This window comes from Novilysobacter erysipheiresistens, from assembly GCF_036663935.1.
Lineage (GTDB): Bacteria > Pseudomonadota > Gammaproteobacteria > Xanthomonadales > Xanthomonadaceae > Novilysobacter > Novilysobacter erysipheiresistens.
The window spans coordinates 57672-516632 of sequence record NZ_JAXGFP010000003.1; the positions used below are offsets into that span (position 1 = coordinate 57672).

Sequence of the window (458961 nt, forward strand, 5' to 3'; positions counted from 1 at the left end):
GACTCAGCTGGTTGCCAACCTGCTGCCGATAGCCCGTCACATGGGGACATTTTACTTCAAGACAGAATCGCGCTGAAACCGGGCTGGTCGCTGAACAGCCGCCATACAGGTCACATATGTAGCTATCTCGGGCCATCTCGTATATTTCACGCAATCTGCGCTCACTCCCGACGCTTCGCTCTGAAGGCGGCGGAGAAAGAACCTCTGCTCTCACCATGTAGTCAAGCCCCGCACGAACAGAGTATGGATCCTGCGCTTGTTTGATATAACTTTCTGCAAAATCGAGTGCCGAGTCCACCCCTTGCGTTCTTTCAATTTGAGACAATTTCATCGAAAATTCGGTGCGAACCGACTGTTTGTATATATTTACCGACTCGACATCACTTATCGGGGCGACTCCTTTACAGAACTCCCTCATTATGGCGCCAGCCTGACTCGAACCCCCTGCATCAGCTTCCGCGCGGGATAGATCCTGCGCGCATGCGTGAGACCACTCAAGAACATAGCTGGCTAACTGCGGGCTTTCTGGTCCGTACCGTGCGAGCAACTCGTTCTTACCGGCCATAAAGTTTTTTTCGGCTAGAGCATACCCGCCCCCCCAAGTATCCAAACGCGTTGAGGTTGCAGCCGACAATGATTCTTCGTGGGCGGCAGCCAAGGTCGCTTCGTCCTTGGGATCTGTATTTACTGAACTATCACGCTCCGACGTGCCATCCAAGACAGTTGGACTACCTTGCCAAAGAACACTGACACCTAAACAAATACCGAGAACCGCCAGTAACAGTGCCAGCCATCTGGGCACTTTTGGCGCTGACTGAATTCCTGTGCCTCTCATTGAATGCCCCCACCTGTAGCGTTTCATGGTCCGATCGAGACGGGCTAGAAGATCGAACCTCTAGCCCGCCTGAAAGGCAAGTGTTCAATCCTGAATCAAGGTATTTGACCGCCCGGCGGAATAGGTCCATTCCTACCGCCGCCACCGCAGCTATTACCCCCAACTAACGTGCCTGGGATTGGACCGCCCGGAAATGGCTCAGTCATCATTGCACCTGAAAGAAAATAGAGTTCGCTACTACCATCGTCATACTTGATCCGAACCTTCCGACCATTAGGGGTGGCGCGGAGAGAAATAACGCGAGCCACCGCAGTTCTCCAATCCCTGTTGGCATGGTCATGACGTGCATATACGCCGCTGCACCGAGTTGCAGGGGGGCTATCAGCGTTGTTTGGAGTGTCGACTATAGACTGGGGATTGTTTGGTGTAGTGCCACTGCCGCCACCACCACTCGGGAAACTGCCGACCCCACCGCCACCGCCGCCACCGCCGGAGGCGAAGCAGCCGTAGAAGCTTGTATAGCTGACTCCATCAACTGTAACTGTAGACGTATTGCAGTAGACGCCACCGCCTATGGGATAGAGCGCGAATGCACTACCGCTGACTAATAGGCAAACCAGCGCAAATATAAATAGTGAAATTTTACGCATTACCATTTCCTCCTGAAATTGGTTTCCTTTGCTACTACTCGCTTCCTTGATTAGATGTTCTCTCCCTCCTCTTTCCCGCCGATGAAATCGGTTTCGTAGGCACATTGAGTCGTGCCATTTTGATAGCAATCATTGAGATGAGTTTATTTACAAGTGTGCGATTGCTCCATTCGCATTCACGTCTAGACGGCTCTAGAGCGGAAAACTCCCTGCGCCTTCATTTATCACGCAACACCAATCGCGTCAAGGCGCGCCCCTCCTCGCGATGCGTGGGTTGAAGGATGCTGATGCCGCTAGCTGCGTGGGCCTTTTAGTCCGGTTTGCACCGGGTGAGACTGTGCTGGTCGAACTGGAGTGCCGACAGCGGTGGCGCTCGGACATGCGTAGCATTTCTGTTCAATACCAGTACCAGAAGTACGCAGACGATGAATGGACGCAACACCTGCGATGCGCGACGCGAGCTGGAGCAACTGTTCGGCGCCGACCGTGGCGAGAGCGTGCTGGGCTACGAGGAGTTCAAGGGCACCGGCAACTCCGAAGTGCACCTGAACCGCCGCATCGCCGAGAAGCGCGTGTACCCGGCGATCGACATCAACCGCTCCGGCACCCGCCGCGAGGACCTGCTGATCGAGCCCGAGCTGCTGCAGAAGATCTGGATCCTGCGCAAACTGCTGCACGGCATGGACGAGATCGGCGCGATGGAGTTCCTGCTCGACAAGATGAAGACGACCAAGTCCAACGACGAGTTCTTCAGTTCGATGCGGCGCTGAACCGGCGACCGTTCGATACGAAAGCGCCCCGCGAATCGCGGGGCGTTTTTTTGTCCCCGCCGATGACAGCCCGCGCTGGCCGGGGACGCTGTTTCCCGTGAAAGCCGCGTGGCCGACCGGCGGCATCCGCGCATAATCGAACGCAAAGGAGGTGCGCATGCACGGTGGTGGCCTGGAACTGGCCTTGGTGTTCCTGCTCGCGGCGGTGATCGCGGTGCCGGTGTTCCGGCGCTTCGGGCTGGGCGCGGTGCTGGGCTACCTCGCCGCCGGGGTGGTGCTGGGGCCGTACGGGATCCGGGTGATCCGCGACGCCGAGCCGGTGCTGGCGGCGTCGGAAATCGGCGTGGTGATGATGCTGTTCGTGATCGGGCTGGAGTTGTCGCCGTCGCGGCTGAAGGTCATGCGCAAGCCGGTGTTCGGTGTCGGTGGCGCGCAGATGCTCGCCAGTGGCTTGATCCTCGGGCTGCTGGCGACGCTGGTCGGGTTCGGCTGGAAGGCGGCGCTGGTGGTCGGCCTCGGGCTGGCGCTGTCGTCGACCGCGGTTGGCCTGCAACTGTTATCGGAACGCAAGGCGCTGACCAGTGAGCACGGCCGGCTGGCGTTCGCGATCCTGCTGTTCCAGGACCTGTGCGCGATCCCGTTGCTGGCGGCGATCCCACTGCTAGGGAAGGCGGCGGCGGTGGAGGCCGGCGGGCTCGGCTGGGACGCGGTGCTGAAGGCGGTCTTGGCGATCGTGGCGCTGGTGTTCGGCGGCCGGGTGCTGCTGCGACACGTGTTCCGGGTGGTCGCGCGCTCGATGATGCCGGAGGTGTTCACCGGCGCGGCGTTGCTGACGGTGCTGGGGTCGGCCTGGCTGATGCAGGTCGCCGGCCTGTCGGCGGGACTGGGCGCGTTCCTGGCCGGCGTGCTGCTGGCCGACTCGGAGTTCCGCCACGAACTGGAAGCGCAGATCGAACCGTTCAAGGGCCTGCTGCTGGGGCTGTTCTTCATGGCAGTCGGCATGAGCATCGATCTCAAGCGGGTGATGGCCGAGCCGCTGCTGATCGAGGCGATCGTGCTGGCGCTGCTGGTGGTGAAGTTCGCGATCCTGTGGGGGGTCGGGGTGCGCCCAGGCGGGATGTCGCGGCGCGATGCGCTGCAACTGGCGGCGGTGCTGGCGGTCGGCGGCGAGTTCGCGTTCGTGGTGTTTTCCGAGGCGGTCAAGGCTGGCCTGCTCGACGACGTGATGCGCGACCGGCTGGTCGCGGCGGTCGGCGTGTCGATGGCGCTGACGCCACTGCTGATGATCGCGATCGCGCGTTTCCTGCGCGGCCATCCGGTGGCGCGGCCGGAACGTGATTACGACCCGATGCCCGATGACGGCCACCCTCAGGTGTTGATTGCCGGCTTCGGCCGCTTCGGCCAGATCGTCGCGCGCCTGCTGGTGGCGCAGAAAGTTCCGTTCATCGCGATCGAGCACAGCGCCGACCAGGTCGACTTCATGCGTCGCTTCGGCAATCCGCTGTTCTATGGCGATCCGGCCAAGCCGGAGTTGCTGCGTTCGGCCGGTGCCGCGCACGTGCGGGTGTTCGTGATCGCGATCGACGACCCCGAAGCCAGCCTGCGCACGGTGCGGGTGATCCGGCGGTTGTATCCGCAGGCCAAGGTGATCGCCCGCGCGCGCGACCGCCGGCATGCCTGGGACCTGATGGACCTCGGCGCCCAGTCGCAGCGCGAGATGCTGTTGTCGAGCCTGAAGGTCGGCGAGGACGTGCTGGTCGCCCTTGGCGTGCCGACCGCGGTCGCGCGCGACCACGGACGCAAGTTCCTCGCCCACGACGAGCGTTTGCTCAACGCGCAGTATCTGGTCCACGACGATGCCGAAGCGCTGATGCAGGCGTCCAGCGATGCCCGGCGCGAACTGGAGCAGCTGTTCGACGCCGACCAGGGCGCCGGCGTGCTCGGCGGCATCACCGGGCGCAAGGACGGGCCGTCGAAAGAATCCGCCGAACCCGACGGCGCCTGAAGGTCAGCGCCGGTCGCGCAGGAACCGCGCCATCGACACGTCGCCGCCCGGCGTGGTCGGCGCGAACTCGGCGGCGATGTCGATGAAGCCGCGCATCACCGCGATCTCGCGCGGGCTGCGGTTGAGGGTGTCGCGCAGGTCGGGATCGGCGCCGGCGCGCAGCAGCCACTTCACCACCTTCAACAGCCCGTGCAGCGCGGCCAGGTGCAACGGGCCGAAGCCGCGCGGGTCCTGGATGTCGAATCGGGCGTCGTGGTCGAGCAGCTGTTCGAGGCCGGCGATCAGCACGTCCTCGTCGGCGGCGCTGCCGGGTTCGGCGCGTGCGCCCAGCAGCAGCAGCAACGGGGTGGCGCCGCCGGCGGCGGTGTCGATCGCGGCCTCGCCGTTGGCCAGCAGCAGGGTGTCGAACAGCGCGACCAGGCGGATCCGCTCGCGCGCGCCGAAACCGAACATCGCCGCGCAGTGGAGCGCGGTGCGGCCTTGGGCGTCGAGTGCGTGGACGTCGGCGCCGGCACCGAGCAGGCGTGCGGCGAGGTCCGGCAGGCCGAGCGCGCTGGCGACCATCAGCACGGTCAACTCACCCGGCAGGCGTTGTTCGATGTCGGCGCCGGCGGCGAGCAGGCGGTCGACGATGTCGGCGTGGCGCATGCTGACCGCCGCCGACAGCGGGGTCGCGCCGGAACTGGCCGCCAGCGACGAGTCGGCGCCACGCGCCAGCAGCAGGTCGACCACCGCGCGATGGCCGCCGCCGGCCGCGCGCAGCAGGGCGCTGCAGCCCTGGCTGTCGAGCGCGTCGACCGGCAGGCCGAGGTCGAGCAGGCGGCGCACCGCGTCGGCGTCGCCGACGATCGCCGCGGCGGGCACGTCCGCGGCCTGCAGGCGCCGGCGCGGCAGCGGCCAGCCGCGCCAGTCAAGCCAGTCGGCGAGGTCGCGGCGGCCGGCCGACAGCGCGACCCCGAGCGGGGTCTGGCCATCGGCGGCGACCAGGTCGGGCGCCGCGCCGTGGGCCACCAGCTGCCGCAGCATCGCCTCGCGGCCGAGCGCGGCGGCCAGGTGCAGTGCGCTCATGCCGTGGCTGTCGCGGGCATCGAGTTCGACCCCGGCCGCGAGCAGGCGTTGCAACAGGCGCGACCAGCCGAGCCGCACCGCCAGCGCCAGCGGCGGGTCGCCGGCGCGGGTTGGCGCGAATGGATCGGCGCCGTGGTCAAGCAGACGCAGCGCGTCCACCTCCAGCACCGCGCCCGGTTGCTCGCTGGCGACGCAGGCGGCGAGGAAGCGCGCCAGGCCACCGGCGCCGGCCGGCGACACCGCGCGGTCGAGCAACAACCGCAACGACGGCAGCGCCGCCGGGGCACGGCCGAGCAGGACGAACATCGGGGTGCGACCAGCACCGTCGCCGACTTCGGGGTCGGCGCCGTGGGCCAGCAGCCACTCGATCTGGTGCGGCGGCAGCAGCGCGTCGCCGTCGTGCAGCAGCGCGCCCAGTTCGGCCGGGGCGAGCAGCGCGGCGACCGCAGCGAGTTCGGTTTCGCGGCCCTCGCCGAGGCCCTCGCGCAGCAGCGCGGCGGGGGCGCGATCGGCCAGCGCGGCTTCGTCGGCGCCGCTGATGCTGGCCGGCAGTGCATACGTCGGATCGAGCGCGGCGACCAGCGGCCAGCGGCCGGCTTCGGCGGCGCGGTCGAGCGGACGCTTGCCGTCGTGGTCGCGCTGCTCGGGATCGATGCCGAGCGCGAGCAGGCGCCGGATCAGGTCCGGAGTCGCGCCCTCGGCCATGCAGGCCAGCGCCAGCACGTTGCGGCCGTGGCCGTCCTGGCTGGCGACTTCGGCGGCGCCGCCGCTGGGCAGCTTTTCCAGTAGGCGGTCGAGGACGTCGAGGTGGCCGCCGCGGGCCGCCTCGTGCAACGGACTGCAGCCGGCGGCATCGGCCATCGCCGGGGTCGCGCCGCCGGCGAGCAGGGCATCGACGATCTCGGCGTGACCGGCCAGCGCCGCCTCGTGCAGGGCGCTGCGGCCATCGCGGCTACGCGCGTCGACCTTGGCCTTGAGCTTGAGCAGCAGCAACACCCCGGCCGGATCGTCGTCCTCGCCGCCGGCCGCGGCGAGCAGCGCCGGCTGGCCGTCGACCGGTTCCGGCCGGGCGCCGCGCTCGAGCAGGAACCGTGCAAGCCGCCAGTTGCCGGCGGCGCAGGCGACGCCGAGCGGCGACAGGCCATCGTGGTTGAGTGCCTCCAGCTCGGCGGCGGCATCGCGCAGCAACGCGGCCACGCCGGGGTCGGAACTGCGCGCGGCGAAATGCAGCGGGGTGTTGCCCTCGGCGTCGGTCGCGCGCGGGTCGGCGCCGTTGGCGAGCAGGGTCATCACCGCGTCGGGGCGGCCGTGCCAGCTGTCGCGGGTGGCGGCCAGCAGCGGGGTCATGCCGGTATCGGCATTGTTGAGGTCGACCCCGCGCGCGATCAGCGCGCGCAGCAGGCGCAGGTCCGGCAGCACCGCCGCCAGCACCGCGAGGCTGCGCTGGTCGCGGTCGTCGGCCGGCGGCGGCGCGTGGGGGTCGGCGCCGGCCTCGATCAGTTCCAGTGCCGCCTCGACCCGGCCGCTGCGGGCAGCCGCGTACAGCGCCGGCTCCAGCGGTTCGCTCGGGACCGGGCGGGTGACGACGACATCATCGGCAAGCGGGGCGCGCTGCCCCGCCGATGCGGGCTGCGGATCGACAGCGACATCGGCTTCCGCCTCGGTACCCGCGGCGTCGCCATGCGCCAGCTCGTCGCCGTACTCGTCCTCGCCGAGGTAGCTCAGCGCATCGGCCGGTGCCACCCGCTGCAGCCAGCCGTGCAGCGCCGCCGATCCCAGCAGGAACACCAGCGCCAGCGCCCAGCGCATCACATTGCCGAGCAGGCCCGGCCATGCCGCCAGCACGATCGCGCCGGCCAGCGCGGCCACCGCCGCCGCGACGCCGAGCCCGCGCCAGGCACCCAGTTCGACCGCGACCAGCGCGCGCCAGTGGTCGCCGAGCGCACCGCCATCGCGTTCCAGCCCCTGCCACAGCGGCCACAGCCGCCACAGCGCCAGCAGGGCAAGACCGACCACCGTGCTCAGCGCCAGCGCCGCCATCAGCGAGCCGCCATCGAGCAGCGCCGACAACGGCCAGGCCACCGCCAGCGCGAATGCCACGACCACGCCGAGCCACAGCAACAGCAACGGCGGCAATCCATGACGCAGGCGATCGATGCCGAGCGGCAGGCGGGTGCGCCAGTGCCGCGCCGCCAGCGCGAACAGCGGCTGCGCCAGGGTCCCGGCGATTGCCGCCGTCCAGCTCCCCAGGCCGATCAATCCGGCCAGCAGCGCCGCGCCGGCGGCCAGTGCCGCCAGCGGGCCACGTGGCGGCCGCGGCTCAGCCATCGGTGCCCCAGTCCTCGGTCATCGGGTCGACGGTGCTGGCCGGCAGCTGCAGGTGGAAGCCGCGCAGGGCCAGGTTCTCGCGCACCACCGCGGCGTCGCCGCGGGCCAGTTTGCGCTCCGGGGTCAGGACCAGTTCCATCACGAATTGCAGCCGGCCCAGCGGTTCGCGCACCGGTTCGGGCAGGCGCGCGAAATCATCGCGCGCGGCGAGGAACAGGTAGGTGTCGTCCTTGCGGAGACTCTTGTAGACGTAGGCTTGCATTAGCGGCGGCCGGGGGAAGCTGCACTGCGTGAGGCTGACGCACAGCATACCCGCAGCTCGCGGGCCCGCGAACACGGCATTCAGCCGCCAGCGCGGGCATTTGTGCCAGCGCCGGCATTCCGTAGGAGCGGCTTCAGCCGCGAACCAGAACCGTCAGCCCACGTCGGCGCCGATCGCGGCGCCGCCCAATATCTAGTGATACCCCGAGTCGGCCTCGACCTTGCCGCGGAACACCCGGTACGACCACCAGGTGTAGCCAAGGATCAGCGGCAGCAGCACCACCAGCCCGGCGAGCACGAACATCTGCGACGACGGCGGCGAGGCCGCCTCCCAGATGGTCAACGCCGGCGGCACGATGTTCGGCCAGATGCCCAATACCAGACCGACGAACCCGAGCGCGAAGAAGCACAGCGTCAGCACGAACGGCGCGGCGTCGCGGCCCTCGCGCATCGCCGCGCGCCACAGTGCGAACGCGTTGACCAGCGCCAGCAGCGGTACCGGCGCCAGCCACCAGAAATTGCCGCTCTCGAACCAGCGCGCCATGATCCGCGAGTCGAGGAACGGCAGCCACGCGCTGACCAGCCCCATGAACGCGACCACCACGAACACCAGCGGCCGGGTCAGCCCCCGCGCAACCTGCTGCATCCGCCCGTCGGTCTTGAGGATCAGCCAGCAGGCGCCGAGCAGCGCGTAGCCGAACACCACCGCGACCCCGGTCAGCATCGAGAACGGGCTGAACCAATCGAACGCGCCGCCGACGTATTTGCCTTCCTGCAGCGGCATGCCTTCGACCAGCGCGCCCAGGATCACGCCCTGGGCGAACGCGGCCAGCATCGAGCCCAGCGCGAACGCGACGCCCCACGCCGGCTTGCCGCGCCGCGCCTTGAAGCGGAACTCGAACGCGACCCCGCGGAAGATCAGCGCGATCAGCATCAGCAACACCGGCAGGTACAACGCCGACAGCACCAGCGCGTACGCCTTCGGGAACGCCGCCAGCAGGCCGGTGCCGCCGAGCACCAGCCAGGTCTCGTTGCCGTCCCAGATCGGCGCGGCGGTGTTCATCATGTGGTCGAGCTGGGCCTCGTCCTCGGCGAACGGCGCGAGGATGCCGAGCCCGAGCACGAAGCCGTCGAGCACGACGTACATCAACACGCCAAAACCAATGACGCCGAACCAGATCACCGGCAATACGGTCTGCAGTTCCATCAGCTCGCCTCCGCATCGTCGCGGTCGCCGACCGACAGCGGCCGTGCCGGGGTCTTGTCGCCGTCCTCGGTGTCGGGCGCGCGCTCGTGCGGTTGCGGGCCCTTGCGGACCAACCCGATCAGGTACCAGATGCCGGCGCCGAAGATCACCGCGTAGGCGATCGCGAACGTTATCAACGAACCCATGACCGCGGCCGCGGTGATGTTGGGGCTGACCGCCTCGCTGGTCCGCAGCAGGCCATAGACCACCCACGGCTGGCGGCCGATCTCGACCACGTACCAGCCCGCCAGCAGCGCGATGAAGCCGGCCGGGCTCAGTAGCCGCCAGCCGTTGAGCAGCCACTTCGATTCAAACAGCCAGCCGCGCCACCACGCCCACGCCGACGCCAGGGTCAGCAGCAGCATGGCCACGCCGAGCCCGACCATCACCCGGAAGCCCCAGAACACCGGCGCCACCGGCGGTCTCTCGCTGGCGGGCACCGAGGTCAGCGGCTGGATCTCGCCGTCCCAGCTGTGGGTCAGGATCAGGCTGCCGAGCCGCGGAATCGCGACCTCGAAATCGTTGCGCTCGGCGTCCTCGTTGGGCAGCGCGAACAGCACCAGCGGCACGCCCTCGCCTTCCGGTTCCGCGTGCCAATGCGCCTCCATCGCCGCCAGCTTGATCGGCTGGTGTTCACCGACATTGAGCCCATGCAGGTCGCCGACCAGCACCTGCGCCGGCACCGCGACCAGCGCGAACGCCACCGCCAGCTTCAGCATCCGCCGCGCCGGTTCAAGATGGATGCCGCGCCGCAGATACCACGCGCTGACCCCGCCGATCACGAAGCAGGTGGTGATGAACGCGGCCAGCGTCATGTGCACCAGCCGGTAAGGGAACGACGGGTTGAAGATGATCGCCGACCAGTCGACCGGGATGAACATGCCGTCGATGATTTCGTGGCCCTGCGGCGTCTGCATCCAGCTGTTCGCCGCGAGGATCCAGAACGTCGACAGCAGCGTGCCGAGCGCGACCATGCAGGTCGAGAAAAAGTGCAGCCCGTGCGACACCCGCTTCCAGCCGAACAGCATGACCCCGAGGAAGCTGGCCTCGAGGAAGAAAGCGGTCAGCACCTCGTAGCTCAGCAATGGCCCGAGCACCGCGCCGGCGCGCTCGCTCAGCACCGCCCAGTTGGTGCCGAACTGGAAGCTCATGACGATGCCGCTGACCACGCCCATGCCGAACGAGATCGCGAAGATCCGCAGCCAGAAGAAGTAGAGGTCGCGCCAGACCTCGGCGCGGGTACGCAGCCAGCGCCATTCGAGGAAGGCCAGCCAGTGCGCCAAGCCGATGGTGAAGGCGGGAAACAGGATGTGGAACGAGATCACGAAGCCGAACTGGATCCGTGACAACAGCAGTGGCGACAGCAGCAGGTCATCCACGCAACGCTCTCCACGACGCGCGGGGTGCGCCGCGCCGGCCATTGTACCCGTCACCGGTTTTGCACCATCGGGCGGGCACGTCCACCATGACCGGTGGCCGATCCCCCACCGCGCCGGCGCTGCTACCCTGCGCCGAATCCGTCCCTGGGGAACCGTGCCGATGCTCCGTCTGCTGCCGCTGTCCGCCGCCTTGTTGCTGTCCACGTCCGCGCTGGCGCAAAGTGCTTCACCAGAGCCGGCCACGCCCGAGCCGACCCAACCGGTCGCCGCCACCGCGGCCAGCGCCGAACTCACCCTGGCCCAGGTGATGGCCGACCCCGACTGGATCGGCCCGCCGGTCGAACAGGCCTGGTGGGCCTGGGACGGCGCCAGCGTGCAATACAACCTCAAGCGCGAAGGCGAAACCATCCGCGACACCTGGCAGCTCGGTCTCGACGGCGGCACCCCGGTCCGGGTCGACGGCGCCGACCGTGCGCAGCTGGATGGCGCGCGGCCGGTGTACGACGCCAGCCGCAGCCGGATGGCGTTCGTGCGCAACGGCGACATCTTCGTACGCGACGTGCGCAACGGCGCGCTGACCCAGGTCAGTCGAACCGACCAGGCCGAGTCGCGGCCGCAATGGAGCGCCGCCGGCAACCTGGTGTTCCGTGCCGGCAACGACTGGTTCCAGTGGCGCGCCGGCCAGGGCAGCAGCCAGGCCGCGCTGGTCAAGGCCGAGAAGGACCCGGCGGCCGAGCCCAAGCCCGACGACCTGCGCGAACGCCAGTTGCGGCTGATCGAGACCCTCGCCGAGGAGCGCGCCCGGCGCGAGGCCGCGCGCGAGCAGAACGAAGCCTGGCGCGCCGCCGACCCGAGCCGCGCGCCGCTGCCGGCCTACCTCGGCGACGAGGTGACGATCGTCGACAGCGCGCTGTCGCCCGACGCGAAGTGGTTGCTGGTGGTCACCGAGGCCAAGGGCGCCGACGCCGGCAAGACCGGCAAGATGCCCAAGTACGTGACCGAGTCGGGCTACGAGGAATTCGAAGAGGTGCGCGTGCGGGTCGGCCACAACGCGCCGCTGCCGCACCGCCTGTGGCTGGTCGAGGTCGCCACCGCGCAGGTCGAGGAACTGGAGTTCGACGCCCTGCCAGGCATCGATGTCGATCCGCTCGCGGCGCTGCGCGAGCAGGCCGAACTGGAACCGCTGGACGGCGATCGCGCGGTGCGGGTCGAGAGCGACGGCGGCGGCAGCGGCCCGGCGATCCACTGGCGCGCCGACGGCAGCAGCGCCGCGGTGCTGCTGCGCGCGGTCGACAACAAGGACCGCTGGATCGCGACGGTCAGCCCGCGCGCCGGCCAGGCGGACGACGCCGCGTTGGCCGTGCGCCACCGCCTGCACGACGACGCCTGGATCAACTGGAACTACAACGAGTTCGGCTGGACCGATGATGGCGCCCTGTGGCTGCTGTCGGAGCAGGACGGCTACTCGCATTTGTACCTCGCCGACGGCGACGGCAAACCGCGCGCGCTGACTTCGGGCGAGTGGGAAGTCTCCGCGCCGGCGCTCGGCACCGACGGCACGAATTTCTTCTTCACCTGCAACCGCAACTGGCCCGGCGACTACGAGGTCTGCGCGGTCGACCGCGACGGCGGCGCCGTGCGCGAAGTGACCGCGCTTGATGGCGTCGAGAGCTTCGCGCTGTCGCCGGACGGCTCGCAGTTGCTGGTGCGCCATTCCGACAGTTACCTGCCGCCGCAACTGGCGGTGGTCGACGCCAGCGGCGAGAACACCCGGCTGCTGACCGACACCCGCAGCGCCGAGTTCCGGGCGCGCGAGTGGATCGAGCCGGAGATCGTGCAGGTCCCGTCCAGCGACGGCGCCGGCCCGATCTGGGGCAAGTACTACGGCCCGAAGCAGATGGAGCCGGGACGCGAGTATCCGATCGTGATGTTCGTCCACGGCGCCGGCTACCTGCAGAACGTGCACGACCGCTACCCGGTCTACTTCCGCGAGCAGATGTTCCACAACCTGCTGGTGCAGCAGGGTTACATCGTGCTCGACCTCGACTACCGCGCGTCCGAGGGCTACGGCCGCGACTGGCGCACCGCGATCTACCGGCAGATGGGCACGCCGGAATTGCAGGACTACCTCGACGGCCTGGCCTGGCTCGGCGCCAACAAGCAGGGCGATGTCGACCGCGCCGGCATCTACGGCGGCAGCTACGGCGGCTTCATGACCTTCATGGCGCTGTTCAAGGAGCCGGGCACGTTCAAGGCCGGCGCCGCGCTGCGCCCGGTCACCGACTGGTCGCAGTACAACCACGAGTACACCTCCAACATCCTCAACACGCCGGAAGTCGATCCGGAGGCGTACCTGAAGTCGTCGCCGCTGGAGTTCGCCGACGGCCTGCAGGACAACCTGCTGATCGCCCACGGGATGATGGACAACAACGTGTTCTACAAGGACTCGGTGATGCTCGCGCAGAAGCTCATCGAGCTGCGCAAGGACGACTGGGAACTGGCTTCGTACCCGCTGGAGCGGCACGGCTTCGTCCATCCCGACAGCTGGTATGACGAATACCGGCGGATCTTCGAGTTGTTCGAGGACAACCTGAAGTAATCGTGCGACAGCGATGCGGCGGCGTAGCCTAGACTATCGCCCCGCATCGCGTGACCGCGGTCACATATCGACGCCAACGCATCACACCAGGGAAGGAGTAGTACGGCGATGGAATGGCTGAAACGCTTGTTCGGATCGATCCTGCGCGGGTCCTCGCGCGGCCGCGTAGCGATCGAGGTCGCCGCGGACACCGTCGTTGCGCCGCGCGAGGCGCCGCAAGACGCGGTCGATGACATGCCGGTGGCGGTCGCGGAAGACGCGGCCGTCGCCGTGGCGGCTCCGGTACGGGAGCCGGCACGCGAACCTGGACCGGAAGTCGAGACGCGACCCACGCCCATCGCAACCGCGCGAGTCGAAACGACGGAAATCGATCCCGCCGCGCCACCCGTGCTGCGACCGGCGCTGGCGGCGTTCGGCCGCGGCGAGTTCAAGAGTGCGCTGGCGGTGGCGGCGGCCCAGGTCGACCATCGCGACGCCGGGGTGCGCAACCAGGCCCACCGCCTGTGCGCGCAATCGCTGGCCGGCCTCAAGCGCTGGGACGACGCGTTCGACCACTGGCTGGCGCTGTTCGACGACCAGCCGAGCGCCTACAACGCCCTGCAACTGGCCACGACCTCGGTGATGTGCGACGAGGCCGAACGCGGCGAGGCCTGGCTGGAGCGCTTCGACCAGCTCAATGCCCGCGACCTGCCGCCGGCGCTCGCCCGCAGCGAGTTCCTCGCCGCCCTCGCCGCGCGCGGCCGCATGTCGCTGGCGCTGCCGCACCTGCAGTGGCTGCGTGACGTCTACCTGCAGCTGCACGGCACCGACCCGGCGTTCCTGCAGCAGCGCGGAGTGCCGTCGTTCGAGGCGTTCCTCGCCGACAGTCTGCCGATCCTGCGTGGCGCGCTGTCGCCACTGGACGTGCGCAGCTGGTATTCGGCGCTCGACGGCCGGCTCGACGAGCGCGGCCAACAGCACCTGCAGCAATGGATCGCGGGCCTGGCACAGGCGGCATAGGCGGCGGGCGCCGGTAGAATCGGCGCCATGACCAACACGCCTTCCAACGCCCCCCCCGCGGGCGACTTCGCGCGCGTCCGCGACTACCTCACCGGCCTGCAGGACCGCATCTGCAGCGCGCTGGAAGACGCCGACGGCGGCGGCGCCCGGTTCGTCGAGGACGCGTGGGTCCGTGACGAAGGTGGCGGTGGCCGCACCCGCATCCTGCGCGAAGGCGCGGTGTTCGAGCACGCCGGCGTTGGTTTTTCCGACGTCTCCGGCAGCAAGCTGCCGCCCTCGGCCAGCGTCGCCCGGCCGGAGCTGGCCGGCGCCTCGTGGCGCGCGGTCGGGGTCTCGCTGGTACTGCACCCGCGCAATCCCTACCTGCCGACCACCCACGCCAACGTGCGCCACTTCCGCGCCCAGCGCGACGGCGAGACGGTCGCGTGGTGGTTCGGCGGCGGCTTCGACCTGACCCCGTTCTACCCCTTCGACGAGGACGTGCTGCACTGGCACCGCACCGCGCGAGAGCTGTGCGAACCGTTCGGCGGCCAGGCCCGCTACGACGCGCACAAACAGTGGTGCGACGACTATTTCCTGCTGAAGCACCGCAATGAGACCCGCGGCGTCGGCGGCCTGTTCTTCGACGACCTGCACGGCGACTTCGAACGCGACTTCGCCTACCAACGCGCGGTCGGCGACGGCTTCCTCGATGCCTACCTGCCGATCGTCGAGCGCCGTCGCGATACTCCGTACGGCGATCGTGAGCGCCAGTTCCAGCTATACCGCCGCGGCCGCTACGTCGAATTCAACCTGGTGTTCGACCGCGGCACCCTGTTCGGTTTGCAATCGGGCGGACGCACCGAATCGATCCTGATGAGCCTGCCGCCGCTGGCGCGCTGGGAGTATCGCTTCGAGCCCGAGCCCGGCAGCGCCGAGGCGCGATTGGGCGACTACCTGCGACCCCGCGACTGGTTGACAGAGCTCTTGTAGGAGCGGCTTTAGCCGCGATCTGGATTTGACGCAGGCGCATGGTTCCCGATCGCGGCTAAAGCCGCTCCTACAAAGGTCCGCGAGTTCATCTGGCGTCGTATACAGCCGACAGTGCGTTGAAATCCCCTTTCGAAGCCATCGCCAGCCAAGCAGCGAAGCGGCGTCCTGGGCGGGGTGCGGCGCACAGCGGGCATGGATGCCCGCGGCCGGCGAGTCGGCCATGAATGGCCGACCGAGCCGGGAAGCGGCACCCCGCCCAGGACGACGCTCCGGCCGAAGCTGCGCCCACCCGCTTGCACCCATCGAGAACCCCACCACCAAATCGCAGGCAATAAAAAGCCCCGCAGGCAGGGGGGGCCGGCGGGGCTGGTGGAGCGGGACCTGGGGAGGGGCCTTCGCTCCGGGATCACTCCAGGGGAGGGAGAGATCGTCGACAGACGTTGCATCTGTCGAGGGCCATATGACCATTTCCTACATGGATGAATCGTGAAGATAGCGGTTAAGAATTCGTGGGATTCAGGGCAGATTCAGAGCTCCAACTTCGGCTAACGTGTCGTTAACAACCGCACCGACCTTCGGAATCCCACGCTTGCGCCACGATCGGCAAAGCCACCCGCGTTGACCCTCGAAATCGGGCCTCCCGCATTCACTTTGCCGCCGAATCCCCCTGCGCAACGCGGGTCAATGCGCCTCCTCCCAGTTCGCCCCGAACCCGCTGTCCACCACCAGCGGCACCCGCAATTGCGCCGCCGCGACCATCCGCGCGCCCACTTCCGCCAGCAAGGTGTCGACAAACCCCGCCTCGACCTCGAATACCAGTTCGTCGTGCACCTGCATGATCATCAGCGCCGGACCGGAACCGTCGCCGTCGCGATGCCCCGCCAGCCAGCCGTCGATGTCCATCATCGCCCGCTTGATGATGTCGGCGGCGGTGCCCTGCATCGGCGCGTTGATCGCCGCGCGCTCGGCGCCGGCACGCAGGCCCTGGTTGCGGGCACTGATGTTCTCCAGGTACAGCCGCCGGCCGAACACGGTCTCGACATAGCCCTGGTCGCGCGCCTGCTGGCGGGTGCGGTCCATGAACTCGCGCACGCCCGGGTAGCGGCTGAAGTACAGGCCGATGTAGTCCTGCGCCTCGCCGCGCGAAACATTCAACTGCTTGGCCAGACCGAACGCGCTCATGCCGTACATCAGGCCGAAGTTGATCGCTTTGGCCGCGCGCCGCTGGCCCGGCTCGACCGTTTCCAGGGTCTTGCCGAACACCTCGGCGGCGGTCGCCTTGTGGATGTCGGCGCCGGACGCGAACGCGCGCAGCAGCGCCGGGTCCTCCGACAGGTGGGCCATGATCCGCAGCTCGATCTGCGAGTAGTCGCAGGCGACGATGCGACGGCCTTCCGGCGCGATAAACGCCTTGCGGATGCGGCGGCCGTCGTCGGTGCGGATCGGGATGTTCTGCAGGTTCGGATCGGTCGATGACAGCCGCCCGGTGGCCGCGCCGGACTGGTGGTAGCTGGTGTGCACGCGCCCGGACTGCGCGTTGATCATCAGCGGCAGCTTGTCGGTGTAGGTGCTGCGCAGCTTCGCCAGGCCGCGGTAGTCGAGGATCACCCGCGGCAGCTCGTGCAGGTCGGCGATCGCCTCCAGCGCCTCCTCGTTGGCCGACGGCTGGCCCTTGGGGGTTTTCACCAGCGCCGGCAGCTTCAGTTCCTCGAACAGCAGCGCGCAGACCTGCTTCGGCGAGTCGAGGTTGAACGCGCGCCCGGCCAGTTCGGTCGCGCGCTGCTGCGCGGCGAGCATGCGCGCGCCGAGATCGGACGACTGCCGGCGCAACTCGGCCGCGTCGACCAGCACGCCATTGGCCTCGACCCGCTCCAGCACGGGCACCAGCGGCACCTCGATCTCGCGGTAGACCCGCTGCAGCGCCGGCACCTCGCCAAGCTTCGGCGACAGCACCCGGTGCAGCCGCAGGGTGATGTCGGCGTCCTCGGCGGCGTAACGGCTGGCGTCGTCGATCGCGACCTGGTTGAAGGTGATCTGCTTGACGCCCTTGCCGGCGACATCGGCGTACTTGATCGTCTCGTAGCCGAGGTAGCGGCTGGCCAGCGAGTCCATGTCGTGGCGACTGGCGGTGGCATTGAACACGAAGCTTTCGAGCATGGTGTCGTCGGCGTAACCGCGCACTTCGACACCGTGGCAGCGCAGCACGTGCAGGTCGTACTTGCCGTTGTGGCCGATCTTGCGCTTGCCGGGATCATTGAACGCCGGCTGCAGCGCCGCCAGCACCGTGTCGCGGTCCAGCTGCGCCGGTGCGCCGGGGTAGTCGTGGCCGAGCGGGATGTAGCAGGCGCGGCCGGGCTCGACCGCCAGGCTCAGGCCGACCAGCGTCGCGCACAGGGCGTCGAGCGAATCGGTCTCGGTGTCGAAGGCGAATTCGTCGGCGGCCTGCAGGCGCGCGACCCACTCCTGCAACTGCGCCTCGTTGAGCACGGTCTCGTACTCGCCCGGTGCCGACAGCGCCGGATCGACCCCTGCGGGTGCGGCGGCGCTGCGGGCGTAGCCGGCGGCGGTATTGCGCACGCCGGCGCGCTCGGCCGTGGCCTCGGCAGCGGCGCCCCCGTCGAGATCGCGCAACGCCTGCTTGAAGCCGTAGCGCGCGTACAGCACGCGCAATGCGTCGGCATCGCGTTCGCGCAGGCGCAACTCGTCGTGGCGGCGCTCGAGCTCGAGGTCGGTGCGGATCGTGGTCAGGGTGCGGTTGAGCGGCAGGCGGTCGAGCACCGCGCGCAGGTTGTCGCCGATCTTGCCCTTGATCGCGTCGGCATTGGCGATCACGCCGTCGAGCGTGCCGTACTCGGCCAGCCACTTGGCGGCGGTCTTCGGGCCGCATTTCTCGACCCCGGGGATGTTGTCGACCTTGTCACCCATCAGCGCCAGGTAATCGATGATCTGGTCGGCGCGCACGCCGAACTTGTCGATCACCGCCTGGTCGCTGTCGAGCCGGCTGCCGCTCATGGTGTTGACCATCACGATGCCGGGACACTCGCCGCCATCGCCGTCCAGGCAGGGCCGCACCAACTGGGCGAAGTCCTTGTCGCTGGTCGACACGGTGACGTCGACGCCGGCATCGGCCGCCTGCACCGCGAGCGTGCCGATCACGTCGTCGGCCTCGACCCCGTCGATGCGGATGATGTCGATGCCGAGCGCCTGCACGATGTCGCACATCGGCTGCACCTGCGCGCGCAGCTCGTCGGGCATCGGCGGGCGGTTGGCCTTGTATTGCGCGTCGAGGTCGTCGCGGAACGTCCTGCCGGGCGCGTCGACGACGTAGGCGATGTAGTCGGGCTGTTCCTTCAGGTGCGCGCGCAGCATGTTGACCACGCCGAACAGCGCGCCGGTGGGCTCGCCGACGTCGTTGGTCAGCGGCGGCAGGGCGTGGAAGGCGCGGTAGAGGTAGCTGGAGCCATCGATCAGGACGAGTCGTTTCATGCCGCGATTCTACCCGCCGGCGTATGCTGGCCGTTCGCGACCGGAGGCCCGCCATGCGCATCGTTACCCTCGTCCTGACAAGCCTGCTGCTGCCGCTGGCCGGGTGCGCCACGATAGCGCCGCCCGACCCGGCCACCGACCCCACGGCCGGCCTTGAAAATGCGCAGGTGAACCGGCGCACCGCCGACAACGGCGACCTGATCGAGGAGTACCGGGTCGCCGGCCAGTTGCACGTGGTCAAGATCACCCCGCTGCGCGGCCCGACCTACTACCTGATCGACCGCAACGGCGATGGCCTGCTCGACAGCAGCGAGGGCGAGGGCCCGGTATCGCCGGTGTACTGGAAGCTGTTCGAGTGGAATTGAGCGGCCGGGCGCCGGCATCACCACCACCTCACCGGCTTTTCGCCGGGGATTAACCGTGGTTCGCGCAGCATGCATCCGGTCCACCACATCCGGAGGCATGCATGCCGTACGACCGCATCACCGAACTGCCCGACTCGGTCAAGGACAACGTGCCCAGGCACGCGCAGGAGATCTACAAGGAGGCGTTCAACAGCGCCTGGGACGAGTACAAGGATGCCGACGAGCGCCGCGGCGACGCCTCGCGCGAGGAGACCGCGCACAAGGTCGCCTGGGCCGCGGTCAAGCAGAAGTACGAGAAGGGCGACGACGACAAGTGGCACGCGAAGTGAGCGCGGGCGGCGGCCGGGACGGCGGCGTCGAACCGTGATCGCGCCGGTGTAGTATCGGCACGGCGCGGGCCGGGGAGGTCCGCGCGGCACGACTCACTCAAGGGGAGCAACAATGGATTGGTACCTGAAGGTTCTGAAGAACTACGTCGGCTTCGACGGCCGCGCGCGTCGCAAGGAATACTGGATGTTCACGCTGTTCAACGTGATCGTCTCGATCGTGCTGGCGATCATCGACGGCATGGGCGGGTTCATGACCGACAGCGGCATCGGCATGCTCGGCCTGCTGTATTCGCTGGCCGTGCTGCTGCCGAGCATCGCGGTCAGCGTGCGCCGCCTGCACGACATCGACAAGAGCGGCTGGTGGCTGCTGCTGATCTTGATCCCGCTGATCGGCGCGATCGTGCTGCTGGTGTTCGCGGTGATGGAGGGGACTCGCGGCGACAACCGCTTCGGCCCCGACCCGAAGTCCGACGAGGACGGCGTGCCGGCGCTGGCGTAAGCCTCGCCCAAATGAAAACGGCGCCCGTGTGGCGCCGTTTTCAATTTGCGGGTGGCCAATCCCGACGTCACCCCGGCTGCAGGTTCGCGTACGACAACACCAGCCATTTGCTGCCGGCCTCGTCGAAGTTGACCTGCACCCGCGCGTGCGCGCCGCTGCCCTCGAAGTCGGTGACCACGCCATTGCCGAACTTGGCGTGGCGGACATTGGCGCCGAGCGGCAGCGGAGGCACCTCGACCGCGGCATGGCCAAAGTTGCGTTTCGGCGCGGCGTTGAACATCGGCCGCGAGACCTGCAGCTTGGGGCGAACCTCGTGCAGCAGCGCCGGCGGGATCTCGCGCAGGAACCGCGACGGGATGCCGTACATCTCCTGGCCGTGGATCCGGCGCGCCTCGGCGTAGCTCAATACCAGTTTTTCGCGGGCGCGGGTGATGCCGACGTAGGCGAGTCGACGCTCCTCCTCCAGCCGGCCGGATTCCTCGATCGAGCGGTTGTTGGGGAACAGCCCCTCCTCCAGCCCGGCCAGGAACACCAGCGGGAACTCCAGGCCCTTGGCGCTGTGCAGGGTCATCAGCTGCACGCCGTCCTCGCCGGCCTGGGTCTGGCCCTCGCCGGCCTCCAGCGAGGCGTAGCTGAGGAACGCGACCAGCTCCGGCATCGCCGCGGCGTCCTCCTCGTCGCTGCGGATGAAGCGCGAGGCGACCGAGACCAGTTCGTCGAGGTTGTCGGTGCGCGAGTCGAGCTGGCCTTTTGACTCGCGTGCGTAGTGCTCGCGAAGGCCCGAACGTGCCAGCACGTGGTCGATCTTCTCCGGCAGCGGCATCTGCGCAACGTCGGTGTCGAGGCCTTCGATCAACTCGATGAAGCCGGCCAACGCATTGCGCGCGCGCGCGGCCAGCACCGGCTCGGTGGTCAGCCAGCGCGCGGCGACCAGCAGCGGCGCGCCGTCGGCCCGCGCGCGGCGGCGCACTTCGTCGAGCGTACGCTCGCCGATGCCGCGGGTCGGCGTGTTGACCGCGCGTTCGAACGCGGCGTCATCGGCGCGATTGGCGACCAGCCGCAGGTAGGCCAGGGTGTCCTTGATCTCGGCGCGCTCGAAGAAGCGCTGGCCGCCGTACACGCGGTACGGCACCTGTTCCGACAACAGCGCCTCTTCGAACGCGCGCGACTGCGCGTTGCTGCGATACAGGATCGCGACCTCGCCGTGGCTGCCGCCGTCGCGCACCCACTGGCGCAGGCGCTCGACCACGAAGCGGGCTTCGTCGATCTCGTTGTAGGCCGCGTACAGGTCGACCGGCTCGCCGCTGCCGCTGTCGGTCCAGAGGTTCTTGCCGAGGCGGTCGGGGTTGTGCGCGATGACCGCGTTGGCGGCGTCGAGGATATTGGCACTCGACCGGTAATTCTGCTCCAGCCGGACGGTCTGCGCGCCGGCGAAGTCCTTGAGGAAGCGCTGCACGTTCTCGACCTTGGCGCCACGCCAGCCGTAGATCGACTGGTCGTCGTCGCCGACCACGAACACCTTGCCGCTGTCACCGGCGAGCAGGCGCACGAAGCCGTACTGGATCGCGTTGGTGTCCTGGAACTCGTCGACCAGGATCTCGCCGAAGCGGTGGCGGTAATGCGCCAGCAACGCCGGGTTGTCGCGCAGCAGTTCGTGCGCGCGCAGCAGCAGTTCGGCGAAGTCGACCAGGCCGGCGCGGTCGCAACGTTCCTGGTAGGCCGCGTAGCAGCGGCGCATGACGTCGGCCCACTGGTCGCCCGGGTCGGGTTGCAGGTGCTCGGGACGTCGGCCCTCGTCCTTCTGCGCGTTGATCCACCAGGCGATCTGGCGCGGCGGGAAGCGGGTGTCGTCGAGCTCCAGCCCCTGCACCACGCGCTTGACCAGCCGCAACTGGTCGTCGGAATCGAGCACCTGGAACCCTTCCGGCAGCTTCGCCTCCTGCCAGTGCAGCCGCAGCAGCCGGTGGGCCAGCCCGTGGAAGGTGCCGATCCACATCCCGCGGGTGCCGCCGCCGAGCTGGGCGTCGACCCGCTGGCGCATCTCCGCCGCGGCCTTGTTGGTGAAGGTGACCGCGAGGATGCCGTGGGTCGGCACCCCGAACACCTCGTGCAGCCAGGCGATGCGGTGGGTCAGCACGCGGGTCTTGCCGGAGCCGGCGCCGGCGAGCACCAGGTAGTGGCCGGGAGGCGCGGAAACGGCCTCGCGCTGCGCCGGGTTGAGCGCGTCGAGCAGGTGGGAGACATCCATCGGGGCATTCTACCGGGGCGCGGTCGCGGGACCCGCGACGCTGGTTCACTGTAGGAGCGACGTAAGTCGCGACCTGTACATCGCGGCCGGAACGCCGGCAGCCGGGCTGTGTCGTTTCGGCCGAAGGAGGCTTCGGCACCATCAGCCCCGAGCGGGTTCAGCGGCTCCTGACGGGGTCGGCGGGTCGCGACTCACGTCGCTCCTACAAGGTGCGGGTTGTCGTCGCGGCCGGGCGACGACAACCCGATCACCCTCAGTCCTTGCCGACCTTCATCTGGTACTGCTCCGGCGGAGTCGAGCCCATCAGGTGCTCGACGAAGTAGTCCCAACGCCGGCGGGTCATGTAGTCGCTGTCCTCGCCGAAGCCGTGACGCGCATTCGGGAACAGCAGAAGGTCGAAGTCCTTGTTGGCCTTGATCAGCGCATCGACCACCAGCAGCGTGTTCTGCGGCGGCACATTGTCGTCCATCATCCCGTGCGCCAGCAGCAGCTTGCCCTTGAGGTTTCCGGCGCGGTTCTGGTTGGCCTGGGCGTCGTAGTTGCTGTCGCCGTCCTTGTCGACGACTTCCAAGCCCTGCCACTTCTCGGCCCAGTCGTCCTCGTAGCTGCGGTTGTCGTGGTTGCCGCTCTCGGAGATGCCGACCTTGTAGAAGTCGGGGTAGGTCAGCATCGCGTCGAGCGTCGCGTAGCCGCCGCCGGAGTGGCCCCAGACGCCGACGCGGTCGAGGTCGATCCAGTCGAAGCGTTCGCCGAGTTGCTTCAGCCCGGCAACCTGATCGGGCAGGGTGTTGTCGCCGATGTCGCCGTCGAACGCGTCGTGGAAACTCTTGGATCGCCACGGCGTGCCCAGGCCGTCGATCGCGACCACGATGAAGCCGAGTTCGGCCAGCGCCTGGTGGTCGCTGCGCGCGGGCGAGAAGCTGCGGCCGCGCACCGAGCCGGTCTGCGGGCCCGGGTAGATGTAGTTGACCACCGGGTACTGCTTCGACGGGTCGAAGTCGGTCGGCTTGAACATCATCCCGTACAGGGTGGTCTTGCCGTCGCGCGCGGTCACCGTGATCGGGGTCGGCGGCACCCAGCCGGTGGCGCGCAGGCGGCTGTCGTCGGCGCGCGCGACCTCGGCGACGATGCGGCCGTCGCTGCTGTCGCGCAGCACCGTCACCGGCGGCACGGTCGGGGTCGAATAGGCGTCGACGAAATGCTTGCCGTCAGGTGACAGGATAACGGTGTGGTTGGCGTCTTCCGGGGTCAGCAACACCGGCTCGCCGCCGTCGAAGCCGACCTTGTAGAAGTGCTGGTAGTACGGATTGCGGCCGTCTTCCATGCCGACACCGCGGAACCAGATCGTGCGCGAGTCGGGATCGACCTTGAGCACTTCGGTGACGTTGCCCTCGCCTTCGGTGATCGCGTGCTTGAGCTTTCCGGTGGCGAGGTCGTAGAGGTACAGGTGACCCCAGTCGCTGCGCTCGGAGAACCAGATGAACTCGTTCGATTCGGGCAGGTAATGCCAGTTGACCCGGCCATTGCCGCTCTCGAAATAGGTCGGCACGCGCTCGTGGTAGACCTCGCGAACCTCGCCTGTAGCGGCATCGGCGACGCGCAGCCAGGTGTCCTTGTGGTCGCGCGAGGTCGAGGCGAACGCGAGCGTCTCGCCGTCCGGCGCCCACTGCACGTCCTCCCAGCCGCCATAGCAGCTGATGTCGTCGCACAGGGTCGAGCGGTGCTGGTCGGGCGGCATCTGCAGGCGCACGACCTCGCGGGTCGGCACGTCGATGATCACCCGCTCGATCATGGTGACGTTGTCGTCGCCGACGAACGGATACTTCCAGCGCTCGACCTTCGGCGCGCCGATATTGGTGCCGACCAGCACCATCTCGCTGGTCTTGCGCTGGTCCTGCTGGAAGGTCGCGATCTTGCTCGAATCCGGCGACCACACCAGGATCGCGCGGTCGCTGTGGGTCCAGCCGGCGTTGTCGGTGGCGTAGCCGTAGTTCTCGGCGCCGTCGGTGGTCAGCCGGGTCTCGGCGCCGGTGGCGGTGTCGCGCACCCACAGGTTCCAGTCACGGATGAACGCGGCGCGCTTGCCGTCGGGCGATTCGACCGCCGGCTCGTTGCCGGGCGCGCCGGACTCCTCGGTGCTCCGCTTCTTGGTGTCGACTCCGCGCGCGGCGACGCAGGCGTTCTTGTCCTGCAAGTCGCACAGGTAATGCTGCTTGCCGAGGGCGATGTCGAGGCGGCCGTCGGCGGCGATTTCGATGCCGGTGACCGGCAGCTTGGCGGCGTCGACCGGCTTGCCGGTGACCTCGGCCAGCGCGGCGGCGAGCTTGTCGTGGTCGAACGCCGCGGTCGCGGTGCCGCTGGCGACGTCCATGCGCATGAAGTGGTCGCCGCCGACATCGTGGTCGCGGTACCAGAAGTGGCCATCGTCCTGCCAGATCACGGTGTTGACCGCATGGTCGAGCAGCGGCGCGGTGTTGTAGCCCATGAATGCCTCGGCGCGGGCGTAGTCCGCGTCGGTGAGGACCTGCCCGGCTTCCTGCGCCGCGGCCGGCACTGCCGTCGCCGCGAGCAGCACACCGATCAACACGCCTTGCAGGCGCGACTTGCCGTTCATGACACCCATGGGTTCTCCCGATGTATCGAAGTGGGGCGCCGCGGGCATCGGGCCGGCGGCACGGACGGCCAACCTTAAACCGGAACCGGGGTGTGACGCAGGCGGTCAGGTGACCCGTGCGAGCATCCGGCGGTGACCGATCAGCCGCGCCCAGCGGGTGCCGAGATCGGTCCAGCACACGTAGGCCGCCTCGCCGGCGATCCGCAGCAGCGTGCGCGGGCCGAGCCGCAGGCGGGCCTCGGCCGCGCACAGTTCGGCATCGAAGCCGAGCTGGCGCGCGAACAGCGCGCAGCGGGCAAGATGGTAGCGGCTGCTCAACAAGGTGACTCGCAGTTGGACCGAGGTGACCTGCGGATCCTGCGCGTGCATAGCCGGCGCCAGCATCGTCCGGGCGTTGCGCAGGTTCTGCAGGGTGTCGCGCGATTGCGCCTCCAGCCGCAGCGGTGCATCGCTGGCCAGCCCCCGCGCGAACAGGCCCTGGCGTGCGAGTTCGGCTTCGCTCGGCTCGCCGTCGGCGCCGCCGCCGAGCAGCACCACGTGGACCGGCGGCCGCACGCGCCACAGCGACACGGCGCGGTCGAGCCGGGCCTCGAAATCGTGGTCGAGCCGCCCGGCGGGCGAGTGCTTGCCGAACAGCAGCACGCATTCGCCGCGCGCGGGCGTGCACGAGGCGTTGCGGGCGACCCGCAGCACGTGGACGAAATAGCCGACATAGACCAGCCCGGCGCTGAGCACGCAGGCCGCCCCGGCGACCGCGGCGGCATGCCACACGTCGCGATCGAGGACCAGGGCGATGCGGTGGGCGGCGCGGGAGATCGGGCGGATGGACACGGCGGAAGCGGCGGAAGCGGCGGAAGCGTGGCGCCCAGTTTAACCGCCGGGCGGTCGTGGCGGCTGTTCAGCCGGGCCAATCGGCGGCGCGGCCGGGCCGCTGGCTATACTTCCAGCGCGGCGGTTTCCGCACGCGAACCCACCGTTACAGGAACCCTGCGTGTCGTCAGTACCCTCGTCGCCTGCCCGCCCCTTGCCACCGCCGATGACGCCGATCGCGATCCGAGCGTTCAGCGCCACCACCGCGCTGGGGCGCGGCATCGAGGCGCAACGCGAGGCGCTGCTGGCGCGCCGCAGCGGCCTGCGTCGCAACGACTTTGGCCCGCCCGGCGAGGACGGCGCGCCGCTGCCGTGCTGGATCGGCCGGGTCGACGGACTGGAGGCGATGCCGTTGCCGCCGCAATTCGCGCGCTGGGAATGCCGCAACAACCGGCTGGCATGGCTGGCGTTGCAACAGGACGACCTGCTGGCCACGCTGGCGGACCTGGTCGAGCGCCACGGCGCCGAGCGCGTGGCGGTGGTGATCGGCACCTCGACCTCGTCGATCGGCGAGACCGAGCAGGCCTACACCCGCCTCGCCACCGGCGCCGACGGCACCAGCGCGTTCGCCACCGACATCGCTCGCCCGATCGTCCATACCGTGCACGCCACCGGCGATTTCATCCAGCACGCCACCGGCCTGCGCGGGCCGTGCATCACCGTCGCCACCGCGTGCTCGTCGAGCGCCAAGGTGTTCGCCCAGGCGGCGCGGTTGATCGACGCCGGGCTCGCCGATGCGGCGCTGGTTGGCGGCGTCGATACCATGTGCGGCAGCGTTTTGTATGGCTTCAATTCGCTGCAGCTGGTGTCGACCCAGCCGTGCCGGCCGTTCGACGAGGCCCGCGACGGCCTGTCGCTCGGCGAGGCCGGCGGCTTCGCGCTGCTCGAGCGCGCCGGCGACGACGAGGCCGGCCTGCAGCTGCGCGGCTACGGCGAGTCCAGCGACGCCCACCACATGTCGACGCCACACCCGCAGGGACTGGGTGCGCAATACGCGATGGCCGATGCGCTGGCACGTGCCGGCATCGACGCCGCCCAGGTCGGATACCTCAACCTGCACGGCACCGCGACCCCGGCCAACGACAGCATCGAGGCGGCCGCGGTCAATGCGCTGTTCCCGGCCACGCTGCATGCCAGCTCGACCAAGGGTTGGACCGGCCACACCCTCGGCGCCGCCGGCATCGTCGAGTCGGTGTTCGCGCTGCTGGCGCTGCATCACGGCGAGTTGCCGGGGATCCTCAACAGCGATGCGCCGGACCCGGCTTGCGGCGGGCAGATCCGCTTCGACAACGCGCGCGCCGAGATCGATTACGCGATGAACAATTCGTTCGGCTTCGGTGGCAACAACTGCTCGCTGGTGTTCGGCCGCGCATGACAAACCATTCCTCCTGTAAGAGCGACGTGAGTCGCGATCCGCCGACCTCCCGATTGCCTGCGCGTTTGCGACCCACTTCGCTCCTACGACCGGGCCGGCCGAATACACGCAACACCGCCGTTGAAATGTCCACATGACTCAGCTCGCCGCCACCATAGAAGGCATCGGTTTCTGGAGCCGCGATTTGCCGTCGTGGGAAGCCGCGCGCGCGTTCGTCGCCAGCGGTGCATTGGCCGATGTCGCGCCGGCGCGGCCGTCGCCGCAACTGCTGGCGCCAAACGAACGCCGGCGCGCGCCGGACACGGTCGCGGTCGCGCTCGAAGTCGCGCTGGCCGCCTGCCAGGCCGCCGGCCGTGACCCGGCGACACTGCCGTCGGTGTTCGCCTCGATGCACGGCGAGCTGCCGATCACCGACTACATGTGCGCGACCCTGGCCGCGCAACCGCAGGCGATCTCGCCGACCCGCTTCCACAACTCGGTGCACAACGCCGCGGCCGGGTACTGGACCATCGGCACCGGCGCGATGCAGCCGGCGACCGCGATCAGCGCGTTCGACGCGACGTTCGCCCAAGGCCTGGTCGAGGCGCTGGTGCAGCTGTCGGCCGGCAGCGAGGCGGTGCTGCTGGTCGGTTACGACGGCGCCTCGGCCGGACCGCTGGCCGCGGTGTCGCGCAGCGAGGGATTGCTCGGCGCCGCGCTGGTGCTGTCGCGCAGCGCCTCGGCAGCCGGCCCGCGGTTGCGCGTCGAGTTCGACGACGGCGAGGTCGAGCCCGCCAGCGGCGTGCTGGCACGGCAGGCGGCCGGCAATGCAATGGCGCCGATGCTGCCGCTGTTCGATGCGTTCGCCACCGACCGCCCGTTGGTCGTGCTCAAGGCCGGGCCGCGACGGCGGTTGCGGATCACGATCGATTCTGGAGTCGTCGCGCATGACTGAACGCATGGACCGCAACAACATCGCGGTAGTGATCCCCGCCCTCAACGAAGCGCTGCGCATCCGCGGCGTGGTCGAGGGCGCGCTGGCCGAATGCGCCAATGTGATCGTGATCGACGATGGTTCCGACGACGACACCGTGGCGCAGATCGCCGACCTGCCGATCGTGCTGCTGCGCCACCCGCAGCGCCGCGGCAAGGGCGCCAGCCTGCGCGACGGTTTCGCCGAGGCCTTGCGCCGCGGTTTCAAGGGCGTGCTGACGATGGACGGCGACGGTCAGCACCTGGCCAGCGACATCCCGCGCCTGCTCGACGCCGCCGGCCGCCATCCCGGCCATATCGTGATCGGCGCGCGCCTGCGCAAGCGCGCGCAGCAGCCGCGCTACCGGCGACTGGCCAACGCGTTCGGTGACTGGGGCATCGCCTGGGGCACCGGCTACCAGATCGCCGACACCCAGAGCGGCCAGCGCCTGTACCCGGCCGCGGTCGCCGCACTGACCGACGTGCCCGGCGAGGATTTCGTGTTCGAGGCGCAGATCCTGATCTCCGCCGCGCAACAGCTCGGCACCCGCTGCGTGTCGGTGCCGATCGAGTCACGCTATGCCTGCGTGCACACCGACGAGGAGTTCCGCGCCAGCCACTTCAAGCCGTGGCGCGACTTCAGCCGGATCACCGGCCATGTCGTGCGCGGGGTGTTCCGCCGCGGCGGCATCCCGGCGGTGTACCGCAGCATCCGCGCCAACCCGGCGCTGGTCGACGACCCCAGCGGCGAGTTCGCCAGCGCCGTGCCCGCGCCGCAATCGGCGAGCCCGCGATGAGCGCTCCACATCCAGATGCCGACATCGACGTCGCGATCCTCGGCGGCGGCCTGGCCGGGTTGAGCCTGGCGATCCAGCTGCGCCGGCGCGACCCTCACCTGCGGGTGACGGTACTGGAGCGCAACGTCCATCCGGTGCGCGAGGCGGCGTTCAAGGTCGGCGAATCGACGGTCGAGATCGGCGGTCATTATTTCGCCCACGTGCTCGGCCTGCGCGAGCACCTGGACGCCGAGCAGGTGCGCAAGTTCGGTTTCCGTTTCTTCTTCAGCGAAGGGCGCCGCGAAGTCGACCGCTGCACCGAGATCGGGGTCAGCGCGCTGCTGCCGACGCCGTCGTGGCAGCTCGACCGCGGCCGCTTCGAGAACTTCCTCGGCGAGCACGCGCGCGCGCTCGGCGTCGACTTCCGCGACGGCTCGACCGTGCGCGGCGTCGATATCGGCGACGGCGACGCGGCGCACACGCTGCGGTTCGAGTACGGCGGCGAATCCAGGGTGCTGCATGCGCGCTGGCTGGTCGACGCCAGCGGCCGCGCCGGCGTGCTCAAGCGCAAGCTCGACCTCGCCGAAACCAACGACCACGACATCAATGCGGTGTGGTGGCGGGTCGACGGCCATATCGACCCGAACGACTGGTCCGACGACGCCCACTGGCGCCACCGCTGCACCCCGCCCGATCGCTGGCGCTCGACCAACCACATGTGCGGTCCGGGTTACTGGGCGTGGCTGATCCCGCTGGCCTCCGGCGCCCATTCGCTGGGGATCGTCTGCGACCCGGCGCTGCACCCGCTGGCGACGATGAACAGCTTTGAGAAGGCAATGGCCTGGCTGGCCGAGCACCAGCCGCGCGTCGCCGAGGCACTCGAGCAGGGCGGCCACGGCCTGCAGGACTTCCGCTTCCTGCGCGACTTCTCGTACGGCTGCAAGCAGGTGTTCTCGCCCGATCGCTGGGCCTTGACCGGCGAGGCCGGGCTGTTCCTCGACCCGTTCTACTCGCCCGGCAGCGACTTCATCGCGATCAGCAATGGCTACATCTGCGAACTGATCGAGCGCGACCGCGCCGGCCAACCGCTGGCGCCGCACGCGGCGATCTACCAACAGCTGTATTTCTCGTTCTATCAGAACACCCTGAGCCTGTTCCGCGGCCAGTACGCGCTGTTCGGCGACGCCGCGGTGATGCCGCTGAAGGTGATCTGGGACTACACCTTCTACTGGGCGTTGCTGGCGCCGCTGTACTTCGGCGAGCGCCTCAGCGCGCTGCCGCTGCTCGGCCGCCTGCGCCCGGTGTTCGGCCGCGCCGAAGCGCTCAACCGCGCGTTGCAGCCGCTGCTGCGCGAATGGGGCGAGCACAACGCGGCGCTCGATGACGACCGCGCCGGCCCGCTGGACGCGCGTAACCTCGACCAGTACCGGATCGACTGGTTCCACGAACTCAACCGCGCCCTCAATGACCGCCTCGACGACGACACCCTGGTCGCGCGACTACAGGCCAACGTAGCGTTGATGGAACGACTGGCGGCGCAGCTCCTGGCGCACGCGCGCGCGCGGCATCCGGCGATCGCCGATCATGGCCTGGCCGAATTGCTCGTCGGAGTCGACGCCGGTGAAGAATTACTGGAACCGCACTGGTACGGTGCAGCCGAAGCGCTCGCCTGACCTGCTCCCGTGTAGGAGCGGCTTCAGCCGCGATCACAGGCTTGATCGCTCGTCGGACTCCACATCGCGGCTAAAGCCGCTCCTACAAAAAGCAGGCGATTGCGGCGGGCCGGACAAGAGCATGCCCGACGCCAGCGCCCTCAATCCACCGGCGGTTGCGCCCCCACCGGCGGCGGATCCAGCACATACACCGCGATCCCGCGCGCGTGCTTGCGGCTCGGACTGATGCTGATCCCGACCCCGCCGCCGACGTGGCTGCTGCCGCCGAAGCTGCCACCGCCGACGCCGATCCCGACGCTGCTGCCGCCATACCCCTGGGCGCTATCCTGGAACAGCACGCCGTTGGCGCCGAGTTCGGCGGCGGCGACGCGCAGCTTGCCGACCACCTCGTCCATCTTGTTCTGCTCGCCGTAGGTGAAGCTGCCGCTGGAAGTCTCCAGCACCGCGATCTCCTCGTAGCGCCCCGGCGGCGGCGCGAAGTACACCCGCACCTGTTCCGGCGCGACCGCCGGACGGGCCTCGCCGATCATGTAGCGGGACGTGCTGGCGCAGCCGGCGGTGGCGGCGAGGGCAAGCCCCAGCACGAATGCGGGAATCAATCGCTTGGGAGCCAGTCGCATGAGCGGGTCCTCCGTTCGGATCACCGATGGCGGCGATCAAGCCAGGCAGTCATCGTCGCGATTGTCGCGCCGCGGACGGCAGCGGCAGGTGAACGCCACCACCGGCCGAAAAGAGACGGCGCCCTGAGGCGCCGTCGTCAGTCACGATTACCGATCGGGCTCAGTCGCCCAGGGTGGCGCCATCCTCCGGCGCGGCCAGCCAGCCGGCGATGTCCTCACCGAGCACCTCGACCGTGCGCCCCAGCACCGAACACGAGCCCTTGAAGCCGGCAAACGCCCCGCCCATCGAATTTCGCCGTCCCCTGAAGCTGGCGACTTCAGCGCCGTCCTCGAACAGCGTGCCGCTGACCTTGGTGAACTTCTGGTGGCCGAGCCAGGCGTTGCCCATGCTCACCGCGTCGACGATTTCCAGTTGCAGCACCCGGCCACTGCCGGTATCGACCGGCCCGCTGACCAGCTCGACCGGCTCACTGGAATACTGCTTGACGAAATCGGCGAGCTGCTCGTTGATCTTGCACTCGTCCTTGATTGCATCGGAGATGTCGTTGTCGGCCGCGTACGGCACCGGCTTCTGCAACTGGATGCCGCTGGCGGCGGCGGTGCCGCTGGCGAGCACGGCGATGAAGGCGGCCGTCAGGCCGATTGGATGGCGCATGTGTTGTCTCCCCCGGAAACGTTCTGTCCATGACCGGCCCGCGATGCGGATCCGGGCCGCGACGCGGCGGTGCAACTTTAGCCGCTTGCCGCGTGGCCAGCGACTCAGCCCATGCCGCCGTTGATCCCGATCACCTGGCCGTTGATGTAGCCGGCGACATCCGAACACAGGAAGCCGACCAGTGCGGCGACTTCTTCGGCGCGCCCTGCGCGGCCGGCCGGCACGGTCTGCTTGATGAGATCCGGCGGGAACGCTTCGCTGGCCATGCGCCCTTCGATCACCCCCGGCGCGACCACATTCACGCTGATCCCGCGGCTGGCCATCTCGCGCGCCAGCGACTTGCTGGCGCCGTGCAGGGCGGCCTTGGCCGCGGCGTAGTTGACCTGGCCGCGGTTGCCGAGCACAGCCGCCACCGACGACACGCTGACGATCCGGCCCCAGCGCGTGCGCGCCATCGGCAGCAGCAGCGGCTGGGTGACGTGGAAGAAGCCGTGCAGCGAGACGTCGATCACCCGCTTCCACTGCGCATCGCTCATGCCGGCCATCGGCGCGTCGTCGTGGATGCCGGCGTTGTTGACCACGACCTGGATCGGACCGTCCTGCAGCAAGGCCTCGATCGCGGCGCGGCTGGCATCGCCGTCGGCGACATCGAACGCGACTGCCTCGGCGCTGCCGCCCACGTGGTGGATTGCGGCGACCACCGCGTCGGCACGGGCGCGGTTGGCGTTGGCATGGACGATCACATGCAGGCCGTCGGTCGCCAGTTGCATGCAGATCGCGCTGCCGAGGTCGCCGCTGCCGCCGGTGACGAGGGCGCGGCGGGGGGTGGTGTTGTCGGTCATGGCGTATTCCCGTGGATACTGGCGCCATTGTAGGAGCGGCTTTAGCCGCGATCGTGGAGTCGTCCGCCCGCGCCGATTTTAGATCGCGGCTAAAGCCGCTCCTACAAAGACTTGGAGTTACTTTGCTGGCAGCAGGATCACCGCGGCGCGCCCTTCGGCCAGCAACGTATCGGCGTGGCAGATGCGGAACGCGTACTGCTGGCCGGATTCGCCCTCGACCAGCACCTGCGCCGTGCATTCGATTTCGCCGGCCAGGTCGTCGATGCGGGCGACCATCAATTTCACTCCGCGCAGCGCAACCAGCACGCCGGGGCGCGCCACGCCGCCACCCTCGCCTGCGCGCAGGCCGCCGTGTACCGCCATCGCCTGCGCACCGTATTCGCACAGGTGCACGGCGCGCAGGCGATGGCCGCTACGCAGCGGGTTGGCCGGATCGCGATGACGACGAGTGCGCAGGCGGATGCTGCTCGCGTCCCACTCCACCACCTCGTCCCAAAGGCACATCTCGCCCTGGTGCGGGATCAAGGCGGCGATCCGCTCGCGCCCGGACGGTCCGGTTCGAACGCTGGATGACGGGGACGGCCGATTCGCCTCGCGATCGCTCATGGCGATGCATTTACGGCGTGCAGCGCCGGCCGCCGCACGATCAGCAGCGCCAGCACGAAGTTGCCCAAGACCCCGAGCGCGACCGTGCTGCCGATCGCACGCAACACCGGGATGCTGGAGGTCGCCAGCAACGCGAACACCAGCAGGGTGATCGCGCTGCAGACGATGATCGCGTGCAACGCGCGCAGCTGACTGTCGCGGTCGTCGCCGGCGTGGTCGAAAAACAATGCGTAGTCGAGGCCGAGGCCGGCGGCGAGGATCAGCGCGACCAGGTGGAACAGGTTCAGTTCGACCCCGACCGCGCGCAGCACCGCCAGCACCAGCAGCGTGGTCAACGCCATTGGCGCCAGCACGCGCAACACCCGCCGCGGCACGCGCAGCGACGCCCACACCACCGCCAGCAGCAACAGCGCGGCCAGCGCCAGCGCCCACAGCAGGCGCACCCGGTATTCGGCGACCAGCGACTCGGATGCCTGCTTGAGGTCGAGCAGTTGCGCGCCGTGATGCGTCGCAACCGCGGCGACCGCGGCCGGATCGGCCAGCCCACTGAGCGCGACCAGCGCGGTGGCACGCCTGTCATCGCGCAACAGCAGGCCATCGACGCGGGTCGCCAGCGCGGTGCCGGCGAGATCGTCGGCGGTCAACGGGGCGGCCGTGCGTGCCGCCTCGACATCGGCGAGGAACGGCGCGAACACGTCGGCGCGGAACGGGCTGGCGGCGACCGCGGTCTCCAGCGACGCCCGCAACGCCCCGGCATCGGGCAAACCCGCCTGCCGCGCGCGCTGGGTCGCGGCGCTGGGCAGGTAGCGCGCGGCGAGGTCGAAACCGGCGACCGCGCCTTTGGCACGCAACTCGCGCAGCGCCGGCAGCAACTGTTCCGACGCGCGCAACACCGCTTGCGTGTCGCTTCCGTGCAGCGTGATCAGGTAACGCACGTCGGGCGCGCCGAGTTCGTGGCGCAGCCGCGCATCCTCGGCGAGCGCGTCGGCCGGCACCGGGGTCAGCTTCGACAGGTCGTTCTGCCAGAACGGCTTGGGTGCGAACGTCGCCACCGCGATCGCCAACGCCGCGATCGCCAGTCCGCCGGCCACGCCAAGTCGTGGCCAACGCGCCAGCCGCGACCACGCGCGCGCCAGCCATGGCAGGTCGGCGACATCGCGCGGCGCCGGGTCGATCAGGCCCGGCAGCAGGAAGCGGGTCGCCAGCGCGGCGGTGCCGAGACCGGCGATGGTGAACACCGCGAGCTGACGCAGGCCGTCGACCCCGGACAGCATGAAGGTCAGGTAGGCGATGCAGGTCGCGAGCACGCCGGTGCCCAGGGTCGGCCACAACGCGCGCGCGCTGGCCCACGGCGACAGCCCCGGGCGCTGGTGACTGAACAGATGGATCGGGTAGTCCTGCGCGACCCCGATCAGGGTGAAGCCGAACGCGACGGTGATTCCATGCACGCCGTCGAAACCCAGCGCGACCGCGGCCAGTCCGGCCAGGCCACCGCTGGCCAGCGGCAACGCGCCCAGCAGCGGCGCCTTCCAGCTGCGATAGGCCAGCGCCAGCAGCAGCGCGAACAGCACGCTGTCGAGCGTGCCGATGCGGCCGGCCTCGCGCGCGGTGCGGCCGCCGACCTCGACCGAGAACACGCCGGGGCCGGTCATCGTCAGGGCCGACGAGCTGTCGCCACGGGCGTTGGCGAACGCCGTCTCGATCGCCGCGACCGCCTGCTGCTGGCCGGTCGGATCGAACCCGGCCGCATGCGTCTGTACCGCCAGCAGCGCGCGCTCGCCGGCGGCGTCGAACCACACCCCGTGCAGGCGTTGCGGTGCGGTCTCCGGTTGCCAGCTCTCGGCCAGTACCAGCGTTTCCAGGGTCGGGTCGGCCGGCAGCAACGGCTCGATCAACGCCGCCACGGGCGAGCCGAGGTCCTGCACCCGCGCGTCGAGCTGGGCGCCGAGGTAGTCGGCGTCGAAACTTTCGGTGTCGAGCGTCGACGACAGCAGGTAGCGGTACGGACGCAGGCGGTCGGGGATCGCCTCGAGCCCGGCTTCGCCGCCGTTGGCGACCAGCACGAAACGCGTGTCGGCGGCGAGCGCCTCGCGCAACGCCGTCGATTGCGTTGCCAGCGTTTCGGCGTCGGCGCCGGACAGTGCCAGTAGCAACAGCCGCGAACCCGGGCCTTCGCCGAGTTCGTCGATCAGCAGCTTCTGCGCCGGGGTCTGCGCGCTCGGCATGAACTTGCGCAGGTCGCCGGAAAGTTGCAGTCGCGGCGCGATCCACCAGGCGGCCAGCAGCAGCAACGCCAGCCAGCTGAGCGCGAGGACGAGGCGACGGCGGGAATCCCGGCCGGGTCCCGGCGACTGCGATGGCGTCATTGCGTGGTCGCGCCGTCGCCGTGGCACAGCGCGGCGAACCCGGCGGCATCGTCGACCTCGGCGGCCGCGCGCGCGGCCCCGGCCAGCAGGGTGCGCTGCGGCTCGGCGGCATCCGGGGTGCGGGTCTCGATGCAACGCAACTCGGCGCCGCGGCCGTACAGGACGATGTCGCGGAGTTGCGCGGCGAGTTCGGCGTGTTTCGGCACCAGGGTCAGGGTCCAGCGCTGGCGGCTGCCGTCGCTGTCGATCGTGTAGTGCTCGGCGAGGCCGGCGCGGTCGCCCGACAGCAGCGCGCCGAAGCTCGCCTGCAGCCCGGCCAGTTCGGGCGCGCGCGACAGCGAGAACGTGCGCGGCGACTTGGCGGCGCGTTCGATCGTCGCTTCGCCGGCGTGGATGGTGGTGGTTTCGGCGTACGGCGCGCGCACTTCGCGCACCAGCACGTCGTCGGCCGGACGGCGGTACTCGCCGCTGAGCCGCAGCGGATTCTTCAGCAGGCGCGACTCGCGCAATTCGACGAACGCGGTGCGCATCGGCGCCGGCCGCGCCAGCTTGTCGAGGATCCAGTCGGCCTCGACCGCGGCGGCCGCGCCGTCAGCGCGGGCCTGCTCAGGCGCGGCGGGCAGCGGCCGCGCGTGGCCCGGCGTGGCCATCGCCAACAGCACGCCCGCCAGCAGCACGCCCGTCGACGGCATGGGGAGTGATCGCATCATCGTTGCCTTGCCAGAAGTCATAGAAGTTGAACCAGTTGTACGGCGCGCTGCGTGCATGGTGTTGCAACCGCCCGGCATAACGCTGCACCAGTTCAGCCAGCATCGCGCTGCGCTGCGGCCGCGGCATCTCGATGCCCTCGCTGAACACCTCGAACGCGAGGTCGTAGCGACGGCCGCCGCGGTACAGCCCGAACGCCAGCACCACCGGCACCTTCAGCGCCGCCGCGATCAGCCACGGCGCGACCGGGAAGCGCGCGCTGTCGCCGAGGAACGTCGCCGCCTGCGACGGCTGCCCCGGATGGGCGCGATCGACCAGCAGCGCCACCAGCGCGCCGGCGTCGGTCGCCTGTTGGATCGCCAGCACGATCGACGGCCCGTCCTGGCCGGCGTCGATCACCGTGCGCGCGATCTCCGAGTTGAGCGCGTCCAGCAGCTGGGTCATCGCCGGGTTGTGGGCCTTGTCGAGCACCACCCGCACGGTCACGTCGGGACGCTGCCGTGCGAGCACACGCAACACCTCGAAGCTGCCCAGGTGCGAGCCGAACATCAACACGCCCCGGCCGCGATCGATCTGCTCGTGGACCGCGGCCAGCCCGTCCATCCGCACCTCGAACCGCTGCATCTGGCCGCTGAGCATGAACACCCGATCGAGGATGGTCGCGGCGAAGCTGTGGATATGGCGGGCGACTTCCAGCAGGCGCGCGGGACGCCCGAACACGCGGCCGAGGTAGGCGCGCGAGGCGCGACGCTCCGGCCCGCGCACGATCAGGAAGTACAGCGTGATCGGCGGCAGCAGCAGCCGCGCGATCTTGCGCCCGCCGCGCCGCGCGATCGTGCGGATCAGCCAGATCGCGAACCAGCCGCCGCCCTCGGGCCGCTGCTTCCAGTCGCCGCTCACGCCAACTCTCCGGAGGCCACGTCCCCGGCGACCACTTCGCCACTGGCCAGCAGCGTGTCGCCACGCCAGACCTTGAACCGCCAGCGCGGCGCCTCGCCGCCAAGCTCGACCCGCGCCGCCTCACCCGGCAGCAACGGCTGCAGGAACTTGACCTGCGGCAGCTGCAGTGCACCCAGGGCGACGCCGGCGTGCGCCTCGATCGCATCGAGCACCCGGTCCAGCACCACCACGCCGGGCACCAGCGGCCGGCCGGGGAAATGCCCGGGCAGGCTCGGATGGGCGGCGGCGATAACGAAGGACATCGAGGGCACGAGCGGCAACGGGCGGCGACACGGGCCGCAAGGATAAGCCAGCAGCGGTACCGTCGCCCGCAACCGCCCGCCAGCGGCCCTTGCCGGGCAGCGGCTGGCAAACTTTGCGGCTACCATAGGCGCGCAGTACCCGCCTGCCCGCACAGGGCACGGGTGACACAGGAAGTGTTCGCAACACCCGTCAAGGAGCGACAGATGAACCTCATGGATGCGATGCACTCGGTCCTGGCGGCGCTGGCCCGCTACACCGATGCCGAACGCTTGTATGCCTTCGAGCTCGACGGCCTCGCCGCCGGCACCCTCACCGTGGAGCGCTGGCAGGGCTGGGAGTCGCTGTCGGCCGGCTTCGAATGGAAGGTCGACCTGCTCTCGACCGATGCCCGACTGCCACTGGACGAACTGCTCGGCAAACGCGCGACCCTGCTGACCCGCGGCGCCGACGGTCGCCGCACCCCGCGCAGCGGCCTGGTCCGCGAAGCCGAGTGCGTTGGCTCCGACGGCGGCCTGGCCCGTTACCGCCTGACCCTGGTGTCGTGGACCTGGCTGCTGAGCCAGGGCCGGCACAGCCGGGTGTTCCAGGACAGGACCGTCATCGAGATCGTCGAGGCGGTGTTCGCCGACTACACGCCGCTGGCGAGCTGGCAGGTCGGCGACGAGGTCGCGCCGTTCCTGTCGCAGGTGCCGCCGCGCAGCTACACCTGCCAATATCGCGAGTCCGATTTCGACTTCATCAGCCGCCTGCTCGCCGAAGAAGGCCTGGGCTGGCGACTCGAAGAGTCCGCCGACGCACCCGGCGACCACCTGATGGTGCTGTTCGCGGCCAGCGACCAGGGGCCACAGGACGCCACCGCCGAAGCCGGCCTCGGCATCCGCTTCCACCGCAGCGATGCCACCGAGTCCAGCGACACCATCCAGGCGCTCGGCACCGTGTACGGCATCGAGTCGACCGCGCTGACCCTGCTCAGCCATGACTACAAGACCCACTGCCTCAGTGCCAGCCTGCCGCTGGGCGACGCGGCCGACACCGCCGCGATGCTGGAGGTGTACGACCCGTCCGGCGCCTACGCCTTCGTCGACCGGATGGGGGCCAGCCGCTACGCCGAACTGATCGGCGAGGCCCGCGCCGCCCAGGCCACCCAGTGGCTCGGCCAGTCCAGCGTGCGCAGTTTCCGCGCCGGCCAATGGTTCGCCGTCACCGACGCCCCCGCAGACGGCGAGGCGCCGCCCGACGAACTGCTGCTGGTCGCCGTCCAACAGGCCGGCATCAACAACCTTCCCGATACCGTCCGTGACGGCGCCACGCGCCTGCTCGGCGACGCCGGTGCCGGTCCGGTCGCCGGCCTGCCGCGCACCACCTGGGCCGCGGTGCAGGCCCGCGCCGCCGCGGTCGGCTACGGCAACGCCTTCACCGCGGTGCCGCGCACCCTGCCATGGCGGCCGGTGCTCAGCGACCAGACCGGCGCGCTCCTCAACCCACGGCCGACCGCGCCGGGCTACCAGAGCGCGGTCGTGGTCGGCGCCGACGGCGCCAGCGCCGGCGAGTTGCATAGCGACGCGCTCGGCCGGATCAAGGTCCGCTTCCACTGGCAGGCTGAGGCCGACGGCGCCAGCGCCAACCACAGCTGCTGGCTGCGCATGAGCCAGCGCTACGCCGGCCCCGGCGTCGGCAGCCAGTTCCTGCCGCGGATCGGCCAGGAAGTGCTGGTCGGCTTCCTTGATGGCGATATCGACCGTCCGGTGATCGTCGGCAGCCTCTACAACGGCCAGGGCGAAGCCGGCATCGCCGCCACCCCCGGCGGCGCACCCGCGTCGGGCCAGGACGGCAACGAGTCGTACGGCCAAGCCGGCGACCACCGTCCAAGCGCCCAGGCCAACAGCACCGGCGGCAATGCCCCGGCCTGGCACGGCATGAGCGGGGACGACGCCGGCCATCGCAATCCGGCCGCGCTGTCGGGCTTCAAGTCCAAGGAGTTTGGCGGCGCCGGCCACAACCGGCTCGTGTTCGATGACAGCGACGGCCAACTGCGGCTGCAACTGGCGACCACCCACGGCGCAACCGAGCTCAACCTCGGCCATCTGATCCACCAAGCCGACAACTTCCGCGGCAGCTTCCGCGGCGAAGGCTTCGAGCTGCGCACCGACCAGTGGGGCGCGGTCCGCGGCCAGCGCGGCCTGTGGGTCAGCGCCTACGGCAACGACCCCGAGGCCCCGGCCGGCGAGCAACTCGCCGCCACCGCGCTGTTGCAACAGGCCGCGCAACTGGGCCAGGCCTTCAGCGACATCGCCGGCACCCACCTGACGGTCAAGCTGGCCGCCCATCAGGGCGAAGCCAAGCCCAACCAGTCGCGCCTGATCGACGACCAATCGCCGCTCAAGGCGCTACTGACCAGCACCAAGACCGTGGTCGACGGCAGCGCCTACCCGGTGGCCGAAGCCGACGCCCCCAACCGCAAGCCCGCCGCCGGCAAGGACCGCATCCCCCACAGCGGCGACGCCATCCTCGGCCTGACCGCCCCGGCCGGGATCGGCCTGGTCGCCGGCCAGAGCCTGCACTGGAGCGTCGGCGAAACGTTGACCCTCGCCAGCGGCCAGGCCAGCAACTTTGCTGTCGCCGGCAACCTGCGCATCCACACCGGCCAAGCCATCGGCTGGCTCGCCGGCGCGGTGGAATCAAAAGAGCCCGCCGCCGCCCACAGCCTGGCCCTGGTCAGCGCCGAGGGCGAACTGATCCTGCAGGCCCAGCACGACAGCGCCAAGTTGCAGGCAAAGGACCAGCTGAAGCTCATCAGCGCCAACGCCGAAGTCGAACTGGCCGCCGGCAAGACCGTCCACCTGGCCACCGAAGGCGGCGCGAGCATCACCATCGAAGGCGGCAACATCAGCGTGGCCTGCCCCGGAAACATCACGGTGCATGCGGGGAAGAAGTCGTTTGTGGGGCCGGCGCAGCTGTCCCGTGAGATGAACTCATGGCCAAGGTCGCAGTTTCATCGACACTTGCGCGTGCAACTCCCCGCCGGAACGCCGGCAGCGGGCTATCGCTACGAACTTGTTCGAGCGGACGGAGCAAAGCTCACCGGGGCAACCGACGAGCAGGGACGGATTCCACTACAGAAAGGGGTCTCCCCGGAGAGTGTGAAGGTGCGCCTCCTCGCCAAGGAAGGGTCTAATGGCTGAAACCGGCATCAAGCTCAAGAAGCACGGAGACGCCTGGGAAGGCATGGTGCGGCTTGCTCCCGAGACACAAGAGCCGGAAGTGGTTGTTACGATTCCGGCGTGTGCATGTGACCGCGATATTTCCCTCGACGAACTTCTCGATGGCTTTAGCAATCTTGGCTCCGAAAGCTTGTTCTCTGCGTCGTCACACGGTCTGGCCGGTACTGAGATGGGCGAATTTCTGGGCCATTTGAATGTTTCAATGAAGTCGTACGGAATCGCATCGTGTATCGACAAGGCGCACTTTCTTGCGCAAGTCGCGATTGAATCGGATCGACTACGAACCACAGAAGAGTACCGGAACCGGGATGGCAGCCATCCATCGGGATGGGACAACTATAGCGGAGGCGCCGAGTACCATGGACGGGGACTTATACAGCTTACCCACGATCACAATTACCGGAAATACTCAGAACACGCCGGCATTGACTGCGTCAGCAACCCCGAGATAGTCGCGGCCGATCTGTCGGTTGCAGTCGACTCTTCCTGTTGGTACTGGCGACACGGATCTGCCTGGGGCGACCTTTCCCCCCGCGCCAAGTCGAATGACTTCGTCTGGGCGACGATGGGAGTTAACGGAGGTTTCAATCATTATTCCGAGCGACTGACGATGCTGCAGGAACTGGCGCGAGCATTCGATGTGGCGCAGTGCCTGAAATATGGCTCCTTGGATTTCAGTACCTACAAGTTCTCGGCGAGCGCCTTGAATCGCACCCGTAACGGCCCGGTAATTTGGAGGAAGTACTTTGGTGAGCGTGATGAAGCGTAGTCTGCTCCTCGGCGTTGTCCTGTTTACCGCATGCGCCAATCAACCCGTCGCTGAAAGTTCCGGCGCCAATCTTGCAGATAAAAAACTCCGTCGATTTCCGATTACAGAGGCCGGTGTCGAGGTTCCCATCGAGGACGGGCGACGCATGTACTTACGGCTTATCCGCGGATATGTCTACGCGATTGACGAGGAAGATGTTTCGCGTCTCTCGGGGGTCGATTTTGAGCGTGTCCACGCCCTGGTAGGAGACGTGACCAGCGACGACATCAGTGATGTGCTTGTTGAACTGTCCAGCACCGGCGGGGGCAGCTGCTACGAGCTTTGGTTGTCGGGAAATGGAACACTTTCCCGATACGAGGAGTTGATCTGTAATCCCAGTCTTGATGAGCTAGGCAGGCTGTCGTCGATGGTTCGTGACGGACCATATACCCACGCGTCGACCCATGCCACGGATGGAGCTGGCGTCTTTCGCTGGGTGACGCGTGAGGAGGCGTTGACTCACGATTTCAGTCGATATAAGCAAAGACTGTCTAGGCCGGCGGAACAATTCATTGTCTTTCGCGGACTACCTCAGTGCGGCGCGGCCCAAGTGGAGCTAACTACCAACACGATGCTGGCAAATGCTCCGAGGGGCGGTCAGGCACACAGAGCGAGTGGTCGCGCGATTGTTCTCGACGTTGCGGTGCAGGACAGCAGCGGACAGGAATGGGTGCTGGTGCGTGATGCTTCCGGCAACGAAGGCTGGGTGCGAGCTTACCAACTAGGCAACCTTCAGCAGGCGGCGACCCACCAGTGTGATAGATATAGAGAGAGATAGCCGAATTCGAAAAGCATCTCAATGCCCTCAGCAACCGCCGAGTCCGCCACCATCGAATACAACTGCGTGCATGCAATCCCAGCAAGCGAGTTCCAAGCGCGGCAGAGTAAGGGTTTTGATGAAGCTTGCGATGGCAACTAGGCGTGCGTTAGCAGGCGTTCTGCTAGGCATTGTCGCGACTTCCAGCTGGGCTCAAAAGCATCTCGAGACCGCCATAGAGAGCGCCCATACAACAGTTCGATTTTCGTTGTTCGGCGAATGCTCTGACATCCATTTTCTCTATGTCGGAGAAAGCGAAGACAAGCACGTAGAGATATATTTCACAAACGCTCGTAATGAGCGTTTGATGTTCATCGGCACCATACTTCCTGAAGGCGGCCTTCCTGTTGTGGAGTCTGTGTTGTTTAGAAACGCCGACGCCGACCTCGATAGAGAAATGTTCGTGCTCACCAAATGGCGCATTAGCCATCCTGGACTGGACACCTCAGGCAACCTCTATCGCACTTATGTTTTCGATCAGGAAATTGCGCCGGAGAGCGGCGGGCTAAAGCGACTCACCGACATCGAAAAACGCCTCGGCGAGGGCTTTGATGGAATACGCAATGGGCACGAAGTTGAATTTTCCGTCAAGACCGCGAAAGACGTCGCTCGCGTACTGGAATTGACGGACGACTGACTAGACCGACGATCCAAGCGGCATCGCGGGACCCTTCGCGTCTCAATCAAACAACGTCCGCCAGAACCGCGGCCCCAGCCCCGCCATCCTCCGCAGGAAGTCCGGGAAGTTGCGATACGGCCGGCCCGGGAAGCGGCGCTTGCGATAGACGTACTCGGCGAGGAAGAAGCCGCCGACGATGCCGTAGTTGAGCAGGTTGGCAAACCATGACCAGACGTCCTGCGAGACGGTCAGGACCGGCGGGTACCCGAGCCGCATGAGCAGGCCGTCGGGCACCGCGATCAGCGCCAGCACCGCGTTGGCCAGCGCAAGGCCGGCCAGCAGCACGGTCCAGATCAGTGTCAGCCGGCGGGTGTAGTGCTTGAGCTCGGGCTTCAGCGCAGGCGGTTCGCAACCTTCCAGCCCAGAGACGATCCGGCTGATCAGCGGCACCCGGCCGGGGCGCAGGCTGCGGCCGAACCACCACGACAGCAGCGCGGTGAACACCACCGGCGGCGCCAGCAACAGCAGCGCCGGAACTTTGCTGCCGTGCAGCGCCCACAGGCCCGCGCCGATCGCCGCCAGCAGCAGCCAAGCCCAGCCGCGCGGCCGGGCCAGTGGCTGCAGCAGCACGATTACCGCCAGGTCGGCCAGCGCCAGCAACGCGACCACGCCGCTGCCGTCGACGCTGGCCCAGTGCGCCAACAGCGGGTAGGCGACGGCCAGCAGCAGCCGCAGCGCGACGAGCGGGTTCAACGGTAAGGCCGGACGGGCGGCAGCCCAGCGATCAGGCCGCGACCCGGTGCTGTTCGACATGCGCCGAAAGCGCACGCAGCGAGGCGAAGATCCGGCGGTTCTCGTCGCTGTCGGAGCGCAGCTGGAAGCCATATTGCTTGCTGATCGCCAGCGCCAGCTCCAGCGCGTCGATCGAGTCCAGCCCCAGCCCGTCGCCGAACAGCGGCGCCTCCGGATCGATCTGCGCGGCGTCGACGCCTTCCAGATTCAGGCTTTCGACCAGCAATTGCGCCAGTTCGTGCTCGGCGGGGCTTTGTGCGGACATCTTGGACTTCCGGATCGGTGAAAACGGCAACAATCGGCGATCGCGGGCCGCGGCGCAACTGCGACGGGGCGCGCAGGGCGCGGGGTTATCATGGGCGCCATGATCGAATCCGCTTCCGCCGGCACCGAAACTGGTGCCGACCCCGCCGCTGTCGCCACCCGACCGGCCCATCCCGCCCCCGCCACCCCCGACGTGCTGGTCATCGGCGGCGGCCCGGCCGGCTCGACCGTCGCCACCCTGCTCGCGCGCAAGGGCTGGCGGGTCACCCTGCTGGAGAAGGCCCGGCACCCGCGCTTCCACATCGGCGAGTCGCTGCTGCCGATGAACATGCCGATCCTGGAGCGACTCGGCGTGCTCGAGCAGGTCCGCGCAATCGGCGTGCTCAAGCTCGGCGCCGACTTCCCGATCGACGACGGCAGCTACAACAGCTTCCCGTTCGCCCGCGCGCTCGATCCGGAGAACGGCTATGCGTTCCACGTCAAGCGCGAGGAGTTCGACCAGTTGTTGTTCGAACATGCCCGCAGCGAGGGCGTCGACGCGCGCGAGCAGGTCAAGGTCGAGCGGGTCCATTTCAACGACGGCGCAACAGAAGTGCATGCGCGTGGCCCGGACGGCGCCCTGCAGTTCCGCCCGCGCTACCTGATCGATGCCAGCGGTCGCGATGCGTTCCTCGGCGGCAAGCTCGGGCTCAAGCGGCGCAATCCGCGGCACCAGTCGGCGGCGCTGTTCAGTCATTACACCGGGGTTGAGCGCCGTCCCGGCGACGATGCCGGCAACGTCAGCATCATCCGCCACCCGTTCGGCTGGCTGTGGCTGATCCCGCTGCGCGACGGCGTCACCAGCGTCGGCGCGGTGTGTTCGCCGGAATACCTCAAGCAGCGCCGCGGCGACAGCGAGGCGTTCCTGCAGCAGACCCTGGACTCGGTGCCGGCGGCGGCCGAGCGGATGCGCGGCGCGGTGCGGATCGCCCCGGTCCACGCCACCGGCAACTACGCCTACGACTGCAGCGCGATGAGCGGGCCGGGCTGGATGCTGCTCGGCGATGCGTGGACCTTCGTCGACCCGATGTTCTCCTCCGGGGTGTTCTTGGCGATGAACGGCGCCGAGCGCGGCGCCGACGCGGTCGATGCGGTGCTGCGCGAACCGGCGCGCGAGCGTGCGGTGCTGGCGGCGCTGGAGAAGCAGCTCAGCCGCGGCCTCGACGAGTTCAAGTGGTTCATCTATCGCTTCACCTCGCCGACCATGAAGGCGTTGTTCGCGCGCCCGCGCAACGTGTTCAAGGTCGAGCAGGCGGTGGTGTCGATGCTCGCCGGCGACGTGTTCGATGCACCCGCGGTGATTTGGCGGCTGCGCGTGTTCCGGCTGATCTACGCGATCAAGGCCGCGACCATGGCGCCGCGGGCCTTGCGCGGCTGGTGGTACCGGCGGCGCCAGGCCGGGGTCGATTTCTCGGGCGATACCCTGCAGGCCGAACCGGAGCGTGTCGACGCACGGCCGACGACGGCCGCGGCGCTGACGGATCCGGCGCAATGAGCGCGGCCCCGGCATTCGCACCGTCGCCGCGGCTGGCGGTGGACTACGTCGATGCGCCTCCGGCGCAATTGCTCGCGGGTGACGAGGTGCTCGCCGTATTCGGTTTCGGCAAAGCCGCGCCGCTGCACGACGACCCACGCTACCTCCGGGTGCCGCTGCAACCGCACGGATCGGCGCCGCTGGAAGTCTGGCGCACCGGCGCCCCGGTTCGCCATGGCCGCGACGGCGACATCGCCTGGGCCGAGGATGGCGCCCTGCAATTCGGTGCGATCGAGCTGGACGAACCGGCGTTGGCCGACGGCGGGCACGACATCAGCGCCGCCGCCGAATCCGCCTACCGGCAACTGCTGGCCTTCACCGCGCAGCGCGGCTACCCGCAGTTGCTGCGGATCTGGAACTACCTCGACGGCATCACCGTCGGCGAGCAGGACCACGAGCGTTACCGGCAGTTCTGCGTCGGCCGCGCCCGCGGACTTGGCACGTTCGAGGCCGGCCAGTTGCCGGCGGCCACCGCGATCGGCTGCCTCGACGGCCGCCGCCGGCTGCAGGTCTATTGGCTGGCCGCGAAGGCCCCCGGCACCCCGCTGGAGAACCCGCGCCAGCTCAGCGCCTACCGCTACCCCCGCCAGTACGGTCCGCAGCCGCCGAGCTTCGCCCGGGCGATGCTGCCGCCGGCCGCCAGCGCGATGCCGCTGCTGCTGTCGGGCACCGCGGCGATCGTCGGCCACCAGTCGCTGCACGCCGATTCGGTCGAGACCCAGCTCGACGAGACCCTGGCCAACCTCGACAGCCTGCTCGCCGCCGCCCACGCCCGGCGCCCGGAACTGCCGACCCGGTTCGGCCCCGGCTCGCGGTTGAAGGTCTATGTCCGCGACGCCGACGAGCTTGCGCACGTCGAAGCCGCACTGGCCCAGCGGCTCGACCCGGCGGTGCCGCGGCTGCTGCTGCACGCGGCCATCTGCCGGCGCGAGCTGCGGATCGAGATCGACGGGGTGCATGACCTTTGAGCCGTGCGCGACCGTGGTTCGCGGGCGACCATGGATGCTACGCAATACGACGCTTGGGAGATACGCAATGGGACTGATCAGCCTGATCTGGGGCGTGGTCGCGATGCTGTGGATGGTGATCGCGCTGGTCCCCTTGCTGGGTTGGGGCAACTGGTTCCTGATCCCGTTCGCGACCCTCGGCGCGATCATCGCCGCGATCGGCATCGCCGTGACCCGCAGCGAGAACCGCGGCCGGGCCAAGGCGGGGCTGGTGCTCAACGGCATCGTGATCATCGTCGGCATCGTCCGACTGAGCCTGGGCGGCGGGATCATCTGATCGCGGCCTGACGCGCCGGCGGCGTAGAATGCCGCCCCATGAGCCACCCCTATACGCGCCCGCGGCGGATGCGCCGCGACGAGTTCTCACGCCGGTTGATGCGCGAGACGGTCCTGACCGCCAGCGACTTGATCTACCCGGTATTCGTGCACGAGCTGGCCGGCCGTGAGGCGATCGGCTCGATGCCCGGCATCGAGCGGCTGTCGATCGACGAGCTGCTGAAGGTCGCCGAGCAGGCCAGCGAGCTGCGAATCCCGGCATTGGCGCTGTTCCCGGTAACCGCGCCGGAAGCCAAGTCGCTCGACGCCGCCGCAGCCTGGGACGACGACGGCCTGTGCCAGCGCGCGGTGCGGGCGCTGAAACAGCGCTTCCCCGAACTCGGGGTGATCACCGACGTCGCGCTTGACCCGTATACCAGCCACGGGCAGGACGGCCTGCTCGACGACAACGGCCACGTCATCAACGACGAGACCGTCGAGGTACTGGTCAAGCAGGCGCTGTCGCATGCCGCCGCCGGCGCCGACGTGGTCGCCCCCAGCGACATGATGGACGGGCGGATCGGCCAGATCCGTGGGGCACTGGAGGTCGCGGGCCACATCCACACCCGCATCCTCGCCTACTCGGCCAAGTACGCGAGCGCGTTCTACGGCCCGTTCCGCGACGCGGTCGGCTCGGCCGGGGCGCTCGGCAAGGCCGACAAGAAGACCTACCAGATGGACCCGGCAAATTCCGACGAGGCGCTGCACGAGGTCGCACTCGACCTCGACGAGGGCGCCGACATGGTGATGATCAAGCCAGGGATGCCCTACCTCGACATCGTGCGCCGGGTGAAGGACGAGTTCGGTGTGCCGACGTTCGTCTACCAGGTCAGCGGCGAGTACGCGATGCTGAAGGCGGCCGCGGCGAATGGTTGGCTCGACGGGCGTGGCTGCGCGCTGGAGGCGTTGACGAGCATCAAGCGAGCGGGGGCGGACGGGGTGTTGAGCTATTTCGCGCTGGACGCGGCACGGTGGTTGCGCGAGGCGTGAATTTCCGCGCCACTTTCGGTTTTTTGTAGGAGCGGCTTTAGCCGCGATCCGGAATCGGCACGGGCGACCAATTATCCGATCGCGGCTAAAGCCGCTCCTACAAGAGCGCGCGCCAAAACGGTATCGCCGCGCACCCGCAAACGATCAGCGCGCGGTAGCCCGGCTATTCGACGCAACCGGCGCGACCGGTCACCGCCGGCGATTTCATCCGGTAGATGTCCAGCTTGCCCGCGCGCGGCGATTTCGCACTGCCGCTGACCAGCAACTCGCCAGGCTTGTTCCAGTCGACCACCAGGCCCAGCGTGGTGCCCTCGTCGGTGTTGAACGACAGTTGCAGCGGCGCCGCGTCGGCGTAACGACGTCCATCGCATTGCGCGAGTTGCAGCTGGACCGGGTCTTCCTCGACATCGTCCGACCGCGCGAACACGATCGCCTTGCCGTCGCCCAGCCAGGCGGCATCGAACTCATCGGCATCGGTGTTGATTGCCGCCAGCGCGCGCGGCGCGGCGAACGCCTTGCCGTCCCAGCGCGCGACGAACAGGTCGTGGCCACCGGCGCCGCCGTGGCCGTCGCTGGCGAACAGCAGATGCCGTCCATCGGCACTCGGGGTCGGTGCCCACTCGTCGCCAACGCTGTTGACGCCGACGCCGAGGTTCTCGACCGCGCCATAGCCGGCGCCGCGGACCGCGGCGCGGTACAGGTCATCGCCGCCGACGCCGCCTTCGCGGTTGGAGAAGAAGTACAGCCAGCGGCCGTCGGCGCTGAACATCGGGTCGAAGTCGTTGCCGTCCGAGTTGACCGCCAACGGTTGCGCATCCTGCCAGCGGCCATCCTTCAGCCGCGCCTGCCAAAGGTCCCAGCCACCGGCGCCGCCTTCGCGGTCGGTGCTGCCCCAGGCGATCCGCTGCCCGTCCGGGCTGACGCTGGCGCGGACCTCGCTGGCTTTGGTCGATACCACCCGCATGCCCTCGATGCCGAACTCCGCCAGCCATGCCGCCGCGGAGCCCGCGGTTAACAGGCCGGCGAGTAGACTGGAGGCCAGCAAGGCCGCGCGTGCGTGCATCGTACGTCTCCCTTGATACGCGTTGTCGTTGCCACGGCGGTATCGCCGCCATGGCCGAATCGCCCCAGTCTAAGCGAGGTCGCCATGCCCATTCCGCGCTATGCCGTGATCGGCCACCCGGTCGCCCATTCGTTGTCGCCCTTCATCCATGCCACGTTCTCGCGGCAGGCCGGCATTCCGCTCGAGTACGTCGCGATCGACGCCGCTCCGGACGCCTTCGACGCCGTGCTCGCCGAGCACGCCGCCCACGGTGGCGCCGGTGCCAACGTCACCCTGCCGCACAAGCGCCGCGCGGCCGCCATCTGCGGCAACCTCAGCGACCGAGCGCGCCGCGCCGGCGTGGTCAACACCCTGATCCGCACCGCCACCGGCTGGGATGGCGACAACACCGACGGCGTCGGCCTGGTGCGCGACCTCACCGACCGCCACGGCCAGGACCTGCGTTCGCGCAAGGTGCTGCTGATCGGTGCCGGCGGCGCCGCCCACGGGGTCGCCCCGGCGCTGCTCGACGCCGGCATCGCCGACCTGTTCATCGTCAACCGCAGCGGCGATCGCACCGATGCGCTGGCCGACGCGCTGGGCGAGCCGATGCGGGTGCATCCGCGCTATTTCCGCGACCTCGGCACGATCGGTTCGTTCGACCTGATCATCAACGCCACCTCGATCGGGCATAGCGGCGAGGACATGCCCTTGCCCGGGTCGCTGATCGCGCCGCGTTGCGATGTCGTCGACCTCGGTTACGGCGAGGCCGCGATCGCTTTCCTGTCGTGGGCGCGTGCCTCGGGCGCCGACCACACGATCGACGGCCTCGGCATGCTGGTCGAGCAGGCGGCGGAGAGTTTCAAGTGCTGGCATGGCGTGCGGCCGGATGCCGACGCGGTGTACGCCGCGTTGCGCGCGCGCGAGTCGGCTCTCGCCGTGCCGGGCTGATCGCCCGGCGTCATCCCATCTGCAGGTACTGGTCCTTCAGCCGCATGTAGTGCTGCGCGCTGTACTGCAGTTGCTCGATCTCGCGGTCCTTGAGCTTGCGCACGAAGCGCGCCGGGCTGCCCAGCCACAGCTCGGCCTCGCCGACGGTCTTGCCAGGCGACACCACCGCGCCGGCGCCGACGAAGCCGTAACGCGACACCACCGCGCCATCGAGCACGGTCGCGCCCATCCCGACCAGGCAGAACTCCTCCAGCCGGCAGGCGTGGATGATCGCGCCGTGGCCGATGGTGACGTCGTTGGCGATCACCGTCGGGAAGCCACCGGGTCGGGTGAACGGCCCCTCGTGGGTGACGTGGACGATGGTGCCGTCCTGGACGTTGGTGCGCGCGCCGATCTCGATCGCGTTGACGTCGCCGCGGACCACGCAGCCGGGCCAGATCGAGACGTCGTCGCCAAGGACGACCTGACCGATCACGGTGGCGGCGGGATCGACGTAGACGCGGGCGCCGAGGATGGGGGTGTGTTCGAGGAAGGGGCGGATGTTCATGCGTCGATTTTACCTGCGCGCGCCGGTTCCCGTCGGTGCGCGCGCCCCGCCCGCTAAACTGCGCCGATGAAAATCGCCAGCTGGAACGTCAATTCGCTCAACGTCCGCCTGCCGCACCTGCAGCAGTGGCTCGCCAGTGCCGTGCCCGACGTGGTCGGGCTGCAGGAAACCAAACTCGACGATCCGCGCTTCCCCGATACCGAGCTGGTCGGGCTCGGCTATCGCAGCGTCTTCGCCGGGCAGAAGACCTACAACGGCGTCGCGATCCTCTCGCGCGAGCCGGCGACCGACGTGCAGATCGGCATCCCCGGTTTCGACGACGAGCAGAAGCGGGTGATCGCGGCAACCGTCGGCGGCGTGCGGGTGATCAACCTGTACGTGGTCAACGGCCAGGATGTCGGCACCGACAAGTACGCCTACAAGCTGCGCTGGCTCGACGCGGTGCACGACTGGGTCGCCGACGAGCTGCAGCGCCACCCGCAGCTGGTGGTGCTGGGCGACTTCAACATCGCCCCGGACGCCCGCGACGTGCACGACCCGGAGGTCTGGAACGAGTACCACATCCTGACCTCGGCCGCCGAACGTACCGCCCTGCAGCGGCTGCTCGACCTCGGCCTGCACGACGCCTTCCGCCTGCACCACGACGACGCCGGGGTGTTCAGCTGGTGGGACTACCGGCAGGCCGCGTTCCGCCGCAACCTCGGTTTGCGGATCGACCTGACCCTGGTGTCGGAGGCGCTGCGCACGCGCTGCAGCGGCGCCGGCATCGACCGCGAGCCGCGTAGCTGGGAGCGGCCGAGCGACCACGCACCGGCGTGGGTCGAACTGGCCGGCTGAGGCCGGCGCCCGCGCGGGCTACAACACCCGGAATTCGATCCGGCGATTGCGCGCGCGGCCCGCGTCGGTGGTGTTGTCCGCGATCGGCCGGTCCGGTCCAAAACCCTGCACGCTGAGGTTGTCGGCGGCGACGCCGTGGCCCTCAAGATAGGCCTTGACCGCTATTGCGCGTTGCAGGCTCAGGGCGACGTTGGCCTCACGCCGGCCGACATCGTCGGTATGGCCGATCACCTGCACCTGCTGGTCGCCGACCTGCTGCAGCGCGACCACCATCTCGTCGAGGATCGCCGTTCCGGTCGGGGTCAGGGTCGCGCTGCCGCTCTGGAACTCGATGATGCGGTCGGCCAGGGCCTGGTCGAGCAGGTCCTGCTTGGCATTGCCACCGCCGCGCAGGGCGTTCTTGACCAGGTAGCTCGGACCGGCGGCGGTCGCCAGCGCGCTGGTGACCTGCTGGCGCTCGGCCTCGTTGCCGACCTGGCCACTGATGCGCACGCTGTTGCCGTCGATCTTCAGCTCGCCGCCGGAGACCTGCTGCAGGTCCGGGCCGAGCATCGCGACCACCCGTTCGCGCCAGTTCGGCGGCGCGATCACCGCGTCGACCTCGATCCGGTCGACCACGCGCTGGGCGCCGTACAACTCGCGCAGGCGGCCGAGCACCGCCGCCTTGGTGGCTTCGTCGGGGACGGTGCCGGCGGCGATCACCGGCTTGGTGGCGTCGACCGATACGGTGGCGACCTGCGCCGACGCGGGCGCTGCGACGAGTGCCGCCGAGAGGCTCAGCGCCAGCAGCGCGGCGAGGGGCGGGAGGGACGGGATCGAACGATTGCTTGCTTGCATGTCAGGTTCCGAGGAAGGTCTCGTTGAACGCCTTGCGGGCCACGCGCAACGACAGGTCGTCGTGCTCGATGTAACTGACCAGCTTGTTGAGCGCGTAGTCGCCGCCGATCTGGTCGTCGACCCACTCGGCGTCGTCGACACGGATGATCCGCTCGGCTCCGATCTGCGGGTCGAGCGCGGCCTGCACGGTGCGGCCGTCGGCGCCGTTGAAGCCGATCAGCAGCTGCGGGCCGACCTCGCCGATGCCGTCGCGCACCAGCAGCATCAGCTCGAAATCGGAACGGCCGAGGAAACCGCCGACCAGGTCGAGCCAGAACGCCGCGACCAGCGGCCGGTACAGCGCGTCGCGCGGCAGCGGCAGCGCCAGGCCCTTGTCGATCTGGCCGGCGCCACCGGCGACCAGCGGCTGCATCAGCAGCCCCAGCGCCGGGATCAGCCAGCGCAGGTGCAACTGCGGATGGCCGGACTGGCGCAACAGGTCCTGCAGCGAGCCAATGTCCTGCAGGTCGATGAAGTCGTTGAACGGGGCGTCGTAGACCTGCGGCTCGGGACTGATGGTGACGCGGGTTTCGCCGAGCGTGCGAAGGACCTCGGTGGCGTCCTCGGCCATGACCGCCTGCTGGCCGAGTCGGGCCAGGCTGGTCCACAGCCGCGACAGCGCCAGCGGGCTGCGGGCGATGAACGCCAGCGGCTGGGTGACCTCGAAGCGGGTCGCGGTCAGGAACGGGAAGCGCCGCTGCGAGGCATCGCGGCTGGGCAGGAAGTGGCCGCCGATCGCCAGCTTGCTGCGCGAACCCAGGAACGCGAAATGCAGCGGCGGCGCCTCGTCGTAGAGCTGCTTCCAGCCCGGGTCGGTCGCCAGCAGTTCCAGCCCGCCGCCGGCCCAGCGGTCGAGCATCACCATCAACTGGTGGTTCTCCGGGGTGCGGACGAAATCGCCGCGGCTGGGCAGCTTGCCGAAGTAGCTCAGCGCGAACGCGGTCTCGACGGCAACCATCACTGGCTCCCGGCCGCGGTCGCGGTGCTCGCAGCGGTACCACTCGACGGCACCGGGGTCGCCCCCGCCACCAGCGCCGGCAACTGCAGACCGAGCGCGTCGTTGGAACCGCTGTTGGGCTGGATCACGGAGACGATGCGCAGCTCCACCGAGACGCTGGCACCGCCGCCGGTCCAGGTCAGCTGGTAGTGCTGCTTGCCGAGCGCCTTCTTCTCGGCAGCGGCGTACATCTGTGCCATCGCGCCGTCGCCGGCGTGGGTGAACACGTCGACCGTGCGGCCGTCGCCGGTGACCGCGGTGATCCGCACCCCCGGCACGCCCTGGCCGGGCAGCTGGAAGGTGGTCCACTGCGGCGGGGTGTTGCGGTAGCGCATCTGCTGGCCGTCGATGTTGACCGTGTACTCGCGGCCGCGCGCGCCCAGCGGCAGCAACTGGATCACCATCGTCGGGCCGTCGGCGGCGGCGCTGGCACCGACCCAGCGGCCGTAGTTGGCGACCAGCTCCGGACGCAGGTTGATGCCGATGTCGGCCCACTGGCGCGGAGTCAGGCTGTTGCCGCGGCGGATCACCAGCGAGCCGAGCGCGGCCTCGCCGAACTTGGCGATCGCGCCGGCGCTGCCGAAGATCCGCTCGATGTCGGCGGACGCGGCTTCGACGGTCGCATCCGGCGCATACGGGTATTTCTGGCCAATGCCGGTCTCGAACGGCTGGTACACCTGCGCGGTCCAGGTGCGGTTGAGCTCGCCCTCGGTCGGCCGCACCAGCGCCGCGAAGCTCTGGATCAGCGGCCGCAACAGCAGCGGCCGCAGGGTTTTGCGCTGTTCCTCGGCGAGGCCGTTGAGCATGCGCTCGTCGACCAGAGTCAGCGCGGCGGCCAGTTCGGAGCCCTCGCCGTCGAGGGTCTGCTGCATCAGCTGCCGCGCGCCCGGGCCCGGGTCGCCCTGGGTCTTGATCGCGTTGAAGCGGCTGCGGACCTTGCCGAGTGCCTCGAAATACTGGCCCAGCAGCGCCGGGTTGCCGTCGCGTTCGACCAGCAGCCTGGCCAGGCCGTCGAAGCGCTGGCCGATCGGGCCGGCGGCGACCGAGACCTTCCGTCCGGTTTCCGGATCGACCTCGACCGCGATCGAGGTCGGGTTGCGACGCATGATGACCCGGTTGAACCAGGCCACGATACCGCCCCTGGCCGCGCCGGCGACCGCGCCCTGCGCACCCGGGTTGTCCCACACGGTCTCGTGGTTGACCGCTTCGAGCAGCGTGCGCAGCGGCGAGTTGGCCGGGTCGCCGAGGCGGTTCATCTGCGCGACCGCGTCCTCGAAGGTGTCGAAGCGGGCGACGCTGACGCCCTGCAGGAACCGGTTCCATTCGCGCGCGTAGTCGGCCTTGTACAGCGCGGTCAGCTCCTTGGCGATGTGCTGCGGGCTGCCGGCCAGGGTCAGGTCGTTCTGCACGGTCGCTTCCAGCACCCAGTCGGTGCTCGACAGCTCGGTGTTGGCCGCTTCCTTGATCGCGTCCTCGACGTAGTCCTCCCACGCCTTGCGGGTAAAGGTGCCGGGGATCTGGTGGCTGCCGGTTATCGCGCCGTGCCTGGCCGCGTCCTCGCCGAGCAAGGCCGCGACGGTGACCGGGCTGAAGCGGGTCGCCGCGCGCGCCTTGATCTGCGCGTACACACGGTCGCGCGCCGGGGTGCCCTTCATTACCTGTTTGAGCGCCTGGCGGCTGTCGTCGACCAGGCTGTACTTGGTCTGCAGCTGCGGCCAGTCGGCGCTCTCCGCCTGCTGCACGTAGAACGTCATTAGCCGACCGGCCGCGCGCAGCATGTCCTCGCGTGGCATCGCCCCGCGGTTGGCTTCCAGCCAGCCGCGCCAGAAGCGTGTCAGCTGGTCGCTGAGGTGGGTCGCCTCCACCCGCGTGCGGTCGCCCAGCATCAGGTAGGTCTTGAGCGCGTTGTAGGCGTCCTGCGAATCGGTCGGTGAGGCATCCTGGTACAGGCCGGGATCGCCGGCCTCGGCCCGTGCGGTATCACCGGCGCCCTCGCCGCTGCCGGCTACCGCGGGCGGCTTGAGCTCGCCGCGCTTCGTGATGACTTCGCCAAGGAAACTTTCGAGCTTGGTCCCGACCGGAGCCAGCATCAGCTGGCGCATGCCGTGGAAGTATTCCTCGCGCAACTTGGCCTCGATCGCCTCGCCCTGGTACAGGCCGAGGCCGAGGCTCAGCGGGTGGTCGTCGCGCCAGGCCTGCAGCTGTTCCAACCGGTCCTGCAGCACCAGCAAGGCCTCGACCCGCGACTGAAGGCCGACCTTGCCTTCCTGCATTGCCACTGCCTTGTCGAGGTCGGCGCGCACGTCGGCGACCAGTTGCTGGTTGCTGGTGTACGACCAGGTCCAGCCGGTCAGGGCGACGCCGAGCGCGAGCACCGCGCCGAGGAACGCGGCGTAGCGCAGCTTGGTCCGGCTCGGGTTGGAGTACTGCCGCACCAGTTGCTTGTCGGCGAAGATCACCTTGCGGAACAGGCCGAGCAGGAAGTAGCTGCTGTCGTTGGGCGGCAACGCCTCGCCGAGGTTGGCGCGCGCGGCCAGGCCGAACTGGCGGCCGACGCGTTCGGACGCCGGCTGCACCGCCACGCCTTCCTGCAGCGCGCTGGTGAAATAGAAGCCGCGGAACACCGGCTTGAACTGGTAGGGGTTTTCCTCAAACAGGGTCGCGATGAAGGTGCGCAGCGCCGGCTTGATGCCGGCGAACTCCATCGGCATCGTCAGCAGGCCCGGGCCGACCTCGCGGCCGCGGCTCATCGCCATCTGCGCCAGGCTCATCTCGCGCAGACCGTCGGACAACTCGTCGAAGTGACTGTCGAACGCGGCAAGCGCATCGGTCTCGCCGTTGACGTCGAAGGGCAGGGTCGCGCCCCAGGCATTCTCGCGTTCGGCCGGATCGAGGCCGCGGAAGAAGTCGCTGAAGCCGGAGATCAGGTCGGCCTTGGTGAACACCACGTAGACCGGCGCGTGCACTTCCAGTCGCTCGGTCAGTTCCTGCACGCGCTGGCGCAGGTTCTTGGCCAGGTCGATCGCGAACTCGGGCTTGCTGCCCGACAGCTCGGCGATCGAGGCGGCGATGATGACGCCGTTGATCGGCGCGCGCGGGCGGTTTTTCTTCAGCAGGTCGAGGAAGGTCAGCCACTCCAGCCGGTCCTCGGCGCTGACCGAATAGCGTCCGGCGGTGTCGAGCACGATGCCTTCGGTGGTGAAGTACCAGTCGCAATTGCGGGTACCGCCGAGGCCGTGGATGACGTTGCTGCGGTTGTCCTCGAACGGGAAACGCAGGCCGGAGTTGAGGATCGCGGTGCTCTTGCCGGCCGCCGGGTTGCCGATGATCACGTACCACGGCAACTCGTACAGCGCGGCGCTGCCCTTCATCTGGCCGAGCTTGGACGACTTGATCGCCTTGACCGCCTCGCCCATGCGTTCGCGCAGGATCTCGGCGTCGGCGCGCGCGGCTGGGTTGCCGGAAGCGCCGGCGCTGCTGACGGCCTGGTCGGCCTGCTCGGCGACCATGTTGTCGATGCGTTTGGCCGCGCGCACCGCCAGCAGCTTGCGCACGATCACCACCAGCAGCCACAGCGCCAGCGCGGCGATCACCGCGACCAGCAGCCAGCCGCCCACGGCCATCAGGCCGTCAATGCCGAAGTAGGCGACCGCCGCCGCGGCAGCGATGCCGAGCGCGGCGAGCACGCGGTAGTCCATCAACCAGTAGCGAAGGTTCATCCAGAAACTGCTCATCCAAACACTTCCATCGTCATCAAGCGGTGGCCACGACCGCGGTTGCGGCCTCGGCGGGATTGGGGGGTTGGTCGTCGACGTCGACGGCGGCTGGCGACAGCGCCAGCGCGATTCGTGCCTGCGGGTCGGCGAGGCCGAACACCAGCACCGGCGCATCGGCCTGCGCGGCCTGCGCGGCGGCGGCGGCCAGCAGCGCCAGCGGCGCGACCGCACCGAGGTCGCCGCAGACCAGACCGAGGTGGCGGGCGTCGTCGACCGGATCGAGTTCGGGCAGGGTCGCGGCGATCGCGCCGGCGATCTCGATCGCGCGGCTTGGGCGGTGGTCGGCGTCGCTGAACACCGCCACGATCGCCTCGGCCGGCTGCGCGGCGGTGGTCATCGCGTGTTGCAGCAGCTCGGCGGCCTGGCGACTGGCGCCGCGGCCCTGGCCGGCCTGGCCGCTCAATAGTCGGTGCAGGCGCAGCGGCGGTGCGTCGGGGTCGTGTGGCGTGACCGCATGGCCGAACAGCAGGCCGGCGGCGCCTTCGCCCGGGATCAGGCCTTCGGGGTGGCCGCTGACCAGCAGTTCGCGGCGTGCGTCGAGGCGCTCGATGCTGGCCTCGCCGATCGCCGAATGCGCGGCCAACAGCAACTGGCGGTCGTCACCACCGTCGCGCGCATGTGCTTGGGCGAGCTGATCGAACAGGCGCCAGCTGTCGTTGCCGCTGGCCACCGGCATCACCTCGATCTCGAACTGGTGCTGGGCATAGCCAATCGCCGCAGCCTTGGCCCGCAACCAGTCGCCGCTGGCCTGGCGCGCGGTCGGCCCCCAGGCCCGCGGCAGCAGCAGCCGTATCTGCAACACTGGCGGCGCCGCAGCCGGCGCGGCCGCGCGTACGGATCGCGAGTGATGCATCGCATGGGGATGCAACGTGGCGCCGTGCGGGTCCGCGACGACTTCGACCGGCGCCGGCAGCAGCGCAGTCAGCAGCAACTCCTCGGCCACCGGATCGAGTAGCGCAATCGCGCGCAGGCTTTCTTCGCCGAACACCCGCTCGAACGCGTCCGGATCGGCCGCACGCAACGGCGCCTCGACTGCGGCCGGATCGAGATCCTCGACCGCGGCGGCGAACACCGGCAGGCCCAGCGCATCTTTCAGCTGTGGGTGCAGCGACGGCCGTTCCGGCTTGGCCAGCGCCTCGGCCACGGCTTCGCCGCCGGCGCCGGCGCGCAGCCACACGGCGCCGGCAAGCAAATGAATGATTCGGTCCGGCTGCGGGCCGTTGTCGACCGGCGACGACTCATCGTCGCCGGCAGCGACCATCGGTGACGCCGCCTGCGCCTCGCGCCGACGGCGGATGCCCCAGCGCAGCAGCCAGAACCCGCCGAGCAGCGCCAGCGGCAAACCCAGCAGCCAGACCGCCAAATCGCCCGCGCTCGGGTTGGCGTCGCTGGCCTGCCAATACAGCACCACCGCGAACCACACCGCCGCGAACAGCAGCAGCGCAGCCAGCATTCTGCGAATGATCATCCCCATCGTCATAACTCGCCCAAGGGTCCCAGCGGACTACGGCTCGCTCCCCGGATGCGCACCAACCAGAGCACACACATCCCAGCGCCACCGCTTGCTCTGCTCGTCCCATTCCACCTGTCGCACGCGTGGACTAGCGGACCGATCGCCCGCAATACAGAAGTACGCCTGGAACCTCCGGTTCTGCCAACGCTGTTCGCGAAAGACATGGGCATTCATGCCCAAGGCATAGCGCACACTGGGCTCGAGCGACTTTGCCTCTTCCCCGTGATACTCAACCTCGGGCTTGCCATAGACGATGCAGGTCGACGGAGTTACCGACAACGCGGGAATGCTGTCGACAAACCCGGCAAGCCATCGGGTTGACGTAACGGCGCCGAGTACCGTGACCCCCGAGACCTCGATCGCGGCGACGCGTACTTTTTCATCCTGGCCGAAGTCCTGCCTGCTCACGCTAAAGCATGGCCGTCCTTCGACGTCCCGCACCTTGGCGTCATACATCTGCTGACGAGCGTGACTACCTTGAGCGAAAAGCATGAGAAGGATGGCAGTCAACAAGCGAATGGCAGCAGCCGCTGCGGACCTCATGGCAGACTCACCTGTCCGCACCCATCCCAGCGACGACGCCCCAATGCCTTGTCCCATTGGACTTCACGGACCAGATGACGCTGCATGGCGTCCTTCGCTACGCAGAAGTAGCCGCTGTAGCTACGGTTCTGCCACTCCTCACCCCGTCGCACGTGTGCGTTGATGAATACCGTGTAATGCCGGCCGGGCTCGATCGGAATCAACGGCCCAACGGTGCGGCCGGACTCAAGGGTGCCGTAAGGAATGCAGGTTTCGGGAGATAGCAGGGTCGGTGGCTCGCTTAGGGTGAAGTCACCCGTCCAGGTGGTCCCGCGCACCTGCTCCCGCTCATCAAGTTCAGAGACCTGGATGCCTGCAACCGTCAGTTCGTCCTTGTCCCTCAAACTTTCAGTGGGCACGCTGAAACACGGCAGCTGCCCCGATTGGCGCACCACCGCGTCGAGCATCCGCTGCTTGGCGTCACAACCGCCAGCGGCAAGCGCGAGCATCACGACAAGTGAGAGGCGCATGTAGTCAGGGCAGGTTGTTTGCATTGGCTGGGTCGCTCAGGAATTCGGCTAGAACCGTCTCATACAGGGAAATCGCCACGGGATCGCTCGTGTATTTTTTCTCATACAAGAACGCGGGTGCTTTCCTGAACTTCAGGAGGAAGTAATCCGCGAGAATGTTTCCCTGCGCCTCCATGTTGTAATCGCCAAGGCGCTTGCCGACATCGAGGGTATAAGCGTAGGAGAGCCCCAAACGAACGGCACCCCTGGTCTTGACCGCGTAACCGAGTTGGTGCTGCCAGACATGAACCATCTCGTGCATGAACCAACGCTCGTTACGCAAGCTTGGACCCGCGAAATCTTCCGTGAAGTAATCCGGATTGAAGTAGATCTCGCCATTGGGCGTCATTGCCGTGTCGTCGGGCTGCATGCCGAACCACAGGTACTCGCCGTTGTGGACCTTTACCCTGCTGTAGTCGATCGAGTCGGCGAACAACAGGCGCGCCATCGCGATTTCACCCGAAGTCAGGCCGCGCGCGTCGCCTGCCGGAGTGGCGACTTGCTGCACCGAGCTACCCAGTTGGTTCGCATTGGTCGTCGCGCTGACCTGCAGCGGCAGCGACGCGCTGGTGGTTTGTGAAGCGTGCAGGCGGCAGCAAGAGGTTTTCGCCGCCTTGAGCTCTGCGCTCACGACCCGGAACGGCTGATCGGTGGTGACGCGACCCGTCTTGCCTTCTGCGTCGGTCGTGCCCTGAAGCACCGCTCCATTCTCCAGCTCAAGGCGGTAATACACCCCGGTGAGCTTGGCGCCATTGGCATTGACGAACTGGAACTGCTCGTCGTACTCGGCGGCTTGCGTGACGGTGTCTTCGTTGGCCGCCGTTGGCGAGGTAGCCGGAACAGCCGAAGCTGGCTTCGCGGCGCTCGCGGCCTGATTGCCGGAGTCACCCGAGCCACCACCACCGCCACCGGAGTCAAGAAACACCTGAACCTGGGATGCCGCGATCAGCGTCGCCCCGCACGCGGTCTTGTCGCCGTGGCGGGCGACCGGCTGGCCGTCGATGATGGTGGTCGGATCGCCGGACACGATCACGGTATCGCCGTGCAGGCTGCAGGCGACCTTGTCGCTGATGCGGGCGACCGGCAGGCCGTTGATGTCGGTGGTCGCGGTGCTGCTGACCACGGCGCCGCCATGGTCGATCTTGTCGCCGACGACGATGAAAGGCTTGGACATCTGGCCGTGCTCCCTGCTGGCGGGCCCCGTCGGGGCGAGTGGCATCCAATTGCCACCGCCAACGATAACAGGACTGGCGGGGGTTTATCACCCGGGCCGGTCATACCGCGTGGCGCAACGGCGTCAGTGACCGGCGGCGCGGCGGGCCTCGCGACAGGCGGTCTTCAACTCCAGGTGTACGTAGTCCTTGATGCTGCGCCAGCTACCGCCCCACTCCAGCCCGGCCTCCTGGGCCAGGCGGCCGTAGAGGAAGTAGCCACGCCTGGTCCACGCGTCGCCCATGTCCCATTGCAGCTTGCCGTCGCGGTACAGCGCGCTGTCGACCGCCAGTCCGTACTGGTGGCAGCTTTGGCCGGCGCCGGCGCGCGTCGTGCTACCGCCCTTGCGGGCCAGCGCGGCCTGCCGTTCGGGGCTGCGATAGCCCTCGACCAGCACCATCTGGTAACCGTATTGCTCGCGCATGACCTGGTAGATCGCCAGCACGCGTTGCTGGAACGCCGGGTCGATGCGGTTCCACTTGCGGTCGGCGCCGGAGATCGCCTGCGGCGCCTCGCCGGCCGACGCGACGGTGCCGGCACTGCGCAACAACTCGGCCTCGGCGGCGACGAATACCGCCGGCGGCAACTCCGGCGGCGGTGCCAGGCGCTCGCCGCGCAGCAGTTCCAACACGTGGCCGTCGGACGCGACCGCGGTGCCGCCTTCAAATCCGTCCAGCGTCACCTGCTGGCGCAATTGCAGGATCACCAGTGGCGGGATCGTCAGCAGCACGGCGGCGGCCAGCAACAGGTTGCGATGGCGCCCGAACAGGTCCATCGCGCGCTGGCTGCTGGCGCGTGCCGATTGCGACGACTCGGCGGCCCGGTTACCGGCCCGCGCGCCCCAACGGCCCAGAACCGCAGCCAGCCGGGCGAACAGGCGATCGGCGCCGGCCAGCACGCCATCGCGTGCGGCCGGGAACAAGGCCAGCCACGCGACCGCGGCCGTCACCGAAAAGAAGATCGCCATCCATAGCGCCATCATGCGAAACCCGTCCGTGGTCGATGCGATTGTTCATTGCGATTGACGCGCCCGGGGCCCCGCCGCAGAATGCCGGCGAACCGTCACGGCCTGCGCCGGGCGCGAAAGGAATCAAACCAGCCGGCTCGACCGGCCCGGAAAGGAGTCCACGTGGACCGGCAAGATGCCAAGCCCAGCCGCCCCAGCCTGTTGGCGGGCGCGCAACCCGATACCGCCCCGCCGCCAGCGTCGGCGCGGATCTTAGCAGACATGCAAGGCCGCCAATCCGGCGCGAATGCCGGCGCGCGGGCGACGCCGAAGCGATGGCTGGCACCGGCGGCATTGCTGCTGGTGGCCGTCGTGGCGGCGGGCTGGTGGTGGCTTTCGCAACCGGCGGCCGAAACCCCGGTCGAGTCGCTGCCGCGGTTGTCGCTGCAGGTCGGCGCCGGCAACGAGGCCGACGACTTCGCCCTTCCGGCGGCCGCCACCATTGTCGAGGAGGCCGCTCCGACCGCCAGCGCGCTGGCGACTGCCGCCACCGTTGACGACAACGGCGAGCTGGCCGACCCGGCGGTCAACCCGATGCTGGTCCTGGCGCACCCCGACGCCGGCCCGCCGGTGGCCGCGGCCTCCGCCGATGGCTCACCCAATCCGTTCCTGGTTTCCGCCGCGCCTGCCAAGGGCGTGGCCAAACCGGCGGCGCCGCGGCGGCGCCCCACGCGGGTGCCGGTCGATGACGAACCGGACCTGCTCGCGGTCCTGCTGGGCAACATCAAGCCCGGCCAGTCGTCAGGCAAGACCGACGGCAGCGGCCTCGATGCGTTCATCCAGACGATGGACGCCGAGGGCAGTGGCGTCGCCAGCGCCGAACCGAGTCGCAACGGCCGCCCGCAACGCACGCGCTCGCAGCAGATCCAGCGGAACCTCGCCGAATGCCCGGCGGCGAACACCGCCAAGGGCGTGAAGTGCCGGCAGCAAATCTGCGCGGTGTATGCCGGACGCGACCCGGCGTGTCCGGCGGCGGGCTGAGGCGCGTCAGCCGCTTACCAGACTACTTCGGCCATCGAGCAGTTCAGGCCCGAACCGATGCCGAGCAGGGCGACGCGGTCGCCCTTCTTCAGCCGGCCCATCTCGCGCAGCTTGCTGAGTACGATCGGCACCGAGGCCGGACCGATGTTGCCGTGCTCGTCGAAGATCGTCAGGACCTTGCGCGGGTCGATCCCCATCGCCTTGGTGAAAGCCGCGGTGTGGACCTTGCTGACCTGGTGGATCACGAATTCGTCCAGTTCCTCGGCGACCCAGCCGAGCTTCTGCTTGGCGACCAGGAAGGTCTTCTGGGCCAGCTTGATGCCCTCGATCAACAGCATCCGGGTATCGGTGATCATGCCGTCGAGGTTGCCGCGGCATAGCTTGTTCCACTCGGTCGCGGCGCGGGTCACGCCACCCTTGTAGCGCGGCGCCCCCGGCGCCAGCTCGGCGCGGGCCATCACCATCGCGGCGGCGCCGGAACCGAGGGTCAAGGTCGCCAGCTCGTTCTTGAAGTCGGCCTCGGTGGAATCGGCGCGCATCATGCGCTCCAGGGTCTTCTCGTAGGCCAGGTCGGCGGTCTCGCCGTCGACCACCAGCGCGTAGTCGATCTCGCCGCGCTCGATCATCCGCGCGGCGATGTCCATGCCGTTGATGAAGGCCAGGCAGGCGTTGGCGACGTCGAAGTTCTGGCAGGTGTCGGGCAGGCCGAGGTTGCCGGACACGATCGACGCGGTCGACGGTTCCAGGTAATCACGGCTGACCGAAGTGTTGACCAGCAGGCCGACCCTGCCCGGTTCGATCGCCGCATCGGCCAGCGCCTTGACCGCGGCCAGGGTGGCGGCGTCGGACGCCAGCATGTCGCCATCCCACAGACGCCGCGCATGGATGCCGGCGATGTCGCCGAGCACGTCGGTGCGGATGCCCAGCCGGTCCAGGGTCGGCTTGAGCCGGGCGTTGATTTCCGCCGAGCTCAGCCGACGCGGCGCATCGATGTGGGCCAGGCCGGCGATGGCGACGTGTTGGAACAGCATGGGCGCAAACCGTAGGCAAAAGATCACGTCAGATTAACGTTTTCCCCAAACGGCTGCATTAACTCCCGGATGGACCGGGCGGCTCAGCCCCCGATCGGATACGTCCTGGCCTCGCCGCCGGCAGGTGCCGCGCCTGCGGGCTGGACCGGGCCGGACACCGGGCGGGTGGCACCGCAGTGGTAGGCGGCAAAGCGCTGCTCGCCGGCCAGCGGCGGCGCCAGCGGCTGGATGGTGTCGGCATCCAGGCCCGGCGCCTCGTTGCGGGCGAGGGTTTCCAGCTCCTCGCGCACGCGCAGGTTGTTGCGCTCGTAGAACGCCACGCTGTCCTTGACCGATACCGCGACTTCACCGCGCTTGACGCAGCCGGCCGGCGGGCCGCCTGCGGCGATCACCTGCACCGCCTTGGCACCGGGCGCCATGTGGACCCAGGTGCAGCCGCTGGCAAGAAGGCAACTGGCGAAAACCAGGGTGGCGAGGGCGAAGATGGGCAGGCGGGGCATGGGAACTCCTTGGATCGAAAAGCGGTGCGGCACGATTGTGGCGTGTCGCGAGGGTTTTGCGCGAGAACCGGTGAATCGCGGGTGACTTGCAGAGGGTGACTTGAGTGTCGCAGCGCCTGTTTGCTTTTTGTAGGAGCGGCTTTAGCCGCGATCTGGAATCGGTGCGAGCGGGTCGGTCATCCGATCGCGGCTAAAGCCGCTCCTACAAAAGCGCGCTGGCGAACCAGAGCGTCCGCCGGGTGGAAGGCCCACCCGGCGGACTGCGCTTATTTGGCGCCGTCTGCGCCGGCCTCGCCGTCCTGCGACTCGGCGTCGGTCTCGACCGTGGTCGCGGCGTCGGCGGCAACCGGGTTGCCGTCGGCGTCGAGCACCTGCACGGTGCCGAAGTCGAGCGCGCGCACCGGGGCGCCGATCTTGTCGAGGTCACCGACCACCACCCAGGTCAGCGCGTCGGCGTCGATGGTTCCGGCGGCGTTGGCGACCTCGGCCGGGGTCAGGCCCTCGATCTCGGCCTTGCGGCGGGCCACGTAGTCGTCCGGACGGTCGTAACGGACGATGTCGGCGATCGTGCCCATCACCGCGCTCGAGGTCTCATAGGCGCCCGGCAGGCTGCGGATCTCGTTGGAGCGGACCTTGGCGACCTCCTCGGCGGTCGGCGGTGCCTTGCCGCTGGCGTACTCGCCAATCTCGCGCTTCATCTCGGCCATCGACTCGGCGGTCTTGTCGATCTGCACCGGGGCGAATGCCAGCCACGGACGCTGGCCGAGTGCATCGGGGGTGAAGCTGTAGGAGCCATAGGCCCAGTGCTTGTCCTCGCGCAGGTTCATGTTGAGGCGGGCGCTGAACTGGCCGCCGAGCACGGTGTTGGCGACCTCGAACTCGGTGGCCTTGTCCGACATGGTCGAGGGCACCAACTGGCCGGCGAAGATGTTGGCCTGGACCGCGCCGGGCTGGTCGATCAGGAACACCCGCGCGGCGTCGGGACGCTCGACCCTGGCAACCGCTTCGGTGGTCGCCGGCGCGCCTTCGCCCTGCCAGTCGCCGAGATGCTTCTCCAGCAGCGGCACGATCTGCGCAAGGGTGGTGTCGCCGACCACGACCAGGGTCGCGTTCTCCGGCCGCACCCAGGTGTCGTGGTACTCGACCAGGTCGGCGCGGGTCAGCGAAGCGATCGATTCTTCGGTGCCGGAGCCGCTGAACGGCATCGCGTAGGCGTGGCCCTCGCCGTACAGCAGCGGCGGCATCACCCGCAGCGCCGAGGAGTTCGGCCGCGCCTTCTCCTGCTTGATCCCGGCGATCCAGCTGGCCTTGACCCGGTCGATCTCGGACTGGCTGAAGCTCGGCTCGCGCAGCATGTCGGCGAACAGCGCCAGCGACGGATCGAGCTTCTCGGTCAGCGCCGACAGCGAGGCGCTGGCGCCGTCGAGCGACGCGCCGGCGCCGAGGTTGGCGCCCAGCGCTTCGGCGCGCGCGGCGAACTCGAGGGCGCTGTAGTCGGCCGCGCCCTCGTCAAGCATGCTCATCGCGAAGCTTGAGGTGCCCAGCTTGGCGTCACCCAGCGCGTCGGCCTTGTAGCCGCCGTCCAGCAGCAGGTTGAACTGCACCACCGGCACCGCGTGGCGCTCGGCCAGGATCACTTCGGTGCCGTTGCTCAGGGTGGCGCGCTGCAACTCGGGGAACTTGAGTTCGGGGAACTGCTCCGGCATCGGCGCGCCTTCGCTGCGTTCAACGGTCGAGGCGGTGGTGCTGTACTTGTCGTCGACCGGCGGCAGCACCAGCGGCGCGGGATCGACCGCCGGCTCCTCGGCCAGCGCGGTGCGCTCGCCCGGCAGCACCACCAGGGTGTGGTCGCCGTCGCCGAGCCATTCGTTGCCGACCGCCTGCAGCTGCGCCGGAGTCACCGCGGCGACCGTCTGCATGCTTTCGCGGAAGCAGTCGGGCTCGCCGGTGTAGACCTCGCACGCGGCCAGCACGTCGGCCTTGCCGCCGAAGCCGCCGATGCGTTCGACCCCGCGGATGAAGCCGGCGCGGATCACGGTCTTGGCCTGGGCGACTTCTTCCGCGGTCGGGCCTTCGCTCAGCAGGCGGCCCAGTTCCTCGTCGAGGATCGCCTCGACCTGCTTCGGGTCGACGCCTTCCTTGACGCTGGCCGTCACCAGGAAGTTGGAACCCAGCTGCGACTCGCTGACACCGGCGCTGACGCTGTCGACCAGCTTGTCGCCGTGGACCAGGCGCTTCTCCAGCCGCGAGGTGTCGCTGCCGCCGAGGATCTGCGCCAGCACGTGCAACTGGTCGACGTCGGTGGTGGAGGTCGGCGGCACGTTCCATGCTCGGTAGATGCGCGCTTGCGGCACGCGGTCTTCCATTACCTCGCGGGTGTCGGCGGGACGCACGGCGATGTCGACCGGCGGCTGCGCCATGTCGGGGCCGGCCGGGATGTGACCGAAGTACTTGGCGGCCTTCTTCTTCGCGGTTTCGACGTCGATGTCGCCGGCCAGCACCAGCACCGCGTTGTTGGGGCCGTACCAGGCGCGGAACCAGGTCTTGACGTCTTCCAGCGAGGCCGCGTTGAGGTCGGCCATCGAGCCGATCACGCTGTGGTGGTACGGGTGGCTCTGCGGGTACAACGCCTGGTTGAGCTTGGTCCAGACCTGGCCGTAGGGCTGGTTCTCGCTCTGGCGCTTCTCGTTCTGGACCACGCCGCGCTGCTCGTCGAGGGTCTTCTGGTCGATCGCGCCAAGCAGGTGGCCCATGCGGTCGGACTCCATCCACAGCGCCAGGTCGAGCGCGGTGGTCGGCACGTTCTGGAAATAGTTGGTGCGGTCGGTGTTGGTGGTGCCGTTCATGTCGGTCGCGCCGACCAGCTCGAACGGGGTGAAGTACTCGCCCGGCGCGTTCTCCGAGCCGTTGAACATCAGGTGCTCGAACAGGTGGGCAAAGCCGGTGCGGCCGCGCGGCTCGTCCTTGCTGCCGACGTGGAACCAGACGTTGACCGCGACGATCGGCGCCTTGTGGTCCTCGTGCACGATCACCCGCAGGCCGTTGGGCAGGGTGAATTCCTCGTAGGCGATGTCGACCGCGGCAGCCGGCGCGGCTTGGGCGAGGGCCGGTGCCGGCGCCAGTGCAGTGGCGCCGATCGCGGTGGCGAGGGCAAGGGCGAGCGCGCCCTTCTGGAACGCACCTTTTTGGAGCACGGCACGGGACGGGACGGACATGGACCACTCCTGGTGAATATTCGGGTTGCCGACGTTCGGCATTGATCGACCATCCTAGCGGGCGGTCGCGGCGCGGGCACTAGGTCACAAGTCCCGGCGCGCGCCGGCTTCACCGCGCCGCGCCTAGACTGCCAATCCGGCCTGCCCGCCATTCCGCCCCGCAAGGACACCGCCATGCCCACCCCGCCCGCCAGCCGTCGCAGCCTGGTCACCGGCGCCAACCGTGGCCTCGGCCTGGAGTTCGTGCACCAGCTGCTGGCCCGCGGCGACCGCGTGATCGCGACCTGCCGCCAGCCCGGTCGCGCGCACGCGCTGAACCAGCTGGTCGGCGAGCATCCCGGCCGCCTGCACCTGCTGCCGCTGGACGTGGCCGCACCGAAGTCGCATGCCGAACTGGTGCGCGAACTGCCGCTGGTGCTCGGCGACGACGACACCCGCCTCGACCTGTTGATCAACAACGCCGGCGTGCTGCATTCGGGCGAGCGCTTCGGCAAGGTAGCCGCCGAGACCCTCGACGACAGCTTGCGCACCAACGCGAGCGGACCGTTCCTGCTGACCCAGGCGCTGGCGCCGTGGCTGGCCGACGGCGGCAAGGTCGCCAACCTGTCGTCGGAACTCGGCTCGATCGCCGGCAAGGACGCGTTCCGCACGCCGAGCTATTCGATTTCCAAGGCCGCGCTGAACATGGCGACTGCGCTGCTGGCGCGGGCGCTGGTCGAGCGCGGGATCGTGGTGTTGGCGCTGCATCCGGGCTGGGTGCAGACCGACATGGGCGGCAGCGGCGCCGAGGTAGCGCCGCAGGACGCCGCGACCGCGCTGCTGCGGGTGATCCAGCGCGCCGATGCCGGCGACAGCGGCCGGTTCCTTGATCGGCATGGGATGCCGATGGCCTGGTGACGTCGACGCGCGTTGTCTGACCGGACTTCCTGCTGTTGTAGGAGCGGCTTTAGCCGCGATCGGAAACCGGCGCGGGCGAACGATTCCGGATCGCGGCTGAAGCCGCTCCTACAATGGCCACCCCGCCATCCCGCGCCCGCCGCGTCGGCGTTATCCGGCCTTGGCCGGATCAACGGCGACAGTTATTGCGGCCGCGCAGCCGCCGGAATAACCCATGTTCGACGTCATCCTGTTCCAGCCCGAGATCCCGCCCAACACCGGCAACGCGATCCGCCTGTGCGCCAACACCGGCGCGCGCCTGCACCTCGTCCGCCCGCTGGGTTTCGACCTCGACGACAAGCAGATGCGCCGCGCCGGCCTCGATTACCACGAGTACGCGCGGCTGCAGGTCCACGACGACCTCGACACGGCGCTGTCGGCGATCGCCGACGCCAACGGCGCACCGCCGCGCGTGTTCGCCCTCAGCACGCGCGGCCGCACCCGCTTCGACACCCCGGCCTACCGCGAGGGCGATGCGTTCCTGTTCGGCTGCGAGACCCGCGGCCTGCCCGACGCGGTGCTGGACGCGCTACCGCCGGAGCAGCGCCTGCGCCTGCCAATGCGTCCCGACAACCGCAGCCTCAACCTGTCGAACGCGGTCGCGGTGACGGTGTTCGAGGCTTGGCGGCAACAAGGGTTCGCCGGCGCCGCCGACTGAACCCTGTCATGCCGCGCCTTATTCGGCCGGGTACTGCTCGCGCATCAGCTCGGCGATCGCCGACACCGGCGCATTGCCGTAGCTCAGGAAGCGGTTGTGGAAGGTCTTCAGGTCGAAGGCCTCGCCCAACTCGACCTTGCGCTGCTCGCGCAGATCCATGATCTCGGCGTAGCCGGTGAAGTAGCTGGTCAGCTGCACCTGCGACAGCCGCACGCGGCGCCACTTGTTGACCGCCTCGGTCTTCTCCTGGAACGCCTCGCGCTGCAGCAGGTCCATCGCTTGCGCCTCGGTCATGCCCTGCACGTGCACGGCGTAGTCGAGGATCGCGTTGCTGACCACGCGCAGGTTCCACTTGCCGTACATCAGCCACATCTCCGGCGCCTGCGCCCCGTAGCCTTCTTCCAGCATCATCCGCTCGGCGTAGACCGCCCAGCCCTCGATCATCGCGCCGTTGCCGAGCAGGCTCTTGACCAGGCTCGGGCTCTTGTTGGCATGCAGCAGCTGGGTGTAATGGCCCGGGATGCCCTCGTGGATGTTGAGCACCTGCAGCACCCAGTAGTTGTACTCGCGCAGGAAGCTCTCGGCCTGCTCGTCGGTGTACGCGTCGAGCGGGCTGACGTTGTAGTAGGTGTCGGCGGTCGGGTTGAACGGGCCGGGCGCGCTGACCGAGGCGCCGGCGCCACCGCCACGCATGTACTCGGGAGTCTCGCGCACCACCAGCGGGCGCGACTCGTCCTGGTCGAGCAGGTCGTGCTCGCGGACGAAATCGGCCAGCAGCGGGATCTGCCGCTGGATCTCGCCGAAGAACTCGTCGCGGCCGACGTGGCGCTCGGACAGCTTGTCGATCAGCTGGCCGATCCGCTCCAGCCGGTCGTCCGGCATCGCGGTGTCGGGGAAGTACTTCGGCCACAGCTGGACGGTGATCTTGTCCATGCGTTCGTGCAGCGCGTTCTTTTCCTCGACCGCGCGCCGGTACAGCTCGGCCGCGCTGTAGTGCGACTGGATGTCGTAGGCGAACTTCTGTTCGTAGAGCTCCTCGCCGATGCGGAACGAGCGCGCGTCGCCGCTCGCCGCCAGGCGCTTCTGCTCGCCCTCGAGCCAGCCGACCCAGCTCTCGATCGCGGCGCGGGTGGCATCGATGCGCGCGTTGAACAGCGCCTGTTCGGCGGCGTCGAGGCCGGAGGCCTTGATCCGCTCGCGCAGTTCGTCGTCGAACACGCTCAGCGCGCCGCGGCTCTGCACGATCGCCAGCTCGACGTGTTCGTCGGTCGGCGTGGCGATGTTGGCGCGCGCGGCGGCGTAGTACTGCGGCACCTGTTCGATCCGTTGCATCACCGTGCGCAGCCGTGCGTCCTCGTCGGCATACGGCGTGTTGAGCAGCAGCGCAACGGTGCCGGCGACGTTGTAATTGGACGGGTCCCAGGCCCAATCGCGGAACTGCTGCTGGTACCAGATCGAGGACTCAAACTGGTTGGTCAGCAGCATGTGGTCAATCCGCTGCGGCGCCGGCAGCTGCTGAGGGTCGAATGCCGCCAGCTCGGCCAGCGCGGCCTTGGCGAACGCGAGGTCGTCGGCGCGGCGCGCGGCGTCAGGAATGGTGAGGGTCGCGGCGTTGTCATAGCGGCCGGAGTAGATCGACCACTCCGGGCTGCGCTCCAGCGCGCGCATCAGCAGCGACTCGGCGACCGCGTCGAAGCGGGCACTGCTGGCGACGGGTGCGGTCGCGGCCGGCGCTGCGCCGGCGACTGGCAACGTGGCCGGCTGGCAGCCGACGAGCGTGCCGAGGCCGGCGGCGAGAATCATCGACAGGGACAGCGAAAGCGGGGCGTGGCGCATGGACGAGAACTCCGTGGCGGGTCGCCGGCGATGGCGACGAACGCCCGATCATCGCCGAGAACGCCGCCCGCCGCAGGGTGCCGATCGTTGGCCCGGCGCCATCCGGCCCGATCCGGCAAACGGGCGACACCCGCACGCTGCAGCCGGCGACCGCCCGGCATACACTCGACCCCGCATGAACAGTCCGACCCAGCCGGTCGCGCGCAAGCGCACCAAGGCCACATCGATCGACATCGCCCACGCCGCCGGCGTCTCGCAGGCGACGGTGTCGCGGGTGTTGCGCGGCAGCCCGCTGGTCAATGCCGAGACCCGAAAGCGGGTCGAGGAGGCGGTGCGCGCGCTCAACTACAAGGTCGACCGCCACGCCTCCAGCCTGCGCCTGCAGCGCTCCGGCACGCTGGCGCTGCTGCTGTTCGAGGACCCGACCCCGGACGACTCGCACATCAACCCGTTCTTCCTGTCGATGCTCGGCTCGATCACCCGCGCCTGCGCGCGCGCCGGGCAGGACCTGCTGGTGTCGTTCCAGCAGCTGTCCGACGACTGGCACGCCGACTACGCCGACAGCATGAAGGCCGACGGCCTGATCCTGCTCGGCTATGGCGACTACCTGAGCTACCGCGGCAAGCTGGAGAAGCTGGTCGAGCAGGGCACCCATTTCGTACGCTGGGGTGCGGTGCTGCCGAACCAGCCGGGGCTGTCGATCGGCTGCGACAACTTCCACGGCGGCCAGCTGGTCGGCGAGCACCTGGTCGGGCTGGGTCGCCGTCGTATCGCCTATCTCGGCGACGCGTCCAGTCACTACCCGGAGTTCTACGACCGCTACCAGGGTTGCGACGCGGCGCTGCACGCGGCGGGGCTGGCGCTCGATCCGGCGCTGCAGGTCGATGCGCAGAGCGCCGAGGACGATGGCTATGCCGCCGCGCGCGAACTGCTGGTCCGTGGCGCGCCGTTCGACGCGGTGTTCGCCGCCAGCGACCTGATCGCGATCGGGGCGATGCGCGCGTTCGCCGAGGCTGGCCTTCAGGTGCCGCGCGACGTCGCGGTGGTCGGTTTCGACGACCTGCCGACCGCGCGTTCGGCCAGCCCGGCGCTGACCACGGTGTCGCAGGACACCTCGCGCGCCGGCACGCTGCTGGTCGAGACGTTGATGAAACGGGTGCAGGAGCAGCCGGCGGAGAGCTTCACCCTGCCGGCGAAGCTGGTGGTTCGGCGCTCCAGCGACCCCGACGCGCGCTGATCAGTCGCCGCGGCGGGCGCCGGCCATCAGCCGCGCGAGTTCCGCCTGCAGGTCTGTCCGGATCACCGGCGCGTCGAGCAGGTAGACCTCGACCCCGTGCGCCGGCACCGTCGCCGACAGGCTCCCGCCCGGCGCGACCTGGACCGTGCCGCCGCCGATCGCGGCCTGCCACGGGCCCGCCTGCAGGTAGTCGCGCACCTCGAAGGCCGCCGCCGCGTCGCCCTTGTTGAGCAGCACCAGCGCGATCTGGTGTTCGCCGTCTCGCTGATGGACGCGATAGAACGCGGCGCGGTCGCCGTCGAGCACGAGGTTGAGTTGCAGGCCACGCTGCAGCGCCGGCGATGCGGCCCGCACGAGCGCGATGCGTTTCAGGTTCTCGCGGATGGGGTTGCCGACCGCCGCGTCGACGCGTTCCTGCCCGAAGTAGTTGCGGTTGCCCTCGTGCTCGCCGGCGCTCCGCATGAAGCCGATTTCCGAGCCGTAGTAGATGACCGGGATGCCGCGCGCGGTGAACAGCCAGTTGTGGGCGTCGATGAACCCCGCGTCGCTGGCGTCCATCCGCGGCATGTCGTGGTTGTCGTAGAAGGTCATCAGCTCGTACGGGTTGGTGTACGGGCCGTCGATCAGGTACAGCGCGTCGGCCAGTTCTTCGTAACCCGCCCCCGTGCTGCCGAAGACCTCCTGCAGCGCGGCCTTCAGCGGGAAGTCGAGCACGCTGACGCCGCCGTTCTCCGGCCAGGTATGCGGCGCGATGTTGGCGGCCTCGTGGTCGAACGACTCGCCGAACATGAAGAAGTCCGGGTGCTCGGCGCGGATGCGGTCGCTGAAGGCCTTCCAGAACGGGTGTGGCACGTGGCGGATGGTGTCGATCCGGAACGCGTCGGCGCCATGTTCGATCCACTGCGAATAGGCGCGCACGAAGTAGTCGAGCACCGCCGGATTGGTGTCGTCGAGGTTGGACAGCTGGGCGAGGTCGGGCTCGTCGTGGAAGAACGCGTGCAGCGGATTGCCGTCCGGATCGAGGTCCTCGGGCGTCAGGTTCTGGTGGTCGGCGAGCAGGCTGCCGTCGGCGTCGTAGATCTCGCCGTACTTCGGCTGGTCGACCGGCATCGTGAACGACGGCGAGCCGTGGTTGGCGACGATGTCGAGCACGGTCTGCAGGCCGTGCCGGTCCAGCCCAGCGGCCAGTCCGGCGAAGTCGAGGCCGGCGCTCGGCAGGTGCTCGTCGAGCTCGAAGAAGTTGACGCCCCAGTAGCCGTGGTAACCGGTCTTGCCGCGGTCCTTGAAGAACGCGTCCGAGCCGATCGGATCGCCGCCGGTGAAGGCCTGGTCCGGGTTGTCGACGATCGGGGTCAGCCAGACTGCGCCGAAGCCCATGTCGGCGATGTAATCGGCGTTGTCGAGCAGGCCGCGGAAGTCGCCGCCGAGGTAGCCGATGTTGCCGCCGTGGGTCTCCGCGCCCGGGGTCGGCCGGTCGAAGGTACGCAGCGTCGGATCCGGCCCGCCCTGCTCGCGCTGGTCGTTGGACGGATCGCCGTTGACGAAGCGGTCGGTCACCACGAAGTACACCGCGTTGGCGGCGAACGGCTCGGTGGTGCCGTAGTAGTCGGGTGCCGGTGTGCGCGGCGACGATGCGTCGGTCGACAGCCCGTGCGCGCAGCCGGCGCCAAGCGCGGCGAGCAAGGCAATCGAAAGACTGCGGATATTCATGCCATCTCTCCGCCAACGCGTGCGGCGTCGACTCCGGGCTCACGCACCCGCAGCACGCACAGTCCGGCCACGATCAGGCTCACCCCGCCGATCATCAATGCCTGGATCGGCTCGTTGCCGAAGAACGTCTTGAGCAGGAATCCGAGCAGGCTCGCCGCGACCAGCTGAGGGATCACGATGAAGAAGTTGAAGATGCCCATGAACACGCCCATCTTCGCCGCCGGCACGCTGTCCGACAGCAGCGCGTACGGCAGCGACAGGATCGAGGCCCAGGCGAAGCCGACCCCGAGCATCGACGCCAGCAGCCAGATCGGATCGCGGATCACCAGCATCGACAGCAGGCCGAGCCCGCCGAGCGAGCAATTGAGCAGGTGGCTGACCCGCAGGCCCCAGTGCCGCACCATCCACGGGATGACCACGGCGGCCAATGCAGCGAAGCCGTTGTAGGCGGCGAACAGCACGCCGACCCAGTTGGCGCCTTCGTTGTACAGCACCGAGGTCGTGTCGCTGCTGCCGAAGTGGACGCTGGTCACCGCGGCGGTCGCGAACAGCCACATCGCGAACAGCCCGAACCACGAGAAGAACTGCACCACCGCCAGCCGCCGCATCGCCGTCGGCATGTCGCGCAGGTCATCGAGGATGCTGGTGAACGCGCCGCCGCCCTTGATGCGCGTGCGGACCAGCAGCGCGGCGCCGTAGAACGCGATCAGGCCGGCGAGGATGTACAGCTGCTTGTCGAGATCGAACCCCGCGATCAGCACGATTGCGGCGACGCCGACGGCCAGCCACGCCAGCGCCGGCCTCCACGCCGCGCCCGGGTCGGAATGGCGCGGCACCAGCGGCGGCGCCTGGTCCCAGGCCTGCAGTTGCTGCGGGGTGTACTCACGGGTGCGCAGGATCGTCCACAGCACCGCAACCAGCAGCACCACGCCACCGAAGTAGAACGCATAGCGCACCGTGTCGGGCACCTCGCCCGGGCCGGCGGTGTTGGCCACGCCCCAGTGCGCGAGCAGGAACGGCAGCAGACTGGCGACCACCGAGCCGACGCCGATGAAGAAACTCTGCATCGCGTAGCCGGTCGGCCGCTGGCGCACCGGCAACTGGTCGCCGACCAGCGCGCGGAACGGCTCCATCGAGATGTTGAGCGAGGCGTCGAGCACCCACAGCATGCCGGCGGCGATCCACAGCGACGGCGAGTTCGGCATCGCGAACAGGGCCAGCGTCGCCAGCACCGCGCCGATCAGGAAGTACGGCCGGCGCCGACCGAAGCCGGTCCAGGTGCGGTCCGACAGGTAGCCGACGATCGGCTGCACGATCAGCCCGGTCAGCGGCGCGGCGATCCACAGGACCGGGATGTCGTCCATCGACGCGCCGAGGGTCTGGAAGATCCGGCTGACGTTGGCGTTCTGCAGGGCGAACCCGAACTGGATGCCGAGGAAGCCGAAGCACATGTTCCAGATCTGCCAGAACGTCAGCTGCGGTTTTTGGTTCATCTGGTCGTCGCCCCGTGTCGGTTCGAGCCCATGGTAGTCACCGCCACCACCGCACATTCCGCCTGCAAACGTATTCATCCGGACAGTGCATGAAGCGGCAACATGCTGCACCGCGTGCCGTGGAATAGTGCCATCACGCCGGTGGTGAGCGTCGGCGACGGATCGACTCACGGGAAGGCGAATGGGTACAAGTGCGGCGGCGACGGACGGGATGGTGGCGAGTGCTCCGGTGGCAGCGGCCGGGCGCGCGCTCGACTGGTGGCGCGGCGCGGTGATCTACCAGATCTACCCACGCAGCTTCCTCGACACCAACGGCGACGGCGTCGGCGACCTGCCGGGCATCGTCGACAAGCTCGACTACGTCGCCAGCCTCGGCGTCGACGCGATCTGGGTGTCGCCGTTCTTCAAGTCGCCGATGGCCGACTTCGGCTACGACATCTCCGACTACCGCGACATCGACCCGCTGTTCGGCACCCTCGCCGACTTCGACCGGCTGCTGGCGAAGGCGCACGCGCTCGGCATCAAGGTGATGATCGACCAGGTGCTCAGCCACAGCTCCGACCAGCACGAGTGGTTCCGCCAGAGCCGGCAGGACCGCGTCAACGACAAGGCCAACTGGTACGTCTGGGCCGACCCGAAGCCCGATGGCGGCGCGCCCAACAACTGGCTGTCGATCTTCGGCGGTCCGGCGTGGAAGTGGGAGCCGCGGCGCGAGCAGTACTACCTGCACAACTTCCTGTCGTCGCAGCCGCAGCTGAACTTCCACAACCCGGCCGTGCGCGCGGCGATGCTCGACAACCTCAAGTTCTGGCTCGACCGCGGCGTCGACGGCATGCGGCTGGACTCGATCAACTTCTGCTTCCACGACGAGCAGCTACGCGACAACCCGGCCAAGCCGGCGCACCTGCGCACCGGCCGCGGCTTCAGCGCCGACAACCCGTATGCCTACCAGTACCACTACTACAACAACACCCGGCCCGAAAACCTCGCGCTGATGGAGGACCTGCGGACGCTGTTCAACCGCTACCCCGGCAGCACCATGCTCGGCGAGATCTCCTCGGAGGATTCGCTGGGGACGATGGCCGAGTACGTCGGCGACAAGCGCCTGCACATGGGTTACAGCTTCGAGCTGCTGGTCGAGGATTTCAGCGCCGCGCACATCCGCACCACGGTCGAGGACATCGAGACCCGCATGCCGCACGGCTGGCCGTGCTGGGCGGTATCCAACCACGACGTGATGCGCGCGACCTCGCGCTGGGGCGGCGCCGGCGACGACGACTTCGCGCGCCAGCTGGTCGCGCTGGTGTGCTCGTTGCGCGGCTCGGTGTGCCTGTACCAGGGCGAGGAGCTGGGATTGACGGAAGCCGACGTGCCGTACGAGGCGTTGCAGGATCCCTACGGCATCTCGTTCTGGCCGAACTTCAAGGGCCGCGACGGTTGCCGCACGCCGATGCCGTGGGATGACAGCGCGCAGGCCGGCTTCACCGACAGCCCGCCATGGCTGCCGATCCCGGCCGAGCACCGCGCGCGCAGCGTCGCCGCGCAGGATGCCGACCCCGGCTCCGTGCTCAATGCGACCCGCCGATTCCTGCGCTGGCGGCAGTCGCTGCCGGCGCTGTTGCAGGGCGACATCGGCTTCATCGACGCGCCCGAGCCGGTGCTCGCGTTTACCCGCGACGCCGCGGGGCAGCGGTTGCTGGTGGTGTTCAACCTGTCGGCCGAGGCCGTGCAGTGGACCTTGCCGGATGGCATCGAGCCGCAGGCGATCGAGGACCACGAGTTGCTTGCCGGCCGCGTCGATGGCTGCCAGTTGCACCTGGCCGCGCGTGGAGTGTTCTTCGCCCGGCTCGACTGAGGACGCAGCATCGCGATGACGCCACGAGACCTGCATCGGAACCGACCTTCGCGCCACCTGGCCGCGGCGTTGGCGGCCGCGATCGTCGGCGGAGTCGCCGTCCCGGGCTTCGCCGCGACGCTGGACACCGCCGCCTGCGATGCCGACGCGTTCGCGACCGTGCTGCACGCGGCGCCGCAATCGCCGACCGACGCGAGCGCTTACTGGCTTGATCGCCGACTATTGCAATGGCCGGGGCAGGCCGTGGCGGGCGGCACATTCAAGCTGTACCACGCGGCCGATGGCGGCATCTTCGCGCGCGTCGGCGAGGCGGTAACCGGAGCTGACGGGACGGTGGTGCTGGTGCGGTTCGGCGATGAGGTGCCAGCCGAACTCGCGCAACGTTTCAGGTTCATCGGCGGCGGAGTGGTGCTGACGCTGGACTCGACCGACGTCGCGCGCTTGCCCGAGTTGCTGCGACAACAGCTGCTGTTGGTACGCGAAGACGCCGACGGCCGCGTGCTCGCCGCCACCACCCTGCAGTCGCCCGGCGCGCTGGATGACCTGTATCCAGCCGCCGGCGCAGTCGACGACCTCGGCGTCAGCGTCGTGGCCGACGCCACCGGTTTCCGGCTGTGGGCGCCGACTGCACGCGAGGTGTCGGTGTGTCTGTACGGCGATGGCAGCGGCGGGGCCACCTCACGCGAGCCATTGCACTTCGATGCGACGACCGGTGCGTGGTCGATGCAGTTGCCGACCGACCTGTCCGGTGGCTACTACACTTACCTCGTCGACGTGTTCGTGCCCGGCACCGGCGTGGTCCGCAACCGCGTCACCGACCCGTACTCGATCAGCCTGACCGCCGACTCGAAACGCAGCTACATCGCCAACCTCGACGACCCCGCGCTCAAGCCACCCGGCTGGGACGACGCGCCGCGACCGGCGCCGCTGGCCGCGCAGACCGACATGGTCATCTACGAGTTGCACGTGCGCGACTTCTCGCGCGACGACGCGACCGTGAGCGAAGCCAACCGCGGCAAGTACCTCGCGTTCACCGAAAGCGGCAGCGATGGCATGCGCCACCTGCAGTCGCTCGCCGACGCCGGCCTGACCGATGTCCACCTGCTGCCGGTGTTCGACCTCGCGACCGTGCCCGAGGCCGGTTGCGTCGAACCCGAGGTGCCCGCCGCCGGGCCCGACAGCGAGGCGCAGCAGGCCGCCGTGATGGCGGTCGCCGCGCGCGACTGCTTCAACTGGGGCTACGACCCGTACCACTTCAACGCGCCCGAGGGGGGCTTTGCCAGCGACGCAGCCGACGGCGCGGTGCGCATCCGCGAGTTCCGCGCAATGGTGCAGGCGCTGCACGCGGCCGGCCTGCGCGTCGGCATGGACGTGGTCTACAACCACACCACCGCATCCGGCCAGGTCGAGCGCTCGGTGCTCGACCGGATCGTGCCCGGCTACTACCAGCGGCTCGACGCGCACGGCAAGGTCACCACCTCGACCTGCTGCGACAACACCGCGACCGAGCACCGGATGATGGGCAAGCTGATGCTCGACTCGGCGGCGCTGTGGGCGCGCAAGTACCGCATCGACTCGTTCCGCTTCGACCTGATGGGCCACCAGCCACGCGGGGCGATGGAGCAACTTCAGGTCCGCGTCGACGAGGCCGCTGGTCGCCACGTCAACCTGATCGGCGAGGGCTGGAACTTCGGCGAGGTCGCCGACGGCGCGCGCTTCGTGCAGGCCTCGCAGCTGTCGCTGCAGGGTTCCGGCATCGGTACCTTCAGCGACCGCGCGCGCGATGCGATCCGCGGCGGTGGCGCCGGTGACAAGGGCGCGGCGATGTTCACCCAGGGCTATGTCAACGGCCTGCATTACGCACCGAACGGCCACGACGGTGGCAGCCTCGATGAACTTCTGCATGCCGCCGACCTGGTCCGCGCCGGCCTCGCCGGCACCCTCGCCGACTATGTGATGGCCGACGCCACCAGCGTGACCATCCCGCTGTCGCAACTCGACTACAAGGGTCAGCCGGCCGGCTACGCCGCGCAACCCGGCGAGGTCGTCAATTACGTCGAGAACCACGACAACCAGACCCTGTTCGACGTCAACGCGTTCAAGTTGCCGTCCGACACCTCGCGTGAGGACCGTGCGCGGGTGCAGGTGCTGGCGTTCGCGCTGAACGCCTTCAGCCAGGGCATCGCCTACTTCCACGCCGGCGGCGAACTGCTGCGTTCCAAGTCGCTGGACCGCAACAGCTTCGATTCCGGTGACTGGTTCAACCGGATCGACTGGACCGGTGCCGACAACCACTTCGGCACTGGCCTGCCGCCCGCTTCCGACAATCGGGACAGCTGGCCGCAGATGGTGCCGCTGCTGGCGAATCCCGACATCAAGCCGACCGCGGACGAGATCGCGTTCACCCGCGGCGCCTTCGAAGACCTGCTGCGCATCCGCGACAGCTCGACCCTGTTCCGCCTGCGCAGCGCCGACGACGTCGGGCAGCGCCTGCGCTTCCACAACACCGGGCCAGATCAGAACCCGCTGGTGATCGCCGGCCACCTCGACGGTGCGAGCTACCCGGGGGCCGGCTTCGCCGAAGTGCTGTACCTGGTCAATGTTTCACCCGAGCCACAGACGCTGACCATCGACGCCGCGACCGGCAAGCACTACGTGCCGCATCCGGTACACCGCACCGGGGCTGCCGCCGACCCGCGTCCGCGCGAGGCAGCCTCGTTCGATCCGGCGAGCGGACGCTTCGTCGTGCCCGCCCGCACCGCCATGGTCTACGTCATCGAGTAGCGCCGCATCAGAAGGGGAATCGCAATGCGCTTGTGGTTGTTGTCCATCGTCCTGACCGCCGCCGGCTTCGCCGCGCTGCCGCTCCACGCCGAAACCGTCGCCAGCGTCACCTCGCCCAACGACGTGATCACGGTCGAGCTCGACCTGCATGAGGGCCGCGTCGGTTATCGCGTCGAGCGTTTCGGCGAAGCGGTGATCGACACCTCCGCGCTCGGCTTCATGCTGCGCGGCAGCGGCAAGCTCGAGCGCAATCTCGAGCTCACGGCACAGTCCGGTCGCAGCTTCGACGAAACCTGGGAGCAGCCATGGGGCGAGGACCGCTACGTCCGCAACCACTACAACGAATTGCGCGCGACCCTGACCGAAACCGTCGCGCCCAACCGCAGCTTCGACGTGGTATTCCGCGTGTACGACGAAGGCGTCGGGTTTCGCTACGAGTTCCCCGAGCAGGCCGGCGCAAGCGAGTGGATCATCGACGACGAACTCACCGAGTTCGCCCTCGCCCAGCCGGCAACCGCGTGGTGGATCCCGGCCGGCGAGTGGAACCGCTACGAGTACCTGTACAACCGCACGCCGCTCAACCAGGTCACCACCGCGCACACGCCGATGACCGTGCGCACCGACGACGGCCTGCACATCGCCTTCCACGAGGCCGCGCTGGTCGACTACGCCGGCATGTGGCTGCGCCGCACCGACGGTCGCCGCTTCCGCGCCCAGCTCGCGCCGGCGTCGGAAGGCTGGAAGGTGCGTCGCACACTGCCGTTCCACACGCCGTGGCGCACCCTGCAGATCGCCGACAGCGCCGCCGCGCTGTACGAGTCGTCCAACCTGATCCTCAACCTCAACGAACCCAACAAGCTCGGTGATGTCAGCTGGTTCGAGCCGGCCAACTACGTGGGCATCTGGTGGTCGCTGCACCTGGAAACCGAGAGCTGGGCCACCGGGAAGAAGCACGGCGCCACCACCGCCAACACCAAGCGCTACATCGACTTCGCCGCCGAGCATGGCTTCCGTGGCGTGCTGGTCGAGGGCTGGAACCCGGGCTGGGACGGCCAGTGGTTCGGCAACGGCTACGACTTCGATTTCACCAAGGCCACGCCCGACTTCGACATCGAGGCGCTGTCGGCGTACGCCAAGTCGAAGGGCGTGCACCTGATCGGCCACCACGAGACCGGCTGCGCGGTCAGCCACTACGAGGAGCAGATGGCTGACGCATTCGCGATGAACGAGCGGCTCGGCATCGACGTGGTCAAGACCGGCTACGTCTGCGACGCCGGCGGCATCGAGCGGCGCCTGCCGGACGGCACGATCACTCGCGAATGGCACGACGGCCAATGGAATGCCGGCCACCACCTGCGCGTGCTGGAAGCCGCGGCCAAGCACCACGTCGCGATCAACACCCACGAGCCGATCAAGGACACCGGCCTGCGCCGCACCTATCCGAATTGGGTCAGCCGCGAAGGCGCGCGCGGCATGGAGTACGGCGCCTGGGGCAACCCGACCAACCCGCCCGAGCACGAGGTCAACCTCGTCTTTACCCGCATGTTGTCCGGGCCAATGGACTACACCCCCGGCATCCTCAGCCTGCAGGGCCGCGGACAGACGATCCAGACCACGATCGCCAAGCAGCTGGCGCTGTACGTGGTGCTGTACAGCCCGGTGCAGATGGCCGCCGACCTGCCGGAGAACTATGCGAAGCACATGGATGCGTTCCAGTTCATCAAGGACGTGCCGGCCGACTGGTCGCGCACCGAAGTGCTCAATGGCGAGGTGGGTGATTACGTGACCTTCGCCCGGCAGGACCGCAACAGCGACGACTGGTACCTGGGCAGCATCACCGACGAGAACGGGCGTGTGCTGGAGGTGCCGCTGGCGTTTCTCGAGCCCGGCCGGAGCTACATGGCGCAGATCTATCGCGATGGTGAAAGGGCACATTGGGAGGATGCGCCGTTCGAGTTCGAGCGGGAGAGCCGGGAGGTGAGCAGTGCGGATGTGTTGACGATCCGGCTCGCTGCGGGTGGTGGGCAGGCGATACGGTTCGTGGCGCGATGATTGGCGCGTCCCGCCGCTCTCTCGCGGTGCTTCCCGGGTGTAGGAGCGACGTAAGTCGCGACCCGCCGAACCACCGGGACGATGTACAGGTCGCGACTCACGTCGCTCCTGCAACGAAGCGTCCCGTGCATCCCGGGGCTGTTGTAGGAGCGGCTTCAGCCGCGATCGTGGAGTCGGCGCGGGCGACCCATTGTCGGATCGCGGCTGAAGCCGCTCCTACAAAAAGCCCGGCCATACGCATGGCCCACCGCATGGCATCGATGCTCCTCGCGCTGTTTTTCGCCTTGCCCGCGATGGCCGCGCAGCCGGCCACCATCGAAACCCTTCACCTCGACGCCCCCGCGTTCGCGCCCGGGCAGGTCGAAGTCGCCATCCACCTCCCGCCCGACTACGACGCGACCGGCGCCCGTGCCTACCCGGTCCTCTACCTCAACGACGGCCAGGACGCCGAAGCAGTCCACCTCGCCGACACCCTCGCGCGCCTGCACGCGGACGGCAGCATCCAGCCGGTCATCGTCGTCGCCATCCACATGTTGCCCGACCGCATGGGCACCTACGGCCTGTCCGACCGCAAGGCCGGCCACGCGATCGTCTCGCAGACGAAGTACGGCCCGGTCGGCGCCCGCGCGCACGACTACTCCGAGTGGGTCGCCCACACCCTGGTGCCGTACGTCGACGCGCACTACCGCACCAACCCGACCCCCGGCGCGCGCGCGATCCTCGGCTGGTCGCTCGGTGCGCTCAACGCGTTCAACCTCGGTTGGCAGTACCCCGACGTGTTCGGCCGGATCGGTGCGTTCTCGCCGTCGTTCTGGATTTCCGCCGACCGCGGCGATGTCGAGTCGGTGCAGCGCACCCGCCTCGCGCAGGCGATGGTCGGCAGCAGCGAGCCGCGCCACGGCCTGAAATTCTTCTTCGCGGTCGGCACCGACGAGGACGGCGATGATCGCGACGGCGATGGCGTCAACGACCCGATCGACGACACCCGCGATCTCATCGACGGCTACACCGCGCCCGACAGCCACCGCATGCGCGGACTGGTCGACCTCGGCTACCGCAGTGATCCCGACCGTGACGGCGGCGTAACTCGCGCCGACATCGCCTACCTGTCGCTGCCCGACGGAGAGCACAACCAGGCCGCGTGGGCGCGGATGCTGCCGCACTTCCTGACATGGGCATACGGCAAACGCGCGCCCGCGCTGGAGGCGACCGGCCGCGTGGACAGTTGGCAGGAGGTGTCGTCCGCCCACGTCGCGCCGCGCAACGTCGATGTCTGGTTGCCACCGAGCTACGGCGACGATCCGACCAAACGCTACCCCGTGCTCTACATGCACGATGGCCAGAACCTGTTCGATCCCGCGCTGTCGTACACCGGCGTCGACTGGGGCGTCGACGAGGCGATGACCCGGCTGATTGAAGAGGGCGCGGTGCGCGAGGCGATCGTGGTCGGCATCTGGAACACCCCGCGGCGGTTCCAGGAGTACATGCCGCGCAAGCCCGTCACTGGCGACGCGCTGCCGTCCGGCGTCGACGGCGTGCCGCCGCTGCCGACCGCCGACATCGCCTCCGATGCCTACCTGCGCTTCCTGGTCGACGAACTCAAACCGTGGATCGATGCCACCTACCGCACCCGGCCGGGCCGCGACGACACCTTCGTGATGGGCTCCAGCATGGGCGGGCTGATCTCGCTGTACGCCGCTGCCGAATACCCTGAAGTGTTCGGCGGCGTCGGCACGCTGTCGACCCACTGGCCGGTCGGCGACGGCATCGTGATCGACTGGCTGGCCGAACACCTGCCGGATCCGGCGACCCACCGGCTCTACTTCGACCACGGCACCACCACGCTCGACGCCGGTTACGCGCCCTACCAGCAGCGCATGGACGAGCGCGTGCGCGCCGTCGGCTATGTCGAGGGCGACAACTGGAGCACGCGCGTGTTCGAAGGCGCCGGGCACAACGAGGCCGCGTGGCGTGAACGGATCGAGATACCGCTGAAGTTCCTGCTCGGCGACTGAGCCGCCGATTGCATCGCCTTCACGTCGGCGCGACCTGGCTTGAACGTGGCTGCACGCATGCTCGGCGGACATTCAATGCCAAGGAGAGTGCCGTGGCCGTCAGCGACCAGGACAAGCGTTCCGACCGTGTCGCCGACGCGACGACCGCCGCAACCGGCAACGGCGGCGAGCTGCACCAGCAGGCCGATGGCGGTCATCCGGAGATCACCACCAACCAGGGCGTGCCGATCGCCGACAACCAGAATTCGCTCAAGGCCCACGATCGCGGCCCATCGCTGCTGGAGGACTTCATCTTCCGCGAGAAGATGACCCACTTCGACCACGAGCGGATCCCCGAGCGCGTGGTCCATGCCCGCGCCTCCGCCGCGCACGGCCATTTCGAGCTGACCGAATCGCTGGCCGAATTCACCACCGCCAAGCTGTTCACCGAAGTCGGCGAACGCACGCCGGTGTTCTGCCGGCTGTCGACCGTCGCCGGCAGCAAGGGCTCGCGCGATACTCCGCGCGACGTCCGCGGCTTTGCGACCAAGTTCTACACCAAGGAGGGCAACTACGACCTGGTCGGCAACAACATGCCGGTGTTCTTCATCCAGGACGCGATGAAGTTCCCCGACTTCGTCCACTCGATCAAGCCCGAGCCGGACCGCGCATACCCGCAGGCCGCCGCCGCGCACGACACGTTCTGGGATTTCATCTCGCTGACCCCGGAATCCATGCACATGATCATGTGGGCAATGAGCGACCGCGCCCTGCCGCGGTCGCTGCGGATGATGGAAGGCTTTGGCGTCCACAGCTTCCGGCTGGTCAACGCCGAGGGGCAATCGACGTTCGTGAAGTTCCACTGGCGCCCGCGACTGGGCATGCAGTCGCTGCTGTGGGACGAGGCGGTCAAGATCGCCGGCGCCGATTCGGACTTCAACCGCCGCGACCTGTTCGAGACGATCCAGTCCGGCAAGGCATTGCCGACATGGGACCTCGCGGTGCAGCTGTTCACCGAGGAGGAGGCCGACGGGTTCCCGTTCGACCATCTCGATGCGACCAAGCTGGTGCCCGAGGAACTCGTGCCGCTGAGGGTCATCGGCCACATGGTGCTCGACCGCTGGCCCGACAACTTTTTCGCCGAAACCGAGCAGGTCGCGTTCTGCCCGGCCAACGTCATTCCCGGCATCGACTTCAGCGACGACCCGCTGCTGCAGGGCCGGATCTTCTCGTACCTCGACACCCAGCTGATCCGGCTCGGGGGTCCCAACTTCCAGCAGATTCCGATCAACGCGCCGCAATGCCCGTTCGCCAATCACCAACGCGATGGATTCATGCAGATGCAGGTGCCGAAAGGCCGGGTCAACTACGAACCATCGTCGCTGGATGCCGACCAGCCAACGCCGCGGGAAACCGCGCGCGGCTTCCGCAGCTTCGCCGCGCCGACCCGGCCGGGCCCCAAGACCCGGCTGCGTCCCGAGTCGTTCGCCGACCACTACAGCCAAGCGCGGCAGTTCTACCGCAGCCAGACACCGATCGAGCAGGCGCACATCGCCGGCGGGCTGGTGTTCGAGTTGTCGATGGTCGAGACCGTGCGCATCCGCGCGGCGGTCGTCGGCCATCTGCGCCACATCGACGAGGATCTCGCGCAACGGGTCGCCACCGGCCTCGGCCTGCCGGACCTGCCGCCGGCGCCCGAATCGGCGCGCCCGGTGCTCGACCTGCCGCCGTCGCCCGCGCTCGGCCTGATCGCCAACATGAAGGACACCCTGGAAGGCCGCGCGATCGGCATCCTGATCGATGATGGCTCCGACGCCGCCGCGATAGAGGCGCTGCGCCAAGCCGCTACTGCCGCGGATGCAACGGTGAAGCTGGTCGCTCCGAAAGTCGGCGGTGCTACCTTGTCCGACGGCAAGCACACCGCAGCCGACGCCCACCTCGGCGGCGCGCCTTCGGTGATCTTCGATGCGGTAGCCGTGGTATTGGCCGCGGAGGCGGCGCAGCGCCTGTGCGCGGAAGGCGCTGCGGTGGACTTCGTCAGCCACGCCTTCGCCCACCTCAAGGCCATCGCGGTCGACGAGGGCGGGCGTGCGTTGCTGCGCCGGGCCGGCATCGAAGCCGACGCCGCCGTGGTCGACGCCACCGACGTGGAGTCGTTCATCCAGTACGCGAAGACGCGACAGTGGGAGCGCGAACCGAAAGTGCGGATGCTGCCGTGAAGGGCGGGCGGCGCAACTAGCCGCCGCGGCGCAGCAGCGGCGCCACCTCATCCGCACGCTCGTCGAAGCGCGAACTGACCACCGCGATCGCGGTGTCGCCCTGCGGCCAATAGCGCGCCATCAGTCCGCCATCGCGACGCTCGCCCTCGCGCATCCGCCGCGGACGCGGGCGGATATACACACCCAGCGTCGCGCCCTGCCGGTCCTCGTAGACCAGCATCGCGGCGGCGCCTTCCGGCGTCGACAGCATGCGCGCGCCCTGCAGCGCGTAGCCCTGCGAGCTGAGGTCGGGCACGCGACCGACCGCGTCGAAGTTGCGGGCGAGCCAGTTCTGCAGGCCGCCCATGCGGTCGCCCTCGAAATCCATCGCCATCTGCTGATCGGTGAGCAGCCGGTAGGCGGTCACCGCATCGGCCATCGGCAACGTGTGATGGCCGCCGCCGCGCATGCCGTGCAGCAGCCAGCCGCTGGCGCCGCCCAGTCCCAGCGCCATCACCAGCACGGCCGCGCGGGCCATGCCGGTCCAGCGGTCGGCGTGCAGGTGGCGGCGGATCCGCGCCGGCTGCAGTCGCGGCTCGTCTGGCAGTGCGGCGGAATTGCCCCATGCCGCGCGCAGGGCGTCGGCGTCGCGCTGCCAGCCGCGCACCCGTTCGGCGGCCTCCGGGTTGGCGGCCAGCCAGGCCTCCACCGCGGCGCGGCGCGCATCGGGCAACTGGCCGTCGACGTAGGCGTGCAGTTCGTCGGGGTGCGGGGCCGGGTGGTTCATTTGAGTATCCGCAAGGCAGGGGTGGGCGCACGTCCCTCGGCGAGGTGGCGCAGTTTCTCGCGGGCGCGCGACAGCCGCGACATCACGGTGCCGATCGGCACCCCGAGCGCGTCCGCGGTCTCGCGATAGCTGAAGCCCTCGACGCTGACCAGCAGCAGGATCGCGCGCTGCTCGGTCGACAGTCCGGCAAACGCGGCCAGCGTGGCGCGGCCCTCGTTGACCCGTTCGGCCGACGGTGCATGCGGCTCTTCGGCCACGCCGACCACGTCGAGCACGCGCCGCCAGCGTTTGGCGCGGCGCTGCTCGTCGATGAACTGCCGGTACAGGATCGAGAACAGCCACGACTGCAGCGCACCTTCCTTGTGGCGCGACGACCACGCCCGCAACGCACGCTCCAGCGTGGCCTGGACCAGGTCGTCCGCGTTCGCGGTGTCGCGGCTGAGCGCGCGCGCGAACTGCCGCAGCCGCGGGATCAGCTCGTGCAGGCGCTCTTCGTCGAGTTCGTCCATGGCGTCGTCCATGGTGCTGGCGGGGGCGATGGAACGCGGGGTCATGCAGGTGGGACGCGCCGGCGCGCCGCTTATTCCGGTGCCGGCGGTTTGTCGATGCAGGGAATATATCGCCACAGCGGCCGTCATACCGGTGTTCCCGTCGAAACGAGCACGCCATGCACGAGTCCGAGCCGTCCAACCATCCCTCCCCGTCGCCGCCGGCGCCATCCCCACCGTTCGACGCCCAGGGCGCCATCGCGGCGCAACTGACCCGCGGACGACTGCTGGCGTTCGCCGGCATCGGCGCCATCGCGCTGGGCTCCGCCAGCGCGTTCGCATGGACCGCCGGCTGGCTGGGCGGCGAGCGCTTGACCGCACCGCGCGTGGTCAACGCGATGGAAGCCAACGGCCCCGCGCATCCGGGTTTCCGCCGCAACCATGCCAAGGGCGTCTGCGTCGCCGGCACGTTCCGCGGCACCGAACAGGGGCAGGCGCTGTCCACCGCAACCGTATTTTCGGGCGAGCCGGTGCCGGTGCTGGGCCGGTTCTCGATCGGCGGACCCAATCCGCACGGCGCCGACAACAGCGCGCGCGTGCGCAGCATGGCGTTGCAGTTTGGCGGCCCCGACGCGTCGCAGTGGCGGATGGCGTTGAACAGCTTCCCGTTCTTCGCGGTGGCCACGCCGCAGGCCTTCCACCAGCAGACCTTGGCCAAGCGCCCCGACCCCGCGACCGGCAAACCCGACCCCGCGGCGATGGAAGGATTCCTCGCCACGCATCCGCAGGCGCGCAAGTTCAGGCAATGGGCGAAGACCGCGCCGTGGTCCGACAGCTGGGCCAACACGCAGTACAACAGCGTCAACGCGTTCCGCTTCATCGACGCCGACGGCAGCGAACGGCTCGTGCGCTGGTCGATGCGGCCACACGCCGCAGTCCACCCACTGGACGCCGCCGAGCGGGAGCGCGCCGATGCCGATTTCCTCGCCGCCGACCTGCAAACGCGGCTCGCGCAAGGCTCGGTGCATTGGGACATGGTGGTGACGCTCGCCGCCGCCGGCGACCCGGTCAATGACCCGTCCCGACCTTGGCCCGGCACGCGCGAGCAGGTCGTCGCCGGCACGCTGACGCTGGTGCACGCCGAACCGCAAGCCACCGGCGAGTGCCGCGACGTCAACTTCGACCCGCTGATCCTGCCGTCGGGCGTCGCCGCTTCGGACGACCCGATCCTCGCCGCACGCTCGGCCGCCTACTCGCAATCCTTCAACCGACGCCAGCGCGAGATCGCGCTCGGGCGCGGCGATGCCGCCACCGCTACGGAGCCGACCCGATGAGCACGCAGAACTTCAACCCCGCCGCGCGCTGGCTGCACTGGTCGATGGCGGCGATGGTCGTGGCGATGCTGTTCATCGGCGTCGGCATGGTCACGTCGATCTCGGCGCGACCATGGCTGATCGACCTGCACCGCCCGCTTGGCATCGCGATCGGGCTGCTGGCCGTGCTCCGACTGCGCAATCGGATGCGGCATCGTCCGCCCGCACTGCCGTCGAGGTTGCCGCACTGGCAGAAGACCGCGGCCCGTGCCTCGCACTGGCTGCTGTACGGATTGATGCTGGCGATGCCGCTGATCGGCTGGGCAATGCTGTCGGCCGGCGGTTACCCGGTGCAGATGTCGCCGTCGTTCGTGCTGCCGCCGATCCTGCCGCAGGACGTGAGCCTGTACGCCACCCTGCGCACCGCGCATGGCTGGCTCGCCTACCTGCTGTTCGCCACGGTGCTGCTGCACCTGTCGGCGGCGCTGCTGCATGCGTGGGTGTATCGCGATGGAGTGTTCCAGGCGATGGCCGGGAGAATCAGACACCGGCTGGAGCGCGAACGGTGATCCAGGTCGGTGCGTGATCGCTGGCCTTCGGCTGCAGCCGCACCCATCGGTCGACGCCGGCGTCTTTCAGGTTCTTCGCCAGCGCGGGGTTGAGTAGCAGGTGGTCGATCCGCAGTCCGCGGTCGCGTTCGGCGTGCTGGCGGAAGTAGTCCCAGAACGTGTAGATCACCTTCTCACCGCTGACCCTCCGCAACGCATCCGCCCAACCCTGCGCCAACAGCCGCTCGAACGCCGCCCGTACCTCCGGCTGGATGAGCGCATCCTTGCGCCAGGCCTTGGGGTCATAGACATCGATGTCCGTCGGGATCACGTTGAAGTCGCCCATCAGCACCGCGGGATGCGGCAGGTCCACCAGCGTCCGCGCATGGCGGATGAGACGCTCCATCCACGCGAGCTTGTAGTCGAACTTGGGGCCGGGCCGGGGATTGCCGTTGGGCAGGTACAGGCCGGCCACGACGATGCCGTGGATGGCCGCCTCGATATAGCGGCTCTGCTCGTCCCGGGGATCGCCCGGCAGGCCGCGCCGGCTCTCCACCGGAACCGCATCGCGTGCCAGCAAGGCCACGCCGTTCCAGGACTTCTGCCCGTGCCAGATCGCACCGTAGCCCGCCGCCTCCAGTTCGGCGGCGGGGAACGTCGCGTCGACGGTCTTGAGTTCCTGCAGTGCGACGACGTCGGGTTGCTCTTTCTCCAGCCACGCCAACAGATGCGGCAGGCGGGTGCCGATGCCATTCACGTTGAACGTCGCCAGCTTCAGGGTCTTGCTGAGTGCCACGTCGCCTCCGTGGTGCGATCGTGCGCTAGTGCTCGTCGACAGGCTTCCATGTGCATCGGGCAGAGGATCCCGGTCTTTCGCGGCCACCGCACAGCCCACTGATCGGATGTGAGATTAGGCTGGTCCCGTCTGGCAAACAAATCCACCATGCAGATCGGTGTCCACTCCGGGTCGGGGGCGGACGTCCAGTGGAGCTCACTATGCGGTCCGCACAGCATGCTCGGCATTGCGAAGAAAGCCCATCGCCGCTTGTTCAGCCTTTGACGCCGCTCTGCCCTGAGGCGGACGAAGCTCGCGGTAACTCTCCGCGCAGACGCCAAGTGCGCGAAGGCAGGAGTCGCGCGAGTACGAGGCGACTGTCCCTTCCAGGCGACGCGCCCAATCCAGTGCGGCGATCTCCAGCCGCCTGACGCCAACCGGCGTCGCGCCGGCCACCTCAGCACGCGACCAGGTTGCCCATCCAGTTTTCCTGCGATCGCGAATAGCCAACGATCGCTCGCGAGGTCGCGTCACGGCGCGACCTTGCACAACACCAGCGCCCGTCGTCCTCGACCAGAGCCGCTCATCCGTGGCTTACTCCGGAAGCCGTTTGTCCCAGCACCGAGGTCGACATGCCAAACCGCCTGAAGGGTCGGGATATCCACGAGTCGCATCGCGCGGCCACGCCGCTGGAGCTGTTGTTCGACCTGACCTTCGTGGTCGCCATCGCGCTCGCCGCCAGCCAACTGCACCACGGCCTGGCCGAACACCATTTCGCGCAGGCAGGTCTTGCCTTCACCGGGGCGTTCTTCGCCATCTGGTGGGCCTGGATGAACTACACCTGGTTCGCGTCCGCCTACGACGCCGACGACGTTCCGCACCGCCTGCTGACGATGCTGCAGATGGCGGGCGTGCTGATATTCGCGGTGGGGGTCCCGGGATTCTTCACCGGGGATTTTCGAGCCGCCGTCGTCGGGTTCGCGATCATGCGGATCGCGCAGACTCTGCATTGGTTGCGCGTGGCCCATGGCGATCCCGGGCGGCGCCGGACGGCATTGCGGTACGTAAGCGGCATCCTCGTTCTGCAGTGCTTCTGGGGTGCCTGGCTATGGGTTCCGCCCGAGTGGGCGTGGCCAATGTTTGCCGGGCTGGCACTGGCGGAGGTCATGGTTCCCGCCTGGGCGGAGCGCGGCGGAGCCACGCCGTGGCATGCCCACCATATTGCCGAGCGTTACGGTCTCCTGGTGATCATCACCCTGGGCGAGATCGTGCTGGCGTCCGCCAATGCGATCGCCAACCTGTGGCGCGCCGATGGCTGGTCCTTCGACCTGGCCCTGGTGGGTATCGGCGCGATGATGCTGGTGCTGTCCTTGTGGTGGATGTACTTCCTGCTGCCCTCCGCCGAGGCGCTGCACCGGCATCGCGAACGCGGTTTTGCGTGGGGCTATGGCCATCTGGTCGTCCTCCTCTCCCTCGCCGCGATGGGTGCGGGTCTGGAAGTGGTGGCCGACACGCTCAATCCCGGCGTGGTGACGCCCGGCGATGCCGCACGGCCGCTCCAGGCAATCAGCATGGTGGCGATCCCGGAGGCCGCCTTTGTCGTGTCGCTGTGGCTGGTCCACCAACGACTCGTCCGCCCGCCGCGACCGTATCTAGGCATGATCATGGTCTGTCTGGTCGCGATCGCCGCCGTTCCGCTGGCGGTTGCCATGGGCCTGCGACTGCCATGGGCGCTTCTGGCGCTGTCGGCCGGTCCAATCGCCGCGATCTGGCTTTATACGCATGGCGACGAACCCCCGGTCGGGATTTCTTTCGCCAACTGACCTTCCTGATATCCAAGGAGCATCGCATGACCAGGATCCTCGGCATTTCCGGCAGCCTGCGCGCCGGTTCCTTCAACACCGCCTTGCTGCGCGCCGCGCAGTCGCTGTCCGGGCCGGACGTGCAGTTCGACGCGGCCACCCTGCACGGCATCCCGCTCTACGACGGCGACGCCGAACAACGCGACGGGCTGCCGACGGCGGTCGTCGACCTGAAGGACCGCATCGTCGCCAGCGATGGCGTGCTGCTGTGCACGCCCGAGTACAACAACGGCATCCCGGGCGTGTTCAAGAACGCGATCGATTGGCTGTCGCGCCCGGCCGACGATATTCCGCGGGTGTTCGGCGACCGCCCTTTCGCGGTGATCGGCGCCTCGCCCGGCGGCTTCGGCACCATCCTTGCGCAGAACGCCTGGCTGCCGGTGTTGCGCACCCTGCGCGTGCGTTACTGGGCTGGCGGCCGGCTGCAGGTTTCACGCGCGCACCAGCTGATCGATGCGGATGGCGAGCTGACCGATGAAACGACCCGCAAGCAACTGGAGACCTTCGTCCAAGGCTTCGTCGAGTTCGCCCGCCCGTCGAGCTGAGCCTCGGACTGGCCGCTTTGGGTCCGAAGCGGACATGCGGTCCAGACTTCTTTGGAAGCAAGAACGAGGCGTTGTCAGGCCGGCGTCCTGTGGGTGGGAAGACAGCTCGAGTAGGTGGCGCACACGGCCATGACCTCCTTTTGATGTCTCGGCTGCCCCGTAATTATTGCCAGGTGTTGGAATGCGAGGACAGCGAGGCCCACTCTCGCAAAGAGGTCAGAAGGTTGACGAGCTGCGGTGACCTCTCGAGCTCGCCAGGCATCTCAGCCACTTGGGGGAGATTTTTAGTGGCTTGCTGAGACTCAACAGACAGATGGGCCGCCAGCAGCCCGCGTAAGGGGATGACGGTTGGCTGCAGCGAATTGTTCGGCGCGCGCTAGTTGCCTACTGCTTTTGGAAGTACGTGTAGCGTGGCACGAAAGAAGGAGAGCGCATCTGCGTTGATTCGCCGGTGGGCCGTCGAACGGTTAACCCCCGGTGGGTCAGTGCAGACTCTCGGGAGCGCCCCCATCATCTTTTTCGAGCACGGGGCCAGGAAGACGAAGTGGCCGGCGTTTGGTATGAGTTTGATGCCAACCAATGTCTTGATCAGGGCGGCAGCGTGCAACGTGTTGTACTGGATCGGCTGGAATTGGTCGTCCGCTCCGTCGTAGAGATAGACCGGCCGATTGATAGAACCAAGCCCCGTCTCGTCGAAAACCATGCTCCAAGGCGACATCGCGAACGCGGCCTTGACGCGCGGGTCGTCAGGGTCGCCCCAACGTTGGAGCTTGTTCTGGATATCGGTCAGGTACTTCTCGGTCGATATCCATCCGTGCCCCAAAAGTTGCGCCTCCATTTCGCGAAAGGGAGTGCAGACGTTTGTGTTGTCAGGGTGTGCTTTGCAGAAACTGATGAGTCGGGTGAAGCGAGGTACCGCACCTACAAGCATCAGGGCGGTATAGCCTCCGGCGGAGAAGCCAGCAACGCCGATCTTCTCAGGGTCAATCAAGGTTTTCCAGTGTGCATCGTCGAGCAGCATACTGATGGTTGCCTCGACTTGAATCGGGCGGCCGATGAGCACAGCTGGCGTCCCGATTCCGCTAGTGTCTTTATAGTTGTCCTTTGGATGCTGAAGAGTGGCGACGATGAAACCGTGGCTTGCCAGATAGACCGCGAGGTCATGATGGCCAAGGTCTGATCCGCCGTGGCCATGCGAGATGACGACCAAGGGTTTTGCCCCGGGAAGGGCCGGTGCTCCACGCTTCGCGTGCAAATCGTAGAGGCCGACCCGGGTATTTTCCGTGACCGGAGCGCTCGGGTAGAAAACGTAGCCGGGCATGCTACCGGCATTGACTGGATCGTGAATCTTGATTGGCGCGAAGCCCACCCCTGTAGCGGGCTGTGCGTAAGAACTACATGGCAGCACAAGCAAGAGCAGAGCCAACCAGAGTAAGTTTCGAAAAGGCTGCAAGCACTGATATTTCATTTAAAGTTTCCTGAAGGCGAACGCTTGAATTAAGCCGACCCGCAAAGCCATCCGAGCACGGGAGCACAAAGCGGACATCAAGTCTCACGGAACTTCTGCCGTGAGCTACATGGCATCAGGGTGAACGTCGCCCGCGCGTTCGGCGATCGGGCGGACCTCCTGTACCAGCGTGACCAGCGTCTTGCCCGGTTCTTCAATCATGACCTCATGGGCCGACTGCTCGAACCAGACCAGCTGTTTCCGCGGTGCCTCCACCGTCTCGAACCATTCCGCGGCCAGCGCGGAGGACACGTTGTGGTCATGACGTCCCAGGAACAGGAACAGCGGGACATCGACCTCGCGCACCGTCGTCATGTCCAGCGTCAGCACGTCGGCCAGCAGGTGCTGCATTGAGAAGTCGTTGCCTTTCCACATCCCGGTTACGTCAAGGTCGGAGTACTCCGGCGACAGTTTCATCGCCGCAGCTTCGGCATCGCCGCCCCTGCGGTTGTGAACCATGCCGCCGTAGTAGTTCAGCCATTTGCGCTGTTTGAACAGGCTGTCGAGTGGAACCGGACCGTTGCCCTGCGCGTAAGGGGCGAGCGCTTCAAGCTCCGCCACGGCCTGCGCGTTGCCGTCGTGTTGCGCTTGCCGCAATGCCCAGGCCCAACCGCGACGCTCGCTCTCGGGCGCATCCGTGACCTGCCCGATGCCGATGTATGCGTGCAGCCACTCGGGCCTGCGTTGCGCCAGCTCGAGTCCCAGATAGCTGCCCCACGAATGGCCGAGCACGAAAATCTTCTCCTTGCCGAACTCCGTGCGCAGCCAGGCGACCATTTCCTCGGCATCGGCGACCATGCGCCCGCGCGTCATGGTCGGCGCCACGGCGGCCGGATCATTGTCGACGTAGGTCTTGCCGGCGCCGCGCTGGTCCCACTGGACGACGGTGAAGTATTCCTCCCAGCCGCGCTGGAAGTACCAGCTGGTCGGCATCGCCACCCATCCGGGCCCACCGTGCAGCATCAGCAGCACCGGGTTGCGACGATCGCTGCCGCGAATCGATACCCATTGGTCGATCCCGCCGATCCGCACCGCTTCCAGCCGCTCGACGCCGTTGTCGGCCACCACTTTGCGCAAGTCCCCGATGATGCGGACCGCCTCCGCGCGATCGTGTGGCCCATGCGCTTCCGAGGCCGGGGCTGGCATGCACAGGCCCGCGAGGGCGATGGACAGGACTGCGGAAATCAGCGCCTTCATCAGGATTCGTAACGCTCAGTGCGATGCAGTCTGGGAGGATAGCCGGACCCTGCGGTGCGTTCTTCCAATTGTCGTTGTCGTTTGGGGTCGCGGATCCGCCAGCTGTGGATCCGCCACTCGCGCGATCCGGGTTCGCGCGCTTGGTCCCCCAGCACGTCGATCGGACTTGCGCAGGCAGCTTCCTTGGCCTTCGCGCCGAGCCAACCGCTCAGGTGGAACCCCATCGCAGTGTCATCTCTGTGGGCGGGCTGGAAGATGCCGTCCCGGCGTCCCAGGCTGAGGCACATGGCGACGATGCCCTTGCTGAAGGGGGCCGGCGCTTCACCTGCGATCCGGTTCAGGACGGTATCGGCCGCGTGGGCGCCCAGCGGCAGCGCGGCCTGGAGGCTCATCCGGAACGGCAGGTCCGACGGCGCCGCGGCATCGCCGGTCGCGACGATCCGCGCGTCGTCCACGCTGGTGAGCGTCTCGTCGGTCAGCAGGCGTCCCAGCGCGTCGGTGCTAAGCCCGCTGCGCACGGCCAGGTCCGGAACGCCGAAACCGGCGGTCCAGACCGTCACCGTGCTTGGGAGTTCGCGGCCATCGCGCAGTTGCACGGCATCGCGTGTCACTTCGGACACCTCCGAGCCGCGGCCGTCGATCACGGTTACGCCGAGCTTGGACAATCCTCTGACCACCGAACGACGGGCCCGCGGGTGCAGGTAGCGGCCCAGCTGACCGCCGCACACCAGGGTCACGGGACGACCCGTCTCAGCGATCTCGGCGGCCGTTTCGATACCCAGCGGACCGCCGCCCACCACGGTCACTGGAGCGGACGCGGGAGTGCCATCGAGGACCGACCGCAGTCGCTGCGCCTGTTCCAGGCTGGCGGGCGGGTAAGCGAACTCGTCTGCTCCGGGCACACCCTGGTCGGTGCTGGCACTGCCAACCGCGTAGACAAGGTAGTCGTACTGCAAGGGATCTCCGTTCTCCAGCGTCACGCCGCACCCGGCGGCATCGATCCGCGTCGCGGTATCCACCACCAGTCGCACGTCGCTGGCGAGGACGTCCCGGAAGTCCACTACCGCGTCGTTGGACCCGCCCACCATCTGGTGCAGGCGGACCCGTTCGACGAACTGCGGGCGCGGGTTGACCAGTGTCACCACCACATCGTTCCGCTGCGTGAGACGATTTGCCGCCATTACGCCGGCGTATCCGCCGCCGATCACGACCACTCTGGTTCGCGCGCCTTGCCTGCCGTTGTTCATGCGTCTTCCCATTGTCTCGTTCGTCAACAGAAGACGAACCGGGGCGGACCGGCGTAACACGGCCTAGGCGGGTCGTGCGGGAAGCGGCAGGGTTGCCAGGCGTTTGGGATCGATGAGCGACAGAATCTCGACGATCCGGCCATCCACCACGGTACATGCCATCACCGCCTTCGGCTTGCCGTTCGCGCCCCACACCAGAACCCCCGGCTCACCATTCACGAGCACGCGCTGCGCGGTCACGTTCGCGCGGGTCGCCTGCTGGATCCTCGCAGCCGCCTCGGCGGCTCCGTGCCTGACCACAACGCCGCGGCTCGTGTGGGAGCGCCAGGTGAGCTCCGGATCGAGCACCCGCAGCAGTCCTTCGAAGTCCCCGTCCCGGGCTGCGGCGACGAACGCGTCGACCACGGCACGCTGCCGCTGCCGCGTATCGACGCGACGATGCGTGCCTCGTACCTTGCGGCGGGCCCGGCTGGCGATCATCTTCGATGCATCCGTGGACTTGCCGATGATCTGGCCGACTTCCTCGAACCGCACCTCGAAGATGTCGTGCAACACGAATGCCAGCCGTTCGGCGGGGCTCAGGGTGTCGAGCACCACGAGCAGCGCAAGCCCGACCGAGTCGGCCAGCAGCACGTTGTCTTCCGGCGCCTCGCCGCTGTCCTCGGTAACCACCAGTCCGGGCAACGGGTCGTCGAACGAGGACTCGGGCCTGGCCTTGCGCGAGCGCAGCATGTCGATGCACACCCGTCCCACCACGGTGGTCAACCAGGCGGGAAGGTTGTCGATCGCCGCCGCGTCCTGGCGCGCCAGCCGCAACCACGCTTCCTGCATCGCGTCCTCGGCATCTGCGCGCGACCCGAGCATCCGGTATGCAATCGCCACGAGCCGCCCGCGTTGCGCCTCGAAGGCTTTCGCCACCGCTTCGTCGGAACCTGCTGCGGTCATGTTGTTACGTTCTCCTGGCCAGTGCCGTCATGGATGGTGACGTGCCCGGAAGGGCCGAGGTAACAGGCGACGAGTCAATCGAAAGGTCGTTAGCGGCAGCCAGTCGCCACACCCATAACCGTCACGCTGCAGACTGGAGCTTCAATGAAAAAATTCATGATGTGGGCATTGTCTGCTGCAAGTTTTGCGCTGGGCTACCTGGGGATGCCACTTCCCGGCTGCGCAGCTTCGCCTGAAACCACTCGAATTGCTCCGTCCTTGCTGCTTGCGATCAAGGACGCGAAGGATCAAGCCAGGTCTTTCGGAGGCAGGATCTGGCCAGGCTACGAGACGGCGCCATTCGGGCTTCTTGCCACCCTCGAACGGCGCGAAGTCCTGTTCTGTCACGGATCCCTCGTCGCCGGGTTTACGGCGCTTCCATCCGATCCTGATACGAGGTGTGACCTTCAGGAAAGACCCAGTGTCTTTCCGCGCAACCTTTTGGCGGCAATGCCCGTAATAGATGGGGTTTCGACGATCGTAATGGGAACGCCCGAGTCAACGGGCCGGGATCAAGCGGACTGGACGCACACAATTTTCCACGAGCACTTCCATCAATACCAAAGCGGGTTCGACAATTACTACCAGCGGCTGGATGGACTTGATCTTGATGGTGGCGATGATACCGGGATGTGGATGCTCGACTACCCGTTCCCGTACCGGGATGAGCAGTTCGAACTCGCCCTGTCGAGAGCAGCCCAGGCACTGCATGATGCGATCAATCAGCATGGGGCTTCTTTCCAGGAGCAGGTCTCGATCTACCTGAAGGCAAGACAGGCACTGGAAGCCGCAGTGCCAGCGGAGGACTGGAAATATCTCGAACTCCAACTATGGATGGAGGGTGTTGCCCGCTGGACCGAGATCCAAATTGCACTGGGCTCTTCCGACAGCGGGGTGGTCGCATCTGGAAAGGCTTTGAGGCAACGTACTGTCTCCTCCCTTCCTGGCCTGGATGCAGCCCAACTCGGGCGTGCACTCGTCTACCCCTATGGCGCGACTGAAGCGATGCTGCTTGAGCGGTGCAATCCAACATGGCGCCAGGTCTATCCTGCCGTGCTGTCACTCGGAGCCCTGATAAAGGCAATCGAACCGGACAATTGCAGGTGATCGCGCCAGAACGGCTCACGAGTTCAACGGGTCGGCGATTGCTCCTGGGGTACCTGCTTCCAGAGGCCTATCGAGCCGAACCCGCCGTTGCCGTCCAGTGATATGCGAACCTTTTCGCACCGCGCTGGGCGGAAGGCCCATGATCGGTCGTCGGGCAACTCGCAAAGCTCAAGGGCGCACGTATCGTCGGTATCGCCGGCGGCGCGGAGAAGTGCCGACACGCGGTTGATGTATTGGGGTTTGATGCCTGCCTCGACCACGGTTCGCCCGACTTGGGATCGCGCCTGGCCGCCACGTGTCCCGATGGCATCGACGTGTATTTCGAGAATGTCGGGGGCAGCGTGCTCGATGCGGTGCTGCCGCTGCTGAACCTGTATGCATGCGTGCCGCTGTGCGGATTCATCGCCCACTACAACCGGGACCACCTCGAACCGGTTGCCGGGGACCAGCGGCCACAACTGCTCGCCACCTTGCTGCAGAAGCGAGTGCGCATGCAGGGCTTCATCATCCTCGACCACTATGCCGACCGTTTCGCGTCGTTTCAGCGCGACATGTCGCAGTGGGTGGAAGACGGACGCGTTGTACTCGTGGAGGATGTAGTCGATGGATTGGAGCAGGCTCCCGCTGCGCTGATCGGCCTGCTCCAAGGTCGCAACTTTGGCAAGGTGGTCGTGCGGGTGGCCGGCTAGAGCATCCTGATCAGGACTGCCGACGGATCTGCAGTGTGCCGGCGGCAGCCGGCGGCGTGGCGCAGCACCGCTCCGTCCACCCTCAATGTATAGCCCGCCTGGGGGCTTGCGGCAAGACCCTCGCCCTGCGTCAGGATCGCCGACCGAGCCAGACCGGCGAGAAGGGAGTTGCGAAATGCGGGTGTTGCTATCCACATATGGGTCGCGCGGCGACGTCGAGCCGTTGGTGGCGCTTGCGGAACGGTTGCGGGCGCTGGATGCGGAGGTGCGGGTGTGCGCACCACCCGATGAAGACTTCGCGCAACGGTTGGCCGGTGTCGGCGTGCCACTGGTGCCGGTCGGTCCATCGGCACGCGCGCTGACGGTCGCGGCGCCGCAGCCGTCGTCGCTGCCGCAGCGCGCCGCGGAGTTGATCGCCAATCAGTTCGGCGTGGTCACCGCGGCGGCCGAGGGCTGCGACGTACTGGTCGCCACCGGGATGATGCCGGCCGCTGCCGGCGCGCTGTCGGTAGCCGAGAAGCTGGGCATCCGCTCCGTGTCGGTGACCTTCCAGCAACTCACCCTGCCGTCGCCGCACCGCGCGCCTTGGCATACGCGGGCCGTCCGTTTCCGCCGGAGGTCACCGATAACCGGGCGTTGTGGGAACTGGACGCCCACAACATCAACGCGCTGTTTGGCGCGGCGCTCAACGGCAACCGGGCGTCGATCGGCCTGCCACCGGTGGCCAATGTCCGCGACTACGTCATCGGCGCCAAGCCGTGGCTTGCGACGGACCCGGTGATGGATCCGTGGCGGGGCATGCCGGATCTCGATGTCATCCAGACCGGCGCGTGGATCTTGCCCGACTTCAACCCGCTGTCGACGGAGTTGGTGGCGTTCCTGGATGCCGGCACGCCACCGGTTTACGTCGGCTTCGGCAGCATGCCCATGCATGCGTCGACGGACGTCGCCCAGGTCGCCATCGAGGCGATCCGGTCACAGGGCCGCCGCGCGGTCGTGGCCCGCGGCTGGGCCGACCTTTCGTTGATCGACGATCGGGACGATTGCTTCGTCGTCGGCGAGGTCAACCAGCAGGCGCTGTTCGCCCGGGTGGCCGCCGTCGTGCACCACGGCGGCCAAGGCACCACGACGACAGCGACCCGGGCCGGTGCGTCCCAAGTGGTGGTGCCCCAGGCGGCCGACCAGCCCTATTGGGCCGGTCGGGTGGCCGACCTAAGGATTGGCGTGGCTCATGACGGCCCGACGCCGACCACCGAATCCCTGTCAGCGGCGCTCGGGACGGCACTGGCCTATGAGACCCGCGCACGAGCGACCGCCGTGGCCGGCAGGATCCGCACGGACGGAGCGACGCTGGCCGCGACGCGGCTGTTGGACATGGTCGGGCAGGGTGTCCGGCATCGCCGCGCCTGATGACTCCGACCTATCGAATCGCTTCTTCGGTGATCCGGACGTGCGCGTCGGTGACATGCACTCCGTAGGTTTCCAGATCCCGCAGGCAGTCGTCGGTATCGACGCCAGGCGTGCGTTCACCGCTCCGCAGCTCGACCGTCTTGAATGCGACCCACGGCGCGTGCCGGGCTGGGAGGTTTGCTCCCGACGACTGTGTGGTAAAGCCGAACACGCGCCCCGGTCCCCTGAAGATGTGCACCTGCATGCTTGCGCTTCCTATTTGAATGCCGTCATGGGGTAGAAATCGTGCTGGTCCCGTAGCGCCGGTCATCCAGGTATCCGTTGTGGATGTAGTCGAGCATCATGGCCAGGTAGCCATCCGGATTGCGAGTGAATACACGCTTCCCCTCGCCCGTGGTCTCGTATTCGTAGATGCCATGATCGGTATCCGGGAACACCGCGACCGTGATCGGTTTGCCTTGTGCGGCCAGCCCACGCAGGCGCCGCTGCGTTTCGTCACTCGGTGCCTCGCTGTCATTCTCGGCAAGGATCCACAGTTGCGGCGTGTCCAGGTTTCGAAGCACCGGCATCGGGTTGTAATGGGCGGGTACGCCGGAGAGGATGGCCGGCCCCTCCTCGCGCGCCGTAGCCTCCGGCGTGTCGAGAAGATAGAAGCTGATGTTGCCGCGCACGTGCTCGAACCAGGGTTCGTCGCCATACCTGGCGCGGACCTTGGCGAGCTGGTCGTAGCCATCGCGGAAACCGTTCACGATGATCGCGGCCGTGGCGTCGGCGACTTCCATGGCCTTGGCGACCACCTCCGGGCCGTAGCCCCGACTGGTCAGGTCCTGCTCGATGGCCTGGCGATCCTCGTCGAGAGGTGACACCGCGAGGCCGAATCCCACGATCAGGAAATCCACCGGCTCGATCTTCGCGGCCAATGGTGCGACCCAGCCGCCCTGGCTGCCGGCCTGGTAGCCGATCTTTCCAGCGCGGTCGCCGGCGAGTCGCCTGGCCTCGTGCACGGCTGCGATCGCATCGTTGGCGAGCAGCAGGTAGTTCTGCGTGTACGTGCCGGTGGATGCGCCGGTACCGCGCTTGTCGTAGACGAACACGCCGATCCCTTCCGCGGGGAGTTGTCGCTGCAACGAGTACGAGTCCAATGCCGAAGAATGCTCGGAACCGTGGACCAGCACGGCGATCGGCACTCGCGCATCGCCTTCCGGCATCACCAGGCGGCCGGCCAGTTGCACGCCCGCGCCATCGAACACCACATCGGTGACGTCAAGGGCGATTCGTTGGCCATCGACGCCGGCGAACGTGATCGTGTCCTTGCGGCAATCGAAGGTCACCTGGTTCCCGTCCGCTCGTTCCGTCCAGCCGAACGTGCTGGTCCAGACGCCGTCTTCGCTCCGAGTCAGTGCACCCGTGGTGCCGTCATTCCTGCGCCAGCGCAGGCGATCGTCGTCGGAAGCCCCGACATCGATGTGACTGCCGTCGGGCAGCTGATAGATCCCCACTTCGCAGTCATCCGCCTCCTTTGCCTGCACTGCTCCGGTACCGGTCAGCGCCAACACCACGGTGGCGATGCCGAGCCCACGCAGCGCGGATGTTCGGGTGAGTTCAGCAGTGCACAAATTGGTCTTCATGGCAGGTCCTGCAAGGGTTGCATGACGGGCGGTTATACGTAATGATTTACGTAAATACCAACTAAAGTCAATGTCCTTCCGGGACGCTGGCGATGAACGGACAGCCAAATGAACGATTTCATTGCTCAACAGGGCCCCGCCTTTGTCGCCCACCTGCTCCGACGATTGTCGGACGAGCTCGTCGCCGGCGCCGACCTTTGGTATCCGGAAGCCGGCGTCACGGCGGCCCCGCGGACCACGTCCACATTGCTGGCCCTCGATGAGCATGGCGAACTGGGCGTGACCGAACTTGCGGGATTGCTGCGGCAGTCGCATCCGCTCGTCATCACCTGGATCCGGCAACTGCAGTCCCAAGGCTTCGTGAAGTCGAAGGTCGACCCGCGGGACGGCCGACGTACGATTCTCGCGCTGACCACCAAGGGACGTGGCGAGGTCCAGCGCCTGCGCCGCGCCCTGGCAACGATGGCGGAGGTTTCCCAGCAGCTCATGGACAACGCCGCGCCCGGACTGTTCGACGCCTTGTGGCGGATGGAACAGGCCTGCCGCCACACACCCTTTGTCGATCAGCTCCGGGAGATGCAGGAAGGCAACGCCAAGGTGGGCTCACGGCGTCCTCCGGCAGCGAAACGCTGACTGTTGGAGGCCCGGCTCATTGCTCCCATGGGTGCCGTGACGGGTCCTTGTCGGCGGTCGCTTAACTCAGTTCACCACCAGACAACCGCAACCACCGCTCCACCCCGATTCGCTCAAGAAACCGCTGGTCATGGCTCACCACCACCAGCGCACCTTCGAACGCACTTAACGCACTCTCCAGCTGGCTGACGCTGGCGAGATCGAGGTTGTTGGTCGGCTCGTCCAACAGCAGCAATCGCGGGGCGGGTTCAGCGTGGAGGATGCAAGCCAGGGTTGCGCGCAGTCGCTCGCCACCGGACAGGGCGCGGACCAGAAGGTGCATGCGGTCGCCGCGGAACAGGAAGCGGGCAAGCAGGTTCATGCGCTCCACCGACGGCATTCCCGGCGCGGCGGCGGCGAGGCTCTCGGCGACGGTGTGCCTGGGGTCGAGCAGGTCGAGGCGTTGCGACAACATGGCGATGCGGCCGTCGGCGCGCTTCACTTCACCGGTGGCCGGCGCCAGCGCACCGCTGATCAGGCGCAGCAGGGTGGTCTTGCCGGCGCCGTTGGGACCGGTCAGGGCGATGCGTTCGGGGCCGCGGATCGCGAGGTCGATGCCGCCGTCGGCGAACAGCGCGCGACCTCCGTGACACACCTGCATGCCTTCGCCGACGAACACCATGCGTCCGCTCGGTACGTGGGTGGCCGGCAGGTCCAGCACCAGCGTGTCGTCGTCGCGCACGGCGCGTGCGGCCTTGTCGAGGTGGCCGCGGGCATCGCTGACGCGCGCGGAATGGATCCCGTCGGAGCGCCCGGACGACTCCTGCGCGCTGCGTTTGCGGTTGCCGGCGACGATCTTCGGCAAGCCGGCGCTGCCGATGTTGCGGGCGGCGTTGTTGTTGCGACGCTCGGTGCGTTCGCGGACATGCTGCATCTCGCGCTTCTCGCGTTTCAGCTGCTGCGCGGCATTGCGGAGGTTGCGCTCGGCGGCCTCCTGTTCGGCGCGCACCGCCTCTTCGTAAGCGCTGAAGTTGCCGCCGTACAGGCGCAGCTCGCCGCGATGCAGCTCGGCGATGCACTCCATGCGGTCGAGCAGCGCGCGGTCGTGGCTGACCAGCAGCAGGCAGCCGTTCCAGTCGTCGAGCGCCGCATATAGCTTGCGGCGCGCATCGAGGTCGAGGTTGTTGGTCGGCTCGTCGAGCAGCAGCACGTCCGGTCGTTTCAGCAGCTGGGCCGCGAGGCCGAGCGAAACCACTTCGCCACCGCTGAACGTGTGCAGGCGCCGGTCGAACGCGACATCGCCGAGGCCGAGCCGGTCCAGCTGGGCTCGGGTACGTTCCTCGATGTCCCATTCGTCGCCGATCGCCGCGTAGACGGTCTCACCGGTGTTACCCGCGGCCAGTGACCGCAACGCGTCCAGCACCGGAGCGATGCCGAGCACGTCGGCGACACTCAACTCACCGGTGAACGGCAGGTCCTGCGGCAGGTAGCCGATCGAATCACCGACGCTGACCGCACCGGCGGCGGGTTGTAGCTCGCCGGCGACCAACCGCAGCAGGGTGGTCTTGCCGGCGCCGTTGGGTGCGACCAGCCCGGTGCGGCCGCGGCCGATGCTGAAAGACAGGTCGCGGAAAACCGGCGTGCCATCGGGCCAGGCGAAGGAAAGGTCGGTGCAGCGAATGAACGGTTCTGACATATGGGTCCCTGGAAGGAATCTGTAACGACGGCGCGACCAATGGCGGCGCTTGCGGCGCGGCTGGTGGTCGATGACTTCCGGCTATCCGGCGATGTCGTCGTTGCTCACATGTCTGGCGTCGTTCCTCGTTGATGGCTGTGCAGATTCTAGCGACGCCGGCCTGTCCGGCAATGGAACACTGTGGTGGACGCGTTGGCGCGCCGTGCCGCCACCGGACCGATACGATGAGATACGAACCCGCCACACCGCGTGGCGCGGCCCGCAACCGGAGCCCTCCATGCACGCCAGCCGCGCACTTGTCACCGTCACCGACCTCGGTCCGGCCAAGCTGATGGGCCGCCTCGCCAAGCACTGGTCGCACAAGTTTGCGGTCGAGCTCGACGAGGAGCGCGCGGTCATTCCGTTCCCGGCGGCGCGCTGCGTGTTGCAGGTGCAGGAGTCGCAGCTGTTGGCGACGATCGAGGTCGACGACCCCGCCACCCTGCCGAAGATGCAGGAGGTAGTCGCCGACCATCTGCAGCGCATGGCGCGCGGCGAAGCACTGTCCATCGAGTGGCAAGCGTCGCCGGGCTGATCCCGCTGCGCCTTTGCTGATTCCGTCGGCGACTCGTCAGTCGCTGAGCAGTCGCCGCCGGTCGTCCTCCATCAATGCGCGATGCACAGCGAGGCCCGCCATCTGGCCCGCGGCCAGCGCCATCGGTGCGCTTTGCATCGGCGCCGCGAGGTCGCCCGCGGCGAACACGCCGGCGACGCTGGTCTGTTTCATGCCGTCGACCTTCACGAACGGCCCGAGCGGCCCGCTGTCGAGTTCGCAACCGAGCCGCACTGCAAGATCGCTGGCAAGCTTCTGCGCCGGCGCGAGGAACATCGCCGCGATCGACACGCTGCGCCCGTCCGCCAGCAGCACACGTTCCAGCGTGCGTCCCGCGCCTTCGACCGCCACCACCGGCGTCGTCTCGATCGCGACGCCCAGCGCCTGCAGCAGCCGGCGCTCCCCGTCGTCGGGCTCGAACTGCCCCTGGGTGAAATAGGTGGTCGGTCCCCACTCCGGAATCAGCAGCGCCTGGTGCGTGCTCATCGCGCAAGTGCCGAGCACGCCGAGCGCCCGGCCCGCGACTTCGAAGCCGTGGCAGTACGGGCAATGCAGGATGCCGGTGCCCCAACGCTCGCCCATGCCGCGGATGTCGGGCAGCAGGTCGGTGACGCCGGTGGCGAGCACGAGCTTGCGGGCTTCGACCCGCTCACCGCCATCAAGCGTGAGGGTGAAGTGGCCGTCGTGGCCGCTGACGCCGGTCGCCGTCGCCACTTTCAGCGTGACGGTCGGGTACGCCATCAGTTGCGCCACCGCGTTGCCGAGCAAGACCTCCGGCGGGGTGCCGTCGTGGCCGATCACGCCGTGCGCCTCGGCGGCGAAGCGGTTGCGCGGCTTGCCGGCGTCGACCAGCAGCACGCGCTTGCGGGCGCGGGCGAGCATCAACGCGGCAGACAGGCCGGCAAAGCTGCCGCCGACCACGATCACGTCATGCAGTGCGGGTGTCGTTTCCATCTGCGTGCCTATACGTATCATCGGAAGTTGCAATATAGGACGGCTCCCACCTATTCGCAACATATGATGTTATGATTTGCTCCCAAGCCCCTCCCAGCAAGGATCCCGTGAGAACCGATAGCCGGCTGTCCCGAATGCTGCACGTGCTGGTGCACATGGACCGGCACGAACAACGGGCGACGTCGGAGTCGATCGGACGCATGCTCGGCACCAACGCGGCGGTGGTCCGGCGCACGCTGGCCGGGCTGCGCGAACAGGGCATCGTGGCGGCCGAGCGTGGCCCCGGCGGCGGCTGGACGCTGGCACGGGAGCTGTCGCAAATCAGCCTGCTGGACGTCTACCAGGCCTCGGGCACGACCACGCTGTTCACGATCGGAGTGGCGGACCGCACCCCGGACTGCCTGGTCGAGCAGTCGGTCAACACGATGCTGGAGTCGACCCTCGAGGACGCCGAGGCCGCGATCCTCGCGCGCTTCGCGTCGATCCGGCTGTCAGACATCGCGGCCGATTTCGACCGGCGGATGCGCGCCGGCGGCGGCTGGATGCACGACCTCTAGGTGGCTCAGGCCGCGGGCGATTCCCGGTCGCGATCAGACCTTCCTCACGAACTCGGACTTCAGCTTCATCGGGCCGAAACCATCGATCTTGCAGTCGATGTTGTGGTCCTCGTCGACCAGGCGGATGTTACGCACCTTGGTCCCCGCCTTGAGCGCGCTGCCGGCGCCCTTGACCTTGAGGTCCTTGACCACGGTCACCGAGTCGCCGTCCGCCAGCACGTTGCCGACCGCATCCTTGTGCACGGATGGCGCGTCATCGGCCGAAGCGGCGGCGCCGGGTTCCCATTCGTGCGCGCACTCGGGGCAGACCAGCAACGCGCCGTCGCGGTAGGTGAAAGCGGAGCCGCACGCGGGGCAGGCGGGCAAATCGGTCATGCGGGGTCTCGTTGAAGAACAGCGGACTTAGTGTTGCGACCACCAGCCGCGGACGCCCTGCACGCAGCCCCGCGCCAGCCGCCAGAGCAGGTACACGCCCGCCACCAGACCCGAGGCCGCGAACAGCAGCACCGGTTGGGAGCCGAGCATCGAGTCCAGGATCATCGCGTCACTCCGCGGTGGTCGATGCTCCCACGATACGCTCAATCGCGGACGGGCCGGTCGAGGTGGAGTTTCATGCCCTCGTGCGACGCGCGGAAGCCCAGCCCCTCGTAGAACCGGATCGCGTCCGGACGGGCCTTGTCCGAGGTCAGCTGGACCAGGTGGCAGCCGGCCGCGCGGGCCCGCTCGATGGCCCACAGGAACAACTGCCGGCCGATGCCGCTGGACCGCAGCGCGGAGGCGACCCGCACGCCTTCGATCTGGGCGCGCCAGCCGCCCTGGTAGGTGATGTGCGGGATCCGCGTAAGTTGCAGCACGCCCGCGACGCGATGCTCCGGCGTGTCGACCACCACCAGTTCGTTGTTGGGATCGCGGTCGATCGCGGCGAAGGCGTCTTCATACGACCGGGGCAGCGGCAGCACGTGGTTTTCGCGCTGGGCGCCGAGCGGGTCGTTGGCCAGCAGCGCGACGATCGCGGGGAGGTCGTCGCGGGTGGCGGGGCGGAAAGTCAGGGTGGGATCGGTCGTGGGCATATCGTCTATTGCGCCTCCTTCGCGCCTGGGCCGTTCCACGTGGGTCGGATCGGGTGCGCCTCGGTGTTCAACACCACCTCGGCCGGGTCCAGCGTCTGCGGCGGAGCGAACAGCAGGTAGAAGTACTTGAAGGTCTCCGCGAGCACGAAGCTTTCCATGTCGTCGGCCTTCTCTTTCGTGATGACGCTCTGCAGCGCGGCGTAGCCGGCGTCGCTGCGGGTGTGCTCGACGAAGTCCTCGAACAGCTGCCGGCCCATCACCCGGTACTCGTTGTCGCCGGTCAGGCGGTGCAGGTACCAGGTCGACTCGACGATCTCCGGGCGCAGCGGATAGCTGGCGACGGTGACCGTGCGGGTGCGGTAGTCGAATGCCTCGGGTTCGATGCCGTGCACGTTCCACATGTCGAACGACGAGGCCTGCAGCCGGCGCGCGCGCTCGAGGTCGCCCGACAATGCCAGCAGGCCAGGGAAGAACGCGTCGAGTGCGCCGTACTGGCTGGCAAGGCGGGAGCCGTCGTGCATGTCGACGTGGCCGTACCAGAGCGCGCCGTCGACCTCTTCGGGGTAGTAACGGTTGGCGGCGGCGATGGCGTCGTCCCACATCGCCATGCAGTCCGTGTCGCCGAACAGGCGCCAGCACTTGTAGAGGTACTCGTAGTAGGAGTCGATGCGGGCGCCGACGTGGCTGCGGGTGTTGGTCCACTCGCCGGTGATGACATCGAAGCGCTCGCCGACCAGGCCGATGTCGGAACGCATCTCGTAGGTCTTGACCAGCGCGCGCTTGGCCTTGTCGAAGAACACCGGGTTGCCGGTGAGCTTGCTGAGGGTGCCGTACTCGATCAGCAGGGTGCCGGCCTCGGCCGGGTTGCTCTCGTTGCCGTGGGCGGCGCCGGTGCGCAGGTTGACGTAGACGTAGGGCAGCCCGGTCGGCGAGTCGAACGCCGGCAGCAGGCGGGTGCCGAGGTCCTCGGCCAGCGCGAGCAGGCGCTCGTCGCCCGTGAGCTGGTAGCCCGACAGCAGGCCGCCGAGCAGGCGGATGACGATCTCGAAATGCTTGACGTCGGCATCGACGTCGAACGACAGCTGGGTGGCGATCAGTTCGCGCGCGGCGTCGGCCTCCTTGTCCAGACCCATCAGGATCATGGTGTCGAGCGCGTCGACCGGGGTCATCAGCAGCGACTGGCCGTACCAGTCGCGCGGCGTCTTGCTCAGCGGCTTGAGTGCGTCGTGGCCCCAGGCGTATTGCCTGTAACCGTTCCAGGCGTGCAGGAATTCGACCTTGACCTGCTCGGCGAGGCGCGCGGACTCGGCGTCGGTGACGACCTCGACCGCGTCGCTGGTTTCGGTCGCGCTCGGCGTGGCCTGCGGTTCGGCGGCAACGACGGTCGCCGGCAGCAACAGGGTGGCGAGCAGCAGCGCGCGCAGGGTCGTGGTCATGCGGGGTCTCCTTGCGCGGCGGTGTCGCGCAGCAGTTGCAGCACGTCGTGGCACGCGCCCATGGTGTGGTAGTCGGTCTTGCCGGCGGGACTCTTGTCGTCGCCGTACTTGCGGTTGTCGCGATCGAGGATGCGGTACCAGGCGCCGTTGCGGTGGTCGATGAAGTGCTGCCAGGCGTAGCTCCACAGACGGTCGTACCAGTCCCAGTAGCGGGTGTCGCCGGTCGCCACCGCGAGCCGCGCGGCGGCGGCGATCGACTCGGCCTGGACCCAGAAATACTTGTCGTCGTCGCAGACGCTGCCGTCGGGGGCGAAACCGTAGAACAGGCCGCCGTTGCGGTCGTCCCAAGCGCGCGCGACGGCGGTGTCGAACAGGTGGCGCGCGGTCGGCAGCAACCAGTCGGGGGCGCTGCCGCGCGCGCGCAGGTGACCGTCGAGGATCAGCAGCAGCTTGGCCCATTCGGTCTGGTGGCCGGGCTGGAAGCCCCACGGGCGGAACAGGTGTTTGGGATCGTCGCGGTTGTAGTCCCAGTCGACGTTCCAGTCGCGGTCGTAGTGCTCCCAGACCAGCCCGTCGGCCTTGGCCGCCTGGCGCCGGGTCATGTGGTCGGCGAGTAGCAGTGCGCGATCGAGGTAGCGCGGGTCGTCGCTGGCCTCGTACGCCGCGATCATCGCCTCGCACATGTGCATGTTGGCGTTCTGGCCGCGGTAGTCGGAGTAGTGCCAGTCGGCGTCGGCTTCGTCGCGGTAGAGGCCGGCGTCGGCGTCCCATGCGTGCGATTCCAGCAACGCCCAGGTCTCGTCCAGCCACGGCGCGGCGTCGGTGATGCCGGCTTTCAGTGCGGTCGCGTAGGCCAGCAGCACGAACGCGAGGCCGTAGGTGTGGTTGGTGCGGTCCTCGGGCACGCCGTCGCGGATCGTCCAGGCGTAGCCGCCGGTCGCGGGGTCGCGGTGGACCTCGCGCAGGTAGCGCAGGCCGTGACGCGCGGCGTCGATGTCGCACGGCATACCGAACAAGCGCGCGACCATCGCGTGGTTGAAGACGAAACGGGTGCTGCTGACGAGGTGCCGGTGCGAGGTGTCGTAGACGCTGCCGTCGTCGCGGAAGTAGTGGAAGAAGCCACCCTTCGGATCGAGCGCATGTGGATGGTAGAACGCCATCGTCCGCGCGATGTGGCTGCGCAGGAATTCGGGGCTGCGGAAGTCGGGCGCCGGCGGGATCGCCTGGCGGATTGGCTGGGAGTTCATGCGGCGGCCTGCATCAGTCGGTCGATCCCGGCGGCGTCGGGCATCGCGGCGAATGCGCCGTTGCGGGTAGTGGCCAGCGCGCCGGCGGCGGCGGCGAAACGCAGCGCGTGGTCGAACGCGTCGCGGCGGTTCAGGAACTCGGCGAACGTGGAAGCGCGCACGTCGGCCGAGACCAGCTGCTGCAGCAATGCACCGACGAAGGCGTCACCGGCGGCGGTGGTGTCGATCGCGGTGATCGGGAACGTCGCCGCGCTGCCACGGTGCTTGCGGGTGAACCAGCGGATCGGCGCGGCGCCATCGGTGACCACCACGCAGCGCGTGCGCTGTCGCAGCAGCCGCTCGATCACGCCGTCCTCGCCGCCCGAACCGGGCGCGAGGAACTCCAGCTCCTGCCGGCTCAGCTTGACCAGGTCGGCCTCGAACAGCGCGCGCCAGGCCTGCGCCTGCGGGTCGACCTCGGCCGGCCACAGCGACGGCCGCAGGTTGAGGTCCATGCTGACCAGCGCGCCGGCCGCCCGGGCGCGGGCCATGCCGGCCAGGGTGGCATCGGCGATTGCCGCCTCGGTCAGGCTGTTGGAACAGACGTGGAACACCGCGGCGCGCTCGAAGCAACGGTCGTCGAAGTCGCGTTCGCGGAACAACAGATCGGCCGACGGCGGCCGGTAGAAACTGAAGCTGCGCTCGCCGTCGGCATCCAGCGACACGAACGCCAACGCGGTCTTGGCCGCGTCGGTGCGGCGAACATAACCAGTGTCGACACCGGCGCCGCGCAGTTGCGCCAGCAGCATGTCGCCGAACATGTCGCGGCCGAGCATGCCGACAAAGCACGCGGCCCCGCCAAGTCGTGCCGCAGCGACCGCGACGTTGGCCGGCGCGCCGCCGGCGTACTCGACGAACTGGCGCGGCGCACCGGGCGTTGCCGGCGGCATCGCCAGCAGGTCGACCAGCGCCTCGCCGAAACAGACGATCGCATCGCGGTCGCGCGACGTGTCCGGCGGGCGCGGCGTCGCGCTCATGGCTGCCCCGCCGGCACCACCGCATCGGCGACGTCGACCCGGCGCGAGCCGTGGAAGCCGTACCAGGCGATGTAGACGTAGCACAGCGCCGGCAGCGCGAACGCCAGCTGCACGCCGACCCGATCGGCCAGCAAGCCCTGAAGCAGCGGCACTACCGCGCCACCGACAATCGCCATCACCAGCAGGCTCGAGGCCTTGCTGGTCAGCGGCCCCAGACCTTCGATGCCGAGCGTGAAGATGGTCGGGAACATGATCGAGTTGAACAGCCCGATCGCGATCACGCTCCACATCGCGACCGCGCCGACGGTGCTGATGGTGGTCGCCAGCAGCGCGGTCGCGGCGATCGCGAACAGACCGAGCAGCAGCCGCGGATCGATCTTCTTCATCAGCGCCGAGCCGATGAAGCGCCCGACCATCGCCCCGCCCCAGTAGTACGACACGTAGCGCGCCGCGGTACCGGCGTCGATCGCGCCGATGGCCGGGTCGGCGATGTAGTTGATCAGGAAGCTGCCGATCGCGACCTCGGCGCCGACGTACAGGAAGATGCCGATCACCCCGAGCCGCAGGTGCCGGTGCCGCAGCACCTCGGCGAAGGTGTGGCGCTGGTGGTCGGCGCGCTCGGTGGCCTCGGTCAGCGGCGGCAGCCGGAACAGGTAGACCAGCCCGGCCAGCACGAACAGCCCGACCGCCAGCCCGAGGTACGGCAGCTGCACCGACTCGGCCTGCGCGGTGCGGTAGGCCAGCTGTTCGGCGACCGGCAGCTGCGCCAGCTCGGCGCTGCCGACCACCGCCACCGCGAGGATCAGCGGCCCGACCAGCGCCGGCGCCAGGGTATGGCCGAGCGAGTTCAAAGCCTGCGCGAGGTTGAGCCGGCTCGGCGCGCCGCGCGGGGCGCCGAGCAGGCTGATGTACGGGTTGGCCGAGACCTGCAGCAGGGTGATGCCGCTGGCGAGCACGAACAACGCCAGCAGGAACAGCGGGTACGACGGGATCCGCGCGGCCGGGTAGAACGCCAGCGCGCCGATGCCGGCGACCACCAGCCCGATCACGATGCTCTGCTTGTAGCCGAACCACGCGACCACCTTGCCGGCCGGCACCGACATCACCAGGTAGGTGCTGAAGAAGGTGAACTGGATCAGCATCGTCTGCGCGTAGTTCATCTCGAACACGGCCTTGAGATGCGGGATCAGCACGTCGTTGAGGCTGGTCAGCGCGCCCCAGGTGAAGAAGATGATGCTGAGCACGGCCAGGGCCGAGCCGGACGACATGTCGCTGCGCTTCATCGGGGGGCTCCGGGAGTGAGTGCGTGGCCGCTGCTGTCGCGCACCATCAGTCGCGCCGGGGCGACGGTTCGGGCGGGGGCGGCGTCGGGATGTTGCAGGCGCTGCAGGACCAGCGCCGCGGCCTGGCGACCGCGCGCGCGCGGGTCGGCGGCGATCGTCGTCAGCGGTGGCGCGCTGACCGCGGCCTCGGGGATGTCGTCGAAGCCGACCACCGCGAAGTCGTGCCCGGCGCGGCGGCCTCGCGCGGTCAGTCCGGCGACCAGCCCGAGCGCGACCGCGTCGTTGTAACAGACCGCCGCCGTGGGAGCCGGGTCGCGCACGAACAGCGCGCCGACCTGCCGCGCGGCCTCCAGCCGGGTCGGCGCGGACTCGACCAGCCATTGCGGTTCGGGCGTGATGCCGGCCTGCGCGAGCGCCTCGCGATAGCCGGCGCGACGCTGGCGGCAGGAGCTGGAATCGCGATGGCCGCCGTAGAACGCGATGCGCCGGTGGCCGAGCCCGAGCAGGTGCTCGGTCGCCAGTCGCGCGCCGTGGTGGTTGTCGAGTTCGAGGAAATCCCAGCCGGCGTCGAGTTCGCGGTTGAACACCAGCACCGGCGTGCGCGGCCCGACCAGCGCGTGCAGCCGCGCCGCGTCGCTGCCCTCGGCCGGCGACAGGATGATCCCGGCCGGGTCGTGTTCCAGCAGCGAGGCGAGCACCGCCTGCTGGCGCTCGACCGACTCGCCGGTGCTGCCGAGCAGGGTCACGTAGCCGGCCTCGGCCAGCGCCTCGTCGACGCCGGACGCGAACTCGGCGAAGAACGGGTTGGACAGGTCGTTGATCACCAGCGCCACCGCCGAGGACACGTTGCGCCGCAGGTTGGCCGCGCCGCGGTGGTAGACGTAGCCCTGCCGCTTGAGCTCGGCCTCGACCCGCGCGCGGGTGTCGGCGTGGACCAGCGGGCTGCCGCGCAGGACCAGCGACACCGTCGCCCGCGACAGCTCACAGGCCTTGGCGATGTCGGTCAGGGTCACGCGGCGGCGTGGGGACGCGGTCATTGCGGCGGCTTCATGCGGGATTTGGATCGATCCAATTCGCGACATCCTGCCCCTTCGCCCCGGCCGGCGCATTTTGCATTGCAGCATGTGGCGGCCGCGCCACGGTGGTAGCGTCGCCGACATTGTCACGATCCAAATCCAGCAGACACCGGAGCCGAACCCGATGAACACCCTCTCCTCCCGCGCCCGCCCGATCCGGGCTTGGCGCAAGGCCTGGCCGCTGCTGTGCGCGTCGATGATCGCCGGCTCCGCGATCGCCGCGCCGGCCGGCGCGCGCAGCGGCTTCGATTCGGTCGACCCGTTCATTGGCACCGGCGGCGAAGGCCACACCTTCCCCGGCGCGGTGGTGCCGTTCGGCATGATCCAGCTCAGCCCGGATACCCGCATCCAGCCGCGCAAGGACGCCTACGACTGGGCCGCCGGCTACCGTTACAACGACAGCACCATCATCGGTTTCTCGCACACGCACTTTTCCGGCACCGGCCATTCCGACCTCGGCGACGTGCTGCTGATGCCGATCGCCGGCGAGGTGAAGCTCGAACGCGGCGACGTCGACAAGCCCGGCAGCGGCTACCACTCGCGCTTCAAGCACGACGACGAGGTCGCCCAGCCCGGCTACTACGCGGTCACCCTCGACGACTACGGCATCCGCGCCGAGCTGACCGCGACCGAACGCGTCGGGGTGCATCGCTACACCTTCCCCGCCGGCAAGCCCGCGCACGTGCTGGTCGACCTGCGCACCAGCATGTACGACTACGCCGGCAAGACCTTGTGGTCGCGCATGCGGCTGCGCGAGGACGGCACCGTCACCGGCGTCCGCGAGACCCGCGGCTGGGCACCGGGCCGGCAGCTGTACTTCGCGATGCGCTTCTCGCAGCCGGTCAGCGGCCACGCGCTGCACGACACCGAAGAGGACATCGCCTACAAGGGCTTCCCGACGCCGGGCCATCAGGACCCGCGCCAGCGCGCGCAGATCGAGGGGCGGGAGCTGGTCGCCGCGTTCGATTTTGACGACGCCACCGGCGAGCAGTTGCTGGTGAAGGTGTCGATCTCCTCGGTCAGCGAGGACAACGCGATCGCCAACCTCGAAGCCGAAGTCCCGGGCTGGAACTTCGACCGCGTCCGCACCGCCGCGCGCGCCAGCTGGACCGAAGCGCTGTCGGCGATCGAGGTCGACGCCCCCGAGGACGACCGCACCGCGTTCTACACCGCGCTGTACCACACACTGATGGCGCCCAGCCTGTTCATGGACAGCGACGGCCGCTACCGCGGGCCCGACAACGCCGTGCACCAGGCCGAGGGCTTCCGGCACCACTCCACGTTCTCGCTGTGGGACACCTACCGCGCCCTGCATCCGCTGCTGACCCTGGTGCAGCCGGAGCAGCGCAACAGCGACTTCGTCAACTCGATGCTCGCCCACCGCCGCCACAGCCCGTACGGGATCCTGCCGGTGTGGTCGTTCCACGGGCTGGAGACCTGGACCATGGTCGGCTACCACGCGGTGCCGGTGATCGCCGACGCCTACCTCAAGGGCATCCGCGGCTTCGATGCCGGCGAGGCATTGCAGGCGATGGTCGCCAGCGCCAGCTACGGCCCCTACGACGGCCTCGCCCAATACATGGAGCTGGGCTACGTGCCGATCGACGAGGAAGGCGAGGCCGCCTCGAAGACGCTCGAATACGCGTACGACGACTGGACCATCGCGCGCATGGCCGAGGCGATGGGCCGCGACGACATCGCCGCGACCTTCGGCAAGCGCGCCGGCAACTGGCGCCATGCATTCGACGCGGAAACCGGCTTCATGCGCGCACGCAAACGCGACGGCGAATTCCGCACACCGTTCGACCCGAGCGCCAGCGGCTACGGCACCGACTACACCGAGGGCAACGCCTGGCAGTACTCGTGGTACGTGCCGCAGGACGTGGCGGGACTGATCGACTCGCTCGGCGGCGACGACGCGCTGGTGTCGAAGCTCGACCAGGTGTTCGACGCCGAGGTCGACCCCGGCCTGTTCGAGCACATGGAGGACATCACCGGCCTGATTGGCTGGTACGCCCACGGCAACGAGCCGAGCCACCACGTCGCCTACCTGTACGCCTACGCCGGCGAGCCTTGGCGCACCCAGGAGCGGCTCAAGCAGATCGTCGACAGCCAATACGCACCGCGCCCGGACGGTTTGTCGGGCAACGACGACCTCGGCCAGATGTCGGCCTGGTACGTGTTCACCTCACTGGGCTTCTACCCGGTCGCGCCGGGCAGCAACCAGTACGTGATCGGCCGCCCGTTCCTGCCGCGCGCGGCGATGAACCTGCCCAACGGCAAGCGCTTCACCGTGGTCGCCGACGGCCTTGACGACGCGAACCCGTATGTCGGCGCGGTGCTGCTCAACGGCAAGCCGCTGGAGCGCAGCTACATCACCCACGAAGAGATCATGGCCGGCGGCGAGCTGCGCTTCACGATGCAGACGGGCGCGGACACGACGTGGGCGAGTGGTGCGGAGCAACGGCCGTACTCGATGTCCGGCGCGGGCGGTTAGCACTCCCGGAGGAGACGCGGCATGGAACGATTCACCGGCGGTTGCCTGTGCGGCGACGTCCGCATCGTGGCGTCGGGACGCCCGTACCGGGTCGGGCTTTGCCACTGCCTCGACTGCCGCAAACACCATGGAGCGCTGTTTCACGCATCCGCCGTGTTCCCCAGGATGCGGTGACGATCGATGGCGAAACCCGCGACTACGCCGGGCGGTTCTTCTGTCCCCGCTGCGGCTCGTCCGTGTTTGGACGCAGCGCAGACGAGATCGAAGTGAACCTGGGATGCCTGGATACCCCCGATCAACTGATGCCCACCTACGAACTCTGGACCGTCCGTCGCGAGGCCTGGTTGCCGCCGTTTCCGCTTGCGAGCCGATACGAACGCGATCGCGATGGCGTGGGTCGCCATGAGTAGGCGGCACGAACGGTGCGGCAACACCACCTAACATCTGAATTATGCCGAGCCGCAAAACGGCTTCGGCTTGAATGAATTGTTAGAGGGACGCCTGCCGCATTCTTGGAATGTGGTCGATGATTTCGACGACCTCGTAGCTATGATTCTTGTATATGCCCGAATCTTTGTCTTGGCGTTGAACAATGCGAACTGCAGCCTTTAGGACGTCTCCGGGAGCAATTGTCACTTCGTGAGCGAAGAACTTGTCATAGAAACGATCGTCAAGGACGGGCGCGGAGATCTTCACACCCCGCCAGTAGAACTCCCACTTCCGCCTTCCTCGCGCGAGAATCGCGCGGGAAATTTCAAGATTGGCGTATTCGACTACTACCCTGTCGCCATCTTCGTCAATAACCCGTGTATCGAAGCGACAAAACATCCCTCGCGGAACCTCCGGTCCGGGCTGTCTACGGTCCGGGGGATCGATTCGCAGGCCGGTCACCGTTGTGTCTGATTCGGCTCCACGGAAGATCTGCCCCACCGCATTCTCGAAACGCTTAGATTTCTCGGCCTGCTTCTGCGCTTCGTAGACATCGCGAGGCACTATGACTTTGGTATCACCGTACTCGACGATAACAGAACTGTCATTGACAATTATGGTCGGATCCGAAGGGGTCACCATTTTCGTGACTATATAACTGGCGATAACACCGTAGATAATTGCTTTTGACGCCTCGTGAGAAAACACGCTATGCGTCTTCTCAAAGATGGTTCTTACAACCGCTTCGAAGCTTCCCTCTTCGAGAGCTACGACCACAACTTCTACGGAGTAGCCAGGATTTACTATCGAGCTGGCTTCACGTACGGCTTCCGCAAGACCAGCAAGCGAAGTTGCCAAGGCGAATGCATTTATCTGGTGTCTGTCCGTCTCAAAGTGGAGGACAAATCGATCTACTTCGCTCTCAATCTCAATGACAGCCATTGAATCCCCCTGGCCCCTCTAACGCCTGAATTAAGCCGAACCGCGAGGCGGCTTCGGCTTGAATGAATTGGTAGATTTCACTTGCGCTCACTGTCAATCTTTCTCAGCACGACATGTATGGTTGACAGATAAAAGTAAAACATCCAACTCAGCCATAACCCCGCGTCATACGCGGTCTTCTGCTGATCGTTGTGATGTCTAATGCCAAAGTTATTAGCCAGATTGAACAGATCTTTCTCGTCTGCTGAAGTTAGCAGAGACTTAACCTTGGGGCGCAGGTACTCAAGCACATCTGCGAGATCCCTGACAGACTGACGCCGATCGTCCAAGGTTGAACCGTGTCGACGGTACTGGAGCACCGCGGTGTTAAGACGATCAGTGATGTTCTTGTCCTTTGAGGGAATGTCGGCCTCAAAGATCTGCTCGAAGCCAGCTTCTGGCTGTTGAAGGACTTCTCCCGCGGGCGAGAGCTCAAACCGCCCAACGTAATGGGAAAGAACTGAGTTGATTTTTTTACAAAACTCGACCTGTCCTTGGGACTTGTTAAAAGTCTGCCAGTGCATCCCACAGTCGTTCCAGGTGTGATACGTGCCTTCGATAGGCTTGGAAGCGTACTGATAAAAGAATTCGATGACATCGAAGAAATCGTCCTCCGAGTAGCCGGGAGCGTGTGTCTCCAACGGCCAAAGACTCTTCTTTCTGACGGCTAGGAGAATTTCCAGCTCTATGTCGCGGACATTGCCCTCAATGTGCCCAGCATCCACGCACTCGTACCCAAACGCTTCATCAAAGTATCCATCCGCACGCATCTGCTCGTAGACGCGGATAAAAAGACTGACGACCTCTGGCAGAGGAAGCCCTGAGAGGTTTGGGTTTGTGCCCTTTCGATGTGAGTAGTAAGCTTGTGACATTGTGGATGGGATCTAACGCTTGATTTCAAGCCGCGCCGCGAAGCGGTGTCGGCTTGGACGAATTGTTAGGAGGATGGCTGGGGAAGGCGGAGGCTATGCCTCAGGAGCGCTCGCCAATCCCCGAATATGTACCCTTCCGCAGCAGCATAGAAGTCTCTGTTTCTGCCAACGAAGCTCGGCCGCGTGAGTGCCGCGTTGAACTCCGCCGAGTCTAGTCGCGACATTGCCGCCAGAGTTGCCGCTGTCATCATGTAAAGGACGTGTTCTACTTGATTGTCCGGGAGCAGACGGATCACCCCAATTCCATTTGCCTTCGCATACCGAAGCGCACTGCTTTGAAGCGCGCCAGAAATAGCCAAGACTCCCTTTTTATTGGAGCCCGCAATTTGATCAAGCTTCGCTTTGAATTCTTCAACGTCATCGACGGGAACTGAGCCGGAGTAGTCTTTGCACTCGCAAACCCACAGAATTGACCAACTGTCTGCCGACGGCAGCCAGACTTCGATGGACAAGTCAGTAATGATGTCCGCATCCCGATCTCGGGAGTAGTAGGCTTGGCGTTGATGCGCGCGCGCTAACGCAGGTGACAGTCCCAATCGATCTGCCGCCAGTTCGGCTTGAATCGCCGCGAAGACACGGTTCTCGAATGCTGTCCCTTTCGCGACGGTCGACATCAATCCCCCTAACGCCTGAACTAAGCCGAGCCGCGAAGCGGCTTCGGCTTGAATGAATTGTTAGGGGGCTCCACCATGGCCTGCACCTTTGGATCGATGTGCAGGCGGGACTTGAGTCGCTTTGACGTGGTAGTCCAACCGCTGTATCCGTACTCACGATCAAAGGAGTCTTTGGTGCGGTCGAGTGCATTTAAGGTTGTCTCAGCCTGCTGTTTGCAGACGACAAGATCGTAAACGCGCTCGCCATGAACCATCTTGTTTCGCATCTCAGCACTATCTTTGAAGAGCTTCCAATCCGTCTGCGGCAGGAGGTCTGTTAGCTTTCTATGCGCAGGATCGTAGATGTCCCAGTTGTTCTTAACTGCATCCAACCCGCGCAAGTTGCGAATTATTCGGTCGGCGATTGTGGACGTGAAACCAGCGGACACGACTAGCTGCCGCAAGGTACGGCGCATTGTCTTTTCGACGGTGAACACCGTAGTGACGAGCGCTTCAGCATGGTGGCCGTTCTCCAAGAGCCGAGCGATGCGCTCTTTTGCTGTTGAATAGCCAAGCCTTATCGGATACATCAACAGCCCCCCTAACGCCTGAGTTAAGCCGAACCGCGAAACGGTTTCAGCTTGAACGAATTGTTAGACCTCGTCACGTGAACGCCCTAGCTGCGTGTTGTGGCAATACATATACATCTTGGAGCAGATGTTCACAGACATCGAGTGCCACACCAAGCTGGTCTTCGTTGTGCGGTTTGACCTCATGCGCGGCGTCGTTTCCAAGCGTTCTTATTCTATGGAGGATCTTGGATCCCTCCGGTGACAGAACACCCTGGGATACTAGCCCGTCAATGCGCTGTACCAAGTTAGATCCTGGGGAAGATTTGTCTTTGCAGACGGTCTCGACGATTGCTCGAAGACCGATACCCACGAGAACAGGTTGGTTGTTGTTGATTGCCTTAATAGTCTCGTCGTAGATCCTCTGAACATTTCCAGGCAGAAGATAAGCATCTTTGAGCGACGACCTGCCATCACGAGCTGGGTAAAGGTTCAGCGTCTCGTTGTACTCAACATTTTCATGATCAATGAAGTCCCAATCCTCGGAGTTGCGACTGGAGGAGCGGAAACCTGTGATCTCGCACCCTTGGCACATGATCACTTGGTACTCAGACCAATACTGCACAGAGTTCTCGCCAAACCAATCTTCTCCATCGATGTTCACAGATGCAAGGACAAGGTGCTTTGTTGAACGCTTGCATTCGCCACACTGAACGTCGATGACTGTGTCGGCAGTCTTGTTGATCTCTCGGCTGACAGCATTTTTTGGCATAGAGGTCTAACGCCTGAGTTAAGCCGACTTGCGTAGCGGAGCCAACAATATGACAAGCTCTTCCTGCCATGTTGTTGGTGGAGCGAAGCAAGTTCGGCTTGACCGAATTGTTAGACCGCGGCTCGTCATTCTGCAGCTCTCAGGTCTTTCAAGCTCTCGAGATGCTGAATATACGTTCTGAGTCCAAATCCCGCGTTGCCGCCCTTGAGGCCGCCGCCGTTGATAAGTGCTTCACGATCTACTGAGTCAGTTGGGTCAAGCATACCCTCCTTCCAGTTGGAGAACTCCACCACGACCAGTGCTGATGTTATCTCGATATTCTCGGGCCAGGCGGACTTGCTCTTGTCCATGAAGTAGTGCCAGTTCCGAAGGGAGCGGTCCGCGAGCGCAAGGTAATACTTATGACGCCAGAACTCCTCGATCTCTTCTGCAATGGTTATGTAGGTCTTGTGGGTAATCTGAGCCTGAATTTTCTTTGCGCGAAGGATGTGCCTCGCTGCAGTTAGCCAGTTAAATCGGTCAGCTTTCGGAGGAACATCCGTTCCGTCGGAAGTTAAGTAATTGAACGACCATTCCAGTGACTTATTGAACTGGGACACGTACTCCTTATCACGCTCCCGAGCACGATCTTCGTTGATCTTGCTGAGGTTGGCGCGATAGGTAAGAAATGCGATCACTATTGACGCCAGCGTCAGGCCACTGATGCTGATCTTGATCCACTCGATGCAGTTTTCAGTACAAGCGAGCATTTGCTTATCCGCGGTCTAACGCCTGAGTTAAGCCGACTTGCGTAGTCGAGCCAAACACATGGCAAGCTTTTCCTGCCATGTGTTTGGTGTAACGAAGCAAGTTCGGCTTGAACGAATTGTTAGACGTTTCACCCGCCAACTGTGCAGGCATAGAATCTATCCGTGAAATGCGCCAGCCCTAGCCAGGGAAATGTCTTTACGAATACGACCAGATGCAGAAAGCAAAAGACGCCAGGAACCCAACTCTCGATGTGAGAAATTGGCCGGTACAACTTTGGGTTATTGCCGCGCTGAACAGCATCCCATTCTGCGTCATAGGGACTAATTGGCAATCGCTTTTCGATGTCCTGAACAATCTGCCACTTTGCAGTGTTGAGGTTGCGATATGAATTGATGATGTTGTACCAAAACAGCGTCAGCATTGCGCCCGCGAGCGCAAGCAGCCACATGTATTCGGTGCTGTTTTTTGAGGTTAGGTACCCGATGAAAGCAAGAATGGCGGAGTTGACAGTGAGGAAGTACGTATTTGATGTAGTTCTTCTCTGGCTAATTCTATCCGCCATTTCAACGTACAGTTTGTACTGCTCTAGGAGATGCGAGTGCCACTTCTCATTGGATGGATAGACAGCACCCTCTCCAATCTCGTTCCAGAGTTTGGATTCTGGTACATCAACCATTACCTTGATCCTCCAACGAGTTTCTTCAGGTTCTCCCACTCCCATTTGTAGAGTTTGTCGTTCGAGTCAGCGCTCGTGGGCTTTGTGCACGTCTTGTCTGAGTGTGCTGCAAGCAGGAAATAGGGTTTTGCTTTCTCTTTTGCAATTTTGAGTTCTGCCGCAACGCCGGCAGCGGTGTGAGTCTTCGTCCCGCACAAGACTATAACGATGTCGACGTTGTCCATTCGACGCTTCACCTTGTCCTTCCAGTCTCCTGTGAGATGGTCATCAACAGATGAGTCCTTGAAGTCGAACGGGCTGTCAGGGAGATTGGCCTGTCCAGCGAGCATGACTTTGCAGTTCTTGTCGTTGTGATAGTCGAAGCTGATAAATACCCTCTTCTTAGCCACAAATCCCCCTTCCTTACGCAGCGGTGATGGTTGTTGAAACGTCTAACTCTTAGTAGACCCCAAAATCGGGGTGTTATCCGATCGTCGTGTCTTTCAGCACCCTCGTCAACGGCGCTGGATGGGCTTTCGCCCCAATGAACCAACGTCTGCGATATATACGCCGACATCGCTGTGTTATCACTTATCACCGCATTTCTGCAGCATACCCCGGCGTGGTAACCCGGTCATTCGCGGCCGATGCGGCGCCATGACATCCGCGACCATCCCGACTCCAATCCCGACCGACAACGCGGATTAGCTACAATGCGCCCCCAGCCGCGCCGCGGCCGGCAACCGCGACTGACGGATCGTCCCCATCGTGACCACCCCACCCTAGCGCCTGTCTTTCCGCGCGCCCGCTCGATGCGGGCATGGGTCTGGTCGTCTCCACGATCGTCTTTCGCAATACCCGGGCAGCATCTGCCCGGCCGCAGGGAATTCCGTTTTGAACATCGCATCCAAGCTGGGCCAGCAATGGTTCGGCAACATCCGTGGCGACGTGCTCGCCGGCCTCGTGGTGGCGCTCGCGCTGATCCCCGAGGCCATCGCCTTCTCGATCATCGCCGGGGTCGACCCGAAAGTCGGCCTGTACGCCGCGTTCTGCATCGCGGTGGTCATCTCGTTCACCGGTGGCCGCCCCGGCATGATTTCCGCCGCGACCGGTGCGATGGCGTTGCTGATGGTCACCCTGGTCAAGGACCACGGCCTGCAGTACCTGCTCGCGGCAACCCTGCTGACCGGCGTGCTGCAGATCGTCGCGGGCGCATTCAAGCTCGGTGCGCTGATGCGCTTCGTGTCGCGCTCGGTCATCACCGGCTTCGTCAACGCGCTGGCGATCCTGATCTTCATGGCGCAGCTGCCCGAGCTGACCAACGTGCCGTGGACGGTGTACGCGATGACCGCCGCCGGGCTGGCGATCATCTACCTGTTCCCGCGGCTGACCAAGACGATTCCGTCGCCGCTGGTCACCATCGTGGTGCTGACCCTGGTGGCGATCTGGCTGAAGCTGGACATCCGCACCGTCGGCGACATGGGCGAGCTGCCCGACAGTCTGCCGACCTTCCTGTTCCCGGATGTTCCGCTGACGCTGGAAACCCTGTGGATCATCCTGCCGGTCTCCGCCACGCTGGCCGTGGTCGGCTTGCTGGAGTCGCTGCTGACCGCGCAGATCGTCGACGACCTGACCGACACCCCCAGCGACAAGAACCGCGAGTGCATGGGCCAGGGCGTGGCGAACATCGCGTCGGGCTTCATCGGCGGCATGGCCGGCTGCGCGATGATCGGGCAGTCGGTGATCAACGTGAAATCCGGCGGCCGCGGGCGGCTGTCGGCGCTGGTCGCCGGCTCGGTGCTGCTGGTGCTGGTGGTGTTCGCCGGGCCATGGGTCAAGCAGATCCCGATGGCGGCGCTGGTGGCGGTGATGATCATGGTCTCGATCGGCACCTTCAGCTGGTCCTCGATCCGCGACCTGCGCAGCCATCCGGGCACGTCCAGCATCGTGATGCTCGGCACCGTGGTGGTGACCGTGGCCACCCATGACCTGGCCAAGGGCGTGCTGACGGGCGTGCTGCTGTCGGCGTTGTTCTTCGCCCGCAAGGTCGGTCGCGTGCTGCACATCGACTCCAGCGCCGGCGATGACAGCACGTCGCGCACCTATGTCGTCACCGGCCAGGTGTTCTTCGCCTCCGCCACCGACTTCGCCACCCGGTTCGACTTCAAGGAAGTGCTGGAGCACGTCACCATCGATGTCTCCGGCGCGCACTTCTGGGACCTCAGCGCGGTGGGCGCGCTGGACAAGGTGGTGCTGAAGTTCCGTCGCGCGGCCACCCGGGTCGACATCGTCGGCCTCAACGAGGCCAGCCGGACGCTGGTCGACCGCCTCGGCGTGCAAGACAAGCCCGGCGCGGAAGTTCTGGTGGGCGGACATTGAGGACAGGCCGATGAACACGCACTCCGCGCACTGACCGCCGCGCGGTTGGCCGCTCGGACCGTGGCTGGCGCTCAGGCCCCGTTTTCGTCGGACTGGGTCTTGAGCCCGAAATACGTCTGCGTCGCGTCCATGACGATGTCGTCCAGGACCCGGTGGACGATCGTCGAGGTAAAGCGGCGTGCTTCGTTTCCGAAGTCCGGTGCATGGTCCTCGAACGCACTCAGGTGGTGGATCAATCCGGCCCGCAGCAACGAAAGCTCGCGAAGCACGGCTTTCAGGTCGTAGTTCTGCACCCAGCGAACGATGGTGTGGCGCGCGGCCAGATGCTGGACCTGGTCGACATTCGCATTGCTGCATTCGTCGCGGATCGCCTGGACGATGGCGTCGAAAATGTTGGGAAGGTGGTCGGTGATCTCAGGCTTGGTCAGCGCTTCGGACGGAACCGAGGGATCCCAACGCACGCTGGTAATCCACTCGCGGATCACTTGATCCTTGTGGGACTGCAGGTATTCCGCCAGCCGGCTACACGCCGCCGGCAGGGGTTCATCGGGCTTGTTCATGCCGGGATGGTATTCGATCGTCGCTTGATGCGACCTGGCCCGATGCTTGGCCGCCGGATTCGGGGCTCAACGCCCCAGTACCACGGTGGCGGCGTCCATCACCCGCGGCTCGCCCGGCTTGCCCCCACCGAATGTGGCGGCTCCGGCCTGCGGCGCCAGCGCGCGGTAGCCGCCGTCGTAATCCCAGGTGGTCAGGTGCAATGCCGCGCCGTCGAGGGTGTCGGGGTTGCCGAGCGCGGTCGCCGGCAGGGTGAAGGTGACGGTGCGGGCCGCGGCATCGACCTCGATCGCGGCGCCGGGGGCGACCGGGGTACCTTCGTCGGTGGCGGTCGCGCCGGCGCTGGCGAACAGCGCGTTCGACCAGCCGTGGGCCCGCAGGCGGTAGTGCCAGCGCATGCCGTCGGGCAGCGCGGCGTGCTGTTGCGGCATCACGCGGGTGCCGCCGTCGCGGCCGGGCAGCTGCAAATAGGCGGTGAAGGCAACATGGTCGAAGCCGTTGGCCGGGTTCCATGGCGCGGTGACGCTGCGCATGGTCAGTTCGATCCGCAGCGCGCCGCCGGCAGTCCAGGCGCGCACGCGTTCGATGTCGGCGGGACGGGGTTCGCGCCAGCCGGGATCGGTCGGGTAGGTGTAGGTGCCGATGGGGCCGGTGTCGTCGCCGCGCGGGTCGGGCTGGTCGGCGGCGGGCTGCCAGTCGAGTTCGACGTGGAAGCGGTGGGGGTTGCTGGTGGCGTTGGTGGCGGGGTCGAAGGCGACGACGCGGTGCTCGATCGCGGGGTCGGTCATGCCGTCGGTGCGGACGCGGGCGCGCCAGTGGCCGGCGCTGTCGGCGATGACGGGAACGGCGCTGGAGAGGTTGCCGTCGACGACGAGCTGGAACGCCTGCGTCGGTCGAGCGCTGCCGGCGAGGTCTAGCGTGTCGGTGGCGCGACCGGCGAACGGGTCGATCACCGGCGCGGCGCCGGTGTCGGCCGTCGGTGTTGGCGCGGTGGTGGCACCGACGCGCCAGACCTGCCCGCTGCGCGGCGGCAACACCAACGTGAGCCGGCCGTCGGCACCGACCACCTGCTCGTCCGGAATTCCGTCGATGCCGAATAGCGGATGCAGCACGGTGCCTTCGGGCAGGCCGGTGTCGAGGTTGTCGAGCAGGACTTGGCTGTCGGCGGTGTTGAGGACGGTGAGTGCGGCGTCGGCGCCGTGGTCGGTGCGCCAGGCGATGGCGCCGGCGCCGGCGGGGTTGCTTGCGAGCACGCTCGGGCTGCCGCGCGAGAACAGCTTGTCTTCGCGGCGCAGGGCGATCACATCCTGCAGGTAGCGGTACAGCGGCGCCTCGGTGTCGAAGTGGTCGCGGCCATCGCTGCCGACGCCGTCGGCAAACATCGACGCGCGGCGCTCGTCGAAGCCCTGCTCAGTGCCGTAGTAGATGACCGGGATGCCGGGCAGGGTCAGCATCGCCAGCAATGCCTGCTTGAGGCCGGCCGTGTCGCCGCCGGCGAGGAAGCGGTCGACGTCGTGGTTGTCGATGAAGCTTGGCATCCGGTGCGGGTCGGCGTGCAGCGTCGTCATCGAGGTGATGCGGTGGCCGAGTTCGGCAGTCGGGCGGCCGCGCGCGAACACGTCGCCGAGGGTGCCGTACAGCGGGAAGTTGATCATCGACGGCAGGCCGCCGGGCACGCGCATGTAGGCGTCGAGCTTGCGGGCCTGGGTGTCGTCGAACGGCTTGTCGGCGCCGAAGCCTTCGCCGAACGACAGGAAGTCGTCGCGGCCGGTGGCCTGGGCGACGCGCGCCATGCCGGGCGCGTCGGCATCGTCGGCGTGCAGGAAGTCGGGGAAGAAACCGGCCGGCACGTGGAACGCGGTATCGACCCGGAACGCATCGACGCCGACCTCGCGGATCCAGTGGCCGTAGGAGGCGCGCAACGCATCGCGCACGGTCGGGTTTTCGGTATCGAGGTCGTCGAGACCGGCGAGCGCGAAGTCGAGCTCCTGCCGACGCTCGGTGAAGTCGGCGATGTCCGGGCTCCAGTGGTAGATCGCTTGCTTCAACTGCCCCGGGTCACGCGGATCGTTCCGGTCGAATGGCGATTGCACGGGTGCCGTGCGGCCACGCGCGTCGGCGCGGACGCTGCAGTCGCGCGCCGGATCCACCGCGCCGTCGTCGCCCGGCTCGCACGCCAGGTAGTCGGCGACATGGTTCACCACCACGTCCTGCACCAGATACATGCCGCGGCCGTGCAACCCGCGCGACAATGCCTGGTAATCGGCGAGCGTGCCGTAGTGCGCGTCGACCGTGCCAAAGTCCGACGCCCAGTAGCCGTGGTAGCCGCTGTAGCTGCCGCCCGGGTTCCACCACTGGTTGGCGACCGGCGGGGTGATCCAGACCGCGGTCGCGCCTAGACCGTTTATATAGTCGAGCCGTCGGGTGATGCCCTCGATGTCGCCGCCGCTGTAATGCGACGGGTTCGTCGGGTCGTATTCGCCGACGCCCTGGTCGTTGTTGCCGGGGTCGGCGTCGTCGAAGCGATCGATCATCACGAAGTAGATGACCTGGTCGCGCCAGTCCGGCGAGGGCACGTGCAACTCGCCGGCGGATGCCGGGGCAACGGCCAACAATGCCGCCAGGACGATGCCGAGCCCTGCCCGTCGCGCGATCGAAGCCACGCTGGTCCGCATTCCAGTCTCCCGGCCGCGACCGACGCGGCCCCGGTTCACTATTCCACAGCGTCGTGACCGGGTTTCGCGGTGCGCACGCGTCCCGCCATGAATACGTATGCAAAGCAATTTGTGCAGGGATGGCTGCGACTACCATCGGTCTGCGCTACCGGAACGGCCTTCGTTCCGACCAACCCATTTGCAGTCATTCGAGTACCGGAGGGGGAGATGTTGAAACTGAAGCGCAACCTGCTGAGCGTGGCACTGGCCTCGGCAACCTTGATGGTCGCGACTGCTGTGCAGGCGCAATCCCAGCCGGCCGACGACGCGCCCGCACCGACGCAGGAATCGCAGGCCACCGAGCTCGACCGCGTCACCGTCACCGGCATCCGCGCCGGCATCGAGAACGCGATCGAGACCAAGAAGACCTCGAGCTCGATCGTCGAGTCGATCTCCGCCGAGGACATCGGCAAGCTGCCCGACCTGTCGATCGCCGAGTCGATCGCGCGCCTGCCCGGCCTGACCGCGCAGCGCGTCGCCGGACGCGCGTCGACCATCAGCATCCGTGGCCTGGCCGAGAACTTCGGCACCACCCTGCTCAACGGTCGTGAGCAGGTCAGCGTCGGCCACAACCGCGGCGTCGAGTTCGACCAGTACCCGTCCGAGCTGATCAGCGCGGTCACCGTGTACAAGACCCCCGACGCCTCGCTGGTCGGCCAGGGCCTGTCGGGCACGGTCGACCTGCAGACGGTACGGCCGCTGGCGTTCCCGGAGCGGGTGATCTCGCTCAACGTGCGCGGCGAGCACAACTCGCTGGGCGAGCTCAACGACGGCTACGACGACATGGGCTACCGCGTCAGCGGTTCCTACATCGACCAGTTCGCCGACGACACCCTCGGCGTGGCGATCGGCTACGCACGGATGGACTCGCCCGGCCAGGCCGAGCGCTGGGAATCCTGGGGTTATCCGAGCGACAACGCCGGCGCGCCGGGCGCGTTCCTGATCGGCGGCAGCAAGTCGCAGGCCTCGTCGGTGGAGAACATCCGCGACGGCCTGATGGCGGTCATCGAGTACAAGCCGAGCGACAGCTACTCCTCGGTGCTCGACGCCTATTACTCCACCTTCGACAAGTCCGAGACCCTGCGTTTCATGGAGACCGGCCTGGCCTGGGGCGGCGGCACCAGCCTGCGCAACGCGGTGATCGAGGACGGCTCGGTGGTATCGGGCGCGTTCGATGGCGTGCGCCCGGTGGTCCGCAACGACAAGAACACCCAGGACGACGAGATCTTCGCCGCCGGCTGGCGCAACGAGTTCACCTTCGGCCCCGACTGGACCGCCGTCGCCGACGTCAGCTACTCCAAGGCCGAGCGCTCGGAGATGCTGCTGGAAACCTATTCCGGCCTCGGCCACGTCAGTGGCACGCGCACCGACAGCGTCGACTTCGTGATCGACCAGGGCACCGGGCTACCGCAGTTCAGCTACGGCGAGGACTACGCCGATCCGTCCAACCTGGTCCTGACCGACCCGGCCGGTTGGGGCCAGGCCGGCTTCATCAAGTACCCCGGTGTCGAGGACGAGCTGACCTCGTTCCGGCTCAGCGCCGAGCGCAGCTTCCTCGACGGCATCTTCAGCAGCGTCGAGTTCGGGCTCAACTACGCCGACCGCGAGAAGCTGCGCAAGAGCGGCTTCGAAGGCTTCCTGCGGCTGCCCAATGGCGCGCTGGAGATGGCGATCCCGACCGAGATGCTGACCGGCAACGCCGACCTGAGCTTCACCGGCATCCCCGGCATGGTCGGCTACGACATCGACCGCGTGCTCGGGCTGTACGAGATCGACCAGCACAGCCACCAGGACATCGCCAACAAGAACTGGACGGTCAACGAGAAGATCGCCACCGGCTTCGTGCAGTGGAACATCAACACCGACCTCAGCGACGCGGTGTCGCTGCGCGGCAACGTCGGGGTGCAGGTGGTGCGCACCGACCAGAGCTCCGATGGCCTGATCGTGCCGTTCGGCGATGCCGACAATCCGGTGCCCTTGAGCGGCGGCGACGAATACACCGACATCCTGCCGAGCCTCAACCTCGCGCTGGGCATGCCGCACGACCAGACCCTGCGCTTCGGCCTCGGCCAGCAGATGGCGCGGCCGCGGATGGACGACCTGCGCGCCAACCAGAACGTCAGCGTCGACGCCACCCAGGGCGTCAACGGCGAGTGGCGCGGCAGCGGCGGCAACCCCGAGCTGCAGCCGTGGCGCGCGACCGCGCTGGACGTGTCGTACGAGAAGTACTTCGGCGGCCGCGGCTACTTCTCGCTGGCCGGCTTCCACAAGGACCTGCAGTCGTACATCTACAACCAGACCGTGGCCTACGACTTCAGCGGCTACGACCCGCGCGAGTTCAACCCGGATTCGCCGATCGGCGAGTTCACCACTCCGCAGAACGGCGAGGGCGGGATCCTGTACGGCTTCGAGACCGCGCTGTCGATCCCGCTGGACCTGCTGTGGCAGCCGCTCGACGGCTTCGGCGTGATCACCAGCTATTCCAGGACCAAGAGCGCGATCGACCCGCTCGGTCCCGACGGTGGCGACGAGCCGCTGCCGGGCCTGTCGGAAGAGGTGTCCAACATCACCGTGTACTACGAAAAGGCCGGCTTCTCGACCCGGGTCAGCCAGCGCCACCGTTCGCCGTTCCTGGGCGAGGTCCAGGGCTTCGGCGGCGATCGCCAGAAGCGCTACATCAACAGCGAGGACATCGTCGACTTCCAGGTCGGCTATGCGTTCGCCGAGGGCACGCAACTGCAGGGGCTGTCGCTGCTGTTGCAGGTCAACAACATCACCAACGAGCCGTACCGCGAGTACTTCCCGGACGCGGGCGGCCTGCCGCGGATCTACAACGAGTACGGCCGCCAGGTGTTGCTGGGCGCCAGCTACAAGTTCTGACCGTCGGACCCCCGTGGTTGGATCCCGCCCCCTGTCGGCTCGCCGGCAGGGGGTTTTCTTTGGCATCGATGATGGTGATCTTGTAGGAGCGGCTTCAGCCGCGATCAGATGTTGGGTCGCGCGCGCCGATTCCAGATCGCGGCTGAAGCCGCTCCTACAAGGGCACGGAGCATCGGAGTACTGCATACGTATTCAGCGCATCGGGGCCAATGTTGCGGTGCGAACCGGGGTTAGCGTGGGCCGATCGACGGGAGGATGCGCGCTTGCTCAACGGTCTGGATGGGGATGTGGTGCAGGTTTCGGTATTCGTCGCACTGACCGCGCTGGTCGCGCTGCTGACCTGGTGGCGTTGCCGCCGCGAGGTGCGCAGCAGCAACGCCTCGCGCGACTACTTCCTCGCCGGCGGCACCCTGGCGTGGCCGTTCATCGCCGGCTCGCTGCTGCTGACCAACATCAGCGCCGAGCAGATCGTCGGCATGAATGGCGCGCAGATGATGCTGGTGGCGTGGTGGGAGTTCGGCGCCGCCGCCGGCCTGCTGGTGCTGGCTCACGTGCTGGTGCCGATGTACTACAAGTACAACTGCACGACGACCACCGAGCTGCTGGAGAAGCGCCTCGGCGATCCGGCGTTGCGGCGGGTGGTGTCGGTGCTGTTCCTGCTTGGCTACATGTTCATCCTGCTGCCGGTGGTGCTGTACACCGGCGCGGTGTTCATGAAGTCGATGTTCGGGCTGCAGATGCCGGTGCTGCTGATCGCCGCGCTGTTCGCGATCGGCGGGCTGGCCTATGCGGCATTCGGCGGGCTGCGCGCGATTGCCATCTCCGACACCTACAACGGCCTCGGCCTGCTGGTGATGGGCCTGCTGGTGACGCTGTTCGCGATGATCGCGGTCGACTGGGACCTGTCGGGCATCCCCGCCGAGCGCTGGACCCTGATCGGCGACAGCGACTCCGACATCCCCTGGCATACGCTGCTGACCGGGATGGTGTTCATCCACATCTTCTACTGGGGCACCAACATGGTGATCGCCCAGCGCGCGATGGCGGCCAAGTCGATCCGCGAGGCGCAGCAAGGCATTTACGCGGCGGCGGCGTTCAAACTGCTGACGCCTCTGGTGGTGATCGTGCCGGGGGTGATCGCATACAAGCTGTACGGCGACGTCGGCGACGTGGCCTACGGGCGGCTGGTCGGCGACGTGCTGCCGCCGTGGCTGTCGGGCGCGTTCGCCGCGGTGATCACCGGCGCGGTTCTGTCGAGTTTCAACTCCTGCCTCAACTCGGCGTCGGCGCTGTACACCTGCGACATCCACCTGGCCAAGGTCAATCCGGACGCCGACGTGAAGCGGATCGGGCAGTGGGTGGCGGTGGTGTTCGCGCTGGTGTCGGTGGCGATGGTGCCGCTGTACCAGCATGCGCAGAGCATCATCGCGACGCTGCAGCAGCTCAACGGCTTGTACTCGATGCCGGTGTTGGCGGCGTTCGTGGTGGCGGTGGTATTCAAGCGGATCGACTCGCGCGCGGTGCGGAGCGGGCTGGTGTTCGGGGCGGCGCTGTATGCAGTGTTTACCTTCGTGTGGACGCCGCTGCATTACATCCATTTGATGTTCGTCACGCTGGTGCTGACGGTGTTGGTGACGTTGGGGTTGAGCCGGGTGCTGGAAGGGCGGAGCTCGGTGGCGGTGGTGGAAGACCGGGCCTGACGACCACGGCGGGCACGGTCCTGATGCTCCGATGTAGGAGCGACGTGAGTCGCGAACCGCCGAACGCTGGATGTGATGTACAGGTCGCGACTTACGTCGCTCCTACACGCGCGCACCTCCCGCTTTTCGTAGGAGCGGCTTTAGCCGCGAACGTGGAATCGTCCGCCCGCGCCGATTTCCGATCGCGGCTAAAGCCGCTCCTACAAGGGCACGGGGCGTCGTCGGATTACGCGGTGGCGGCCTGGCGCGCCAGGGCGGTGATGCGGTCCCAGTCGCGCGACTGCAGCGCGTCCTTCGGCACCATCCACGAGCCGCCGACGGTGATGACGTTGGGCAACGCTCGGTAGCGCGGCGCGGAGGCGGCGTCGATGCCGCCGGTGGGGCAAAACCTCGCCTGCGGGAACGGCCCGGCGAACGCCTTCAGCGCATCCACGCCGCCGGCGGCTTCGGCCGGGAAGAACTTGAAACGGCGATGGCCGTGCTCGAGGCCGCGCATCAACTCGCTGGCGGTGGCGATCGCGGGGATCCACGGAATCGAGACATCGCGCGCGGCGGTGTACAGCGCGTCGGTGGCGCCGGGCGAGATCGCGAACGCGGCGCCCGCCGCGGCCACCGCGTCGAGGTCGGCTGCAGTCAGCACGGTGCCGGCGCCGACGATCGCGTCCGGCACCTCGTCGACGATGCGGCGGATCGCGGCCAGCGCGACATCGCTGCGCAGGGTCACCTCCAGCACCGGCAGGCCGCCTTCGACCAGCGCGCGCGCCAGCGGCACGGCGTCGTCGAGGCGCTCGATCGCGAGTACCGGCAGCACCGGTGCGCGGGAGAGGATCGTGTCGATCGCGGTGTGGGTGTCGGTTGGGTTCATGGTCAGTGGGTCGCGACTCACGGGGCGGACGGCGCGGCGCCCTTGCGCAGCGCCACGGCGGCGCCGAGCAGGCCGGGGTTGGGATGGGTGACGACCTGGATCGACACCGATTCGAGGTAGGCGGCGAAGCGGCCCTTGGCGAGGAAGCGTTCGCGGAACGCGCTGCTGCGCAGGAACGGCACGAAGCGCGGGATGATGCCGCCGGCGATCATCACCGTGCGGGCGCCGTGGACCAGGGCGACGTCGCCGGCGACGCTGCCGAGGATCGCGCAGAACCGCGCAAGCGCGCGGCGCGAGGCGACCTCGTGGCCGTCGAGCGCGGCCGCGACCACGGTCGCCGGGTCGCGCAGTTCGCGCACGCCGCCGCTGGCGTCGACCGTGCCGCGCAGCACCGCGTCGATGCAGGCCAGGCCGCTGCCCGACAGCAGCCGTTCGTACGAGACCCGGCCGTGGCGCGCGTTCAACCAGCGCGCGATCGCCTGCTCCTCGTCACCGAGCGGGGCGAAGCTGACGTGGCCGCCTTCGGTCTCGACCGCGTGCCAGTGGTCGTCGGCGCCGACCAGCAGGCCGACACCGAAGCCGGTGCCCGGGCCGAGCACGCTGATCGGGCCTTGCAGCTGCGAGTGCACCGGACCGTACAGCGCGATCCGGTCGTCGGCCTGCAACGCCGGCACCGACCACGCGACCGCGCCGAAGTCGTTGAGCAGCAGCAGTTCGTCGAGCCCGAGCGATTGCCGCAACTCGTTGCGACTGAACGACCACGCGCGATTGGTCAGGCGGATTTCGTCGGTATTGACCGGGCACGCCAGTGCGATCGCGGCGCGGCGCGGCTGCACCCCGACCGATTGCAGGTAGTGCTCGGCGGCATGCTGCAGGCTGGCGAAGTCGGCGTTTTCCAGCGATTGCGATTGCAGCAGCTGCGGGGTGGCCGCGGCCGGATCGGTCAACGCGAAGCGCGCGTTGGTGCCGCCGATGTCGGCGATCAGTTCAAGCGCGCCCGCATTCATGCGTCGACCTCCGCGCCGGGCAACGGGTGGATCAGCGGTTGGTGCGGCAGCGGTTCGGCGCCGCCGTGTCCGTCTTGCGTATCCGGATGGGCCACCGGGTCGCCGCCGGGCATGCTCGCGAACAGGCTACAGGCGCCCTGCTCGGCGGTGCCGGCATTGGCGCGCATCAGCCCGAACAGTTCGCGGCCGAGGCCGACATGGCTGTCCAACCGCGCCGGGCACGCCAGCGCGCGCGCCTGCAGTTCCGCCGCATCGACCCGCAGCTCGATCACCCCGGCGCCGGCATCGAGGTGGACCAGGTCGCCATCGCGCACGCGCGCGATCGCGCCGGCATCGGCGGCTTCCGGGGTCACGTGGATCGCCGCCAGCACCTTGCCGGAGGCGCCGGACATGCGGCCGTCGGTCAGCAGGGCGACGTGCTGGCCGCGGTCCTGCATGACGCCCAGGGTCGGGGTCAGCATGTGCAACTCGGGCATGCCGTTGGCGCGCGGACCCTGGCCGCGCAGCACGATCACCAGATCGCCCTGCAACTGCCCGTCCTGGAACGCGGCAAGCACCGCGTCCTGCGATTCGAACACCCGCGCCGGCGCGGTGATCGCGTGGTGCTCGGGCGCGACCGCGGAGATCTTGACGATCGCGCGGCCGAGGTTGCCCTGCAGGCAGCGCAGGCCGCCCTCGCGGTCGAACGGCAACGCGGTGCCGCGCAGCACGTCGGGATCGAGCGACGCCATCGGCGGCTCGCGCCAGCGCAGCACCAGGTCGTCGAGGTACGGCTCCATCGCCTGCCGGCGCAGGTCGCCGCCGTGCACGCAGCGGATATCGGGATGCAGCAGGCCGGCGTCGAGCAGTTCGCGGATCGTGAAACCCATGCCGCCGGCGGCGTGGAAGTGGTTCACGTCGGCGCTGCCGTTGGGGTAGATCCGGGTCAGCAGCGGGGTCGCCTTCGACAGTTCGTCGAGGTCGTCCCAGTCGATCAGCACGCCCGCCGCGCGCGCGATCGCGACCAGGTGGATCGCGTGGTTGGTCGAGCCACCGGTCGCGGCCAGGCCGACCATCGCGTTGACCAGCGCTTTCTCGTCGACAGTGTGCGCCAGCGGGATGTAGTGCTCGCCAAGCGCGGTGATCCGCAGCGCCTGCTCGGTCGCCGCCACCGTGAGCGCGTCGCGCAACGGCGTGCCCGGATTGACGAAGGCGGTGCCCGGCATGTGCAGGCCCATCACCTCCATCAGCATCTGGTTGGAGTTGGCGGTGCCGTAGAAGGTGCAGGTGCCGGGGCCGTGGTAGCTCTGCGACTCGGCCTCCAGCAGCTCCTCGCGACTGGCCTTGCCCACGGCGTAGCGTTGGCGGACCGCGGCCTTGTCCTTGTTCGGCAGGCCCGAGGTCATCGGCCCGGCCGGCACGAAGATCATCGGCAGGTGGCCGAAGCTCAACGCGCCGATCAGCAGCCCGGGAACGATCTTGTCGCACACGCCCATCAGCAGCGCGGCGTCGAACATGTCGTGGCTCAGCGCGACCGCGGTGGCCAGCGCGATGGTGTCGCGCGAGAACAGCGACAGCTCCATGCCGGCGCGGCCCTGGGTGACGCCGTCGCACATCGCCGGGACGCCACCGGCGACCTGGGCGCTGCCGCCGGCCGCGCGCGCGGCGGCGCGGATCAGGCTCGGGTACGGCTCCAGCGGCTGGTGCGCCGACAGCATGTCGTTGTAGGCGGTAACGATGCCGATGTTGCCGGCGCGGCCGCCGCGCAGGGTCGGCTTGTCGGTGCCGGCCGCGGCAAAACCGTGGGCGAGGTTGCCGCAGGCCAGCCGCATCCGCACCGGCCCGGCGTCGCGCGCGGCGGCCATCCGCGCGAGATAGTCGGCGCGCGGGACGCGGCTGCGCTCGATGATGCGCGCGGTGACGCGCTCGACGGTGGGGTGCAGGCTCATCACGGGCTCCAATGTACGTGCAGCCGCGCGTCGGCGGCGTGCAGGAACGCGCCGATCGGATAGCGCAACGGGTCGTGCGACCGCAGCGCGCGCTCCAGCACGGCGCGCTTGTCGGCGCCGCTGAGATACAGGTGCAGCGAACGCGCGCGCAGCAGTCGGGCGGCGGTCAGGGTGACCCGCGGGTACGGCGCTTCCGGTGGCAGCGGTTGCGGGTCGATGCGGCAGGCGTCGATGTCCGAGGCCGGGTCCAGCGCCTCGGGCAATCGTGGCACGCCGGGGAACAGCGAGGCAGTGTGGCCGTCCATGCCCATGCCCAGCACCACCGCGTCGAACGGCTGCGGGTACTGCGCGAGCGCGGCGCGCGCATGACGTTCCGATGTTTCCGGATCGCCGTTCGGCGGGGTCAGGCCCTGCAGTTCCACCCCATCCGCGGCGGCGAACGCGGCGCCGATCTCGCGCAGGTTGCAGGCCGGGTCATCGTGCGGCACGCAGCGCTCGTCGGTCGGCAGCAGCGTCACTTGCGACCACGGCAGCGGACAACGCGCGAGGCGCCGGTACAGCGGCAGCGGCGTGCGGCCGCCGCCGAGCGCGAGCAGCGCCTGCCCGCGCAGCGCGATCGCCTCGCCGCAGAAGGCCTGCAGTTCGGTCGCGACGCTGGCGGCCAGCGTGTCGACATCGGCGTGTTCATGCATGACCCAAGCCATCAAAGCCTCCCGCTCATTCGCGCCACGCGTGGCCGTGGCGATCGGTCAGGGTGACCGCGCTGCCCGGCCCCCAGGTGCCGGCCGGGTAGGGCTTCGGCACCATCCCGTTGGCCCGCCAGCCGTGGTGGATCGCATCGACCCATTGCCATGCCGCCTCGGTCTCGTCGCGGCGCACGAACAGGGTGCCGTTGCCCTCGATCGCGTCGAGATACAACCGTTCATACGCCAGCCGGCGCCGGTGCGCGAACTGCTCCTGGGTGTCGAGGTCGAGCGCGACCTGCGACAGCTGCAGCCCGGCGCGGTCGAGCCCCGGGGTCTTGTGCATCATCCGCAGTTCGATGCGCTCCTCCGGCTGCAGCCGGATCAGCAGCGCGTTGGGCTGCAGCGGCGCGCCGCCGTGGTCGAAGATCGAATGCGGCACGCTGCGGAACTGCAGGTAGATCTCGGTGCAGCGTTGCGGCAGGCGCTTGCCGGTGCGCAGGTAGAACGGCACGCCCTTCCAGCGCCAGTTGTCGATGTGCGCGCGCAGGGCGACGAAGGTCTCAGTGTCGCTCGGGCGCTGCAACTCATCGCGATAACCGGGCACCGCGACCCCGCCGACCGCACCGGCGCCGTACTGGCCGATCACGGTCTCGGTGGCGACCTGCTCGCGCCCGATCGCGCGCAGCGAACGCAGCACCTTGATCTTCTCGTTGCGCACCGCGGTCGGCTCGAACTGCGACGGCGGCTCGATCGCGACCAGGCACAGCAACTGCAGCAGATGGTTCTGCAGCATGTCGCGCAACGCGCCGGAGGCGTCGTAGTAATCGCCGCGGCCCTCGACCCCGACCGTCTCGGCGACGGTGATCTGCACCTGTTCGATGTGCCGCGCGTTCCACAGCGGTTCGAACAAGGCGTTGCCGAAACGCAGCGCCAGCAGGTTCTGCACGCCTTCCTTGCCGAGATAGTGGTCGACCCGGAACACGCGCTCCTCGTCAAACACCCGGGCGACGCCGTCGTTGATCGCGATCGCGCTGGCGAGGTCGTGGCCGAGCGGCTTCTCCAGCATCACCCGGGTGCCGGCGCCGCCGAGCCCGTGCGCGCCGAGCGCCTCGCAAATCGGCGCATACCAGCGCGGCGCGGTGCTGAGGTGGTAGACGACGTCGCCGTCGCGCAGGCCGGTGATGGTGTCGCACAGCGCGCGCAGCGAGTCGGCATCGTCCAGCGACGCCGGCTGGTAGTGCAGGCGTTGCAGCAATGTGGCGAGGGTCGCGTCGTTGCGCTCGGTGGCCGGCACGTGGCGGGCGATCGCCTCGGCCACCAGCGCACGGAAACCGTCGGCGTCGAGCGCGCTGCGGGCGGTGCCGAGGATGCGCAGCGCGGGCGGCAGCAGGCCTTCGCCTTCCAGCGCCAGCAACGATGGCAACAGCATGCGCTGGGCGAGGTCGCCGGTGGCGCCGAAGATGGTCAGCAGTGACGCGGGCGCGGCATTCATCGCGTGGTCCGTGCGGGGAATGCGCAGGGTAATGCGGCCGCGCGGCCGGCTGTGCCTGCATACGTTTGCAGGCGCAAGCGTTGGGGCGGGGTCGCTGCCTCAGCCGCCCGGCGGCAAGGTGCCGCCGTTGATCCACGCCCACACCACCGCGGCCAGCAGCGCCACGATCGCCATTCCCCTGGACAGCAACTCGGCCCGGTCCGGCCGCAGCGGTTTGCCTGACATGTTGGTGTTCCCCCTGAGCCGCTATCGGACGACAGCGCAAGCGCGGTGTCTGCGATCACGGTCACAGCGCGGCATCGCGGCGTCGCGAGGGGAACCTCAGTGTGGGCGCGGGGTGGGTCGCGACCGGGCCGCTTCGCCGGCCGCGTCCTGGGCCGGCCGGGTGTCACGCGCCAGTTCCGGCGAGGCCACCGGCACCGCCAGCCGTTCGACCGGGTCCGGGCGGCCGGCCGGCCGATGCCCGGGTGACGGCGGGTGCCAGCTGTGCGGACGCGGCATCATGACGCCACCTCGCGGAATGGCGGCTCCGGTGCCAGCAGCACCCGCGAGCCCTGATAGCTCCACGCGGTGTAGGCCATCTCGGCGACGTTGATCCAGTCCACCCGCAGCCGCGCGTAATTACGCGCCCAGCAGGTCGACAGCGCCGGTTCGATCTCCGCCCACGGTCGGCTGCCGAAATAGGACCGCGCCTCGATCCCGATCGTGCACGCCGCGGCAAGCGCGGCATCCATCAATGCCTTGCCGGTCGCGCCGGGCGTGGCGCTGTCATGGGCCGCCGTGGCCGCGTGCCGAGCCGGAGTCGCCGTCTTCATCGTTGCCACCGCATCCATCGAGTCGAGGGACTGCCACGGTAGGGCCGTCGACATTAAGTGCGGGTCAATTCACCGGTTCACAAAGCTGAGGCGGCCGGCGGCTGCGGCCAGCGTTGCGGGACCTTGCGCACGTCCTCCAGCGCATAGCCGAGCGCCTGCAGCCGGGCCAGCGCGGCCTGGTAGTCGGCTTCGGGGATCGTCGGGGTGCGCGCCATCAACCAGGCATAGTCGCGCGCGCTGCGGCCGATGATGGTCTGGCGGTAGTCGTCATCGAGGTACACGACCACGTACTCGGCCTTGATCGGCCAGACGAACTGCATGTCCCACACCGCGCCGTTGCTGCCGGGACGGACGAAGCCGCGTGGGTGCATGGTCTCGACTGGCGCATCGAACCCGCCTTCGCGGAACCGGAAGGTGGTGGCGATGCTGCCGTCGTCGCGCAGGGTGTAGGACTCGATCGCGTTGTAGGCGTCGCGCTCCCAGCGGCTGGGGATGTGGGCGATCACGTACCAGTCGCCCATGAAGCGCGGCAGGTCGACCGCGGCCACCGGCGCGATCGTCGGCGGGGTGTGGCTGCAGGCCGCCAGCAGCGCGGCCAGGCCGGCGGCGAGCAATGCGGCGACGCGTGACCGCGCGTTCATCGCCGGCCCGACTTGTCGAACAGGTAGTGCCCGACCATCCACTCGCGGCCCTCGTCGTAACCGAACAGCTCGGCGCAGGCCATCCAGAACATCCGCCAGCGCTGCCACCACAGCCCGGCGGCATCGCCATAGGCGTCGACGAGGATCGGCATCAGCTCGGCGCGCGCGGCGTCCTGCGCCTGCAGCCAGTGGTTGGCGGTGCGCTGGTAGTGGCGGCCGTCGAGCAGCCAGCGTTGCGCCAGGGTCAGGTCGCGCTGGAACCACGAGAACGTGTCGGCCGACGGCATCAGCCCGCCGGTGAAGAAGTGCCGCCCCATCCAGTTGTCGTCGCCGTCGCTTTCGAACGGATACAGCAGGGTGCGGTGGCAGAACACGTGGACGAACAGCTTGCCGTCGTCGCGCAGCCACTCGCCGACCCGGCCGAGCAGGGTCTGGTAGTTGCGCATGTGCTCGAACATCTCGATCGAGACACAGCGGTCGAACTGTGCCGGCGCCAGTTCCAGCCGGTTGACGTCGCAGGTCAGCACGCGGACGTTGGCCAGCCCGCGCGCGCGGCAGCGCGCCTCGATGAACTCGCGTTGCGGCCGCGAGTTGGACACCGCGGTGATCCGCGCCGCCGGGTAGCGCTGCGCCATCCACAGGGTCAGCGAACCCCAGCCGCAACCCAGCTCGAGGATGTCCTGGCCGTCGGCCAGCCCGGCGCGTTCGCCGTACAGCGCGAGCATCGCGTCCTCGGCCTCGGCCAGGGTTTCGTTGCCGCTCGGGTAGTAGCACGAGGAGTACTTCAGGCGCGGGCCGAGGCACCCCTGGAAGAATGCCGGCGGCAGTTCGTAGTGCTGGCGGTTGGCGGCGTCGGTGTGGATCGCCACCGGGCTGTCGCGCAGCTCGGCGAGCTGGCGCTGCATGCGTTCGCTCTGCGCCTGCGGGCCGCCGGCGCTTTCCTGCGCCAGCCGCTGCGCGCACATCCTGCGGATGCCGAGCCGCAGCAACGAGTCGGGCAGCCAGCCTCGTTCGGCCAGGCCGAGCAGGCCGGCGGCCGGGACGTCGGGGGCGAGATCGCGGGCGTGGATCGCGGTGTTCATCGGGGACTCCCGGTTGACGAAGGTGGGGATGGAGACGAAGGCGACGCCGCGGGCTTCGGAAACCACGGGAACAACATCGAGGTGCGCCGCTGGTAGTCGCGGTAGTCATCGCCGCGGCTGCGCAACGCTTGCGCCTCGGTGTACGGGATGCCGCTGATCCAGCGCAGGAACACGAACATCAGCAGCGGCCCGCTCCACCCCAGCCACGACCACGGCGAACCGACCGCGAGCAGCACGTAGGCGAACCAGTGCAGCCATTCGAAGAAGTAGTTGGGATGGCGCGAGTAGCGCCACAGGCCGGCGCGGCAGGTATGGCCGTGGTTGCCCGGGTCGGCGCGGAAGCGGGCGAGCTGGGCGTCGGCCAATGCCTCGCCGGCGACACTCAGCAGCCACACCGCGATACCGGTCAGCAGCCAGCCACTGACACCGGCCACCGGGTTGCGCGCCACCGCCAGGAACGGCAGCGCGAACAACACCGCCAGCAGCGCCTGGGCCTGGAAGAACGCCAGCCATTTGCGGTCGTCATCGCCCCACAGCGTGCGCAGGTGGGCGTAGCGGCCGTCCTCGGCCTCGCCGCGGACCCGCCGCCACAGATGCCACGCCAGCCGCAGCCCCCAGCCGCCGCCGAGCAGTGCCAGCAACACGCGTGGCAGCGGCGCGCCGTCGCCGAGCGCGGCCAGCACCACCGCCGCCAACCCGACCGACGTCGCCCACAGCACATCGACGATGCCGGCGTTGCGCCGCCGCCGTTGCCACCACCAGCCCGCGGTCTGCATCACTGCCGCCATCAGCCACACCACGCCCAGCATCGCCAGCACGCTCATCGCGCCCACCCCGTGCGCGCAGGCGCGATCGTCAGCGGCCGGCGCCGGCCGAGCCGGACCAGCAGCGGCAACGCCAGTGCCCAGCCCGCCGCCAGCGACACCAAGGCGGGAACCGGCGCGACGAGCTCGACCGCGGCGAAACCGCGCGCCGCACCCAAGTAGGCCAGCGGCCCGCCGACCGCGCCGAACACCGCCGCCAGCCACGGCCGCCCGTGCAGGAACCCGAGCGAATGGTTGATCGTCATCGCGAACGCCGCCCACAGCGCGAGGATCCACAGCGGCGCCAGCAACGCCGGCGTGGCTGCGGCATAGCCAAGCCACCCTGTCAGCGCCAGCCCGCCGTCAAGCACCACGCCACACGCCAGCGCGCCGGCGACCACTCGTACATCGCTGCCGCGCCACGGCGACGTCCCGCCCTGCGCGGCCACGAACACCACCGCCGCAACCACGCCCCACCACGGCGATCCGCGCCCGGCGCCGATCACCGCGGCAAACCAGACCAGCTGGTAGCCGACAAGGTTGGCCCAAAAGCGCATCTCAGGCCTCGATCCGGTCGAGCCCGACCAGGTACTCGGCCTCGCGGTTGCCGGGCTTGGCCAGCAGCATCTGCACCACCCCGATCGAGCGCTCGCGGAATCCGCCTTCGCAATAGGCCAGGTAGAACTGCCACAGCCGGATGAAGCGTTCGTCGAAGCCCTGCGCGCGCACCTGCGGCAGCCGCGCGAGGAACCGCTGGCGCCAGTCGTGCAGGGTCCGCGCATACGACGAGCCGAAATCCTCCAGGTGGGTAAGCGCGAGGTCGCTGCTGCGGGTCTTGGCCTCGAGCATCCCCGCGATCGAGGGAATGAACGCGCCCGGGAAGACGTGGCGCTTGATGAAATCGACCGAACGCAGCGCCTGTTCGTAGCGGTGGTCCTCGATCGTGATCGCCTGCACCAGGGCGATGCCGTCGGGCTTGAGCAGCGCGCCGAGCTTGGCGAAGTAGGTCGGCAGGTAGGCCGCGCCGATCGCCTCGACCATCTCGATCGAGACCAGCTTGTCGTACTGCCCCTGCAGGTCGCGGTAGTCCTGCTGCAGCACGGTGACCCGGTCCTGCAGGCCGGCCTCGGCGACGCGGGCACTGGCCAGCGCGTACTGTTCGGCGGAGATCGTGGTGGTGGTGACGCGGCAGCCGTAGCGCGCGGCCGCATGCACGGCGAAGCCGCCCCAGCCGCTGCCGATCTCGATGACGTGGTCGTCCGGTCGCAATCGCAGCTTGCGGCAGAGGCGCTCGAGCTTGCGCGCGCTGGCCTGCTCCAGGGTGTCGTGGTCGCCGGCGTACAGCGCCGAGGAGTACATCAGGTCGTCGGACAGGAACAGCCCGAAGAATGCGTTGCCGAGGTCGTAGTGGGCACCGATGTTGCGGCGCGCGCCGTCGCGGGTGTTGCGGCGCAGGGCATGCCAGCCGCGCATCAACCAGCCGCCAATGCGCGCCGGCCCGGTTTCCATGCGGTCCAGCAGCGCGCGGTTGCGCACCAGCAGCCGCACCAGCCCGACCAGGTCGTCGCAGTCCCAGTGGCCGTCGAGGTAGGCCTCGGCCGCGCCGAGGCTGCCGTTGGCGGCGATCGCGCGGTAGAACGCGGGGTCGTGGATGCGCAGTCGCAGCGTCTGCTCGTTGGCATAGGCGTGGCCGATCTGGACGGTGCCGAGCGCATCGCGCAATTGCAGCGGCTGGCCCTGCAGCAGGGCCAGCTGCGCCAGCAGGCGCGTGCGCAGGAACTGGTCGAGCGCGCCGTATTCGGCGGCGCTGCGCGGCACGGCGGCGACGGCCGTGGCGTCCGCTGACGTAGTTCGGGTCGGCTTGTTCATCGGTGCATTCATGGGCGCTCCTGGCTGCGGTCTGGATGGGTGAATACCGGGGTGCGCTTGAGCCACAGCCGCAGCGCCTGCCAGTGGATCGCGACGACCACCTGCGCGGTCATCAGCGGGTAGCGCCACAGCACCCGGGCCAGCGCCGGCGCGTCGAGGGGGCGACGCTGCAGCTGCAGGGTGGCGTCGAAGTGCGGCTCGCCATCGCGCGCGACCTGCATGTGCACCTGCAGGTCCTCGCCCGGCGGGGTCAGGCTCCAGTGATAGCGGCAGTCCATCGGCAGGAACGGCGAGACGTGGAAGGTCTTGTCGAAGTCCCAGTGCCAGGCGCGCCCGCGCACCAGCGCCGCGGCGGTCGGCAGCACGTAGGCGTGGCGCTCGCCCCATGGGGTGTTGGTGATCTCGGCGACGACGCACTCTAGGGTGCGGCCGTCGGCTTCGAAGCAGTAGTAGAAACTCACCGGGTTGAACACGTAGCCGAAGTAGCGCAAGTGGGTGAGCAGGCGCACCGGTCCTTCCGGCCAGATCCCGGTCGCGGCGTGGACGCGATCTCGCACGGCGTCGGCGAGGCCGCGTTCGGGCGGGCCGAGGTAGTCGCTGCGGCGGAACTCGGCGAGGTTGCGGCGATCGACCGACCACAGCGGGTGCGAGGCGAACACGGCGTCGAGTTCGTCGAGGTCGAGGTACAGCTGGGCGATCGAATAATCGAACGCGTGCGGCCGCGGTGCATGCCGGCGATGGCGCACGCGGCCTTCGTAGACCGCGCTGGCCGGGGTCGCGATGGCCCGTGTCGCGATGCTACCTGTCGCGATGCTCATCGGGCCGTTCATGCCGGCGATTCCGAAACGTCAATGCCGCCCGCCACCGCCGCGCGCGCCGCCGGCCACTGCGCGCCGAGCGCGCCGGCCACCTCGACCGCGCTGCGGATGCCGTCCTCGTGGAAGCCCCAGCCCCAATAGGCACCGGCGAACCACGTGCGACGGCGGCCCTGGATCTCGGCCTTGCGTGCCTGCGCGGCGACCGATGCGTGCGTGTACACGGGGTGGCGGTAATACATCCGCCGCAGCATCCGCGCCGGATCGATCGCCTCGCTGCGATTGAGGGTCACCACCAGCGGCTCGGCGCTGTCGATGCGCTGCAGCAGGTTCATGTTGTAACTGACCGTGCACGGCCGGTCGCGCTCGCGCGGCACGTGCGCGTTCCACGCCGCCCAGGCCTTGCGCCGGCGCGGCAGGACGCTGGCGTCGGTGTGCAGCACGGTGTCGTTGGTCTGGTAGGGCATCGCGCCGAGGATGTCGCGCTCGCGCGCATCGGCATCGTCCAGCAGCGCCAGCGCCTGGTCGCCGTGGCAGGCCAGTAGTAGCTGATCGAAGCGCTCGCGGCCGCCGTCGAAGGCGACCTCCACCCCTTCCGCATCGCGACGCACCGAACGCACCGGCGTGTTCAACCGCACCGCGACATCCCAGCGCGCGCGCAACGCGTCGACGTACGAGCGCGAGCCGCCGCATACCACCCGCCACGGCGGCCGGCCGCTGAGCTGCAGCATGTGGTGGTTGGCCATGAACCGGACCAGGTAGCGCGCCGGGAACCGCAGGATCGCGCTGGCCGGCGACGACCACAGCGCCGATGCCATCGGCACCAGATGGTCGTCGCGGAACGCGTCGCCGAAGCGGTGTTCGGCGAGATAGTCGCCGAGGCTCGGGCCCTCGCCGTCGCCGTCGAGCAGCCGCGGCGCGATCCGGTAGAACCGCGACAGGTCGCGCAGCATGCCGAGGAACCGCGGCGAGCACAGGTTGCGGCGCTGGCAGAACAATGCGTCCAGGGTGGTCGCGTTGTACTCCAGCCCGCTGGCCTCGCTGTGCACCGAGAACCCCATCGTGGTCGGCTGCGAGGCCACGCCGAGGGCGTCGAAGAATGCGGTCAGCAGCGGGTAATGCACCGGGTTGTGAACGATGAACCCGGTGTCGACCGCGTGTTTCCGGCCATGCAATTCGATGTCGTGGGTATGGGTGTGGCCGCCGAGGTAGTCGTTGGCCTCGAACAGCACCATCTCGTGCCGACGCGACAACAGCCACGCCGAGGCGAGGCCGGAAATGCCGGAGCCGACCACCGCGATGCGCATGTCAGCCTCGCGCCTTGGCCGCGACCCACGCCGGCACCGGCTTGAGGTCGCGCACCAGCCCGAGCGCGGCCATCGCCATGAGCCCGTACCAGGTCAGGTCGACCTCCCACCAGCGAAAGCCCTGGCGCACGGTGCCGGGGAAGAAGTGGTGGTTGTTGTGCCAGCCCTCGCCGAAGGTCAGCAGCGCCAGCCACAGGTTGTTGCGGCTGTCGTCGTCGGTGTCGAACCGTCGGCTGCCGAAGCGGTGGGCCAGCGAGTTGATCGTCACCGTGGCGTGGAACAGCACCACGGTGGAGACGAAGAACCCCCACACCAGCATCTGCCCGCCGCTGGTGCCGAGCCCGGGCGCGGCGCTTTCCAGCCACGCGCCGAGGCCGTACAGCGCCGCCGCCAGCAGCACCGGGATCAGGGTGTCGTAGCGGTCGAGCCAGCGCAGTTCGGGATAGCGCGCGAGGTCGGGAATGCGCGCCCAGTCGGTCTTGAAACCCTCGCGGGTCAGGAACCAGCCGACATGGCTCCACCAGAATCCGTGCTGGCGCGGCGAGTGCGGATCCAGCGGGGTGTCGGTGTGGCGATGGTGGTTGCGGTGGTGCGCGGCCCACCACAGCGGCCCGCGCTGCACGCAAGAGGCGCCGATGACCGCGAACAAGAATTGCACCGCGCGCGGCGCGTTGAACGTACGATGCGAGAAGTAGCGGTGGTAGAACCCGGTGAGCGCGAACATCCGCAGCGCATACAGCCCGGCGGCGACCGCCAGCGCGACCGGCGACACCCCGACCCACAGCACCGCGATGCAGGCCAGGTGCATCACGACGAACGGCGAGGCGCGCAACCAGTCGATGCGGTCGGCGTCGGCCGTCGGCTCCGTCGAGGCGGACGACGAGTCGACCCAGCGATGCATCGTTGCCAGCACGCGGCGGCCCACTCCGGGGCGCACCGTCGTCGCCGTTGCACTGGACTGCCTGGACATCCCCCACCCCGCTTCGGATCGATACCGTTGGTACGGATCGTCCGCGGCGATGGATGCAAATCAAATCCGGGCGATGCCGCCCTTGGCCACGATCGGACCGGTCGGCGCGGCGTGCGGAATGCCGGCTTCCGGTTCCAGGGTGATCGCCAGCGTCGCCCCGACCGCGAGCGCATCGCGCAGCGCCGCCGGCACCTCGATCGTGTGGGCGGTGTCGCCGGAGACCTGGCCGAGCGATTGCGGCGCCGCGCCTTCGGCGATCAGCCACAGCTCGTGGACCCGGCCCGCGGGATCGGCCGGTACGGGCACCGGCACCATCAGCACTTCACTGGCGACCGGATCGATGGTGGCGACCCAGCCGGTGCTGCCGTCGTCGCGGGCAAGCACCGTCACCGGCCGTGGTGCGTCCGGCGCCTCGATCGCAGGAGGCTCGACCGGCTGCACCACCACCGTCGGCGGCGCCGGGGTCGGCGCCGGCGGACGCAGCCCGATCACCACCGCGGCGAGTCCGGCCGCGACCGCCAGGCCGGTGGCCGCGCGCCAGAACGGCAAGCTGTTCCAGACGCCACCGCGTGCATCGCCGACCGACGGCCAGCCGAGCTCGGTGCGGATCCGCGGCCACACGTGCGCCGCCGGCGCGACCGCCTCGACCTGCAGCAACCACGATGCAAAGTATTGGTCCCAGCGCTCGACCAGCGCGGCGAACGCCGGCTCGGCATCGATCCGCACCTGCGCCTGCGAGCGCTCGGACGCATCAAGCACGCCGAGCACGTATTCGCCGGCGCGCACCTCGTCGCTCGGCGGGGTCGCGCCGGAGGCGTCGTCGTTGGCAAACGGGTCGTGGGTATTCATTGCTCGAGGCACGCCTTGAGTTGCATCAGGCCGCGACGGATCCAGCTCTTGATCGAGCCCAGCGGCGAGCCCGACCGGGTCGCCAGTTCCTCATAGGTCGCGCCGTCGAAGAACGCGGTACGGATCAGGGTCTGGCGGCGCGGCTCAAGTTGTTCGAGGCAGTCGTCCAGGCGGCTGGCGTCGTTCGCGGCTTCGGCCTGCGAGACCGGCGACGGCGCCGGGTCGCGCGCGGTTTCGGCGATTTCGATCGGCGCGCGGCTGGCCGGCGCCGGCAAGGCACGCAGGCGGTCGATCGATCGGTTGCGGGCGATGGTGCCGAGCCAGGTCGAGGCGCGCGCGCGGCTGGCGTCGAACTGGCCGGCCTTGTTCCACACCGTGACGTATACGTCCTGCAGCACGTCCTCGGCCTCGGCGCGGTCGCTCAGCACCCGCAGGCAGATGCCCAGCAACTTGCCGGAGGTGCTGCGGTACAGGGATTCGAAGGCGGGCTGGTCGCCGCGGGCGACGCGGGTCAGCAGCGCGTCGACGTCGCTGGCCGAAGCGTCGGACTGCAGCGCACTGATATCGGTCATGCGACAGCCTCGTCGTGGTGAATCGGATCGGGCGCGCGGACGCCCCGGGCACCGGTTATGCCACGCCGCATGGCCACGAAGCAATGCGCGGCGCGCGCGGGGCGCGACGCCGGGGGTCGTGTCAACCATCGCAGCGGTCAACCAGCGGCAGGGTTGCGGCGGTCTCCAGATCGGCGCGGCCGACCTCGTCGGTCAGCCGCCCCGGCGGGAACTCTATGCGCACCGGCAGGTGGTCGCCGTCGGCGTCGCGGATGCTGCCGATGCCCTCGAACTGCAGCAGCCAGCGGTCGCGGTTGCGATACACCAGCTCGGTCTGCGGGGCGACGAAGCCGTACCACGCGTCCAGCGACATGCGCAGGCGGGTGCGCGCGTCGTCGCCGCCGATCCGTTCGATGCCGACCGCAAGGAAGTCCTGCCGGCTCGGCAACAGGAACGCGGCCTCGACGGCATCGCCGGCACGCAACGCGGTCCACTGTTCGTGTACCAGCGCGTCGAAGCCGGCGTCGACCACCGCATTCGCGCCGAAGTCGAGCGTGCGCTGTGCGACAGGGTCGTCCCGCTGGGCCTGCCAGTAGACCTGCCGCCGCGCGCCGACGCCGCGCACGCCTTCGCGGTAGCCATCGCGACCATCGACGAACTCGAAGTTCGGGGCAGTGGCGCTGGCGGTCGCCCACACCCGTTTGCGCGCGAACGGCTGGCCGTTCGGGCACCGGTAGACCACCAGCCGCGCCGGTCGTCCGCGGTCCTGGTAGCGCCAGTGGATCTCGCGGTAGGCCAGCTCGCCGTCGTCCGCGGCGTAGGCCAGCCCCTCGTAGCGGTCCAGCGCCGCCGCCTCGCGCGTGCCGAGCAGGAGCAGTCCGACGCCCAACAGCAGCAGCCACCGGCGCAGGCGCCGCGCCGCGCCCGGACTCCTGGGTGCCGGTCGCGATGCGACGGAGGTCGCGGCGGCGACGGTGCGGTTCGCGGCGGTGGCGTTCATGGATTCGACCGGATCCCCTGTTGCCCCGAATTACGATTGCAGCGCCGCGGCGGATGCAATGCATCCGCACGGGCGGTGCCGCCGTATGTCCGCCATCGCGCCGATGGCGCACCGACCCGGGACGCCCGTGCCACCAGCGCCGCCGACTCCGACCCGCTTCTTCCGCGCGGCGCTGTTGTCGCTGGCCGTGCTGCTGGGCAGCGGTTGCGAGCGCGCGCTGTTCGGCTTCCTCAACCGCGGCCTGCCGCCGCCGGAAAGCACGGTCGTATTCGCTCCCGAACTCGGGTTGGCGCTGGACATCTACCGGCCGACACGCCCGGCCGCCACGCCGGCGCCGGTGGTGGTGTTTTTCTACGGCGGCAGTTGGCAGCGCGGCGAACGCGCGCAGTACCGCTTCGTCGGCCAGCGGCTTGCCGCCAACGGCATCCTGGCGATCGTCGCCGACTACCGCACCATGCCGCGGGCCGGTTTCCCGGCTTTTATCGACGATGCCGCGCGGGCGGTGCGCTGGACCTTCGACCACGCCGCGCAATGGGGCGGCGATCGCGAGCGGATATTCCTCGCCGGCCACTCCGCCGGTGCCCAGATCGCCGCGCTGCTGGCCACCGACGGTCGCTATCTGCAACGTCGCGGCGTAGAGGTCGATGCGCTGGCGGGAGTGATCGGCCTGGCCGGGCCATACGACTTCGCGATCACCGGCAAGCTCGAGCAGGTTTTCGGCGCCCCGTCGCAGTGGCCGCAGGCGCAACCACTGAACTTCGTCGATGGCGACGAGCCGCCGTTCCTGCTGGTCCACGGCCGCGACGACCGGGTGGTGGAAAGCGCCGACAGCGTGGCGATGTCCGAAGCGTTGCGCGCGCACGACGTCCCGGCGCGACTGCTGCTGTTGCCCGACGCCGGCCACAGCGCGCCGCTGGCCGGCCTGTACGACCCGCAGCGGGTGCCGGCGATGCTGCCGGCGATCCTCGGGTTCATCGCCGACCCGCGCGCCGCATCCAGCGCCGCGGTCGCCCCGACGCGACCCTGAATGGGACATGTAGTTCCTGAACTTCGAAGTACACAATTCAGTTGCGATTGGGTCGCCCGCCGGATACTGCGATGGCCGGACCGTCGTGCCTCCCCCGATAGGCAAGCTACCGCGGCCCGGCCCCATCAAAAGAGAGGCCCAGACCTTATGAAGAAGTCACTGCTTGCCCTGACCCTGCTTGCCGCCACCCCGTTCATGGCGTCGGCTGCCGACGGCATCTCCTACAACTACGTCGAAGGCGGTTACATCGCCACCGAGACCGACAGCAATCTCGACGCCGACGGCTGGGCGATCAACGGTTCCGGCGCGATCGCCCCGAACTTCCACGTGTTCGGCGGTTACTCCGGACAGAAGACCGATGATTTCGTGGTCGGCCCGACCCGCTTCGAAGGCGTCGACATCGACCAGATGCGCCTCGGCCTGGGTTACAACCACGAGATCTCGCCGCGTGCCGACCTGCTGACCCGCGTCGCCTACGAGCGTTCCGAGGACGAGTTCGACAACTCCTTCGACGGCTACAGCGTCGAGGCCGGCGTGCGCGGCGCGCTGACCCAGAGCCTGGAAGGCTACGCGCTGGCCGGTTACGAGGACGGCAGCGACTACGACGGCGACTTCTACGGTCGCGTCGGCGCGCAGGTGAAGTTCAACCCGATGTGGGGCATCACCGGCGACGTCAAGTTCGTCGACGGCGCGACCCAGTACTTCGTCGGCCCGCGCGTCACGTTCTAAGTCGACACCGCAGCACCGCAGTACCCGCGACCCTCTCTCTCCCCTGATCGTCGCGATCGAAGCCCGGCTCCGGCCGGGCTTTTTTTGTGCGCGCGGTTTGTTTACTCGTGAATGTTTCGTTAAAGTTCGCCGCCGCCCGCGAGACGGGCCGCACGACAACCCAAGGAACAGGAATTCATGAACAAGCAGATCGCACTGGCCGCCATGCTGGCCGCCGCCTCGTTCGGCGCCAGCGCCGGCGGCGTTGATTACACCTATGTCGAGGCTGGTTACGCCCGGATGGACGTCGAAAGCGAGGAGGCCGCCGACGGCTTCCAGCTGCGCGCCTCGGCAGCCGTAGCCGAACACATCTACCTGCATGGCGGCTACGCCAGTGTGGAAGCCGACGACTTCGACATCGAGCTGGAAGAAAGCCAAGTCGGCGTGGGCCTGCGCTCCGATCTCGGCGAGCGCGCCGACTTCATCGCCGAGCTGGGCTATGTCCGCTACGACTTGGAGGTCACCAACGTGCTGGGTGTCAGCGGCTCGGACTCCATCGATGGCGGCCGCCTCAGCATCGGCCTGCGCGGCCTGCTGGCCGATCGCGTCGAGGGTTGGGCGAAGGCCAGCTACAACGACGGCGGCGACTTCGACGGTTCGTTCTCGGCGCTGATCGGCGCCCAGGTCAAGTTCAACCAGAACTGGGGCGTGTTCGTCGAGGCCGAGAGCGGCGAGCTGCTCGAGGACGTCGACACCACCAAGTACCTGATCGGCGTGCGCGCGAGCTTCTGATCGCGCGATTGTCGGCGACAACGAAAAACCCGGCTTCGGCCGGGTTTTTTGTTAAAAGACCCAGCGGCTTTTGTAGGAGCGGCTTCAGCCGCGATCGGGAGTCGGCGCCGGCGAACGGTTTCAGATCGCGGCTGAAGCCGCTCCTACAAGGGCCTTGCCGGGAACGCGCTAGCCCAGCAACGCGCTCGGGTATTCGGCCTTCTGCTCGCGCGCCATCAGCTGGCGCAGGCCTTCGCCCGGGGTGATCTCGCCGTGCAGCACCGAGTGCACCGCCTCGGCGATCGGCAGCTCGACGTCGTGGCGGCGAGCCAGTCGCATGACCTCGTCGGCGGTCTGTACCGACTCGACCACCTGGCCGATCGCGCGGACCGCCTCGTCGATGCCCTGCCCCTGTCCCAGCGCGAGGCCGAGCCGGCGGTTGCGCGAGAGGTCGCCGGTGCAGGTCAGCACCAGGTCGCCGAGCCCGGCCAACCCCATCAGGGTCTCGGGCCGGCCGCCAAGGGCGCGGTTGAGTCGCAGCATCTCGTTGAGGCCGCGGGTGATCAGGCCGGCGCGGGCGTTGAGCCCGAGCTGCATGCCGTCGGCGACGCCGGTCGCCACCGCCAGCACGTTCTTCATCGCGCCGCCGAGCTCGGCGCCGAGCATGTCGTCGCCGGTATAGGCGCGGAAGCTCGGGCCGTGCAGGACGTCGGCCACGGTCTGGGCGAACTCGGGCGTGTCGGAATGCACGGTCAGCGCGGTCGGCAGGCCGATCGCGACTTCCTTGGCGAACGACGGCCCGGTGACCACCGCCAGCGGCACGCCGTCGCCCAGTACCTCGGCGGCAACCTCGTGCAGGAAGCGGCCGCTGCCGGGCTCGAAGCCCTTGGTCGCCCACGCCACCCCGGCCGCGGCCGGGCGGTGCGGCGCGAGCGCGCGCAGGGTGTCGGCGAACGCGTGCGACGGCACCACCACCAGCACGAGGTCGGCGCCGTCCAGCGCGGCCGTCAGGTCGGTGGTCGCGCGCAGGGTGTCGGGCAGGGCGATGTCGGGCAGGTAGCGGGTGTTGTGCTGGCCCTGGTCGATCATCGCGATCGCCGCGGCGTCTCGCCCCCACAGCACCGTGCGGTGGCCGTGGCGGGCGATCAGGGCGGCGAGCGCGGAGCCCCAGGAGCCGGCCCCGAGCACCGCGACATTGGTCACGGCAGGGGCGTCCGATTGGGCGTGCATGCGCGACCGGTCAGGCGTTGCCGGCGGTCTCGGCGTCGGACGTCAGGCCCTCGGCCTGCTTCGCCGCGCGCTGGCGCAGGCCTTCGGTGTACAGCGCGTCGAAGTTGATCGGCTGCAGGAAGAACGGCGGGAAGCCGCCGGACTGGACCAGGCTGCTGATCAGCTGGCGCACGTACGGGTACAGCACCGACGGGCAATGGGTGCCGAGCAGGTTGTCGAGCTGCGCCGGCTCGAAGCCGCTCATGGTGAACACGCCGGCCTGCTTGACCTCGACCAGGTACAGCGCCTTGTCGGCGGCGTTGCAGGTCAGGGTGACGCCGAGGGTGATCTCGTAGGCGTCGCCGTTGAGGCGCTGCACGCTCTGGTTGAGGTTCATCTGCAACTGCGGCTGGGTCTGTTCGCTGAACGCCGCCGGGCCGGCCGGGACTTCGAACGAAACGTCCTTGGTGTAGATCTTGTCGACCGTGAACACCGGGCCGGTGGCGGCGGCAGCGTCGGCGGACGGCGCGGCAGCACCGTTGAGGTTTTCTTCGGACATCTCGAACTCCAGCGTAAGGCGGTCAAAAATCAAGTATGGCACGCGTGAAACCGTGCCCCCGGGTTCAGGCATGGGGGGCGATCACGGGCGTTGCAAGGTTTGTCGTCAGCGGCGACCCTTCACCAGCGGCAGGTCGGCCTGCTGCCAGGCCTGGATGCCGCCTTCGAGCCAATGGACGTGCTCGAAGCCGGCCTTCTTCAGGCGCTTGGCGGCGTCGGCCGAGGCGTGGCCGTTGCGGCAGGTGACCACCACCGGCAGCGCCTTGGCCGCCGACAGCAGCTTGTTTTCGGGATCGAACTGGCTGGGCTGGACCGACTTGCTGCCGGCGATGTGGCCCTTCTCGAAGTCGGCGCTGGCCGACAGATCGATCACCAGCGCGTTGTCGCGATTGATCAGGCCGGTCAGCTCGGCCGGGCGCAGCGCCTTGTAGCCGCGGAACAGGCGCATCACTTCGGTGTAGGCGATCGCCAGGGTCAGGCCCACCAGGCCCAGCGAAAGGTACGGGTGGCGGCCGGCGAAGGCCAGCAGTTCATCGAGGGTCACGGCATCACGACAGCGGCAAACGGGGCGGCGATTGTCGCAGAAAGCGGCGCGCCGCTCATGCGCGGGCCGCTATTGGCCGGCCCACAGGTCCGGCAGGCCGCTGGTGTTCCACCAGACCTTGGCCGCCTCGTCCCAGCGCCAGACTTCCTGGTAGCGGACCTGGCGCTGCTCCATGGTGTGCTGGTTGACCACCCCGATCTCGATGCTGCGTACCGCGGTGCCGGCCTTGATGTTGCGGTCGGCGCCGACGTCGCGATAGGACGAGATCTTGATCTGCTCGTAGCGCTTGCGCTCCAGGTCGGTCAGCGGATCGGCCTGGCGCACCTTGGGGTCGACCAGGTTGAGCGCGCCGCCGAAGTCGCCCCAGCGGATCGCCCCGGACCAGGCGTACTGGGATTCGTCGAGCGCGTTGGCGGCCGGGCTGGAGTTGGCACAGCCGGCCAGTGCGAGCAGGCACATCAGGATCAGGGCGGTCAGGCGCATTGGCGCGCTCCGGGACGGTGGCGAAGCGGCCATCGTACCGGTCAGCGGCAAGATACGGGCGACCGTTGCCTCACTTGGCGATGGCGACGTAGCGCGCGGTAAACGTGGTCGCGGGACGGCCGTCGGCCAGCGGCACCCGCGCGACCAGGTGGGTGCGGGCACGGCCGCGCTGGCGCAGGGTCTTGATGAAGTCGGCCCAGTCCTCGCCCTCGGCAAGGCTGGCGCTGACCTCGAGGTCGCCGAACAGCGGCGCGAGATAGCGGACCTGGCTGTCGGCGACGAACACGTCGGCATCGATATCGGCGGCATCCAGTTGCAGCGACACCAGCCCCCACGAGGCCAGCGTCATCATCGAGGCGAGGCTGCCGCCGAACGCGCAGCCCTTGTCGTTGACGTGGCGCGCCAGCGGCGCGTGCAGTTGCAGGCGCTGGCCGTCGTAGTCGGCGATGCTCAGGCCCATCACGGCCACCGGCGGCATCGAGCGGTAATGCTGGAGCAGGCGTTGCAGGGCGTCGCTGTGGGGCATGTTCGACCTTGGCTGGAGGGCGCGCGCGCGGCGCCGCTATGCTGGGGCGATGTCGACCGCCACTGCACCGGAATGGTACGTGATCTCGCTGCGGCCCCGCGGCCAGCACGCGCCGATGCGGCGTGCGGCGGCGCGCCACGGCGGCGCGGTGATCGCGCTGTCGCCGTGGGCGCTGCAATTGCGCGACGACGATGCCAGCCGCGCCGACCTCGATTCCGCGCTGGTAGCGCCGCGGGTGTTGGTGACCAGCCCGGCCGCGGTGCGTGCGGCAAGCACGTTGCGACCCTTGCGGGAGCGCGACGGCCAACGCTGGTTCGCGGTCGGCGCCGGTACCGCGACGGCATTGCGGCGTGCTGGCGTGGGCAACGTTACTGCGCCGAAGCGGATGGACAGCGAAGGCCTGCTGGCGCTGCCCGGCCTGCAGCGATTCGACGGCGAGGCGATCGGCCTGCTCACCGCCCCCGGCGGCCGCGGCACGCTGGTGCCGGCGTTGCGCGCACGCGGCGCCGAGGTCCGTCGCGCCGACGTGTACCAGCGCGTGCCGGTGCCGCCCGCGCCGCGCACATTGGCTGCGCTGCGCGGGTTGTCGCGGCCGGCGGCGATCGCGCTGTCGAGTGGCGAGGCGCTGCAACTGGTGTTGGCTGCGGTGCCCGGTGACATCGCCGCGCGCTTGCGTGCGCTGCCGGTAGTCGGCGCCAGCGATCGCCTGCTCGACCTGGCCGCCACGCTGGGCTTCGAACAGCGCCACCGCGGCGCCGACGCGCGTCCGGCAACGCTGGTCGAAACCGTCGCCACGTTGCTGCGCTGAGCCACTGCCGGCGCCGGGCCGGATGGCGCATCCGGTAGCATGGCGACACTTCATCCCACCGGTTTTCCGCCGTGTCCGCGACCCCCGATCCGAGCCCCCGTCGCCGCAGCCGCCTGTCGGCGTGGCTGCTGTCCTTGCTTGTGGTGCTACTGCTCGTCGCGGCGGCCGGCTGGTACGGCTGGCAGTGGTGGCAGGCGCGCCAGGCCGCCAGCGACGCCGATGCGACGATGCAACTGGACGCGCTCAGTGAACGGGTCGCCGCGTTGCGCCGTGACCAGCGCGCGCAGGCGCAGCGCCTGCAGCAGGCCGACGCCACCAACCGGGTGCTGCGCGACGAACTGCTGGGCCTGGGCGAGCGCTCGGCGATCATCGAGGACAGTTTCGCCCGCTTCGCCGATCCCGACCGCCACGGCGCCCAGGCCTTGCGGCTGGACGAGACCGAGTTGCTGCTGTCGCTCGGCCAGCAGCGCCTGCTGGTCGCCGGCGACCTCGACGGCGCACGGCGCGCCTACGCCTTGGCTGCCGGGGTGTTGGCCGGGGTCGACGATCCGACCTACCTCAGCCTGCGCCAGAGCCTGGGCCAGGAGCGCGCCGCGCTCGAGGCGATCGAGGTCGAACCGCGGGCGCAGGCACTGGCGCGGCTGGCCACGTTCGCCGCGACCGTCGCCAGCGCGGCGCCGGTACCGCGTCACGACGCGGCGCAATCGAACGGGCAGCCGTGGTGGCGCCGCGCGTTCGCCGCCATCGTCGAGGTGCAACCGACCGACCGCGCGGTCGCGGTGCAACCGGCCGACATCGCCGCCGCGCGCGCCGGCCTGCAACTGGAGATCAGCCTGGCCCGCGCCGCCGCCGAGCGCCGCGACGTCGACGGCTACCGCGCCGCGCTCGCGCGCGCCGATGCCTGGCTGACCCGGTTGCTGCCGCCCTCGGACGAACGCGAACGCCAGCGCCGGCAGCTGCGCGAAATCGCATCGCTGCCGCTTTCACTTTCGCTTCCGCCCCTCGGCACCACACTGCGGCAATTGCGTGAGTCGCGCGCGACGCGCCGGGAGTCCTGACGATGAACCTTTTCCGCAACGTGCTGTTGCTGCTGGTACTGGTGCTGGTCGGCGCGCTGATCGCGCAGCTGCTGGTGCAGGATCCCGGCGTGCTGACGGTCGACTACCGCGGCACCCGCTACACCACCACCCTCGCCGCCGCGCTGCTGGTCGGGATCGGTGCGCTGCTCGCGCTGTGGCTGGTCTGGAAGATGTTGAGCCTGCCGTTCATCGCCCTGCGCCGGCGTCGCAAGAAGGCCGCGCGGGCCAAGCTCACCGATGGCCTCGACGCGCTCGACCAGGGCCAGTGGGCGCGCGCGGAGAAACTGCTGGAAGCCGCCGCGCGCGAACCGGGCGCCGAGGACGACGGCATCGCCACGCTGGCCTGGGTCGGTGCCGCCCGCGCTGCCGCCTCGCGCGGCGAAGAGGTCGCCGCCAACGCCCATCTCGATGCGCTGGCCGCCAGCCACCCGGCGAGTCGTGCATTGGCCGCGGCCGAGCTGGCGATGGCCCGGGACCGTCCGGACGAAGCCCTCGCCGCGCTCGATGGCGCCAACGTCCAGCCGCTGCCGCCACGCGGCCTGTGGTTGCGCGCCCAGGCGCTGGCCGCGAGCGGTCGCAGCGGCGAGGCCTACGGCCTGCTCGGGCCGATGCGCCAGCAACAGGCGGCGCCGGCGGGCCGGCTCGACGTGCTGGAAGCGCAATGGGCCGAAGCGGCGCTGCGCGAGGCCGGCGACGCCAACGTGCTGGCCGACCGCTGGGAGGCACTGCCCAAGCCGCTGCGCAGCGAACCGGCCGCGGTCGCTGCTTACGCCGAACGCGCCGCCGCGCTGCGCTGGGAGGAAGCCTCGGCCAAGAGCGTGGAGCAGGCACTCGATAGTCGCTGGGACGAATCGCTGGCCGCGCTGTACGGACGCCTGCCGATCGGCCGGATCGACGCCCGCCGCCAACGCGCCGAGGCTTGGCTCGACGCCCACCCGGCCAGCCCCGGCCTGCTGCTGAGCCTGGCCCGGCTCAGCCGCGCCCAGGGCCAGTGGCCGCAGGCGGAAACCTACCTGCACCGCGCCCTTGCCCAAGGCGCCAACGCCGAGGCCTGGGAAGAACTCGGCCACGGTTTCGCCCAGGCCGGCGACGAGCCGCGCGCGCGACTGAGCTACGCCAACGCCCTGCGCGCGACCCGCGGCGAGGCGATCACCGACCTGCCCGGCCGCGACCTGCGCGCACGGATCTACGATCAGGCCGTGACCGAGGAACGCGACGAACACGGCATGCCGCGACTGCGGGAGTAACGGTACGCACGCGCGGCCCTGATGTAGGAGCGACGTGAGTCGCGACCCACTGACATCGCGCCGCGGCGTCGTCGAACGCGTTGTCACGAATCACGCAGATGTCGAACCTGTAGGAGCGGCTTCAGCCGCGATCCAGAAGCGGCGCGGGCGAACGATTGCCGATCGCGGCCGAAGCCGCTCCTACGACCGCAGGAAGTCCAGTCGGACAAACGCCCGGACATCATCCCCGGGCATGGCCGATCCACCTCAACGCTCCAGGATCGCCACCACGCCCATCCCGCCGGCGGTGCAGATCGAGATCAGGCAGCGGCCACCGCCGCGCGCCTTGAGCTCCTTGGCCGCGGTCGCGACCAGCCGCGCGCCGGTCGCCGCGAACGGGTGGCCGGTCGCCAGCGACGAGCCGTTGACGTTGATCTTGTCCGGATCGATCCGCCCCAGCGGCGCGTCCAGCCCGAGCCGGGTCTTGCAGTACTCCTCGCTCTCCCACGCCCGCAACGTGCACAGCACCTGCGCGGCGAATGCCTCGTGGATCTCGTAGAAGTCGAAGTCCTGCAGGCTCAAGCCGTTGCGCGCGAGCATCTGCGGCACCGCCACGGTCGGCGCCATCAGCAGCCCTTCGCCGTGGACGAAGTCGACCGCCGCGACCTGGGCATCGCGCAGGTAGCACAGCGGTTCGTGGCCGTGCGCCTGCGCCCACTCGTCGGACGCCAGCAGGCAGGCGGCGGCGCCGTCGGTTAGCGGGGTCGAGTTGGCCGCGGTCAGGGTGCCGCGGCCGGAGGTCTTGTCGAACGCCGGCTTCAGCGTCGCCAGCTTTTCCAGGCTGCTGTCGGGACGCAGGTTGTTGTCGCGCGAGACCCCTCGGAAGCTGACCACCAGGTCATCGAAGAACCCGCGCTCGTAGGCCGCAGCGAGCTTGAGGTGCGACGACAGCGCCCACTCGTCCTGCGAGTCGCGCGAGATGTTCCACTGCTTGGCCATGTCCTCGCAGTGGTCGCCCATCGACTTGCCGGTGCGCGGCTCGGCGACGCCGGGGAAGTCGGGCTTGAGTTCGCCCAGCGAGAAGCCCTTGAATGCCGCCAGCTTGCCCTTGAAATCGCGCGCCGCGTTGGCCGCGAGCAGGCGACGGCGCAGCGACTTGCCGTAGACGATCGGCACGTCGGAGGTGGTGTCGCTGCCGCCGCCGATGCCGGCCTCGATCTGGCCGGTGGCGATCTTGTTGCCGACGGTAATGATCGAGTCCAGCGAGGTGCCGCAGGCGCGCTGCAGGGTGATGCCCGGGGTCAGCGCCGACAGCCCGGATGACAGCGCCGCCTCGCGGCCGAGGTTCCAGTCGGACGAATGCTTGATCACCGCGCCCATCGCCACCTCGCCGAGCTGCTGCCCGTGCAGGCCGTATTTCTCGACCAGCGCCCCCAATGTGCGCACCGACATGCCGAGGTTGCCGACGTCGGCATAGGCGGTGTTCTGACGGCAGAACGGGATTCGCACTCCGCCGAGCACGGCGACGGGACGGACTGGACGCATCGATTCACCTCTCGCAAGACTCATGGTTGCCGACCGGTCCGCGCGGGCTCGCGTGGGCTTGCGGGCATAATGGCCCGAGTGTAGCGCCGCCCCCCGCAGCGACCAAACGCCTGCGTATCCTCGGCGTGCGTCCTCAGCAAGGGAATCCATGACCGCGACCTCCGGCACCGCCCCCGACCTGCACGTCCTCGGCGCGCTCGCCCTGGAACTCCACGGCGACGCGCCGATCGGCCGCGAGGCCCTCGCCCAGGCCGAGGTCGGCGACCTCGCCGGCCTGGTCGCGCGGGATCTCGCCGGCTTCTGCGCCGAGGCGGCGATGCTGGAGCTGGTGACTGTCGGCGCCCTGTACGACCCGGTCGAGTTGTTGCGTCCGGGCTGGCCGCTGCACCGCGAGCTCGACCAGTTGGCCGCGCGCGCCCCGCGCGATGCGATGGGCGGACCCGACGGCCGGATCATCGCCTTCGGTGCCCACGACGGCCGCCTGCCGGGCGCACTCACGCCCTCGCCCGACTACGCCGGCGGCCCGCTGCGCCTGCTGCCGTTCGTGCTGACCGGCAGTGCCGAAGTGGTGTCGCGGGTCGGCGACGCGTTCGAGCGCGAGCTGATCGAGCGCGGCATGGCCGGCGCCGACACCGCGCTGGCGGCGCAGGACGCGTTCGGCCTGCGGGTCGAGCACGCGCGCTACCTGACCGTGCACGACCTCGCCGCGATGACCGCGCTGCAGTACGAGCACGCCGGCCTCGCCGCGCTGTGGCCGTTGCTGGAGACCGCATTGCTGCAACCCGATGGCGAAGCCTGGCTGGACCGGCCACCGGAACCGTTGCTGCACTACGTCGATGGCGAGGCGCGAATCGCGCTGTTCTCGCCGGCCGCCTGGCACGCGCGCTATGCGGCCGAGATCGACTGTGACAGCGCCGAAACGCGCGACCGGTTGCAGCGCCAGCACCAGCATTTCGAAGCGCGCCAGCGGCAGATCGCCGCGGTACTCGGCGCGCATGGGGTGCCGGTGAACTTCGTGCATTGCGAGCGCGATGTGGATTACCGCAACGCCCTGAGCTGAGGCGTCTCACGTCCGAAATCTGGGTCACTTCGATTGTAGGAGCGACGTCAGTCGCGACCCGCTGGAGGCGTGGTACAGGTCGCGACTGACGTCGCTCCTACACGAAGTAGTTGCGCGTCCGCGGGCGATGTCACCCGCGGGCGCTGATGAACTCCGCTTCGTAGATCCGGTAACCCGCCTCCTTCATCCCCAGCGACGCATAGGTCTTCTGCGCATCCGCATTCGCGCGCTCGACATACAGGCGCAGGCCGATCACCCCGTCGCTGCCGCGCGCCAGCTGCTCGACGTGGCGGTACAAAGCGGCGAACACGCCCTGGCGGCGATGCTTCTCGTCGACGTAGACGCTCTGGATCCACCACCACTCGCCGTTGCGCCAGTCGCTCCATTCGCGGGTCAGCATCAGGGTGCCTACCGGTTCGGCCAGGGTCTCGCGGCCGGCGGCGAGCGCCTCGCGCATCGCGATGAAGTAGCGCGCCTTCGCCGGGTCGGCGATGCCGGCCGCGACCCCGGCGCGCACGGTGCCGGGGTCGAGCGCCTTGTGCTCGGTTTCCTCCGCCATCGCGAGGTTCCAGCGCGCCAGCAGGTCGGCGTCGGCGGGCCGGGCCTCGCGGATGCGCAGGTTCATCGCGACGCGTCCGGCCGGGCGGCACCGGCCGCGGTGATGACGCCCATCGCGATCAGCCGGCGCTGATCACGCCGCAGGCGACGCGCGCGCCGGCGTTGCCCGACGGCTGGCTGGTGTAGTCGTCGGGATCGGCGTGGACGATCACCGCCTTGCCGACCGCGTCGTTGGCCGCGCCGCCGCCGAGCACCGGGCCGCTGGCATGGACGTCGACCTGGGCGACGCCGTCGGCATTGGCGACGATGTTGTTCATGTCGCCGCCGTGGTGGGTCGGGGTGTCGACCTTGCCGTGCGCCTCGGCGGTCGGGTTGAAGTGGCCGCCGGCGCTGCTGGCGTCGGCGGCGCTGCAATCACCGGTCTCGTGGATGTGGATCGCGTGGGTGCTGCCCGGCGCCAAGCCGCCGATCTCGCCCTGCAGGTGCAGGCCATCGCCCATCGGCATCAGGCTCAGCTTGCCGCTGACCAGGCTGCCCGAGGCGGCGGCGAGGTTGACCGTGGCGCTCGACAGGGTCGACTCGGTGGCGAGGTTGGCGGGCGCGCTGGTGCTCGCAGCGGCGCTGGCGCCGGCCTCGGCACCCGCGTCGGTGGACGGGGTCGAGGCGCAGGCGGCGAGGGCCAGGGCGCAGGCGGTGGCAAGCAGGGCGGTTTTCATCGGGGAACTCCATGGATGGGAACGAGGATTTGGTCGCGCGGACTTCGACGGCGTTCACCGCGGGCTTTTGTAGGAGCGGCTTCAGCCGCGATCCGGAGAGTCGGTACGAGCTAACGATTTTCCGATCGCGGCTGAAGCCGCTCCTACAACAGCCCCATCATGCGCAACAGCGCACTGGCGTCGGACGGGTCGCGCCGACACCGTAGCGCCGCGCGGGTTCATGACCGGTGAATCCGCAAGCACCGGCGATGACGAACTCATGAAGTACCCGGCTTGAGCTTGCGGGTCAACGTATTGCGGCCGACACCGAGGCGCGCGGCGGCGGCGGCGCGGCGGCCGCCGGTGTGCTCGAGAGCGGCCTGCAGCAGCACCTGGTCGAGACGGTCGCGGGCACGCGCGTGGATGTCGGCGGCACCGGCGTCGAGTTGGGCGCGCGCCCAGGTCGTCAGCTGCGCGTCCCAGCCGACGCTCGCGGCGGCGGATTCGCGCGGGTGTCCGAGGGCGGCGTCGATATCGTCGCGGCGGATGTTGTCGCCCGGGGCCAGCGCGGCCAACCGCCAACACAGGTTCTCCAGCTCGCGCACGTTGCCGGGCCAGTCGTGCGCGCGCAGGCGCTCGATCGCGGCCGGGGCCAGCCGCTTGGCCGGGGCGTCGAACTTGCGCGCGGCGATCGCGAGGAAACGCTCGGCCAGCGGCGCGACATCGGCCAGTCGCTCGCGCAGCGGCGGCAGCCGCAGCCGCACAACGTCGAGCCGGTGCAACAGGTCGGCGCGGAATCGGCCGGCGACGACCAGTGCGTCGAGGTCCTGGTGGGTCGCGGCGACCACCCGCACGTCGACCCGGATCAGCTCGCGGCCGCCGACGCGGAAGAACTCGTTCTCGGCCAGCACCCGCAGCAGCCGGGTCTGCAGCGGCAGCGGCATGTCGCCGATCTCGTCGAGAAACAACGTGCCGCGGTCGGCCTGCTCGAAGCGCCCGGGCTGGCGCTTGTGGGCGCCGGTGAACGCGCCGGCCTCGTGGCCGAACAGTTCCGACTCCAGCAACTCCGACGGGATCGCCGCGGTGTTGAGGGCGACGAACGGTTGCGCTGCGCGCGGTGATTCGCGATGCAGCGCGCGCGCGACCAGCTCCTTGCCGGTGCCGGTCTCGCCGGTGATGAGCACCGACAGCGGCGCCTGCGCGAGCCGGCCGATCGCGCGGAACAGTTCGCGCATCGGTGGCGAGGCACCGACCAGCAGCGGCTCGGGGTCGTTGGCGGCGGTGGCCGGCGCGGCGGCGGGGTCTTCGTCGCCGTCACGCCCGGCAAGCGTACGCGCCGCCAGCGCGACCGCGTCGTCGAGGTCGAACGGCTTGGACAAAAACTCGTGGGCGCCGCCGCGGAACGCGCCGGCGGTGCTGGCGATGTCGGTGTAGGCGCTCATCACGATCACCGGCAGCTGCGGTGCGCGGGTCTTGAGCTTGTCGAGCAGGGCCAGGCCGTCGTCGCCGGGCATGCGCACGTCGGTGAACAACAACTCGGGGGCGCCGTCGCGGGCCAGCGCGGCCAGCGCGGCGGCGGCGTGCTCGAACTCGGCGACGCGGTAGCCGGCGTCGCGCAGCGCGGTGGCGAGCACGAAACGCACGCCGCGGTCGTCGTCGACGATCCATATGTTCATGCGGCGTCCTCCGGCGGCGCCGTGTCGGTTGCGATGGCGGCCTCGCTGTCGTCTTCGATCACGGTCATCGGCAGCAACAGGGTGAACACGGTGTGGCCCGGTCGCGAGCGGTATGCCAGCGAGCCACGATGCTCGCGCGCGACCTGCTGGGCCAGCGCCAGGCCGAGCCCGCTGCCCTCGGCGCGGCCCGACACCAGCGGCAGGAACACCCGCTCGGCCAACGCGTCGGGCACGCCGCGGCCGTCGTCGACGATCTCCAGTCGCAGCGCCATCGCGTGCGCCTCGTCGCCGATGCGCAGGCCATGTTCGGCGCGGGTGCGCAGGCTGACGTTGCCGGCGCCGGCCTCGATCGCATTGCGCACCAGGTTCCACAGCGCCTGGGTCAGGCGGTCGGGGTCGCCGAGGAACTCGGGCAGGCTGGGGTCGTAGTCGCGTAGCAGCTTGACCGCCCAGCCGGCGTCGCTCTCGGCCAGCCTGAGGACCCGCTCGAGCACGGCATGGATGTTCAGCGGCGCGTGCGGGCGAGGCGGCGCGGGGGTCAGCAGTTGGTCGAGCAGGGCGGCGAGGCGGCCGACCTCGGCGTCGATCAGGCCGAGCAGTTCCCTGGAGTCGTCGCCTTCGACGCGGCGGGCGAGCAGTTGGGCGGCGCCCTTGAGGCCGGCCAGCGGGTTGCGCAGTTCGTGGGCGAGACCCTTGAGCGAGGCGGCCAGCGCGGCCGGTAGCAGCAGCGCCGGGTCGTCGCCGGGGAACTCGTCGACCGGGTGCGCCTCGACCAGCACGCCGCCGCCTTCGCGCGCGCTTAACCAGAGATCGGCGAAGCGTTCGTCGGCATCGGGATGGCGCAGGTGCACGCGGCGCAGGCGCAGCGGCGCGGCGTCTTTGTGGAGGCGGGCGAAGGCGGCAGGGAGGCGCGATGGGGTTTCGGCTTCCAGCGCGAACACGGGGCGGCCGAGCAAGCGCCGGGCGCCGACGCCGAGCCAGCGCGCGAACGCCTGGTTGCAGCCCGCAATCGCGCCGTCGGGGTCGAGCCAGGCCAGCGGGGTGGTCAGGGCGTCGGACTCGGGCGCGGTGGTGGGGGGCGGCATTGCACCATCTTAGTGCAGAGTCGAAAGGGTATCGGGTTCGATCGAACGAGGTTGCCGAGCTCCGGGCAGGGGTCGGCGCCCCGGCCGGGTGCTCGCCGACCGGTTCGATCGGCCATCCATGGCCGACACACCGGCCGCGGCCATCCATGGCCGCTTCGGAAGCACCCAGCCGGAGCACCGCCCTTCGGAGTTTGGGTGGCACGGCGTTGTTGGGATGGGCGGGCCCGCAACGGTTTGGCGTGGCGTGCATTGGCGACATATCCTGGCGCGGCACGTTGCCTAGGGATCGGGCTCCTTCGTCCAATGCTGGAGCCGTATTGGTCAACGTCCCTTTCAAGGTTGGAGCGCTATACCACCGCCGTGACGAGATTCACGCTCGTTTTGGTGGACAGCGACAAGGCGGCATTTCGACGCCGAGGGATGCGCCGGTCGTGATCCTGTTCACCGGCGAGGCCGGTGCGACGCACGGATACCACGACTTCTGGGATGACGACGGTGTTCTTCACTACTTTGGTGAGGGGCAGGTCGGGGACATGACATACAGCGGCGGCAACCGCGCGATCCTTCGCCACGATGTCGAGGGCAAAGTGCTGTTGCTGTTCCAGATGATGGGCAAGGGGCGCCCCTATCGTTTTCTTGGCGAGTTCCAACTCGCGGGACAACCCTATGAGAAGCCCGGCGTGCCGGACACCCGCGGAGATCTGCGCACGGCGATCGTGTTTCCGCTGCGACCGATCCTGCATGAAGTCACGCCGTTCGAAGCCACGCAGGTGGGCGAGGCCGCCAATGAAGAACTGGCGCTCGGGAGCACTGTCGCGCTTCGGCTCAGCGAAGTTCGCAAGAAGCAGTCGCTGTTCCGCCGCCGCCTGATCGGCGTCGAGAAGGAATGTCGCCTTACCGGCGTGCGCGACCTGCGCTTCCTGCGCGCCAGCCATATCAAGCCATGGTCCGAGTGCGGGACCGCGGCGGAACGGGTGGATGGCCACAACGGATTGCTCCTGACACCCACAGCCGATCTGCTGTTTGATCACGGCTGGATCACCTTCGAGGACAAGGGCACGCTAGTTCCTTCGCAGTTGCTGCCCAGCGATGTGGTGAAGCGGATCGGCTTCTCGGTGCATTCGGGGCGCAAGTGTGGCGCTTTCACCCAGCAGCAGAACCAATACCTCGAATACCACCGCAACAAGGTGTTCGAGAAGAAGCTCGCGCAGACCGACGACCCGGTGGCGACTCTGATCGAGACGCTTGGCGCCCGGCCCGGATACGCGGGTACGCCTTAGCACTGCAAGTCCACGCGGCGAATGGTTGTCAGTGGGTCGCGACTTACGTCGCTCCTACAGAAGCGTCTGGATGTGTTTGACCACGCGATGCCAACCCAACCGCCGATGCGGTGGCTCGGCCGGATGTGGCCGGAGCGGCCATGGATGGCCGCGGCCGGTGAGTCGGCCATGGATGGCCGATCGAACCGGTCGGCAATCTCCGGTCGAGGCGCCGCTCCCGCCGGAACCGGCGCAGTCGCCCGGCGCGGATTCTCGGGATGGCATCGCAGGCCACGGACGGGCGATGGCGGATGCGCGTTGGACGGAGGCGGACGGTTTCAGGGTCGCGGCTGAAGCCGCTCCTACAGGGGGACAAACGAGAACGGCCCGGGAATCCCCGGGCCGTTGGGTTGCGACGCGGTGCGAACCGCCGCGACTAGATCGCGTAGTACATCTGGTATTCCAGCGGGTGGGTCGCGGCGCGGAAAGCGGTGACTTCCTTCATCTTCAGCGCGATGTAGGCGTCGATGAAGTCGTCGGTGAACACGCCGCCGGCCTTGAGGAAGTCGCGGTCCTTGTCGAGGCACTCCAGCGCCTGGTCGAGGCTGTGGCAAACCGTCGGGATGTTCTTCTCCTCCTCCGGCGGCAGGTCGTACAGGTCCTTGTCGCTCGGCGCACCGGGGTCGATCTGGTTCTTGATGCCGTCGAGGCCGGCCATCATCAGCGCCGAGAAGATCAGGTAGCCGGAGTTCATCGGGTCCGGGAAGCGCATCTCGATGCGGCGCGCCTTCGGGTTGGCGACATAGGGAATGCGGCACGACGCAGAACGGTTGCTCGCCGAGTACGCCAGCATCACCGGCGCCTCGAAGCCCGGCACCAGCCGCTTGTAGCTGTTGGTGGTCGAGTTGGCGAACGCGTTGATCGCGCGGGCGTGCTTGAAGATGCCGCCGATGTACCACAGCGCCATCTGGCTCAGGCCGCCGTAGCCGTCGCCGGAGAACAGGTTGTTGCCGCCCTTGGCGAGGCTCTGGTGCACGTGCATGCCGCTGCCGTTGTCGCCGACGATCGGCTTGGGCATGAAGGTCGCGGTCTTGCCGTTGCGATGGGCGACGTTCTTGATCACGTACTTCATCGTCAGCAGCTCGTCGGCCTTCTTGGTCAGCGAGTTGAACTTGGTGCCGATCTCGCACTGGCCGGCGTTGGCGACTTCGTGGTGGTGGACTTCGACCTCGATGCCGAGCGAGGTCAGGGTCTTGCACATCTCGGCGCGGATGTCGTGCAGCGAGTCCAGCGGCGCGACCGGGAAATAGCCGCCCTTCACGCCCGGCCGGTAGCCGGTGTTGCCGCCCTCGTACTCGCGGCCGGAATTCCACGCGGCCTCTTCGGAGTCGACGTGGAAGAAGGTGTGGCCCATCTCGTTGGCGTAGCGCACCGAATCGAAGATGAAAAACTCCGGCTCGGGGCCGAAGAACGCCTGGTCGGCGATGCCGCTGGACTTGAGGAACGCCTCGGCGCGCTTGGCAATGCCGCGCGGGTCGCGCGAGTAGGCCTGCATCGTCGCCGGGTCGAGGATGTCGCAGGTCAGCACCAGGGTCGGGTCGGCGGTGAACGGGTCGAGGAACGCGGTGCTGGCGTCGGGCAGGAGGACCATGTCGGAGTCCTGGATGCCCTTCCAGCCATGGATCGAGGAGCCGTCGAACATCTTGCCGTCCTCGAACAGCGAGTCGTCGGCGATCGAGGCCGGGAAGGTCACGTGGTGCTGCACGCCGCGCATGTCGGCAAAGCGCAAATCGATGAATTCGACCTTGTGGTCGTTGATGAGTTTTTCGACGGACTCGAGGGACATGGGCGCAGGCTCGCTGGGTGAGGATGAGAAGCTCAACGAGATAAGAGCAAGCCGCGTGCCAACTGCGACTGTCGGGCAAGCGATTGATTTCCATAAGCACGGTTCGCCCGGCTCCGAGCCCCAAGCGCCATCCTGGTGCGATTGCCGCACACTCGCACCATATTGGTGCTTCACGCCAACCGGGTATTCTCCCCGGCAATCTGCGGCGTTCCGCTTCCTCCTTCCGGGCCCCACATGTTCGACCTGCTCGCCGCGCTGCTGCTCGGCATCATCGAAGGCATCACCGAATTTCTGCCGATCTCCAGCACCGGCCACCTGCTGATCGCCCAGCACTGGCTCGGCGCGCGCAGCGCCTTGTTCAACATTGCGATCCAGGCCGGCGCGATCGGCGCGGTGGTGCTGATCTATCGCAAGCGGCTGTGGGGCATGGCGGTCGCGTTCGCCGGCCACGACGCGCCGGCCGAGTACGACCCGCTGGGGATCACCGCGACGCCTGCGCAGTCGCGCGATTACGCGTTCAAGCTGATGGCGGCGTTCGCGGTGACCTGCGTCGGCGGGCTGCTGGTCAAGGCGCTGGGCTGGGAGCTGCCGACCGATATCACGCCGATCGCGTGGGCGCTGGTGATCGGCGCGGTGTGGATGCTGGTCGCCGAGCACCTCGCCGCGCGCCGTGCCGAGAAACTCGGCGAACGCACCGCGATCACCTGGACGGTGGCGGTGCTGGTCGGTATCGCCCAGGTCGTGGCCGGGGTGTTCCCGGGCACCTCGCGTTCGGCGGCGACGATCTTCGTGGCGTTGCTGGCGGGCACCACCAACCGCGCGGCGGCGACCGAGTTCGCGTTCCTGGTCGGGATCCCGACGATGTTCGCCGCGACCGGTTACGAGGTGCTGTCGTTGTATCTGCAAGGCGGACTGGGCGGGGTCGACTGGGCCGAGCTTTCAGTGGCGTTCGTGGCCTCGGCGGTGACCGCGTTCGTCGCGGTGAAATGGCTGCTGCGCTACATCCAGAGCCACCGCTTCACGGTGTTCGCGGTGTACCGCCTGGTGCTGGGCATGGCGCTGTTGTTGTGGCTGCCGGGCGGCGGCTGAGGCGTAACCCCATCCGCACGGTTGGTGCGTTTACATGGGCTCCCCGAGGAGATCCCATGGCCACTCGCCCAATGAATATCCGCCCCACGACCACCATCCTGGCCCTGTTGCTGCCGCTGGCACTCGCCGCCTGCGCCGCGGGCGAGCGCGCGCCAGCGACGGAACCGACCGCTCCGATGCCACCGCCGGAGAACAACGACACCGCCGGTCCCGGCCCGGGCAGCCACATGCTCGGCGGCCAGACGTGGCACCTGCAGGCCGCGACCGATGCCGAGGGCCAACGCATCGAAGCGTTGTTCCCGTCCTACGACCGAGCGCTGACGCTGGCGTTCGAGGACGGCCGCGTCGGCGTGTCCGGCGGCTGCAACCACATCGGCGGCAGCTACGAGGTCGATGCGCAGGGACGACTGCAGATCGGCCGGTTGAACTCGACGATGAAGGCCTGCGCGGCGTCGCTGATGCAGGCCGACAAGGCGATTGGTGAACTGCTGGCGCAGCCGCTGCTGCCGCGGATCGAGGAGACCGCACCGCCGCGGTTGAAACTGGAGTCGGCCGACGGCGGCAGCTCGACCTGGGTCGGCGAGGCGACCGCCGAGACCCGCTACGGCGGCCCCGGCGAGACCGTGTTCCTGGAGGTCGCGCCGCAGCGCGCGGCCTGCAACCATCCGCTGATCCCGGACCACCAGTGCCTGCAGGTGCGCGAGATCCGCTATGCCGACAACGGCATCAAGCAGCCGCCAGGCGAGTGGCAGCCGCTGTACGGGGAGATCGAGGGCTTCGAGTTCGTCGCCGGCGAGCGCAAGGTACTGCGGTTGAAGAAATTCACCCGTGACCCGGTGCCGGCGGACGCCTCGTCGGTCGCCTACGTGCTCGACATGGTGGTCGAGTCGGAGATCGCGCCGGCGCAGTGAGCGCTGCCCCGGCTCAGCGCGCGACCGCGGGGTGCAGCGAATAGCTGCCGTGGACGAGTGCCTCGGCCAGCACGTGGCCGTGGATCGCGCGCAGCACGTCGGCGGCGGTGAAGCGGTCGGGCACGTCGAGGCGCGCGACGTCGAGCGCGAACAGCCGGAAAAAGTAGCGATGCAGTCGCAGGTCGTTCGGCGGCGGGAACGGGCCGTCGTAGCCGAACCAGTCACCCGCGAGCGCGTCGTCGCCGGCGAACCAGCCGGTGTAGTCGTTGAGGCCCTGCCGTGCGCCGGCCGGGCCGACGGGGTCGCGCTTGCCGTGCGCGGTGACGCCGTCGCTGCAGCTACCTGTCGGGATTTCGCGCAGCTCCGCGGGGATGTCGACCATCACCCAGTGGCAGAACTCGGTGCGTGGTTGCGCGACCGGGATCTCGACGCCGTCCTTGTTGACCATTTCGGCCACGGTCGGGGCGTCGGTGTCGATGCACAGCAGCGCGAACGAGCGGGTGCCGGCGGGTGCGTCGTCCCAGCCCAGTTGCGGGTTGCGGTTGCGGCCGAAGCCGACCGCGTCGCCATCGCGAACGCCGAGGGCGAACTCGGCCGGGATCGCGCCGCCGTGATCGAAGCTGGTGCTGTGGATGCGCATCGGAGGACTCCGCGTGGGGGACACGCGGAGTCTGCCAGACGGGCGTGACTCAGGCGTCGGCGTAGCCGAGGCGGCGGGCAACCGGGTGCAGCGCCTCGAACGCCGCGGCCAAAGGCTCGGCATAGACGCGCCAGTGCCCGGCGGCGAAGCGACGGCCACCGAAGCGGGCGTGCGGAACCGCCGGCACGCGGGCCTTCAGGGCTTCGGCAAGGGCTTGGGCGATGCCGGCCGGGTCGTCGGAAATCCCGTCCATGCGCAACAGCCGGTGCGGCATCAGGTCGTCTTCGTGCAGGTCGGCGACCTGGTCGAGGACGCGCGCCAGCCACTGCGCGCCGGCCTCGGGCGACTCCAGCGCGAACGGCGCCGGAGTGCCGCAGGCGAGCCAGTCGAGCAGCATGTCGCGCGGGTCGCGCACGGCGATCAGCAGCTCCGCCTCGGGCAGGTGCGGGCGCAGCGCCAGCAAGGCGGCGTTGTCCCACCACAGCAGCCAGTCGAAGATCTGCTGGCCGTCGCGGATGCCGCGCGTCGGCAGCGCGGCGCGCCACTCGGCGACCAGCGCCGCCGGATCGGCGGAACCGCCGGTCAACGCATCGACGGTGAGGTAGCGCTGGAACAGGTCGGCCGGCGGGCGCGGCCCGAAGCGGTCGCTGCGCAGCGGTGCGCCGGCGTCGCTCAGGGTCGCCGCCAGCCGCTCCACCAGCGAACCCGGCGCGCCCCACAGCAACACCATCGGCGGCGCACCGGGCTCGGGGATGGCCAGTTCCGGCCAGTCGCTGCGCTTGGCGCTGGTCGGCGGCAACGGCAGGCGCTGCGACACCACTTCGGCGTTCAGCGCAGCCCAGGTGGCGACCGCCTCGGCGTGCCGGCCGGCGGCGCCGAGGACGACGCCCAGCAGTTGCCGCAGCTGACGCTTGGCGAGCTCTCCATCGGCCTTGGCGATCAGGCCTTCGACGTGGCTGATCGCGGCAGCCGGGTCGCGCGCGAGCAGGCCGTCGACGATCCGCAACTCGGCTTGCGGATGGCCCGGTTGCAGTTCGACGATCCGCCGCGCCAGCGCTTCGGCCTGGTCGGACTCGCCGGCGACGTCGTGGACCGCGATCTGCGCCTGCATCGCCGCGATCGAATCGGGTTGCGCGGCGCGCCAGCGCGCGATCACTTCGCGCGCGGCATCGCCGGCGAAGGTCTCGAACGCCAGCCGCGCGCGCCACAGGTCGAGGTATTGCGGGTGCTCGGCGAGCAGCGGGTCGAGCGTGGCGCGGGCGCCGTCGGCGTCGTCGAGCCGGCGCCAGGCCTCGGTCGCGGCGACGATCGCGCGGCGGTCGCCCGGCTGGGCGATCAGCGCCTCGCGCAGCAGTTCGACGGCGCGCTCGTTGTGGCCGGCCTGCAGTTCGATCTCGCCGAGCATGCGGCGTAGCGCCGGGGTCGCCGCAGGATTGTCGAGCACTGGCGCCAGTTCGGTCGCGGCATCGGCGGCGCGGCCCTGGCGGCAGACCAGGTCGGCGATCAGCGCGCGCAACGGCAGCGAGTCGGGGTCGTTTTCGAGCAGTTTGCGGAACGCCTGCTCGGCAAACGCGAGGTGGCCCTTGGCGACGTAGGCGAAGGCGAGCGCGTGGCGCAGGACCGGTTCGTCGGGGAAGCGCGCGTCGGCCTGGCTGAGGATCGCCAGCGCGCGGTCGCCGTCGCCGCTGCGCAGCGCCAGGCTGCCTTCGAGCGCGGCGATCTGCGGGTGCTGCGGGGCGATGCGAGCGGCGGTGCGGATCAGCCGCGCGGCCTCGTCGAGGTCGCCGCGGCCGAGCGCGAGCTGGGCCTGCAGGATGTAGGCGGGGAACTGGTTGGGATCGAGTCCGATGCTCCGGGCCAGTGCGGTTTCGGCCTGGTCGAGCTGGCGCGCATGCAACAGCAGGCCGGCGCGGTCCAAGTGCAGGTTGGCGTCGTCCGGGGCCAGTGCGATGGCCGCATCGATCGCCGCGAGCGCACCGTCGCGGTCGCCGCGCAGGCGCAGCGCGCCGGCCAGCAGGCGCTGCGCGACCGGGTCGTGTGGTCGGTCGGTGGTCGCCTCGCGGGCGGCGGCCAGCGCCTCGTCGGCGGCGCCACGGCGCAGGGCGTCGATGATCGGTTCGTACATGGACTGCTCGGAGTGGGACACGGCCGGCCATTGTAGCGGCCGCGCCCGGATGAGGCCGGCGGCGCGCGGGCTGCGCGGATGCGCATTGCAGGCATTGGCGTCGCGCGGCTTCGGTATGATCGCAGCGATGACTCCACCGCCGCCCTCCCTCACCGGCGTCACCACGCATCCGGCGCCGCTGATGCGCGGCCTGCGCTACTTGTATCGGGTGCCGATGCTGTTGTGGCACGTGCTGGTCGACCTGCCGGTGGTGCTGTTGCTGATGCCGCTCAGCCACGGCCGGATGGTCGGTGGCGAACGCCTCGACCATCGCCTGATCCGGGCGTGGTCGTCGGGGCTGATGCGGGTGTTCGGCTTCCGCATGCGGCGGGTCGGCACGCCGCTGCCGGGGGCGGCCATGTTCGTCGCCAACCACGTCAGCTGGATCGACATCGAGGCGCTGCACAGCCAGCGGATGATGGGCTTCGTCGCCAAGCGCGAGATCCAGCGCTGGCCGGTGATCGGCTGGATGGCCGGGCGCGCGGAGACGATCTTCCACGCCCGCGGCAGTACCGAGTCGCTCGGCGGGGTGCTGCACGAGATGCTCGGCCGGCTGCGCAGCGGCCGCTCGGTCGGGGTGTTCCCGGAAGGCGGCACCCGCGGCGGCGGCGAGATCGGGCCGTTCCACGCGCGGATCTTCCTGGCCGCGGTCGAGGCCGGGGTGCCGGTGCAGCCGGTCGCGCTGCGCTATGGCGCGGGCGGGTCGGCGCAGACGGTGGTCGCGTTCGCCCGCGGCGAGGGGTTCCTCGGCAACTTCGTGCGCCTGCTCGGCGAGCCGGGGCGGATCGCCGAGGTCCACTTCCTCGACCCGATCGGTCCGGGCGACGCCGAGGGCCGGCGCCGGATCGCCGAGCTCGCGCGCAACCGCATCATCGAGGCGATGGCCCGTTGAACAGCGATGGCGGCCTGGGTTTGGTCGACGCGGGTTTGGCCGATGCGGGTCTGGCCGAGGCAGGCCTGACCGCCGCCGACTATCGCCCGCCGCGCTGGCTGCGCAGTCCACACCTGCAGTCGGCGCTGGGTTCCAGCGAGCTGCGCCGGCGCCTCGGCGAGCGCCAGCTGGCGGCACTGCATCCCACCACCACCGAACACCTGCTCGACGGCGGCGACGGCGTGCGCCTGCAGGGTTTGCACAGCGCGCTGCCGGGCGTGCAGCCGCGCGGGCTGGCGCTGCTGCTGCACGGCTGGGAAGGCAGCGTCGAATCGAGCTACATGCGGCTGACCGCGGCGCGGCTGCTGGCCGCCGGGTTCGAGGTGTTCCGGCTCAATTTCCGCGACCACGGCAACACCCACCACCTCAACGAAGAGATCTTCCACTCCTGCCGGATCGACGAGGTGGTGCTGGCGGCGAAGGATGTCGCCCGCCGCTTCCCGCTGCGGCCGATGGTGGTGGCCGGCTACTCGCTGGGCGGCAACTTCGCGTTGCGGCTGGCGCTGCGCGCGCCGGCCGCGGGGCTGGCGCTGGCGCATGTCGCCGCGGTCTGCCCGGTGATCGACCCGGCGCGCACGATGGCCGCGATGGAGGCCGGCTTGCCGGTCTACCTGTGGCACTTCGAGCGCAAGTGGCGCCGCTCGCTGGCGCGGAAAAGGGCGCTGTTCCCGGGCCGCCACGACTTCGACGACCGCGTGCTCGCCCAGCGCCTGCGGCCGCTGACCCAGTGGCTGGTCGAGCGCCACACCGATTTCGGCACGATCGAGAACTATTTCGACGGCTACTCGATCGCCGGCGACCGCCTGGCCACGCTGCAGGTGCCGACCGACATCCTGATGGCGGCCGACGACCCGGTGATTCCGTTCGACGATTTCGCCAACTTGCAGTTGCCGGCGTCGACGCGGCTGGACGTATCGCCGTGGGGCGGCCATTGCGGCTTCATCGAGAACGCCCGGCTGGATGGATTTGCCGAACGGTGGATTGCGCAGCGGCTGCTGGATGGGAGCCGATCACTTTCGACGCCCATGTAGGAGCGGCTTCAGCCGCGATCTGAAGCGGGCGCGGGCGAACGGTTTCAGATCGCGGCTGAAGCCGCTCCTACAAGAGCCCGTACACCGCGCTGCCTCAGCGCGCGCTGATCACCGCCAGGGTCAGCCGCGAGATGCATACCAGTTCGCCGGCGGCGTCCTCGATCCGGATCTCCCAGACCTGGGTGCGACCGCCGACATGCACCGGTCGGGCGGTGCCGGTGACCACGCCGTCGCGCGCCGCGCGCACGTGGTTGGCGTTGATCTCGATGCCGACGCAGACCTTGCCGTCGGGCACGCACAGGTTGCCGGCGCTGCTGCCGAGGGTTTCCGCCAGCAGCACCGAGGCGCCGCCGTGGAGCAGGCCGTAGGGCTGGCGGGTACGCTCGTCGACCGGCATGGTGCCGCGCACGAAGTCGGGCCCGATCTCGGTGAAGACGATCCCCAGCGGCTCCATCGCGGTGCCGCGCGAGAGCTGGTTGAGGCGCTCGACAGTGGTCGGGCGGCGGAACGGCGAAGCGGGAGCGGCGGATTTGGTCATCCGGCCACGATAGTCGAGGGATGCGCCCCGCCGCCAGAAAAGAAAACCCGGAACCGGCCGGCTGACGGAGAGGATCAGCGGGACGATTCCGGGCGGGACTGGACTACGACGATGTCGGAATGCGCGTGGTGGGCCGCGGCTCGGCCCGGGCGGCGCGCCTCAGACACAGCGGAACAGCGGGGTGACGTTGCGGGAGACGTAGCTGCGGTTGCTGGCGTAGCCGCTGCTGGTGCCGTAGCCGACGCCGAAGTCGCGCTGGCGGTGCGGCGGGCGGGACGGGCTGGTGGCGGATACGTACTGGCGGGCGGTCGCGTTGGCGACGGCGGACGGGTTGCGGTTGGCGGCGGTGGAGTAGGCGTTCATGGCGGGTTCCTGCGGTCGGGGGAGTTGGTGGATCGGTGTGTTGGTAAAGTACAACACCATAGCCGTATTACATGGGCCAGAAGTCACCCCACCGAAGACAGGGGTGGCAGACCAGCGACACCGGCTCCGGATGGGATGGGCGGCGGGGGCGTGCGGTTGCCATGACCGACGGCAGGGCCGCGATCGCCCGGGCGCAGGGTTTCGCAGGAAAGTCCCCTTGGGGGGACAGGGATCGCCTACAGGATCGGGGCGAGGCCGGCGCCGAAGGCGGTGAACAACCGGGTCGGCAAGCCCTTGACCGCCATGTTGACGCCCGGGAAGTCGCCGACCGGGCGGTAGCAGTCGCGGAAGCCGGGGTCGTCCGGCGGCAGCGGCTCGGGGCATTGCGGCCCGGGCACGTATTCGTAGCTGGTGGCGTAGCGCACCGGCCACAGGTCGAAGATCGGCAGCAGCTCGGAGGCCTTGGCCAGCGAGTACTCCAGCCCCCACAACACCGGCGCCTTGTCGCGCGGCGCGATTGTCCACGAGTTGGCCGGGCTGAGATGTCGCGGCGGATGCTCGTCTCCAGCGCCTGGGCGAACGCCTCGTCCTCGATCACCAGTGCGCTCTCGGTGTTGTAGTGGTCGCCGCGCGGGTCGAAGTTGTGGGTGCCGACCACGCCGATCCGGCCGTCGATCACCAGCGACTTGGCATGCAGGCCGACGCGCACGCCGGCGCGTTTGAGCGGCACCGGCTCGTTGGCGGCGCGGCGCAGGTAGCGGGTGGCGCCGTACTCGGAGCGCAATGGTCGGCGGTAGCGCGCGGACCGCAACGCGCTGTCGCGATCGCGCTCCTGCCGGCGCTGTTCCGGCGTCGGCTCGGGCGCGGGCACGTACTCGGGCACGAACGCGCCGGTCGCCGCCAGCTCGATCGGCGCGTCGGCCGGGAACGGCTTGTACTCGTAGATGTTGAAGCCGAAGTCGCGCAGGTAGCGGCGCTTGTACTTGTACGACAGCGCGTAGGCGATGAACGCGTCGGTCGCGGCCAGGCTGTTGGTCGATACCACGATCCGCGGGGGATCGGGCTGCTGCTGCATCTGCTCGAACATCTCCTGCGCCGGGTCCGACAGCACCAGGTACGGCGTCTGCAGCAACACCTCCTCGTCCGCCGATTCGATCAGCCCGCGCAGCGACTCGGAGGCACCGACGCGTCTGCCGACGTCCTCGACCCGGTGCTTGGCCGGACCGTCGGAGATGTAGCGCACCTCGCCGACGGCGAGGGCGCGATCGGCCAGCCGACGTTCGACCAGCGCGGTGTCGGCGGCATCGGCGCGCATCGCCGCGGCGCGGGCGGGACGCTCGAAGTCATGCGCCGGCAACGCCGGCACGCCGCCTTCTAGGATCGCCTGGCCGACATCGATCAGCCGCGCCGGCGGCACGCTGAGCGGATCGGTCCAGAACTGCTCGAAGTCGCTGGCCATCGCGCGCGCAACCGGGCCGGCGACCAGCACGTCGCGGTCGCGGAAGTTGTACTCGTCGTCCCAGTCGTAATAGTCGTCCTGATAGTTGCGCCCGCCGGTGATGCCGACCCCGCCGTCGACCAGCAACACCTTGGTATGCATGCGCTGGTTAAGCTGGCGCCAGCAGCAGGCGGCGGCCAGCAGGTATTGCGGGTAGCTGATGCGGGCGCGACGCAGCACCGGGTTGTACAGCTTGAGCCGGAAGTTGGCGTGGGCGCCGGCCAGCGCGGCCAGGGTGTCGACGTGGCGCAGCGCCGCCAGCTGGTCCATCAGCAGCCGCACCTTGACCCCGCGGCGGGCGGCGGCGAGCAGCTCGTCGAGCACCAGCCGGCCGGCGTCGTCCTCGTCGAAGATGTAGGTCTGCAGGTCGATCGCGGTGGTCGCGCTGCGGATCAGGTTGATCCGCGCCAGCAGTGCGTTGGTGCCGTGGTCGAGGATCAGCGCGTAGTGGCGCGGCTGTTCCGGGGTCGACTCGGCGAACGCCTGGCCGGCCAGTTGGTGCAGCGGCGACGGCTGCGCGCAGGCGTCGACCGCATCGCACACCAGTTCGGTCGAGCGCGCGGCCTCGGCCAGCGCGACGGCGCGGTCGGCTTCCTGAGGCGACAGGGTGGCGCAGGCGGACAGGGTCAGGGCGAGCAGTACGGCGGCCAGCCGCGGAAACCACCTCATCGAGGTGAATCCCCGGAGCGCTCGCCGGTACGCTCCGACTGCAGTCGCACCCGCATGTTGAAGCGCACGGTGTCGGTCATCGCCAGCTTCCAGCCATCGAGGCCGTACTGGTCGCGGTCGACGCTGCCGCTGGCGACCACGTCGCAGTCGACCCCGGGGCGCGAACAGGTGGCGGGGGCGACGACGAAGGTTTCGATCCGGCTGACCCCGTGCATGGTCAGCTTGCCGCGCAGCTTGCCGCCGTCGTGGCCGAGCGATGGCGGGTGCGGCTCGGAAACGAACTCGATCAGCGGGTAGCGGACGGCGTCGAAGAACGACTCGCCGCGGGCGATCTCGGCCCAGCGCTCGGAACCCTCGACCTCGACCGCGCCGGTTTCGAGCCGGATCCGCACCTGGTTGCGACCGTCGGGCAGCTTCAGCAGGGCGCCGTCATGCTGCGGGAACCAGCCCTGCACGCGCTGGCCCCAGCGGGTGCGCAACTCGAAGCCGAAGCGGGTGTGGTCAGGGTCGAAGCCGATCGCCTCGACGCCGTTGGTGGGCGGTGGCGACATCTGCGCCGGCGACGCCAGCGAACGCGCGGCCTGCGGCCAGACCAGCGCCGCGACCACCCCCAAGGCAAGCCAGTGCTGCTTGAACGTCACGGCCACCAGAACGCGCTGAGCCGAGCCACGCCCGGTTCCAGCGCCACGTCTTTGGGCATGCTCAGCACCGCGATCCCGGCCGGCGGCATGCCGCGATAGTCGCCCGACTGGCCGCTGTGCATCAGCGCGGCGAGCTGCTCCAGCCCCGGGTTGTGGCCCACCAGCAGCAGCCGGTCGATATCGGCGTGGGCGTCGGCCAGCGCGATCAGGGCACCGGGCTGGGCCTCGTAGATCGAGTCGTCGATCTTCTGCTCGACGTAGCCGACCACCCCCAGCACCGCCTCCAGGGTTTCGCGTGAACGCCGCGCCGGCGAACACAGCACGCAGTCGGGCACCAGCTTCTGCTCGGCCAGCCATTTTCCGGCGGCCTCGGCCTCGGCCAGGCCCTCCGCCGACAACGGCCGGTCGAGGTCGGCCTCGCCGGCACTGGCGGTCTCGGCGTGGGCGTGGCGGAGCAGGATCAGTTCGCGCATGGCTGGGCCTCGGGCATTTGGGTGGGGTGTCTTCTTCAGCCTACTTCTTCAACCAGCGCAGCAGCGGTTGCCAGTCGGCCTGGTGCTCGCGGACTTGCGCCGAATGGTAGTCGAACAGGCTCTTGCCGATGCCGGCCAGGACCACGTAGGCCTGGCTGTCGCGCAGCTGCGCGACCAGCGGATACGGCCACTGCTTGAGCAGGTCGATGGTCTGCTGCGAGACGTTGGTCCACGGCCGCAGCTTGTTGCCGACCAGCGCCACCGGCAGCTCGCCGCGGCGCACCCGCGGGTGGCGCGCGAGGGTGTCGAGGAAACCGACGCTGGCCTCGATGTCGAATGTCGAGGGCAACACCGGCACCACCACCGCGTCGGCGGCCTGCAGGAATGGCTCCAGGTCAGCGGCCATCGCCCCGGCGGCGGCGTCGATGACGACCCGCTCGGTGCCGTCGGGCAGTTGCTGGCGCCAGCGCTTGCCCTGGGTACCGTCGAGCGGCAGCACCGCGCTGTCGAGCGCGGCGCGGCGCTGCGCCCAGCGCGTCGACGAGCCCTGCGGATCGGCGTCGACCAGGACGGTGTTGCAGCCGTCGAGTGCCGCCTGCGCGGCGAGGTGGGTGGCGATCGTGGTCTTGCCGACGCCACCCTTGGAACTGGCCACCAGTACAGTCTTCATCAACGCTCCCGGTCCAGGCAGTGATCAGGCTTGCGATGCAGGGGAAGCCGCAGCGTACACCGCGTCGCGGTGACGGGGCGATCAACCGGGGCGGCGGTCAGCTGGCGGGTGCGCGGCCGGTGGTGACCAGCGCGCGGGTCCTCGGGTTGCGGGGCAGCCAGTCGGCCGGTGGCTGGATCGGGATGCCGCTGTCCTGCATCTGGTGACGGATCGCCTCGAGTTCGCCATCGGCGGCGACCCGGTACGGGAAGTCGGCGTCAGCGCCACCGGCCAATGAGGACGGATATTGCTCGATGATCCATGTGTGGTCGCGCAGCTGTGACTGCCAGGCCGCTCGCTGCGGTCCGTGGGTGAGCTCAACCAGCCTCGGCAGCGCGATCGCCGGGAAGATCACCATCGACTCGTCAGCCGCGAGTTTCGCCAGCAACGCGATGCAGTCCTGTCGCAGCATCGGGTCGGGGTCGCGGCGATCGGGCTCGCACAGCTGCATCACCCCGGCCCTCGCCGGAAGCGCGGTGGCGGCCCATTGCGCGGCGGACAGCATGGCGACCATGTCCGCGTTCGTGGCCGGCCGATCAAGCTGATGGATATGCCCCATTGCTTGTGCGGTGTCGGCATCCATCGGTGGCAACGGGGCGGCATTGCGCGACTCCAGCAGCAGCGTCAGCAATTCGCCGGCGTAGGGCTGGAACCGGCCGGCCTGGGCTGCCAGCCGCAAGTGGGTTCGCGCGGCGATCTCGTCGCCGCCATCGAGCGCGGCGTTGATCGCCCGCCACTGCACGGCGGCGTTGTCGCCATCGACCTGCAACAATCGCGCGATGGCAACGTTGGCGTCGCACGACAATCTCGGGGCTACGCAGTCGGTCGCCTCCAGCCATGCGACCAGAGGATCGGCGGGACGCACCGCGCGGGCGGCGTCGAACCACACGGCCGGATCGACCGGACCCGGCAGCGGTTGCGCGGTCACCTCGTCATAGCGGATCGGGATAATCAGCGCCGCCGCCAGCAGGCTGCGTGCGTCGCCGCGGGCGGCCAGTGTCCGGGCGTGGTCGAGCATCGCGGCATCGAAACCCTGTTGCCAGCGCTCATGGGCGGCCTGCAGGCCGGTGTCGCTGACCATCGCCAGCAGCTCTCTCCCCTCCGGCGGCAGCGGCAGGTGCAGGTCTTCGATGCACACCGGGACGGCAGCATCGTTTTCGAGCTGGAAACAGGCGTCCAGCGCGGCCTGCTCGGCCTCGGTCAGCTGCATCGTCTGTGCGGCGGTGGCGCCGCCGGCCCATAGCGCGGCCAAGGCGATCCATCCGCAGATTGGTCGAAGCATCCCTGTATCCCCTGTCGATATCGTGGGTCTGATGCTAGCAGCGCTCGACAATCGACCACGGCGTTACGGGTAGCGCTCGGCGACGTACAGGCGCAGGCGGGTGGCGGCGGTATGGACGTCGGCGGCCAGCGCCGCGGCCGGCGCGGCCGGGTCGTCGCGGGTGGCGGCCTCCAACGCGGCCGCGGCCTCGGCCAGTTCGCTGGCGCCGACCAGTCGCGCGGCACCCTTGATCTTGTGCGCCTGCCGGGTGGTGGCATCGCTGTCGCCGTCGCCAACCGCGCGGTCGAGCTCGGCGAGGTCGGTCGCGGTGCTGTCGAGGAAATCGGCCAGCAACAGGCCGGCCTCGTTGCGATCGCCGCCGGTCAGGGCGTCGAGGGTTTCGCCATCGAGTGCGGGCGGGTGGTGCAGTTGCGGCAGGCCGGGCGCCGGGGCGGCGTCGATGCCGGGCTCGCTGTCCTTGTCGGCGCCGTCGCTGCCGGCACCGGTGTGCGGCAGCCAGCGTTGCAGGCAGACCTGCAGCGCCGCCACCGACACCGGCTTGGCGAGGTAGTCGTCCATGCCGGCGCCGAGGCAGCGCTCGGCCTCGCCCTTCAGCGCAGACGCGGTCAGGGCGACGATCGGGGTGCGCGGCAGGCCGCCGCGGGCCTCCTCCTCGCGGATCGCGGCGGCCAGCTGGTAGCCGTCCAGCCCGGGCATGTGCACGTCCGACAGCAGCAACGCGTAGCGACCGCTGCGCCAGCGCTGCAGACCCTCGCTGCCATCGTCGGCGGATTCGCTGGCGTAGCCGGCCAGCGCCAGTTGGCGGGCGATCACCAGGCGGTTGGTCGGGTGGTCGTCGACCAGCAACACCAGGCTGCGCTCGCGCACCGCCTGTTCGATGCCGGGCAGGCGGCGCGGCGCGAATTGGGCCGGCGTGACGGAGTCCGACGCCTCGACCGCGATGTCGTCGGCGCGCGCGCGCGGCAGCACCAGCTCCAATTGCAGGGTGGTGCCCTTGCCGACCGCGCTGTCCATGTTGACTTCGCCGCCCATCAGTTCGGCCAGCCGGCGGCAGATCGCCAGGCCCAGGCCGGTGCCGCCGAAGCGCCGGGTGGTGTCGCCTTCGGCCTGGCTGAACGGTTCGAACAGCCTGGCCTGGGCCTCGGCGCTGACCCCGATGCCGCTGTCGCGCACCTGCAGGCGCACGCGCTCGCGTCCGGGCGACGTGGCACCGGCCGGCTCGACCTCGCCGCGCCACTCCAGCGCGACCTCGACCCGACCGTCGTCGGTGAACTTGATCGCGTTGGACAGGAAGTTGCCGAGGATCTGCCGCAGCCGCAGCGGGTCGGCCAGGTGCGCGGCAGCGAGGCGCTCGTCGATCCGGCACTCCAGCGCCAAGCCCTTGCTGGAGGCGGCGCCGGAATAGTTGGCGACGGTGCTGCGCACCAGTGCCGGCAACCGCACCGGCTCGGGGACGAGGTCGAGCCGGCCGGCCTCGATCTTGGAGAAGTCGAGGATGTCGCCAATGATCTGCAGCAGCGACTGCGAGGAGTGCTGGATGATGTTCAGCGCGTGGCGCTGGTCGGCATCCAGGCGGGTATGGGCAAGCACCTCGACCATGCCGGTGACGCCGATCATCGGGGTGCGGATCTCGTGGCTCATCGCCGCCAGGAACGCCGACTTGGCGTGGTTGGCGGCCTGCGCGCGGGCTTCGCTGTCGCGCAGCTCCGACTGCAGTTGCTTGATCGCGCTGAGGTCGGCGGCCACCGCGATGACGCCGGCGCGCTCGCCCTGCTCGTCGTCGAACGGCGACAACGCCAGCAGCACCGGGATCGGGTGGCCGTCGCGGTGGCACAGGGTGGCCTCGGCCGGCGGTTGCTGCAACTCGGCCAGTTCGACCAGCGCGCGCCAGTCGGTGGGCACCTCGCGACCGAGGCGGGCCGACAGCCGCGCGCAAGTGGCTTCGATCTGCTGCGGGTCCAGCAGCAGCGGCGAGTCGTCCGGTTGCGCGGCGCCACCGTAGCGCACGACCTTGCCGAGCATGTCCTCGGCGCGGCGGCCGAGCAGGCGTTCGGCGAACGGGTTGAACACGCTCCAGGCGCCGCGCGCGTCGATCGCGAAGATCGCGACCTGGGCGGCGTCCAGCAGCGAGCGCTGGAACCGGTCGCGCCGCGCGAGTTCGGCGCGGGTGGTCTCGTTGCGGGCGAGTTGCTCGGTCAGTTCGGTCTCGAAGGCGAGCACGTCGCGGCGCATCTCGACCAGCCCTTCCATCACCGTGCCCAGTTCGCCGCGCGGCTGGAACCGCGGCTGCGCGGTGTAGTCGTGCGCGCGCATGCGCCGGACCAGGAAGCTCAGGCTCTCGATCCCGCGATAGGCGTTGCGCAACACCACCCGGCCGATCAGCACCACCGCCAGCAGGGTCAGCAGCGACAGCCCGATCCGCAACACGCTGACGCGGCGGTTGCGCGCGAGGTCGGCCCGCACCAGCGCGTCGGCCTCGACCATCGCCAGGTCCGACAGCGCCTGGATGCGGGCGGTCATCGGATCGATCGCCGGGTACAGCGCGGTGTCGGCGAAGGTGGCCAGCGCCGCCGCATCGCGCGCAATCAGTATCCGCCGCAGCTGCGCGGTGGCCGCGTCGGCGTCGGCGCGCGCGCGCAGCATCTGGTCGAACAACTGCTGCTGTGCCGGCGCCCGCGGCATCGCCTGCAACGCCTTCCAGTTGCGGTCGATCCGCTCGCGCGTCGCATCCAGCGTGCTGACTCCGTCGGCCCACGATTGCAGGCCGTTGCGGACCCGGAACGTGGTGTCGACCACGCCCAGGCCGTAGCCGTCGGAAACCGCCTTGAGCCGGCGCATCCGCACCAGCGAATCGTCCTTGAGCTCCAGCAGCGACTCGCGCGCGCGATGCTGGGCGGTCTCGTCGATCACCAGAACGCTGAACCCGGCCAGCAGGAACAGACCGAACAGCGCCCACAGCTGGTGGCGGATGCTCAGGTGTACGAAGCGTTCGCGGATCCGCGCGTGCCAGGGCAACTTTGCCGGCGCGGACGGCATCGGCTAGTGCCCCGGGCAGCGCCAGCGGCGCAGCACCGCCGGCAGTTCCTGCGGCGCCACCGGCGGCGCGATCAGGTGGCCCTGGGCCATCCCGCAGCCCAGCTCGGCCAGCATCTGCCAGTCCTCGAGGCTGGCCACGCCCTCGGCCACCACCTCCAGCTGCAGCTTGCGGGCGAGGTCGAGGCTGGCCTCCACCACCGCGCGCTTGCGCGGCTGGCTGTGCGCGCCGGTGACGAAGCCCTGGTCGATCTTGAGTTCGGTGAACGGGATCTGCGAGAGCTGGGCGAGCGACGAATAGCCGGTGCCGAAATCGTCGATCGCCAGCCCGAAGCCCTTCAGCCGCAACCGCGCCAGCACCCCGAGCGCGCGCGCGGCGTCGCCCATCACCGAGCTCTCGGTCAGCTCCAGCACGACCTCGGACGGATCAACACCCTGCTCCTTGACGATGCGCTGGTAGCGGTCGGCCGCGGTCGGGTCGGCCAGCGCGGTGGCGGACACGTTGACCGACAGGTTCAGGCGCAGGCCCTGGCGGCTCCACTCGCGGATCCAGCGGCACGACTGCTCGAGGATCAGGTCGGTCATCGGGTCGGCCAGGCCCTCGCGTTCGAGCAGGCCGATGAAGTTCTGCGGCCGTACCACCCGGCCGTCGGCGCGGACCCAGCGCGCCAGCGCCTCGACCGCGACCGGATGGCCATTGGCGAACTCGACCTGCGGCTGGAACCACGGCCCGATCTCGCCGTGGGCCAGCGCGGTGCGTATCTCGGTGGCGCTGATCGCAACCGGCTCGTCGGCGTCCTCGGCCAGCAGCAGGTCGTCGTAACTGGCCAGGGCGGCGGCGAGCTTGTCGGCGGTGAGCGGTTTCTCGACGCTGCCGAGCACGCGCAGGCCGTAGGCGCGGGTCATGGTCTGCACGGTGTTGAGCAGCGCCGGGTCGAGCGCGCTGACCACCAGCACCGCGCGCGCCAGCCGACGCTGGGCGACGTGGCCGATGAACTCGACCCCGTCCATGCCGGGCATGTCGAGGTCGACCATGACCACGTCCGGCGGCTGCCTGCGCTCGGACAGCATCTGCAGGGCGGAATGGCCGTCGGCGGCGTCGCCGACATCCACCACCCCGAGCTCGGCCAGCAGCCGCAGTGCCATCCGGCGCTGGAAGCCATGGTCCTCGACCACCATCACGCTCAACGCCGATACGGACATCCCAATCCCCTCGCGGCCATTGCCCGGTTGCGCGATCGCGGCCGGGACGCGGCGACCGCCGACGGCGCCGCCCGGACTCCCCGTCCGCGGCCGCGACAGGGCCGTGGACCACTGTATCCCCGCGCGAGCGGTCGCGCGAGCGGTCGCGCGAGTGGTTGGAGGGCGATGATCCGGTCGCAGCCGCCGCCACTGCTACAATTACGGGGCTTTGCCCCACGGTTTCGACGCCGTCCGGGCCGGGCGCCCTTTCGCAGCCACCCCGCGGCCCCCGCCGCGCCGGAGCCACGCATGACCAGTACCGCCGAACTCACCTCGCCGTCGTCGGCGAACATTGTCGACCCCGACTACTCGCTGGACCACAAATACAGCCGCGAAACCGGCCGGATCTACCTGTCGGGCGTGCAGGCGCTGGTGCGGCTGCCACTGATGCAGCGGCTGCGCGACCAGGCCGCCGGGCTCGACACCGCCGGCTTCATCTCCGGCTACCGCGGTTCGCCGCTGGGTGGGTTCGACCTGGAGCTGTGGCGCGCCAAGAAGCACCTCGAGGCCGCCGGGGTGAAGTTCGCCCCCGGACTCAATGAGGACCTCGGCGCGACCATGGTCTGGGGCACCCAGCAGACCCAGCTGTTCCCGGGCGCGAAACACCAGGGCGTGTTCGGCATGTGGTACGGCAAGGGCCCGGGCGTGGACCGCAGCGGCGACGTGTTCAAGCACGCCAACGCCGCCGGCACCGCGCCGCTGGGTGGCGTGCTCGCGCTCGCGGCCGACGACCACGCATGTCGCTCGTCGACCCTGCCGCACGGCTCGGAAGGCGAATTCACCAGCGCGATGATGCCGATCCTCAACCCGGCGGGCGTGCAGGACATCCTCGACATGGGGGCGATCGGCTGGGCGATGTCGCGCTACACCGGGCGCTGGATCGGCTTCAAGACGATCGCCGAGACGGTCGAGTCGTCGGCCTCGGTCGACGTCAACCCGCTGGCCTTGCAGATCGTCACCCCGGACGATTTCGAGATGCCGGTCGGCGGCCTCAACATCCGCTGGCCGGACCCGCCGATGGACCAGGAGATGCGCCTGCACCGTTACGCGGTGAAGGCCGCGCAGGCGTTCGCGCGGGCCAACCGGATCGACCGCATCGTGATCGATTCGCCCAACCCCAAGCTCGGCATTATCACCACCGGCAAGTCCTACCTCGACGTGCTGACCGCGCTGGAATACCTCGGCCTCGACGAGCGCGCCTGCTCCGACCTCGGCATCCGCGTCTACAAGGTCGGCATGACCTGGCCGCTGGAGCCGGTCGGCCTGCGCAATTTCGTGCGCGGCCTGTCCGACATCCTGGTGGTCGAGGAGAAGCACGCCTTCATCGAGAACCAGATGAAGGAGTCGATGTACAACTGGCGTGAGGCCGACTTCGGCGGCGCGCGGCCGAGCATCATCGGCAAGTACGACGAGTCCGGCGCGTGGATCCTGCCGAGCACCGGCGAGCTGACCCCGGCGACGATCGCCGGCGTGATCGGTCGGCGCATCCAGAAGAACATCGCGCTCGACGCCGGCGCCAGCGAGCGCATGGACAACGTGCTGCAGTGGATGGCGCAGAAGGAAGCCGAACTGGCGCTGCCGCGGGCGAACTTCCCGCGCGTCCCGCACTACTGCTCGGGCTGCCCGCACAACACCTCGACCGTGGTGCCGGAAGGTTCGCGCGCGCTGGGCGGCATCGGCTGCCATTACATGGTCACCTGGATGGACCGCTCGACCGACACCTACACCCACATGGGCGGCGAAGGCGTGACCTGGGCCGGGCAGGCGGCGTTCACCGACACCGAGCACGTATTCCAGAACCTCGGTGACGGCACCTACTTTCATTCGGGTTCGCTGGCGATCCGCCAGGCGATCGCCGCCGGGGTCAACATCACCTACAAGATCCTCTACAACGACGCGGTCGCGATGACCGGCGGGCAGCCGGTCGACGGCCAGCTGTCGGTGCCGCAGATCGCGCACCAGGTACGCAGCGAAGGCGTGCAGGCGATCGTGGTGGTGTCGGACGACATCGCCAAGTGGAGCGATCGATCGCTCTTCCCGGCTGGCGTCGAGTTCGAGGATCGCAAGCATCTCGACGACGTGCAGAAGCGCCTGCGCGAGACCAAGGGCACCACCGTCCTGATCTACGACCAGACCTGCGCGACCGAGAAGCGCCGCCGCCGCAAGCGCGGCAAGATGGTCGATCCGGCCAAGCGCGTCATGGTCAACTCGCTGGTCTGCGAGGGCTGCGGCGACTGCGGCAAGAAGTCGTTCTGCGTGTCGGTGTTGCCGAAGGAAACCGAGTTCGGCCGCAAGCGCGATATCGATCAATCGAATTGCAACAAGGATTACAGCTGCGTCGAGGGTTTCTGCCCGAGCTTCGTCACCGTCGAGGGCGGCGCGCTGAAGAAGAAGCAAGGCAGCGCCAAGAAGGATCTGCTCGCCAATCTGCCGCTGCCGACCCTGCCGGCGCTAGACAAGCCGTGGAACATCCTGATCACCGGCGTCGGCGGCACCGGCGTGGTCACCATCGGCGCGCTGCTCGGCATGGCCGGGCATCTGGAAGGCAAGGGCGCGACCGTGCTCGACCAGACCGGCCTGGCGCAGAAGGGCGGCGCGGTCACCACCCACATCCGCATCGCCAACACCCCGGCCGACATCCACGCGGTGCGCATCGCCGCCGGTGAAGCGGACCTGGTGCTCGGTTGCGACATGGTCGTGGTCAACGACTACTGGGCGCTGTCGAAGGTCCGCGGCGGCCGCTCGACCGTGGTGCTCAACAGCTACGAGGCGATGCCGGGCACGTTCACCACCCGCCCGGACATGCAGTTCCCGGCGACCGACATCATCGACGCGGTGCGCAAGGCGCTCGGCGGCGAGGAGCCGGTCGTCGTGGATGCGACCCAACTCGCGACCGCGCTGCTGGGCGACGCGATCATGTCGAACCTGTTCATCCTCGGCCACGCCTGGCAGCAGGGGCTGGTGCCGCTGTCGTTCGAGTCGATCATGCGTGCGGTCGAACTCAACGGCGCGGCGATCGACAAGAACAAGGCGGCGTTCGCCTGGGGCCGGCTCGCGGTGGTCGATCCGGCTGCTGTGGCCGAGGCCGCCGGACTGGTGCGCAACGTGCCGACGCTGGCCGAAGCGACCCCGCACACGCTGCCGATGCTCGGCGCCGGCCAGTGGGAAGGCCACGAGTTCGGTAGCCCGTCGGCACCGCGCGCGACCGCGGCGCAGGACGAGCTGCGCCACGTGCCCGAGCATGCCGCGGGCGGCGACAACCTCGCGTTCCTGCCGCTCGACGACGCCCGCCTGTCGCGTTCGCTCGACGAGGTGATCGCGCGTCGGGTCGCGTTCCTGACCGACTACCAGGACGCCGCCTACGCCCGCCGCTACGCCGACTTCGTCGGCAAGGTGCGCGAGGCCGAACACGCCCGCGTCGCCGCCAGCAGCGACCTGACCGAAGCGGTCGCGCGCTACGCGTTCAAGCTGATGGCCTACAAGGACGAGTACGAAGTCGCGCGGCTGTACACCAGCGGTGACTTCATGCGCCGGGTGAAGCAGCAGTTCGATGGCGACTTCAAGCTCAAGTTCCACCTCGCCCCACCGCTGCTGGCAAAGAAGGACGCGCACGGCCGTGGCGTGAAGCGCGAGTTCGGGCCGTGGGTGTTCACCGCGTTCAGTGTGTTGGCGAAACTGCGCCGGCTGCGCGGCACCGCCCTCGACGTGTTCGGCTACACCGACGAGCGCAGGATGGAGCGTCGCCTGATCGGCGAGTATTTCGCCACCATCGAGGCGCTGCTGCCGAAGCTCGACCGCGGCAACCTCGACCTCGCCGTCGAGATCGCCACGATCCCCGAGCACATCCGCGGCTACGGCCACGTCAAGGACGAGCACCTGGCCAAGGCCAAGGCGCGCGAAGCGCAATTGCTGGCCGAGTGGGACAACCCGCTGCGGCTGGTCCAGGTGGCCTGACGCCGCCACCGTGTCGACTCCGGAAAACCCCGCGAAAGCGGGGTTTTTCATGTCCGTTAGCGGCCAAAGCCCCGGCTAAAGGTTTGGGACAATGCGCCGATAACGTCGACGGGCGGCTCCGTGTTGCGGCCCGGGACCCATCAATGTTGTACCGACCCTGCCATCACCAACCTTCCGGCGCGTACCCCCGCGACAGCCGCGGCACTCGACGCATTCGATGCGGCGGTGGCCGATGAACCGCGCCGGCGGCGTCGCCGAGGACTGGCGCGAGCTGCTGCTGGCCGCGGTGAGCGCAGACGAGGTGATCGCCGCGGTCGAACGGATCGCCCGCTCGTTGCCGGTCGTGCGACAGGCCCGGTTGCTGTGGGAACTCGGCGGCGCCGACCACCGCCTGGACGATGCCGGGCAGCAGGCGTTCGCCGATGCCGCCGTCGCCGAAGGCGCGCCGCAGTTCAGTGCCGCTGGCCGCCACATGGCGATCCCGCTGCCCGCCAGCACCGCAGTGCTGCTGCTCGAGACCTGCGGCGGCGGCGCCAACGCCGCGCTGGCCGACGAACTGGCGGCGCCGTTGAAGGTGGCCGACCGCCAGTTGCGCCACCGCAATCGCCTGGCCGAGCTCGAACGCGAAGTGCTGCGGCTGGAGCACGCCGAGCAACTCCAGCGTGCGCTGTTCGCGATCTCCGGGCTGGCCGGCTCCGATCGCGACATGGCCGAGGTGCTGCGCGGCATCCACGACATCGTCGGCACCCTGATGTACGCCGACAACTTCTTCATCGTCCTGCGCGACGGCACCCACGACACCATCCGCATGCTGTATTTCGTCGACGTGCAGGACCCCGCGCCGTTCGACGAACTGCCCTGCGACGACATCCGCCACTCCGCGACCTGGTACGTGCTGCGCGATGGCAAGGCGCTGCGTGGCGACCATGCACAGCTGTGCAACCAGGTGGACGGGCCGATGCGCGTGTTCGGTTCCGACAGTCCCGCCTGGCTTGGCGTGCCGATGCAGCGCGAGGGCGTGACCCACGGCGCCATCGTGGTGCAGAACTACCAGCCGGGCATCTGCTTCAGCGAAGCCGACCAGGAGCTGCTGACGTTCGTCGCCAGCCACATCCTGACCACCCTGGAGCGCAAGCGCAGCACCGAGTCGCTGGAGCACAACGTCAAGCTGCGGACGCAGGAGCTGGCCCAGGCCAACTGCGACCTGCAGCTGGAGGTGGCCGAGCGCCAGCGCGCCGAACGGCTGCAGACGGCGCTGTTCCAGATCGCCCAGCTGGCCACCGAGGACATCGGCGAGGAGGCGTTCTACGCCCGCATCCACGGCGTGGTCGGCCAGCTGTTGAACGCCGAGAACTTCTTCATCGCATTGGTCTCCGACGATGGAACCTCGCTGGAGTTCCCGTACTACGTCGACATCCAGCTGAAGCGCAAGCGCGAGGGACGGCCGCTGGCACGCGGGCTCAGCGAATATGTGTTGCGCCATCGCCGACCGCTCCTGATCGACGCCGAGCTCGAAGCCGAACTGATTCGCAGCGGCGAGATCATCCCGTCGCAGTACCAGCATCCGACATCCAACTGCTGGCTCGGGGTTCCGCTGTTCTCCGGCGACGAGGCGATCGGGCTGGTCGCGGTGCAGAGCTACGACCCGGCTGTGGTGTACGGCCCGGCCGACCAGGAGCTGCTCGGCTTCGCCGCCTCGCAGATCGCCAACAGCCTGCATCGCCGGCGCAGCGCGCAGTTCCGGCAGCAGGCTTACGCGCAACTGGAGGAACGCGTGGCCGAGCGCACCCTCGAACTGCGCCGGCAGATCCGCGAGCGCGAGCAGGTCCAGCAGCAGTTGCAGCACGAGGTCATGCACGATGCCCTGACCGGCCTGCCCAACCGTGGCCAGCTGCACGCGCGCATCGAGACCCTGCTCGCGCAGTTGCCGGACGACCCGGCGCGACGCTGTGCGCTGCTGTACCTCGATGTCGATCGCTTCAAGGTGATCAACGACAACCTCGGCCATCTCGCCGGCGACGAGTTCCTGCGCGAGATCGGCCGCCGGCTGCAGGCCTGCGTGCGCAAGCCCGACCTGGTGGCACGGCTGTCGGGCGACGAGTTCGCGATCCTGCTGGAGAACGTGCCGCCCGGCGGCGACCCGGGATGCACCACTCCGGCCGCGGTGGCGCAGCGGGTGCTGGAGCTGGTGACCGAGCCGATGCAGATCGCCGGCCGCGTGCTGGAACCGTCGGCGAGCATCGGCATCGCGGTCGGCGATGCGCGCTACCAGCGCGCCGACGAGCTCGTGCGCGATGCCGACACCGCGCTGTACCGGGCCAAGGCGCTCGGCCGCCGGCGCTGGCAGCTGTTCGACGCGTCGCTGCAGGCGTCCGCGATCGACGTGCTGGCGGTCGAGGCCGAGCTGCGCGAGGCGATCCAGCACGACCAGCTCGAGCCGTACCTGCAGCCGATCGTGCGCCTGGACAGCGGCGAACTGGTCGGGCACGAGGCGCTGCTGCGCTGGAACCATCCGCAACGCGGGGTGCTGGGCCCCGGCGACTTCCTGCAGGTGGCCGAGGACAGTGGCCTGATCGAGACGATCGACTGGCGGATGTTCAAGCGCAGCCTGGCCCAGGCGGCCACGCGCCCCGACGACGGCTACCTGACGATCAACGTCGCCCCGCGCCATTTGCGCCGCGAGGATTTCGACCTGCGCCTGCTGGAGTTGCTGTCACGCACCGGCCTGCCACCCTCACGACTGGTGATCGAGGTCACCGAAGGCTCGCTGCTGGACGACCCCGAGCGGGTGCGGGCGGTGCTCGGGCGGTTGCAGGCGCACGGGGTCGGCATCGCCCTGGACGATTTCGGCACCGGCTACTCCTCGCTGAGCTACCTGCACACCTTCCCGCTGCGGATGATCAAGATCGACCGCACCTTCCTGGCCGCACTCGGCAAGCAGAGCAACTGCGCCGCGGTGGTGTCGGCGGTGATCGCGCTGGCCCGCGCGCTCGACATGCAGGTGGTGGCCGAGGGCATCGAAACCGCCGAGCAGCACCGGATCCTGCTCGGGCTGGGGTGCGAGTTCGGACAGGGCTACCTGTTCGGCCGTCCGGCGCCGGTTGGACGCGACGGCGCGACGGCGGCCCGTCAACAGGCGCCGGCCGCGGTTCCGGACGCCCTGTAGGAGCGGGGTTACAGCGGCTGCAGGATCTCGCCCAGGCGATCCCTGGTGCCCTCGATCCGCTGCAGGTGCGGGTACTTCAGGCCCTCGCGGTAGTCCAGCTGCACCGTCTTCACCACCTCGCCGTGCCGGACCACCAGCTCGATCGGGGTGCCGTCCTTCTTGCCGGCCCGGATCGCGTCGTCCAGCAGGTCGGTGTCGAACGCGTAGCCGTTGACCGCGAGCAATGTGGCGCCCGGCGCGATGCCGGCGTTGAACGCCGGCCCGTCCCAACGCACCGAACCCACTTCGGCGTCCTTCTTCGACACCACCATGCCCAGCGAGGCGGTGTAGTCGGCGGCCTTGCGCGATGACAGCACGCCCTTGTGGTAGTCGCTGGGCGCGTCGGTGTAGACCAGTTTCCAGCCGCTCGCGGCCAGCCCATCGAGCGGCGGCGCGTTGGCGTCGAGGCGGCTGCGCAGGAACGTCGACCAGTCGCCGTCCGGCTCGATCGCGTCGAGCGCGGCGACCACGTCGGCGAACACGTACGGCTTGACCTCCCAGCTGCCGTCGTCGACGCCGAAGAACGCACTGGCGAAGTCGTCCAGCGAGCGGCGGCCGTTCGACAACTCGCGCAGGCGGGCATCGACCGCCAGCCAGATCAGCGCGCCGGCGTTGTAGTAGTCCTCGCTGAGCTGGTAGCTGCGATACGGCTGCGGCCGGCGCATCGAGATGATCGGGTCGTAGGTGGTGTCCTGGACGTTGCGCCATTCCAGCCCCGGGCGGTCGGTGGCATAGGTCGAGGCGACCAGCGCCAGCGCGCCGAGCGCGTCGTCCTTCTCCCACAGCCCCGAGCGCGCGGCCAGCACCATGCCCCAGTACTGGGTCTGGCCCTCGTACACCCACAGCAGCGAATCCTGCATCGGCACGTGGAAGTTCGGCGTCGCCAGCCCGGCCGGGCGGCGGAACTTGCCGTTCCAGGAGTGCACGAACTCGTGCGGCAGCAGGTCGCGCGCGGCGACGTGGTCGTCCCAGTCGCTGAAGTAACCCGGCTTGACCCCGTTCTCGCTGGAGCGGTGGTGCTCCAGGCCCTGCCCGCCCATGCGGTCCGACAGCGACAGCAGGAAGTCGTAGTGATCGAAGTGCTGCGAGTCGAACAGCTTGTAGGCCTGGTCGACCAGCTCGCGGTGTTTGTCGACCTGCTCGTCCTCGGTCTCGAGGTACTTCGGCGCGTCGGCGACGATGTCGAGCATCACCGGGATCTCCGCGCCCGGGTCGAGGTCGACCCGCTTGAAGTGGCGGCCGGCGTATACCGGCGAATCCTGCAGCACCTCGAAGCTGACCGTGCCGTAGCGCAGGGTGTCGCCCTCGCGCCGCTGCAGTTCCAGCGCGGTGCCGGCCTGCCAGCCCGCCGGCAGCACCAGGCTCGGCGTCACCGGGATGTTGCCGGCGTGGTAGCCGGCCGGGTACAGCGCGACCGTGCCCCACTGCACGTTGAGCATGTCGTGGGTCATCACCACCCGGCCCTCGTCGCTGGCGGTCGGGGTCAGCATGTCGAACTGCACGTCGAGCGCACTGACGCCGGCCGGCACCTCGAGCTTGAACGCGTAGACGTCGAGCGGATCGCGCCGCCACACCAGCGGCTGGCCGTTGGCGCTGACCCCGAGCCCGGCGAGCTTGTTGATCGGGCCGTCGGGGCGGTGCTTGCCGGGGATCCACTTCGGGAACAGCAGGGTGATCGGACCGGCTTGCACCGGGATCTGCTGGCTGACGTGCAGCACCCGCCGGGCGACGTCGGTCGCGTCGACGGTCAGCGTCATCGTGCCGGGATAGGCGCTGTCGACCAGCGCGCCCTGCGGCGACACCGCCTCGGCGAGCGACGGCGCGGTGGTGGCGGGCGACTGCGCGAGCGCGATCGACAACGGCAGCAGCGCCAGCAACGGCAACGCGGCGGACGGGCGGAACTTCGACATCGACAAACCCCGGTGGTGGCAATTGCCCCATCCTACGGACCCGGGTCGTCATGGCCCCTGCCAAACGGCACGGGCGGGTGAGACGCAGATCTACGGTCGACGTCCGAATGTAGGAGCGACGTGAGTCGCGACCCGCCGAACGTTGGAGGTCATGTACAGGTCGCGACTTACGTCGCTCCTACGGCGGACGGATGCCCCGCAAGACGGGACCTCAGACCGCGATCATGCTCAGCGCCACCGCTTCGGCGGCCTTGATGCCGTCGACGCCGGCCGAGAGGATGCCACCGGCATACCCGGCGCCCTCGCCGGCGGGGAACAGGCCGCGGGTGTTGAGGCTGTGGCCGTCGACGCCGCGGGTGATCCGCACCGGCGAGGAGGTGCGGGTCTCGACCCCGGTCAACACCGCATCGTCCATGCCGAAACCGCGCAACTGCTTGTCGAACGCCGGCAGTGCCTCGCGGATCGCGGCGATCGCGTAGTCCGGCAGCGACCGGCCGAGGTCGCCCAGCCGCACCCCGGGGGTGTACGACGGCAGCACCGTGCCGAACCCGGTCGACGGCGCGTCGCGGAGGAAGTCGCCGACCAGTTGCGCCGGTGCCTCGTACTCGCCGCCGCCGAGCTCGAACGCGCGCGCCTCCCAGTGCCGCTGCAGGGCGATGCCGGCGAGCGGGCCATCACCGTAGGCGGCGTAATCCTCCGGCGTGATCGCGCAGACGATCGCGGCGTTGGCATTGCGCTCGTTGCGCGAGTACTGGCTCATGCCGTTGGTGACCACCCGTCCCGGCTCGCTCGCGGCGGCGACCACGGTGCCGCCCGGGCACATGCAGAAGCTGTAGACCGAGCGGCCGTTGCGGCAGTGATGGACCAGCTTGTAGTCGGCGGCGCCGAGCAGCGGATGCCCGGCCTGCGGACCGAACCGGGCGTTGTCGATCAGCGATTGCGGATGCTCGATGCGGAAGCCGATCGAGAAGGGTTTGGCCTCGACGAACACCCCGCGCGCATGCAGCATCGCGAAGCTGTCGCGGGCGCTGTGGCCGAGCGCCATCACCACGTGGTCGGCGCGCAGCTCGCTGCCGTCGGCCAGCACCACGCCGCGCACCTGGCGGTTGCCGGCGCTGTGGGTCTCGACCACGACGTCGTCGACCCGCTGGCTGAAGCGGACCTGGCCGCCGAGCGACTCGATCGTCGCGCGCATCTGCTCGACCATCGACACCAGCCGGAAGGTGCCGATGTGCGGCTTGCTGACGTAGGCGATCTCCTCCGGCGCGCCGGCCTTGACGAACTCGGTCAGCACCTTGCGGCCGTGGTGGTGCGGATCGCGGATCTGGCTGTACAGCTTGCCGTCGGAGAACGTGCCGGCGCCGCCTTCGCCGAACTGCACGTTCGATTCCGGGTTGAGGATCTTGTTGCGCCACAGGCCCCAGGTGTCCCTGGTGCGCTCGCGCACCGCCTTGCCGCGCTCGAGGATGATCGGCCGGAAACCCATCTGCGCGAGCACCAGTCCGGCGAACAGTCCGCACGGGCCGAAGCCGACCACGACCGGCCGCAGTGGTAACCGCGCTGGGGCGCGGGCGACGAACCTGTAAGAGGTGTCCGGGGTTGGTGCGACCTTCGGCGGCCCGGCATTGGCGCTCGCGGGCGGCAGCCGCTGCAGGATCTCGGCCTCGCGCGGGGTCTCGACGTCGACCGAATAGATCAGCACGATTCCGCCGCGCCGGCGCGCGTCATAGCTGCGCTTGGCCACGGTGTAGCCGGTGAGCTCGTCGGCGCCGATGCCGAGCCGCGCGAGGATCGCCTCGGCCAGCGCCGGTTCGGGGTGGTCGAGGGGCAACTTGAGGTCGGTCAGTCGGAGCATGCGGAATTATTGCGTATTCGCGTCCCATCCACCGCGTCCCGCTAAGCTGGCCGCCCCTCCGTCGCCCGGGCGCCGATGCAGCCGCGCAACCTCACCGAAGGGCCGATCGCCCGCACCCTGTTCGTGTTCGCCCTGCCGATCCTCGGCGGCAACGTGCTGCAGTCGCTCAACGGCTCGGTCAATGCGATCTGGGTCGGCCGCTTCCTTGGCGAGGAGGCGCTGGGGGCGATCGCCAACGCCAACAACATCATGTTCCTGCTGCTCGGCGGGGTGTTCGGCTTCGGCATGGCCTCGACCATCCTGGTCGGCCAGGCGATGGGCCGGCGCGACCTGGCCGGGGCGCGCCGGGTGATCGGTTCGGCGGCGACGTTCTTCCTCGGCATCTCGGTGCTGCTGGCGGCGATCGGGCTGCCGCTGTCGCGCCACGTGCTGGTGTGGATGTCGACGCCGGAAGCGGCGCTGCCGCTGGCCGATGCGTACCTGAAAGTGATCTTCCTGGCGCTGCCACTGCTGTACGCGTTCGCGTTCCTGTCGGCGATCCTGCGTGGCGCCGGCGACACCCGCACGCCGTTCGTGTTCCTGTTGCTGGCGGTGGTGCTCGACATCGGGCTGGTGCCGCTGCTGATGTTCGGGGTCGGGCCGCTGCCGGAGATGGGCATGGCCGGCAGCGCGATGGCAACGCTGGTGGCCAACGCGATCGCGCTGGCGGCGATGCTGGGCTGGCTGCGCCACAAGCGCCATCCGCTGTGGATTGGTCGCCATGAAGGTCACCTGTTCAAGCCCGACTGGACCATCGTGCGCACGCTGGTCACCAAGGGCGTGCCGATGGGGCTGCAGATGGTGATGATCTCGCTGGCGATGATCGCGATGATCACCATGGTCAACGCCTACGGCACCCACACCACTGCCGCCTATGGTGCGGCGTTGCAGCTGTGGACCTACGTGCAGATGCCGGCGATGGCGATCGGCGCGGCGTGTTCGTCGATGGCGGCTCAGAACGTGGGTGCCGGCAACTGGCCGCGGGTGGAGGCGACCACCCGCGCCGGGGTCGGTTTCAACTTCCTGCTGACCGGCGCATTGATCGCGCCGCTGATCCTGCTGGACCGTTTCACCCTGGCGATGTTCATGCCGACCGGCAGCGAGGCGTTGGAGATCGCGCGCCATCTCAACCACATCGCGGTGTGGTCGTTCCTGTTCTTCGGGGTGACCTTCGTGATTGCCGGCGTGGTGCGCTCGACCGGCGCGGTGGTGCCGCCGCTGATCATTTTGGGGCTGGCGTTGTGGGGGGTGCGGGTGCCGTTCGCGAACTGGCTGCAGCCGCAGTTCGGGGTCGATGCGATCTGGTGGAGCTTCCCGGTCAGCGCGGCGGTGTCGATGGTGTTGTCGCTGGGCTACTACAAATGGGGCCGCTGGCGCGAGGCGCGGATGCTGCCGGTCGATCCGGATGCGATCGCGATTCCGTCGGAGGTGCCGGCGCAGGCGCCGTCGCCGGTGGCGGACGAGGGGGCCCGGCTGGAAGGCGACGACGGGGAAGCGGTGGCGATGCCGCGTTGAAGTGCTGGCGTTGGAGTGCTGGCGGCGGTAGCGGCGTTGAGTGTTCGCGCGGGTTTTGGTCGGCGGTGCGGGCGGCGTTTGCGGTGGTCGCGTGAAGGCGGACGGGCGGGGCCATCGCGAGTCGCTCCCCGATACTCGCTTGGTCGCGATGGCCCCACCCGCCCGCCGCCGGAATCGCGACGCTACCGGCCGGTAGGAGCGACGTCAGTCGCGACCTGTACATCAACCGGGGGCTCGGCTGCCGCGCTCCGATTCGCCGGTCTCGGGGGAACCGCACGTGCCGCGGCGCCATACCACGCAGCGGTTGTTCGCCGGCATCGCCACGTCGGCCTGCAACACCAGTCCGGCGCCGCGCGCCAGCGCGTCGACCGCCTCGAAATCGCGGATGCCCGAGGCCGGGTCGCGCGCGCGCAACCAGCCGTCGAACTCGCGGTTGCTGTCGCTGGTGAAGCGGCCGCCATGGTTGAACGGGCCGTACACCACCAACGTTCCGTCGGCCGCCAGCACCGTATCGATGCCGGCAAAGAGCCGCTCCACCGACGGCCAACCCATGATGTGCAGCGTGTTGGCACTGAACACCCCGTCGAACCGCTCGCCGCCCTCTGCACGCGGCCACGGTCCGGTATCGACATCGAGTTTCAGCGGCGCCGGCGTGTTCGGCAGCGCCGCCTGGTCGAGCCACACGCGGATGCCCGGCAGGTGTTCCGGCCGGTCGCTGCATTGCCACGACAGCCACGGCATCGCCGCCGCGAAATGCACCGCGTGCTGGCCGGTGCCGCTGCCGACCTCGAGCACATGCCGCGCCTCGGCGAAGTGTTCAAGCAGCACCGCGAGGATCGGTTCGCGATTGCGCTCGCAGGCGGGTGAGAATGGTTTGTCGACAGACATCATGGTTGGTAGCAACGGCGGGGGTCCAGTGTCGCCGACTCACGATCGCGGCTGAAGCCGCTCCTACAATGGCGTCGGCCGACGCGCGATTGTGTGGATGCCAACTCCGGCCAAATCTCGGCTGACTTCACACGCCGACGCGGCGACCTGCCCGAAGCCCGCATTCCCGACCCGGAAGTCCGCGCGCTCCACCCGACTTCGCGTCAGCCTTCTTCCGCCACCACCATCAACCGCCGCTCGTCCCACCGCGCCCAGGCATAGACCAGCAGCCCACCCACAGCGGTCGCCGCACCGACATAGCCGGTCGAAGTCCAACCGAATCCGGCGCTGATCGCGAGTCCACCCAACCACGGCCCAAGCGCATTGGCCGCATTGAACGCCGCGTGGTTGGAAGCCGCGGCAAGCGTCTGCGCCTCGCCCGCGACATCCATCAACCGCGTCTGCAGCACCGGCGCCAGCGCGCCCATGGTTCCGACGGCGACCACCGCCGGCAGCATCGTCCACAACGCGCCCGCGGCGACCGGATAGACCAGCAGCACCAGCGCCGACCACGCCAGGATCACCGCGCCGGCGCGGAACTGCAGGCGGTCGACCAGCCAGCCGCCGGCGAGGTTGCCGATGATCGAGCCGACCCCGAACACGCCCATCGCGATCGGGATCCAGCCATCGCTGGTGCCGGTCACTTCGGTCAGCGTCGGCGCGAGATAGCTGAAGGCGCAGAACATGCCCGCGAAGCCGACCGCGCCGATCAGCAATGTCAGCCAGACCTGCGAGGTGTTGAACGCGCGCATCTCACGCAACGGCGTCTGCCGCGGCTCCGACGGGTCCGCCGCCAGCGAGCGCGCGACCATCGTCACCGTCAGCAGCGCGACCATGGCGACCAGCGCGAACGTGTAGCGCCAGCTCAGTTCCTGCCCCAGCCAGGTCGCGAGCGGGTTGCCGACCAGGATCGCGATCGACAGGCCCAGCATCACCCGGCTGATCGCCGCTCCGCGCTGGCCGGGGCCGCTGATGGACGCGGCGACCAGCATCGCCACGCCGAAGTACGCCCCATGCGGCAGGCCGGCGATGAAGCGGAACGCCAGCATCGCGTGGTAGTTGGGCGCGAACGCGGTCGCCAGGTTGGCTAGCGCGTAGAACCCCATCAGCGCCAGCAGCAGCGAACGCCGCGGCAGGCGCGCGCCGAGGATCGCCAGCAGCGGAGCGCCGACCACCACGCCGAGCGCGTAGGCGCTGATCAGGTGGCCGACCTGCGGCTCGGTGATGCCGAAGCCCTGTACCAGGCTCGGCATCAGGCCCATCATCGCGAACTCGCTGGTGCCGATCGCGAAGCCGCCCATCGCCAGCGCGAACAGGATCATGGCGTAGCCGCGCTGGTTGCGCTGGTCGGCTGTCAGGGGCGTGGCGTCCGCCAATTCGGGATCCTTGCGGGAATCAATCGCGTATTGTGCATCGCAGCATGGCGGACTTGGGTAACGGCAGATGAAACAGGGCGTTGCAGGGCCACGCATTCGCTGGCCGATGCCGGACGGCGGCGACAGTCTGGTGCTGCCGATCGCGCCGGACTGCTGGCCGCCACCGCGGCATGGGGTCGAGATCGACGGCGTCGCGTTCACGCCCAAGCCCGAACTCCACATCACCGTTATCGGGAATCGTCTCGGCCGCGAGCTGCGCGAGGTATTCGCGGCGGCCTGGCTTCGCGTGGCAGTGGCGGTGGCATTCGATGCCCTGGACTGGCGGTACACCTCCAGCGGAAGGACCTGGCTGCTGCGAAAATCCTACGTCGAGGATGGTCGGCTGCGCGTCGCCCACTCGATCATCGAGCGCGTCGAGCTGCCGGCGATGGCGCCGTTCCACCGTGAACTGGAGCGGCTGCTGGGGCGCCAGCTTCCGGTGCCGCCGCCGCACGTGACGCTGTATGTCGCTGAGAGGGCGCAGGGGATCGGTGTATCGAGCGCGGCGCGGCTACGGGCGTTCGCGGTTCGCGAGGTGCACGGGCTTTTGTAGGAGCGGCTTTAGCCGCGATCCTGGAACCGGCGCGGGCGGACGATTTCCGATCGCGGCTAAAGCCGCTCCTACAGAAAGCAGGTCGCGACGACTGAATCATTCATCCGCCGTCTCACCGGTTGCGACGCGGTGCTGCTCTACTGCGCGCCTTTGGCGGGAGCGGGCGCATGGGGCGGGCATTGGTGCGGCAGGACGGGGTGGACGGTGAACTCGACCGGCTCGACGCGAGCGGGACGTTGCCGGTGCGCGAGGTGCGCCGCCGCGGCGACGGCGCCGCGCTGACCCGGGCGCTGTCGAAGCGCTACGCCGACCGCATCACCGGCCACTTCACCATTCCCGGCCGCGAGGGCGACTACGCACCGATCCCGGACGACGTGCCCGCCGCGCTCGCTTCGGCCCTGCGCGCACGCGGGGTCGACCGCCTCTACCGCCACCAGGCCGACGCCTGGGCCGCGTCGCAACGTGGCGAAAATGTCGCCATCGTCACCCCGACCGCGTCGGGCAAATCGCTGTGCTACACCCTGCCGGTGGTCAGCGCGGCGATGACGTCGGGCGCGAAGGCGCTGTACCTGTTCCCGACCAAGGCCTTGGCACAGGACCAGGTCGCCGAACTGCTCGAACTCAACCGCGCCGGCGACCTCGGGGGCAAGGCGTTCACCTTCGACGGCGACACCCCCGGCGACGCGCGCCAGGCGATCCGCCTGCACGGCGACATCGTCGTGTCCAACCCCGACATGCTCCACCAGGCAATCCTCCCGCACCACACCAAGTGGGCGCAGTTCTTCGAGAACCTGCGCTACGTGGTGATCGACGAGATCCACACCTACCGTGGCGTGTTCGGCAGCCACGTCACCAACGTGCTGCGCCGGCTCAAGCGGATCTGCGCGTTCTACGGCGTGACCCCACAGTTCATCCTGTGCTCGGCAACGATCGGCAACCCGGCCGAACACGCGCGCGCACTGATCGAGGCACCGGTGCACGCGATCACCGAGTCGGGCGCACCGACCGGCGACAAGCATGTGCTGCTGTGGAACCCGCCGGTGATCAACCCCGACCTCGGCCTGCGCGCGTCGGCGCGGTCTCAGGCCAACCGGATCGCCCGGATCGCGATCAAGGCCGGGCTGAAGACACTGGTGTTCGCGCAGACGCGGCTGATGGTCGAGGTGCTGACCAAGTACCTCAAGGACGTGTTCGACTCCGACCCGCGCAAACCGCCGCGCATCCGCGCCTACCGCGGCGGTTACCTGCCGACCGAGCGCCGCGCGGCCGAGCGCGACATGCGCGCCGGCAACATCGACGGGATCATCTCGACCTCGGCGCTTGAGCTCGGCGTCGACATCGGTTCGCTCGACGTGGTCGTGCTCAACGGCTACCCGGGCTCGGTCGCGGCGACGTGGCAGCGATTCGGCCGCGCGGGGCGTCGGCAGCAGCCCAGCCTCGGGGTGCTGGTGGCGAACTCGCAGCCGCTCGACCAGTACGTCGTGCGCCATCCCGACTTCTTCGCCGACGCCTCGCCCGAACACGCGCGCACCGCGCCGGACCAACCGTTGATCCTGTTCGACCACATCCGCTGCGCCGCCTTTGAGCTGCCGTTCGTGGTCGACGAGGCGTTCGGCCCGATCGAACCCGAGATCTACCTGGAAGCGCTGGCCGAGACCGAAGTCGTGCACCGCGAGGGCGACCGCTGGGAGTGGATCGCCGACAGCTACCCGGCCAACGCGGTGTCGCTGCGCTCGGTCGCCGACGGCAACTTCGTCGTCGTCGACCGCACCGGCGGCAAGCAGCAGATCATCGCCGAGGTCGACTACTCGGCGGCCGCATTGACGTTGTACGAAGGCGCGATCCACATGGTCCAGAGCACGCCGTACCAGGTCGAGCGGCTCGACTGGGACGGGCGCAAGGCGTACGTCACGCGTACCCGCGTGGACTACTACACCGACTCGATCGACTACTCCAAGCTGAAGGTACTCGAGCGCTTCGACGGCATCGATGCCGGCCACGGCGACTGCGGCCACGGCGAGGTGCACGTGGTCCGGCGCGTGGCCGGCTACAAGAAGATCCGCTACTACACCCACGAGAACATCGGCTACGGCCCGGTCAACCTGCCCGACCAGGAGCTGCACACCACCGCGGTCTGGTGGCAACTGCCGCAGGCGACATTGCTGGCGTGGTTCGCATCAAGACAGGACGCGCTCGACGGCTTCCTCGGCGCCGGTTACGCGCTGCACGTGGTCGCCACCGTCGCGGTGATGGCCGACGCGCGCGACCTGCAGAAGGCGGTCGGCAACGGCGACGGCGCGTGGTTCGCGACCGCCGATTCGAAAGGACGCGGACAGCTGCGTGGGGTGGAAGGTCCGGTCGACGGCCTCTCGATCGCCCCGGGCGCGGGCACGCGTGCGCGGTTGCCGCTGCAAGGGCATGCCGACTACGTGGAGATGCACGGCGCCGGTGAGGACTTCGACGGGACCGGCAACCATGACGCGGGCTACCGGCTGCATTCGGTGTCCTCCGATGGCGGCGCCGACGACGATTCGACCCACGATGCGATGCCGGCCCGCGACACCACCACCGGGGACGTCGAAGTGCAGCAGTTCGTGCCGACCATCTACCTCTACGACAACTTCCCCGGCGGCGTCGGCCTGAGCGAGCCGTTGTGGACGCGGCAGGCCGAACTGGTGCGCCGCGCGAGCGAACTGGTCGAACGATGCGACTGCAAGGCCGGCTGCCCCGCCTGCGTCGGCCCGGTGCTGGCGGCGGACGAGACCGGCGACAACGCGACGCCAAAGTCGCTGGCGCGGCGGGTGCTGGAGCTGCTGGCGGCGGAGGCACAGTGATGGCGTGTCTCCGCGCAGCTTCGTGCTTTTGTAGGAGCGGCTTTAGCCGCGATCGGATCTTTGGCCGCTCGTCCGATTCCAGATCGCGGCTAAAGCCGCTCCTACAGGAGCTTCCGTGTCCGACGAACCGAAGTTCATCCAGACCCGATGCCCTCTTCCCGTGTAGGAGCGACGTAAGTCGCGACCCGCCGAACGCTGGAGGCCATGTACAGGTCGCGACTGACGTCGCTCCTACGTCCCGAAGAAGGTTCCCGGGCGCACGGCCGGATGAACCGCGATGCGATGTGCTGTCCCGACGGCACGCCGCATGAGCATTACCCTCGAAAAGCTGCGCGCGCTCAAGCGCGAGGCCGGCGGAGCAACCGGTTCGCGATTCGAACCGGCGCCGTCGCCCGCACCGCCGCCCTCGCACACGGGATTCCCGCCGGCACCCGAACCACGATTTCCCTCACCCCCGGTTCGGACCGCCAGTCCCGCCGACGCCCGCACGACCGAGCCCGCCTACACCTCGATCGACACCCTGCGCCGCCTGCTCGGCGTGCGCGAACGGGCGCCGGCATCGCGATCGCCGCGCGGCCCGGTCGACCGCTCGCTGCCCGGCGAGGAGATCGCGCCGGGCCTGCGCCTGATCGAGGACTGGCTGCCGTTCCCCGCGCCCGCCGACGCGCTGCCGCTGGCGTTCGCCAAACGCGATGACGCGGTCAACCCCCGCGACCTGCTGTTCTTCGACACCGAGACCACCGGCCTGGCCGGCGGCACCGGCACCCGCGCGTTCCAGATCGGCGCGGCTGACTGGCACGTTCACCCGCTGCATGGCGACGGCCTGCGCATCCGCCAGTTGCTGATCACCACGCTCGCGGCCGAGAGCGCGATGCTGCGAGAGTTCGCCCGCTGGCTGTCGCCGTCCACCGTGCTGTCGAGCTACAACGGCCGCTGCTATGACAGCCCGCTGCTGAAGACACGCTACCGGTTGGCGCGGCTGCCATGCCCGATCACCCCGCTCGACCACGTCGACCTGCTGTTCCCGACCCGCCGGCGCTACCGCGGGGTGTGGGAGAACTGCCGGCTGGCGACGATCGAGCGCGAGTTGCTGGGGATCGTGCGCGAGGACGACCTGCCCGGGTCGCAGGCGCCGGCGGCATGGCTGTCGTTCCTGCGCGGCGGCTCGTCGGCATTGTTGCGGCGCGTGTGCGCGCACAACCACCAGGATGTGGTGACGCTGGCGCGGCTGATGCTGCGGCTGGTGCAGGCGAACCACGTCGATGCCGGACCGGCCGCGGCCGGCGAACCGGCACGGACGATCCCGGCCTGAGCCGCGTTTACGTGACGCACACGACATCCGACGGCACACTGCCGGGATCCCCGCCCGAGGAGAACCACCGATGAAGCTCGCCGTCCTGCCCGTCGCCGGGTTGTTGTTGTCGATGGCCGCCTGCACCGCCATGCCGGCCGCCGATGCGCCGCCCCCGACAGCCGGCCCGTGCCGGGCCGAGGCGGCCAGCTGGGCGATCGGTCGCGCCGCCAGCCCGGAAGTGGTCGAGCGCGCGCGCGCCGAAACCCATAGCAGCCACGTGCGGGTGATCGAGCCGGGCCAGCCGGTGACGATGGACTACAACCCGGACCGGTTGAACATCAACGTCAACGAGCGCGGCGCGATCACCGGCTTGAAGTGCGGTTGACCTGGTGGCCTTGTGTAGGAGCGGCTTTAGCCGCGATCTGGAATCGTTCGCCCGCGCCGGCTTCCGATCGCGGCTAAAGCCGCTCCTACAGGAACGCGTGTCATCGGCGACACTCGGAACGTCGAGTCCGAACGAATGGGGGTCAGCCATGCGTCGTAATCGTTCGCTGTGGATGGTGGCCGCGGTGGTGCTGGTCGGGCTGTGGGCCTGGACCCAGCAGACCGACAACGGCTCGGTATATGCGCCTCAGGATGTGCAGCCACCCGCCATCGCCGAACCGGTTGCATCACCGCGTTCCGGCGCCGCGAACGGTGCCGACAATCGTCGGCCGCGCCCGCACCGCCCCGCCAGCGCCTATCCCGAATTCCTGCCTCCGGAAGCACACGCGGTGCTCGACGCCATCGCCGATGGCGGGCCGTACGATTACCGCCAGGACGGCGGCGTGTTCCAGAACCGCGAGGGCCTGCTGCCGCGCCAGCCGCGCGGCTACTACCGCGAGTTCACCGTGGACACGCCGCGCTCGCGCGACCGCGGCGCGCGGCGGATCGTCACCGGCGGCGACCCTCCGGTCGAATACTTCTATACCGACGACCACTACCGCAGCTTCCGCCGCTTCCAGATCGAACGGGACCGCCCATGACCGCGCTCGACCTGCGCGCGCTGCTCGCCGATCCGCTGCACTCGGGCGCCTATTTCGTCGACGAGCACGACACCGCGGCGATGGCTGCCGCCGGCGCCGCGCTCGATTTCGCGGTGGCGCGCGTCGACCTCGGCGATTGCGCCGACAAGGCCGCGGTACTGGCGCAAATCGGCCAGGCGCTGCAGTTCCCCGACTGGTTCGGCGGCAACTGGGACGCGCTGGCCGACAGCCTCGGCGACCTGTCGTGGCTGCCGGCGCCGGGCTACCTGCTGCTGGTCGAGCATGCCGGTGACTGGCGCGCGGCCGATGGCCCGGGTTTCGACACCCTGCTTGCGATCCTCGGCGAAGCCGCGACCGATTGGCGCACCCGCAACGTCGCGTTCTGGGTGCTGTTGCCGCTGCCGGCCGAAGAGCTGCAGCAGTTGGAAGACTGAACCCTGGGCTCCGCTCAGATGCGGTCGTCGATGCCCACCACGCCGGCCTGCTTGGCGCAGTGCGCGCAACAGTAGAACGTGCCGTCGTGTTCGGCGCCGTGGCCGATGATCCGGCACTGGCAATGCGCGCAGGTCGGGGCGAGCGCGTGGATCGCGCATTCGAACGAGTCGTAGGTGCCGCCGCCGTCGCGGGTCTTCACCGTGAATGATTTGTCGTAGTCGTTGCCGCAGACATCGCACTTGGCCATGGGGCACCTCGGGCGCGGGAGTGCCGAGTGTCTCTCGGCCAACGCTCAGTGATGGTGAAGGCGCGTGGCGCGGGTCGAAGCGTCAGTCCGCGTCGGCGCGGCGCGCGGCCTCGGCCGGGTCGGGATGGTCGAAGCGCTGGCCGTCCTTCCACGCGCCCGGCAGGTTGCCGTGGGCCGGAATGCCGCCGACGTCCTTCAGCATCCGCGCCAGGTGCATCAGGTTCCAGGCCATGAACGTGGTGTTGCGCTGGGTGAAGTCGTTGTCGAAGCCGCAGCCGTCGTCGCCGTAGGACTTGCCGGGCCCGGCCTCGCCGATCCAGCCGGCGTCGGCGGCCGGGGCGATGGTGTAGCCGATGTGGTTGAGCGCGTACAGCAGGCTCGACGCGCAGTGCTTGATGCCGTCCTCGTTGCCGGTCACCAGTGCGCCGCCGACGCGGCCGTAGTAGAGGTACTGGCCGTTGTCGCCGGTCTTGGCCGATTCGGCGTACAGGCGCTCGATCACCCGGCGGCAGACCGAACTCTGTTCGCCGAGCCAGATCGGCGTGCACAGCACCAGGATGTCGGCGGCCATGACCCGCTTGCACAGTCGCGGCCAGTCGTCGCGCTCGAAGCCGTGCTCGGTCATGTCCGGTTGCACGCCGGGAGCCAGCTCGAAGTCGACCGCACGCACGGTCTCGACCGTCACGCCCTGCGTGCGCATCACCCCAGCGGCGACCTCGATCAGGCGCTGGGTGTGCGAGTCTTCGCCGTCACTGCGCTTGAGGGTGCAGTTGATGAACATCGCGCGCAGGTCGCCGTACTGCGCGGGTGGTTGCTTCGGCGGCGCGGGCGTGGCGTTCATGACGGCTGCAGCAGGCGCAGGCCGAACCAGTCGCGCGGATCGTTCCAGCGCTGCACCACGCGCAGGCCGGCGCGTGCGGCCAGCGCCTCGAACCGCGCGTCGGTGTACTTGTGGCTGTATTCGACCTGCATCGCCTCGCCCTCGTCGAAATGGAAGCTGCGGCCGTCGACGTGCACGTCCTGCGGGCGGCGGCTGACCAGGTGGGTCTCGATCCGGCCGCGCTCGCGCGAATACACCGCGCTGTGGTCGAAGCCGTCGAGGTCGAAGTCGCTGCCGACATCGCGGTTGAGCCGCGCGAGCAGGTTGAGGGTGAACTGCGCGGTGATGCCGGCGGCGTCGTTGTAGGCCGGCTCGATCAGCGCCGGATCCTTGTCGAGGTCGATCCCGATCAGTGCCTGCCCGCGCGGCCCCATCGTCGCGCGCATCGAGCGCATCAAGCACTCGGCGTCATCAAAAGTGAAGTTGCCGAGGGTCGAGCCGGGGAAGAACACCAGGGTGTGGCCGGGCTCGCGTTCGGGCTGGGGCAACGGCACCGGCTGGGTGAAGTCGGCGCACACCGGCAGCATCTCGATCGACGGGAACGCCTCGCCGAGGCGCTCGACGCTGGCCAGCAGCGCGGTCCGCGAGATCTCGATCGGGGTGTAGGCGACCGGGCTGGCCAGTCCCTCCAGCAGCAACTGGGTCTTGCGCCCGCTGCCGCTGCCGTACTCGACCACGTGGGCATGGGCGGCCACCGCGTCGCTGATCGCCGCCATCGAGGTTTCCAGCAACGCCAGCTCGACCCGGGTCAGGTAGTACTCGGGCTGGCGGGTGATCTGCTCGAACAGCTGCGAGCCGCGGGCGTCGTAGAAGTATTTCGACGACAGCCGCTTGGGCGTGGCCGACAACCCGGCGAGGGTGTCGCCGGTGATGTCGTCGGGACTGGGATGCAGGTCGGTGAGGGGCATGGCGGCGACAGCAGGCGTCATCGGGCGTCCTTGGCCAGGCGCAGGCCGGAGAACTGCCAGCGGTCGGGTGGGTAGAAGAAGTTGCGGTAGCTCGCGCGCAGGTGCTCGCGCGCACTGGCGCAGCTACCGCCGCGCAATACTTGCTGGCCGCACATGAACTTGCCGTTGTACTCGCCGAGCGCGCCAGGCATTTCGCGGAAGCCGGGGTAGGCGGCATAGGCGCTGGCGGTCCATTCCCAGACGTCGCCGAATAGTTGTTGGGGAGTGTTGTCGGCGGCTTTTGTAGGAGCGGCTTCAGCCGCGATCTGGAGGTCGGTGCGAGCGAACGATTCCCCGATCGCGGCTGAAGCCGCTCCTACAAGAGCCCCGGCCGGCGCGGGACTCAACCGATCGGCCTCGACGAAGTTGCCTTCCACCGCCACCTGTGCCGCCGCGTGCTCCCACTCGACCTCGGTCGGCAGCCGCGCGCCGGCCCAGCGCGCGAACGCGTCGGCTTCGAAATAGCTCAGATGGCAGACCGGCGCGTCGGGATCGATCGCGCGCACGCCGCCGAGGGTGAACTCGCGCTCGAGGTCCTCCTCCCAATACAACGGCCTGCGCCATGCTTCGGCGTTGATCCGCGTCCAACCTTCGCTCAGCCACAGCGTCGCGCTGCGGTAGCCGCCGTCGTCGATGAAGGCGCGGTACTCGGCATTGCTGACCGGGCGGCTGGCGAGCGCGTGCGCCAGCATCAGCGCGCGGTGGCGCGGCGATTCGTTGTCGTAGGCGAAGCCGTCGCCGGCCAGCGGCCACGCCGGCGCACCGATCTCGACGACGGCTTCGTCGCGGCGCAGCCAGCGCATCGGGCTGGCGCCACCGGAAGTCATCGCGAGGTCGTCGCGGTAGGCCGGCTTCAGCGGGTTGCACCACAACGCATGCTTGATGTCGGTCAGCAGCAGTTCCTGGTGCTGCTGTTCGTGGTGCAGGCCGAGCTCGATGCGCTGTTGCAGTTCGCGGTCGAAGTCGCCGCGCGCGAATGCGTCCGCCATGCGTGCATCGACCTGCTCGCGGTAATCCAGCACCTGCGCCAGCGACGGCCGCGACAGCAGGCCACGGTGGATCCGCGCGTGCATCGGCCCGACGCTCTGGTAGTAGCTGTTGAACAGGTAGTCCCAGCGCTCGTCGACCGCCCGGTAATCGGCCTTCGCGGCCAGCACGAAGCGTTCGAAGAACCAGGTGGTGTGGGCCAAGTGCCATTTGGCCGGACTGGCGTCGGCCATCGACTGCACCATCGCGTCCTCGGCCGACAACGGCGCGGCAAGGACGCGGCTGCGCGCACGTACCGCGCGGTAGCGCGCGATCAACGCGGCGGGCGCGTCGACGGCGCGGACGGCAGCGGCGGGCATGGAGGACATCATCGTCAGGATACCCAAGCCAATCGCGATGGCGCGGTGATGACCGCGCGAAGATGCGAGAGCTGTGACGCCGTGGTTAACAGTGCGTTATTGGCGCCCCTTCAGCGCCCCGGACCGACGTCGATGAACTGCAGGAACTCGGCGCGGGTGCGGGCGTCGTCGCGGAAGCCGCCGAGCATCTTCGAGGTGATCATGCTGACCCCGCGCTTGTGCACGCCGCGGGTGGTCATGCACTCGTGCGCGCCCTCGATCACCACGCCGACCCCGCGCGGCTGCAGCACCCGCTGGATGCAGTCGGCGATCTGCGAGGTCATCTTCTCCTGCACCTGGAAACGCCGTGCGTAGGCCTCGACCACGCGCGCCAGCTTGCTGATGCCGACCACCTTGCCGTCGGGCAGGTAACCGATATGGGCGCGGCCGATGATCGGCGCCATGTGGTGCTCGCAATGGCTCTCGAACTGGATGTCGCGCAGCACGATCAGCTCGTCGTAGCCGGCGACTTCCTCGAAGGTCCGCGCGAGGTATTCGTCGGGATCCATCGCATAGCCGCTGAACCAGTCGCCGTAGGCCTTGGCCACGCGCTTGGGGGTGTCTATAAGGCCTTCGCGGGTCGGGTCCTCGCCGGCCCAGGCGAGCAGGGTGCGGACGGCGGCTTCAGCCTGCTCGCGGGTGGGTTTGCTGGAGTCGGCCATCGGTCGGACCTGTATCTGCGGAGATGACAATGCTACTGCAGCCGCATTTTTGCGCGGAATCGGCGGCGAAAAAAAACAGGGCCGCCAAGGCGACCCCGTCAATTCGTTGCTTATTGTTGTTGCTGTTGTTGTCTGTCGCGCGCGGTTCAGCGACCGTCGCGATCGGCGTCGCCCGGCATCGCGCGTTCAATGTGGTGCCAGCCGTCGCGCACGGCGTGCTTGGCGTCGTTCCATTCCAGCCGAGAGTTCGACTCGGCCCGGGTCCGGTCCCAGTTGCGCTGCAACTCCGGCTCGGCATCCTCGAAACGCTGGCCGCGGTGCTCGCCGTAGGTCTGGTAGCCGTACTGATAGGCCGGCTCGTAATCGTTCCAGTCGCGCTCGGCCGAGTAGTGCGGCGAGTTCTTGTACTCGCGCTGGAAGTGCTCGCGGTATTCGGTCGGGTTGACCGCCTCGGCGATCGAGTCGCCGGCCTTGGCGCCGATCACGCCGCCCGCGACCGCGCCGACGGCGCTGCCGATCGGACCGCCGGCGGCACCGACCGCGGCGCCGGTGATCGCGCCGGCGGCGGCACCGGTACCCGAACCAATACTGTGGTCCTTTTTGACATCGCTCATGATCGTGCTCCGTTGTTCGTGGGGGAGCCGGAACGAATCCGTTCCGGTTGCCACGACCCTAGGCGCGAGCGGGTTCAACGCAGGTGAATTGACGCGGCCACGACGCGCCGGTGTTCAGCCCGCAGTCGCGTTGGCCGGCATGAACGCGGCGCGCAGCGCCTGGCGCTCGCGCGCCTGCTGCATCGCGTGGACGGCGCGTTGCAGCAACTCGTTGGCCGATTCGCCACGTCGCGACATCACCAGGCCGACGCTGACGCCGACCGCGATCTCGCGGCCGTCGATCCGGAACGGCTGGCGCGCGAAGCCCGCGCCGATGCGCTCGGCGAGGTGCTCGCAATCCTCGCGCCGGCACTCGCTGACGATCGCGAAACGCGCACCGTCAATGCGGGCGATGGTGTCGTCGGCGCGCAGCAGGCTGCGCATCCGCGCCAGCGCCTGCTGCAGCACGGCATCGCCGAACACCTTGCCACGTTGCGCGCGCAGGGCATCGAAGTCTTCGATCTCCAGCATCAGCAGGCCGTAGCTGTTGCGGCCGAAGCTGGCGCGTCGGTACCAGCTGCCGAGCAGGCGCTCCAGTGCGCCGCCATCAAGCGCGCCGGTCAGCGGGTCGCATTCGAGCGAGTCCTGCGCGCGCAACGCGAGGCGATGGCGGGCGATGGCGTGGTGGGCCAGCGCCACCGCCAGCACCAGCGACTCCAGCACCGCCAGCAGCGGCAGCGCGGCATCGGCCCAGCCGGCCCGCAGCAGGCCAAGCTGGTGGGCGCTGGCCAGTGCCGCGACCAGCACCATCGGCGACCAGCCGAGCAGGAACCAGCCGCCGTACACGGCGCCGCGGCGCCAGGCCAGCGCGGCCACCACCAGCAACAGCGGTGCGCACGTCACCAGCAGGGTGTTGCCGACGACCGGATACCAGCCATGGACCAGCTCGCGGCCCAGCAGCAGCGTTGCCAGCAGGGCCGCATGCAGCCACAGCAACACCCGAACCAGCGCGGCTGCGCGCGGCAGGACCCGGTCGAGTTCGAGGAAGCGCAGGCTGAATACCAGTTGCAGCACCACCGCCAACGTCACCAGTCCCCAGCGCAAGGTGGCGCCGCCGCGCACCAGGCCATCGAGCCCGGGGATCTCGGCCGCGTCGCCGGACAACACCAGGCTGTAGCCGACCACGCACGCCAGGTAGCCCGCGTAGCCGAGGTAGAGCACGTCGCGGAACATCGCCCACAAGCCCAGCATCGCCAGCACCATCACCAGCATCGCGGTGGCGGTGGCGGCACCGACGCGGGCGCCGTTGCGCTGCTGGTGGATCAGTTCGGCAGTGCCGGCGATGCGCAGGCGCAGCGGCTCGCTGCCGTCGCCGCTGACCTGCAGGTAGGCGACGCTCGCCTCGGGCCAGCCATGCGGCAGCGGCAACACCCAGCCGCGGCGCAGCAATGGCGAACCGCCGGCGCGTGCCTCGCGCACGACCCGCGGTGGCGCGCCCGGCGGATAGAACGTCACCGCGCCCAGTCCGTGCGAACCGTTGAGCACCAGTACCGGCTGCTGCCCGGCGTCGAACGCGCGATCGCTGGTGATGCGCAGCCAGTAGTGGCCGTCGCGTCGCGGTACGTCGAGCTGGACTTCGTCACCGGGCTGCGCGGCCTCGGCACGGGTCAACACCGGCGCCGACGCCGGCGGGCCGTCGAGCTCGCCGTCGGTCAGCAGCACCTCGACATGCAATGCCTGCGCGGTGGCCGGCGGCAACCAGCCGCCCAGCCACAACGCCAGCACGCACATCGCTGTGGGCCACCAGTGCCGCATCCGCATCATCCGCCTCGTCCCCCCCCGGGTCCGGCGATTCTAGCTCAGCGCCCGGTCGGCCGATCCGTGACCGCGCAGGCGATGCGCCAGCCCCGAGACCCGCACGACATGGCGGCCGAGCGCGGCACGCAGGACCGCTTCATCGGCGCACAGGTGCAGTTCGCGGCGGGCCCGGGTCAGCGCGGTGTAGACCAGCTCGCGCGAGAGCACCCGGTTGTCCTGCCGCGGCAACTGCAGCCAGACCGTGTCGAACTCCGAGCCCTGGGCCTTGTGCACGGTCATCGCGAACGCGCTTTCGTGTGCCGGCAGCGCGGCCGGGTGGAACGCGCGTACCCCGCCGGCACGGTCGCTGTCGGGGAACCACGCGACCAGGGTGCCGCGGTCGTCGCGCAGGCAGATGCCGATGTCGCCGTTGAACAGGCGGTGGCGATAGCTGTTCTCGGTGACCAGCAGCAGACGGCCGTGAAAGTGCGTGGGCGGGCGCGGGCCGACCAGCGCCTCCTCGATCCGCGCGTTGAGCCCGCGGGTGCCCTGTGGCCCGCCGCGCACCGCGGTCAGCAGGCGCAGGCGTGCGGCGGCGGCGAGCGCGGCGGCGGGATCGCCGGTGGCGGTGAGCGCGCGCCAGTGCGGCAGCAGGTCGGCGGCGCCGGTCGCGAGCGGGTCGGTCGCGTCCTCGTGGAAGTGCACGCCCTCGAGGGTGTTGCCGCGCAGCAGCGTGAGCGTGCGGTCGGCATCGCCGTCCCTTGCCGCTTCGGCCAGCGGCGCGAGGTCGAACCCGGCCGACTGGCGGTAGCCGCGCTGCAGGTGCACGCGGTGGCCGTGCAGGAAGGAACCTGCGCCGGTGTCCGCGCCGGCGGGCTCGGCCGGGACGGCTGGCGCGAACAGGTCCGGGGTCACGCCGACCGGCGGCATGTCGACAACGCGCGAGTCGGCGAGCGCCGTCGGCGCGTCACGACCCGCCGCCTCGCAGATCGAGGCGAGCACATCGCCGGCCTCGACCGACGGCAATTGGTCGGGGTCGCCGAGCAGGACCAGCCGGGCGCCATCCGGCACCGCTTCGGCGAGCTTGCACATCAGCGGCAAGTCGACCATCGAGGCCTCGTCGACCACCACCACGTCGTATGCCAGCGGGTGGTCGGCGTCGTGGCGGAAGCGTGGGCTGCCGGGGATCGTGCCGAGCAGGCGGTGCAGGGTGCTGGCGCCGGCCGGCAAGCCTTCGATCCAGACCGGGTCGAAGCCGTCCGCCGCCGCCATTCGCGCCACCGCGGCCTGCAGGCTTTCGGCCATGCGCTCGGCCGCACGGCCGGTCGGCGCGGCCAACGCGATCCGTGGCGGCGGATTGCCGGCCAGCCGCGCCTGCGCCAGCAGCAGCACCAGCATCCGCGCGATCGTGGTGGTCTTGCCGGTGCCGGGGCCACCGGTGACCAGCAGCAGCGCGCGTTGCAGGGCGAGCGCGGCGGCGCGTGCCTGCAGCGGGTCGGAGGCGCCGGCCGGGAACAGCGCGTCGAACACCGGGGTCAACGCGGTGGGATCGACTGCGGCCGGCGCGTGGGCGGCGAGCGCACGCAGACGGGTCGCCAGCCGGTGTTCGTACTCGCGGTAGCGGCGCAGGTAGAGCAGGCCGTTCTCGAACACCAACGGGCGCTGCCCGGTCGCGTCCGGCGTGGCGCCGGCGACCCAGTCCGACGACGCCAGCGCGTTTGCCCAGACCTCGGCCGCGGGCCAGTGCGGTTCGCCCTCGACCAGTTGCTGCGGTCCCGCGGGATCGAAGCCGGCGTGGCCGCGCGACACCGCCAGCGAGGCCAGCGCGGCGCCGGTCAGCACCAAGTCCGGCGTCGCCGGGTCGAGCCGGCGCAGGGTCGCGGCGAGTTCGCGGTCAAGCGGGCGCAAATGGCGGCCGAGGTCGTCGAGCAAGCTCATGCCTGGCCTCCGGCGAACAGCGCGTCGAGTGCGTGCACGAGGCCCGGTTCGGGACGATGCGCGTGGATGCCTTCGCGCCCGTCCGGGGCCAGTCCGCGGCTGAACACATAGCGCACGCCGCCAAAGTCGCGCGCGTAGTCGTAACGTCCGCCAACCGCCGCGTCACCAAGCCGGAACCGCAGCCAGCGGTGCAGCGCGAGCGTGTACAGCAGCGCCTGCAGGTCGTACTCGCTGTGCGCCATCGCCGCGTCGAGGCTGGCCGGGTCGTAGGCCGGCAGCCGGTTGGACTTGTAGTCGAGCACGTACCAGCGGCCGCCGGCGGTGTAGGTCAAGTCGATCTTGCCGGTCATCAGGCCTTCCAGCCGCTGCCGCGCGCCGAACGCGTGGCGGTCGCGCAGTACGCGGTGTCGATGCAGCAAGGCGATCAGCGCGTCGACCCGGGTGGGCGCCAGGGCGAAGTGGAATTCCATCTCGGCGCGGCGTGCATCGGCGGCGAGGTCGCACAGCCGGCCGTCCTCGGGCAGCGGCGCGACCAGGGTGTGGCCGGCCAAGCCGGCCAACAGCGACACGCCGTCGTCGAGGTCGGCATCGGGATAGCCGCCGCTGCGCAGTGCCTCGCGCAGCGGCGCGTCCTGGCCTGGCGGTGGCGCGTCGCCGTGGCGCCAGTCGCGCCAGGCCTCGAACGCGACGTGTTCGAGCGCGTCGTGCAGCACGTTGCCGAAGCGGCTGCCGGCGAAGCGCGGGTCGTATGCGTCATCCGGGGCGATGGCGTTTTCATCGCCACCGGCGCCGGCGTGCACGGCCGGCGTCATGGCGTCGGCGAGCGCTTCGTCGTCGGCGCCCTGTTCGGCGCCGATGGCGGCGGCCAGCGGTGCGGCGCCTTCGCCGGCGTCGGCGCGGGCGAGCTGGGTGAAGCTGTAGACCCACCAGTCGCGCGGGATCGTGCGTTGCGCGATACGCGCGGCCGGGACCGCGTCCTCGAGCTGCGGCGGCAGCGGCGCGGGCGCCGGGCCGACCGGCGCGTCGTCGATCGCGATCGCCGGTTCCCGCCGCAGCCGGTCGAGATCGGCCAGCATCGGTGCGAGCCGGGTCTTGGCGTGGCCAACGAAGGCGCCGGTCGCCAGCCACAGCGCGTGGCGCGCGCGGGTCAGGCCGACGTACAGCAGGCGCGCCTGTTCGGCCTGCTCCTCGCGGTCGTGGGCGTCGCGCGCGGCCTTCCAGGCCGGCGACTCCTTGTCGATCTTCCAGTGCAGCACGCGGCGGGCGCCGTCGTGCACGGCGTGGTGGCGGACGTCGTTGTGGCCGTTGCCGCCGATGCCGATGAACGGCAGGAACACCAGCGGGTATTCCAGCCCCTTGCTCTTGTGCAGGGTCACGATCTGCACCCTGCGGGCGTCCGACTCCAACCGCAGCAGCTGCGCCTCGTCGTCGCTGTCGGCCTCGGCGATCGCCGCGCGCAGCCAGTCGAGCTGGCCGTGCAGGCCCGGCGTGCGCGCCTGCGCGTCCTGCATCAGTTCGCCGAGTTGCAGGGTGTTGGTCAGCCGGCGCTCGCCATCGAGCAGGCCGAGCAGGCGCTCGCCGGCGGCCGCGCACAGGTCGGCGACCAGCGCGAACGGGCCGCTGCGCTGCCAGCGCTCACGCCAGTCCTGCGCCTGTTGCTGCAGCGCGGCGTGGGTAGTGGCGTCGTCGTCGAGCGCGGCGATCGCGGCGGCGTCGAGGCCGACCAGCAACGTAGCCAGCGCCGCGCGCAGGCGGCTGTCGTCGGCCGGATGCAGCAGCGCCTCGAACACCGCCAGCAACTCGCGCGCCTCGTCGGTAGCGAACAGGCTCTGCTTGCCGGCGGCGACCGCGGGGATGCCGGCCGCGGCCAAGGCGAGCTGCACCTGCGTCGCTTCCCTGTGGCTGCGCACGAGCACCGCGATGTCGCCGGCGGCGACCGGGCGCCCGTCGATGCTGGTGGTGCCGGCGCGGCCTTCGACCAGCAGCGCGTGGATCTCGGCGACACAGGCGCGGGTGGCGAGTGCGCGCGAGCGGTCGGCCTTGATCGACTTCGCATCGGGCTCGGCGGGGTCGACGATGGTGCGCACCGTGAGTGCGGGCGCGGCGGCGCCGTTGCGGAGGAAATCGTCGTCGCTGCGACGGCCGCCGGGGTGCACCGGCATGAAGCGGATGCGCGGGTCGACGAATGGCGAAGGGGCATTCCCGTCCTCGTCGCTCCCGGTGTTCGAGGTGTCCGGCGCGCTCGTGTTCGAACCCGCGGCGACATACAGCGCGGCGATGGCCTGGAGCACGCCCGGTCGCGAGCGGAAGTTGCGGTCCAGCGGCGGCGCGGGTTCGGCGTCGTCCTGAGCCCGCAGGTAGGTATGCACGTCGCCGCCGCGGAAGCCGTAGATCGCCTGCTTGGGGTCGCCGATCAGGAACAGCGCTGGCGAATGCACCTGTGCGTCTGCAGGCGCGTCACCGTGCGGTCGGCCGAACACGCGGCGGAAGATCGACCACTGCCGGGGATCGGTGTCCTGGAACTCGTCGACCAGCGCGATGCGGTACTGCTCGCGCAGCGCGGCGACCAACGCGTTCCCACGCTCACTTTCGAGGGCATCGGCGACGCCGTCGATCAGGTCGTCGTAGGTCTGCAGCCGGCGCGCCTGCTTGAGTTCGGCCAGGCGCGTCCGGGCCTCGTCGCGGATGCGGTGCAGCAATGTCGTGCTGCGCGCATCGAGCCACGCTTCGTGTCGCGCGCGGGCGTCGAGGAACGCGTCGATCGCGTCGCACAACGGCGACTGCGGCGTGCTGCCCTGGCCGGCCTTGTTGGTCTTGTCGAGCAGCACCCGCGTGCCGAGTCGCGCAAGTTTGTCATCGAACCCGGCGGCCGGGTCGGCGCGATCGCACCAGTGCTGCAGCGCCTGCCAGCACGCGTCGAGCGTGTCCGATTTGTACATCGCCGCGTTGATGAACTTCGTGGCGACAGCGGCGTCGAGTGCATCGCGCAGTTCGCCGCCATGCGCCGCGAAGGCCTCGCGAAGAATGCCTGCGGCCTGCGCGAGCGCCGGCAACGGGTCGTCGCCGGGAGTCGAAGGCGCCGGCAACAGCGGATCGTGTGACAGCAGCACGCGCAGGTCGTCCTGCAACTGCTGCGGTTGCGTCCACAGCCGCGGCAACAGCAGCGCGGTGTCCGGGTCGGCGGCGAAGCTGCGCCACAGGTCCGCGGCGAGCTCCTCGCGCAGCGCGGCGTCGCTGGTCAGCAGGGTCCGCGCGTCGAAGCCGTGGCCGCTCTCGAGTGCGTGCTCGCGCAGTACCCGGGCGCAGAAGCCGTGGATGGTGAAGATCGCGGCGAGATCGACTTCCCATACCGCCTGGTGCAGGCGCCGCGCGAGCTGCACGCGGGTTTCGCCGCCGGCGGCTAGGTGGCGCTCGACGATCGTGCAGCTGAGCGCCGCCGCGGCATCGGCGTCCTCGCCGTCTTCCGACAGCACCACGCGTGCGGCCAGCTCCAGGCGCTCACGGATGCGGCCGCGCAGTTCCTGGGTTGCCGCCTCGGTGAAGGTCACCGCCAGCACCTGGCCGATCCGCAGGCTGCGCTCGACCACCAACCGGGTGACCAGGGTGGCGAGGGTGAAGGTCTTGCCGGTGCCGGCGCTGGCCTCGATCAGGCGCACGCCGTCGAGCGGCAGGTCGAGGTAGGGGTCGACGCCGAGGTCGTGGTGGGCGGGCGCGTTCATGCGCTCGCCCCTTCGTTGTCGATCACCAGTCCGTCGGCTCCGTCGTCAACAAAACCTTCAAATGCGACGCCCTCCACCAGTGCGCGGAAGATTTGCGCGTTGACTTCCCCGAAACGCCGGAACAGCTCCGCGTCATCGAACAGGTCGCGCCCCCGCAGCGTCAGCCGCAACGCGTCGCCGCCGCCTTCGCTCCAACTCTGGTGGCCACCCTCCCATTGCTTGCGGGCCTTGTCGAGCGCGGCTTCCGGCTTCGCTCCGCTGGACTCGCTGTAATGGGTCCAGCCGGTGTACGGCCCCCACGGCAACGGTTCGGTGAGGCCTTGCGCGCGCAGCTGCAGCAGCCCGCGCAGCGCGGCACGGGCGGCGTTGGGTTCAAGGGGTGCGCGCTCGTGCAGGGTCGCGCCTTCGCCGTCATCGTGGAACTGCACCAGCGCGCGCGGCGTGTCGTTGGCGCTGGCGAGCAGCCAGTCGAGACCGTCGCGAATCGTCGACGGGCCGTTGGGCGCACCCACGCGCAGGCGGGCGATGGCATCGCCGTGGTCACCTTCGATGCGACCGCGCACGTGCACAGTGCCGCCGGGAAGGTCGATTTCGATGTCGACCGGCAACGACGTGGCCTCGCGGCCATTTCGCCAACGGTTGAACAGCTCCGCGTAGCTACGGGTGTCGCGCAGCAGCGCTGCGAGCTGCGCGGCCGCCAGCGGGCCGGGCGGCAGCAGCCCGCGGGCGCGCAGGCGCTCGTGCAGGTCGCCGGTGTCATCGGCGATCGCCGCTTCGAGCACCGCGGTCTGCAGGTGATGCTTGTCGAGTCCGCGCGTCGGCAGCAGCAGCGGCTCGACGTCCTCGACCGACGCGACCTCCTCCGGCAGCCGCAGCGCCAGCCGGCGTCGCAGGTACTCGCCGGCCGGGTCGCGCAGGAAGCGGCGCAGCTCGGCGATGGTGATGACTTCCGGTTCGACCTCGGCGTCCGATGCCTTCGCCGTCAACGGCCCGGTGCTCCACGCCGGCAGCGGCTGGCGCTGGCCCGCGCTGCGGCCCGCCGCCGGGTGCCATTCGCCACGGAAGCTGAAACGCCGCGGCTCGGGGCCGCCACGATCAGCCGCACCGAACGCGGTCGGCGCGAACGGTTGCAACGGGTGGTGCACCACCAGCGCCTCGCGCGCCGCCGCCGGGTCGACGTGCTGCGCGGCGGCGGCATCGAGCAGCTCGGCCACCAGCACCGACGGCTCGCGAGCGCTGCCATCGCGCGCGTCGGCGCCGAGATGACTCAGGTAGAACACGTCGCCGGCCGAGGCCAGCAGTTGCAGGAACAGGAAGCGGTCGTCCTCGCGCAGCGAGCGGTCGCCATGGCGGCGACGGCTGCTGCCGAGCTCGGCAGTCAGCCGGTTGAGGCCGCCGGCGGGGTCGCGCCGCGGGTAGTCGCCGTCGTTGAGGCCGAGCACGCAGATCGCGCGGAACGGCAGCAACCGCAGTGGCACCATCCGGCCGAAGCTGATGCCGCCGGTCAGCAGCGGCGCGCGGGTGTCGGCCTCGCCGAGAACGCCGGCGAAGTGCGCGCGCACCACCTCCGCTGCCAGCGGCGCATCGAAGCCCGCGGCCGCGGCGCTGTCGGCGAACGCGGCGACCAGCTGGCGCAGGCGGTCGAGCCCACGCTGGGTCGCCGGCGCGGACGGCACCTGCGGGAACAGTGCATCAAGCAGGCCGAGCAGGCGCTCGCGCCAGCGCGCGGGGGACATCGATTCGGCCAGCGTGCGCTCGTTGCGTTCCAGCGTGCGCAGCAGACGCAGCAGGACGTCGAGCGCATCGAGCGCACCGCCCTCGAGCTCCGGGCACGGCGCCAGCATCGCGCCCGGTCCAAGCGCCAGCGGCGCGTCGTCGCCGATCGCATGGCCAAGCAGCAAGCGGTCGAGCGCGAAGCGCCAGGTCCAGGTGTCGTCGGCCGGTGCGCCATGTCGCTGGCGGTGGCCGGCATCCAGGCCCCAGCGCGCGCCGGCGGCCTGCAGCCAGTCGTGCAGGCGCTCCAGCGCGGGCGCGTCGAGCCCCGCCGCCTCGGCCAGCGGCGGGCTGGCGAGCAGGTCGAGCACCTCGTGCAGGCCGAACCGCGACACCGGCAGCGCCAGCAGGCGCAGGAACACCTCGGCCAACGGTTCGCCGGCGAGCGGACTGGCGTCGGCCAGCGCGTACGGAATGAAGTCGGGCTGGCCGGCGCGGCCGCCGAACACCGCCTCGATGTACGGCACGTAGGGGTCGATGTCGGGCGCCAGCACCGCGATCTCGCGCGGCTGCAACGGCGGGTCGAAGCGGTCGTCCTCGAGCAGGCCGCGCAGCTGGTCGTGCAGCACCTGCACCTCGCGAAGGCGAGTGTGGCAGGCGTGGACCTGCAGGGTCGGGTCGAGGCGGTCGACCGTTTCGCGCAGCGGTGCGCCGGATTCACCGCGGCGGTGAAAGAGGTCGCGCTGCAGTCGCTTGAGCAGGCCGTCGGCTAGCGCGTCGTCAGGTCGTGGCACCGGCTCGGCATACGCGGGGACGTCGCCCGACGGGTGCACCACCTCGTAGCTGCCAAGCACCGCCATGAAGTCGCGCCCGGCCGCGCCCCAAGCCTGCAGCAATGGGTTTTCGTCGTGTTCGAAGGCGTCCTCGCCGGCGCCGCGCAGGCGCTCGCCGAGGGTCTGCAGGTCGCCCCAGTACGCCTGCGTCGGCGACGGCAGGTAGAAATGCAACGTGCCGACCCGCGCCTGGGTGGCGACCACGCGCAGCACGTCGGGCGAGATGTTGAGGGTGGCGAACGCGAACAGCCGTGGCGGCAAGCCGGCGGGCAGCGGCGCGGCGTCGCCGGTGAAGCGACGCAGGTAGTCATCGATGCGCCGGGCGCGGTGGCGGCGGCCGGCGCCGACATGGCGCCACAGCAGCGCCTGCGGGTCGCGCGGGTTGGCGCCAGTTTCCCAATCCAGCAGCCAGTCGCGGCGCCAGGCCTGGTATTTCTCGAACACCGCCGCCAACTCGCCGGCCAGGCCCCAGGCCTTGAGCGGGTCGGCGTCGGCCAAGCCATTCCCGCCCAGGTATTGCCGCAACCCGGCCATCGCCGGTGCGCGCATCAGCGTCGCGTCGCCGAGCGCGGCGTACAGCCGCCAGCGCAGCGCGTCGGCATCGAGGTCCTCGCCGGCGCCGTCGACGTTGGCATCGAGCGCGCGCCGGACCAGTTCACCCGGGGTCAGGAACTCGAGGTTGGCGGCGATCCCGTGCGCCTTCGCCAGCTCCGCCTGCAGCCAGCGGCGCATCGCCACCTGCGGGATCAGCACGATGTCCGGGGTCAGTAGCGACTGCCCCGGCGCCGGCGCACGCAGCTCCTGCGCCAGCAGCCCGGCGAGGACATCCAGCGAGTTGGAGTGGTACAGGCGAAAGTCGGGCGCAGCGGGCATGCGGCCATCTTGCCGCAGCGGTGTCGCAGCGGGCGAGATTGGTCGGGGCCGGGCGCCGGAGCCGCCACGATGCAGCTCCCGGCCGACCTGCGATAATGGTGCGACCCCATTCAGCACGTCGCCGCCAAGCTGTGCGGCCCGAGCGCCTGTCCCGATGACCGATTCCGATCCCATCGTCCGCCTGACCGACCTCCGCCTCGACCGCGGCGGCCGCGCGGTGCTGCGCGACATCAACCTGTCGGTGCCGCGCGGGCAGGTGGTCGCCGTGCTCGGCCCGTCGGGCAGCGGCAAGTCGACGTTGCTGGCGGCGCTGACCGGCGAGCTGGAACCGGCGGCCGGTTCGGTCGAGGTGCTCGGTCAGCCGGTGCCGCGCAACCCGCGCGCGCTGCTGGAGTTGCGCAAGGGCATCGGCGTGCTGCTGCAGGGCAACGGCCTGCTGACCGACCTGACCGCGGCCGAGAACGTCGCGCTGCCGCTGCGCGCGCACACCAAATTGCCGAAGGTGGTGATCGACCGGCTGGTGATGATGAAGCTCAACGCGGTCGGCCTGCGCGCCGCCGCCGACGCATTCCCGCGCGAGCTGTCCGGCGGCATGGCGCGCCGGGTCGCACTGGCGCGCGCGCTGGCTCTGGACCCGCCGCTGATGATCTACGACGAACCGCTGACCGGGCTCGACCCGATTGCCAGTGGCGTGGTCATGGACCTGGTGCGCCGGCTCAACGACAGCCTCGGGCTGACCAGCATCGTCGTGACCCACCACGTCCACGAGACCCTGCCGGTGGCCGACCATGCGATCGTGATCGCCAATGGTTCGATCGTGTTTTCCGGCACCCCGCAGGCGTTGCAGGCGTCGACCGACCCGTTGGTCCGGCAGTTCCTCGACGGCGAGCCGGATGGGCCGATTCCCTTTGACGCCGCGCCGCGCACCGCAGAGGCCGCCTGATGCCATTTGTTGCCGCCACCCGCTCGGTCGGCCGCGCCGGCCTGTTCACCCTGTCGGTGCTGCACGCGTCGACCCCGAGCGCCGACCTGTTCCGCGAGTTCGTCCGCGAGATCTACAAGATCGGCGCACGTTCGCTGCCGATTATCGCCGTTGGTGGCGCGTTCGTCGGACTTTCCGTGACCCTGCTGGGCTATCGCGCACTCGACACCTACGGCGCGTCCAATCAGGTCAGCGCGATGCTCGGCCTCGGCCTGTACCGCGAACTCGGCCCGGTGCTGACCGCGCTGCTGTTCATCGGCCGCGCCGGCAGCTCGATCGCCGCCGAGCTCGGCCTGATGCGCGCCACCGACCAGATCACCGCGCTCGGGCTGATGGCGATCAACCCGGTCGGCAAGGTGGTCGCCCCGCGGTTCTGGGCGGCGGTGCTGTGCGTGCCGCTGCTGACCGGCTTCTTCTGCAGCATGGCGATCTCGGCCAGCTACTTCGAGGCGGTCCACGTGATCGGGATCGACTCGGGGATTTTCTGGCAGGTGCTGAAGGACAGCGTCGATTTCGTCGACGACTTCGGCATGGCGCTGGTCAAGTCGGCGGTGTTCGGCGCGGTCGCGGCGCTGGTCGCCTCGTACGTCGGTTTCCACGCCGAGCCGACCATCGAGGGCACTTCGGTGGCGACCACCAAGGCGGTGGTGAATGCCTCGCTGCTGGTGCTGATGTTCAACTTCGTCATGTCGGCGCTGTTGTTCAAGTAATGCGAGTCCTTCGCACAACCCCGCACCCCGCTGTGCGGCCTCATCAATGCAACACCCGCTCGGTCGCGGGTTGAGGTAACTCCCATGTCCTCCCGAGCCCCACGTATCGAATTCGCCGTCGGCGCCTTCCTGCTGCTCGCGCTGGCCTCGCTGCTGGTGCTGGCGATCGCCTCCACCAACGGCAAGTTCGGCTTCGGCGGCGATCATTACGAGATCACCGCGCGCTTCACCAACCTCGGCCCGCTGCGCGCGAACGCGCCGGTCAAGGTCGGCGGGGTCGCGATCGGCCACGTCTCCGACATCGCGCTGGACCCGGTCAAGCTCGATTCGGTGGTGACGCTGGCGATCGACAAGCGCTATTCGGACCTGCCGGCCGACACCAGCGCGGCGATCCTGACCTCCGGCCTGCTCGGCGAAAGCTACGTCGGCCTGCAGCCCGGCGGCGATCCGGAGCCGCTCAAGGAAGGCGACGCGATCTTCCTGACCCAATCCTCGGTCGACCTGATGCAACTGGTCGGCAAGTACATGTTCAGCGGCGGCCCGGACAATGGCGGCAATCCTGCGGGCGCGGACGAGGCCCCCGCCACCGACGTGCCCGCCTACCTGCAGGAAAGCGACCCCGTCTCCCCCACGGAATGACTCTTATGAAGCGCACCCTCATCGCCACCGTCGTCGCCGCCGCGCTGCTCGCCAGCGCTCCGGCTGTCGTCCTCGCCGCCCCGCAGGCCGCGAGCGCCACCACCACCGCCAGCTCGCCGAGCAAGATGGTGCTGGACAACTCCACCCGCATCCTGACCACGCTGGAAGCCCGCCGCGACGAGTTCAAGACCGATCGCGAGGCGCTGCGCGAGTTCATCGCCAGCGAGTTCAACCAGATGTTCGACCGCACCTACGCCGGCCGGCTGGTGCTGGGCCGCCACGGGCGCGGCGCCTCCGACGCCGACGTCCAGCTGTTCGCCGACGCCCTGGCCGAGAACCTGATGCAGCGCTACGGCTCCTCGCTGCTCGATTTCAACTCCGAGCTGCGGGTGCGGATGAAGTCCGAAACCCCGCTGCGCGGCGGCTCGATGGTCAAGGTGTCCAGCGAGTTCCTGCGCGAGGGCGGCGAGCCGATCCCGGTCGACTACCTGATGCGCAAGACCGGCGGCAGCTGGAAGGTGTTCGACGTGATGGTCGAGGGCGTGAGCTTCGTGCAGACCTTCCGCAACCAGTTCGACGGCCCGCTGTCGCGCAAGTCGATCGCGCAAGTCGCCGCCGACCTCAAGGCCGGCAAGATGCAGGCCGGCAAGTAACGATGACGCCCGTGCCCGCCAGCGTCGTCCGCGACGGCGACGCCCTGGTGTTCAGCGGCGCGCTCGACCGCGCCGCAGTGCCCGGGCTGTGGAAGCAGGTGCCGACGTTGCCGGCCGGGATCCGCCGGCTTGAACTGGGCGCGGTCACCGTGGTCGACAGCGCCGGGCTGGCATTGCTCGGCGAACTGGCCGCGCGGCTGCCCGGGGTCACGGTGCACGGCGACCCGCCGGGATTGTCGGAACTGCGCGCTGCCTACCGGCTGGAACCGCAGCTGGGCTTCGTCGGCGCGTCGCCTGCCGCGACCGCCACGACGTCCGCCTGACCGCTCGGGCGGCCCTCCGCAACGCGCTGTTGCGCCCGCGCATGGCCGTCATCGCCGCCGCGCCTTAAACTGCCGACCATGCGCCCCCACGCCATCGACCTGCCGGCCCACGCCGCCGGCCCCCTCCGTCGCGCTCGCGCGCTCGCCCTCGGCCTGTTGCTGGCCGCCGGCGCGAGTGGCTGCACCTCGACCCCGGCCGTCCGCGCCGAACCTCCGGCAGTAGCGGCCACGCCGCCGGCGAGCGCCGATGGCGTGGCAGTCGCCGCCGGGCCGACTGCGCCAACGACCGCCACCACCCTTGCGACGGAGATCGAGCCTGCTGACGCCACGTCCGGATCCACCACCGCCGAGTTCGCCGCCACCGAGCCGCTGACCGTCGACCCCGACCTCACGACAGCCGATCCCGCCGCCGATCCGACCGCCGCGCCGACCCAGGCCGAGCTCGACTTCGCCGCGATCTACGGCGGCCAGGACCCCTACAACCCGGTCGCCGACCCGACCCTGCCGCAGCCGACCCCGGTCGCCGAAACCTACGACCCGTGGCAGCGCTACAACCGGCAGATGCACCGCTTCAACAACCTGGTCGACCGCAGCATCGCCCGGCCGCTGGCGCGCGCCTATGTCGCGGTGGTGCCGCGGCCGGTGCGGCTCGGCGTGCGCAACTTCTTCAGCAATCTCGGCCAGCCGGTGTCGGCGGTCAACGCGTTGTTGCAGGGCAAACCGAAGCAGGCGGCCCACGCGATCGGCCGCTTCGCGCTCAACACCACACTCGGGATCGGCGGCATCTTCGACCCCGCCAGCGACGCCAAACTGTCGCGGCGCAGCGAGGACTTCGGCCAGACCCTCGGCATCTGGGGCTGGGAAAAGTCGCGTTACGTCGAGTTGCCGCTGTTCGGTCCGCGCACCGTGCGCGACGTGTTCGGGATGATTGGCGATGCGCCGCTGAGCCCGTTGCGCCAGGTCAATGACGACGCCACCCGGATCCCGCTGCAGGGCCTGCAACTGGTCGACGTGCGGACCCAGCTGCTGGCCACCGACAGCCTGCGCGCCGGCGCCGCCGACGACTACGCGCTGGTCCGCGACGCCTGGATGCAACGCCGCGACTACCAGATCTTCGGCGACCGCGTCGAGGAAGGCGAAGACGTGGCCCTGCCGGAGTACATGCGTGACGACAGCCTGCCGATCGTGCCGGCCGCCGCGGTGCCGGTGATGCCGACCGACGGCTGAGCGCGACCGCTACTCGTCGTCGGCCTCGTCGATCCCCAGCAGGACCTGGCTCTCGTCGGCCGGCAATGACTCGACCTCGCGCAGCTTGCGGGTCAGCACGTTGGTGCGGGTGCGGGTCTGCTCGATCTTGTTGCTGGCCTCGTCGAGCTTCTTCTTGACCCCGGCCAGCACGTCGCCGAACTTGCCGAACTCGGTCTTGACCGCGCCGAGCGTGCGCCAGACCTCGCTCGAACGCTCCTGGATCGCCAGCGTGCGGAAGCCCATCTGGAAGCTGGTCATCAACGCCAGCAGGGTGGTCGGGCCGGCGACGGCGATGCGCTGGTCGCGCTGCAAGGCATCGACCAGCCCGGGCCGGCGCAGCACCTCCGCATACAAACCCTCGGTCGGCAGGAACAGGATGCCGAACTCGGTGGTATGCGGCGCGCACAGGTATTTCTCGCGGATCCGCGCGGCTTCCTTGCGCACCGCACGCTCGAGCGCGTCGCTGGCCGCGCGCGCAAGCTCGACCTCGCCGCGCTCCTGCGCGTCGAGCAGGCGCTCGTAATCCTCGCGCGGGAACTTGGCGTCGATCGGCAGCCACACCGGTGCCTCGCCACTGGAGCCGGGGAAACGCACCGCGAACTCGACCCGCTCGTTGCTGCCCGGTACCGTCGCCACGTTGGCGGCGTACTGGTCAGGCGCGAACACCTGTTCCAGCAGCCCGGCCAGTTGCACTTCGCCGAACACGCCGCGCGACTTGACGTTGCTCAGCACGCGCTGCAGGCCGCCGACATCGGCCGCCAGCTTGGTCATGTCGCCCAGGCCCTGGTGGACCTTGGCGAGCATGGTGGTGACGTTGCCGAAGCTCTCGGTCAGGCGCGTCTCCAGGGTCGCGTGCAGCTTCTCGTCGACGGTCGCGCGCATCTGCTCGAGCTTGCTGGCGTTGTCGGCCTGCAGCTCGCGCAATTTCTGTTCGAGGGTGGCGCGCATCTCGCCGATGCGCTGCTCGTTGCGCTGGGTCATCTCGCTCAGGCGCTGGCCGATCGCCTCGCTGGAACGCTGCTGGACCTCGGCGCCCTCGGCGCGGGCCTTGCGGGCGTCATCGATCAGCGCCTCGCGCAACAGGTCGAGCCGCTGGTCGGTGCGCTGGGTCAGTTCGGCGAGGTTGCGGCCGAAGCCGTCGATGCGGGTTTCCTGTTGCCCCGACAGGCTGTCGAGCTGCTGCCGCAACTCGGCGCGGCCGCCCCGCTGCTCCTCGCGCAAGGCCTGCTCCAGCCGGCTGCGGTGCGCCTCCAGCAGCGCGTCGGGCTTGCGCAACAGCAACAGGACCAGCAACACGATCGCGACCAGGACCGCGACCAGCAGGACGACAAGGAGCGTGGATTCGGGCATGCCGCCAGTGTAGCCGCCGGCGTCGCGCCGGTTGAGACCGTGCGACGGGAGTATCGTCGTCCCACCATCCACACGGAGAGACCCCGATGACCTACAAGGGAAGCTGCCATTGCGGCAAGGTGACGTTCGAGGCCGACGGCGCGATCGAGGGTGCGGCGTCGTGCAACTGCTCGATCTGCCAGCGCAAGGGCTGGCTGCTGTGGTTCGTGCCGCGCGACACGCTGCGGGTGACCGCGGGCGAGGACGCGTTGTCGACATATACGTTCAACAAGCATGTGATCAAGCACCGCTTCTGCGCGGCCTGCGGCATCCATCCGTTTGGCGAGGGCACCGACCCGAAGGGCAACGCGATGGCGGCGATCAACATCCGCTGCATCGAGGGCATCGACCTGGATGCGGTTCCGGTCAAGCAGATCGACGGGCGATCGTTCTAGCCGCGGCTACGACTCAGCGGTTGTCGGCCTTCGGGAACCGCACGCGACCCGGTTCGGCGTTGAGCCGATGCAGCATTTCCACGATCAACCGGGTCTTGACCGAGCCGGCGCGCTTGGGCTCGATCACGTAGCGCACGGTGGCCTCGACCCAGGTGTTGCTGCTGACCCGGAACAGCACCGACGGCCGCTCGTTGACCTCGACCTGGTCGACCGGGGTCTGCGCGAGGATCTCGCGGAAGGTCCGCACTCGTTCGATCATCGCCTCGCCGAGCGCTTCCTCGACCGTTTCGCGCATGACCCGGTCGACGAACTCCAGGTCGCTGTCATAGGCGACCTGGAAAGTGATCTCGTTCCAGATGTACGGGAACACCGGCCACGAGTAGTTGTAGACCGCGGTCGACAGCACGTTGGCATTGGGGAACTTGACCAGCCGTCCGCTCGGATGGTCGGTCGAGATGTACTCGCCGCCGACCTCCCACAAGGTGGTGTCGAGGTAATCGACATCGATCACGTCGCCGGTCGCCTCGCCGATCCGGATCCGGTCGCCGACCCGATACGGCTCGCGCGCGAGGATGTAGACCCAGCCGATCAGGCTGGTGATCGGCGTCTGCAGCGCAAATCCCAGCACCAAAGAGATCAGCCCGAGTGACGCCGCCGCCGCGTACCAGTTGGCGAACAGCACCGAGATCACGATCACCGCCAGCAGCAGGTAGACCGCCAGTCTCAGCACACGCTCGAGGTTGTAGCGGGTGACCGCCTCCTGCGCCCGGCCGATCGCGTAGGCCTCGATGGCCTTGGCCAGGCCCAACACCAGCACCACCGCCATCGCCCCGAGGGTCATGCGGCGCAACAGCGGCAGGTACTGCTCGGCGAAGCCGAAGAACTGCAGCCGAAACAGGTAGTACACGACCGCCAGGCCAAGCAGCATCAACAGATAGCCACCAAGCCAGACCTTGTGCCGCGGCGCGACCGGCGGCGGCGTCACCTCATCGCGGGTGGTGGCTGTCTGCCGCAGAGCGCGCTGGATCTGCTCGGAGTGCGCGTCGCCTGATGGCAGTGAGCCGGGATTTTTAGGCGGCTTGGCTTGATTCGAAGACATCTCGATTCCCACCCGCCGTCAGCGGTGGCGGGGCATCACGAGCAAACCACGCGAGCGGTACCCATCAAGTGAACATCACCCAGGCCGCAGCGCTTCATCCGCAACCAGACCACGACCTACAAACACCGACGCGGCGTCCTGGCCGGGTGCTGCGTAAAGCACGCCATGGATGGCGTGCGGCGGTGAGTGCGGCCATGGATGGCCGCCCGAACCGGGGAGCTGCATCCGGCCAGGGCGTCGCCCCTCCCGAAGCCCGCGCAGTCCTGCTTTTGTTTGCCGTTGCCGTTGCCGCGGATCAGATCAATCCAGCACGCGACAGAACACCGCCTTCAGATACCGCGACTCCTGCACCTGCGCCAGCCACGGATGGTCCGGCCCCGCACCGGCGACCTTCAACACCTGCACCGTGCGGTTCGAATAGAACGCTGCCCGCCGCAGCATGTCGAGGAACTGCTCCTCGCTGACCAGTCCCGTGCACGAGAACGTCGCGAACAGCCCGCCGGGCTTGACCACCGACATCGCCAGCTTGTTCATGTCGAGGTACTTCTTCAGCGCCGGGATCACCTGCTCGCGATCGCGCGTCATCTTGGCCGGATCCAGGATCACCACGTCGTACTGCTCGCCCGCGTTGCCCGCATCGCGCAGCCACGGAAAGATGTCGGCCTGGATGAAGCGCGGCCGCACGTTGTTGAGCTTGGCATTGCCCTTGGCGATCTCGATCACATCCGCATCGATATCGACCCCGACCACCTCGGCCGCACCGCGCACCGCCGCGTACACCGCGAAACCGCCGGTGTTGCAGCACAGGTCCAACACCCGCTTGCCTTCGACCTGCTGACTCAGCCACTGCCGGTTTTCGCGCTGGTCGGCGAAGAAGCCGGTCTTGTGCGCACCGGCCGGATCGGCGCGGAACTTCACTCCGTACTCGGTGATGATGCTCGGCTGTACCGGCTCGGTGCCGCGGAAGTCGAACGACTCCTGCTTCTGCACGTGCTCGTCAGCGAACATGTAGAAGCGGCAGCCCGGGAACTGCTCACGCAGCGCCGCCTGGATCCACTCGCGATGGCGGAACGCGCCGGCGCTGAAGAATTCCAGTACCAGCAGGTCGGCGTAACGGTCGATGACCAGCCCGCTGATGCCGTCGCCCTCGCTGTGGAACACGCGCCAGGCGTCGGACACCTCGTCGAGCCGGAGCAGGTCGCGGCGCAGCGAGACGGCGGCGGCGATCTTGCGCGCGAACCAGTCGGCGTCGATCACCGCGTTCGGATCGCTGTCGAGCATGCGCAGCGCAATGCGCGAATGGCCGTTGTAGAAGCCACGACCGATCAGGTCGCCGTCGACCCCGATCACGTCGACGATCGAGCCCGGCCGCGGCCGCTGCTCGGGCTTGGCGACCAGTCGCTGGAAGATCCACGGGTGCGAGGATTTCCAGGCGTTCTTGAGATGGACGGTGGGGATCGGGGCGGGCGCATTGTTCATCGCACCATTCTACGCGGGCGCCCGCCAGCATCGGGTTTGCCGCGCGGCGGCACCCATTGGAATGGCCGACGCCGGCACCATGTCGGAGCCATGCACCTGTCCGACGACGCCGTCCCGCTCGATCCCCACGCCCAGCGCGCCGCCGACCGCCGCCGCTGGCTGGGCGCGTTCAACCTCAGCCTCGCCTTCGTGCTGGTGCTGTGCGTGGTGTTCGCGCTGCAGTCGAGCATCGACCTGCGCGCCTGGACGGTGCAGCCGTGGTCGGCCGCGGGCCTGCTCGGCCTGATCGGCGCGCCGCTGCTGCACGGCTCGGTCGAGCACATCGCCGCCAACGCGATCTCGTTGTTGCTGCTCGGCACCCTTGCCGGCGGCATGTACCCCCGCGCTAGCGCCCGCGCGCTGCCATTGATGTGGCTGGGTTCCGGCCTCGGCGCCTGGCTGCTCGGCGAGGCCGGCTCGCACCACCTCGGCGCCAGTGGCCTGACCCACGGCCTGATGTTTTTGGTGTTCGTGCTCGGCCTGCTGCGCCGCGACCGCCCGGCGATCGCGGCGGCGATGATCGCGTTCTTCCTCTACGGCGGCATGCTGCTGACGGTGTTCCCGCGCGAGGCCGGGATCTCGTGGCAGGCGCATCTTGGCGGTGCGATTGGCGGCGTCATCGCGGCCGCGCTGTGGCGCCGGCTCGACCCGCAGGCGCCGCGGCGCATGTACAGCTGGGAGCTCGAAGAGGAGCCGCGCGCGATGGAGGCGCGGGCCGGCGACGATCCGCTGGAGCCGCCGTCGCCGGAGGAGGTGCCGGTGTTGTGGCGGCGGCCGGAGCAGGGTGATGTCGGGACGGTGTTGCCGTTTCGGCGGCGTGGGGAGTGAGACGAGCGGTTGTTTTTTGCGTGTGGCGCGGTGATGTACAGGTCGCGACTTACATCGCTCCTGCAACGACGGTACGACGCGTTTTGGGGGCGTGATTGAACCGGTTTTCGGATCGCGGCTGAAGCCGCTCCTACGACCGAAGGAAGTCCAGTCGGACAAGAGCTTGATGGCCGAAGCCCACGCCACCCATGCGCCGAAGCGGCGTCCCTTGGCGGGTGCGGCGCACAGCGGCCAGGGATGGCCGCGGCCGGTGAGTCGGACAGGATGTCCGACCGAACCGGGAAGCCGCACCCGCCAGGGGCGTCGCTCCCCGCCGAAGCCGAGAACCCCGCCCCGCCCTCCACCAGAGCCGAGAAATCCGCCCCGCGCAATGCCAACCACTTCCGGCATACGCAACCCCCGACCGCAACGCCTAGACTCGCAACTCCACCCCAACCTCGACAAGGAATTCGCATGGAACGTTGGTACTTCAGCGCCGGCAGCAACAGCCCGCGCATCGGTCCGCTCGACGACAACGCCGCCAGCGCGCATGCGCAGCAGCATCCCGAGGATTTCTGCTGGCGCGAAGGTTTCGCCGCGTGGCAGCCGGTCGGCGATGTCGCCGAACTGAACCCCACCCGCGCCACCGCGCCGCCCAGCATGCCGGCGTTGCCGTCCACCGGCTCCGGCGGCGGTCGCGACGACGAGATCGACTACCGTATCGTCGGCAGCGACATGCAGTTCGTCGAAGTCGAACTCGACCCCGGCGAGAGCGCGATCGCCGAAGCCGGTTCGCTGATGTACAAGGACGCCGCGGTGCAGATGGACACCGTGTTCGGCGACGGCCGCCATTCCGGCCAGGGTGGCGGCCTGATGGACAAGCTGCTGTCGGCCGGCAAGCGCGTGGTCACCGGCGAGAGCCTGTTCACCACCGTGTTCACCCATGCCGGCCAGGGCAAGGCCCGGGTCGCGTTCGCCGCGCCCTACCCCGGCACCGTGATGGCGATGAAGCTGTCCGACCACGGCGGCCGGCTGGTCTGCCAGAAGGACAGCTTCCTCGCCGGCGCGCGCGGAGTGCAGGTCGGCATCCACTTCCAGCGCAAGATCCTGACCGGCCTGTTCGGCGGCGAGGGCTTCATCATGCAGAAGCTCGAGGGCGACGGCTGGGTGTTCGTACACGCCGGCGGCACCGTGATGGAAATTGACCTCAAGCCCGGCGAGCGGCTCGAGGTCGATACCGGCTGCGTGATGGCCTACCACTCCACGGTCGACATGGACGTGCGCGCGGTCGGCGGCATCAAGAGCATGCTGTTCGGCGGCGAGGGCGTGTTCCTGGCGACCCTGACCGGGCCGGGCAAGGTCTGGCTGCAGTCGCTGCCATTCTCGCGGATGGCCGGGCGGATGCTCGCCGCGGCGCCGGGCGGCGGCGGTCGCGACAAGGGCGAGGGCTCGGTGCTCGGCGGCCTCGGCGGTTTGATCAGCGGCGATCGCGGATTCTGAGTACCGCGACGGCTGGCGTTCAAGCGCTTGCGGCTATGCTGCGGCGCCTGAACTCCCGCCGCCGCTGCGTTATCCGATGAACTTGATCCCGCGGCTGCGACCGCTGCTGTTGATGTTGGCCACGGTGCTGTTGGTCGGGTGCCTCGGCGACCCGCGGCCGACGCCGCCAACGGCGGTCACGCCGCCGCCGGTGGTGCCCAAGGTCCGCATCGGCATCGCCCTCGGCGGCGGCGCGGCCAAGGGCTTCGCCCACATCGGCGTGATCAAGATGCTCGAGGCCCACGGCCTGGAGCCGGTGGTGGTCGCCGGCACCAGCGCCGGCAGCGTGGTCGGCGCCTTGTATGCGAGCGGGATGGACCCGGCGCAGTTGCAGCGCCATGCGATCGCGCTGGACGAGGACGAGATCCGCGACATCAGCCTGTTCTCCGGCGGCCTGATCGAAGGCCAGCTGCTGCAGGACTACGTCAACCGGCTGGTGGCGCGGCGCCCGATCGACAAGTTCGCCAAACCGTTCGCCGCGGTCGCGACCCGGCTCGAGGACGGCAAGCGCAGCGTGTTCGTGCGCGGCGACACCGGCCAGGCGGTGCGCGCCTCGTCGAGCATCCCCGGGGTGTTCGAGCCGGTCGCGATCGGCAACTGGCATTACGTCGACGGCGGGGTGGTCAGCCCGGTGCCGGTCGACGCCGCGCGCCAGCTCGGCGCCGAGCTGGTGGTCGCGGTCGACATCTCCAGCCGCGCCAGCGGCACGATGTCCGGCAGCCTGCTCGGCATCGTCGACCAGTCGATCACGATCATGGGCCGGCAGCTGGCCGCGCAGGAACTGGCGCGCGCCGACGTGGTGATCCGGCCCAGGGTCAACGACATCGGCGCGGCCGACTTCGAACAGCGCGACCGCGCGATCCTCGCCGGCGAGCAGGCCGCGCTCGCGGCGATCCCGCAGATCCGCGCGCAGCTGGCGCGGATGAAGCAGGCCCGCGTCGATGCGGTCGTCGCCAAGACGCGCGCGGCGGCCGCGGCAAAGGCACGGGCCATCGCCCGCTGCAAGGAAGCCCAGGGCTGGTTCGACGACGAGTTCGAGTGCGACGGCGCGACCGTCACCGACGGCAGTCGCTAGCGGCTCGCGGCGCACCGCAAGCATTGACGCCGGCGACACACCCGCGCGCGCAGCCTGAGCCGGGCGCGCGCGCTCGACTTGTTGTCGCGCGTCCTAGTCCCGGAGCCGACTCGCTGGATCGGCGGACGCTACACAGGAACCACCATGGAAGCCGATGTAAACGTGTTCGACTGGTATCGGATCCTGCTCGGCCCGCCGCCGCCGTGGTTCCTGCTGGAAATCGTCTTCCGGGTGCTGATGATCTTCCTGCTGCTGATGCTGGTGGTGCGGCTGATGGGCAAGCGCGGCCAGCGCGACCTCAGCCCGATGCAGAACGTGTTGCTGATTGCGCTGGGTTCCGCCGCCGGCGATGCGATGCTGTACCCGGACGTTCCGCTGACCTATGCCGCATTGATCCTGATTGGCGCGACCGTGGCGACGGTCACCCTGGAGTGGATGTCGGAGCATTGGCAGCCGATGCGCGACTACCTGGAATCCCGGCCGCGGGTGCTGGTGCGCAACGGTGAGGTCGATTTCGAGGCGTTGCGCAAGGAGCGCACCACCCGCCGCGAGTTGTACGCCGAACTGCGAATGAAGGGCGCCTCGTCGTTGTCGCAGGTCGACGCGGCGATCCTGGAGGTCACTGGCGACGTCAGCGTGTTCCTCAACGACCGCAACCCCGACGCCAACGATTTGCTGGAATACGTGCTCGACCCTGATCGGCACGCCGCGCCTCAGAGTGACAAGCCCGGCAAACCGGCGTCTGAATGAGTACTTCGGCCGCACCGGCCCGCCGATTGTCACGCCATCCCAATGGTTTTTTCACCCGGGCCACTGGCCCGGCAGCACAGGCTGGATATCCCGACCCGGAGATCCGCCAATGAAAAAGTCCGCTTTCGACCAAGCCCAGTTGCACGAACTTGTATACCAGGCGCTGGAAACCGAGCTTGGCGGCGCGAAGGTGTATGAGGCCGCCCTGCGTTGCGCGGTCAACGAGGACCTGCAGAAAGAATGGACCGAATATCTCGAGCAGACCCGGACCCACGTCGACGTCGTGACCCGGCTGTGCGAAACCCTTGGGCTGGATCCCGCCACGATGACGCCGGGCCGTGAGGTCGTCGGCCATCTGGGCAAGTCGCTGGTCAAGGCGATGGAGATGGCGCTGGCCGCTGGCGACCCAGCCGCGGCCGAACTGGTCGCCTGCGAGTGCGTGGTGCTGGCCGAAACCAAGGATCACTCCAACTGGGAGCTGATGGGACACGTCGCCAAGCACGGCAAGGGCGAAGAGACCAAGGCGCTCAAGGCCGCATACGACGCGGTCGAGCAGGACGAGGACCACCACCTGTTCCACACCAAGGGCTGGTGCCGGGAGTTGTGGATCCAGTCGCTCGGCCTGGACGCGGTATTGCCGCCGCCGGAGGAGGAAAAGCAGGTGGAAACCGCAATCGACGCCGCCCGTGCGAAACAGTCACGCGAGCAGATGATGAAACACTAAAGCGTGCGACTGCGACAGGCACAGGTCAGGGCGTCGACCCCGGCAGCGGCATCCCGCGGAACGCCTTGACCGTGCGCAGGACGAAACTGGAATTGACGTCGTCGACCCCCGCCTGGTTGAGCAGGCGGTCGAGCAGGAAATGCGAGAAGTGCTCGAGGTCGCGCACCGCGACCTGCAACAGGTAATCCATGTCGCCGGTCAGGGCGTGGCACGCGACGACCTCGTCCCACTGGTTGACGAAGCCGCTGAACGCCTCCACCGCGGCGCTGTCGTGGCGACCCAGCTGGACCCGGACGAACGCCTGCAGGCCGAGGCCGAGCCGATCGGGGTCGACCTCGGCGCGGTAACCGGCGATCACCCCGTCGCGCTCCAGCCTCTGGACCCGACGCAGGCAGGCCGACGGCGACAGGTTGACCCGTTCCGCAAGCTCGGCATTGGTCTGGCGACCGGCGCGTTGCAGTTCGGCCAACAGCAGCAGGTCGGTGCGGTCAAGGGTGACGGCTGGCATCGAAAGGCGCCTATCGTGGGTTTGACGCAATAATCGTGCGCCGCTTGCCGGATATCAAGCAACGACGCAACACGATTGCGGGCACCTCCCGGTAAAGTGGTGCTTCAAAGGCACCATACTGGAGACCCACGCCATGGAATCGCCCAAGCGCGTCGAATCGCAGCTGACCGACAAGGGGTACGTCCCGGTCTACACCACCGCCGTGGTCGACCAGCCGTGGGACGACTACAGCGAAACCGACCACCGGGTCTGGGCGCAGCTGTTCGAACGCCAGAAGCAGGTGCTGCCCGGCCGCGCCAGCGACGAGTTCATGGCCGCACTCTCCGCCATGGAGATGACCGCCGACCGGATCCCGAAATTCGCCGATCTCAACCTGATCCTGCGCGAGGCCACCGGCTGGGAGCTGATCGGGGTCGAAGGCCTGTTGCCGGAGCTGACCTTCTTCGACCACCTCGCCAACCGCCGTTTCCCGGTGACCTGGTGGATCCGCACGCCCGAGCAAATGGATTACCTGTCGGAGCCGGACCTGTTCCACGACCTGTTCGGCCACGTGCCGCTGCTGATGAACCCGGTGTTCGCCGACTACATGGAGGCCTACGGCCGCGGCGGGGTCAAGGCGCACGGCATTGGCGAGGACGCGCTGGTCAACCTGACCCGGTTGTACTGGTACACGGTGGAATTCGGCCTGATCCGGCAGAAGGACGGGCTGCGGATCTACGGCAGCGGCATCGTCAGTTCCAAGGGCGAGTCGATCCATTGCCTCGAATCGGACGCGCCGAACCGGATCGGTTTCGACCTGCAGCGGATCATGCGCACCCGCTACCGGATCGACACCTACCAGAAGACCTACTTCGTGATCGACAGCTTCGAGCAGCTGATGGAAGCGACCGGCCCGGACTTCGCGCCGATCTACGACAAGCTCGCGCAGCTCGACTCGATCCCCGCCGGCGACGTCCGCGACGACGACAAGGTCTACCACCGCGGCAGCGGCGAGGGTTGGCTGAACGACGGCGACGTCTGAACGCCCGTCACACCGTCGACCGCGATAGCGGCTATCCTGCGCCGCCGCCGAGACCCGGCCTTCACCCGCGCCGGGCGATCATGGCGCTCCGGTCTCGGCTGCTGCGACCGACACGAACCAAGCTGGACTGCATGAACGACTTCTCTGCCGATGAGCTGCGCGCCGAACTGGAGCGCTGTGACGCCACCATGGCAATCGCGATGCGTCGGGCCGGCCAGGGTTCCGACCCGGTGTTCGAGCGCCGCCTCGACGCCCACGCCCGCAGCCTGCGGGCGATGCTCGATGCCGACGGCGCGGCGGTGACGATGGACACCATCGACGCCGCCAAGCGGGTCATGAGCGCCGCCGACCCGGCCGCGCCGCTGCTGATGCTGGCGATGGCCCGCGAGAACCTGGCGGCGGTGATCCGACGCTCGCAGCGCATGCGCAACGCCGCCTGATCGCCTCGGTGCGAGGGTGGCCGGCGCTACAATGCCGGCCTCCCGCCATGCCCCGTCCGTGACCATGACCAACGTTGCCGCGTCCGCTGTTTCCGCTTCACCCGGCCCGCTCTCCCCGGCCCCGCTTTCGTCGAATCCCATTTCGCTGACCCGCTTCCTGATCGAGGAGCAGCGCGCCGGCCACCTCGGCCCGGACCTGCGCCTGCTGATCGAAGTGGTGGCGCGCGCCTGCAAGCGGATCTCGATCGAGGTCGGCAAGGGCGCGCTCGGTGGCGTGCTCGGCGATGCCGGCAGCCCCGGCGTCGGCAGCATCAACATCCAGGGCGAGGCGCAGAAGAAGCTCGACGTGATCGCCAACGACGTGCTGCTGGAGGCCAACGCCTGGGGCGGCCACCTCGCCGGCCTGGCGTCGGAAGAGATGGACCACAGCATGCCGATCACGGACATCTCCCCCGACGGCTCGCCGAGCGGCAACTACCTGCTGCTGTTCGATCCGCTCGACGGCAGCTCCAACATCGACGTCAACATCTCGGTCGGCACGATCTTCTCGGTGTTGCGCTGCCCCGACGGCGTGACCACCCCGGGCGACGAGCATTTCCTGCAGCCCGGCACCGCGCAGGTCGCCGCCGGCTACTGCACCTACGGCCCGAACACCACGTTGGTGCTGACCGTCGGCCACGGCACCCACGCCTTCACCCTCGACCGCGAGGTCGGCGGCTTCATGCTGACCACCCGCGGCATGCGGATCCCCGAGGAGACGAAGGAGTTCGCGGTCAACATGTCCAACCAACGCCACTGGCAGCCGCCGATGCAGGCCTACGTCGCCGACCTGCTGGCCGGCAGCACCGGCCCGCGCGGCAAGGACTTCAACATGCGCTGGGTCGCCAGCATGGTCGCCGACGTGCATCGCATCCTGACCCGCGGCGGCATCTTCAGCTACCCGCTGGACGCCAAGTGCGCGGCCAAGGGCGGCCGCCTGCGGTTGATGTACGAAGCCAACCCGATGGCGTTCCTGGTCGAGCAGGCCGGCGGCGCCGCCAGCACCGGTCGCGGGCGCATGCTGGAAGTGCAGCCGGAGGGCCTGCACCAGCGCATTCCGGTGTTCCTGGGATCCGCCGGCGAGGTCGAGGTCGCGGCGCGCTACCACCGCGAACACGGCAGCGTCAGCGCCTGACCAGTGCCCGCTCGCCCGGCCGCCGGGTGGGCGAGCGGCCGGCCAGCCTGAACGGGACAGCATCGCCCTGACCGCTAACGGCCGCCACTGCCGTTGATATCACTTGCCCGGAGGAGTCGACGCGGCTGTTGCGCGACGGGGGCAAGGAGTATCGGATGGCGCACGACGGATCACGTGCAGAGCTAGCCGGGGGGACCGGCGAACGCAAGCTGATTTACGTCACCCGCGGCGGCGCCGGTCGGGTGCTGTCGCTGGGCGGCCTGCAGCAGCTCGGCTGGGAGCTGCTACGCGCGCCCGATGCACGCAGCGTGCTGCGGCTGCTGCAGCGCGACAGCGGGCACCCGCATGCCGCGCTGCTCGACCTGCGCGAGGGATTCAGCGAGCAGGATCTGGCCGAGTTCGGCGATGCGCTGTCGGCCAACAATGTCGGCTGGGTCGCGGGCGTCGATGCACGCCATCTGCGCGAAGAACCGGTGCGCCGGCTGATCCGCGACTACTGCTACGACTACGTCACCCTGCCCTGCCCCGAAGCCGTGCTCAACACCGTGATCGGCCACGCCCACGGCATGGCCGCGCTGGCCTGCGAACGCAGCGGGCCCGCCCCGGTCGAGAACGGCACCGACGGCATCATCGGCGACAGCCCGGCGATGCGCGCGCTCAGCCGCACCCTGCGCAAGGCCGCCCTGACCGAGGCGCCGGTATTCATCGCCGGCGAGACCGGCACCGGCAAGGAACTCGCAGCGATGGCGGTGCACCGGCATTCGCGCCGGCATGCCCATCCGTTCGTCGCGATCAACTGCGGCGCGATCCCGCACAACCTGGTGCAGTCGGAACTGTTCGGCTACGAGCGCGGCGCGTTTACCGGCGCCCAGCACCGCAAGCTCGGCCGCTTCGAGATGGCCGATGGCGGCACCCTGTTCCTCGACGAGATCGGCGACCTGCCGCTGGAGAGCCAGGCCTCGCTGCTGCGGTTCCTGCAGCAGGGCAGTTTCGAGCGCCTCGGCGGCCACGAGCAGATCCGGGTCGATGTGCGGATCATCTCGGCCACCCACCACGCGCTGGAAGAGGCGGTGGCCGAAGGCCGTTTCCGCGCCGACCTCTACCATCGCCTGTGCGTGCTGCGGCTGCAGCAGCCGCCGCTGCGCGACCGCGGCAGCGACATCGACCGGCTGGCCGAACATGCGCTCAAGCGCTACTCGCAGGAAGGCCAGCACGTGTTCAAGGGTTTCGCGCCGTGTGCCCGCCACGCGTTGCACAACCATGACTGGCCCGGCAACGTGCGCGAGCTGATCAACCGCGTGCGCCAGGCCGTGGTGATGGCCGAAGGCCGGCTGATCACCGCCGCCGACCTCCACATCGAGGGCAGCGCCTCGCGGCCGCCACCGACCCTGGAAGACAGCCGCGATGCAGCGACCCGCGAGGCGATCGAGCGCGCACTGCAACGCAACCGTGGCCGCCTGATCGATACCGCCCGCGAACTCGCGGTGTCGCGGGTCACGCTGTATCGGCTGATGGGCCGGCACGGCTTGCGCCAAGGCGACGCCGGGTCCGACGACAAGTCCGTCAGCATCGCCTGACGCCGGGGCCCGCGGCGCCGGCGGTCAGAACGACTTCGACGCGCGGATGCCCATCACGAAGTTCGGTGCGTCGGGGGTCAGGCCGGCGGCCAGCTGGCCACTCATGGTCCAACCCGACGGCAGCGCGTAGGTCGCACCAATGTTGAGCGCGGTGCTGTTGCTGGAACTGCCGGGCACGCGCATTTCCGCCTGCCCCGGTGCGGTGGTATGGGTGGCGGCGGAGAACGCGCTGGCGACGCTGAAACTGACCGCGGAACGGTCGTTGAGCGCGATCGCCAGGCCGGCGCTGAGCTGGATCGAGTTCCCCAGCGACACCTCGGCCGGCGAGACCTGGTCGAGCACCGGGGAGATGTCGTCGAAATCCTCCGGTCGGTACATGGTGTAGCCGACATTGGCGAACAGGATCACCGGGTCGTAGGTGCGCAACGCCGAGACGTTGGCGGTCGCGCTCCACAGGCCGGTGCCGGTCGGCAGCGCCTCGGGCACGTTGAGGTTGTCGTTGGTCTCGTCGGCCTGGATGAGCTTGAGGCCGAACGGATCGCGCCCGGTCGGCGCGCGTACGCGCAGGCTGGCGACGAGGTCGGGCCAGCGCGCCGACTCCTTCACCAGCTGGTAGTACGCCGCGACACTGGCGTCGCCGATGCCGCTGGAGCTCAGCTGGACCTCGCTGACCGCGGTGGACGCGCCACCGACGCCAGCGCTGACGAAGCGGCTGTCACGCCAGACGTACGGGATGCTGGCTTCCAGGCTGATCCGGTCGGTGAGGCCGTAGCGACCGGTGACGTCAAGGGTGGCGACGGTGACCTTGGACTGGTCGAGGTTGAGGTTGCCGAGGAAGATCGCGTCGAGAGCGAGGAAGCCGCTCAATGCGAGCTGGCGCCGGTCGTAGTAGCTGTAGTTCATGCCGGCGTCGAAGGTGAACTTGCGCTCGAACAGCGGCGCATGCTCGCGGACAACCAGTGCCTTCTCCTGTTCGCGCTGCGCGGCTTCCGCCTCGCGCCGCGCCTCGCCGATCTGCATCGGTTCGTCCGCCGGTGCCGGGGGCGGAATGGGTTGCGGGGCTTGCGGGGCTTGCTGCGCCAGTTGCGTCGGCGGGGGTTCTTGCGGCGATAGCTCCTGCGGCGACTGCTCTTGCGGCGCCGGGCCGAGGCCGCGGCCACGCTGGGCCATCTCGAGCCGCTCGACCTCGTCGCGCAGGCGCTGGATTTCGCGTTGCTGCGCGGCGAGCGTCTCGCCGAACTGCTGCAGTTGCTCGCGCAAGCTGGCCTCGCCGTCGTCCTGCATGCTGCCGGTGGCGAGCGGGTCAGCGGCATGCGCAGTGCCGGTCAGCGCCGCCGCGATGGCGAGCCCAAGCAGGTTTGCGGTCAGGCGCGTGGTCCCTGGCGTCCCCATCATCCTCGAGCCCCCTTCGTCCTCGTCGTCTTCATGTCCCCGGCCTCTCCGTGGCAAGCATCCCTTGGTGCAACATCGGCCGGGAAACGGCCGTGCACTGCGCGGGTCCCCAGTTCAACGTCCTAGTCCGTCGAGACCGGCCAGCGCCTGGCGCACGCCGAGCTGGTGCAGCTCGCCGTTCGACATCGGGCTGGTCATGAGCTGCAACTGCAACTGGTTGAACCCGACCATGCCGTTGCCGGCGATCTGTCCGCTCTGCAGCACCTGGCCATTCGCGCCGGACGCGTGCAGCTGCTGGGTCAACCCGGCGCCCGGACCACTCAGGGCCAACTGCAGGCCGCGATCGAGGAACGTGACCTGGGCGGTCATGCCGCCGGCACTGGCGCTGCTCGATGTGGCGCCGTTGAACTGGCCGGCGCCACCGGCCGTGGCCGGCATGAAGGAGATGGTCGTCAGGTTGGTCATCCGGTTGCCGTCGCCGGCGATCTGGCTGACCTGGCCGATGCCGTCGACCTGCAGGCCTTGCGCACCGACGGCGCTGCCGTGCGGGAGTCCCGTCGCGGCGGTGCCCTCGGTAGCGCTGCTGCGGCTGTCGACGCGCACGTCGAAGCCGTTCCCGACGCGGATCATCTGCAGGCTGCCGGTTGCATTGGCGGTGCCGCCCTGGGCCGTGCTGAGTGACGACACCAGGTCGATGCGCAGGCCGACCAACAGGTTGGCGCCGAAGTACTTGCCGTTGAGCGTGCCGAGGGTGGCGTCATCGACGATTTCGACGCGAACAGGGGGCAGGGCGGCCGCCGGGGGAGCGGCCGCCACTGCCACGAGGGCCATGAACAGGGCACGGGGGAGTGTGTTTCGATTCATGAGGCCTCGCTTGGAACAGGTGCATCCATATGTGGGCGTCTGGCACGGCCAGCCCGCCGCTCAGAACAGATCGGTGACCACCAGCCCGAACTCCACCACCCGCGGCGGTGTGGTCGCGTGCTCGAGCGCGTCCACGCGTCGCTTCAGTGCGGGCGACTCGTGGCTGTTGACCAGATAGGAATCGGAGCGGATCGGGATGTCGGCGACCACCGCCAGGACGATGCCGTTCCAGCCGGCGATGAAGTCGTCCTCGACCATCACCCGATGGCCCAGCGCGGGATCGGCGACGTACACGCGTCCGGCCGAGGCGCCCTTGACCAGCACGAAGTGGCGGTAACCCTTGATGTCGAGCAGCGCGATCACCGGGATCTGCAGCCGGTACAGCGCATCGGGTTCGATCCGGTAGCCATGCGCACGCATGCCGACGGCTTCGACGTAGCGCTTCATGTCGAGCATCGAGAAACCGTTGCGCACGACTTCCTCCGGGTTCGCGCCGACCATCATCTGCTTGATCAGCTCCTGCTCCGACACGTCCATGCCGTAGCCGTACTGCAGCAGGCTGGCGAGCGCGGCCGAGCCGCAGCTGAAGTCGTAGTGTTGTTGCACCAGTTCGCGAAAGCGCAGGTCGCGCAGGCTGCGAACCGACTTCTGTGCCGGCGCGATGCCGGTCAGCACGCCGATGCCGTGGCGGCTCTGCGCCTGCACGTCGGCGACGCCGGCGATGGGCCACAGGACCACCGCCGCGACGCCGGCAAGCAGCGGGCGCATGCCGGCTGCCTTGATTCTCTGGAACGCGTTGTGTTGCAGCTTCATGTAGAGCCCCGTCAGGCCCGTTCCGACCGCGGCGTATGCCGCGGCCGGAACGGAGACAACGATCAGAGACCGCCGCCGACCGCGATCGCGGTGCCGTTGTGCTGGGCATTGCCGGCACCGGAAGCGACGTTGACACCGATGTTGCCGATGGCGTCGGCGAGTGCGTTGCCGTCGATCGACGCGGTGTTGTCGATATCGCGAAGCGCGAGCACGACGTTGAACACCGAGAGCTGCTCGCTGTCGGCGCTCGCCTTGGCGATCGCACCGGAGCTGTTGACCGACGCGGCCAGCGCATTGGTCTGCGCGTTGCCGGCGCCGGCGGCGACGTTCAGGCCGATGTTGCCGGAGGCATCGCGCAGCGCGTCGTCACCGACGTGGGCGTCGTAGATCAGTTCGCCGACGGGACCGCTCGGGAAGTCGGTGGCGATGTTGGCACCGGTCGCCTGGCTGTTGAACACCATCGCCGAGGCGAACACGTTGTCGGCGTCGATCGCCGACAGCGCGGCGTCGTTGGCCTGCAGGTTGCCGGCACCGGCGGCGACGTTGGCCTGGATGTTGCCGAATGCACCGCGCATCGCGTTGTCTTCGACCGAGGCGAAGTTGTCGCCGTCACCCAGCATCAGGCTGAGCAGGCTGAGCTGGTCCTGGTCGACCACGGCGGCGGACTCGCCGTCGACCCAGATGTCGCCGTCGACGAAGACATCGCCGTCGACGTCGATGGTGTTGGTGGTGTACCACGAGGTGTAGAGATCGGCGTCGTCGCCGGCGGCGAACGCCGAAGCGGAGAACAGGCTGCCGAGGGCAATGGCGAGCAGGGTGGCTTGCAGTTTCATGGTCTTTCTCTCCTGGTGTGGGTGTTGCGGGTTGGTACGTCGATGGTTCTTGCCGATGGTTCTTGCGCTTGCGATTTCAGCGTTGCGCCTTACGGTGTGCCCCCCGGCAGCTGGAGCACGATGGCGTTGGCCGAGACGTTCCCGACCCCCGCTGTCTGGTTGACCTGGACCACGCCCTGGCTGCCGTGGAACGCGCCGTCGGCGATCTCCACCTGGCGCAGTCCGCGCGGGGCCTCGGCCCCCTCCGTGGGGTTGCTGCCGGCGACGGCGGCCAAGGCCGCGTCGTCGAGTCCGGTCGGTCCGCTCGTCGCGATGGCGGCGCCGGCATTGCCGAGCGCGAACACGTTGAGTTGGGCGTTGCCGCTGCCGGCGACTTGATTGATCGACAGCAGGCCGGCGCTGCCCGCGAAGGCATGGCCGCCGATGCGCGCGCTGGCATCGCGCTGGCGCAGTTCGGCCACCTGCTCTGGCGACATCGGCAGGTCCTGTTGGATCTGCAACGTGGTCATGCCGAGGCCCCCGGCCGACAGCGCAATCGCGGCGAGGTTGGCTTGCGCGTTGCCGCTGCCGGCGGCGAGGTTGATGGCCGCACGGCCGCCGAGGTCGCGACCGGCGTCGTCACTGATCGAGGCGGCATCCGCCGGCGCGGCTTCCGTGAGCGACGACGGCACGGGACCCTGCTGCGCGATCGCGGGCGCCGACAGCGCGAGTGGCGCGAGCAGCAGCAGGCGCAGCGACATTGCGGTCACGGGCCACCCCCTTGCTGGGTCGGCATGATTGCCGGCAACGCGCCGAACAGGCCGCCGGCCGCGGCGCCTCCACCGACCGCACGGCCGATGGCGCCGCCGCCCATGGCCGCCCCGCCGACCGCCCCGGCGCCGCCGCCGAGGCCGTTGGCGCCCATGCCCGCGGCACGTGCGCCCAGGCCCGGGCCAAGCGGGCTGGACTCGCCGGCGAAGACACGCCGCATCGCCGCTTCCGTGGCCGCACCGGCATGGACGCCGGCCGAGCCGCGCGCGCCTAGCGCATGGTCGCCGAGCAGTTGGCCGGTGACCCCATCAATGGCGGACTGGAACGTCCGCGCCGGGAACAGCGTGGCTTCGGAATGGATCGGGTTTTCCTCGGTGGGAATCCCGCGGTAGGCAATGCGCGGATTGACCGTGCGGGCGATGACCATGCCCGGATCCTTGGCCGACCCGGCGCCGTCCGCATTGGCTGCGGCAGCTGTCGCCTGCGCCGCGGCCTGCGGCGCCAACGCGCAGAACACGACGGCGGCGGCGATGCGGGCGATGGTGGATCGCGGGACGAGGACGGATGACATGCCGGCTCCAGATGCGGCCCGGCGCGAACTGCGCGGGGCAAGTCGAAGCCAAAGCCGATTCCGTGCCAACCTCGCAAGCGATTGTTTTTATTGTTCTTTTCAGCGCGCAACGACCGCGCGCCAGGGACGGCGGCGACGGAACGTTACAGCCGCGAAACGTCGACGCGATGGAAACGCGCCCGAAGCACACCGTCACGTTGCTTGAACGAGTGCGCGCGATCGGTGCGAGGGCCGCGCGGCTGAACGCTGTCGGAGTCTCGGCGGCACCGCGGTCCCGGCGACGTTGCATTCTTGCAAGCCGGTTTGCCCGTGCGAGGATGTCCGCTTTCCCGCAAAGTTGCGTAGTCGCCGACCCGAGATCGCGGCCGCACTGCGGACACCGACGACGAGATCCTTCGATGACCGTTCCGCCCAGCCCAGCCGCGAACGTCGCCGACAACGACTTCATCGAGGTATACGACGGCGCGCTCGACCGCGCGCAATGCGCGGCGCTGATCGAGCGTTTCGGGCGCAGCGGCGACAGCCATCCCGGCCGCGTCGGCGGCGGCGTGCACGTCGACCTCAAGGACAGCCGCGACCTCACCATCAGCGGCCGCGCGGATTGGCGCGATGCCGAGGCCGCGCTCAACACCGCGGTGTTCAACGGCGTGCTGGCCTACCTGCGGCGCTATCCGCATACGCTGATCGCGCCGTTGATGCTGGAGGTCGCCGGCGAGGGTGGCGCGCGCCACCGGCTCACCGCCGAACGTTTGCAGGCGATGGACGACGCGGCGTTGGCACCGGTGGTGAGGACCGTGCTGCGGCCGGCCTCGATCAACCTGCAGCGTTACACCGGCGGCCGTGGAGGCTACCCCTACTGGCACTGCGAGCTGTACCCGCGCGACCCGCGCGCGGAGACGCTGCATCGCCACCTGCTGTGGACGATTTACCTCAACGACGATTTCGAACAGGGCGAGACCGAGTTCCTGTACCAGCGCCGCACGATCACCCCGAAGACCGGCTCGCTGCTGATCGCCCCGGCGGCGTTCACCCATACCCATCGCGGCAACCGCCCGCACGGCGGCGACAAGTTCATCGCGACCAGCTGGGTGCTGTTCCAGCGCGCGGAAACCTTGTTCGGCGCGAGTTGATGCGTCGGCGCGAGGGAGGCGCGGTCAGGCGGTGCGCGGGTGGTTCAACACCAGCCAGTACAGCCCGACCTGCTTGACCGCCCACACGAACTGCTCGAAGTCGACCGGCTTCTGGATGTAGCTGTTGACCCCGAGCGCGTAACTGGCCTCGACGTCGAACGGCTCGGTGCTGGTGGTCAGCACCACCACCGGCAGGGTCTTGGTCGCCTCGTTGGCGCGTACCGCCTGCAACACCTCACGGCCGTCGACCTTCGGCAGGTTGAGGTCGAGCAGCACGATCGAGGGCAGGTCGTCCGGATCGCGCCCGGCATGCTTGCCCTGGCCGAACAGGTAGTCCAGCGCCTCGGCGCCGTCGCCGACCACCACCAGGCGGTTGGCGATCTTGGCCTCGTCGAACGCCAGCCGGGTCAGCTCGACGTCGTCGGGGTTGTCTTCGACCAGCAGGATTTCCTTGTGCATCATCGGCGTGGTCCGGAATCGGCGGCTGGAGACAGGCGGTCGGTGGCGGGAAGGTCGAGATGGAAGGTGCTGCCGACGCCGGCTTCGGATTCGGCGCGCAACCGGCCGTGGTGGCGTTCGGCGATGCGCTGGGCGATCGCCAGGCCGAGTCCGTGGCCGCCGCCCTGGTCCGGCCCGTGCAGGCGCTGGAACGGCTGGAACAGCTTGTGAGCATATCGCATGTCGAATCCGCTGCCGTTGTCGCGCACGTGCAGGTGCAGGCGCTCGCCGTCGCGACGGCCGCCGACCTCGATCCGGGCCGCGGCGCGCTCGCGGGTGAACGTCCAGGCGTTGCCGAGCAGTTGCGTCAGCAGCATTTTGAGCAGATGTTCGTCGCCGTGCGCGGCCAGACCGGGCTGCACCGTCGCCTCGATCACGCGGTCGGGCTCGGCGTCCTGCAGTTCGGCCAGCACCCAGTCGACCAGCAGGCTCACATCGACCGGCCCGGGCTTGAGCTCGACCCGGGTCGCGTGCGACAGGTCGCCCAGCGCCAAGAGCAGGCCGCTCATCCGCGCTGCGGCCTTTCGGACCCGGTCGAGGTGGTCACGGGCGGTGGCGTCGAGCTGGTCGCCGGCGCGGCTGGCCAGTAGTGCCGAGAAGCTCTCGATCGACCGCAGCGGCGCGCGCAGGTCGTGGGCGACGGCGTCGGCAAACAACTGCAGTTGCCGGGTGGAGGCGTCCAGTGCCTCCCTGCGCGCGTCGGCCTCGGCAGTGCGCAGCCGCTCGGCATCGCGCTCGGCGCCGATGTCGCGCAGTTGCACCAGCAGGTATTGCGGCGCGCCGGCGTCGTTGCGCATCACCGCGACGTTGGCGTGCACCCATACGGTCTTGCCATCGCGGTGCAGGTAGCGCTTGGGTGCGTCGATGAACTCGATCCGGCCGGCGAGCAGTTCGTCGAGCGCGGCGCTGGAGCGTTCGAGGTCTTCGGGGTGGGTGAACTCGGCCGCCTCGCGTCCCAGCATTTCGCCGGGCGCATAGCCGAACATGCGTTCGAACACCGGGTTGACCTCGAGCCAGCGGCGGTCGAGGTCGACGATCGCCATGCCGATCCCGGAAGCGGCCATGGCCAGCCGCAGGCTGTGGTCTCCCGGTTGTACGGCTTGCGGTTTGGACATAGACGACCTCGCGCGTTACGGCCCGATTCTAGCGGCAGCAGCGGTGACGGACGGGTGCATGCATGGCCGGACGGACGCTCGCTGGCCGGGGCGCCATCGCCGTCATGATAGGTTGCGTCCCGGTTCTAACGCACAATGCCGGCATGGACCTCCCCTACGTGCTTCAACAGATCACGTTCGACCAGATCCTGTTCCTGTTGATCCTGGCCGGCGCGTTGTATCTGTTCATCAGCGAGCGGCTGCGGATCGACGTGTCCGCGATGGTGGTCCTGCTGGCGATGGTCATTGCCGGCGTGCTCGACCCGGAGCAGGCGCTGAGCGGCTTCGCCAGCGAGCCGGCGATCATTGTCGCGGCGGTGTTCGTGATCTCCGGCGGACTGGCGGCGACCGGCATCACCGAGCACATCGGCCAGTGGATCGGGCGGGCGTCGGGCAAGAGCGAGGCACGCGCGATCGCGGTGACGATGCCGGCGGTCGCGGCGATGGCATCGTTCACCCACCACGTGATGGTGACGGCGATGATGCTGCCGATCCTGACCCGCTTCGCCAAGGCGAACGGCTTGTCGACTTCGCGCCTGCTGATGCCGATGTCACTGGCAGCGTCGCTCGGCACCTGCCTGACCCTGGTCAGCGCGCCGGCATTCCTGCTCGCCGACAACCTTCTGGAGCGCACCGGCGCCGAAGGCCTGGGGATCTTCTCGATCACCCCGATCGGCATCGCCCTGGTGTTCATCGGCATCGTCTACATGTTGCTGACGCGCTGGATCCTGCCCAAGCGCAGCGGCAAGTCCGGCGACGACGAGTACCTGCGGCTGGACCGTTACCGTACCGAACTGCTGGTGGTCGAAGGTTCGCGCTGGAGCACCCGGCCGCTGGCCGAACTGCAGAAGGCGCTGGGCGACCGGTTCCGGATGATCGGCTGGTTGCGCGAGGGCCGGATGCGCCCCGACCTGGGCGCCAGCAGCCCGCTGATCAGCGGCGACGTGCTGCTGGTGGAGGCGTCGGCCGACGCACTCGCATCGCTGCATGACGACAGCGGCCTGGACCTGTATCCGATCGCGCGGTTCGGCGGCACCACCAGCCACGACGCCGACGACGAGGACGACGACGCCCAGCTGGTGCAGGCGGTGGTCGCGCCGGGCTCGGAGTTCATCGGCCGCAGCATCCGCGAGCTGGAGTTCTCGCGCCAGTTCAAGGCGGTGATCGCCGGACTGTGGCGGCGCGGCGCCGACATGACCCCGCGACTGGCCGACGCGCGCCTGCGCGAAGGCGACCTGCTGGTGCTGTGGGGACAACCGACGCGGTTTGCCGAACTGGCCACCCACCACGGCTTCCTGATGCTGGTGCCGTTCTCCGGCGAGGCCAAGCGCCGCGTGCGCGCGCCGTTGGCGCTGGCGATCCTCGGCGTGACGATCATCGCCGCGGTGAGCGAGTGGCTGCCGGTGCCGCTGGCGTTCCTGCTGGGGGCGGTCGCGATCGTCGCGACCCGCTGCGTCGACATCGGCCAGGCCTACCGCGAGATCGACGTGCGGGTGTTCGTGATGATCGCCGGGGTGATCCCGCTTGGCATCGCGATGGAGCAGACCGGCACCGCGCAGCTGCTGGCTTCGGGCCTGCGCGAGGTGGTCGCGGGGTGGCCGGTGCTGGCGGTGTTGCTGGTGTTGTTCACGATGGCCGCGCTGCTGACCCAGATCCTGTCGGACTCGGCGACCACGGTGCTGCTCGGGCCGATCGCGGTCGAGCTGGCACAGTCGCTGGGGCTGGCGCCGACGCCGTTCGTGGTGGTCACCGCGCTGGGTGCGGTGGTCGCGTTCCTGACCCCGATCGGCCACCACGGCAACCTGCTGATCCTCGGGCCGGGGCAGTATCGCTTCGGCGACTTCGTCCGCATCGGGGTGCCATTGACCGCGCTGATCGCGTTCGTATGCGCGTGGATGACGCGCTGGCTGTGGCTGGGCGGGCCGCTATTGCCGACCTTCGGCTGACATTTCCACGGCCTTCCAGCCGATGTAGGAGCGACGTAAGTCGCGACCTGTACATCGCCTCCAACGTTCCGCGGGTCGCGACTTACGTCGCTCCTACAATGGAATCGCTGCTAGAACAGCTCGCCCTGCGGCGTCGGCACACGCGGCGCCACGAACTTCGAACTGTCCAGCGCCGGCAGCCGCCCGAATCCGAGCCGCTTGTAGGCCTTGGCGAACCGTTGCGCGATCAGGTCCGCGAACGGTCCCTGCCCGCGCATGCGGCGCCCGAACGCGGGGTCGTAGTCCTTGCCGCCACGCATTTGCTGCAGCAGGCTCATCACATGCGCGGCGCGCTCGGGATAGTGCAGCTGCAGCCATTCGCGCCAGACCTGCTTGAGTTCATGCGGCAGTCGCAGCAGTACGTAACCGGCGGCGCGCGCGCCGTGTTCGTGCGCGGCCTGCAGGATGTGTTCGAGCTCGTGGTCGGTGACCATCGGCACCACCGGCGCGACCATCACCCCGACCGGCACCCCGGCATCGGCCAGTGCCCGCATCGCGCGCAGCTTCGCGTGCGGCGCCGAGGCGCGCGGTTCCATCCGCGACGCCAGCTTGTTGTCGAGCGTGGTGATCGAAAAATACACACTGACCAGCCGCTCGCGCGCCATCGCCGCAAGCAGGTCGACGTCGCGCTCGATCATCGCGCCCTTGGTGACGAAGCTGACCGGGTGGCGACATTCGGCCAGCAGCTCCAGCACCTCGCGGGTGATCCGGTAGCGTCGTTCGATCGGCTGGTAGGCGTCGGTGTTTATCCCCAGTGCGATCGGCTGGGGGACGTAATTGCGCTTCGCCAGTTCGACCCGCAGGCGTTCGGCGGCGTTGGTCTTGGCGAACAGCCGGGTCTCGAAATCCAGCCCCGGCGACAGATCCAGGTAGGCATGCGACGGACGCGCGAAGCAGTACACGCAGCCATGCTCGCAGCCGCGGTACGGGTTGACGGACTGGCTGAACCCGACGTCGGGCGAATCGTTGCGGCTGACCACGCTGCGCGCGCGTTCCTCGGTGACCACGGTGGCTGGCCGCGGCGTGTCGGCGAGGTCGGCGTACACCGAGTCCCAGCCGTCGTCGATGCCGATCGCCTCGGTCGTCGCATAGCGGCCGGTCACCCGGGACGCGGCGCCGCGGCCCTTGATTGGCGTCTGGGCTTTGCGGGCGTCTTCCATGCGCTTAGCCTAGGCTGGCGCCGTCGCACCGCAAGCGACCGCCCCTGAATCGTTCAGAGACCGTTCCCGCATGCCCGACCTCCTGATCGACCTGTGGCACCAGTTGGTCTCGGTCGAGCATCTCGGCCTGTACCTGACGCTCGGATGGCTGGCCTACGTGCTGTGGCTGGGCTTATGGATCACGTTGCAGAAGCGTGCGCCCGCCGCGACCCTGAGCTGGCTGATCAGCCTCGCTGCCCTGCCCTATCTGGGCTTCCTGATCTATTACTTCTTCGGTCCGCAGCGGATCAAGCGACAGCGCCTGCGCCGGGTGCGCGCACGCGCGTCGCTGCCCGCGCCGCCGGCGGGGCTGGCGCCGAGCGCCGAGGCGATCGAACTGGCGCGGGTGGCCCAGGCCACCACCGGGTTGCCGCCGACCACCGCGACCAGTGCACAGCTGCTGATCGACGGCGCGGCCACGTTCGAGGCGCTGCTTGCCGCGGTGGCGCAGGCACGCGAACACGTGCACCTGGAGTACTACATCTACGAGCCGGACCGCACCGGCGCGGCATTGCGCGACGCGCTGATCGCACGCGCGCGGGCCGGGGTCGAGGTGCGACTGCTGCTCGACGCGGTCGGCTCGGGCAAGGTCTCGCGGCGGTTCCTGCAACCGTTGCTGGACGCCGGCGGCGAAGTCGCGTGGTTCCATCCGATGCGCCTGCGCTGGTTCTGGAAGCGGCCTTGGCTCAACCTGCGCACCCATCGCAAGATCGTGGTGATCGACGGCCGCGTCGCGTTCACCGGCGGCATCAACATCACCGACGCGCAGGACGAGCGCCTGCGCGACGATGCCTACCGCGACCTGCACCTCCGACTGGAGGGCGACGTCGTGCGCTCGCTGCAATTGGTGTTCGTCGAGGACTGGGCGTACGCCACCGGCGAGGCGCCGCTGCGGCTGCCGGACGTGCCACCGCAACCGGGCGCGGTCGCGGCGCAGGTGCTGGTGTCGGGACCGGACTCGTCGTGGGAGGCGATCCACCGCCTGCACGTCGGCGCGATCCACGCCGCCCAGCGCCGGGTCTGGCTGGTCACGCCGTACTTCGTGCCCGGCGAGGCGGCGATGATGGCGCTGACCTCGGCCGCGCTGGGCGGGGTCGACGTGCGCCTGCTGGTGCCGAAGCTCAGCGACAGCCGGCTGGTGACCTATGCCGCGCGCTCGTATTTCGACGACCTGCTCGCCGCCGGCGTGCGGATCTACGAGTACGGTCCGCGACTGCTGCACACCAAGGCGCTGTTGTGCGACGACGCGTTGGCGATCATCGGCAGCGCCAATTTCGACAACCGCAGCTTCCGGCTCAACTTCGAGGTGTCGGTACTGTTCTGCGATCCCGCGCTGGCCGATGGCCTGTCCGGGCTGATCGAGCACGAATGCGGGCGCGCCATTCGCGTTCGCGATGATCGCGACCGGCCATTGTGGCGGACCCGGGTGCCGGAGGCGCTGGCGCGACTGGTGTCGCCGTTGCTCTAGCGCGGATGGCTTCCGGCCGGACCGCGCTCGCCGCTACACTTGTCGGGCCTGCCTTGCGGAGCTTGCCGATGCCCTGGTTGATGTTCCTGTTTGCCGTGGCCGCCCTGCTGGTCGCCTTCAAGACCACCTCGATGGCATTGCTGCTCGCCTGCCTGCTGGTCGCGCTGGTCCTGGTCGTCACCGGAGTCATGCAACTGCTGGCCCGGCGCATCGACAGCCGCAGCCGCGATGCCGGCCTGATGCTCGACCCCGACGAACTGCGCCGCCTGCGCGAGCAGGCCGAGGCGCGCGCATCGGTCGATCCGTTCGATCGGGCCGGATGAGCACGGCCGACCGCTGGCTGCCGCGATGACCGTCCTCAGCGTCAACGTCAACAAAATCGCGGTGCTGCGCAACTCGCGCGGCGGCAACGAACCCGACGTGGTCCGCGCCGCCCGTGCCTGCCTGGACGCCGGTGCCCACGGCATCACGGTGCACCCGCGGCCCGACGCCCGCCACATCCGCGAAGACGACGTCCACGCACTGGCCGCGCTGACCCGCGCCCACGCCGTCGAGTTCAACCTCGAAGGCAACCCGTTCGCGCCGCCACGGCCGGGCTACCCGGGCTTCCTCGCGTTGTGCGAGCAGGTCCGACCGGCCCAAGCCACATTGGTGCCCGACGACGACGGCCAGCTGACGTCCGACCACGGCTTCGACTTCGCCCGCGACGGCGCGCGGCTGCGACCACTGGTCGGACAGCTGCACGACCTCGGCTGCCGGGTCAGCCTGTTCGCCAACGCCGACATCGAACCGGGCGCGGCCGGCATCGAGCACGCCGCAGCCACCGGCGCCGACCGGATCGAGCTGTACACCGGACCTTTCGCCGACGCCTGGGTGGACAGTAGCGCGGAGCCGATGCTGCGGCGTTTCGCCGCGATCGCCCGGCTGGCCGGTGCCGCGGGACTCGGCGTCAACGCCGGCCACGATCTCAACCAGGCCAACCTGGGGGCGTTCCTGAGGGCGGTGCCCGAGGTGCTCGAGGTCTCGATCGGCCACGCCCTGATTGGCGAAGCGCTCTACGGCGGCCTGGCCGCGACGGTCCGCGGCTACCTGACGATTCTCGGGGCCGACCCGGGCCGCTGAGCGCGCGCTCGCACTCCATCGCCGGGACAAAAAAACGCCGCCCTGGGGCGGCGTTTCCAATACGACAGTAGGCAACTGCTATCGATGCTTCGATCAGTTCTGGACGAATCCGATCTTGTTCATGTCCGCGTTCTTGGCGTGCGCCAGCACCTGCGCCAGGATGCCGTAATCGGCGTCCGGGTTGGTGTCGATTTCGAGCTGCGGCTGGTTGGTCGGGTCGCGCTGGACGGTCTCGCGCATCATGTTCGCGATCGTGGACAGCGGGTACGGCGAGTTGTTCCAGTAGACCTGACCCGACGCGTCGATCCGCAGGCTGATCGGCGGTGGTGGCTCGGTCAGCGGCGGCGGCGCGGTGGTGCGCTGCGGCAGGTTGACCTCGATCGGATACGAGGCGATCGGCGCAGTCACCATGAAGATGATCAGCAGCACCAGCATCACGTCGACCAGCGGCGTGACGTTGATGTCGGCCATCGCGCCGCCGCTGGAGTTGGAACTGAAAGCCATGTTCTGTCTCCGGGGTTAGTTGGAGCGATCCTTGATCGCGACGAAGCCGACCTTGCGCATGCCTTGGCGTTGCGCGAGTTCCACCACGTCCCGGATGGACCGGTACTTGGTCGTCTTGTCGCCGCGAACATTGATCTGCGGCTGTGGCGTCTTCTGCGCTTCGACCGACAGGCGGCTTTCGAGCAGTTGCACGGTAACCGGCTCGTCGTTCCAGTACACCTTGCCGTCCTGGGTGATCGCCAAGGTGATCGGCGGTACCTCGGGAGCCTTCTCGTCATACCGACCGATGTCGACTTCCGGCAACGCGACCTCGATTTTGTGCGACATCAACGGTGCCGTGATCATGAAGATGATCAGCAGCACCAGCATCACGTCGACCAGCGGCGTGACGTTGATCTCGGCCATCGGGCCGGTCGCGCTGTTGCCTGTACTGAAGGCCATATCCGAACTCCAACTAACCTTGAGTGACGACGGGTCGCTTAGCGCTTCTGCTCGCCGACGCGCGAACCGGTCGCGAAGAAGTCGTGCAGGTCATGGGCGAAGGTATCGAACTTGTTGTTGGTCAGGCGGTTGGTGCGGGTGAAGAAGTTGTATGCCAGCACCGCCGGGATCGCCACGAACAGACCGAACGCGGTCATGATCAGGGCCTCACCGACCGGGCCAGCCACCGCCTGGATCGACGACTCGCCGCTCTGGCCGAGGCGCAGCAGCGCGTGGTAGATGCCCCAGACGGTACCGAGCAGGCCGACGAACGGCGCGGTCGCACCGACGGTGGCAAGCAGGGTCATGCCGCTTTCAAGGCGCATCGACTCGCGGGTCACGGCCTGGCGCAGGGCGCGATCGACGAACTCGGAGCGGTTCAGCGACTCGACCAGGCGCGAACCTTCGTTGCGCTGGTGGTGTGCCGCGGCCTGGGCGGCATCGAGTGCGATCTTGGAGAACGGCTCACTGCGCTTCTGCTCTTCCATGTAGCGGATCGCGTCCTGCGCGTTGGAGGTTTCCCAGAAGGTGCTCATGACCCGCTCAGAACTGGCGCGCAGGCGCACGTTCTTGATGAAGTTGACCACGATCCAGTAGACCGACAGGACCGAGAACAAGACCAGCGTGACGAACACGATCCATGCGACGGCGTCGAACGCCTGGACCATGTGGGTGAAGCTCATTTGCTGGAATGCTTCGGCGTTGGAGCCTCCAGCAGCGGCAGTGGTGGTTTCCTGAAGCATGATGCTTACCTATGGATGTCGTGGAAGAAGGGACTACGAGTACAGCAACTGGATCTCAACGGAAGCGGCTGGGTGAAGCTTGGGCGCCGCGTCAGTTGAGGTTGAAATCGACCGGGACACGGACCCGGCTGGCAACGGCTACGCCGTTTTTGATCTGCGGGGTGAAGCGCCATTTCCTTGCCGCGTCGACCGCAGCACGGTCGAGGTCACGGTTGCGGCTGGACTTCTCGACCTCGATGTCCAGGACGTTGCCCTGGGCATCGATGCTGATCACCAGGATCACCGTGCCTTCGACCCCGCTGCGCAGCGCATCCGGCGGATAGCGCGGCGGGTTCATCGCCCTGGACGAGGGGTCGACCGAACCGAGGGTGTCTTGCGGCGCCGGCGGTGCCGGCGGTGCCGGCGGCGGCGCCGGCACGTCGACCGGGCTCGGGTCGTCGAACACGACCGGCGGCGGCTCCGGCGGCGGCGGCAACGGGGTCGGCTTCGGCGGCGACAGCTCCTTCGGTGGAGTGATCGGCTTGGGCGGCTCCGGCGGCGGCGGCGGCGGCGGTGGCGGCGGCGGTGGCGGCTTGATGATGTTCACCAAGGTCACCTCTTCCTCCACCGTATCGCTGGGTGGCGGGGCCATCGGCGCGAGCAGCAGCAGCAACGCCGCGCCGTGCACGGTGAGCGCCATGGTGATACCGGCGATGCGCGCCCAGTTCAACCCTTCGCGGTCGTCTTTGTTCTTAGCGGGGATTTCCAAGTCTTGCGTCATTGCGCCGTCAGCTCGGGGAAGGAATGCCGTGCGCCATGGGACGCCGCGGACCGGGTGTGGCCCCCACGCCTTGCCGGCCGTGAGAACCTCCTAGGATATACCAAAGTCTGCCCATGCTTCCAAGCAGAACTTCTTGTTTTCGTGATGCGGTTAACCGCCCGCCGACTGGATGATCGAGGTCGCCTGGTCAGGCTGTTCGAGGCCCTTGGCCTTGGCCTGTTCGGCCGCGGCGCGAGCCTCGTCCTTGCGACCCTCGTTGAGCAGGATCTTGGCCAGGTTGAGGTAGGTGCTGCCGTCCGAGTCCAGCGGTGCCGCCTTCTGGTAGGCCTCGATCGCCGGAGCGGTCTGGCCGGAGAAGTAGTAGCTCTGCGCGAGCGCAACCTGAGTATTGAAGTCGGGTTGCAGGATGCCCTTCTGCAATCCCTCCTCGATGACCTCGATCGCCTGCGTCTCCTGCCCCTTCATGTTGATGTAGGTGACATACAGCTGCTGGTACTCCGACGCCTCGGTGAGCTTGCCCGCGGTGCGCAGCTTCTCCAGCACCGCGATCGCTTTCTCGGGTGTGCCGGCCTGCTGGTAGAGGACCGCCAGGTTCATCTGCGCGCGCTTGTCGTCGGGCTGGGCGGCCGCGACCTGCTCGGCTGTCTGCAGCGCCGCATTGCCCTGGCCACCCTCGACCTGGGCCTGCATCAGCAGCGCCTGCCACTCCGGCTTCGGTGCCTCGCTGGCGGCGATCGCCTGCTCCAGCGCGGTGATCGCCTCCGGGTAGCGCTTCGCCAGGTACAGCGCCTGGCCCTTCATCATCAGGTGCGACGGGTCCTGGCTCTTGGTTTCGGCGAGGAAGCGCTCGATCGTCGCCAGCGCCTCGGTGGGCTTGCCGTTGGCCTGCTGCAGTTGGCCCAGGTTGAACATGGCGTTGTAGTGGGAGTTGTTGTCGAGGCTGTCGAGCTCGACGGCCTGGGCGTAGTACTGCGCCGCCGCCTTGGAATCGCCGCCGGTGTAGGCGACCTGCGCGGCGATCTGCGCGGCATACGCCTTGGCGTAGGCGCTGGCTTCGGCATCGGCGATGACCTGGTCCGCGGCGGCACGCGCCTCGGCGGTCTTGCCCGCCTGGTAAAGCGCGGTCATCGCCTCGAGCGACTTCGCGGTCGTCGCCGCCAACTCGGGTTCCGGGGCTTCGCGGGTCGCCTGCGGGTAGAGCACCGCGGTTTCCGTCTTTTCGACCTTGGCGGTTTTGCCGGCCTTGCGCTCTTCCGCCTGCTTTCGCTCTTCCAGCGAACGCTGGGCGCTGGCTTGTCCAATCACGCCGAACGTGAGCACGGCGGCGACAGCGGCCGCGAGCAGGGCGCGGTTGCGGGGGGTGGGGGACGTCATCGAATCACCTCAATTACTACCCAACGCGGAAGCGTGGACGTGGCGTGAACACCAAGGGGAGGTCACGCTATCAGAAAGTCGTGTCACGACGAAAGTGTGGCCTTGCCGAGTCTGGCGTCTGGCTAACCGCAGTCCGGCGTCCGGCCGGCGGCTCGAGCCTGCTGGTAGGTCGGCATCAGATCGCCCGCGCGGGCGCGCAACTCGTTGATCCGGGACTGCGGGTCGGGGTGGGTCGACAGCCATTCGGGTGCGCGGCTGCCACTGCTGGCGGCGATCATGTTCTGCCACAGGTTGACCGCTTGGCGCGGGTCGAAACCGGCGCGGGCCATCAGGCGCTGGCCAACCACGTCGGCCTCGCCTTCCTGGGCCCGGTTGTTGGGCAGCAGGAAGGCGGCCTGGACCGCCGCGCCGCCCAGTTGCTGGGTGGCCTGGGCGGCGTTGGCGCCATATTGCGAGCCCACCAGCGCGCCGATGATGCCGAGTCCGGCCTGGGCGCCGAGTTGGCGGGTGACGCGCTCGTCGTGGTGGTGGGCGATCACGTGGCCGATCTCATGGGCGATCACCGCTGCCAGCTGGTCCTGGTTGCGGGCGACGTCGAAGATGCCGGTGTAGACGCCAACCTTGCCGCCGGGCAGGGCGAAGGCATTGGGCGATTCGTTGGTGAACAGCGCCACTTCCCATTGCGTGTGGGCGCCGGCCGGCAACTCGCGAGTGATGGTGTTGACCACGCAACGGACGTACGCGGTCTGGCCGGCATTGCGGCTTTGCGGCAGCTTGGCCTTGTACTCGGCGAACGCCTGCGCGCCCATCTGGTCGAGCTGCTGTTGGGACACCGCGCCGACGCGCTGGGTGCGCCCGGTCGGCGAAGTGGTGGTGGCGCAGGCGCCGACCGCGGTCGCGATCGCCAGGCCGAGCAGCAGAGATTTCATGGGCGGTCCCTGTTCCGTGACATTTTGCCGAGGGGTTGGTTGTAGTCCGGCCCGGATGAACAGGCCGTCAAAGCACACCGTCAGACGTCGAGGTTGGAAACCTTCAGCGCGTTGTCCTCGATGAACTCGCGTCGCGGCTCGACCACGTCACCCATCAGGCAGCTGAAGATCTGGTCGGCCGCGACCGCGTCCTCGATCTTGACCTGCAACAAGCGGCGGGTCTCGGGGTTCACGGTCGTGTCCCACAGCTGTTCGGGATTCATCTCGCCCAAACCCTTGAAGCGCTGGATCTGGCGGCCTTTCTTGGCTTCATCGAGCAACCAGGCCTGGGCCTCGGCGAAGCTTTCGACCGGCTGTTCGCGGTTGCCGCGGACGATCTTGGCACCGTCGCGGATCAGCCCGTGCAGCAGCGAGGCTGCCTCGCGCAACGGGCGCAACTCGCCGCCCTCGAACGCCGCCAGCGGCAATACCTGCAGCAGTTCCTCGCCCATGTGGATGCGTCGCACCAGCAGCGCGGCGGGGTGAGCGTCGGTTGCCGGCTGCAGGCTGACGGTGTAGCGCGGCTTGCCCAGGCCACTGCGGTTGAGCCGTTTCTCCAGCGCATCGAGCTCGTGGCGCTCGTCGGTGTTCTGCGCCAGGTGCTCGGAGTCGAGCGGGGTGTAGTCGATCAGCGCTTCCAGCACGTTCGGGTCATACCGATGGGCGTTGCGGGCGATGGTGTCGCGGGCGCCGGCGTAGGCCAGCAGCAGCGTCTCCAGTGCGTTGCCGGTGATCGACGGCTCGCCCTCGGCCGGCACCAGCGCGGCGCCCTCGATCGCGTTGGCGGCGAGGTAGGCGTTGAGCGCGGCATCGTCCTTGAGGTAGATCTCGTTCTTGCCCTGCTTGATCTTGTACAGCGGCGGCAGGCCGATGTAGATATGGCCGCGCTCGATCAGTTCCGGCATCTGCCGGTAGAAGAACGTCAACAGCAGGGTGCGGATATGGCTGCCGTCGACGTCAGCGTCGGTCATCAGGATGATGCGGTGGTAGCGCAGCTTGTCGGGGTTGTACTCGTCCTTGCCGATGCCGGTGCCGAGCGCGGTGATCAGGGTGCCCACTTCCGCGGAAGCCAGCATGCGGTCGAAGCGGGCGCGCTCGACATTGAGGATCTTGCCCTTCAGCGGCAGGATCGCCTGGGTCTTGCGGTTGCGGCCCTGCTTGGCCGAGCCGCCGGCGGAGTCACCCTCGACGATGAACAGCTCGGACTTGGCCGGATCCTTCTCCTGGCAGTCGGCGAGCTTGCCGGGCAGGCCGGCGATGTCGAGCGCGCCCTTGCGGCGGGTCAGGTCGCGGGCCTTACGGGCAGCCTCGCGGGCGCGCGCGGCGTCGACGATCTTGCCGGCGATCGCGCGGGCTTCGTGGGGATGTTCCTGCAGGAACTCCTCCAAACGTGCACCGAACGTGTGCTCAACAACTGGTCTCACGTCGGATGAGACCAGCTTCTCCTTGGTCTGGCTGGAGAAACTCGGATCCGGCACCTTGACCGACAGTACCGCGATCATGCCCTCGCGCATGTCGTCGCCGGACAGGTTGACCTTGGCCTGCTTGGCGATGCCGTTCTGTTCGATGTAGTTGGACAGGGTACGGGTGAGGGCGGCACGGAAGCCGATCAGGTGGGTGCCGCCATCCTTCTGCGGGATGTTGTTGGTGAAGCAGAACATCGTTTCCTGGTAGGCGTCGGTCCACTGGATCGCGACGTCGACGGTGATGCCGTTCTGCTCGCCGGTCACCGAGATCACGTTCGGGTGCAGCGGGGTCTTGAGCTGGGCCAGGTGTTCGACGAACGAGGCGATGCCGCCCTCGTACTGGAACACGTCGCGCCGGCCTTCGCCGCGCTCGTCGGCGAGGACGATCTTGACCCCGGAGTTCAGGAACGACAGCTCGCGCAGGCGCTTGGCGAGGATGTCGTAGTGGAACTGGACGTCGGTGAATATCTCCGCCGCCGGCTTGAAGCGCAGCAGGGTACCGCGCTTGTCGGACGCCTCGAGTTGCTTGAGAGGGTACAGCGGCTCGCCGAGCGCATATTCCTGGCGGTAGTGGAAGCCATCGCGCCAAATGTCGAGCCACAGGTGCTCGGACAGCGCGTTGACCACCGACACGCCGACGCCGTGCAGACCGCCGGAAACCTTGTAGCTGTTGTCGTCGAACTTGCCGCCGGCATGCAACACGGTGAGGATGACCTCGGCGGCCGAGACGTTCTCTTCCTTGTGGATGTCGACCGGGATGCCGCGACCGTTGTCGGACACGCCGACCGAGCCGTCCTCATGCAGGGTCACGACGACTTCGTTGGCGTGGCCGGCGAGGGCCTCGTCGATCGAGTTGTCGACCACCTCGAATACCATGTGGTGCAGGCCGGTGCCGTCATGGACGTCGCCGATGTACATGCCGGGACGCTTGCGCACGGCCTCGAGCCCGCGCAGGACGGTGATTCGACTGGAATCGTAGGCTTGGGAGGTGGCCGGGGCTTCGGTCGACGAGGCGGTGTCGTCCTGAGACGGAGAGGGGTCGTGCTCGGTCTGGGTCATTGCGCAGCAGGCTCCGACGGCGCGGCCGCTGGGTGCGCGACGACGCCGAAAAACGCATTAAATATGTGTTCCCGAGTATAGCGGACGGGGATTGACCGCGCCTGTCGGGACAGCAAGCAACGCGTCGCAGCCGAGTTCCACGTGGAACCTTTAACTACCCCTCGTTACCTGCCCTTGTTCCACGTGGAACAACGAGAACCTCGACGCGACATCCGCGAGGGCCGACGGCGGCTCGGTGCCGGTCACGAAGATCTGGGCCCGGCTCGCCAGCAACCACTGCAGCACCCGTCGCTGGTGTGACCGGTCGAGCTCGGAGGCCAGATCGTCGAAACCCAACACCGGCCACTCGCCGCAGGCCGCTGCGTGGTGTTCGGCCTGGGCGAGCAAGGCGGTCAGGGCGGTCAGTTTGGCCTGCCCGCGCGAGAGCGCCTCCCGTCCCGGGACCGCGGAAAACTCGATCCGCCAATCCGCGCGATGCGGCCCGACCGAGGTGAACCCTGACTGCAGATCGCGCGGCCGTGCGAGCAACAGGGCATCCGCCAGTGACAGGTCGTCGCGCCGCCAGCCAGGCAGGTAACCCAGCCGGGTTTCGCCGAGGGTTGGCGCAAGCTCGGCCGCGAGCCGGGAAAACCCTGGTTGCAGCGCCGTCAGGTAGTGCTCGCGGTGCCGGCCCAAGGGCTCGCCAGCTTCCGCCAGCTCATGGTCCCAGGCGTCGAGCTGGGTATCGGACGCCCGGGCCTTCAGCAGCGCATTGCGCTGCTTCAACGCCCGGGAGTACCGCCGCCACAGCGGGAGAAAACCGGGTTCCACGTGGAACAACCCCCAATCGAGATAGCGTCGACGTCCTTCCCCGGCGCCAGCGATCAACGCATGGCTGCCGGGTTCGAAGGTCACCACTGCCAAGGCGGCGCACATTTCTCCCAGATGGGTGACGGACTGACCGTCGAGTCGTCCTTCCCAAGCATGACCCGCATGCCGCAGGCCGGCCTTGCGAATCCGAGCGACAGGGTCCGCGCCGTCGGCGTTCGAGGGCCGGGCACGGGCGTCATCCCCGCCCACGCAGGACTGCCATTCGACGAAAACCTCAAGCGCGGACTGGCCGCTGCGGACCAGGCCGTCGCGGACCCGGCCGCGAAAGCTGCGTCCGTACGCCATCAGGTGCAGAGCCTCGAGCACGCTGGTCTTGCCGGCGCCGTTGTCACCGGTGATGACGTTAAGTCCCGGCGCAGGCGACAGGTGGACCTGCTCGAAGCGGCGGAACTGATGGATGTCCAGTCGGGTTACATGCATGCGTATGGCTTCCACGGTCGCACCGGAAACACGCCGGCGCCAAAACCGACACGCCCGGGCAAGCCGGGCGTGTCGTTGATGCTACCGTGTTCCACGTGGAACACGCCGATGCGCTGCGCCCTTCAGAGCCGCAGCGGCATCACCACGTGCCGGCACTTGTCGTTGGCGGCCTCGCGAACCAGCGCCGAGGAGTTGGCATCGCGCAGAGCCAGAACCACCTGTTCGCCTTTCAGCGCCGACAACGCGTCCAGCAGGTAATTGACGTTGAAACCGACCGCAAGGTCGTCGACCCGGGTGTCGGCCTCGACCTCTTCCTGTGCCTCCTCCTGCTCGGGGTTGTGCGCGCTGATCTTGAGTTGCCCCGGCGAAACCTCGATCCGAACTCCGCGGTACTTCTCGTTGGACAGGATCGCGGCGCGTTGCAGCGAGGCGCGCAACACCTCCCGGTCGATCTTCACCTCCTTGTCGGCACCGATCGGGATCACCGCCTCGTAGTCGGGGAAGCGGCCGTCGATCAGCTTGCTGGTGAAGGTGACATCGTCGCGCTTGACCCGGATGTGGCCGCGGCCCATTTCCAGTTCGAGCTCGCGTTCGCCACCTTCGAGCAGGCGCTGCAATTCGGTCACGCCCTTGCGCGGCACGATGATCTGGCGCTTGGCCTGGGTGCTGCCCTCGTAGGCCGCCTCGCACAGCGCCAGCCGGTGGCCGTCGGTGGCGACGCAGCGCAGGGTGTCCTCGCGCAGGTCGAACAGCAGGCCGTTGAGGTAGTAGCGCACGTCCTGCTGGGCCATCGCGAACGCGGTGCGCTCGATCAGCTCCTTCAGGGTCGCCTCTGGCACGCGGACCCGTTCGGTCGCCTCAACCTCGTCGATCGACGGGAAGTCGTTGGCTGGCAGGCTCGCCAAGGTGAAACGCGACCGCCCGGCCTGCACCGTGACCTTGTCGGCACCCTGGGCCACCGTGACCTTGCTGCCGTCGGGCAGGGCGCGAACGATGTCGAACAGCTTGCGCGCCGGGATTGTGGTTTCGCCATCTTCGGCGTCGTCGACCGAAATGCGCGACACCATCTCGACTTCCAGGTCGGTACCGGTCAGCGACAGCTGGCCGTCCGTGACCTGGACCAGCAAGTTGGCCAGCACAGGCAGGGTCTGGCGTCGTTCGACCACGTTGACGACCTGGGCCAACGGCTTGAGAAACACTTCTCGTTGCAGGCTGAAACGCATGCGGTCCTTCCCCTATGCCCAATACAAAAGAGTTGAATAAATCAAAAGCTTGATGGTGATGGTGTCGCGCAAAACCCGGGAAAACTGACTCAAACGATTGTTTCTACTGGATTTTTCTCAACGGCAAAGCCCGGTACAACCACCATCCGAACCTTGGAACAAGCTGTGGACAACTTTGATGTCCGAACTCGGGTGTCGAGTTGTCCACAGCTTGTTCCCAGCCGCCACACAGGCCTCACTCACTCAGCTTGCGGATCAGCTTTTCCCAGTCCTCGCGCATCTTGCCGTCCGACTCCATCAACGTGCGGATCTGCCGGCACGCATGCAGCACCGTAGTGTGGTCGCGGCCGGCGAACGCGTCGCCGATCTCCGGCAGGCTGTGCTCGGTCAACTCCTTGGTCAGCGCCATCGCCATCTGGCGCGGCCGGGCCAGCGAGCGGGTCCGCCGTTTCGACAACAAGTCCTTGATCTGCAGGCCGTAGTAGTCTGCCACGGTCTTCTGGATGTTGGGGATGGAGATCGACTGCTGCTGCGAGCGCAGCAGGTCGCGCAGGGTTTCCTGGGCGAACTCGGCGGTAATCGCCCGACCGGTGAAGTTGGCGCGTGCGGTCAGGGTGTTGAGCGCGCCCTCGAGGTCGCGCACGTTGGAGCGCATCTTCTTGGCCAGCAGGAACGCGACCTCCTCGGGGATCGTCGCGCCGCGCTCCTTGGCCTTCGACAGCACGATCTGCGCGCGGGTCTCGAAGTCGGGCGGGTCGATCGCGACCGACAGGCCCCAGGCCAGGCGCGACTTCAGCCGCGGCTCCAGGCCCTCGACCTCGCGCGGGTAGCGGTCGCAAGTCAGGATGATCTGCTGCTTGCCGTCGAACAGCGCGTTGAAGGTGTGGAAGAACTCCTCCTGGGTGCGGTCCTTGCCGGCGAAGAACTGGATGTCGTCGATCAGCAGTGCGTCGACCTGCTGGAACTGGCGCTTGAAGCCGTCCATCGCCTTGTCCTGCAGCGCCCGCATCATCGCGCTGAAGAACTGCTCGCTGCGCAGGTACATGACCCGGGTACCGGGATTGGCGGTGCGCATCGCGTTGCCGGCGGCGAACATCAGGTGGGTCTTGCCCAGGCCGGTGCCGCCGTACAGCAGCAGCGGGTTGTGGGCGCGGTCGCCGGGCTTGAGCGCGGCCTGCCAGGCGGCGGCGCGGCCGAGCTGGTTGCTGCGGCCCTCGACGAAGTTGTCGAAGGTGTAGTGGCTGTCGAGATGGCCGTTGAACGACTCCAGCGGCGACACCACGTTCGGTACGGGCGTTGCGGCGATCGGCGCGGCGACCGGAACGGCGCTGGCGCGCGGCAACGAACCGACCTCGAGGCTGACATCGTCGCTGCCGGCAAAATGCGACAGCAGTTCGCGGATCCGGCCGAGGTAGCGCTCGCGCACGAACTCGACCACGAACGCATTGGGCGCGTACAGCACCGTGGTGTCGTCGCGGCGGCTGGCCTGCAGCGGCTTGAGCCAGGTGTGGACGTCCTCGGCCGGCAGTTCGGCTTCGAGGCGTTCTAGGCAGCGGGGCCAGGCATCCATGGGTCTTTGTTGCTGTCCGGCGGCAGGTCGCGACCGCCCCGCGCAGCACATTGGCGCGCGACGGGAGTCGAATGGGGCCGGCCAGACTATCACCGCCCGGAGGCCGGGAGTAGGCGCCGCGCGCCGATCGCCAGGACGCGCCAGGCGTCGGCGCGCGGCGGCCGCCGGCGGGTCTGGCTTGACCGGCGCGCGCGCGGGCCGCTAGACTTGCCGGTCAATTCCGCACCAGATACCGAGCCGTCCTCATGGCGACCAAGCGCACCTACCAGCCCAGCAACCTCAAGCGCAAGCGCGACCACGGTTTCCGTGCCCGCATGGCGACCGCCGATGGCCGCAAGATCCTCGCGCGCCGCCGCGCCAAGGGTCGCAAGCGTCTCTGCGCCTAAACCGCGCGTTGTGTCGCAGCGGCCGCCCCTCGCCGCCGTTGCCCGCCCAATGACGACGACCCGCTTCCCGCGCAGCGCGCGGGTACGCGCAGGCTCGGACTTCGATCGCATCTTCAAGCATGGCCGGCGCGTGGCGCTGCCCGTGCTTGCATTGCATTGGCAGGCACCTTCGTCGGACCAGCCCGATAGCGCAACCGACGGCCCGCGACTGGGCCTGGCGGTGTCGCGCAAGGTCGATCCGAATGCGGTCGGCCGCAACCGGATCAAACGCGTACTGCGCGAGACCTTCCGCCACCATCGCGCCATGCTGGCCGACGGCGATTACGTCGTGGTCGCGCGGGTCGGCGCCGCCCGCCTCGGCGGTGCGCAGGTGCGCGATGCCTTCCTCAATCTGTTGCAGCGCGCCGGCGCCTTGTCGGCCGATGGGCGTGCGTCGTTGCCCGTGCCTGCCGTGGCCGGCACAATGCCGGCGCCCGCCGGGTCCCGGTCCGAATCCGCTCCGGCCGCGACCGGTTCCCCCTCCATTGCGCCCGCGCCGCCCGTCGACGGCGACTGAGCCTTCCTGTTGTCCGTGAAAACCTTCCTATGAACCAGACCCGCATGTTCCTGATCCTCGCCTGGCTGATGGTGGCGACCCTGCTGTGGATGGCGTGGGACAAGGAACAGGTTGCGCCGCCGACCCCGGTCACCAGTCGCGTCGATGCCGGCGATGCCAGCGTGCCGGATGCCGCCACCGCCGGCGCGGTCCCGACGCTGGCCGCCACCGCGCAGCCGGGAAGCCAGGCCGTGCCCGCCGCGGCGACCGCGGATGCCAACCGTCCGGCTGCCGTAACGGTTCGCACCGACGTGCTGCAGGTCGTGCTCGACGGCGGCGAGATCCGCCAGGCCGACCTGCTGGCGTACCCGAGCACGGCCGACGAGGACAGCGCGCCGGTGCGGCTGTTCGCGCAGGATCCAGCCAACTACTTCGTCGCCCAGAGTGGCTGGGTCAGCAACAGCGGTGCCGCGCCTAGCCACCTGCAGGGTTTCGTGTTCGACCGCGCCGCATTGCCCGCCGGCGCCGACCTCGCCCTCGATCCCGGCGAGCAGCAGGTCGTGGTGCCGTTCACCTGGACCGGTCCGGACGGCGTCACCATTCGCCGCACCTACACCTTCGGCCGCGGCGACTACGCGGTGCAGGTCCGCGATGAAGTGGTCAACGGCAGCGATGCGCCGTGGCAGGGTTTCGTCTACCGCCAGCTGAGCCGGGTGCCGCGCGCGCTGGAGAAATCCGGCCCGATGAGCGTCGAGCAGTACAGCTTCCAGGGCGCGGCGTGGTTCGGCGCCGGCGAATACGACAAGCGCGACTACGACGACTTCGTCGATGACGGCCCGCTCAACCAGCAGGTCACCGGCGGCTGGATCGCGATGCTGCAGCACCACTTCTTCGGCGCCTGGATTCCGGCCGAGGACGCTACCAGCACGTTCTCGCTGGCAACCCCGAGCGGCACTGGCGGCACCCACTACCTGATTCGCGAACTCGGCCCCGGCGTCAGCGTCGCCCCCGGCGCGACTGCCGCCAGCCAGGCCCGACTGTGGGTCGGTCCCAAGCTGGTAGCCAACATCCAGTCGCAGAACGTGCCCGGACTGGAGCGCGCGGTCGACTTCAGCAGCTTCAGCATCATGGCGACGCTCGCCGGCTGGCTGTTCTGGGTGCTGGCCAAGCTGCACGGACTGCTCGGCAACTGGGGCTGGGCGATCGTCGGTCTGGTGGTGATCCTCAAGCTGGTGATGTTTCCGCTGTCGGCGGCGCAGTACAAGTCGATGGCGAAGATGCGCAAGTTCCAGCCGCGCATGGCCCAGCTCAAGGAGCGCTACGGCGACGACCGCCAGAAACTGCAGTCGGCGATGATGGAGCTGTACAAGAAGGAGAAGATCAACCCCGTCGGCGGCTGCCTGCCGCTGCTGCTGCAGATGCCGGTGTTCCTGGCGTTGTACTGGATGCTGTCGGAGTCGGTCGAGCTGCGCCACGCGCCGTGGATCCTGTGGATCGACGACCTCACCGCGGCCGACCCTTACTTCGTGCTGCCGGTGATCAACATCGCGCTGATGTGGGCGACCCAGAAACTCAACCCGATGACCGGCATCGATCCGATGCAGGCCAAGATGATGCAGTTCATGCCGGTGGTGATGGGCGTGGTTTTCGCGTTCTTCCCGGCCGGCCTGGTGCTGTACTGGGTGACCAATGCCGGACTCGGCCTGATCCAGCAATGGTGGATGGTCAAGAAGTACAGCGAGGAGCCGGTCAAGGCCTGAGCCTGAAACCGGCATGCAAGAGCCGCCGCGCGCGGGCTTTTGTTTGCGTCGCCTTGCCGGCCACCGCGATGACGCACACTACCGAGATGGCCCAGCGCGACACCATCGCCGCCATCGCCACCGCGCCGGGTGCCGGCGGGGTCGGCATCGTACGCCTGTCCGGCCCGCGCGCTCGCGCGATCGGCGAGGCGATCACTGCCCGCGCGCTGACCCCACGCCACGCCCATCACGCGCGTTTCCGCGACGAGCGTGGCGACACCCTCGACGATGGCATCGCTTTGTACTTCGCCGCGCCGGCCAGCTACACCGGCGAGGACGTGGTCGAGCTGCAGGCGCACGGCAGCCCGGCGGTGCTGCACGAGCTGCTGGCGCGCTGTTGCACGCTCGGCGCCCGACATGCGCGGCCAGGCGAATTCAGCGAGCGCGCCTTCCTCGAAGGCCGGCTCGACCTCGCCCAGGCCGAAGCGGTCGCCGACCTGATCGCCGCCGGCGACGCGCGCGCCGCGCGTGCGGCCCGGCGCGCGCTCGATGGCGAGTTCTCGCGGCGGGTCGAGGCCCTGGCCGAATCGCTAATGGCGATCCGCATCCACGTCGAAGCGGCGATCGACTTCGCCGACGAACCGCTCGACACCCTCGGCGGCGCCGCGTTGCGCGCGCGTTGCGAGGCCCTGGCTTCGGCGCTCGACGACCTGCTTGCCGCCGCCGAGCGCGGCCGGCGCCTGCGCGACGGCCTGCACGCGGTGATCATCGGTCCGCCCAACGCCGGCAAGAGCTCGCTGCTCAATGCGCTCGCCGGCAGCGAGCGCGCGATCGTCACCGACATCGCCGGCACCACCCGCGACCTGCTGCACGAGGTGGTGCGGATCGACGGCGTCGAACTGGGCCTGGTCGACACCGCCGGCCTGCGCGAGGGCGGAGACGCGATCGAGCGCGAGGGTATGCGCCGCGCCCACGGCGAATTGCAGCGGGCCGACCTCGCGATCGTGGTGCTCGACGCGCGCGACCCGCAGGATGGCCGGTCCGCCGTGGCCGACGCGATCGTCGGCGTGCCGAGGCGGCTGTGGCTGCACAACAAGGCCGACCTGCTCGACGTCGTCGCGGCGCTGCCGGACGACACCGCCGGCGACCGCCACCTATCGATCTCGGTACGCACCGGCGCCGGCCTCGACGCCTTGCATGCATGTCTGCGCCAGCTCGCTTCGGCGGAGGGGGGCGACGCGGTAGACGGCGCATTCACCGCTCGCGCGCGCCACGTCGATGCGCTGCGTCGTGCCGGCGACGAACTGGCCCAAGCGCGGGCGCAGCTCGATCACGAAGCGCTGGATCTTGCCGCCGAAGCGCTGCGGGTCGCCCACGACGCGCTCGGCGAGATCACCGGACGGGTGCGGGCCGACGACCTGCTCGGCCGGATCTTCTCCAGTTTCTGCATCGGGAAGTAAAGCGACTTAAAATGTGATGAAAGTCACCGTTTGACGCATCGGCCCTGTACCGTTCAGCACCATCCGCCCGCGGCGCCTTGACAAGGATGGTACGCGCTCGCGACCTTGTGCGGGTGCGCCTGCGAGGCCGCACTTCAGGGGAGTTCGTCATGATCGTCAATTCACATGTCCGGCAATCGTGCCGGCTGTCTGCTGTTTCCAAAGTGTCGCTGGTGCTGGCCATGGGCCTGGTGCTGGCGGCGTGCAACAACGAGCAGGCCGCGCCCGATGGCGCCGCGCCTGCTTCCGTCGACACCGCCGCCGCGGCGGCGGTCACCGCGCCGGCCATCGCGCCCGAGGACGCGGTGTCGGGCAAGGTCAGTGCGATGACCGTCGAGCAACTGCGCGACGCCGCCCGCAAGGCCTACGGCGACAACCGCCTGTACGCGCCGGCCGAGGACAACGCGGTCGAGTACTACCTCGGGCTGCGCGACAAGTCGCCGGACGACGCCTCGGTCTCGAGCGCGCTGACCGACCTGCTGCCGATGACCGTCATCGCCACCGAGCAGAGCATCAGTCGCGGTGATTTCGCCGAAGCCCAGCGTCTTTCCGCGCTGCTGGAAAAGGCCGCGCCGCAGCATCCCGCGCTGGCCCGGCTCAAGAGCAACATCGAGACCCAGCAAGCCGCCGCCGTCGCCCGCGCCGCGGAACTGGAAGTGACCGCCGAGGAGCAGGCCGCCGCCCAACTCGAACTCGAGCGCCAGCGCCTGGCCGACCAGAAGCGCCAACAGGAGCAGGCCGCTCGCGAACTGGCCAAGCGCCAGGCCGAAGAAAAGGCGGCCGAAGAAGAAGAGGCGGCGGCAGCCGCACTCGCGAGCCAGCAGGCTGCCGAGAAGCAGGCTGCCGAGCGTCGTGCCGCGGCGGCCCGCCCCGCGGCGGCGAGCAAGCCGACCGTCGCCGACCTGCGGCCGCTGTCGATGCCGGGGCCGCAGTATCCCCGTGATGCCCTGCGCGCCGGCCAGTCGGGCGAGGTGCTGGTCGAGTACACCGTCGGTACCGATGGTTCGGTGATCGCCGCGGAAGTGGTGAGCTCCAACCCGCGCCGGGTGTTCGACCGCGCCGCGCTGGAAGCAGTCCAGAGCTGGCGGTTCCAGCCGATCTCGGCGCCGGTCACCACCCGCCGCACGATCGACTTCAACCTCGGCGGTTGAGTCTTCGCTGTCCCGGCTGGGGAGCCGGGACGGACGGGCAGAAAGATACGAGTAGAAAAAAGAAGCCCGGCGCGAGCCGGGCTTCTTCGTTTTCGGGGTGGGCCGGCGATCAGCCGGCGATTGCCAGCTTCTCCTGCCGGTACAGGCGCACCGCCGCGAACCACAGCAACGCCGCCAGACCGAAGCCGGCGAGCAGGTACACCGCCCAGATCTCGGCCCCGATCGGCTCGCCGCGGACGACCTTCAGGATCATCTGGTTCTGCGCCAGGAACGGCACCGCGAACTGCCACAGCTGGGTCTTCAGCGGAGTGAACATCAGCACCATCGACGGCAGCATCGGCAGCAGTACCACCCAGCTCATGTGCGACTGCGCCTCCTTCAGGCTCTTGGCCGAGGCGGCCAGCAGGGTCAGCAGGCTGTTGCCGATCAGGATCATCGGCACCAGGATCAGCAGCAGCTTGCCGACCGACGCCAGGCGCACGTCGAGCATTTCGCCGATCCCGCTCGCCAGCTGCGCGCTGCCCTTCAATGCCAGCAGGGTCAGCAGTACCGACAACAGGCCGAGCACGCCGGCGGCGGCGAGCTTGCCGCTGACCAGGGCGCCGCGCGACGCCGGGGTCGCCAGCAACGGTTCCAGCGACTGCCGTTCGCGCTCGCCGGCGGTGGCGTCAAGGATCAGCGCCATGCCGCCGATGAATGAGATGAAAATCAGCAGGTACGGCAGCAGCATGCTCAGGACGATCCCGCCCTTGGCTTCCGGGGTCGCGAGGTCGCGGCTGCCGAGCGAGATCGGGCGGGTGATCGAGGCGTCGATGCCACGGGCGTACAGTCGCAACGCGCCGACTTGCTCGCGATAGGCCGTCAGCGCCGCGCGCAAGCGCTTGACCGGGATCTCCGCATTGCGCCGGGTGCTGTCGTGGATCACCTCGACCCGCGCCGGCCGACCCGCGCGCCAGTCCTCGGCGAACTGCGGATCGATCGCCAGCGCGACGTCGACGTCCTGATCCAGCACCGCGGCGTCGATGTCGCCCGGTGGCTCGGTCACGGTGATGCCTTGGCCAGCCAGGAACGCCAGCAGGTTGGGTGCGTGCTCGGCGCCGAGCACCGGCACCTCGAGCTTCTCTTCGAGCTGGGTCTCGGTGCGGCTCTGCATCAGCGTGAACAGCCCGAGCATCAGCAGCGGGGTCAGCACCGGGCCGAGGAACACGGTCAGCAGCAGCGTGCGGCGGTCGCGCACGATGTCGCGCAGCTCCTTGCGCAACACCGTCCAAACGGTGGCGAAGGTTCGGCGGGCAGGGCGGGCGGATCGGGTCGTGCCCGGATCGATATGGATCGCGCTCATGCGTGCAGGCCCTCGTCGCTGCCGATCGCCTTGACGAAGGCGTCTTCGAGATTGGATTCGCCGAACCGCGCGCGCAGCTCGTCGGCGCTGCCGGCGGCCACCACCTGGCCCTTGGCGATGATGACAATGCGGTCACACAGCGCCGCGACCTCCTGCATGATGTGGCTGGAGAAGATCACGCAGCGGCCTTCGTTGCGAAGTTGCTGCAGGAAGCCGCGCATCGCCCGGGTGGTCATCACGTCGAGGCCATTGGTCGGTTCGTCGAGGATCACGTTTCGCGGGTCGTGCACCAACGCGCGGGCGATCGCGGTCTTGGTGCGCTGGCCTTGGCTGAACCCTTCGGTCTGGCGGTCGAGGATCTCGTCCATGTCGAGCGCGGTAGACAACGCCTTGGTGCGTTGCGCGATCAACTCGGCCGGCATGCCATGCAGCTCGCCGAAGTAGGCGATGTTCTCGCGCGCGGTCAGGCGCTTGTAGACGCCGCGCGCGTCCGGCAGCACGCCGAGCGCGCGGCGCACCGCGGTCGGGTCGACTGCCGCATCGATGCCGTCGACTTCGACCTTGCCGGCGTCGGGCGTCATCAAGGTGTAGAGCATGCGCAGGGTGGTGGTCTTGCCGGCACCGTTGGGCCCGAGCAGGCCGGTGATCTGGCCATCGGGGGCGTCGAAATGGACGCCGTCGACCGCCTTGACCGTGCCGCTCTTGGTCTTGAACGCCTTGTGCAGGTTGTCTGCGCGAATCATCGGGAAATCCTCGCGGCACCGCGTGGCGCCTCGGCCGCATCGAAGGGAAAGGTCGGAACGCGACTGGTGCTCATGGTGCCCAGCCGTTGAAGTGGACGAACGGCGGCACGTAACGCAGCGACTCCAGGCACTGCGTGTCGAGCGCCTTGGCATCGGCGCTGTCGATGAACTGGCCGAGCAGCTCGGGCATGCAGCCGGTCGCCGAGACGTTGTGGCCCTGGCCTTCCAGCACCAGGTGGCGGCCGTTGGGCAGGTTGGCGACGACCTTCTCGCCGTAGCGCGGCGGGGTCACCGGATCGAGCTCGCCCGACAGCAGCAGCACCGGCAGGTCCGAGGCGAACGGCTGATGGAAGCCGGCCGGCGCCCGCCCGTGCGGCCACGCCGCGCACGGCGCGAAGAACATCTCGGCCAGCTCGGCGCCGGCGATCGTGTCGCCGGCACCGGGATCGGCGCGATAGCGACCGGCATCCTCGGCGCAGACCACCGACCACTGCATGCCGGGCGTCATCTGCCCCTGCATCTGTTCGCCACTCATCTGCAGCAGCGACATCAGCGGCGCGTAGCGGCCGTGCGCGGCCTCGTCGATCATCAGCGGCAGCAGCGACGCGGTCTGCGGCACGTAGGAGAACATGAAGGCGAGGCTGCCGACGGCATCGGCGGTGACGGTGTCGCGGCGCAGCTCGCCGGTGCGCGAATCGCGGTAGTCGACCGCGACCGGCTCGGCCTCCAACGATGCCATCACCGTGCGCAGCTGCGCGCGCATGTCGGTCGGGAACCGCGCACTGCACGCCGGCAGTTCGCGACACTGCGCCGACTGCAGTGCCAGCGCATCCTCCAGGGTGGTGGCGAACTCTCCGCCGATCACCAGCGAGTTCGGCGCGACGCCGTCGAGCACCACGGTGCGGGTGTGCTGCGGGTAGGTCGCGGCGTAATGCTGGGCGACGCGGGTGCCGTACGAAACACCGAGCAGGTTGATCTGGTCGACGCCGAGCGCGGCGCGTACCGCATCGAGGTCGCGCACCGCATCGGTGGTGGTGTAGAAGCGCGGGTCGGCGCGGCCTTCGAGGCCGGCCGCGCACTGGCGGGCGAACGCGACCAGCTGGGCGACGTCCGGCGCGGCGGTCGGGTCGAGCTCCATCGGCTTGCCGCTGGCATCGCGGCAGTCGAGCGGGTTGGAGCCGCCGGTGCCGCGCTGGTCGACCAGGATGATGTCGCGGTGCTTGCCGACCTCGGCGAGGGTGGCCTCGACCGCTGCCGCATGCTCGGTCGCGGCCTGGCCGGGGCCGCCGGCGAGGAAGAACACCGGGTCGTCGCTGTCGCCGTCGGCATCGCTGGCCGGCAGCCAGGCGATGTCGAGCGCGATCCGACGGCCGTCGGGCGCGGCGGGATTCTCGGCAACCTCAAGCGTGCCGCACTGGGCTTCGGTAGCGGGACCGCCGCTGGCGCTTTCCAGCGAGCACGGCTCGAACGCGATGGTGCCGAAGTGACGGGTGCTGTCGATGCCGGGCTCGGTCGCAGCATTGGCGCCGTCGGCATCGCAACCGATCAGCGCGGTCGCGGCGATCGCCGTGGCAATGGCGGTGTGCAGTATGCGGGTGGTGCGCATGAGTCCCATCTGGTCCGTAGGGCGGATCGCCCTGCAGGATGACAGACGGGGGTTGCGCGGAAAACGTGACAAACGTCGTGGCGCGATAGCCCGCGGGCGTCGCGTTGCCCGCGCTATTTGCTGCTGACGTACTTCTCGCGGCGGATCTGCTTGATCTCCAGCCCCGCGTCCTTGAGCGCCTCGAAGCAGGCGTCGACCATGTTCGGATTGCCGCACAGGTAGGCGATGTCGGTCCCGGCATCCGGCGCGAACTCGCCGAGGAACTGCTGCACGTAGCCATGCCGCACGTCGGCATGGGCGACGTCGGAGTCCGGCGCCGGCAGCTCGCGCGAGAAGCACGGCACGAACCGGAAGTTGTCCGGGTGCTTGTCGGCGAATGCACGGAACTCGTCGCCGTACAGCAGCTCGGCCGGAGTGCGCGCGCCGAACAGCAGCACCACCCGGATACCGCGCTCGGCGATCGCCGCCTCGAGCTGCGGCAGCATCGCCCGGTACGGCGTCACCCCGGTGCCGGTGCCGATCAACAGGTAGCGCGTGTTGGCGTCGGCCGGCATCAGGCAGAAGCGCCCGAACGGCCCGCTGGCATCGACCGTGCCGCCGTCGTCGAGCCCTTCGAACAGCGCCGTCGCCGCGCCGCCGGGCACGTAGCTGACCGCGATCTCGACCGCCTCGCCCGGACCCATCGCGTGGTCGTGGATGGTTGCCAGCGAATACGAGCGCTTGGTCGGGGTGCTGTCGGCGTACTGGAAGTGGACCTGGATGAACTGGCCGGGGATGAAATCCAGCGGTTGGCCGTCGTCGCGCACGAACACGTAGTGGCCCACGCTGGGCGCGAGCATGCGGCGGGAGACGAGCCGGAGAGGGAAATGCTGGATTGCCACGCGCGGTAGACCTTGGGAAAGCGACGAAAGGGAGCTGAAACACAGCGTCGCCGGAGCGCGCCAATGCAGCCGCCTATACTACCGGGATCGCCGTGACGCTTCCCCGCGCGACGCCGCCGCCGCGGCCCGCCACTCGCGGCACCAACCAAGGTTGCACACCAATGACCCAGATCCAGGCGACCGCCGTCGCCGCACCGGACCGGGCAGTCCCGGCGCTTTCGGTACAGAACCTGCGCAAGACCTACGACGTCGGCGCCGGCAAGCGCGGCGTCGAGGCGCTCAAGGGCGTCTCGCTGGACGTTGCCGAGGGCGACTTCTTCGCCCTGCTCGGTCCCAACGGCGCCGGCAAGAGCACCCTGATCGGCATCGTCAGCTCGCTGGTCAACCTGAGCTCCGGCGCCGTCAAGATCTACGGCACCGACCTGCAGGCCGACCGCAGCGCGGCTATGCGGCTGATCGGGCTGGTGCCGCAGGAAATCAACTTCAACATGTTCGAACAGCCGCTCGACATCCTGGTCAACTACGCCGGCTTCTACGGCATCGCCCGTGACGAGGCGCTGGTCCGCGCCGAACAGGAGCTCAAGCGCGCGCAGCTGTGGGACAAGGCGCGGATGATGAGCCGCACCCTGTCGGGTGGCATGAAGCGCCGGCTGATGATCGCCCGGGCGATGATGACCCGACCGCGCCTGCTGATCCTCGACGAGCCCACGGCCGGCGTCGACATCGAGATCCGCCGCGGCATGTGGGAGACCCTGCGCGAGATCAACGCCGCCGGCACCACCATCATCCTCACCACGCACTATCTGGAAGAAGCCGAATACCTGTGCCGCAACTTGGCGATCATCGACCGCGGCCAGATCGTTGCCGCCGGGCCGATGCGCACCTTGCTGGCGCGGCTCGACGTCGAGGGTTTCGTGCTCGACATCGACGGCGCACTGCCATCGGTGTTGCCCGAGATCGACGGCACCACCGTGCTCGCGCGCGACGACCACACCCTCGACATCGAGATGCCGCGCGCGATGGACCTCAACCGGGTGTTCGCCGCGCTCGGCGAGGCCGGCATCCGGGTGCGCTCGATGCGGACCAAGAGCAACCGGCTGGAGGAGCTGTTCGTGCGCATGGTCGCCGCCGGCGATTCCGCCCCCGACGAAGTCGCCAACACGACGCCGGAACAAACCCGATGAGCCAACCGAACCCCACGCAAGCCAATCTCGTTGCACTGGGCACCGTCGCCCGCCGCGAGATCCACCGCATCCTGCGCATCTGGGCCCAGACCCTGGTGCCGCCGGCGATCACGATGACCCTGTACTTCCTGATCTTCGGCGGCCTGATCGGTTCGCGGATCGGCGAGATGGACGGCATCTCGTACATGGACTTCATCGTCCCCGGACTGGTGATGATGAGCATCATCCAGAACAGCTACGGCAACATCTCCTCGTCGTTCTTCGGCGCCAAGTTCGGCCGCCACGTCGAGGAGCTGCTGGTCAGCCCGATGCCGAACTGGGTGATCCTGGCCGGCTACGTCGCCGGTGCGGTCGCGCGCGGGCTGGCGGTCGGCGTGATCGTGCTGGCGATCGCCTCGCTGTTCACCGACGTGCGCATGCCGCATCCGCTGGTGACGCTGTCGACGGTGTTCCTCGGCGCGGTGATCTTCGCCCTGGCCGGCTTCATCAACGCGGTGTACGCGAAGAAATTCGACGACGTCACCATCGTCCCGACCTTCATCCTGACTCCGCTGACGTACCTGGGCGGCGTGTTCTATTCGGTCAAGCTGCTGCCCGACTGGGCCGAGGCGATGACCCACGCCAACCCGATCTTCTACATGGTCAACGCGTTCCGCTACGGGTTGCTGGGCGTGAGCGACGTGCCGGTGTGGATCGCGTTCGCACTGATGCTGGGTTTCGTGGTCGTGCTGACGATGGTGGCGCTGTGGCTGCTCAAGCGCGGGGTCGGGTTGCGCAGCTGAAGCCGGGGGACATCCCGGGCAACCCTGATGGTCGTCTATCCTCGAGGGGTCCACACGGACCGCGGCGGCGTCAAGGTGACCGATTCGAAGATCCCGCAAGACGTGCTGGACAGTCTCGAGGACAGCTACACGGTGCGGTATTCCGACGGCAACGGCGACATCTACAACAACCCCGTGCAGACCTATCTGCTGCGCCGCGCCGACCGCGAAATCTGGGTGCACCTGGCGACCGACTCGGCGTCCGGTGGCTGGATCATTGCCGAGACGACCGGTGATCCCTCCACAGGTCCCGGCGCCGGCTAGCCGGACAAACCGAAGAACGCGCGCGCGGTGGCCGTGCTGTTGGCGGCCGTCACCGCGACCTCCTCGCCGCGGTCGCGCGCGAGTTCCTCGACGATATGGGCCAGGTACATCGGCTCGTTGCGGCGGTGGCTCGGCGCCGGCTTGACCGTGCGCGGCAGCAGGTAGGGGGCGTCGGTCTCGATCATCAGGCGGTTGGCCGGGATGTTCCTCACCAGTTCGCGCAGGTGCTGGCCGCGGCGCTCGTCGCACAGCCAGCCGGTGATGCCGACGTGCCAATCCTGGTCGAGGTAGTCGAACAGTTCGTCGCGGCTGCCGGTGAAGCAGTGCACCACCGCCGGGCCGAGCCGGCCGTCGAACCCGCGCATCACCGACATGAAGTCGGCATGGGCGTCGCGCTGGTGCAGGAACACCGGCTTGTTCGTTTCCGCGGCGATCTGCAGCTGCATCTCGAATGCGCGGCGTTGCGCCGGTCGCGGCGAGAAATCGCGGAAGTAGTCGAGTCCGCACTCACCGACGGCGACGACTTCGGGATGCTGGTGCAGCGCACGCATCTCGGCATCACATTCGGTGGTGTACTCGCTCGCATGGTGCGGGTGTACGCCGGCAGTGGCGAAAAGTTCACCAGGATGGGATTGCGCCAGCTTCAATGCCTGCGGCGAATGCTCGCGGCTGGCGCCGGTCACGACCATCTGCACCACGCCGGCGTCGCGCGCACGTTGCATCACCGCGTCGCGGTCATGGTCGAAGGAGTCGTGGGTGAGGTTGGCGCCGATGTCGATCAAGTCCATCGGGGTAGTTTAGGGGAGGGTGGCGACGGCAACAGCAACAGCAACAGCAAAGCGGCGCTGGATCTCGGCTTCGGGCGGGGCGACGACCTGCCGGGGCATTGCTACTCGGTTCGGGCGGCCATCCCTGGCCGCACTCACCGCCGTGCGCCATCCATGGCGCACTCTCCGCAATACCCCGACAGGACGCCGCGTCGGCGCGTGGATTTAAGCGGACTTTGACTTTTATGTAGGAGCGGCTTTAGCCGCGATCTGGAGTCGGCTCGAGTGGGCGGTTTCAGATCGCGGCTAAAGCCGCTCCTACAAGAGCATCTACTCACCGGAGCCGAAACTATCCAGGCGGGAGGCGGGGTGCGGGGGAATTGCGGAAAAGCGGGCCATGGATGGCCCGCGGCCCGCCTCAGGGCAGGATTGCCCCGACGAAGGGCTGCAGCAATCCCTCGCGGCCCGTCTCCCGCAGCGCGCAGACCGCCCGAAGCCCGCCTTCGCACTTGCCCCCCCTGAGCCGATGTACAGGTCGCGACTCACGTCGCTCCTGCGACCGAAGGAAGTCCAGCCGGACAAATGCGAGCCCGACGTCATCTGTCACCTATGCTTTCACCGGTGAATCGCCCGACATTCCCCATCGACGCTCTGCTGCCGCAGATCCGCGACAGCCTCGCCATCCACCCGCGGCTCGTCCTCGAAGCCTCGCCCGGCGCTGGCAAGACCACCCAAGTGCCGCCGGCCTTGCTCGATGCGCCGTGGATTGCCGATCGCCGGATCCTGATGCTGGAACCGCGCCGGGTCGCCGCGCGGGCGGCGGCGCAGTTCATGGCGCGCCAGCGCGGCGAAGCGGTCGGACAGACCGTCGGCTACCGCATCCGCTTCGACAACCAGGTGTCGGCGCAGACCCGGATCGAGGTCGTCACCGAGGGCATCCTGACCCGGATGCTGCAGGACGATCCGACTCTCGAGGGCGTCGGCGCGATCGTGTTCGACGAGTTCCACGAACGCCATCTCGCCGCCGACCTCGGCCTCGCGCTCGCGCTCGACGTGCAGGCCGCGTTGCGCGACGACCTGCGGATCGTGGTGATGTCTGCGACGCTCGACGGCGAACGGCTGGCGCAGTTCCTCGACGCGCCGCGGCTGAGCAGCACCGGGTGCAGCTTCCCGGTCGAAGTCGGCCACTTTCCGGCGCGTCGCGAGGAAAAACTCGAACACCAAGTCCGGCGCGCGGTCGAACACGCGCTTGCCGCGCATCCCGGCGACGTGCTGGTGTTCCTGCCGGGCCAGCGCGAGATCGCCCGTGCGCAACAGGCGCTGGCGACGTTGCCCGCCGACGCCGACATCCTCGCCCTGCACGGCGAACTGCCGGTCGAACAACAATCGCTGGTGCTGCAGCCGCACCCCGACGGCCGTCGCCGCGTCGTGGTCGCGACCAATGTCGCCGAGTCCAGCGTGACCCTCCCCGGCGTGCGCGTGGTGATCGACAGCGGCCTGGCGCGCGAGCCGCGCTACGACCCCAACAGCGGCTTCGGCCGGCTCGACGTAGTCGCGATCGCCCAAGCCTCGGCCGACCAGCGCGCCGGTCGCGCCGGCCGTGTCGCCGAGGGGTGGGCCTACCGGCTATGGCCGCAGTCGCAACGGCTGGAACCGCAGCGCCGGCCGGAGATCGTCCAGGTCGAACTGGCCGGGCTCGCGCTCGAACTCGCGGCCTGGGGCGACCCCGACCTGCGCTTCGTCGACCCGCCGCCACCCGGCCCGATGGCGGCCGCGCGCGAACTGCTGCAACGGCTCGGTGCAATCGACGATGGGGTCATCACGCCACTCGGTCGCCGCATGCTCGCGCTCGGCACCCATCCGCGCCTCGCCGCGATGCTGCTGGCACCCGACGACACGACCGAACGCGCGCTGGCCTGCGATCTCGCCGCGCTGGTCGAAGCGCGCGATCCGCTGCGCTCGCGCAGCGATGCCCTGGCCGAACGCTGGCAGGCGCTGGTGGCATTCCGCAACGGCCGGGTCGCAGCGGATGCCTCGCGCGCGGCACTCGCCGCGATCGACCAGGCCGCGCGGCAATGGCGCCGTCGCCTTCGCATCGATGCGCCGCCGCCATCGACCATCGCCGCGCACCGGCTCGGCGACCTGCTCGCCCATGCCTATCCCGACCGCATCGCCCGTCAGCACCCCGCCGACCCGCATCGCTACCAACTCGCCAACGGCCGCGGCGCGCGTCTGTTCGACGACAGCGCGGTGTTCGGCGAACCGTGGCTGCTGGTCAGCGAGTTGCGCGCCGCCACCGGCGCGCGCGCCGACGCCACCCTCCTGCGCGCCGTCCCACTCGACCCACAGCGGCTGCAGCGCGACTGGCCGCAGCGTTTCATCACCATCGACCGGGTGCTGTGGGACGCCGACAGCCAGCGCATCCACGCCGTGCGCGAAACCCGTTTCGACCAGATCGTGCTCGAGCGCAAACCGCTCGCCCATCCCGACCGCGGCCGCTACGCCGAGGCGCTGGTCGACGCGGTGCGCCAGCTCGGGCTGGACGCATTGCCGTGGAGCGAGTCGTTGCGGCAATGGCGCGCGCGGGTGCGCTGCCTGCGCGCGTGGTGTCCCGAGTTGTCGTTGCCGGACCTGTCCGACGAAAACCTGCTGGCGACGTTGCAGACCTGGCTGCAACCCGCGCTGACCGGCAAGACCCGGCTCGCCGCACTGGCCGAAACCGAACTGGCCGAGGCGCTCAAGCGCGACCTCGACTGGCCGACGCGGCAGCGCATCGACCAGCTCGCGCCGACCCGGATCGCGGTGCCGTCAGGGCTGGAGCGACCGATCGAATACGGCTTCGACGCCGCCGCCGACACGCCACTGGCACCGGTGCTCGCGGTCAAGCTGCAGGAGCTGTTCGGCCTGGCCGACACCCCGCGGATCGTCGACGGCCGGGTCTCGTTGACGCTGCACCTGCTGTCGCCGGGCGGGCGCCCGCTGCAGGTCACCGGCGACCTGCGCGGCTTCTGGGAACGCACCTACCCGGAGGTCCGCAAGGAGATGAAAGGCCGCTACCCCAAGCACCCGTGGCCCGACGATCCATGGACCGCGAAGGCGACCCACCGGGCCAAGCCGCGCGGTACCTGACGGCGCGACGCCCGCGGCGTTCAGTTGTGAGTCGAGCGTGGCCGGTGGGCTCACGCGGTTTCAACGACCGCTTGCCGACACTGAAGCGGCATCCCCTTCGCAGGCATTTCCCGATGAGCAGATTTGATTCCTTCACCGATCGCGCGCTCGACCTGGCCAACAGCGCCGGCGACAGCCTCCGGCACGCGGTGCCGCGCGGCGCGGCCGGCTGGCTCGAAACCGGCGCCAAGCTCGGCGCCCTCAAGGGCGGGGCACGGGTGGCAAGCGCGTTCGTGCGGCGCAACCCCGCGGTCGCGGTCGCGACGATCGCCGGTGCCGGCCTGCTGTGGTACGCCGCCCGGCGCAAGGCGCGGCAGGCCCGCGAGGCGCCGATCGACGGCAGCGCAAAACGCATCGAGGCGCGCCGCGAGCGGCCGGCACGCAAGAGCACCGCACGCAAGCGCAGCGCGGCGAAGACGCCCAGATCCGACTAGATCCGTTCCGACTAGACCGGCTCAGCAAGCGGCCGATTGCGGCCCCGGCTCGCAATCCGCGGTCGCCGCCGCTTCCGGCAGCTCGATCACGAAGCAGGCGCCGCCACCCTCGCGGTCCTCGTACCAAAGGTGGCCACCGGCGTTGGCGACAATCTGTTTGGCCAACGACAAGCCGAGGCCGCTGGAAATCCCGTCCTCGGGTTGCTGCAGGCGGGTGAATGGCTTGAACAGTTCGCGCTGCAGCGATTTGGCGATGCCGGGGCCGCGATCGGCGGCGATCAATTGCCAGAAGCCGTTGGCGCCGGGACGGCCGGCCAATTCCAATTCGGTCCCCGGCGCGTATTTCATCGCGTTGGTGACAAGGTTTTCGCCGAGCTGGCGCAACACCCGCTCGTCAATCGCGACATGGGCATCGGCCGGCGGCTCCGACATCCGCACCTGGCTGCCAACGGCCTCCAACTGGATTTCGTAGCGTTGCACCAGCCAACGCAAGGTGTCCCCGAGGTTGGCGCAGGCCTGTTCACCCGGCTGGCTGGTCGTGCCGGCGCGGGTTTCCAGATAGTGACGAATGTAACCCAGGGCGTCGTCGGCGCTCTCGTGGATCATCTGCAGGTAGCGCGGCACGCGTTCGGGCTTGCAGCCGTCGTGGATCAGGATGTCGCTGGCGAACAAAACGCTCGACAGCGGGTTCTTGAGATCGTGGGCGACCAGGCTGACCAGCTCCGTGCGTTCGTGGGCAACCCGTTCGAGCCGGTCGCGGGTGAGCTTGAGACCGATGTGGGCGTTGACTCGGGCCAGCAGTTCTTCCGGCAGGAAAGGTTTGGTCACGTAGTCGACCGCGCCGGCATCGAACGCGCGCAGCAGCAGGTCGCGGTCATGCGCGGCGGTGACGAATACCACCGGCACCTGCAACGACGGATCCTGCTCGCGCAGCGCGGCAAGCACCTCGAAGCCGTCCATCCCCGGCATCATCATGTCGAGCAGGATCATGTCCGGCACCGACTCGGCATAGCGCGCCAGCGCCTCGTCGCCGTTGGCGGCGGTGATGACGCAATAACCTTCGCGCGTCAGCAACGAATTGACCACCCGCAGGTTGGCGCTTTGGTCGTCGACGACCAGGATCTGGCCCAAGGCGGTATCGGCTGAAGTCATCGGGATTCCATGATCGAGCGGGCCGGTGCCGGTCACGTCGCGTAGACGACGCTGAACGCGATGACGTTAGCAGAATCGACTGGGGTTTCGAGGGTCGCGCCGCAGATTGTTCCGTTCCGGCTGAACAATTCACCAAAGTGGAACAACCGGCGCGTATCCGCGCGATTCAGCAGCGGCGCCACTGGCCCGGCGCGAGCCCCTCCAGCCGGTGTCCGCCGATCCCGACCCGCACGAGCCGCAACGTCGGCAGCCCGACCGCGGCGGTCATGCGCCGGACCTGGCGGTTGCGGCCTTCGCCGATCACCAGTTGCAGCCACGCATCAGGCACGGTCTTGCGAAAGCGCACCGGCGGATCGCGTGGCCACAACGCCGGCGGCGCGATCAGCCCGGCCTGCGCCGGCCGGGTGCGACCATCGCGCAGTTCGACCCCGTCGCGCAATGCCTGCAGTTGCGCCGGCTGCGGCGCGCCCTCGACCTGCACCCAGTAGGTCTTGGGCTGCTTGTGGCGCGGATCGGTCAGTCGGTGGGCGAGCGCGCCGTCGTCGGTCAGCAACAGCAGGCCCTCGCTGTCGTGGTCGAGCCTGCCGGCCGCGTACACGTCCGGCGGCAGATCGAAGCCGGCGAGCGTCGGCCGCGGCGGATCGCTGTGGTCGGTGAACTGGCACAGCACGCCGAAGGGTTTGTTGAAGGCGATCAGCAAGGTCGAACGTCGCAATGTCGCGCCCTGCGCCGCCCGACCATCGGACGGCGCATTGCCAGGGATCACTCCGGCTTGCGGAACCGCAGCGTCATCCGGTCGCTTTCGCCGATCGCCTGGTACTTGGCGTCGTCGGCATCGTCGTGGTTGTTGCCCGGCGGCAGGGTCCACACGCCGTTGGGGTGGTCCTTGGTGTCGAGCGGGTTGGCGTTGATCTCGCTGGCTTCCTCCAGCACGAAGCCGGCGGCCTCGGCCAGCGCAACCACCTGGTCCTGGCCGACGTAGCCGCTCTCGTCATCGGCGGCGACGTCGGCGATCGCGCGATGCTCGACCACGCCGAGGGTGCCGCCGGGCTTGAGCACCGCGAAGAAGCCGTCGAACATTTCCTGGGCGATGCCATCGCTGCGCCAGTTGTGGACGTTGCGGAACGTCAGCACCAGGTCGGCCGAGCCGGCCGCACCGAACACCGGCTTGGCCGGATCGTAGGCGACCACTTCGGCGGCGTCGAACTGCGCCGGCGCGGCGCTGAACTTCTTGTCCAGGCCGTCGCGGCTGCGCTGCTGGTAGTCGCGGCCGCCGCCTTCGGGCAGCGCGGCGGGATCGACCACCGCGGCGACATAGTGGCCGCCGTCGCGCAGGTACGGCGCGAGGATCTCGGCGTACCAGCCGCCGCCGGGGGTGATCTCGACCACGGTCTGCTGCGGCTGCAGGCCGAAGAACGCCAGGGTCTCGGCCGGATGGCGGTACTTGTCGCGGGCGACGTTGGCCGGGTCGCGCCAGTCGCCGGCGATCGCGGCCTGCAACGCGGCGTCGGGGGTGGCCGCGGCGGCGGTGGTCGGCGCCTCGGTCGCCGCGGGTGCGTCGGCGGTGGCGGCGGGTTCGGGCGGGTTGCCATTGCAGGCAGCGAGCGCGACGGGCAAGAGGGCGGCGAGCAGCACACGGTTCATGGCGGATCCTTGTATGGCCGGGGCACGGGAACGAGGGCGCAGCGTACCGCAGCGACGGCGGCGACGCGGTTCAGTCGCCCTGGTCGGTGTCCGCCGCCGCGCCGCGATGCGCCTGCACCTCGGCGTGCAGCCACTCGCGGAAGGCCTGCAGGCCGGCGTGCTCGGCCGAACGCGGCGGGTACACCAGGTAATGGTTGAAATCGCTCGGCAGGCGGCGCCGGCTGAGCACCACCAGCTGGCCGCTCTCGATCAGCACCCGCGAGCGCACCATCCGTCCGAGCGCGACCCCCATGCCGTCGACCGCGGCGCGATGCAGCGACTCCAGGTCGTCGAGATGGGCGACGTAACGTTCCGGTTCGCGGCCGCCATGCGCGCCGAACCAGCGCGCCCAGTGCGCTTGCCCGCGCTCGCCGAGCAGCGGCCAGCGATGCAGCTCGTCCGGCGGCAGGCCGAGCCGCTCGATCAGCGCCGGGCTGGCGACCGGGGCCAAAGACTCGTCGAGCAGATGTTCGGCATGGACCCCGGGCCATTTGCCGGCGCCCATCCGCAACGCAGCGTCGATATCGGGATCGCGTTCGAAATCGATCAGCCGCTCCGACGACAACAGGTTGAGTTCCAGCTGCGGGTGGGCGGCGAGGAACCGGCCCAGCCGCGGTACCAGCCATGCCGACGCCATGCTCGGCATCACGCTGACCGTCAGCACCTCGTCGCGACGCGGCGCGAACGGACGAAGCGCCTGCTCCAGTGCCTGCAGGTGCGGGCCGACCTCGGCCAGCAGCCGCTCGCCATCCGCGGTCAGGCAGACCCCGCGCGAGCCGCGGTCGAACAGGCGCCGGCCTAGCCGCTCCTCGAGCGCGCGGATCTGGTGGCTCAGGGCGCTGACGGTGAGGTGCATCGACTCCGCGGCGCGGGTCAGGTTGCCGTTGCGCGCGGCTGCGGCGAAGCCGAGCAGGGTGTTCAGCGGGGGGCGGCTCATGGGTTCGACTCCGGATGGCTTGGGTTGAATCCAGTTCAAGTCAGGCTTGCGAAAACGTCGCTTTTTCGGCGTCGATCATGCGCCTAGCCTGTGCCGTGTTCAATAAAGACAGGCACGGCGCCTGCCAATCAGGAGCGAACCATGAACATCTACAAGGGCCTGCTGTTCCTCGATGGCTTCCGGGTTGCCCCCGAGGATGCCGATGACCGACCGACCGCCGCTGCCCCGGCCCCCACACCGGCGACCCGCCGCTCGATGCCGACCCGCGCTGCTGCCGCGCCGCGCTGGCGGCGCACGCTGCGCGGGGTCGCCGCGTTCGCCGGGGTGCTGCCGGCCGATCCCCATCCCGGCGGTTGCGGCTGATGCGGCACGCTGCGCGACCGGGCCTTACCATGGCCCGGTCTGCGCACGAGGGGGACACCGATGTTGCCGAGGATTCTCACCGGACTGCTGCTGGTCGCGTGCGGCGCCGTCGTCGGCGCCTGCGGCCACGCCGCATGGTCCGCGCGCGATGCCGCACCGGTCGAGACCGCGCCGGTTGCACCGGCCGCATCGTCCGCCGCCCCGGCCGTCGCCGAGCCGGAGATCGAACCGGTCAACTTCGCCTATCGCTACCTCGACACCGCCGACCCCGCGCTGGCCGCCACCGCCGACCGCGTGCGCGCGCAGGACCTGCTGCGCAAGCTGCCTGAAGTGAAATGGCTCGACGGCCTGCTGCTGCTGCCGGCGCCAATCACCTACGTCGCCACCGCCTGCGGCGAACCCGCCGCCTTCTACCTGCCCGACAAGCGCGAAGTGCTGCTGTGCTACGAGATGCTGCACGCGCTGTACGAGCAGGGCGAACACCTGGCCGAGAGCGGCGCCGCCGGCTTCGATTTCGGCAACCTGCCGCCCGAGCGTATCGCCGAGCGCTACGTGCTCGCCAATGTGCGCTTCATCATCTCGCACGAGACCGGCCACGCCCTGATCGATCTGCTCGACCTGCCGGTCACCGGCCGCCAGGAAGACGCGGTCGACCAGTTCGCGACCTCGCTGATGCAATACATCGGCCGCGACGACGAGTCGCCGCAACGGGTCGCCGAGAACCTGCGCATGACCGGGCTGTCGTTCCTGTCGAACGCGCAGGACGAGTTCTCGCTGGAGGCCTACGCCGACAGCCACTCGCTCGACCTGCAGCGCTACTTCAACCTGCAGTGCCTGCTGTACGGCTCCGACCCGGAGCGCTTCGCCGACATCGTCGAACGCGGCGACCTGCCCGAGTCGCGCGCCAAGAGCTGCCCGGCCGAAGCGCACCGCGCCGGCAGCGCCTGGATGCGACTGCTTCGCCCGCACCTCGCACCCGAATACCAGATGACGGAAAGCGAGGCGGAAGCGTGGCTGCGCGAGCGCCAGCAGTTCCGGCTCGGCCCGGCGAAACGCCAGACCGAATCCCCCACGCCGTTGTAGGAGCGGCTTCAGCCGCGATCTGGAGTCGGCGCGGGCGGACGACCATCCGATCGCGGCTGAAGCCGCTCCTACAAAAGCCCCCCGACCCGCAAAAGAAAAACCCGGGCATCACGCCCGGGCTTCCGCTTCGGTAGGAGCGACGTAAGTCGCGACCTGTACATCGTCCCAAGGGTTCGGCGGGTCGCGACTCACGTCGCTCCTACACCAAAGCAGACGCGGGCCCCAACCCGACCCCGCGCCCGCCCGACGACTTACACCTCCGCCAACGCCGCATTGAACGTCGCACTCGGCCGCATCGCCGCGCTCACCTTCGCCAGGTCCGGGTGGTAATACCCGCCCAACTCCACCGACTTGCCCTGCGCCGCGATCAACTCACCGACGATCTTGTCCTCGTTCTCGGTCAACGCCTTCGCCAGCGGCGCGAACTTCGCCTTCAGCTCCGCATCCTCGTCCTGCGCCGCCAGCGCCTGCGCCCAGTACATCGCCAGGTAGAAATGGCTGCCGCGGTTGTCGATCCCTCCGACCTTGCGCGACGGCGACTTGTTGTTGTCGAGGAACGCGCCATTGGCCACGTCCAGCGCCGCGGCCAGCACCTTGGCCTTGGCGTTGCCGGTGGTCTCGGCGACATGGTCCAGCGACGCCGCCAGCGCCAGGAACTCGCCGAGCGAATCCCAGCGCAGGTAATCCTCGGCCTCGAACTGCTGCACGTGCTTGGGCGCGCTGCCGCCGGCGCCGGTCTCGAACAGCCCGCCGCCGGCCATCAGCGGCACCACCGACAGCATCTTGGCCGAGGTGCCCAGCTCCATGATCGGGAACAGGTCGGTCAGGTAGTCGCGCAGCACGTTGCCGGTGACCGAGATGGTGTCCTCGCCGCGGCGGATGCGATCGAGCGACAGCTGCATCGCCTCGACCGGCGGCAGGATCCGGATGTCGAGCCCGCTGGTGTCGTGGTCCTTCAGGTAGGTTTCGACCTTGGCGATCAGCTGCGCGTCGTGCGCGCGCTGCGGATCGAGCCAGAACACCGCTGGCGTGCCGCTGATGCGCGCGCGGCTGACCGCCAGCTTGACCCAGTCCTGCACCGGCAGGTCGCGGGTCTGGCACATGCGCCAGATGTCGCCGGCCCGCACCGCGTGCTGCAGCAGCACCTTGCCGGCGGTGTCGACCACCTGGATGGTGCCGTCGCGCGGCGCGCGGAAGGTCTTGTCGTGGCTGCCGTACTCCTCGGCCTTCTGCGCCATCAGGCCGACATTGGGCACGCTGCCCATGGTCGCCGGTTCGAACGCGCCGTGCGCCTTGCAGTCCTCGATCACCGCTTGGTAGATGCCCGCGTAGCTGCGGTCCGGGATCACCGCCTTGGCGTCCTGCAACTCGCCAGCCGGGTTCCACATCTTGCCGCTGTCGCGGATCATCGCCGGCATCGACGCGTCGACGATGACGTCGGACGGCACGTGCAGGTTGGTGATGCCCTTGTCGGAATTGACCATCGCCAGCGCCGGGCGCTGCGCGTACAGCGCGTCGATGTCGGCCTTGATGTTCGACTGCAGCTCCGCCGGCAGCGACGGCAGCCTCGCGTACAGGTCGCCGATGCCGTGGCTGGTGTCGAGCCCGGCGGCCATCAGCTCGGTGTCGTACTTCGCCAGCACCGGCGCATAGAAGCGGTTGACCGCGACGCCGAAGATGATCGGGTCGGACACCTTCATCATCGTCGCCTTCAGGTGCAGCGAGAACAGCACGCCGCGCGCCTTGGCGTCGTCGATCTGCGCATCGAAGAACTGCGCCAACGCGCGGGTGTCCAGCACCGCCGCGTCGATTACTTCGCCGTCGGTCAGCGCGGTCTTGTCCTTCAGCACCGTGGTCACGCCGTCAACGCCGACCAGCTCGATGCGCACGTCGGTCGCGTGGTCCACCGTCAGCGACTGCTCGCTGCCGTAGAAATCCCCGCCATCCATGTGCGCCACGTGCGACTGCGAGTCCGCCGACCACGCGCCCATCCGGTGCGGATGCTTGCGCGCGTAGTTCTTGACCGACAGCGGTGCACGGCGGTCCGAGTTGCCCTCGCGCAGCACCGGATTGACCGCGCTGCCCTTGACCCGGTTGTAGCGCGCCTTGGCGTCGCGCTCGGCGTCGGTCTTCGGCTCGTCGACGTAATCCGGCAGCGGGTAGCCCTGCGCCTGCAGCTCCTTGATCGCGGCCTTGAGCTGCGGCACCGACGCGCTGATGTTGGGCAACTTGATGATGTTGGCCTCCGGCGTGGTCGCCAGCGCGCCGAGTTCGGCGAGGTGGTCGCCGACCTGCTTGTCGGCCGGCAGCACGTCCGGGAACTGCGCCAGGATCCGACCAGCCAGCGAGATGTCGCGCGTCTCCACCGCCACCCCGGCGCTCTCGACGAACGCCTCCACGATCGGCAGCAGCGACTGCGTGGCCAGGAACGGGGCTTCGTCGGTGAGGGTGTAGATGATCACCGGGGACTGGGGCTGGGTATCTGACATGGGGGCGGCTCGTTGGCGAACAGGTAGCCGGTAATTGTCGCCGCTGCGGTCAAGGTGAGCAAAGCCGGGAACGGGTACGCGGGCGCATGGTGAAATGCGATGAAGCTATAACGAGGCTGCGCCGGTCGACTGAACTCCTCGCCGCGGCTGCCGTTCCCCGCCATCAGGAGAGAGATGTGTAGATGCGCTGCCGTCCATCAATCGGGCGGCGGGGTTATTGCCGCATTCGCCATAATGAAATCTACCGCTCCATAGTTGCGAAAGGCGCGGGCTCGCCGCCTAAATCATTTGGGCTGGAGCGCCTGCGAAGTGCGGGGTTGACCGCTTTATCCACAGCGGCGATTATCCGAATATCATCGGAAATTTGGATCGAGTTTCATCGGGTGCTGCAACGGAGGCGCCTAACAATTCGTTCAAGCCAAACTTGCTTCGCTCCACCAACATGGCGGAAAAGGCTTGAAATGTTGTCGGCTCCGCTATGCAAATCGGCTTGACTCAGGCGTTAGCGCATGGATCCAACTCAGAACTCCTTGGACGAAATGTTCTCGATGTGGCAGCGCGTCGGAACTTATAGCCCCGACTCTGTGGGCATAGGTCTTATTTTTGCGCTTACACTCGCGACGGGCTGGCTGTGTCAATTCTTTTGGCCCAAAGTCAAGTTGCGGCCGCAAAGTAGTTTGGGAGCTTGGTTTGGACTCGTGCAAGCTGCATTTTACTCCAGCCTAACTTTTTACGTTTCCTATCAGGTAATCCTTACCGGACAGATCAAATGCCTGCGCAAGGCACGGCAGTGTCCGCGATCATTTTATGAGGATGAGGGCTGGATCTCGGTAGTCGTACATCCCGTTTCATTTTGGACGGCGTACTTCTACATTTTCCTGTTGAGTGTAATTTTTATCGCCTGGTTCTTTGTATGTGCCCGCTCGATCAGGCTTCGCAGCGCACGCTAACTATTCATTAACGCCCAACTTGCTTCGCTACTCCGACAACGTGGCAGGAAGCTTGCCACATTGCCGGCTACGCTTACGCAAGTCGGCTTAACCCAGGCGTTAGGTTTGCATGGATGGATCAATGACAGCTGTCAGAAAATCGACCCTCAAGCGCCCAAAGAACCCGATGCCCCCGTTCGTTCGAGAGGCCCTCGATAAGCATGGCCTCATGGGCGCCTACAAGGCGCGCCCGCCGTATCAGCAGAATGACTATCTTGGATGGATATCCCGTGCCAAGCTGGAGGCTACTCGTCAGAGACGGCTCAATCAGATGTTGGGTGAACTGGAAGACGGGAAAAAATACATGAACATGGCTTGGTCCGGCGGACGGCTACAGTCCTGAAACTCATTCGAGCCGAAGCCGTATCGCCTCACCCTTAATTCAGGTGTCAGGGGCCACGTGAAGTATCCGCAAACACCTGACGGTCGATACATGGTGGTTCGCGGTCGCCTGTGGCGGGTGGCGAACCCGCATCTCCCGCCGGAGGAGCGCGAGGCACTCGTCAGCGCACTGATGGCGGCGCGGCGCCAAGTCAAAGCCGCAAAGGCGGCCGATGCCCCGGACGCGCTGGCAGCGGCGCGCAGATCCGTCAACGCCGCGAAGATACAACTGGGGGAGCGCGGCCCGGTCTGGTGGCATGATGGCGCCAAGGACTTTAGTCGCCATCTGGTCAACAACACGCCGTATCGGCAGTGGTACGAGCAACTCGTCGGATCGGAGGGCTGACCATTCACTCAGCCGAACACGCTCGGCTTACTCCTGGCGTTAGCTCCAAATGACAACAGTGCGAAAATTCACCTCCACCAGCTCGCTCATCCTGGTCTCAATCGGCGTTGCTGCGATTGCCATTGCTTTCCTCGTCTCGTTTCCCGGGGACCTGCTCACCTGGCAGATCGCCACGTGGACGCTTGTTGCAGCGCTGGTGGCTCTTGTAGCGCTTGTTCCTGCTTCCGCCTACGTCATGGCCACGAATAGAGCCGCGAGGACGTGGCAGCGCGTCGCCTCGTTCCTGATCGGGCTGGCGTGCCTTGGCGTTGTCGCCGTCGGTTCCCTTTGATCGAACACCTGGCCTGCGCATCTGGTCGCTGATTGCGCCTTCTACGAACGTACACTCGCCCAAAGCGCGGTGGTAGTACTTCCGGAACCTGCCGGAATCCTCTTCAAGCCGAGCCCGTTATGCGGTCGGCTCAACTCGATGGCGTCAAAGGAACGTTCTTGGACATTCGTGTAGCCGATCTGGAAAACCCCGAAGTTCTCGCGCTGCTGCGTGAGCATCTTGCATCGCTGGCGCCCACCGCGCCGACCGAAAGCCGCCATGCGCTCGACCTGAGCGGCTTCCGCAGTGCCGATGTCACTTTCTGGAGCATCTGGGACGGCCAGATGCTGGCTGGATTCGGCGCGCTCAAGCAGTTGACCGCGTCGCATGCCGAGGTCAAATCCATGCGCACCGCCACGTCCCATCTGCGGCAAGGCGTGGCGTCGAGGATGTTGCGGCATCTCGTTCAAGAGGCGGCCGCCCGCGGCTGTTCGAGACTGAGTCTGGAGACCGGTTCGATGGCGTTCTTCGACGCCGCGCGGCGCTTGTATGCATCATTCGGGTTCGTTCCCTGCCCGCCATTTGGCAGCTACAAGGCAGACCCCAACAGCGTGTTCATGACCATGCAGCTAACCGAATCGCAGGGAAACTGAGCCATGTCGAGATACAGCAAGGTAGTGATCTGGCTGTCCATCGTGTCCGGCCTGCTGGCGGTCGGATCGTTCTGGTGGTGGACGCGGTTGATGGCGGCGGACTTCGAGGCGTGCCTCTTGCCGGTGGTGCCTGCGGGCGTGGACTGCAGCCATGACCTGCAGTTCGGCGCGGCCGTGGTGTTCGCGATCATCGCCCTCACGTTGCTGCTGTCGCTGCTGATCCGCCGCGTCCGCGAGTCCTTTGCCCGCTGGCGCGGGGACTGATCGGCCGCTGAAGGGAGTACCGGCGCATGCACAAGAGCAGGCTTGGAAACATCGTCATCGATTGTCCGACCGACGACTTGCTGGAGCAGGCGCGGTTCTGGAGCGCCGCGCTGGGCTGTCCGTTGCCGGCGGATCCGGAGGCGGACGGCAGGTTCATCAAGCTGGTGACGCCGCCCGGCGACGTGCAGGTCATCATCCAGCGGGTCACCCACGAAGCGCGGGCGCATCTCGACATCGAGACGGATTCGATCGAGTCGGAGGTCGTGCGCCTGCAGCGATTGGGTGCGACCGTGGTGTCGCGCAAGGAGCGATGGGTGGTGATGCAGGCGCCGAGCGGACACCGGTTCTGCGTCGGCAGTCCGTACCGGGACGGCTTCGATCGCGGGGCCACGACATGGGACTGAGGCACTCCGAATGAAGGACCTCCTGCTCGTCGGTGTCGGCGGTTTCATCGGTTCCATCGCGCGCTACAAGCTCGGCGGGCTGGTGCTGCAGCTGGCGGCGCAGCAGCGGTTCCCGTACGGCACGTTCGCGGTCAACGTGCTCGGCTGCCTGGTGATGGGGCTGCTCGCGGGCGTGGCGGCGCGCTACGAGGTGTTCGGGCCGGGCACGCGGCTGTTGCTGTTCACCGGGGTGCTGGGCGGGTTCACCACGTTTTCCGCGTTCGGGCTGGAGGCGACGCAGCTGGTCCGCCGCGGCGACTTCTGGATCGCGGCGCTGTACGCGGGGTCGAGCGTGGTGCTCGGCATCGCGGCGGTGTGGGTGGGAATCCGTGCGGTCGGGTTGCTGCCGCGTTGAGGCGATCGGGCGATGGCACGGGAGACGGAAATATGAGTGACGAAACCACTGCGATGCAGACCATCGGCTTCGACGACTTCCTCAAGGTCGAGCTGCGGGTCGGGCGTGTTGTCGGCGCGGAGGTGTTCGTGGCGGCGCGCAAGCCGGCGTATGTGCTGCAGGTGGACTTCGGCGCGGAGGTCGGGGTGCGCAAGTCGAGCGCGCAGATCACCGCGCATTACACGCCGGAGGAACTGGTCGGGCGGCTGGTGGTGGCGGTGGTGAACTTTCCGCGCAAGCAGATCGGGCCGCTGATGTCGGAGTGCCTGGTGACCGGCTTCCACGATGCGAACGGGGATGTGGCGTTATGCGTTCCGGATCGTGAAGTGCCGCTGGGGACGCGGTTGTTGTAGGAGCGGCTTCAGCCGCGATCGGATGCCTGGACGCTTGGGCCGATTCCACGATCGCGGCTGAAGCCGCTCCTACAAAGGCCCGGGGGTCGGGCGCGGGCGCTTACGCGCCGCAGCACTTCTTGTACTTCTTGCCGCTGCCGCACGGGCAGGGGGCGTTGCGGTCGGGGGTGGCTTCGCGCCGGATCGGTTCGCGCGGGGTCAGGGCGTCGATGCGGTGGTGGTGCAGGTCGGCGAGCATGTCGGGCAGGCCGGCGATGATCTCCAGTCGTTCGCGGTAGCCGATCGGGGTCGCCGGCGCGGACGGGTCCTCGCCGAGCACTTCGCCGCTGGCGAGGCGGTCGAGCAGGTCGAACACCTCGTCGATCCAGTCGTTGTCGTCGAGCCACTGGTCCCACGCGGCCTCGCGCAGGCCGACCGCGGTGAAGAAGCCCAGTGCCCAGTCGCGGCCGACGTCGAGTTCGTCCTCCTGCTCGGCTTCGGCACCCGCAAGCTCGGGGTCCTCGGGCAGCCACAGCAGCGGGGCGAGGTGGTCGGGCAGCTCGTCACCACCGAAGCGGACCCTCGCGCCGGCCATGTTGTGATGGCCCAGCAGCAATGCCTCGACCGCGGCGCGCTCGGCGGGGTCGTCCCAGCGCGGCGGGGTGCCCCACACCGGCGGCTCCCATTCGACCATCGGCACGGTGTCCGGCGACACCGCCAGCGCGGTCAGGTAGCCGTCCAGTGCCTCCAGGTTGAAGCCCTTGAACGGCACCGCGCGTTGTTCCAGCAGCTCGGCGAGGCGCTCGATCTGGTCGTCGTCGAGGTAGGCGGGCGGCTTGGCGGAGGCGGTCATGGCGGCGGTCGGTGGGGGCAGGGCGTCATGGTAGTCGCAAAAAAAAGGGCGCGACCGAGGTCGCGCCCAATCTTGTCCACCCTGCGGTGGAGAGAGATGCGGGCCTCAGCGGACGTTGAACGCCATGGTCTCGGCCTGGGTGCCGTTGATCCAGACCTCGGCGGTGTAGTCGCCGGTCGGCCACGGGTTGGCGTTGGTGAAGGTGATGTTGGTGGTTTCCGCGCCGGTGGTGGTGACCGTCTCGGATTCCTCGCCGGCGGTCTGGCCGTCCTGGTACACCAGCTTGGCGGCGATCTCGGCATTGCTGGCGGCGCCGTCGGTGGCGACCGAGACGATGATCGGATCGGTCGGCGCGAACGTGGTCATCGCCGCGGCGATCTTCTTGTCGTCGCCGGCTTCGGTGCCGAGGGTGACCGAGCTGACGTTGAGCGCGGTCTCGGTGCCCATCGGCGCGGTGTCGGCCGGCGGTAGCGGCTGGGCCGGCGGCAGCGCCGCAGGTTCGGTGGCGGCCGGCGGGGTCACCGCGGCGGCGTCTTCGGCGTCCTTCTTGCAGCCGGCCAAAGCCAGCGAAGCGAGCAGGGCGGCAGCGATGGCGTAGTGGAGCTTGGTGGCAGTCATGGGCGGATCTCCTTGGATGGCATGCCGGATTGGCGGGGCGCGATCAATCGCTGCTGCGGTCGCCGGCGGGAATCTTGAGAACCTGGCCGGGCTTGATCAGGTCGGGATCGTCGAGCTGGTCGCGATTGGCCTCGAAGATGGTGTTCCACTCGCCAGCGCGGCCGTAGAACTGCTTGGCGATCTGCGACAGGGTGTCGCCGCGTTCGACCGTGTAGGTACGTTCGCCGTCGCCTGTCGTTTCCGCAGTGGTGTCGACGCTGGCGGCGACACCGGAGAAATCGGCTTTCTTGTCGACCTTGTCGGCCGTGGTGTCGACGCGGCTGCTGACGCCGGAGAAATCGGCGCGCTTTTCGGGGGTGGTCATGGCTTCGGGGCCTCCTGCCGGTATGGGCGAGTGCCACCATGACAGGTGAATTGTTAAGCCCGGATCGCGCAAATGTGAATGCGGGGCGGGAGGTTCATCGGCGGTGGCGTTATTGGCGCTCGTCGCGGCCGGCGGGCGGCATCGGGGTGTCCGCCAGCACCCGCACCGGGTTGATGTCGAGGCCGCCGCGGCGGGTGTAACGCGCCTCGACCGCCAGCCGTTCGGGCCGCGCGTGCGCGAGCAGGTCGCTGAAGATCCGTTCGACGCATTGTTCGTGGAACTCGCAGTGGTCGCGGAACGAGACCAGGTAGCGCAACAGTCCCTCGCGGTCGATCCGGGGGCCGCGGTAGGTGATGAGCACGCGCGCCCAGTCGGGCTGGCCGGTGACCGGGCAGTTGGACTTGAGCAGCGCGCTGGACAGGGTCTGCTCGACGATGTCGGCGGGGTCGGCGCGCAGGAAATCGACGCGCGGCGGGCCGTAGTGGTCGATCGCGATGGCGAGGTCGTCGATCGACTCGGCGGGGGCGGGCGCGTGGATGCCGTCGGTGTCGAAACGCGGCAATCCGAAGGCCACCGCGACCGGCGCCCCGGCCACCCGCGATAGGTCGGCGGCGATGCGCCCGCCGACCTCGGCGTCGCTGTCGAACCGGCTGGCGTTGAAGGAGTTGAGGTAGAGCTTGAGCGACTTGGACTCGACCAGGTTCGGCGAGTCGGCCGGAACGGTCAGGGTCGCGGTCGCGACCCGCGGCTTGCCGAGGCGGTCGAGCCAGCCCAGCTCGTAGGCGTGCCAGCGGTCGTGGCCGGTGAAGGGCAGGGCATCGCCGGCCAGGCCGATCTCGCCGCGGCCGAGGGAGCGCGCGATCGGGAACAGCAGCGCGGGGTCGTACTCGCGCGGGTAGTCGACGTGGCGGCCGAGGGGGAGGGTGGAGAGGGGGTCGCTGGCGGTCATCGGTGCATTATCGCGCGGCGACGATGTGGTCGCGCGGACCTGTAGGAGCGGCTTCAGCCGCGATCTGGAACCGGAGCGGGCGAACGATTCCAGATCGCGGCTGAAGCCGCTCCTACAACAGCACCGAAATATGGGCGCAAGAAGCGGATATCGGCGCGCGACGGTGGCGTCGACACTGACCTGCCCGGTACGAGGCCCCGTCATGCTGACCCTGTTCGACTACCTGCCCTCGCAGAACGGCTGGAAGGTGCGCCAGCTGCTCGCCCACCTGCAGCGCCCCTATCGTACGCAACACATCAGCATCTTCGAGGGCGAGGGCGAGGGTCGGCGGCCGGAGTACCGCGCGATCAGCCCCACCGGCACGGTGCCGGCGATCGCGCTCGACGACGGCCGTGTGTTGGCGGAGTCCAACGCGATCCTCGGCTTCCTCGCCGAGGGCACGGCGTACCTGCCGGACGACCCGTTCGCGCGGGCGAAGGTGCAGCAGTGGCTGTGCTTCGAGCAGGAGCGGATCGAAAGCCAGATCGGCACGCTGCGCCACTGGACCATGACCGGCAAGCTCGCGCGGCGCAGCGCGGAGCAGGTCGCCGCCCGCCGCGACGCCGCGCTCAGGGCACTGGGAATCCTCGATGCGGAGCTGTCGACGCGCGCGTTCGTCGCCGGCGAGGCGTACACGATTGCCGACATCGCGGTGTTCGCCTATGCGAGCCACGCCGAGGATGCCGGGCTGTCGCTGCAGCCGTATCCACATTTCCGCGAGTGGTTGCAGCGGGTGCGGGCGCAGCCGGGGCACCTGGCCGAGTGGCATCCGTATTCGATCGATCCGCACTCGGCGGGGGAGTTGGGCTGAGGCTGTCCGAGCGCGATGCGGCCGACTTGCTCTGTGTAGGAGCGGCTTCAGCCGCGATCGGGAATCGGCGCGAGTGGACGGTTCCAGATCGCGGCTGAAGCCGCCCCTACAAAAGACGTGCGGCGTCAGGGCGCGCCGTGCAGGTAATCCAGCGACACCTGCAACAGCGCGCGCAGGCCGAGGTCGAGCGACGACTCGTCGAGCATGAACTTCGGCGAGTGGTTGCTCGGCGCGGTCGCCGGGTCGATCCCCGGCGCGGTGGCGCCGACGAAGAAGAACATCGACGGCACTTCCTTGGCGTAGTACGCGAAGTCCTCCGCGCCCATCTGCAACGGCGGTTCGATCACGTGCTCGACGCCGGCGACCGCTTGCAGGCTCGGCAGCATCTTCGCGGTCAGCTCCGGATCGTTGACCGTGACCGGGTTGCCGGTGCCGACCGGGATCTCGGTCTCGACCGTGGCGCCGTGCGCGGCGGCGACGTGCTCGGCGACGGCCTTGAGTTCGGCATGGATCTTCGAGCGCATCGCCTCGTCGAAGGTGCGGATGGTGCCGACCAGTTCGACCGAGTCGGGGATGATGTTGTAGCGGATGCCGCCGTCGATCGAGCCGAAGCTGACCACCGCCGGCAGCTTGGCGATGTTGGTGCGGCGACTGACCACGGTCTGCGCGGTGCCGATCAGGTCGGCCGCGGCGACGATCGGGTCGATCCCGCCCCACGGCGCCGAGCCGTGGGTCTGGCGGCCGTTGACGGTAATCGTGAACTTGTCCGACGCCGCCATCAGCGGGCCGCCGCGCACGCCGATCGTGCCGGCCGGCAGCGACGAGAACACGTGCAGGCCGAACATCGCCTCGGGCTTGAACTCGGCGAACAGGCCGTCCTCCAGCATCAGCGACGCGCCACCTTGCTCGCCGGCCGGCGCGCCTTCCTCGGACGGCTGGAACACCAGCATCACCTGGCCCGGAAGTTCGTCCTTCAATGCCACCAGCGCATCGGCGACGCCGAGCAGCGTCGCGGTGTGGGCGTCGTGGCCGCAGGCGTGCATGACCCCGGTCTGCTGGCCGTTGAAGCTGGTGGTGACGGTCGAGGCGAACGGCAGCCCGGTCTGTTCGGTCACCGGCAGCGCGTCCATGTCGGCGCGCAGGGCGATCTTCGGCCCGGGCTTGCCGCCGTCGATGATCGCGGTGACGCCGTGGTGGGCAATGCCGGTGCGCGGTTCCAGGCCGAGCGCGCGCAGGTGCTCGGCGACCTTGGCGGCGGTCTGTTCCTCGCGGTTCGACAGTTCCGGGTGGGCGTGGAACCAGCGGCGCAATTCGACCACCTCGTCCTGCAGGCGGGTCGCCGCGGCGGCGACTTCGGGGCGCTGCGCCGTCGCGTTGCCTGTCGGCGAAGTGGACGCCACCGCGGGTGTCTGTGCAGCGGCGGTCGGCACCAGCAGGCTGGCAAGGGCGGCGGACAGGAGTAGCTGGCGCATGGTGTGGTTCCCCGGGAAGCGGAACGCCGATCCTAACGCGAGGGGCCGGCACCTGTAGGAGCGGCTTCAGCCGCGATCTGGAGTCGGCGCGGGCGGACGATTCTCGGTCGCGGCTGAAGCCGCTCCTACAAATGCGGTGGGAAGGCGGGAACCGGTAACGGAGCTGATTGTCGCGAGACGCCATTTGCCGATCCCGGCTTCTGGCGCTGCCACATTGCCGCGCGTTGGCGCACCGACTAGAATGAGAATGATTGCTATTTAGAGGCGACCGGCCCATGCCGGCGGCGCCGGCGCAACGGACGCGCGAACCCCCGCTTCACACCCCAAGGTTCCCCATGTCCCGTTCCGCTGTCGCCCGCCCCTCCTTCCCGCGGGCGAGCCTGCTCGCCCTGGCGCTGCTGGCCGGGCTGCCGGCCGCCGCCCAGGTCGTCACGCCTGCCTCAGTCGACGCCGACCCCGCCGCGCCCGACGCCACCACCCTCGACACCGTCCAGGTGCAGGCGACGATCATCAAGCGCAGCGAGACCGTCACCAAGACCGACACCCTGATCACCGAGGTGCCGCAATCGGTGTCGGTGGTCAGCGCGGAGCAGTTCGCCGGCCGCGGCCTGCACGGCATCGACGAGGCGATGTGGTACCTCGCCGGCACCCAGGGCGGCGGCTACGGCCAGGACACCCGCAGCGACTGGCTGCTCGTGCGCGGCTTCAGCCCGGCGCGCTACATGGACGGGCTCGCGCTGACCGACGGCGTCTGGACCGGCGCCACCCGGATCGAGCCGTACGGGCTTGAACGCATGGACGTGCTGAAGGGGCCGTCGTCGGTGTCCTACGGCGCGATGCCGCCGGGCGGGCTGGTCAACCTGGTCAGCAAGCGGCCGACCGATGAACCGCTGCGCGAGATCGAGGTGCAACTCGGCAACTTCGACCTGCGCCAGGCCGCGTTCGATTTCGGCGGTCCGCTGGATGACGCCGGCACGTGGTCGTACCGGCTCACCGGACTTGCCCGCAACAGCGACAACCTGGTCGACTTCGTCGAGGACGACCGCTACTTCTTCGCCCCGGCGTTGGCATGGAAGCCCAGCGACGCCACCTCGCTGACCCTGCTGGCGCGCTGGCAGAAGGCCGACACCGCCAACGGCAGCGGCTTCCTGCCGGCCGAAGGCACGCTGTTGCCGAGCCCGCACGGCCAGATCTCGCCGAGCGTGTTCACCGGCGAACCGGGCTGGAACGACTACCTGCGCACCAGCAAGTCGGCCGGCTACGAGTTCGAGCACGCCTTCGCCAACGGCCTGACCTTCCGCCAGAACCTGCGCTATGGTGAGACCGACGTCGACCATGACGCCGGCGTCGGCACGCTGGGGCTGCAGGAGGACGGGCGCACGCTCAACCGTTACCTGTTTCCGCTGGAGGAGCACTCAAAGTCGTTCGGCGTCGACAACAACATCAGCTTCGATTTCGTTACCGGCGCTTGGGAGCACACCGTGCTGGCCGGCGTCGACTATCGCCGGCTGCAGAGCGACTACGCGTCGGCGTTCGCGTTCGGCATCGCCCCGATCGACGTGTTCGACCCGGTCTACGGCGCCGAGGTGATCGTGCCGGACTACACCTTCCACGAGGACAAGGTGCAGCAGCAGACCGGCGTCTACCTGCAGGACCAGATCCGGCGGGACCGCTGGGTGGTCACCATCGCCGGCCGCCAGGACCAGGTGCGCACGCACGCCGACAACCTGATCGCCGACCCGGTGACGCGCAGCCGGCAATCGGATGACGCGTTCTCCGGCCGGCTTGGCGTCAACTACGTGTTCGATTCGGGCTTCGCGCCGTACGTGGCGTGGTCGGAATCGTTCCAGCCAACCGTCGGCGTCGACTTCGACGGCAACGCGTTCGTGCCGACCACCGGCGAGCAGGTCGAGGCCGGCATCAAGTACCTGCCGTCGGGCGGCCGCGGGCTGGCGACGCTGGCGGTGTACGACATCCGCCAGCAGAACACGCTCAGCGTCGATCCCGACCACGTGCTGTTCTCGGTGCAGCAGGGCGAGACCCGGGTGCGCGGCGTCGAGCTGGAAGGCCGCTGGAACCTGACCCCGACCCTGGGCATGTACGGCGCCGCGACCTGGATGGACACCGAGGTCACCCGGACCACCGACGCCGCCGCGCTCGGCAAGCGCGTGGCGCTGGTGCCCGAGCAGCAGGCCTCGCTCGGCTTCGATTACACGATTCCCTACGGCGCGTTGTCGGGCCTCGGCTTCGGCGGTGGCGTGCGCCATGTCGGCTCGGTCTACGGCGACATCTACAACGAGTGGGAAACGCCGTCGTACACCCTGTTCGACGCCGCGTTGCACTACGGCTTCGGCCGCTGGCGCCTGCAGCTCAACGCCAGCAACCTGGCGGACAAGGAATACGTGGCGGTCTGCAACAGCGCGATGTGGTGCTACTACGGCCATCCGCGCACGGTCACCGCGACCGTGCGTTACCGCTGGTGATGACGGGCAGCGCCGGCTGATGGACTTCGCACTGGGCTTGCTCGCGACCGGCGCCGCACTGGCGTCGGCGCTGGCGCTGTACCTGGCGTCACCGAACTGCGGGTGGCGCCCGACTGCGCGCCGCGGCGGCTTGCGGATCGCCGGCGTCGCGTTGGCGCTGGTCTCGCTGGTCGCGTGGATCGCGCTGCTCGGTGTCGGCGCCGGGCTGTGCGCGATGCTGGCGACGTGGATGCTGGCGCTGGTCGTGTTGCCGTACCTGGCGTGGTGGACGAACGCGTCGCCGACGCCGGATGCGCATCGACCGCGGGAGGTGCGACTGGCGCGCGCGCCGCTGGAGAACGACTGATGTGGGGCCGCGCCACCGCCGGCGCTTTGCCGGGCTTCGTCCTTGCCGCGGCGTTGGTGGGTTTGTTCGGACGGCTGTGGCCGGGGCCGTGGCAGTCGACGCTGGTGGTCGGGATGGTGCTGCTGTTCCCGTTGTGGATAGGCATTGCCGCGATCAGTTTTCGCTTCGCCAGCGGTTTGCGTGCGTGGGCCTGGCTCGGCGGATTGGCGCTGCTCGCGCTCGCCGCGCTGTGGCTGCTGCAGGCGACCGGATGGGTCGCATGAGGACGATTCGATGAAGCTGCGCGCCGATACGTTGCGGGTCTACACCGCGGTCCACAGCTGGGTCGGGCTGGTCGCCGGCTTCGCCCTGTTCGTCGCGTTCTATGCCGGCGCGATCACGATGTTCCACCATGAACTGCCGGTGTGGCAGTCGAGCGCGGTCGACGCCGAGCCCGAGTCACTCGACGATACCCAGCGCCTGCTCGACGAGATGTTGGCGCGCCACGAGGGCGCGCGTGTGCACCTTGGCCTCGGCTTCCCCGGCGCAGAGTCGGCGCAGGCGTCGGCGTGGTGGCTGGACACCCGGGGCGTGTGGCAATTCGGGACCCTCGACACCCTGCAGGGCAGTCCGACCCCGCCGACTTCGAGCCTGGCCGAGCTGGTCAACCTGCTGCATTACTCGCTCGGCATCCCGATGGTCGGGACCTGGCTGATGGGCGTGGTCAGCCTGTTGTACGGGCTGGCGCTGGTGACCGGCGTGGTGATCCACCTGCCGCGGCTGGCCAGGGACCTGTTCGCGCTGCGGCCGGGGCGCAACCTCAAGCGTTTCTGGCAGGACGCGCACAACGTCATCGGCGTGCTGAGCCTGCCGGCGCACGTGATGTTCGCGGTCACCGGTGCGGTGCTGTGCCTGGCGTTCGTGCTGATGCCGCTGCTCAACCCGCTGGTCTACGACGGCAAGCTGATGGATGCGGTGCCGGCGGCGATGGACACCGCGCCGGTGGTCGCCGCGTCCGGCGAACCGGCGGCGATGCAACCGCTGGCGCAGTGGCACGCGCGTTCGGTGGCGGTGGCGCGCGAGCATGGCATTGAGGATTTCAAGCCGGCCTACCTGAAACTGCAGCACGGCGGCGATGCCAACGCGGTGGTCGAGATCACCGGCGAGACCTCGCGCGCGCTGGGTTCGCTCGGCTCGGTCGCGTTCGACGCCGGTACCGGTGAACTGCTCGCGGTGCAGCTGCAGGGGGCGCGCGACGCCAACCACGCGACCCTGCAGGCGACCTATGCATTGCACTTCGGCGAGTTCGGCAACCACGTGGTGCAGTGGCTGTACTTCCTGCTGGGACTGGCCGGCGCCTTCCTGTTCTATTCCGGCAACCTGTTGTGGATCGAGTCGCGGCGCAAGCGGCGCGCGCTTGAACAGGGGCGCTCGTCGCAGGTGATGGCGCGCGCCACGGTCGGCGTGTGCATCGGCGTGTGCGTGGCGATCTCGGCCAGCTTCGTCGCCGCGCAACTGGCGCCGGTGCTGGGGCTGGATTCGGTCGCCGCGGAGCGCTGGGCGTGCTTCGGCACATGGGCGCTGTGCGCGTTGTGGGCGGCGCTGCGGCCGCCGTCGCGCGGCGTGCGCGAGCTGCTGTGGCTGGCGGCGCTGGTGACGCTGGCGATTCCGGTCGCGCACGGCATCGCCAGTGGCTGGTGGTTGTGGAAGGCGGCCGTCGCCGGGCACTGGGTGCTGGTCACGGTCGACGCGATGGCGATCGCGCTGGCGGCCGGTTTCGTTGCATTGGCACTGGCCAGTGCGCGGCGCGCGCGCGATGGCGATCCGAACAGCGTCTGGGCCGATCCGCTGCCCGGCAACGTCGAGAACGCCGCCCTGGCACCCGACTGACAAACGCACCGCTACCGAACACGAGCCGTCGCGTCAGCGCGCGGCGCTACCCGCATCCGGCGCCACCCGCCAGACCACGTTGCCGACGTCGTCGGCGACCAGCAGCGCGCCGTCGGCGGCGACCGCGACCCCGACCGGGCGGCCGCGGGCGTTGCCGTCCTCGCCGACGAAGCCGGTCAGCACGTCGCTTGGCGGACCGCTGGGCATGCCGTCGTCGAACGGCACGAACACCACCTTGTAGCCGCTCGGCGGCCGCCGGTTCCACGAGCCGTGCTCGCCGATAAGCGCGCCGCCGCTGAAACGCGGCATCAGCGCGGCGTCGTAGAACGCCAGCCCGAGTGGGGCGACGTGGTTGCCAAGCGCGTAATCGGGCGCGATCGCGCTCGTGACCAGATCCGGCCGCGGCGGCTGCACCCGCGCGTCGGCATGCTGGCCCCAGTAGCTGTACGGCCAGCCGTAGAAGCCGCCCTCGCGGATCGAGGTCAGGTAGTCGGGCACGAGGTCGCTGCCGAGTTCGTCGCGCTCGTTGACCACCGCCCACAACGCGCCGGTCGCGGGCTGCCAGTCGAGGCCGACCGGGTTGCGCAGGCCCGAGGCGAACACCCGAGCGTCCCCGGTGGCCGGGTCGACCTGCAGGATCGTCGCGCGATCGACCTCGGCGTCCATTCCGCTCTCGCCGACATTGCTGTTGGAGCCGACTCCGACGTACAGCCGCGAACCGTCCCGGCTGGCCAGCAGGCTCTTGGTCCAGTGATGGTTGATCGGCCCGCCCGGCAGCGGCGCCACCACGGTCGGCGTCGCCTCGATCCGCAGCTGGCCGGGCCGGTACGGCACCGACACCAGCGCATCGGCATTGGCGATGTACAGGGTGTCGCCGACCAGCGCCATCCCGAACGGCGAGTGCAGGTCGTCGAGCAGCACGCTGCGATGGTCGGCGACGCCGTCGCCGTCACCATCGCGCAACAGGGTGATGCGGTCGGCACTGGGTACCGCGGCGCCGGCGTGCTTCATCACCAGCTTCATGAACCACGCCTTGAGCCCGCCGCCGTCCTCCTTCGGCGGCGCGTTGGTCTCGGCCACCAGGACGTCGCCGTTGGGCAGCACGTACAACCAGCGCGGGTGGTCGAGCCCGCCGGCGAATGCGTTGACCGCGAGGCCCTCGGCGGCGGTCGGCGTGGCGCCGTCGGGCCAGCCGATCGCCGGGGCGATGTCGACGGTCGGGACCAGCCCGCCCTCCGGCGGCGGCAGCACCGGATCCGGGCCGACCGTGCGCGGGAACGCGAGCTCGGCGGTTTCGCAACCGGCCAGGGCCACCACGGCGAGCGCCAGGGCGACCCGCCGCAGCCACCCGGCACCTGGCCGCCGACGCATCATCCGCTGGGCCGCCGCTTCATCTGGGCTTCTGCGGGATGATCGAGATCGTCCCGTCCCGTTCCAGCACCGCGTACTTGATCTGCTGCATGTTCTCCAGCCCCTGGGTGGCACGGGCGCACTCGAGCACGTCTTCATCGTCGACCCGTGCGCGATCCATGCGCTCGCGCAACGGCTCGCCGTCCTCGACCACGATCAACGGCACGTCGTCGAGCCAACGCTCGGCCTTCTTCGACTTCTGCTTGAGGAAGGCGAAACCCAGTTCGATCATCACCAGTGTCGAGACCAGGATCATCGCCGTGGTCAGCGAGTAGTCGTCACCGGTCAATGGTTGCGAGACCGCCTCGCTGATGATCAGCACCAGCACCACGTCGAACGCGGTCATCTGGGCCAGCGTGCGCTTGCCGCTGATGCGGAACACCAGCATCAGGAACAGGTAGATCACGATCGCGCGCAGGACAGATTCCATGACGGACTCCGTGGTATCGGTGGATCGACGAATCAGGGGTAGACGAAACTGTCGATCCGCAGCGGTGGCTGGCCGCCGATCGCCGCAGTGCCGGACACGCGGCCGATGGTTTGCGGCCGGCCCTTGATGCGGACCAGCTGGCGTTCGCCGGGGGCGACATCGAAGGTGTAGCGCACGCGGTGGCCGGCGGCGGCGACTTCGCGGGGCTCGGGCACGATGTGCTCGACGTCGAACTCGCGGACATGGTCGCCCTCGAGCACCAGCTCGAAGCTGTCGCCGCCGACCGCGGCCGTCGGCAACTCGAAGGCGATCAGGGCCGGCGACTGGAAGCGGGCGAAGCGCGGGTAGCTGGCGTCGAGCGCGCCGCCGGTGGCGTGCGCCTGCGACATCGGGCCGCCGCCGCCGAACACGCCGGCCAGCGCGGCGACGATGCCCGCCAGCAGCACCAGCATGCCGATCGTCCGGAGCACGTGGAGCAGCCGCTGGAACTCCAGGTGTTCATCCAGCTGCAGCGAGCGCTTGTCGGACCTGGTCATGGCGAAACCCCGCGCGGGTGTCGCCCCGACTATCGGAGTGCCGGTGTCGACGCCGCGTGTGGGCGCCCGGCGACGATCAGTCGGCCCGGTTCAGCCGCGGTGCTCGAGTGCCAGGTATTCGGCCGAACGCATCTCGATCAGGCGCGATGCGGTGCGCTCGAACGCGCCGACCAGCCGGTGCCCGGTGTACAACCCCGGTGGCGCGGCCGCGGCGGTGCAGACCAGGTTGACGTGGCGGTCGTAGAGCTCGTCGATCAGGTGGACGAAGCGCCGCGCCGGGTCGTCGTTGCTGCCGTCGAAGCGCGGGATCCCGCCGACCAGCACGGTGTGGTGCTCGGTGGCGATCTCGATGTAGTCGCCGGCCGCGCGCGGCCCCTCGCACAGCGCGGCGAAGTCGAACCAGGCGTGGCCCTCGGCGAGGCCGCGCACCGGGATCTCGCGGCCGTCGATGCACAGCGGCCCGGCCTCGTGCGGGGCACCGGCGGTCAGCTCGTCCCAGCGCGATTGCAGCCAGGCGTCGCTGCCGGCGTCCAGCGGCGCGCGGTACACCGGCGAGCGGGTCAACGCGCGCAGCCGGTAGTCATGCACGCTGTCGAGGTGCAGCACCGTGCAGTGTTGTTCGATCAACGCGATCGCCGGCAGGAAGCGCTCGCGCTGCAGGCCGTCCTTGAACAGCCCGGACGGCTCGATGTTGGAGCTGGTCACCAGCGCCACGCCCTCGGCGAACAGGCGTTCGAGCAGGCGCCCGAGCAGCATCGCGTCGCCGATGTCGGTGACGAAGAACTCGTCGAGCACCAGCACCCGCCAGTCGCGTCCCCACTGCCGCGCGATCGTGCGCAGCGGATCGGCCTCGCCCTTGTGCGCGCGCAACCGGGCGTGGACCTCGCGCATGAAGCGGTGGAAGTGGGTGCGGTGCTTCCGTTCGATCGGCAGGCCGTCGTAGAACAGGTCGATCAGGAAGGTCTTGCCGCGGCCGACCCCGCCCCAGAGGTACAGGCCTCGCGGCGCGACGACCGGCTTGTCGAGCAACCGGTCGAGCAGACCTCGCCGTGGCGGATCGAGCAGCGCGGCGTGCAGGCGGTCGAGTTCGGCCAGCGCCGGGTGCTGCGCGGCGTCGTCGCTCCAGTCCCCGCGGCTGGCGCCGGCGGCATAGCGCGCGCTCGGCCGCGCGGCATCGACATCACTCATCGGGGTTGGCGGTCGCGGCCGGCAGATAGGGGCGGATGCCGTTCTTGATCGCGCCGCGCAAATCCATCAGCCGGCGATGGAAGAAATGGCTGGTGTCGGGGATGCGGACCAGTTCCGGCGGTTGCGCCAGGCCGTCGATCCAGGCGTAGACCTGCTGCGGATCGACCACTTCGTCGGCTTCGCCCTGCACCACCAGCCACGGACCGTCGAAAGGGGTGACCGCGTCGAAGCCGTAACCGCGGCCGGCCGGCGGCGCGATCATCACCAGCATGCCGGGCTTGAGTTCGCTGGCGACCTTGTAGGCCACGTAGGAGCCGAAGCTGAAGCCGGCGAGCCAGACCTGGGCGTCGGGACGTTGCGAACGGACCCAGGCGACCACCGCGCGCAGGTCGTCGGCCTCGCCCTCGCCATTGTCGAAACCGCCCTCGGAGGCGCCCGTGCCACGGAAGTTGAAACGCACCGTGCTCGCGCCACACAGGTGGAACGCGCGCGCGGTCATCGTCACCACCTTGTTGTGCATCGTCCCGCCCTCGGTCGGCAGCGGGTGGCAGATCACCGCGACCAGCGGCCGCGGGGCGACGTCGGGTTCGGGACCTTCGACGATCGCCTCGATCGTGCCGGCGGGGCCTGCCAGGGTCAGCGCAACGGGCTTGCCGGCGCGATAGTCGTCGCCGTTCGGGAACGTGGGGTTGTCCATGGCGCCATGATACGGCGCCGGGCCGAACCGCTGTGACGGCGCGGCGTGAAGGCCGCAAACGACAACGCCGCCCGGAGGCGGCGTTGCATGCGGAGGCGCTCGACCGTTACTGCAGGTTGTCGAGCATCCAGTCGACCGTGGCGATGACCTGCTCGTCGGTCAGGGCCGGGTTGCCGCCCTTCGGCGGCATCACGCCGGCGCTGCCGGTGTAGCCCTCGATCGCGTGCCGATGCAGCACGTCGACCCCCTGCGGGATGCGCGCGGCCCACTGCGCGGCCGCCATCGTCGGCGCGCCGCCGGCGCCGGAGGTGTGGCAACCGGTGCACAGGTTGTTGAAGATCACCTCGCCGTCGAGGGTGCCGCCGTAGGCGACCTGCGAGGCGGCCGCCGCTGCCGCCGCCGCGGTTGCCGCGGCCTGCTTGGCCGCGCCGGTGCTGCCGGCGTAGACCGCGCCGACCGGGGCGATCCGGGCCTGGGTGCGCTTGGCCACGGCCGCCGGCACGTCCTGCGGCAGCGAGACATGCACGAAGTAGGCGACCACCATCAGGCCGACGGTCACCACCGCCAGGAAGCCGATCACCATGGAGAATTTCTTCAGGAACTCGAGGTCGTAATTGCGCACGATCCACCTATTGCGCGCGTCGCGGGCGACGCGCAATGCGTTCGATAAATGGCCGCACCCAAGATGCGGCCGCTGATGCAGAAACCTGCGGTAACTCCGCGCCGGAGGCACGGGGGGACAAGCTTGCCGTACAGTTTATCGCACTCCGGCCGTCGCGCGGCGCCCGGCCCGCGGGACGCCTTGCCCGGCCCCGCCGGCGTCCCCATACCCGGATCACGCCCCGCGGCTGTGCGCGCGCCTGCAACGAACCGCCGCCTGGGTTACCGTTCACGTTCGACGCCGCGGCGGCCATCGGCCACGCCGTCCCCAACCAGGAATCCCCCATGTCCCGCTGGACCACGCAAGAACTGTGCACGAGCCTGTCCGCCGCGTTCGGCGCCGACAACGTCGAGGAGATCCCGAGCGCCGACGAGGCGATCCAGGTGGTGCTGCCCGACCTCGGCGACCTCGGCATCACCATCGCCGTCACCGACCGCCAGCTGTTCGTGTCGACCCCGCTGGTCGAGGCCGAACAGGTCCGCGACCGCGCCGCGTTCAACGAGGCCTGCATGCGGCTGAACCCGATCAACCCGCTGTCCAACCTCGGCCTGACCACGATCAACGGACGCGACACCTACATCGTGTTCGGCGAGCTGTCGCCCGACGCGACCGCGGACCAACTGGAGCTGGAAATCCACACCCTGGCCGACAACGCGCTCGACGCGATCGAAGCCCTCAAGCCCTACCTCACGTCCTCCGAGGCGACCGCATGAGCATCCTGACCAAGATCTTCACCCTGCTGCGCGGTGGCGCCAACGAGGCTGGCCAGGCCGTGGTCGACGCCAACGCACTGCGCATCCTCGACCAGGAGATCCGCGACGCCGGCAACGAGCTGACCCGGTCCAAGCAGGAGCTGACCAAGGTCATGGCGCAGCGCCAGCTGCTGGCCGGCAAGAGCGCCGACCGCGCGGCCAAGCGCGCCGAGTACGAGGGCTACATCGCCGGCGCGCTGCGCAAGGGCGATGAAGCACTCGCGCGCGAAGTGGCCGAACGGCTGGCTGCGGTCGAGAACGACCTGACCACCGACGCCCAGACCCTGGCGACCTACGACGACAGCATCAATGCGCTGAAGAGCGCGATCAAGCAGACCGAGCACAAGCTGACCCGGGTCAAGCAGCAGATCGACACGGTCAAGGCGACCGAAGCGGTGCAGCGCGCGCAGGGCGCGGTGGCGTCGCGCAGCGCCGGCGCCAACGGCAAGGTGGGCACCGCGCTGGACTCGCTCGAGCGCATTCAGGCCCGCCAGGCCGAGCGCGGCGCGCGCATGCAGGCGGCCGCGCAGTTGGAGGCCGAAAGCGGCGACAGCGACCTCAACGCACGGCTCGCGAACGCCGGGCTACTGCCGCAGTCGGCCAGCGTCGACAACATCCTCGAGCGCTTCCGCAACCAGGACAAGCCGGTGCAGCAGCTGAGCCACGAACCGCAGCGGGCCTTGCCGGTCGCCACGCCGGCCGACGCCGAGCGCCAATCGCGCAGTTGAGCCGCGCCGCCGCCATGCCGGGAGGCGCGCCGTGCCGCTGATCGGGCGCCTGTACCGCGCCGTGCGGGCGCACCTGCGCGAGGTCACCTGGACCGCGTTGCTGACTGCGCTGGCGCTGCACGTCGCGCTGTGCTGGGCGCTGCTGGCGCTGGCCGGCGAGCGCGAGCTGGTCGGCTGGGACGCGTTTCCGTACTACTACATGACCACCGCGACCACGATCGGCTACGGCGACCTGTCGCCGTCGACCACCGCCGGCCGTTTCGTGGTGGCGCTGCTGCTGATGCCGGTCGCGATCGCGCTGCTGGCCTCGGTGCTGGGCAAGGGCAGCGCGACCGCGGTGGGATTCTGGAAACGGCACCAGGGAGGCGAGATGAGCTACCACGAGATGAGCGGCCACACCGTGCTGGTCGGCTGGCGCGGGCGCGAGTCGGCGCGGCTGGTGCAACTGCTGCTGGCCGACACCGAGACCGATGACGAGGGCATCGTGCTGGTGGCCGAGCGTGGCGTCGAGGGCCTCGAGCAGAACCCGCTGAAGGACCAAGTCCGCTTCATCGCGGTCGACTCCTACGCCGACTGCGACCAGTACGCGCGCGCCGCGGTCGCGCGCGCTGGCCGGGTCATCGTGCACACCGGCAGCGACGCGCAGAGCCTGGCCGCGGTGTTCGCAGTGATGGCGGCAGGGGGATCGGACGCGGGGTTCAGGGGCCACGTAGTCGCGCACTTCGACGGCGAGGCGGCCGCCTCGCTGGTACGCAGCCACTACCCGCAGGTCGAATGCACCCGCCCGCTGGACGTCGACGTCATCGCACGCGCCGCGCAGGACGCCGGCAGCTCGCTGGTCGCCAACGAGTGGCTGACCACCGGCGGCCCGACCCAGTTCAGCCTGCGGGTGCCGGACGATGCGCCCGCGCTCAGCGCCGGCAAGCTCGCCGCCGCATTCCGCCGCCACGCCGGCCTGTGGGTCGGCTACCGCGAGCGTGACGCCGCCACCCCGGTGCTGAATCCCGCCGACGAGTGCACCGTCGCCGCCGGCGCCCAGCTGTACTACCTCGCCGACCGGCGCATCGACAGCCGCCACTTCGGCTGGCCGTCGCTGGCGGTGGGCTGAGCCATGGGCTGGCTCGACCGCCTGCGCGGCAAGACCGAGGCGCCGGTTCCGGCCGGTGCGCTGACCCACGCGCTGCCGCTGGGGTTCCGGGTCAACGGCCGGGTCGCGCTCGACACGATGTTCAGCCGCGCCCATCCCGAGGCGCTGACCGCGCCCTTGCCCGAAGGCCACCAGGGCATCCCGTGCTACGGCCATATCGACCTCGGCGGCGGCCACGCGCTGCACCGCTTCTACCTCGACGACGACGCCTACGTGCAGGTCAGCACCAACAACGACGCGGTCGAGGGGATCAAGGCGTTCGTGTTCGTCGAGACCGTCAACCCGGCCAACCAGGCCGAGTTCCAGCGTTTCGTCACCGGCCACGAGCACCTCGGCGCGGCGAGGATCGAGTACGCCGGCCGCGACTGGCATCGCGATTTCTCCGACGAGGCCGGCACCCGCATCCCCGCGGTGGTCTACGACGAAGCGCTGTACCGCGGCGAGCCGCCGCGCCGGGACGACGACCTGACCCACTACGCGATGCTGTACCGCCGCGCGCTGCCGGGGCTGGAGCGCGACGAGTTCCTGCTGGTCACCGGCGAGGACTACGGGCCCAACGAATTCTGCGTCACCTACGCGGTCGGCCAGGACCTGAACACTGCCGATTTGGATATCACCTGATACGGGCACATCGACGATGGCTCCCCTGTAGGAGCGGCTTCAGCCGCGAACCAGAGTCGGCGCGGGCGACCGATTGTCCGATCGCGGCTGAAGCCGCTCCTACAAGGGCACGGATCTTCCGTCGCCCGGCCCGATAAACACCACCTCCGTTTACTTCAAAAGGATCCCGCCCATGGACGCACCAATCAACGCCGAAAGTTTCCTCGCCTTCCTCGCCTATTTCGGCACCGGCATCGGCGTGCTGGTCGCCGCGGTGGTGGTCGTGGCCTGGACCACCCCGCACCACGAGTTCCGGCTGATCCGCGCCGGCAACTCGTCGGCCGCGATCGCGTTCGCCGGCAGCCTGGTCGGCATCGCGTTGCCGCTGGACGCGGCGATCTCGCATTCGGTCAGCCTGCTCGACGCGCTGATCTGGGGCGCGGCCTCGGCGCTGATCCAGATCGTCGCCTACCTGGCGATGCGTTGGGTGTCGCCGAAGCTGTCGCAGCAGATCACCGACAACATCCCGGCCGCCGGCATCTTCGCCGCCGGCGTGTCGATCGCGGTCGGCCTGATCAACGCCGCCGCGATGACCCCGTAAGGAGCGCCGACATGACGCACAAGATCAAGCCCGACATGGCGCCCGTGCGCAGCAAGCGCTCGCGCAACCTCAAGCTGGTGCTGATGGCGGCGACGGTGCCGGTGGCGCTGGCCGGCTGCGAGAGCGAGCCGACCGGCACCGTGCTGTCGTCGGTCGACCAGTGCAAGACCCAGACCTCGGTGCCGGTCGAGCAGTGCACCGCCGCCTACGAGAAGGCGCTGGCCGAGCATCGCAAGCTGGCGCCGCGGTTCGACAGCCAGGTGCAGTGCAACGAGCAGTTCGGCAGTTGCGAGGTCGTGCAGACCGGCAGCAGTCAGAGCTATGTCCCACCGATGGGCGGCTTCCTGCTCGGCTATGCACTCGCCAGCGCGACCCGCGGCGGCATGTACCCGTACTACGTCGGCGGCGTGTCGCCGCTGTACCGCGACTACCGCTCCGGGCGCTACCTCAAGCCCAACGGCGATTCGGTCAGCCGGGGCCTGGGCACCGTCACCGGTCGCCGCGGCAACACCGCGCTGCCGGCGCGCGCGATGACGATCTCGCGCTCGGGTTTCGGTTCCAGCGCCAGCGCCCGCGGCGGCTTCGGCAGCAGCCGCGGCTTCGGCGGCTGATGAAACGCATCGCCACCGAACCGCGCCCGGACTGGAAAGACCAGGCCGAAGCGCTCGGCTTCCATTTCCACACCATCGACGGCGCGCCGTACTGGGACGAGTCGGCCTACTACGCGTTCGGCCTGCGGCAGATCGAGGATGACCTGGAGGCGCCGACCGAACAGCTGCACGCGATGGCGATGACGCTGGTGGACGAGGTGGTCGAGTCCGAGGCGCTGCTGACCCGGCTGGCGATCCCGCCGGCCTACTGGGACTGGATCCGCGAGTCGTGGCACGCGCGCGAGCCGCACCTGTACGGCCGCATGGACCTGGCCTACGACGGCGTTGGCCCTGCGAAGCTGTACGAGTTCAACTACGACACCCCGACCTCGCTGTACGAGAGCGCGTACTTCCAGTGGCTGTGGCTGGAGCAGGCGATCGGGCGCGGCGTGCTGCCGGCCGGCGCCGACCAGTACAACCGGATCCAGGAACTGCTGTGCGAGACGTTCGCCTCGCTCGCCAGCGAAGGTCGGATAGCGACCCCGGTGCATTTCGCCGCGGTCGGCGACTCGGCCGAGGACCGCGGCACCGTCCGCTACCTGCGCGACTGCGCCGAGCAGGTCGGGATCAAGACCTTCGAGCTGGCGATCGAGCGGATCGGGATCAGCGCCGAAGGCTGGTTCACCGACGAGGACGACCGGGTCATCCGCACCCTGTTCAAGCTGTACCCGCTGGAGTGGATGTTCGTCGAGGAGTACGGGGAGAAACTCCAGGGTTCGAAGGTGCAGCTGATCGAGCCGCCGTGGAAGGCGATCCTCAGCAACAAGGGCGTGCTGCCGCTGCTGTGGCAGCGCCACGAGGGCCATCCGAACCTGCTGCCGGCGTTCTTCGACGAGGCGCCCGGTGAGCCGGTCGCGCCCGGCTGGGTGCGCAAGCCGCTGTTCTCGCGCGAGGGCGCCAACATCGAGCTGGTCACCGCCGACGGCGAGCGCCTGCGCAGCGACGGCCCGTACGACGACGCGCCCACGATCCGGCAGGCCTACCACCCGCTGCCCGGGCTGGCGGGCAACTACCCGCTGGTCGGCAGCTGGGTGATCGCCGACCAGGCCGCCGGCATCGGCGTGCGCGAGGACGACAGCCGGATCACCCGGGACAGCTCGCGGTTCGTGCCGCACGCGATCATCGACTGAACGCGTCGACGGAAGGGCATGCGGGGAGATGGTGCGCCTGGAGGGATTCGAACCCCCGACCAATGGCTTCGGAAGCCACTACTCTATCCGGCTGAGCTACAGGCGCATCGGTGACACCGCGCGCGGCATCGCGCCGCGCGGGTGGGCATTCTAGCGGCAAACGCGCGGCTTTGCCCGCCGTCCTTTAACCTTCCCGCATGAGTTACGAACGTTTCGAGTCGACCGGTACGCCGGCATGGCAAACCCGGCTGGCGCTGTACTGGCAACTGGTCCGCGGCGACCGTCCGATCGGTTGGCTGCTGCTGCTGTGGCCGACCTGGTGGGGGTTGTGGCTGGCGGCCGAGGGCGTGCCGCCGCTGTGGACGCTGTTCGTGTTCAGCGCCGGGGTCTGGCTGACCCGCTCGGCCGGCTGCGTGATCAACGACTACGCCGACCGCTGGCTCGACCCGCACGTCGAACGCACCAAGGGCCGCCCGCTGGCGACCGGCGCGGTGCGTGGCCGCGAGGCGTTGATGGTGTTCGCGGCGCTGATGCTGGTCGCGTTTGTGCTGGTGCTGACGCTCAACCGGCTGACCGTGATGCTGAGTTTCGTCGGCATTCTGCTGGCGGCCAGCTACCCCTACCTCAAGCGCTACACCTACCTGCCGCAGGTCTACCTCGGGCTCGCGTTCGGCTGGGGCATCCCGATGGCGTTCGCCGCTGTCACCGGCGAGGTGCCGGCGCTGGCCTGGCTGCTGTACATCGCCAACATCCTGTGGGCGACCGCGTACGACACCTGGTACGCGATGGTCGACCGCGAGGACGACCTCAAGCAGGGGGCGAAGTCGACCGCGATCCTGTTCGGCGACATGGACCTGGCCGCGCAGGGTTTGCTGTATGCGCTGACATTCGCCGCGCTGGCGCTGGTCGGCCAGCGTGCCGGGCTCGGCGGCGCGTACTGGGCCGGCTGGGCGGTGGCGTTGGGGTTGGTGGCCTGGGAGTTCCGGATCACCCGTCGGCGCGAGCGTGAGGCGTGTTTCCGCGCGTTCCTGCACAACCATTGGGTGGGACTGGCGGTATTTGCCGGCATCGCGCTGGATTACGGGTTGCGGGAGGCGTTGTAGGAGCGGCTTCAGCCGCGATCTGAAAATCGGCGCGGGCGAACGATTCCAGGATCGCGGCTGAACCGCTCCTACCAAAGCCCGTGCATTCGATTCACGGCGCCCTGGCGCAGACCCAGGCGTCGACCCGCGCCACTCCGGCCCGGCGCAGGGCATCGGCGGCCGCGTGCAGGGTCGCACCGGTGGTCATGACGTCGTCGACCAGCACCACATGGGCGGGCAGGGCAGCGCTGGCGGTGACGGCGAATGCGTCGCGCAGGTTGCGCTGGCGTTGGTCGGCGTGCAGCCGCGACTGCGCGGCGGTGTCGCGGACCCGGATCAGGGTGCGCTGGCCCAGCGGCAGTTGGAGCGCGTGGGCCAGCGGACGCGCCAGTTCCAGCGCCTGGTCGTAGCCGCGCTGGCGCAGCCGTCGCGGATGCAGCGGGACCGGCACCAGCGCAACGGCTTGCGCCCAGTCTGCCGCCAGCGGGGCGAATGACCGGGCCATCAATTGCGCGAGCAGGCGCCCGGCGGCGAGGTCGTGGTGGAACTTGAAGCGCGGCAGCAGCCGGTCCAGCGGGTGGCCATAGAGGCAGGCGGCATGGGCCTCGGTCAGCGGCGGCGGCTGGCGCAGGCAATGGCCGCAATCGCGGCCGGGTTCGGACATCGGCAGCGCGCAGCGACCGCAGGCGTGGCCGAGCCATGGCAGGTTGGCTGTGCACGCGCCGCACAGGTCCAATCCACTGCTGCCGCGGTCGAGGCATACCAGGCAACGGGGCGGCCACAGCCAGCGCGCCAGCCGCCCACCCGGCAGCTTGGCTGTCGGTCCCGTCGCGCACGCGCCGGTCGGCTCGCGAGCAGCGCCGGGTCGGCCGGCGCCGAGCCCGGCGCCGTCAACCTGTGAAGCATCGGTTTGGTTGACAGTCTCGGCCATGCTTTCCAGACTGCCGCTCTTGCCCGTTCGCGTCCGTCGGAAAAGCCCCATGCCTGTCGTCAGCCAAACCCCCGCCGTGCCCCCCATCGCGCCTGCCGCCCTCCGTCACGACTGGACCCGGGCCGAGGTCCGCGCGCTGTTCGACCTGCCGTTCCCGGAGCTGCTGCATCGCGCCGCCAGCGTCCACCGCGACAATTTCGACCCGGCCGAGGTCCAGGTCAGCACCCTGCTGTCGGTCAAGACCGGCGGCTGCCCCGAGGACTGCAGCTACTGCCCGCAGGCGCAGCGGTACCACACCGGCGTCGACGCAACCAAGCTGATGGAAACCGAGGCGGTGCTGGAGAAGGCGCGCCAGGCCAAGGCCGCCGGCGCCAGCCGCTTCTGCATGGGCGCGGCGTGGCGTTCGCCGGCCGACCGCGACATCCCCAAGGTCGCCGCGATGATCGCTGGGGTGAAAGCGCTCGGGCTGGAGACCTGCGCCACCCTCGGCATGCTCAGCGGCGAGCAGGCCAAATCGTTGTGCGAGGCCGGGCTCGATTACTACAACCACAACCTCGACACCGCACCGGAGTTCTACAACGAGATCATCCACACCCGCGAATTCCAGGACCGCCTCGACACCCTCGAACATGTCCGCGACGTCGGCATGAAGACCTGCAGCGGCGGCATCGTCGGCATGGGCGAGACCCGCGAGCAGCGCGCCGGCCTGCTGCAGACCCTGGCCAACCTGCCGGCGCACCCGGATTCGGTGCCGATCAACCGGCTGGTCAAGGTCGAGGGCACGCCGCTGGCCGATGACGCCGACCTGGTCGAGCTCGACCCGTTCGAATTCGTCCGCACGATCGCCGTCGCCCGCCTGCTGATGCCGCGCTCGATGGTCCGGCTGTCGGCCGGCCGCGAGCAGATGAGCGACGAATTGCAGGCGCTGTGCTTCCTCGGCGGCGCCAACTCGATCTTCTACGGCGAGAAATTGTTGACCACCGGCAACCCCGACACCGAGCGCGATCTGGCATTGTTCGCACGGTTGGGCCTGCGTCCGATGCAGGTCGTCGACACCGCGCACACCCTGGGGGGGGGGACACCGTGCACGCCGATATCATTGAATCGAACCACAGTTGCGGCGAGCGCCGCGCCACCACCGGCACGGACGCCGACCGACCCGACCGCGCGGCCTGAGCCGTGGCGCGCCCATCCTGGCGTGAGCGCATCGCCGCGGCGCGCGATGCGCGCGACCTGGCCTCGCGCCGCCGCGTGCGCCGCGCGGTCAGCCATCGCGACGGTGTCGGTTGCGAGCTCGACGGCCGCCGCCTGCTGAATTTCTGCGGCAACGACTACCTCGGCCTGTCGCAGCATTTCGCCGTGGTCGGCGCGTTGCAGGACGCCGCCGCGCGCGAGGGCGCCGGCGGGCTCGGCTCGCACCTGGTCTGCGGCCACCACGCGCTGCACGACGCGCTGGAGAAGGAACTGGCCGACTGGCTCGGTGCGCCGCGCGCGCTGCTGTTCGGCAGCGGCTACCTGGCCAACCTCGCGGTGATCCAGGGCCTGCTCGACGCCGACGACATCTGCGTGCAGGACCGGCTCAACCACGCCAGCCTGCTCGACGCCGCCCGGCTCGCCGGCTGCCGCCTGCGGCGCTACCCGCACAACGACCCCGAGGGCGCGATCCGGCAGCTGCGCAGCCTGCCCGACTGCAGCGCGATCCTCGCCACCGACGGCGTGTTCAGCATGGACGGCGACCTCGCCCCGCTGCGCGAACTGGCGGTGGTCGCGCGGGTGCAGAAGGCGCTGTTGTACGTCGATGACGCCCACGGCATCGGCGTGGTCGGTCCCGATGGCCGCGGCACCGCGGCGGCGGCGCGGCTCGGGGTCAGCGAGGTGCAATTGCAGCTGGCCACGCTCGGCAAGGCGCTCGGCGGCTATGGCGCCGCGGTGGTTGGCGATGCCGACCTGATCGAGCACCTCGCCGAGACCGCGCGGCCGTACCTCTACACCACCGCGCTGCCGCCGGCGCAGGCCGCGGCGACGCTGGCGGCGGTCAAGCTCGCCCGCAGCGAACACTGGCGCCGCGACAAACTGGTCGAACTGGTCGCGCACTTCCGCCAGCGCGCGCAGGCCGCCGGCCTGGTGCTGCTGCCATCGGACACCCCGATCCAGCCGGTGCTGGTCGGCGACGACGCCCGCGCGCTGTCGATGGCGGCGTCGCTGGAGCAGTCCGGCTACTGGGTCGCCGCGATCCGCCCGCCGACCGTCGCCGCCGGACGCGCGCGGCTGCGGGTGACGCTGTCGGCGCTGCACACGGTCGCCGATGTCGACGGCCTGGTGGAGGCGTTGCAGCGCGCCCGCGACCGCGCCGAGGCCGAGGCGCGGGTGGCGGACATCAAGAACTGGAAGCCGGCATGACCGCGCTTCCACCCAACCGTTAGGACGACGGCCGATGTTCATCGAAACGCGCGGCCACGGTCCGGCGCTGGCGCTGATCCACGGCTGGGCGATGCACGGCGGCCTGTTCGCGCCGCTGGTCGAGCGCCTTGCCGATCGTTACACCCTGCACCTGGTCGACCTGCCGGGCCACGGCCACGCGCGCGAGGACGCCACCGCGTTGCAACCGGAAGTGCTGGCGGCGACGCTGGTGGCGCGGCTGCCGGACGCGGTCTGGCTGGGCTGGTCGTTGGGTGGCCAGTTCGCCCTGCGCGCCGCGCTCGACCATCCCGATCGCGTGCGCGGGCTGGTGATGGTCGCGGCCTCGCCGCGGTTCGTGCGCGATGACGCCGATGGCTGGCCGCACGGCGTCAGCACCGGTTTGTTTGGCGATTTCGGCGATGCGCTGCAGCGCGATTTCCGCGGCACCCTCGAAGGCTTCCTTGCGCTCGAAGCACTGGGCTCGGCCAGCGCCCAGGACGAGTTGCGCAAGCTGCGCTCCCAGGCGTTCGAGCGCGGCGAACCGGCCCCGCACGCGCTGCAGGAAGGCTTGCAGCTGCTCGATGCGCTCGACCTGCGCGCCGAACTGCCCAGCCTGCAGGTACCAAGCCTGTGGCTGTCGGGCCGCCGCGACCGCTTGGTCCCGGCCGGGGCGATGCCGGCCGCCGCCGCGCTCGCGCCGGACGCACGCAGCGTGGTGATCGCCAACGCCGGCCACGCGCCTTTCCTCGGCGCCGCCGACGAGGTCGCCGCCGAGATCGATGCGTTCATGCGTGCGGTCGACGCGCGCCAGCCGGCATGACCGATCTGTTCGACCATCGCCAGGTCCGGCGCGCGTTCTCGCGCGCGGCCCACGGCTACGACTCGGCCGCCGCGCTGCAGCGCGAGGTCGGCGCGCGGCTGCTGGAGCAACTCGACTACCTCGACGATCCCGCCCACGGCCGGCCACCGCCGCAGGTGGTGCTCGACCTCGGCTGCGGCCCCGGCCATGCCAGCGTCGCGATGCAGCAGCGCTGGCCAAAGGCGCAGGTGCTGGCGCTCGACCTCGCCCCGGGGATGCTTGCCGAGACCCGCCGCCATGCCCGCGGCACTGGCCTCGCCCGGCTCAACCCGTTCGCGTACGTCCCCGCGCCGGTCTGCGCCGACGCCCGCGCGCTGCCGTTGCGCGATGCCAGCGTCGACGTGCTGCATTCCAACCTGTGCCTGCAGTGGGTCGAGGACCTGCCGGCGGTGTTTGCCGGTTTCCGCCGGGTGCTCAAGCCTGGCGGCCTGCTGCTGGTGTCGACCTTCGGCCCGGCCACCCTGTTCGAGTTGCGCGAGGCGTTCGCCGCCGCCGACGAGGCCCCGCACGTCAGCCTGTTCCCGGCGATCGGCCAGTTCGGCGACGCCCTGCTGGCGGCCGGCTTCAAGGACCCGGTGCTCGATCGCGACGAGTTCCGCCTCGGCCATCCCGACCTCGCCGACCTGATGCGCGAGCTGCGCACGATCGGCGCCACCAACGCGCTGGCGACACGCCGCCGCAGCCTCACCGGCCGCGCCCGCTTCGCCCGCGCCGCGCAAGCCTACGAGGCGATGCGCGAAGGTACCGGAATGCCGCTGGCGGGCCAGCTGCCGGCGACCTGGGAAGTGATCTACGCCCACGCCTGGGGCCCGCCGCCGGGCGCGCCGATCCGGGTCGGCGGCGTCGACGAGGTCCACGTGCCGCCATCAAGCATCCGCGTGCGCAAGCGCTGACGGGCGCTCGCCCTCGGCGGACGCGGCCAAGACACGCATATCCGTCGCAGCGTAGATTCCGCTACATGCCCACCGACGCCCATCGCGCGAGCCACCGCAACCGCACCTTGCTCGCGGTCGCCATCGCGCTGGCCTCGGCGCTGTTCTTCACCTGCACCTACCTGCTCAACCGCGTGGCGGCGACCGGCGGCGGCCACTGGGCGTGGACCGCGGCGCTGCGCTACCTGATCACCGTGCCGTTGATGTTGCCGCTGATGCACTGGCAGGGCGGGGTGGCGCCGGTGTGGCGGGCGATCCGCGCGCACCCGTGGCCGTGGCTGGGCTGGAGCGCGGTGGGCTTCGTGCTGTTCTACGGCTGCCTGAGTTTTGCCGCATCGAGCGGACCGTCGTGGCTGGTCGCCGGCACCTTCCAGCTGACCGTGGTCGCGGGGATGCTGTGCGCGCCGCTGTTGTACGACGATGCCCGGGCGAAGGTGCCGTTGCCGGCGCTGGCGTCCGGGTTGCTGGTGATCGCCGGGGTGTTGCTGATGCAGTTCGGGGTCGGCGGCGGCGTGCTGGATCGTGCCGGCTGGATCGCGCTGGGCTGCGTAGCGGTGGCCGCGGTGGCCTATCCACTCGGCAATCGCGGCCTGCTGCTGCACCTGGAGCGCAATCCCGGCGACGGCCCGGAACTCAATGCCACCCAGCGCGTGTTCGGGCTGACCCTGGCCAGCCAGCCGGCGTGGCTGGCGCTGGCATTGTTCGCCGGGGTCGAGGCCGGGGCGCCGTCGCTCGATCAGGTGTGGCTGGCCGCCGGGGTTGCGTTGGGTGCCGGCATCATCGCCACCGTGCTGTTCTTCCAAGCCACCGGTATGGTCCGCAACGATCCGACCGCGCTGGCCGCCGCCGAGGCGATGCAGGCCGCCGAGATCCTGTTCGCGACCGCGCTGGGGGTGCTCTGGCTCGGCGAGGCGTGGCCGCAAGGCCGCGCGTTGTGGGGGGCGCTGCTGGTGGTGGTCGGCATCGTCGCCTTCAGCTGGATCGCCGCGCGCGCGGCCGCCGGGGATCATCGCGCGACCCAGGACCTGCGCAGCGAGCGTGGTGCCTGAGGCAAGCGGAGACAGGCCATCGATCGTCCGGCGGGGCGTGTTGCGTTTGTAGGAGCGGCTTCAGCCGCGATCGGATGCCCGGTCGCGCGCACCGATTCCAGATCGCGGCTGAAGCCGCTCCTACAAACGAATCGTGGCCATCTCTGCGAGCCTCGGCTACGCAGACATGGCGTTCAGCCGGCTGCGACTAAATTCGGCTCGATTCCCGCCGCACCGCGAGCCGCCCATGTCCACGCCGACTTCGTCCGTGTTGCCCGCGCCGACGCCGCGCCCGTCCGCGACCGCGCGCCGCATTGCCGCCATGGCCGTGCTGGCCTGCCTGTCGCCGTTGGCACTGGCGCAGTCCGCGCTGCCGGCCACGACCTCGCCTCGCGTACCGGCCGCACCGGCACCCCTGCCATCACGCCCGGCGCCGACCGCGCCCGGTGCGATCGAGCAATGGGGTTTCGACCCGGCCGTGCTGGTCGCGGACGGCACCGAGCTGCTGGCGCGCGCGCCGGACCCGGCGATCGACCGCTTGTTCCAGGCGGTGCACGCGAGCAGTCAGGACCCGAGCGATGCGCAGGTGCTGTGCAAACTGTTCGATCCGCAGGCCGACCGCAGCCTCGCCGGACTCAACGCGATCGCCTCCGGACTCGCGCCGGCCAGCCAGGAGCGTTTCGCCAATGCCGTGGCCGAAGTCTTCGTTGCCGCCATGCAGAATCCGCCACAGCCCTGGGACCCCGCCGCCGCCGAGCAAGCGCTCAAGGCCGCCGGCGTACGCGCGGCCCTGCTGAACGACGGTTTCAGCGCCGGCCTCAACGGCGACGACCATCCCGCGCGCTGCCGCTCGGTGGCGATGCTGCTCGATGCCGTGCAGCAACGACCGCTGCCCGAGCGTGCCGCGGTGACCCGGTTGTTGTTGAGCCAAGGCTTGCAACAGCTCGCCGGCAACCCCGACACCACCGCCCACGTGCGCTGACCCATCACGAACCGCAACGTCGCGTCGTCAATCGGAGCAGGAGTCGGCCTGCGTAGGGCGTTGCGCAGAGCCGGCCATGGATGGCCGGCGGCCCGACTAAAGGCAGGAAAGCCGTCCGGAGGGTCGGAGCGATGTCCTACGCAGGCCGGCTCCTGCCTCGCGCCGCCCCCAGCTCAGCGCGCCAGCGCAAACAGCGCCGGCAGCGCATCCAGGTCGACATTGCCCCCCGACAACACGATCCCGACCCGCTGCCGGGCGAACTTCTTCGGCCGCGCCAGCACCGCCGCCAACGCCACCGCCGAGGACGGCTCGACCAGCTGCTTGCAATGGCGCCAGATCAATCGCATCGCGCGCACGGTATCGGCGTCGCCGACCACCAGCGCCTGCGCTTCGTGGCGCTGCAACAAAGTGAAATTGGGCGCGCCGAGGGTGCCGCGCAGGCCGTCGCAGACGGTGTCGGGGACAACGTCGGTGACCCGTTCGCCGCGCCGTAGCGATTCGGCGGTATCGGCCGCGCCGGCCGGCTCGGCCAGCCACAGCCGCGTCGTCGGCGAGCGCGCGGCGAGGGTGATCGCGCTGCCGGACGCCAGCCCGCCGCCGCCGACCGGCACCACCATCGCGTCGAAACCGGTCGGCCCCGACAGCAACTCCAGCACCGCGGTGCCCTGGCCGGCGATCACCCGCGGATCGGTGTAGGGATGCACCAGCTCGGCGCCGGTGTCGCGGCGCAACTGCTCGCACGCGTGTTCGCGGGCGCTGATGGTCGGTGCGCAACGATGCAGGATGCCGCCGTAGGCCTCGATCGCGGCGAGCTTGGCCGCGACCGCGCCCTCGGGCACCACCACGTGGCAGGCGATCCCGCGGGTCCGGGCCGCCAGCGCCAGCGCCGCGCCGTGGTTGCCGGACGAATGGGTGACCACCCCGCGGGCGGCCTGGGCGTCGTCAAGTGACCACACCGCGTTGCACGCGCCGCGGAACTTGAACGCACCGGTGCGCTGCAGGTGTTCGGCCTTGAAGTGCAGTTCGCAGCCGGCCAGCGCATCCAGCGAGCGCGAACGCAGCACCGGGGTGGCATGGGCGTGGCTGGCGATCCGCGCGGCCGCGGCCAGCACGGCATCGAAATCGCTGCTGGCGAGGGCGGGAGTCGGCAGGGAATCGGCTGCTGCTGCATTCATTATTGGAGCCTAGCGTAAGCGGCGGCGCCACGGCGCCATCCTGCCGGGCCAACGCAACGGCGCGCCGCGCGCGGTCAGTCGCGTCGGCCAACCGCTGCGCCCCGTGGCGCGTTTCCAGCCCGCACGGCCCATTTCGGGCGCGAGCCATACTCAAAATTAAGCGCGAGTTCAATGCCGCAGGCCGACGATGGTGGCATCAACCCGGGGGGTTCCTGACATGATGATCCGAAAACTGCTCCTGCCCGCCATCGCGGTGGCATTGCTGGGCGGCTGCATGACCGGCGGCTACAGCTACCGCCAGGACCGTGGCGACTACTACTACGGCCAGCCCAGCACCGAATACCGCCACTACGGCAGCCCCTACGGCTACGGCAGCGGCTATTACGGCAGCGGCTACTACGGCCGCAGCTACTACCCGCGGCACGGCTATCCCTACTACGGCTACCCGTACTACGGTTCGCGCTACGGTCACGACCGCTATCCGTACGGCTATTACCGGCCGCCGCTGGTCGTCCGCCCACGCCCGGACGACGACCATCGTCCGGATCGCGACAACGACAGCGACCGCAAGGCGCCGTGGCGAGATTACGAGCGGCTGCAGCGCGAACGGGTCGAGCGCTCGCGCTCGCCGGTGGTGCAGCGGCCGGCGTTGTCGGTGCCGGCGCGCCCGGCCCGGCCGGTTGCCCCGGTGCGCGCCCGCAGCGATGCCGGTGGCGGCTCGCGAATGGAGCAGGTCATCCGCCGGGCCAAGGACAGCCGCGTGCGCCCGCGCAAGGTCGAACCGTGACCGCGCGCAAACTGGCGCTGCCGCTCGTCTGACGATCCGACGCGGGTATTGACAGACAGCGTCGTATTGCGACGTAATCGGGTTGCCGCTTCAATGTCGGCATCCGGCGAGGAACCACGGATCCCCCCTGTTCCGTCCCCGTCGGATGTCGGCGCCCACACCGAAAGCCCTGCCCAGCAGGGCTTTCGCGTATCTGCGGCACGGTGGTCTCCGGCGGCGCCTGCAAGCCCGCGAGGGCCGATATCGGCGGTCGGCAACAGCCGCGAGAACCACGGTCTCGCGCCGATGGTGACAGCGGTCACCCTCGAACCCGGGACAAAAAAAGGGACCGAACGTCCCCCGACATTCGGTCCCTGTGCTTCCCCGGCGGGCGCTTGGTCGGCCCCTGTTCCAATACCAACCGGCGCTTGGCGCCTGCCCCGCTGGGTGCATGGAAGATAACGCAGGAAGCGTGCCAAGGTTGACACCATCTTCACCCGGTCGATGAACGAGATCGTCCGGACGTGGCCGGCGACCGGTCACAAGTGCCTGATCGGCGTAAAATTCCCGCCTGTCATGGGGCCCGCTGCAATGACCCGGAATTTCTACCAGTACGACGTGATCGTGGTCGGCGGCGGCCACGCCGGTACCGAGGCCGCGCTGGCGGCCGCGCGCGCCGGCGCCAGCACCCTGCTGCTGACCCACAACATCGAGACCGTCGGCGCGATGAGCTGCAATCCGGCGATCGGCGGGATCGGCAAGGGCCACCTGGTCAAGGAGATCGACGCCCTCGGCGGGGTCATGGCGCATGCCGCCGACGCCGCCGGGATCCAGTGGCGCCGCTTGAATGCGAGCAAGGGCCCGGCGGTGCGCGCGACCCGGTGCCAGGCCGACCGCAACCTCTATCGCGCGTTCGTGCGCCGTGCGGTCGAGAACCAGTCGGACTTGACCGTGTTCCAGGCCGCGGTCGACGACATCGATTTCGACGGCGGCCGGGTCGGCGGCGTCACCACCCAGACCGGGCTGCGCTTCCATGCGCCGGCGGTGGTGCTGACCGCCGGCACCTTCCTCGCCGGCAAGGTCCACGTCGGCCAGACCACCTACGCCGCCGGCCGTGCCGGCGACCCGCCCGCGATGACCCTGGCCCACAAGCTGCGCGACGGCCCGTTCGTGGTCGACCGGCTCAAGACCGGCACCCCGCCGCGGATCGACGGTCGCAGCCTCGACTACTCCGTGATGCGCGAGCAGCCCGGCGACGACCCGCGCCCGGTGATGTCGTTCATGGGCAGCCATGCCGACCACCCGCGGCAGGTCTCGTGCTGGATCACCGACACCTGCGAGCGCACCCACGAGATCATCCGCGCCGCGCTCGACCGCAGCCCGCTGTACACCGGCCAGATCGAAGGCATCGGTCCGCGCTACTGCCCGTCGATCGAGGACAAGGTGGTGCGCTTCGCCGAGAAGGCATCGCACCAGATCTTCGTCGAGCCCGAAGGCCTCGGCGTCGCCGAGATCTATCCGAACGGCATCTCGACCTCGCTGCCGTTCGACGTGCAACTGGAACTGGTGCGCTCGATCCGCGGCTTCGAGCACGCCCACATCACCCGCGCCGGCTACGCGATCGAGTACGACTTCTTCGATCCTCGCGGGCTCAAGGCGACGCTGGAAACCAAGGCGGTCGAGGGCCTGTTCTTCGCCGGCCAGATCAACGGCACCACCGGTTACGAGGAGGCCGCCGCACAGGGCCTGCTGGCCGGACTCAACGCCGCACGCCAGGTGCAGGGACGTGAGGGCTGGAGCCCGCGCCGTGACCAGGCCTACCTCGGCGTGCTGGTCGATGACCTGATCACCCACGGCACCACCGAGCCGTACCGGATGTTCACTTCGCGCGCCGAGTACCGCCTGCAACTGCGCGAGGACAACGCCGACCTGCGGCTCACCCCGGTCGGCCGCGCGCTCGGGCTGGTCGACGACGCCCGCTTCGCCGCGTTCGAGGCCAAGCGCGAGGCGATTGAAGCCGAGCACGGCCGGCTCGGCGCGATCCGGGTTTCGCCGAACAATCCGCTCGGCCGCGAAATCGCCGTCCACCTCGGCATCGAACCCAGCCGTGAAGGCAGCGCCCGCGACCTGCTGAAGCGGCCGGAGCTCGATTACGCCCGTTTGCTCGCCGTGCCCTCGCTCGGTCCTGCGGTCAGCGATCCGGCGGTCGCCGAGCAGGTCGAGATCGGGGTCAAGTATTCCGGCTACCTCGATCGCCAGAACGAGGAGATCGCCCGTCAGCAGCGCCACGAGACCACCGCGATCCCGCCCGACTTCGACTACGGCGTGGTCCACGGCCTGTCGATGGAGCTCGGCGGCAAGCTCGCCCAGGTCCGCCCGCAGACGATCGGCCAGGCCCAGCGCATCCCAGGCATGACCCCGGCCGCGATCTCGCTGCTGCTGGTCCACCTGAGCCGCGCCCGCCGCAGCCGCGTGGCCTGACGCTGGCCGGATCTGCCGAATGCGTCGATGTAGGAGCGACGTGAGTCGCGACCTGTACATCGTCCCGAGCGTTCGGCGGGTCGCGACTCACGTCGCTCCCACACCCGACCGACCGCACCAAATGCGAAGACCGCGCCTACAACCCCGCCGCACTCCGCGCTACGCTGCATCCATGCGCACTCCCTTGTTTGCCAGCCTGATCGCGATTGCCCTGGTCGCCTGCCAGCCCTCCACCACGCCGACCGAACCGGCCACGGCCGGCGACGCCGATCACTCGGCTGCCGCAGCACCCGCCCCATCGTCCCCCTACACCCTCCAACCCTGGTCGATGCCGACCCCGGCCAACGCCGCCCAGCCAGACCTCGTCGCGGCCGCCGACGGCAGCCTGCTGCTGTCCTGGATCGCCGCCGCCGGCGACGGCCACGCCCTGCAGTTCGCCCGTTACCGCGACGGCGAGTGGGGCGCCGCCCGCACGATCGCCCACGGCGACGATTGGTTCGTCAACTGGGCCGACACCCCGCACATCGCCGCCACCGCCGATGGCGCGCTGTGGGCGCACTGGCTGCAGAAGTCCGCCGCCGCGACCTACGCCTATGACGTCGCCCTGGTGCGCTCCGACGACGACGGCGCGACCTGGTCCGAGCCGCGGCTGGTCAACGACGACGGCACCCCGACCGAGCACGGCTTCGTGGCGATGTGGCCGGCCTCCGCCGACAGCCTCGGCATCGCCTGGCTCGACGGCCGCGCGACCGCCGGTGGCGGCCATGACACCCACGCGGCCCACGCCGGCGCCGGCATGATGACCCTGCGCAGCGCGCGGTTCGATGCCGAACTCGGGCGCAGCGGCGAAACCGTGCTCGACGCCTCGACCTGCGACTGCTGCCAGACCGACGCCGCCCTGACCGCGCGCGGCCCGCTGCTGGTCTACCGCGATCGCACCACCGAAGAGATCCGCGACATCGCCGTCACCCGCTTCGACGGCGAGCGCTGGACCGACCCGGCGCGTGTCCACGCCGACGGCTGGAAGATGCCGGCGTGCCCGGTCAACGGCCCCACCATCGACGCCCGCGACAGCGAGGTGGTGGTCGGCTGGTACACCGCCACGGGCGGCACCCCGGCGGTGAAGATCGCCCGCTCCATCGATGCCGGCGACAGCTTCGCCGCACCGCTGACGATCGACAGCGGCGCCGCGGTGCAGGGCCGGATCGACGTCGTCCTCGGCGCCGAGGCGGCCTGGGCGCTGTGGACGCGCGAGGACGAGGCCGGCCAGTCGCTGCAACTGGCGCGCTACAGCCCCGACCTGTCGCGCGAGCTGCAGCGCATCGAGGTGGCGCGCCTGCAGGGTCGCGGCCGCGGCACCGGCTTCGCCCAGCTGGCGCTGGTCGATGGCGTCGTCCATGTCGCCTGGACCGACGTGGTCGATGGCAAGCCCGCCCTGCATGGTGCGGTGCTGCAGCCGGCGGCGGCCGACGCGACGACCTCCGCGGCGACTGTGTCCCTCGCGATCGACTAGACGGTCAATCCCGGAGTCGGCGTACTCACGCCGTGTTGTCGTAGCGGTCACGCCCGGGCAACGGCCGGCCTGCTGTGCTGGCCGCAGTCCACACGAGCACCCGCCATGGCCACCCGCAAGAGCGCAAGCAAGACCGGCAACCGTGCCGCCGCTCGCACCGCCGGCGAGACCGTCGACCGGCAGCGCTCGATCCAGCAGAAGATCGACGCGAAGCCCGCCAAGCCCAAGGCCGCGAAGAAACAGCCGGTGCAGGCCGGGGCGCGCAAGCAGCCGAAGAACCCGCTGCCGGCGCAGCACCTGCAAAAGCCCGGCTACGAACACGACATGGAACTGGAGCCGCGCTACCTCGCGCCGGACTACCGGGGCAGCGGCAAGCTCGAGGGCATGGCCGCGATCGTGACCGGCGCCGACTCCGGCATCGGGCGCGCGGTCGCGGTGCTGTTCGCGCGCGAAGGCTGCGACGTCGCGGTGCTGCACCTGGCCGAACCGGAGGATGCCGAAACCACCCGCGCCGCGGTCGAGGCCGAAGGCCGGCGTTGCATCGTCATCGCCGGCGACGTCAAGAAGACCGCGTTCTGCGAGAAGGCGGTCAAGCAGACCCTCAAGGCCTTCGGACGGCTCGACGTGCTGGTCAACAACGCCGCGTTCCAGCAACACGCCGCGCGCATCGAGGACATCACCGACGCGCAGTGGGAGGAAACGCTGCAGACCAACATCGGTGGCTACTTCAAGCTGGCGCGCGCGGCGATCCCGCACATGCAGGCCGGCAGCAGCATCGTCAACACCGGCTCGGAAGTGGCGCTGTTCGGCAGCGCGCAACTGCTCGACTACTCGGCCACCAAGGGCGCGATCCACGCCTTCACCAAGTCGCTGGCCAGCCATCTGCTCGACCGCGGCATCCGGGTCAACGCGGTCGCGCCCGGGCCGGTGTGGACCCCACTGAACCCGGCCGACCGTCCGGCCGAAAAGGTCGCCGAGTTCGGCAAGGACAGTGACATGGGCCGCCCCGCGCAACCGGAGGAAATGTCGCCGGCGTATGTGTTCCTGGCCGCGCCGGTGTGCGCGTCATACATCAACGGGGTGATACTGCCGGCGATGGGCGGACCGCGGGGTTGAAGCCACGCGCGGCGCGTGGCGCCCGGTGCGTCCGGAAATCGCTTGATCCGCGCCGGGAGATTCGCATGACCGAAGACCGCAAGATCACCACCGGCGGCTGCCTTTGCGGCGCCGTGCGCTACGAGGTCGCCGGCCCGTTGCGGGATGTCGTCAATTGCCACTGCAGCATGTGCCAGCGTTTGCACGGCAACTTCGGGCCGCACTCGAAGGCGCGCAAGGTCAACCTCACGATCACCAACGATGCGGGCCTGGCCTGGTACCGGACCTCGGACGTCGCGCGTCGCGGCTTCTGCCGCAACTGCGGGTCGAGCCTGTTCTGGGAGCCCTTCGACCTCGACGCCACCGGGATCATCGCCGGCTCGCTGGACGGTCCGACCGGGCTCAAGACCATCGGCCACATCTACGTCGGCGAGAAGTGCGACTTCTACGAGATCACCGATGACTTGCCGCAGTTCGAGGCATCATCCGACGGCGAGCTCGTCAACGACTACAAGTGATCGCGGCGGATCGGGAATGACCCACGGATACTCATCCGGGTGAAAATGGCCGGCATCCCGTAGTCCTTGGAACCCGAATGCCCGTAGTCACAATGGTCCTGGTGTTCCTGCTGGCGGTGGTCGTCAGCGGCTTCGTCGCCCGCCTGTTGCCGTTCAAGGTGCCGCTGCCGCTGTTGCAGATCGCGATTGGGGCGGGACTGGCGACGATCGGTTTCGACGTCGATTTCGAGCCGCACCTGTTCCTGTTGCTGTTCATCCCGCCGCTGCTGTTCCTCGACGGCTGGCGCATCCCCAAGGGCGCGTTCTTCCGCGACTGGAAGCCGATCCTGGCGCTGGCGATCGGGTTGGTGGTGTTCACCGTGATCGGGATGGGCTGGTTCATCTGGTGGCTGGTGCCGGCGGTGCCGCTGGCGGTGGCGTTCGCGCTCGCGGCGATCCTGTCGCCGACCGACCCGGTCGCGGTCGGCGCGGTGACCAGCAGCTCGCCGTTGCCGTCGCGATTGATGCATATCCTCGAGGGCGAGTCGCTGCTCAACGATGCGACCGGCCTGGTGTGCTTCAGCTTTGCGGTGACCGCGGCGCTGACCGGCACGTTCTCGCCGGCCAATGCGTCGCTGAGTTTCCTCATGGTCGCCGGCGGCGGGCTGGTCGTCGGCGTCGCGGTGACGTTCGTGATCGGCCGGCTCAACCGGCTGCTGGTACGCCGCTCGGGCGAGGACCCGGGCATCCAGATCCTGGTCAGCCTGCTGATCCCGTTCGCGGCCTACCTGGCGGCGGAGCACGTGCACGTGTCCGGCATCCTCGCCGCCGCGGTGGCGGGCATCGCGATGCATTACGGCGAACTGTCGGGCCGGCCGCTGGCGTCGACCCGGATGCAGCGCGGCGCGGTCTGGGACACGGTGCAGACCGCGCTCAACGGCATCATCTTCGTGCTGCTCGGCGAGCAGTTGCCGCGCATGCTGCGACGCCTGCCCGAGGCTGCCGAGGCCACCGGCAGCGGCAACGATGTCTGGCACCTGCTCGGCTACGTGGTGGTGATCACCCTGGCGCTGGGCGCGATGCGCTTCGCCTGGGTCTGGGTGGCGATCCGCCTGACCGTGTTCCGTGCGGCCTGGCGCGGCGAGGACACGGTGATGCCGCAAACCCGCCTGCTGGCGATCATCGCCACCGCCGGCGTGCGCGGCGCGATCACCCTGGCCGGCATCCTGACCCTGCCGTTGCTGATGCCCGACGGCAGCGCGTTCCCGGCGCGCGACGTCGCGATCTTCCTGGCGATGGGGGTGATCCTGCTGTCGCTGACGATCGCCAGCGTCGGCCTGCCGCTGCTGACCCGCGGCCTGACCGATGTCCTGCCGGAGCCGGAGCGCAAGGACACCGAAGCCAATGCGCGGGTGGCGGCGTCGGAAGCGGCGCTGCGGCGGCTCGACAAGGCGCTGGCCGAGCCGATGGATGATCCCAAGGCGGTCGCGGCGCGCGCCGAGGCGGCGGTGGTGCTGCGCGACGTCTACCAGCGCCACCTTGACTACGGCGACCTCAGCGGCGAGAACGCCGAGGACATGCAGCGCGTCGCCGAGGCCGAACGCCGGTTGCGGCTGGTCGCGCTGGATGCCGAGCGCGACGAGTTGTACAAGTTGCGCCGCGCGTTCGCGATCGACGACGTCGTCCACCAGAAGCTGGTCCGCGAGATCGACCTGATGGAAGCGAGCCTGATCGACAAGGCGGCGCACTGACGCCGCGGATCGTCGTGCGTCCGGGCGCCGCTACTTTTCCTTGCGCCAGTTGATCGAGCCGCGGTTCTCGATCGAACTCGACTCGATCTCGATGTCGAAACCGTGGTCGAGCAGGTACTTCAGCGTCAACACCGTGCCGGTCCCGAGCAGCGACACGCCGTAACCGACGTACAGCCGCGGCGAGATCTGCTTGCCGACCCCGAACACGCTGCCTCCGAGCGCGCGGCTCTGCATCACCCCGGCGTCGTCGAGCCCGATCTTCGCGCCCAGCTGCCCGGCCAGCAGGCTGCCGCCGGCGGTCAGGGCGGCGCTCGCTGCGTTGAGCTCGCCGCGCTCGCTGCCGCTCAGGCTCGACAGCGGGCGGCCGAGGGTCAGGTAGGCGAGGGCCTCGGACTGCGAACTGGCCGGGTTCGACCAGACCTCGGCCTGCGGCGCGCTGGCGCGGCCGCTGACGTCGACGCCGGCGGTGACCTCGCCGATCTCGCGCTCGGCGCGCAGGTCGATGATCGGATCGCCGATCGGATCGCTCGACCAGCTCAGGTGGCCGCGGGTGATGGTCAGGTCCTGGCCGTAGGCGGTGTACTCGCCGCCGACCTCGAGGTTGCCGGTGGCGATCATCTCGCGGCCGGGCCGGGCGACGATGTGCAGGCGGCCGTCGAGGCTGCCGGTCAGGCCGAAGCCATTCATGCGCACGTCGTCACCGACGATTATCACCAGGTCCATCGCCAGCGGCGTGCCGGGACCGGCTTCGGGGTCGACCGGGTCGAGCACGACCACGTCGGGCGAGGTCGAGACGCCGCCTTCGAGGCCTTCCAGGTTGATCCGCGCCTCGGGCACGGCGACCTCGCCGGTCAGTCGCAACGGTTCGCCGGCGCGATAACTGATCTGCAGGTCGGGGCTGGCGACCGCGCGCAGGTCGGGAGTGTCGGATACCAGTACCTCGGTGCCGCGCAGGTTGAGCACCAGTGGCGTTTCCTCGCCCCGCCAGCCAAGGCTGCCGTCGATGTTGAGCACGCCGCCGTCGGAGTTGCCGGCGGCCGAGCTCGAACGCACGCTGCCGCTGATCCGCGCGCTGCCGTCGGGCAGGGCGTTGAGCTGCAGGTTGCCGTCGTGCAGGGCGATCGCCAGCGACGGGATGCCGGTCTCGAAGTTCGCCAGCTGTGCCTGCCCGCCGAGGCGTGGCTGGGCGCGGGTGCCGCCGAGTGCGATGCGGCCGGACAGGCGGCCGGTCGGTTCGACGATGTCGGGCGAGAACATCTCCATCCACGTCAGTTCGTCGGTGTCGAACGCGATCTCGCCGTCGAGCGGCGCGTAGGCATCCCAGCCGGTGGTGATGCGCGCATCGAGCCGGCCGTCGTCGTTGAACACGGTGGCGAGCGTGGCATCGATGCCTTGCGGACGGAAGTTCGCCTCCAGCAGCAGGTCGTCGTAGCGGATCAATTCGCGGCGCGCTCGCTCGCTGAACTTGAGTCCGCCGCTGGCCGAGGCGATGCGTGCCTGGCCGACCCAGCCGTTGCCCTGCGGGCGCAGTTGGGCGTCGATCGCGAGCTCGCCGCGCAGCAACCACGGGCGGCCGTCACGCTCGGGCAGGTAGGCGCTGGCCAGCGACAGCGGCAGGCCGTCGCCATTGATGGTGACGCTACGGCGTGGCCAGTCGGCGTCGGCGCAGAGCGAGCCGCCGGCGCTGGAGGCAAGACAGAAATCGTCGAGGGTGGCGCGGCCGGTGGCCCAGCTGAAAGCGGCGGGTTGCTGCAACTGCCAGTCGGCACCGCGTTGCGGGGCCAGTTGCAGGCTGGCGATGGTGCCGCTCCAGCGGTTGCCTTGGCGGTCGAGGTTGCCGGCGAGGTCGAGGCGGCCGACCTCGCCTTGGGCCTGGGCATCGACCCGCAGATCCTCGACCGCGCCGCGCGCGTCGATGTCGAGCCGGTCGAATGCGATCCCGGCGACGAGGTTGCTGGCGCGCACCGTCATTGCGCCGTCGCCGCGTGCCCACGGCAACTCGCCATCGATGGCGAGCGTGTCGGCGGAGTAGTCGCCATAGCGCAGGCCGCTGCCGTCCAGATCGGCGGCAATGTCGGGCGCGCCGCTCGGGCCTTGCAGCCGCAGCGTGCCGCGCAGGGTGCCGGCGCTGTCGGGCAGCAGGTCGGCCAGTTGCAGCGGAGCGAAGCGCGCGTCGATGTCCAGCCGGTCGTTGACGCGGCCTTCGGCATCGATCCGGCTGCCGCCGAGGCTCAGTGCGACCTCGCCCTCGTAAACCGTGGTGCCGCCAACAGGCGCGGCGCCGTGCATGGCGAAGCGTGCGTTGCCGTCGAGCGGACGCCCGCGCAAACGCCCGCCGAGGTCGGTGACGTCGGCGGTGATGTCCAGTCCACCGTCGACGCGGGTCTGGCCGGTGCTGGTGATGTCGCCATTGACCGCGCCGTCCCAGCCGGCGGCGAAGTAGCCGGGATCGAAACCGGCCAGGCGTGCGTCGATGTCCCAACCGCGCGCCGGCGCCCAGGCGACCGCGCCGGTGGCATCGAGGGTGCCGGTCGGCATCTGCACGTGCAGGGTCTTGAGTTGCAAGCGCTCGGCGTTGCCGCGACCGTCGAGCGACAGTTCGGCCTGCTCGCCGTCGCGGGCGAGGGTGGCACGGCCGAACAGCGCCCAGGCCCGCATCGTGCCGGCGAGGCCGAGGTCGGCATCGGCTTCGATGATCGGCGTGGGCGTCCCCGACGCGCCGGCCGCGCCGCCGCCCCACTGCAGGTCGCGGGCGTTGGCGGCGAAGCGGAACGTGGCATTGCCTGGGTCGGTGAAATCGGCGTGGCCGCGCAGGCGCACGCGGCCGTCGAACAGCTGCAGCTGCAATGGATCGACCTGCAGCACCTGGTCCTCGATGCGCACCTGCGACGGCAGCACCTGCGCACTGAACTCACTCTGCTGCATCCGGCCACTCAGCGTCGCCGCGCCGCCGACGCCATCGGCCTGTACCTGCAGCGAGAGTGGCGTATCGGTGGGCGCGGCACCGGGGTCGGTCAGCAGGCCGGGATCAAGCGAGTCGGCCTGCGCGCGCAACTGCCAACGCGGGCGGTCGGCATCGTCTTCGTTTTCGCGCAGTACCAGGGTCGCGCGCAGCGGTCCCGGGGCATTGCCGGCGAGCGCGACATCCATCCGTGCGAGGTCGCCACGGGCCACGAAGCCAAGCCGCGCCGGCGTGCGTGCGGCGGCCGCCGGCAACACCGCGGTCGCGACCAGGTCGGTGCGGTAGTTGTCGCCGGGCGCGTAGTCGCCGTGGACGCTGAAGCGGCCGCGATCGCTGTCGACCCGCAAGCGTTCGATGTGCAGTTCGCCGTCGTCGGCGACGAGTCCGCCGCGCAGGTGGGCGATGTCGATCAGCGGCTCGCCGGCACTGGACACGCGGAAGCCGTCGATCCGCAGGTCGTCGGCCTGCAGTGCCAGTGGTGGCGAAATCTGCGGCAGCGAGTCGGGCCAGCTAGGCAACTCGAACGGCGTGTCCGACGCGGGCAGGTCGAGGGTGGCGTCGGTGATCTGCAAGGCGTCCAGCCGCAGGCGGCGGCCGAGCAGCGGCCGGATCGCCGGATCGACCGTCGCCTCGCGCGCGGTGAACACGATCGTGCCCATCGCGCAGGTCGTGGTCGCGGTCGCCACGCAATCCGGGTCGCGTTGGCGCGGCAGGGTGAAGCGCACGTCATGCAAAGTCAGCGGGCCCGATGCCGGTCCTTCGGCGCGCGACCAGCTTAGTTCGGCGTCGGCCGGCAACCGCGCGACGATCTGCGCAAGCAGGAAGTCACGGCCGCCGATCGTGGTCAGCAGCCAGTACCCCAGCAGCACCAGCGCCAGCACCAGCCCGCCGGCCAGCAATACGCTGCGCACGGCGAGCACGCGCAGACGCGCCTCGCGCTTGCGGCGCAGCTCCTTGATGCGTTCCTCGCGCTCTTCCGGGGTCAGGGTCGGATCGATGTGCCGGCGGCGGAAGCGCAGTTGTCGGAGGGTCGGTGCCATGGTTACAGGTCCGCGCCGACGCTGAGATAGAGCTGGAACGACGAGTCCGGGTCGTCCAGGCCGTGGCCGATGTCGACCCGCACCGGACCCACCGGCGAGCGCCAGCGCACGCCCGCGCCGATGCCGGTGCGCCAGTCGGGGTCGCCGTTGAATGCGCTGCCGCTGTCGACGAACACCGCCGCGCCCCAGCTTTCGGTGAAGTAGTGCTCGAACTCGACGCTGGCGGTGGCGACGTTCTTGGCCCCGACCGCGTAGAGCTTGCCGTCGACGCCCTCGATCCGCGGGCCGACCTCGCGCCAGGCGTAGCCGCGGATGCTGTCGTCGCCGCCGGCGAAGAAGCGCAGGCTCGGCGGCATGTCGACCAGCGCGTTGGTGTAGGTGTGGCCCAGTTCGCCGCGCACAATCAGGCGGTTGCGCTCGCCGATGCCGCGGTACCAGTGGCTGGTCGCGCGGACCTGGGCGAAGCTCGCGTCGGAGCCGGCGCCTTCGACGCCGCCGCGCAGCAGCAGCGTGCCCGACAGGCCGTCGCGCGGAAACACGAGGTTGTCGGCGTCGATGTACTCGGCGCGCAACGACGGGTAGGTGAACGTGCCGTAGCGGTAGTCGCGCGGCGTCTCCGGATCGCCGTCGTCATCGGCGAGGTAGGCCCAGCGTTCGCGCAATGCGTGGACCGAGGCGACCACGGTCAGATGGTCGTTGACCTCGCCGCTACGGCTGCCGACGAACTCGATCCTGCGCGAGTCGACGTAGTCGGACTGCTCGTCGGCGGCCTGCGCGCTGATCGTGTACCAGCCGTCGAGCCAGGCGAACGCGGGAATGCGGTACTGCAGGGTGAGGGTCTTGCGTTTCTGCGCGTAGTCGAGCTGGGCCAGCGCCTTGTGGCCGCGGTCGTTGACGTAGCGCCGCTCCAGCCCGAGCCGCACGCCGGGTCCGCTGTCGGTGCCGTAGCCCAGGCCGGCGGTGTAGATGCTGCGCTTGGCCGGGGTCAGGGTGACGGTCACCGGAACGTCGTTGCCGACCGCGTTTTCCGGATCGGGCTGGATGTCGATGCTGGCGAAGTAGTCCAGCCGCGCCAGCGATTCGCGCAGGCGGTCGAGCTTGCCCTGGTGGTAATAGCTGCCGTCTTCCCAGTACTGGAGCCGCTGCAGCAGGGAGGGCCGGATGATCGTCTTCGGGGTCTGCTCGAAGGTCACCGGTCCCATGTCGTAGCGCTGGCCGCTGCTCCAGACCAGGTCGATGTCGGCGGCGTTGTCGGCGCGGGTGACCTCGACCTTGCGGCTGGCGAAGTCGGCATCGAAGTAGCCGCGCACCGCCAGCCGACGGCTGATGCGGGTCTTGCTGGCCTCGTACAGTCGGTGGTCGAAGACCTCGCCGACATCGGGATCGAACTCGCCCAGGTCCTCGCGCAGGTAGCGGTCGCGGCTGCCCTCGCCGGTGATCGCGACGTGCGAGCGGCGCACGGTGACCGGCTCGCCAGGATCGACGGTGATGGTGACCGTGGTCGCGCCCTCGCCCCGGCTGCGCTCGACGTTGATCGTCGGCGAGTAGTAGCCGAACGGCTGCAGCGCCTCGCGGGTCTCGTCGTCGGCCTCGCGCACCAGGTAGGCGAGGCGGCGGCCGGACAGCTCCTTGCCTTGCGCGTCGACCAGGGTCAGGGCGGCGCGGACGTTGTCGGTCATCGGCTCGTCGAGGCCGACGATGCGGACCGCGCCGATCTCCGCCGCGTGCACCGCGGGAGTCGCGAGGCTGCTGGCGAACAGGCACGACGCGACGGCGGCAATGCGATGGGGGAAGCGCATGCGCGCAGGATAACGGGTGTGCGTCAAGAAGCGATTAACGCGGCATGCCGGTTCGGCCGCGTTTGCGTCAAACCCGATCTTTGTAGGAGCGACGCAAGTCGCGACCCGTCGAAGCCGGCCGGCGCGGTCGAAATGTCGAGCTGGCTGCCCTCAGCTCGACAAATGCTCGATCGCGGCGACGCTGCCAAGGCGGTCGCTGAGCCGCTTCAACAAGGCGAGCCGATTGTTGCGGACCTTCTCGTCATCGGCATTGACCATCACCGCCTCGAAGAACGCATCGACCTGCGGTCGCAGCCGCGCAAGGCGGCCGAGAACGGCGACGTAGTCGCGCTGCGCGAGCAACGGGTCGGTATCGGCAATCGCGGCGTCGATCGCGGCGGCCAGCTCGCGCTCGGCCGGCTCGGCGAACAGCGCCGGGTCGATCGCGGTCGGCAGCTCGCCCTCGACCTTGCGCAGGATGTTGCGGCTGCGCTTGTTGGCGGCGGCGAGCGCGTCGGCCTCGGGCAACTTGGCGAACTCGCCGATCGCCTTGATGCGCTGGTCGAAGTCGTGCAGCGACCCGGCCGAAGAGCTCGCGGCTGAAGCCGCTCCTACAACATCCCCGGATCCGTCACCGCCCCCTGTAGGAGCGGCTTCAGCCGCGATCGAAACCACGCCCTGCAACACCGCCTCGAATTGCTGCGGCGTCACGCCCTGTTCGGCGTAGTAACCGCGCAGGCGATCGAAGAGGAACTCGCGCAACTCGCGCACGTCGGCAACCGCCTCGGACTTGCCGACCTGCACCGTGCCGACGCCATCGCGCGCCGCGGCGAGCAGCGGATCGAGCGCGACATCCAGCTCCGCCTCGATCAACGTCCGCGCCAACCCCAGCGCATTGCGCCGCAGCGCGAACGGGTCCTTGTTGCCGGTCGGCTTCAGCCCGGCGGCGAAGCCACCGGCCAGCGTGTCCAGCCGCTCGGCAATCGCCAGCACCTGGCCGAGTTTCGACGGCGCGATCGCATCGCCGCCGAAGCGCGGCATGTACGCCTCGTCGATCGCGTGGGCGACCTCGACCGGCTCGTTCTCGACCGCGGCGTAATAGCGCCCGGCGATGCCCTGCAATTCGGGGAACTCGCCGACCAGTCGCGACTGAAGGTCCGCCTTCGACAATTCGGAGGCGCGACGCGCGAGCTTCGGATCGACCCCGACCTGCGCGGCAATCACCTCGGCCAGCGTGGCGACGCGCGCCACCTTGTCGGCCACGCTGCCAAGCGCCTTCTGATAGGTGACGCTGGCCAGCCCTTCGTTCATCGACGCCAGCCCCTGCTTCATATCCTCGACGAAGAAGAACTTGGCATCGCTGAAGCGCGGCCGGATCACCCGCTCGTAGCCCTGGCGGACCTGGGCGACGTCGCGGCTCTCGATGTTGGCGACGCCGACGAAGTGTTCGCTGAGCTTGCCGCCGGCATCGAGCACCGGGAAAAACTTCTGGTTGGTTTCCATCGTCGCGATCAGCGCCTCCGACGGTACCGCGAGGAACTCCGGCTCGAAGCCGCAGGTGACCGCGCTGGGCCACTCGACCAGGCCGTTGACCTCCTCGAGGATGCCCGGCTCGATCCGCGCGCTGCCGCCGACGGACTGCGCCGCCGCCTCGACCTCGGCGACGATGCGCGCGCGGCGCTCGTCGGGATCGACCAGCACCTTGGCCCCGCGCAGGAACTCGACGTAATCGCCGGGCGTGCCGATCCACACCGGTTTGTCGTGCATGAAGCGGTGGCCGCGGCTCATGCGGTCGCTGCGCACGCCGAGCAGGCTGGCGTCGATGACGTCCTTGCCGAGCAGCAGCACCAGCCAGTGCACCGGCCGGGCGAAGCCGTACTCGTGGGCGCCCCAGCGCATCGGCTTGGGGATGGGCATCGCCGCGATCGCCTCGGCGACGATCGCGCCAAGCAGGTCGACGGTCTTCTCGCCGCGGGTGACCGAACGGTGGACGAAGCGCTCGCCCTTGGCATCGGTGGTCTTGTCGAGCGAGGTCCACTCGACTCTGGCCTTGGTCGCGAAACCCTGCAGCGCGCGGGTCGGCTGGCCGTCGGCGTCGAGCGCGATGTTGAGGTACGGGCCGAGTACCTCGGAGCGCTGCTCGGACTGTTCCAGCGCGACGCCCGGCAGCAGCACCGCCAGCCGGCGCGGCGAGTGCAGCGGCTTGGCTTCGCCGCGCTCGAACGCGATGCCGCGCCGGGCCAGCCCGTCGATCACGCCGTCGAACAACGCCTGCGCCAGCTTCGGTAGCGCCTTGACCGGCAACTCCTCGGTGCCCAGCTCGAGCAGCAGCGGTTGCATGTGGGTGGTCGGGTCGGTCATCACGCGGCCTCCTGGCCGGCCGGGCGCTTGAGTCCCGGGAAACCCAGCTTCTCGCGCTGGGCGAAATAAGCCTCGGCCACCGCCTGCGACAGCTTGCGCACGCGCAGGATGTAGCGCTGGCGCTCGGTCACGCTGATCGCGCGGCGCGCATCAAGCATGTTGAAACTGTGGCTGGCCTTCATCACCTGCTCGTAGGCCGGCAGCGGCAGGTCGAGCTCGACCAGCTTGAGCGCCTCGGCCTCGCAGGCGTCGAAGCGGTGGAACAGTTCGGCCACGTCGGCGTGCTCGAAGTTGTAGGTGCTCTGCTCGACCTCGTTCTGGTGGTAGACGTCGCGGTAGGTAACCGGACTGCCGTCCGGACCGTGGGTCCAGACCAGGTCGAACACGTTGTCGACGCCCTGCAGGTACATGCACAGGCGCTCGAGGCCATAGGTGATTTCACCCAGGACGGGTTTGCACTCCAGCCCGCCGGCCTGCTGGAAGTAGGTGAACTGGGTCACCTCCATGCCGTTGAGCCAGACTTCCCAGCCCAAGCCCCAGGCGCCGAGCGTCGGCGATTCCCAGTTGTCCTCGACCAGCCGCAGGTCGTGCACGAGCGGGTCGACGCCGAGCGCCTTCAGCGAGTCGAAGTACAGCTCGACGATGTTGTCGGGCGACGGCTTCATCGCGACCTGGTACTGGTAGTAGCGCTGCAGCCGGTTGGGGTTGTCGCCGTAGCGGCCGTCGGTCGGGCGGCGGCAGGGTTGCACGTAGGCGGCGTTCCACGGCTCCGGCCCGAGCGAACGCAGGAACGTCGCCGGGTGGAAGGTGCCGGCGCCGACTTCGAGGTCGAGCGGCTGGATCAGCACGCAGCCGCGGTCGGCCCAGAACGCGTTCAGGCGCTGGATCAATTGCTGGAAGGTCGGGGCGGTTTCGCCGGCGTGCGACATGTCGAAAGGGCCGTGGTGCAAAGCGGGCTAGTATACGGCGGCCGGCCATTCAGCCCCGCGCGGGCGGGCCGGGAGCGCCAGACCACAACCCTTTCCGAGACCCGATGAACGCTCCTTTCTTGATCCTCGAAACCGGCAAGCCGGTCGCGCCGATGCGTCGCCATGGCGACTTTGCCCACTGGATCCGGGTCGCCGCGGGACTGTCGCGCGACGAGGCGGTGGTGGTCGATGTCGAAGGCGGCGAGCCGCTACCCAATCGCGAGGGCTTTGCCGGCGTGATCGTCAGCGGTTCGGCGGCGATGGTCACGCAGCGGCTGGACTGGAGCGAGGCGGCCGCGGCGTGGCTGCGCGACGCCGCCCATGCGGGGCTGCCCCTGTTCGGGATCTGCTACGGCCACCAGCTGCTGGCGCATGCGCTCGGCGGCGAGGTCGGCGACAACCCGCGCGGGCGCGAGATGGGCACGCTCGGGATCGAGTTGCTGCCGGCGGCGACCGGTGACGGCCTGTTCGAGGCGATCCCGGCGCGCTTCGACGCCCAGCTGAGCCACCTGCAGAGCGTGTTGCGCCTGCCCGACGGCGCGGTCGCGCTGGCGCGCTCGGCCGGTGACGACTGCCAGGCATTCCGCTGGGGCGAGTGCGCCTGGGGCGTGCAGTTCCACCCCGAATTCAGCGTCACCCACATGCGCGGCTACATCCGTGCGCGCAAGGTCGCGTTGCAGCGCGAGGGTCTCGACCCGCAGGCGCTGCTGGCCGCGGTCGGCGCCGCGCCCGAGGCGCGCCGGGTGCTGCGCCGCTTCGTCCACTGGTCGCGCGAGCACGCCGCATGACGCCCGGCGCATCGCCTCGATCGCGGCGACTTGCTAAGTTGCAGGTTCGGCGCGCGGTCGCGCCGGTCTCCCGTTTGCAGGTTTCCGTTTCAACCAGGGGTAGCTGATGAACGAGATTCGCAAGGTGCCGTTCGGTGCAGGCGCGGAATGGCTGCTCGGTGGCTTCGCCCTGTTGCGCAAGGCGCCTCTGGCGCTGGGCCTGCTCGGCATGATCTGGGGCGGCCTGTCGGCACTGGCCTCGGTCAGTGGCCAGCTGTGGTTGAGCTTCCTGCTGGCGCTGGCCGGGCCGATCCTGTTCGGCGGCATCGTCTACGCCGCGCGCGAGGTCGACCAAGGCCGCGCCGCATCGCCCAATCACCTATTGCAGGGCCTGCGCGACGGCAAGGCGTTGCGGCTGTTGGCGATGCTGCTGCCGCAGATCGCCGCGTTGTTGCTGATGGGCGTGCTGATGCTGCTGATCGTCGGCCCCGAGCAGTTGCAGCACGTCAACCAGGTACTGCTACAGATGCAGACCAATCCCGATCCGCAACTGATGGAGTCGCTGCCGACCGGGCGACTGCTGCTGTGGCTCCTGGCGGTGATGGTGGTCGGCGTGGTCACCGGTTTCTTCACCTTTGCCGCGATCCCGGAAGTGATGTTCACCGGGCGCGGCGCGTTCGCGGCCATGGCGCTGAGCTTCCGCGCCTGCCTGCGCAACCTCGGCGCGCTGCTGGTGATGGTGGTGCTGATGCTGATCGCGGTGTTCGCATTGAGCCTGGCGTTGCAGCTGCTGGGTGCCTTGCTGGCGTTCGCGATCGGGGCGCAGGCGTCGATGTTCGTGGTGCAACTGCTGCTGATGGCGGTGCTGCTGCCGGTGATGGGCGGCGCGGTGTACCTGGCGTGGCGGCAGATGCTCGGCGACGCCCAGGCGACGGTCACCAGCACGCCGCACGGTTTCGAGGCCTGAGGCCGACGAGGTAATTCGCCCTCGGGGGAGGGCAGGGCCGCGCGGGGCTTTCGCGCGGCATCACGACGCCGGTGCGGCCGGCATTCATGGAACGACAACCAAGGGGAAAGGGAATGGCAACACGTGCAGTGAATGCGATGGCCGGCTTCGACTGGCTCAAGCGCGGCATCAACTTGGGGCGCAACAATCCGAAGGCGATCTTCGGCGGCGCGGCACTGCTGCTGGTGGCAGCGCTCGGGGTAGTGATCGCCGCGGGCGTGGTGATGGGGGTGGCATTCGCGGTACTGGGCAACAGCCCGGTCGGGATCGCGATCGGCGTGCTGGTCCTGCTACTGCCGGTGCTGGCGCTGATGGGGGTGTTGATGGTCGGCTACCTGCGGCTGATCGACGCAGTCGAGAGCGGGCGTCCGGCGCGCGCCTTCGATGTGTTCGGCGGCTTCGGCGACATCGGCACGTCGTTGCGGGCGATCGGTCTGCTGCTGCTGGCGGCGATCATCAAGAACCTGCTACTGATCGGGTTGCTGTCGGTATTCGCCGGCGGCTTCGTCGGCTGGTATGCGCAGATGTTGCGGGGCTCGATGGCCGGCGCCGACCCTGCGGCGGCGATGGCCCAGATGCCCTCCGGGATCGGTCTGGCCTACCTTGTGATGGGCTTGGTCGGGACGGTGTTCTTCGGTGTGCAGGCGGTCGGGCTGGGCCAGGTCGTGTTGCGCGGCCGCGACGCGTTGCCAGCGCTGGGCGAGGGTTTCGCCGCTGCCTTCAGGAACCTGCTGCCGCTGCTGATGCTGCTGCTGGCCTACATCGTGCTGATCATCGTGGCCGTGATCGTGGCGGTCGTGCTGGTGCTGCTGGTCGGCCTGCTGGCCAAGCTGGCCGGCGCTTGGCTGGCCGTGGTGATCGGGGTGCCGCTGTACCTGGCGTTCCTGCTGGCGATGGTGGTGGTGATGTTCGGGGTGATGTACCACTGCTGGCGCGACATCTGCGGCGACGACACCGCCGAGGTGCCGGCGGATGCATTGACCGCCTGAACCCTTGGTTGCCGAGGTCTTGGCGGGACGGCCGGTGACGGCCGCCCCGTTTGCCTTCGAGACCCGGTCGCGCAGACGCCGCGCTAGCCGGGCCAGAACAACGCGCGTTCGAGCGCGGCCTGCATCACCGTACCGGCCGCCTGCGCCAGCCATGCGCTGGCGACGAGGCCGGCAATTGCCAGCAACACCAGCCAAGCGCGGGCCCAGCGCGGCAGGCCGGTGCGCGCCGCCCGCACCCGGGTGTCGCTGCAGCGATCGTGCAGGGCCAGGTGTTCGGGGGCCGCGGTCGCCATCAAGTGGCCGAGATTGAGCGTCGCCCACGACAGCGCGCCGGCGGAATAGCGCGCCAACGCGCGCCCGGTGCCGAGTCGCCGGCCACGGCGATCGGCGGCATGCAGGCCGAGCAGGCGCTTGCCGGGGCTGGCCTGCCACGGCGAGCATTCGCCGGCAACGTGGTAGATCGCGCCGAGCAGGGCGCACGCGAGCAGCGCCGGCCACACCATCGCCCATGTGGCCGAACGGATCGCGGCGGTCGCCTGGTGGAGGGCCGGATCGTGCAGCAGCGTGATTGCCAGCCGCGGCAACGATGCGCCGTCGATGATCGCCGCTCCCATCGTCTGCCCGGTGTGCTGCAGCAGCGCCCTGACCTGGTCGAGCCATGCCTGCGCGGGTGCCGCGATCCATGGCCATGCCAGCCAGCCGGCGAAAGGCGCGACCAGTGCCGCATCCAGCGACCATGCCGCCGCGCGCTGCCAGAACCCGGCCGGGCCTGCGTTGGTGAATGATGCGGTCGCCGCGGGCGCCGACGGCGCAGGTACGGCCACCCTCAGTCCTGCGAAGGCGTGTCCGCGCCGCGCGGCGACAGCCAGCCGGCGGCGAGAATGCCGACCTCGTACAACAGGCACATCGGGATCGCCAGCATCAGCTGCGAGACCACGTCGGGCGGGGTGATCACCGCGGCGACGATGAAGATACCGACCACCGCGTAGCCGCGCGATTCACGCAGTTGCTGCGGGGTGACCCAGCCGAGCAGGGTCGCGATCACCAGCGCGACCGGCAACTCGAAGCTGGCGCCGAACGCCAGGAAGATCACCAGCACGAAGCTCAGGTAGGCGCTGATGTCGGTCATCATCGCCACGCCCTCGGGCGCCATCTTGGTCAGGAAGCCGAACACCGACGGCAGCACCAGGTAGAACGCGAACGCGCAGCCGATGTAGAACAGCGACACCGCCGAGGCCAGCAGCGGCAGCGCCAGCCGCTTCTCGCGCTGGTAGAGGCCCGGCGCGACGAACGCCCAGGCCTGGTACAGCAGCCACGGCATGGTGATCATCAGCGCGGCGAAGAACGCCAGTTTGATCGGCGCGAAAAACGGGCTGGCCACCTCGATCGCGATCAGCTGGCCGCCGGCCGGCAGCTTGCTCAGCAGTGGCTCGGCGAGCCAGGCGTAAAGGTCATTGGCGAACGGCAGCAGTAGCAGCAGCACCAGCACCAGCCCGGCGACCGCGCGCAGCACCCGCGAGCGCAGCTCCAGCAGGTGGTGGATCAGTCGCGGTTCTTCGTTGCCCGGGGCGATATCGTCGCGGGGGTCGACATCGGACGCGTCGGTGCGGTGGTCGGTGTCGGTCATGGTCGCGACGGTCGGCTTGGGCGGTCCGGCGTGGGCGGGTCGGCCGGGTCGGTGGTCGGATCGTCCGGCTCCGGGTCGCGCTTTGTCGGGCCGGGCGTGCCGGGCTCGCGTCGGGGCGGTTCGCCGGGGTGCGGCTCTCGCCGTTCGGGTGCGTCCGGGCCGGGCGCTTCGGGACCGGGCTCGTTGGGACCAGGCTCCGTGGGACCGGGCTCCGTGGGACCGGGCTCTTCAGCGCCGGCTTCGCCGGGCTCCACCGCGGGCTCGTCGTCCGGCTCCATCATCGCTTTCAGCTCGGGGTCGGAGGCCGAACCCATTTCCGTCTCTTCGTGGTCGGAATCGGAATCGCTGCGCTCGGGATCCAGCTGGAAGTCGGCGCGCACGCTGTCGCCGCTTTCCTTCAGCCGCTTGCGAACGTCGTCCAGCTCGTCGCGGGTCGCGCGCAGGCTCTTGGCGAGCTCCTCGTCGGCGAGCTCGTTCTCGAACTCCGACTTGACGGACTGCCACTGCGAACGCGCGCGCCGGATCCACAGGCCGGCGAAGCGCGCGGCCTTGGGCAGGCGCTCGGGGCCGAGCACGACCAGGGCCACGATCGCGACCATGAAGAGCTCGGAAAAGCCGAGATCAAACATGCCGGTGCCGACGCAGGCGGGCGCGCGTCAGCGCGGGGTGTGTTCGTCGTCGCGGCGCGCGGCGTCGACCCGGTCGTCGACCCGGCTGTCATCGGCGCGGGTGCTGTCGGCGCGGGTGTCGTCACCCAGGCGCGCGGCCGGCTTGTCCTTGTCGCCGTCCTTGTCGCCGACGCCCTGCTTGAAGCCCTTGATGGCTTCCCCGACGTCCTTGCCGACATTCTTCAGGCGCTTGGTGCCGAACACCAGCAGCACGATCACCAGCACGATCAGCCAGTGCCAGATGCTAAAACTGCCCATCGGTTTGCTCGTTGAAAGAAGGGGGAGCGGCAGGATACCGCAAGCTATGTTGCCGCCGCGGCACGTCCCGCCGCCGCGTTCAGCTGGCTACCCCCTGCGGTCAATTCCCGGGGGTCAACGTTACGGGGTGGGCGGCAGCGGTTCAGTCCGGACCGCCGGCTGCGTCGAATAGGGACTGTCGACCGGCTCGAACGGCTGCGGCTGCACCGCCTGCGGCTGCGGCGTGGCCGGCGGATAGGTCGCCGCAGGGGCCGCCACCGGCACGGCCGGGACCGCCGTCGCGACCGGCTGCGGGGCGCCGTTGTCGCCACGGGCCAGGCGGGCGGCGGCGGAGGCCTCTTCCAACTGGTCGCGGAAGGCGACCACCGCGTTCGACGGCCGCTGCGGGGCGCGGCCCTCGAAGATCATCCGCGGGGTCGTGCCCTGGCCGTAAACCGCCTGGTTGGCCGCGTCGTCGATGCTCAGCACCGCGCCGTCGAGGGCAACGCCGGCAAACAGCCCGCGCGCGCGCGACCACGACCAGATCTCCGCCTTGAGCCGGCCGTCGGTGGCCAGCGCAGTGCTTCGGCCGATCGGTCCGGCCGCGATCGCGGCGTCGGCGCCGAGGGTGATCTTGCCGTTGACGATCGAGTCCAATCCGCGCTGGCTGGTGAATACCATCACCACGTCGGCCGACTGCACCCCGGCCTGGAAGCCGATGCTGCCGCCGGTCAATTTGACGAACGCCGGACTCGACCAGGTGCCCTCGGGGGTCTTGACCGAGACCAGCCCATGGCCGCGGCGGCCGCCGATCACCAGGCCGATCTTGAGGGTATCGGGCACGACCACGATCGCCTTGGCCTCGTCGAACAGGATGTCGGGGATCGCCGACTCCGGGATCGCCTGGATCTCGTTGAGCACGCGCAGCGCGTTGCGGGCGCGCTCGTCCTCGGCGACGTCGGCGAGCGCCGGGACGGCCAGCCCGAGGGCGAGCAGGAAAACAGCGAGGCGCGGCAGGATGGGCATGGCGGAGGACTCCAGGAAAAATCAAAAACGGCAAGCGTTAGCGGGTATCGGAATGATAGGCGCGGCGAAATGCGTCGTGCAGTTCGGACCGCGACCCGCTGCGCGAAGTTCAAGCTAATCGCGCGCGGATGAATCGCGCGACAACCACAGCGGCAATGGCGACGGGTGGTTTCGGCGAGGCTGGCCGCGCGACCCGGCCGCGCGCAGCTGTCATCCTATGTCGATGATCGACGCTTCCACTGCCAAGCCTGACACCGCCGTGGTGCTGGTGAACCTGGGCACGCCCGAGTCCGCCACCGCCGCCGCCGTGCGCCGCTACCTGATCGAATTCCTGTCCGACCGCCGGGTGGTGTCGCTGCCGCCATGGCTGTGGCAACCGTTGCTGCGCGGAGTGATCCTGCCGCGGCGTGCGACGCCGGTGGCGCGCAAGTACGCCAGCATCTGGATGGCCGATGGCTCGCCGCTGGCGGTATACACCCGGCGCCTGGCCGAGGCCGCCGGGCGCGAACTGCCGGGCCTGCGGGTGGTCGAGGCGATGCGTTACGGCGAGCCCGCCCTGGCCGCGGTATTGCAACGCCTGCGCGCCGAAGGCGTGCGCCGCGCGCTGGTGCTGCCGCTTTACCCTCAGTACTCGACCTCGACCACCGCCTCGGTCGCCGACGTGCTGGCGCGCAGCCCGGAACTGCCGACCCGGCTGGTCGAGGACTACCACCGCGACCCCGGCTGGGTGGCCGCGATCGCGCAGTCGATCCGCGACCACCGCGCCGCCAACGGCGTCGGCGAGCACCTGCTGTTCTCGTTCCACGGACTGCCGCAGCGGCTGGTCGATGCCGGCGATCCGTACCAGCGGCAGTGCGAGGCCGGCGCCGCCGCGATCGCCGTCGCGCTGGGCCTGGACGACGGTCAGTGGAGCCTGAGCTACCAGTCGCGCTTCGGCGCCGAGCGCTGGCTGGCACCGGCGACCGACGCCAGTCTCGACGCGCTGGCCGCGCGCGGCGTGCGACGGGTCGACGTGATCGCCCCCGGGTTCGCGGTCGACTGCCTGGAGACGCTGGAGGAAGTCGCGATGATGCTGGCCGAGCGCTTTGCCGAGCGCGGTGGCGAACTGCGCTACATCCCCTGCCTCAACGACGCGCCGGCGCATGCACGCGCGCTGGCGGCGATCGCGCGACGGGCGCTGGACCAATGGCGGTGACGGCAACCGCGCGACCGCCGGCGCCGCTGCGCGATTTCGTCGTTGACACCGATTTTGGCCGCCTCGCCGGCCTGCGCAGCGATGCGGCCGGCGCGCCCAGGGTGCTGGCATTGCACGGCTGGCTCGACAACGCCGCCAGCTTCGTGCCGTTGCAGCCGCACCTGCGCGGGATCGAGCTGGTCGCGGCCGACCTCAGCGGCCACGGCGCCAGCGCGCACCTGCCGCTGGCGGCGGGCTACACCGTGGTCAACGCCGCGCGGGCGATGTTCGGGCTCGCCGACGCGCTGGGCTGGCAGCGGTTCTCCCTGCTCGGTCACTCGCTCGGTGCGGCGGTTGCAAGCGTGATGGCCGCGGCCGCGCCGCAGCGGATCGAACGGCTGCTGGCGATCGAGGCCCTCGGCGCACTGGCCGAGGACGAGGCGAACACCGCCCTGCGGTTGCAACGCGCGTTCTGCGAAACCCGTTCCGCGCGCAAGCCGCTGCGGGTGTTCCCGGACATCGCCAGCGCGGTGCGCGCGCGAGTCCAGGCCGGCGGTATCGACGAGGCGGTCGCGCGCCTGCTGGTCGAACGCGGGCTGGCGCCGGTGCAACAGGACGGGGGTGAAAGCGGTTTCGCCTGGCGCAGCGATCCGCGCCTGACCCGCGACACCGCCGTGCGCCTGTCCGAGCCGCAGGTGCGCGACTTGCTGCGGGGAATCGAGTGCCCGACCCGAGTGATCTACGCCGAGCCGGCGCAAACCTACTTTCCGGAACCGCTGCGCCAGGCGCGCTTCGACTGTTTGCGCCATGGCGAGTTGGTGGTGCTCGATGGCGGCCACCACCTGCACATGGAGCAACCGGCGGCGGTGGCGGCGGCGATCGGTGACTTCTTCACCGCTAGCGCAGGCCCGCCGCGCTAGCGCGTTGCCGTTCGGCGGCTACTGCATCGACGACTGCAACTGCAGGTTCAGCATCACCCCGCCGTCTTCCTCGTTGGCGACCAGCATCATCCGGGCCTGGCGCTTGTCCTTTTCGAAGCCGAGCATCCGGTGCGAGTCGCGCTGCATCGCCATCACCTGCTTCCAGCCGTTGCGCTGCATCGCCGCGCTGGCCTCGTCGAACACCGACGCCAGCGTGCCCGGCGTGCCGATGCCGATCACGTCGGCGCCGTCGAGCTCCATCACGCTGAGCACGCGGTGGTCGTCGGGCAGGTAGATGTCGTCGGGAAAGTCGTCCGGCAGCGCGAGGTCGCCGCCGGCGGTCATCGTCATCGAGCCGTCGTCGGTGCTGATCGTGTTGGTGTCGCCATCACGTTCGACGCTCGCGCGCTCGCCGGTGGCGGCGCGGATCGCGGCTTCGCTGGCGGCCTCCTCGGCGGAGTTGCCGCAGCCCGTGAACGTGAGCAACGCGAGCAACAGGGGCGCAAGCGGGAACAGCGACATCGGGCGGCGGGAACGGGCAGTCATTGCGGAAATCGTCATCGCGGGTTTCGGCTTCAAGGGCGGCGACCGGTACCTGCATCAACGCCGGCTTCGGCTGACACAGGCCATCAACTGGCGGACGTGTCGAGCAGGGCACGCAGGGTCGCCTTCAGGCGCCGGCCCTCGGCGCGGAACCAGTCGCGTTCGTCGCGCCACTGCGGGCAGCGCGCCTCGACCTCGGTCCAGAACCGGCGCGAGTGGTCGGCGTGGATCAGGTGGCACAGCTCGTGCACCAGCACGTATTCGAATGCCGACGGCGGCGCCAGCACCAGCGACAGGTCGAGCGCGACGCTGCCGTCTGGCGCCAGCGAGCCCCATTGCGAGCTCATCGACTTGAAGCGGAACCGTCGCGGTGGCCGCGGCAGACCGGGCAGGTAGCGTGGCAGCCAGCGACCGATGTCGGCGCGCGCCTGGGCCTCGTAGAAGTCGCGCAGGGCGCGGGCGATCGCGGTGGCGCCGGCACGCTCGGGCAGGGTGAAGACGAGGCCGGCATCGTCGCCGTCGCGGTCGTAACCGCGACCGATATTGGAGGCATTGGCACCGTTGGCGTTGTCGCGGCAGCCGTCGTCAGCGTCACCGCCGGCCACGGCTTCACGCTGCAACCGGCAGAAGCGTCCGGCCTGCCAGCGCAACGGCACGTCGACGCCGCGCAGCGGCAGGCGGTCGGACTTGAACGGTTGCAACCGCGGCATCCCGTCGAGCGCGTGCCGCACGATCTGCGCCGCCAGCCACTCGCGATGCTCGATCGCGAAGCGCTCGCCGGCGACCCGGCTTGCACGCGTCGGCAGGGTCAGCCGCGCGCCGCGCTCGTCGACCGACAGCTTGATCCGCCGCGCGCGCGGATCACGCACGCGCTGGATGTCGACCGTGCGGCCGTCCGACAGCGCCAGTGCGAACGTGTCGCGCTCGACACGCTTGATCACGCGCGGCGTCGGCAGCAGCAGGCGGAACGGGTTGGGCATGGGTGGATGGTGGCCGATCCGGAGCCGTCTTGTCTCGCGTGCAGTGGCACGCGCCCGCCGGTTGTAGGAGCGGCTTCAGCCGCGATCTGGAATCGTCCGCTCGTGCCGACTTCCGATCGCGGCTGAAGCCGCTCCTACAAAAGGTGCAGGTCGGGTCAGTCCGCCTTGCTCAGCTTCAACGCCGATTCCAGCACCGCGAACAGCCGCTTGACCTCGGCGCTCATCAGCACGAAGCGCGCGTCCATCTCGGCGCGGGCGTCGTCGGCGTTGTTGTTGTCGAGCTGGTCGACCGCGCCGTCGAGCAGCTTGAACTTGCGCACCACCAGGTCCTCGCCGAGCACGAAGCTGACGTGGTCGTCCAGGCTCAGCGCCAGCCGGGTGACCTGCTTGCCGGTCTCCAGGTGGCGGGCGATCTCGTCGCTGTGCAGGTCCATGCGCTGGACCTTGACCACCGCGCCCTGGTCGACCGGATCGCGCAGCTCGCACTCGTCGCCAATAGACAGACCGTCCGGCAACGGTTCGCCGGCGACCCAGCCGGTCAGGATCGAGCGCGGCGCGACCTCGGCGTTCAGCGGCAGCGCCGGGAAGCTGCCGAGCGCGCGACGCACCTCGCTGCAGACGTTCTCGGCCGACTTGCGGCTGGAACTGTCGATCACCGCGATGCCGTGTTCCAGGTCGAGCAGCGCGTCGGTGCGGCTGGGCTTGATGAACGCGCGCGGCAGCAGGTCGGTAACCAGCTCGTCCTTGATCCGCTTGCGGGTGCGGCCGCCGGGCTTGCGGCCTTCCTTCTGCTCGATCTCCTCGAGCTTGCGCGCCAGCATGTCGTTGACCACCGCGCCCGGCAGCAGCCGGTCCTCGCCGCCGACGGTCAGCCAGATCGCGTCGCCCTGGCGTGCGGCCAGCACCTCGCTGTCGCGTCCGAACGGCGACACGAAGCCGCGCGAGGACAGCTCCAGCGGACCGACCGGCTTGAGCTGGCAGTCGTTCAGACCGGTGTCGAGATCGTCGAGCTTGGTGGAGGAAGGGAAGCGGAAGAAGGTCAGGTTGCGGAAGAACATGCGATGTCCAAGTCGGGCCGCCGCGCGGGTGGCGCGGCGACGGGTGAGGTCGGGAGAGGGGTTTCAGGCGATGTCGCGCGGCGACAGGCCGAGGAAATCGAACAGCTTCGGGTCGCTCAGCTGCGATGGCCGGATGTCGCCGAGGGCGCGGGCGATGGTCTCGATCCGCCCGGGGGTTTCGTGCTCCCACTGCGCCATCATCCGCTGCACCTGCTTGCGCTGCAGGTTCTCCTGCGAGCCGCACAGGTTGCACGGGATGATCGGGAAGTCCTTGAGTTCGGCGTAGCGGCCGATGTCGGCCTCGGCGGCGTAGGCCAGCGGCCGGATCACCACGTGCCTGCCGTCATCGGACAGCAGTTTCGGCGGCATCGCCGACAGCTTGGCGTGGAAGAACAGGTTGAGGAAGAACGTCGCCACGAGGTCGTCGCGGTGGTGGCCAAGCGCGATCTTGGTATAGCCATGCTCGGCGGCGAAGCTGTACAGCGCGCCGCGCCGCAGCCGCGAGCACAGCGAGCACATCGTCTTGCCCTCGGGCACCACCCGGCTCACCACCGAATAGGTGTCCTGCTCGAGGATCCGGTAGTCGACACCGATCGATGCCAGATATTCGGGCAACACGTGCTCGGGGAAATCCGGCTGCTTCTGGTCGAGGTTGACCGCGGTGATCGAGAACGACACCGGCGCCTTCTTCTGCAGCTGGAGCAACACGTCGAGCATCGTGTAGCTGTCCTTGCCGCCGGACAGGCAGACCATGACCCGATCGCCGTCCTCGATCATGCCGAAGTCGGCGATCGCCTGGCCGACCTGGTGGCGCAGGCGCTTGCCGAGGCGCTCCAGCTCGCCGCCGCGCGGCGGCGGATCGGCCAGCGGCAACGGCGCGGACGCGGCAAAGGCGGGGGTTGGCAGGGGCAGGATGGTGTTCATCTGACCGACCATTCTAGCGGCCGCCACCGCCATCGCCGTGTCGGCGATCGCACCCGGCCGATCCGCGCGCCGCCGCGCTAAGCTGGACGCCATGAGCGAGACCGACGAGCCCACCGCCATCACCCGCCGCCTGGAGGAACTGCGGCTGGAGCACCGCGACCTCGACGCCGCGATCGATCGCCTGGTGTCGCTCGGCAACCTCGAGGCGCACGACGACCTCGCCCTGAAGCGGCTGAAGAAACGCAAGCTGTGGCTGAAGGACTGCATCGCCCGGCTGCAGAGCGCGCTGATCCCCGACGAACCGGCGTAAGGCGCCTCTCCCGGCGCGCGGCGAAGCCCGTGTAGGAGCGGCTTCAGCCGCGATCGGAAAGCGGCGCGGGCGAACGATTCCAGATCGCGGCTGAAGCCGCTCCTACACGCTGCGACGATACCCGCCGCGCACCCCGTCCTTCGACAAAACCCATTGCCACAGCTGCAGTTCGCGCGCGCGAAACGCGCCGGCGCATGACAGCAGGTAGTAGCGCCACTTGCGATGGAAGGTCTCGCCCAGGCGCGCGGCGAACCGCGGCCACGCGGCCTCGAAATTGGCGTGCCAGGCCATCAGCGTGCGGTCGTAGTCGGCGCCGAAGTTGTGCAGGTCCTCGGCCACGAACAGCCCATCGATCGCATCGCCGACCTGGCCGACCGACGGCAGGTCGCCGTTGGGAAAGATGTGCTTGTCGATCCAGCGGTCGGGCACCGAGTCGCGGCGGTTCTTGCCGATCGTGTGCAGCAGGAACAGGCCGTCATCGGCCAGGCAACGCGCCGCGACCTCCATGTAGGCGCCGTGGTTCTTGCGGCCGACGTGCTCGAACATGCCGACGCTGACCAGCCGGTCGACCGGCCCGCCGAGCGAGGACGCGTCGAGCTCGCGGTAGTCCTGCAGGCGGAACTCCAGCGGCAACCCGGCATAGCGTTCGCGCGCCCAGGCCGCCTGCTCCTTCGACACCGTGACCCCGATGCACTGCACGCCGTAGCGTTCGGCCGCGAAACCCATGAGGCTGCCCCAGCCACAACCGATGTCGAGCACCCGCATGCCCGGCCGCAGGCCAAGCTTGCGGCAGATCAGCTCGAGCTTGGCCTCCTGCGCGGCGGCGAGGGTGTCGGCGTCGCGCCAGTAGCCGCAGGAATAGGCCAGACGCGGATCGAGCATCGCCTCGTAGAAATCATTGCCGAGATCGTAATGGGCCTTGCCGACCTGCCAGGCGCGGGTTCGACTCTGGCGGTTGAACACGCGCACCTGCAGCGCGTGCCAGGCCAGTCGCGCCGGCTGTATTTCGCGATTGAGATGGGCCCGAAGCAGGTGGTCGAAGAAGCCGTCGAGCTGGTCGCAGTCCCACGCGCCAGCCATGTAGGCCTCGCCGAGGCCGAGGTTGCCCTCGGCCAGCGCGCGCTCCAGCGCGGCCGGATCGTGCAGTCGCATGTCCCACGGCCGGTCGCCGTTGATGCGGATGTCGGCGCGGCCGAGCAGCCCGGCGACAAGTTGCTGCGGTGCGGTGTCGAGCTGGGGCGGCGTCGCAACCGGACGTGGCGGAGGATCGGTGACGGTGGAGGCGGGTGACGGCGGGGCCATGGTGCTGTCCGGGCAAGGCGACCCCGAAGGCAGGGCCGGTGTCACCGGCCACCTTGCTCCGCGGAAAGTTCACATGGCGTCAACAACCGCGACCAGCCGCAAGCGGTGAGCCGCGCCGGTCAATCCGCCGGCATCGCCTCCGAATCCGGCTTGGCCGCTTCCGGGCTGACCTTCTCGATGCTGTGGCGCAGTTCGCGGCCGAGGATGAACCTGGCGTCGCGGGCCCAGCTTTCCAGCCGCTGGTCGAACACCAGCTTGCCGTTCTCGTCGACCCAGACCAGCTTGAGCTCGCGCAGCTTTTGGATGAAGCCGCGGAACAGGGTTTTGTCGAAGAACTCCGGCGCGGCCGGTGCGTACAGCAGGCTCAGGCGCTGGGCCGCGAGCTGGCACAGGCTTTCCAGCTCGCCGGCCGAGAGGGTGCCGGCGCCGTTCTTGGCCAGCACCGAGATCGCGATGTAATAGCGCTCGAATGCCTGTTGCAGCGAATGGCCGATCGCGCGCAGACGGAAGACTTCGTCGCTCTGCCCGGCGTTGCGCGCGAGGATCCCGCCGTCTTCCTCGCTGGCCCACTCCAGCAGGCCTTCGCGGACGAACACGTCGATCGTGCGGGCCAGCCGCTCGACGAACTCGTCCTCGCTCCACGGCAGGAACAACTCGACCTGAAGGAACGGATAGACGCTGCGGCCGAGCCGCAACACGCTGTCCTGCGCCATCCGCCGGTTGTGCTGGAAGCAGCAGGCGATCCACGAGGCCGCAGTGAACAGGTGCAGCACGTTGTTGCGGAAGTAGCTCAGCAGCACCGCGTTGTCGCCGCCGACGTGCAGCACGTCGCCGAGCGGATGGGTGGTGCGCGCCAGTACCGCGATCTCCTCGCCGTGGGCGACGATCTCGGCCGGGCTGTGCGGGGTCACCGTCACCCGGTCGGAGAACGGCAGCTCGGCCAGCAGGGTCTTGCTCAGCGCGATCTGCGCCAGCAGGTCGCTTTCGCCCATTGCGTGCTTCGGCGTCGACAGCAGGGCCAAGGCGAGCAGGTTGATCGGATTGACGTCGGCGGCGCGGTTGACGTTGACCTGGATGCGGTCGGCCAGCGCGTCGACCATGTTCGACAGCCAGATCGGCTTCTCGTCGTCGGAGACCGCCTTGCCGTCCCAGTCGGGCGCGTGCTCCGCCAGCGCCTCGCCGAGCTTGATCGGCTCGCCGAAATTGACCACCACCTGGCCGTAGTTGGACCGCAGGACCTTGGGAATGCCGGTGACCAGCTGCCAGATCGACTCCTTCTCCTTCGGCTTGCCGGTCAGTTCGTCGAGGTAGCTGCTGCCTTCCATCAGCTTCTCGTAGCCGATGTAGATCGGCTGGAACATCACCGGCCGGGTCGGCTGGCGCAGGTAGGCGCGCACGGTCATCGCCAGGGTGCCGCCCTTGGGTGGCAGCAGCCGGCCGGTACGCGAGCGCCCGCCCTCGATGAAGTATTCGATCGAGTAGCCGCCGGCGACCAGTTGCGCCATGTACTCGCGGAACACCGCCGAGTACAGCGCGTTGCCGCGGAAGCTGCGGCGGGCGAAGAACGCGCCGCCCTTGCGCAGCAGGGTGCCGATCACCGGCAGGTTGAGGTTGATGCCGGCGAAGATGTGCGGCGGCACGATGCCCTTGGTGTAGAGCAGGTAGCTCAGCAGCAGGTAGTCCATGTGGCTGCGGTGGCAGGGCACGTAGACCACTTCGTGGCCGGGCGCGGCCTGCTTGAGCTTGTCGAGGTGGTGGACCAGCACGCCGCGGTAGATCCGGTTCCAGACGAAGGTCAGCAGGAAGCTGGCCGAGCGCACCACCGGGTGCGAGTAGTCGGCGGCGATTTCATAGGCATAGCCGTGGGCCTTCTTCCAGGCCTCGGCGGGGCTGGAGTTGTCGCGCCGGGCCTGGTCGGCGATCGCCTCCTTGACCGGCGCGGCGGCGAGCACGCGGTCGACCAGCAGCCGTCGGGTCGACAGGTCGGGGCCGATCACCGCCGCGCGGATCAGCCGGAAGTGGGTGCGCAGCACGCGCGAGAGCTTGCGCACGGTGCGTTCCGGCGGCAGGTCCTCGGCGATGATCGAGCGCAGGCGGACCGGCGGGGCGAAGCGCACGGTGGTGTCGCGGCCGTTAAGGGCGATCGCCAGCAGCCGGCGGAAGCGGCCGACCAGCGCCCAGTTCTCCGAGAACAGCACGTTGAACCAGCCGCTCTGCTTGTCCGGCGCGCGACCGACGAAGATCGACACAGGTACCAGTTGCACGTCGAGCGCCGGGTCGTCGCGGTGCGCATCAAGCAGTCGCGCCAATGAGCCCGAGTGGGTCTTGGACGACGGCGGCGCGGTGCCCAACGACTGCTGCAGCGGCGCCAGCGGGCTGGCGTTGCGCCGCGACAGCGCGACGTAGGCGCGCTTGCGGCCGATCGGGTCGCCCGGCAGCGGTTGCAGCGGCGACGGCAGTCCGGTCTCGCGGCAGGCGCGCTCCAGGATCAGCGCGTTGGACAGCCCGTAGTCCTCCAGCACGTAGCAGACCGGGCGGTCGCCGAGGTCGGGGGCGTGTTCGGCCGGGTCCTTCGGCTCGATCGTCAGCGACACCCACGGCGTCATCAGGCGACCGAGCAGGCCGGCCCACCAGGGCCGTCGCGGTGGCGGCCGGCGGCCGTCGATGGGGCGGCGCACGTCGCGGTCGACCGGTGGCGAGGCCGGGGTGTCGATCGGCAATGAGTCCTGGCGCGGGGTGTCGCCCAGGGTCGAGCCCGGTTCGAAGGCCTGGGCGGCGTATTCGTTGCCGGGCTCGGTGCCGGCATCGCCCTCGGTGGCGGGCGGCGGCGTGGTGGCGGCGTCGGAATCGGCGCGCTCGGCGCCGGGGAATGGCAGGGGTGTCTGGTTGGGCATCGGTAGCATTATGCCGGTTCGGCCAGCGGCGCCCGCCTTACTGCGCGGTCAGGGCGGGCGGTTCGACCGGCGGCGGGGCGCTGTCGCCGCCGGGCGCTACCGGACCGGCGGCGGCCCGCGCGTGGCGCAGCAGGTCGCTCAGGTACCAGTGGCCGTCGTGGCGTTCCAGCTGCACCACCGCCGAGACCGGCTGGCCGCCGAGGGTGTAGTCCAGCGAGACCCGCGCGCGGTCGCCGGTCTGCTCGATCAGCGTCGCGCGGGCGCCGGCCAGGGTCTGGTCGAGGTCGAGGCCGTACTCCCGCAGGACCTGCTTGAAGCGCGCGAAGAACGGCCCGAGGCGGCCAAGGCTGCGCTCCATGCCGGTGGTGTGGAAGGTCTCCAGCCCGCCGGCCAGCCCGGTCAGGCGAGCGGCCGCGACCAGCCGCGGCACCGCGGCCCGGGCCTTGGCCGGATCGCCCAGCGGCGCCTGCCGACCCCACTGGCTCAGTGCGGCGATCAGCTGGGTGTAGTGCGCACGCTCGGCCTCGCTGTATTCCCCGGCGCCGCTGACGTACTGGGTGGCGAACAGCCCCAGGGTCGCCGCGGCGCTGCGCAGCTCGCGGTCGGCGCCGGCGAACTGGCGGTTGTAGGCGGCCAGCAGGGCCTTCTCCGAGCCCGGCGCCGCCAGCGCGGTGATGAACGCCGGCAGGCGGTCGTCCAGCGGCAGCTCGGTCAGCGGCCAGATCGTGCGGCCCTCGGTCCACGCCGTCGCCATCCGCGCATGCAACGCCGGCGGCAGCGCATGGCGGGCATAGGCGGCGAGGTCGTTGCGGTGGAGGTCGTCGACCAGTTGCTGCAGCGCCTGTGCCGGCTCGGTGGCGGCGCCCGCCGAGCCGGGCGACGGATTGCGCTCGCAGCCGCCCACCACCACCACGGCGGCGATGACCACGGCGATGGCGGCAACCGGCAACAGCGCAACGATGACGCGTCGGATCAAGGACATGCAATGCGGCTCCCCAGTCGCAGAGGGCCATCTTGGCGACCGGTTCCCAAGGGTACAAGCCAAGGCGGTCGCGAATCGATGCTGCTGGCGGAGTCGGCAAACCCGGCGCGGACGAGGGAGCTTCGGGAACCCGGGCCGCATTTGCGTCATGAAACGCGACTTGCCGCACGCCGATAGTGTGTGGACTTTCACAAATCGTTCACGTATACAAAATGGCCGCCGCGGCAGGGAGATGCCGCCGACCGGACCGTCGATGTCGATCAGCGAGCGTTCGCAGCGCCCGGCGGGAGCTTATTCAATTCAAAGGAGCAGGAATGGACAAGTACGAAGTAGCGCGATATCGCCCGACCCGATCGGCCCTGTGCCGGGCCATCGCCAGCAGTTTGCTGCTGGGCGCGATGTTGCCGGTCGCGGCGCAGACCGCGACGTACCAGGAAGAGGGAACGATCGGCGATGCCGCCAGTTGGCGCAGTGACGAGTTCGTCGCCGACTGGGGCCTGGGCGCGATCGGCACGGAGTATGCCTACGCGCGCGGCCTGACCGGCGCCGGGGTGCGGCTGGGCGTGTTCGACAGCGGTTCGGCGCTGGCCCATCCGGAGTTTGGTGGCCGCGACCATCGCAGCATCCGTATCGCCGACACCCTGGTCGACGGCAGCGCCTGCGCCAGCGAGGCGATCCTGGCCGGCCCCGATGCCTGCTTCATGTCCGATGGCGACCAGGTCTCGATCGACTACTTCCACTACACCGACGCCGATCGCGCGCTGGTCCAGTACCTGACCGACATCGGCTACTTCTACCCGTGGGTGCCCGAGTACCTGGAGTCGATCGCCGGCTTCCAGTACGGCACCCATGGCACCCACGTCGCCGGCACGATGGCGGCGGGGCGGGAGGGCAACGGTACCCATGGGGTCGGCTTCAATGCCGACCTCAGCGTTGCGCGGCTGTTCTCCAACAGCTACGCGGACCTGTTCGCCATGATTGGCCAGCCGGGCGGCCAGTCCTACGCCACCGGCCCCGACAGTGCCGCGGTCGCCAGCATGTACCAGCAGATGGCCGCGCACGGCGTGCGCGCGATCAACCACAGCTGGGGCCTGAGCAGCGAACCGACCACCGCGTTCGACATGGATGCGCTGTACAACAGCCCCGGCGTGGCCGAGTACTTCGCCACCTATACCGACCCGTCGGTCAACGACAAGATGATCCAGGTCTTCGCCGCCGGCAACGCCTACGGCGAGATCGCCGGCATCTATGCCACCTTGCCGCGCTGGGTGAGCGAAGCCGAGCCGTACTGGCTCAGCGTGGTCAACATCAACGCCGGCGGCGTGATCGACCCCAGCTCCAGCATCTGCGGCCTGAGCGCCAACTGGTGTATCACCGCACCCGGCACCGACATCGCCTCGACCGTGGTCGGCGGCGAGATCGAGGGTGAGTTGCTGTATGACGAGGCCGGCAACTTCATCGGCTACGACATCACCGCGCAGAACCCGGAGTATGGCTACGGCTACATGACCGGCACCTCGATGGCGGCGCCGCACGTGACCGGCGCGCTGGCGCTGCTGATGGAACGCTTCCCTTACCTCGACAACGCCCAGGTCCGCGACGTCATGCTGACCACCGCGACCGACCTCGGCGCGGCCGGCGTCGACGAGATCTACGGCTGGGGCTTGGTCGACCTGAAGAAGGCGATCGAAGGCCCGGGCCAGATCCGCGTCGACACCGACGTGGTGATGAACCAGCACGCCGGTGGCGCCAAGGTCTGGGAAGGCCTCGCCTGGGACGACTGGACCAACGACATCGGCGGTCCCGGCCGGCTCGGCAAGTCCGGTATCGGCTGGCTGCGCCTGAGCGGCGACAACAGCTTCGGCGGCCTCACCGTCAACGACGGCGTGCTCGAACTGACCGGCGCCAACCGCCTCGGCGACACCTTCGTCGAAGGTGGCTGGGCGCTGGTCGCCGACAGCGGCAGCCTGGCCAATGCGGTCACCGTCAACGGCGGCCAGCTGACTGTCGACGGCATCCACAGCGGCGAGCTCACGGTCAACGCCGGCGGCACCCTCGGTGGCCACGGCCGCGTCGGCACCACCGTCATGGCGGGCACGCTCGCGCCGGGCAACTCGCTGGGCACGCTGACCGTGGACGGCGACTACACCCAACTGGCGGAGTCGGTGTATGTCGCCGAGATCGCGCCGCCGGATGCCTCCGACCACCTGCAGGTCACCGGCGTTGCGAACCTGCTCGGCGGCACCGTTCGCGTGGTGCAGGCGCCGGGCGAGTACCTGCTGGGCCAGAGCTACGACATCCTCGCCGCCGACGGCGGCATCACCGGACAGTTCGACGCAATCGACGCGTCGCTGATCTCGCCGTTCCTGGCGTTCGACCTGGGCTATGGCAGCAACGCCGTGATGCTCGACGTCGCCCGTGGCATGGCGTTGGCCGAGGCCGCGCAGACGCGCAACCAGCGTGCGGTGGCGGCATCGGCTGATGCCCTGGCCGACAGCAACCCGCTGTTGCTGACCCTGACCCAGTTGTTCCCGGAGCAGGCGGTGGCGGCGTTCGATGCGCTCGGTGGCGAACTGCACGCCAGCACCCGCAGCGCCTTGCTCGAGGACAGCCGGCAGGTGCGCGAAGCCGCGCTCGACCGCGCGCAGCCGCAGCTGTCGCCGGTGAACGATGGCGAAGCCGTCACCGCGGCGTGGGCCCAGGCCTATGGCAGCGGCGGCACCCTGCGCAGTGATGGCAACGCCGGGCAAGTCGACCGCAACGGCGGCGGCGTGCTGGTCGGCGTCGACCATCGCTTTGCCGGCGGCTGGAGCATCGGCGCGCTCGGCGGCACCGGTCGCACCGACCTCGGGGTGCCGTCGCGCGCCTCGTCGGCCGATGTCGACAGCCGTCACCTCGGCGTCTACGCCGGCAACCACTGGGGTGACCTGTCGCTGCGCGCCGGCGTGAGCCACGCCAGCCACCAGGTCGACAGCGAGCGCCGCGTCGCGTTCGCCGACGTCGCCCAGACCCTGGTCGCCGACTACGACGCCAGCAGCACCCAGGCGTTCCTCGAAGGCGCCTACCGGTTCGGCGGGGACCGCTGGACGCTGGTGCCGTACGCGCAGGTTGCCCACGTCGAAGTCGACAGCGACGGTTTCGGCGAGTCCGGCGGCAGCACCGCGCTCGAAGTGGCCGGGTCCGACACCGCGACCCTGCTGTCGACGATCGGCGTGCGCTTCGACCTGGGCCTGTCCGGCTCGCAGCAGGCGGCCGACTGGTTGCACCTGCGTGGCGGCCTCGGCTGGCGCCATGCCAATGGCGACCTGGTGTCGACCGCCCAGGCGAACTGGAGCGGGGCGCAGGCGTTCACCGTCGCCGGCGCGCCGATGGCGGAGAGCTCGACCGTGCTGGAAACCGGCGTCGCCGCGTGGCTCAGCCCGCGCAGCCTGCTGGAGCTGAACTACAGCGGCCAGTACGCCGACGAGGCGCGTGACCACGGCGTCAACCTGCGGTGGTCGCTGCAGTTCTGAGCGACATCGCAGTGAGGCAAGGCAGGGGCGACTTCGGTCGCCCCTGCTGTTTGTGGCGCCGCTGCCTTTGCGCGTCGCCCGGGTGCATTCGCGCGGAGGATCAGCTTTCGAGCAGCGCCCTGATCGCGGCCAGTCCGGCGCTCGCCCGTTCCTGCTTGCGTGCCGCATCGGCGACCGGGTCAGCGCCGTCGCGCTGGATCTCGTCGGCCGGCAACTCCTCGAAGAACCGGCTCGGCTTCAGCCGCAAGGTGTCGCCCCATTTCTGCGCCTGTCTGGAATGCGACAGCCACAGCTGTTCCTTGGCGCGGGTGATGCCGACGTACAGCAGCCGGCGCTCCTCGTCGATCCGGCCTTCCTCGATGCTGGCCTCGTGCGGCAGGGTGCCGTCCTCGACGCCGACGATGAACACGTAGCGGAACTCCAGGCCCTTGGCGCCGTGCAGGCTCATCAGCCGCACCTGGTTGCCGGCCTCACCCTTGTCGGCGTGCGACAGCAGCGCGAGTTGCGCAGCCAGCTCGCCCGGCCCCGCGCCCTTGCCGCCGTCGAACCAGTCGGCGAGTTCCTCCAGGTTCTGCTTGCGGCGCTGGAAGCCGGCTTCGTCCTTGCACTGGGCGCGGATCGATTGCAGCAGGCCGGAGCGGGAGGCCAGTTCGCGGACCAGCTCGGCCGGGCTGAGCCGCGCCGCATCCTTGCGCAGGCCGCGGACGATGCCGACGAAACCGTCGAGCGCGTTACCGGCGCGTGGGCTCAGCTGCTTGAGCGCGCCGACCGATTCGGCCGCGCGCGACATCGGCATCCCCGCGCGCTGGGCCAGTTCGGCGAGCTTGGCGAGCGTGGTCGCCCCGACTTCGCGTTTCGGCGAAGTCACCGCACGCAAAAACGCCGCGTCGTCGTCGGGATTGGCGACCAGCCGCAGCCACGCCAGCGCGTCCTTGACCTCGCCGCGTTCGAGGAACGCGGTGCCGCCCGACAGGTGGTACGGCACCCGCAGCAGCTGCAGCGCCTTCTCCAGCGCGCGCGACTGGAAGTTGCCGCGGAACAGGATGCAGAAGTCGCTCCACGGCGCCTGTTTGGCGGTGGCGATGAAGTGGATTTCGGCGGCGACCTTCTCGGCTTCGTGGGCGGCGTCGCGGCACTCCCAGATGCGGATGCGTTCGCCGTCGGCCTGCTCGCTCCACAGGGTCTTGGGGTGCTCGTGCGGATTGTTGGCGATCAGCGCATTGGCCGCGCGCAGCACCCGGTTGGAGCAGCGGTAGTTCTGCTCCAGCTTGACGATCTTCAGCGCCGGGTAGTCCTTGCCGAGCTCCAACAGGTTGTCCGGGTTGGCGCCGCGCCAGGCGTAGATCGACTGGTCGTCGTCGCCCACGCAGGTGAACAGCCCGCGTTCGCCGGCCAATGCCTTCAACAGCCGGTACTGGGCGTCGTTGGTGTCCTGGCACTCGTCGACCAGCAGGTAGCCGATGCGCTCGCGCCAGCCCAGCGCGCAGTCGTGGTCGGATTCCAGCAGTTGCACCGGCAGCCGGATCAGGTCGTCGAAGTCGACCGCGTTGAACGTCGCCAGCCGCGCCTGGTACAGCGCGTAGATGGTGGCGGCGTCGATCTCGCGCGCGCTGCGCGCCTCGGCCATCGCCTGTTCCGGCGACAGCCCGGCGTTCTTGGCGCGCGAGATCAGGTTGCGCACGTTGTCGAGCGCGTCGTTCTTGGCGCCGGTGCCGAGCAGGTCCTTGATCTGTGCGGCGGAATCGTCGCTGTCGAAGATCGAGAAACCGCGGCGCAGGCCGAGTTTCTCGTGCTCGATCTGCAGGATCCGCAGCCCCATCGCGTGGAACGTGCAGACCGTCAGTCCCTCGGCCGCGTCGCCCTTGATCCGCTTGGCGACGCGCTCGCGCATCTCCTTGGCGGCCTTGTTGGTGAAGGTGATCGCGGCGATGCGCCTGGCCGGCATCCGGCCCGACGCGATCAGGTGCGCGATCTTCTCGACGATCACCCGGGTCTTGCCGCTGCCGGCGCCGGCGAGCACCAGCAGGGGGCCGTCGATGTGCTCGACCGCGGCGTGTTGGGGGGGGTTGAGACCGTGCATCGGGAAGGACAGGACCGGGGACTGCGACCGGCCATTCTAGCGGGGCGATCGCCCGTGACAGCCCGGGCGCCGGCGCTAGACTGCGCCGATGGCGAAGCTCTATTTCTATTATTCGGCGATGAACGCCGGCAAGACCACGACCCTGCTGCAATCGGCCTACAACTACCGCGAGCGGGGCATGCGGGTGGCGATCCTGGCGCCGCAACTGGACGACCGCGCCGGGCGCGGCACGGTGGCGTCGCGGATCGGGTTGAGCGCGGATGCGATCGCGTTCGCCCCGGAGCAGGACCTGCAGGCGCTGGTGCAGGCCGACATCGCCGCGCACGGGCGCCTGCATTGCGTGTTGGTCGACGAGGCCCAGTTCCTGCGCAAGCCGCAGGTCTGGCAGCTGACCGAGGTGGTCGACGCGCTCGGCATTCCGGCGCTGTGCTACGGGCTGCGCACGGACTTCCGCGGCGAGCTGTTCGAGGGCAGCCAGTACCTGCTCGCCTGGGCCGACGAGATCAGCGAGATCAAGACTATCTGCCACAGCGGCAGCAAGGCGACGATGAACATGCGCGTCGACGCGCAGGGGCGCGCGGTGCGCGACGGTCCGCAGGTCGAGATCGGCGGCAACGAGCGTTACCTGTCGGTGTCGCGTCGCGAGTACAAGAAGGTCATGCGCGGCGAAGGCACGATCGCGCCGTTGCAGCCGCCGCTGCCGTTGTAGCCGCGGCTCGCGTCAATCGCCGGCGACGGCGCGCGGGCCGGTTGCGTCGGCTTTGCATCCGGTGCGGATCGCGGCGACATCGCGGCTGACCACGCCACCCTCGGGCTGGCGCTGGCGCAGCTGGCCATCGAGCCGTTGCAGCTGTTGCAGCGCCTGGACCCGCTGCGGACCGTAGCAGCGCAACTGGATCGCGTAGGCACGGGCGCGCCAGGCGACCTCGCGCAATTCCAGGTCGTCCTGCGGCAGCTCGGCCAGCGCGTCCAGCTGTGCCAGCGAAATCGTCGCCAGGTCCTCGCCGGCGTTGTTCAGCGCGCGCTGGTAGGCCAGCGCCAGCTCGGCGCGACGGCTGCGCGGGTGGTCGTTGCCATAGCCCGCGCGCAGCCGCTCCAGCGCGTGTTTGAGACGCGCAAGCCCGGCTTCGGTGCGGCCCAGCGCGATCTCGACCTCGCCGAGCCGACGCTCGGTCTCGCCGAGTACCGCCGATGACGCGCCATGGTGCCGGTTCTGCAGCGTCATGGCCTCCAGCAGCAACGGCCGGGCCTGGCCGGGACGACCGCTGGCGTGCAGGACCGAGGCCAGGTCGAGCAGCGCATTGGCGACGGCGGCGTCGTCGCCGCCGGCGCGCCGGATCGCCAGCGCCTGCCGCAGCGAATCCAGCGCGGCGTCGGTGTCGCCGCGCTGCCACTGCACCAGCCCGAGTGCGCGATGGCTGGCGGCCAGTGCGGCATGCCGGGGGCCGAGCCGGCTGGCAAGTCGACGGTGGTTCTCCTGCAGTTCGGCCTCGGCTTGCGCGTGCCGGCCCTGATCGACATGGATCGTCGCGAGCTGGCGCTTCACCGCGAACGTCGTCGCGTGGGCGGTGCCATGCACCTCCCGGCTGATCGCCAGGGCGTCGCCCAGCTCGGCCTCGGCGCCGGCGAGATCGCCGCGGGCGCGCAGCAGGCGGCTGATGTTGCGATCGATGTCGATCAGCAACGGATGGCGGTCGCCGGCTTCGCGCCGCAGGCGCTCGCGCGCGGCCTCGAAATCGGCCAGGGCGGTGCCGGTCTGGCCGACATCGGCGTGCAGGCCGGCCAGGTCCATCAGGTTTTCGACTTCGCCGACGCGGTCGGAACCGTTTTCGCGGCGGATCGCCAGCGAGCGTTCGAACAGCTGCCGCGCGCCCTGGCGTTCGCCGTGGGCGCGACGGCAGCGGCCCAGTTGCGAATAGAACTCGGTGACCTGCGGCGGCAGTTGTGCCTGCTCGCGGCGCGCGGAGGCGAGCTCCGGCTGCAGCAGCGTGATGCAGGCGGACGGGTTGCCGAGCAGGCGCAGCACCCGCCCGCGCTGGGTCAGCGACTCCAGTCGCAGGCTGGCCGGCGCGGTATCGGCGCGGCCGATCAGCGTCGCCTGGCGGTCGAGCAGGAGCTTGGCCTCGGCGTAATCGCCCAGGCCGGTGCGCAGTCGCGCGATCACCCCGAGCATTTCGGCCAGCGCGCGTGGCTGTCGTGCCAGCTCGCGCTCGCCGCGTTCCACCGCGCTCGCCAGCAGCTCGCGCAGGTCGAGCGGCTCGCCGTCGCGGGTGCCGCCGGCGCCTTCGAACACGCCGACCATGAAGTCCTGCATCGCCTGCGCGCGCGTGGCCTCGCGCACCGCCTCGCGCGCCTGCCAGGCGACCACGCCGAGCGCGGCGGTCAGCACCAACGTCGCCAGGGTGCCGCTCGCCAGCGGCCAGCGATGCCGCCGCAGGTATTTGCCGAAGCGGTAGGACCAGCTTTGCGCCCTCGCGTGCACCGGGCGGCCGGAACCGTAGCGTTGCAGGTCCTGGGCCAGCGCCTCGACCGACGGGTAGCGCTGTTCGGGCGGTTTCGACAGCGCCTTCAGCACGATGTTGTCGAGATCGCCGGCCAGCGCCCGTGCACGTCGGCGCACGGCGCCGGGATCGGGCGTGCGGTCGCGCTCGCGATCACGCCCGCGCTCGCGTTCTCGAGTGGTCGTGCCGTCGTCCGCATGCAGCACCGCCTGCGACGGCCGCGCCGGATCGTGCGAGAGGATCGCCTCCTCCCACGCCGCGTCGCTGTCGCGCTTGAGCCGGTAGGGCTTGGCGTCGGTCAGCAGTTCGTACAGCACCACCCCGAGCGAGTAGACGTCGGTCATGGTGGTGACCGGCTCGCCGCGGATCTGCTCGGGCGCGGCGTAGTGCAGGGTGAAGGTGCGCACGCCGGTGCGGGTCTGCTCCGGCGCGGCCTCGGTGTCGAGCAGCTTGGCGATGCCGAAGTCGAGCAGGCGCACGTCGCCGGCCGGGGTCACCAGGATGTTGGACGGCTTGAGGTCGCGATGGACGATCAGGTTGGCGTGGGCATGGCTGACCGCGTCGCAGATCTGTTCGAACATCTGCAGCCGGGTCGCCAGCGGAATGTCGTGGTCGCGGCAGTAGTCGGTGATCGGGGCGCCGTCGACGTATTCCAGCGCCAGGTAGGGCAGGCCGTCGGCGCTGACGCCGGCATCGAGCAGGCGGGCGATGTGCGGATGGGCGAGGCGGGCCAGGATCTGCCGTTCGCGGGTGAAGCGCAGGCGCAGGTTGGTGTCGGCCAGACCGGGGCGCAACAGCTTCAGCGCGACCCGGCGCTGGTACAGGCCGTCGGCGCGCACCGCCAGCCAGACCTGGCCCATGCCGCCTTCGCCGAGCAGGTGTTCGAGTCGGTACGGGCCGACCTCGCCGCCGGGCAGCGGGCCGCGGTGCGGGTTGACCACCGGCTCGGACAGGAAGCTCTCGCTGCCTTCCTCCAGCGCGATCAATGCTTCCAGCTCGCGGGTCAGTTCGGGATCGTCCCGGCGCAGTTCGCGCAGCCGCTGCGCGCGCGCGGCGGGGTCCAGCTCGAACACCTCGTCGAGCAGCGGGGACAGCCGTTGCCAGCGCGCGGTGTCCATCGGTCGGCGACGGCCTCCGCTAGTGTTTCAGCGACGCCAGCAGGAACAGCCGGGCCTTCTGCCAGTCGCGACGGATGCTGCGCTCGGAGCGCTCCAGCAGCGCGGCGATTTCCAGTTCCGAGAGACCGGCGAAATAACGCAGCTCGACCACCTGGGCCAGCCGCGCATCGACCGCGGCAAGCTTGGTCAGTGCGCTGTCGAGGCTGAGCATCTCCTCATCCAGGCGCAGGCCGCCCTCGAGGTCCTCGGGCAGGTCGGTGACCCGGTGCAGGTCGCCCCCGCGCTTCTGCGCGAGCCGTTGGCGCGCGTAGTCGACCACCACCGAGCGCATCGCCGAGGCGGCATAGGCGAAGAAGTGCGCGCGGTCGTCGAACTTTGCCTCGCCGCGGCCGGCCAGCTTGAGGTAGGCCTCGTGGACCAGCGCGGTGGCGTCCAGGGTCTGTCCGTGCTGGCCGGCGAGCTGACGCCGGGCCATCGTGTGCAGTTCCTGGTACAGCGTGGCCAGCACCCGGTCGAGGGCGCCGCGGTCGCCGTCGCGCGCTGCATCCAGCAGTTGGGTGATGTCGCCGCTGTCAGCCATCCGTGTCCCCGCCTTCGTGACCCCAGGCAATTGCCCGGACTATAACGCGTTCAGATGAGACGCAACTCACAGATTCCGGCCGGGACGGCCCGCCTAGCGTTGGCAATGGCTGCACCATACGCTTGCGCGCTGGCCGATCAGGACCTGCTTCAACGGCCGCCGGCATTGCGGGCACGGCAGGCCGCCGCGACCGTAGACCGACAACTCCTGTTCGAAGTAGCCCGGCGCGCCGTCGGGACTGATGAAATCGCGCAAGGTGGTGCCGCCGCGGTCGATCGCCTGGGCGAGGATCCGCCGCACCCCCGCGGCCAGCCGCGCGTAGCGTTCGCGGGAGACCTTGCCGGCCGGTCGCAGCGGCGCGATGCCGGCGGCGAACAACGCTTCGGCGGCATAGATGTTGCCGACCCCGACCACCACCGACTGGTCCATGAGGAAATTCTTCACCGGCACGCTGCGGCCGCGGCTCAGGGCGAACAGGCGGTCGCCGTCGAAGGCGTCCGACAACGGCTCCGGGCCGAGCCCGGCGAGCAGCGGGTGGATCTGGCCCGGCGGCTGCCACAGCAGGCAGCCGAAGCGGCGCGGATCGTTGAAGCGCAGCACCCGTTCATCCTCGAGCAGCAGGTCGACATGGTCGTGCGCGCGCAGCGCGGTGGCGGCCGGCAGCACCCGCAGGCTGCCGGACATGCCCAGGTGCAGCAGGGCGCTGCCGTCGTCGGTGTCGAGCAGCAGGTATTTGGCCCGACGCCGCACCGCCTCGATCCGTCGGCCCGGCAGCACGGTTTCGATCTCGGGTGCGATCGGCCAGCGCAGGTCGGCCCGGCGCAGGGTCGCGGCGAGCACGCGACGGCCGGTCAGGTGCGGGGCGAGGCCGCGGCGCGTGGTTTCGACTTCGGGCAGCTCGGGCATCGGTCAAGCTTAGCGGCGGGCGCGGCGACCGGGGCTTGCACGGATCGCGGAACGGCCCCATTACCGGACGACGACGTCACTGAACGACCCGATCACAAATCCCGCCCATACCCGGGTGAACAGCCGGGTACGGTGGCATCATGGTCGGGCAGTCGCTCGGCGTATCGCGGGGGTTCGTAGTCGAGTCGCCAATCCGCGGTTGCAGGTTCATCCGCATTTTCCCGGAGTCACCCGTACATGTTTTCTTCCCTGCTCGATTTCCTCGCCGGCGGCGTGCTGCAGGCCGGTTTCGGCACGTTGGCCATCTACTTCCTGGTCGCGACCCAGCTCACCATCCTCTCGGTGACGCTGTACCTGCACCGCAGCCAGGCGCATCGCGCGGTCGACTTCCATCCGGTGCTGGCGCATTTCTTCCGCTTCTGGACCTGGCTGACCACCTCGATGATCACCCGCGAGTGGGCGGCGATCCATCGCAAGCACCACGCCAAGTGCGAGACCGAGGAGGACCCGCACAGCCCGCAGATCAAGGGCATCAAGACCGTGTTCTGGCGCGGCGTCGAGCTGTACCGCGAGGCGCGCGCCGACCGCGAGTCGATCGAGAAATACGGCAAGGGCTGCCCGGACGACTGGATCGAGCGCAACCTCTACTCGCGCTGGCCGACGATGGGACCGACCCTGCTGCTGTTCATCAGCTTCGGCCTGTTCGGTTTCGCCGGCGTGGCGATGTGGGCGCTGCAGATGGCGTGGATCCCGTTCTGGGCCGCCGGCGTGGTCAATGGCCTCGGCCACTGGTGGGGCTACCGCAACTTCGAGACCACCGACACCGCAACCAACCTGACCCCGTGGGGCGTGTGGATTGGCGGCGAGGAATTGCACAACAACCACCACGCGTTCCCGAGCTCGGCCAAGTTCGCCCTGCGCAGGTTCGAGTTCGACATCGGCTGGAGCGTCATCAAGTTGCTGCAGGCGGTGAAGCTGGCCAAGGTGCTGCGCGTCGCGCCGACCCTGGACGTGCGCCCGAACATCGCCATGCCCGACGGCGAGACCCTCAAGGCGCTGCTGGCGATCCGCTTCCAGGCGATGACCGACTACTACCGCAAGGTCACCCTGCCGACCCTGCGCGCCAGCGACGACAAGTTGCCGCGCAAGCTGCGCAAGGCGCTGGCCGATGGCGGCCGCTGGCTCGACGACGCCCGCCGCGCGCGCCTGCAGGCGTGGCTGGAGGAGCGTCCGAAGATGGCGACCCTGGCCGAGTACCGCCAGCGCCTGCAGCAGGTGCTCGACGACCGTTCGCACGACGCCCAGACCACGCTGGCGAAGTTGCGCGCCTGGTGCGACGAGGCCGAGGCCAGCGGCAACCAGGCCTTGCAGCAGTTCTCGGCGCGGCTGAAAGGCTACGCGCTGGTGCCGGCGCGGGTTTGACCGGCCCGCCGCGATGAACCTCGTCGCGTTGGTTGCGGCGCTCGCGGTCACGCCGTTCGGCGCGGCGTGGGCACAGGTCCGCGACACCGGCGATTACCTGCGGCGGATGGACACCGACGCCGACGGCCGCGTCGCCCTGGCCGAATACCAGCAATGGATGGGTCACGCCTTCGAGCGCATGGACCTGGACCGCAACGATGTGCTGGACCCGGAGGAACTGCCCGGCGGTCGCGGTCGCCCGGTCACCCTGGCCGGGCACCGCGAGTCACTGGCCGAGGCCTTCCGCCGCCAGGACCTCAACCACGATGGCGTTCTCGACGCCCGCGAGCTGGCCGCACCGCCGCAGTAGACGTCGTCCCACATTCATCATCGACCGGCGTCGAAGAACGGACACGCGTCCCTGCGGCGCATGCCGCAACTGGGACTCCGATCCGGGTTCGCACATGGCACAGATGGTCAGATTGCGCCCCTGTGTTTCATGGAGGGCTTGGGCGCGGGTCCGGGCGGTAGTGCTTTGAGAAGATGTGTCAACAATGCGAAACGCATGCTCGGCGGCATGTGCCTTTCCGTGGTGCTGGTGGCCTGCGGCGGCGGTGGTGGTGGCGGAACCGAGCCCGAATCCGAATCCGTGCAATCACCGACCCCGGGCAACCCGACAGCGCCGCCGCCGACCTCTCCGCCCCCGTCACCCCCGCCGCCGCAAGCATCGACGAAACTGGAGCCGGCCTGGCAAACGATGCAGGGCAACGCGTCCCATACGGGTCATGTACCGGTCCAGCTCGGCCGGTCCCGGCCGGTGGTGGCATGGGAATGGCCGGCCGACCCCGAAGACGCGTCGCTGCCCGCCATCAACCCGGTGGCGACAGGCAACGGATCGGTGTACGTCGCCACCGAAGCCCGCTACTGCACGGCCACCCTGCATGCGCTCGACGGCTTGAGCGGTGCGGTCCGCTGGAGTCGTGAATTCGCCGGCACCTGCAATTTCAATCCCCCGGCCGTCAGCGGCGACCGGGTGTATGTCGCCACCACCGGACACGGCAGCGCCGTGCTCCGGGCGTTGCGCACCGACAATGGCGAGCAGGTATTTGGCAGCCCATTCGACAGCCAGTGGTATGAACTGCTTGCCCCGACCGTGTACGACAATGCGATTTACACCAACGGCGGTCTCGACGGCGGTGTCTACGCGTTCGATCGGGCCGGTGCGCCGCTGTGGAACGGCGCGACGGCCGACACCGAGCTGTATGCGCCGGCCGTGGACCAAACGCACGTCTTCCACTATTCAGGAACGAGCCTGGAGATCTGGGAGCGGGCGACGGGCCTCCACCTGGGCTCGATTCTCGACACCGCCGCGAGCGGCAACTTCGCTTCCTATGAGGGCGCCGCGGTCATCGGCGGGCACGGCAACGTGATTGTCCGCTCGCGGTCGGGCGACGCTGGCGGACGCGTGCTGTCCAGCTTCAATGTCGGGTCCAGGCAGCGCGAATGGACGACGCTCCGTACCTACGACACCGACCCCGCAGTGGCCGATGGCATCGTCTATGCGGCCAGCAACGACGGCATGCGAGTCGATGCGATCGACGAAACCAACGGGGCCGTGTTGTGGAGCTGGAGCCCCGCATCCGGCCAGGGCGACAGCGTGTTCCTGCACAACATCATCGTGACCGACGACGTCCTGCTGGTCAGCACCGACGCCGCGGTCCATGCGGTGGACCTGGCGACGCGACAGTCGATCTGGCGCCACGACCAGCCCGGGCAATTGGCGTTGTCGGGCCACTTCCTGTTCATCACGACCGGTGGCGATGCCAGCGACGGCCGGCTGGTGGCGCTCGACCTGAGCGGAACCGGAGGCCAGGTCACGGCCGCCGCGACGCATCGCCAGAAGCTGGGCTCCGGCAGCGCACCCGAAGTGGGCTCTGGAAGTGCACCCCAGGTCGGGTCTGGCGGCAGCGCGCTCCAGGTTATTGGTGGGGCTGCCATCGCGGGCCGCTTGAAGGCGTCTTCCGACGAGTCGCGGTAACGCCCGGCGGTCCGGCCGCCGCGCCGATCAAACGTTCAGTGATCGCCGCGGCCTGCGCACGCAACTCCGGGATGGCGGTGGCTTCCCAGTCGTGGCCGATGCGCGCGCTGCCGATGGCCAGCAGGCGCGGCTGCGGGATGCCGGCGGCGGAAACCAGCGCGCCGGCATCATCGACCGCCAGGCCCAGTTCATGCGGATCCGGCGTGATCGTTCCACGCGCGGCCAATGCCGCCAGCAACGGACTGGGCATGTACTGCAGCCGGGTCTCGATGCCGGCGCACGCGATCACGCGTTGCACCCGCATGTGTTTCGTCGTGGCGATGCCTCGTGGGCGCCATGCCACGTCGAAGCCGGTCGGTCCGCTGTCGATCGCTGCGACCCGGCCGGCGTGCACGGTCAACTGTCGCGACTGCCGCAGCGCGTCGATCCCGATGGCAACCTCCGGGGCGATGCGGTGCCGGTGGATGTCCCAGTAGCGCTGTACGTGGCGCAGGAAGCGACGTTGTTCGTCGTCGTCCAGGCTCCGCCAAAACCGTTGGCCGTGCGGACGCAGGCCGTCCATCGTCCACTGCCAGGGCGCGCCGTCTCCCATGCCGGACTTTGCCGACGCGCGGATGGCGCGCATCCGTTCACGTACGCCGAGCGCGAGCAGTCCGTCGACGTCCGCGGCCGGGCCACGGCTGGCGGCATGCGCCAGCGGCATCAGGCCATGGCGCGACAGCACGGTGATCCGGCCGCGGTGCCGCTGGCCGGCAAGGCTGACCGCGGCGTCGGCCATGCTCAAGCCGGCGCCGATGATGCAGACGTCCGCGTCCGCCGGGATCGTCGCGATTGCCTCGTAGTCCCAGGCATTGATGATTGCTGCCGCATTCGTGCATGAACGGGTCGCCGCCAGCGACCGGGGGAGGTTACCCGTCGCCATGACGACCGCATCGGCATGCAGGATCCGTCCCGAACCGAGCCGGATCGAATGGGGCGCGGAACCGGTCACGTCGACGGCAGCGTCGCGCACGTGCACCGACCCGAGTGCGACCTGCCCGCCCAGCGTGGCGCGCAGGTAGTTGCCGTACTCCAGCCGCGGCACGTATCTCCGCGCGACAGCGTCGCCATCGATCGCCGGCGTCGCGCCTGACGCCTGCAGGTGGCGGACGAAATGATCGGGATCGTCGCCGAACGCGCTCATGCCGCCGGCCGGGACATTGAGCAGGTGCGCAGGGTCGCGGGTGGAATAGGCCGCGCCCTCGCCGAGCAGCGCGCGCGGCTCGACCACGCACAGGCGGATGCGTCCCTCGCTGGCGCGCAGTAGGTGGATCGCCGCAAGTAGACCGGCCGCGCCACCGCCGATGATCGCGACGTCGAGCGGGTCCGCGGCTGCGGTGGCATCGGAGCTGGACAGGCGCAACGGCTCTCCTTCGATCCGGTCGGTTCGACCGTGGTCACGTGGACGACGCGCCGGATGGTAGTTGAGCTGTTTGCAGCGCCGGTTACGTGGAAGTTAAGACGTGCGCAAAGGACAACGCCGGCACGGGGCCGGCGTTGTCCTTACTGCATCGACGTGGGGCATTCCTGTTACTTGGTGATGTCGACCTTGTAGGTCTCGCGCAGGAACAGCGAGCCGATCACGAACGTCATCAGCGCGATCACGATCGGGTACCACAGGCCGTAGTAGATGTTGCCGGTGGCCGCGACCAAGGCGAACGAGATGGTCGGCAGGAAGCCGCCGAACCAGCCGTTGCCGATGTGGTACGGCAGCGACATCGAGGTGTAGCGGATCTTGGTCGGGAACAGTTCGACCAGCCACGCCGCGATCGGCCCGTAGACCATGGTCACGTAGATCACCAGCAACGCCAGGATCGCCAGCACCATCGGCTTGTTGATTCGCGCCGGGTCGGCCTTCTCCGGATAACCGGCGCTGACCAGGGTTGGCTTCAGCGCGGCGTTGAACGTCGCCGACTGTGCGGCGGCTTCGTCCTTGGCCAGGCCGGTGGCTTCGTAGCTGGCGATCTCGGTGTCGCCGATCATCACCGTGGCGACGGTGCCGGCCGGCGCGTCCTGCACGTCGTACGGCACGCCCGCCTTGGCCAGCGCCGCAGTGGCGATGTCGCAGGAGCTGGTGAACTGCTTCTTGCCGACCGGATCGAACTGGAAGTTGCAGGTGTCCGGATCGGCGATCACCACCGCCGAATGGTTTGCGCTGGCCTCCTCGATGCCCGGGTTGGCGTAGTGGGTCAGCGCCTGGAACAGCGGGATGTAGGTCAGCGCGGCGATCAGGCAGCCGGCCATGATGATCTTCTTGCGCCCGATGCGGTCGCTGAGCCAGCCGAAGAACACGAAGAACGGCGTGCCGATCACCAGCGCGCCGCCGATCAGCAACCAGGTGGTGGTCGGGTCGACTTTCAGCGACTGCGTGAGGAAGTACATCGCGTAGAACTGGCCGGTGTACCAGACCACCGCCTGGCCCGCGGTCGCACCCAGCAGGGCGAGCAACACGATGCGGCCGTTCTTCGAGAAGAAGCTCTCGGTGATCGGCGCCTTCGACAGCTTGCCCTGGTCCTTCATCTCCTGGAACAGCGGCGACTCGCTGAGTTGCATGCGGATCCACACCGACACGCCCAGCAGCACGATCGACAGCAGGAACGGCAGGCGCCAGCCCCAGTCGTTGAACGCCTCGACCCCGAGCACTTCGCGCACGCCGAGGATCACCACCAGCGACAGCAGCAGGCCGACCGTCGCGGTGGTCTGGATGAAGCTGGTGTACAGGCCGCGCTTGCCGTTGGGCGCGTGCTCGGCGACATAGGTCGCCGCGCCGCCGTATTCGCCGCCGAGCGCCAGGCCCTGCAACATCCGCAGCACGATCAGGATGATCGGCGCGGCGATGCCGATGCTGGCGTAGCTGGGCAGCACGCCGACCATGAACGTCGAGATGCCCATGATCACGATGGTGACCAGGAAGGTGTACTTGCGTCCGATCATGTCGCCGACGCGACCGAACACGATCGCGCCGAACGGCCGCACCGCGAAGCCGGCGGCGAACGCAAGCAGGGCGAAGATGAAGCCGGTCGTCTCGTTGACCCCGCTGAAGAACTGCGACGCGATGATCGCCGCGAGCGAGCCGTAGAGATAAAAGTCGTACCACTCGAACACGGTGCCCAGGCTGGACGCGAAGATGACCTTCTTGTGGCTCTGGGACAGAGGGGCCGGCGTGACTCCGGCGGATGTGCTGACACTGGACATGAGGTGGTTCCCCTTCGCTGGGTTAGAAGCTGGCGATCAGAAGCTGGTGGTCAGAAGCTGTACTTGACGGTGGTGTGCAGGCGGCTCAGGTCGCCCTCGCGGTCGTCCTCGAGGAAGCGCTGGCCGAAGCTCAGCTCCGCGCCGATGTCGAGCTTGGAGAACGGCGAGTAGATGAGGTTGGCGCGCAGCGAGTGCGCGCGTTCGGTCACGCCCTGGCTCATCAGGCCGACGTCGTTGTCGAAGTGCGCGGCGGAGTACATCAGGTTGCCGCGCAGCTTCGGGCTCAGCACATGGCGCCAGGCGACATAGCCGCCATAGCCGTCCAGTGCCTCCAGGTCGCCGTCGACATCCTGCACCACGTCGGTGCCCATTCCGAACGCAAGGTAGCGGCCGATGCCACTGCCGCCATTGATCGCGTAGCGGATGTCGTCGTTGGCGCCGAGGTTGAACTTGCCCGATGCGCTGAGCGCGCCGCCGCTGGCGGTCTCCTCGCCGGCCTTGAACTGGCGCAGCAGGCCCGCGACGGTGAAGTGGCCCCAGTCGCCCTTGGTGATCCAGCGTGCCGTCGCGTCGGGAGCGATGTTGTCGCCGCTGTTGAAGCGCGGGCCACCGGACAGGTACGGGGTGACGGTGGTCTGCGGGTTCTCAAGCGAGAACGACCACGGGCCGCTGGTGTAGCGCAACTGGGCCTGGCGCACGAAGATCACGCCGTCGGTCGGGCCGACGAAGTCGACCGTGTCCGGCAATGCCGCGGTGTCCTGGAAATTCGACCAGGTCTGGCCGGCCAGCCAGTTGTTCCAGCTCACGTAGGCGTGGCGCAAGGACACGCCATAGGTATTGGTCGAGGTCTCGTTGCCGAGCAGCGCGTTGCTGCCGCCGCCGTACATGTCGGCCTCGATGTAGGCCTTGACCTTGTCGCCGGCATCGGTGACGTGGTCGGCGGCGAGCCAGAAGCGCGAGAACTGCGCATGCACGTCGGTGTAGGCATCGCCGCCTTCGGCGTCATCGGCTCCGACCGGAATCGTGCTGGGGACGTAGAACAGCCGGCCGGCGGACCCGTCGGCGATGCGCCCGTCGCTGGTGTCGGTGACCATCGCGTCGAGCTTGATGAACCCGCCGAAGCTGAAGGCGGTGCCGGGGTTCGCCGAGGGCGTGATGGTGGTGGCCTGGATCGCCTTGCCATCGGCGACGGCGGTCGCGGGCGGGGTCGCCGGTGGCGGCGCCGCGGTGGGGGTGGACGCCGGCTGCTGTTGCGACACCAGCTGCTGGACCATTTTCTCCAGCTCGGCCACCCGGGCCTCGAGTTCGGCCTCCTTGGCGGTCTGGGCGAAGGCGAAGCCGGGCAGGGCAAGCGCGACCAGCAGCGCCGCGGCGAGCGGTCGCCTGCGGATCGCGGCGGCGGGCGATGGAGTGTGGTTGGACATGTGGCGGTTGGACACGTTTCCCCTCCCATGGATGGCCGTGTCGGACGCACGGTCCGCTGGAGCCTGCGCGGGCATCGCACTGCACAACCATTCGCCATTAGTCGTAGAAGGGCCGGTTCAGGCGGGTGGGTTCGACCAAGGTCTAAGGCGCGCGATCACGGGCGAGGGCGCCGGATGTAGCACACTGGATGTCCGGCCGTCGTCGCGTGGCCGTGTCCCGCCAATGTCATCGGAGTGCGCCATGAACCAACCCGCCACCGCCTATCCGGTCAAGCCGGAGTTCGCCGCCGACACGCGGAACACCCGCGACGACTACCAGCGCCTGTACGCGCAATCGCTGGAAGATCCGGATGCGTTCTGGGGCAAGGTGGCGGAGCGGCTGGACTGGATGAAGGCACCGACCCGGATCAAGGACACCAGCTTCGACCTCAAGGACTTCCGCATCCGCTGGTACGCCGATGGCGAGCTCAACGCCAGCGTCAACTGCCTCGACCGCCACCTCGAAGTCCGCGGAGACAAGACCGCGTTGATCTTCGAACCCGACGGCCCCGATACGCCGGCCGAGAAGATCACCTATCGCCAGCTGCATGAGCGTGTGTGCAAGCTCGCCAACGCGCTGCGCTCGCTTGGCGTCGGCAAGGGCGACCGCGTCACCATCTACCTGCCGATGATTCCGGAAGCGGCGATCGCGATGCTCGCCTGCGCCCGCATCGGCGCGGTGCACATGGTGGTGTTCGGCGGCTTCGCGGCCAACTCGATCGCCGACCGCGTCGCCGACAGCGGCAGCAAGCTGATCATCACCGCCGACGAGGGCCTGCGCGCCGGCAAGAAGGTCGCGCTCAAGGCCAACGTCGACGCCGCGCTGAAGCTGCCCGGCACCAACAGCGTCGAGACCGTGCTGGTGGTGCGCCACACCCGCGCCGCGGTCGACATGCAGATGCCGCGCGACCGCTGGTACGACGCCGTGGTCGACGACCAGCCGACGCAGTGCGAGCCCGAGCGCATGAACGCCGAGGATCCGCTGTTCATCCTCTACACCTCCGGCAGCACCGGCAAGCCGAAGGGTGTGCTGCACACCACCGGCGGCTACCTGGTCTACGTCAGCTACACCCACGAAGCGGTGTTCGACCTCAAGGAGGACGACGTCTACTGGTGCACCGCCGACGTCGGCTGGGTCACCGGCCACAGCTACACCGTCTACGGACCGCTGGCCAACGGCGCCACCGCGCTGGTGTTCGAGGGCGTGCCGACGTTCCCCGACGCGTCGCGTTTCTGGCAGGTCATCGACAAGCACCAGGTCACGATCTTCTACACCGCCCCGACCGCGATCCGCGCGCTGATGCGCGAGGGCGAAGGCCCGGTGCAGGCGACCTCGCGCCAGTCGCTACGACTGCTCGGCAGCGTTGGCGAACCGATCAACCCGGAAGCCTGGCGCTGGTATTACGAAGTGGTCGGCGACAGCCGTTGCCCGATCGTCGACACCTGGTGGCAGACCGAGAATGGCGGCATCCTGATTTCCGCGTTGCCGGGCGCGACCGACCTCAAGCCCGGTTCGGCGACGCTGCCGTTCTTCGGCGTGCAGCCGGCGATCGTCGACACCAACGGCACCCCGATCGAGGGAGAAGGTGAAGGCAACCTGGTGATCCTCGATTCCTGGCCCGGCCAGATGCGCACGGTCTACGGCGACCACCAGCGTTTCATCGACACCTACTTCAGGACCTACCCGGGCACCTACTTCACCGGTGACGGCTGTCGCCGCGACGCCGACGGCTACTACTGGATCACCGGCCGGGTCGACGACGTGATCAACGTGTCCGGCCACCGCATCGGCACCGCCGAGGTCGAGAGCGCGCTGGTCTCGCACGACAAGGTCGCCGAGGCCGCGGTGGTCGGTTTCCCGCACGACATCAAGGGCCAGGGCATCTACGCCTACGTGACCCTGATCGCCGGCGAACAGCCTAGCGACGAATTGCGGGCCGAGCTGGTCAAGCATGTGCGCGCCGAGATCGGCCCGATCGCCGCGCCCGACCACCTGCAATGGGCGCCGGGCCTGCCGAAGACCCGCTCGGGCAAGATCATGCGGCGGATCCTGCGCAAGATCGCCGAGAATGCCCCGGACCAGCTCGGTGACACCAGCACCCTGGCCGACCCGTCGGTGGTCGACTCGCTGGTGCAGGAGCGCCGCGTGCCCTGACGCGCACCGGATGCCGACGCTTCTCATCGCCGACGACCACCCGCTGTTCCGCGAAGCCCTGCGTGGTGTGGTCGCGCGCGTGATGCCGGACGCGCAACTGCACGAAGCCGACAGCGTCGATGCCCTCTATGCACTGGTCGAGGCCGAGCCCGACGCTGACCTGCTGCTGCTCGACCTCAACATGCCCGGCGCCCAAGGCTTCAGCTCGCTGGTGCACCTGCGCGCGCTGCATCCGCAGCTACCGATCGTGGTGGTGTCGGCGCGCGAGGAACCGGCGGTGATGCGCCGCGCGCTGGATCACGGCGCGGTCGGCTTCATCCCGAAGTCGGCCGACGCCGCGACCCTCGGCGAGGCGATCGCCAGCGTTCTCGACGGTGACCAGTGGGCGCCGGCGGCCGCGTTCGACGCGCCCGCCGCGCGGCCCGAAGAGCACGATGCGGCGCGGCGCCTGCGCGACCTCACCCCGCAACAGTTCCGCGTGTTGCAGATGCTCGGTGGCGGCCTGCTCAACAAGCAGATCGGCTACGAACTCAACGTCTCCGAGGCGACCGTCAAGGCCCACGTCACCGCGATCCTGCGAAAGCTCGGCGCCAGCAACCGCACCCAGGCCGTGCTGATCGCCGGCCGGCTGGCACTGGATCCGGGCAGCATCACGCTGCCACCGGAAGGGGTGGAGTAGCCGCGTCTAGCGCTGCGCCGCCAGGAACGCCCGCAACGACGCCGGCTTGACCGGCTTGGTCAGCACCAGGCAACGATGCGCGCGCGCGGCGTGCTTGAGCGCGTCGCTGCCATCGCCGGTCAGCAATGCCGCCGGCAGGTCGGGACCGAGACGCTCGCGCAACAGGTCGATGATGCCGAGGCCGTCGAGCCGGTCGTGCAGGTGGTAGTCGACCAGCGCGACATCGGGCGCCTCGCCGGGACCCAGTGCATCGAGCACGGCGATCGCCTCGTCGGTGGTGGCGGCGACCAGCGTCACCGCCTTCCAGCGTGTCAGCAAAGCGCGCATGCCCTCGAGGATCTCGCGGTCGTTGTCGATGCACAGCACGCGCAGGCCGGCGAGCGAGTCGGCGAAGCGCGGTTCGGTTGCGGCCGGTGCGGCAAGGTCGGAGAACGACGCACGACCGAACGGCACGGTGATCGCGAACACGCTGCCGACACCGATCCGCGAACGCACGCCCAGTGGGTGGTCGAGGGTGCGGGCGATGCGCTGGCAGATCGACAGGCCCAGACCAAGCCCGCGCTCACCACGGCCGGGATGGTCGAAGCGGCGGAACTCCTCGAAGATCTGGCCGAGGTGGTGCGGCGAGATGCCCGGGCCGGTGTCCCAGACCTGCAACTCGACCGCGCCTTCGCGCACGCGCGCGGCGATCAGCGCGCCGCCGTCGCGGGTGTAGCGCAATGCATTGGCGAGGAAATTCTGCAGCGCCCGGCGCAGCAATCGGCGATCGGTGCGCACTATCAACGGGTTGGCTGGCGTGCGCACGCGCAACTGCAGGCCGCGGCTGGCGGCGATCGGCGCGTGCTGGGCGGCGAGTTCGCGCAACACGGCGTTGACGTCGAAGTCGATGATCTCCGGTCGCAGCGCGCCGGCATCAAGCCGCGAAACATCGAGCAAGCCGTCGAGCAGATCCTCGGCGGTGCGCAGCGACGCATCGACGCGTTCGGCCAGCCGCGCCTGCTCGCCGGACTCGTCGCTCTCGCGCAGTGCCGAGGTGAACAGGCGCGCGGCATTCAACGGCTGCAACAGGTCGTGGCTGACCGCGGCGAGGAAGCGGGTCTTGGACTGCTGCGCGTCCTCGGCCTCGCGGGTGCGTTGCTCGACGCGCTGTTCCAGTGTCTCGTTGGAATCGCGCAAGGCCTGCTCGACCCGCTTGTAGTCGGTGATGTCGCTGTAGCTGGTGACATAGCCGCCACCGTCGAGCGGTCGCCCGCGCATTTCGATCACCTGGCCGCTGGAGCGTACGCGTTCGAACACGTGCGGCGCGCCGGCGCCGAGGTGGTCGATCCGGCGCTGCACCTGCGCGTCGATGTCGCCTTCGCCCATCTCGCCGCGTTCGGCGTTCCAACGCAGCAGGTCGGCGACCGGGCGGCCGACGTAGAGCATGCCGTCGGGATACTCGAACAACTCCTGGTAGCGGCGGTTCCAGGCCACCAAGCGCATCCCAGCATCGACCACGCTGACGCCCTGGCTGATGTTCTCCAGCGTGGTCGCCAGCACCTGGCGGTTGAAGCGTAGTTCCTGGTTGGCCTCGTCGAGCAACGCGACCACTTCGCCCAGCTCCATGCCCGAACCGCGCAGCGCGGTGGTCAGGGTCAGGCGTGCGGAGGCCGAGCCGATCGCCGCCGACAGCAGGCGTTCGGTGAACTGGGCGAGGGCGCGGTCGGCCGGCTGGTCCGGCTGCCAGGCGTGGCCCTGCTGGCGCGCGTAGTCCTCAAACGCGCGGCGCGCATGGCGCTCGCCGACGATGCGTTCGGCCAGCGCCAGCAGTTCGCCGCCGCGCACGTTGCCGGCCCAGCCGCCGGGGCCGAGCGGTGGGCGCTTGGCATAGGGATCGAGGAACGGCGCCGCACGCAACTGGTCGTGCAGGCGCGGACGCTGCCGTGCCGAGATGTAGACGAACGCGCCGACGTTGAACAGCAGCGACCAGAACACGCCATGGGTCAAGGGATCCCAGCCGATCAGCCCGAACAGCTGCCGCGGGCGCAACCACGAGGCGCCGAGCAACCCGCGTTCGACCCATCCGGTGTCGAACCAGCCGGCCACGGCCAGTGTCGGCAGCAGCAGGGTGTAGGCCCACATCACCGCCCCGGCCGCGAGCCCGGCCAGCGCCCCGGCCCGGCTCGCACCGCGCCAGTACAGCCCGCCGATCAACGCCGGTGCGAACTGCGCGACTGCCGCGAACGCCAGCAGTCCGTGGTCGGCGAGGCTGCCGCCGACCGACCCGCGCGCGTAGGCATACGCCATCAGCGCCAGTCCGAGGATCGTCGCCCGGCGCACCCACAACACCTGCCGGTCGATGCCCGGCGCGGTCTGGCGCAGCGCCCCGGTGCGCAGCAGCGCCGGCACGATCAAGTCGTTGCTGACCATCGTCGCCAACGCCACGCTGGTCACGATCACCATGCCGGTTGCCGCCGAGAAGCCGCCGATGTAAACGATCAGCGCCAACGCGCCCTTGTCGAGCGCCAGCGGCAGCGCCAGCACGTAGGTGTCGGGCGACACCCCGGAGCCGCCCAGTACCGCCGCGCCGGCCAGCGCGATCGGCACCACCATCACGCTGATCAGCGCCAGGTAGCCGCCGAAGAACCAGCGCGCCACGCGCAGGTCGGCCGCGCTCTGGCACTCGACCACGGCGACGTGGAATTGCCGCGGCAGGCACACCAGCGCGGTGAACGCGAGCAACGTCTGGGCGACGAAACCGACCGGCATGCCCGGCCGGGTGACCTCGTCGGCAGCCTGCACGATGCGCTCGCCGAAGTCGCCGACGCCCGGCAGGTGCATCAGCGCGAAGATGCCGATCGCGACGAACGCCACCAGCTTGACCAGCGACTCCAGTGCGACCGCCAGCACCATGCCGTGGTGGTGCTCGGTGGCGTCGATCCGGCGGGTGCCGAACAGGATCGAGAACACCGCCAGCAGCAGCGCGGTGTACAGCGCGGGATCGGCCAGCAGGCTGGAATTGGCCGGCGCCGGCGTCCCGGCGAGCACCTGGATGCTGTCGGCGACCGCCTTGAACTGCAGCGCGACATACGGGATCGCCGCCACCAGCGCCAGCAGCGAGACCAGCGCCGCCAGCCCCGGCGCACGGCCGTAGCGCGAGGACAGGAAATCGGCGATCGAGGTGATCCGCTGCTCGTCGGAGATCAGCACCAGCCGTTCCAGCAGCCGCCAGCCGAACAGCAACAGCAGCAACGGCCCGAGGTAGATCGGCAGGAAGCCCAGTCCGGTGCGCGCCGCGGTACCGACCGCGCCGTAGAACGTCCACGACGAGCAGTACACCGCCAGCGCCAGCGAATACACCGCCGGCCGCAGCCAGCGGTGCGTCGGCATCGCCTCGCGCCGGTCGCCGTAGTAGGCGACCAGGAACAGCATGCCGACATAGCCGACCGACACCAGCAGCAGTATCCAGCCCGGAATCACCCCCGCGCGCCTCCCCGGTTTCCCGTCACGAGTGTAGGGGATGCGGGCCGGGCGCCGGGCAACAAAAAACCCGCCGGACGGGCGGGTTCTTTGTTTGCATCCAACAAGCCGGAAGGCTTACTTGATCTTGCCTTCCTTGTAGATCACGTGCTTGCGGACGACGGGATCGTACTTCTTGATCTCCATCTTCGCGGGCGTGTTCTTCTTGTTCTTGTCGGTGGTGTAGAAGTGGCCGGTGCCGGCCGAAGAGATCAGACGGATCTTGTCACGCTTGCCTGCCATGGTTCAGTCCTCCTCAGATCTTTTCGCCGCGTGCGCGGAGGTCGGCCAGAACGGAGTCGATGCCGTTCTTGTCGATGGTGCGCATGGCGTTGGCGGAAACACGCAGCTTGATCCAGCGGTTCTCGCTGGCGACCCAGAACTTGCGCTCGTGCAAGTTGGGCATGAAGCGGCGGCGGGTCTTGTTCATGGCGTGCGAGACGTTGTTGCCGGTCGTCGTTCGCTTGCCGGTTACTTGGCATACACGGGACATGTGCACCTCGAAAGGTAGTTGGTGCTTCCCTTGGCCAGGGAGGCGGCGGCCCCGCCGGCCTTGCGATGTTCCGCAGGCGGCGCGCGATACGGGCAAGAACCGCCAGTGGCGGCCGCTGGAACCGGGCGGGCCGGAATCGCGCTTCCGGGCCTGCCCTGCCGATCGTGCGGATCGGCTGGACACAGCGAGCCGCGCATTATGCGGGAGTGCGGCCAGCCGCGCAAGCACGTGGCCACGGCGGTCGGAGTCGCCGCGCCGGCTATGCCGCGACGCCGAAATAATCGCGGCACCAGTCGACCACCGGTGGCAGGCCGCGTTCGATCGGAGTCGTCGGGGCGAACCCGAATGCCGCTTGCGCACGCGCGGTGTCGGCCATGGTTTCGACCATGTCGCCGGGCTGCATCGGCCGGTAGACCTTCTGCGCCGGCCGGCCGGCGGCGGATTCGATGACCTCGATGAAGCGCTCCAGTTCGACCGGCGTGTGGTTGCCGAGGTTGAACACCCGGTGCGTGGCTGCCGGGTCGGGCGGCGCGTCGAGCGCGCCGAGCACGCCGGCGACGATGTCGTCGATGAAGGTGAAATCGCGCCGCATCCGGCCGTGGTTGAACACCTCGATCGGACGTCTCGCCAGCACCGCGCGTGAGAACAGCAGCGGCGCCATGTCCGGCCGGCCCCAGGGGCCGTACACGGTGAAGAAGCGCAGGCCGGTCGCGCGCAGGCCGTACAGCTGGGCATAGGTGTGCGCCATCAGCTCGCCGGCAGCCTTGGTCGCGGCGTACAGCGAGCGCGGCTGGTCGATGCGCTGGTCCTCCGAGAACGGCGGGGTCGCCGAGTCGCCGTAGACCGAGGACGAACTGGCGTAGACCAGGTGCCCGACGCCGCGATGCCGGCACAGCTCCAGCATATTGACGAAGCCGACCAGGTTGCTGTCGACGTAGGCGTGGGGGTTCTCGATCGAATAGCGCACCCCGGCCTGGGCGGCGAGGTGGATCACGCGGCCGGGACGCACCTCGTCGAACAGCGCGGCCATGCCGTCGCGGTCGGCCAGGTCGAGCTGGCGGATGTCGACGTCAGGGCACAGCGCGGCGACGCGGTCGCGCTTCAGTTGCGGATCGTAGTAGTCGTTGTAGTTGTCGAGGCCGACGACGGCATCGCCGCGGGCGCGCAGGGCGCGACAGACATAGGCCCCAATGAAACCGGCGGCGCCGGTGACGAGGACGGTGCCGGTCGGGCGATCGGGTGGGCTGGACATGGCAGGAGGGATTCCCGTGAGCACGCGAACACCCGGCCGAGTATTCGCGGGCGGTCGTGAGATCGGCGTGGACACGCGACCGCGTGGCGGATCGCTACTCGGTGCTGCCGCGCAGCTTTTCCAGCACGCCTTCGAGCGAATCCAGGTCGCTGTAGTGGATCACCAGCCGACCCTTGCCGGCGCGGCCATGCAGCACGTTGACCTTGGTGTTGAGCGATTCCGACAGTTCGCGCTCGAGGCTGACGATGTCGGCCTGCGGCTTGGCCTTGTTCGGCCGCGCGCGCTTGCCCTCGGGCACCCGGCCGAGCGCGAATTGCTGGGCCCGGTGCTCGACTTCGCGCACCGACCAGCCGTGCTCGGCGGCGTCGGCGGCGAGCTTGCTGGCCAGTTCCGGCGACAGCGTCAGCAGCGCGCGGGCATGGCCCATCTCCAATCGCCGCGCCTCGACCAGCGCCCGGATCGCCGGCGGCAGTTCCAGCAGACGCAACAGGTTGGACACCGCCGCGCGCGAGCGGCCGACCGCCTCGGCGGCCTGCGCGTGGGTCAGGTCGAATTCGTCGATCAGGCGCTGCAGCGCGGTCGCTTCCTCCAGCGGGTTGAGGTCCTCGCGCTGGATATTCTCGATCAGCGCCATCGCCACCACGGTGCGATCGTCGACCTCGCGCACCACCACCGGGATCTCGCTCAGCCCGGCCAGCTGGCTGGCGCGCCAGCGGCGTTCGCCGGCGATGATCTCGTAGGTCTTGCTGCCGCGGCCGTCGCGGTCGACCTCGCGAACCACGATCGGCTGGATCACGCCCTGGGCCCGGATCGACTCGGCCAGTTCCTCCAGCTTGGCCTCGTCCCAGTGCTTGCGCGGCTGGTACTTGCCGGCGGTCAGCGCATCGACCGGCAGGTGGTGCAGGGTGTCGTTGCCGGTGGCCTCCAGCGAGGGTGCCTCGGCCGCCTTCGGCCCGAGCAACGCCTCCAGGCCACGGCCGAGGCCGCGCTTCTTCGCCGGCGACGCGCTCTTGGCGGCCGCCTTCGGGGGGCTGTCGCTGGCGACGCTCATGCGATGATCTCCTGTGCTTGCGGTGCCAGGCGGACGGCCTGGTCGCGCTCGCGCTGGCGCCGCAGGACCTCGCCGGCGAGGCCGAGGTAGGCGATGCCGCCGCGCGAGGCCTTGTCGTAGCCGACGATGCTCTGGCCGTGGCTCGGCGCCTCCGCCAGGCGCACGTTGCGCGGCACGATGGTGCGGAACACCCGGTCGCCGAAGTGCTGGGTCAGTTCGGCCGAGACCGCGTTGGCGAGATTGTTGCGCACGTCGAACATGGTCCGCAGCACGCCCTCGATCTCCAGTGCCGGATTGAGGTTGGCCTGCAGCGCCTCGATGGTGTCGAGCAGCGCGCTGATGCCTTCCAGTGCGTAGTACTCGCACTGCATCGGCACGATGATCGAGTCGGCCGCGGTCAGCGCGTTGAGGGTCAGCAGCGACAGCGCCGGCGGACAGTCGATCAGGATGAAATCGTAGTCGTCGGCGATCGGCGCCAGCACGCGCTTGAGCTGCTGCTCGCGCCCGTCGGTGCCCATCAGCCGGATCTCGGCGGCGGTCAGGTCGATGTTGCCCGGCAGCAGGTCGAAGTCCTCCGGGGCCCGCACGATGGTGTCGCGCGCATCGGCTTCGCCGAGCAGCACCTCGCAGATCGAGGTCTCCAGCTCGCGCTTGTTGAAGCCGCTGCCCATGGTCGCGTTGCCCTGCGGGTCGAGGTCGACCAGCAACACCTTCTTCGGCGCGCGCGCGAGCGCGGCGGCCAGGTTGACCGCGGTGGTGGTCTTGCCGACCCCGCCTTTCTGGTTGGCGACGGCGATGATGCGGGCCATGCGGCTCGTCCCCTGGGTGGTGTGCGATAGCGGTTGCGCAGGACGGCGCGGGCGCCGCTCGGACAGGGGATTATGCCCGCCTTGGCCGGCGCTTGCCCGAACAGGGGGCGAGGCGAGATGGACATGGCATGGCGAGGCGGCCGCCGTCACAGTTCCCCGCCGTGTAGGCCGGTTCAAACTGTAGGAGCGGCTTCAGCCGCGATCGGGAACCGTTCGTCCGAGCCGACTGCAGATCTCGGCTGAAGCCGCTCCTACAAAAGCGTGCGGGAGACAACGAGCAGATGGCGCTCGGCATAGAGGCCGGGCACTTGCAACGGCTGCGACCCGGTCACTTCCCAACCGGCGGGCAATGCGGCGACCTCGTCGTGCGGGTAGGTGCCCTTCATCGCCAACAGACGGCCGGCGGGTTTCAGCAGGTGGCCGCCGAGTTCGACGATCAGCGGCAGCGTGGCCAATGCGCGCGCGGTGATCGCGTCATAGGCGCCGGGCTCGTCGAGCGCCTCGATCCGCGATTCCGCCACGCGCACGTCTTTCAGGCCGAGCTTGCGCACCGCCTCGCGCATGAACCGCGCTTTCTTGCCGTTGCTCTCGACCAGGGTCACGCGCAGTCCGGGGGTGGCGATCGCCAGCGGGATCCCGGGCAGGCCGGCACCGGTGCCGAGGTCGGCCAGCGCGCCGCCGCTCGCGGCGATGTCGGCCACATGCGGCTGCATTGCCAGCGAGTCGAGCAGGTGCTTGTCGACCATCTCCAGCGGCTCGCGCACCGCGGTCAGGTTGTAGGTGCGGTTCCAGTGCAGCAGCAGGGTGAGGTAGTCGAGCAGCGGCGTGGTCAGGGCGCGATCGAGCCCGAGGGCGTCGAGGCCGGATTCCAGGCGCGTGCGCGCGGCAAGGGGCGGGGCGGTCAGGTTCATGGGCGGGAATTATCACCCGCTGGCGCGTTCTCGCCCGCGGCAGGTCCGGGCAACGGCCCGTCGTGGCGCTGGCACTTCAAATCGCGCCATGCCAATGCCCCCAGATAGCCCGGCGCCGGCGCCAGTTCCCGCAGGTTCCATTCGGATGGCCGCCCCAGCGCCGGATCGCAAGCGACCAGTCGCAAGGCGGCGTCGGCGTCGGTGTCGACGCCGGCAAACGCCAGCCGGTCCAGCCCGAACGCCAAGCCGTGGCCGTGCGCCTTCAGCACCGCTTCCTTGGCGCACCACAGGCGCAGGAACGCACGCTCGCGTTGGGGTGCGGCGAGCCCCGCCAGCGCGTCGGCCTCGGCGCCGGTGAAGAAGCGCCGCGCCAGTTCCAGCGCGCGCGGCCGCGGCCGTTGCCATTCGAGGTCGATCCCGACCCGCTGGCGGTGGCCAAGCGCGACCAGCAGGCCGGCGCCGCTGTGGCTCCAGTTGCCGTCCCAGTCGCTGAACGGTTCATCCAACCAAGGCCGGCCGTGGCGGTCGCGACCGATCGGCAGCGCGTCCGCGGCGCAATCCAGCAACCGCGCCATCCAGGCGCGCGCAAGCGGCTCGGCCGAGGCGTCGGGCGGCAGCGGCAGCCAGGTCCAGCACGGATCGGCCGTCACGGTTGCAGCCAGGCGCATGGCATGAAGGAGTGGAGCATGGGGTTGTCGTAGGGTTGGCCTCGGACACGCGCGCCAGCGTAAGCTAACCGGAGGGGAGCGGCCCGGCCGCGATAGAAAACCAGACATGTCTGCGGTTATCGATACCATTGCCACGCGCGGCGCTGCCGTGGACAGCATCCGGCGGGCGCTGACGACGGGGCTCGACGAGCGCGCGATCGCGTTCGATGCGCATGGCGACATCGACCTGGCGCGGTTCCGCCGCGAGGTCCGCGCGGTCGCCGCGACCTTGCCCGCGGCGGGCCACGCGATCAACCTGTGCGAAGACCGCTACCGGTTCCTGGTCGGCTTTTGCGCGGCCGCGTTGCGCGGCCAGACCACCTTGCTGCCGTCTTCGCGCGCCGCGGCGGTGGTCGACGAGGTGCTCGCCGCGCATCCGGGCAGCTACTGCCTGGGCGACCGGCCGCTGCTGCCGCAACCGCCGCATTACCACTGCCTGCCCGCGACCTTGCCGCAGGCCGAGGGCGAGCCGCTGACGGTCGAGGCCGATGCGCTGGTCGCGATCGGCTTCACCTCCGGCAGCACCGGCCAGCCGCGGGCCAATCCCAAGCACTGGCGTGCATTCGAAGCCAGCACTGCGCAGAACCTCGCCGCGCTCGCCGACCTGCTCGATCGCCACGGCAGCACCCATGTGGTGGCGACGGTGCCACCGCAACACATGTACGGCATGGAGATGTCGGTGCTGCTGCCGCTGCTCGGCCCGGTCGCGGTGCACGGTGCGCGGCCGTTCTTCCCCGACGACATCGCCCGCGCGCTGGCCGAGGCGATCACCCCGCCGTTGCTGGTCACCACCCCGGTCCACCTGCGCGCGCTGGTGCGGTCGGCGGTGGCACTGCCGCCGCTGGCCGGCATCGTCTCGGCCACCGCGCCGCTGCCGGCCGAACTGGCTGCCGCGGCCGAGGCGCGCTACCGCTGCGAGGTCCGCGAGGTTTTCGGCTCGACCGAGACCTGCGTGATCGCGCGCCGCCGCACCGCGGTCGAGACCGCGTGGACGCCGCTGCCGGGCGTGCGCCTGTCGCCGCAGCCCGACGGCACCGCGGTCCATGCCCCGCACCTGGCCGAACCGGTGGTGCTGGCCGACCTGGTCGAGGTGTTCGCCGACGGCCGCTTCGAACTGCGCGGCCGCAGCGCCGACCTGCTGGAAATCGCCGGCAAGCGCGCCTCGCTCGGCGACCTGACCCGCAAGCTGCTGGCGGTGCCCGGGGTGGTTGACGGCGTAGTCGTGCAACTGGACGCCTGCGACGGCCCCGGGGTCGGCCGGATCGCCGCGCTGGTGGTGGCCCCCGGGCTGGATCCGGCGACGATCCTTGTTGCACTGCGCAAACAGCTCGACCCGGTGTTCCTGCCGCGCCGGCTCCGCTGCGTCGACCGATTGCCGCGCAACGACACCGGCAAACTGCCGCGCGCGGCGCTGGTCGCGTTGCTCCACGACTGACCCGAAACCACTGACATCCCCATCACGCCGGCCTATACAGACTGCGACTGCCCCCACGCAGGGGAGCGTTATTCATCCCTCTGAATGGACCAAGGAGTACGAACATGATGGGTATCATCATTTGGTTGATCGTTGGCGGCATCATCGGTTGGATTGCCAGCATGATCATGAAGACCGATGGTCAACAGGGCATCTTCCTGAACATCATCGTCGGCATCATCGGCGCGTTCCTCGGCGGTTGGCTCGGCGGATTGCTGGGCCTGGGCGGCGATATCAACAGCGGCGACTTCAGTATTTCCGGGCTGCTGCTGTCGCTGATCGGCGCGATCATCCTGTTGGCGATCGTGAACCTGTTCCGTCGCGGCCGGGTGCGCTGATGGCGTAAGCCCGAAGCAAGGGCGCCAATGCGAAGGCCCGACGGTTGCGACCGCCGGGCCTTTGTCGTTTTCGGTCGCTGCCGCGCGAGGGATCAGTCCGCCGACTCCGCGCCATCGCCGACATCGAGCATCTCTTCCATCTGCGACAAGGTGTCGCCGTCCTTGATCACCCGCTTGAGCCACACGTGCAGCGGCATTTCGCCCCAACGCGCGGCCTTTTCGGCGAGGTAGGCGACCGGGCTGTGCGGTTCGGTGCGGCGGAAGAACTCGGCGACCCGCCGCAACTGGGCGATCGCTTCCTTGCGGGTGGGGATCGCGCCATTGGGCGCCGCCATGGCCGGGCCGGTGCTGGCGGCCTCCGACGGCGCGTCGTCGATGCCCGCGACCTCATCACCCTCGATCAATACCCCGGCCTCTCGGGCGAAGCGATTGGCGACATCGCGCAGGTGGCCGAGCTGGTCGCGTAGCGCGGTGAAACTCGGCCCGTCCTGGCCGAGGCGGGCGTCGACCATCCGCTCCAGCTCCGACAGCGCTTCGGCGCAATCCGGCAACGCTTCGGTCAGGCGCAGGTAGAACTCGTGCGGGGTGTCGCGGCGGGCGCGTTCGACGGTCTCCAGCGAAGGTTCTTCGCCGTCCTCGCCGCGACGCGCACGCGCGGCCTCGAAGTCGGCCAGGCTGAAGGAACCCTGCGGCGCCCGGGTCAGCGGCAGTTCGCGCAGCCACCGCGCCGAATGTCCGATCAACCAGTCGAGGTTGCCGATGCGCTGTTCGAGGTCGCCATCCTCGACCTGCGGATGGACGTCGTCCCAGAAGCGCTCGCACAGGCCGGCGACCAGCCGGTAGCCGCTGGCCAGCCCGTTGAAACCATGGATGCGGGTCTGCGCCTCGGCCCACCACACCGCCAGCCGCAGGTCCTTGCTGCGTTGCTGCAGCAATTGGCTGCTCTGTTTGGCGACCGCCGGCCAGTCGGCGCTCTTGATCTCGGTGACCCACTCGCCCTGTTCCAGCGACGGGTCGTCGGCGCGGCGCGCCTCCTGGATCGCGTCGTACTCGAGCGAGAACGACAGGTCCTCGCCGCTGGGTTGGGCATCGGAGATCGGGGACAGCAGGGGGTCCAGTTCCAGCATGGCGCGCCGCGACCTCAGGGCAGGGTGATGGTGAGGTGGGCGGTGCGGCCGGGCAGTTGCACGACCTCGTGGTAGCTCGCCAGTTGCTCTTCGGTGTGGCCGCCGAGCAGCGCGTTGAGGCCGAAGTAGCCAAGCAGGCCGACCACCGCCAGCACCGCGGCCGGCGCCCACAACGGCATCACCCGGCGCAGTGCGTGGGCGACCTTGTCCGGCGGCGCCCAGTGCGGGGCAAAACCGGTGCGCTTGCCCTTGAGGTAGACGATCTCGTCGCCGAGCCGGGCGATCAGGTAGCCGAGCTTCTCCGGTCCTTCGAGCCGGTACTTGCCCTCGAAACCGAGCAACAGGCAGTAGTGGTAGACCTCCAGCGACGGCAATCGCGGCGCGCCCTGCGCGCGCAACTGTTCAAGCCGGTCGAAGAAGTGCTCGCCGGCCAGGTGCTCGCCGAACAGGCGTAACTGCAGCGGGTTGCATTCCCAGTCGTCGCGCAGCGCCGAGGGCTGGCCCAGCATCGCCTCGTCGACCGCGGCGCAGAACGCGTACTTGGCCGCGTACACGTCCTCGGACGGGATGTTGAGCTTGCTCGCGCCGCGCTCGACGCCGTCGAGGAAGCGTTGCACCGAATCGACGAACGCGCTGCCGCTGGCCGGCAACTGGCCGCGCTTGAGCAGCATCAGCAGGTAGAAGCCGTCGGCCATCAGGTCGAGCAGGCTGCGCGGGGTGGCGCCGCCGCTCGGCAGCGGCATCGCGTGCGCCGGCGACAGCGACGGCATCTGCTGCGGGACGGGGGTGTTGGTGTAGTTCATGGCTTCCTGCCGGATGGCTCAGCGGGGGTGGAATCAGGCGGTCAGCGCGATCAGCTCGAGCTTGAGCTCGCGCAGGCCCGAGGGGACGTAGATCATCAGCGACTGCGACTTCAGCATCCGCTCGTACAGCGGGCCGCGCGGTTCGATCGCGAAATACTGGCAACCCGGCCGCACCGGGATTGCCGCCGGCACCTGCGCGGCATGGGTCAGCTTGACCCCCGGCAGCGCCGACAGCACGCACTTGTCGACGTCGTCGGGCGCGCCGACCTTGAACCGCACCGGCACCGTCTGCACCAGTTCCGGCCCCGGCATGTCGGCGCCGACGCCGAGGTAGAACGCGCAGTTGTCGTCGATCTTCTGCGAGTCGAGCCGGCCGAGGTGGAACGACGGCTTGCTCTCGTGGAGCGCGATCGCGAAGTAGCGCGCCGATATCACCGTCCCCAGCAATTCGCGGACCATCTCGAACAACCGGCCGAACCCGGCTTCGGGCTGTGCATGCTGGTAGGCGGGCAGGTCGGCCAGGGTGTAGCTCTTGGAGAACGTCAGCAGCCCGCCGGCCAGGCGCAGCAATTCCTGGTGCAGGCGCTCGGGATGCAGCCCTGGGTGGCGGAACAGATGCGAAAGCGCGGCGAACGCGGCGTTGGCGGTGTGCAGCAGCCAGAACGAGGCGATGTCGCCGGAGCGGAACTCGATCACCGATTGCGACGGCTCGCGGTGCAGGCCGTACAACGCGTCGGTCTTGGCCTGCAGGTTGTCGAGCAGGCGGCGAAGCTCGGCCTGCAGTTGCGGTGCGGCGGCGAGGCTCAGGCTCGGCGCGAGGAAGCTGTCGTCGAACTCGAAACCGCCGGTCGAGGTACGCCGCACCCGTGCCACCGGCACGCTGACGTACGGGTCGCGCGGCTCGTCGTCGGTCAGCAGCCGCACGGTCTTGCGCAGGTAGCCCAGCTCGGCCTCGCCGGCATCGGTGTAGAGGTCGGCAGTGGCGCGGGTGGCCTGCAGGTAGCGGGTCGCGCCGTTGCCGTCGGCATCGCTGCCGCAGTTGCCGCCGTGGTCGCGCAGCAGTGGCAGGGCGAGGTGGATGGTGGTTGATTGCACCCCGGCCGGCAGCTTGCCCAGCGCCAGTGCCTCGGGCAGCTCGTCGTCGCCGGGCGCGCTGTAGATCTCGCCGTCGGGGAAGATCGCCGACAGCTGTTGCGCGCGCAGGGTGCCGCTGGCCAACGCCTGCACGTCGAAACGCGCCTGTCGCACGCCCCAGGCGTAAGGGTGGATGGTGGTCGCGAACTCCTGCAGCCGGGCCTCGTGGTAGGCGTCCTGGCGCTGGAAGTGTTGCGGGCGCAGGAACAGGCCCTCGCCCCAGAAAACCTTCGACATCCGACTCATGCTGCGGCTCAGTCCCTTGATGGTCGACGCGTGGCGCGCCGGCGAAGCTCCGTGTCCCGCGCCGTGGTCGCGCGGGGCTGCAGGGTACTACAAGTCGCGGCCGCGGCCGCGACCGGCTCAGCCCGCGGGTGGCGCGCAGTTGCTCGACGCGAGACTGTGTGACGGGCCCGCCAGCGCGGTCTCCAGCGCCGGGCTCGGGGTCGTCATCGCGCACGCGTGCAGGCCGACGGTGATGCCGTCGTCGGCGGCCTCGTCGGCATCGAACGCGAAGCGCCAGCGGGTCTGCGCGGGTGCGCGGAACAGCGCGACCACCCCGAGGTGCCTGCCCTCTGCCGGCAAGCGCTCCAGCACCTCGTGGCGCTGCCCCGGGGCGAGCAGGATCTCGGTGACCCCGATCAGGTCGTCGCCGAGCACGTCGCGCTCGCGCTGCTGGTCGAGGAACACGTCGAACGGCGCCTCCTCGAACCGCTCCAGGCTGCGCAGCTGGTACACCCGTACCACCAGCGACAGCGCGCGCTTGCCGTCGCCGGCGTTGAGGTTGTCGCCGGCGTACAGCCGCAGCGGCACCTCGCGCTCCTGCGCCGTCATGTCGCCCAGGCCGACGGCCTGCAGGGTCTTGCCGAACGCCTGCTTGATGCCGCCCTGGCTGCTGCAACCGGCGGCGACCAGCAATGACGCGACCAGCAGCGCGCGCAGTGCCATCCGCCGGCGGGCGGACGCAACGTGGGCAAGATCAGGGGCCGGGAGACCGTCCATAGCGTGTCGCTCCATGAGAAAAGGGGCCGCGAGGCCGACGGCGCACGGTCGCGGGTTTGCGACGCGGGAGCCGGTGGTTGAATGACTTTCGCCGACGGCTTCTTGACGACGGCGATTTAAGGCTACTATATCCGCCTCAGGTGCCTTCAAGTGTCATCACTTGAACATGGAGTTTTCGCCGCACACGCACCGTGCGCGCCCACAAGGAGAGTGTCTTATGCGTCGCATTTCCGTACCCGCAATCCGTTTCCTCGTCGCCATCACCCTGGTCGTGATGCTCGGCGCATGCGCCACCACGTCGGGTCAGGGCGGCGACTACGCCACGCTGCTGGGGAAGGCTGAAGCCGACGTGTCGGCCGGCAAGGTCGAGTCGGCGCTGGTCGCCTTCGACCAGGCCGCCAAGGCCGACCCGACCCGCAAGGAGCCGTGGGTGCGCAGCGCCCAGCTGCAGTTCGACGCCGGCAACTACGGCCGCGCGATTGTCGCCGCCGAGGAAGTGTTGCAGCGCGATCCGACCGACAAGGTCGCCGACAGCGTGCTGACCGTGGCCGGCCTGCGGGTCGCCTCCGAGTCGCTGATGCGGCTGCAGGGCAACGGTGCGCTGGCTTCCGATACCGCTCGTGCCGAGGCCGAGCGCCTCGCCGCGACCATGCGCGCGACGATGGGCGAGGGCATCCTCGATGCCGGCGACGACGAGCCCAAGGCCCGCCGCAACACGCGCCGTCGCTCGACCGCGCGTCGCGCCACGCCCGCCGCCGCGCCGAAAGTCGAAAGCAAACCGGCGGTGGCCAATCCGTTCGAAGTGTTGGGTGGCGGCTGAGCGCAGCCGGCCTCCGTTCGCGTATTCGTCAGGGAGACGATGTGATGTCGAAGAAGGAAAGTATCCAGAAGCGGCTGGAGAAGGTTCGTCCGCCGCGCGTGCAGCTCACCTATGACGTCGAGAAGGGCGACGCGATCGAACAGAAGGAGATTCCGTTCGTGGTCGGCGTGCTCGGCGACTTCAGCGGCCAGCCCGAACAGGCGCTGCCGCGGATCAAGGACCGCAAGTTCGTCAACGTCGACCTCGACAACTTCGACGAGGTGATGGAAGGCATGGCGCCGCGCGCGGCCTACCGGGCGCAGAACACGCTGACCGGCGACGGCGAGATCGCGGTGGAGATGACGTTCAAGTCGATCGACGACTTCCGCCCCGAGGCGGTGGTCCAGCAGGTCGAGCCGCTGCGCAAGCTGCTGGAGGCGCGGACCAAGCTCGCCGACCTGCGCAACAAGGTCGCCGGCAATGAGAAGCTCGAGGACCTGCTCAACGACGTCCTCGCCAACACCGAGCAGCTCAAGCAGCTCGGCCAGAAAGATCCGGCCGGTCAGGAGTAAGCCATGAACGCACAGGCAAGTGCAGCGCCCGCCATCGCCGGTGTGGCCGACGTCGGCCTGCTCGACCAGATCGTCGAGCAGAGCAAGGTCGCCAAGTCCGCCAGTGAGCACGCGCGCGCCAAGGACATCATTTCCGAGCTCGCCCGCGAAGTGCTGCAAGGCACCGTGGTGGTCTCGGAGAACCTCAACCTGACGCTCGACGCGCGCGTCGCCGAGCTCGACCGGATGATCTCCGAACAGCTCACCGCGGTGATGCATGCGCCCGAGTTCCAGCAGCTGGAGAGCACCTGGCGCGGCCTGCATTACCTGTGCGGCCAGACCTCGACCGGCGCCCAGCTCAAGATCAAGGTGCTCAACGCGTCGAAGAAGGACGTGGTCAAGGACTTCAAGTCGGCGATCGATTTCGACCAGAGCGCGCTGTTCAAGAAGGTCTACGAGGAAGAGTTCGGCACCTTCGGCGGATCGCCGTTCGGCGCCCTGCTGGGCGACTACAACATCGGCCGCCAGCCCGAGGACATGTACTTCATCGAGCAGATGTCGCACGTCGCCGCCGCGGCGCACGCGCCGTTCATCTCGGCCGCCAGCGAGGACATGTTCGGTCTCGAGAGCTTCACCGAGATGGGCAAGCCGCGCGACCTGGCCAAGGTGTTCGACACCGTCGAGTACGCCAAGTGGAAGTCGTTCCGCGACTCCGAGGACAGCCGCTACGTCGGCCTGACCCTGCCGCGCTTCCTCGGCCGGTTGCCGTACAACCCGAAGGACGGCACCACCGTCGAGGGTTTCAACTACGTCGAGGACGTCGACGGCAACGACCACTCCAGCTACCTGTGGTGCAACACCGCCTACGCGTTCGGCGCGCGCCTGACCAAGGCGTTCGAGGACTTCGGCTGGTGCGCCGCGATCCGCGGGGTCGAGGGTGGCGGCCTGGTCGAGGAACTGCCGACCCACACCTTCCGCACCGATGACGGCGAGGTCGCGCTGAAGTGCCCGACCGAGGTCGCGATCACCGACCGCCGCGAGAAGGAGTTGTCGGACCTGGGCTTCATCCCGCTGGTCCATTGCAAGAACACCGACTACGCCGCGTTCTTCGGCGCTCAGTCGGCGCAGAAGGCCAAGAAGTACAACACCGACGCGGCCAACGCCAATGCCTCGCTGTCGGCCCAGCTGCAGTACATTTTTGCCGTCTCGCGCGTCGCCCATTACCTCAAGGCGATGATGCGGGAGAAGATCGGCAGCTTCGCCTCGGCAGGGAACGTCGAGGATTTCCTCAACCGGTGGATTGCCCAGTACGTGTTGTTGGACGACAACGCGACGCAGGAAGCGAAGGCGCAATTTCCGCTGCGAGAGGCTTCGATCCAGGTGTCGGAAGTTCCCGGCAAGCCTGGCGTTTACCGGGCGGTGTCGTTCCTGCGCCCGCACTTCCAGCTCGACGAGCTGTCGGTTTCGTTGCGACTTGTGGCCGAGCTTCCGGCCAGCTCCAAGTAACGACGGGTGGTGGCAACAAGCGCCCGGGCAATCGGGCGTGATCGACGGGACGCAGATCCCGACAGTGGTGAGCAGTTTGCAACTCAGCTGTAAACCGCGTCGGGCCGCGCGCATCCGCGCTCGCGCCCGGCATCAATCTCACGGAAGAACGGAACAAAGGAAACCAGATCATGCAACACGCATTTCTCAGCATCGACACCATCAAGGGTGAGTCCAAGGACGCCGAGCACAAGGATTGGATCGAGATCGAATCCTTCAACCAGGACGTCCTGCAGCCGCGTTCGGCGACCGCTTCGAGCGCTGGTGGCACCACCGCCGCCCGCGTCGAAATGACCCCGATCGAGCTCAACAAGCGCATCGACCTGGCGTCGACCGCGTTGTTCCAGGCGTGCGCCAACGGCACCACGTTCCCGAAGGCCCGCATCGAGTTCCTGCGCGCCGACAAGGACGGCAAGGCGATCAACTACTACACGATCGAACTGCTGAACGTGCTGGTCCACCGTGTCTCGACCGCCCTGGGCCATGACGGCATGCCGTCGGAGCAGGTCTCGCTGAGCTTCGGCGCCATCAAGTGGTCGTACACCCAGCAGAAGCAGGGTGGCGGCGTCGGTGGCAAGACCGTCGCGCAGTGGAGCAACACCAACAACAAGCCGACCTACACGGTCTCTTGATGTGTTGATGCGGTGGCGGCTTCGGCTGCCACCGCATTGCAGCGATCGTGCTGCGATGTAATGGAACGCGGCAAGGACGTTGCAGACAGGACGCATGAAAGGATTCGAGCCCAGCCTGCTGGAAAAACTGTTCGACGACGAGCCGCGTGCGACCGCCGCCAGCGGCATCTTCAAGTCGATCTCGCTCGACCAGTACAAGGAGTCGGTGGCGCGCGACCTGGAAGGCCTGCTCAACAGCCGCGCCGCGTTCACCGAGGACACGCTCAAGGCGTTCCCCAATTGCCAGAAGTCGTTGATGACCTATGGCCTGCGCGACTTCTCGACCAAAAGCCTGGCCAACGGCCACGACCGCGCCGCGATCTGCCGTTCGCTGGAACAGGCGATCGCGCGCCACGAATCACGGCTGCACAACGTCCGGGTCGGCCTCGAAGGAAACGGCCGTGGCGTCGGTGGCCTGCATTTCTCGATCCATGCCCTGCTCGACGTGCAGCCCGCGCGCGAGCCGGTCAGCTTCGACGCGATGCTGCAGCCGAGCACGTTGCAGTATTCGGTCAGCCGCCTGCGTCGCGCAGCCGCGGCGTGACCGGACGATGAGCGCCTGAGATGGAAGACCTGCTGCCGTACTACGAGCGCGAACTCGGCTTCCTGCGTCGCTATGGCAAGGAGTTCGCCGAGCGCTATCCGAAGATTGCCGGGCGCCTGCTGCTGTCGGGCGACGACAGCCAGGACCCGCACGTCGAACGGCTGATCGAATCGTTCGCACTGCTCAGCGCGCGTACCAACAAGAAGATCGAGGACGACTACCCGGAATTCACCGAGGCGCTGCTGGAGGTGATGTACCCGCATTACCTGCGGCCGTTCCCGTCGTGTTCGATCGCTCGCTTCGACATGGGCCCGGCGCTGGCCCAGCTCAGCGCGCCGGTGACCATCGAGCGCGACACCCTGCTGCATTCGCGCAGCGTGCGCGGGGTCAGCTGCCGCTTCCGCAGCGCGTTCGACGTCACCCTGGCGCCGATCAAGGTGCGCGAGGCGCGGTATCGGTCCATCGCCGAAGCGCCGTTGGCGACCAGCCTGCCGCCCGGCAGCGGCGGCCAGGTCTCGCTGTCGTTCGAGCTCATCGGCGAGCAGCAAACCCTCGCCGCGCTGGGCCTGGACCGCCTGCGCCTGTTCACCGATGGCGAGCCGTCATTCTGCGCGGCATTGCGCGACACCCTCGGGTTCGGCGTGCGCGCCGCCTACCTGGAGCCGGCCGGCAGCGGCCGCTGGATCGCGCTGCTGAAATCGCCGTTGCGCCAGGTCGGATTCGCCGACGAAGAGGCGTTGATCGATTTCCCGGAGCGCTCGCACCCGGCCTATCGTCTGTTGACCGAGCTGTTCGCGTTCCCGGAAAAATTCGGCTTCTTCGACCTTGACCTCACGGCGCTGCGCGGTCACGCGGGCGGCAGCTTCACCGTGCACCTGGTGCTCGCGGCGCAGCCGGCCGACCATCCGGCCTCGCGAACCCTGGAGTCGCTTGGCCGCGACAACATCCAGCTCGGCTGCACGCCGGTCGTCAACCTGTTCGCCCAGCACGGTGAGCCGATCCGGGTCAGCCACCGCAGCACCAGCTACCCGGTGGTCGCCGACGCCCGTCGCGCATTCGCCTACGAGGTGGTCTCGATCGACTCGGTCAAGCGCGTGCGGCAGACCCCGCAGGGCGAGAAGATCACCGAGTTCCGCCCGTTCTACTCCCTGCACCACGGCGAAACCCCCGACGCCACCGGCCACTACTGGTTGGCCCACCGCGACGAACGGGTCGCGCGCAGTAGCCCCGGCTACGAGACCGAGTTGTCGTTCGTCGACCTCGACTTCAACCCGGTGCAGCCGCAGACCGACGTGGTCAGCCTGGAACTGACCTGCAGCAATCGCGACCTGCCGAGCCACCTCGCCTATGGCGTACAGGGCGGCGACCTGACGATGGAAGGCGGTGGCGTCGCCCGCTCGATCGCGCTGCTGCGCAAGCCGACCCGGCCGTTGCGTTTCGAACGCGGCCGCGGCGCGCAATGGCGACTGATCTCGCACCTGGCACTCAACCACCTGTCGTTGACCCAGAGCGGCCTGCCGGCGTTAAAGGAGATGCTGCGGCTGTACGACATCGCCCGTTCGTCGGTGTCGGGCCGGCAGATCGAGGGCATCGTCGCGCTCGAGCACCGCCCGACCAGCGCCTGGCTGCCGGGCAAGCACTTCGCCAGCGTGGTCCGCGGCATCGAGATCCGCCTGACCATCGACGAGGCCGCGTTCGTCGGCCACGGCATCGCCGCGTTCGCACGCGTGCTCGACCACTTCTTCGGCCTGTATGTGCACGCCAACAGCTTCACCCAACTGACCCTGCTGTCGTCCGAGCATGGCGAGGAACTGATCCGATGCGAACCCCGCAGCGGCGAATCGATCCTGGTGTAGCGCAGCAGCTGCTCGCCAGGCCGCATCGCTTCGAGTTCTTCCAGGCGCTGCGGATCCTCGAGCGGCTGTTCGTCAGGCAGGGCGTCAAGCCGGTCGACGTGGTGCCGCAGCGGCTGCGATTCGGCACCTCGATGTCGCTGGGCTTCCCGGCCAGCGAGATCGAATCGGCGCAGGCGTTCTCCAGCGACGGCACCGCACTCGATCGCGACAGCGCGGTCGAACACGCGGTGACGATGGAGGATCTCGGCGAAGTCCGGCTGACTCCGGCCTTCATGGGCCTGCTCGGCAGCCACGGCGTGCTGCCGTTGCACTACACCGAGACCATCGCCAGTCGCGAGCTGTACCAGCGCGACCGCACCGCGCGCGCGTTCCTCGACATCTTCAGCAACCGCGCGGTGGCGCTGCACTACGCCGCGTGGAAGAAGCACCGGCTCGCCCTGCAGTACGAACTCGACAGCAACGAGCGCTTCATGCCGCTGGTGCTGTCGCTGTCGGGCCTCGGCATGAAGAGCCTGCGCGGGCGCATGCACGACGGCGATGGCGATGTATTCGACCAGGCGGTCGCGCATTACGCCGGCGCGATCCGCCAGCACCCGGTGTCGGCGCGGATGTTGCAGCAGATCCTGCGCGACTACTTCGCGGTGCCGCTGCGAGTCGAGCAGTTCGTCGGTGCGTGGTACCCGGTGCCCGAGTCGCAGCGTACCCGGCTCGGCATGGGCAACGCCGCGCTTGGCAGCACCGCGCTGGCCGGCGAACGGGTGTGGCAACGCGACCTGCGCATGCGCCTGTGGGTCGGCCCGCTCGACCGCGCCCAGTTCGACGATTTCCTGCCCGGTGGGCGCGCCGCCAAGGGCTTGGCGAAATGGCTGACCCTGCTGACCGGCTCGTGCCTGGAGTACGAGGTCTGCCTGAGCCTGAAGCCCGAGCACGTGCGCGGTGTCGGCCTCAGCAAGGACAGCGGGGCGCGACTCGGCTTCGACAGCTTCGTCTGCTCGCGGCCGCCGACCGAGTCGCGCTCGGACACCCGCTACGGCATCCACACCCTGCAATAGTCCCTCTTTCAGCAACGCATGGAACGCAACGCATGAGCATCAACCTCAAGACCCTGATCGGTAAACTCAACGACCCGTGCCGCCAGGCCGCCGAACGCGCCGCCAACCTGTGCCTGGCGCGTGGCAACTACGAGGTCGACCTCGAGCACCTGTTCCTTGCGCTGCTGGAAAACCCCAAGGGCGACGTCGCCCTGATCGCCCAGCGCAGCGGAATCAGCCTCGACAGCCTGCGCAAGGATCTTGAAAGCGAGATCGGCCGCTTCAAGGCCGGCAACACCCGCACTCCGGTGTTCTCGCCGCACCTGCCGACCCTGTTCGAGCATGCCTGGCTGCTGGCCTCGCTGGACAGCCAGACCACCCGCATCCGCAGCGGCCACCTGCTGCTGGCGCTGCTGACCGAGCCGGGGCTGGCGCAGTTGGCGTACCGCGGCTCGGCGCAGTTCGTGAAGATCAAGCGCGACGAACTCAAGCACAACTTCGCCAAACTCACCGACGGCTCCAGCGAGGGCGGCAACGTGCGTTTCGCCGATGCCGATGCGCCGGCCGAAGGCGATGACGCCGCGCAGGCCGTCGACCCCGGCCTGTCGAAAACCCCTGCGCTCGACCAGTACACCACCAACCTGACCGGACGCGCCCGCGATGGCCACCTCGACCCGGTGATCGGCCGCGACGCCGAGATCCGGCAGATGGTCGACATCCTGCTGCGTCGGCGCCAGAACAACCCGATCCTCACCGGCGAGGCCGGCGTCGGCAAGACCGCGGTGGTCGAAGGCCTGGCCCTGCGGATCGCCGCCGGCGACGTGCCCGAGGTGCTTCGCGGGGTCGAGCTGCATACTCTCGACATGGGCCTTCTGCAGGCCGGCGCCAGCGTCAAGGGCGAGTTCGAGAACCGCCTCAAGGGCGTGATCGACGAGGTCAAGAAGAGCCCGCACCCGATCGTGCTGTTCATCGACGAGGCCCACACGATGATCGGCGCCGGTGGCCAGGCCGGCCAGAACGACGCCGCCAACCTGCTCAAGCCGGCACTGGCGCGCGGCGAGCTGCGCACGATCGCCGCGACCACCTGGGCGGAATACAAAAAGTACTTCGAGAAGGACGCTGCGCTGGCGCGGCGCTTCCAGGTGGTCAAGGTCGAGGAGCCCAGCGAGGTACTGTGCGCGGCGATGCTGCGCGGCATGGTGCCGCTGATGGAGAAACACTTCGGCATCCGTGTGCTGGACGAGGCGATCACCGAAGCCGTGCGGCTGTCGCACCGCTACATCAGTGGCCGCCAGCTGCCCGACAAGGCGGTCAGCGTGCTCGACACCGCCTGCGCGAAAGTGGCACTCGGCCAGAGTGCGACCCCGGCGATCATCGAGGACACCCGCAAGCACCTCGACCGCCTCGACGCCGAGCTCGCCGCGCTCAAGCGCGAAACCGCCGGCGGCCACGACCACGACGAGCGCCTGATCGAGCTGGCCGCGCAGCAGGCGCAGGCGCGGCAGGTGCTGGTCGATAATGAAAAGCGGCTCAAGACCGAAACCGAAATCGCGCAGAAGATCCAGACCCTGCGCGCCGGCCTCGAAGCCGACGCACTGGTTTCGGCGTCTGCCGAGGCGGACGAGAGCCAGCCCGAACCCGGCGAGGCCGATGTCGCGGTCGCCACCAAGCCGAAGGCCGCCAAGTCCCAATCGAACAAGAAAGCCGCCAAGACCCTCAGCCCCAAACTCGCCGAACTCGACCTGCTGCTCGCCGAACTGCGCGCGCTGCAGGGCGAGACCCCGATGGTGCCGCTGCAGGTCGACGGCGGCGTCGTCGCCGAGATCGTCAGCGCCTGGACCGGCGTCCCGCTCGGCCGCATGGTCAAGGACGAGATCCGCACCGTGCGCAACCTCAGCCCGCTGCTGGCCGAACGCGTGATCGGCCAGGACCACGCCCTCGACGCCGTCGCCCAACGCGTGTGCACCGCGAGCGCCAAGCTCGAGGATCCGAACAAACCGCGCGGCGTCTTCATGTTCGTCGGCCCCTCCGGCGTCGGCAAGACCGAGACTGCGCTGGCGCTGGCCGACCTCCTCTACGGCGGCGAGCGCAAGCTGGTCACCATCAACATGAGCGAGTACCAGGAGGCGCACAGCGTGTCCGGCCTCAAGGGCTCGCCGCCGGGCTACGTCGGCTACGGCGAGGGCGGGGTGCTGACCGAGGTGGTGCGCCGCAACCCGTACTCGGTGGTGCTGCTGGACGAGGTCGAGAAGGCCCACCCGGACGTTCTGGAAATGTTCTTCCAGGTGTTCGACAAGGGCCAGATGGACGATGCCGAAGGTCGCGAGATCGACTTCCGCAACACCCTGATCATCCTCACCAGCAACATCGGCTCCAGCCAGATAATGCAGGCCTGCCTCAACAAGCCGGCCGCGGAATTGCCCGCCGCCGACGCGCTGGCCGAAGCCCTGCGCCCGGTGCTGATGAAGTCGTTCAAGCCGGCCTTCCTCGGCCGCATGAAGGTGGTGCCGTACTACCCGATCAGCGACGACGTGCTGGCCAGCATCATCGAGCTCAAGCTCGGCCGCATCCGCGAGCGCGTGGCCGCCAACCACAAGGCCGCGTTCGAGTGGGAAGCCAGCCTGGTCGAGGCGGTGCTAGCGCGCTGCACCGAGGTCGACTCCGGCGCCCGCGCCGTCGACCACATCCTCAACGGCACCCTGTTGCCGGAGATCGCCGAGTCGGTGCTGGCGAAGATGGCCGAAGGCGACAGGATCGAGACGATCAAGGTCGGCGCCGACAAGAAGGGCGCGTTCAAGTACCGGATCGGCTGATCCGACGGCCCCCTTTCGGTGACCGGTCGCAGGTATCATCTGCACGACGAATGATCCACCCACATGGACGTGTGGGCCGCCCGCGCGGCGGCCCCGCGATATCGCAAGGAGGCGAACGCCATGGATGTCCTCGCCACAGTCCTCAGTACCCTGGCCGGCGGGCCGAAGCAGTTCGGCCGCCTGCTGCAGCTGCACACCGCGCTCGGCCCGGATGTATTGGTCGCCGAGAGCCTTGACGGCGTCGAGGCGCTGGCACCGGCGATCGATGGCACCGCCGGCTTCCGGCTGCAACTGACTGCGCTGTCGGTCGATGCCCACCTCGACCTCGCCGCGCTGCTCGGCCAGCCGGTGCTGCTGCAGTTGCAGACCGCGACCGCGTTCGACACCCCACGCCCGCTGCACGGCCACGTCACCACGTTCGAGCGGCTCGGCAGCAACGGCGGGCTGGCGCGCTATCGGCTGGTGATCGAGCCGTGGCTGGCGCTGCTGCGCGACCGCGTCGACAGCTATGTGTTCCAGGACATGAGCGTGGTCGAGATCGTCGAGTCGGTGTTCGCCGACTACGCTGACCAGGGCCGGCTGGCCCCGGCGTGGCGCTGCGACCTCAAGGACCCGGCGGCGTACCGCAAGCGCAGCCTGACCACCCAATATCAGGAGTCCGACCTGGCCTTCATCGAGCGCCTGCTCGCCGACGAAGGCCTGTTCTACTGGTTCGAACACGCCGGTGACCCCAGCGGCGACAGCCTCGGCCGCCACACCCTGGTGCTGGCCGACCACAACGACGCGTTCGCCGACCTCGGCGCGGTGCGGTTCCACCGCAGCGACGCCACCGAGCGCGACGACAGCATCCAGCACTTCGCCGCGACCCGGCGCTGGCAGACCGGCCGCCTGCAGCGCGTCAGCTGGGACTATCGCCAGCTCGATACTCGCGCCACCGAGGTCGACGCCGATGCGCCCGGCGTCGTCATCGCCACCGATGCCGACACCGCCGGCCCCTACGCCTGGCCCGACCGCGCCACCGGCGAGCGCTTCGCCCGCCAGCAACTGGAAGCGCTGCAGGTCGCCCGCGGCAGCATCGACGGTGCTGGTAGCTGGCGCCAGTTGCAGGTCGGCGGCCGCTTCGCCCTGACCCAGCACCCCGCTTACGGTGTCAATGCCGACGGCGAGGCGAGCAACCAGTTTTACTGTCTCCGCCTGCAGCATCACGCTCGCAACAACCTCGGCGCCGAGATACTCGCGGTGGTCGAGCAGCGATTGGGTCTCGTCCAGTTGCCTGTGCCGGTGCTCCCGGCGGCGCTCGACTCACTCTCCCGCCCCGCGGGAGGAGACCGGGACGAGGGCACGCGCCAAGTCGACTCCACTGCCGCGGCGGTCGACTTCTACCAGAACACCTTCAGTGCACTCCCCGCCGCCGCCCCCTTCCGTGCCCAAACCATCGACGGCCACGGCCTGCGCCTGCATCCCAAGCCGACCGTCGCCGGCACCCAGACCGCGATCGTTGTCACCGACGGGGCGCCGCTGCAAACCGATCGTGACCACCGCATCAAGGTGCAGTTCCCGTGGCAGCGCGGCAACAACGCCAGCCACCGCCTGCCGCATCCGACCGGCGAGGACAACGCCCCTGGCAACGACGACGCCTGGACCTGGGTGCGGGTCGCCGCTGCGTGGGCCGGCGACAACTGGGGCAGCGTGCTGCTACCGCGCAAGGGCCAGGAGGTGGTGGTCGCGTTCCTGGAAGGCGACATCGATCGCCCGGTGGTCACCGGCAGCGTCTACAACGGCGTCGGCCAGATCGACGCCGCGCACAACCAGTTTCCCGGTGGCAACGCCGGCGCCACCGGCAATGCTCCGGCGTGGTTCGACGGTAATGCCCACAACGCGATCTTTACCGGGTTCAAATCGCAAGCGCTGGCGTCCAGCCAGGGCGGATGCGGCGGCTACCAACAGCTGCGACTGGACGACACCCCCGGCCAGGGCCGCGCCCAGGCCAGCACCACCCAGCACGAAAGCACGCTGACCCTGGGCCACCTCAAGGCCGGCCGTGACAACGTCCGTGGCGACGAGCGCGGCTTCGGCGCCGAACTGTCGACCGCCGCCAGCGGCGCGATCCGCGCCGGCGCCGGCCTGCTGCTGTCCACCGAGCGTGGCCACCGGCAGCTCGACGCCGGCGGCGCCCAAGCGCAACTCGCGCAGGGCGAGCAACTGCTGGCCAGCCTGACGGAGGTGGCCAAGGTACAGGGCGCCGACCTGCCGTACGAAGTCAAGGAACTGCCAGCACAACAAGCCCTCAAGATCGTGCAAGCCAGCCTCAACGCCAGCGGCACCGGCAGCATCCCGGGCAACGGCATCGGCGGTGGCGCCGGCGAAGCCCCCGCGTGGTCAGCCCCGGTCCTGCTGGCCAGCGGCACCGATGGCATCGTCAGCGTCACCCCGGCCGACCAGGTCTGGGTCTCCGGCACCCAGGCCACGCTGAGTGCCGACAAGGACCTGCAGTGGCTGAGCCAAGGTGGCAGCGTGATCGCCGCTTCCAACGGCATCGCCTTGTGCGCCCACGGCAGCAAAGCGCCGGCCGGCAAGCCGAATCAGGAGACCGGCATCGCCCTGCATGCCGCGCAAGGCGTGGTCAGCGCGAGGGCGCCGAGCGCCACCGCCAGCGTTGCCGCGCAGGTCAGCGTGACGCTGGCCAGCACCACCGCCGACGTGCAGCTGGCCGCGCCCAACAAGCATTTGCTGGCGACTGCCGGCGGTGGCTACATCAAGTTGGAAGGCGGCAATATCGAGTTGGGCGCGCCGGGGACGATTGAGTTCAAGGCGGCCAAGAAGGAGTGGACGACGCAGAAGAGCGCGAGCGGGAAGGCGCCGGTGTTGGCGAAGGGCAATTACAAGGGCTGCGACTACAAGATGCAGGTAGCTGCCCAGAAGGGTGCAGCGCTTGTCTGACAACTTGTCAGTATTAGTCTTGCACTTGCGTGAGCAGTTGCTCGCGGCTGCCGTGGCGGCACCGCATCTTGAGCTATACGTCCTGGTCGATCCGACGCTCGGCGATACGTTCCGCGGCCTACCGACCTACGATGAGCGAACATCGCTTCCAATTCGCTACCGTGAGTTGAAAGCAGAGCATCGCCCGTATTTGTTGCGCCTGGGCGACTTTGGCCGCGATGAAGCGATCGAAAGATCTGTGTCGGCGGCCATTGCCGAAGTGGTAGGCGTTTCGCAGGGTGCGCCACACGCCCGAACCGTTTGCGGCTGGCTGCAGTCCGCCATGCCGAACCCAGTCCTGGCATCCCACCTTGCATCTCATGCAGTCCTTTCCGGTAGCGGCGGGCCTCGCTTGCTTCGTTTCTGGGATCCCCGGGTGATGGACATGCTGGCAACGTTGTTGACGCCCGGACAGCGTGTGCGTCTGCTGCGTCGGGTTGAACGGATGTGTTGGTTGGGTCGGGACGCTCGATTGCGCGATCTGGTCGGCTCCGATGGCGGGACGGGCGGCAGCGAAGGGGCAAGCCGCGACTGGCTAGATACCACTCAACTCAAGCTCCTGTCCGAAGCCGCCATTGTCAACCGGGTTCTGGACGTCCTGAAAGATACTGAGCACGACCTGTCGACGATTGATTCGTGTGAGCTCGCCCGTTCCATCCAGCGAGGAAGTCTGCGCTGGGATTTGCGTAGCGAACGTGATCGCGTGATGTACGGCGTGTACTGCGTACTTGGCGGTGACGGGTTCGACCAAAGAGCAGAGGTTGCCGAAGCCATGCAGCAGGCGACTCGGAAAGGCGCGTCAGTGATGACGGCATTGGAACAGTTCGACGGCTATGACTGGCGTGGCAACCGTTCCCAGTCACGCCCACACGCGCCTGCCAAGACGATTTGAAAGGAGACAAATTCATGGCGGATACTGGTATTGCCGACGTAAGACAGCGCGTTGCACAGGGAACGACGGACGCCGCAGGCAGCAAATGCCCCAATTGCGTCAAGCAGGGACTGGCGATTCTTCCTGTTGTTTCCGGCATTCTTCCCAACAGCATTCTGACCCAGAACCAGTTTGGGCCGATGTTCACGCAGCCCCACGACCCCTTGGCCGGCAACGAAATGGAGTCGTTGAGCAACGGGCTGGCCGCGACGGATCTCACCTCGCATTGGTACTACATGCGCACGCCGCCCGCGGGATACATCTATATCTTCGACAACGGCAAGAACAACTGGCACAAGGGATACCTCGTCGACGGATCGGGCCTTCTGCGCGAGATGCCGGTAGCGGACCTGCTGCCGGACCCGGCGAGCGTCGCGCCACTGGACACCCCCGGCGTATGTGAGCGCAAGGAGCACAACAACCTCGCGCTTCAGTTCTTCGTACTTGATCCGGTCAATACACCGAAGGTGCAGGTGGCCTTCAGTCGCTATCGTTGGTCACGGAAGGTGCTGGAGGACTACCTCGCCAACCAGGAAGGCATCCGCGACCGGCGGATGTGGAGCCTGGATGTGGCGGCGGCGGCCAAGAACGACGTCGGCAGGGGGCAGACGGTGTCGCACGCGCGCTCGATGTCCGCCGACCTCGGCAAGCACGTGGCCGACTATTCAATGGGAGAGACGCGCAACGCCATCAACCAGCAGCAGTTGGAGCCGCTGCGTGACCGTGGCGTCGGCCCCAGCGCAAACATCGTTGCGACGGGCGCCCTCCTCAGGACAGGCGTCGTGTCGCAGCTGATGGCTACGGCCTCGCCGGCAGCTGACCTTGCCAAGCTGATGGCCAAGGCCTCCGAGTCGACCGAAGGCAAGACCGGCATTGTGCTGCTGATGGACGACGCCGTCGGCGTCACCGCACAACTCAATTTCTCGCGCAACCAAGCTGCCGGCAACGCCGCCATCACCTCCGGCATGGGTGACCCCGACCGCGCCCGACGCCGCGTGGTGGCCGATGTGATCGAAGGCATCCGTGCCAGCGCCGAGGCCAACCCTGGCCCCTGGTGGAACTCCAATTACGGGCCTGAGCGTTATCTGCGGCACATCGACGAGGGGGCTTGGAGTCAGGCACGCGCGGAGTCCACCGAACTCAAGTCCCTGTTGGCCCGGGCCGAGCAGATCAGCCAGGACTACGTGGTGGTAAAGGAGTCCCCACGCTGGAACAACATCCAGCGTTTCGACTTTGATCCCGGCAGCGCTGCCAGCGCGCTCGATCACGAGCAAATGGTGGCCTGGTGCGTGACCGGCTCGGGCCTGTGCAAAGACGAGCGCGAGAAGGTCTGGTACCCGGTGTTGGCGTTGAGCGATACCGACCCCGACAACTGGCTGAGCCGGGCGCTGTCGGCTCAGAACCAGGGCATGCAGGAGCTGATGCAGGCTGCAGCGCCGGATTTTGGCAAGAAGCTGGATGCGGTGAAAAACGCCAAGGTTCTGGCCGCGGAACTGCTGGTCGGAAGCGATGGCCGCATGGGTGCCATCGAGTCGGTGAACAAGCTGCGTTTGCAGATCCGTGCGGATCGTGCCGCCAACGCCGCCACCAGCGCGCTGGTCGAAAGCGCCTCAAATGCGATGGCGCGCCTGCTGCAAACCGACCCCGAGCGATACCACCGTTTGCTGCGCAAGATCACGATTGCCGGACTGGTGCGTGACGACCTGGTGCCGCAGCCGGTGGTGGTGCGTGGCACCTGGGCAAAGATCCAGGAGTGGATCATGGAAGTCATGACCGGCCCGGTGCGCGTCGACCCGCGCGCGGCGGTCAGCATGGGTCCGATGCTCACCGGCACGGAGTACATGCGTACCCGTGGCAACCTGAGGAGCGGCGGCTGGAACCTGTCGCAGTCGGTGAACGGTGCCGTGCTGTATGCCGCGCCAGGCAGCCAGGCCGAAACCGCGTCGGTGGTGTTCTGGGTCGTCAACAAGGTGGAAACCGGTGTCACCTTCAACGCCGGCGCGCTCGGTGCGTTTGGGCTCAGCGAGATCGACACCACCATCCCTTCCCGCGTGGTGCCGGACAACCCCGTGCTGCGCAATCACCTCAACCGAGTCTCGCTGCACGCCGACGGGATGCTCAACTCCGTGGCCCTCGTGTTCCAGGCACACGGGTTCTACACCTCGCTGCTCAAGTTCAAGCAGGGCAAGGGCGACCTGGGGGAGGGCGTCAAACTGGTCGGTGCCGTGCTGGCGGCTTCCGGCGCCGGGTTGGAACTCGTGGTGGCCGCACAGGCGTTGCGCAGTGCGCAGGCGACAGCGGGACGTATCGCGTTGATGAAGGCCGCCGCGAAGTTGGGGATGTGGGCGGGGGTAGCGGATGGGGTTTACTCAATATTGCAAGCATGGAAGAAATTAGGGAATACGGATCGCGACTCTGCCCTGTGGTCATTTGGCTCAGGCGCGGCAACGATCGCCGGTAGCGTCGCAGGATTTGGCCTTGCCGCAGCAGGCGTTTCGGCAGCGGCCGGTGGCGCCGGCACGGCCACGGTCCTCGGCATCACGATGGGGCCGGTGGGCTGGGTGCTGCTGGCCATTGCCTTCCTGGGGCTGGCGATCTACTGCGCCATCCAGGCGTTCGGGACCGACGACAGCGAGCTCAGTCCGGTCGAGTACTGGCTCGACAACGGTGTGTTCGGCAAGCGCGCGCGCATCAGCGGGGACTATCTCGAGAACAACCCGTTCGTCGATCGCAAGACCAAGGCCGTGCCGTCGTTCGCCAGCCTCAATGACGAGCTGTACCAGCTGCAGCGCATCACCCTGGTGGCGCAGGCCATGTTCAACAGCATGAGCGCGAGCACCGGGGCGGACGTGTCCGCCTACACCATCGCCCTGCCGCGGTATGCCGAAGGCACCTCGCTGGCGGTCACGTTCTACGGCTACGTCGATGGGAAGCGGGTGGAAGTGTCGAGCTTCCGCTGCGAGGATGGCGCGCCGGAGGAACAGCGCTTCCGCGAGCGGGTCAACCTGACCGGCGGCAGCGGCAAGCCGACCATCAAGGTGGACCCCAGCGGCGCTGCGTGCCTCACCGGCCGGCTGGGGAGCGGCGGCTCCGCGGTGGGCCTGATGAACTTCCTGCAAGACCTGTTCGGTGAAGGAGAGCAGTACGTGGATGTAGACGATTTCGGCATGGAACTGCTCTACAAGCCGGACCGGCACCGGTTGCCCGAGCTGGAGACCCTGTTGCGCTTCCCGGTGGCACGCCGATGAGCCGCAGCGCCAGCAAGGCGGCGCGCGACCTGCTGCTGGGCATGAAAGAGCTGCCCGAACAGGGCGGCGGCTGGGGCTTGCTGCTGCGTCGCGGCGCGCAGCCGGCCGAGTTGCCGCCCAAGGCGCACGGCGCGGTGCAGGAGATCAATCCCGCCTACCTCGAGTTTGTTCCCCATGCCAGCGTGTCCGATCGCGGGATGGGGGTGTTTTATGGATTGTGGTTCTTTCTTCTGTTTGTATTCTTGTTCGGACCAGACACATTAACGTCCTTCATTAGCGGCAAAAGCTTTGGCGTTGCTGAATTTATTATCTATGGCGGCACTTGGGTTATAGGGTTGAGCTTCGGAATCTGGGCCTACCGCTCCGCCCGCATGCCACTGGCGCCGCCTGTCATCCTCAGCCGCACCTTGCGCAAGTTCTATTGCTGGGTGGACCGCAAGCGTGGCTGGATGGTGCTCGACTACGACGAGCTGCGCCCGGCGGTGTTCCGCTCGGCCATCGTCACCACCGCCGGGTCGGCGACATTCTTTATCCTGGGACTGGCCAAGCTGGTGCCGGGCACCCGCCGGATCGCTGATCAGGTCAACCCGGCGCCGCTGCTGTTCCCGGCCGAGCGCCCGGAAGAGGTGTGGGAGTTCATCCGCACCTACATGGACGGCGCGCACGAGGCGCTGCCGCCGGTCGACCCCATGCCGCCGCTGCGCGACCCGCGCGCCGACCACGCGCGCATGGACAGACTGCTGCTGCAGGACTTGGTGGATGCGCACCATCGGTTGAAGCCCGGCTTGCTCAACAAGATCTACACCTGGTTCTGGGGTGGCGTGAGCTACTGGACCGAGCGCTGCGCGTTGTGGGTGCAACGCACCGCCCCGCGGCCGGCATATCCGCCCGAGCTGCGCGAAGCGATGGACTGGCAGGGCGACAACCCGTACCGGACGCGCCCGCCAACGGACGAGGAGAGGCAGGCATGGGAAGGCCGGCTGCCACACCTGAGGCGCCGCTGGCTGGCCGCGGCGGCGTTTTCGACCCTGATCTACGGCGGCATGTTCCTGCTCATGACGGTCGGCGCATGGCTGGAGCGCGGCTCATGACCGCGTTTGCATTGAGGCGTACTCGGTGACCTCGGCCGGATATTTTTCTACCGCCGCGACGTGGACGACGGGGCGATAGAGCGGCTGAGCGTTGGTGGTTTCATCCGGCCCGGGTTTGCGACAGCCAAGTGGTGCGTCAGTTGGTTTGCATGCCGGTGGATTTTTCTCTCGGCCGTGTAGCTTGCCGCGCCATCGATCGTGCGCCAACCGGGCAGCAAGGTGACAATGAGCGAGTCTCCGTCCCGTCCATCTGTAATGACGCCCTTGCCAATCCCCGACTATCCCTTCACTCCACAATGCTTTGAGGTCCGCCCCGGCATAGCGATGAGCTATCTCGACGAGGGCCCGCGCGATGGCGAGGTCGTCGTCATGCTGCACGGCAACCCCTCATGGAGCTTCTACTGGCGGCACCTGGTGCTGGGGCTGCGCGATCGTTACCGCTGCATCGTGCCCGACCACATCGGCATGGGGCTGTCGGACAAGCCCGACGATGTCCCGGACGCGTCACCGCGCTACGACTACACGCTGCAGTCGCGGGTCGATGACCTGGAGGCGCTGCTCGACCACCTCGGCATCACCGGGCCGGTCACGCTGGCGGTGCACGATTGGGGCGGGATGATCGGCTTTGGCTGGGCGTTGCGGCACATGTCCCGGGTCAAGCGGCTGGTGGTGTTGAACACGGCGGCGTTTCCGTTGCCCGCGGCCAAGCCGATGCCGTGGCGGTTGTCGCTGGGGCGGGACTCGAAGCTCGGCGGCTGGTTGATCCGGCGCTTCAATCTGTTCGCGCGCGGAGCGGCGTGGATGGGGACGCGGCGGTCGCTGCCGGCGGATGTGCGGCGTGGCTACATCGCGCCGTACAACGGCTGGGCCAACGCGATCAGCACGCTGCGCTTCATGCAGGACATCCCGCTGGGCGAGGGCGATGCGGCGTGGCCGCTGGTGGCCGAGTCGGGGCGGCGGTTGCCGGAGTACGCGGACCGGCCGGTGTTCATCGGCTGGGGGCTGCGGGACTTCGTGTTCGACAGGCACTTCTTGAAGGGATTCACCGATGCGCTGCCGGGGGCGCAGGTGATGGCGTTCGAAGATGCGGGGCATTACGTGTTGGAAGACAAGCACGAGGTGCTGGTGCCGGCGATCCGGGGGTTTCTGGACGCCAATCCGGTGGGTTGAGGAGCCGGCTGTAGGAGCGGCTTTAGCCGCGATCGTGGAATCAATCGCCTGCGCCGATTTCAGATCGCGGCTAAAGCCGCTCCTACAAAAGCAGACGGCCCCGTCTGGCTCGTCAGGCGGCGATGTCGTCGCCGTACCAGTCGGCGGGAGTGAGCACGGGCAGGCCGTGGGCGAGGCGGGCCTTGTCGCACTTCTCGCTGGCTTCGCCGAACTCCCAGGAGGCGGGGACTTCGCGGCAGACGCTGGATTTGATCGGGTGGATTGCGCAGCGCGCGCGCACGCCGATCTCGGCGTCGAGGGCGATGCAGCGCGGCTTCTCGGCCCAGGTGCCGCGCATCACCACGCGGTGCGGGCCGAACGGCTCGGTCAGTTCCGGTGGGACGGTGCCGCCGACCGCGGGGTCGGCTTCGGACCAGTGGAAGCTGACACGGAAGTAGGCGCAGCAGGCACCGCAGGTCAGGCAGGGGTGGGGCATCGGGGCGCGTTCGGGCAGCCGGGGCGCCGGGTGGCAACCGCGATCGGTCGCGGGATTTTCGGGATTTTTCGCCGCGGCGCAAGTGCCGGGGTGGCGCCCGGTAACCGGCCGGCGTCATGAGCGGGGCGGCTCTCGCCCGCTCCGGGGCCAGCGGCGACAATGGGCAGCATGACCGAGCCCTGCAACATCGCCGCGGCGCTGCCGCGACTGGCCGCCGAGCACCCCGACCGGATCGCGATCCGATGCCCCGGCAAGCGCGCCGCCAATGGCATGGCGCGCTACGACCTGACCCTCACCCACGCCGAACTCGACGCCCGCAGCGATGCGATTGCGGCCGGGCTGGCACGGCATGGGGTGGTCCGCGGCAGCCGTGCGGTGGTGATGGTGCGGCCGACGCCGGAGTTCTTCCTGTTGATGTTCGCGCTGTTCAAGGCCGGCGCGGTGCCGGTGCTGGTCGACCCCGGCATCGACCGGCGCGCGCTGCGGCAATGCCTCGACGAGGCGCAGCCGCAGGCCTTCATCGGCATCCCGTTGGCGCACGTGGCGCGGCGGTTGCTGGGTTGGGCCCGGTCGGCGCGGATCCGCATCACCACCGGCAAGCTTGCGTGGCCGGGCGAGGTGACCTTGGCCGAGGTCGAACGCGACGGGCAGGGCGCCGGCGCGCAACTGGCCGCGACCGCGCCGGACGAGGTGGCCGCGATCCTGTTCACCAGCGGCTCGACCGGGGTGCCGAAGGGCGTTGTCTATCGGCATCGACATTTTGTCGCGCAGGTGGCGATGCTGGGCGCGGCGTTCGGCATCACCCCGTCCGGGCGCGAAGGCGATGGCGTCAACCTGCCGACGTTTCCGCCGTTCGCACTGTTCGACCCTGCGTTGGGGGTGACTTCGGTGATCCCCGACATGGACCCGACCCGGCCGGCCGCGGCCGATCCGCGCAAGTTGCATGACGCGATCGCGCGGTTCGGGGTCGACCAGTTGTTCGGCTCGCCGGCGCTGATGGCAGTGTTGACGCGTCACGGCCAGCCATTGCCGACGATCAAGCGGGTGATGTCGGCCGGTGCGCCGGTGCCGACCGAGGTGGTCGCGACGCTGCGCGGACTGCTGCCGGACGACGCACAATTCTGGACGCCGTACGGCGCGACCGAATGCCTGCCGGTCGCACTGATCGAAGGCCGTGACCTGCAAGCCACGCGCGCGGCGACCGAGCGCGGCGCCGGCACCTGCGTCGGCCGCCCGGTGGCGCCGAACGTGGTGCGGATCATCCGGATCGACGACGCGGCGATCGAATGCTGGTCCGACGATCTGTGCGTCGCCGATGGCGAGGTCGGCGAGATCACCGTCGCCGGGCCGACCGCCACCGACAGCTACTTCAATCGCGACGCGCAGACGCGGCTGGCGAAGATCGAAGAAGCGCTGGACAGCGCAGAAGCGTCATCTGTTTTCGCGCGAGCGGGCCAGCGTGAGCACACGAGCACAGCGCGCCGGGCCACTCGCGTCGTCCATCGGATGGGCGATGTCGGCTACCTCGACGGCGAGGGTCGTCTGTGGTTCTGCGGGCGCAAGTCGCATCGGGTCGAAAGCGCGAGTGGACCGCTTTACACCGAGCCGGTCGAGCCGGTGTTCAACGTCCATCCGCAGGTGCGGCGCACTGCGCTGGTCGGGGTTGGCGAGCGCGGTGCGCAAGTGCCGGTGCTGTGCGTGGAGCTGACCGAAGGCGTGGCGGGTCGCGATTGGCCGCGGATCGAAAACGAGTTGCGCGAGATCGGCCGGCAGTATCCGCACACGCGCGGCATCGAACGCTTCCTGAGGCACAAGCGCTTCCCGGTCGATATCCGCCACAACGCCAAGATTGGACGCGAAAAGCTGGCGCCATGGGCCGCCAAAAAGCTCGGATGATTGCCCGGTCGGTGATTCGTTCCGCCGTAGGAGCGACGTGAGTCGCGACCTGTACATGGCGGCGAACATTCGGCGGGTCGCGACTTACGTCGCTCCTACATGGGGAGAATCGCCGTTGACGCTTTCACCTCGCCATAGAATGGCCGCATGAGAATCCTGGTAACCGGCGGTGGCGGCTTCCTCGGCCAGGCCCTGTGCCGCGGCCTGCGCGAGCGCGGGCACGAGGTGGTCAGCTTCAACCGCGGCCACTACCCAACACTCGATGCGCTCGGCGTCGCCCAGATGCAGGGTGACCTCGCCGATCGCGACGTCGTCATCCACGCTGCCACCGGCTGCGAGGCGATCTTCCACAACGCCGCCAAGGCCGGCGCCTGGGGCGCGTTTGAGGGCTACCACCGCGCCAACGTGCTCGGCACCCGCCACGTGCTCGACGCCTGCCGCGCGAACCGCATCGGCAAACTGGTCTACACCTCGACCCCCAGCGTGACCCACCGCGCGACCCGCCCGGTCGAGGGCGGCAGCGCCGACGATGTGCCCTACGGTGAAGGTTTCAAGGCCCCGTATGCGACCACCAAGACCATCGCCGAAAAGGAAGTGCTCGCGGCCAACGACGCAACGCTGGCGACCGTCGCCTTGCGCCCGCGATTGATCTGGGGTCCCGGCGACAACCAGTTGCTGCCGCGTCTGGTCGAACGCGCGCGCGCCGGCCGGCTGCGGCTGATCGGTGACGGCGACAACCTCGTCGACACCACCTATATCGACAACGCGGCGCAAGCGCACTTCGATGCGTTCGATGCGCTAAGGCCGGGCGCGACCTGCGCCGGCCGCGCCTACTTCATCAGCAATGGCGAGCCGCGCACGATGCGCGACACCCTCGATGGCCTGCTCGCCGCGGCGGGGGCACCGGCGGTCGACAAGACGTTGCCCTTCGGTGCCGCTTATGCGATCGGCGCCGTGTGCGAAGGGCTGTGGTCGGTGCTGCCGTTGAAGGGGGAGCCGCCGTTGACGCGCTTCCTGGTCGAGCAACTGGTGACGGCGCACTGGTACGACATGGGTCCGGCGCGGCGGGATTTCGGGTATGTGCCGCGGGTGGGGTTCGACGAGGGGTTGGTGCGACTGCGTGCGGCGTGGAGTGGCGGAGGTGCTTCGTTGCCGCGGTGATCGATGTGCGGTGATGCGGGTGGCTGGAGCGACGTACGGGTCGCGACTTACGTCGCTCCTACAGGGGTTACGGCCCGGCTTGGTGGCTTCGTTTGGCGTAGCATCGTGTCACTGCAAACGCGACGCGGCGTCCCCGGGTGGGTGTTGCGGAGAGCAGGCCATGGATGGCCTGCGGCCCTGACTCAGGGCAGGAAGCCTGATGGAAGGGCGCAGCGACATCCATCCGGGGCGACGCTGCCACCCGCAGCCGCCAATGTGACCCGACGGCGTGATGCCGGACGAGCCGAGGCGCAGCCGGCGTGCCTTGCGGCTAGTTCTCGACCCTGGAGATCCGATCGCGGCTGAAGCCGCTCCTACAACGGCGGAGAGTCCCGTAGGACAAACAGCCCCGGAGTCAGAAGCGCCGGAATCCGTGTCCGCGGCGCGCAAGCGCGGGAGTCCGCAGTGCAACACCCGGGGCCAGTAGTACGGGGGAGGGATCGGCAATGCATGCGAGGCTCTCGCACCGGCCCGGCTAGAATGCGCCGATGACCGAATCCGCCCCGCCGCCGTCGCCGCTCAATGCGCTCAAGCCCGTCGCCGGACGCGCGCTGGAAATCGCGCTCAACCGCGCGCTGGCGCTTGATCCCGACACTCGCGACAGCCTGCGTGCGCTCGATGGCCGACGGGTCGCGCTGCGGCTGGCTTCGCCACCGCTGGCGTTGCAGGTACGTGTCGCTTGCGAACGCCTCGAAGTCGGCCCGGTCGACGGCGACGTCGAGCCTGACCTCTCGGTCCGCAGCACGATCGGCGGATTGATCTCGCAACTGCCGTTCCTGCGCAACGACGACGCGCCGCCGGTCGGCCAGCTCCGGATCGAGGGCGACGCCGACCTCGCGCGCCGACTGCAACGCCTCGCCGAACGCTTCGACCCCGACTGGCAGCAGCCCTTCACCCGCGTGTTCGGCGACGTGATCGGCGTGCAGGTCGCCAACGCCCTCGCCGCCGGCCTGCGCCATGCGCGCGTCGCCGCGAAGGAGTTTGCCGGCAATGCCGCCGAGTTCGTCACCGAGGAATCGCGCGACGTGGTGCCGCGCGACGAGCTCAACGCCTTCCACGATGACGTCGACGCATTGCACGACGACGTCGAACGCGCCGCCGCGCGCATGGCCCGGCTGCGCACGAAAGCGGCGACATGGAAGCGCCCGGCCAAGGATGACCTGGGCTCCGCGGAGGGAACCGCGTAATGAAGTCCTTCTTTCGCGCGTGGCGTATCGGCCGGGTGCTGCTGCGCTACCGCCTCGACGACCTGCTCGACGGCACCCCGGTCGAACGCTGGCTCAAGCTCGCGCGCCCGTTCGTGCCGCGCGCCTCCGCCGAGATCGCCGCGCAACCGCGCGGCGCGCGGCTGCGGCTGGCGCTGCAGGAGCTCGGGCCGATCTTCGTCAAGTTCGGCCAGATCCTTTCGACCCGCCGCGACTTGGTGCCGCCTGACGTCGCCGAAGAGTTGGCGCTGCTGCAGGACCGGGTCGCGCCATTCGACGGCGATGCCGCGCGGGCGATCGTCGAACGCGCGCTGGAGCGTCCCGTGGCCGAAGCCTTCGCCAGCTTCGACACCACCCCGCTGGCCTCCGCCTCGATCGCCCAGGTCCACGCCGCGACCCTCCCTTCGGTCGACGGCACGCCCGGCCGCGAAGTCGTAGTCAAGGTCCTGCGCCCCGACATCGAGAAGCAGATCGCCGGCGACATCGCCCTGCTCAAGGCGATCGCCGGCGTGGTCGACCGCACCCACCCCAGCGCCGACAAGATCCGCCCGCGCGAGATCGTCACCGAAATCGAAAGCACCCTTGCGGCCGAGCTGGACCTGCAACGCGAAGGCGCCAACGCGAGCGTGTTGCGGCGGTTCTGGCTCGGCAGCGACGACCTGTACGTGCCCGAGGTGATCTGGACCCACACCGCCGACCGTGCGCTCACGCTCGAACGCGTGCACGGCATCCCGTCCGACGACATCGAGGCGCTCGACGCGGCCGGCATCAACCGCCACGCGCTCGCGGCCAAGGGCGTGCGGGTGTTCTACACCCAGGTGTTCCGCGACAACTTCTTCCACGCCGATGCCCACGCCGGCAACATTTGGGTCGACAGCGACCCGGCGCGCAAGCACAACCCGCGCTTCATCGCGCTCGATTTCGGGATCATGGGCCAGCTGTCGGACGAGGATCAGTACTACCTCGCCGAGAACTTCATGGCGATCTTCAACCGCGACTACCGCCGCATCGCCGAGCTGCACGTGCGCGCCGGCTGGATGCCGGCGCACATTCGCATCGACGAGCTGGAGGCGGCAACCCGCGCGGTCTGCGAGCCGTACTTCACCCGCCCGCTCAGCGAGATCTCGCTGGCCGAGGTGCTGCTCAAGCTGTTCCGCACCGCGCAACGTTACGAGCTGACATTGCAGCCGCAACTGATCCTGCTTCAGAAGACCCTGCTCAATATCGAAGGGGTGGGGCGGCTGCTCGATCCGAAGCTGGACATCTGGGCCGTCGCGCGGCCGGTGCTCCAGAAGATCCTGGTGGAGCGTTACAGTCCCCAGCGCCTGCTTGGTGAGTTCAGGAAGCGATTGCCGGAGATGGTCACCCACGCGCCCGAGATGCCGCGGCTGCTGCACGCGTGGCTGACCCAGCAGGTCGAAGGCAAGCATGAGCTGAAGATGCAGTCGCGCGACCTCGCCGAGTTGAGCCGCAACCTGCGCGAGGCGCACCGCAGCACGGTCGCGGCGATCCTCGGGGTTGGGTTGTTGATCGTGGCCGCGGTGCTGCACGGGCTTGGCGCCGGCGGACCGACGTTGTGGTCGGTGCCGCTGTCGTCGTGGATCGCCGGTGTCGGTGGGTTGTGGGCGCTGCTGGCCGCGTGGCCGCGGCGCTGACCGTGGTCGCAGCGTCGTATCTCCGCGCTGTCCCCCAAGGGGACTTCCTTCGGGGTGTAGGAGCGGCTTCAGTCGCGATCTGGAATCGGCGCGGGCGAACGACTCTCAGATCGCGGCTGAAGCCGCTCCTACAAGGGTCCGGTCAATGGGGAGCATGATCGATCCGGCGCTGGCCCTCGACGTTCTGTATGCCGACGACCACCTCGCCGTCGTCAACAAGCCCGCCGGCCTCATGGTCCACGACAGCGCGCTCGCCCGCGGCGAGAGCGACTTCGCCGCCGACCGCCTGCGCCAACAGTTCGGCCGGCCGATCTTCCTTGTCCACCGGCTTGACCGCGCCACCAGCGGCTGCCTGCTGCTGGCGTTCGACCGCGACACCGTCTCGGCCCTCGGCAAGGTGCTGATGTCGCGCGAGGTCGAGAAGGACTACTGGGCGATCTGCCGCGGCTGGCCGGAGGCCGACGCGTTCACGATCGAACACGACCTCGACGGTGGTCCCGGCAAGCCGATCAAGAAACCGGCGACCACGCACTTCCAGGTCCTTGCGCGCACCGAATGCGGCTGGTCTTCGGCTGGCTTCGAGACCTCGCGCTACGCGCTGCTCAACGCGCAGCCACAGACCGGCCGCTTCCGGCAGATCCGCCGCCATCTCAAGCATGTCTTCCATCATTTGATCGGCGATACCAGCCACGGCGATGGCCGGCACAACCGCAGCTTCCGGATGATCGGCGTGCACCGGATGCTGCTGCATGCGCGGCGGCTGGCGTTCGTGCATCCGCACACCTCGGCGCGGATCGAGCTCACTGCGCCGGTCGATGCGCAGTTCGGGAAGGCGCTGGGGTTGTTCGAGGGTTTCGCGAACAACGCTTGATGTAGGAGCGACGTAAGTCGCGACCCGCCGAACCCAACAGGTGATGTACAGGTCGCGACTCACGTCGCTCCTGCGACCGAAGGAAGTCTAGGCGGACACCCGCTGGGGATCCGTCGCCGGTGCCCTAGAATGACCGCCATGATCGAGGTCGGCGCCATCCGCATCCCCGAGTCCGAACTGGTCGAACGCTTCGTGCGCTCGGCCGGGCCGGGCGGGCAGAACGTCAACAAGGTCGCGACCGCGGTCGAGTTGCGCTTCGACATCGCGAGCTCGCCCTCGCTGCCCGAACCGGTGCGCGAGCGCCTGCTGACCCGGCGCGACCGCCGGGTCACCGGCGACGGCGTGCTGGTGCTCAGCGCGCAACGCTTCCGCACCCAGGACCGCAACCGCCAGGACGCCCGCGAGCGCCTCGCCCACTTCATCGAGTCCGGCCTGCATGCACCCAAGAAGCGGGTCGCGACCAAGCCGACCCGCGGCTCGAAGGAACGCCGGCTGGCGGGCAAGCGCGAACGCAGTACGATCAAGCAGGGGCGCACCGGGCGCGACTGGGACTGATACCGACCGATGCATCCATCGACCGACGACGTCGTGCCGCCGTTGCCGCCGAACGTGCCGCGCGTGGCTCCCAACCGCTTCAGTCGCTGGCTCGGCCGTAGCGTCCTGCGGCTCGGTGGTTGGCGGTTGGTCGGGCAGTTCCCCGACCTGCCGCGGGTGGTGCTGATCGGCGCGCCGCACTCGTCCAACTGGGACGGGGTGTGGGGCTTCGCGGCCAAGCTCGCGCTTGGGCTCGACATCAAGATCCTCGGCAAGCACCAGTTGTTCTGGGGTCCGCTGGGGCCGCTGATGCGCTGGCTCGGGATCATCGCGATCAACCGCAACGCGGCGCGCGGCGTGGTCGAGCAGCTGGCGACGCGGATCGATGCGGCGGACCGGTTCTGGCTCGGCATCGCCCCGGAGGGCACCCGCAAGCCGGTCGACCGCTGGAAGACCGGCTTCTGGAAGATCGCCCACGCGGCGCGGGTGCCGGTGCTACCGGTGTACTTCCATTACCCGGACAAGGTGATCGGCATCGGGCCGGCGTTTACCACCAGCGACGATATGGAAGCCGACCTCGCGCGCCTGCGCGACTGGTACCGGCCGTGGCAGGGCAAGTTGCACGGCACGTCGTAAAGCGAAACCCCGGGCCGTTGTAGGAGCGGCTTCAGCCGCGATCGGATAGTCGATCGCGCGCGCCGATTCCAGATCGCGGCTGAAGCCGCTCCTACAATCGAACGGGTTCGGTCGGGCGCTGCGATGCCCGGTTTGGCACGACTATTGCGTACGTTTTGTGACTGGGCTCGCATTCCGTCGACCCGGTCGCGGCGGCCCGACCCTGGCCGCGGAGTCTGCAATGCGGCGATGCTGCCAGTCCCCGACACGCGCGATTTCCTGCTCCCCGCCGGGCGGGCGGGGCTGAGCGATGGCGATCGCGCCCTGGTTCGTCTGCGGCCCGGCGGCGTGGCTGGCCGCGCTCGGCCACCATCGCGGGCCCGAGCCGACCGTCCCGACCCCGGTCGAGGACTGGCAGGACGCCGTGGTCGACGTGGTGATCCCGGTCTGCGGCGACCAGCACACCATCATCCATTGCCTGGCCGCCCTGCTGCAGCAGACCCGCCCGCCGCGGCGGGTGCTGCTGGTCGATGACGGCGGGATCCGCCGCGACCACGCCCTGCAGTTCGCGCGCGAGTTCGCCCGCGCCAACGGCATCGCCCTGAAAATGGTCGCGCGGACGTGGTCGATCGGGCGGGCGGCGACGCTCAAGCGACAGGCGCGCGAGTTCGATGGCGACGTGCTGTTCGTGCTCGACGCCGACACCGTGCTGGTCTCGCCCGACTACATCGAACGCTGCGTGCGCGAGCTGTACCAGGGCGTCGGCATCGCCAGCGCCTGCGGCACCGTCGAACCGCTGCGCGGCCCGCAGCGGCGCGCGCTGGCGGCGATGCCGGCGTTCCGGCGCTGGCTCGGCGACGACGACTATCGCGACCCGCTGGCGCCGACCGACCGCCTGCATCGGTTTTTGCGCTGGCTCGGCGACGGATACCGCGGCCATGTCGCACGGTTCCAGCAGGACTTCCTCGATCGGGGGCTGATGTGCCGCTACGGCGGCGTCGACATGCCCTCGGGCGAGGCGATCGCCTACCGCCGGCGCTACCTCAAGGACCTGTTCGACCGCTACGAGCCGATCCGCGGGGACGACCTGACCCCGGTCGAGGACCTGTTCATCGCGCGCGCGTTCGCCACCGAGGGCTATCGCAGCATCCGCCTGGCTGACGCGATCGCGCGGGTGCAGTACCCGGAGTGGCAGCACCTGCCGCAGCAGGCCTGGCGCTGGACGATGGCGCTGCTGCAGAACGATCTCTACTTCAACCCGTTGCTGCGGACGCCGTATACCGTGGTCCGGCACCGCCTGCGCGAATGGTTCCGCCGCCGCCGGGACCGCGACGAATCGCGTTCGCGGATGGGCAGGGCCGGTGCCGGGATCGAGCAGCGGCGGGTGCGCGAGGCCTATCGCCAACCGTTCGGCGAGCGCCTGACCCACCGCCAGGGCCGGCCGATCGGCACTGCACTGCTGCTGGCGGCGCTGGAGCGGACCGGCTATCCGGTCACCCAGCTGTCGCTCGCGCTGACCGCCAGCTGGGTCTCGCTGGCGGTGCTGATCGGTGTCGAGACTGCGTTGGCGGTGACCGTCGGCGCCCGCCTCGCCGGCCCCGGTGGACGCGTCATCGCCGCGCTGCAGGCACTGGCGGCGACCCCGGTGCGGCACGCGCTGATGCTGCTCGAGCCACTCGCGGTGCTGTGGTTCGCCGGTGGCCTGTGGCTGGCCGGCCGTCACGGCTGGTACGTGCGGCGTGAAGCCGACGACCCGTGGCGTCGCGGGCAGCGCCGCCGGCGTTGACGATCAGGTGGCGTCGACGGCGTTCTCGGCCAGCCGGGCCTGGATCAATCCGGCGAACGCCCGCGCCTGCGGGCTCGGGTGCCGGCCCTTGCGCATCACCACGCCATAACTGCGCGGCGGGAACCATGCCGCCAGCGAGCGCGCCGCCAGCCGCCCCCGGTCTTCCGCGGTCAGGCACAGCGCACTGACGATGCTGATCCCCAGCCCGGTCGCCACGTACTGTTTGATCACCTCCCAGCCGGCGACCTCCAGCGCCACCGTGTACGGCACCTGGTTGCGGTGGAACACCAGGTCGACCATCCGGTAGGTGGTGAGCCGTTGCGGCGGCAGGATCAGCCCGTGCGGCGACAGGTCCTGCAGCCGCAGCTGTTTCTTGCGCGCCAGTGGGTGGTCGGGCGCGGTGATCAGCATCGGCTCGAACTGCGCGACCTCGGCGTAGTCGAGGTCGGCCGGCACGTCGAGCACCGAGCCGACCGCGAGGTCGACCGCATCGGTCCGCAGCAGCTCCATCGCGCTGGCGCCGGTGACGTTGTGCAGGTTCAGGCGCACGTCCGGGTGCGCGGCGCGGAACGCGGCGACGACCTGCGGCAGCAGGTAGAGGATGGTCGAGTTGCCGGCGGCGACGTCCAGGGTGCCGGCGTCGAGCCCGCGGATGCGCTCGCGGTACGCCGCATCGAGGCCGTCGACGCCCTCCACCAGCGGCCGCGCCAGCTCGTACAGCGCCTCGCCCTCGCGGGTCATCACCAGCCGCCGGCCGCTGCGCTCCAGCAGCCGCGTGCCCATCTCGCGCTCCAGCGCCTGCAGCTGCAGGGTCACCGCCGGCTGGCTGAGGAACAGCGCCTCGGCCGCACGCGACACCGAGCCCAACCGTACCGTCTGGCAGAACGCCCGCAACGGCTTCAGCCGATCGCCCTTGTACGCATAGCGCAACTTTCCAGACATCCGGTAAGCCCTTGTAGGAGCGGCTTCAGCCGCGATCCGAGAATCAAATATAAGCACAACAAATACAAGAAATAGAAAAATCTCAATTGTCATATACCGGACGGCGGCGCATGGTCGGCTTCCAGATATCCAACGGAGTGCAGGCATGTCGTCAGCGGTGGCCCTGAAGCAGGATTCGGATCAGACGCTCGGTTCCGGCGAGGCGGTGCAGCTGACCGCGACCGCCCCCGGCCAGCAGGACCTGCTGACCCCGGCGGCGCTGGAATTGCTCGCCGACCTGCACCAGCGCTTCGAACCCGCCCGCCAGGCCCGGCTGGCCGCCCGCCGCCAGCGCCAGGTTCGTTTCGATGCCGGCGAATTGCCGGACTTCCGCGCCGACACCCGCGCGATCCGGGAAGCCGACTGGACCGTCGCGTCGCTGCCGGCCGCGCTGCTCGACCGCCGGGTCGAGATCACCGGCCCGGTCGACCCGAAGATGGTCATCAACGCGCTCAACTCGGGCGCCAACTGTTTCATGGCCGATTTCGAGGACAGCACCTCGCCGACCTGGGCCAACCTCATCGCCGGCCAGCAGGCCATGCGCGCGGCGGTGGCCGGCACCCTCGAGCACCTCGCCGGCAACGGCAAACGCTACGCCCTCAAGCCCTTTGCCGAGCAGGCCGTGCTGCTGGTGCGCCCGCGCGGCTGGCATCTCGACGAGAAGCACGTGCTGGTCGATGGCCAGCCAATGTCGGCCAGCCTGTTCGACGCCGGCCTGTTCGCCTTCCATAACGCCGCCGCGCTCGCGCCGAAGGATCGTGGCCCGTACTTCTACCTGCCCAAGCTCGAGTGCATGGAAGAGGCCGCGCTGTGGAACGACGTGTTCGGCCACGTCGAGCGCGCGCTGGGCCTGCCGATCGGCCAGATCAAGGTCACCGTACTGATCGAGACGCTGCCGGCGGCGTTCGAGATGGACGAGATCCTGCACGCCCTGCGCGGCCGCATCGCAGGCCTCAACTGCGGGCGCTGGGACTACATCTTCAGCTACATCAAGACCCTGCGCGCACACCCCGACCGGGTGCTGCCCGAGCGCGGCCAGGTCGGCATGACCGCGCCGTTCCTTCGCGCGTATTCCGAGCTGCTGATCCAGACCTGCCACCGCCGCGGCGCCCACGCGATGGGCGGGATGGCCGCGCAGATTCCGATCAACAACGATCCCGCGGCCAACGACGTCGCCCTCGCCAAGGTCCGCGCCGACAAGCTGCGCGAGGTCACCGCCGGCCACGACGGCACCTGGGTCGCGCATCCGGCGTTGATCCCGCTTGCCCGCGAGGTGTTCGACGAGCGCATGCCCGGTCCGCACCAGCAGCACGTCGCCCGCACGGATGTTTGCGTCGGCCGCGACGACCTGCTCAAGCCCGCGGTCGGCACCGTCACCCGCGCCGGTTTCGACGGCAACGTCGAGGTCTGCGTTCGCTACCTCGCCGCGTGGCTCGACGGCGGCGGCTGCGTGCCGATCCACTGGCTGATGGAGGACGCCGCCACCGCCGAGATCGCCCGCGCCCAGCTGTGGCAGTGGCTGCATCACGAACGCCTGGCCCGCGCCGCCGGCCATGCCGACCCCGAACCGCTGCACCTCGACGACGGCACCCCGATCGACTTCCCGTTGCTCGACCGCGCCCTGATCGGCCTGCCGGCCCGGCTTGGCGACCGCCGCATGCTGCCGGGCGGCAGCCGCATCAACGAGGCGATCGGAATGCTCGACCGCCTGAGCCACGCCGACACCCTCGAGGATTTCCTGACGATCCCCGCCTACCGCCGCCTCGATTGACCGATCGCCTTCTGTAGGAGCGGCTTCAGCGCGATCTGAAATCGGCACACGCGACCAACCCTCCGATCGCGGCTGAAGCCGCTCCTACAAAAGCCCGGACGTACGCAGCCAACATCCGCCACCCAAGGACACCGCCATGACCACCCAGCCCACCGCCGAGCAACTCCGCAACGACTGGAACAACAACCCGCGCTGGGCCGGCGTCCAGCGCCCGTACTCCGCCGAGGAGGTCGTGCGCCTGCGCGGCACCGTCACCGTCGAGCACAGCCTCGCCACCCTCGGCGCCAACAAGTTGTGGCAGTCGCTCAACACCGAGCCCTTCGTCAACGCGCTCGGCGCGATGACCGGCAACCAGGCCATGCAGCAGGTCAAGGCCGGCCTCAAGGCGATCTACCTGTCGGGCTGGCAGGTCGCCGCCGACGCCAACCTCGGCGGCCAGATGTACCCCGACCAGTCGCTGTACCCGGCCGACTCGGTGCCGGCGGTGGTCAAGCGGATCAACAACACCCTGCTGCGCGCCGACCAGATCCAGCACTCGGAAGGCAAGGACGACATCGACTTCCTGCAGCCGATCGTGGCCGACGCCGAGGCGGGTTTCGGCGGCGTGCTCAACGCGTTCGAGCTGATGAAGGGGATGATCGAGTCCGGCGCCGCCGGCGTACATTTCGAAGACCAGCTCGCGTCCGCCAAGAAGTGCGGCCACATGGGCGGCAAGGTGCTGGTGCCGACCCGCGAGGCGGTCGAGAAACTCGTCGCCGCGCGGCTGGCCGCCGACGTCATGGGCGTGCCGACCCTGATCGTCGCACGCACCGACGCCGAGGCTGCCGACCTGCTGACCTCCGACATCGACGACAACGACGCCGAATTCACCACCGGCGAGCGCACCGTCGAGGGCTTCTACAAGACCCGCAAGGGCATCGACCAGGCGATCAGCCGCGGCCTGGCCTATGCGCCGTACGCCGACCTGGTCTGGTGCGAGACCGGCAAGCCCGACCTGGAGTTCGCCCGCAGGTTTGCCGAGGCGATCCACGCGAAATACCCCGGCAAGCTGCTGGCCTACAACTGCTCGCCGAGCTTCAACTGGAAGGCCAACCTCGACGACGCCACCATCGGCAAGTTCCAGCAGGAGCTCGCGGCGATGGGCTACAAGTTCCAGTTCATCACCCTGGCCGGCTTCCACGCGCTCAACCATTCGATGTTCCAGCTCGCCCACGGCTATGCGCGCCGGCAGATGAGCGCGTTCGTCGAACTGCAACAGGCCGAGTTCGCCGCCGCCGAGCAGGGCTTCACCGCGGTCAAGCACCAGCGCGAAGTCGGCACCGGCTACTTCGACGCGGTGACCCAGGTCATCCAGGGCGGCCAGTCCTCCACCGTTGCATTGAGGGGCTCGACCGAAGAGGAGCAGTTCGAAGGCCGCCGCGCGGCCGCCTGATCGGCGAGAACCGTTGCCCTTGTAGGAGCGGCTTCAGCCGCGATCGGATGTCTGCTCTCTCGCGCCGATTCCAGATCGCGGCTAAAGCCGCTCCTGCAAAACCTGCAAACCCCCGTGGCCGGCGCCCCCATCACTTCCCGTTGACCTCTCTTAACCATTCAGGTCAGGTGCTATCCTGCCGCCACGGAACCGGGGATCGTTGGATGCACCGTGAAACCGCAGGGTCCATCGTGGCCCCTAAACCAACCACGCCAACCGACCAACGCGTGAGTGCCGCCATGCCCGACACCGACATGGCCGAACTCTCGAGCAGCGAGTACGCCCTGTTCGCCTCGGTCGCGCGCATCCGCCGGGTGTATGCCGGCGAGAGCCTGTTCCGTCGCGGCGACCTCGGCACCACCATGTACGTGATCGCCAGTGGCCTGGTCGAACTCGACTTCGGCGAGGACCTCGTCAGCAAGTCCCTCGGCCCGCGCGAATTCTTCGGCGAACTCGGCCTGCTGATCGGCGACCACGCCCGCAGCGCGGACGCCAGCGCGATCACCGACGGCGAGTTGCTGGAGCTGCGCCACGAGGAATTCGAACGTCTGGTCGAGCGCAGCCCCGAACTCATCTCGCATTTCCTGCGCCGCGCGATCATGCGCGTGGTACTCAACGAGCAGGGCCTGATCCGCCGTCTGCGCCGACGCAACCAGGACCTGCAGGCCGCGCTCGACAGCCTGCGCGCCACGACCCACCAGCTCAGCCAGACCGAGGCGCTGATCCGCAGCGACGAGCTGACCGGCCTGCACAACCGTCGCGGCCTGGTCCAGCACCTGCAGGAACGCCAGCGCAACCACGCCACCACCGGCCTCGGCCTGCTGCTGGTCGACTGCGACCGCTTCAAGCACGTCAACGACGAGCACGGTCACCTGGTCGGCGACCGCGTGCTGCAGGGCGTGGCCAACATCCTGCGATCGGTCGCCGGCCCCGGCGACCTCGCCTGCCGCCTCGGGGGCGACGAGTTCTGCCTGCTGGTCAAGGCCGACACCCGCGACGAGGTGATGCGCTATGCCGATTTCGTGGTTGGCACCGCCCAGGGCCTGATGCAGATGTCGCAGGCCACGCCGCTGATCTGCAGCCTCAGCCTCGGCGCCTGCCTGGTCGACCTCGACGGCGAATGGAACGACTGGTACGCCCGCGCCGACGCCGCCCTGTACCGGGCCAAACGCCTCGGCGGCAACCGCGTAGAGTGGCAGGACGACACGCCCGCCCCGGCGTGACCGGCCCCCGTCGATGAACGCCCAACCGACCGTTGCCACCGCCCCCACCGCCGAGCCGCATGGCGTCCCGCAGCTCCGCACGATCCTGTTGACCGACCTGGTCGACTCGACCGCGCTGGTCGAGCGCCTCGGTGACGGCGCCGCGGCCGAACTGTTCCGCGCCCACGACCGCCTGGTCCTGCGCCTGCAGAACGAGTGGCGCGGCCGCCTGATCGACCGGTCCGACGGCCTGCTGCTGCTGTTCGAGCGCCCGGTCGACGGCCTCGGCTTCGCCCTCGACTACGCCCGCGGCCTGCGCGAACTCGGCGCCCCGCACGACACCGACATCAAGGCCCGCGCCGGCCTCCACGTCGGCGAGGTGCTGAGCTGGCGCAACAGCGACGAGGCGGTGCGGCTCGGCGCCAAGCCGGTCGAGGTCGAAGGCCTGGCCAAGCCGATGGCCGGCCGCCTGATGGCGATGGCGCGCCCGGGCCAACTGCTGATGTCGGCCGTCGCCGAACCGCTGGCCCACCGTGCCGCGCGCGAACTCGGCGAGCGCGGCCACAGCCTGCTGTGGAAATCGCACGGCCGCTGGCGCTTCAAGGGCGTGCCCGAGGCACAGCAGGTCTTCGAGGTCGGCGAGCCCGGCATCACCCCGTTGCGCGCGCCGCAGCCGAGCCCCAAGGCCTGGCGCGACATCCCGCTGTGGCGCCGCCCGGCCGCGCTCGCGGTCGAACTGGCGCTGGTCGCCGCGATCGGCCTCGGCATCTGGTTCACCACCCGCCCGCAACCGGCGATCGCCTTCAACCAGCGCGACTGGGTGGTGCTGGCCGACCTGCGCAACTTGACCGGGGATACGCGATATGACGATGCCCTAGAAACGGCGCTCCGCATCGGCTTGGAACAATCGCGTCACGTCAACGTGGTTTCCGATGCGCGGGTAGCCGACATTCTGGAACAGATGAGCCGCGATCCGACGGTCGTTGAGGTCGGTCGCAACCTGGCTTCCGAAGTCGCCATTCGAGGCGGTATCCGGGCCGTGTTGTTGCCCACCGTGTCCGATGCGGGTGGCCCAGTGCGTGTCGACATCGAAGTGATCGATCCGCACACACAGGCGACGGTGTACGCCACCTCCGCCCAAGGGCACGGAGCGAACTCCGCGGTTGGCTCGATGGGGCAAGCCAGCGAAGACCTGCGCGCCCGCCTAGGTGAAGGCTTGGAGGCAATCCAAGCCACCTCCAAGCCGTTGGCGCAGGTCACCACCGCAAACCTGGATGCGTTGCGGGCATTCACCCTCGGGGATCATGCCTACGCGCGACAGCAACTGGACGAGGCGGAGCAACACTTCAACCAGGCGCTGGACCTCGATCCGGAGTTCGCGATGCCGCGCATCGGCCTGGCCCGGGTTGCATATGCCAAGACTGACGTGGCGACCGCGCTGCTGCATATGGAACAAGCCATGGGTCATCCGGAAAGGTTGTCCGACCGAGAACGATTGGCGGTGGCGGCCCTGTCCTCGCTAATACGTTGGGAACCGGACTTTATTGACAAATGGGTGGCATTGAGCGAGCTGTACCCGGATTACCATGTCGCCGCGTTCAATACTTCCAATGGTATGAAGTACGCCAATCGCTATCCAGAAATGCGCGACTACGCGAATCGTGCGTCGAATCCCTTGGCAGTTACTCGACCAGTGGCCTTGAACTACCGAGGAGTCGCCGAACTGGCGATGGGCCATGTTTCCGAAGCAGAAAAGTCGTTTGCGCTTGCAGCTTCCGCTGGCTTCCCGGCCGTCTTTATAGACCCCGCGCTGACACATGCGGCGCGCCGACACTTTGAACAGGCAAGTGCGGTATTGGACGTAGTTGAAGGGCCGCCACAGGTTGCGATCGAAAAGCGGGTCTTGGAGATGACCCTCGCGGCCGACCAGGGGCAGTGGAATAGAGCCGACCAATTCGCTGACAAGCTGATTGCATCATTCGCGCAGCCTAAAGCGCCGTTTGAGTGGGCGGCCCGGGCTGCTGCACTGGCGGTGCACAGCCGCACCCAACCCGTTGATGAGAGCCAACGGCAAGCAAGGCGCCTGATTGAATTGGCGGAAAATGCCTTAGCCAGTACACCGGGGCGCGCTCGCGAATCAGTGGCGAATGCCGCGCTTTACGCCGCTTATGTAGCGGCAGGAGCCGGTGATACCAAGACGGCGCGGCGTGGACTGGCTCTGGCCCAGGCAACGGTTGACCAGGCGCCGGCGCCGGTACTCGCCAACATGGCTGCGATTGTGCGCGCGCAGATCGATTTGAATGCCGACGACCCAGCTGCGGCGACTGAGCACCTGCGGCCGTTCAACACGGATTCGGCGCTGTTACTGACCCGACTGCTTCGCGCGCGGGCGCTACAAGTAGATGCAACAATTGGCGGACAAGAACCACAGAAGTTGACCAAGACCTTGGCATGGCGTGCCAGAGCCTACGGCGAATGGGCTGCTGAGCGACCCCCGGTATTGGAGGCGCTGTCACCGCGTATCCAGCAAACCAACTAGCGGCAAAAAATTACCCAGCCGCTGGTCGCTTCGAGTTGCTTGCTTAATAGATCGATGTTGCTCGTGATCTCATCCTTCGACGGAAGCTGCACCTTGCTCGGCGCAATCGACGGATCAACTTTGAAGCCATGCTCGGCTAGCGCCGTGATCGGGTCCGACTCCATCTGCGCGCGAAATGCGTCGTCCTGGGCCAGACGCTCCAGCAGCTTTCGAGCGTTATCTTGGTTTGCCATTTGATCTCCCCCTGTGTCGATCGAGTGTCGTGACGGAACTTGCGATGAAGCTCCGACGCGGAGTTTTACGGGGAAAGAGACTAGGGCGCAAGCGCGTCCGCGTTGGCGGGATTGTACGGTTCCGGATTCAGCTGCAGGCTGGTGCGAGAGGGATCGGGCACCCCGAGGCCATTGGCCCCGATCACGATTTCGCGCAGCGGATCCAAGCGTAGTCGATCGGAAACATCGGCGTCGTTGATCGCGGCGGTATAGAACGCGCCCAACCCGCGTTCTGCGGCCAGCAGATAAAAGGTCTGGCTGAGGTGCCCGGAGTCCAGCAGGACCGCCTTGTAGGCTTTCGGGTGGCGCCGGTACTTCCAGTGATGGCGATCGAGCCGGGCGACATGGAATGCCAGCGCGTGCGCTTCGGCAAAGTAGGTCTGTCCGATGGTGAGCGTTGCGGCGAGGTCGCGTGCCTGCTCTCGGGTCATCGGCTCCAGCAATGCCAACGCGTGACGTTTGGCTTCGTAGTGATACAAGCCCGGTGCCAAGCCTTCGACATCTATCGCCAGAGGGTAGGCCTCGATCGGGTGCAAGCCGCCGCCCGACGCGCTGGTGCGCTTGATCGCGACCATCTGCGGCGCCAGGATTTCGGTGCCGATGGCACCGAAGGTGCCGTACAACACCCGGTTGAAGTCGGCCAGGGGCAACGACACATCGCTGCGGAAATGACGGGTAGTACGGCGGGTCCGCAGCACTCGGGCGAAGCTATCGTCGAGTGGTTCCAGCGGCAGCCGGATATGGTCCACGGCATCGTCGCGCACGTGGAAGTGCGGCGGCAGCTCCCCGTGGATAGCGGCATGTGAGCGCAGGCGTTCCAGGTGCGCCGGGTCGCCGTGGTCGCGCGCGCCCTCGTCGCCCTCGACTGCGTGCCAACGACTCAGTGCGTGATACACGGCCGCGTGGGGGTGCCAGCCCATTGATGCCAGCTGCGCTTCCGCCTCGCGCAGGCGAGTGGAATCATCGTCGTCGGCGTCGCTGCATAACAGTCCGCGCTCCGCCATCGAGGCAATCGCGTCCGGCGACACACCGTGCATTGCGGACACGTCATCCAGTGCGTGCCACTGCAGCGCAGATATTCCGGCGATAACGCGAGCTTCAACCGCTGACAGAGGCAGCCTGTTGCCGCTGATCGGACACAGAAGCGAGCACACCACCTCCGAGTCGAGCCGCGCCTGTCCGCGCAGAAGCGCGGAAAGATCGGGCACGAGGGCATCGTCGACCTCAAGTAAGCAAGGGTTTCGCCGTCGGACCTGCATGAGCCGGATTATGCATGGCAATTGGCGGTCGGTCAGGCCGGCTGCGTCGCCGTACCGCGGTCCATTCGCCGGTAGCCGATCGCCTCGGTCAGGTGCGGGGTGCGGATGTGCGGGCTGTCGGCGAGGTCGGCGATGGTGCGGGCGACGCGCAGGATGCGGTGCATCGAGCGCGCCGACAGTTGCAGTTGTTCGACCGCGTGTTCGAGCAGGGAATGGTCGGGGTTAGACAGGCGGCAGGTGGCGCTGGTCTCGGCCTGGCTCAGCCGCGCGTTGGGCTTGCCGGCGCGGCTGTCCTGCAGTGCGCGTGCCTGCAGCACACGGGTGCGGACTTCGGCGGTGGCTTCGCCTTCGGCGGCGTCGGGGCGCAGTTCGGCCGGTGGCAGTCGCAGCACTTCGACGTGCAGGTCGATCCGGTCCAGCAGCGGTCCGGAAATCCGGCCGCGATAGCGGCGGACCATCTCGGGGCTGCACAGGCAGCGGCCGCTGGGGTCGCCGGCCCAGCCGCAGGGGCAGGGGTTCATCGCCGCGACCAGCTGGAACCGGGCCGGGAACTCGGCGCTGCGGGCGGCGCGCGAGACGGTGACGACGCCGGACTCCAGCGGCTCGCGCAGCACCTCGAGCGCGCGACGCTCCCACTCGGGCAGTTCGTCGAGGAACAGCACGCCGTGGTGGGCCAGCGAGATCTCGCCGGGGCGCGGGTCGGCGCCGCCACCGACCAGCGCGACCGCGCTGGCAGTGTGGTGCGGGGCGCGAAACGGCCGTGCGCGCCAGTTGGCCGGGTCGAGGCCGCGACCGCTGATTGACGCGATCGCGGCGGATTCCAATGCCTCTTCTTCGCTGGCTTCGGGCAACAGTCCCGGCAGGCGTGCGGCCAGCAGGCTCTTGCCGCAGCCGGGCGGGCCGACCAGCAGCAAATGATGGCCACCGGCGGCCGCGACTTCGAGCGCGCGCCGCGCGTGCAGTTGGCCGCGGACGTCGCGCAGGTCGGCGCCGCTGGCGCGCACGCCCGGCAGCGGCACCGCCTCGGGCAACGACTTGCCGGTCGACAACATCGCGCAGACTTCCAGCAGGGTGCGGGCGGTGTAGACCTCGGCGCGGCCGACCAGCGCGGCCTCGGCGCCGTTGCCGGCCGGGACGATCAGCTTGCGCCCGGCGTCGGCCGCGGCCAGCGCCGCCGGCAGCACGCCGTCGACCTCGCGCAGCTGGCCGGTCAGGCCCAGCTCGCCGAGGAACTCGTACTGGTCCAATGCTTCCAGCGGCACCTGGCCGCTGGCGGCGAGGATGCCGAGCGCGATCGGCAGGTCGAAGCGGCCGCCGCCCTTGGGCAGGTCGGCCGGGGCAAGGTTGACGGTGATCCGGCGCGCCGGGAATTCGAACTGGGCGCACTGGATCGCCGCGCGCACCCGGTCCTTGGCCTCGCGCACGGCGGCCTCGGGCAGGCCGACGATCGACATGGTCGGCAGGCCGCCGCCGAGGTGGACCTCGACCCGCACCGTCGGCGCACGCACGCCCGTCCGTGCACGGCTGTGCACGAGCGCCAGGTTCATCGCGGGCGCCTTAGTGGCGCGGGGGAAGTGGGTGGCTGTCCGGCCCGGCGCCGGTCGCTGCGCCGCTGCCGACCTGCGACTCGAGCTCGGCGACCGCGCGCTGCAGCTGCTCCAGCTTCTCGCGGGTGCGCAGCAGGACCGCGCGCTGGACCTCGAATTCCTCGCGGGTCACCAGGTCGAGCTTCGACAGGCCTGCCTGCAGCACCGACTTGAAGTTCTGCTGCATCTCGTCGCGGCTCTCGCGCAGGCCCTGGGGCACCAGGCTGCTGAGGCGGCGGGCAAGCTCGTCGATGTGGTTGAGGTCAATCATGGGCTGTGGCTCCTGCGGCAGTCGCGCCAGCATCACCGGGACGCCGTCATGGCGCCGTCAGCGGCTGCCGCGGGCTGTCGTAGGAAAATTCCGACACGCGGGAGCGCGGCACTTTACCGCATCGCCGCGGTCGGGATGGCGACGGTACTCGCGGCCGGGCTGGCGGCACGCAGCGGCTCGGCTATTCTGGCGCCATCGAAATGGAGGCAGCCCGATGAAGATGGTCATGGCGGTGATCAAGCCGTTCAAGCTCGACGACGTCCGCGAGGCGCTGGCCGAAGCCGGCGTGGCCGGCATCACCGCGACCGAGGTCAAGGGCTTCGGCCGCCAGAAGGGCCACACCGAGCTGTACCGCGGCGCCGAGTACGTGGTCGACTTCCTGCCCAAGATCAAGCTGGAGGTCGCGGTTACCGACGAGCAGGCCGACACCGTGGTCGAGGCGATCATGAAGGCCGCCGGCACCGGCAAGATCGGCGACGGCAAGATCTTCCTGTGGGACCTGGACCGGGTGGTGCGGATCAGGACCGGCGAACTGGACGGCGACGCGCTCTAGGCGCGGGCATCAAGTCCGGGCAGCGCCTCGGTCGCTCAGGCCTCAGCCTCGAACTCGACCTCGACCTCGACCTCGACCTCGACCTCGACCTCGACCTCGACCTCGACCCGATTGCGTCCGGCCACCTTGGCCCGGTACAGCGCGGCGTCGGCGCGGGCCATCACGTCGGCCAGGCCGTTGTCGTCGGCACGCAACAGCGACAGGCCGACGCTGACGGTCACGCGCAGGCCGGGGGCGATGTCGGACAGGTCGATGCGCTCGACGCTGGCACGTAGGCGTTCGGCGACACGCTTGGCCTGGGCCAGCGGCGTGTCGGGGCACAACACCACGAATTCTTCGCCGCCGATGCGGCCGAGCAGGTCGTTCTGCCGCAGCTCCGACTCGCAGGCGCGCACCACCCGCATCAGCACCAGGTCGCCGTGGGCGTGGCCATGGCCGTCGTTGATGCCCTTGAACCGGTCCAGGTCGAAGGTGAGTACCGCCAGCGGCCGGTCACGGCGGCGCGCCGCCGCCACGGCGCCGACCGCGGCGGCCTCGATATGGCGGCGGTTGGCCACGCCGGTGAGGGCGTCGGTCAAGGCCAGTGCGTTGATCCGGCGCAGGCGTCGCAGTTGCCGCCACAGCAACGCCAGCAGCAGCGCCAGCAGCAGGCCGCCGGTGGCCAGCGCCGCCATCTGCCAACGGTTGGCGCGGCCGATGGCCTCCAGTTCCTGCTGCTGGCTGCGCTGCTCGGCCAGCAGGCGGGTGTTCTCGAGTTCACGGCGGGCGGTGTCGAACTGGTACTGCAGCAACAGCGATTGCTGGATGCGGGCACCGTCGTAGCCCTGCTCGCGGCCGTTGCGTTCCAGCTTGAGGTCGTCCAGCGCGGCGCGATAGTTGCCCAGCGCCTCGTGGCTGCGCGCGCGCGCGGCATACAGCTCGGTCTGGTAACGCGGGTTGGGGTCGGCGGCGAACGCCCGCGCGGAGGCCCGGTAATGCGTCAGTGCCGCGGTGTGGTCGCCGCGCCCGGCCATGACCTGGCCCTGCAGCAGCTGCAGCATGCCTTCGTTGGAGCGATCGCCGAACCCCGCGAAGCCTTCGCGGGCAGTAACCAGCGCGTCGGCGGCATCGTCGAAGGCGCCCAGCTGCACCTGCGCCGCGGCCATGCCCAGGTGCGCGGCGGCGAGCTCGTAGCCGAGGCCGTGCGCGGTCGCGACCTGCGCGGCGCGGCGCTGGGCGGCCAGCGCCCGGTCGTAGTGTCCGTGATCCTGGTGCACGAACGCGGTCTGGATCAGCGATACCGCCAGCACGCCCCATCGCGCCTCGCGCTGGGCGAAGGCGACGCTCTGCTGCAGGTAGTCCAGCGCCTTGTCGTGCTCGCCCATGCGCCGGTAGGCAATGGCGACCTCGTGCAGGTTGGCTTCGGCTTCGCGCTTCAGGCCGCCGGCGCGGTAGACGCGCTGGGCTTCGAGGAAGTCGGTCAGAGCCGCGGCCTGCTGCCCCCGCAGCGAACGCTGGTTGCCGCGGCGACCGAGCGCCTGAGCCAGCAGGCGCGGCTCGGCATGCGCGCGCGCCAGCGCCAGGGCGGCTTCGGTCGGCGTGGTCGCCTCGGCGATCTGTCCGGCCGCTTCGAGATAGGCGGCTTCGCACAGGCCGAAACGGATCTGCGCGCCGGTATCGCCGAGCCGTTGCGCATCGGCCAGGCCGGCGCGGGCGAACGCAAGGCCGGTCGATGGCGGGTCGAGGTCTTCGTAATCGCAGCGGAAGCCGCGCAGGCGAAGCTCGCGGTGAGCGTCGTCCACCGGTTGCAGGGCGGCCAGACGGGCGATGGTCGCGTGCACCTCGGACGCCCCGGTGATGACCCGGTCGCCGCGTTCGATCTCATCGATCAGCGCGTCAAAGCGGGCGGCGTCCGGAACGGTGGGGGTGGAGACGGCCTGCGCCGACGCGAGCCCGGCCAGGCCGAGCCCGAGCAACATCAGCGGCAAACACAAAGCGCGCATGGCATCCCCTGGATTGAGCGCAGGCCCACGCGCTGCCGCCACGACGGCCGCCGGCGACCGTAGCACAGTCGACGCCGCCGCGGTTCTGGGCCGGGGACCTACTCCCCGAGCGCCGCAGCCACGAACGGCGGCAGCGTCTGCGCGCCCTTGTGGATGTCGGCGCTGTAGTACTTGGTGTCGAACGCCTTGGCGCGCGCGTCGGCTTCGCGGAAATCGAAGCCGCCGGACTTCCGCGCCAGCGTGCACGACCACCAGCCGGTCGGGTAGCACGGCTGCGGGAACGGCAGGGTCTGGAACGAGGCGAAACCGGCCTTGCCCATCTCCGCGCGCATCTCCTTGATCAAATCGAGCAACACCAGCGGCGATTCGGACTGCTGCACCAGGATGCCGTCGTCCTTCAGCGCGCGGAAACACGATTCGAAAAACGCCTTGTTGAACAGCCCTTCGGCCGGGCCGACCGGGTCGGTCGAGTCGACGATCACGATGTCGAGGCTCCCGGGCGCGCAGTTGGCCATGTAGGCGATGCCGTCATCGAACAACAACTGCGCGCGCGGGTCGTCGTTGGACTCGCACAGTTCGGGGAAATACTTCTCCGACATCCGCGTCACCTGCTCGTCGATATCGCACTGCACCGCCTTCTCGACGCCCGGGTGCTTGAGCACCTCGCGCAGGGTGCCACAGTCGCCACCACCGATGATGACGACGTTCTTCGGCGCGGAATGGGCGAACAGCGCCGGGTGCGACATCATCTCGTGGTAGAGGAAATTGTCGCGCGTGGTCAGCATCATCGCGCCGTCGATCAGCATCAGGTTGCCCCAGTCGGTGCTCTCGAAGATCTCGATCTTCTGGAACGGCGACTGCACCTCGTCGAGCTTCCTGGTGATGCGGTAGCCGATCGCCGAGCCGGACGGGTCGAAGTTCTCGTAGTGCCACGTCGTGTTCGCGTTCATTAGCAATTCGTCCAATGTAAGTGGCCACATCGGACGGACGCCATCGCGCGTCGTTCCGTGGTCGGCCCGGGTTTGGGCAAATTGTAGCGAACCGCCAACTCGCCGCCGGTGAGCCCGGCGCGATGACGGTCCGTCCCGCTCCGGGACGCTAGAATGCGCCTCCCCCATGACTGCTGGTGTCACGCCGATGGCCGACTGGTCGATTGATCAGGCCCGCAAGACCTACTCGATCCCGCACTGGAGCGAGGGTTACTTCGATGTCGACGGCGCCGGCCGGGTCACGGTGCGCCCGGGTGGCGCGAGCGGGCCGGCGGTGGCGCTGCCGGACGTGGTCGACCAGGCGCGCGCCAATGGCGCCAAGTTGCCGTTGCTGGTGCGCTTCCCGGACATCCTCGGCGATCGCCTGCGCAAGCTGCAGGGCGCGTTCGCGCACGCGATGGACGAGGCCAGCTACCCCGGCGGCTACACCGCGGTCTATCCGATCAAGGTCAACCAGCATCGCGGCGTCGCCGGCGTGCTGGCGTCGCACCACGGCGAGGGCTTCGGGCTGGAGGCCGGCAGCAAGCCGGAGCTGATGGCGGTGCTGGCGCTGAGCCGGCCGGGCGGGGTGATCGTCTGCAACGGCTACAAGGACCGCGAATACATCCGGCTGGCGTTGATCGGCCGCAAGCTCGGGCTGCAGACCTTCATCGTGATCGAGAAGCCGTCGGAGCTGCCGCTGGTGATCGAGGAAGCCAAGGCGCTCGGGGTCGAACCGGGCCTCGGCGTGCGCATGCGGCTGGCCAGCCTCGGCGCCGGCAAGTGGCAGAACAGCGGTGGCGACAAGGCCAAGTTCGGGCTGTCGCCGCGGCAGGTGCTGGATCTGTGGAAGCAGCTGCGCGGCGCCGGCATGACTGACTGCCTGCAACTGCTGCACTTCCACATGGGCTCGCAGATCTCCAACGTGCGCGACATCGCCAGCGGCATGCGCGAGGCGGTGCGTTATTTCATAGAGTTGTCGAAGCTCGGTGCCAAGGTGCGTTTCATGGACGTCGGCGGCGGCCTCGGCATCGACTACGAAGGCACCCGTTCGCGCAGCTATTACTCGATCAATTACGGCGTGCGGCAGTACGCGTCCAACATCGTGCAGCCGCTGGCCGATGCCTGCGCCGAACATGGCCTGGTGCCACCGCGGATCATCACCGAATGCGGCCGCGCGATGACTGCGCACCACGCGGTGCTGGTCGCCAACGTTTCCGAAGTCGAGGCGGCGCCGGAAGGCCGGCTGCCGGACGAGCACGACGACGAACCGTCGGTGATTCGCCACCTGCGCGGGATCGTCGCCGAACTGGATTCGCGGCCGGCGGTCGAGCTGTTCCACGAGGCCGTGCATTTCCACAGCGAAGGTTTGTCGGCGTACGCGCTCGGCCAGATCGACCTGGTCCACCGCGCGCGGCTCGACGACCTATTCTACCTGATCGCACACGGCGTGCGCGAGCGTCTGAGCGCCGGCGAGAAGAGCCACCAGGGCGTGCTCGACGAGCTCAAGCAGCGGCTGGTCGACAAGTACTTCGTCAACTTCAGCGTGTTCGAGTCGATGCCGGACGTGTGGGCGATCCAGCAGGTGTTCCCGATCGTGCCGATCGAGCGGCTGGACGAGGCGCCGACCCGGCGCGGCGTGATCGCCGATCTGACCTGCGACTCCGATGGCCGCATCGACACCTACGTCGAGAACGAGGCGCTCAACACCTCGATGCCGGTGCATCCGTTGAAGCCGGGCGAGAGCTACCGGCTCGGCTTCTTCCTGGTCGGCGCCTACCAGGAGATCCTCGGCGACATCCACAACCTGTTCGGCGACACCGATGCGGTCGAGGTCCGGGTCGAGGGCGATGGCTACCAGCTGGTGCAGCAGCGCCGCGGCGACACCACAGACGTGATGCTCGACTACGTCGGCTACGACCTCGACGAGCTGCGTACGGCGTATCGCGACAAGGTCGCCGCCGCGCGGCTGCCGGACGAGGAGAGCGCCCGCCTCAATGCGGCGCTGGAAGCCGGGCTGACCGGCTATACCTATCTCGACGACACCCCGTCGCACTGAACTTTCCCGAAGCGTGGCCGCGCAATTTTGCCGGCGGGCCAAACCAATCCCTGGAGTTCCTGATGAAAGTCGGTCTGATCGGCCTCGGTGCGATGGGCGCGCCGATGGCCCGCCACCTGCACGAACGCGGCCGGCTGACGGTGGTCGGCAACCGCACCCAGGCCAAGGCCGACGCGCTGGCGACGGAACTCAAGGTGCGTGCCGCGCGCTCGGCCGACAACTTCGCCGATTGCGAGGTAGTGGTGCTGTGCGTGTCGCTCGACATCGACGTGATCGAGAACGTCAACGCGCTGGCGAACGTGCTGAAGGCCGGCTCTGTGGTGGTCGATCACTCGACCGTGTCGGTGCAGACCGCGCGGCGCGCGGCGACTGCCTTGGCGGAGCACGGCATCGGTTTCGTCGACGCGCCGGTTTCGGGAGGGGCCGAGGGCGCGCGCAACGGCAAGCTGTCGGTGATGGCCGGCGGCGACGCCGCGGTACTGGCGCAGGTGCGTCCGGTGCTGGAAGCGTACGCCGCGCGGATCAGCCACATGGGTGAGACCGGCGCCGGCCAGGCGACCAAGGCGGTCAACCAGGTGCTGGTCGCCGGGATCAACGAGGCGGTGTGCGAGGGGCTGGCGCTGGGCGAAAAGCTTGGCCTCGATCCGGAGGTGTTGTTGCCGACGCTGATGGCCGGCGCGGCCGGCAACTGGTTCCTCGACATGCGCGGCGCGACCATGCTGCGCAGCGAGTTCGCGCCGGGGTTCAAGAACGCGCACATGCTCAAGGACCTGCGCATCGTGCAGGCGATCGCGCGCGACAGCGGCCTGCGCACGCCGACGCTGGAACAGGCGCTGGCCGACTACGCCGAACTGGTCGAACGCGGGCAGGGCGATGCCGACACCTCGGCGTTGATCACGCTCAAGCGGGGCGGCTGAGCGAGAGCGCTGAGGCGTGACCTGCGTTTCGACGTACCCGCTTTTCGCAGGAGCGGCTTCAGCCGCGATCGGGAGTCGGCGCGCGCGACCGGTTCCCGATCGCGGCTGAAGCCGCTCCTACAGGAATTCGTGGCCGCGGGAGTCAGCCCGGAACACCAACCCGACGCTCCCCCAACCGTTCCCCCAGCATCGCCCCGAACCAGGCCGCGGCCAGGCTCAGGCCGATCGCCAACGCGTTGTACTTCAACACCAGCGCCAGCGAGTCCATCGGCGGCTGCGCGGTCACCCACAACACCCCGACCACCGCCAGCCACAGCGCCGCGGCCAATCCCAGCGCGATCCAGCGAAAGCGTCGGCGTGCGATCCAGCCGCCCAGCAGCATCGCGCCGAAGGTCACCAGCAGGCTGCCCAGCGGGATGCCGCCGAGGCCGGTTTCCAGCGGCAGGTCCAGTTGCCAGCCAGACACACTGATCAGCAGGTCGAACAGCAGCATCGTCGCCAATGCGGCAATGCAGCCGAGCAGGGCGCGTTTGCTCATGAGGGTCCCCCGGAAGCTCGCAGGGCGCGAGCTCGAAAGCCGAGTCTAAGGCAGCCGCCGCGCGATCCGGCGAGACCGCGGTCGCGCTACCGGGGCGTTGCCGCACCCGGCGGGCCGGTGTTCGATCGCGCCTACTTGACCTCGATCGCCATCGCCGGCAAGCCGCCGCGCTCGAGCTTGCGCTTGGCGTCGGCGAGGTCGCTGGCGGTGCCGTACGGGCCCATGCGCACGCGGTGGACGGTGTCGCCGTTGATCGTCGCCGGCTCGACCCGCGCGCTGAGGCCGAGCAGGGCGATCCGCGCCTTCAGTTCCTCGGCCTGCGCGGCCGCGCCGAATGCGCCGGCCTGCAGCAGGTAGCGCTTGCCGTTGCCGGCGCCGGCCGCGGTGGCACTGTCGCGATCGGTGATCGGCGCGCTCGCCAGCGGACGCTCCGCGGGCGCGATCCCAACCGGCTGCGGCAGCGCGCGGTCGGCTTCGGCCTGTTCGCTGGCGCGTTTGATCTGGGCCAGGCGAGCGGCCTCGGCGCGCTCGGTGGCGGCCAGTTCGGCGTCGCTGATCGGCACTTCCTTGCCGGGCAGCAGGGTATAGAAATCGAACTCGGGATCAGCGGTCTCGTCGGCCGCGTCGGCACTACGCTCGTCCGCGGCCGGCGCGCGCGGCGCGACCGGCTCGTCGTCCACGCCCGATACCGGCGCCGGACGGGCGTCGGGGTTGGGCTGCGGGCGGAAGAAGCCGTCGCCGTCGGACTTCAGGATCTTCGGCGCGAACAGTACCGCCACGATCGTCAGGATGATGCCGAGCACCATCCAGGCCCAGCCAGGCAATCCGTTGTTGCCGGCGTTGCGCCGGGCCTGCGTTTTGCCGCGTCGTGCTGCCACTTACATCACCTCGGGGGCGCTGACGCCCAACAGATCAAGACCGTTCGCGAGCACCTGGCGCGTCGCCATCGCCAGCACCAGCCGCGCATGGCGCGTGCCGGCGTCGTCGACCAGGAACTGGTGGTCGTTGTAATACGTCTGGAACGTCTGTGCCAGTTCGAGCAGGTAGACCGCGAGCTGGTGCGGCTCGAGGTCGCGGCCGGCGCTCTCGACCACGTCGGGGTAGCGCAGGATCGCGGTGACCAGTTCGTGCGCGGCCTCGTCGTCGAGGTCGAGCGGACGGGCGAGGCCGTCGTCGCGGTCGAAGCTCAGGCCGCGCTCGGCCAGTTGCCGCATCAGCCCGCACATGCGCGCGTGCGAGACCTGCACGTAGTAGACCGGGTTGTCGAGCGACTGGCTGCGCGCCAGGTCGATGTCGAAGGTCAGTTGCGAGTCGGACTTGCGTGCGACCAGGAACCAGCGGGTGGCATCGCGGCCGGCCTCGTCGATGAGGTCGCGCAGGGTCAGGTAGCTGCCGGCGCGCTTGGACAGCTTCACTTCCTCGCCGCCGCGCATGACCGTGACCATCTGGTGCAGCACGTACTCCGGCCAGCCTTTCGGAATACCGGTGTCGAGCGCCTGCAGGCCGGCGTGGACGCGGGCGAGGCTGCCGTGGTGGTCGGCGCCGAGCTCGGTGATCGCGCGCTCGTAGCCGCGCTGCCACTTGGACAGGTGATAGGCGACGTCGGGCACGAAGTAGGTATAGCTGCCGTCGGACTTGCGCATCACGCGGTCCTTGTCGTCACCGAAAGCGGTGCTGCGCAGCCACAGCGCGCCACCGTCCTCGTAGGTATGGCCATGGGCGATGAGCTCGCGCACGGTCTCCTCGACCTTGCCGTCGGCGTACAGCGAGGACTCGAGGAAGTAGACGTCGAAACCGACACCGTAGGCTTCGAGGTCGCCGTTCTGCTCGCGGCGCAGCCAAGCCACCGAGAACTGCCGGATCGCATCGAGGTCGTCGGCATCGCCGGCGCCGGTGACGCTGTGGCCTTCCACCTCGACGGTGGCGCCGTCGAGGTAGGCGCGGGCGACATCGGCGATGTAGTCGCCGCGGTAGCCGGCCTCGGGCCAGTCGCTGTCGTCCGGGGTGCAGCCCTGCGCGCGCGCCTGCACCGACAACGCGAGATTGTTGATCTGCACGCCGGCGTCGTTGTAGTAGAACTCGCGCGCCACGTCCCAGCCGTTGGCGGCGAGCACGCGGGCGATGCAGTCACCGATCACCGCCGCGCGGCCGTGGCCGACGTGCAGCGGGCCGGTCGGATTGGCCGAGACGTACTCGACGCCGGCGCGGTGGCCCTTGCCCGACTCGTTGCGGCCGAACGCCTCGCCCTGGGCGAAGACCTGGCCGAGCTGGCGCCGCCAGGCGGCCTCGGCGACGTGGAAGTTGATGAAGCCGGGGCCGGCGATCTCGACCCGGGCGATGTCGTCGTTGGCCGGCAGCGCGTCGACCAGCGCCTGGGCGATCGCGCGCGGATTCGACTTGGCCGGCTTGGCCAGCAGCATCGCGGCGTTGGTCGAGAAGTCGCCCTGCGCGCGCGTCTTCGGCCGCTCGATCACGAAATCGGGGGCGGTCAGGTCGGCCGGCAGGGCGCCGTTGGCGCGCAGCGCATCGATGGCCTGCGCGACGAGCGCGCGGAGGGTGGCTTTCACGGGATCTCGGCGGGTGGAACGGAACCGGTCATTTTACGCAGAAGCGGCGGTGGCGTCCGAGGCGCGTGGGGATGCGTGGGGCGCAGGGATTCTTGATGCGGGGTGTCGTCGCTCGCGGGTACTTCGCGTGCGTTCGAAACCGGGTTTCTGGGGGATTCGCGAGCAGGAGGCGGCCGGCGGGGGAATTGTTCCAGCCCTTCGTCAGGGCAATCCTGCCCTGAGGCGGGCCGCGGGCCATCCATGGCCCGCTTTTGCGCAATTCCCCCGCCGCCCACCTCCCGCCCGGATGTCCGCGACTTCGGGGGGTGAGCTTCGGGTAGGAGCGACTTGAGTCGCGACCTGTACATCGCCTCACGGGTTCGGCGGGTCGCGACTTACGTCGCTCCTACATCGGAGCTGAGCGATGTCGGCGCGGACGTTGGGGCTTTTGTAGGAGCGGCTTTAGCCGCGATCGGGAGTCGGCGCGGGCAATTATCCGATCGCGGCTAAAGCCGCTCCTACAAAAACCAAGAACCGTCGGGACCCAAACGCCNAGCTGAGCGATGTCGGCGCGGACGTTGGGGCTTTTGTAGGAGCGGCTTTAGCCGCGATCGGGAGTCGGCGCGGGCAATTATCCGATCGCGGCTAAAGCCGCTCCTACAAAAACCAAGAACCGTCGGGACCCAAACGCCGATGCGGCGTCCTGGCAGGGTGTTGCGCAGAGTGCGCCATGGATGGCGCACGGCCCCGACGGAGTGGGCGGAGCAAGACCCCGGCAGGACGACGCTCCCCCACCACGCAACGCATCCCCATCGCTCTTGATCTTGCCGTTGCCGCCATTCCGGGATGCAACAACCCCACGCGCAGCCATTTCGACCGCGCCATCCGCCTACACCCACCCGCGCGCCGCCAAGGACACCGGCGGACCATCGGCAATCACGAAATGATCGAGCAGCCGCATATCGACCAACGCCAGCGCCTGCTTCAACCGCGCGGTCACCGCCCGGTCAGCCGCGCTCGGCTCCGGGTTCCCGCTGGGATGGTTGTGCCCGACGATCACCGCCGCCGCGTTGTGTGCCAATGCGCGGCGCACCAACTCGCGTGGATGCACCTCGGCGCCGTCGAGGGTGCCTCGGAACAGCTCTTCGAACGCAATCGCCCGGTGTCGGTTGTCGAGGAACAACGCCGCGAACACCTCGTGTGGCAAGCCGCGCAGGCGCTGGGCGAAATAGCGGCCGGCGGCCTGCGGGTCGCTCAGTGCTGCGCCGCGTTCCAACTCGGCCGACAAATGTCGATGGCCCAGCTCCAGCGCCGCCGACAATGCGCAGGCGCGCGCCGGTCCCAGGCCCGGCAGCTTGGCCAGTTGCGTCGCGCTGCGCTCCAGCAAGGCCCGCAGCGGCCCATGCGCGCCCAGCAGCTCGCGAGCGGTGCCGACCGCGTCGCGTCCGCGCAGGCCTGAACCGAGGAAGATCGCCAGCAGTTCGGCATCCGATAGCGCGCCGGGGCCGCGGGCGAGCAACTTCTCGCGGGGACGTTCGCCGGCCGGCCAGTCGCGGATATGCAATGGGTCATCTCCAGATCGAAGTCGAAAACGGGGCAGGCAGGAAGGAGGCTTCACGCCGCCGGTAGACGACACCGCCACGGGCGCGGCCCGTCCCGATCCGCACGAACATGCTGGAGGCCGCAGGCGCCGCGCACGATCGGGCGCGGGCATGGCTTCGGGTAAGCTAAACCCCACTTCCGCGGTCGGATTTTCCTGAACGTGCCAGCGCTCGACGGACAACGCATCCTGCTCTGCGTCTGCGGTGGAATCGCCGCCTACAAGGCGGCCGAACTGGTGCGCCGCCTCGGCGATGCCGGTGCCCAGGTGCAGGTGGCGATGACCGACAACGCCCAGCGTTTCGTCGGTGCGACCACTTTCCAGGCGCTGTCGGGCCGGCCGGTGCGCACCTCGCTGTGGGACGAGGCCGCCGAGGCCGCGATGGGCCACATCGAACTGGCGCGTTGGCCCGACCGCATCGTCATCGCCCCGGCGACCGCCAACACCATCGCCCGTCTCGCCCACGGCTTCGCCGACGACCTCGTCAGCACCCTGTGCCTGGCGACCGACGCGCCGATCGCGATCGCGCCGGCGATGAACCGATTGATGTGGGCCAATCCCGCGACCCGGGCCAATGTCGAGACCCTGCGCGGCCGTGGCGTGCTGGTGCTCGGCCCCGAGGCCGGCGACCAGGCCTGCGGCGAGGTCGGCGAGGGCCGCCTGCTCGAGCCCGACGCGATTGTCGCCGCACTGGCGCGGGCCTCGACTTGAGCGCCGCCGCCCCGGATGCCGCATTGGCCGGCCGCCGCATCGTCGTCAGCGCCGGTCCGACCTTCGAGGACATCGACCCGGTGCGGTTCCTCGGCAACCGCAGCAGCGGCAAGATGGGGTTCGCGATCGCCGCCGCCGCCGCCCGTCGCGGTGCGCAGGTGGTGCTGGTCGCCGGTCCAGTGGCTCTGCCGACCCCGCCCGCGCTGCAGCGCATCGACGTGCGTTCGGCCGCGCAGATGCACGCTGCGGTGATGGACGTGCTGCCGGCCGACATCTACATCGGCGCCGCCGCGGTCGCCGACTTCACCCCGGCGCAGGTTGCCGACGGCAAGATCAAGAAGCAGGTGGACGGAGATAGCGGGTTGACCCTGCACCTGCTGCGCACCCGCGACATCCTCGCCGATGTCGCCGGCCACCCGCAGCGCCCGCGAATGGTGGTCGGCTTCGCCGCCGAGACCGACAACGTCGAGGGCTACGCTCGCGGCAAGCTCGAACGCAAGAAGCTCGACCTGATCTGCGCCAACCGGGTCGGCCTGGCCGGCAGCGGCTTCGAGAGCGACGACAACCAGCTGGTGGTGTACGGCGCCGATTTCGAACGCACGCTCGGGCCGGCGCCGAAGGCCGATCTCGCCGAAGCGCTGCTTGACCTGATCGGGGCGCGGCTGGCCGCAGGTCCGGGCCATTCCATCGACTCCGCCCGGACCTGAGCTTCCGCCATGCATCACACCCTCGAACTGAAAATCCTCGACCCGCGCTTTGGCGCCGACTGGCCGTTGCCGGAATACGCCACTGCCGCCAGCGCCGGGCTCGACCTGCGCGCCGCGCTCGACGACGCGCTGACCCTGCAGCCGGGAGACACCGCGCTGGTGCCGTCGGGACTGGCGATCCACCTCGGCGACCCGGGGCTGTGCGCGGTGATCCTGCCGCGCTCGGGGCTGGGCCACAAACACGGCATCGTGCTCGGCAACGGAACCGGCCTGATCGACGCCGACTACCAGGGGCCGCTGATGATCAGCGTGTGGAATCGCGGGCGCGAGCCTTTTACGATGCAGGCGGGGGATCGCATCGCCCAGCTGGTCGTGTTGCCGATCGTGCGCGCGCGCCTGCAGGTGGTCGATGAGTTCGAAACCAGCGCGCGCGGCGCCGGCGGCTTCGGCCACACCGGCGTGCGCTGAGTCGCGCCGGTTCAAGGGACACGCAGGTTCAAGGGGCGGGAAACGCAATGATCGACATGAAGATGGAGCGGCCGCAATTGTCGCTGGAGCAATTGAAGCCGTTGCTGCCGCTGCTGGTCGGTGCCTGCGCGCTGCTGGCTGCCTGGTTCGGCTGGAACGCGTGGCAGCAGTATCGCGACGACGCCCGCCACACGGCGATCGATCAGTCGCGTGACAACGCGGTGCAGGCGATCGCCGCGGGGCTGGCGGCCGAGCACAAGCGGTTCGCCCAGCAACTGGACAGCCGCACGGTGCGCACCGCGATCGAGGCCGGCGACCTCGCCAAGGCCGGCGCCCTGCTCGTCGACGGCTGGCCCGGCGCCAGCCGCGGCGCGGTGCTGCCGCCCGGCCTGGACAACGCTTACGCCACCCTGGCCGACGGCGGTTACGGCCAACTGGCCACCCTGGAGGCGGCGCTGGTCGAGGACGCGCCGGTGGCCTGGATGATCAGCAGCGACGGCAAGCCCAGACTCGCGCTGGCCGCGCCCGTGCGCGACGGCGAGCAGGTGGTGGCGGTCGCGCTGGTGCAGCTGGAGCCCAAGCCGATCATCGGCCCGGTGGCGACGGCAGCGGTTGGCGATGCCACCTACCTCGCGCTGCGCCAGGGCAGCCACAGCGTGGTCGAGCGCGGCGATGCCGGGTTGGCGGGCGCGGCCGAAGTACTGGCCAAGCCCGTGCCCGACAGCGGCCTGCGGGTCGCGGCCGCAGTGCCGGATGTCGCCGGCGCGCCGTTCGGACTGGGTGCCCTGGGCTGTTTCATCGTTGCCGTGGTGTTCGTGCTGCTGGCGCTGCTGGCCTGGCGCGCGCCGCAACTGGCGGCGCGTCGTGGTGGCGATGACGAGATCGCGACGGACGACGAGGCAACCTTGCAGACGCTGGCCGAGTCGGCCGGCGCTCCCGCAGATTCCGACGAGGTTGCCGTGACCCATTCGCCCTCCACCGCCGTGGCCGCGCCGGCCGCCAACGCCGAGATCGGCATCGACCGCGGCATCTTCCGCGCCTACGACATCCGCGGCGTGGTCGGCCGCGACCTGTCGCCGGCGGTGGCCGAACTGATCGGCCAGGCGATCGGTTCGCTGATGCAGGAGCAGGGGCTGGTCGACATCGTGGTCGGCCGCGACGGCCGGCTGTCCGGTCCCGAGCTGTCCGCCGGCCTGATCGCCGGCTTGCGCAAGGCCGGTCGCAACGTGATCGACATCGGCCTGGCGCCGACCCCGCTGGTGTATTTCGGCGCCTACCACCTGCGCGCCGGCTCCTGCGTGTCGGTCACCGGCAGCCACAACCCGCCCGACTACAACGGCTTCAAGATCGTGGTCGGCGACAAGACCCTGTACGGCGACGCGATCACCGACCTGTACGCGCGGATCGCCGACGACCGCCTGCACACCGCGCCGAGCCTGGGCCGGCTGGAGCCGCGCGACATCAACGACGACTACGTCCAGCGGGTCGCCTCCGACATCCAGATCGACCGACCGTTGAAGGTCGTGGTCGATGCGGGCAACGGCGTCGCCGGCGAGTTGGGTCCGCGCACCCTGGCCGCGATCGGTGCCGAGGTGGTGCCGCTGTACTGCGAGATCGACGGCAGCTTCCCCAACCACCATCCCGACCCGAGTGAACCGCACAACCTCGCCGACCTGATCAAGATGGTCGACCGCCTCGATGCCGACCTCGGCATCGCCTTCGACGGCGACGGCGACCGCCTCGGCGTGGTCACCCGTGACGGCCACAACATCTTCCCCGACCGCCTGCTGATGCTGTTCGCCGCCGACGTGCTGGAGCGCAATCCCGGCGCCCAGGTGATCTTCGACGTCAAATGCACCGGCCGCCTGCCGGGCCATGTGCTGCGCCACGGCGGCAGCCCGTTGATGTGGAAGACCGGACACTCGTTCATCAAGGCCAAGATGCGGGAAACCGGTGCCGAGCTGGCCGGCGAGATGAGCGGCCACTTTTTCTTCAAGGAGCGCTGGTACGGCTTCGACGACGGCATTTACGCCGCGGCGCGGCTGCTGGAGATCCTCGCCGCGCAGCCGGGCCGGCCCAGCGACGTGCTCGATGCGCTGCCCGAGGGCGTGGCCACGGCCGAGATCAAGGTCGATGCGCCGGGCGGCAACCCGCATGCGTTCGTCGAGCGCTTCGTCGCCGAAGCGCGCTTCGACGAGGCCCGGCTGTCGACCATCGACGGCCTGCGGGTCGACTGGGCCGACGGCTGGGGGCTGGTGCGTGCGTCCAACACCACCCCGGTACTGGTGTTGCGGTTCGATGCCGACAACAAGGATGCGATGGCACGGATCCAGGCCGCCTTCAAGGCGCAGTTGCTGGCGTTGGCGCCGGAACTGGCGCTGCCGTTCTAAGGCCGCGCGGCCGCCGGTGCGGTGTCAGCTCTGGCTGTCCGCGGTGGGCTTCTTCAGCTCGCGATAGCGCCGCAGCGCCGACGCCAAATCCTCGTCGGCGGTGTTGCGCTCCAGCTGCTGGTCAGCCAACAGCGCCTGCTGGCGACGCAATTGCTGGTGCTGGGTCTGGATAGTGCCGGTGAGCGCCTTGGCGACCGGCTTGCCGGCCAGTTCGGCCTCGCCGGCGCGGCGCAGCAGGGTGACCAGGCTGCGGCGCAAACCCTCGACCCCGAGTTTGGAGCTTTTGACCGCGGCGTCCAGCAGGCCGAGCCGATGCTCGAACGCGCGTCGCAATTCGTCTTCGCTGGCGTAGGACTCGACCATCGCCAGTTCCCGGCGTTCCTTCGCCGCGGTGGCGATCGCCGCCAAGCGCTGTTGTTCGGCAAGGACGTCGGCGGCGGCGCGCTCGGCGTCGGTCGGCGCGCGCTCCAGCCGCTTGGTCGCCATGCCGCTGGCACTGAATTCGGTGCGGGCGTTGTCGACCGCGCTGGCCGGCAGCGCATCGCCGCAGATCTTGCGGCCGTCCTCGTTCCAGCAGTAGACCTTCTTGCCGGCCGGCTTCTGCGCCAGCGCCGGCGCGCACAACAGCAGGGCGGTGGTGGCGAGCAGGGCGGGGGCGAACTTGGTCATGTCGACTCGGCGGTTGCGGCGGGTACTCGAGGCTATTGACGCAAGAGTCGGGCCATCGCCGCCAAGCCGGTGTGAGCGCGCCGCCGCGCGGCCGCGGCTGCCGCGTTCAGGCGGTTTCGGCGCTGCCGTATCGCTCGCGGTAGGCCAGCAGTTGTTCGCGCTGGGCGGTGAGTTCGACCGAATCGGCGGCGAACGCGAGCAGGTCGGCCAGGCTGGCGACCGCGATGACCGGCAGGCCGTGTTCGATTGCGACAGTTTGTGCCGCCGAGCGTCGGCTTTTCGCGGGGTCGACCGCTTCCTGCCGGTCCAGCGCGATGACGATGCCGGCGACCACGCCGCCCGCGGCCGTGATGATCCCCAGCGCCTCGCGGATCGCGGTGCCGGCGGTGATCACGTCGTCGACGATCAACACCCGGCGGCCCTGCAGCGGCGCCCCGATCAGGCTGCCGCCCTCGCCGTGGGCCTTGGCCTCCTTGCGGTTGAATGCCAGCGGCAGGTCGCGGCCGCGGCCGGCGTACTCGCAGGCCAGCGCGGTCGCCAGCGGGATGCCCTTGTAGGCCGGGCCGAACAGCAGGTCGAAGTCCGCCACGGTGCCGGCTTCGGCGGCGGCGTCGATCGCATCGGCATAGCACCGGGCCAGCTCGGCCATCGCCGCGCCCGAGTCGAAGCGGCCGGCGTTGAAGAAGTACGGGCTGCTGCGGCCGGACTTGAGGGTGAACTCGCCGAAACGCAGGGCTTCGGCACGCAGCGCGAGTTGCAGGAAACGGGTGCGGTGGTCGGTCATGGGGAAAGGGTCAGTGCGGGGAAGGGGAGGAGTCCGGCGGCGCTTCGGGGCCGAGCCGGCGCAACATCAACTGCTGTGGCCACGACCCGACCGCGCGTCGCTCGCCGGTGGCGCGGAAGCCGGCACGCCGGTAGGCCGCGATCGCCGAGTGGTTGCCGCAGTCGACCAGCAGCGCCAGCCAGTGTCGGTCCGGGTGGCGTCGGCGCGCATCGGCGCAGCAGGCCTGCACCGCCGCGGTACCGAGTCCGCGGCCCTGCCAGTCGCGGTCGAGCAGCAGGCTGCGCAGGCCCAGGTGCGGCGCCGGCAGTTCGCGGCCGACGACCGCGCGCGGGGCGAGGTCGAGCCGGTAGAAGCCGATCGCCTGGTCGCCGGCCAGCACCGCCATCGCTTCGCTCATCGGGTCGCGGCGGGCGTCGGCGAGGTTGAACGCGATCTCGCCGACGTACGGATATTGCCCCGGCGCCAGCTGCAGCGTGGCGACCCGCGCGGCCAGTCCGGCGTCGACGGGCTGCACGTGGACGGTGGCCGGATCGCTCATGCGGTGAATGATAGGGCACCGCCGGGTCGGCCGGCCCTGCGCGACGCGAGGCGGTTGTTATGATCGCCGGACCTTCGTCGTGGAGCGCGCATGCGCATCGTCAGCTTCAACGCCAACGGCCTGCGTTCGGCGGCCCGCAAAGGCTTTTTCGACTGGTTCGCCGGCGCCGATGCCGACCTGCTGTGCGTGCAGGAAACCAAGGCGCAGGAGCACCAGCTGGCCGGCCCGGAATTCCTGCCCGACGGCTATCGCGCGTTCTTCCGCGATGCGACGACCAAGAAGGGCTACAGCGGCGTCGCGATCTACAGCCGCCGCGAGCCCGACGAAGTCCGCACCGCGCTGGGCTGGGCGCCGTTCGACGATGAGGGCCGCTACATCGAGGCGCGTTTCGGCAACCTCAGCGTGGTGTCGTTCTATATCCCCTCGGGTTCCTCCGGTGAGCTGCGCCAGGGCTTCAAGTTCGAGGTCATGGAGTGGCTCAAGCCGGTGCTCGACGGCTGGCTCGCCAGCGGCCGCGACTACGTGTTGTGCGGCGACTGGAACATCGTCCGCAGCGCGCTCGACATCAAGAACTGGAAGTCCAACCAGAAGAACTCCGGTTGTCTGCCGCCCGAGCGCGACTGGCTCAACGGCCTGTGCGGCGAGGGCGCCGCGCCGCGCAGTTGGGTCGACAGCTACCGCGCGCTCAATCCCGAGGCGCAGGACTACACCTGGTGGAGCAACCGCGGCGCCGCCTACGCCAACAACGTCGGCTGGCGGCTCGACTATCAGCTGGTGACCCCGGAGCTGGCCACGCGCCTGCAGGGCTGCTCGATCCTGCGCGAACCGCGGTTCTCCGACCATGCGCCGTACATCGTCGACTATGACGGGAGCCTTGCATGAGTGCCGCACCGATAGCCGCGCCGCCGCCGCGGCCGAAGGGCTGGCGCGGCATCCTCGCCGCATTCGGCACGCCCTCGGCGGGGACGCTGTTCTTCCTCGGTTTCGGCAGTGGCCTGCCGTTCCTGCTGGTCGGCTACACCCTGTCGATCTGGCTGCGCGAGTACGGCCTGGAGCTGAGCACGATCGGCCTGCTCAGCTACGTCAGCATGTTCTACGTGTTCAAGTTCCTGTGGGCACCGCTGATCGACCGCTGGAACGCGCCGCTGCTGGGGGCGCTGGGCCGCCGCCGCGGCTGGCTGGTGCTGGCGATCCTCGGCTTGATCGCCGCCTTGGCGGGCATGGCGTTCACCGGCCCGGCGCAGTTGTCGGTATTTGTTGGGCTGGCGGCGGTGACCGCATTTGCGGGAGCCACCCAGGACACCGTGGTCGACGCCTACCGGATCGAGATCGCGCCCGTCGAGGCGCAGGGCGCGCTGGCGGCGACCTACACCCTGGGCTATCGCTTCGGCCTGATCGTGTCCGGCGCCGGCGCGCTCTACATCGCCGACTTCAGCGGCTGGCGAGTGGCCTACCTGAGCATGGCCGCGGTGTTGCTGCTGCCGCTGCTTGCGGCGTTGTTCGCCCGTGAGCCGGAGCAGATCACCATCCGCGAACGCAAGAGCTTCGGCGAAGCCTTCGTTGGCCCGTTCAACGAGTTTTTCCGGCGTCATGGGGTGGCGGTCGCGATCGCGTTGCTGGTGTTCGTCGGCCTGTTCAAGCTGCCCGATCAGATGCTCGGCGTGGTCGCCGGGCCGTTCTACATCGACACCGGCTACAGCAAGGCCGAGATCGCCACGGTGTCGAAGCTGTACGGGGTCTGGATCGGCATCGCCGGCGCGTTCCTCGGCGGCGTGTCGGTGGCTGCGTTGGGCGTACGCCGCTCGATCCTGATCGGCGCGCTGGGACTGGCGCTGTCGAACCTGCTGTACCTGCTGATGGCGATGAACCCCAGCGAAACCTGGGCGTTCGTGGCAGCGCTGTCAGGCGACAATCTGGCGCTGGGTTACGCCGGGGTGGTGCTGATCGCGTTCCTGTCGGGGCTGACCAGCCGTGAATTCACCGCAACCCAATACGCACTGCTCGTTTCGCTGGCCAACATGCCGGGTAAGATCGTCGGCGGAATGTCCGGCTTCATGGTCGAGAACTGGAGCTATGCCGGGTTCTTCGTGTTCAGTTCGTTGTCGATCGTGCCGACGTTGTTGTTGTTGGGTTGGCTGTGGCGACGCACGCACCTGTTTGAACCCGTGGCCGAGCCGGAAACCTAGCTTGTTTGCAAAGACCTGATCGATTTGCAATCGACCCAGGTGTGCCGCGGCAGGAGCGCGGAGAGGGAGCCGTCATGACCGAAAACATTGTGTTGAACATCGATTCGCTGCTGCTCGCGCGCATCCGTCGGATGGCCGCGACGAAGGGCTGGAGCGAGGAGCAAACCTTGGCGCACCTGCTCGAGCACGGCCTGTTCGCCTGCGAGGCCGAGCTGGCGGCGCGCTTCGACGAGTCCGACGCCGACGCCCTGCAGGCGGCGATCGCGGCGCTGGAACAGATCCAGGACGACCCCGGTTTCGCCAACATCGGTCGGGTCGAGAGCGGTGGCGGCATCGACGCCACCGAGGCGGCGCCGGCCGCGTGGCCGCCGGCGCCGGCACGCCCTGCCGGTTGTTGAGCCGTCGCCGCGGCGACGCGCGTCAGTCGGCGAAACCGCTCGACTGGGTAGCGACCGGGTAGATGGCGCCCAGCACCCGCGGGCCTACCGCACCGGTCACGCTGGGCAGGTTGCCGGCCAATCCCGCCAGGGTTTGCCGGGCCAGCCAGGCAAACCCCATCGCCTCGACGAAATCCGGATCCAGCCCGTGCTGCGCGGTCGACTCGATCGCGACGCCCGGCAGGTGCGCGCCGAGCCGCTGCAGCAACCGTGCGTTGTGCACGCCACCGCCGCAGACGAGTACGCGGTCGGTTTGCGGTTGCTGCGCGAGCAACGCATCGGCGACGGTGACCGCGGTCAGTTCCAGCAGGGTCGCCTGCACGTCGCCGGCGGCTTCGTCGCCGCCCAGGCGCGCCTGCAGCCAGTCGAGGTGGAAGTGTTCGCGGCCGGTGCTCTTTGGCGGCGCCAGCGCGAACCACGGTTCGTCGAGTAGGCGCGCCAGCAACTCCGGATCGACCGTGCCGCGGGAGGCGAATGCGCCGTCGGCATCGTAGGGCTGGCCCAGTTCGCGCTCGCACCAGGCGTCCATCAACGCGTTGGCCGGACCGGTGTCGAAGCCGCGCACATCGCCATGCGGCGGCAACAGGGTGAAGTTGGCGATGCCGCCGAGGTTGAGCACCGCGCGGTGCTCGTCCGGGTGGCGCAACATCGCCGCATGCAGCGCCGGCAGTAGCGGTGCGCCGTGGCCGCCCGCGGCGACGTCGCGGCGGCGGAAGTCGGCGACGGTGGTGATGCCGCTGCGCTCGGCGATGACGTTACCGTCGCCCAGCTGCATCGTGAACGGGTGCTGCCCGTCGAAGCGCGCGCCGGCGGGACGGTGGCGCACGGTCTGGCCGTGCGAGCCGAGCGCGCGGACTTGCTTGGGCGAAACACCGGCGGCATCAAGCAACCGGCAGGTGGCGTCGGCGAATGCCTCGGCGATCCGCACGTCGAGCGTGCCGAGTTCCTCGATCGACTGCATCGCGCCGCCTTGGCCCAACTCGACCAGACGGCTGCGCAGCGACGGCTCCCAGGCGAAGGTGCGGCCCAGCAGCAGCTCGCAATCGCCGGAGGCGTGGACCCGAACCAGCGCGGCATCGATGCCGTCGGCGCTGGTGCCGGAGATCAGGCCGACGAAAAGTCCGTCAACCAGCCGGGCAACCAGCCCGTCAACGGACGGATACGACACGGGCCCGGCCGGAGCTGCGTCCGCCGGGCCCGCGGCTATGGGGCGCATATGGTCAGGCCTTGCTGTCGGCCTTGGCCGGTTTGGCCTTCTCGGCCGACGCGACCTTGGCGTACATGATCTGCTCGACCTGGCGGATCCGCGCCAGCGCCGGCGCGGTCTGCGCCTGGAACGCTGCCAGCGCCGCACCCTTCAGCGGTTCGGCCGGCGGCATCGTCACGGTCAGCGGATTGCGGTGGACGCCGTTGATGCGGAATTCGTAGTGCAGGTGCGGCCCGGTGGCCAGGCCGGAACTGCCGACGTAGCCGATCACCGTGCCCTGCTTGATGCTGGAGCCGCGCTTGTACTTGCCGAAGCGCGACATGTGCGCATACAGGGTGGTGTAGCCGCGGCCATGGTCGAGCACGATGGTGCGGCCGTAACCGCTCTTCCAGCCGATGAACTTGACCCGGGCGTCGCCGGCGGCGTGGATCGGCGTGCCGGTGCCGGCGCCATAATCGACGCCGTCATGGCGGCGGGTGCGGCCCAGCACCGGATGCTTGCGCGCCTTGCTGAAACCGGAGGTCACCCGCGCATACGGGATCGGCATGCGGATGAAGGCCTTCTTCAGCGGCCGGCCGTCTGCGGTGTAGTAGCCGACCTGGCCGTCGTGCTCGAAGCGGAAGCCCGAATAGGTCTTGCCGCCGGTGGTGAAGGTTGCCGCGGCAATCTCGCCGGTGCCAATGCGCTCGCCCTCGCGCCAGACCTGCTCGTACACCGCGCTGAAGCGGTCGCCCTTCTGGGTGTGGCTGAAGTCGATGTCGTACTGGAAGATCTCGTCGGTCAGGGTCGCGATCGCCGCCGGCGACAACCCGGCCTTGCGGGCCGAGGCATACAGCGAACTGCTGATCTCGCCACTGGCGACCACGGTGCGGACATGGCTCGGACGTTCGGTGACCTGCTCGGTGATCGTGTCCTCGCCGATGCTCAGTTCGACCCGATGGGTGTCGTCGCGATCGAAACGAAAGGTGCGCAGCTTGCCGTTGACCGGCAGGTCGAAACCGAGTTCGGCGCCCGGGCGCAGCCGGGTCAGGACCTGCTTGGCGCCGGGCTGCTCGAGGATGCGGTACATCGTCGTCGCGGGCACGCCCATCTGTTCGAACAACTCGCCCAGGGTCTGGCCGGGTTCCACCTGGACCACTTGCCAGCTGTCGCCCTGCTCACCCTGGGTCCGGGCCAGCGGCAACGGCGGCAGCGTCAATGCCATCGACTGCCGCTGCACGTGTGCCGGCACGGTATCGAGACCATCAAAGCCGGGTACGATGGATGCCACCAGCATGCCGATGGTTGCGAACAGGCTTGCCTGCACCCACTGGCGGCGCGACCAGCGGCCGTTGAAGCCATCGGACAGGTGCCGCGCCAGCACCGGCCGGTGCAGCGCGGCTTCACGCAGGGTTTTCAGGCGCTCGCGGCGGGCCTGGCCTGACGCATCCTGCGTGGGTTCCAGACCGGATTGGGGTGTTGCCATCGATATCTCCCGCGCGCGGTTGAATGTGAAAGCGGCGTAGCGGCGTTACCATAGTGACGCGAGGAGTGTGCGTCAAACCCTTGTCCTGAATAGGGTTTTTCGACTCCGTCATAGTTTGGACATAGTTAACTCACGTTTATGATCGTGGTCACGCTGCGGTCATGACCCAGACCCCGAGCGAAGCCGCCTTGCCAGTCCACCCCACCGTTTCTTCGGCTGACCAGCCGCCTGTTCACGATGCATCGCAGCTGCAGGCTGCGCTGGAACTGATCGGCCGCGGCGCCGACGAGATCCTCAAACCCGACGAACTCGCCGCCCGGCTCAGGCTTGGCCGGCCGCTGCGGGTCAAGGCCGGTTTCGACCCGACCGCCCCCGACCTGCATCTGGGCCACACGGTGCTGCTGAACAAGCTGCGCCAGTTCCAGGATCTCGGTCACCAGGTGATCTTCCTGATCGGCGACTTCACCGGGATGATCGGCGACCCGAGCGGCAAGAGCGCCACGCGCAAGCCGCTGACCCGCGAGGACGTGCTGGCCAACGCGCAGACCTATGCCGAGCAGGTGTTCAAGGTGCTCGACCGCGACAAGACCGAAGTCCGGTTCAACTCCGAATGGTTCGGGCAGATGGCCGCCGCCGATATGATCCGGCTCGCCGGCCAGCACACGGTCGCGCGGATGCTGGAGCGCGACGACTTCGCCAAGCGCTATGCCGCGCAGCAGTCGATCGCGATCCACGAGTTCCTGTATCCGCTGGTGCAGGGCTACGACTCGGTCGCGCTGCAGGCCGACGTCGAACTCGGCGGCACCGACCAGAAGTTCAACCTGCTGATGGGCCGCGGCCTGCAGGAGTCGCACGGCCAACCGCCGCAGATCGTGCTGACCATGCCGCTGCTGGAAGGCCTCGACGGCGTGCAGAAGATGAGCAAGTCGCTGGGCAACTACATCGGCATCGATGAACCGGCGATCGACATGGTGACCAAGACCATGAAGATCGACGACGTGCTGATGTGGCGATGGATCGAGCTGCTGAGCTTCGAGATATCGATTGCCGAAGTGGTCGACCTCAAGCGACAGATCGGCGCCGGCGACCTGAACCCGCGCGACCTCAAGCTGCGCTTGGCCCGCGAGCTGGCGGCGCGCTTCCATGGCGCCGCCGCGGCCAACCTCGCGATCGCGGGCTGGAACGCCGCCGTGCGTGGCCAGGGCGACACCGCCCAATTGCCGCTCAACGACATCGCGGTGCCGGTCGAAGGCCTCCGCATCGCCGCGCTGCTGACCGCCGCCGGCCTGACTCCGAGCAACTCCGAAGCCAACCGCAAGCTCAAGGAGCGCGCGGTGCGGATCGATGGTGAGGTGGTCGAGGACACCCAACGCGTGTTGGCGCCCGGTTTCGAGGGCGTGCTCGCGGTCGGCAAGCGCACGTTCGTACGGGTGCGGTTGATCGCTGGCTGAATCGACCCGGAGTCGGCGAAAAAATTTTCATCCCACCCCTTCCCGGATCGGGAGCAGGTGT

At 68.9% G+C, this 458961-nt stretch carries 395 protein-coding genes, 1 tRNA gene and 8 pseudogenes (1 of these 404 cut by a window edge); 185 read left to right on the forward strand and 219 right to left on the reverse strand.

The features are described from left to right. Positions 1-862 carry the 5' portion of a hypothetical protein gene (locus SNE34_RS06350; RefSeq protein WP_332615819.1) on the reverse strand. 59 nt of this gene lie to the left of the window's left edge, so 862 of the gene's 921 nt are visible here — the first part of the coding sequence; its start codon is at positions 860-862; its stop codon lies beyond the left edge, outside the window. Between the two features lie 1129 nt (positions 863-1991). Between SNE34_RS06350 and SNE34_RS06355 the strand changes: the two are divergent. Both SNE34_RS06355 and SNE34_RS06360 read left to right on the forward strand, forming a co-directional pair. Next, positions 1992-2255: pseudogene (locus tag SNE34_RS06355) on the forward strand (transcription termination factor Rho); the annotation flags it as partial. 157 nt (positions 2256-2412) lie between these two features. Beyond that, complete coding sequence (locus tag SNE34_RS06360; protein WP_332615821.1) at positions 2413-4260, forward strand: monovalent cation:proton antiporter-2 (CPA2) family protein; 1848 nt, start codon at positions 2413-2415, stop codon at positions 4258-4260. Positions 4261-4263: 3 nt separating this feature from the next. On the opposite strand, the gene SNE34_RS06365 is transcribed toward SNE34_RS06360, so the two are convergent. The 4 genes from SNE34_RS06365 to SNE34_RS06380 form a co-directional block, all read right to left on the reverse strand. Beyond that, positions 4264-7368 (reverse strand): ankyrin repeat domain-containing protein, encoded by a 3105-nt coding sequence (locus SNE34_RS06365; RefSeq protein ID WP_425604478.1) that lies wholly within the window; start codon positions 7366-7368, stop codon positions 4264-4266. Positions 7369-7648: 280 nt separating this feature from the next. Next, positions 7649-7918: a YcgL domain-containing protein gene (locus SNE34_RS06370; protein WP_332615824.1), complete on the reverse strand. Its 270-nt coding sequence runs from the start codon at positions 7916-7918 to the stop codon at positions 7649-7651. A 192-nt stretch (positions 7919-8110) separates the two neighbouring features. Next, positions 8111-9124: a cytochrome d ubiquinol oxidase subunit II gene (gene cydB, locus SNE34_RS06375; RefSeq protein WP_332615826.1), complete on the reverse strand. Its 1014-nt coding sequence runs from the start codon at positions 9122-9124 to the stop codon at positions 8111-8113. Beyond that, positions 9124-10527, reverse strand: a complete 1404-nt coding sequence (locus SNE34_RS06380; protein ID WP_332616499.1) for a cytochrome ubiquinol oxidase subunit I — start codon at positions 10525-10527, stop codon at positions 9124-9126. Before SNE34_RS06380 ends, cydB begins: the two co-directional genes overlap by 1 nt. A gap of 175 nt (positions 10528-10702) precedes the next feature. Here SNE34_RS06380 and SNE34_RS06385 point away from each other — a divergent pair, with 175 nt between their 5' ends. The 3 genes from SNE34_RS06385 (at position 10703) to hemF (ending at position 15112) form a co-directional block, all read left to right on the forward strand. Continuing rightward, positions 10703-13141 carry a S9 family peptidase gene (locus SNE34_RS06385; RefSeq protein WP_332615828.1) on the forward strand — a complete coding sequence of 813 codons (2439 nt, stop codon included), beginning with the start codon at positions 10703-10705 and terminating at the stop codon, positions 13139-13141. 108 nt (positions 13142-13249) lie between these two features. Then, positions 13250-14140 carry a tetratricopeptide repeat protein gene (locus SNE34_RS06390; RefSeq protein WP_332615830.1) on the forward strand — a complete coding sequence of 297 codons (891 nt, stop codon included), beginning with the start codon at positions 13250-13252 and terminating at the stop codon, positions 14138-14140. A 27-nt stretch (positions 14141-14167) separates the two neighbouring features. Beyond that, the gene (gene hemF / locus SNE34_RS06395) at positions 14168-15112 is read left to right on the forward strand and encodes an oxygen-dependent coproporphyrinogen oxidase (protein ID WP_332615832.1); all 945 of its coding nucleotides are present in this window, start codon (positions 14168-14170) and stop codon (positions 15110-15112) included. A 681-nt stretch (positions 15113-15793) separates the two neighbouring features. Here the strand turns inward: hemF and polA are convergent. Further along, positions 15794-18598 carry a DNA polymerase I gene (gene polA, locus SNE34_RS06400; protein WP_332615833.1) on the reverse strand — a complete coding sequence of 935 codons (2805 nt, stop codon included), beginning with the start codon at positions 18596-18598 and terminating at the stop codon, positions 15794-15796. Positions 18599-18651: 53 nt separating this feature from the next. On the opposite strand from polA, the gene SNE34_RS06405 reads away from it, so the two are divergent. The 3 genes from SNE34_RS06405 to SNE34_RS06415 all read left to right on the forward strand — a co-directional run bounded on the left by SNE34_RS06405 (position 18652) and on the right by SNE34_RS06415 (position 19791). Beyond that, positions 18652-18963, forward strand: a complete 312-nt coding sequence (locus SNE34_RS06405) for a DUF2782 domain-containing protein (protein WP_425604468.1) — start codon at positions 18652-18654, stop codon at positions 18961-18963. Positions 18964-19064: 101 nt separating this feature from the next. Next, complete coding sequence (gene chaB / locus SNE34_RS06410) at positions 19065-19292, forward strand: putative cation transport regulator ChaB (RefSeq protein ID WP_332615835.1); 228 nt, start codon at positions 19065-19067, stop codon at positions 19290-19292. A gap of 112 nt (positions 19293-19404) precedes the next feature. Continuing rightward, positions 19405-19791: a DUF805 domain-containing protein gene (locus SNE34_RS06415; RefSeq protein ID WP_332615837.1), complete on the forward strand. Its 387-nt coding sequence runs from the start codon at positions 19405-19407 to the stop codon at positions 19789-19791. 67 nt (positions 19792-19858) lie between these two features. On the opposite strand, the gene uvrD is transcribed toward SNE34_RS06415, so the two are convergent. The 3 genes from uvrD to SNE34_RS06430 all read right to left on the reverse strand — a co-directional run bounded on the left by uvrD (position 19859) and on the right by SNE34_RS06430 (position 25484). Continuing rightward, positions 19859-22039, reverse strand: coding sequence for a DNA helicase II (gene uvrD / locus SNE34_RS06420; protein WP_332615839.1), 2181 nt, complete (start codon positions 22037-22039; stop codon positions 19859-19861). Positions 22040-22292: 253 nt separating this feature from the next. Further along, on the reverse strand, positions 22293-24662 hold the full coding sequence (locus SNE34_RS06425) for a S9 family peptidase (RefSeq protein WP_332615841.1): 2370 nt from the start codon (positions 24660-24662) through the stop codon (positions 22293-22295). A 96-nt stretch (positions 24663-24758) separates the two neighbouring features. Next, positions 24759-25484: a YdcF family protein gene (locus SNE34_RS06430; protein ID WP_332615843.1), complete on the reverse strand. Its 726-nt coding sequence runs from the start codon at positions 25482-25484 to the stop codon at positions 24759-24761. A gap of 205 nt (positions 25485-25689) precedes the next feature. On the opposite strand from SNE34_RS06430, the gene SNE34_RS06435 reads away from it, so the two are divergent. The 4 genes from SNE34_RS06435 (at position 25690) to SNE34_RS06450 (ending at position 30298) form a co-directional block, all read left to right on the forward strand. After that, positions 25690-26898 (forward strand): beta-ketoacyl-[acyl-carrier-protein] synthase family protein, encoded by a 1209-nt coding sequence (locus SNE34_RS06435; protein WP_332616501.1) that lies wholly within the window; start codon positions 25690-25692, stop codon positions 26896-26898. A 133-nt stretch (positions 26899-27031) separates the two neighbouring features. Next, positions 27032-27832 carry a beta-ketoacyl synthase chain length factor gene (locus tag SNE34_RS06440; protein WP_332615845.1) on the forward strand — a complete coding sequence of 267 codons (801 nt, stop codon included), beginning with the start codon at positions 27032-27034 and terminating at the stop codon, positions 27830-27832. Then, complete coding sequence (locus SNE34_RS06445) at positions 27825-28646, forward strand: glycosyltransferase family 2 protein (RefSeq protein ID WP_332615846.1); 822 nt, start codon at positions 27825-27827, stop codon at positions 28644-28646. Before SNE34_RS06440 ends, SNE34_RS06445 begins: the two co-directional genes overlap by 8 nt. Further along, positions 28643-30298 carry an NAD(P)/FAD-dependent oxidoreductase gene (locus SNE34_RS06450; protein WP_332615848.1) on the forward strand — a complete coding sequence of 552 codons (1656 nt, stop codon included), beginning with the start codon at positions 28643-28645 and terminating at the stop codon, positions 30296-30298. The genes SNE34_RS06445 and SNE34_RS06450 overlap by 4 nt, the downstream gene beginning before the upstream one ends. 140 nt (positions 30299-30438) lie before the next feature. On the opposite strand, the gene SNE34_RS06455 is transcribed toward SNE34_RS06450, so the two are convergent. The 8 genes from SNE34_RS06455 to SNE34_RS06490 form a co-directional block, all read right to left on the reverse strand. Beyond that, positions 30439-30918 (reverse strand): hypothetical protein, encoded by a 480-nt coding sequence (locus tag SNE34_RS06455; RefSeq protein WP_332615849.1) that lies wholly within the window; start codon positions 30916-30918, stop codon positions 30439-30441. Positions 30919-31078: 160 nt separating this feature from the next. Then, positions 31079-31573 (reverse strand): hypothetical protein, encoded by a 495-nt coding sequence (locus tag SNE34_RS06460; RefSeq protein ID WP_332615851.1) that lies wholly within the window; start codon positions 31571-31573, stop codon positions 31079-31081. A 104-nt stretch (positions 31574-31677) separates the two neighbouring features. Next, positions 31678-32415 (reverse strand): 3-oxoacyl-ACP reductase FabG, encoded by a 738-nt coding sequence (fabG, locus tag SNE34_RS06465; protein ID WP_332615852.1) that lies wholly within the window; start codon positions 32413-32415, stop codon positions 31678-31680. 117 nt (positions 32416-32532) lie between these two features. Further along, the gene (locus SNE34_RS06470) at positions 32533-33021 is read right to left on the reverse strand and encodes a hotdog family protein (protein ID WP_332615854.1); all 489 of its coding nucleotides are present in this window, start codon (positions 33019-33021) and stop codon (positions 32533-32535) included. Then, positions 33018-35387: an MMPL family transporter gene (locus SNE34_RS06475; protein WP_332615855.1), complete on the reverse strand. Its 2370-nt coding sequence runs from the start codon at positions 35385-35387 to the stop codon at positions 33018-33020. The genes SNE34_RS06470 and SNE34_RS06475 overlap by 4 nt, the downstream gene beginning before the upstream one ends. Next, on the reverse strand, positions 35384-36079 hold the full coding sequence (locus SNE34_RS06480; RefSeq protein ID WP_332615856.1) for a LolA-related protein: 696 nt from the start codon (positions 36077-36079) through the stop codon (positions 35384-35386). Before SNE34_RS06480 ends, SNE34_RS06475 begins: the two co-directional genes overlap by 4 nt. After that, the gene (locus tag SNE34_RS06485) at positions 35994-36995 is read right to left on the reverse strand and encodes a lysophospholipid acyltransferase family protein (protein WP_332615858.1); all 1002 of its coding nucleotides are present in this window, start codon (positions 36993-36995) and stop codon (positions 35994-35996) included. The genes SNE34_RS06480 and SNE34_RS06485 overlap by 86 nt, the downstream gene beginning before the upstream one ends. After that, the gene (locus SNE34_RS06490) at positions 36992-37297 is read right to left on the reverse strand and encodes an ApeI family dehydratase (RefSeq protein ID WP_332615860.1); all 306 of its coding nucleotides are present in this window, start codon (positions 37295-37297) and stop codon (positions 36992-36994) included. The genes SNE34_RS06485 and SNE34_RS06490 overlap by 4 nt, the downstream gene beginning before the upstream one ends. A gap of 213 nt (positions 37298-37510) precedes the next feature. Between SNE34_RS06490 and SNE34_RS06495 the strand changes: the two genes are divergently transcribed. The 4 genes from SNE34_RS06495 (at position 37511) to SNE34_RS06510 (ending at position 42781) form a co-directional block, all read left to right on the forward strand. Then, complete coding sequence (locus SNE34_RS06495; RefSeq protein WP_332616502.1) at positions 37511-40480, forward strand: type VI secretion system Vgr family protein; 2970 nt, start codon at positions 37511-37513, stop codon at positions 40478-40480. After that, positions 40473-41288 carry a glycoside hydrolase family 19 protein gene (locus tag SNE34_RS06500; RefSeq protein WP_332615862.1) on the forward strand — a complete coding sequence of 272 codons (816 nt, stop codon included), beginning with the start codon at positions 40473-40475 and terminating at the stop codon, positions 41286-41288. The genes SNE34_RS06495 and SNE34_RS06500 overlap by 8 nt, the downstream gene beginning before the upstream one ends. Continuing rightward, positions 41269-42105 carry a hypothetical protein gene (locus tag SNE34_RS06505; RefSeq protein ID WP_332615864.1) on the forward strand — a complete coding sequence of 279 codons (837 nt, stop codon included), beginning with the start codon at positions 41269-41271 and terminating at the stop codon, positions 42103-42105. Before SNE34_RS06500 ends, SNE34_RS06505 begins: the two co-directional genes overlap by 20 nt. A gap of 70 nt (positions 42106-42175) precedes the next feature. Then, the gene (locus SNE34_RS06510) at positions 42176-42781 is read left to right on the forward strand and encodes a hypothetical protein (protein WP_332615865.1); all 606 of its coding nucleotides are present in this window, start codon (positions 42176-42178) and stop codon (positions 42779-42781) included. Positions 42782-42823: 42 nt separating this feature from the next. Here the strand turns inward: SNE34_RS06510 and SNE34_RS06515 are convergent, their stop codons facing one another. Together SNE34_RS06515 and SNE34_RS06520 are read right to left on the reverse strand one after the other, a co-directional pair. Beyond that, complete coding sequence (locus tag SNE34_RS06515) at positions 42824-43576, reverse strand: COG4648 family protein (RefSeq protein WP_425604469.1); 753 nt, start codon at positions 43574-43576, stop codon at positions 42824-42826. Next, entirely contained in the window at positions 43548-43820 is a 273-nt protein-coding gene (locus SNE34_RS06520; protein WP_332615868.1) for a phosphopantetheine-binding protein, read from the reverse strand. The genes SNE34_RS06515 and SNE34_RS06520 overlap by 29 nt, the downstream gene beginning before the upstream one ends. A 99-nt stretch (positions 43821-43919) precedes the next feature. On the opposite strand from SNE34_RS06520, the gene SNE34_RS06525 reads away from it, so the two are divergent. The 4 genes from SNE34_RS06525 to hemB all read left to right on the forward strand — a co-directional run bounded on the left by SNE34_RS06525 (position 43920) and on the right by hemB (position 47704). Next, positions 43920-45353 (forward strand): NAD(P)/FAD-dependent oxidoreductase, encoded by a 1434-nt coding sequence (locus tag SNE34_RS06525; protein WP_332615870.1) that lies wholly within the window; start codon positions 43920-43922, stop codon positions 45351-45353. Further along, positions 45350-46360, forward strand: a complete 1011-nt coding sequence (locus SNE34_RS06530) for a chorismate transformation FkbO/Hyg5 family protein (RefSeq protein WP_332615872.1) — start codon at positions 45350-45352, stop codon at positions 46358-46360. Before SNE34_RS06525 ends, SNE34_RS06530 begins: the two co-directional genes overlap by 4 nt. A gap of 67 nt (positions 46361-46427) precedes the next feature. After that, a complete protein-coding gene (locus tag SNE34_RS06535) occupies positions 46428-46676 on the forward strand; it encodes a hypothetical protein (protein WP_332615874.1) in 249 nt (82 codons plus the stop codon). A 38-nt stretch (positions 46677-46714) separates the two neighbouring features. Continuing rightward, positions 46715-47704, forward strand: a complete 990-nt coding sequence (gene hemB, locus SNE34_RS06540) for a porphobilinogen synthase (protein WP_332615876.1) — start codon at positions 46715-46717, stop codon at positions 47702-47704. A 163-nt stretch (positions 47705-47867) separates the two neighbouring features. Here hemB and SNE34_RS06545 read toward each other — a convergent pair whose 3' ends face one another. After that, complete coding sequence (locus SNE34_RS06545) at positions 47868-48767, reverse strand: TolB family protein (RefSeq protein WP_332615878.1); 900 nt, start codon at positions 48765-48767, stop codon at positions 47868-47870. Positions 48768-48851: 84 nt separating this feature from the next. Between SNE34_RS06545 and aroE the strand changes: the two genes are divergently transcribed. Then, positions 48852-49697, forward strand: a complete 846-nt coding sequence (gene aroE, locus SNE34_RS06550; RefSeq protein ID WP_332615880.1) for a shikimate dehydrogenase — start codon at positions 48852-48854, stop codon at positions 49695-49697. A gap of 10 nt (positions 49698-49707) precedes the next feature. On the opposite strand, the gene SNE34_RS06555 is transcribed toward aroE, so the two are convergent. Then, on the reverse strand, positions 49708-50244 hold the full coding sequence (locus SNE34_RS06555; RefSeq protein ID WP_332615883.1) for a gamma carbonic anhydrase family protein: 537 nt from the start codon (positions 50242-50244) through the stop codon (positions 49708-49710). Between the two features lie 66 nt (positions 50245-50310). On the opposite strand from SNE34_RS06555, the gene xth (SNE34_RS06560) reads away from it, so the two are divergent. Then, on the forward strand, positions 50311-51081 hold the full coding sequence (gene xth / locus SNE34_RS06560; protein ID WP_332615886.1) for an exodeoxyribonuclease III: 771 nt from the start codon (positions 50311-50313) through the stop codon (positions 51079-51081). 18 nt (positions 51082-51099) lie between these two features. Here xth (SNE34_RS06560) and SNE34_RS06565 read toward each other — a convergent pair whose 3' ends face one another. The 8 genes from SNE34_RS06565 to SNE34_RS06600 all read right to left on the reverse strand — a co-directional run bounded on the left by SNE34_RS06565 (position 51100) and on the right by SNE34_RS06600 (position 61528). After that, the gene (locus SNE34_RS06565; protein WP_332615888.1) at positions 51100-51918 is read right to left on the reverse strand and encodes an OmpA family protein; all 819 of its coding nucleotides are present in this window, start codon (positions 51916-51918) and stop codon (positions 51100-51102) included. 1 nt (position 51919) lies between these two features. Then, on the reverse strand, positions 51920-52915 hold the full coding sequence (gene tagF / locus SNE34_RS06570; RefSeq protein WP_332615890.1) for a type VI secretion system-associated protein TagF: 996 nt from the start codon (positions 52913-52915) through the stop codon (positions 51920-51922). After that, positions 52915-56688 (reverse strand): type VI secretion system membrane subunit TssM, encoded by a 3774-nt coding sequence (tssM, locus tag SNE34_RS06575; RefSeq protein WP_332615892.1) that lies wholly within the window; start codon positions 56686-56688, stop codon positions 52915-52917. Before tssM ends, tagF begins: the two co-directional genes overlap by 1 nt. Positions 56689-56707: 19 nt before the next feature. After that, complete coding sequence (locus SNE34_RS06580; RefSeq protein ID WP_332615894.1) at positions 56708-58198, reverse strand: hypothetical protein; 1491 nt, start codon at positions 58196-58198, stop codon at positions 56708-56710. A gap of 36 nt (positions 58199-58234) precedes the next feature. Continuing rightward, positions 58235-58699, reverse strand: coding sequence for a hypothetical protein (locus SNE34_RS06585; protein WP_332615895.1), 465 nt, complete (start codon positions 58697-58699; stop codon positions 58235-58237). Positions 58700-58782: 83 nt separating this feature from the next. Further along, positions 58783-59295: a hypothetical protein gene (locus SNE34_RS06590; RefSeq protein ID WP_332615896.1), complete on the reverse strand. Its 513-nt coding sequence runs from the start codon at positions 59293-59295 to the stop codon at positions 58783-58785. Positions 59296-59299: 4 nt separating this feature from the next. Further along, positions 59300-60508 (reverse strand): PAAR domain-containing protein, encoded by a 1209-nt coding sequence (locus SNE34_RS06595; RefSeq protein ID WP_332615897.1) that lies wholly within the window; start codon positions 60506-60508, stop codon positions 59300-59302. Between the two features lie 123 nt (positions 60509-60631). After that, positions 60632-61528, reverse strand: coding sequence for a M15 family metallopeptidase (locus SNE34_RS06600; protein ID WP_332615899.1), 897 nt, complete (start codon positions 61526-61528; stop codon positions 60632-60634). Between the two features lie 246 nt (positions 61529-61774). On the opposite strand from SNE34_RS06600, the gene SNE34_RS06605 reads away from it, so the two are divergent. Next, positions 61775-62533 (forward strand): hypothetical protein, encoded by a 759-nt coding sequence (locus tag SNE34_RS06605; protein ID WP_332615901.1) that lies wholly within the window; start codon positions 61775-61777, stop codon positions 62531-62533. 14 nt (positions 62534-62547) lie between these two features. Here SNE34_RS06605 and SNE34_RS06610 read toward each other — a convergent pair whose 3' ends face one another. From SNE34_RS06610 to SNE34_RS06620, 3 genes and pseudogenes are all read right to left on the reverse strand, one after another. Next, positions 62548-63564, reverse strand: coding sequence for a 3-oxoacyl-ACP synthase III (locus SNE34_RS06610; RefSeq protein WP_332615903.1), 1017 nt, complete (start codon positions 63562-63564; stop codon positions 62548-62550). A gap of 173 nt (positions 63565-63737) precedes the next feature. Then, positions 63738-64064, reverse strand: a pseudogene (locus SNE34_RS06615) (DUF4156 domain-containing protein); the annotation flags it as partial. 266 nt (positions 64065-64330) lie between these two features. After that, positions 64331-67279, reverse strand: coding sequence for a M16 family metallopeptidase (locus SNE34_RS06620; RefSeq protein WP_332615905.1), 2949 nt, complete (start codon positions 67277-67279; stop codon positions 64331-64333). A 174-nt stretch (positions 67280-67453) separates the two neighbouring features. Here SNE34_RS06620 and SNE34_RS06625 point away from each other — a divergent pair, with 174 nt between their 5' ends. Together SNE34_RS06625 and SNE34_RS06630 are read left to right on the forward strand one after the other, a co-directional pair. Next, positions 67454-68176, forward strand: coding sequence for an SDR family oxidoreductase (locus SNE34_RS06625; protein ID WP_332615906.1), 723 nt, complete (start codon positions 67454-67456; stop codon positions 68174-68176). A 214-nt stretch (positions 68177-68390) separates the two neighbouring features. Beyond that, a complete protein-coding gene (locus SNE34_RS06630) occupies positions 68391-68873 on the forward strand; it encodes a tRNA (cytidine(34)-2'-O)-methyltransferase (RefSeq protein ID WP_332615907.1) in 483 nt (160 codons plus the stop codon). Positions 68874-68891: 18 nt separating this feature from the next. Here SNE34_RS06630 and SNE34_RS06635 read toward each other — a convergent pair whose 3' ends face one another. Next, positions 68892-70709 (reverse strand): DUF885 domain-containing protein, encoded by a 1818-nt coding sequence (locus tag SNE34_RS06635; protein ID WP_332615909.1) that lies wholly within the window; start codon positions 70707-70709, stop codon positions 68892-68894. 175 nt (positions 70710-70884) lie between these two features. Between SNE34_RS06635 and SNE34_RS06640 the strand changes: the two genes are divergently transcribed. Continuing rightward, complete coding sequence (locus SNE34_RS06640; RefSeq protein WP_332615911.1) at positions 70885-71946, forward strand: LacI family DNA-binding transcriptional regulator; 1062 nt, start codon at positions 70885-70887, stop codon at positions 71944-71946. Here SNE34_RS06640 and SNE34_RS06645 read toward each other — a convergent pair whose 3' ends face one another. Beyond that, a complete protein-coding gene (locus SNE34_RS06645) occupies positions 71947-73656 on the reverse strand; it encodes an alpha-amylase family glycosyl hydrolase (RefSeq protein ID WP_425604470.1) in 1710 nt (569 codons plus the stop codon). It lies immediately after the preceding gene. Continuing rightward, positions 73653-75149 (reverse strand): MFS transporter, encoded by a 1497-nt coding sequence (locus SNE34_RS06650; RefSeq protein ID WP_332615913.1) that lies wholly within the window; start codon positions 75147-75149, stop codon positions 73653-73655. The genes SNE34_RS06645 and SNE34_RS06650 overlap by 4 nt, the downstream gene beginning before the upstream one ends. A 229-nt stretch (positions 75150-75378) precedes the next feature. Between SNE34_RS06650 and SNE34_RS06655 the strand changes: the two genes are divergently transcribed. The 5 genes from SNE34_RS06655 to SNE34_RS06675 all read left to right on the forward strand — a co-directional run bounded on the left by SNE34_RS06655 (position 75379) and on the right by SNE34_RS06675 (position 86053). Next, positions 75379-77004 carry an alpha-glucosidase family protein gene (locus SNE34_RS06655; RefSeq protein WP_332615915.1) on the forward strand — a complete coding sequence of 542 codons (1626 nt, stop codon included), beginning with the start codon at positions 75379-75381 and terminating at the stop codon, positions 77002-77004. Between the two features lie 15 nt (positions 77005-77019). Continuing rightward, a complete protein-coding gene (locus tag SNE34_RS06660) occupies positions 77020-79788 on the forward strand; it encodes an alpha-1,6-glucosidase domain-containing protein (RefSeq protein WP_332615917.1) in 2769 nt (922 codons plus the stop codon). 24 nt (positions 79789-79812) lie between these two features. Then, a complete protein-coding gene (locus SNE34_RS06665) occupies positions 79813-81840 on the forward strand; it encodes a glycoside hydrolase family 97 protein (RefSeq protein ID WP_332615918.1) in 2028 nt (675 codons plus the stop codon). A 251-nt stretch (positions 81841-82091) separates the two neighbouring features. Beyond that, positions 82092-83855: an alpha/beta hydrolase-fold protein gene (locus SNE34_RS06670; RefSeq protein WP_332615920.1), complete on the forward strand. Its 1764-nt coding sequence runs from the start codon at positions 82092-82094 to the stop codon at positions 83853-83855. A 170-nt stretch (positions 83856-84025) separates the two neighbouring features. Continuing rightward, positions 84026-86053, forward strand: a complete 2028-nt coding sequence (locus tag SNE34_RS06675; RefSeq protein ID WP_425604479.1) for a catalase — start codon at positions 84026-84028, stop codon at positions 86051-86053. Positions 86054-86069: 16 nt separating this feature from the next. Here SNE34_RS06675 and SNE34_RS06680 read toward each other — a convergent pair whose 3' ends face one another. Further along, positions 86070-86819 carry an anti-sigma factor family protein gene (locus tag SNE34_RS06680; RefSeq protein WP_332615925.1) on the reverse strand — a complete coding sequence of 250 codons (750 nt, stop codon included), beginning with the start codon at positions 86817-86819 and terminating at the stop codon, positions 86070-86072. After that, positions 86816-87328: an RNA polymerase sigma factor gene (locus SNE34_RS06685; protein WP_332616504.1), complete on the reverse strand. Its 513-nt coding sequence runs from the start codon at positions 87326-87328 to the stop codon at positions 86816-86818. Before SNE34_RS06685 ends, SNE34_RS06680 begins: the two co-directional genes overlap by 4 nt. 158 nt (positions 87329-87486) lie before the next feature. On the opposite strand from SNE34_RS06685, the gene SNE34_RS06690 reads away from it, so the two are divergent. Continuing rightward, positions 87487-88641: a catalase family peroxidase gene (locus tag SNE34_RS06690; protein ID WP_425604471.1), complete on the forward strand. Its 1155-nt coding sequence runs from the start codon at positions 87487-87489 to the stop codon at positions 88639-88641. Next, complete coding sequence (locus SNE34_RS06695) at positions 88638-89189, forward strand: cytochrome b (RefSeq protein WP_332615926.1); 552 nt, start codon at positions 88638-88640, stop codon at positions 89187-89189. The genes SNE34_RS06690 and SNE34_RS06695 overlap by 4 nt, the downstream gene beginning before the upstream one ends. Here the strand turns inward: SNE34_RS06695 and xth (SNE34_RS06700) are convergent. After that, complete coding sequence (gene xth, locus SNE34_RS06700) at positions 89161-89964, reverse strand: exodeoxyribonuclease III (RefSeq protein WP_332615928.1); 804 nt, start codon at positions 89962-89964, stop codon at positions 89161-89163. The two genes, SNE34_RS06695 and xth (SNE34_RS06700), sit on opposite strands and share 29 nt — an antisense overlap. Positions 89965-90575: 611 nt before the next feature. Between xth (SNE34_RS06700) and SNE34_RS06705 the strand changes: the two genes are divergently transcribed. Next, positions 90576-91766, forward strand: a complete 1191-nt coding sequence (locus SNE34_RS06705; RefSeq protein WP_332615930.1) for a low temperature requirement protein A — start codon at positions 90576-90578, stop codon at positions 91764-91766. A 26-nt stretch (positions 91767-91792) separates the two neighbouring features. Further along, the gene (locus tag SNE34_RS06710; protein ID WP_332615932.1) at positions 91793-92350 is read left to right on the forward strand and encodes an NADPH-dependent FMN reductase; all 558 of its coding nucleotides are present in this window, start codon (positions 91793-91795) and stop codon (positions 92348-92350) included. Positions 92351-92726: 376 nt separating this feature from the next. Here the strand turns inward: SNE34_RS06710 and SNE34_RS06715 are convergent, their stop codons facing one another. From SNE34_RS06715 to SNE34_RS06730, 4 genes are all read right to left on the reverse strand, one after another. After that, on the reverse strand, positions 92727-93818 hold the full coding sequence (locus SNE34_RS06715) for an alpha/beta hydrolase family protein (RefSeq protein WP_332615934.1): 1092 nt from the start codon (positions 93816-93818) through the stop codon (positions 92727-92729). Positions 93819-93923: 105 nt separating this feature from the next. Continuing rightward, positions 93924-95054, reverse strand: coding sequence for an alpha/beta fold hydrolase (locus SNE34_RS06720; RefSeq protein ID WP_332615936.1), 1131 nt, complete (start codon positions 95052-95054; stop codon positions 93924-93926). After that, positions 95054-96301: an NAD(P)/FAD-dependent oxidoreductase gene (locus SNE34_RS06725; RefSeq protein ID WP_332615937.1), complete on the reverse strand. Its 1248-nt coding sequence runs from the start codon at positions 96299-96301 to the stop codon at positions 95054-95056. Before SNE34_RS06725 ends, SNE34_RS06720 begins: the two co-directional genes overlap by 1 nt. A 63-nt stretch (positions 96302-96364) precedes the next feature. Further along, on the reverse strand, positions 96365-97246 hold the full coding sequence (locus SNE34_RS06730) for a sigma-70 family RNA polymerase sigma factor (RefSeq protein ID WP_332615939.1): 882 nt from the start codon (positions 97244-97246) through the stop codon (positions 96365-96367). A gap of 144 nt (positions 97247-97390) precedes the next feature. Here SNE34_RS06730 and SNE34_RS06735 point away from each other — a divergent pair, with 144 nt between their 5' ends. The 3 genes and pseudogenes from SNE34_RS06735 to SNE34_RS14825 all read left to right on the forward strand — a co-directional run. Next, positions 97391-98392, forward strand: a complete 1002-nt coding sequence (locus tag SNE34_RS06735) for a hypothetical protein (RefSeq protein WP_332615941.1) — start codon at positions 97391-97393, stop codon at positions 98390-98392. 161 nt (positions 98393-98553) lie between these two features. Beyond that, a pseudogene (locus SNE34_RS06740) lies at positions 98554-99081 on the forward strand (zinc-binding dehydrogenase); the annotation flags it as partial. 175 nt (positions 99082-99256) lie between these two features. After that, positions 99257-99559: pseudogene (locus SNE34_RS14825) on the forward strand (glycosyltransferase); the annotation flags it as partial. On the opposite strand, the gene SNE34_RS06745 reads toward SNE34_RS14825, so the two are convergent. Further along, positions 99502-99642, reverse strand: a complete 141-nt coding sequence (locus SNE34_RS06745; RefSeq protein ID WP_332615943.1) for a hypothetical protein — start codon at positions 99640-99642, stop codon at positions 99502-99504. The pseudogene SNE34_RS14825 and the gene SNE34_RS06745 overlap by 58 nt on opposite strands. 24 nt (positions 99643-99666) lie before the next feature. Here SNE34_RS06745 and SNE34_RS06750 point away from each other — a divergent pair, with 24 nt between their 5' ends. Continuing rightward, positions 99667-100491, forward strand: coding sequence for a glycosyltransferase (locus SNE34_RS06750; RefSeq protein WP_332615945.1), 825 nt, complete (start codon positions 99667-99669; stop codon positions 100489-100491). Between the two features lie 10 nt (positions 100492-100501). On the opposite strand, the gene SNE34_RS06755 is transcribed toward SNE34_RS06750, so the two are convergent. Beyond that, complete coding sequence (locus SNE34_RS06755) at positions 100502-100735, reverse strand: hypothetical protein (protein ID WP_332615953.1); 234 nt, start codon at positions 100733-100735, stop codon at positions 100502-100504. A gap of 25 nt (positions 100736-100760) precedes the next feature. Then, positions 100761-102119, reverse strand: coding sequence for an alpha/beta hydrolase family protein (locus tag SNE34_RS06760; RefSeq protein WP_332615955.1), 1359 nt, complete (start codon positions 102117-102119; stop codon positions 100761-100763). Between the two features lie 108 nt (positions 102120-102227). Here SNE34_RS06760 and SNE34_RS06765 point away from each other — a divergent pair, with 108 nt between their 5' ends. Beyond that, complete coding sequence (locus SNE34_RS06765) at positions 102228-102752, forward strand: MarR family winged helix-turn-helix transcriptional regulator (protein ID WP_332615957.1); 525 nt, start codon at positions 102228-102230, stop codon at positions 102750-102752. A gap of 61 nt (positions 102753-102813) precedes the next feature. Here SNE34_RS06765 and SNE34_RS06770 read toward each other — a convergent pair whose 3' ends face one another. Then, entirely contained in the window at positions 102814-104427 is a 1614-nt protein-coding gene (locus SNE34_RS06770) for an ABC-F family ATP-binding cassette domain-containing protein (protein WP_332615959.1), read from the reverse strand. A 277-nt stretch (positions 104428-104704) separates the two neighbouring features. Here SNE34_RS06770 and SNE34_RS06775 point away from each other — a divergent pair, with 277 nt between their 5' ends. Further along, positions 104705-105001 (forward strand): DUF2218 domain-containing protein, encoded by a 297-nt coding sequence (locus SNE34_RS06775; protein WP_332615961.1) that lies wholly within the window; start codon positions 104705-104707, stop codon positions 104999-105001. A gap of 36 nt (positions 105002-105037) precedes the next feature. Here the strand turns inward: SNE34_RS06775 and SNE34_RS06780 are convergent, their stop codons facing one another. Then, positions 105038-105994: an NAD(P)/FAD-dependent oxidoreductase gene (locus SNE34_RS06780; protein ID WP_332615963.1), complete on the reverse strand. Its 957-nt coding sequence runs from the start codon at positions 105992-105994 to the stop codon at positions 105038-105040. An 86-nt stretch (positions 105995-106080) separates the two neighbouring features. On the opposite strand from SNE34_RS06780, the gene SNE34_RS06785 reads away from it, so the two are divergent. After that, positions 106081-106530, forward strand: a complete 450-nt coding sequence (locus tag SNE34_RS06785) for an RrF2 family transcriptional regulator (RefSeq protein WP_332615965.1) — start codon at positions 106081-106083, stop codon at positions 106528-106530. Positions 106531-106563: 33 nt separating this feature from the next. Here the strand turns inward: SNE34_RS06785 and SNE34_RS06790 are convergent, their stop codons facing one another. Genes SNE34_RS06790 through SNE34_RS06825 form a run of 8 tightly spaced genes read right to left on the reverse strand, consistent with a single transcriptional unit; the run spans position 106564 to position 113619 of the window. Continuing rightward, complete coding sequence (locus SNE34_RS06790; RefSeq protein WP_332615967.1) at positions 106564-106905, reverse strand: zinc ribbon domain-containing protein YjdM; 342 nt, start codon at positions 106903-106905, stop codon at positions 106564-106566. Between the two features lie 27 nt (positions 106906-106932). Then, complete coding sequence (locus SNE34_RS06795; RefSeq protein WP_332615971.1) at positions 106933-107070, reverse strand: hypothetical protein; 138 nt, start codon at positions 107068-107070, stop codon at positions 106933-106935. Positions 107071-107108: 38 nt separating this feature from the next. Then, complete coding sequence (locus SNE34_RS06800; protein ID WP_332615973.1) at positions 107109-107600, reverse strand: GNAT family N-acetyltransferase; 492 nt, start codon at positions 107598-107600, stop codon at positions 107109-107111. 5 nt (positions 107601-107605) lie between these two features. Beyond that, positions 107606-109036, reverse strand: coding sequence for a glycoside hydrolase family 47 protein (locus SNE34_RS06805; RefSeq protein WP_332615974.1), 1431 nt, complete (start codon positions 109034-109036; stop codon positions 107606-107608). Continuing rightward, entirely contained in the window at positions 109033-110283 is a 1251-nt protein-coding gene (locus tag SNE34_RS06810) for an AGE family epimerase/isomerase (protein WP_332615976.1), read from the reverse strand. Before SNE34_RS06810 ends, SNE34_RS06805 begins: the two co-directional genes overlap by 4 nt. Next, entirely contained in the window at positions 110280-111299 is a 1020-nt protein-coding gene (locus SNE34_RS06815; protein WP_332615978.1) for a carbohydrate kinase family protein, read from the reverse strand. The genes SNE34_RS06810 and SNE34_RS06815 overlap by 4 nt, the downstream gene beginning before the upstream one ends. Next, on the reverse strand, positions 111296-112582 hold the full coding sequence (locus SNE34_RS06820; protein ID WP_332615980.1) for a sugar MFS transporter: 1287 nt from the start codon (positions 112580-112582) through the stop codon (positions 111296-111298). Before SNE34_RS06820 ends, SNE34_RS06815 begins: the two co-directional genes overlap by 4 nt. Further along, complete coding sequence (locus SNE34_RS06825; RefSeq protein WP_332615982.1) at positions 112579-113619, reverse strand: LacI family DNA-binding transcriptional regulator; 1041 nt, start codon at positions 113617-113619, stop codon at positions 112579-112581. The genes SNE34_RS06820 and SNE34_RS06825 overlap by 4 nt, the downstream gene beginning before the upstream one ends. A gap of 235 nt (positions 113620-113854) precedes the next feature. On the opposite strand from SNE34_RS06825, the gene SNE34_RS06830 reads away from it, so the two are divergent. The 3 genes from SNE34_RS06830 to SNE34_RS06835 are packed head-to-tail and all read left to right on the forward strand — an operon-like array spanning position 113855 to position 116565. Continuing rightward, positions 113855-116155 (forward strand): GH92 family glycosyl hydrolase, encoded by a 2301-nt coding sequence (locus SNE34_RS06830; RefSeq protein ID WP_332616506.1) that lies wholly within the window; start codon positions 113855-113857, stop codon positions 116153-116155. A gap of 21 nt (positions 116156-116176) precedes the next feature. Next, the gene (locus SNE34_RS14870; protein WP_460971562.1) at positions 116177-116329 is read left to right on the forward strand and encodes a GFA family protein; all 153 of its coding nucleotides are present in this window, start codon (positions 116177-116179) and stop codon (positions 116327-116329) included. Then, entirely contained in the window at positions 116326-116565 is a 240-nt protein-coding gene (locus SNE34_RS06835) for a GFA family protein (protein ID WP_332615984.1), read from the forward strand. Before SNE34_RS14870 ends, SNE34_RS06835 begins: the two co-directional genes overlap by 4 nt. A gap of 79 nt (positions 116566-116644) precedes the next feature. Here the strand turns inward: SNE34_RS06835 and SNE34_RS06840 are convergent, their stop codons facing one another. From SNE34_RS06840 to SNE34_RS06875, 8 genes are all read right to left on the reverse strand, one after another. After that, on the reverse strand, positions 116645-117526 hold the full coding sequence (locus tag SNE34_RS06840) for an LAPAL motif-containing putative phage structural protein (protein WP_332615986.1): 882 nt from the start codon (positions 117524-117526) through the stop codon (positions 116645-116647). A 77-nt stretch (positions 117527-117603) separates the two neighbouring features. Then, positions 117604-118437: a hypothetical protein gene (locus SNE34_RS06845; protein ID WP_332615987.1), complete on the reverse strand. Its 834-nt coding sequence runs from the start codon at positions 118435-118437 to the stop codon at positions 117604-117606. Between the two features lie 65 nt (positions 118438-118502). Continuing rightward, a complete protein-coding gene (locus SNE34_RS06850; RefSeq protein WP_332615989.1) occupies positions 118503-119111 on the reverse strand; it encodes a restriction endonuclease in 609 nt (202 codons plus the stop codon). Between the two features lie 20 nt (positions 119112-119131). Beyond that, positions 119132-119683, reverse strand: coding sequence for a hypothetical protein (locus SNE34_RS06855; RefSeq protein ID WP_332615991.1), 552 nt, complete (start codon positions 119681-119683; stop codon positions 119132-119134). Positions 119684-119753: 70 nt separating this feature from the next. Next, on the reverse strand, positions 119754-120431 hold the full coding sequence (locus SNE34_RS06860) for a DUF4145 domain-containing protein (RefSeq protein WP_332615993.1): 678 nt from the start codon (positions 120429-120431) through the stop codon (positions 119754-119756). A 125-nt stretch (positions 120432-120556) separates the two neighbouring features. Then, positions 120557-121180 (reverse strand): hypothetical protein, encoded by a 624-nt coding sequence (locus SNE34_RS06865; protein ID WP_332615996.1) that lies wholly within the window; start codon positions 121178-121180, stop codon positions 120557-120559. Positions 121181-121308: 128 nt separating this feature from the next. Beyond that, positions 121309-121857 (reverse strand): RipA family octameric membrane protein, encoded by a 549-nt coding sequence (locus SNE34_RS06870; RefSeq protein ID WP_332615998.1) that lies wholly within the window; start codon positions 121855-121857, stop codon positions 121309-121311. After that, entirely contained in the window at positions 121857-122246 is a 390-nt protein-coding gene (locus SNE34_RS06875) for a TIR domain-containing protein (protein WP_332616000.1), read from the reverse strand. The genes SNE34_RS06870 and SNE34_RS06875 overlap by 1 nt, the downstream gene beginning before the upstream one ends. Before the next feature lie 502 nt (positions 122247-122748). On the opposite strand from SNE34_RS06875, the gene SNE34_RS06880 reads away from it, so the two are divergent. Then, positions 122749-124215, forward strand: a complete 1467-nt coding sequence (locus tag SNE34_RS06880) for a SulP family inorganic anion transporter (protein WP_425604480.1) — start codon at positions 122749-122751, stop codon at positions 124213-124215. Between the two features lie 71 nt (positions 124216-124286). Here SNE34_RS06880 and SNE34_RS06885 read toward each other — a convergent pair whose 3' ends face one another. Together SNE34_RS06885 and SNE34_RS06890 are read right to left on the reverse strand one after the other, a co-directional pair. After that, on the reverse strand, positions 124287-124775 hold the full coding sequence (locus SNE34_RS06885) for an RsbRD N-terminal domain-containing protein (RefSeq protein ID WP_332616002.1): 489 nt from the start codon (positions 124773-124775) through the stop codon (positions 124287-124289). 66 nt (positions 124776-124841) lie between these two features. Then, positions 124842-127448, reverse strand: coding sequence for an alpha-amylase family glycosyl hydrolase (locus tag SNE34_RS06890; protein WP_332616005.1), 2607 nt, complete (start codon positions 127446-127448; stop codon positions 124842-124844). 207 nt (positions 127449-127655) lie between these two features. Between SNE34_RS06890 and SNE34_RS06895 the strand changes: the two genes are divergently transcribed. Then, entirely contained in the window at positions 127656-130367 is a 2712-nt protein-coding gene (locus SNE34_RS06895) for a TonB-dependent receptor (RefSeq protein ID WP_332616007.1), read from the forward strand. 263 nt (positions 130368-130630) lie between these two features. Further along, positions 130631-132067 carry a solute:sodium symporter family transporter gene (locus SNE34_RS06900; protein ID WP_332616009.1) on the forward strand — a complete coding sequence of 479 codons (1437 nt, stop codon included), beginning with the start codon at positions 130631-130633 and terminating at the stop codon, positions 132065-132067. A gap of 226 nt (positions 132068-132293) precedes the next feature. Here the strand turns inward: SNE34_RS06900 and SNE34_RS06905 are convergent, their stop codons facing one another. The 19 genes from SNE34_RS06905 to SNE34_RS06995 all read right to left on the reverse strand — a co-directional run bounded on the left by SNE34_RS06905 (position 132294) and on the right by SNE34_RS06995 (position 148747). Continuing rightward, on the reverse strand, positions 132294-132932 hold the full coding sequence (locus SNE34_RS06905) for a bifunctional 4-hydroxy-2-oxoglutarate aldolase/2-dehydro-3-deoxy-phosphogluconate aldolase (protein ID WP_332616011.1): 639 nt from the start codon (positions 132930-132932) through the stop codon (positions 132294-132296). 17 nt (positions 132933-132949) lie between these two features. Beyond that, on the reverse strand, positions 132950-133939 hold the full coding sequence (gene glk, locus SNE34_RS06910) for a glucokinase (protein WP_332616012.1): 990 nt from the start codon (positions 133937-133939) through the stop codon (positions 132950-132952). Continuing rightward, a complete protein-coding gene (edd, locus tag SNE34_RS06915; RefSeq protein ID WP_332616014.1) occupies positions 133936-135867 on the reverse strand; it encodes a phosphogluconate dehydratase in 1932 nt (643 codons plus the stop codon). Before edd ends, glk begins: the two co-directional genes overlap by 4 nt. Beyond that, a complete protein-coding gene (pgl, locus tag SNE34_RS06920) occupies positions 135867-136571 on the reverse strand; it encodes a 6-phosphogluconolactonase (RefSeq protein WP_332616015.1) in 705 nt (234 codons plus the stop codon). Before pgl ends, edd begins: the two co-directional genes overlap by 1 nt. A 13-nt stretch (positions 136572-136584) precedes the next feature. Next, positions 136585-138045, reverse strand: coding sequence for a glucose-6-phosphate dehydrogenase (zwf, locus tag SNE34_RS06925; protein ID WP_332616017.1), 1461 nt, complete (start codon positions 138043-138045; stop codon positions 136585-136587). Between the two features lie 99 nt (positions 138046-138144). After that, positions 138145-138270: a hypothetical protein gene (locus SNE34_RS06930; protein WP_332616019.1), complete on the reverse strand. Its 126-nt coding sequence runs from the start codon at positions 138268-138270 to the stop codon at positions 138145-138147. 96 nt (positions 138271-138366) lie between these two features. Next, positions 138367-138546: a hypothetical protein gene (locus SNE34_RS06935; protein WP_332616021.1), complete on the reverse strand. Its 180-nt coding sequence runs from the start codon at positions 138544-138546 to the stop codon at positions 138367-138369. Continuing rightward, positions 138546-138860: a hypothetical protein gene (locus tag SNE34_RS06940; RefSeq protein WP_332616023.1), complete on the reverse strand. Its 315-nt coding sequence runs from the start codon at positions 138858-138860 to the stop codon at positions 138546-138548. The genes SNE34_RS06935 and SNE34_RS06940 overlap by 1 nt, the downstream gene beginning before the upstream one ends. Positions 138861-138937: 77 nt before the next feature. Beyond that, the gene (locus SNE34_RS06945) at positions 138938-139501 is read right to left on the reverse strand and encodes a lipocalin family protein (protein ID WP_332616025.1); all 564 of its coding nucleotides are present in this window, start codon (positions 139499-139501) and stop codon (positions 138938-138940) included. Next, on the reverse strand, positions 139498-140583 hold the full coding sequence (locus SNE34_RS06950; RefSeq protein ID WP_332616026.1) for an SAM-dependent methyltransferase: 1086 nt from the start codon (positions 140581-140583) through the stop codon (positions 139498-139500). Before SNE34_RS06950 ends, SNE34_RS06945 begins: the two co-directional genes overlap by 4 nt. Beyond that, the gene (locus tag SNE34_RS06955) at positions 140580-141392 is read right to left on the reverse strand and encodes a DUF1295 domain-containing protein (RefSeq protein WP_332616508.1); all 813 of its coding nucleotides are present in this window, start codon (positions 141390-141392) and stop codon (positions 140580-140582) included. Before SNE34_RS06955 ends, SNE34_RS06950 begins: the two co-directional genes overlap by 4 nt. A gap of 11 nt (positions 141393-141403) precedes the next feature. Further along, positions 141404-141943 (reverse strand): DUF2878 domain-containing protein, encoded by a 540-nt coding sequence (locus SNE34_RS06960; RefSeq protein WP_332616028.1) that lies wholly within the window; start codon positions 141941-141943, stop codon positions 141404-141406. Between the two features lies 1 nt (position 141944). Then, positions 141945-143255, reverse strand: a complete 1311-nt coding sequence (locus SNE34_RS06965; RefSeq protein ID WP_332616509.1) for a cyclopropane-fatty-acyl-phospholipid synthase family protein — start codon at positions 143253-143255, stop codon at positions 141945-141947. Positions 143256-143263: 8 nt separating this feature from the next. Then, a complete protein-coding gene (locus tag SNE34_RS06970) occupies positions 143264-144073 on the reverse strand; it encodes a DUF1365 domain-containing protein (protein ID WP_332616030.1) in 810 nt (269 codons plus the stop codon). A gap of 8 nt (positions 144074-144081) precedes the next feature. After that, positions 144082-145377, reverse strand: coding sequence for an NAD(P)/FAD-dependent oxidoreductase (locus tag SNE34_RS06975; protein ID WP_332616031.1), 1296 nt, complete (start codon positions 145375-145377; stop codon positions 144082-144084). A gap of 1 nt (position 145378) precedes the next feature. Next, entirely contained in the window at positions 145379-146278 is a 900-nt protein-coding gene (locus tag SNE34_RS06980) for an acyl-CoA desaturase (protein WP_332616510.1), read from the reverse strand. A gap of 129 nt (positions 146279-146407) precedes the next feature. Further along, complete coding sequence (locus SNE34_RS06985) at positions 146408-147196, reverse strand: anti-sigma factor (RefSeq protein WP_332616033.1); 789 nt, start codon at positions 147194-147196, stop codon at positions 146408-146410. Continuing rightward, a complete protein-coding gene (locus SNE34_RS06990; protein ID WP_332616035.1) occupies positions 147193-147768 on the reverse strand; it encodes a sigma-70 family RNA polymerase sigma factor in 576 nt (191 codons plus the stop codon). The genes SNE34_RS06985 and SNE34_RS06990 overlap by 4 nt, the downstream gene beginning before the upstream one ends. Before the next feature lie 121 nt (positions 147769-147889). Then, entirely contained in the window at positions 147890-148747 is an 858-nt protein-coding gene (locus tag SNE34_RS06995; RefSeq protein WP_332616036.1) for a hypothetical protein, read from the reverse strand. A 127-nt stretch (positions 148748-148874) separates the two neighbouring features. Here SNE34_RS06995 and SNE34_RS07000 point away from each other — a divergent pair, with 127 nt between their 5' ends. From SNE34_RS07000 to SNE34_RS07010, 3 genes are all read left to right on the forward strand, one after another. After that, positions 148875-149774: an alpha/beta hydrolase gene (locus SNE34_RS07000; protein WP_332616039.1), complete on the forward strand. Its 900-nt coding sequence runs from the start codon at positions 148875-148877 to the stop codon at positions 149772-149774. Between the two features lie 147 nt (positions 149775-149921). Further along, positions 149922-150503 (forward strand): outer membrane beta-barrel protein, encoded by a 582-nt coding sequence (locus SNE34_RS07005; protein WP_332616041.1) that lies wholly within the window; start codon positions 149922-149924, stop codon positions 150501-150503. Between the two features lie 177 nt (positions 150504-150680). Then, the gene (locus SNE34_RS07010; RefSeq protein ID WP_332616043.1) at positions 150681-151274 is read left to right on the forward strand and encodes a hypothetical protein; all 594 of its coding nucleotides are present in this window, start codon (positions 150681-150683) and stop codon (positions 151272-151274) included. A gap of 168 nt (positions 151275-151442) precedes the next feature. Here SNE34_RS07010 and SNE34_RS07015 read toward each other — a convergent pair whose 3' ends face one another. The 5 genes from SNE34_RS07015 to SNE34_RS07035 all read right to left on the reverse strand — a co-directional run bounded on the left by SNE34_RS07015 (position 151443) and on the right by SNE34_RS07035 (position 154573). Beyond that, positions 151443-152483 carry an NAD(P)H-dependent glycerol-3-phosphate dehydrogenase gene (locus SNE34_RS07015; protein WP_332616046.1) on the reverse strand — a complete coding sequence of 347 codons (1041 nt, stop codon included), beginning with the start codon at positions 152481-152483 and terminating at the stop codon, positions 151443-151445. A 10-nt stretch (positions 152484-152493) separates the two neighbouring features. Further along, on the reverse strand, positions 152494-153021 hold the full coding sequence (secB, locus tag SNE34_RS07020) for a protein-export chaperone SecB (RefSeq protein WP_332616048.1): 528 nt from the start codon (positions 153019-153021) through the stop codon (positions 152494-152496). Positions 153022-153126: 105 nt separating this feature from the next. Next, positions 153127-153564: a rhodanese-like domain-containing protein gene (locus SNE34_RS07025; RefSeq protein WP_332616050.1), complete on the reverse strand. Its 438-nt coding sequence runs from the start codon at positions 153562-153564 to the stop codon at positions 153127-153129. Positions 153565-153633: 69 nt separating this feature from the next. Further along, a complete protein-coding gene (locus SNE34_RS07030; RefSeq protein WP_332616052.1) occupies positions 153634-154047 on the reverse strand; it encodes a hypothetical protein in 414 nt (137 codons plus the stop codon). A gap of 70 nt (positions 154048-154117) precedes the next feature. Continuing rightward, positions 154118-154573 (reverse strand): YiiD C-terminal domain-containing protein, encoded by a 456-nt coding sequence (locus SNE34_RS07035; protein ID WP_332616054.1) that lies wholly within the window; start codon positions 154571-154573, stop codon positions 154118-154120. A 49-nt stretch (positions 154574-154622) separates the two neighbouring features. Between SNE34_RS07035 and SNE34_RS07040 the strand changes: the two genes are divergently transcribed. The 3 genes from SNE34_RS07040 (at position 154623) to SNE34_RS07050 (ending at position 157707) form a co-directional block, all read left to right on the forward strand. Continuing rightward, positions 154623-155381, forward strand: coding sequence for a uroporphyrinogen-III synthase (locus SNE34_RS07040; protein ID WP_332616056.1), 759 nt, complete (start codon positions 154623-154625; stop codon positions 155379-155381). Between the two features lie 71 nt (positions 155382-155452). Continuing rightward, on the forward strand, positions 155453-156439 hold the full coding sequence (locus tag SNE34_RS07045) for a uroporphyrinogen-III C-methyltransferase (RefSeq protein WP_332616058.1): 987 nt from the start codon (positions 155453-155455) through the stop codon (positions 156437-156439). 2 nt (positions 156440-156441) lie between these two features. Beyond that, positions 156442-157707 (forward strand): heme biosynthesis HemY N-terminal domain-containing protein, encoded by a 1266-nt coding sequence (locus SNE34_RS07050; RefSeq protein ID WP_332616060.1) that lies wholly within the window; start codon positions 156442-156444, stop codon positions 157705-157707. A 246-nt stretch (positions 157708-157953) separates the two neighbouring features. Here SNE34_RS07050 and SNE34_RS07055 read toward each other — a convergent pair whose 3' ends face one another. Beyond that, complete coding sequence (locus SNE34_RS07055) at positions 157954-159231, reverse strand: acetyl-CoA C-acetyltransferase (protein ID WP_332616062.1); 1278 nt, start codon at positions 159229-159231, stop codon at positions 157954-157956. Positions 159232-159379: 148 nt separating this feature from the next. Between SNE34_RS07055 and SNE34_RS07060 the strand changes: the two genes are divergently transcribed. Next, a complete protein-coding gene (locus SNE34_RS07060; RefSeq protein ID WP_332616063.1) occupies positions 159380-160291 on the forward strand; it encodes a hypothetical protein in 912 nt (303 codons plus the stop codon). Positions 160292-160421: 130 nt separating this feature from the next. On the opposite strand, the gene SNE34_RS07065 is transcribed toward SNE34_RS07060, so the two are convergent. The 4 genes from SNE34_RS07065 to SNE34_RS07080 form a co-directional block, all read right to left on the reverse strand. Beyond that, a complete protein-coding gene (locus SNE34_RS07065) occupies positions 160422-160916 on the reverse strand; it encodes a GNAT family N-acetyltransferase (protein WP_332616065.1) in 495 nt (164 codons plus the stop codon). Between the two features lie 52 nt (positions 160917-160968). Beyond that, positions 160969-161565: a superoxide dismutase family protein gene (locus tag SNE34_RS07070; RefSeq protein WP_332616068.1), complete on the reverse strand. Its 597-nt coding sequence runs from the start codon at positions 161563-161565 to the stop codon at positions 160969-160971. Between the two features lie 257 nt (positions 161566-161822). Further along, entirely contained in the window at positions 161823-163220 is a 1398-nt protein-coding gene (gene ntrC, locus SNE34_RS07075) for a nitrogen regulation protein NR(I) (protein WP_332616069.1), read from the reverse strand. Beyond that, positions 163217-164305 carry a two-component system sensor histidine kinase NtrB gene (locus SNE34_RS07080; RefSeq protein WP_332616071.1) on the reverse strand — a complete coding sequence of 363 codons (1089 nt, stop codon included), beginning with the start codon at positions 164303-164305 and terminating at the stop codon, positions 163217-163219. The genes ntrC and SNE34_RS07080 overlap by 4 nt, the downstream gene beginning before the upstream one ends. A gap of 146 nt (positions 164306-164451) precedes the next feature. Here SNE34_RS07080 and SNE34_RS07085 point away from each other — a divergent pair, with 146 nt between their 5' ends. Next, positions 164452-165585 (forward strand): HNH endonuclease, encoded by a 1134-nt coding sequence (locus SNE34_RS07085; protein WP_486651781.1) that lies wholly within the window; start codon positions 164452-164454, stop codon positions 165583-165585. 415 nt (positions 165586-166000) lie between these two features. On the opposite strand, the gene glnA is transcribed toward SNE34_RS07085, so the two are convergent. Further along, on the reverse strand, positions 166001-167410 hold the full coding sequence (gene glnA / locus SNE34_RS07090; RefSeq protein WP_332616074.1) for a type I glutamate--ammonia ligase: 1410 nt from the start codon (positions 167408-167410) through the stop codon (positions 166001-166003). A gap of 234 nt (positions 167411-167644) precedes the next feature. On the opposite strand from glnA, the gene SNE34_RS07095 reads away from it, so the two are divergent. Next, positions 167645-168499, forward strand: a complete 855-nt coding sequence (locus SNE34_RS07095; RefSeq protein ID WP_332616075.1) for an undecaprenyl-diphosphate phosphatase — start codon at positions 167645-167647, stop codon at positions 168497-168499. Positions 168500-168555: 56 nt separating this feature from the next. Further along, complete coding sequence (locus SNE34_RS07100; protein WP_332616077.1) at positions 168556-169410, forward strand: META and DUF4377 domain-containing protein; 855 nt, start codon at positions 168556-168558, stop codon at positions 169408-169410. Positions 169411-169423: 13 nt separating this feature from the next. Here the strand turns inward: SNE34_RS07100 and SNE34_RS07105 are convergent, their stop codons facing one another. Then, positions 169424-170050, reverse strand: coding sequence for a YbhB/YbcL family Raf kinase inhibitor-like protein (locus SNE34_RS07105; RefSeq protein WP_332616079.1), 627 nt, complete (start codon positions 170048-170050; stop codon positions 169424-169426). 49 nt (positions 170051-170099) lie between these two features. Further along, the gene (locus tag SNE34_RS07110; protein WP_425604472.1) at positions 170100-172196 is read right to left on the reverse strand and encodes a tetratricopeptide repeat protein; all 2097 of its coding nucleotides are present in this window, start codon (positions 172194-172196) and stop codon (positions 170100-170102) included. 106 nt (positions 172197-172302) lie between these two features. Here SNE34_RS07110 and SNE34_RS07115 point away from each other — a divergent pair, with 106 nt between their 5' ends. Further along, positions 172303-173106, forward strand: a complete 804-nt coding sequence (locus SNE34_RS07115; protein WP_332616081.1) for a lysophospholipid acyltransferase family protein — start codon at positions 172303-172305, stop codon at positions 173104-173106. Between the two features lie 65 nt (positions 173107-173171). Further along, positions 173172-174176, forward strand: coding sequence for a YheT family hydrolase (locus tag SNE34_RS07120; RefSeq protein WP_332616512.1), 1005 nt, complete (start codon positions 173172-173174; stop codon positions 174174-174176). Positions 174177-174270: 94 nt separating this feature from the next. Here the strand turns inward: SNE34_RS07120 and SNE34_RS07125 are convergent, their stop codons facing one another. The 9 genes and pseudogenes from SNE34_RS07125 to SNE34_RS07165 form a co-directional block, all read right to left on the reverse strand. Continuing rightward, positions 174271-174714, reverse strand: coding sequence for a hotdog fold thioesterase (locus tag SNE34_RS07125; RefSeq protein WP_425604473.1), 444 nt, complete (start codon positions 174712-174714; stop codon positions 174271-174273). Positions 174715-174873: 159 nt separating this feature from the next. After that, the gene (locus SNE34_RS07130) at positions 174874-175077 is read right to left on the reverse strand and encodes a hypothetical protein (protein WP_332616082.1); all 204 of its coding nucleotides are present in this window, start codon (positions 175075-175077) and stop codon (positions 174874-174876) included. A 236-nt stretch (positions 175078-175313) separates the two neighbouring features. Beyond that, positions 175314-177244: pseudogene (locus tag SNE34_RS07135) on the reverse strand (phospholipase D family protein). Next, positions 177241-177891, reverse strand: coding sequence for a YceI family protein (locus SNE34_RS07140; protein ID WP_332616083.1), 651 nt, complete (start codon positions 177889-177891; stop codon positions 177241-177243). The pseudogene SNE34_RS07135 and the gene SNE34_RS07140 overlap by 4 nt, the downstream one beginning before the upstream one ends. Then, on the reverse strand, positions 177882-178358 hold the full coding sequence (locus SNE34_RS07145) for a SixA phosphatase family protein (protein WP_332616084.1): 477 nt from the start codon (positions 178356-178358) through the stop codon (positions 177882-177884). Before SNE34_RS07145 ends, SNE34_RS07140 begins: the two co-directional genes overlap by 10 nt. 40 nt (positions 178359-178398) lie before the next feature. Beyond that, a complete protein-coding gene (locus SNE34_RS07150) occupies positions 178399-179028 on the reverse strand; it encodes a ParA family protein (protein WP_332616086.1) in 630 nt (209 codons plus the stop codon). Between the two features lie 97 nt (positions 179029-179125). Continuing rightward, entirely contained in the window at positions 179126-180349 is a 1224-nt protein-coding gene (locus SNE34_RS07155; RefSeq protein WP_332616088.1) for a hypothetical protein, read from the reverse strand. Positions 180350-180412: 63 nt separating this feature from the next. Further along, entirely contained in the window at positions 180413-183385 is a 2973-nt protein-coding gene (locus SNE34_RS07160; RefSeq protein ID WP_332616089.1) for an ATP-binding protein, read from the reverse strand. Between the two features lie 3 nt (positions 183386-183388). Beyond that, the gene (locus SNE34_RS07165) at positions 183389-184585 is read right to left on the reverse strand and encodes an EAL domain-containing response regulator (RefSeq protein WP_332616090.1); all 1197 of its coding nucleotides are present in this window, start codon (positions 184583-184585) and stop codon (positions 183389-183391) included. Between the two features lie 288 nt (positions 184586-184873). Between SNE34_RS07165 and SNE34_RS07170 the strand changes: the two genes are divergently transcribed. Both SNE34_RS07170 and SNE34_RS07175 read left to right on the forward strand, forming a co-directional pair. Further along, entirely contained in the window at positions 184874-188578 is a 3705-nt protein-coding gene (locus SNE34_RS07170; protein ID WP_332616092.1) for an indolepyruvate ferredoxin oxidoreductase family protein, read from the forward strand. A gap of 232 nt (positions 188579-188810) precedes the next feature. After that, the gene (locus SNE34_RS07175; RefSeq protein ID WP_332616094.1) at positions 188811-191744 is read left to right on the forward strand and encodes a bifunctional diguanylate cyclase/phosphodiesterase; all 2934 of its coding nucleotides are present in this window, start codon (positions 188811-188813) and stop codon (positions 191742-191744) included. Between the two features lie 8 nt (positions 191745-191752). Here the strand turns inward: SNE34_RS07175 and SNE34_RS07180 are convergent, their stop codons facing one another. Both SNE34_RS07180 and SNE34_RS07185 read right to left on the reverse strand, forming a co-directional pair. Continuing rightward, positions 191753-193693: a M61 family metallopeptidase gene (locus tag SNE34_RS07180; RefSeq protein WP_332616097.1), complete on the reverse strand. Its 1941-nt coding sequence runs from the start codon at positions 193691-193693 to the stop codon at positions 191753-191755. A gap of 211 nt (positions 193694-193904) precedes the next feature. Next, a complete protein-coding gene (locus tag SNE34_RS07185) occupies positions 193905-195548 on the reverse strand; it encodes an NAD(P)/FAD-dependent oxidoreductase (protein ID WP_332616099.1) in 1644 nt (547 codons plus the stop codon). 75 nt (positions 195549-195623) lie between these two features. Between SNE34_RS07185 and SNE34_RS07190 the strand changes: the two genes are divergently transcribed. After that, a complete protein-coding gene (locus SNE34_RS07190; protein ID WP_332616101.1) occupies positions 195624-197102 on the forward strand; it encodes an MATE family efflux transporter in 1479 nt (492 codons plus the stop codon). 222 nt (positions 197103-197324) lie between these two features. Here the strand turns inward: SNE34_RS07190 and SNE34_RS07195 are convergent, their stop codons facing one another. Both SNE34_RS07195 and SNE34_RS07200 read right to left on the reverse strand, forming a co-directional pair. Beyond that, the gene (locus tag SNE34_RS07195; RefSeq protein WP_332616102.1) at positions 197325-197993 is read right to left on the reverse strand and encodes a DUF938 domain-containing protein; all 669 of its coding nucleotides are present in this window, start codon (positions 197991-197993) and stop codon (positions 197325-197327) included. A 200-nt stretch (positions 197994-198193) separates the two neighbouring features. After that, positions 198194-199351 (reverse strand): MFS transporter, encoded by a 1158-nt coding sequence (locus tag SNE34_RS07200; RefSeq protein ID WP_332616514.1) that lies wholly within the window; start codon positions 199349-199351, stop codon positions 198194-198196. 121 nt (positions 199352-199472) lie between these two features. On the opposite strand from SNE34_RS07200, the gene SNE34_RS07205 reads away from it, so the two are divergent. From SNE34_RS07205 to SNE34_RS07230, 6 genes are all read left to right on the forward strand, one after another. Continuing rightward, a complete protein-coding gene (locus tag SNE34_RS07205) occupies positions 199473-199997 on the forward strand; it encodes a hypothetical protein (RefSeq protein ID WP_332616104.1) in 525 nt (174 codons plus the stop codon). Positions 199998-200164: 167 nt separating this feature from the next. After that, positions 200165-202831 carry a DEAD/DEAH box helicase gene (locus tag SNE34_RS07210; RefSeq protein WP_332616106.1) on the forward strand — a complete coding sequence of 889 codons (2667 nt, stop codon included), beginning with the start codon at positions 200165-200167 and terminating at the stop codon, positions 202829-202831. Positions 202832-203138: 307 nt separating this feature from the next. After that, positions 203139-204143: a ribonuclease H-like domain-containing protein gene (locus SNE34_RS07215; RefSeq protein WP_332616108.1), complete on the forward strand. Its 1005-nt coding sequence runs from the start codon at positions 203139-203141 to the stop codon at positions 204141-204143. 70 nt (positions 204144-204213) lie between these two features. Next, on the forward strand, positions 204214-204510 hold the full coding sequence (locus SNE34_RS07220; protein WP_332616110.1) for an I78 family peptidase inhibitor: 297 nt from the start codon (positions 204214-204216) through the stop codon (positions 204508-204510). Positions 204511-204658: 148 nt separating this feature from the next. After that, positions 204659-205150, forward strand: a complete 492-nt coding sequence (locus SNE34_RS07225; protein WP_332616111.1) for a guanyl-specific ribonuclease — start codon at positions 204659-204661, stop codon at positions 205148-205150. Further along, entirely contained in the window at positions 205147-205584 is a 438-nt protein-coding gene (locus SNE34_RS07230; protein WP_332616113.1) for a barstar family protein, read from the forward strand. Before SNE34_RS07225 ends, SNE34_RS07230 begins: the two co-directional genes overlap by 4 nt. 14 nt (positions 205585-205598) lie before the next feature. Here the strand turns inward: SNE34_RS07230 and SNE34_RS07235 are convergent, their stop codons facing one another. The 10 genes from SNE34_RS07235 to recC form a co-directional block, all read right to left on the reverse strand. Then, a complete protein-coding gene (locus tag SNE34_RS07235) occupies positions 205599-205832 on the reverse strand; it encodes a hypothetical protein (protein ID WP_332616115.1) in 234 nt (77 codons plus the stop codon). 82 nt (positions 205833-205914) lie between these two features. After that, positions 205915-206673, reverse strand: a complete 759-nt coding sequence (locus SNE34_RS07240) for a flavodoxin family protein (RefSeq protein ID WP_332616117.1) — start codon at positions 206671-206673, stop codon at positions 205915-205917. Beyond that, complete coding sequence (egtD, locus tag SNE34_RS07245) at positions 206670-207641, reverse strand: L-histidine N(alpha)-methyltransferase (protein WP_332616119.1); 972 nt, start codon at positions 207639-207641, stop codon at positions 206670-206672. The genes SNE34_RS07240 and egtD overlap by 4 nt, the downstream gene beginning before the upstream one ends. Continuing rightward, on the reverse strand, positions 207638-209014 hold the full coding sequence (gene egtB / locus SNE34_RS07250; RefSeq protein ID WP_332616120.1) for an ergothioneine biosynthesis protein EgtB: 1377 nt from the start codon (positions 209012-209014) through the stop codon (positions 207638-207640). The genes egtD and egtB overlap by 4 nt, the downstream gene beginning before the upstream one ends. Positions 209015-209115: 101 nt before the next feature. Then, complete coding sequence (gene folE, locus SNE34_RS07255; protein ID WP_332616122.1) at positions 209116-209706, reverse strand: GTP cyclohydrolase I FolE; 591 nt, start codon at positions 209704-209706, stop codon at positions 209116-209118. Positions 209707-209852: 146 nt separating this feature from the next. Continuing rightward, the gene (locus SNE34_RS07260; protein ID WP_332616124.1) at positions 209853-210320 is read right to left on the reverse strand and encodes a hypothetical protein; all 468 of its coding nucleotides are present in this window, start codon (positions 210318-210320) and stop codon (positions 209853-209855) included. Positions 210321-210434: 114 nt separating this feature from the next. Next, complete coding sequence (locus SNE34_RS07265; protein WP_332616125.1) at positions 210435-212114, reverse strand: diguanylate cyclase domain-containing protein; 1680 nt, start codon at positions 212112-212114, stop codon at positions 210435-210437. Between the two features lie 39 nt (positions 212115-212153). Beyond that, complete coding sequence (gene recD, locus SNE34_RS07270; RefSeq protein ID WP_332616127.1) at positions 212154-214034, reverse strand: exodeoxyribonuclease V subunit alpha; 1881 nt, start codon at positions 214032-214034, stop codon at positions 212154-212156. Further along, entirely contained in the window at positions 214031-217753 is a 3723-nt protein-coding gene (gene recB / locus SNE34_RS07275; RefSeq protein ID WP_332616129.1) for an exodeoxyribonuclease V subunit beta, read from the reverse strand. Before recB ends, recD begins: the two co-directional genes overlap by 4 nt. Further along, positions 217750-221172 (reverse strand): exodeoxyribonuclease V subunit gamma, encoded by a 3423-nt coding sequence (gene recC / locus SNE34_RS07280; RefSeq protein WP_332616131.1) that lies wholly within the window; start codon positions 221170-221172, stop codon positions 217750-217752. Before recC ends, recB begins: the two co-directional genes overlap by 4 nt. A gap of 154 nt (positions 221173-221326) precedes the next feature. On the opposite strand from recC, the gene SNE34_RS07285 reads away from it, so the two are divergent. The 6 genes from SNE34_RS07285 (at position 221327) to SNE34_RS07310 (ending at position 225706) form a co-directional block, all read left to right on the forward strand. Next, positions 221327-222115: an ABC transporter ATP-binding protein gene (locus SNE34_RS07285; protein WP_332616133.1), complete on the forward strand. Its 789-nt coding sequence runs from the start codon at positions 221327-221329 to the stop codon at positions 222113-222115. Further along, a complete protein-coding gene (locus tag SNE34_RS07290) occupies positions 222115-222864 on the forward strand; it encodes an MlaE family lipid ABC transporter permease subunit (protein WP_332616135.1) in 750 nt (249 codons plus the stop codon). Before SNE34_RS07285 ends, SNE34_RS07290 begins: the two co-directional genes overlap by 1 nt. An 84-nt stretch (positions 222865-222948) precedes the next feature. Further along, on the forward strand, positions 222949-223503 hold the full coding sequence (gene mlaD, locus SNE34_RS07295; RefSeq protein ID WP_332616137.1) for an outer membrane lipid asymmetry maintenance protein MlaD: 555 nt from the start codon (positions 222949-222951) through the stop codon (positions 223501-223503). A gap of 5 nt (positions 223504-223508) precedes the next feature. Beyond that, the gene (locus SNE34_RS07300; protein ID WP_332616139.1) at positions 223509-224156 is read left to right on the forward strand and encodes an MlaC/ttg2D family ABC transporter substrate-binding protein; all 648 of its coding nucleotides are present in this window, start codon (positions 223509-223511) and stop codon (positions 224154-224156) included. A gap of 2 nt (positions 224157-224158) precedes the next feature. Continuing rightward, on the forward strand, positions 224159-224479 hold the full coding sequence (locus tag SNE34_RS07305; protein ID WP_332616141.1) for an STAS domain-containing protein: 321 nt from the start codon (positions 224159-224161) through the stop codon (positions 224477-224479). Positions 224480-224557: 78 nt separating this feature from the next. Beyond that, positions 224558-225706, forward strand: a complete 1149-nt coding sequence (locus tag SNE34_RS07310; protein ID WP_332616143.1) for an MlaA family lipoprotein — start codon at positions 224558-224560, stop codon at positions 225704-225706. A gap of 9 nt (positions 225707-225715) precedes the next feature. Here SNE34_RS07310 and SNE34_RS07315 read toward each other — a convergent pair whose 3' ends face one another. Then, positions 225716-227077, reverse strand: coding sequence for a DNA recombination protein RmuC (locus SNE34_RS07315; protein ID WP_332616145.1), 1362 nt, complete (start codon positions 227075-227077; stop codon positions 225716-225718). A gap of 86 nt (positions 227078-227163) precedes the next feature. Between SNE34_RS07315 and SNE34_RS07320 the strand changes: the two genes are divergently transcribed. Next, positions 227164-227511, forward strand: coding sequence for a GFA family protein (locus SNE34_RS07320; protein WP_332616146.1), 348 nt, complete (start codon positions 227164-227166; stop codon positions 227509-227511). Positions 227512-227524: 13 nt separating this feature from the next. Here SNE34_RS07320 and SNE34_RS07325 read toward each other — a convergent pair whose 3' ends face one another. Together SNE34_RS07325 and SNE34_RS07330 are read right to left on the reverse strand one after the other, a co-directional pair. Beyond that, positions 227525-228610 carry a mechanosensitive ion channel family protein gene (locus SNE34_RS07325; RefSeq protein WP_332616148.1) on the reverse strand — a complete coding sequence of 362 codons (1086 nt, stop codon included), beginning with the start codon at positions 228608-228610 and terminating at the stop codon, positions 227525-227527. Positions 228611-228910: 300 nt separating this feature from the next. Beyond that, positions 228911-230089: a class I SAM-dependent rRNA methyltransferase gene (locus SNE34_RS07330; protein WP_332616149.1), complete on the reverse strand. Its 1179-nt coding sequence runs from the start codon at positions 230087-230089 to the stop codon at positions 228911-228913. 90 nt (positions 230090-230179) lie between these two features. Between SNE34_RS07330 and SNE34_RS07335 the strand changes: the two genes are divergently transcribed. The 5 genes from SNE34_RS07335 to SNE34_RS07355 all read left to right on the forward strand — a co-directional run bounded on the left by SNE34_RS07335 (position 230180) and on the right by SNE34_RS07355 (position 235023). Next, positions 230180-230956, forward strand: a complete 777-nt coding sequence (locus tag SNE34_RS07335) for a rhomboid family intramembrane serine protease (protein ID WP_332616150.1) — start codon at positions 230180-230182, stop codon at positions 230954-230956. 453 nt (positions 230957-231409) lie between these two features. Beyond that, the gene (locus SNE34_RS07340) at positions 231410-232435 is read left to right on the forward strand and encodes a TIGR00266 family protein (RefSeq protein WP_332616152.1); all 1026 of its coding nucleotides are present in this window, start codon (positions 231410-231412) and stop codon (positions 232433-232435) included. 76 nt (positions 232436-232511) lie between these two features. After that, positions 232512-233549 carry a patatin-like phospholipase family protein gene (locus SNE34_RS07345; protein ID WP_332616154.1) on the forward strand — a complete coding sequence of 346 codons (1038 nt, stop codon included), beginning with the start codon at positions 232512-232514 and terminating at the stop codon, positions 233547-233549. Between the two features lie 144 nt (positions 233550-233693). Further along, positions 233694-234299: a DUF421 domain-containing protein gene (locus SNE34_RS07350; RefSeq protein ID WP_332616156.1), complete on the forward strand. Its 606-nt coding sequence runs from the start codon at positions 233694-233696 to the stop codon at positions 234297-234299. A gap of 109 nt (positions 234300-234408) precedes the next feature. Beyond that, positions 234409-235023 carry a hypothetical protein gene (locus tag SNE34_RS07355; protein ID WP_332616158.1) on the forward strand — a complete coding sequence of 205 codons (615 nt, stop codon included), beginning with the start codon at positions 234409-234411 and terminating at the stop codon, positions 235021-235023. A gap of 25 nt (positions 235024-235048) precedes the next feature. On the opposite strand, the gene SNE34_RS07360 is transcribed toward SNE34_RS07355, so the two are convergent. Further along, positions 235049-235531, reverse strand: coding sequence for an Lrp/AsnC family transcriptional regulator (locus SNE34_RS07360; protein WP_332616160.1), 483 nt, complete (start codon positions 235529-235531; stop codon positions 235049-235051). Positions 235532-235664: 133 nt separating this feature from the next. Here SNE34_RS07360 and phhA point away from each other — a divergent pair, with 133 nt between their 5' ends. The 4 genes from phhA (at position 235665) to SNE34_RS07380 (ending at position 239743) form a co-directional block, all read left to right on the forward strand. Then, positions 235665-236552, forward strand: a complete 888-nt coding sequence (gene phhA / locus SNE34_RS07365) for a phenylalanine 4-monooxygenase (RefSeq protein WP_332616162.1) — start codon at positions 235665-235667, stop codon at positions 236550-236552. Between the two features lie 131 nt (positions 236553-236683). Further along, the gene (locus tag SNE34_RS07370) at positions 236684-236992 is read left to right on the forward strand and encodes a hypothetical protein (RefSeq protein ID WP_332616164.1); all 309 of its coding nucleotides are present in this window, start codon (positions 236684-236686) and stop codon (positions 236990-236992) included. Positions 236993-237056: 64 nt separating this feature from the next. Beyond that, positions 237057-238166, forward strand: coding sequence for a class 1 fructose-bisphosphatase (locus SNE34_RS07375; RefSeq protein WP_332616166.1), 1110 nt, complete (start codon positions 237057-237059; stop codon positions 238164-238166). Positions 238167-238321: 155 nt separating this feature from the next. Beyond that, positions 238322-239743, forward strand: a complete 1422-nt coding sequence (locus tag SNE34_RS07380) for a sigma-54 dependent transcriptional regulator (protein WP_332616168.1) — start codon at positions 238322-238324, stop codon at positions 239741-239743. A gap of 24 nt (positions 239744-239767) precedes the next feature. Here the strand turns inward: SNE34_RS07380 and SNE34_RS07385 are convergent, their stop codons facing one another. The 6 genes from SNE34_RS07385 to SNE34_RS07410 all read right to left on the reverse strand — a co-directional run bounded on the left by SNE34_RS07385 (position 239768) and on the right by SNE34_RS07410 (position 244966). Beyond that, positions 239768-241138: a transporter gene (locus tag SNE34_RS07385; RefSeq protein ID WP_332616170.1), complete on the reverse strand. Its 1371-nt coding sequence runs from the start codon at positions 241136-241138 to the stop codon at positions 239768-239770. Positions 241139-241249: 111 nt separating this feature from the next. Then, positions 241250-241966 carry a hypothetical protein gene (locus SNE34_RS07390; RefSeq protein WP_332616172.1) on the reverse strand — a complete coding sequence of 239 codons (717 nt, stop codon included), beginning with the start codon at positions 241964-241966 and terminating at the stop codon, positions 241250-241252. A gap of 93 nt (positions 241967-242059) precedes the next feature. Further along, the gene (locus SNE34_RS07395; RefSeq protein ID WP_332616173.1) at positions 242060-242812 is read right to left on the reverse strand and encodes a C39 family peptidase; all 753 of its coding nucleotides are present in this window, start codon (positions 242810-242812) and stop codon (positions 242060-242062) included. A 62-nt stretch (positions 242813-242874) separates the two neighbouring features. Then, on the reverse strand, positions 242875-243645 hold the full coding sequence (locus SNE34_RS07400) for a hypothetical protein (protein WP_332616175.1): 771 nt from the start codon (positions 243643-243645) through the stop codon (positions 242875-242877). An 89-nt stretch (positions 243646-243734) separates the two neighbouring features. After that, entirely contained in the window at positions 243735-244394 is a 660-nt protein-coding gene (locus SNE34_RS07405; protein WP_332616177.1) for a hypothetical protein, read from the reverse strand. After that, a complete protein-coding gene (locus tag SNE34_RS07410) occupies positions 244391-244966 on the reverse strand; it encodes a hypothetical protein (protein ID WP_332616179.1) in 576 nt (191 codons plus the stop codon). Before SNE34_RS07410 ends, SNE34_RS07405 begins: the two co-directional genes overlap by 4 nt. 398 nt (positions 244967-245364) lie before the next feature. Here SNE34_RS07410 and SNE34_RS07415 point away from each other — a divergent pair, with 398 nt between their 5' ends. Then, positions 245365-246096, forward strand: a complete 732-nt coding sequence (locus SNE34_RS07415) for a 2OG-Fe(II) oxygenase (RefSeq protein WP_332616181.1) — start codon at positions 245365-245367, stop codon at positions 246094-246096. Positions 246097-246120: 24 nt separating this feature from the next. On the opposite strand, the gene SNE34_RS07420 is transcribed toward SNE34_RS07415, so the two are convergent. Continuing rightward, complete coding sequence (locus SNE34_RS07420; RefSeq protein ID WP_332616183.1) at positions 246121-246558, reverse strand: response regulator; 438 nt, start codon at positions 246556-246558, stop codon at positions 246121-246123. Next, positions 246555-247658 (reverse strand): sensor histidine kinase, encoded by a 1104-nt coding sequence (locus SNE34_RS07425; RefSeq protein WP_332616185.1) that lies wholly within the window; start codon positions 247656-247658, stop codon positions 246555-246557. Before SNE34_RS07425 ends, SNE34_RS07420 begins: the two co-directional genes overlap by 4 nt. Positions 247659-247852: 194 nt before the next feature. On the opposite strand from SNE34_RS07425, the gene SNE34_RS07430 reads away from it, so the two are divergent. Next, positions 247853-249694, forward strand: a complete 1842-nt coding sequence (locus SNE34_RS07430; RefSeq protein WP_332616188.1) for an SLC13 family permease — start codon at positions 247853-247855, stop codon at positions 249692-249694. Positions 249695-249804: 110 nt separating this feature from the next. On the opposite strand, the gene SNE34_RS07435 is transcribed toward SNE34_RS07430, so the two are convergent. Further along, on the reverse strand, positions 249805-250893 hold the full coding sequence (locus SNE34_RS07435) for a PA0069 family radical SAM protein (RefSeq protein WP_332616190.1): 1089 nt from the start codon (positions 250891-250893) through the stop codon (positions 249805-249807). Positions 250894-250963: 70 nt separating this feature from the next. On the opposite strand from SNE34_RS07435, the gene cls reads away from it, so the two are divergent. The 3 genes from cls (at position 250964) to SNE34_RS07450 (ending at position 253522) form a co-directional block, all read left to right on the forward strand. Then, positions 250964-252400 (forward strand): cardiolipin synthase, encoded by a 1437-nt coding sequence (gene cls / locus SNE34_RS07440; RefSeq protein ID WP_332616192.1) that lies wholly within the window; start codon positions 250964-250966, stop codon positions 252398-252400. A gap of 68 nt (positions 252401-252468) precedes the next feature. Continuing rightward, positions 252469-252723, forward strand: a complete 255-nt coding sequence (locus SNE34_RS07445) for a hypothetical protein (RefSeq protein ID WP_332616194.1) — start codon at positions 252469-252471, stop codon at positions 252721-252723. Between the two features lie 25 nt (positions 252724-252748). After that, complete coding sequence (locus SNE34_RS07450) at positions 252749-253522, forward strand: pyridoxine 5'-phosphate synthase (protein ID WP_332616196.1); 774 nt, start codon at positions 252749-252751, stop codon at positions 253520-253522. Positions 253523-253615: 93 nt separating this feature from the next. Here SNE34_RS07450 and SNE34_RS07455 read toward each other — a convergent pair whose 3' ends face one another. The 10 genes from SNE34_RS07455 to dnaA all read right to left on the reverse strand — a co-directional run bounded on the left by SNE34_RS07455 (position 253616) and on the right by dnaA (position 264959). After that, on the reverse strand, positions 253616-254026 hold the full coding sequence (locus tag SNE34_RS07455; RefSeq protein WP_332616198.1) for an ExbD/TolR family protein: 411 nt from the start codon (positions 254024-254026) through the stop codon (positions 253616-253618). A gap of 15 nt (positions 254027-254041) precedes the next feature. Next, the gene (locus SNE34_RS07460; RefSeq protein ID WP_332616200.1) at positions 254042-254467 is read right to left on the reverse strand and encodes an ExbD/TolR family protein; all 426 of its coding nucleotides are present in this window, start codon (positions 254465-254467) and stop codon (positions 254042-254044) included. A 38-nt stretch (positions 254468-254505) separates the two neighbouring features. Beyond that, positions 254506-255249: a MotA/TolQ/ExbB proton channel family protein gene (locus SNE34_RS07465; protein WP_332616202.1), complete on the reverse strand. Its 744-nt coding sequence runs from the start codon at positions 255247-255249 to the stop codon at positions 254506-254508. Positions 255250-255340: 91 nt separating this feature from the next. After that, positions 255341-256009: an energy transducer TonB gene (locus SNE34_RS07470; RefSeq protein WP_332616203.1), complete on the reverse strand. Its 669-nt coding sequence runs from the start codon at positions 256007-256009 to the stop codon at positions 255341-255343. Positions 256010-256159: 150 nt separating this feature from the next. Further along, positions 256160-257383 carry a tetratricopeptide repeat protein gene (locus tag SNE34_RS07475; RefSeq protein WP_332616205.1) on the reverse strand — a complete coding sequence of 408 codons (1224 nt, stop codon included), beginning with the start codon at positions 257381-257383 and terminating at the stop codon, positions 256160-256162. A 122-nt stretch (positions 257384-257505) separates the two neighbouring features. Continuing rightward, positions 257506-258312: a M48 family metallopeptidase gene (locus SNE34_RS07480; RefSeq protein WP_332616207.1), complete on the reverse strand. Its 807-nt coding sequence runs from the start codon at positions 258310-258312 to the stop codon at positions 257506-257508. Positions 258313-258392: 80 nt separating this feature from the next. Continuing rightward, complete coding sequence (gyrB, locus tag SNE34_RS07485) at positions 258393-260876, reverse strand: DNA topoisomerase (ATP-hydrolyzing) subunit B (protein WP_332616209.1); 2484 nt, start codon at positions 260874-260876, stop codon at positions 258393-258395. A gap of 150 nt (positions 260877-261026) precedes the next feature. Beyond that, positions 261027-262166 (reverse strand): DNA replication/repair protein RecF, encoded by a 1140-nt coding sequence (recF, locus tag SNE34_RS07490; protein WP_332616515.1) that lies wholly within the window; start codon positions 262164-262166, stop codon positions 261027-261029. A 122-nt stretch (positions 262167-262288) separates the two neighbouring features. Further along, positions 262289-263389: a DNA polymerase III subunit beta gene (gene dnaN, locus SNE34_RS07495; protein ID WP_332616211.1), complete on the reverse strand. Its 1101-nt coding sequence runs from the start codon at positions 263387-263389 to the stop codon at positions 262289-262291. Positions 263390-263624: 235 nt separating this feature from the next. Next, positions 263625-264959 (reverse strand): chromosomal replication initiator protein DnaA, encoded by a 1335-nt coding sequence (dnaA, locus tag SNE34_RS07500; protein ID WP_332616213.1) that lies wholly within the window; start codon positions 264957-264959, stop codon positions 263625-263627. Between the two features lie 245 nt (positions 264960-265204). On the opposite strand from dnaA, the gene rpmH reads away from it, so the two are divergent. From rpmH to SNE34_RS07525, 5 genes are all read left to right on the forward strand, one after another. Further along, on the forward strand, positions 265205-265345 hold the full coding sequence (gene rpmH / locus SNE34_RS07505; RefSeq protein WP_031374044.1) for a 50S ribosomal protein L34: 141 nt from the start codon (positions 265205-265207) through the stop codon (positions 265343-265345). Between the two features lie 49 nt (positions 265346-265394). Then, positions 265395-265901, forward strand: coding sequence for a ribonuclease P protein component (gene rnpA / locus SNE34_RS07510; protein ID WP_332616516.1), 507 nt, complete (start codon positions 265395-265397; stop codon positions 265899-265901). A 29-nt stretch (positions 265902-265930) separates the two neighbouring features. After that, positions 265931-267640, forward strand: a complete 1710-nt coding sequence (yidC, locus tag SNE34_RS07515; protein ID WP_332616216.1) for a membrane protein insertase YidC — start codon at positions 265931-265933, stop codon at positions 267638-267640. An 86-nt stretch (positions 267641-267726) separates the two neighbouring features. Further along, positions 267727-269079, forward strand: a complete 1353-nt coding sequence (gene mnmE, locus SNE34_RS07520) for a tRNA uridine-5-carboxymethylaminomethyl(34) synthesis GTPase MnmE (protein ID WP_332616517.1) — start codon at positions 267727-267729, stop codon at positions 269077-269079. 149 nt (positions 269080-269228) lie between these two features. Continuing rightward, a complete protein-coding gene (locus SNE34_RS07525) occupies positions 269229-270269 on the forward strand; it encodes an energy transducer TonB (RefSeq protein ID WP_332616218.1) in 1041 nt (346 codons plus the stop codon). Positions 270270-270378: 109 nt separating this feature from the next. Here SNE34_RS07525 and SNE34_RS07530 read toward each other — a convergent pair whose 3' ends face one another. The 4 genes from SNE34_RS07530 to SNE34_RS07545 all read right to left on the reverse strand — a co-directional run bounded on the left by SNE34_RS07530 (position 270379) and on the right by SNE34_RS07545 (position 274886). Continuing rightward, positions 270379-271611, reverse strand: coding sequence for an ABC transporter permease (locus SNE34_RS07530; RefSeq protein ID WP_332616220.1), 1233 nt, complete (start codon positions 271609-271611; stop codon positions 270379-270381). Beyond that, complete coding sequence (locus SNE34_RS07535; RefSeq protein ID WP_332616222.1) at positions 271608-272354, reverse strand: ABC transporter ATP-binding protein; 747 nt, start codon at positions 272352-272354, stop codon at positions 271608-271610. The genes SNE34_RS07530 and SNE34_RS07535 overlap by 4 nt, the downstream gene beginning before the upstream one ends. A gap of 70 nt (positions 272355-272424) precedes the next feature. After that, a complete protein-coding gene (locus SNE34_RS07540) occupies positions 272425-273960 on the reverse strand; it encodes an alpha/beta hydrolase (RefSeq protein WP_332616224.1) in 1536 nt (511 codons plus the stop codon). A gap of 113 nt (positions 273961-274073) precedes the next feature. Next, positions 274074-274886: a ferredoxin--NADP reductase gene (locus SNE34_RS07545; RefSeq protein ID WP_332616518.1), complete on the reverse strand. Its 813-nt coding sequence runs from the start codon at positions 274884-274886 to the stop codon at positions 274074-274076. 116 nt (positions 274887-275002) lie between these two features. On the opposite strand from SNE34_RS07545, the gene SNE34_RS07550 reads away from it, so the two are divergent. The 3 genes from SNE34_RS07550 to SNE34_RS07560 all read left to right on the forward strand — a co-directional run bounded on the left by SNE34_RS07550 (position 275003) and on the right by SNE34_RS07560 (position 277110). Next, on the forward strand, positions 275003-276025 hold the full coding sequence (locus SNE34_RS07550; protein ID WP_332616226.1) for an ABC transporter ATP-binding protein: 1023 nt from the start codon (positions 275003-275005) through the stop codon (positions 276023-276025). Beyond that, positions 276022-276807, forward strand: a complete 786-nt coding sequence (locus SNE34_RS07555) for an ABC transporter permease (protein ID WP_332616228.1) — start codon at positions 276022-276024, stop codon at positions 276805-276807. The genes SNE34_RS07550 and SNE34_RS07555 overlap by 4 nt, the downstream gene beginning before the upstream one ends. Before the next feature lie 75 nt (positions 276808-276882). Then, positions 276883-277110: a hypothetical protein gene (locus SNE34_RS07560; protein WP_332616231.1), complete on the forward strand. Its 228-nt coding sequence runs from the start codon at positions 276883-276885 to the stop codon at positions 277108-277110. On the opposite strand, the gene SNE34_RS07565 is transcribed toward SNE34_RS07560, so the two are convergent. Continuing rightward, positions 277107-277898 (reverse strand): TatD family hydrolase, encoded by a 792-nt coding sequence (locus SNE34_RS07565; protein ID WP_332616233.1) that lies wholly within the window; start codon positions 277896-277898, stop codon positions 277107-277109. The two genes, SNE34_RS07560 and SNE34_RS07565, sit on opposite strands and share 4 nt — an antisense overlap. Before the next feature lie 600 nt (positions 277899-278498). On the opposite strand from SNE34_RS07565, the gene hrpB reads away from it, so the two are divergent. Continuing rightward, positions 278499-281006, forward strand: a complete 2508-nt coding sequence (gene hrpB, locus SNE34_RS07570; RefSeq protein WP_332616236.1) for an ATP-dependent helicase HrpB — start codon at positions 278499-278501, stop codon at positions 281004-281006. A 113-nt stretch (positions 281007-281119) separates the two neighbouring features. Further along, positions 281120-281479: a hypothetical protein gene (locus SNE34_RS07575; RefSeq protein WP_332616238.1), complete on the forward strand. Its 360-nt coding sequence runs from the start codon at positions 281120-281122 to the stop codon at positions 281477-281479. Between the two features lie 21 nt (positions 281480-281500). Here the strand turns inward: SNE34_RS07575 and SNE34_RS07580 are convergent, their stop codons facing one another. The 4 genes and pseudogenes from SNE34_RS07580 to SNE34_RS07595 all read right to left on the reverse strand — a co-directional run. Further along, positions 281501-282631, reverse strand: coding sequence for a hybrid sensor histidine kinase/response regulator (locus SNE34_RS07580; RefSeq protein WP_332616239.1), 1131 nt, complete (start codon positions 282629-282631; stop codon positions 281501-281503). A 166-nt stretch (positions 282632-282797) separates the two neighbouring features. Further along, positions 282798-283331, reverse strand: a complete 534-nt coding sequence (locus SNE34_RS07585; protein ID WP_332616519.1) for a pseudouridine synthase — start codon at positions 283329-283331, stop codon at positions 282798-282800. 62 nt (positions 283332-283393) lie between these two features. Further along, the gene (locus SNE34_RS07590) at positions 283394-284275 is read right to left on the reverse strand and encodes a class I SAM-dependent methyltransferase (protein ID WP_332616241.1); all 882 of its coding nucleotides are present in this window, start codon (positions 284273-284275) and stop codon (positions 283394-283396) included. A 39-nt stretch (positions 284276-284314) separates the two neighbouring features. Beyond that, a pseudogene (locus SNE34_RS07595) lies at positions 284315-285251 on the reverse strand (LysR substrate-binding domain-containing protein); the annotation flags it as partial. Positions 285252-285392: 141 nt separating this feature from the next. Between SNE34_RS07595 and SNE34_RS07600 the strand changes: the two are divergent. Together SNE34_RS07600 and SNE34_RS07605 are read left to right on the forward strand one after the other, a co-directional pair. After that, on the forward strand, positions 285393-285614 hold the full coding sequence (locus tag SNE34_RS07600) for a hypothetical protein (RefSeq protein WP_332616245.1): 222 nt from the start codon (positions 285393-285395) through the stop codon (positions 285612-285614). Positions 285615-285674: 60 nt separating this feature from the next. Further along, positions 285675-286697, forward strand: coding sequence for a DUF4344 domain-containing metallopeptidase (locus tag SNE34_RS07605; protein WP_332616247.1), 1023 nt, complete (start codon positions 285675-285677; stop codon positions 286695-286697). Between the two features lie 251 nt (positions 286698-286948). On the opposite strand, the gene SNE34_RS07610 is transcribed toward SNE34_RS07605, so the two are convergent. Further along, entirely contained in the window at positions 286949-289186 is a 2238-nt protein-coding gene (locus tag SNE34_RS07610) for an NADP-dependent isocitrate dehydrogenase (protein WP_332616249.1), read from the reverse strand. Between the two features lie 1116 nt (positions 289187-290302). On the opposite strand from SNE34_RS07610, the gene SNE34_RS07615 reads away from it, so the two are divergent. The 8 genes from SNE34_RS07615 (at position 290303) to SNE34_RS07650 (ending at position 293319) form a co-directional block, all read left to right on the forward strand. Further along, on the forward strand, positions 290303-290518 hold the full coding sequence (locus SNE34_RS07615) for a YdeI/OmpD-associated family protein (protein ID WP_332616520.1): 216 nt from the start codon (positions 290303-290305) through the stop codon (positions 290516-290518). A 90-nt stretch (positions 290519-290608) separates the two neighbouring features. Continuing rightward, positions 290609-290902: a hypothetical protein gene (locus SNE34_RS07620; RefSeq protein WP_332616521.1), complete on the forward strand. Its 294-nt coding sequence runs from the start codon at positions 290609-290611 to the stop codon at positions 290900-290902. 58 nt (positions 290903-290960) lie between these two features. Next, positions 290961-291233, forward strand: a complete 273-nt coding sequence (locus tag SNE34_RS07625; RefSeq protein ID WP_332616251.1) for a hypothetical protein — start codon at positions 290961-290963, stop codon at positions 291231-291233. Positions 291234-291391: 158 nt separating this feature from the next. After that, a complete protein-coding gene (locus SNE34_RS07630; RefSeq protein ID WP_332616253.1) occupies positions 291392-291865 on the forward strand; it encodes a GNAT family N-acetyltransferase in 474 nt (157 codons plus the stop codon). Positions 291866-291868: 3 nt separating this feature from the next. After that, positions 291869-292129, forward strand: coding sequence for a hypothetical protein (locus tag SNE34_RS07635; RefSeq protein WP_332616255.1), 261 nt, complete (start codon positions 291869-291871; stop codon positions 292127-292129). A gap of 26 nt (positions 292130-292155) precedes the next feature. Then, the gene (locus tag SNE34_RS07640; RefSeq protein WP_332616257.1) at positions 292156-292533 is read left to right on the forward strand and encodes a VOC family protein; all 378 of its coding nucleotides are present in this window, start codon (positions 292156-292158) and stop codon (positions 292531-292533) included. Between the two features lie 10 nt (positions 292534-292543). Further along, a complete protein-coding gene (crcB, locus tag SNE34_RS07645; protein WP_332616259.1) occupies positions 292544-292927 on the forward strand; it encodes a fluoride efflux transporter CrcB in 384 nt (127 codons plus the stop codon). 53 nt (positions 292928-292980) lie between these two features. Further along, positions 292981-293319 carry a tRNA-binding protein gene (locus SNE34_RS07650; protein WP_332616261.1) on the forward strand — a complete coding sequence of 113 codons (339 nt, stop codon included), beginning with the start codon at positions 292981-292983 and terminating at the stop codon, positions 293317-293319. Positions 293320-293419: 100 nt separating this feature from the next. On the opposite strand, the gene SNE34_RS07655 is transcribed toward SNE34_RS07650, so the two are convergent. The 4 genes from SNE34_RS07655 to queF all read right to left on the reverse strand — a co-directional run bounded on the left by SNE34_RS07655 (position 293420) and on the right by queF (position 296082). Beyond that, positions 293420-294151 carry a UPF0149 family protein gene (locus SNE34_RS07655; RefSeq protein WP_332616262.1) on the reverse strand — a complete coding sequence of 244 codons (732 nt, stop codon included), beginning with the start codon at positions 294149-294151 and terminating at the stop codon, positions 293420-293422. Between the two features lie 105 nt (positions 294152-294256). Then, positions 294257-294769 carry a hypothetical protein gene (locus tag SNE34_RS07660; RefSeq protein ID WP_332616264.1) on the reverse strand — a complete coding sequence of 171 codons (513 nt, stop codon included), beginning with the start codon at positions 294767-294769 and terminating at the stop codon, positions 294257-294259. Positions 294770-294812: 43 nt separating this feature from the next. Then, on the reverse strand, positions 294813-295133 hold the full coding sequence (locus SNE34_RS07665) for a LysM peptidoglycan-binding domain-containing protein (RefSeq protein ID WP_332616265.1): 321 nt from the start codon (positions 295131-295133) through the stop codon (positions 294813-294815). 109 nt (positions 295134-295242) lie between these two features. Further along, a complete protein-coding gene (gene queF / locus SNE34_RS07670) occupies positions 295243-296082 on the reverse strand; it encodes an NADPH-dependent 7-cyano-7-deazaguanine reductase QueF (RefSeq protein WP_332616267.1) in 840 nt (279 codons plus the stop codon). A 202-nt stretch (positions 296083-296284) separates the two neighbouring features. Here queF and SNE34_RS07675 point away from each other — a divergent pair, with 202 nt between their 5' ends. Then, a complete protein-coding gene (locus SNE34_RS07675; RefSeq protein ID WP_332616268.1) occupies positions 296285-296932 on the forward strand; it encodes a glutathione S-transferase family protein in 648 nt (215 codons plus the stop codon). A gap of 125 nt (positions 296933-297057) precedes the next feature. On the opposite strand, the gene SNE34_RS07680 is transcribed toward SNE34_RS07675, so the two are convergent. Then, positions 297058-298404, reverse strand: a complete 1347-nt coding sequence (locus SNE34_RS07680) for an amidohydrolase (protein WP_332616270.1) — start codon at positions 298402-298404, stop codon at positions 297058-297060. Between the two features lie 335 nt (positions 298405-298739). On the opposite strand from SNE34_RS07680, the gene SNE34_RS07685 reads away from it, so the two are divergent. The 4 genes from SNE34_RS07685 to SNE34_RS07700 are packed head-to-tail and all read left to right on the forward strand — an operon-like array spanning position 298740 to position 303102. Further along, positions 298740-300887, forward strand: coding sequence for a TonB-dependent siderophore receptor (locus tag SNE34_RS07685; RefSeq protein ID WP_332616273.1), 2148 nt, complete (start codon positions 298740-298742; stop codon positions 300885-300887). 19 nt (positions 300888-300906) lie between these two features. Then, entirely contained in the window at positions 300907-301233 is a 327-nt protein-coding gene (locus SNE34_RS07690) for a hypothetical protein (RefSeq protein WP_332616275.1), read from the forward strand. Beyond that, on the forward strand, positions 301233-301496 hold the full coding sequence (locus SNE34_RS07695) for a hypothetical protein (protein WP_332616277.1): 264 nt from the start codon (positions 301233-301235) through the stop codon (positions 301494-301496). The genes SNE34_RS07690 and SNE34_RS07695 overlap by 1 nt, the downstream gene beginning before the upstream one ends. 10 nt (positions 301497-301506) lie before the next feature. Next, positions 301507-303102: a PepSY-associated TM helix domain-containing protein gene (locus SNE34_RS07700; RefSeq protein WP_332616279.1), complete on the forward strand. Its 1596-nt coding sequence runs from the start codon at positions 301507-301509 to the stop codon at positions 303100-303102. Between the two features lie 33 nt (positions 303103-303135). Here the strand turns inward: SNE34_RS07700 and SNE34_RS07705 are convergent, their stop codons facing one another. The 6 genes from SNE34_RS07705 to SNE34_RS07730 form a co-directional block, all read right to left on the reverse strand. Further along, the gene (locus SNE34_RS07705) at positions 303136-304473 is read right to left on the reverse strand and encodes a PQQ-dependent sugar dehydrogenase (protein ID WP_332616281.1); all 1338 of its coding nucleotides are present in this window, start codon (positions 304471-304473) and stop codon (positions 303136-303138) included. A 19-nt stretch (positions 304474-304492) separates the two neighbouring features. After that, positions 304493-304942: a DUF421 domain-containing protein gene (locus SNE34_RS07710; RefSeq protein WP_332616283.1), complete on the reverse strand. Its 450-nt coding sequence runs from the start codon at positions 304940-304942 to the stop codon at positions 304493-304495. A gap of 32 nt (positions 304943-304974) precedes the next feature. Beyond that, positions 304975-305478 carry a hypothetical protein gene (locus tag SNE34_RS07715; protein ID WP_332616285.1) on the reverse strand — a complete coding sequence of 168 codons (504 nt, stop codon included), beginning with the start codon at positions 305476-305478 and terminating at the stop codon, positions 304975-304977. A gap of 90 nt (positions 305479-305568) precedes the next feature. Continuing rightward, positions 305569-306666: a cell division protein ZapE gene (zapE, locus tag SNE34_RS07720; protein ID WP_332616287.1), complete on the reverse strand. Its 1098-nt coding sequence runs from the start codon at positions 306664-306666 to the stop codon at positions 305569-305571. After that, entirely contained in the window at positions 306659-307363 is a 705-nt protein-coding gene (locus SNE34_RS07725) for an alpha/beta hydrolase (RefSeq protein ID WP_332616289.1), read from the reverse strand. Before SNE34_RS07725 ends, zapE begins: the two co-directional genes overlap by 8 nt. Before the next feature lie 106 nt (positions 307364-307469). Continuing rightward, the gene (locus SNE34_RS07730; protein ID WP_332616291.1) at positions 307470-307985 is read right to left on the reverse strand and encodes a c-type cytochrome; all 516 of its coding nucleotides are present in this window, start codon (positions 307983-307985) and stop codon (positions 307470-307472) included. 323 nt (positions 307986-308308) lie between these two features. On the opposite strand from SNE34_RS07730, the gene SNE34_RS07735 reads away from it, so the two are divergent. The 7 genes from SNE34_RS07735 (at position 308309) to SNE34_RS07765 (ending at position 313632) form a co-directional block, all read left to right on the forward strand. Further along, positions 308309-308737: a YjfI family protein gene (locus SNE34_RS07735; RefSeq protein WP_332616293.1), complete on the forward strand. Its 429-nt coding sequence runs from the start codon at positions 308309-308311 to the stop codon at positions 308735-308737. Next, positions 308734-309504 (forward strand): PspA/IM30 family protein, encoded by a 771-nt coding sequence (locus tag SNE34_RS07740; protein ID WP_332616295.1) that lies wholly within the window; start codon positions 308734-308736, stop codon positions 309502-309504. The genes SNE34_RS07735 and SNE34_RS07740 overlap by 4 nt, the downstream gene beginning before the upstream one ends. 31 nt (positions 309505-309535) lie before the next feature. Beyond that, complete coding sequence (locus SNE34_RS07745) at positions 309536-310612, forward strand: potassium channel family protein (RefSeq protein WP_332616297.1); 1077 nt, start codon at positions 309536-309538, stop codon at positions 310610-310612. A 3-nt stretch (positions 310613-310615) separates the two neighbouring features. Beyond that, positions 310616-311272 carry a DUF2491 family protein gene (locus SNE34_RS07750; protein WP_332616299.1) on the forward strand — a complete coding sequence of 219 codons (657 nt, stop codon included), beginning with the start codon at positions 310616-310618 and terminating at the stop codon, positions 311270-311272. Between the two features lie 172 nt (positions 311273-311444). Further along, the gene (locus SNE34_RS07755; RefSeq protein WP_332616300.1) at positions 311445-311852 is read left to right on the forward strand and encodes a DUF350 domain-containing protein; all 408 of its coding nucleotides are present in this window, start codon (positions 311445-311447) and stop codon (positions 311850-311852) included. An 11-nt stretch (positions 311853-311863) separates the two neighbouring features. Beyond that, on the forward strand, positions 311864-312463 hold the full coding sequence (locus SNE34_RS07760; RefSeq protein WP_332616302.1) for a DUF1190 domain-containing protein: 600 nt from the start codon (positions 311864-311866) through the stop codon (positions 312461-312463). After that, entirely contained in the window at positions 312463-313632 is a 1170-nt protein-coding gene (locus SNE34_RS07765; protein WP_332616303.1) for a glutathionylspermidine synthase family protein, read from the forward strand. Before SNE34_RS07760 ends, SNE34_RS07765 begins: the two co-directional genes overlap by 1 nt. 29 nt (positions 313633-313661) lie before the next feature. Here the strand turns inward: SNE34_RS07765 and SNE34_RS07770 are convergent. Continuing rightward, positions 313662-313738: transfer RNA gene (locus SNE34_RS07770), tRNA-Arg, on the reverse strand. Positions 313739-313829: 91 nt separating this feature from the next. On the opposite strand from SNE34_RS07770, the gene ubiA reads away from it, so the two are divergent. Next, positions 313830-314735: a 4-hydroxybenzoate octaprenyltransferase gene (gene ubiA, locus SNE34_RS07775; protein ID WP_332616305.1), complete on the forward strand. Its 906-nt coding sequence runs from the start codon at positions 313830-313832 to the stop codon at positions 314733-314735. A gap of 91 nt (positions 314736-314826) precedes the next feature. Here the strand turns inward: ubiA and SNE34_RS07780 are convergent, their stop codons facing one another. Further along, entirely contained in the window at positions 314827-315645 is an 819-nt protein-coding gene (locus SNE34_RS07780) for a ComF family protein (RefSeq protein WP_332616307.1), read from the reverse strand. Positions 315646-315694: 49 nt separating this feature from the next. Between SNE34_RS07780 and bioB the strand changes: the two are divergent. From bioB to SNE34_RS07810, 6 genes and pseudogenes are all read left to right on the forward strand, one after another. Further along, positions 315695-316821: pseudogene (gene bioB, locus SNE34_RS07785) on the forward strand (biotin synthase BioB). Positions 316822-316824: 3 nt separating this feature from the next. Beyond that, positions 316825-318045, forward strand: coding sequence for an 8-amino-7-oxononanoate synthase (bioF, locus tag SNE34_RS07790; protein WP_332616308.1), 1221 nt, complete (start codon positions 316825-316827; stop codon positions 318043-318045). Between the two features lie 34 nt (positions 318046-318079). Then, positions 318080-318865 carry a pimeloyl-ACP methyl ester esterase BioH gene (gene bioH, locus SNE34_RS07795; RefSeq protein ID WP_332616310.1) on the forward strand — a complete coding sequence of 262 codons (786 nt, stop codon included), beginning with the start codon at positions 318080-318082 and terminating at the stop codon, positions 318863-318865. Continuing rightward, the gene (bioC, locus tag SNE34_RS07800) at positions 318862-319797 is read left to right on the forward strand and encodes a malonyl-ACP O-methyltransferase BioC (protein ID WP_332616312.1); all 936 of its coding nucleotides are present in this window, start codon (positions 318862-318864) and stop codon (positions 319795-319797) included. Before bioH ends, bioC begins: the two co-directional genes overlap by 4 nt. Positions 319798-319862: 65 nt before the next feature. Then, positions 319863-320885 (forward strand): multidrug resistance efflux transporter family protein, encoded by a 1023-nt coding sequence (locus SNE34_RS07805; protein WP_332616313.1) that lies wholly within the window; start codon positions 319863-319865, stop codon positions 320883-320885. A 226-nt stretch (positions 320886-321111) separates the two neighbouring features. Then, complete coding sequence (locus tag SNE34_RS07810) at positions 321112-321846, forward strand: hypothetical protein (RefSeq protein ID WP_332616315.1); 735 nt, start codon at positions 321112-321114, stop codon at positions 321844-321846. 173 nt (positions 321847-322019) lie between these two features. Here SNE34_RS07810 and SNE34_RS07815 read toward each other — a convergent pair whose 3' ends face one another. After that, positions 322020-323021, reverse strand: a complete 1002-nt coding sequence (locus SNE34_RS07815) for a pyridoxal-phosphate dependent enzyme (protein WP_332616317.1) — start codon at positions 323019-323021, stop codon at positions 322020-322022. Positions 323022-323238: 217 nt separating this feature from the next. On the opposite strand from SNE34_RS07815, the gene SNE34_RS07820 reads away from it, so the two are divergent. The 6 genes from SNE34_RS07820 (at position 323239) to SNE34_RS07845 (ending at position 331124) form a co-directional block, all read left to right on the forward strand. Next, entirely contained in the window at positions 323239-323808 is a 570-nt protein-coding gene (locus SNE34_RS07820) for a hypothetical protein (RefSeq protein ID WP_332616319.1), read from the forward strand. Positions 323809-324378: 570 nt separating this feature from the next. After that, on the forward strand, positions 324379-326268 hold the full coding sequence (gene mnmG, locus SNE34_RS07825) for a tRNA uridine-5-carboxymethylaminomethyl(34) synthesis enzyme MnmG (protein ID WP_332616321.1): 1890 nt from the start codon (positions 324379-324381) through the stop codon (positions 326266-326268). Between the two features lie 172 nt (positions 326269-326440). Then, complete coding sequence (locus SNE34_RS07830; protein WP_332616323.1) at positions 326441-327781, forward strand: sialidase family protein; 1341 nt, start codon at positions 326441-326443, stop codon at positions 327779-327781. 105 nt (positions 327782-327886) lie between these two features. Beyond that, the gene (locus SNE34_RS07835) at positions 327887-328897 is read left to right on the forward strand and encodes an SDR family oxidoreductase (protein WP_332616326.1); all 1011 of its coding nucleotides are present in this window, start codon (positions 327887-327889) and stop codon (positions 328895-328897) included. 65 nt (positions 328898-328962) lie between these two features. Further along, the gene (locus tag SNE34_RS07840; protein WP_332616328.1) at positions 328963-329394 is read left to right on the forward strand and encodes a GFA family protein; all 432 of its coding nucleotides are present in this window, start codon (positions 328963-328965) and stop codon (positions 329392-329394) included. 77 nt (positions 329395-329471) lie between these two features. Beyond that, complete coding sequence (locus tag SNE34_RS07845; RefSeq protein ID WP_332616330.1) at positions 329472-331124, forward strand: Na+/H+ antiporter; 1653 nt, start codon at positions 329472-329474, stop codon at positions 331122-331124. A 30-nt stretch (positions 331125-331154) separates the two neighbouring features. Here SNE34_RS07845 and SNE34_RS07850 read toward each other — a convergent pair whose 3' ends face one another. From SNE34_RS07850 to glyQ, 4 genes are all read right to left on the reverse strand, one after another. Then, positions 331155-335126 (reverse strand): translocation/assembly module TamB domain-containing protein, encoded by a 3972-nt coding sequence (locus SNE34_RS07850; protein ID WP_332616332.1) that lies wholly within the window; start codon positions 335124-335126, stop codon positions 331155-331157. A 2-nt stretch (positions 335127-335128) separates the two neighbouring features. Further along, positions 335129-336925, reverse strand: a complete 1797-nt coding sequence (locus SNE34_RS07855; protein WP_332616333.1) for an autotransporter assembly complex protein TamA — start codon at positions 336923-336925, stop codon at positions 335129-335131. A 150-nt stretch (positions 336926-337075) separates the two neighbouring features. Then, positions 337076-339265, reverse strand: a complete 2190-nt coding sequence (glyS, locus tag SNE34_RS07860; protein ID WP_332616335.1) for a glycine--tRNA ligase subunit beta — start codon at positions 339263-339265, stop codon at positions 337076-337078. Beyond that, positions 339265-340194: a glycine--tRNA ligase subunit alpha gene (glyQ, locus tag SNE34_RS07865; RefSeq protein ID WP_332616337.1), complete on the reverse strand. Its 930-nt coding sequence runs from the start codon at positions 340192-340194 to the stop codon at positions 339265-339267. The genes glyS and glyQ overlap by 1 nt, the downstream gene beginning before the upstream one ends. A gap of 104 nt (positions 340195-340298) precedes the next feature. On the opposite strand from glyQ, the gene SNE34_RS07870 reads away from it, so the two are divergent. The 3 genes from SNE34_RS07870 (at position 340299) to SNE34_RS07880 (ending at position 342995) form a co-directional block, all read left to right on the forward strand. Then, a complete protein-coding gene (locus SNE34_RS07870) occupies positions 340299-341021 on the forward strand; it encodes a glutamine amidotransferase (RefSeq protein WP_332616339.1) in 723 nt (240 codons plus the stop codon). A 106-nt stretch (positions 341022-341127) separates the two neighbouring features. Then, the gene (locus SNE34_RS07875; RefSeq protein WP_332616341.1) at positions 341128-341967 is read left to right on the forward strand and encodes a BPSS1780 family membrane protein; all 840 of its coding nucleotides are present in this window, start codon (positions 341128-341130) and stop codon (positions 341965-341967) included. A 113-nt stretch (positions 341968-342080) separates the two neighbouring features. Further along, positions 342081-342995 carry a hypothetical protein gene (locus tag SNE34_RS07880; RefSeq protein WP_332616342.1) on the forward strand — a complete coding sequence of 305 codons (915 nt, stop codon included), beginning with the start codon at positions 342081-342083 and terminating at the stop codon, positions 342993-342995. Positions 342996-343078: 83 nt separating this feature from the next. Here SNE34_RS07880 and SNE34_RS07885 read toward each other — a convergent pair whose 3' ends face one another. The 5 genes from SNE34_RS07885 to SNE34_RS07905 all read right to left on the reverse strand — a co-directional run bounded on the left by SNE34_RS07885 (position 343079) and on the right by SNE34_RS07905 (position 346553). Then, on the reverse strand, positions 343079-343819 hold the full coding sequence (locus tag SNE34_RS07885) for an RDD family protein (protein ID WP_332616344.1): 741 nt from the start codon (positions 343817-343819) through the stop codon (positions 343079-343081). Positions 343820-343821: 2 nt separating this feature from the next. Next, positions 343822-344622, reverse strand: a complete 801-nt coding sequence (gene tatC, locus SNE34_RS07890; RefSeq protein ID WP_332616346.1) for a twin-arginine translocase subunit TatC — start codon at positions 344620-344622, stop codon at positions 343822-343824. After that, positions 344619-345251, reverse strand: coding sequence for a Sec-independent protein translocase protein TatB (gene tatB, locus SNE34_RS07895; RefSeq protein WP_332616348.1), 633 nt, complete (start codon positions 345249-345251; stop codon positions 344619-344621). Before tatB ends, tatC begins: the two co-directional genes overlap by 4 nt. A 27-nt stretch (positions 345252-345278) precedes the next feature. After that, positions 345279-345548 (reverse strand): Sec-independent protein translocase subunit TatA, encoded by a 270-nt coding sequence (tatA, locus tag SNE34_RS07900; protein WP_332616350.1) that lies wholly within the window; start codon positions 345546-345548, stop codon positions 345279-345281. Positions 345549-345668: 120 nt separating this feature from the next. Continuing rightward, complete coding sequence (locus SNE34_RS07905) at positions 345669-346553, reverse strand: lipid-binding SYLF domain-containing protein (RefSeq protein ID WP_332616351.1); 885 nt, start codon at positions 346551-346553, stop codon at positions 345669-345671. Positions 346554-346776: 223 nt separating this feature from the next. Here SNE34_RS07905 and hemH point away from each other — a divergent pair, with 223 nt between their 5' ends. Together hemH and SNE34_RS07915 are read left to right on the forward strand one after the other, a co-directional pair. Further along, a complete protein-coding gene (hemH, locus tag SNE34_RS07910; RefSeq protein ID WP_332616353.1) occupies positions 346777-347748 on the forward strand; it encodes a ferrochelatase in 972 nt (323 codons plus the stop codon). Beyond that, on the forward strand, positions 347739-348647 hold the full coding sequence (locus tag SNE34_RS07915; protein WP_332616355.1) for an alpha/beta fold hydrolase: 909 nt from the start codon (positions 347739-347741) through the stop codon (positions 348645-348647). Before hemH ends, SNE34_RS07915 begins: the two co-directional genes overlap by 10 nt. Positions 348648-348665: 18 nt before the next feature. On the opposite strand, the gene SNE34_RS07920 is transcribed toward SNE34_RS07915, so the two are convergent. From SNE34_RS07920 to ttcA, 4 genes are all read right to left on the reverse strand, one after another. Then, the gene (locus SNE34_RS07920; protein WP_332616357.1) at positions 348666-349193 is read right to left on the reverse strand and encodes a hypothetical protein; all 528 of its coding nucleotides are present in this window, start codon (positions 349191-349193) and stop codon (positions 348666-348668) included. Positions 349194-349276: 83 nt separating this feature from the next. Beyond that, on the reverse strand, positions 349277-350170 hold the full coding sequence (locus SNE34_RS07925; RefSeq protein WP_332616359.1) for a M48 family metallopeptidase: 894 nt from the start codon (positions 350168-350170) through the stop codon (positions 349277-349279). A 155-nt stretch (positions 350171-350325) separates the two neighbouring features. Beyond that, a complete protein-coding gene (locus tag SNE34_RS07930; RefSeq protein ID WP_332616361.1) occupies positions 350326-351228 on the reverse strand; it encodes a recombination-associated protein RdgC in 903 nt (300 codons plus the stop codon). Positions 351229-351291: 63 nt separating this feature from the next. Next, positions 351292-352152 (reverse strand): tRNA 2-thiocytidine(32) synthetase TtcA, encoded by an 861-nt coding sequence (ttcA, locus tag SNE34_RS07935; protein ID WP_332616362.1) that lies wholly within the window; start codon positions 352150-352152, stop codon positions 351292-351294. A gap of 91 nt (positions 352153-352243) precedes the next feature. Here ttcA and SNE34_RS07940 point away from each other — a divergent pair, with 91 nt between their 5' ends. Continuing rightward, positions 352244-352462 (forward strand): YdcH family protein, encoded by a 219-nt coding sequence (locus SNE34_RS07940; RefSeq protein ID WP_332616364.1) that lies wholly within the window; start codon positions 352244-352246, stop codon positions 352460-352462. 102 nt (positions 352463-352564) lie between these two features. Here SNE34_RS07940 and cfa read toward each other — a convergent pair whose 3' ends face one another. From cfa to SNE34_RS07955, 3 genes are all read right to left on the reverse strand, one after another. Continuing rightward, the gene (gene cfa / locus SNE34_RS07945; protein ID WP_332616366.1) at positions 352565-353764 is read right to left on the reverse strand and encodes a cyclopropane fatty acyl phospholipid synthase; all 1200 of its coding nucleotides are present in this window, start codon (positions 353762-353764) and stop codon (positions 352565-352567) included. 119 nt (positions 353765-353883) lie between these two features. After that, positions 353884-356667 (reverse strand): glycerol-3-phosphate 1-O-acyltransferase PlsB, encoded by a 2784-nt coding sequence (gene plsB, locus SNE34_RS07950; RefSeq protein ID WP_332616369.1) that lies wholly within the window; start codon positions 356665-356667, stop codon positions 353884-353886. Positions 356668-356695: 28 nt separating this feature from the next. Then, on the reverse strand, positions 356696-357640 hold the full coding sequence (locus SNE34_RS07955) for a hypothetical protein (protein WP_332616371.1): 945 nt from the start codon (positions 357638-357640) through the stop codon (positions 356696-356698). Between the two features lie 314 nt (positions 357641-357954). On the opposite strand from SNE34_RS07955, the gene SNE34_RS07960 reads away from it, so the two are divergent. Next, positions 357955-361152, forward strand: a complete 3198-nt coding sequence (locus SNE34_RS07960; protein WP_332616373.1) for an autotransporter domain-containing protein — start codon at positions 357955-357957, stop codon at positions 361150-361152. Positions 361153-361252: 100 nt separating this feature from the next. On the opposite strand, the gene SNE34_RS07965 is transcribed toward SNE34_RS07960, so the two are convergent. Next, positions 361253-363232, reverse strand: coding sequence for a UvrD-helicase domain-containing protein (locus SNE34_RS07965; protein WP_332616375.1), 1980 nt, complete (start codon positions 363230-363232; stop codon positions 361253-361255). Between the two features lie 88 nt (positions 363233-363320). Between SNE34_RS07965 and SNE34_RS07970 the strand changes: the two genes are divergently transcribed. Continuing rightward, positions 363321-363941, forward strand: coding sequence for a thymidine kinase (locus tag SNE34_RS07970; protein ID WP_332616377.1), 621 nt, complete (start codon positions 363321-363323; stop codon positions 363939-363941). A 12-nt stretch (positions 363942-363953) separates the two neighbouring features. Here the strand turns inward: SNE34_RS07970 and SNE34_RS07975 are convergent, their stop codons facing one another. From SNE34_RS07975 to mutM, 3 genes are all read right to left on the reverse strand, one after another. Then, the gene (locus SNE34_RS07975) at positions 363954-366851 is read right to left on the reverse strand and encodes a serine/threonine-protein kinase (protein ID WP_332616379.1); all 2898 of its coding nucleotides are present in this window, start codon (positions 366849-366851) and stop codon (positions 363954-363956) included. A 19-nt stretch (positions 366852-366870) separates the two neighbouring features. Then, complete coding sequence (locus SNE34_RS07980; RefSeq protein WP_332616381.1) at positions 366871-367431, reverse strand: ECF-type sigma factor; 561 nt, start codon at positions 367429-367431, stop codon at positions 366871-366873. Between the two features lie 93 nt (positions 367432-367524). After that, positions 367525-368337 carry a bifunctional DNA-formamidopyrimidine glycosylase/DNA-(apurinic or apyrimidinic site) lyase gene (mutM, locus tag SNE34_RS07985; RefSeq protein WP_332616384.1) on the reverse strand — a complete coding sequence of 271 codons (813 nt, stop codon included), beginning with the start codon at positions 368335-368337 and terminating at the stop codon, positions 367525-367527. Between the two features lie 237 nt (positions 368338-368574). Here mutM and SNE34_RS07990 point away from each other — a divergent pair, with 237 nt between their 5' ends. From SNE34_RS07990 to SNE34_RS08000, 3 genes are all read left to right on the forward strand, one after another. Next, positions 368575-369759: a DesA family fatty acid desaturase gene (locus SNE34_RS07990; RefSeq protein WP_332616386.1), complete on the forward strand. Its 1185-nt coding sequence runs from the start codon at positions 368575-368577 to the stop codon at positions 369757-369759. Between the two features lie 13 nt (positions 369760-369772). After that, the gene (locus SNE34_RS07995) at positions 369773-370108 is read left to right on the forward strand and encodes an EF-hand domain-containing protein (protein ID WP_332616389.1); all 336 of its coding nucleotides are present in this window, start codon (positions 369773-369775) and stop codon (positions 370106-370108) included. A gap of 195 nt (positions 370109-370303) precedes the next feature. After that, positions 370304-371776: an outer membrane protein assembly factor BamB family protein gene (locus SNE34_RS08000; protein ID WP_332616391.1), complete on the forward strand. Its 1473-nt coding sequence runs from the start codon at positions 370304-370306 to the stop codon at positions 371774-371776. Here the strand turns inward: SNE34_RS08000 and SNE34_RS08005 are convergent. The 3 genes from SNE34_RS08005 to SNE34_RS08015 all read right to left on the reverse strand — a co-directional run bounded on the left by SNE34_RS08005 (position 371718) and on the right by SNE34_RS08015 (position 376434). Beyond that, a complete protein-coding gene (locus tag SNE34_RS08005; RefSeq protein ID WP_332616393.1) occupies positions 371718-373178 on the reverse strand; it encodes an FAD/NAD(P)-binding protein in 1461 nt (486 codons plus the stop codon). The two genes, SNE34_RS08000 and SNE34_RS08005, sit on opposite strands and share 59 nt — an antisense overlap. A 167-nt stretch (positions 373179-373345) precedes the next feature. Continuing rightward, positions 373346-375010: an MFS transporter gene (locus SNE34_RS08010; protein WP_332616396.1), complete on the reverse strand. Its 1665-nt coding sequence runs from the start codon at positions 375008-375010 to the stop codon at positions 373346-373348. Positions 375011-375060: 50 nt separating this feature from the next. Then, the gene (locus SNE34_RS08015) at positions 375061-376434 is read right to left on the reverse strand and encodes a DcaP family trimeric outer membrane transporter (protein ID WP_332616398.1); all 1374 of its coding nucleotides are present in this window, start codon (positions 376432-376434) and stop codon (positions 375061-375063) included. A gap of 223 nt (positions 376435-376657) precedes the next feature. Between SNE34_RS08015 and acs the strand changes: the two genes are divergently transcribed. Together acs and SNE34_RS08025 are read left to right on the forward strand one after the other, a co-directional pair. Then, positions 376658-378628, forward strand: a complete 1971-nt coding sequence (gene acs, locus SNE34_RS08020; protein ID WP_425604474.1) for an acetate--CoA ligase — start codon at positions 376658-376660, stop codon at positions 378626-378628. A 10-nt stretch (positions 378629-378638) separates the two neighbouring features. Beyond that, the gene (locus SNE34_RS08025; RefSeq protein WP_332616402.1) at positions 378639-379307 is read left to right on the forward strand and encodes a response regulator transcription factor; all 669 of its coding nucleotides are present in this window, start codon (positions 378639-378641) and stop codon (positions 379305-379307) included. Between the two features lie 6 nt (positions 379308-379313). Here the strand turns inward: SNE34_RS08025 and SNE34_RS08030 are convergent, their stop codons facing one another. The 8 genes from SNE34_RS08030 to SNE34_RS08065 all read right to left on the reverse strand — a co-directional run bounded on the left by SNE34_RS08030 (position 379314) and on the right by SNE34_RS08065 (position 387989). Next, a complete protein-coding gene (locus tag SNE34_RS08030) occupies positions 379314-382766 on the reverse strand; it encodes a hybrid sensor histidine kinase/response regulator (RefSeq protein WP_332616404.1) in 3453 nt (1150 codons plus the stop codon). Between the two features lie 117 nt (positions 382767-382883). After that, a complete protein-coding gene (gene rpmG, locus SNE34_RS08035) occupies positions 382884-383048 on the reverse strand; it encodes a 50S ribosomal protein L33 (RefSeq protein WP_332616406.1) in 165 nt (54 codons plus the stop codon). Positions 383049-383061: 13 nt separating this feature from the next. Beyond that, on the reverse strand, positions 383062-383298 hold the full coding sequence (gene rpmB, locus SNE34_RS08040; RefSeq protein ID WP_332616408.1) for a 50S ribosomal protein L28: 237 nt from the start codon (positions 383296-383298) through the stop codon (positions 383062-383064). A 259-nt stretch (positions 383299-383557) separates the two neighbouring features. After that, complete coding sequence (locus SNE34_RS08045; protein ID WP_332616410.1) at positions 383558-384550, reverse strand: SDR family NAD(P)-dependent oxidoreductase; 993 nt, start codon at positions 384548-384550, stop codon at positions 383558-383560. Between the two features lie 94 nt (positions 384551-384644). Beyond that, complete coding sequence (locus SNE34_RS08050) at positions 384645-385601, reverse strand: ParB/RepB/Spo0J family partition protein (RefSeq protein ID WP_332616412.1); 957 nt, start codon at positions 385599-385601, stop codon at positions 384645-384647. Beyond that, positions 385598-386410: a ParA family protein gene (locus SNE34_RS08055; protein ID WP_332616414.1), complete on the reverse strand. Its 813-nt coding sequence runs from the start codon at positions 386408-386410 to the stop codon at positions 385598-385600. The genes SNE34_RS08050 and SNE34_RS08055 overlap by 4 nt, the downstream gene beginning before the upstream one ends. Positions 386411-386661: 251 nt before the next feature. Further along, positions 386662-387321, reverse strand: a complete 660-nt coding sequence (gene rsmG / locus SNE34_RS08060) for a 16S rRNA (guanine(527)-N(7))-methyltransferase RsmG (RefSeq protein ID WP_332616416.1) — start codon at positions 387319-387321, stop codon at positions 386662-386664. Beyond that, positions 387318-387989, reverse strand: coding sequence for a 4'-phosphopantetheinyl transferase family protein (locus SNE34_RS08065; RefSeq protein ID WP_425604475.1), 672 nt, complete (start codon positions 387987-387989; stop codon positions 387318-387320). Before SNE34_RS08065 ends, rsmG begins: the two co-directional genes overlap by 4 nt. A 106-nt stretch (positions 387990-388095) precedes the next feature. Here SNE34_RS08065 and SNE34_RS08070 point away from each other — a divergent pair, with 106 nt between their 5' ends. Further along, the gene (locus SNE34_RS08070) at positions 388096-389463 is read left to right on the forward strand and encodes an AMP-binding protein (protein WP_332616418.1); all 1368 of its coding nucleotides are present in this window, start codon (positions 388096-388098) and stop codon (positions 389461-389463) included. Between the two features lie 107 nt (positions 389464-389570). After that, positions 389571-389840 carry a GlsB/YeaQ/YmgE family stress response membrane protein gene (locus tag SNE34_RS08075; RefSeq protein ID WP_332616522.1) on the forward strand — a complete coding sequence of 90 codons (270 nt, stop codon included), beginning with the start codon at positions 389571-389573 and terminating at the stop codon, positions 389838-389840. A gap of 92 nt (positions 389841-389932) precedes the next feature. On the opposite strand, the gene tssA is transcribed toward SNE34_RS08075, so the two are convergent. The 4 genes from tssA to tssJ all read right to left on the reverse strand — a co-directional run bounded on the left by tssA (position 389933) and on the right by tssJ (position 393852). Next, positions 389933-390967: a type VI secretion system protein TssA gene (tssA, locus tag SNE34_RS08080; RefSeq protein WP_332616420.1), complete on the reverse strand. Its 1035-nt coding sequence runs from the start codon at positions 390965-390967 to the stop codon at positions 389933-389935. A 14-nt stretch (positions 390968-390981) separates the two neighbouring features. After that, entirely contained in the window at positions 390982-391770 is a 789-nt protein-coding gene (gene icmH, locus SNE34_RS08085; protein WP_425604476.1) for a type IVB secretion system protein IcmH/DotU, read from the reverse strand. 33 nt (positions 391771-391803) lie between these two features. Beyond that, positions 391804-393141: a type VI secretion system baseplate subunit TssK gene (gene tssK / locus SNE34_RS08090; protein WP_332616422.1), complete on the reverse strand. Its 1338-nt coding sequence runs from the start codon at positions 393139-393141 to the stop codon at positions 391804-391806. Between the two features lie 126 nt (positions 393142-393267). Continuing rightward, positions 393268-393852 (reverse strand): type VI secretion system lipoprotein TssJ, encoded by a 585-nt coding sequence (gene tssJ, locus SNE34_RS08095; RefSeq protein WP_332616424.1) that lies wholly within the window; start codon positions 393850-393852, stop codon positions 393268-393270. A 271-nt stretch (positions 393853-394123) separates the two neighbouring features. On the opposite strand from tssJ, the gene SNE34_RS08100 reads away from it, so the two are divergent. From SNE34_RS08100 to SNE34_RS08160, 13 genes are all read left to right on the forward strand, one after another. Then, positions 394124-394726 (forward strand): tetratricopeptide repeat protein, encoded by a 603-nt coding sequence (locus SNE34_RS08100; protein WP_332616426.1) that lies wholly within the window; start codon positions 394124-394126, stop codon positions 394724-394726. A 44-nt stretch (positions 394727-394770) separates the two neighbouring features. Beyond that, the gene (tssB, locus tag SNE34_RS08105) at positions 394771-395277 is read left to right on the forward strand and encodes a type VI secretion system contractile sheath small subunit (RefSeq protein ID WP_332616428.1); all 507 of its coding nucleotides are present in this window, start codon (positions 394771-394773) and stop codon (positions 395275-395277) included. Between the two features lie 3 nt (positions 395278-395280). Next, on the forward strand, positions 395281-396762 hold the full coding sequence (tssC, locus tag SNE34_RS08110) for a type VI secretion system contractile sheath large subunit (RefSeq protein ID WP_332616430.1): 1482 nt from the start codon (positions 395281-395283) through the stop codon (positions 396760-396762). Between the two features lie 170 nt (positions 396763-396932). After that, on the forward strand, positions 396933-397433 hold the full coding sequence (locus SNE34_RS08115) for an Hcp family type VI secretion system effector (RefSeq protein ID WP_332616431.1): 501 nt from the start codon (positions 396933-396935) through the stop codon (positions 397431-397433). 94 nt (positions 397434-397527) lie between these two features. Then, positions 397528-398016, forward strand: coding sequence for a type VI secretion system baseplate subunit TssE (tssE, locus tag SNE34_RS08120; RefSeq protein ID WP_332616433.1), 489 nt, complete (start codon positions 397528-397530; stop codon positions 398014-398016). Positions 398017-398036: 20 nt separating this feature from the next. Then, a complete protein-coding gene (tssF, locus tag SNE34_RS08125; RefSeq protein ID WP_332616435.1) occupies positions 398037-399872 on the forward strand; it encodes a type VI secretion system baseplate subunit TssF in 1836 nt (611 codons plus the stop codon). Beyond that, positions 399836-400924, forward strand: coding sequence for a type VI secretion system baseplate subunit TssG (gene tssG / locus SNE34_RS08130; RefSeq protein WP_332616437.1), 1089 nt, complete (start codon positions 399836-399838; stop codon positions 400922-400924). The genes tssF and tssG overlap by 37 nt, the downstream gene beginning before the upstream one ends. 32 nt (positions 400925-400956) lie before the next feature. Further along, on the forward strand, positions 400957-403716 hold the full coding sequence (gene tssH / locus SNE34_RS08135; protein ID WP_332616439.1) for a type VI secretion system ATPase TssH: 2760 nt from the start codon (positions 400957-400959) through the stop codon (positions 403714-403716). A gap of 120 nt (positions 403717-403836) precedes the next feature. Next, positions 403837-406656 (forward strand): type VI secretion system Vgr family protein, encoded by a 2820-nt coding sequence (locus SNE34_RS08140; protein WP_332616441.1) that lies wholly within the window; start codon positions 403837-403839, stop codon positions 406654-406656. Then, on the forward strand, positions 406649-407587 hold the full coding sequence (locus tag SNE34_RS08145; RefSeq protein WP_332616443.1) for a DUF4123 domain-containing protein: 939 nt from the start codon (positions 406649-406651) through the stop codon (positions 407585-407587). Before SNE34_RS08140 ends, SNE34_RS08145 begins: the two co-directional genes overlap by 8 nt. 14 nt (positions 407588-407601) lie before the next feature. Further along, on the forward strand, positions 407602-410874 hold the full coding sequence (locus tag SNE34_RS08150) for a toxin VasX (RefSeq protein ID WP_332616445.1): 3273 nt from the start codon (positions 407602-407604) through the stop codon (positions 410872-410874). Continuing rightward, positions 410871-411965, forward strand: a complete 1095-nt coding sequence (locus SNE34_RS08155; RefSeq protein ID WP_332616447.1) for a hypothetical protein — start codon at positions 410871-410873, stop codon at positions 411963-411965. Before SNE34_RS08150 ends, SNE34_RS08155 begins: the two co-directional genes overlap by 4 nt. A gap of 264 nt (positions 411966-412229) precedes the next feature. Beyond that, positions 412230-413135, forward strand: coding sequence for an alpha/beta fold hydrolase (locus SNE34_RS08160; RefSeq protein WP_332616524.1), 906 nt, complete (start codon positions 412230-412232; stop codon positions 413133-413135). 112 nt (positions 413136-413247) lie between these two features. Here the strand turns inward: SNE34_RS08160 and SNE34_RS08165 are convergent, their stop codons facing one another. Continuing rightward, positions 413248-413610, reverse strand: a complete 363-nt coding sequence (locus tag SNE34_RS08165; protein ID WP_332616449.1) for a YkgJ family cysteine cluster protein — start codon at positions 413608-413610, stop codon at positions 413248-413250. A gap of 168 nt (positions 413611-413778) precedes the next feature. Between SNE34_RS08165 and oleC the strand changes: the two genes are divergently transcribed. The 8 genes from oleC (at position 413779) to SNE34_RS08205 (ending at position 423372) form a co-directional block, all read left to right on the forward strand. Beyond that, positions 413779-415506: an olefin beta-lactone synthetase gene (gene oleC, locus SNE34_RS08170; RefSeq protein WP_332616451.1), complete on the forward strand. Its 1728-nt coding sequence runs from the start codon at positions 413779-413781 to the stop codon at positions 415504-415506. A gap of 147 nt (positions 415507-415653) precedes the next feature. Then, positions 415654-416667, forward strand: a complete 1014-nt coding sequence (gene oleD, locus SNE34_RS08175; protein WP_332616453.1) for a 2-alkyl-3-oxoalkanoate reductase — start codon at positions 415654-415656, stop codon at positions 416665-416667. A gap of 527 nt (positions 416668-417194) precedes the next feature. After that, on the forward strand, positions 417195-417893 hold the full coding sequence (locus tag SNE34_RS08180) for a ubiquinone biosynthesis accessory factor UbiJ (RefSeq protein WP_332616455.1): 699 nt from the start codon (positions 417195-417197) through the stop codon (positions 417891-417893). Then, positions 417893-419566 carry a ubiquinone biosynthesis regulatory protein kinase UbiB gene (ubiB, locus tag SNE34_RS08185; RefSeq protein WP_332616458.1) on the forward strand — a complete coding sequence of 558 codons (1674 nt, stop codon included), beginning with the start codon at positions 417893-417895 and terminating at the stop codon, positions 419564-419566. Before SNE34_RS08180 ends, ubiB begins: the two co-directional genes overlap by 1 nt. Positions 419567-419711: 145 nt before the next feature. Next, positions 419712-420437 carry a pseudouridine synthase gene (locus SNE34_RS08190; RefSeq protein WP_332616460.1) on the forward strand — a complete coding sequence of 242 codons (726 nt, stop codon included), beginning with the start codon at positions 419712-419714 and terminating at the stop codon, positions 420435-420437. Between the two features lie 129 nt (positions 420438-420566). Then, complete coding sequence (arfB, locus tag SNE34_RS08195; RefSeq protein ID WP_332616463.1) at positions 420567-420992, forward strand: alternative ribosome rescue aminoacyl-tRNA hydrolase ArfB; 426 nt, start codon at positions 420567-420569, stop codon at positions 420990-420992. A gap of 9 nt (positions 420993-421001) precedes the next feature. Then, positions 421002-421607, forward strand: coding sequence for a lysophospholipid acyltransferase family protein (locus SNE34_RS08200; protein ID WP_332616465.1), 606 nt, complete (start codon positions 421002-421004; stop codon positions 421605-421607). A gap of 289 nt (positions 421608-421896) precedes the next feature. After that, complete coding sequence (locus tag SNE34_RS08205; RefSeq protein WP_332616467.1) at positions 421897-423372, forward strand: glycosyltransferase family 2 protein; 1476 nt, start codon at positions 421897-421899, stop codon at positions 423370-423372. 3 nt (positions 423373-423375) lie between these two features. Here the strand turns inward: SNE34_RS08205 and SNE34_RS08210 are convergent, their stop codons facing one another. After that, on the reverse strand, positions 423376-424314 hold the full coding sequence (locus tag SNE34_RS08210) for a LysR family transcriptional regulator (protein WP_332616469.1): 939 nt from the start codon (positions 424312-424314) through the stop codon (positions 423376-423378). A gap of 145 nt (positions 424315-424459) precedes the next feature. On the opposite strand from SNE34_RS08210, the gene aceB reads away from it, so the two are divergent. The 4 genes from aceB to SNE34_RS08230 all read left to right on the forward strand — a co-directional run bounded on the left by aceB (position 424460) and on the right by SNE34_RS08230 (position 431336). Next, positions 424460-426124, forward strand: a complete 1665-nt coding sequence (gene aceB / locus SNE34_RS08215; RefSeq protein WP_332616471.1) for a malate synthase A — start codon at positions 424460-424462, stop codon at positions 426122-426124. Between the two features lie 136 nt (positions 426125-426260). After that, the gene (gene aceA / locus SNE34_RS08220; protein WP_332616472.1) at positions 426261-427556 is read left to right on the forward strand and encodes an isocitrate lyase; all 1296 of its coding nucleotides are present in this window, start codon (positions 426261-426263) and stop codon (positions 427554-427556) included. 278 nt (positions 427557-427834) lie between these two features. Beyond that, on the forward strand, positions 427835-428818 hold the full coding sequence (locus tag SNE34_RS08225) for a GGDEF domain-containing protein (protein ID WP_332616474.1): 984 nt from the start codon (positions 427835-427837) through the stop codon (positions 428816-428818). A gap of 13 nt (positions 428819-428831) precedes the next feature. Then, on the forward strand, positions 428832-431336 hold the full coding sequence (locus tag SNE34_RS08230; protein WP_332616475.1) for a putative peptide modification system cyclase: 2505 nt from the start codon (positions 428832-428834) through the stop codon (positions 431334-431336). Here SNE34_RS08230 and SNE34_RS08235 read toward each other — a convergent pair. The 4 genes from SNE34_RS08235 to ubiK all read right to left on the reverse strand — a co-directional run bounded on the left by SNE34_RS08235 (position 431333) and on the right by ubiK (position 434724). Then, the gene (locus tag SNE34_RS08235) at positions 431333-431569 is read right to left on the reverse strand and encodes an NHLP-related RiPP peptide (protein ID WP_332616476.1); all 237 of its coding nucleotides are present in this window, start codon (positions 431567-431569) and stop codon (positions 431333-431335) included. The two genes, SNE34_RS08230 and SNE34_RS08235, sit on opposite strands and share 4 nt — an antisense overlap. 80 nt (positions 431570-431649) lie before the next feature. Further along, positions 431650-432867: a putative peptide maturation dehydrogenase gene (locus SNE34_RS08240; protein WP_332616477.1), complete on the reverse strand. Its 1218-nt coding sequence runs from the start codon at positions 432865-432867 to the stop codon at positions 431650-431652. A gap of 32 nt (positions 432868-432899) precedes the next feature. Continuing rightward, the gene (locus SNE34_RS08245; RefSeq protein ID WP_332616478.1) at positions 432900-434414 is read right to left on the reverse strand and encodes a YifB family Mg chelatase-like AAA ATPase; all 1515 of its coding nucleotides are present in this window, start codon (positions 434412-434414) and stop codon (positions 432900-432902) included. A gap of 10 nt (positions 434415-434424) precedes the next feature. Then, positions 434425-434724 (reverse strand): ubiquinone biosynthesis accessory factor UbiK, encoded by a 300-nt coding sequence (gene ubiK / locus SNE34_RS08250; RefSeq protein ID WP_332616479.1) that lies wholly within the window; start codon positions 434722-434724, stop codon positions 434425-434427. Positions 434725-434938: 214 nt separating this feature from the next. Between ubiK and SNE34_RS08255 the strand changes: the two genes are divergently transcribed. Then, positions 434939-435277 (forward strand): P-II family nitrogen regulator, encoded by a 339-nt coding sequence (locus SNE34_RS08255; protein WP_332616480.1) that lies wholly within the window; start codon positions 434939-434941, stop codon positions 435275-435277. A gap of 35 nt (positions 435278-435312) precedes the next feature. Here the strand turns inward: SNE34_RS08255 and SNE34_RS08260 are convergent, their stop codons facing one another. Together SNE34_RS08260 and speE are read right to left on the reverse strand one after the other, a co-directional pair. Beyond that, positions 435313-437259, reverse strand: coding sequence for a GGDEF domain-containing protein (locus SNE34_RS08260; RefSeq protein ID WP_332616481.1), 1947 nt, complete (start codon positions 437257-437259; stop codon positions 435313-435315). A 98-nt stretch (positions 437260-437357) separates the two neighbouring features. Continuing rightward, positions 437358-438209, reverse strand: coding sequence for a polyamine aminopropyltransferase (gene speE, locus SNE34_RS08265; RefSeq protein ID WP_332616482.1), 852 nt, complete (start codon positions 438207-438209; stop codon positions 437358-437360). A gap of 187 nt (positions 438210-438396) precedes the next feature. Between speE and speA the strand changes: the two genes are divergently transcribed. Both speA and SNE34_RS08275 read left to right on the forward strand, forming a co-directional pair. Then, positions 438397-440286, forward strand: a complete 1890-nt coding sequence (speA, locus tag SNE34_RS08270) for an arginine decarboxylase (protein WP_332616525.1) — start codon at positions 438397-438399, stop codon at positions 440284-440286. Between the two features lie 62 nt (positions 440287-440348). Then, positions 440349-441203 carry an NAD(P)-dependent oxidoreductase gene (locus tag SNE34_RS08275; protein ID WP_332616483.1) on the forward strand — a complete coding sequence of 285 codons (855 nt, stop codon included), beginning with the start codon at positions 440349-440351 and terminating at the stop codon, positions 441201-441203. Positions 441204-441345: 142 nt separating this feature from the next. On the opposite strand, the gene SNE34_RS08280 is transcribed toward SNE34_RS08275, so the two are convergent. From SNE34_RS08280 to radC, 4 genes are all read right to left on the reverse strand, one after another. Further along, positions 441346-441741, reverse strand: a complete 396-nt coding sequence (locus SNE34_RS08280; protein ID WP_332616484.1) for a hypothetical protein — start codon at positions 441739-441741, stop codon at positions 441346-441348. 131 nt (positions 441742-441872) lie between these two features. Further along, positions 441873-442619, reverse strand: coding sequence for an SPOR domain-containing protein (locus tag SNE34_RS08285; protein ID WP_332616485.1), 747 nt, complete (start codon positions 442617-442619; stop codon positions 441873-441875). Beyond that, on the reverse strand, positions 442620-444308 hold the full coding sequence (gene argS / locus SNE34_RS08290) for an arginine--tRNA ligase (protein ID WP_332616486.1): 1689 nt from the start codon (positions 444306-444308) through the stop codon (positions 442620-442622). A gap of 868 nt (positions 444309-445176) precedes the next feature. Beyond that, positions 445177-445851, reverse strand: a complete 675-nt coding sequence (gene radC, locus SNE34_RS08295; protein WP_332616487.1) for a RadC family protein — start codon at positions 445849-445851, stop codon at positions 445177-445179. 186 nt (positions 445852-446037) lie between these two features. Here radC and coaBC point away from each other — a divergent pair. From coaBC to SNE34_RS08310, 3 genes and pseudogenes are all read left to right on the forward strand, one after another. Beyond that, positions 446038-447305 (forward strand): annotated as a pseudogene (gene coaBC, locus SNE34_RS08300) (bifunctional phosphopantothenoylcysteine decarboxylase/phosphopantothenate--cysteine ligase CoaBC). Positions 447306-447314: 9 nt separating this feature from the next. Next, a complete protein-coding gene (gene dut / locus SNE34_RS08305; protein ID WP_332616488.1) occupies positions 447315-447773 on the forward strand; it encodes a dUTP diphosphatase in 459 nt (152 codons plus the stop codon). A gap of 50 nt (positions 447774-447823) precedes the next feature. Further along, positions 447824-450163, forward strand: a complete 2340-nt coding sequence (locus SNE34_RS08310; RefSeq protein ID WP_425604481.1) for a phosphomannomutase/phosphoglucomutase — start codon at positions 447824-447826, stop codon at positions 450161-450163. 24 nt (positions 450164-450187) lie between these two features. On the opposite strand, the gene SNE34_RS08315 is transcribed toward SNE34_RS08310, so the two are convergent. From SNE34_RS08315 to SNE34_RS08325, 3 genes are all read right to left on the reverse strand, one after another. Then, positions 450188-450832: a hypothetical protein gene (locus tag SNE34_RS08315; RefSeq protein WP_332616489.1), complete on the reverse strand. Its 645-nt coding sequence runs from the start codon at positions 450830-450832 to the stop codon at positions 450188-450190. 106 nt (positions 450833-450938) lie between these two features. Then, a complete protein-coding gene (gene pyrE / locus SNE34_RS08320; RefSeq protein WP_332616490.1) occupies positions 450939-451616 on the reverse strand; it encodes an orotate phosphoribosyltransferase in 678 nt (225 codons plus the stop codon). 10 nt (positions 451617-451626) lie between these two features. Beyond that, on the reverse strand, positions 451627-452154 hold the full coding sequence (locus SNE34_RS08325; protein ID WP_332616491.1) for a GNAT family N-acetyltransferase: 528 nt from the start codon (positions 452152-452154) through the stop codon (positions 451627-451629). 90 nt (positions 452155-452244) lie between these two features. Here SNE34_RS08325 and SNE34_RS08330 point away from each other — a divergent pair, with 90 nt between their 5' ends. The 3 genes from SNE34_RS08330 to SNE34_RS08340 all read left to right on the forward strand — a co-directional run bounded on the left by SNE34_RS08330 (position 452245) and on the right by SNE34_RS08340 (position 454738). Then, positions 452245-453036 (forward strand): exodeoxyribonuclease III, encoded by a 792-nt coding sequence (locus SNE34_RS08330; RefSeq protein WP_332616492.1) that lies wholly within the window; start codon positions 452245-452247, stop codon positions 453034-453036. Further along, complete coding sequence (locus SNE34_RS08335; protein ID WP_332616493.1) at positions 453033-454340, forward strand: AmpG family muropeptide MFS transporter; 1308 nt, start codon at positions 453033-453035, stop codon at positions 454338-454340. Before SNE34_RS08330 ends, SNE34_RS08335 begins: the two co-directional genes overlap by 4 nt. A 74-nt stretch (positions 454341-454414) precedes the next feature. Next, positions 454415-454738: a hypothetical protein gene (locus tag SNE34_RS08340; RefSeq protein WP_332616494.1), complete on the forward strand. Its 324-nt coding sequence runs from the start codon at positions 454415-454417 to the stop codon at positions 454736-454738. 22 nt (positions 454739-454760) lie between these two features. On the opposite strand, the gene SNE34_RS08345 is transcribed toward SNE34_RS08340, so the two are convergent. Further along, on the reverse strand, positions 454761-455945 hold the full coding sequence (locus SNE34_RS08345; protein ID WP_332616495.1) for an anhydro-N-acetylmuramic acid kinase: 1185 nt from the start codon (positions 455943-455945) through the stop codon (positions 454761-454763). Between the two features lie 52 nt (positions 455946-455997). Further along, on the reverse strand, positions 455998-457428 hold the full coding sequence (locus SNE34_RS08350; protein WP_425604482.1) for a peptidoglycan DD-metalloendopeptidase family protein: 1431 nt from the start codon (positions 457426-457428) through the stop codon (positions 455998-456000). A 182-nt stretch (positions 457429-457610) separates the two neighbouring features. Here SNE34_RS08350 and tyrS point away from each other — a divergent pair, with 182 nt between their 5' ends. Beyond that, a complete protein-coding gene (gene tyrS / locus SNE34_RS08355; RefSeq protein ID WP_332616498.1) occupies positions 457611-458900 on the forward strand; it encodes a tyrosine--tRNA ligase in 1290 nt (429 codons plus the stop codon). Positions 458901-458961 lie beyond the last annotated feature (61 nt).

Coding starts and splice junctions, on each gene's coding strand:
- SNE34_RS06360 (WP_332615821.1), top strand. CDS start 2,413: ATGCACGGTGGTGGCCTGGAACTGGCCTTGGTGTTCCTGCTCGCGGCG.
- SNE34_RS06365 (WP_425604478.1), bottom strand. CDS start 7,368: ATGGCGGCGCTGGCGCTGAGCACGGTGGTCGGTCTTGCCCTGCTGGCG.
- SNE34_RS06370 (WP_332615824.1), bottom strand. CDS start 7,918: ATGCAAGCCTACGTCTACAAGAGTCTCCGCAAGGACGACACCTACCTG.
- cydB (WP_332615826.1), bottom strand. CDS start 9,124: ATGGAACTGCAGACCGTATTGCCGGTGATCTGGTTCGGCGTCATTGGT.
- SNE34_RS06385 (WP_332615828.1), top strand. CDS start 10,703: ATGCTCCGTCTGCTGCCGCTGTCCGCCGCCTTGTTGCTGTCCACGTCC.
- SNE34_RS06390 (WP_332615830.1), top strand. CDS start 13,250: ATGGAATGGCTGAAACGCTTGTTCGGATCGATCCTGCGCGGGTCCTCG.
- hemF (WP_332615832.1), top strand. CDS start 14,168: ATGACCAACACGCCTTCCAACGCCCCCCCCGCGGGCGACTTCGCGCGC.
- polA (WP_332615833.1), bottom strand. CDS start 18,598: ATGAAACGACTCGTCCTGATCGATGGCTCCAGCTACCTCTACCGCGCC.
- SNE34_RS06405 (WP_425604468.1), top strand. CDS start 18,652: ATGCGCATCGTTACCCTCGTCCTGACAAGCCTGCTGCTGCCGCTGGCC.
- chaB (WP_332615835.1), top strand. CDS start 19,065: ATGCCGTACGACCGCATCACCGAACTGCCCGACTCGGTCAAGGACAAC.
- SNE34_RS06415 (WP_332615837.1), top strand. CDS start 19,405: ATGGATTGGTACCTGAAGGTTCTGAAGAACTACGTCGGCTTCGACGGC.
- uvrD (WP_332615839.1), bottom strand. CDS start 22,039: ATGGATGTCTCCCACCTGCTCGACGCGCTCAACCCGGCGCAGCGCGAG.
- SNE34_RS06425 (WP_332615841.1), bottom strand. CDS start 24,662: ATGGGTGTCATGAACGGCAAGTCGCGCCTGCAAGGCGTGTTGATCGGT.
- SNE34_RS06435 (WP_332616501.1), top strand. CDS start 25,690: ATGACGCCGATCGCGATCCGAGCGTTCAGCGCCACCACCGCGCTGGGG.
- SNE34_RS06440 (WP_332615845.1), top strand. CDS start 27,032: ATGACTCAGCTCGCCGCCACCATAGAAGGCATCGGTTTCTGGAGCCGC.
- SNE34_RS06445 (WP_332615846.1), top strand. CDS start 27,825: ATGACTGAACGCATGGACCGCAACAACATCGCGGTAGTGATCCCCGCC.
- SNE34_RS06450 (WP_332615848.1), top strand. CDS start 28,643: ATGAGCGCTCCACATCCAGATGCCGACATCGACGTCGCGATCCTCGGC.
- SNE34_RS06455 (WP_332615849.1), bottom strand. CDS start 30,918: ATGCGACTGGCTCCCAAGCGATTGATTCCCGCATTCGTGCTGGGGCTT.
- SNE34_RS06460 (WP_332615851.1), bottom strand. CDS start 31,573: ATGCGCCATCCAATCGGCCTGACGGCCGCCTTCATCGCCGTGCTCGCC.
- fabG (WP_332615852.1), bottom strand. CDS start 32,415: ATGACCGACAACACCACCCCCCGCCGCGCCCTCGTCACCGGCGGCAGC.
- SNE34_RS06470 (WP_332615854.1), bottom strand. CDS start 33,021: ATGAGCGATCGCGAGGCGAATCGGCCGTCCCCGTCATCCAGCGTTCGA.
- SNE34_RS06475 (WP_332615855.1), bottom strand. CDS start 35,387: ATGACGCCATCGCAGTCGCCGGGACCCGGCCGGGATTCCCGCCGTCGC.
- SNE34_RS06480 (WP_332615856.1), bottom strand. CDS start 36,079: ATGCCGTCGACGGGCGTGCTGCTGGCGGGCGTGCTGTTGGCGATGGCC.
- SNE34_RS06490 (WP_332615860.1), bottom strand. CDS start 37,297: ATGTCCTTCGTTATCGCCGCCGCCCATCCGAGCCTGCCCGGGCATTTC.
- SNE34_RS06495 (WP_332616502.1), top strand. CDS start 37,511: ATGGATGCGATGCACTCGGTCCTGGCGGCGCTGGCCCGCTACACCGAT.
- SNE34_RS06500 (WP_332615862.1), top strand. CDS start 40,473: ATGGCTGAAACCGGCATCAAGCTCAAGAAGCACGGAGACGCCTGGGAA.
- SNE34_RS06510 (WP_332615865.1), top strand. CDS start 42,176: ATGCAATCCCAGCAAGCGAGTTCCAAGCGCGGCAGAGTAAGGGTTTTG.
- SNE34_RS06515 (WP_425604469.1), bottom strand. CDS start 43,576: ATGTCGAACAGCACCGGGTCGCGGCCTGATCGCTGGGCTGCCGCCCGT.
- SNE34_RS06520 (WP_332615868.1), bottom strand. CDS start 43,820: ATGTCCGCACAAAGCCCCGCCGAGCACGAACTGGCGCAATTGCTGGTC.
- SNE34_RS06525 (WP_332615870.1), top strand. CDS start 43,920: ATGATCGAATCCGCTTCCGCCGGCACCGAAACTGGTGCCGACCCCGCC.
- SNE34_RS06530 (WP_332615872.1), top strand. CDS start 45,350: ATGAGCGCGGCCCCGGCATTCGCACCGTCGCCGCGGCTGGCGGTGGAC.
- SNE34_RS06535 (WP_332615874.1), top strand. CDS start 46,428: ATGGGACTGATCAGCCTGATCTGGGGCGTGGTCGCGATGCTGTGGATG.
- hemB (WP_332615876.1), top strand. CDS start 46,715: ATGAGCCACCCCTATACGCGCCCGCGGCGGATGCGCCGCGACGAGTTC.
- SNE34_RS06545 (WP_332615878.1), bottom strand. CDS start 48,767: ATGCACGCACGCGCGGCCTTGCTGGCCTCCAGTCTACTCGCCGGCCTG.
- aroE (WP_332615880.1), top strand. CDS start 48,852: ATGCCCATTCCGCGCTATGCCGTGATCGGCCACCCGGTCGCCCATTCG.
- SNE34_RS06555 (WP_332615883.1), bottom strand. CDS start 50,244: ATGAACATCCGCCCCTTCCTCGAACACACCCCCATCCTCGGCGCCCGC.
- xth (WP_332615886.1), top strand. CDS start 50,311: ATGAAAATCGCCAGCTGGAACGTCAATTCGCTCAACGTCCGCCTGCCG.
- SNE34_RS06565 (WP_332615888.1), bottom strand. CDS start 51,918: ATGCAAGCAAGCAATCGTTCGATCCCGTCCCTCCCGCCCCTCGCCGCG.
- tagF (WP_332615890.1), bottom strand. CDS start 52,915: ATGGTTGCCGTCGAGACCGCGTTCGCGCTGAGCTACTTCGGCAAGCTG.
- tssM (WP_332615892.1), bottom strand. CDS start 56,688: ATGAGCAGTTTCTGGATGAACCTTCGCTACTGGTTGATGGACTACCGC.
- SNE34_RS06580 (WP_332615894.1), bottom strand. CDS start 58,198: ATGATCATTCGCAGAATGCTGGCTGCGCTGCTGCTGTTCGCGGCGGTG.
- SNE34_RS06585 (WP_332615895.1), bottom strand. CDS start 58,699: ATGTATGACGCCAAGGTGCGGGACGTCGAAGGACGGCCATGCTTTAGC.
- SNE34_RS06590 (WP_332615896.1), bottom strand. CDS start 59,295: ATGCGCCTCTCACTTGTCGTGATGCTCGCGCTTGCCGCTGGCGGTTGT.
- SNE34_RS06595 (WP_332615897.1), bottom strand. CDS start 60,508: ATGTCCAAGCCTTTCATCGTCGTCGGCGACAAGATCGACCATGGCGGC.
- SNE34_RS06600 (WP_332615899.1), bottom strand. CDS start 61,528: ATGATGGCGCTATGGATGGCGATCTTCTTTTCGGTGACGGCCGCGGTC.
- SNE34_RS06605 (WP_332615901.1), top strand. CDS start 61,775: ATGCAAGGCCGCCAATCCGGCGCGAATGCCGGCGCGCGGGCGACGCCG.
- SNE34_RS06610 (WP_332615903.1), bottom strand. CDS start 63,564: ATGCTGTTCCAACACGTCGCCATCGCCGGCCTGGCCCACATCGATGCG.
- SNE34_RS06620 (WP_332615905.1), bottom strand. CDS start 67,279: ATGTCCGTCCCGTCCCGTGCCGTGCTCCAAAAAGGTGCGTTCCAGAAG.
- SNE34_RS06625 (WP_332615906.1), top strand. CDS start 67,454: ATGCCCACCCCGCCCGCCAGCCGTCGCAGCCTGGTCACCGGCGCCAAC.
- SNE34_RS06630 (WP_332615907.1), top strand. CDS start 68,391: ATGTTCGACGTCATCCTGTTCCAGCCCGAGATCCCGCCCAACACCGGC.
- SNE34_RS06635 (WP_332615909.1), bottom strand. CDS start 70,709: ATGCGCCACGCCCCGCTTTCGCTGTCCCTGTCGATGATTCTCGCCGCC.
- SNE34_RS06640 (WP_332615911.1), top strand. CDS start 70,885: ATGAACAGTCCGACCCAGCCGGTCGCGCGCAAGCGCACCAAGGCCACA.
- SNE34_RS06645 (WP_425604470.1), bottom strand. CDS start 73,656: ATGAATATCCGCAGTCTTTCGATTGCCTTGCTCGCCGCGCTTGGCGCC.
- SNE34_RS06650 (WP_332615913.1), bottom strand. CDS start 75,149: ATGAACCAAAAACCGCAGCTGACGTTCTGGCAGATCTGGAACATGTGC.
- SNE34_RS06660 (WP_332615917.1), top strand. CDS start 77,020: ATGACGCCACGAGACCTGCATCGGAACCGACCTTCGCGCCACCTGGCC.
- SNE34_RS06665 (WP_332615918.1), top strand. CDS start 79,813: ATGCGCTTGTGGTTGTTGTCCATCGTCCTGACCGCCGCCGGCTTCGCC.
- SNE34_RS06670 (WP_332615920.1), top strand. CDS start 82,092: ATGGCATCGATGCTCCTCGCGCTGTTTTTCGCCTTGCCCGCGATGGCC.
- SNE34_RS06680 (WP_332615925.1), bottom strand. CDS start 86,819: ATGAACCACCCGGCCCCGCACCCCGACGAACTGCACGCCTACGTCGAC.
- SNE34_RS06685 (WP_332616504.1), bottom strand. CDS start 87,328: ATGGACGAACTCGACGAAGAGCGCCTGCACGAGCTGATCCCGCGGCTG.
- SNE34_RS06690 (WP_425604471.1), top strand. CDS start 87,487: ATGCACGAGTCCGAGCCGTCCAACCATCCCTCCCCGTCGCCGCCGGCG.
- SNE34_RS06695 (WP_332615926.1), top strand. CDS start 88,638: ATGAGCACGCAGAACTTCAACCCCGCCGCGCGCTGGCTGCACTGGTCG.
- SNE34_RS06705 (WP_332615930.1), top strand. CDS start 90,576: ATGCCAAACCGCCTGAAGGGTCGGGATATCCACGAGTCGCATCGCGCG.
- SNE34_RS06710 (WP_332615932.1), top strand. CDS start 91,793: ATGACCAGGATCCTCGGCATTTCCGGCAGCCTGCGCGCCGGTTCCTTC.
- SNE34_RS06715 (WP_332615934.1), bottom strand. CDS start 93,818: ATGAAATATCAGTGCTTGCAGCCTTTTCGAAACTTACTCTGGTTGGCT.
- SNE34_RS06720 (WP_332615936.1), bottom strand. CDS start 95,054: ATGAAGGCGCTGATTTCCGCAGTCCTGTCCATCGCCCTCGCGGGCCTG.
- SNE34_RS06725 (WP_332615937.1), bottom strand. CDS start 96,301: ATGAACAACGGCAGGCAAGGCGCGCGAACCAGAGTGGTCGTGATCGGC.
- SNE34_RS06730 (WP_332615939.1), bottom strand. CDS start 97,246: ATGACCGCAGCAGGTTCCGACGAAGCGGTGGCGAAAGCCTTCGAGGCG.
- SNE34_RS06735 (WP_332615941.1), top strand. CDS start 97,391: ATGAAAAAATTCATGATGTGGGCATTGTCTGCTGCAAGTTTTGCGCTG.
- SNE34_RS06755 (WP_332615953.1), bottom strand. CDS start 100,735: ATGCAGGTGCACATCTTCAGGGGACCGGGGCGCGTGTTCGGCTTTACC.
- SNE34_RS06760 (WP_332615955.1), bottom strand. CDS start 102,119: ATGAAGACCAATTTGTGCACTGCTGAACTCACCCGAACATCCGCGCTG.
- SNE34_RS06765 (WP_332615957.1), top strand. CDS start 102,228: ATGAACGATTTCATTGCTCAACAGGGCCCCGCCTTTGTCGCCCACCTG.
- SNE34_RS06770 (WP_332615959.1), bottom strand. CDS start 104,427: ATGTCAGAACCGTTCATTCGCTGCACCGACCTTTCCTTCGCCTGGCCC.
- SNE34_RS06775 (WP_332615961.1), top strand. CDS start 104,705: ATGCACGCCAGCCGCGCACTTGTCACCGTCACCGACCTCGGTCCGGCC.
- SNE34_RS06780 (WP_332615963.1), bottom strand. CDS start 105,994: ATGATACGTATAGGCACGCAGATGGAAACGACACCCGCACTGCATGAC.
- SNE34_RS06790 (WP_332615967.1), bottom strand. CDS start 106,905: ATGACCGATTTGCCCGCCTGCCCCGCGTGCGGCTCCGCTTTCACCTAC.
- SNE34_RS06795 (WP_332615971.1), bottom strand. CDS start 107,070: ATGATCCTGGACTCGATGCTCGGCTCCCAACCGGTGCTGCTGTTCGCG.
- SNE34_RS06800 (WP_332615973.1), bottom strand. CDS start 107,600: ATGCCCACGACCGATCCCACCCTGACTTTCCGCCCCGCCACCCGCGAC.
- SNE34_RS06805 (WP_332615974.1), bottom strand. CDS start 109,036: ATGACCACGACCCTGCGCGCGCTGCTGCTCGCCACCCTGTTGCTGCCG.
- SNE34_RS06810 (WP_332615976.1), bottom strand. CDS start 110,283: ATGAACTCCCAGCCAATCCGCCAGGCGATCCCGCCGGCGCCCGACTTC.
- SNE34_RS06815 (WP_332615978.1), bottom strand. CDS start 111,299: ATGAGCGCGACGCCGCGCCCGCCGGACACGTCGCGCGACCGCGATGCG.
- SNE34_RS06820 (WP_332615980.1), bottom strand. CDS start 112,582: ATGAAGCGCAGCGACATGTCGTCCGGCTCGGCCCTGGCCGTGCTCAGC.
- SNE34_RS06825 (WP_332615982.1), bottom strand. CDS start 113,619: ATGACCGCGTCCCCACGCCGCCGCGTGACCCTGACCGACATCGCCAAG.
- SNE34_RS06830 (WP_332616506.1), top strand. CDS start 113,855: ATGATCGCCGGCTCCGCGATCGCCGCGCCGGCCGGCGCGCGCAGCGGC.
- SNE34_RS14870 (WP_460971562.1), top strand. CDS start 116,177: ATGGAACGATTCACCGGCGGTTGCCTGTGCGGCGACGTCCGCATCGTG.
- SNE34_RS06840 (WP_332615986.1), bottom strand. CDS start 117,526: ATGGCTGTCATTGAGATTGAGAGCGAAGTAGATCGATTTGTCCTCCAC.
- SNE34_RS06845 (WP_332615987.1), bottom strand. CDS start 118,437: ATGTCACAAGCTTACTACTCACATCGAAAGGGCACAAACCCAAACCTC.
- SNE34_RS06850 (WP_332615989.1), bottom strand. CDS start 119,111: ATGTCGACCGTCGCGAAAGGGACAGCATTCGAGAACCGTGTCTTCGCG.
- SNE34_RS06860 (WP_332615993.1), bottom strand. CDS start 120,431: ATGCCAAAAAATGCTGTCAGCCGAGAGATCAACAAGACTGCCGACACA.
- SNE34_RS06865 (WP_332615996.1), bottom strand. CDS start 121,180: ATGCTCGCTTGTACTGAAAACTGCATCGAGTGGATCAAGATCAGCATC.
- SNE34_RS06870 (WP_332615998.1), bottom strand. CDS start 121,857: ATGGTTGATGTACCAGAATCCAAACTCTGGAACGAGATTGGAGAGGGT.
- SNE34_RS06885 (WP_332616002.1), bottom strand. CDS start 124,775: ATGAACAAGCCCGATGAACCCCTGCCGGCGGCGTGTAGCCGGCTGGCG.
- SNE34_RS06890 (WP_332616005.1), bottom strand. CDS start 127,448: ATGCGGACCAGCGTGGCTTCGATCGCGCGACGGGCAGGGCTCGGCATC.
- SNE34_RS06895 (WP_332616007.1), top strand. CDS start 127,656: ATGTTGAAACTGAAGCGCAACCTGCTGAGCGTGGCACTGGCCTCGGCA.
- SNE34_RS06905 (WP_332616011.1), bottom strand. CDS start 132,932: ATGAACCCAACCGACACCCACACCGCGATCGACACGATCCTCTCCCGC.
- glk (WP_332616012.1), bottom strand. CDS start 133,939: ATGAATGCGGGCGCGCTTGAACTGATCGCCGACATCGGCGGCACCAAC.
- edd (WP_332616014.1), bottom strand. CDS start 135,867: ATGAGCCTGCACCCCACCGTCGAGCGCGTCACCGCGCGCATCATCGAG.
- pgl (WP_332616015.1), bottom strand. CDS start 136,571: ATGGCTTGGGTCATGCATGAACACGCCGATGTCGACACGCTGGCCGCC.
- zwf (WP_332616017.1), bottom strand. CDS start 138,045: ATGAATGCCGCGCCCGCGTCACTGCTGACCATCTTCGGCGCCACCGGC.
- SNE34_RS06930 (WP_332616019.1), bottom strand. CDS start 138,270: ATGTCAGGCAAACCGCTGCGGCCGGACCGGGCCGAGTTGCTGTCCAGG.
- SNE34_RS06935 (WP_332616021.1), bottom strand. CDS start 138,546: ATGCCGCGTCCGCACAGCTGGCACCCGCCGTCACCCGGGCATCGGCCG.
- SNE34_RS06940 (WP_332616023.1), bottom strand. CDS start 138,860: ATGAAGACGGCGACTCCGGCTCGGCACGCGGCCACGGCGGCCCATGAC.
- SNE34_RS06945 (WP_332616025.1), bottom strand. CDS start 139,501: ATGAACGCGCGGTCACGCGTCGCCGCATTGCTCGCCGCCGGCCTGGCC.
- SNE34_RS06950 (WP_332616026.1), bottom strand. CDS start 140,583: ATGAACACCGCGATCCACGCCCGCGATCTCGCCCCCGACGTCCCGGCC.
- SNE34_RS06955 (WP_332616508.1), bottom strand. CDS start 141,392: ATGCTGGGCGTGGTGTGGCTGATGGCGGCAGTGATGCAGACCGCGGGC.
- SNE34_RS06960 (WP_332616028.1), bottom strand. CDS start 141,943: ATGCGCTTTTGGGCCAACCTTGTCGGCTACCAGCTGGTCTGGTTTGCC.
- SNE34_RS06965 (WP_332616509.1), bottom strand. CDS start 143,255: ATGAACAAGCCGACCCGAACTACGTCAGCGGACGCCACGGCCGTCGCC.
- SNE34_RS06970 (WP_332616030.1), bottom strand. CDS start 144,073: ATGAGCATCGCGACAGGTAGCATCGCGACACGGGCCATCGCGACCCCG.
- SNE34_RS06975 (WP_332616031.1), bottom strand. CDS start 145,377: ATGCGCATCGCGGTGGTCGGCTCCGGCATTTCCGGCCTCGCCTCGGCG.
- SNE34_RS06980 (WP_332616510.1), bottom strand. CDS start 146,278: ATGCATCGCTGGGTCGACTCGTCGTCCGCCTCGACGGAGCCGACGGCC.
- SNE34_RS06985 (WP_332616033.1), bottom strand. CDS start 147,196: ATGAATACCCACGACCCGTTTGCCAACGACGACGCCTCCGGCGCGACC.
- SNE34_RS06990 (WP_332616035.1), bottom strand. CDS start 147,768: ATGACCGATATCAGTGCGCTGCAGTCCGACGCTTCGGCCAGCGACGTC.
- SNE34_RS06995 (WP_332616036.1), bottom strand. CDS start 148,747: ATGAACGCCACCGCCGCGAACCGCACCGTCGCCGCCGCGACCTCCGTC.
- SNE34_RS07005 (WP_332616041.1), top strand. CDS start 149,922: ATGAAGAAGTCACTGCTTGCCCTGACCCTGCTTGCCGCCACCCCGTTC.
- SNE34_RS07010 (WP_332616043.1), top strand. CDS start 150,681: ATGAACAAGCAGATCGCACTGGCCGCCATGCTGGCCGCCGCCTCGTTC.
- SNE34_RS07015 (WP_332616046.1), bottom strand. CDS start 152,483: ATGCACGCCCAATCGGACGCCCCTGCCGTGACCAATGTCGCGGTGCTC.
- secB (WP_332616048.1), bottom strand. CDS start 153,021: ATGTCCGAAGAAAACCTCAACGGTGCTGCCGCGCCGTCCGCCGACGCT.
- SNE34_RS07030 (WP_332616052.1), bottom strand. CDS start 154,047: ATGCGCCTGACCGCCCTGATCCTGATGTGCCTGCTCGCACTGGCCGGC.
- SNE34_RS07035 (WP_332616054.1), bottom strand. CDS start 154,573: ATGCCCCACAGCGACGCCCTGCAACGCCTGCTCCAGCATTACCGCTCG.
- SNE34_RS07040 (WP_332616056.1), top strand. CDS start 154,623: ATGTCGACCGCCACTGCACCGGAATGGTACGTGATCTCGCTGCGGCCC.
- SNE34_RS07050 (WP_332616060.1), top strand. CDS start 156,442: ATGAACCTTTTCCGCAACGTGCTGTTGCTGCTGGTACTGGTGCTGGTC.
- SNE34_RS07055 (WP_332616062.1), bottom strand. CDS start 159,231: ATGCGTCCAGTCCGTCCCGTCGCCGTGCTCGGCGGAGTGCGAATCCCG.
- SNE34_RS07060 (WP_332616063.1), top strand. CDS start 159,380: ATGACCGCGACCTCCGGCACCGCCCCCGACCTGCACGTCCTCGGCGCG.
- SNE34_RS07065 (WP_332616065.1), bottom strand. CDS start 160,916: ATGAACCTGCGCATCCGCGAGGCCCGGCCCGCCGACGCCGACCTGCTG.
- SNE34_RS07070 (WP_332616068.1), bottom strand. CDS start 161,565: ATGAAAACCGCCCTGCTTGCCACCGCCTGCGCCCTGGCCCTCGCCGCC.
- ntrC (WP_332616069.1), bottom strand. CDS start 163,220: ATGAACATATGGATCGTCGACGACGACCGCGGCGTGCGTTTCGTGCTC.
- SNE34_RS07080 (WP_332616071.1), bottom strand. CDS start 164,305: ATGCCGCCCCCCACCACCGCGCCCGAGTCCGACGCCCTGACCACCCCG.
- SNE34_RS07085 (WP_486651781.1), top strand. CDS start 164,452: ATGGCCGCTTCGGAAGCACCCAGCCGGAGCACCGCCCTTCGGAGTTTG.
- glnA (WP_332616074.1), bottom strand. CDS start 167,410: ATGTCCCTCGAGTCCGTCGAAAAACTCATCAACGACCACAAGGTCGAA.
- SNE34_RS07095 (WP_332616075.1), top strand. CDS start 167,645: ATGTTCGACCTGCTCGCCGCGCTGCTGCTCGGCATCATCGAAGGCATC.
- SNE34_RS07100 (WP_332616077.1), top strand. CDS start 168,556: ATGGCCACTCGCCCAATGAATATCCGCCCCACGACCACCATCCTGGCC.
- SNE34_RS07105 (WP_332616079.1), bottom strand. CDS start 170,050: ATGCGCATCCACAGCACCAGCTTCGATCACGGCGGCGCGATCCCGGCC.
- SNE34_RS07115 (WP_332616081.1), top strand. CDS start 172,303: ATGACTCCACCGCCGCCCTCCCTCACCGGCGTCACCACGCATCCGGCG.
- SNE34_RS07125 (WP_425604473.1), bottom strand. CDS start 174,714: ATGACCAAATCCGCCGCTCCCGCTTCGCCGTTCCGCCGCCCGACCACT.
- SNE34_RS07130 (WP_332616082.1), bottom strand. CDS start 175,077: ATGAACGCCTACTCCACCGCCGCCAACCGCAACCCGTCCGCCGTCGCC.
- SNE34_RS07145 (WP_332616084.1), bottom strand. CDS start 178,358: ATGCGCGAACTGATCCTGCTCCGCCACGCCCACGCCGAGACCGCCAGT.
- SNE34_RS07150 (WP_332616086.1), bottom strand. CDS start 179,028: ATGAAGACTGTACTGGTGGCCAGTTCCAAGGGTGGCGTCGGCAAGACC.
- SNE34_RS07155 (WP_332616088.1), bottom strand. CDS start 180,349: ATGCTTCGACCAATCTGCGGATGGATCGCCTTGGCCGCGCTATGGGCC.
- SNE34_RS07160 (WP_332616089.1), bottom strand. CDS start 183,385: ATGCCGTCCGCGCCGGCAAAGTTGCCCTGGCACGCGCGGATCCGCGAA.
- SNE34_RS07165 (WP_332616090.1), bottom strand. CDS start 184,585: ATGTCCGTATCGGCGTTGAGCGTGATGGTGGTCGAGGACCATGGCTTC.
- SNE34_RS07170 (WP_332616092.1), top strand. CDS start 184,874: ATGACCAGTACCGCCGAACTCACCTCGCCGTCGTCGGCGAACATTGTC.
- SNE34_RS07175 (WP_332616094.1), top strand. CDS start 188,811: ATGAACCGCGCCGGCGGCGTCGCCGAGGACTGGCGCGAGCTGCTGCTG.
- SNE34_RS07180 (WP_332616097.1), bottom strand. CDS start 193,693: ATGTCGAAGTTCCGCCCGTCCGCCGCGTTGCCGTTGCTGGCGCTGCTG.
- SNE34_RS07185 (WP_332616099.1), bottom strand. CDS start 195,548: ATGCTCCGACTGACCGACCTCAAGTTGCCCCTCGACCACCCCGAACCG.
- SNE34_RS07190 (WP_332616101.1), top strand. CDS start 195,624: ATGCAGCCGCGCAACCTCACCGAAGGGCCGATCGCCCGCACCCTGTTC.
- SNE34_RS07195 (WP_332616102.1), bottom strand. CDS start 197,993: ATGATGTCTGTCGACAAACCATTCTCACCCGCCTGCGAGCGCAATCGC.
- SNE34_RS07200 (WP_332616514.1), bottom strand. CDS start 199,351: ATGATCCTGTTCGCGCTGGCGATGGGCGGCTTCGCGATCGGCACCAGC.
- SNE34_RS07205 (WP_332616104.1), top strand. CDS start 199,473: ATGAAACAGGGCGTTGCAGGGCCACGCATTCGCTGGCCGATGCCGGAC.
- SNE34_RS07210 (WP_332616106.1), top strand. CDS start 200,165: ATGGGGCGGGCATTGGTGCGGCAGGACGGGGTGGACGGTGAACTCGAC.
- SNE34_RS07215 (WP_332616108.1), top strand. CDS start 203,139: ATGAGCATTACCCTCGAAAAGCTGCGCGCGCTCAAGCGCGAGGCCGGC.
- SNE34_RS07220 (WP_332616110.1), top strand. CDS start 204,214: ATGAAGCTCGCCGTCCTGCCCGTCGCCGGGTTGTTGTTGTCGATGGCC.
- SNE34_RS07225 (WP_332616111.1), top strand. CDS start 204,659: ATGCGTCGTAATCGTTCGCTGTGGATGGTGGCCGCGGTGGTGCTGGTC.
- SNE34_RS07230 (WP_332616113.1), top strand. CDS start 205,147: ATGACCGCGCTCGACCTGCGCGCGCTGCTCGCCGATCCGCTGCACTCG.
- SNE34_RS07235 (WP_332616115.1), bottom strand. CDS start 205,832: ATGGCCAAGTGCGATGTCTGCGGCAACGACTACGACAAATCATTCACG.
- SNE34_RS07240 (WP_332616117.1), bottom strand. CDS start 206,673: ATGAACGCCACGCCCGCGCCGCCGAAGCAACCACCCGCGCAGTACGGC.
- egtD (WP_332616119.1), bottom strand. CDS start 207,641: ATGACGCCTGCTGTCGCCGCCATGCCCCTCACCGACCTGCATCCCAGT.
- egtB (WP_332616120.1), bottom strand. CDS start 209,014: ATGTCCTCCATGCCCGCCGCTGCCGTCCGCGCCGTCGACGCGCCCGCC.
- folE (WP_332616122.1), bottom strand. CDS start 209,706: ATGGCCGACTCCAGCAAACCCACCCGCGAGCAGGCTGAAGCCGCCGTC.
- SNE34_RS07260 (WP_332616124.1), bottom strand. CDS start 210,320: ATGAGCGATGTCAAAAAGGACCACAGTATTGGTTCGGGTACCGGTGCC.
- SNE34_RS07265 (WP_332616125.1), bottom strand. CDS start 212,114: ATGCGGCACTGGTGGCCCACAGCGATGTGCGTGCTGGCGTTGTGGCTG.
- recD (WP_332616127.1), bottom strand. CDS start 214,034: ATGAGCTTGCTCGACGACCTCGGCCGCCATTTGCGCCCGCTTGACCGC.
- recB (WP_332616129.1), bottom strand. CDS start 217,753: ATGAACGCGCCCGCCCACCACGACCTCGGCGTCGACCCCTACCTCGAC.
- recC (WP_332616131.1), bottom strand. CDS start 221,172: ATGCCCGCTGCGCCCGACTTTCGCCTGTACCACTCCAACTCGCTGGAT.
- SNE34_RS07285 (WP_332616133.1), top strand. CDS start 221,327: ATGACCGATTCCGATCCCATCGTCCGCCTGACCGACCTCCGCCTCGAC.
- SNE34_RS07290 (WP_332616135.1), top strand. CDS start 222,115: ATGCCATTTGTTGCCGCCACCCGCTCGGTCGGCCGCGCCGGCCTGTTC.
- mlaD (WP_332616137.1), top strand. CDS start 222,949: ATGTCCTCCCGAGCCCCACGTATCGAATTCGCCGTCGGCGCCTTCCTG.
- SNE34_RS07300 (WP_332616139.1), top strand. CDS start 223,509: ATGAAGCGCACCCTCATCGCCACCGTCGTCGCCGCCGCGCTGCTCGCC.
- SNE34_RS07305 (WP_332616141.1), top strand. CDS start 224,159: ATGACGCCCGTGCCCGCCAGCGTCGTCCGCGACGGCGACGCCCTGGTG.
- SNE34_RS07310 (WP_332616143.1), top strand. CDS start 224,558: ATGCGCCCCCACGCCATCGACCTGCCGGCCCACGCCGCCGGCCCCCTC.
- SNE34_RS07315 (WP_332616145.1), bottom strand. CDS start 227,077: ATGCCCGAATCCACGCTCCTTGTCGTCCTGCTGGTCGCGGTCCTGGTC.
- SNE34_RS07320 (WP_332616146.1), top strand. CDS start 227,164: ATGACCTACAAGGGAAGCTGCCATTGCGGCAAGGTGACGTTCGAGGCC.
- SNE34_RS07325 (WP_332616148.1), bottom strand. CDS start 228,610: ATGTCTTCGAATCAAGCCAAGCCGCCTAAAAATCCCGGCTCACTGCCA.
- SNE34_RS07330 (WP_332616149.1), bottom strand. CDS start 230,089: ATGAACAATGCGCCCGCCCCGATCCCCACCGTCCATCTCAAGAACGCC.
- SNE34_RS07335 (WP_332616150.1), top strand. CDS start 230,180: ATGCACCTGTCCGACGACGCCGTCCCGCTCGATCCCCACGCCCAGCGC.
- SNE34_RS07340 (WP_332616152.1), top strand. CDS start 231,410: ATGGAACGTTGGTACTTCAGCGCCGGCAGCAACAGCCCGCGCATCGGT.
- SNE34_RS07345 (WP_332616154.1), top strand. CDS start 232,512: ATGAACTTGATCCCGCGGCTGCGACCGCTGCTGTTGATGTTGGCCACG.
- SNE34_RS07350 (WP_332616156.1), top strand. CDS start 233,694: ATGGAAGCCGATGTAAACGTGTTCGACTGGTATCGGATCCTGCTCGGC.
- SNE34_RS07355 (WP_332616158.1), top strand. CDS start 234,409: ATGAAAAAGTCCGCTTTCGACCAAGCCCAGTTGCACGAACTTGTATAC.
- SNE34_RS07360 (WP_332616160.1), bottom strand. CDS start 235,531: ATGCCAGCCGTCACCCTTGACCGCACCGACCTGCTGCTGTTGGCCGAA.
- phhA (WP_332616162.1), top strand. CDS start 235,665: ATGGAATCGCCCAAGCGCGTCGAATCGCAGCTGACCGACAAGGGGTAC.
- SNE34_RS07370 (WP_332616164.1), top strand. CDS start 236,684: ATGAACGACTTCTCTGCCGATGAGCTGCGCGCCGAACTGGAGCGCTGT.
- SNE34_RS07375 (WP_332616166.1), top strand. CDS start 237,057: ATGACCAACGTTGCCGCGTCCGCTGTTTCCGCTTCACCCGGCCCGCTC.
- SNE34_RS07380 (WP_332616168.1), top strand. CDS start 238,322: ATGGCGCACGACGGATCACGTGCAGAGCTAGCCGGGGGGACCGGCGAA.
- SNE34_RS07385 (WP_332616170.1), bottom strand. CDS start 241,138: ATGATGGGGACGCCAGGGACCACGCGCCTGACCGCAAACCTGCTTGGG.
- SNE34_RS07390 (WP_332616172.1), bottom strand. CDS start 241,966: ATGGCCCTCGTGGCAGTGGCGGCCGCTCCCCCGGCGGCCGCCCTGCCC.
- SNE34_RS07395 (WP_332616173.1), bottom strand. CDS start 242,812: ATGAAGCTGCAACACAACGCGTTCCAGAGAATCAAGGCAGCCGGCATG.
- SNE34_RS07400 (WP_332616175.1), bottom strand. CDS start 243,645: ATGAAACTGCAAGCCACCCTGCTCGCCATTGCCCTCGGCAGCCTGTTC.
- SNE34_RS07410 (WP_332616179.1), bottom strand. CDS start 244,966: ATGTCATCCGTCCTCGTCCCGCGATCCACCATCGCCCGCATCGCCGCC.
- SNE34_RS07415 (WP_332616181.1), top strand. CDS start 245,365: ATGACCGTTCCGCCCAGCCCAGCCGCGAACGTCGCCGACAACGACTTC.
- SNE34_RS07420 (WP_332616183.1), bottom strand. CDS start 246,558: ATGATGCACAAGGAAATCCTGCTGGTCGAAGACAACCCCGACGACGTC.
- SNE34_RS07425 (WP_332616185.1), bottom strand. CDS start 247,658: ATGGCCGCTTCCGGGATCGGCATGGCGATCGTCGACCTCGACCGCCGC.
- SNE34_RS07430 (WP_332616188.1), top strand. CDS start 247,853: ATGGACCTCCCCTACGTGCTTCAACAGATCACGTTCGACCAGATCCTG.
- SNE34_RS07435 (WP_332616190.1), bottom strand. CDS start 250,893: ATGGAAGACGCCCGCAAAGCCCAGACGCCAATCAAGGGCCGCGGCGCC.
- cls (WP_332616192.1), top strand. CDS start 250,964: ATGCCCGACCTCCTGATCGACCTGTGGCACCAGTTGGTCTCGGTCGAG.
- SNE34_RS07445 (WP_332616194.1), top strand. CDS start 252,469: ATGCCCTGGTTGATGTTCCTGTTTGCCGTGGCCGCCCTGCTGGTCGCC.
- SNE34_RS07450 (WP_332616196.1), top strand. CDS start 252,749: ATGACCGTCCTCAGCGTCAACGTCAACAAAATCGCGGTGCTGCGCAAC.
- SNE34_RS07455 (WP_332616198.1), bottom strand. CDS start 254,026: ATGGCTTTCAGTTCCAACTCCAGCGGCGGCGCGATGGCCGACATCAAC.
- SNE34_RS07460 (WP_332616200.1), bottom strand. CDS start 254,467: ATGGCCTTCAGTACAGGCAACAGCGCGACCGGCCCGATGGCCGAGATC.
- SNE34_RS07465 (WP_332616202.1), bottom strand. CDS start 255,249: ATGCTTCAGGAAACCACCACTGCCGCTGCTGGAGGCTCCAACGCCGAA.
- SNE34_RS07470 (WP_332616203.1), bottom strand. CDS start 256,009: ATGACGCAAGACTTGGAAATCCCCGCTAAGAACAAAGACGACCGCGAA.
- SNE34_RS07475 (WP_332616205.1), bottom strand. CDS start 257,383: ATGACGTCCCCCACCCCCCGCAACCGCGCCCTGCTCGCGGCCGCTGTC.
- SNE34_RS07480 (WP_332616207.1), bottom strand. CDS start 258,312: ATGAAATCTCTGCTGCTCGGCCTGGCGATCGCGACCGCGGTCGGCGCC.
- gyrB (WP_332616209.1), bottom strand. CDS start 260,876: ATGACCCAGACCGAGCACGACCCCTCTCCGTCTCAGGACGACACCGCC.
- recF (WP_332616515.1), bottom strand. CDS start 262,166: ATGCATGTAACCCGACTGGACATCCATCAGTTCCGCCGCTTCGAGCAG.
- dnaN (WP_332616211.1), bottom strand. CDS start 263,389: ATGCGTTTCAGCCTGCAACGAGAAGTGTTTCTCAAGCCGTTGGCCCAG.
- dnaA (WP_332616213.1), bottom strand. CDS start 264,959: ATGGATGCCTGGCCCCGCTGCCTAGAACGCCTCGAAGCCGAACTGCCG.
- rpmH (WP_031374044.1), top strand. CDS start 265,205: ATGGCGACCAAGCGCACCTACCAGCCCAGCAACCTCAAGCGCAAGCGC.
- rnpA (WP_332616516.1), top strand. CDS start 265,395: ATGACGACGACCCGCTTCCCGCGCAGCGCGCGGGTACGCGCAGGCTCG.
- yidC (WP_332616216.1), top strand. CDS start 265,931: ATGAACCAGACCCGCATGTTCCTGATCCTCGCCTGGCTGATGGTGGCG.
- mnmE (WP_332616517.1), top strand. CDS start 267,727: ATGGCCCAGCGCGACACCATCGCCGCCATCGCCACCGCGCCGGGTGCC.
- SNE34_RS07525 (WP_332616218.1), top strand. CDS start 269,229: ATGATCGTCAATTCACATGTCCGGCAATCGTGCCGGCTGTCTGCTGTT.
- SNE34_RS07530 (WP_332616220.1), bottom strand. CDS start 271,611: ATGAGCGCGATCCATATCGATCCGGGCACGACCCGATCCGCCCGCCCT.
- SNE34_RS07535 (WP_332616222.1), bottom strand. CDS start 272,354: ATGATTCGCGCAGACAACCTGCACAAGGCGTTCAAGACCAAGAGCGGC.
- SNE34_RS07540 (WP_332616224.1), bottom strand. CDS start 273,960: ATGCGCACCACCCGCATACTGCACACCGCCATTGCCACGGCGATCGCC.
- SNE34_RS07550 (WP_332616226.1), top strand. CDS start 275,003: ATGACCCAGATCCAGGCGACCGCCGTCGCCGCACCGGACCGGGCAGTC.
- SNE34_RS07555 (WP_332616228.1), top strand. CDS start 276,022: ATGAGCCAACCGAACCCCACGCAAGCCAATCTCGTTGCACTGGGCACC.
- SNE34_RS07565 (WP_332616233.1), bottom strand. CDS start 277,898: ATGGACTTGATCGACATCGGCGCCAACCTCACCCACGACTCCTTCGAC.
- SNE34_RS07575 (WP_332616238.1), top strand. CDS start 281,120: ATGAGCAGATTTGATTCCTTCACCGATCGCGCGCTCGACCTGGCCAAC.
- SNE34_RS07580 (WP_332616239.1), bottom strand. CDS start 282,631: ATGACTTCAGCCGATACCGCCTTGGGCCAGATCCTGGTCGTCGACGAC.
- SNE34_RS07590 (WP_332616241.1), bottom strand. CDS start 284,275: ATGAACCGTGTGCTGCTCGCCGCCCTCTTGCCCGTCGCGCTCGCTGCC.
- SNE34_RS07600 (WP_332616245.1), top strand. CDS start 285,393: ATGAACATCTACAAGGGCCTGCTGTTCCTCGATGGCTTCCGGGTTGCC.
- SNE34_RS07605 (WP_332616247.1), top strand. CDS start 285,675: ATGTTGCCGAGGATTCTCACCGGACTGCTGCTGGTCGCGTGCGGCGCC.
- SNE34_RS07610 (WP_332616249.1), bottom strand. CDS start 289,186: ATGTCAGATACCCAGCCCCAGTCCCCGGTGATCATCTACACCCTCACC.
- SNE34_RS07615 (WP_332616520.1), top strand. CDS start 290,303: ATGCCCCCGTTCGTTCGAGAGGCCCTCGATAAGCATGGCCTCATGGGC.
- SNE34_RS07620 (WP_332616521.1), top strand. CDS start 290,609: ATGGTGGTTCGCGGTCGCCTGTGGCGGGTGGCGAACCCGCATCTCCCG.
- SNE34_RS07635 (WP_332616255.1), top strand. CDS start 291,869: ATGTCGAGATACAGCAAGGTAGTGATCTGGCTGTCCATCGTGTCCGGC.
- SNE34_RS07640 (WP_332616257.1), top strand. CDS start 292,156: ATGCACAAGAGCAGGCTTGGAAACATCGTCATCGATTGTCCGACCGAC.
- crcB (WP_332616259.1), top strand. CDS start 292,544: ATGAAGGACCTCCTGCTCGTCGGTGTCGGCGGTTTCATCGGTTCCATC.
- SNE34_RS07650 (WP_332616261.1), top strand. CDS start 292,981: ATGCAGACCATCGGCTTCGACGACTTCCTCAAGGTCGAGCTGCGGGTC.
- SNE34_RS07655 (WP_332616262.1), bottom strand. CDS start 294,151: ATGACCGCCTCCGCCAAGCCGCCCGCCTACCTCGACGACGACCAGATC.
- SNE34_RS07660 (WP_332616264.1), bottom strand. CDS start 294,769: ATGACTGCCACCAAGCTCCACTACGCCATCGCTGCCGCCCTGCTCGCT.
- SNE34_RS07665 (WP_332616265.1), bottom strand. CDS start 295,133: ATGACCACCCCCGAAAAGCGCGCCGATTTCTCCGGCGTCAGCAGCCGC.
- queF (WP_332616267.1), bottom strand. CDS start 296,082: ATGACCGCCAGCGACCCCCTCTCCACCCTCCCCCTCGGCCGCCACGTC.
- SNE34_RS07675 (WP_332616268.1), top strand. CDS start 296,285: ATGCTGACCCTGTTCGACTACCTGCCCTCGCAGAACGGCTGGAAGGTG.
- SNE34_RS07680 (WP_332616270.1), bottom strand. CDS start 298,404: ATGCGCCAGCTACTCCTGTCCGCCGCCCTTGCCAGCCTGCTGGTGCCG.
- SNE34_RS07685 (WP_332616273.1), top strand. CDS start 298,740: ATGTCCCGTTCCGCTGTCGCCCGCCCCTCCTTCCCGCGGGCGAGCCTG.
- SNE34_RS07690 (WP_332616275.1), top strand. CDS start 300,907: ATGGACTTCGCACTGGGCTTGCTCGCGACCGGCGCCGCACTGGCGTCG.
- SNE34_RS07695 (WP_332616277.1), top strand. CDS start 301,233: ATGTGGGGCCGCGCCACCGCCGGCGCTTTGCCGGGCTTCGTCCTTGCC.
- SNE34_RS07700 (WP_332616279.1), top strand. CDS start 301,507: ATGAAGCTGCGCGCCGATACGTTGCGGGTCTACACCGCGGTCCACAGC.
- SNE34_RS07705 (WP_332616281.1), bottom strand. CDS start 304,473: ATGCGTCGGCGGCCAGGTGCCGGGTGGCTGCGGCGGGTCGCCCTGGCG.
- SNE34_RS07710 (WP_332616283.1), bottom strand. CDS start 304,942: ATGGAATCTGTCCTGCGCGCGATCGTGATCTACCTGTTCCTGATGCTG.
- SNE34_RS07715 (WP_332616285.1), bottom strand. CDS start 305,478: ATGACCAGGTCCGACAAGCGCTCGCTGCAGCTGGATGAACACCTGGAG.
- zapE (WP_332616287.1), bottom strand. CDS start 306,666: ATGAGTGATGTCGATGCCGCGCGGCCGAGCGCGCGCTATGCCGCCGGC.
- SNE34_RS07725 (WP_332616289.1), bottom strand. CDS start 307,363: ATGGACAACCCCACGTTCCCGAACGGCGACGACTATCGCGCCGGCAAG.
- SNE34_RS07735 (WP_332616293.1), top strand. CDS start 308,309: ATGTCCCGCTGGACCACGCAAGAACTGTGCACGAGCCTGTCCGCCGCG.
- SNE34_RS07740 (WP_332616295.1), top strand. CDS start 308,734: ATGAGCATCCTGACCAAGATCTTCACCCTGCTGCGCGGTGGCGCCAAC.
- SNE34_RS07750 (WP_332616299.1), top strand. CDS start 310,616: ATGGGCTGGCTCGACCGCCTGCGCGGCAAGACCGAGGCGCCGGTTCCG.
- SNE34_RS07755 (WP_332616300.1), top strand. CDS start 311,445: ATGGACGCACCAATCAACGCCGAAAGTTTCCTCGCCTTCCTCGCCTAT.
- SNE34_RS07760 (WP_332616302.1), top strand. CDS start 311,864: ATGACGCACAAGATCAAGCCCGACATGGCGCCCGTGCGCAGCAAGCGC.
- SNE34_RS07765 (WP_332616303.1), top strand. CDS start 312,463: ATGAAACGCATCGCCACCGAACCGCGCCCGGACTGGAAAGACCAGGCC.
- ubiA (WP_332616305.1), top strand. CDS start 313,830: ATGAGTTACGAACGTTTCGAGTCGACCGGTACGCCGGCATGGCAAACC.
- SNE34_RS07780 (WP_332616307.1), bottom strand. CDS start 315,645: ATGGCCGAGACTGTCAACCAAACCGATGCTTCACAGGTTGACGGCGCC.
- bioH (WP_332616310.1), top strand. CDS start 318,080: ATGTTCATCGAAACGCGCGGCCACGGTCCGGCGCTGGCGCTGATCCAC.
- bioC (WP_332616312.1), top strand. CDS start 318,862: ATGACCGATCTGTTCGACCATCGCCAGGTCCGGCGCGCGTTCTCGCGC.
- SNE34_RS07805 (WP_332616313.1), top strand. CDS start 319,863: ATGCCCACCGACGCCCATCGCGCGAGCCACCGCAACCGCACCTTGCTC.
- SNE34_RS07810 (WP_332616315.1), top strand. CDS start 321,112: ATGTCCACGCCGACTTCGTCCGTGTTGCCCGCGCCGACGCCGCGCCCG.
- SNE34_RS07815 (WP_332616317.1), bottom strand. CDS start 323,021: ATGAATGCAGCAGCAGCCGATTCCCTGCCGACTCCCGCCCTCGCCAGC.
- SNE34_RS07820 (WP_332616319.1), top strand. CDS start 323,239: ATGATGATCCGAAAACTGCTCCTGCCCGCCATCGCGGTGGCATTGCTG.
- mnmG (WP_332616321.1), top strand. CDS start 324,379: ATGACCCGGAATTTCTACCAGTACGACGTGATCGTGGTCGGCGGCGGC.
- SNE34_RS07830 (WP_332616323.1), top strand. CDS start 326,441: ATGCGCACTCCCTTGTTTGCCAGCCTGATCGCGATTGCCCTGGTCGCC.
- SNE34_RS07835 (WP_332616326.1), top strand. CDS start 327,887: ATGGCCACCCGCAAGAGCGCAAGCAAGACCGGCAACCGTGCCGCCGCT.
- SNE34_RS07840 (WP_332616328.1), top strand. CDS start 328,963: ATGACCGAAGACCGCAAGATCACCACCGGCGGCTGCCTTTGCGGCGCC.
- SNE34_RS07845 (WP_332616330.1), top strand. CDS start 329,472: ATGCCCGTAGTCACAATGGTCCTGGTGTTCCTGCTGGCGGTGGTCGTC.
- SNE34_RS07850 (WP_332616332.1), bottom strand. CDS start 335,126: ATGGCACCGACCCTCCGACAACTGCGCTTCCGCCGCCGGCACATCGAT.
- SNE34_RS07855 (WP_332616333.1), bottom strand. CDS start 336,925: ATGCGCTTCCCCCATCGCATTGCCGCCGTCGCGTCGTGCCTGTTCGCC.
- glyS (WP_332616335.1), bottom strand. CDS start 339,265: ATGACCGACCCGACCACCCACATGCAACCGCTGCTGCTCGAGCTGGGC.
- glyQ (WP_332616337.1), bottom strand. CDS start 340,194: ATGTCGCACGCCGGCGAAACCGCCCCGACCTTCCAGCAATTGATCCAG.
- SNE34_RS07870 (WP_332616339.1), top strand. CDS start 340,299: ATGAACGCTCCTTTCTTGATCCTCGAAACCGGCAAGCCGGTCGCGCCG.
- SNE34_RS07875 (WP_332616341.1), top strand. CDS start 341,128: ATGAACGAGATTCGCAAGGTGCCGTTCGGTGCAGGCGCGGAATGGCTG.
- SNE34_RS07880 (WP_332616342.1), top strand. CDS start 342,081: ATGGCAACACGTGCAGTGAATGCGATGGCCGGCTTCGACTGGCTCAAG.
- tatC (WP_332616346.1), bottom strand. CDS start 344,622: ATGACCGACACCGACCACCGCACCGACGCGTCCGATGTCGACCCCCGC.
- tatB (WP_332616348.1), bottom strand. CDS start 345,251: ATGTTTGATCTCGGCTTTTCCGAGCTCTTCATGGTCGCGATCGTGGCC.
- tatA (WP_332616350.1), bottom strand. CDS start 345,548: ATGGGCAGTTTTAGCATCTGGCACTGGCTGATCGTGCTGGTGATCGTG.
- SNE34_RS07905 (WP_332616351.1), bottom strand. CDS start 346,553: ATGCCCATCCTGCCGCGCCTCGCTGTTTTCCTGCTCGCCCTCGGGCTG.
- hemH (WP_332616353.1), top strand. CDS start 346,777: ATGATCGACGCTTCCACTGCCAAGCCTGACACCGCCGTGGTGCTGGTG.
- SNE34_RS07915 (WP_332616355.1), top strand. CDS start 347,739: ATGGCGGTGACGGCAACCGCGCGACCGCCGGCGCCGCTGCGCGATTTC.
- SNE34_RS07920 (WP_332616357.1), bottom strand. CDS start 349,193: ATGACTGCCCGTTCCCGCCGCCCGATGTCGCTGTTCCCGCTTGCGCCC.
- SNE34_RS07925 (WP_332616359.1), bottom strand. CDS start 350,170: ATGCCCAACCCGTTCCGCCTGCTGCTGCCGACGCCGCGCGTGATCAAG.
- SNE34_RS07930 (WP_332616361.1), bottom strand. CDS start 351,228: ATGTTCTTCCGCAACCTGACCTTCTTCCGCTTCCCTTCCTCCACCAAG.
- ttcA (WP_332616362.1), bottom strand. CDS start 352,152: ATGAACACCATCCTGCCCCTGCCAACCCCCGCCTTTGCCGCGTCCGCG.
- SNE34_RS07940 (WP_332616364.1), top strand. CDS start 352,244: ATGAGCGAGACCGACGAGCCCACCGCCATCACCCGCCGCCTGGAGGAA.
- cfa (WP_332616366.1), bottom strand. CDS start 353,764: ATGGCCCCGCCGTCACCCGCCTCCACCGTCACCGATCCTCCGCCACGT.
- plsB (WP_332616369.1), bottom strand. CDS start 356,667: ATGCTACCGATGCCCAACCAGACACCCCTGCCATTCCCCGGCGCCGAG.
- SNE34_RS07955 (WP_332616371.1), bottom strand. CDS start 357,640: ATGTCCTTGATCCGACGCGTCATCGTTGCGCTGTTGCCGGTTGCCGCC.
- SNE34_RS07960 (WP_332616373.1), top strand. CDS start 357,955: ATGGACAAGTACGAAGTAGCGCGATATCGCCCGACCCGATCGGCCCTG.
- SNE34_RS07965 (WP_332616375.1), bottom strand. CDS start 363,232: ATGCACGGTCTCAACCCCCCCCAACACGCCGCGGTCGAGCACATCGAC.
- SNE34_RS07970 (WP_332616377.1), top strand. CDS start 363,321: ATGGCGAAGCTCTATTTCTATTATTCGGCGATGAACGCCGGCAAGACC.
- SNE34_RS07975 (WP_332616379.1), bottom strand. CDS start 366,851: ATGGACACCGCGCGCTGGCAACGGCTGTCCCCGCTGCTCGACGAGGTG.
- SNE34_RS07980 (WP_332616381.1), bottom strand. CDS start 367,431: ATGGCTGACAGCGGCGACATCACCCAACTGCTGGATGCAGCGCGCGAC.
- mutM (WP_332616384.1), bottom strand. CDS start 368,337: ATGCCCGAGCTGCCCGAAGTCGAAACCACGCGCCGCGGCCTCGCCCCG.
- SNE34_RS07990 (WP_332616386.1), top strand. CDS start 368,575: ATGTTTTCTTCCCTGCTCGATTTCCTCGCCGGCGGCGTGCTGCAGGCC.
- SNE34_RS07995 (WP_332616389.1), top strand. CDS start 369,773: ATGAACCTCGTCGCGTTGGTTGCGGCGCTCGCGGTCACGCCGTTCGGC.
- SNE34_RS08000 (WP_332616391.1), top strand. CDS start 370,304: ATGCTCGGCGGCATGTGCCTTTCCGTGGTGCTGGTGGCCTGCGGCGGC.
- SNE34_RS08010 (WP_332616396.1), bottom strand. CDS start 375,010: ATGTCCAGTGTCAGCACATCCGCCGGAGTCACGCCGGCCCCTCTGTCC.
- SNE34_RS08015 (WP_332616398.1), bottom strand. CDS start 376,434: ATGTCCAACCACACTCCATCGCCCGCCGCCGCGATCCGCAGGCGACCG.
- acs (WP_425604474.1), top strand. CDS start 376,658: ATGTCATCGGAGTGCGCCATGAACCAACCCGCCACCGCCTATCCGGTC.
- SNE34_RS08025 (WP_332616402.1), top strand. CDS start 378,639: ATGCCGACGCTTCTCATCGCCGACGACCACCCGCTGTTCCGCGAAGCC.
- rpmG (WP_332616406.1), bottom strand. CDS start 383,048: ATGGCAGGCAAGCGTGACAAGATCCGTCTGATCTCTTCGGCCGGCACC.
- rpmB (WP_332616408.1), bottom strand. CDS start 383,298: ATGTCCCGTGTATGCCAAGTAACCGGCAAGCGAACGACGACCGGCAAC.
- SNE34_RS08045 (WP_332616410.1), bottom strand. CDS start 384,550: ATGTCCAGCCCACCCGATCGCCCGACCGGCACCGTCCTCGTCACCGGC.
- SNE34_RS08050 (WP_332616412.1), bottom strand. CDS start 385,601: ATGAGCGTCGCCAGCGACAGCCCCCCGAAGGCGGCCGCCAAGAGCGCG.
- SNE34_RS08055 (WP_332616414.1), bottom strand. CDS start 386,410: ATGGCCCGCATCATCGCCGTCGCCAACCAGAAAGGCGGGGTCGGCAAG.
- rsmG (WP_332616416.1), bottom strand. CDS start 387,321: ATGAACCTGACCGCCCCGCCCCTTGCCGCGCGCACGCGCCTGGAATCC.
- SNE34_RS08065 (WP_425604475.1), bottom strand. CDS start 387,989: ATGCGCCTGGCTGCAACCGTGACGGCCGATCCGTGCTGGACCTGGCTG.
- SNE34_RS08070 (WP_332616418.1), top strand. CDS start 388,096: ATGTCTGCGGTTATCGATACCATTGCCACGCGCGGCGCTGCCGTGGAC.
- SNE34_RS08075 (WP_332616522.1), top strand. CDS start 389,571: ATGGGTATCATCATTTGGTTGATCGTTGGCGGCATCATCGGTTGGATT.
- tssA (WP_332616420.1), bottom strand. CDS start 390,967: ATGCTGGAACTGGACCCCCTGCTGTCCCCGATCTCCGATGCCCAACCC.
- icmH (WP_425604476.1), bottom strand. CDS start 391,770: ATGAACTACACCAACACCCCCGTCCCGCAGCAGATGCCGTCGCTGTCG.
- tssK (WP_332616422.1), bottom strand. CDS start 393,141: ATGTCGAAGGTTTTCTGGGGCGAGGGCCTGTTCCTGCGCCCGCAACAC.
- tssJ (WP_332616424.1), bottom strand. CDS start 393,852: ATGGCACTGCGCGCGCTGCTGGTCGCGTCATTGCTGGTCGCCGCCGGT.
- SNE34_RS08100 (WP_332616426.1), top strand. CDS start 394,124: ATGCGTCGCATTTCCGTACCCGCAATCCGTTTCCTCGTCGCCATCACC.
- tssB (WP_332616428.1), top strand. CDS start 394,771: ATGTCGAAGAAGGAAAGTATCCAGAAGCGGCTGGAGAAGGTTCGTCCG.
- tssC (WP_332616430.1), top strand. CDS start 395,281: ATGAACGCACAGGCAAGTGCAGCGCCCGCCATCGCCGGTGTGGCCGAC.
- SNE34_RS08115 (WP_332616431.1), top strand. CDS start 396,933: ATGCAACACGCATTTCTCAGCATCGACACCATCAAGGGTGAGTCCAAG.
- tssE (WP_332616433.1), top strand. CDS start 397,528: ATGAAAGGATTCGAGCCCAGCCTGCTGGAAAAACTGTTCGACGACGAG.
- tssF (WP_332616435.1), top strand. CDS start 398,037: ATGGAAGACCTGCTGCCGTACTACGAGCGCGAACTCGGCTTCCTGCGT.
- tssG (WP_332616437.1), top strand. CDS start 399,836: ATGCGAACCCCGCAGCGGCGAATCGATCCTGGTGTAGCGCAGCAGCTG.
- tssH (WP_332616439.1), top strand. CDS start 400,957: ATGAGCATCAACCTCAAGACCCTGATCGGTAAACTCAACGACCCGTGC.
- SNE34_RS08140 (WP_332616441.1), top strand. CDS start 403,837: ATGGATGTCCTCGCCACAGTCCTCAGTACCCTGGCCGGCGGGCCGAAG.
- SNE34_RS08150 (WP_332616445.1), top strand. CDS start 407,602: ATGGCGGATACTGGTATTGCCGACGTAAGACAGCGCGTTGCACAGGGA.
- SNE34_RS08155 (WP_332616447.1), top strand. CDS start 410,871: ATGAGCCGCAGCGCCAGCAAGGCGGCGCGCGACCTGCTGCTGGGCATG.
- SNE34_RS08165 (WP_332616449.1), bottom strand. CDS start 413,610: ATGCCCCACCCCTGCCTGACCTGCGGTGCCTGCTGCGCCTACTTCCGT.
- oleC (WP_332616451.1), top strand. CDS start 413,779: ATGACCGAGCCCTGCAACATCGCCGCGGCGCTGCCGCGACTGGCCGCC.
- oleD (WP_332616453.1), top strand. CDS start 415,654: ATGAGAATCCTGGTAACCGGCGGTGGCGGCTTCCTCGGCCAGGCCCTG.
- SNE34_RS08180 (WP_332616455.1), top strand. CDS start 417,195: ATGACCGAATCCGCCCCGCCGCCGTCGCCGCTCAATGCGCTCAAGCCC.
- ubiB (WP_332616458.1), top strand. CDS start 417,893: ATGAAGTCCTTCTTTCGCGCGTGGCGTATCGGCCGGGTGCTGCTGCGC.
- SNE34_RS08190 (WP_332616460.1), top strand. CDS start 419,712: ATGGGGAGCATGATCGATCCGGCGCTGGCCCTCGACGTTCTGTATGCC.
- arfB (WP_332616463.1), top strand. CDS start 420,567: ATGACCGCCATGATCGAGGTCGGCGCCATCCGCATCCCCGAGTCCGAA.
- SNE34_RS08200 (WP_332616465.1), top strand. CDS start 421,002: ATGCATCCATCGACCGACGACGTCGTGCCGCCGTTGCCGCCGAACGTG.
- SNE34_RS08205 (WP_332616467.1), top strand. CDS start 421,897: ATGGCGATCGCGCCCTGGTTCGTCTGCGGCCCGGCGGCGTGGCTGGCC.
- SNE34_RS08210 (WP_332616469.1), bottom strand. CDS start 424,314: ATGTCTGGAAAGTTGCGCTATGCGTACAAGGGCGATCGGCTGAAGCCG.
- aceB (WP_332616471.1), top strand. CDS start 424,460: ATGTCGTCAGCGGTGGCCCTGAAGCAGGATTCGGATCAGACGCTCGGT.
- aceA (WP_332616472.1), top strand. CDS start 426,261: ATGACCACCCAGCCCACCGCCGAGCAACTCCGCAACGACTGGAACAAC.
- SNE34_RS08225 (WP_332616474.1), top strand. CDS start 427,835: ATGCCCGACACCGACATGGCCGAACTCTCGAGCAGCGAGTACGCCCTG.
- SNE34_RS08230 (WP_332616475.1), top strand. CDS start 428,832: ATGAACGCCCAACCGACCGTTGCCACCGCCCCCACCGCCGAGCCGCAT.
- SNE34_RS08235 (WP_332616476.1), bottom strand. CDS start 431,569: ATGGCAAACCAAGATAACGCTCGAAAGCTGCTGGAGCGTCTGGCCCAG.
- SNE34_RS08240 (WP_332616477.1), bottom strand. CDS start 432,867: ATGCAGGTCCGACGGCGAAACCCTTGCTTACTTGAGGTCGACGATGCC.
- SNE34_RS08245 (WP_332616478.1), bottom strand. CDS start 434,414: ATGAACCTGGCGCTCGTGCACAGCCGTGCACGGACGGGCGTGCGTGCG.
- ubiK (WP_332616479.1), bottom strand. CDS start 434,724: ATGATTGACCTCAACCACATCGACGAGCTTGCCCGCCGCCTCAGCAGC.
- SNE34_RS08255 (WP_332616480.1), top strand. CDS start 434,939: ATGAAGATGGTCATGGCGGTGATCAAGCCGTTCAAGCTCGACGACGTC.
- SNE34_RS08260 (WP_332616481.1), bottom strand. CDS start 437,259: ATGCGCGCTTTGTGTTTGCCGCTGATGTTGCTCGGGCTCGGCCTGGCC.
- speE (WP_332616482.1), bottom strand. CDS start 438,209: ATGAACGCGAACACGACGTGGCACTACGAGAACTTCGACCCGTCCGGC.
- speA (WP_332616525.1), top strand. CDS start 438,397: ATGGCCGACTGGTCGATTGATCAGGCCCGCAAGACCTACTCGATCCCG.
- SNE34_RS08275 (WP_332616483.1), top strand. CDS start 440,349: ATGAAAGTCGGTCTGATCGGCCTCGGTGCGATGGGCGCGCCGATGGCC.
- SNE34_RS08280 (WP_332616484.1), bottom strand. CDS start 441,741: ATGAGCAAACGCGCCCTGCTCGGCTGCATTGCCGCATTGGCGACGATG.
- dut (WP_332616488.1), top strand. CDS start 447,315: ATGCATCACACCCTCGAACTGAAAATCCTCGACCCGCGCTTTGGCGCC.
- SNE34_RS08315 (WP_332616489.1), bottom strand. CDS start 450,832: ATGACCAAGTTCGCCCCCGCCCTGCTCGCCACCACCGCCCTGCTGTTG.
- pyrE (WP_332616490.1), bottom strand. CDS start 451,616: ATGACCGACCACCGCACCCGTTTCCTGCAACTCGCGCTGCGTGCCGAA.
- SNE34_RS08325 (WP_332616491.1), bottom strand. CDS start 452,154: ATGAGCGATCCGGCCACCGTCCACGTGCAGCCCGTCGACGCCGGACTG.
- SNE34_RS08330 (WP_332616492.1), top strand. CDS start 452,245: ATGCGCATCGTCAGCTTCAACGCCAACGGCCTGCGTTCGGCGGCCCGC.
- SNE34_RS08335 (WP_332616493.1), top strand. CDS start 453,033: ATGAGTGCCGCACCGATAGCCGCGCCGCCGCCGCGGCCGAAGGGCTGG.
- SNE34_RS08340 (WP_332616494.1), top strand. CDS start 454,415: ATGACCGAAAACATTGTGTTGAACATCGATTCGCTGCTGCTCGCGCGC.
- tyrS (WP_332616498.1), top strand. CDS start 457,611: ATGACCCAGACCCCGAGCGAAGCCGCCTTGCCAGTCCACCCCACCGTT.